This is a genomic window from Dactylosporangium sp. CA-233914 (genome assembly GCF_050942935.1).
Classification (GTDB): Bacteria; Actinomycetota; Actinomycetes; order Mycobacteriales; family Micromonosporaceae; genus Dactylosporangium.
This window is the reverse complement of record NZ_CP192030.1, coordinates 6597880-7053226: the sequence shown is the minus strand read 5'-3', so window position 1 is coordinate 7053226 and position 455347 is coordinate 6597880. Positions and strand designations below refer to the sequence as shown.

The window sequence follows — 455347 nt, the reverse complement described above, 5'->3', positions numbered from 1 at the left end:
GTTCACCACCGGTGCCGGCGGCCTGCCCGGCAACGACGACCTCGGCGCCACCTCGGCGTGGTACGTCTGGTCCGCGATGGGCATGTACCCGGCCACCCCGGGCGCGGACACGCTGGCGATCCACGGCCCGTCGTTCCCGTCGATCCTCGTCCAGCGCTCGGCCGGCAACATCCAGATCAACGGCGGCAGCGCGACGTCGCAGTACGTGCAGGGCCTGACCCTCAACGGCTCCTCGGTCTCGCACAACTACCTGCGCTACCCGGACCTGGCCGCGGGTGGCACCCTGCAGTACACGATGGGCACCAGCCCGTCGTCGTGGGGCACCGGCGCCGGTGACGTCCCGCCGTCCTTCGCCGACGGCGCGACCCAGCCGGCCACCCCGCCGAACCTGGGCACCAACCTGGCCCAGGGCAAGACCGCCACGGGCTCGGCCACCTGCGCCGCCGCCGAGTCGCCCGACAAGGCCGTCGACGGCAGCCTGGCCAACAACAGCAAGTTCTGCTCGGCGGCGGCGACCAAGTTCCTGCAGGTCGACCTCGGCTCCAACCAGAGCGTCGGCGCGGTCGTGCTCAAGCACGCCGGCCTCGGTGCGGAGAACACGGGCTGGAACACCGGCGCGTTCACCATCTCCACCAGCACCGACGGCACGAACTGGAGCCAGGCCGCGACCGTCTCGGGCAACCGCTCCAGCCGCACGCTCAACCAGTTCACGGCGCGGACCGCCCGCTACGTGAAGGTCGACATCACCACGCCGGCCAACGACGGCAACGCCGCGGCCCGCATCTACGAGTTCGAGGTGTACGGCGCCGCGACCGGCGGCAACCTCCTGCTCAACAAGGCCGCCACCGCCGACTCCTCCTGCGCCTCGAGCGAGGGCCCGGAGAAGGCGGTCAACGGCTCGGTCGCAGGCGGCAACTCCGACAAGTGGTGCTCGCTCGGCACGAACAAGTTCCTGCAGGTCGACATGGGCGCCTCGAACCACCTGAGCTCCATCGTCGTCCGGCACGCCGGCGCCGGCGGCGAGTCGGCCTCGTGGGACACCCGCGACTTCGACCTGCAGGTGTCCAGCGACGGCACGACCTGGACCACGGTGGCCTCGCCCCGCGGCAACACCGCCGACGTGACCACGCACGCGGTCAACGTCACCGGCCGTTACGTCCGGCTCAACGTCATCACCGCGACGCAGACGACGGACAACGCGGCGCGCATCTACGAGATCGAGGCGTACGCGTAACGGGTTGTTGTCGGGGGCGGCCGCGCCTGCGGCCGCCCCCGACGTTCCTAGTTGTCCTCGTCTTCGTCGTCTTCGTCCTCATCGTCGATCTCGTCGAAGTACTCGTAGGGCGCGACGGAAACGCCTTCGACGATCCGCCGCGGGTCGTCCTCGCTCGCGTTCGGGTCGAGGTCGAGTGCCCACCGCGACCCCATCGAGAAGATGGCGAAGCCGGGCGCGAACCGGTATCCGATGTCGGTGGGCTCGTAGGCGTGTCCGCGCGCGGCGAGATCGGCCACGACGTCGTCCATGAACCGGTAGGTCAGCTGCACCCCGTCGAAGAACACCTCCTCGCCGCCGTCGCCGGAGTATCCGATCTCGACCAGTTCGACGGTGTCGTCGTCGTAATAGGAGATCACCAGCATGGGCGTGGTGTTGTAGACGGCCTTGCTGCTGCGCCGCGGATGCACGGGTGCCCCGATCCGTGCCTCGACGTCGTCCCGGCGCTGTCCGACTTTCGCGGCCGCCACACCCTCACCCGGCAGAATCTCCATACCCCGGCATCCTGCCATCCGGTTCCGCCCCGCGTCGCGCAGGGTAATCAAGTAACAGTCTTTACAAAATGCTAAGTTTTGTTTACTAATGGTATGGACATCTGTCCATGCAAGGATCACCCGCCGCTCACGGGAAGGTAGTTCCACCATGCCCAAGAAACGACTGCTCGCGCTCGTGGCCACGGTGGGCGTGGCGATCGCCGCCGCCGTGGCCGCGTTCCTGCCGGCAGCCACCGCCCAGGCGGCCACCGCCTGCGCACCGGCCTATGTCAACAGCACCGTGTACACCGGCGGCATGCAGGCGTCGTACAACGGTCACAACTGGACCGCCAAGTGGTGGACGCAGTACGAGGCGCCGAGCACCGGCGGCTCCGGCGTGTGGGCCGACAACGGTTCCTGCGGCGGCGGCACCGGCGGGGGCGGCACGGGCTCGTGCAGCTACCCGAACTGGGTGGCCGGGCAGTGGTACGCGGTCGGTGCGATCGTGCGGTACACCAACGGCCTGTACTACCAGGCGACCCACGAGAACCCCGGCTACGACCCGACGATCAGCACCTGGTTCTGGTCGCCGTACAACTGTGGCGGCGGTGGTGGTGGCGGGGGCACGACCGGCTTCGTGGTCAGTGAGGCCCAGTTCAACCAGATGTTCCCGAGCCGGAACGGTTTCTACACGTACGCCGGGCTGACCGATGCGATGAAGAAGTACCCCGCGTTCGCCACGACCGGCAGTGACACGGTCAAGCGTCAGGAGGCCGCGGCGTTCCTGGCCAACGTCAGTCACGAGACCGGCGGGCTGGTGTACATCAACGAGATCAACACCGCGAACTGGCCCCACTACTGCGACACCAGCCAGCCGTACGGGTGCCCGGCCGGCCAGTCGGCGTACCACGGCCGCGGCCCGATCCAGCTGAGCTGGAACTTCAACTACAAGGCGGCGGGTGACGCGCTCGGCGTCGACCTGCTCAACAACCCGGACCTGGTGGCGACGAACTCGTCGATCTCGTGGCAGACCGGTCTGTGGTACTGGATGACCGGCACCGGCAACGCGGGCACGACGTCGCACAACGCGATGGTGAACGGGCAGGGCTTCGGCACCACGATCCGGGCGATCAACAGCATCGAGTGCAACGGCGGAAACCCCGCGCAGGTACAGAGCCGGGTGAACCTCTACAACCAGTTCGTCGCCATCCTGGGCGTGCCCGCGGGCGGCAACCTGACCTGCTGACCCGCACGGGCCTCGTCATCGACTGACCGGCCTTGGCATGAATCGGGCGGATGCTGCGTGCGACTACCGGGTTCATGCCAAGGTCGGTTCGGCGACCGAGCGGCGAACGGGCGGGGCGCGTAGGTATTCGGCCATGTCAAACGTTCGCCGTGCACTCATCGCTGTTGCGGTCTCGGCTGTCGCCCTGGCCGGTTGTGACAACGCCCCGACGTCCGTGAATCACGCGGCGGACGCCTCCGCCGGTGCCGAGTCGGACACCGTCGAGGTGGACGCCTCGCCGGGCCCGGAACCGGAGCCGGCCGCCGCCGCGCCGGTTCGCAAGCTGCTCGACGCGCACTTACCCGACGTCAAGGCCGCGCCCGAGGACAGGTTCGGGTACTTCGCGTTCAAGCCCGATGCCGACGGGTCCAAGCACGTCCGGTACACACGCACCTACCACGGGTTGCCCGTCTTCGGCGGGGACATCATCGTGCACACGGGGCCCTCGGGGGCGTACAAGGGCAGCTCCAACGGGCTGCTGCAGCCGCTCAAGCTCGATACCGTGCCCAAGGTCTCGGCGCAGGAAGCGCTCGTGCAGGCCAAGGGGGCATTCCTGGGGACGGCCCGGCAGACGCAGGGGCAGCGGCTGCTCGTCGAGGCCTCGACCGGGACCGGCCGGCTCGCCTGGGAGAGCGTCGTGGTGGGCACGCAGCAGGACGGGCGGACGCCGTCGCGGCTGCACGTGCTCACCGACGCACACTCCGGAACCGTCATCGGCAAGTGGGACGAGATCGAGACGGTGACGGGGACCGGTCACGGCCTGTACAGCGGGCAGGTCGGCATCGAGACGCAGAAGTTCGGCAACCAATACCGCCTCATCGACACCACCCGCGGGCGGGCGTCGGTGTGCGACATGAAGCACACGGACAACGGCACCTGCACGCAGTTGAGCGACGCCGACAACACGTGGGGTGACGGCAAGGCCGACGATCCGCAGAGCGCGGCGGTCGACGCGGCCTACGGCGCACAGCTGACGTACGACTACTACCTGAAGTTCTTCGGGCGCAAGGGCGTGGCCAACAACGGCCGCGGGGCCGTCTCGCGCGTGCACGTCGGCGACCGGCTGGAGAACGCCTACTGGGACGGCAAGCAGATGAACTACGGCGACGGGCGCGACAACGCGCACCCGTTCGTCGAGCTCGACGTGGCCGCACACGAGATGACGCACGGCATCACGCAGTACAGCGTGCCGAACGACCTCACCTACGCCGGCGAGTCCGGCGGCCTGAACGAGGCCACCAGCGACATCTTCGGCACCATGGTCGAGTTCTACGCCAACAACCCGGCCGACCCGGGCGACTACGACATCGCCGAGCGTCTCGACCTCAACGGCAACGGCACCCCGCTGCGGTACATGTACAACCCGTCGCTGGACGGATACTCTCACGGCTGCTGGTCGGCGAGCACGAAGGACGTCGACGTCCACTACTCCTCGGGCGTGGCCAACCACTTCTTCTTCGACCTTGCCGAGGGCACGGGCACGACGCAGCACGGCACCAGCCCCGTCTGCGGCAACGCGCGGGCCGTGACCGGCATCGGCCGCGACAAGGCCGCGGCGATCTGGTACCGCGCGCTGGACGTCTACTTCACCTCCAGCACCTCGTACGTCAACGACGCCAACCCGGGCAACACCGCCCGCGCCTACACGCTGTCGGCGGCGGCCGACCTGTACGGTCAGTGCGCAGCCGAGTACCAGGCGGTGCGGCGCGCCTGGTCCGCGGTCAATGTGGCCGGACCGGACGCGGCCTGCTGATCGAGCGACCCCCCCCGGCTCCCGCCGGGCGGGACTGACCTGGTCCCGCCCGGCGGGAGCCGTCTCGGTCCGGGGCGGGGCCGTGCCGGCGGTTGTCGTCGCCGGGCGGGCGGGCCGATACGGGCGCCGCCCGGCCGTCAGCGTGTCAAGCCGGGGGCAGGCATGTTGTCCAGGACTGGTGCGGACGAGAGAAGCGGTCCTGTAATCCTGCGTCACCGCCTGTTACGTAGCGGCTAGACGCTCCCATGGCTGGGGCGCTGGTGTCGATGCTTTGACGGAACCACGTGGCAAGGCCGGCGTGGATGCAGTGGGAACGCCCGGTCGCGCTCGGTAGCCGCCGCTGGCCGTCGACGCGGCAAAGGCCGGCCACCACAACGGGTGACCGGCCTTGAGCCAGGGGTGATGGAGCGTCAGTTGGCCGCGACGCCGAACTGGCCCTCGCCGCCGTGGACCTGGGTGCCCTCGGCGAATGCCGAGTCGAAGCGCGACTGCAGGGCGTCGAGCTCACCGAACTCGGCCTGGTGCGCGTTCTCGGAGCCCTCGGCCACGAACACGTGGTCATCGACCGACGCGTCGTGCGAGTAGTTCGTGTAGTCGTCCGACTGGAAGTGCACGGCGCCCGGCTGGTCGTACTCGACGTGGTGCCCCTGCGAGAAGTCCGTCGACTCCTGGGCGTGGTGGTCGTTCTCGTACACCCCGTACTGGTTGTTGTAGTCGGCCTCCGAGCCGTGGGCCTGGTGCAGCTGGTCGAGGCCCGCGTGCTCCTGGCCGGCCTCGTAGTGCCCGTAGTCCACGTCGTGGCCGCCGTCGTAGCCGGTGTCGATGTCGCTCATGGTCCGTATCCCCCTGGGAAGTCGTTGTCGCTGTTGAGGAAAACGTTACGGGGAACCGAATCCCGTCGAATCCCGGAAACGTGCCACCGCCGCGCGGACCTGGGGCTCCAGGTCGGCGCGGTTCTCCAGCGCCGGGAACGCCGCGGCCAGGTCCAGCATCACGTCCAGGACGATCTCCTCCTCCAGCGCCGCGGGGTCGTGCGGCCCGACCTTCGAGCGGGCGCCGGCCACCCGGGCCGGGTTGACCAGTGTGGCGGCCAGCGCGCCGGCCTGGGTGGGGGACAGGTGCGGGTCCCACGGGCGGGCCTCGGCGAAGCGGGACTCGTCGAACTCGGGGATCTTCCGCTTGAGGATCGGGCGGGTGGCGAGCGGGACACGGGCGTCGGGGCGCAGGACGACGCCCTCGGCCAGGTTGCCGTCCAGCGGCGGCAGGCCGAGTGCCGCGGGCACGCGGGTCTGGAAGCGGATCGGGACCGTGTCGACTGCGGGCCTGGTGCCGCGGGCCAGCAGCGGTACGACGTCGACCCCACCGTCGGCGGCGACCTCGGCCACCTCGTGGTAGAGCCAGGCCGGCCCCTCGCCGGTGACGACGTCGAACAGGGCGAAGCGGATGCCGGGGCTGTACCAGATGCCGGTCTGGACCGCGGACGCGCCGGGCACCGGCGGTGAACCCGGGTAGTGACCGCCGTACAACTCCCCGTAGAGCCGCACCGGTGAGCCGCCGCGGGCCAGCGCCGCCCGCGCCAGGTGCTCCAGCGGGCCGCGCAGCAGCTGCCAGCCGAAGAAGGGCTCATCCTCGCGCAGCCACGCCTTGCGCTTGCCGACCCGCAGCACGGCGCCGTCGTGGGCGACGACGAGCTGGGCGCCGTGGATCTTCTCGGTGGCGATCCAGGAGCCCGCGGCGCAGACATTTGACAGCACGGCGGGGATCTTGGGGTACGTCCGGTGCTCCACCGGCGAAGTTTCCCCGATCCGGTGTCAACGCGGCGACCCAGTTAAGGACTCTGGCTGGTGTGACGTTCGAGGAGTACGTCGCGGCGCGAGGACAGGCGCTGGTGCGCTTCGCGGCGCTGCTCACCGGGGACCAGCACCGGGCCGAGGACCTGGTGCAGGACGCGCTGACCAAGGCGTACCTGCGCTGGGCGCACATCCGCCGCGGCGACGACCCGGACGTGTACCTGCGCCGGCTCGTGCTCAACGGCTCGCGGTCGTGGTGGCGGCGGCGCGCGAACCGCGAGCTGCCCGCCGAGGCGGCTCCGGAGCAGGCCACGCCGGGGCGGCTGGACGCGGAGGCGGCCGAGCGCGACGCGCTGTGGCGGCTCATCCGCGCCCTGCCCGAGCAGCAGCGCGCCGTCGTCGTCCTGCGCTACTACGAGGACCTCGACGACGCCGCCATCGCCCGCGTCCTGGACTGCTCGGCGGCCACCGTCCGCACGCACGCGATGCGCGCCCTGCACCGGCTGCGGGGCGCCTACCTGGAGGGAGTGACGCCGTGACCGACCTCGAGAGCCGGATCGCCGCCACGCTGGCCGAGCGGGCCGAGCGCACCGCTCCGGCGGCGGAACTGGGCGAGCGGGCGGCCCGGCGGGCGCGGGGGATTCGCCGCCGGCGACGCATCATCGGTACCGCTGCCGCCTGCGTCATCGCCGCGGCCGCCTTCGCGCTCCTGCCACCGCAACCGCCCCCGGCCCCGGCCACGACCCTGCCGGCCGAGACCGCGGCGCCGCCCGGCGGGATCGGCAGCGACCGCGGCCTGCTGCACTTCGACGTCGACCTGCCCGCGCTGCCGGCGGCCGTGAACGCGCGGATCGCGATGACGCAGTGGGTGTCGGGCGACGGGTACGAGACCTTCGCCGGGATGGACGCCGACCGCCAACCGGTCCTCATCGTCCTGCTCGGCACCGACCCGGGCACGGTCGAGGAGTGGCGGGTCGCCCACGACGCCGGCCAGACCCGCGCGGTGCGCTGGCGGCAGGGCGACGTCTGGGGCGTTTCGGTGGTGCGCTGGGAGGACCGCGACCTGCTGCCCCTCGTCGCCCGCGCGGTGCGGCTGGAGCGGGTGCAGCGCTGCGCGATGCCGCTGCACCTGTCCGAGCTGCCCCCGGGCGCGCGGTGGTCGGAGTGCCAGACGGTGATCCGCCGCGGCCCGGGCCCGTCGGTGTTCGTGTACGCGGGCCTGACCATCCACCGCGCCGACGACAAGGTGATCTACATCTGGGCCGACGCGGACGCCAGCTCCTCCTTCGCCCCGGACCGCACCGTCGCCGGCCGCCCCGCGCGGTGGCGCAGCGGCACCGGCCAGTTCGCCAACGGCCTGTGGATCGGGGACTTCGGCGGGGTCGAGCTGTACGTCACCGACTTCGAGACCGGGCCGGCGGACTGGTTCACGCCGCAGGAGGCGGCCTGGTACACCGCGCGCCTGAGCCCGGGCGGGGACCTCGACGCCCCGTCGAGCTGGCCGAGGCGTGCGGTGTCGTGACGCTCAGGCGGGCAGGATCGCGGTGTCGTCCCGAATCACGGTCAGCAGGTGGTCCGGGACGCGCCACGACGGGCCGAGCCCGGCGGCCGCCGGGTCACCGGCCGGGAACAGCGACACGTGGTGGAAGTGGCGGAACCCGCCGTCGAGGCGCTCGTGCGACCACCGCCCGGCGGGCGCCTCGGCGTGGCCGGGCAGGCTGTGGTGGTACCACTGCCGCAGCTGCTCGACCGGGGCGGACGTCGCGTGCCACGAGCTGGTGACGTGCCCGCCGCCGGCCGCGTAGGTCCGGCGGGTGTCGAGCAGCAACAGATCCGGCCCGTCCCGGGGCGGCTCGTCGCCGGCGGCCGACCAGAGGGCCCCCGCAGCGACCGCGTGCCGCGGGTGGCGCAGCACGAGCGGCTCGACGCGGGCCTGTTCCCGCACGAGCCGGGGCAGCAGCGGGGTGGCGCTCGCCGCCCCGGTCAGGAACCAGGCGACGGGCTCGCCCCCGATCCCCGCCTGGGCCAGGGCCTCGCGGCCCGTCGCGACGGTGGCGGCCAGCACGGGCCGCAGCACCTCCTCGAGCGCGGCCCGGGTGAGCCCCTCGGCGCCGGGCCGCAGCGGCTCGAGGTACTCCTGCCGCGACAGCGCCTCCCGGGCGTCGCGGGCATTGTCGAGCAGGCCGAGCCGATGCCGCGCGCTCGGCGGTCCGCTGCCGGGCTCGAACGGGCTGAGCGCGGTCGCGAACCGGTGGGCCGTCATCTCGTCGAGCAGCCGCCCGCCGGCCGGGTGCGCGACGGCGGCCAGCACCTCGAACGCGCCCTCGCCGAGCCGCAGCGCGGTCGCCTCGAAGCCGCCGGCGCCCAGATGGTGCACCAGCACCGCCCCGCCCTCGGCGACCGGCCGCAGCCGGGCGCAGTAGGTGGCGGCGGCGACCGGCCGCGGGACCAGCCCCGCCGCGGGCAGTCCGGCGGCGGCCGCGGCCTCGGCGAGCCGCCGGCGCCGGGCCGGCGGCCAGGTCGCCGGCGTCGTGAGCACCGCCCGGTCCGCGGGCGCGGCCCCGGCGATCCGGCGCAGCGTCGCGGCTGCCAGCCGGACCGGGTGCTCGCCCCGGTCGTCGCGGCCGAGATCCAGCTTCGGCGCGGGGTGGAACATGACGGGGTCGATCCGGGCGCAGCGCACCGCCTCCCGGCCGGTGATCAGGTCGCCGTGCTTCACGAACACTGCCGACGGCAGCCCCTCCTCGCCGTCGATCCGGACCGGCTCGACGATGCCGCCCGGGTGACGGCGCAGCGCCACGGTGTAGGCGGTCCCGTAGTCGACGGCGAGCAGCGAGGCGGCCATCCGTCCACATTAGGCTGTCGGCCGATCGCCGCGAGAACCGGTCAGTAGACGTCGCGGACGTAGCGCTTCTCCGCCGCCAGCTGCTTGACGTAGGCGGCCGCGGCGCCCTCGTCCAGGCCGCCGTGCGCGGCGACGATCTCGCGCAGGGCCAGGTCGACGTCCTTGGCCATCCGGGTGGCGTCACCGCACACGTAGAAGTGGGCGCCGTCCTGCAGCCACGAGAACAGCTGGGCGCCGTGCTCGCGCATGCGGTCCTGGACGTACACCTTGGCCCGCTGGTCCCGCGAGAACGCCAGGTCCAGCCGGGTCAGCACCCCCTCGTCGCGCAGGCGGGCCAGGTCATCGGCGTGGTAGAAGTCGGTCGCGCGGCGCTGCTCACCGAAGAACAGCCAGTTGGGCCCGCGCGCGCCGCGGGCCCGCCGCTCCTGCAGGAACGCCACGAACGGGGCCACGCCGGTGCCCGGCCCGACCATGATCATGGGGAGGCCGTCGTCGGCGGGCGGGCGGAAGTTCGGGTTGCGCTGCAGGTAGACACGCACCGGCGCGTCCTCGGCGGCGTCGGCCAGAAACGCCGAGCACACGCCCTTGCGGACCTTGCCGGCGCCGTTGTCGAAGCGGATGACCGAGATCATGGTCGAGACCCGGGTGGGCTCCAGCAGCGGCGACGAGGATATCGAGTACTGCCGCGGCTGGAGCCGCTTCAACACGCCGGCCCACTCGGCCGGGGTGGCCTTGACCGCGTGCTCGGCGACGACGTCGACCGCCTGGCGCCCCCAGGTGTACTTCGCCAGCTCCCCCTGGTTGTCCGGGCGCAGCAGGGCCCGCAGCGGCGAGTCCGGCCCGCGGTCGGCGACGAAGCGGATCAGGTCCGGGGTGATCCGGGTGATGTCGAGACGGTGCAGCAGCGCCTCGCGCAGCTCGACCTCGCCGCCGACGTCCACGATGGACAGTGGGTCGAGGCCGGTGACGGCGAGCCACTCGTCCACAAGGGACTCACAGTTGACCGGCCACACGCCGAGCGCGTCGCCGGCCGCGTAGCCGAAGTCCTCGCCGACGTCGAAGGTGAACTGCCGCACCTCCTTCGCCGAGCCGGGCAGCGACAGCAGCCGGTTGCCGCGCAGCGTCGCGGTGAGCGTCTCGGCGCGGCCGGCGCGGCGCGGCGCGGGCCTGGCCGCCGGGGCGCGCAGGGCCGACAGCACCGCGTCCAGCCAGCCGTTGGCGGCGTCGGTGAAGTCCGGCTCGCAGTCGACCCGCGGGGCGAGCCGGACGCCGCCGAGCTCGGTGAGGCGGGCGTCGAGGCGGCGGCCATGGCCGCAGAAATCGGCGTAGCTGGAGTCGCCGAACGCCAGCACCGCGTAGCGGCGCCCGTCGAGGCGCGGCGCGTCGCCCTGCAGCGACTCCCAGAACGCGGCGCCGTTGTCGGGGGCGTCGCCGTCGCCGAAGGTGCTGGTGATGAGCAGCAGGTCGGCGCCGCCGTGCAGCAGCTCACCGGCGGCGAGCGTCATGGCCCGCAGGTTGGCCCGCCACCCCTCGTCGGACAGCCTCCGGCCGACGTGGGCGGCGAACTCCTCGGCGTTGCCGGTCTGCGATGCCCAGAGGACTTCGACCGTACGCCCGGTGCTCGCCCCCACCGCCGGCTCGCCGGGCCGGTGGTAGGTGCCGGCCAGGTATCCGTCGACCCACGCGCCCCGAGCCGGGTCGAACGGCGCGTCGCCCGGCAGCCGCGGCACGAATCCGGCCGCGGGCGGGTTCTTCGCCAGGGCGCTGAGGAACCCGGCGAGGTACATCCGCTCGGTCTCGGTGAACGACGGTGCCGCGAGGTCGACGGCGAGGGGCTCCGCCGAGGACGCGACCCGCGCGAGGCTCACCGCGCAGACCTTGAGCTCCGGCTGGAACGAGATCGGGTCCACCGCGTCGGACGTGACCGCGTTGACCGCGACGTCGTCGCCGAAGAGGTCGCTCCAGTGGAACGGGGCGAAGCAGTTGCCGGGCAGCACCCGGTCGGTGACGGACGCGGGCAGCACCGCGCGGCCGCGGCGCGAGACGATCTCGACCCGGTCGCCGCCGGCGATGCCGAGGCGCTGCGCGTCGGCCGGGTTCAGCTCGACGAACGGGCCCGGGTTGAGCTTGTTGAGCTTCGCGACCTTGCCGGTCTTGGTGAGCGTGTGCCACTGGTGCTGCAGCCGCCCGGTGTTGAGCAGGAACGGGTAGTCGTCGTCGGGCAGCTCGGCCGGGTCCAGGTGCGGGCGGGGGAAGAACACCGCGCGGCCGCTCGGGGTGGCGAAGTGGAGCCGGGGGCGGGTGCCGTCGGGGCGTTCGCGGACCGGCTGGCCGGCGCCGTCGTTGCGGTACCGGATCGGGTTGCGCCGCTGTGCCTCGGGCGGGGCGGGCCACTGCACCGGGCCCCGCCGGAGCCGTTCGTAGCTCGCCCCGCGCAGGTCGTAGCCGGTCTGCGGGTTGTGGAAGCCGCGGATCTCGGCGAAGACGTCCTCGGCGCGCTCGTAGCGGAACGCGTCGCCGTAGCCCATCGCGACGCCGACCCGCGCGATGATCTCCCAGTCGGCGAGGGCCTCGCCGGGCGGGTCAGCGACGGCGCTGAGCAGGGTCAGGTTCCGCTCCGAATTGATCATCACCCCGTCGATCTCGGACCACATCGCGGCCGGCAGGATGACGTCGGCGTAGGCGTTGGTCTCGGTCTCGGCGTAGGCGTCCTGGGTGATGACCAGCTCGGCACGCTGCAGGCCGCGGATGACCGTCGCGCGGTTGCCGACCGACGCGACCGGGTTGGTGCAGATGATCCAGCAGGCCTTGACCTCGCCGGCGGCCATGCGCTCGAACAGCTCGACGGTGCCCTTGCCGACGTCGGTGCGCAGGGTGCCGCCGGGCAGTCCCCAGGCCGTCTCGACGAAGACGCGGTCGGCCTCGGCGAGGACCGAGCGCTGCCCGGGCAGGCCCGGGCCCATGTACCCCATCTCGCGCCCGCCCATCGCGTTGGGCTGGCCGGTGAGCGAGAACGGGCCGCTGCCGGGCCGGCAGATCGCGCCGGTGGCGAGGTGCAGGTTGACCAGCGCGTTGGTGTTCCACGTGCCGTGCGTGCTCTGGTTGAGCCCCATCGTCCAGCAGCTCATCCACTCGCCGGCCGCGGCGATGGCGGCCGCGGCGGCGCGGAGGGACTGCTCGGGAATGCCGGTTGTCTCGGATACCCGGGCCGGGGTGTAGTCGGCCAGGAACGCCGGCATCGCCTCCCAGCCCTCGGTGTGCTCGGCGATGAAGGCCTCGTCGATGTGCCCGCCCGCCACGAGCAGGTGCAGCAGGCCGTTGAGCAGCGCCAGGTCGGTGCCGGGGCGCAGCTGCAGGAAGATGTCCGCCTTCTCGGCCGTCGCGGTCCGGCGCGGGTCGGCCACGATGAGCTTCGCGCCCGCCTTGATGCGCTCGAGCATGCGCAGGTACAGGATCGGATGGCAGTCGGCCATGTTCGAGCCGATGACGAAGAACAGGTCGGCGTGGTCGAAGTCGTCGTAGGAGCCGGGCGGCCCGTCGGCGCCGAGGGACAGCTTGTAGCCGCTGCCGGCGCTGGCCATGCACAGCCGCGAGTTGGACTCGATCTGATTGGTGCGCACGAACCCCTTGGCGAGCTTGTTCGCCAGGTACTGCGCCTCGAGCGTCATCTGCCCCGACACGTAGAACGCGACCGCGTCGGGGCCGTGCTCGTCGATGATGGCCCGCAGCCGCGCCGCCGTGTGCGCGATCGCCGCGTCGAGGCCGGTGTCGGCCGCCACCCCGCCCTTGTCCGCCCGGACGCGCGCCATGCCGAGCCGCCCGGCCCCGGCGAGCATCTCGGCGCTGGTCGCGCCCTTGGTGCACAGGCGCCCGGCGTTGGCCGGGTGGTCCTTGTCGCCGTGCACCTTGAGCACGCGCCGGCGGCCGTCGGGGTCCGTCGCCACGTCGAGGACCATGCCGCAGCCGACCCCGCAGTACGAACAGACCGTGCGGGTCTGCATCACGACCCGACGGTACAAACGCTCAGTTACACGCGTGTCACGCCGACCCCGTCGGCCGTGATTGCCGGGTGTGAGTCGATGATCGCGAGCTCGGCGCGGTACCAGCCGATCTTCTCCCGGATCCGCTCCTGCTCCGCGCGCAGTGCGGCGATCTTCGCCTCGATGTCGCGATCGTGCTCTTCGAGCAGTTCCGCGCGCTCGGCGAAGGTGGCGTCGCCGCCGCGGGCCAGCTCGGCGTAGCGCAGCATGCGCGCGATCGGCATGCCGGTGTCGCGCAGGCAGCGCAGGATGCCGAGCCAGGCGAGGTCGTCGTCGGTGAAGGCCCGCTGCCCGCCGCTGGTGCGCTCGACGCTGTCGAGCAGCCCGATGCGCTCGTAGTATCGCAGCGTGTCGAGGGTGAAGCCGGTCCGCTCGACCACTTCCCGCGGGGTGTACGACATTCCACAGTTGTACCGGATCGACCCGCACGGCGCGTCTCCAGTTTGACAATAGGTTGACGACGGTCGAACTCTTCACCCGGTCGTCCGCAGCGCTGTCACGAGCTTCGCCGAAGCGCGACGATCGAGTTGTGACAGAAACCACCGTGGTGCTCGTCCTGGTGATCGTGACCGCCCTCGGGTTCGACTTCACCAACGGGTTCCATGACACGGCGAACGCGATGGCGACGTCCATCGCGACGAACGCGTTGCGGCCGAAGACCGCCGTGCTGCTGTCCGGAGTCCTGAATCTCGTCGGCGCGTTCCTCTCCGTCGAGGTCGCGCTCACCGTCACCAACGCGGTGGTGAAGATCCAGAACTCCGACGGCACACCCAAGGCGAACCTGCTCGAAGGCGGCGGGTTCGCCCTGCTCCTCATCGTCCTCGCCGGCCTGGTCGGCGGCATCGTCTGGAACCTGCTGACCTGGCTGCTGGGCCTGCCCTCCAGCTCGTCGCACGCGCTGTTCGGCGGCCTCGTCGGCTCGACCATCGCGGGTCTGGGCTGGGCCGGGGTCAACTGGAACGGCAACGGCACCAAGCTCGACGGTCTCGTCGGCAAGGTCCTGCTGCCCGCGGTCATGTCACCGGTCATCGCGGGTGTCATCGCCGCGGTGGGCACCTGGCTGATCTACAAGGTGACCCTCGGCGTCGCCCAGCGCTTCACCGACAACGGCTTCCGCTGGGGCCAGATCGGTTCGGCGTCGCTGGTGTCGCTCGCCCACGGCACCAACGACGCCCAGAAGACGATGGGCGTCATCACGCTCGCCCTCATCGCCACCGGCGACTGGACCGACACGAAGAACATCCCGTTCTGGGTGAAGGCCGCCTGCGCCCTGGCGATCGCGCTCGGCACGTACCTCGGCGGCTGGCGGATCATCCGCACCCTCGGCAAGGGGCTGGTGGAGATCGCCCCGCCGCAGGGCATGGCCGCCGAGGCTTCCTCGGCCGCGGTCATCCTGGTCTCCAGCCACCTGGGCTTCGCCCTGTCCACGACGCACGTGGCGACGGGCTCCATCCTCGGCACCGGCGTCGGCAAACCCGGTGCGCTGGTGCGCTGGTCCGTGGCCGGCCGCATGGTGCTCGCCTGGCTCATCACGCTGCCCTCCGCCGCCATCGTCGGTGCCCTCATGTGGTGGATCGGCCACCTGATCGGCGGCCTCGGCGGCGCGATCATGGTCTTCGCCATCCTGCTCGGCCTGGCCGGGTACATGTACTGGCACTCCCGCAAGGCCCCGGTCGACCACAACAACGTCAACGACGAGTGGGAAGCCGCTCCCGAACTGTCCGAGGCGGTCCGCTGATGTCCCACAACCTGCAGTTCGCCCTCCAGGCCGCCTGGCGTGTCCTGCTCGTCGGCCTGATCCTCGGCGCCGGTCTGCCCACGCTGTTCGCGCTCGGCGTGCGGTCCCTGGCCTGGGGCGCCGGCGGCGACGCCGAGGTCCACGAGTCCGGCACGACCGGCCCCAAGGCGCAGCCGATCGGCACGCTCCTGGGCTGGCTGTGCTTCGTCATTGTGCTGCTCGGCGTCGTGCTGGGTATCACGTATATCGTGGCCAGCGGCTTCGGCAAGGCGCTGAGCTTCGAGCACGTCTACCCGACGATCGTCAACAAGAAGTAGGAGGTCTGTGTGAGCGAGTCCCGCTCCAACTTCCTGACGCGCAGCATCGACTGGCTGCGTGCCGGCTACCCCAGCGGCGTGCCCCGGCAGGACTACGTGGCCCTGCTCGGCCTGCTGCGGCGCAAGCTCACCGAGGACGAGGTCCGCAAGTTCGCCCGAGACCTCGCGGAGCAGTCGCAAGAGTCGGCCGACCCGATCACGGCCGGCGACATCGAGGCCATGATCAGCGACGAGGTGCTGCAGAAGGCCACCCCGGAGGACGTGGTCCGCGTGTCGGCCCACCTCGCCGCGGGCGGCTGGCCGTTGGCCGACCCCCCGGCCGAGTAGGAACCGCGCACCATCCACCGCAGGCCGGCCCGGGCGGCTCCCGGGCCGGCCTCGCCGTGTGCCCGGTCATCGATGCACGATGCCGACGAAAGTCGGGCGCGCAGGGCCGTGCCGCCGGCGAAAAGTCGGGCCCTCGGGGGTGAGACGCCGACAAAAAGTCGCGCGGCTTGTCGCCGCGATTGTTCGCTTCTTCGTCAGCCGGGCATGGGTCCGCGGCGCCCGACATGTCCGGAGTCGCACATGCCGCACGCAGCGAGCCGGGCGGCGACAGCCGGGAAGCCCATCGTCAGCAGACGATCTGTTCCGGGACGCGATCCAGCCACCTGTTTGAATCTGTTGCTTCGCCACGGATCTAACAACGTCTCTTGACGGTTGCTGAGCACATTTGTTCAGATGAGTGCACTCTCAGCGGTCCGCCGTCGCCGAAGGGGCGTTCATTCATGCGAAGACTGGACAGACGACTTGGCCAATTGCTGCTCGCGGCCGGCCTGGCCGCCGGGCTGGCGCTGCCCGCCACCGCCGCCGGGGCCGCAACCCCGCCGGACAACTCGCCCGCCTGGCACGTGGGCATCCCACCGCTGGCCACCAAGTGGACGAGCAAGGTCGGGCCGGACAACGCCCTGCCCGAGTACCCGCGGCCGCAGCTGACCCGGGACAAGTGGCAGAACCTCAACGGCGTGTGGGAGTTCGCCCGCGCCACCGCCGGGCAGGCGGTGCCGACCGGGCAGAGCCTCGGTGAGCGGGTGCTGGTGCCCTACCCGATCGAGTCCGCGCTGTCGGGCATCCAGCGGCACGAGGACCGCATGTGGTACCGCCGGACGTTCACGGTCCCCAGGGCCTGGGCGGGGCAGCGGCTCCAGCTGCACTTCGGCGCCGTCGACTACGACGCCAAGGTGTACGTCAACGGGACCCAGGTCGCCACGCACCGCGGCGGGTACGACGGCTTCGACGTCGACGTGACCGACGCCCTCACCGCCGGCGGGCCGCAGGAGCTCATCGTCTGGGCCGAGGATCTCACGGACGCGACCGGGCAGCCGATCGGCAAGCAGCGGCGCTCCTCCGACCACGGGATCTTCTACCAGGGCAGCTCGGGCATCTGGCGGACCGTGTGGATGGAGCCGGTCCCCGCGGCCTCCATCTCCGGCCTGGTCACCACCCCCGACGTGCCCGGCAGTGCGCTGAAGGTGACCGCGAACGTGACCGGCGGGGCCGGGCTGCAGGTCAAGGCGGTCGCCAAGAACGGCAACAAGGTCGTCGGGCAGGTGACGGGGGCGCCGGGAACGCCGCTGCGACTGCCGGTACCGAATCCGAAGCTCTGGTCGCCCGACCACCCGTTCCTCTATGACCTGCAGGTCAGCCTGGTGGACGGCACCAAGACCGTCGACACCGTGGGCTCCTACTTCGGCATGCGCCAGATCGGCACGGCCAAGGGTGCCGACGGCAAGTCGCGCATCGCGCTGAACGGCAAGATCCTGTTCAACCTGGCCAACCTCGACCAGGGATTCTGGCCCGACGGGCTCTACACCGCGCCGACCGACGCCGCGCTGAAGTGGGACCTCGAGCAGGACAAGGCGATGGGGTTCAACACGGTGCGCAAGCACATCAAGGTGGAGCCGGACCGCTGGTACTACTGGGCGGACAAGCTCGGTCTCATGGTCTGGCAGGACATGCCGGCCGCGAACACGGGCCCGATCCCGCAGGAGTGGCGCGGGCAGTTCGAGTCGGAGCTGCACGAGATGGTGCGCGAGCACAGCTCGTTCACCTCGATCGTGGCGTGGGTGCCGTTCAACGAGGGCTGGGGCGAGTGGGACCGGGCCGCGACCGGGCGCATCGCCGACGACGTCAAGGCCCAGGACCCGGCCCGGCTCGTCGACGCGCACAGCGGTGTGAACTGCTGCAACTCGCACGGCGACTCGGGCCGCGGTGACGTGATCGACTTCCATCAGTATCTCGGGCCGGCCTCCCCGGCGCCCGCCGGTGACCGGGTCGCCATCGACGGCGAGCACGGCGGCTTCGGCCTCAAGACGTCCAACCACATGTGGTTCGGCGACGGGCAGGCGTACGAGATGGAGCCCGACTCGGCCACGCTGACCCGAAAGTACGTCGAGAACCAGCAGGCCGTGATCACCTCGGCCAAGGCGTGCGGGATCAGCGCGTCCATCTACACCCAGATCACCGACGTCGAGGCGGAGCTCAACGGCTTCTTCACCTACGACCGCCAGGTCACCAAGATGGACCTCAAGCAGGTCAAGGCGATCAACCAGAAGATCATCGCGCAGGCCGACGGCTCGGCGGCGAACGTCCCGCAGCCGCCGCCGGGCACCCCCGGCCTGACCGGCGTCACGTTCTACCCGCTGGACGAGACCGGCGGCACGCTCGCCGCGGACGCGGCCGGCGACAACGACGCCACCCTGGTCGGCGGGGCCGCGTTCGTGGCCGGGCACAACGGCAACGGCGTCTCGCTGGACGGGTCCACGCAGTACCTCGACGCGGGCAAGCCGCTGCTGAACACGGCCGGCGACTACTCCGCCGCGGCGTGGGTCAAACTCGACAAGGCCGACGGCGCGTTCCAGACGGTCGTCAGCCAGGACGGGCCCACGAACAGCGACTTCTACCTGCAGTACTCCGGCGCCGACCAGCGCTTCGCGATGAGCTTCGCGGGTGTGCGGGCCCTGGCCCCGGTCAAGCCGAACGCGGGCCAGTGGTACCACCTGGTCGGCGTGCGCGACACGGTGCAGGGTGAGCTGCGGCTGTACGTCGACGGCGAGCTGGCCGGCACCGCGAGCGCCTGCCTGCCCCAGGCCGGCCCGACCGGCCACACGGTGATCGGCCGCGGCAAGTACGGCGGCAACCCGGTCGACTACCTCGACGGCACTGTCGACCAGGTCCACCTCTACGACCGCGCCCTGAGCGCGGACGAGATCCGGCAGCTGCACACCTCCGGCAGCTGACGGACCGGCGATCCGGCGGCGAGCCCTCACAAGGGGTCCGCCGCCGGATCGCATGCACAGGAAGAAAATCGGTCGCCGAACCGATACGGTCAAGATCTCCGGTTGACTAGCATCCAGTCTCGCCGATGGGGCGCGGAGGGGGCGGACCGGATGACCGAGCGGTTCATGGTGGCGTTCGCCGGAGATGGAGCCGGCGAGGGGCCGCTGTCGTGGGGACAGCACGACATCTGGCGGGCGATGGTCCGGCAGGAGTCGTGGATCCCCAACGGGGCGTGGGGGCCGTTGCCCGAGGGCACGACGCTGGAGGACGTGCGGGAGCGGCTGCGGTACCTCATGAGCCGCTTCCCCACCGCCCGCACCCGGCTGCGCCTGTCCCCCGACGGCCCGCCCCGGCAGGTGGTCGCCGGCGAGGGTGAGGTCGCCCTCGACGTGTTCGACGCCGGGGACGACGACCCCGCGGAGCTGGCCGAGGAGCTGCGGCTGAAGCTGCAGGAGGACGCGTACGACTTCGAGCGCGACTGGCCGATCCGGATGGCGGTCGTGCGCAGCGGCGGCGCGCTCACGCACCTGGTCGTGGTCATGTGCCACCTGGTCACCGACGGGTTCGGGGCCGGGGTGCTGCTGGAGGAGCTCGACAAGCGCCCCGAGACCCCGGTGCCCGACCTGCAGCCCCTCGAACAGGCCCGCTGGCAGGCCTCGGCGCCGGGCGCGCGGCAGCACGCGATGGCGCTGCGGCACTGGGACGGCATCCTGCGGGAGATGCCGCTGCGGCGGTACCCGAAGTCACGCGATCCGCGCTCGCCGCGGCACTGGCGCGGGGAGTTCTCCTCGCCGGCGCTGAGCATGGCGCTGCGCTCGGTCACGGCCCAGACCGGGATCGCGGCCGCGCCGGTGCTGCTGGCCGTGTTCGCCGTCGCGCTGGCCCGGGTGACCGGGCTGAACCCGGTCGTGGTGCGGCCGATGGTGAACAACCGCTTCCGGCCGGGGCTGGACCGGGTGGTGTGCATGCTGGCGCAGTACGGCCTGTGCCGCCTCGACGTCGCCGGCATCACGTTCGCGGAGGCCTTCGACCGGGCCCGCCGCTCGGCGCTGAGCACGTACAAGCATGCCTACTACGACCCGGCCGGCCTGGACGACCTCGTCGCGCGGGCCGTCGCCGACCGGCCCGGGCTGGAGCTGCCCTGCTACTTCAACGACCGCCGCGACGACGACGCCGCCGCGGGCGCCCCGGTGCCGAGCACCGACGAGGTGGCCGCGGCCGCCGGCGGCGGCACGTTCCGCTGGACCACGCAGCAGGACGTGCCGTTCGAGCCGCTCATCGTGCACATCGACGAGCTGCCGGGCGCGACCCAGGCGATCGTGTTCCTGGACACGCACGTCATCGCCCCTGGCGACGCGGAGGCGCTGCTGCACGGCCTGGAGGCGGTGGCGGTCGAGGCGGCCCTGGACCCGGACGTGGCTACCGGGGTGGCGTGAGCGCCTCGAGGCATCCGAACACCCCGGCGGCGGCGCGCTCATCCATCCCTGACGCTACCACCCGCCGAAAAATCCTCGGAAAATCGGCGACACAGCGTAGTTTTCGGTAGCCGGGCGTAGTTCATCCCGCGGGTGCGTCGATTTCCGGTCTCGTGGCCGGTCGTACAGGGGGACAGTACGACCAACCGCACAAGGAGGCCAACAGCATGGCGCTTCCCGAGATCGTCGGCCGCGCGGAGTGGCTCGCCGCCCGCCGCGCGCTGCTGGAACAGGAGAAGGAGGCCCGGCGGCAGCTGGACCGGATCAACGCCGAGCGGCGCCGGCTGCCGATGGTGCGCATCGACAAGCCGTACCGGTTCACGGGCGCGAACGGGCAGGTCACGCTCGCCGGGCTGTTCCAGGGGCGGCCGCAGCTCATCGTGCAGCACGTCATGTTCGACCCCGGCTGGGACGACGCCTGCCCCAGCTGCACGGCGGCCATCGACGAGATGGCCCCGGCCCTGCTGACGCACCTGGCCAACCGCAACACCACGTTCGCGCTGGTGTCGCGGGCACCGTACGAGAAGCTCCGGGCCTACGCCGGCAAGCGCGGCTGGAGCATCCCGTGGTACTCCTCCCACGGCGACGACTTCAACTTCGACTTCGACGTGTCCTTCGACGAGTCGGTGAAGCCGCCGGTGTACAACTACCGCGCCCTGCCGGTCGTGGAGTCGCCGGAGCTGCCGGGGTTCAGCTGCTTCCTGGCCGACGGCGGCGAGGTGTTCCACACCTACTCGACGTACGCCCGCGGCACCGACTTCGGCGGCGCGTACGCCCTGCTCGACCTCACGGCGCTGGGCCGGCAGGAGGAGTGGGAGGAGCCCAAGGGCCGCGCCGAGCACGCCCGCGCGGCCGTGCCGGACTTCGCCGCCTGACAGAGATGATGTTCATGAGCGCCTCCCGCCAAGGTCTGACCCAACGCCTGACTGACTTCGGGTCTTCCACGCGATCTGTCGGCCTTGGTCGGGAGGTGCTGGCGTTCTGACTTCATAGGAGCGTGGCCAGAGGCCCCATCTCTGCGCTCAGCGCGCGGCGGGCACCGGCGCGAGGGTGAACCCCGGGTCGACCTGGGCGGTCAGGTCGACCCGGCGCGGGTGTTGCCCCACGCCAGGGCGTTGCGGACGTGGAAGTCGACGGCCTGCTCGGCGTATCGCCGCCGAGATCGTCCTGTCCGAACGGGCCGGTGACCGCGAGCCGGACCCCGCCGACGTCGCGGATCAGCGGCGCCAGGACCGGCCCCGGCTCGCCCGGCCGCAGGATGCGCGACCCGCGCCCGGGCGGGGTGGTCTTGAGCATGGCGGCCGCGGAGGCGATGCGCGGGTTGTCGCCGCGCAGGTGTTCCTTGATGGCCTCCAGGTGCTCGGCCAGCGCCGGCAGCCCGGCCGCCGTGCGCGGGTCGGCGCCGAGTGCGACGGCCAGGTGCTGGTTGATGTCCGCGTCGAACGCCAGGACGTCCGCGCCCTGCGCGACGAGAGTCCGGCAGAACAGCCCGGCGAGCGTGGTCTTGCCGCTGCCGCCCTTGCCGACGAATGCAATCTTCACGCCTTGTTGGTACCGGTTTTCATTTTCATAGTCAACCGGAACGCGCGAAAACGGATGGACATCCCGCGCCCGGGTCGCCAGGCTCGAAACCATGCGACGATCTGTTCGGGACGAGGGGTTCGCCGAGATCTGGGACGACGAGATCGCCGACGCGTACGACACCCCCGGCGCCGGCATGTTCGCCCCGGAGGTTGTCGGCCCGGCGGTGGCCCGCCTGACCGAGCTCGCCGCGGGCGGCCGGGCGCTGGAGTTCGCGATCGGCACCGGGCGCATCGGCGTGCCGCTGGCCGCCGCGGGCGTGCCGGTGACCGGAATCGAGCTCTCCGGCCCGATGCTGCGCCGGCTGCGGGCGAAGGCCGGCGAGGAGACGATTCCGGTGGTCGTCGGGGACATGGCGAGCGCGACCGCGCCGGGGGAGTACACCCTCGTCTATCTGGTCTTCAACACGATCTCGAACCTGCTCACGCAGGCCGGGCAGGTCGCGTGCTTCCGCAACGCGGCCCGTCACCTCGCGCCCGGCGGATGCTTCGTGATCGAGCTGGAGGTCCCCGACCTGCGGCGGCTGCCGCCCGGCCAAGGCGCGGTGGTGTTCGGCAACGAGCCGGGCTACCTGGGCCTGGACACCTTCGACGTGCTCAACCAGCGCATCGTCTCGCACCACTTCACGTTCGACGCCGGCCCCGGCCGCGCCGCGCGCCTGACCCGCAGCCCGCACCGCTACGTCTGGCCGTCCGAGCTCGACCTCATGGGGCAGCTCGCGGGCTTCGCGCTGGAGTCCCGCCACGCCGACTGGCGCGGCACCGAGTTCACCGGCGAGTCCCGCTCGCACGTCTCTGTCTACCGGCTGCCGTAGACCCGTAGGAACATCCGCACGCCGCTCGCCGCGAGCGCCTCGATCTCGGCGTCGGCGAACTGCACCGCGCCGTACCACGAGCGGTTGTTCACCCGCCCCGTGACGAGCAGCCCGAGAAATTCGGCCGCCTCCATCGGATCCGCGACGTCGAGCAGCCCCCGGCCGGCCAGCTCGGCGAGCCGGTCGGCGAGGGCCTGCTGCGCCGAGCCGGCCTTGGCCGTCTGCGCAAGCAGTGCCGGGAAGTGCGCCGCCTCGGCGATGAGCAGGCGCATCACCGCCGAGCGCTCCGGCGAGTGCGCGATCTCGGCGGCGAACTGCCGCCCGAACTCGTGCAGCGCCGCCTCGACGTCGGTGACGTCGCCGAGCGTGCGGTCCAGCAGCGCCCGGAACGCGTGCACCTGCGCCTCGCCGGTCTCGCAGCGCGGCGAGGAACAGCTGCTCCGTGTCCCCGGCCCTGCCCCCGGCGGAGATCCCGGCCGCGACCAGCGCGATCACGATGATCCAGACCGTCGGCGCCTCGGTCGGCGCGGCGGTGCTGTCCGCGATCCTGCAGTCCCGCGCCGCGCACCACGCACCGGCGGAGGCCTTCGCGGGTACCTTCTGGTGGGTCCTGGCCTTCACCGCCCTGACCCTGGTCCCGGCCCTGCTGCTGCCGCTGCGGCGTTCCCCGGGCGCCGCCGCGTGAGCCAGGACGGTCCGCGCCCGGCCTGACCACATTCATGGGCAGCGGTAGTCTCTCGACGACCTGGTGGACTGCCAGCGGCGAAGGCACGCGCGAAAGGAGCTTTGGTGACCCTGGACGAGCTTTCCGAGGGGCGGCGGGCGCTGCTGGGCATGTATCAGCGGGTGCGTCGGTACGCCGTGCCGCGATGGATGATCGAGGCGGCGGCCGAGCGGCGTCTGGCGGGTGATGTGGCGGGGGCCTGCGCGGCGGCGGGCGTCGACCTGGACGTCGACGTCGCGGAGATCGCCCGCGCGTGCGGCCGCGAGACCGCCGATCTGGTCGAGGACGACCTGCGTCATCTGGTGCCCGATCTGCTGCGCTGGCACATGCCGCGCCTGCTGATCCCGCCGCGGGCGATCTGGGACACGACCGGCGTGCTGCGCCGTTACCCGGCCGGTGGCGGCGCGAACCTGATGGTGGACCGGGTGCGCCGGGATCCCGTACGGCTGAGGGTGTGGGTCCGGACCCCGCGGGACGCGCGTGACGTGGTGGACGACCGGGGATCGCATCTGTATCACCTGCACCGGTCCTGCTGGGATGCCCGCTACACCGATGAGCTGCGGGAACGCTGCGGTGGTTCGGACCGGATCCCGTTCTTCCACGCCGACGGCCGGCCGCTGGCCGCCGGGGAGCTGCCGAGCGGGCCGCGCCCGGAGGATCCGGTCGCCACGGTGGAGTGGTTGACCATGTTGTGGGATCAGGGCCGGGCCGGTGAGGCGCTGGAGGCGTGCGGGATCACCCTCGCCCCCGAGGAGCCGCGGATCTGGCCGGTGGGGCCGTGGGTGGCGGTGGAGCGGCTGGTGGCCGACGCGCGCGAGGTGCTCGAGCACGGTGTGCCGGAGGCGGATCTGATGACCGGCCGCCGGCTGCGCGGCGAGACGGTCTGGGTCGAGGGCGCCGATGAGACGCAGGTCTTTCCCGGCGTGGAGCTGACGTTCGGCGGCGGCGGAAGCGTCACAGCACGCCGCGGGAACCCTCCGCTGGGCAACTACCTGGTGCTGAAGATTCCTGAGTACCGCCACCCGGTCGACTTCGACCTGCTCCGGTTCGGCTATCTGACACCGGGCGACCTGCACCCGCTGGTCGCCCAGGCGTTGTTCCCGGCCCGTGCGCCCGGCGCCGACGGGCCACCTGCGCCGCCGCGAACGGCCGCCGGCGGTGACGACGAGCAGCGGCAGGAGCTGATGGATCGCGCCTACTTCGGCGACACGCCGGGCGTGCTGGCGTTGCTGGACGCCGGGTTCGACCCGGCGACCTGTGCCGAGGACGGTGCGACCCTGCTGCACCTGCTGGCTCACCTGGACCACGAGGTGTTGCTGCCCCGGCTGCTCGCCGCCGGGCTGGACGTCAACGCGACGGACGCGGACGGGCGGACGCCGCTGCACGCTGCGGCCGAGGCACGGTGGAACCGGCGCGCCGCGGACGACCTGGTCGACCGGCTGATCGACGCCGGAGGCATCGACCTGTGCTCGGAGCGCGACGTCCTGGGCTGCGTGGGCGCGGAGGTGACCCGGACGCCGCCCCTGTCGGAGGACGTCACCTGGCGCTCGCGACCCGCACCGGACGCCGAGCAGCTCCGGCGGCTGCGCGCGGAGGCCGAGCGCGGGCGGTATCGTTCGCTGGTCCGTCTGGCGCGCGGGCTGTACCTCGCCGGGCGGGGCCCGGGGGAGGTGCTGGCCGAGTGCTTCGACGCCGCGTTCCCGGAGGAGCTCACCGCGCTCGCCGAGTGTATGCCGCTGGCCGGTCACGAACGGCGGGACGTCGACTTCCACGCTCTGAAGCTGGCCGTCCCTCCCGACCGCGGCGGCCCGATCCCGCCGCGCACCGGCGCGCTGGCCGACTTCGACGACGACAAAGGTGACCAGCGGATCCTCGCGCACGATCCTGATCTCGTGCCGCTGCTGACGCTTACCGACCGGCTCACGGAGTACGGCGGCCTGACACTGTGCTACCGGCTGAGCGAGCCCGGCGTCTTCGGCATCGACGACCTTGACCCGCAGGCCCCGGTCCGCCGGTGCGGCCCGTCCCTGCTCATCGTGCTGCGCCGCTATCATGCCGCCGTCATCGAGCGGCTCGAGATGCTGGCGGAGCGAGACCCGCAGCAGCTGGCCGGCCACCGCGCGGCACTCGACCAGGTCGACGCCCTGCTCGGGCCCGTCGACGACACGCCGCCGGCGCCGACGCCCCTGCCCGTCCTGCGCGCCCGGGCCTCGCGCGGCGACTACGAATCGATGAGCCGCCTCGCCCGGGCGCTCTACGCCGCCGGCAACGGCCCGCGGGACGTGCTGGCCGAGTGCTTCGGTACGGCGTACCCGGAAGAGTTTTTCGTCATCGCCGACGCGGGCCCCTACCAGACGCTTCCCGGCACCGGCACCAACCTGCCGTGGGAGCTGGCGGTTCCGCTCGAACGGGGTGGCCCGGTGCTGCGCCCGGCGATGACGACGTGGCGGGCCGAACGGCGGATCCACGATTGGGACCCGGATCTCGTGCCGCTCGTCGCGCTGTACGCCGACGACCGCGTCGACCATGGGGCGCGGAAACGCCGGCCGCGGGTACCCCACGGTGATCTGATGCTCTGCTACCGGCTCAGTGAGCTCGCCGCCGGCCGCAGTACCGTCGTCGGCGTCCCGTGGCGGTCGGCCGAGGAGGGCGGCCCGCTGTCCGTCCGGGCCTGCGGCGATTCCCTGCTCACGGTGCTGCACGAGTACGCCACCGCCGTGCACCGCCTCGACGAGTGGGAGATCGTGCAGCCGTGGAACCGCGGCGCGGGCTCCATCGACGACCTGGAGGTCGAGATGTCCGCCGAGCTCGTCGAGCAGATCGAGGAGCTGCGGCAGCGCGTGGCCGAACGATGATCCACCCCGGTCGCCTCGAGCACGGACATCCGTTCCGGCAGTGGAAGACCTGGCGGATGCCCGGCAGCGGGCTGACCCTCACCGGCTACTCCCGCTCGAACGACAAGACGTTCTTCCACCTCCCGGAACTGCGGTGCAGCCTCGACGCGGGCCTGTGCGAAGGCCGCCGGGTGGACACGGTCCTGCTGACCCACACCCACCTGGACCACGCCAAGGATCTGGACTTCCTGGCCGGGAATCCCACCGGCACCGACATCTACCTGCCGGCCGAGGCCGTCGCCCACGCGGAGGCCTATCTGCGGGCGAGCGCCGAGCTCAACCACGGCGCGGCGTTCGACCCGGCCCGCGTGGCGGGTCACCGGCTCCATGGAGTACGGGACGGCGACGAGTTCACCTTCGGGCGCCGGGCCCATCACGTACGGGTGGTGGGATGTGACCACAAGGTGCCGTGCGTGGGATACGCCTTCGCCGAGCGTGGCAGGCGGCTGCGGCCGGAGTTCGCCGAGCTGCGGCAGGCAATGGCGGCCGCGGAATTCGGCCGTCTGCTGACCCGCGAGCGCGCGGCCGGCGTCGAGGTCGACACGGAGATCCGGCGGCCGCTGTTCGCCTTCCTCGGCGACACCCGCGAGACCGTGTTCGAGCGGAACCCGTGGCTGTTCGACTACCCGGTCGTCATCACCGAGTGCACCTTCCTCGACGACGCCCAGGCCGAACGCGCCGAACGGGTCGGGCACACGGTCTGGAGCCGGCTTCGACCGATCGTCGAGGCGCACCCGGAGACGCTGTTCGTGCTGACCCACTTCAGCCTGCGCCACCGCGACCGCGACGTGCTCGCCTTCTTCGAGCGGCAACCGGCCGGCAACGTCGTGGTCTGGGCCCACCCGGACAGCCACCTGCCCGAGCAGCACCAGCACGGAAGCGTATGACAAGAGCCAGGAGCACATCGTCAGGCATCGGCAATGGGGCTCCGGCGCCGAAGCTCCTCGATCTCGCTCACGTACTGCAGGGAATCCGCCAGAACGGTGTCGTCAATGGTGTCCGCGCCCCAGTTCCACGGTTGTACGGACGCCCACTCGTCCAGGTCGTACCGGTCGGTGGCGTCCTCGTGCAAGACCGTGAGCAGCGACGGGCCGCAGGCCCGGACGGAGAGTTCGCCAATGCCTCGCGTCGAGTGCCACGGGACGCCGAACACCGTGCTTCGGCCGGCGGAGAGCTCGCTGAGGCGGTAGCAGTGCAGCAGGTTGCCGTGGCGGATCGGCGGTGGCGGCTCCTTCGCGCCATGATCCATCCGGAACTTGCCGTGCAGCGCGAGGAGCGGGACGAGATCCGGGTCCCAGCCGAAGATCTGCCGCTCGGCCGGCCACATCACCGGCCTGGGGCGACGCAGGGGACCGCCCAGCTCCGGCGGTACGGCCAGCTGCCACGGCAGGTTCGTCACGTACCCCAGGGTCGCGTCCTCGGGCTTGGCGTCGGCGAGCACGAAGAACTCGTCGGGGAACGGGACGCCGAAGCACTCGGCCAGTACCTGGGACGGGTTGCGGCCCGCGGCGTACAGAGCCCACGCCAAACGGGCCATCGACCGGTAGTCGCCACGCGAGGCCCGGCTCCGCAGGGCCGCGACCGGGGCGGTGACCGGCTGCCGGCGGCCGGCGGCGGCGTCGCGATAGTCGAGCAGAACCGCGAGCAGGGACTCGCCGCATCGTTCGACCGGATCGCCGGGATCGTCCGCGTCGATCGCGTACACGACCGGGCGGCCCGCGGCGAGTTCGGTCATCCGGTAGCAGAGGGTCAGGCCGCCGTACTCGGTGTGGCGGTCGTCGAGTCGTACCAGTGGAAGCAGGTCGGGATCGCGGTCGCGGATCTTGTCCTCGTCGAAGCTGCCGGGCGCGCCGGATTTGGATTCCGGCGGGGCGGCCAGCACCCAGGCACGGTGGGGGAAGCTGCCGGGTGGTGGCCGGCGTTCGACGGCCTCGAGGAACTCGTCGGGGAACGGGACGCCGAAGCACTCGGCCAGCACCTCATGCGGGCTGAGCCCGGTGGCGTACAGCGCCTTCGCCAGGCGCAGCATCGAGCGACGGCTGCCACGCCTCGCCGCCTTGCGCAACTGCTCGAGCTGTTCCGCGGTCGGCGGCTGTACAGCACCGGGCCCGTTCCTTCGTGAGTCCACGTCGACATTCCTTACCGCAGCGGCAGATCAGATGTCCTCGCCTCCGGCCCGTGGGGGCTCAGTCCGGCAACGCGGCGGTGAGGTCGACCTCGATGAGTTGCCCTTCGTAGCCGAGCGATGCCACGCCCAGCAGCGTGCTGGCGGAGGTGAAGGCCGGTGCCAGCGGTGAGGCGTTGAGCCGGCGCCAGACCGCGGCCAGGACGCGGCTGTCCGGGCTGACCACGTAGACGATCGACCGGACCACGTCGGCCGGGGCGGCGCCGGCCGCCTCCAGCACCGCCAGGCAGTTGGCGATCACCTGCTCGGTTTGCGCGTCGAAGTCACCGGCCTCGCCGACCACCGAGCCGGACAGATCGAGCGGGCACTGACCGGCCAGGTGCGCGAGCCGGCCCGCGCTCGAGATCGTCACATGGCTGTAGCCCGCCGGCTCGTGCACCGCGGGAGGATTGAACTTCTCGATCATCGACCCATTATCCCGAGCAGCTTCAACGGAGTTTCCCCTCGGAATCAGAATCGGTAGATGATTGTGCATACGCGGTGGAGGGTCGCGTGCAGCCCCGAGGAGCTGTGGCCCGCGCTGTGTGACTCCGCTGTCGAGTTGACTCCGCGCTGCCCTGTCTTCTACCTCGGCGCGCCGCGCCCCACCGCGTGCCGGCTGCCGGACGGCCCTGGCGACGTGGGCGCCGCCCGGCAGTGCCATTCCGAGCAGGGCGTGGTACGCCAGCGCATCACCGTCTGGGAACCGCCGGCCCGGCTCGCGTTCCACATGGAGGAGACCGACCTCGCCTTCAGCCGCTGGGTCGACCGGCTCGACGACCGCTTCGATCTGGTGCCGGAGGGGTCGGGGACGCGGATCACCAGGACGACTACGGTGTCGGTCCGCAGCCGGTTCGCCGCCGTGCTCTACCCGGCGCTCTGGGTGGGGCTGAAGTCGGTGCACCGCTTCGTGTTCCGTAACTGGCAGCGGACGCGCCCGGCCTGATGAGCGGGCCCGGCGCGGACGCCGGTCAGCGGGGTGGCAGCGGTCCACACGTTGGCGAACGTCAGCAGGCATTCGCTCGGCGGAGGCGCTCGGCGGCCTGGGACCGCAGCGCTTCGCCGCACACCGGGGGCTGGCCGTGCAGTACTTCCCATCGGGCGTTGTGCGCCGCCGGCCACAGGCTGGCCGCCCACGCGACCTGCTCTTCGACGGCCGTGAAGGCGCGCCCCCGGACGTTCTGATACGCCGCCAGGAACGCCTCGGAGCTCTCGATCGGCGCCAGGGTGGGCAGCCCGGTGCCGCGGGCGAACGCCCCGCTCGCCGCGCCCGCCAGCGCCGCCTCCGGTTGCCACGCCAGACTGTCCCAGTCGTGTACGGCCCATAGCTGGCGCCGGTGCCACCGCAGGTTCTGCGCCTCGAAGTCGGCGTGGCCCAGCACGCACGGCAGGCCGGCGGCCAGGAGCCGTTCGCGGGCCCGCCGGGCCGTGTCGAGGACGTACGCGGGCACGGCGCTCTGGTCCCGCTCGTCGAGGAAGCCGATCGCCGGCCACAGCCCGGAATCCGTGTGGTCCCAGCGTACCCAGCGCGGGTTCGGCAACGGCGCAGTGACGGTCACGCCGGCGAGTTCCGCCATCAGCCGGGCGAACACCTCCGCATACCGTACGGCCACGTCCGGCGACTCCCCGTGCACGATCTCGCCGCCGGGGCGGAACTGCTCGGCGTGCACGGCCAGCGAACCGACACCGACCACCGGCGTGAGCGGCCGGGCACACGGAAACCCGCGCTCGGCCAGCCGGGCCTGCGCCGCGACACAGGACGCGGCCCGGCCGTCGTCGGCGCGCGCCTTGACCACGACGTCCGCTCCGCCGGCCAGCCGCAGACCCCACACCGTGGAGATCTGGTTCAGCTCGAACAGTACGGCCGCGGGTTCGCCGCCAAGATGGTCCAGGCACCAACCCGGCAGCCAGTCCGGCAGGTCATCCAACGCCACGGTGAGGACTATGCCACGTTGCGACACGGACCTGCGTCGGCGTCGTGGCGGAGCGCGGCGACCCGAACACACTGAGGGTGCCCTCGAGGAGTACGAGGGTGGTGATCTTGAAACCGCGCCCGGCGGGCACGCCGAACGGCCCGGAGCACGTCATCCCGACTCCCCGCCAACGAGAAATGCGTTGGGCGCATGCCAACTCCCTGTATGGCCGGCAATCGGCTGAACGGCGGATCTTGGCCCCGGCCCGGCCGCCCGGACGACCGGCCGGGACCGGGTGCTGCGGCGTCGGCCGCGGGCGCGCTAATGTTGCGACCACGAGCAGACTTCGACGGTCGTATGAGCGACTCAGCACATCCGGGGGCAGACGTGGGACGTGGACGGGCCAAGGCCAAGCAGACCAGGATCGCGCGGGACCTGAAGTATTTCAGCCCGCCCACCGACTTCGCGGCTCTGCAGCATGAGCTCGGGAGTTCATCTCAGCCCGTCGAGCAGCACGCGGATCACGCGGCGGCCTCGTCCGGCGACGGCGAGCACGCCGAGCGGTGACGCCCCGCGCGGGCGCCGCGGAGCCTCCGTCGAACCCCGGATCACCAACAGTAGTGATCCCGGGGGCGTCCGGTGACTGACCGCCGGCGGCACGAGGTCAGGTGCCACCGTGGTTGATGAGGTCGGCCAGGGTGACCGCGTCCAGGTAGTCCAGCCGGACGCGGTTGGCCCGGTCCCACAGGTGGTGCAGGCGTTCGATCGTGCGGTCCGGGGCGACGTCGCGGTCGCGGGTGGGGCCGTCGAGGCGGCGGACGATCTCGCCCAGGGTCAGGTCGGCCGCGGGATGGGCCAGGGCGTAGCCGCCGCCCGTGCCGCGCTGGACCATGACCAGGTCCGCGCGGCGCAGGTCGGCCAGCAGGTCGTACACGTAGCCCGGGGGAATGTCCTGGGCGTCGGCCACGTCCTGGGCCTTGACCGTCGCGGGGGCGGCGCCGGCCAGGGCGACCAGCGCCCGGACCGAGTACTCGATACGTTTGGGCAGCATGCGCGGGGCCGTCACGCAGCCGCGAGGGTCCTGGCCTCGGCCGAGGGGCTGAAGTACACCTTGTCGCCGGGGCGCACGTCGATGTCCTTGGCCCCCGCCCGGGTCAGTTGGGCCCACACGTCGCGGTCGTCGGCGCGGGCCTCGATGCGCACCTCGAAGCCCAGGGGCACCACGCGGGTGACCGTGGCCTCGGTGGCGCCCGGGGACGGCTCGCGGGACAGGGCCACGTCGTGCGGGCGGACCAGGCGGCCGTCGAGGTGGGTGACCGGGCCCAGGAAGCTCATCACGAACGGGTTGGCCGGGTTCTCGTAGATCTCGTGCGGGCTGCCGACCTGCTGCACGACGCCGTCGGCGAGCACGACGATCGCGTCGGAGACGTCCATCGCCTCCTCCTGGTCGTGGGTGACGAAGACGGTGGTCACGTGGACCTCGTCGTGCAGGCGGCGCAGCCAGGTGCGCAGTTCCTTGCGGACCTGGGCGTCCAGGGCGCCGAACGGCTCGTCGAGCAGCAGCACCTGCGGCTCGGGCGCGAGGGCCCGGGCCAGGGCCATGCGCTGGCGCTGGCCGCCGGAGAGCTGGGCGGGGTAGCGGTCGGCGAACTGGTCGAGGTGGACGAGCTCGAGCAGCTCCATGACCCGCTTGCGGATGTCGGCCTTCGGGCGGCGGCGGACCTCGAGGCCGAAGGCGACGTTGCGGTACACCGTCATGTGCTTGAACGCGGCGTAGTGCTGGAACACGAAGCCCACGTTGCGCCGCTGCGGGGTGAGGCCGGTCGCGTCGACCTCGTTGATGTGCACGCTGCCGGTGTCGGGGCGCTCCAGGCCGGCGATGACCCGCAGCAGCGTGGACTTGCCGCCGCCGCTCGGGCCGAGCAGCGCGGTCAGCGAGCCGGAGGCGATGTCGACGCTGATGTCACGCAGGACGGGGGTCTTGCCGAACGACTTGTTCACGTCGCGGACTTCGATGGCCATCAGGCGTTCTCTTTCGGCCGCAGGAGCTTGGTGACGAGCAGGATGACGATCGCGATGAGGGCCAGGGCGCTGGCGGTGGTGAAGGCCGCGGTCTGGTCGTAGTTCTGGTACCGCTCCTCGACGAACAGCGTCGCGGTCTGGGTCTGCCCGACGAGGCGGCCGGAGACGACGGCGACGGCGCCGTACTCACCCAGGGCTCGGGCCAGGCACAGCACCACGCCGTACCCCAGCGCGCCGCGGATGCCGGGGATCGTGATGCGCAGGAACGTCTGCCAGCGGCTCGCGCCGAGGGTGTGCGCCGCCTGCTCCTGCTCGTCGCCCATCTCCTCCAGCACGGGCACGATCGCGCGCACGACGAGCGGCAGCGACACGAACGTGGTGGCGAGCACCATACCGGGCAGCGAGAAGATGATCTGCAGCCCGTGCTCCTCCAGCCAGCCGCCGGCGGGGGCGAACTTGCCGTACACGAGGATGAGCGCCAAGCCGACGACGACCGGCGATACGGCCAGCGGCAGGTCGATGAGCGCGCCGAAGAGGCGCTTGCCGGGGAAGCGGTGCCGGACCAGCAGCAGCGCGGCCAGGATGCCGAAGAGCGTGTTGGCCAGCACCGACCAGATCGCGACCGACAGCGTCACGGCGAACGCGTGCGTGGCGTTTTCGGACGTGAGCGTGTCGAACACCGGCTGCAGGCCGTGCTCGAAGGTGCGCCACAGCACGAGGCCGACCGGCAGCACGAGCAGGAACAGCAGGTACACGAGGGCGAGGACGCGCAGCGGGTACTTAGCCACGGCGGGCACTCCAGCGCTGGAAGAGGTCGAGCAGGATCAGCACGACGAACGCGACGACGAGCAGGACCGTCGAGATGGCGGCCGCGGACGTGGTGTCGTCGCTCTCGATGCGGCCGAAGATGTTCACGGCCGACACCTGGGTCTCGAACGGGATGCTGCCGGTGAGCAGGTTCGTCGAGCCGTACTCCGCGATCGCCCGGGTGAACGCCAGGCCCGCGCCGGAGATCATGGCGGGGGCGAGGTTGGGCAGGATGATGCGGCGGAACGTGGTGGCGGGGGAGGCGCCGAGGGAGTACGCCGCCTGCTCCATGTCCCGGTCCAGCTCGCGCAGCACGGGCTGCACCGTGCGGACCACGAACGGCAGCGTCACGAACAGCAGGGCGACGCCGACGCTGACCCTGGTGTAGGCGAGGTTGATGTGCAGGGGGCTGCTGGTGCCGTACAGCGCCAGCAGCACCAGCCCCGCGACGATCGTGGGCAGCGCGAACGGCAGGTCGATGAGCGTGTCGACGATCCCCTTGCCGGGGAACTTGTCGCGCTCCAGGACCCACGCGATGACGGTGCCCATCACGACGTTGACGAGGGCCACGACCAGCGACGCGCCGACCGTGAGCTCCAGCGCCGCCCAGGCGTCCGGGGTGCGCACGGCCCGCCAGAACGTGTCCCAGCCGCCCTCGGTGGAGCGCCACACGACGGCGGCGAGCGGGATGAGCACGATCAGGCTGAGGTACAGCACCGCCGTGCCGAGGCTCAGCGCCGTGCCGAACGGCGGGCGGCGGCGGCGTGCACGCGGCCCGGCCGGGCCCGGCGAAGTGCCGGACCCGGTGGGCGTGTCGAGCGCCGTGGCGGTCATTACTTCGACGCCGCCGGGCTGGGGGCGGCCGAGGTGGAGATGCCGAGCTTCTGCTCGATGGAGGCCATGACGCTCTGGCCCGGGTCGAACAGCTCCTTGTTCACCTTCGACCAGCCGCCGAGGTCGGCGATGGTGAACAGGCCGGACGGGTTCGGGAAGGTCCGGCCGCCGGCGTCCTTGACCACCGGGCGGTAGCCGTGCTCGGCCCAGATCTTCTGCGCCTCCGGGGTGTGCAGGTAGTCCACGAACGCCTTGGCCTCGGCCGGGTGGGCGCTGTTGCTGGTCACCGCGATCGGGTTCTCGATGAGGATCGTGTCGTCCGGCACGGTGTAGTCCACGGCCTGGCCGTTCTTCTGGGCGAACAGGGCCTCGTTCTCGTAGGAGATGAAGGCGTCACCCTTGCCGCTGGTGAACGTCTGCAGCGAGGCGCGCCCGCTGTTGTCCTGCACCGGCACGTTCTTGAACAGCGCGTCGAGGTAGCTCGCCCCGGCCGCCGCGTCCTTGCCCTTGTTCGACTTGGCGCCGTAGCCGGCCAGGATGTTCCACTTCGCGCCGCCCGAGGTGAACGGGTTCGGCGTGAGCACCTGCACACCCGGCTTGGCCAGATCGTCCCACGTCTTGAGGTTCTTCGGGTTGCCCTTGCGGGTGCCGATGACCGCGACGGAGTCGGTGATCATGCCCTTGTGCTGGTCCGAGTTCCAGCTCGCGTCGACGAGCTTGGCGTTCACCAGGCGGGTGATGTCCGGCTCCAGCGAGAAGGCGACGACGTCGGCCTTGAGGCCCGAGGCGACCGCCCGGCTCTGGTCGCCGGACGCGCCGTACGACTGGGTGAACTTGACCTTCTTGCCCGCGTCGGTCTTCTGGAACGCGGCGATGAGCTGCTCGTACGCGGCCTGCGGGGTCGAGTAGGCGACCAGGGCGAGGGTGACGTCGCCGCCCGAGTCGCCGTTGCCGGAGCTGGAGTTGTCGGCGGTGCCGGCGCAGGCGCTCAGCGCGGTCCCGGAGAGGAGTAACGCTGTGCTGACAGCGAGTACGCGGGTTCGCAGCTTCACGGGGCCATCCTTGGAGTTAAAGTCGACGTTGTCTACTTATTGAGTAGGTAATGTAGTGAAGGCGGCCGCCGTTCGTCAATCCCACTTAAGAAGTAGGTTTACCGGGGACGATCCGGAAGGACCCGCTCCTCGTGGTCGAGCTCGCGTTCGAGCCGCCGGAGGGCCTCGTCGGGCAGGGCGCCGGCGTCGCGGCGGCGCAGCAGCTCCTCGCGCTGCGCCTCGATCGCCAGGCGCCGGATGCGCAGCGCCGCCTCGTAGCGCTCCGAGACCGGCAGCTCGTCGGACTCGGCGCTCTGCAGCAGGTCGAGGCGGTGCTCGTAGCGCCGCAGCCGCTCCTGCAGCCGGGTGCGCAGCGCCTCGATGGCGGGCGCGTCGGCCGGCTCGTCCTGGTCGAGGTCGTCGAGGCGGTCCAGGGCCGCGTGCACCGAGGCGATGCGGGCCTCGTTGCGCATCAGAGCCTCGTCGACCTCGTTGGCCCGCAGCCCGAGCGCGCGCACCAGCGGTGCGAACGTGAGCCCCTGCCCGACCAGTGTCACCAGCACGACCACGAACGTGCAGAACAGCAGCAGGTCCCGATCCGGGAACGGCTCGCCGGCGTCGGTGGTCAGCGGGATCGTGAACACCGCCGCGAGGCTGATCACGCCCCGGGTCCCGGCCCAGCTCAGCGCCGCGATCTCGCGCCGGGCCAGCCCCTCGTCCTCGCGCCGCAGGAGCAGGTGCATCGCCTGCGTGAGGGTGAGCCACACCGGCCGCAGCAGCAGCGTGACCCCGACGGAGACGGCGATCGCGATCACGACGGTCCAGATGCCGTACTGCCGCAGCCCCCGCAGCACCGCCGGCAGTTGCTGGCCGATGAGCAGGAACACGAGCCCTTCGAGGAGGAAGTCCACGAACCGCCAGACGGCACTGGTCTGCAGCCGGCTCGCCCCGGTGCCCGAGCGCGGCGTGTCGTGCCCGACGATGAGCCCGGCGACGACCACCGCGAGCACGCCGGAGACGTGCAGCGCCTCCCCGGCGAGGTATGCCACGAACGGGGTGGCCAGCGACACCGCGTTGGCCAGCAGGGCGTCCTTGGCGATGGGGCGCACCAGGCGTACGGCATAGGCGACCACGACCCCCACGGCCGTGCCGCCGGCCGCGGCCAGCAGGAACAGCCCGCCCGCCCCCGGCACCGAGAAGTGCCCGCCGACCGCCGCGGCCACCGCCACGTTGAGCACGGTCAGCGCCGTGGCGTCGTTGAGCAGCCCCTCGCCCTGGATGATCGTGATGAGCCGGGGCGGCAGCCCGACCTTGCGCCCGACGGCCAGCGCCGCGACCGGATCCGGCGGCGCGACCGCCGCACCGACCGCCACCCCCGCGGCCAGCGTCGCCCCGGTGACGAACAGCGCGAACCCGGCCCCGATGAGCAGCGCCGTGGCGAACACGAGCAGCACCGACAACCCGATCACGATACGCAGGTTGGCCCGGATGGCCAGCAGCGAGGAGTCCAGCGCCGCGCTGTACAGCAGCGGCGGCAGGATGAAGGTCAGCACGATGTGCGGGTCGAGGGAGATGTTGGGCCCGGGCAGCAGCGCGTAGATGATGCCGATGACCGGCAGCAGCGCGGCGGCCGGCAGCCCGGTCCGCTCGCCGATCCACCGGACCCCGGCGATGACCACGAGCGCGCCGAGGGCGAGCAGCAGGAGGGTTTCAGGGCTCACCCGTCGACCTTATTGCGGGCTTCGCAGCCTTCGCGCAAGATCGCGCAGCGCCCGGGCCGACGGGCTGCCCGGAGCGCCGGTGATGAACACCACTTGCTGGTCGTCGTCGGGGACGGTGAGGATGTCGCAGTCCAGCCGCAGCGGGCCCAGGCGCGGATGCTCCATGGTCTTCGAGCGGTGCCCGGGCGCCCGGACCGGGTTGAGGTCCCACACTCCCCGGAACTCGTCGCTGGCCCGCAGGTCGCGCAGGAGGCCGGCGAGGCGCTCGTCGTGCGGGTACCGGTCGGCGGCGGCCCGCAGCCGCGCGACCGCGATGTGCGCGAACTCCTCGGACTCCGCTGAGCTCGTCGTCGGTCCTGGGTGAAGAAATCGCCGGCGGGCCAGATTCGGCGCGCCGCGCAGGTCGCCCAGCAGCGCCTCGGCGAGGGGAGTCCAGGCGATCACGTCGTACGTCGCGGCGGTCACCACCGCCGCGGAGTCCGGCAGCCGCCGCAGCAGGTCGGCGACGTAGGGCCGGACCCGCCGCGGCGGCCCCGGCGGCGCGGCGGGCGCGGCCCCGGCCAGGTGGAACAGGTGGTTGCGCTCGGCGGCGTCGAGGCGCAGCGCCGCGGTGAGCGCGTCGAGGATGCGCCGCGACGGCTGCGGGCCGCGGGCCTGCTCGAGGCGGGCGTAGTACTCCACCGACATGCACGCCAGCCCGGCGACCTCCTCGCGCCGCAGCCCCGGCGTGCGCCGCCGCGGCCCCACCGGCAGCCCGACGTCCGCCGGGCGCAGCGCCTCGCGGCGGTCGCGCAGGAAGCGCCCGAGCTCCGCCCGCGCCATCGGCAGCTCGCCCCCTTCCAGGCATCAGTTGTACCTGGAATGCCCCGTCGGGCCGCGCCAGGCTGACCGTATGAACTTTTCCACGGCCCTGGTCACCGGCGCCAACAAGGGCATCGGACGGCACATCGCCCAGCAGCTGGCCGAGGCGGGACTGACGGTCTACACCGCCTCCCGCGACAAGGCCCGCGGCGAGGAGGCCGCCGCCGCGCTCGGCCCGAACGCCCGCCCGCTCGTGCTCGACGTCACCGACCCCGAGTCGATCTCGGCCGCGGCCGCCGCGGTGCCGGAGCTGGACATCCTGGTCAACAACGCCGGCATCATGCCCGACAGCGCCGCCCCGCCCGAATGCGGCGTCGAGGCCTTCCGCGCCACCTACGAGACGAACGTCTTCGCGGTACTCGCGGTCACCAACGCGCTCCTGCCGGCCCTGCGCCGCTCGGCGCATCCGCGGATCGTGAACGTCTCCAGCGGTACCGGCTCGCTGACCTGGAGCGCCGACGGCCCGCAGCAGGTGTTCAAGACCGCGGGCAGCGGCGCCGCCTACCGCTCGTCCAAGACGGCGCTCAACGCCCTGACGCTGTTCTACGCCCAGGCCCTGCCCGAGTTCCGCATCAACGCCCTGGCCCCCGGCCTGCGCCGCACCGACCTGAACCCGCGCGCCGCCGCGGCGGACGGCGATCCGGCGGAGGCTGCCGCGGCTGCGGTCCGGCTGGCCCTGCTGCCCGACGACGGCCCGACCGGGCTCTTCCACCAGTGGGACGGCACCATCGCCCCGTGGTGACCCGGTTCACTACGCTGGGGCGTGTCTCTCGCTGCAGCGTACGCACGGATCCTGGCCGACCCGCACGGCGACGAGTCCCGCCTGGCCTACGCGGACCTGGCCGAGCCCACCGGCCCTGACCACGCCTGGCTGATCCGGGAGCAGGTCGCGTACGTGCGTGACCGCGCCGCGAACGTGGACTGGCCGCCGCGGCGGGTCACCACGATGTACTCGTCCTCCCGCAAGCTCATGTGGGGCCTGGTTCCCGAGGTGATACGCGACCTGCTCACCGAGGGCTTCGAGGTCCGCCGCGGCTTCATCGAGAGCGTGACGCTGCCCGTCGCCGCCCTCCCGGCCGGCCTGGGCCGGCTGACCGCCGCCCTTCCGCTGCGCCGCCTGCGCCTCACCGGCGCGACCCCCGCCGCGCTCAACGGCCTCGCCGGCGTCGCCGACCTCCTGCCGGGCCTGCAGCAGCTGCGCGGCCTGTCCCTGGAGCGGGAGCCGGTCGGCGACGCCGGCCTGGCCGCCCTGCCGCCGCTGCCGGGCCTGCGCTGGCTGGACCTGTCCCGCACCGGCGTCACGGCCGCCGGCCTGGAGGCCCTCGCGGCGTCGGACGGGTTTCCGCAGCTGCAGTACGTGCTGGCCGACCGCGAGCTGGGCCTGAACCCCGACCCCGGCTACGACTCGGACGGCACCCTGGTGTGGGTCGGGGAGGCGCGGCTGGCCGCGCAGCTGGGCCAGCGCTACGAGCGCCCGTGGCTGCACCGCGGCGACCGCGACGTGCGCGACGCCGGCTACGTGGGCCCGAATTACGACGAGGTCTGACAGAGGAGTTGACTCTCCCAGTGTGGGAGACCTGATGGTTGGCGACGTGCCCGACGACGCCGTCTTGTTGAGTATCGGTCAGCTGGCCCAGCGCACCGGTCTGTCGGTGAAGCTGATCCGTCACTGGTCCGACATCGGCATCGTGCCGCCGACCGATCGTAGCGCGGCCGGCTACCGGCGCTATGACGCGCGCGCCCTGGCCCGCCTCGAACTCGCCCGGACCCTGCGCGATCTCGGGTTGGGCATGGCCGCGATACGTGACGTCCTCGACGGCCGGCACGGCGTTGCCGACGTGGCCGCCCTGCACGCGGACGCGCTGGAAGTGCAGATCCGCACGCTGCGGGTCCGATGCGCGGTGCTGCGTTCGGTCGCCAACCGTGGTTCCACGACGAAGGAGCTTTCTGTCATGTCAAAGCTGGCACGGCTGTCCGCCGCGCAGCGCACCGCGATCGTTCACCAGTTCATATCCGACGTGCTGGCCGATCTGGACGCCCCGGGGTACCGGGAGGGGCTGCTGGCCGCCACCCCGGACCTGCCCGACCAACCGACCAACGAGCAGGTCGACGCCTGGATCGAGCTGGCCGAGATGCTCGACGATCCGCAGTTGCGCGCCGCGATGCGCAGAATGGGGGAGTACGCGGCGCGGCACGCCCCCGGCCTGTACGACGAACACGACGCGCAGGCGGTCCAGCAGGTGACCGACTTCTGGGTGCAGCGGGTCACCGCGGCGATCGACGCCGGCATCCCCGCGGACTCACCGGCGGCCGACCCGGTTGTGGCCGACGTCGTCGGTGCCTGGCTCCCCATGCAGGAAGGCAGCGACCTGCGCTCGGGCGGCGACGGCGAGGACGCGCGCAGCCGGCTGCTCGAGCAGTTGGAGATCGCCGCTGACCCGCGCGCCGAACGGTACTGGCAGCTGCTGTGCATCATCAACGGCTGGCCGGTGCGAGCGAGCCTGGCCACGGCGGGGCAGTGGCTCATGACCGCGCTGCGCGCCAACCCCGCACCCGGCGTCCGGGCCGCGGACATCTCCACCGTCCTCGACAGCGCCGCCGGGTCCGATCCGGCGGAAGTTCTGCGCGCCTACGCCCAGGTCCTGGACGAGGTGGACAGGATCGTGGCCACCGTCACCGCCGACCGTTTCGACGACCCCACGCCCTGCGCCGACTGGAACGTGCGCACCCTGCTCAACCACCTGGTCTACGAGAACCTGATGTGGACCAGCCTGGCCGAGGGCAATCCCCGGGCCGACTTCAACGCCGACCATCTCGGCGACGACCATGTGGCCGCTTTCCGCGCCTCGGCCCAGGCGGCGCTGACCGCCTTCGGCCGGCCCGGCATGCTGGTGCAGCAGTACGGGCCGGCCCCGGGATGGCGACTCGTCGAGCAGGTCCTCATCGAGATGCTCGTCCACGGCTGGGACCTGGCCAAAGCGACCGGCCGGCCTTCGGACCTCGCCCCAAGCGTCGCCGCGACGATTCTCGCCACGGTCCACGAGATGTACGCAGGGCTGCCGCGAACACCCGGCGGCTCGTTCGCTGAGGCCAAGCCCGTCCCCGAGCCGGCGAGCGCCGCCGACCACGTCGCGGCGTACCTGGGCCGAGACGTCAGCTGGGCTCCTTCCGAGCGGCGCTGAACAGCGGGGCCAGGCGGGCGGACCGCCTGGCCCCGCGCAACATCGCGTTGCTCGGCACCGACCGCACCGGCGTCGAGCGGGCGCCGGGTGGTGCACGGCCGAGCCGGCGCGGATAGGGTGGCCGCATGCAACAGGACACGCGGCTGCGGCAGGCCTCGTCGTTCGGCGCGGCGGCGCTCGCATACGCCGAGCACCGCCCGGACTACGCGCCGGCCGCGGTGCGCTGGGCGCTGGAGCCCGCGCCCGGCCCGCGAGTGCTCGACCTCGGCGCCGGCACCGGCAAGCTGACCGGCACGCTGCTCGCCCTGGGCACCGAGGTCATCGCGGTCGAGCCCGACCCGGCGATGCTGACCGAGCTGCGCCGCGCACTGCCGGCCGTCCGGGCCCTGCCGGGCAGCGCCGAGGCGATACCGCTGCCGGACGCGTCCGTCGATGTCATACTGTCCGGAAACGCCTTGCACTGGTTCGACATGGCCGTCGCCGGGCCCGAGATGGCCAGGGTCCTCGCCCCCGGCGGCATCCTGGCCGGCCTGTGGAACGTCCTGGACGACCGGGTCGACTGGGTCGCCGGACTCGAGCGGGCCGGCGGAAGCGCGGCCATCGGCCCGCGCGACACGCTCAGCAACTGGCGCACCGCGACGGCCGGCCTGCACCTCCCCGACACCGGCCTGCCCGCCCGGTTCGGCTCGCCGGAACAGGCCGAATTCCCGCACGGCCAGCGCCGCACCGCCGACTCCCTGGTCGCGACGATCGCGACGCGAGCGGGGCTGCTGGTCATGCCGCAACGGAACCGAGAGGCCGCCCTCGCCCGGATCCGCACCTTCCTGGCGAGCAGACCGGAGACCACCAGCGGCGAGTTCACCCTCCCGATGCTGACCGGCGTGCTGCGCGTCCGCCGGCTGTGAGCTCCGGTCCTCAGCTGTGCTCGCGCAGGTCGTCGTCGAACGTGAGGCCCGGGTCGAACCCCAGCGCGTCGAGCACCGCGTCGCGGTAGGCGAGGGCGTGTCCGGGGTCGCGCAGGCGTACCAGCATCTGTGCGCAGCCGGCAGCTCGGCGGGCGCACACTTGACCGCGATGTGCGCCCTCACCCAGGACCCGGAGACGTCGATGTCCGCGGCGGTGCTGCTCAACGGCTACCTCGGCCCGTACGAGGGCAAGCCGGACGTCCCGTCGTCGCCGTGGGACTACGTGCGCCCGTACGCCCCGCCGATGCTGATCGTGCACGGCTCGATCGACCCGCTGGTCCCGGCCGGGCGTAACCGCGCCTTCGCCGAGCGCCTGCGCGAGGTCTCGAACTCCCCGGTGCACTACCTGGAGCTGCCGGGCGGCCAGCACGCCTTCGACCTGTACCACTCGCCCCGCTTCGAGGCCGCGATCGACGCCGTCGAGGCGTTCGCCACCCATACGGTGAAACCGTGAACAGGCTCGTCCCGGCGGCCCTGCTGCTGGTCGCCCTCGCCGGCTGCGGCGGCGACGCCGAGCCGCCCGAACCCGGCCCCTCCCCGGTGCCGCTTGCCCAGCAGAGCCTGCCCGGCACCGACCGGCGCGAATGCGTCACGGTGCCCGGCGATGCCCGCAACGTGCGGTCCGGGCAGTTCATCGCCGGGGACTTCGTGGAGTACCGCAGGCAGTGGACGCCGGGCCTCGCGCCGGGGATCGGCAAGATCTACTGGCTGCCGGCCCGGCCGCAGCCGAACACGCCGCTGACCATCACGGCCACGTCCGGTGGCGGGCGGGTCGAGCATTACACCGGCGGGTCGCTGTCGTACAACGACGGCGGGCAGGCGATGTATCCCAGCGGCGTCCCCCTGCCCGCCGCCGGCACCTGGAAGCTCGTCGCGCAGGCCGGCGACGACTGGGGCTGCTTCGAGCTCACCGTGCCCGGCTGAACGACCTGCGACGCTTCGGCATGAAATGACCACCCATTCACGGACAATTCTACCGGGGTTCCGTGTCCGGAAGATTCGCGTCCTCTCAGTCGAGGTGGCGTTCGCGGTGGCTGGAGTGCAGCCAGAACAGCACCGGCCACACGTGGCCGGTGACGGTGGCGAGTTCGGCGTAGGCGGCGAGTTTGTCGATGAGTGTGCCGAGGGGTTCGGTGCCGGCCGCCGGGGAGCGTCCATGACGCGTCCGTGTGGCGGCGCGTTGACCAACGAGACGTCCGGGCCGCGTTCCCCGAGTTCCGGAGTGTGATCGATCCGGGTAGGTGTCGCGCGGCGACGAGCCCAACCAGGGCACGGTCGCTGCGCGTTGCGATGGATGACTACGACACGCCCGAACGGGGCCGGGTGTACGCGTCTGGGAGTCGTTCGGTGATCGATTCGCGTAGGCTGCACCGGATGGTGACTCAGGGTGATGTCCCCGCGGGGCGGCGGTCGAGCGTCCCGCAGCTTCGGGCGAGGTTTGACCGGTTGTTCGAGCAGGGTCGGGATGCCGTGATGACCGGTGCGCATTTCGTGGATCTGCCCCCGGTTGCGGGTGGGCGTTGGGGGATGTCTGCGGCGCTCGTGCCGGACAATCCCGTGGCGGACCGATTGGCGCACGTCACTGCGGAGTTGTCGCTACCGGCCGGTCCGGGTCACTGGCCGACCGGAAACCAGGATGCGATCCATCTGACGGTCCGTGCGCTCGACGTGCATCGGCCCGGATTGTCTGGTGCTGATCCACTGGTGGTTCGATGCGCGGCGGCGCTGGCTCGGGCGGCAGCGAAGTCCCGTCCGGTCCGGTTCCGGCTGGACGGAGTGACATTGACTCCCTCCGGTGTGATGGTATGCGCCTATCCGGTTGATGGCGCTGCTGACGATTTCGCCGATCGACTGGGCGTGGAACTTGGTGAGGACGGCTGGTTCGAGGCGGCGTATCGGCGGGACATCTGGTACGCGACATTGCTGCATTTCGCGGCTGAAGTGCGGGAACCGGCGCGGCTGGTGGAGTGGGTCTCGCAGCGGCGGTCACTGGATCTCGGCGTGGTCGAGCTGGACGGTACGCAGTTGCTGGCCTTCCGGTACAACGGCTGTCAGCCAGTCCGGTTGGCCCTCGCCCAGGCGCCGCTGGGCGGTGTCCCAATGGAAGAGGTCGCGGTCGGACGGCACGCCCGATAGCGCGATGGCCAGCCGCGGCCCGGGTGAGACCGGTGCTTGGCCCAACCTCCGTCGCGACCGCGTTACGGCCGACTGCCGAGTCCGTGGACCGTCCAACCACCAGCAACCCAGTGGGCGCCGTCGATGACGCCCCGGGCATCGAGGATGGCTGGTGCGGCTGCTGGACTAGAAAAACTTTAAAGGAAGCTTACTAATTTGTGGGAAGCCATTGACAGCGGTCCGTTCCTTGGCAGACTCGGATCATGCCCCGCATCCGCCGCGGCGGTGTCGCCGCCCTTGCTCTCGTCGGTCTGCTCGCGCTCGTGCCGGCACTGACCACTGCCACGGCCGCCGATGCCGGCGCCACCACGCTGGGTGGCGCCGACCCCAGCGTCATCAAGGTCAACGGCCTCTACGTGTCGGCCAAGTCGGTCGACGGCGGCATCGCGGTGCGCACGGCGTCCACGCTCGCCGGCATCGCCACCGCGGCCAAGCACCAGGTGTGGAAGGACACGGGCGGCCTGGGGGAGGTGTGGGCGCCGGAGATCGTGTACTACGACGGCCGCTACCGCATCTACTTCTCCGCCGGGACCAGCGCCGCGCACCGGATGTACCACATCAGCTCGACCAGCGCCGACTCCGGCTACTCCGCGGCGACGAAGGTCGCGCTGCCCAACGACAAGTGGGCGATCGACGGGGCGCCGTTCACCTTCGCAGGCCAGCGCTGGTTCGTGTGGTCGGGCTGGTCCGGTGACACGAACGTGGAGCAGAACCTCTACATCGCGAAGATGAGCAGCCCGACGACGACCACCGGCGCGCGGTACATCATCTCCCAGCCGCGGGAGGCGTGGGAGCGCGTGGTCGGCAACCCGTACATCAACGAGGGCCCGGAGCCGATCCTCGACCCGAACGGGCAGCTGCACATCGTGTACTCCGCGAACGGCAGCTGGAGCAGCAAGTACTGCCTGGCCGACCTGCGACTGCGGGCCGGCGGCGACCCGACGTACGTGTGGGATTGGTACAAGAGCAACGGCTGCCTGTTCGGCTCGTACGCGCCGGACATGATGTCGGGCTGGGACACGACGCTGTACGTCGACGGCCCCGGTCACAACACGTTCGTCCTCGAGCGCGGTGACATCGCCACCAGCCCGCCGTCGGGCAACCGGTTCCCGATGATGTACCACGCGGTCGCCAAGGGCACGCCGTACTCGTGGTCGAACCGCTACTGGTACATCGGCTCGGCGGTCTGGTGGGGCAACGTCACCTACCGGCGGGCGAACGTCCCCGGCGCCACCTCCGACACCGGGTTCGGGCTCAAGTTCTTCGAGTGACGCCCTCGGTCGCCGGCAGCACCACGACACCGGCGGCCGGGTTCGCGAGCAGCGCGGCGAGAGGCGCGGCCCCGCACGGGCCCGCCTCGACGCCGTGCCCGGCCAGCGGCCGGTGGAACTCCTCCCGGGCCGGTGGGCATGCGCAGGACGGGTTGCGGGCCGGGTTCACGGCCCCCACCAGGTTGATGCAGAAGGCTCGCGGGTCCCGTCACGCGGCGCGCGCCGCGAGGCCGGCCAGGACGTCGGCGCTGACCTGCTCGACCGGGCGCGTCGCGTCGACGGTCAGCAGGATGCCGCGGCGGGCGTAGAAGGCCAGCACCGGCTCGGTGACCTCGCGGTAGAGCTTCAGGCGCCGGCGGATGACGGGCTCGGTGTCGTCGGTGCGGTGCTCGACCTCGCCGCGCTTGAGCAGCCGGCCGACCAGCTCCTCGTCGTCGGCCCGCAGGTGCAGGGCGACGTCGGCGGTCATGTCCAGCGAGCGGGCGACGCGGTAGGCCGCCAGCGCCTGCGTCATCGTGCGCGGGATGCCGTCCAGGACGTAGCCGTCGCCGGCCACCTTCGCCTCGTTCAGGGCCTGGCGCAGCAGCTCGAGCACGATCTCGTCGGGGACCAGCTCGCCGCGGTCGAGGTGGGTGCGCACGCGCTCGCCGAGCTCGGTCCGCTCGGACACGTTGCGGCGCAGCAGGTCGCCGACGGCTATGCGCCGGACGTGGAAGTGCTCGGCGATCACGGCACCCTGCGTGCCCTTGCCCGCGCCGGGCGGCGCCACCATCAACACCCGCACGCGCATCAACCTAACGCAGAGCGCTATCCGGGCAAACGGGGGCGTCCGCCGGTCAAGCGCTTGAGGCTGCTTCGCTCGTCGCGTTCGCCGTGTGCGCGGCCACGATGCTCCAGCCGCGCCTGGACGGCGGGATATGCCCTGTGCCGAAGGGAGGTCCGGTGCGGCCGGTTTCGACGGGCCTAAATGAGTCGGAACCTGCGATACTACGCGCATGAGGCTGGTGCAGATCGCGCAGCGGGCCGCGGACCTCGATCGGGCCGCGCGCTGGTACGCCCAACTGCTCGGCGCCGAGCCGAGGGCCCGGTTCGATCCGCCGGGGCTGGTCTTCTTCGATCTCGGCGGGGTGCGGCTCATGCTCGACCGCAACGCCCCCGCCGCCCTGGTCTACCTCGCCGTCGACGACCTCGACGCGGCGGTCGAGCGGATCTCCGGCGCGGGCGGCGTCGTGCGGTCGCAGCCGCACGAGATCTTCGCGCACGCCGACGACACGCTCGGGCCGGCCGGGACCCGGGAGTGGCAGGCGTTCGTCGAGGACAGCGAGGGCAACCTCGTCGGGCTCGTCGAGCTGCGGGCGGCGTGAGCATGCCGCTGCGCATCGGGATTCTCGGGGCGGCCCGGATCGTGCCCAACGCGCTGGTCCGGCCCGCGCGGTCGGTGCCGGCCGTCGAGGTCGCCGCCGTCGCCGCGCGGGACCGGGGGCGGGCCGAGGCGTTCGCCGCCCGGCACCGCATCGGGGTCGTCCACGACGGATACGCCGAGCTCGTCGCCGATCCGGCGATCGACGCCGTCTACGTCCCACTGCCCAACGGCCTGCACCGGCAGTGGACGCTCGCCGCGCTGGCGGCCGGCAAGCACGTGCTGTGCGAGAAGCCGTTCACCGCGAACGCCGAAGAGGCGCGCGAGGTGGAGCGGGCCGCCCGGGACACCGGGCTCGTGGTGATGGAGGCGTTCCACTATCGGTACCATCCGCTGATCGCCCGGGTCCTGGAAATTCTGCCGACGCTCGGGGACCTGCGCCACGTCGAGGCGGCCACGTGCTTCCCGCTGCCGGACCCGCGCGACATCCGGTACGACTTCTCCCTGGCCGGCGGCGCCATGATGGACGCCGGCTGCTACGCCGTGCACCTGCTGCGCACCCTCGCCGGCGCCGAGCCCGAGGTCACGGCCGCGACCGCGGCCCTGCGCAAGCCGGCCGTGGACCGGGCCATGACCGCCGAGTACCGCCTCCCGGGCGGCGCCACCGGCCGCACCGCGGCCAGCCTGTGGTCGCGGCGCGTGCTGAACGTGTCGGCGAGCTGGACCGGCTCCGAGGGCTCCGTGAAGATTTTCAACTACCTGGCGCCGTCGCTGTACCACCGCCTCACCGTCACCCGCGGTGGCCGCACGACCCACGAGAAGGTCCCCGGCGAGGCGACCTACGTCCACCAGTTGCGCGCGTTCGCCGCCGCGGTGCAGGACGGCGGCGAGAACCTGACCCCGCCGGCGGACTCGGTACGGACGATGTCGGTCATCGACGCGGTGTACCGAGCCGCCGGTCTTCCCGTGCGCGGAACGGCCTGAGCTACAGGCCGCCGGCCAGGGCGGTCATGAGGGTGCCGGAGGAGGTGTCGCCCGACATCTCCCAGATCATGCCGCCCAGCAGGTTCTGCTGCTTGAGCCACGTGGTCTTCTGGCCGATCGACCACGTGTCGTCGAACGTCCACCACTGCCCGCCCGGGCCGGTGTAGCAGGAGGTCGCCACCGACTGCGGGTCGTGGTAGACCGTGCAGCCGGGGACCATGGCGAGCAGGTTGGCGTACCCCCGCGTCCCCGCCTCCTCGGCGAACTGCCCGGGTGCGGCGCCGGTCGCGGACTGCCACTCGCCGTTGACGCCCGCGGGGCCGGCCGCCACGCCCTGCCAGCCGCGGCCGTAGAACGCGAAACCGATCGTGAGCTGGCGCGGGTTGACGCCCTGCGAGGTGTACGCCTGCACGGCCCGGTCGACCGAGAACGTGAAGGAGTACGGGTCCTGGGCGTCGGCGTGCAGGTTGCCCTGGTGCCCGGTGCGGTTGGGCTCCCAGGAGTTGTCGCTGCCGGCGCCGTGGAAGTCGTACCCCTGGACGTTGGCGAAGTCGAGGTAGTCGAAGACGCTCGGGGTGCCGTCGGCGTGGGTCACGTCCCAGCCGGCGTCGAGCTTGACCGGGTCGGCGGGCGTGAACGCGGTCAGCAGGTACCGCTTGCCGCCCAGCGCGTCGAGCTGCCGGCGGAACTCGGCGGTCAGCGCGAGCAGGTTCGCCTTGTCGGCCGCGCTGTAGTGGTTGCCGGGGTGGCCCTCCGCGCCGGGCCACTCCCAGTCCAGGTCGATGCCGTCGAAGATGCCGGCCGCGCTGCCCGCCCCGCCGGCGCCGTTGTACGCGGGCAGGTTGCCCTTGATGTACATGTCGATGCAGGACGAGACGAACTTCTGCCGCGCGGCCGGGGTGGCCGCGGCGTCGGCGAAGAACTTGGAGTACGTCCAGCCGCCGATGGAGATGAGGACCTTCAGGTTCGGGTACTTGGCCTTGAGCTTGCGCAGCTGGTTGTAGTTGCCGCGCAGCGTCTCCCAGCCGGTGTCGGCGACCCCGTCGACCGACTGGGCCGCGGCGAACGGCCGGGCGTAGTCGGCGTCGGCATCCCCGGCACCGGTGCCCTGGTCGGGGTCCTGGGGGTTCGCGGTCGTACCGCGGGTGACGCCCTGCAGGCAGGTGAGGTTCACGGGGTCGAGGTTGGCGAAGGCGTAGTTGAGGTGCGTGAGCTTCGCGGCCGCGCCGGAGGTGTCGAGGTTGCGCACGAAGTACTGGCGGCCGTAGATGCCCCACTGCACGAAGTATCCGACCTTGGCGTAGCTGCCGGCCCCGACCGAGTCGTCGGTGGTGACGCTCAGCGCCGCCGAGGCGGGGGAGGTGTTGTCGTACGTGTCGCGGGCCTTGACCGTGAAGGAGTACGCGGTCAGCGGCGTGAGCCCCGTGACGCTCGCGCTGGTGCCGGTGGTGCTCGCCTTCAGGGTGCCGCCGGCGTAGATGTCGTACCCGGCGATGCCGCTCGGGTCGCTCACCGCGTTCCACGCCAGGCTGACGCTGACCGCCGTCTTCCCGCTCGCGCGGAGGTTGCCGGGTGCGGGCGGCGCGGTCGTGTCGTCGGCGGGGTTGAGCGTGGTCGCGGTGACGGCCGCGCTGTCGGCGGAGATGTTGCCGCGGGTGTCGCGGGCCCGGACCGTGAAGGAGTACGGGGTGTTCGGCGTCAGCCCGCTCACCGTGGCGGTGGTGTCGGTGACGGAGGCCTTGAGCGTGCCGCCCTGGTAGACGTCGTAGCCGGCGACGGGGAAGTCGGTCGCGGCGGCGGCGCTCCACCGCAGCGATACGGTCTTCGTGGTCCGCCCGGCGACGGCGAGCCCGGTGGGCGTCCCGGGCGCCCGGTCAGCACTGCCGTCGCACTTGTTGCCGTTGATCCGGCAGTTCAGCGGCTGGGTGTTGGTGCCGGTGGCGATGAACCAGAAGCTGTACGGCTCGGTGGTCGCCCCGGCCGCGACGGTGCCGTTGTAGTGCGCGTTGACCACGGTGACGTGGTTGCCGGACCGCGTCACGGTGCCGTTGTAGCCGGTGCCGACGCTGAGCCCGGCCGGCACGTCGAACTCGAGCGTCCAGCCGGTGATCGACGCGCTGGTCGGGTTGCTCACGACGTACTTGTCGACCCAGTACGAACCGTAGTCGGCGGCCGAGAACGCCGCGGTGAGCCCGGCGGGCGCGGCGGCGGCGCTCCCGGGTGCCGCCACGGCGACGCCCCCGACGAGGAGCAGAGTGGCGGCAAGAAGCCTGGTGGGGTGCACTCGTGCCTCCTTTAGGAAAGTTTCCTGATAGTTTCGGCACGGGCTCCGGGGAAGTCAAGATAGTCGATGCGGCAATGGCGTCATCCGGCGGTGATCGCGGCGCCGAGCAGAGCACGGGCCGTGGCCGCGACCGTGCCGGCGGCCTCGTTGCGGCTCTGGCCGGCGATGTCGACCAGCCAGATCAGGCTCTCGATGCCCGTCGCCGAGCGAATCGCCACCGCGAGGCGGCCCACGTCAACGGCCGGGTGCCGGGTGCGGACCGGGCGAAGGGCGTCCTCCAGCCACATGATCGCGCGGCCCTGGCGCAGGGCGGGGCGCTCCGCCGGGCGGGGGCCGGGCTCCAGGGACAGTCGCAGCGAGGCGCGCAGCTGGGGTTCCCATGCGAAGTTGTACCGCGTGAACGCCGCCATGAACGCGTCGAGGCGGGCGAACGGCTCGTCCGGGGCGTCGGGCCCGAGCAGGGTGTCCGGGGAGATCTGCGGGTGTGCGGCGAGCAGCAGGCTGCGCTGGTTCGCGAAGTAGCGGTACGCGGTCGTGCGCGAGATCCCGGCCCGCTCCGCGGCGTCCTCGACCTGCGGGCTGTGGCCCTCGGCGAGCAGGGCCCGGGTCGCGTCGACCAGGGCTTGGCGGGTGCGGGTCTTCTGCGCCGTGCGGCCGGTCGCCTCATATGGTACTGCCATTGCCTTCATGGTACCGTAATCCCATGGTACTGAAGTCCCATGAAGCCGCCACGGACCCCGTGGTGACGGACCCGGGCCTCTACCGGGTCGTGTTCGAGAACGCGCGGGTTCGCGTGCTGGAGTATCGCGACCACCCCGGCGACCACACGCATCCGCACCGCCACCCCGACAGCGTCCTGGTGCCGCTGACCGCCTTCGAGCGCCGCCTGACCTCGGGCGGCCGCACCGCCGAGGTCTCCCTGGCCGCCGGCCAGGTCCGCTGGGTCGCCGCCCAGGAGCACGCGGGCGAGAACATCGGCACCACCGACTCTCACGGCCTCTTCATCGAGCTCAAGGAGCCGCCCCCGGCCCCGCTCGGCCCGTCCGCGTGACCCCACGGCCGGGCCGGGCGGCGGCGATACTGATCGGCGTGTACGACATGCCGCATGTGCCCGAGGCCTTGCGCCCGATCGTCCCGTGGTCGCTCACGTGGCCCGAGGTCGATCCGGCCCGCCACCCGTTCGACGCCGCCGCGGCCCCCGCGCTCGTGCGGAGCCTGCCGCCCGCCGCGGACGTGCCGGCCCGCCCGGCCGGTAGCGCTGCCAACACCGCCGTCATCCAGTGGGGGCACGGCGCCGCGAAGGCGTGGGCCGACGCGATGAGCGCCGCGCTCGTCGGGCACTACGGCCGCTGGGCCTGCGGGTGGCGGTGGGCGACCGGCGAGGGCGACTTCGACGGCGGCCCGGTCCACGCCTGGTGCTGCCCGCGCGACTCGATGCCGGCCCCGCAGGCCGCGCTGGACGCGGTCGCCGCCGGGCTGCTGGAGTGGCGATCCTGGCTGGAGGATCTGGCCGGGCGGTTCGGGCGGTTCCTGCCCGTCCCGGCCGGGGCCGGCGAGGACGAGGTGCTCGGCGCGTGGGAGCGGGCGGTCGCGCACCTGGTGACCGCGGTCGTCGAGCGCACCGGCGCCGACAGCGGCTGGTACACCCACTGCCGCCAGGTCCTCGGCTGGTTCCTGGCCGCGGCCGGCATCCCCGCCGAGCAGCACACGGCCCTGCTTGGCGAGGCCATCGGCGGGCGGTTCCACAGCTGGCTGGAGCCGGAGCCGCCCGTCGTCGCCGACGTGTCCGGGCGCCTCGCCCGGACGATGGCCGAGCGTGGCCGAGCCTGACCACCTGCTGGCCTGGTGGCGGGTCCGCGCGCTCGTACCATGGGCGACGGCCGCCGCCCCCGTCACCGGCCCGGTCCCCGGCCGCCGCGACGGGGTCCTCGACTTCGTGCGCGCCACGGCCGCGGCCCGCGACCCCGGGCGGGCCGCCCGCCTGCTGGGCGCCCTGCACCGAGCGGGGGAGGCCGCCGCGCGGCGGGAGGAGTTGACCTTCGGCGCGCTGGCGGCGTGGCAGGCGCACGTTCTGGGGGTACCGGCGGCCGGCTTTCGCACCAGGGCCGCCTACGCCAAGGGCGGCCGCGAGCGGTACGGCCTGGAGCCCGGCACGCGCGAGCGGTTCGAGGCCTGCCTGGCCGAGGCGACCGACCCGCGGATCCCGCTGCCGTCCCGGGCCGCCCGCGTCTACCTCGACACGGCGTTCGTCCACCCGTTCTCCGACGGCAACGCCCGCGCGGCCATGCTCTGCCTGTACTTCGTCCTGCGCCGCGACGACGTGACCATCGATCTGGCGGCGCCGCTGCTCAGCGTGGCCCGCCGCGCCGACGACGCCGGCGGCGCACTCGACCTGGTCCGCCTCGTCGAGATCCTCGTCAGCGCGGCCCGCCGCCGTTAGGCGCGAACGGGTCCCACTGCGCGGCGTAGCGCAGCAGCGAGCGGGCCAGATCCCGGTTCGCCGCCGCCCAGCGGTTGTCGAACAGGAACCACTGGTCGTAGCCGAAGAAGTCGTCGATGTGCCGGGCGACCTGCGCCACGTGCGGCTCCAGGTGCACCCGCGACCCGGCCGGCGGCTGCGCGGGCAGGTGTCGCAGCGCCCGCCCGTGCGCCGCCGCGTGCTCGGCTACCTCGTCGAGGCCGTCCGGGGCCGGGTCGTAGCCATCGCAGCGGGCGTAGCGGTGCATCGCCGGGCCGATGTCGTCCTCGCCTGGGGCGATGAGGGCCCGCAGCATCCGCACGTCCGCCGGCCACCAGCGGGCGACGGCGGGGTCGACCCCGCGCAGGTGCGGGGCCAGCTCCGGCAGCGTCAGGCCCGGGAACGCCAGGGCGCCCTCGAGGTCCAGGTTCGTGCCCGTGCCGGGGTGCTGCCAGCCGATGCGCACGGAGAAGACGCAGTCGGGGCTCGGCGAGGCCGGCCGGAGGGTCTGCACGGGCACGCGGTGGTCGAAGACCGCGCCTGGCGCGGCGACACCGGTGGGCAGGGGCCAGGAGTCGTACAGCAGGTACGCGACCCGCTCCGGCGCCTCGGCCGCCGCGTCCTCGTGGATGAAGTAGTAGGACAGGTCCACCTCGTCGTCGTCGGTGCGCACCCGCAGCGCGCGCTCGCCGAGCCGGACGTAGTCCTCGTCACCCTCGACGTAGAGGTGCTCGTGCAGCAGCGCGCGCAGCTCGTCGAGGGTCTCCGGCCGGGGCAGGCCCAGCTCCCGCGCCTTGTCGAAGATCGACTCGAGCCCGTAGACGTCTCCGCCGAGCTCGTCGCACACCCAGTCGCCGGCATCGTCGCGCTCCCAGCCGCGCCGGAACCATTCGAGCACCGTGGCGTCGGGCACCCGTACCACCCGTTTGCTCAGCGGCGTGGTGTCCCGCCAGCGGCACACGAAGTGCACGGCCGAGGCTCAGTCGCGTGGGCGGCGGGCGCCGCGCAGGAGCAGGACCAGGCCGGCGATGGCGACGAGCGGGCCGATGATCGCCCACATCGTGACGCCGCTCATCGCGCTGCCGCCCAGCACGCCCAGGCCCTGCAGGGTCCAGACGGCGCCGGCGAGCAGCAGCAGGATGCCGGCGATGAGGAAAACCAAGCGCATGGGGATCAGCCTGATGCCGGACGCGGGCCCGCGCAATGGTTGTTCTCGTCCTGTAAGGAGTACAGCGCCGCGACCTGCATCGCCGTCTCGCGCAGGGCCGCGCGGACCTGCGGCGGGTGCAGGACCTCGATGCGCGGGCCCAGGCCGAGCAGGCTGCCGACCGCGTGCGCGACGCCGTTGAAGGACAGCTCCAGGCGGGTGCCCTCGGACGAGCCGGTGAGGTGGCGGGCGAGGACGCGGCGGGCCATCGGCGCCGCCGCCGGGTCGGCCTCGGCGGTGACGCGCAGGTCGCGGGGGCGGGACTCGACGCCCGTACGCAGCGCCGCCCAGGTGGCCGGCAGGTCGAAGTCCGGCGGGCGGCGCGACGGCTCGGGCAGGACCGTGCACGCCTCGACGCGGGCGACGCGCAGCAGGGCCGGCTCGGCGGTGACGAGATACCAGGTGCCGGCCTTGGCGACCAGGCCCGCCGGGTCGAGCGTGCGGCGGCTGGTCTCGCCCTCGCTGTCGCGGTACAGCAGCGAGATCCGCTGCCCCCGCAGGAGCGCCTCGTGGATGGCCGGCAGGTGGGGGACCGGCTCGCCGGAGCGCATCCACGGGTCGACGTCGACCAGGACGTGGCTGCGCGCCTGCGCCAGGCCGCCGCGCAGTGACCGGCCGCCCGCGCCGGTGAGCTTCTCCAGGGCGGTGTCGAGGGCGTCGCCCAGGCCCAGGTCGCCGGCCAGGCGTGACTGGCCGACCGCCAGGCCCGCGCCCTCGGCGTGGCTGAGATGGGCCAGGCCCGCGCGATACGTGTCCAGCAGCCGGATCCCGCCGCGCCGGCCGCGCTCGGTGTAGACGGGGATGCCCGCGCCGCTGAGCGCCTCGACGTCGCGCAGGACGGTGCGGACCGACACGCCCAGGCGCTCGGCGAGCTCGGGGGCGGCGGCGCCGGGCCGGGCCTGTAGCAGCAGCACCAGGGAGAGCAGGCGGTCGCCGCGCATGCTCATACGGTACCGCCAAAAACATGACAACAGATGACGTGTTTTCCGCGCGATGCTGCCGGGCATGCAGACACACATCGCGGGCCCCTATGACATGGCGCGGCAGACCGAGTTCTTCGGCGGGTGGGTGCGCCCGGCTGATGACGCGCGCTCGCTTCTCATGGCTTTCCCCGTCGAGGGGTGGCAGGGCTCGGCCGCGGTACTGCTGCGCCAGGACGGCACCACCGTGACCGGCGAGGTCCTCGGCGACGCCCGCGCCTGGGAGCAGGCGCTGGCCACCCTCTCGCTGGACGAGGACGGCTCCGGCTGGGCCGCGGTGGGAGAGCGCGATCCAGTGCTCGGCCGGCTCCAGCGCGAGCACGCCTACCTGCGGCCGGTGCTGTTCCACTCGCCGTACGAGGCCGCCTGCGCGTTCGTCATCGGCCACCGGCTGCGCATGACCCAGCAGCGCGCGATCCGGGCCCGGATCGCGCGGGAACACGGGGCCGCGATCGAGCTCGGCGGGCAGGTCGTGCACGCGTTCCCGGCCCCGCAGGTGCTGCGCGGGCTGGGCGAGCTGCCCGGCCTCGACGCGGAGAAGGTCGCCCGGCTGCACGGGATCGCCGACGCGGCGCTCGACGGGCGGCTGGACCGGGCGCGGCTGCGCGCGATGCCGCTCGTCGAGGCGTACGCGGACGTCAAGCGGCTGCGGGGGATCGGCGACTTCTTCGCCACCGGCATCGTGCTGCGCGGCGCCGGGCGCGCCGACGCCGTGCCCGCCGAGGGGTTCACCCGGGCCGGGATCCGCCGGCTGTACGGGCTGGCGCACGAGCCCACCGACGCCGAGATGCTCCGGATCGCCGAACCCTGGCGCCCGTACCGTATGTGGTGCTCGGTGCTGGTCCACGCCGACGAGCGCCGTGCCCAGGGCGCGGCCCGGTGAACCCACGGCGGGGAGCGGACCACGCTGTCCGCTCCCCGCCAGCACCCGCGCAGGAGTCAGCGCAGCAGGGTCAGCACGTTCTGGGGCGCCTGGTTGGCCTGGGCCAGCATGCTGGTGCCGGCCTGGGTCAGGATCTGCGAGCGGGTGTACGACACCATCTCCTGCGCCATGTCGGTGTCGCGGATCCGTGACTCCGACGCGGAGAGGTTCTCCACGGCGACGTTGAGGTTGTTGATGGTGTGCTCGAAGCGGTTCTGGTACGCACCGAGCGTGGCCCGGGCGGTGGAGACGCCCTTGATGGCGGTGTCGATCGCGGAGATCGCGGCGGTACCGGACGTCGTGAGGTCCAGCGAGCCGAGGCCGAGGCCGGTGGAGTCGAACCCGGACAGGCCCGAGCCGCTGCCGAACGCGGACGTGCCGAGGCTGACCGTGATCTGGTCCGAGGACGAGCCGTTGGCGCCGACCTGGAACGTACCGGTGTAGGCGGTGGTGCTGGACAGCAGTTGCTGGCCGCCGAAGCTGGTGGTCGAGGCGATCCGGTCCAGTTCCTGGCTGAGCTGGTCGAACTCGGTCTGGGCGGCGGAGCGGGCGTCGGAGTCCTGCGAGCCGGTCGAGGAGGCCTGCACCGACAGGTGGCGCATGCGCTGCAGGATCGAGTGCGTCTCGGTGAGCGCACCTTCAGCGGTCTGGACGACCGAGATGCCGTCCTGGGCGTTGCGCACGGCGACCTTGAGGCCGCCGATCTGTGAGCGCAGGCCCTCGGAGATGGACAGTCCGGCCGCGTCGTCGGCGGCGCGGTTGATCCGGTAGCCGGAGGAGAGCTTCTCCAGCGACTTGCTCATCTGGGTGTCGGTGATGGACAGGTTCCGGTAGGCGTTCTGGGCGGCGATGTTGTTGTTGATGCGAAGACCCATGCTGGCTCCTCCGTGAATGCGGGTCGTGCTGCGCGGGACCGTCCCTGGCCGCGGCTGCCCGTGCCATCGCCCGGCCGGGCCGGGGCCTGAGCGAACCCCGCCGGAACGGGCCGATCGGATGACAAGCCGGGACCCGGCCGCCGCGCGGTCCGCGCGGTGCATGATGGTCCGATGTCCACGACCGTGTTCCGCACTGCCCGCCCCGAGGATGTGCCCGCCCTCGTCGACCTCGTCCAGTCCGCGTACCGCGGGGATCGCAGCCGCGCCGGCTGGACGACCGAGGCGGACCTGCTCGACGGGCAGCGCACCGACGCGGAGATGGTCCGGGCCGCTCTCACCGGGCCCGGCAACGTCGTGCTGGTCAGCGAGGCCGGCGGCGCGGTCGTGGCCTGCTGCCAGCTGGAGCGCCGCGACACGTACGCCTACTTCGGCATGTTCGCCGTCGACCCGGCCCGCCAGGGCGGCGGCTTCGGGGCGGCGCTGCTGGCCGAGGCCGAGCGCTACGCCGGCGACGAGTGGGCCGCGGCCGAGGTCCGCATGACCGTGATCGTGCAGCGCGAGGATCTCATCGCCTGGTACGTGCGGCACGGGTACACCCGCACGGGCGAGCTGGGCCCGTTCCCGTACGGTGACGAGCGCTTCGGCGTCCCGCGCCGCCCGGACCTGGCGTTCGAGACCCTCGTGAAGAAGGTCCGGTGACCGGCTGGGCGTGGGACGAGACGCTCTTCGCCGGCAGCGCCGAGCACTACGAGTCCGGCCGGGTCGCCTACCCGCCGGAGCTGGCGCACGCGATCCGCGACGAGCTCGGCCTCGACGGCACCGGAAGCCTGCTCGACCTCGGCTGCGGCCCCGGCTCGCTGACCCGCCTGCTGGCCCCGTACTTCGCCCGCGCCGTCGGCGCCGACGCCGACCCGGGCATGGTCGCGGCCGCCGCGCGTCTCGCGCCCGGCATCGAGTGGCACGTCCTGCGCGCCGAGGAGCTGCCGGCCGGCCTCGGCCAGTTCCGGGTCGTCTCGTTCGCCCAGTCGTTCCACTGGATGGACCAGCCCCTGGTCGCCGAGCGGGTCCGCGGCATGCTGACGCCGGACGGCGCCTGGGTGCACGTCGGCGCCCTGACCCACCGCGGCGTCCCCGGCGACGACGAGCTGCCCCTGCCCCGCCCGCCGTGGGACGCCGTCGAGGAGCTGATCAGGTCCTACCTCGGACCCGTCCGGCGGGCCGGTCGGGGCACGCTGCCGGAGGGGGCGAAGGGCGGCGAGGAGGACGTGATGCGCGCGGCGGGCTACCACGGCCCGGTCCGGCTCGTCCCGTGGCCCGGCGCGGTCGTGGAGCGCGACACGCAGGCGCTGGTCTCTTCCGTGTACTCCATGTCCTACGCGACCCCGAACCTCTTCGGCCCCCGCCGCCCCGCGTTCGAGTCCGACCTGCGCCGGCTCCTGGCCGCGGCCTCCCCGTCGGGCCGCTTCGCCGAACGCATCCGGCCGATGGAGGCCGTCATCTGGCGGCCGTGAGCGCCTCCCGCACCGTCTCGCCCAGGCTCGCGGCCGGCCGGCCCAGCAGGCGTTGCAGGTCCCCGGTCTGCCGCTCCATCTCGCCCTGCGCCACCAGACGGTGCAGATATCCCATCGGGCCCTCGGGCGCCTGTTCCCGGTACGCAACCGACAGCAGGTCCGCGAGCTCGGGGAACGTCCACAGCGGACCGGTCAGGTCGTAGGCGGTGTTCGCGTGGCCGTCGCCGGTCAGGACCGCGGCGGCGGCCCCGGCCAGGTCGCGGCGCGTCGCCGTGTTGAGGCCGCGTCCGGCGGTGCCGCTGGTCAGCTCGCCGGCCTCGACCGCCGCGCGCAGGCCCGGGTGCACGAACGCGTCGTGGTAGAAGGGGTTGCGCAGCATCGTGTACGGCACGCCGGCGGCCCGGATCGCGGCCTCCGTCGCGTGGTGCGCGACCGTCGCGCCGGGCCGGTCGGACTCGGCGCCGAGCAGGCTGGTGTAGACGAGCTGCTGGACCCCGGCCTTCACGGCGGCCTCGATCGCGTTGCGGTGCTGTCCGACCCGCCGCGCGGCGTCGAGCTCGGGGGAGGAGATCAGCAGCACCCGCCCGGCCCCGTCGAACGCGCTGATGAGGCTCTCGGGCTCGTCGTAGTCCCCGCGCCGCGCCGCGACCCCGAGGTCCTGCCGGGGATCGCGCACGACGGCGACGAGCCGGTCAGCGGGGACCAGCGCACGCAGACGTTCGATGACAAGCCGGCCGAGAGCGCCGGAGGCAGCGGTGACCGCGATAAGTTCCGTGTGCACGGGCCCAGGCTCACATACCCGTCAACGGGTTTTCCCCTGCACAGTGCCATGGCACGATCCCTTGCATGATTGTGTGGATCAACGGTGCGTTCGGTTCCGGCAAGACGACGACGGCGGGCCTGTTGACCAAGCGGTTGGACGAGGCGAAGCTCTTCGACCCCGAATACGTCGGGTACATGCTGAGGCCGTTCGTCGAGTCGCCGACCGGCGATTTCCAGGATCTCCCGCTGTGGCGGCACCTCGTGATCGAGACCATGGCGGGCCTGGCCCAGCAGTATCCGCACCCGTGGGTCGCGGCGATGAGCTTGACCAACGCGGCCTACCGGGCCGAGATCCTGGGTGGTCTTCGCAGTCGCGGTGTCGAGGTCTACGAGTTCGTCCTGGCCGTTGCCGAAGATCGGCTGCGGGCCCGGATCGATGCGGACGAGGCGGACGTGAAGGCGCGAGGATGGCGGCATGACCATGTCAGCCAGGCGTTGACCGCGTTCGCCGCGCTGACCGACGCCACGTTCGTCGATGCTTCGCTGCCTGCCGAGCAGGTAGCTGAGGTTGTGCTGGAGCAGCTGAGGCGATAGCTGTCCGGCTGCTTGCACATCGGCTGCGCTGAGCGCTGCTCACGCCCGTGCCTGTCGCAAGCGGGGGCCGGCCCGGTTGGCGGGAGCCGGCGGCCAGCGCTTGTTGCGCCATTGCTCCCGGGCGGGTGGGCGCGGTGCGGCGGCAGACCGGCGCCTTCGCGGAAAGATCGTCGGCGAGGGCTCAGCGGGAGCGGGCCCGAATCCAGGCGCGTGCCTGCGGAGTGCTGAACAGGGTCAACGCCACGAGCAGCGTGAGGATCAAGATCCAGGTGACCTCGCCGAGCAACGCGCTGGCGATCACGCCGCACACGATGATGCCCATCGCCGGCAGGTTGGCGCCGCCCCCGCCCGTGCCGATCCGTCGGCCGATGGCGATCAGGAGCAGCCCGATCAGTCCGGCGAGAACGGCCGTGGCGATGCCGGTCGGCTGCGGGTCGGTCAGGAGTCCCGTGAACGCCGCCGCTACCAGCAGCAACATCCCGCTGACCAGCGTAATCGCGGCGCCGACCTGTACCACGGCGGGCATTTTGGGCTCGGCGGACATCGGCACCGTCGCCGGCTCGGATGCGGTTGACATCGCAGCGGCGGGCGCGGCGGGTACGGGCGGCGTCGCGGACTCGCGCTCGGCCCGCACCGGCTCCTCGACCGGCCCGACCGTGGGCAGCGACTGCTCGGGCAGGTATACGCTGCCCTCCGCCACGACGATCTCAGGCTGCTCGATGACGATCGGTGGCTGGCCGAACGCCCGGTGCAGCAGCGTGGCGACGAGGGGCATCCGGCTGGCCCCGCCCACGAGGAAGACCCCGGCGAGCTGTCCGGGTGTCAGCTTGGTGAAGCGGACCAGTTCGGCGGTGAGCCGCACGGTCTGGTCGATCAGGTTGCGCGCCGCCGGCTCGAACTCCTCGCGGGCGATCAGGACCTCGACGCTGCCGATCGGCACGGTCACGCTGGCGGTGCGGGAGAGCCGTTCCTTCGCGCTGCGCGCCTCGTCCCGCACGGCGCGGGCGAGCCGCCACTGCTCCACGGTGGACGGATCGAGCAGCCGGCCGCGCTCCCCGGGCGGGACGGACCGGCTGATGATGTCGATCACGAGCTGATCGAAGTCGAGTCCACCGAGGTTGTCCCGGCCGTCCACGGCCAGCACGTCGAAGCCGCCGGGTGTGCGCCTGACCACGCTCGCGTCGAAGGTGCCGGCTCCGAGGTCGTAGACCACCACCGCGGATCCGACCGGCACTTCGTGGTTCAGCGCGGTGACGAAGTAGGTGGCCGCCGAGACCGGCTCGGGCACCATGCGGGGCTCGGGCAGCCCGGCCCCGAGTGCCGCGTCGGTGAGCGTCAACCGGCGGGTGGCGCCCCAGTTGGCCGGATAGGTGACGATCACCTCGGCCGGGACGTCGCCTACCGTGCGGGTCGCCTCGGCCCGCACGCGCGCCAGGACGGCCGTGAACAGGTCACGGATCGGATAGCCCTGATCGCCCAGCAGGACCTCGCCCTCGTCGATGCGACGCTTGGGGTTGGGCTCGAAGTTGGCCGGCACCAGCCGGGCGCTGTCGATCGCGTCCCGGCCGACGAGGAGCCCGCCGCCCGGATCGTGGCACACCGCCGACGGCAGCAGCGGCGAGCCGTCGAACACCAGCGGACGCACCCGCCCGTCGGGCCATCGAAGCACCGCGACCGTGTGCGAGGTGCCGAAGTCGATGCCGAGGCGTACTCCTGTCGCAGGCATGCCGACCAGTCTAGGCAGCCGATATCTGCCGGTACGCCACGGCTCGATCAGATGCGCGGCTGTCAGCGGCTGATGTGCCGGCGGCACCTCGGCCAGGTGCGCGGCGATCTCGCCATGCGTCGTCCACACTGGACAGTCGCCCCTGGCGCTTGCGTGCGCCCTGGCCTGGCCGGTGCGCGAAACCGATGACTGGCCGACGGCTGAGATGATCGATGGATGAGATGGCGCAGACCTGAACCGGCCGCCAAGTCGATGGTGATCTACCGGGGTGCCGACGGCGATCCGACCGTGGAGGCCCAGCTCGTCGGCAACGGCGATCTTCGGCTGTTGTCGATCCGCAGGTCCGGGGTCTGGGTGTTCAGCGACGTGGACACCATCGGCTGGTGGAACTGGCACACGGTCAGCCGCGCCGATCTGTCTCGCCTGGTCGGCGCGGGTGGCGACGTGCTCGAGGCCGTGCGAGTCGCCGTGGCGCCGGGCGCCGAGGACGAGACGGACGACGAGCAGCGGGTGGGCGGGATCTTCCGTCGGTTCGAGGCGTGGCTCATCGAGCGTGGCGTGCGGTTCACCCAGGACGCATACGACGAGCACGAGGCCTGAGCTGAGCCGCGCTCATCGTGGCTTCCTGGCCACGGCGCCGAGGACGGAGCGTTGCTCGGCCTCCGCCGGCTCGTTCGGGTCCGGGTGCCAGGCCGTGATCGGCACGATGCCGGGCTCGACCAGCTCCAGGTCGCCCAGGATCGCCGCCACCTGCTCGCGGGTGCGGGTGCGCACTGACGTCGGGGTGCGGTCGTAGAGCTTGGTGACCTGGTCGTGCTCGTGGCCGAGGTCCTCGACCGCGGTGAAGTGGGACAGGGCCACGTAGCTTCCGGGGGCCAGCGACGCGGTCAGCTCGCGGACGATGCCCGGCGGGCCGTCCTCGTCGCCGATGAAGTGCAGCACGGCGACCAGCAGGACGGCCACCGGGCGATCGAGGTCGAGCTGGGCACGGACGCGCTCGTCGGCGAGGATGGCGGCCGGGAGGCGCAGGTCGCCGCCGAGGGCGGCCGCGTTGGGATTGCCGGCCAGGATCGCCTGGCCGTGCGAGACGGCGACGTCGTCGACGTCGACATACACCACCCTGGCCTGCGGGTCGATCGCCTGCACGACCTCGTGCACGTTGCCGCGGGTCGGGATGCCCGAGCCGATGTCGAGGAACTGGCGCACGCCCCGCCCGGCCAGCCAGCGCACCACGCGGCCCAGGAACGCGCGGTTGGTGTGCGCGACCTGCAGGATGCCGGGCCAGGCCGCGATCAGCTGCTCGGCGAACTCGCGGTCGACGGCAAAGTTGTGGTAACCGCCCAGCCCGTAGTCGTAGACGCGGGCCGCGTTCGGAACGCTCACATCGACGCCCTCGGGCGCCCACTCCGGCAGGCTCACGCGACGAGCGTACCCGGCCCCGGAAAATATGACGGATTCATGGCAATCGGCGGGGGGACGGGTTCCCGACTACAGCGGGTGGCGCGTGATCCGTAACGTGGTGACGTGACCGAGCCAGTCGACACCGCCGAAGAACCCCGCATCGAGGGGCCACCGCCCGGGCTGTGGGCCAAGATGAAGGCCGACCCGGAGTATGCGCCGGAGCACCTCGCCATTGAGGCGGTCACGCGGCTCGGACCGAAGATGGCCGCCGAGCTGGCGAAGCTCAAGGGGCAGAACCCGGGTGCGCCGGCCGACGCGCTCGCGGACATGATCGTCTATCGGTACGTCAACCAGTCCCGCCTCTCCGGGGCGGTCGGCGGCGCCGTGCCGGTCGCGGGCGCCCTGCTCGACGTCGGGGTGCTGGCCTGGACGCAGGCGCGGATGGTGCTCATGCTCGCCGCCAACTACGGCGCCGACCCCGCGCACCCGGACCGGGCGGTGGACCTGCTGGTGCTGCAGGGCATCCACAAGTACACCCAGAGTGCCCGGACCGCGCTGGCCGTCGCCCGGGGCCGGGAGAGCATCGACGCGCTGATGCCCGCCGAGCGGCCCGAGGTGCACAAGGTCCTGGTGCGGCTCGGCCTGAAGCTGGCCAAGATGGCCGGCGTACGCGCGGTGAAGAAGATGGCCGCCAAGATCGTGCCCGGGCTCGGGATCATCCTCGGCGGCGTCACCAATGGTAACGCGACGCGCGCCCTCGGTGGCCGGGCGATCACGCTGTATCGCCGCCCGCCCATGGCCCCGCCCCACCACCTGCCGCAGGCTCAGCCGGTCCACCAATTGCCGCCGGCCCCGTGAGGCTGCCGGTCCGGTGAAGCCCGGCGGGCGGGGGCGTTTCGGCCACGATGAGGTGACGGGGCGCGGACCGGCCGGCTGGACGCTGCGGACGAAGCTGCTCGCCGCCGTGCTGGCGATGGTGACCGCGGCCCTGGCCGGCAGGCAGTACCTCATGATGAAGCGCATCGACGGCCAGGTCACCGACGCCGCCCGACTCACCCGGGCCCGCATCGACGACACCGGCCGGCTGGACGGCGCCCCGCGCCTGCTCGCCTGTTCGGGCTACCGGTCGGAGTCCGACATGTCGCGTGGCAGGGCCGCGCCGGCCTGTTCACCCCCGGGTTTCCAGCCCGGTTTCGGCATGTCGGGTGGCAGAGTCGCATCGGTCTACCCGCTTGTTCGGGTTCCCGGTCCGGGTTCGGCATGTCGGGCGGCTGGACCGTGCCGGCCCGCCCGCCCACGTCGCGTCCCCGGCACGTCAGGCGGCAGGTTCGTGCCGGGCCTGGCTGCCCTCCCGTCCCGGCCCGAGTCCCGACATGTCGGGCGCTCGGCGCCGCGACATGTCGGATTTTTCGGGAATTAGGGAAATGTCGATCCGTCAGGTGGTGCGGGTCGGGCGCGGGCTCGTCGGACGCTGGCCGTTGCCGCCGTTGCGCAGCAGCGACGCGTCGGTGACCTCGGTGGCCGTGGCGGTGTCGCCGGAGACCGTGCCGATGATGGTGACCGTGGCGCCGGTCTTGACGTCGTCGATCTTCGAGGCGCCGTTGTTGACCTTGGTGGTACTGCTCACCGTGTAGGTCGTGGCGTGGCCGTCCTCGCTCTTGGCCGTGATCGACGTGGTGCTGACGGTGGTCACGGTGCCTGACTGGAGGCGTTCGGTGACGTACTGGCCGTCGCTGCCGCGGATCACGAAGTCGCCGTGCAGGGCGCCGCCGAGCAGGTTGGTGCCGCCGCGTCCGAAGCCGCCACCCGCGAAGCCCTGACCGCCCTGGCCCCCAGGAAAGCCCTGGCCGCCCTGGCCCCCGGGGAAGCCCTGGCCGCCACCGCCCGGGAAACCGCCGCCAGGGCCGCGGCCGTTCTGCGTGGTGCCGCTGTTGCTGTCGCTGGCGGCCTGGGCGACCGCCATGCCGCCGCCGATGACGATGACGGCGGAGACGGCCGCGACGATGCCGAGCTTCAGCCGCGACGAGCTCAGCGCGGGCGGGGGAGCCGCGGCGGCCGGGGCCGGTGATGCGGTCGTGGCCCAGATGGGCGTCTGCTCCGGCGGTGACCCGCCGCCAAGGTAGGCCGGCCCGGCGGGCGCCGCGGAGTGGTCCGGCCCGGCCGGTGGCGCGGAGTGGTCCGGGTCCGGAGCCGGGGAAGCGGCCGCGGCCGGGGCCGGGTGGGCGGCGTCGTCGTAGGCTGGGCTCATCGCGGTACTCCTCCGGGAACAGGCCTGTCCAGACGACCGTGCACGCCGCGGCTGTGCCCGCAATCCCGTGGAGCTGGCAAGCACCTGTGAATCAAAGATCCGTTACCGTACGGCGATGCGCGAGATCGTCTCCCTGGCCCGCGACCTGATCCGGTTCGACACCACGAGCAGTGAGCGGGCCGCGGCCGAGTACGTGGCGGAGCGGCTCGCCGGAGCGGGCTTCGACCCGGTGTACCTGGAGCCGGAGCCCGGCCGCGGCAACGTGATCGTCCGGCTGGAGGGGGAGGACCCGGGCCGCGGGGCGCTGCTCGTTCACGGCCACCTCGACGTCGTGCCCGCCGACGCCGCGGACTGGTCCGTCCCGCCGTTCGAGGGCGAGATCCGCGACGGGTACCTCTGGGGCCGCGGCGCCATCGACATGAAGCACATGGTCGCCATGAGCCTCGCCGTCGCGACCCGGTTCAAGCGGGACGGGGTGAGACCACCGCGGGACGTCGTGTTCGCGTTCCTCGCCGACGAGGAGAACGGCGGCATCAACGGGGCCGGTTGGCTGGTCGAGCACCATCCGGAGCTGTTCGACGGGGTGACGGAGGCGATCAGCGAGGTCGGCGGCTTCTCGTACACCGTGCGCGACGGCGTGCGCGCCTACCTCGTCGAGACGGCCGAGAAGGGCGCCATGTGGCTGCGGCTCAAGGTCCGCGGCACGGCCGGCCACGGGTCGATGGTCCACACCGACAGCGCCGTGGCGAAGCTCGTCGCCGCGCTCACCCGCCTGGAGCGGCACCGGTTCCCGGTCACGCTCACCCCGCCGGTCCGCGAGTTTCTCGAGGGCGTCGCCGAGCTGACCGGCGTGCCGTTCGACCCGGACGACCCGGAGGCGGCCGTGGCGCGGCTCGGCTCGCTGTCGCGCATGATCGGGGCGACCCTGCGCGACACCGCGAACGCGACGATGCTGCGGGCGGGGGACACGCCCAACGTCGTACCGTGGGCCGCCGAGGCCACCGTGGACGGCCGGATGCTGCCGGGCCGGGAGCGGGCCTTCGAGCGGGAACTGGCCGCGGTCCTCGGGCCGGGCGTCGAGATGGACTTCGACACGCTGCCGCCGGTCCAGACCACCTTCGACGGGCGGCTCGTCGACGCGATGGCGGACGCGGTCGCGGCGGAGGACCCGGGGTCGCGCCTGCTGCCGTACATGCTCTCGGCCGGCACCGACGCGAAGTCCTTCCAGCGGCTCGGCATCCGCCACTTCGGCTTCGCCCCGCTGCGCCTGCCGCCGGAGCTCGACTTCACCGCCCTCTTCCACGGCGTCGACGAGCGCGTCACGCTCGACGGCCTCGAGTTCGGCGAGCGGGTCCTCGAACGGCTGCTGCGGACCTGCTAAACCCGGAACGACAGGCGCGTCGTGCCGATCATGATCTCGTCGCCGGGGTTGAGGACCACGGTGTCCACGCGGCGGCCGTTGACCACCGAGCCGTTGGCCGAGCCGAGGTCGGTCAGCACCGCCCGGTTGCCGTCGTACTCCACCCGGGCGTGCTGGCGGGACGCGCCGACGTCGGCCAGGCGCAGCGAGGCCTGCTCGCCGCGGCCGATGATCGTGGCGCCGTGGGTCAGGGGGTAGTTCTGGCCGTCCTCGGTGACCAGCCGCACGCCGGTGCCCTCGCCGGGGGCGACCTGGCCGCCGGTGTACACCTGGGCGGTCACCCGGAACAGGCCGGTGTCGAGGTCGTCGCCGCGGGTGATCTCCACGACGATGTCGCCGTAGACGGCCCAGCCCATCTCGCCGACATATTCGGCCTGGGAATGGGCGAGCTCCTGGGCCAGGGCGGCCGCGAACGGCGCCAGGCGGGAGTGGTCGGCGGGGGCCAGGGCGATCATGTACCGGTTGGGCACCAGGATCCGTCCGCCGGTCATCTGAGTCTGGTTCGCGTTGGCCTCGCCCTGCATGGCGTTGAGGATCTCGACCGGGTGCACGACGCCCTTGAACACCTTCGCGAAGGTGCCCTCGACCATGCCTTCCAGCCGCTTCTCGAACCGCTGCAGCGCGCCCAACTCGTCCCCCTCACGACCCTTCCACCAACACCGCACCGACTGTGTATCACGGTAACGAGGCCGTCGCAGTCGTGAGCGCGACGCGCGGGGTCGACGTGATCCACCTCATCGTCCGGGGCGCAGCGTGTACTCCCTGTGCACCGGCCGGGTCTGGCCCTGCTCGACGGCGAATCCTGAAAACCCGCTGAAACTGCAACCAACCGCCGTCCTGAATCCGTCTTCAGGGACGAAACACGGACGCCCACTTCGGGGGATATTGTGGCGCGCCGAGGGCCTGTCCTGTCTGGGAGTGGTATGGCGAAGAAGCTTGGGAAGAAAGGCCCGATATGGGCGCGATTGTCCCTTATTTTCGGGGCGTCACTGCTGCTCATCAGCGGGGGTGTGCTCGTCGGTGGCAATCTGTTGCTGAACCATTACAGCGACCAGATCACCCAGGACGGCGGCCTCGGCGACGCGGCGGCCGGCGCGACCATCGACGGGCCGATCAACCTGCTCCTTGTCGGCATCGACGAGCGCACCAACAACGTCGAGATGGGGGCCCGGGCCGACTCGATCATCGTGGCCCACATCCCGGCCTCACACGACGCGCTCTACCTGGTGTCGATCCCGCGGGACACCCGGGTGGGCATCCCGGCGTACCCGAGTTCCAAGTACAACGGCGGCACCGACAAGATCAACGCGGCGTTTCAGTTCGGCTACCAGAACAGCGGCGGCCGCAAGGGTGGCCTGGGACTGCTGGCCAATACGGTGAGCGCGCTGGCCGGCGGGCTGAAGTTCAACGGTGCCGCGATCGTGAACTTCGACGGGTTCAGCGGCCTGGTCAAGGCCCTCGGCGGCGTGCACATGTGTGTGGATGAGAAAGTGACGTCGATCCACACCGGCTGGAACACCAAGACCGGGGCGGAGGGTGTGCCGTACAACTTCAACGCCGACGGCATCCCGACCAGCCTCAAGCCGAACATGCGCCCGATGGTGTACGAGGTCGGCTGCCGCGACTTCGCCGCCTGGGAGGCCCTGGACTACGTGCGCCAGCGCGACAAGATGGCCAACAACGACGGTGACTACGGCCGGCAGCGCCACCAGCAGCAGTTCATCAAGGCCATGGCGAAGAAGGCCACGAGCGGGGGCGTCCTGGCCAACCCGATCAAGGTCAACGAGGTGCTGAATCAGGTCGGCAAGGCGGTGACGTTCTACAACAACGACGTGGACCTGGCCGACTGGATCTTCACCCTGAAGGGCATCGACCCCGACGGCATGGTCACGCTGCGCACGAACAACGGCCAGTTCAATTCCGAGACCATCAACGGCCAGTCGTTCGAGGTGCTGGACCAGACCGCAAAGGACCTGCTCAAGGCCTACTCGACGGACACCGTCGGCCAGTTCGTCGCCAGCCACCCGGAGATGATCAGCAACGACGCGTCGACCCCGGCGCAGGCGCCCTCCACCACCGGCCGCTGACCTCGCCGCACCACGACGGCCCCCGCCCCTGCACGGGCGGGGGCCGTCCGCGTTTGCGCCCCTCGCGACCAAATCCTGATTCCGTCTTGCCCAACGTGTCGGTGTGTCCGTTCAGGGAGTCCATGCGCTGGTCACGAAGCTCGCGTCCTGCGCGTGCTTCGCCTGTCCCGCACCACCCTGCCGGAGACGAACGACCGGCTGGCGCTCATGGTCGCCGGGCTCGACCAGGGCGAGCGGGCGCCCGACGTGCCGCTGCCCGGTGCTGCTCGGTTCCTCGGCGACCCTGGAGGCCGCGGCGGGCTGGGCCGGCCGCGTCGACCAGAGCCCCGGCGGCCGCGATCTGCTGGTCCGGCGGACGGCTACGTCGCCTGGTGCCGGCAGGCCCGGCCTGGAGTCGGGCTTCGCGTCGGCGCCCGTCGCGCTGCTGGCCTTCACCGTCACCAACGGCCGCATCGCGGCGCTGGCCGTCTACTCGCGGCGGTGGCGGGCCACGACGTCGGCCGGCCGGTGGCCGGGCCGCGTGCTGCTGAGTGGAGGGCGGTGGGGGGTGGGCGTCGTCTACTCGCGGCGGTAGCGGGCCACGATGTCGGCCGGTAGGGCGGCGGCCAGCTCGGCCAGGGACTCGATGACCGCGACCAGGCGCTCGGGCGGCAGCGGGGCGCCGGGGCGGGAGACCCAGATCAGGTCTCGGCCGGCGATGCGCCAGCCGATCAGGCCGCGGCGGCGGGTCAGGTCGAGAACACCGCCGGTGACGAGGGCGTCGGCGAAGTCCGGGTGCTCGGGCGGCGGGGCGCCGTCGAGCTCGGGCGGGTGCTGGAAGGCGAGGGCGGCCCACGGGGGGACCGGGCCGACGCGCCCCTCGGCGCACGGCTCGCCGTTGGCCGGGTCGGGGATCACGGCGGCCGGGGGCAGCTCGACCGGCAGGTGCAGGACGCAGACCGTGCGGGGGGCGCGGTCGGGCGCGCCGAGCACGGTCGTGTCGAACACCGTGAACGGCAGGCCGAGCGTGCCCGCCACCTCGTCGGACGGGTCCAGGTCAGCGGTGTGCCAGCGGCGCTCGATGTCGCCGGAGCCGGAGCGGGCGTAACGCCAGCCCCGCTCGGCGGCGAGTTGCGCCCGTGGGCTCTTGCGGTGTCGGCGCACGCACGAAGAGTAGTACCGCGACCGCGGATCCCGCTGTCCCGCGACCCAGGACCGGCGGCTCACCTCGCACCAGACCTCCTTGCCGCCGGCCGGGATCGGGTGCTCACGGAGCAGTACGGCATTCGGCAATGCCTCGACATCGGCACCGGCATCCCGGAAGAACGGGTGATATCGGGCCCGGAATGGGTATCGAGCCAGCTATGACTGACGAGAACGCCACGATGGGCACGACCGGCACGCCGGGAGGCGACGGGGCGTCGCGCATCGACGAAGAGGATATGCCCAACGGCTCGGCGCAGGGTATCCACACGCCGTACGGGCTGGGCGGCGAGGTCAACGACCCCGCCATGCCGTTCGACGAGAAGGTCGACTCGGAGGGCAAGATCCACCTGCCGCGCAACGCGGTGTAGCGGGGCGGACCCTCAGCCTCGCAGCTCGGCGTAGCGGCGCAGCAGCAGGCCCTCGCGCAGCGCCCACGGGCAGACGTCCAGGGCGCGCAGGTCCAGGGCCTCCATCACGGTCACCGCGGTGACCGCTCCGGCCAGCAGCTGCCGGGCGCGGGCCGCCGCGACGCCGGGTAGCTGCGCGCGCTGCCGCGGGCTCATCGCCGCCAGCCGCGGCACCCACCGGCGAAGCGCCCGCCGCTCGAGCCGCCGCGGGTCGCCGGTGAGCGCGGCCAGTTGCTTGAACGTCTTCGAGGTGCCGACGACGAGGTCAGGGCGCCGCCCGGCGGCGAGTTCCCGCGCGAGCGGGCGGACGGCGTCGCGCACGTGCCGCCGGACCCGCGCGACCGCGTCGCGGCCGGCCGGGTGCTCGGGCAGGAACCGGCGGGTCAGCAGGCCGGCGCCGAGCGGCAGCGACACCGCGAGGTCGGGTTCGTCGCCCGTCCCGGCCGCGACCTCCATCGACATGCCGCCGATGTCGAGCAGCCACAGCCCGCCCGGGCCGGCGTGGAGGCGGCGGACGGCCTCGTACGTCACCCGCGCCTCGTCCTCGCCGCTGAGCGAGCGCAGCTCCACCCCGGTCGCCTCGCGGACGCGGCGGCGGATCTCGGCGTTGTTGGTCGCGTCGCGGATCGTCGCGGTGGCGAGCGGGATCAGGTCGGTGGCCTCGTGCCGGCGGAACGCGTCCACCGTGCACGCCACCGCGTCCACGACCCGCCGCACACCGTCGGGGGACAGGGCACCGTCCGCGGTGACCTCCCCGGCGAGCAGGGTCGGGGCCTTCAGACGGTACACCGGCAGCGGTGGCTTGCGTGGACGCGCCCGCACGATCTGCAGGTGCGCCGAATTGGACCCGACGTCGAGCACGGCGAGCAGCACGGGCGCCTCCCCTCGGAACTTACCGTAGACGATGGAAGACGCCCGTTTACCCGCCCTGTCGGTTTCAAAACAGGTGTGAGCTTACCGCGCGGCCACTCCCGCCGGGGCCGGTGCGTAGCCGGCCGGGCGGGTCGTGAACGTGCCCCGGCCCTGCGTGCGGCTGCGCAGCCGGGTCGCGTAGCCGAAGAGCTCCACCAGCGGTACGGTCGCCGCGATCACGACCGTGCCGCCCCGGGCTGTGGTGCCGGTCACGTGGCCGCGGCGGGCCATGAGGTCGCCGAGCACGCCGCCGACCATGTCGTCGGGCACCGTGACGGTCGCCTCGGCCACCGGCTCCAGCAGCACCATCTCGGACTCGCGCAGGGCCTGCTGCAGCGCCTCCCGGCCGGCGAGCCGGAAGGCCAGCTCCGAAGAGTCCTTCTCGTGCATGCGGCCGTCGGTGAGCGTGACGCGTACGCCGGTGACCGGGTAGCCGGCAACCGGGCCGGACGCGAGCGCGTCGCGGCAGCCGGCCTCGACCGCCCGCACGTACTCCTTCGACACGTGCCCACCGACCACAGTGGACGAGAACCCGAACTCCTCACCCTCCACAGGGGACACGTCGATGGTCACGTGGGCGTAGAGGCCCGCCCCGCCGTCCTGCTTGACGTAGCGGTACAGCAGCCCGCTGACGCCCCGCACGAGGGTCTCCCGGTAGGCGACCTGCGGCCGGCCGACGGTCACCTCGAGGCCGTTCACCGTCTGCCGCATCTTCTCCACGGCCACCTCCAGGTGCAGCTCGCCCATGCCGCTGAGCACGGTCTGGCCGGTCTCGGCGTCGACCTGCACGCGCAGCGACGGGTCCTCCTCCACGAGGCGGGCCAGCGCCGTGGCGAGCCGGCCGGTGTCGGCGCGGCTGCGGGCCTCGATCGCCACCGAGACGACGGGCGCCGCGGTCGAAGGAGGCTCCAGCACCACCCGGTGCCGCGGGTCGCACAGCGTCTCGCCGGTGCGGGCCGACTTCAGCCCGATCACCGCGACGATGTCGCCCGCGACGGCCCGCGCCACGTCGGTGTGGCGGTCCGCCTGGACGTGCAGGATGCGCGAGACGCGCTCGGACTGATCCGCATTCGGCTCGTACACCTCCATGCCCTTGCTCAGCGTCCCGGAGTAGACGCGGATGAACGTCAGCCGCCCGGTCGCGGCCGCGTGGACCTTGAACACCAGGGCCGCGAACGGCGCCCCCGGGTCGGCCGGGACCGCCTTGTCCAGCGGCGACGGCAGGTACGCCACCACCGCGTCGAGCAGCTCCTCGATGCCCTTGTCGCGGTACGCGGAGCCGCACAGCACCACGACCCCGGTGCCGGCCAGGGTGATGTCGCGCAGCGCGGCGCGCAGGGTCTCGCGGCTCAGGGTGCCGGTCTCGACGTACTCCGAAAGCGCCCCCGAGTGCAGCTCGGCGACCTGCTCCACCAGCACCGTCCGCTCCGGCCGCGCCGACGGCCCGGTCAGATCCACCACGCCGGAGAAGCCGGACTCGACGCCGAGGGGCGCCTGCACCACCAGCGGCGTCACGCCCAGCCGCGACCGGATGGACGCCACCGCGGCGGTGATGTCCGCGCCGGCCCGGTCGAGCTTGTTGACGAACGCGATGCGCGGCACGCCGTGCCGGTCCGCCTGCCGCCACACCGACTCGCTCTGCGGCTCCACACCCGCGACGCCGTCGAACACGGCGACCGCGCCGTCGAGCACGCGCAGCGACCGCTCGACCTCGTCGGCGAAGTCGACGTGGCCGGGCGTGTCGATGAGGTTGATGCGATGGCCGTCCCAGTCGACGCTGACCGCGGCCGCGAAGATGGTGATGCCACGCTTGCGCTCCTGCGCGTCGAAGTCGGTGACGGTCGTGCCGTCGTGGACCTCGCCCTGCTTGTAGGTCGCGCCGGTGGCGAACAGGATCCGCTCGGTGGTCGTGGTCTTGCCCGCGTCCACGTGGGCCAGGATGCCGATGTTGCGGACGCGTTCCAGTTCGTTACGCACTGCTGCCCCTCTTGGGCTCGTCACTTCGGACAGGACAGCGCGATTCGTCCCGCGGGTGTTCTACCCGGGCGCGGGACGTCCCGGTGCCGCCGCGCGTGCGGGCACCGGGAGGAACGAAGACACGCGGATCACCTCGTGCTGCGAGCGGGGGACGACGACGGCGGTGCGATACTGCACGGCGGTCTCCTCCCACTCGGCGAACTGACTACGAAAACCCTAGCGCCGCGGTGCAACCCTTTATTCCATGCGGCTTCAGGTCATCGTGAGCACCGTCCGCCTCGGCGGCGCCGGGCACCGGGTGCTGCGCCCGGCCGGCCGCCCCGGCCGCGCCGCGCTGTTCGACACCGGCCGCGACGCCGAGAGCTTCGTCGACCGGCCCGCCGCGGCGGTGCTCGCCGCCGCGTGGGCCCTCGCCGGGCGCTCGCCTCGCTCGATGGTCTACGTGCCGCTGCGCGCCTGGGACCGCCCGCCCGCGCCCGAGTGGTGCGCGGCGGCGGAGGACCTGGATCTGGTACTGCTGCCCAGCGCTTTGCAGTTCCCGCCGTCGCGCTGGAAGGAGTTGCGGGCCCGGCTCGGCCGCGGCGTGCCGCACACCGTGACGCTGCCCGGCACCGGCCTGCCGGACGCCGAGGCCGTCGACCGGTCACAGCCCTGGCGCCACGCCGGGCTGCGGTTCACCGTCGCGGCGCGCACCCTGTTCGTGACCGGGCGGCCTTACGAGCTCCAGCGGGCCGGGCACGAGTTGCCCGGCCTGATCCACGGCCGCACCGACGAGCACACGTGCGCGGAGGTGTTCGCCACCGGTGGGGACGGGCCGCAGCGCCTGCACATCGAGCTCACGGGTGTGGCTCGGGACACGTGAGCGGACCGGCACCGTGCTCCCGACTACACTTCGCGGGTGCCCCGTGCCCTGGTCGTCGGCAACACCGACGGGATCGGACTCGCGCTCACCCGCCGCCTGCTCGCCGACGGCTGGAGCGTCGTCGGCGTCTCCCGCCGCCCGGCCGAGCTCACCGGGGACACCTACGAGCACCGCGTCGCCGACGTCGCCGCGCCCGGCTACCCGGCGGCGCTTTCCGGGCTCGGGCCGCTCGACCTGTGCGTGTACTGTGCCGGCGTCGGCGAGCTGTTCGACCCGGGCCGGCTCGGGGACCAGAGCGACGCGATCCGGGTCAACCTGATCGGCGCCGCGCTGACCGCCGAGGCCGTGCTGCCCGGCATGCTCGCCGCCGGCGCCGGGCACCTCATCGGCCTGTCCAGCCTCGCCGACGTGCTCATCTCGCCGGAGGCGCCCGGATACGCGGCGTCCAAGGCGGGTCTGAGCTCGTACCTGCTGGGGCTGTCCAAGGCGCTGCGGCCGCACGGCGTCGCGGTGAGCACCGTGCGGTTCGGCTTCGTGGACACCAAGATGGCCAAGGGCGCGGCGACGCCGATGAAGATCGGGGTGGACGACGCCGTCGAGGTGCTCATGCGCTGCGTGCGCCGCCGCCCGGCGGTGGTGTCGTACCCGCGCCGCATGTCCCTGGCCGCCCGCACCCTGCGCGCCGTCACGCGCCTGTCGCTGCTCAGCCCGCCGCCGCGCGGAACCTGACCCGATTGTCCTTCGTGGACACCCGCACGTCGGTGAACCCGGCTCGCTCCAGCCGGGCCGGCACCGTGGCGGGGTCCAGCGGCACCATGACGTCGGCGATGTGCAGCAGCCGGAACCGCGGCGTCGGCAGGGAGTCGCTGCCGGCGAACACCCCGCCCGGCGCGCCTCGGCGAAGAGCCGGTCCTGGATCTGCGCCGACGGCACGTGGTGCAGCATCGTGAAGCACACCACCGAGTCGAAGGCGCCGTCCGGCAACGGCATCGCGGCGCCGTCGCCCTCGACGACCGTGACGTTGCCGGGCACGTTCTGCGGCAGGCGCGCCGCCAGCTTCGGGTTGACCTCGGCCACGGTCATCGCGCCGATGTCGCGGGCGAGTACCCGCGTCGTCGCCCCGAAGCCGGGCCCGATCTCCAGCACGTTGTCGCCGAGCGGCACGTCCGCGAGCGCCCATGGCAGCAGCCGGTGCTCGACCGTCTCGAACCACTTCGCCGACTTGCACAGCCGGTTGTGCAGCACGTTCATGCCGCTACCCTTCAGCGCGCTGGAGGGAGGTAGTCCCGCCTTGCGGTGGGACGGTTCCGGGCTGAGCGCCGGCGCTGATGCGTGCGGCGAATGGTAGGAAGAACGCCCCTGAAAGAAGCCTGAACGCACTTTCGGCGTGTCCGATCAATCCGATTTAGACAAACTCCGACATGCTGTAGGTATGCGATTCGCAACAATGCTGCTCGCCGCCGCCCTGCCCGTGCTCGCCGCGCCGGTGGCCCCGGCCGCCCCGACGCCCCGCCCCGACCATGTCGTCGTCGTGGTCATGGAGAACAAGCGGTACGACGCCGTCGTCGGCCATCCGAAGACGCCGTACATCTCCTCACTCGCCAGGCAGGGCGCCAACTTCGTCAACGCCTACGGCGAGACCCACCCGAGTCAGCCCAACTACCTGGCGCTGTTCTCCGGCTCGACCCAGGGCGTGACCGACAACAAGTGCATCCGCCGCACCTTCGACACCCCGAACCTCGGCCGCCAGTTGCTCGACGCCGGCCTGACCTTCACCGGCTACGCCGAGGCGCTGCCGTCCGTTGGTGACGCGGGCTGCTCCAGCGGTACCTATGTGCGCCGCCACAACCCCTGGGTCGACTTCGCCAGCGTCCCGCCCGGCTCGAACCGTCCGCTGACCGGCCTGCCGTCGAGCTGGGACCGCCTGCCCACAGTTGCGTTCGTCGTGCCCGACCTGTGTCACGACATGCACGACTGCCCGAAAGGTGACGCCGACGCCTGGCTCCGCCACACGCTCGGGTCCTACGTCGACTGGGCCGAGACCCACAACAGCCTGCTGATCCTCACGTTCGACGAGGATGACCGCACCGACGGCAACCACATCCCGACCGTGGTCGTCGGCGCCGGCGTGCGGCCGGGGGACCGCACTGAGCGGATCGACCATTACACGATCCTGCGCACCATCGAGGACCTGTACGGCCTCCCGCCGCTCGGTGCGGCCGCGCAGGCGACGCCACTCAAGGTTCTTTCAGGAATGGCTGGGTAATGTTCCATCGAACAGTACCTACAACGTGTCGGAGGATGGTTTCCGCCGTGTATTTCGCCGGACCGCTCGTCGTCGCGATCCTGATGGTGTTCCTGAGGTGGACCGGGCGCAGCGACCGGCTGCTGGCCGTCGGGTTCGGTGTGCTCAGTGCTATCCCGGCGTCGGCGGCGGCCTGGGTCGCGGCTCGCGGATGGCCGGAGCTGTTCGAGGCGGTCGCCTCGCTCGCCGGCGTTGCGGGTACCGCAGTCCTGATCCTGTGGATGCGCCGGACCGGGCGGACGTTGCGCGGCGAGCCCACCGGCCGGCTCGAGGACGCGCTGGGCGTCAGCGGCTGGGCGGTGGCCGCGATCGCCTTCCTCGCCGCTCTGAGCACGGGGGCGAGCGTGACGTCCGTCATCGGCGCGGTCACTGCGGTCGGACTCGGCTGGGCCGCTTCGACTGCCACCGCCGGGACCGATCTCCGCCGCTTCCTGACCTGGAGCGGCGCACTGCTCATACCGGTGGCGGCGGGCCTGCTGACACACGGCGTGCACGGGCTGCAGCACGCGGGCGCGCTGCCTGGCGCCGACCGCGTCGCGTTCGACCTCGGCGCCGACCCGGCCTCATGGTACGCGACCCTCCTGGCCGGCACCGTCGGCCTGACCACGCGCTCGACCGTGCTCGAGGCCGGCGCATGGCTCGCGTTCGCGATGGTCATGACGGCGGTGTACTTCCGGCCCGCGCACGCCGCACCGCGGCCGCGCGCGCATGCCGTCGTCGTGCTCGCCGCGGTCGCGGTGCTCGCCTCGGCCTGCGGTGCAGCGGCCCCGGCTGCTGACACCGGGGTTATCGCCGTCACGGCCACCGACACGGAATGCCGGCTCAGCGCCGACCACGCCACCGCCGGTCCGCGGGTCTTCGACGTGCGCAACCAGGGCGCCAAGGTCACCGAGTTCTACGTGTACGCGGCCGGCGACCGCATCGTCGGCGAGGTCGAGAACATCGCGCCGGGCGTCAGCCGCACCCTGCACGTCGACCTGCCCGCCGGCACCTACACAACCTCGTGTCGGCCCGGCATGACGGGCGCCGGCGTCCGCGGCGCGTTCACCGTCACGGGCTCCGGCAGCGGTACCTCCAGTGCCCCCTCGGCCGACCCTGCGCTCGCGGCGGCGGCCGCAACCTACCAGGACTACGTGCGCCAGCAGGCCGCCGCATTCGTGGACCGGACCACCGCGTTCGTCGCCGCCGTGAATGCCGGCGACCGGGCCAAGGCGCAGGCGCTGTACGCACCGGCCCGGTCGCCGTACGAGCGGATCGAGACCGTCGCGGAGAGCTTCGGCGACCTCGACCCGAAGATCGACGCCCGCGACGGGGACCTCGACCCCGGCGTCGAGTGGACCGGGTACCACCGCATCGAGCAGCAGCTGTGGAACGGCGGCGACCTGGCCGCCGTCGCCGGCGTCGCGGACCAGCTGCTCGCCGACGTCACCGAGCTGCGCACCCGCCTCAACGGCGTCACGCTCACCGCACTGGAGATCGCCAACGGGGCCAAGAGCCTCCTCGACGAGGTGGCGACGAAGAAGGTCACCGGCGAGGAGGACCGCTACTCGCACACCGATCTGTGGGACTTCGCCGCCAACGTCGAGGGCTGCCGGGCCGCGATCGCCGCGCTCAAGCCCGCCTACGACGCCCACCTCGACGACCGGTTCGCCGCGGTGGACACCGAGCTCGCGCAGTACCGGCAGGGCGGGGGCTTCGTGCGGTACGACACCCTGCAGCCGACCCAGGTCCAGCGTCTCGCGGCCGTCGTCAACGCGCTCGCCGAACCGGTCAGCGCCGTCCCCGCTGCCGTCGCCCGCCGATAACAGATTGGTCCCCTCGTGCATCTTCTGGATCCGCAGTACCTCATCTCGACGTTCGGCCTGATCGGCATCCTCGCGATCGTGTTCGCCGAGTCCGGCCTGCTGATCGGGTTCTTCCTGCCCGGTGACTCGCTGCTGTTCACGACCGGCCTGCTGGTCGCCTCCGGCACGTACCTGCACCAGCCGCTGTGGTTGGTGTGCCTGCTCGTGTCGGTCGCGGCGATCGCCGGGGATCAGGTGGGCTACATCTTCGGCCGCCGCGTCGGCCCGGCCCTGTTCCGCCGCCCGGACGCGCGGCTGTTCAAGCAGTCCAACCTGACCAAAGCGCAGGAGTTCTTCGACAAGTACGGGGCGCGCTCGATCGTCCTCGCGCGCTTCGTGCCGATCGTTCGCACGTTCACCCCGATCGTGGCGGGCGCGAGCCGCATGCACTACCGAACGTTCGTGCTCTACAACGTGATCGGCGGCGTCCTGTGGTCCTGCGGGGTGACGATCCTCGGCTACTTCCTGGGCCAGATCGCCCTCGTGCGCAACAACATCGAGCTGATCCTCATCGGCATCGTCGTGCTGTCCGTCGTCCCGATCGCGGTCGAGCTGCTGCGCGCCCGCGCTCGCTCACGGGCGTAGTAGCCGGGGCGGGCGGCAGATGAGGCTCAGCGCGGGCGGTGCGCTGTGCCAGACGCCCCGGCTGGTGATGAATTCGTCGAACGACTCGTGCTGAGCTTGCCGCGGGCCGCGGCATAACCGTCTCGTAGCGGTAGCCCCGGCCGCGGACCGTCGTGATCCGGGCCGTGTCCTCGCCGGCCTCGACCAGTTTGAGCCGCAGCACGCCGACGCGGACATCGAGCGTCTTCGTCGGGCCGAACCAGTTCTGGAACGCATTCGCGTAGTTGTCGTCAACCGTTTCGCCCAACGGCTGGACCGGTATTGCGGTGCGGTGATCCGGCTATTGGCACAGTTTTTATTTTTCCGCCGTAGTGGTCGGATCTACGCCGGTGCCGAGAACTCGCCGGACGAGATCTGGTCCTTGCGGGAGACCGTCAGGTGCCCCACCAGCGGTGCCGAGGGCGAAGGTTGGCGAGGATCGCGGCCCAATCGTCACAACCGCCCGCTGAAAGCCGGGCGCGGGGCCGAGCCAGCGCGGGCTCAGACTCGCCTGCCTGGCGTGCGCCCATGCTCGATCGCCTGATGGAAGTCCGACGGCTGCTGACATCGCGCACGATCGCGTATCTGGTCCAAGGCTGGGCGGCCGCCTGGTTCGGCATCATGGCCGTCGGCGGCGGCTCGTCGTGGCACTTCTTCCTGCAGGGTGCTGCTGCGCTGGCGAATGCCGACGATCCGGTGCGCGGCGGGCTGCACATGTACGCTGCCCGCGCAGATCCGGCAGATCGGGCCGCTGGCCTTCCTCGCCCTGCTGCCCGCCGGTGGCGTGGCGGCGCTCGTCGGCTGGCAGATTCCCGGACCCCGGCGTGGGACCGCCGGGCGCAGCTCGCGCTCGCACTGTCGCTCGGCGCATTGCCGTGTGGCGCGGCCGGTGGGCGGCGATCCCGCTGCTGACCGTCGCCTCCCGACTGGTGCTGGAGCCCGGCGGCAACAAGTACTACATCGCCGGCGTCGTGGTGGCCACCGTCATCTGAGACTACGCCGACGCCCGGACCTTCCTGCCGTGGTGGAGGATGTCGGCGGCCATCGGCCTGTTCGTCGCCCGCTGGATCCCCATGCCGGCTGTGCTGCACGGCTGGGCGCTGGTCGCGCTGTTCGTCGCCGTCTGCGTCCTGCTGCTGGGCCGGCACCCGGACCGGTCCACAATGGACCCGACCCGGCGGCCCCTGTTCACCGTCAGACCCCGTCGAACTTGTTCAGGGTGTTCAACAGACTGCCGACGGCCGACGCGCAGTCGGCCTGGGCAGGGCTCGAGGCGCGCAGCGCTGTGAGCACGGCGTCGATCTGGTCGTCGATCTGGTGCCACTTGGTGGCGTCGCGGGGCTTGAGTCCGGCCTCGGCGTCGTCCCAGGCCACCTCGAGGTCCTTGACCCGGGTCTTGGCCCCCGCGAGGTCGCTCTGGGTGACCTTCGCCTGGACGTCGGACACGATCACCGCGAACTTGCTGAGGTTGCCCAGTTTGGTCGTCGGGTGCGCCGGTCGGGCCGCGGTCGAGCCGCCCGACGTGCTCACCGTGGCCGTGTCCTGGGCCACGTCGGCCTGGGTGTCGGTGGCCGGCGGCGATCCCTGCGCGAGGCTGAGCCCGAAACCGGCGACGACGACGGCCAGGGCGGCGACACCGGCCCACGCGTAGTCCCGGCTGCGGCCGCCGGCCGGCCCGGCACCCTTTTCCACGACGCCGTGGCGGCTCACCAGCACCTGTTCGCGTACGACGAGTACGATGATGGCGGCCAGGAAGAGCAGGCTGGTGGCGCTCGCGCCCAGGGCCAGGCCACCGAGGTCCTTGTCCTGGGTGAGCAGGTCGCCGAGCGAGGCACCGAGCGGCCGGGTGAGCACGTAGGCGATCCAGAACGTCAGCACCTGGCCGGCGCCGAGACGGAAGGCGATCCACGTGGCCAGAATCAGCCCGCCGAAGACGAGCGCGCCGTTGCGGAAGCCGAGATTGAGGGCCTCGGTAGCGAAGTCGCCGGCGGCGGTACCGAGCGCGAACGTGGTCAGGATCGCGGCCCAGTAGAAGGCCTCGCGACGCGGCGTGTTGATGGAGGCGATCGCGAGGGTGCGCTCTTGCCGGTACCACGTCATGAAGACCGCGGCGAGAATGACTGCGAAGACGGCGGTGCTGACGGCGAGCGGCACGCCCAGGGTGTCGGTGAAGAAGTCGGTGATCTGGGTGCCGACGACGCTCACCAGCACCACGCAGAGCCAGTAGATCCACGGGGTGTAGGCGCGGGTCCGGAACTGCACAACCAGCGCGGCTACGAGGAAGGCGAACATGATTCCGTCGGTCAAGGCGGGACCGAGGCCGACGTTGACATTCAGGTAGTCCGCGAGCGTCTCCCCGATGGTCGTCGACAGCACCTTGATGACCCAGAACGTGGCGGTGATCGCGGGCACCTTGGTCAGCCACCCGCGCGAACTCACCGACCTGTTGGCGGTAATGGACACAGCTCTCCCTCACGACTGCGCTACGGATGTGGTTTCCCTGGAAATCGGTGCAAACGTAGGCCAACCGTCCTGAATGCCCGCTGAAAACGTGGAGCCCTTCCGCTCAGCGCCGGGCGGGCTCGGTGTCGGCGCGAGTGATGGCCAGATACCCGACCAGGACCACGATGAGCACGGCCCAGGCCGCGGTCACCGGCCCGGTTCCCAGACCCAGACCGCCGCGCTCATGCGAAACACCCATCCAGTCCGCGAAGGAGGCCCCGAGCGGCCGGGTGATCACGTACGCGGCCCAGAACGCGGCCACCGCGTTCAGCCGGCCGATACGGAAGGCGAGCCCCGGCACCACGATCACAACGGCGAAGATGATGCCGGACAGCAGGTAACCCCAGCCGAACGTCATGGCGGTCAGGTCGCCGGCCGCCGTGCCCAGCGCGAACGTAGCCAGCACGGTGGCCCAGTAGAAGCACTCCCGGCGCGGTGTGGTGATGCTGTGGATGGACAGCGTTCGTTCGCTGACGGACCAGACGGCCAGGACCGCGGCGAGCGTGATCGCGAAGCCGATTGTCGAGACCAGGTACGGCACGCCCAGGCCGACGTGCAGCACGTCGGCCGCCATCGTGCCGAAGACGCTCACCATGATGACGGCGAACCAGTAGACACCGGCCAGATAGCGGCGAACCCGGAACTGCAGGATCAGCGCGGCGGCGAGACCGAGGCCACCGAGCCCGACCGCAACCGGCGGCGCGACGGTGTGCGCGAGGAAATCCGAGGCCGTCTCACCCATGCCGGTGGTCAGCACCTTGATGACCCAGAACAGGGCGGTCACCTGCGGCACCTTGGCCAGCCGATCCCGGATGACTGGGTGTGCGGGTTCGCCCGCAACGACGGCACCTGGCGGCCACGTTGAACTCATGCGCGCCAGACTGGCGACCCGAAACTGAGAGCGCGCTGAACCGGCGCCATCGGGGACGGTTCCGAACCGGTCATGTCGATGTTCTTGTTCGGCTACGACGGCGGTCGTCGTACCGGCCGGGACGGCGGTGTATTCGGGGCGGACGGCCTGGAGTTCGCCGGGGCCTCGAGGCCGTCCAACGAGGTTCAGCTGCGCCACGGCGTCCCCGGCCGACCGGAGCACAGGGACTCCGGGAAGGCATCTGCGATGCGTCTCGTGCGTGGTGTGGCCGAGTGTTGCGTTCAGGGTACGTTCAGGAGCCGACTGCCACCCTGCGGAAATGGCGCACCTGATCGGCATCATGCTGGTGCGGTTCTCGAAGTTCGTGCAGCCGGGCGCCCAGCGGGTCGCCACCGGGTACGGCTCCACCGGCACCGTCACCAACGTCGCCTTCCGCAACCCGGACGGCACCCTGGTCACGGTCGTGGTGAACCAGACCTCGGCGAGCCAGGCGTTCACCCTGCGTGTGGGGGCGCAGCAGGTGGCGAGCACGCTGCCGGCCAAGACCGCCGGCACCTACCTGTGGGCCGGCGCCGACAGCGGCACCCCGACCAGCCGCACCGGGCGCATCACCGGCTACGGCGGCAAGTGTGTCGACGTGGCCGCGGCGAGCTCCGCGAACGGGACGAAGATCCAGCTGTACACCTGCAACGGCACCGCCGCCCAGCAGTGGACCGCCGGCGCGAACGGCAGCCTGGTCTCGCTGGGCAAGTGCCTGGACGCCACCGGCCCGAGTTCCGCCGACGGCACCGCGCTGCAGATCTGGTCCTGCACCGGCGCCGACAACCAGCGGTGGGTGCTGCCCTGATTTTCTGTCGTACCCCGTTGGTAGTGTCCGGGCCGTGAAAGCGGTTGGAGCATGACCCGGGCCAACGCCGCGCTCGCGCTGATGGAGGCGGCGGCCGAGATCACCGGTGCGCCGGTGGACTGGCCCCGCCTCGTCAGCGGCGCCCGCGACGCGCTCGGGTCCCTGCTGCGCTACCACCGGCGGCTGCCCCGGCCCCTGGTGGACGCCGCCCTGGACCTCGGCGATCCCGCGCTGTCCGACGCGCTGGTGGAGAACGAGACGGTGCTGGCCGAGCACCTCGACCTGCGCGATCGGCTCGCCCGCACCGGCACGCCGCGCGCGGCCGTCCAGGCGTTGCGGGCCTGGAGCCTGCGGCAGCGGCGCCTCGCACTGGCCGCGCTCGTTCCCGCCGGGCCCGCACTCGGCGACCTCGGGCCCCTCGAATGGGAGCTGGGCCGGCCCGCGCTGGGACCGCAGCGGGCCGCCGTCGTGGGGCCGAATGCCGCAGCGGTCCGGCTGGCCTGGGACCGTTTCGGCGCGAAGCTGACGCCAGCCGAGCAGCTGCGAGCGCTGCTGACCCTCCGTCGTTTGGAGGGTCCGGCCGCAGCGCTCGCCCAGGCGTCGGACTCCGCACTGCGGCCCGAGCTGGCCGCCCTCTTCGCCGTCGTGCTCTCCACGCCCGCGCCTGGCTCTTCCGTGCCCGACCTGGCCGCGCCTGGTTCTTCCGCGCCCGTCGTGCCGGTGTCCGGTTCTCCCGCGCCTGGTCCGATCGCGCCGGTTGCTTCCGCGCCCGGTCTGGCGGTGCCGAGTTCTCCTGTGCCTGGCCTTTCGGCGCCGAGTTCTTCCGCGCCCGGTTCTTCCCTGCCTGGTCCGGTTGCGTCGGTTTCTCCCGCGCCTGGTCTGGCGGTGCCGAGTTCTCCTGTGCCTGGCCTTTCGGCGCCGAGTTCTTCCGCGCCCGGTTCTTCCCTGCCTGGTCCGGTCGCTTCGGTTTCGCCCGCGCCCGGCCTGGCGGCGCCTGGTTCTTCCGTGCCTGGCCCGGCGGCGCCTGGCCTGGCTGTGCCGGCTTCTTCCGTGCCCGGCTTGGCCGCGCCTGGTTCTCCCGCGCTGGATTTGTCTGCTGCGCCGGGGGTTTCCGCATCCGCTTCGGGTGATGCCGGCGGGCGCGCCGTGTTTGTCGGGCTTCCCGAGCCGCTGGGGGTGCTCGTCGCCTCGCCCTCGCGGCTGACGGCTACGGTCGCGGCGTGTGAGGCGGAGGGGCGGCTGGTCACCTCGCGGGAGCGGATGGAAGCCTTATTCGCCACGACCGGGCCGCTCGAGGTGCTCGTTGCCGAGGCCGAGGGCACGGCCGGGGCGATCGCCGAGCTGCGTGACGCCGGGCTCGGCGACCGGGCCGAGCACCTCGCCCTGCGCGACGAGCTCGACTGGGCCACGATCGCCGACGCGCACGCCGAGGCCCCGTTCGACGGGCCCGCCGCGGCCGCCCTGGCCGCCCGGCCCGACTGCCCCGGCGGGCTGCGGTTCGCGCTGTTCGCCGCCGAGCCGGCCGCGGTCGCCGCGGTCGTGCCCCGGCTCACCGAGGCGATGGCGGTCGCTGCGCTGCCCAAGCGCGGCGCGGCCAAGGCTGCCCGGGTGGTGGCCCGGCGCGCGGTCACCGACGGCCTCGGCGCGACGGTGCTGCTGGAGCGCATGCGACCGGCCGCCGCGGTCCTGGAGTCCGCCCGCCTGCGACCGGACGACCCCGCGGCCGCCGAGGCGTGGGACGAGTTCGCCGCGGCCCTGGCCAAGCTGGTCGAGGCCCGGCTGGGCGCCGATCCGGCCGCGTGGTCGTGGGTCCGGGCCAGGCTCAACGCGTTCCCGGGGACGGTGACCGAGCTGCTCGACGCGGCCGGCGCTGCGCTGCTCGAGCCGGCCGGCGCCGTCGCCTGGCCCGAGTCCGCCGACCTGCCGGAGCTGTCCCGCACGAGCGTCACCGGCGTGCGCGCCGCCTACCTGACCCTTTTCGACCGCGCCCCGGCCGCGACGCAGCTGGGGCTGCTGGACACGTTCGACGACCGGACGGTCTTCGACCTGTTCACCAACGGCCGGTGGCGCGACGAGTGGACCGAGCGCGCCGTCACCGACCCGCGGCGCGCCCTGCGCCTGGCGCTGGCCGCGCGGCTGTCCCTGCCCGCTGAGGCCGCGGGCCGCCTCGCCCGGCTCGACGATCCGGCGGTCAACGCCCAGGTGTTCCGCCGCGCCGCCACGCCGCACCGGCTGCGGATGCGCCTGCTCGCGGGCGACCCGCTCGGCCCCGGCCGCGCGGAACCGGTTCCGCTCGATGCGCAGCTGCGGGCGCATCTGCTCACGCTCACGGCCGGGTGGCACGGGACCGACCCGCTGGACTGCGCCGACCAGGAGCTACAGCGGCACATCATCCGGCACGTGCGCGTGCGCGGGAAGTCCGCCCAGTTCCGGCTCCTGCTCAACCTCTGGCACCGCCACGGCGCCGCGGCCGTCGCGGACCTGCTCGCCGCGGACATCAAGCCGGCCAACTACAGCGCGTCGCCGATCACGCCGGCGGTGCGCAACCGGGTCCAGCGGATCCTCGACATCGCCGACGAGGGCGAGCGGCAGGTGAAGCTCGACGCGCTCGAGGCCGAGATCGCGGCGGAGGAGAGCCCGGAGGGGCAGTTCGCGTTGCTGCGGGCCGAGCGCACCGATCACACACTGCTCTTCCGGGACTCCCGGCTGTGGGACTGGGACGCGATCGTCGCCGAGCACCGGCGGGAGCCGCTGCCGGACGCGATCCTGGCCACGATCGACAAGGCGCGCGGCTGCCCCGAGGAGCTGGTCGAGGCCGGGCGGAGCAAACTGCGGCCGTGGGAGAGCGACCAGGAGGCGGAGCTGGTCGACGGCCGCCCGCCGGAGGAGGTGCTGGCCACGCCCCGGGAGGGGTATTACGGCGGCTGGATCGGCCGCGCGACGGCCGCCGGGGTGATGAGCTGGGGCCAGGTCCTGCGCCACGGGGTCCCGGCCGCGCTGCCGCTGGACCTCATCGGCGGCAGCGAGTCGCCGCCGGAGGCCCGCGCCGCCCTGGCCGAGCTGCTCGCCGAGGTCTGGGACGGCAACCTGGAGGCTATCGTGCTCGCCATCGGCATGCTGACCGGGTTCCCGGGTCCGCCGGCCGAGCTGCTGCACGTCGCCACGGCCGTCGTCGCGATCTGAGGCCGGGCGCGATGACGGGCGGGCGCGGGGACGGGGCGGGCGCGATGACGGGGCGGACCGCTGTCCACGGTGGACGCTGGCCGGTCGACCTGCGGGATCGGCGGGCCGTGGCCGCGTTCGCGCATCCCGACCCCGAGGTCACCGAGCGGGGGCGGCGGCTCAAGGAAGCGGCGCTGCTGGACTTCGGGGTGCGCGACAGCGTCGCCGGGTCGTGGATCTACGCCAAGTGCCGGCATCAGATTCCCACGATGGCAGTGCCGACGGCGGCCGTGGTCGCCACCGGCGACGGGGTGTGCAGCCTGCTGTACAACCCGGAGTTCTTCGTGCGGCTCGGGCCCTCCGGCGTGAAGTTCGTGCTGTTCCACGAGGCCCGTCACCTGGTGCAGCGACACCTCTACGCGGAGCGGGACCTGCTCACCGACCCGCTGTTCACGCTCGCCACCGAGGTCACCGTCAACCACGTCGCCGTGCGCCGGCTCGGGATGACGCTGCCGAGCCTCGACGGGGCGGCGGTCGGGGTCGATCCGCGGGAGGTGCACCGGGCGTACGAGGCGGATCTGACCGGGCGGGGGCTCACACCGCTTCCGTACGACGCGTTCGTCGAGACGGACCTCGGGGTGCACCGGGAACTGCGGCGCATGGCGGTGCCGCCCGTGCCGCTGGAGCTGTGCGTGCACATGGGCGACGGTGCCGTACCGATGGATCCCGAGACCGTCGAGCGCCTCGCGAGCGCCGTGCTCGAGTCGCTCATGCGCCAGGCGCGGGCCGGAAACCAGGCGGCGCGCGCCGAGCTGCTGGAGCTGGCGGCGCGCAGCGGGGACGCCGGGGAGCGGGTGGCGAAGCTGTGGGGAAACCTCGGGCTGGCGGCGCTGCGCGGGGTGACGCAGCGCACGCGGCGGGTCGAGTGGTGGCGGCGGTGGCTCGCGGACGTGCTGGCCGCGCGGCTGCAGGCCGGGGAGCGTCTCGTGTACCCCAAGAAGCTGGGCGCCGTGCTGCTGGCGCTCGGACACGAGCCGATGCTGCAGCGGCGCGGCGACGTACGGTACAAAACCGTGCTCATCGCCTTTGACACCTCCGGATCGATGCCCGACGCGGTCGTCGACTGGCTCACCACGCTCGTCGGGCAGATCGACGGCGTGCGGGCGCACTGGCTGAGCTTCGACGCGCTGGTCATGCCGTTCGCGCCGGGGGAGCGGGTGCTCGGCGGCGGCGGGACGAGCTTCCAAGGGGTCGTCGACTACGCCGAAGGGCGCCTGGACGTGGACGGCAAGCGGCTCGAGGACACCGTTGACGCGGTGATCGTGGTGACCGACGGCTACGCGCCGCCGGTGCGGCCGGCCGAGCCCGGCAAGTGGATCTGGCTGATCACCGACGGCGGGGACACGTGGCCGGAGCGGCAGGAGCCGCCGATGGCGTGTCACCGGGTCCTGACGGGACGGGAGTAGCGCGTGGGCGACGGCGCGGAGTCGCTGCTGGAACGGTTCATCGACGGCATGATCGCCGCCGAGATCACCGGACAGGTCTTCGGCGAGCACGGGATCGGCAAGACCTCGACCTTCATGTCGTACGTCCCGAGGCGCCACAACCTCGACGTCGTACTCGTCCCGGCGGCCAACCTCACCCCCGACGACCTGCTCGTCAACGCGCCCGTGCGCGACGCGGAGACCGGCGAGCTGGCCCTGCACCAGCTGATCATGAAGCAGCTGCGCCCGGGGCGGCGGTTCGTGCTGCTCATCGACGACTCGCTGCAGGCCGGCGACACGATCCAGTCGCAGCTGATGCAGCTCGCGTGCAACTGGTCGCTCGGCGAGCACGACCTGCGCGCGCTCGGCTGCGTCGGGGTGTTCCTCACCGACAACGAGTCCGCCGCCGAGACGTCTGCGCGCCGCACCGATCTCGCGGTGCTCGACCGGATGGCGACGCTGCACATCACCGCCAACGACACCTCGTGGCGGGAGAGCCTCGCCGCCCGGTACCCCCGCTGGGACCTCGGCGGTGTGTTCCGCGTGTGGGCCGCGCAGACCCCCGAGGTCCGCAAGCTGCTCTCGCCCCGGACCCTGCAGCACCTGCTCGACTGCGCCGCCGAGGGGCTGCCGATGCGGTGGGGGCTGCCGCTGCTCAACGGCGCCCGGTTGGCGCTCGGTGACAGCACCGACGAGATCCTCGCCGCAGTCGCCACCGAGCTCGGCCGCACCGACCCGGCCACGGTCCCCGACCCGGTCCGGCGGCTGCTGCGCACCGCGATCGCCCGGCGCTGGGCGGTGCTGCTGCAGGGCCCGCCCGGCTGCGGCAAGACCGAGATCGCCAAGCAGGTCGCGCGCGAGGAGACGGGCCAGGATCCGGTGTACTTCTCGCTGCCCGTCACCAACGTCGAGGACCTCTGCGTGCCGGTGCCGGCCCCCGACGGGACCCTGGACACGCTGCTCACCCGGGCCCTGCTCGGGCCGCGGGCGAAGGTGATCGTCTGGGACGAGTACAACCGGCCCAAGGACCGCGCCGCGTTCGCCCGGCTCATGGAGATCACCCAGGAGTGGTCGCTCGCTGGCCGGCCGATCGAGGGGCTGCGGGCGCAGTTCGCGCTGCAGAACCCGCCGTACCACGTGGGCCGTAAACTGCAGGTCGTGGCGAACAACCTCGCCCAGGCGAGCCGGTTCACCGCCAGCCTCGAGGTCGCCCCGGACGACATCCCGTCGGGGCAGTGGCTCATCGACACCTACGGCCGCCCCGCCGAGGCCGCCCTGGACTGGTGGAAGCACGACATCGACGACGAGGGCCGCGACTGGGTCAGCCGGCGCACCCTGGAGCGCCTCATCAAGCTGCACCTGCACGACCAGCCGCTGCAGGCAGGCCTGATCTATCTCGGCGACGGCGAGTACGCGCCGATCCCGCTGGCCGGCCTCGAGGCCCGCCTCGCCGGTGAGCACCGCATCGGCCTGCGCGAGCTGGCCGCCGACGCCGAGGCCTGGGCCGCCCGCCTCGCCGCCGGCCTGGCCGACTGCGACGAGGGCACCGACGACACCGACCTGGTGCACCAGGTCCTCGCCAACGCGGAGGTCTCCCAGCTGCGCGAGCACTTCGACACGGTGGTGCTCCTGCTGCGCCACCTCCCCCGAAGCTGCGCGCCACCTACCTCGTCGGGCAGGCCCCGGACCGGCAGCGCCTGTGGATCGACGCCGTCAAGGCGATGGCGACCCTGCAGCGCCAGTCATGAGCGGCATCGACCCCACGGCGCTGTGCCCCGTGACCGTGATCCGCGATCGGCGGGTGCGGGCCGACGGATGGCGGCTCGAGGACGTGGTCGTCTACGACTGGGAGTTCGACCTGCACGGGCGGCACTACGAGCAGCGCAGCTTCGTCCTGCTCGACGACGGGTTCCAGATCAGCCAGCCGGCGACCTTCCCGGAGGTGCAGCGCGGGTGGTGGTACTGCGACCTCGTCCGCGTCACCGACACCGGCGACACGGTGGCTGTCGAGGACCTGTGGATCGACGTGATCGTCGGGCCGCCGGACCATCCGTACCGGGTGCTGGACCTCGAGGAGTACGCCGAGGCGGCGGCGAGCGGACAGCTCGGCCCGGCCGAGGCCGCCGACGGGCTCGTGCGCACCCAGCGGTTCCTCGACCGGCGGCTCAACCGGCGCCACGAGGTCGAGCGGACCTGGCCCGACTTCCCGCCGCGGCTGGTGATCGCGCTCGCCGACGTAGAAGGGCCGCCCCGCGGGACGGCCCCTTGAGCAGCGGTACTACTGGATCACGAACGTCGTGAAGTAGATGTCCATGACCTCTTTCTTCTTGTCGACCGTGTACGCCTCGACGACCTTGTCGATGAGCTCCTTCTTGGTCCGGTCGCGTTCGGCGTTCGACATCAGCTCGTCCATCTTGCGGCCGCTGTACTCGTCGATGGCGATGTCGAGGGCCTTGCTGCCGTCCGGGGGCTCGGCGGCCTCGGTGGTGGCCTGGAGGGTCATCTTGAGTTTCAGGTAGTGTCCGTCGGCGAGGTTGATCGTGATGGCGTCCAGTACCGAGACGACGCCTGGTGTGGGTTTGGGTTCGGCGGTGGCTTTCTTGGGTGCGAAGATCATGTATCCGCCGGCGCCGCCGCCGATCAGGGCGATCAGGGCGATCGCGATGATCATGATGAGCTTCTTCTTGCCGCCTTTGGTGGGGGTCGGTTCGGTGGTCTTGTCGTCCTTGGCCATGGCGGTCTCCTCAGGTTCAGTTCGTGGAGGCCGAGGGCAGCAGTGCCCGGGTGTCGGCCGGTAGGCTGGACAGGACGATGACCTCGACGCGGCGGTTGAGGGTTTGGGCGCGTGGGTCGGTGGTGGGGTAGAGGGGTTTGGTGTCGGCGTAGCCGGTGGCTTGCATGCGGGTGTCGGTGATGCCGGCGTTGGTGTGCAGCATGCGTACGACGGCGGCGGCGCGGGCGGAGGACAGTTCCCAGCCGGTGGGGTAGTTGCCGGTGCCGCCGGTGAGCTGGTTGGTGTGGCCGTCGACTTCGATGCTGTTGGGTAGGGGGGCGATGGCGGGGCCGATGGCGTCGATGATGGTTCTGCCGGCGGGCAGGAGGGCGGCTTCGTTGCCGTTGAAGACGATGCCGGTGGTGACGATGGTGACGACGAGGCCGCGTTCGTCGATGGAGTATTGGACCTGGTCCTGGAGGCCCTGTTTGGTGAGGGCGTTGGTGATCTGGGTTTTGATCTGGTCGAAGTTGTTGACTTCGGCCTGGGCGGCGGCTTGGCGTTTGGAGGCTTGGGCGCGTTCTTTGGCTTGGACGGCGTCCTGGACGGCGGTGGCGTCGGAGGTGGTGCCGCCGATGCCGGAGGCGAGGTCCATGGGGCTGTTGGAGTCGGAGGATTCCAGGAGGTTGGTTTCGCCGCCGTTGAAGGCGACGGAGGGGGCGCCGAAGCCGACGGCGAGGCCGTTCTTGAGTTCGGCGAATTTTTTCTGGTCGACCTGGGAGATCGCGAACAGCACGATGAACAGGACCATGAGCAGGGTCATCATGTCGGCGTAGGAGACCAGCCACCGCTCGTGGTTCTCGTGGTGCTCTTCCTCGTGGCCGCCCTTCTTGTGCTTGGCGTGCGCGCCGGCCTTCGCCGCGTGTCCACCACCACTCATGCGGCGGCCCCCTTCAGGTCGTTGTAACGCCGTCGGGGGTTAGATCGGCCCAATCGGCGGACACACGAGTTGCCCCCCGGTGCGGCCCGGTAGCGCCTGGGTTCCCAGCGCAACCGCCCAAGCGCGAAAAGTCCGACAAATCCACCGAGCCGCGCACATCGGTCGTACCCGCGCCCCGGTCCGGCCGCCCTGCGTCCTGCGTGCGGGCGCCTTGATCCCGGCAAGCTCCGCTGAAACCGAGAAGTCGGATATTTCCGTCCGCAGGGGCACCGGTCAGGGTCGCGGCCGGCGGGCCGGGGACCGGCCGTTACGTCGGGGGAGCGGCGGCTTCGGCGGGGGCCGGGGCGGGGGTGCGGTGGCCGTGGCGGGTGTAGAGGGCCGCGAACCCGGTGCCCACGCACAGGGCCGCCGAGCTCAGCGCCAGCGACCAGTGCACGCCGATCGCCTGGCCCAGGACGCCGACCGTGACGCCGCTGCCCGCGCGCAGGCCGTTGGCGGACACGTTGTACACGCCGATCACGCGGCCGCGTTCCGCGGGCGGGGCCAGCAGCTGGGTCACGGTCTGGCCGATCGACATCGAGGCGAGGTTCGCCACGCCGCCGATGAACAGGATCGCCGCCGCCAGCCAGAGGTTGCCGATGACCGCGAAGGCGAGACTGCTCACGCCGTACACCAGTGTCGTCACCAGCGCCGCGCGGACCGTGGGGCGGATGCGGCCCGTCGCCTCCAGCAGGACGCCGCCGATCACGCCGCCCGCGCCCGCGGCGAAGAGCAGGATGCCGTACGCGTCCGTGGAGTCCTCGCTCAGATCGCCCGCGAAGCTCGGCATCGTCGCCTGCAGGGACGTGCCGACGAAGAAGGACGCCAGGCCGGCCAGGATGATCATGCTGATCAGGGTGTGGTCGCCGGCCACGCGCTTGAGGACCTTGACGGAGTCGAGCAGGCCGACGCGGGCCGGGCGGGGGCCGGCGTGGCGGGTGTGGCCGGTGAACTTCGTGCGGAACAGGAACAGGGTCAGCGGCAGGTAGAACGCGATGTTCACCAGAATGCCTGCCGTCGGACCCAGCCACAGCAGCAGGCCCGAGCCCACCGCCGGGCCGAAGAGCACGCCCAGGCTGCGGAAGGTCGCGTTGAGGCGTACTGCCGAGGCGAGCTCCTCGTCGCCGACGAAGTCGTGCAGCATGAGCTGCTCGCCGGGGCCCCACAGCGAGCCGGCCATGCCGTGCAGGACCAGCAGCAGGCACGCCTCCCAGATCTGCAGGGTGTCGGTGATGAACAGGATGCCCCACAGCAGTGAGACGGCCATGAACAGCAGCTGGGCGGCCTGGATGACCCGGCGGCAGTCGTAGCGGTCCGCCAGTCCGCCGAACCACACCGACAGCAGCAGGAACGGCACCCAGTGGCTGATCACCTGGAAACCGGCCAGGGCCTCGGAGTGGAACTTCTCCCACAGCACCCAGTACGTGATCACGTGCTCGATGTTGTCGGCCATCATCGACAGCGCCGCGCCGAAGAGGTACGGCCGGCAGTCGCGGTTGCGCAGGGCGGCGAACCGGCGGGCGGGGGCGGTCATGTCGACAGCCTTCTCCGGTTCTTTCCCGACACCATGAGCGCGGGTCCCCGAAGTGATCACTGCAACAAACCTGCAAACGCCACGCGTTGACTCGCCGCGCCGCGGGTGCCAACGTTTCTGGCGGGAATGCGCTTTCCTCGAACGTTTCCCCGCGAACGCAGGAGGATCGCAGTGCACGCAGGAATCCGGGCCGGGCTCACCGCCGCCACGGTGGCCGGGCTGGTCGCGGCCGGCGTCGCGGCAGCGGCGTCGGCCAACGCCGGCTCGCCGTCGGTGCCGGCCGCGGCGCGCCAGGCGCTGAGCGCGAACGACGGCTGGGGCTCGGCGGGCGCCGGCACCACAGGCGGCTCGGCCGCCGACGACGCGCACGTGTTCGTCGTGCGCACCCGCGACGAGCTCGCCGCGGCCGTGGCCGGCAACACGCCGAAGATCGTGCTGGTCGCGGCCACGATCGACGCCAACGAGGGGCGCGGCTGCGACGCGTACGCCGATCCGGAGTACAACCTCCAGGCCTATCTGAGCGCCTACGACCCGGCCACGTGGGGACGGGTCGCGCCGAGTGGTCCGCTGGAGGACGCCCGGGTCCGGTCGGCGAAGAACCAGGGCCTCAAGGTAAAGATCGACGTCGGGTCGAACACGACGATCTACGGGCTGCGCAACGCCCGCATCAAGGGCGGCAACCTGCTGCTCACCAACGTCGACAACGTCATCATCCGCAACGTGGCGTTCGAGGACGCCTACGACTGCTTCCCCGCCTGGACGCCGACCGACGGCGATACCGGCAACTGGAACTCGCTGTACGACAGCATCACGCTCAGTGGCGCCGTGAACGTCTGGATCGACCACAACTCGTTCACCGACGGGGCCAACCAGGACGTCGACCAGCCGATCCACCTCGGCCGGCCCTACCAGGTGCACGACGGCCTCGCGGACATCATCAAGGGCTCGGACTACGTGACGGTGTCGTACAACAACATGTTCGAGCACGACAAGTCGATGCTGATCGGCTCGACGAACACGCCGGGCGTCGACGTGGGCAAGCTGCGCGTCTCGCTGCACCACAACCGGTTCGCCAACCTGGGGCAGCGCCAGCCGCGGGTACGCTTCGGTCAGGTCGACGTGTACAACAACTTCTACTACGCCACCGACGAGGACACCTTCGTCTATGCTCTGGGCGTCGGCGTGCAGTCGCAGATCTACGCAGAGAACAATTTCGTACTGCGCAGTGCCGACACCCCGCTCGACGCGTTCGTCTACAACTGGGGCGGCACGCGGATGACGGAGAAGGGCACCCTGGTCCGGGTCGGCACCGACCCGATCGTCGCGGTGAACCTGCTCGCCGAGTACAACGCCGCGTTCGACCCGGACATCGCGACCGACGCGGGCTGGACGCCGACGCTGCGCGCGGGCCTGGACCCGGCGGCGAAGGTGCCGGCGATCGTCACCGCGCGCGCGGGCACCGGCAAACTGCCCAGCTGACGCCGATGCGGACATTCCGGATTTAGGCGCTGTCAGGCGAAAAATCCGATTCATGAGCGGAAGGCCGCGGGCCGCTCGCCCTGAGAAGGGTTACCGGCCCGCGGTCCAGGTGTCGGCCGTGGCGGTCGGCATTGTGGTGGAGTTGTGGGCGGGTGGCGGGTCCGTGGTGCAGGCGTTGGCTGTGGCGGAGTTGCCAGCGGCTCACGGGTTCGTGTTTCGGACGTCGACCGTGGCGGTCGGCCTGTGGTGGAACTGCCGGCGGTGGCGGGTTCGTGGTTCGGGCGTTGGCTGTGGTGGTCGGCATTGTGGTGGAGTTGTGGGCGGGTGGCGGGTCCGTGGTGCAGGCGTTGGCTGTGGCGGAGTTGCCTGCGGGTCACGGGTTCGTGTTTCGGGCGTCGACCGTGGCGGTCGGCCTGCGGTGAAACTGGCGGCGGGTGGCGGGTCCTAGGTTCGGGTGTTGGCTGTGGTGGTCGGCCCGTGGTGGAGCTGCCGGCGGGTCGCGGGTCCTAGGTTCAGGCGTTCGGCGAGTAGTCCCGGCCGGGTGGAGTGTCGTCCGGCGAAGTGTTGACCTGGTGCCCGCCAGGTTCAAGCGGACTTGCCGGCAGCCGTCGTCCAGGGCGGGCCGGCGGAGTCGGTGATCTTGGGGTGGGTCAGAACGGGTGGAACTGCTCGAAGGGGGGCTCGACCAAGGGGTCGGGAAGGCGGAGGGCGCGGCAGCGGGGGACTGTCTCGGCTGTGGAGTCGTCGCCGATGCTCCGCAGGGTTGCGCCAGCGAAGGCGTCGGGAATCGCCGTCCAGCCCAGGTTCTTCTCGTAGTATCGCACCGCGGTGCGCACCGACGGTGTCCAGTCGTCGTCGAGCACGATCAGGCCGCCCGGGCGGACGATTTTGCGCAGGAAGTACAAGTCTACGAAGACCTCGTGGAATCGGTGGCTGCCGTCCACGAACGCCGCATCGGCGACGAGGCCTTCGGTGACCAGTTCGGGGAGCGCGACGGATGACCACGCTCGCATGAGCCTGGCGATCGTGTCCAGTCCCGCAGCGCGCAGCAGATCCCAGCCGACGTCGGAATACTCGTGGTCCTGAAAGGGATCGACGATGACGTGCCGGGGGTGCGGCGGGTCGACCGTGATCAGTGCCTCTCCGATCGCGAGGGCGGAACTGGCGTAGGCGAGACCGACTTCGACAACCGTCTCGGCCCTCTCGGAGATCAGCAGATCTCGAAGCAGATCGCAGTCCCGTTCCGGCATGGCGACCGTCTCGAAGTCCCGCTCGTGAGGCCGTGTCCACGGTGGACCGTCGTGCGCAAGCCTGCGGCGTGCCTCCCGAACCCGTGCCCCTCGTTCATCCATCCGCATCACGCCAGTCTGGACCGGCTTCATTGCCGGGACCGGCCGCCCGGTCCGCTGGTCAGGGTCGTCTCCACGAGTTGGTCGAGCCAGGCGGCGAGCTTGGCCCGGCCCCAGCCGCGCTGCTCCACCAGCAGTGCCACCGTGTGCCACGTCAGCAGGGCCCACAGCGTGTCGGTCGCCCGGCCCACGGTCAGGTCCGGTCTCAGGCGGCCCTCGTCGGCGGCCGTGCGGACGAGGTGTTTCAGGCCCGTGCGGCGGGCGCGTTCGTGCCGCCGCCACGCCTCGCGCAGCGCCGGTTCGGCGTTCGCCGCCTCCTCGAAGGCCCGCTCCACAGGATACCGCCGCAGGAGTGCCCCCGCGGTGTCTTCCGGGCCCGGTGCGGCCCCGGCCCGGCGCACCGCGAGGAGCATCAGCCCGGGCTTGTCGGCGAGCGCGTACACCGACTTCGCCGACACGCCCGCCTCCTCGGCGATCGCGGCCATGGTCGTGCCCGAGTACCCGTGCCGGGCGAAGAGTCGCTCGGCCGCGGCCGCGATGGCCTCCCGCGTGGCCGTGGCCTGCGCCACTCGGCGCGGTGCGTGATAAATTCTTGTTGTATTCGATGCAGTCATGCTCACCTCACTTCACAGCGACTATACCGAACCGGGAATCCCAGCTCGCTGCCGGTCAGCACGGGCGGTACAGCTGCGGAAGTTTGCGCTGAAAGGTCCATAGTGGACGATCGGTGGTCGGTTGAGGGTCTCTGGAAATTGCGGCGAAACCCTTTGTTCACCGGGAGTTTGGTCGTAGTGTCGGTGGAGTCGAGCACGGGGTGGAGGTGATTCCGATGGCGAAGAAGTCCAAGAAGTCGAAGAAGGACAAGAAGGGCAAGAAGAAGTAAGTCCTGCCCGGACGGTGGCCCGGGTCGAGAACCGCTCGACCCGGCACGCCGCGCCCCTCACGCGGCCCCGCCGTTGACGAAGACCGTCTGGCCGTTGACCCAGCGGGCCGGCCCGGCGAGGCCCGACACCACCTCGGCGATGTCGTCGGGCGTGCCGAGCCGCTCCATCGGGTTGAGCTTCGAAATCCGGTCGATCGTCGCGGCGTCCTTGCCGTCGAGGAACAGATCCGTCGCAGTCGGGCCCGGCGCCACCGCGTTGACCGTCACGTCCCGGCCCCGCAACTCGCGCGCCAGCACCAGCGTCAACGCCTCCACCGCGGCCTTGCTCGCCGCATACGCCGCATACGTCGGCGACAGCAGCCGCGTCTGCGACGTCGAGAAGTTCACCAGCGCCCCGCCCGGCCGCAGCCGCCGGGCCGCCTCCCGCGACACCACGAACGTGCCGCGGATGTTCGTGCGGTGCATCCGGTCCAGCGCGTCGAGATCCAGCTCCGCGACCGGGCCCAGGACCATCACCCCCGCCGCGTTGACGAGCACGTCCACCCCGCCGAACTCCCGCTCGGCCAGGTCGAACAGCGCCGCCACCGCCGCCTCGTCGGCCACGTCCGCCCGCGCCGCGACCGCCCGGCCGCCCGCCGCCTCGTCGGCCACGTCCGCCCGCGCCGCGACCGCCCGGCCGCCCGCCGCCTCGATCGCCGCCACGGCCGCACGCGCCTCCGCGTCGCTGCGCCCGTATCCCACGACGACCGCCTGACCGTCGCGCCCCAGCCGCTGCGCGACGGCGCGCCCGATCCCTCGTGAACCCCCGGTCACCACAGCCACTCTGCTCACCACGACACACCTCTGTTTCCATCGTTACCGCCTAGTGTGGTAGCGACGATACCGCTATCGTTGCGGGCATGCCACCGTCGACCCGGGACCGCATCGTCGCCGCCGCCGACGCGCTGCTGCGCGAGGGCGGCCGCGAGGCGGTCTCGACCCGGGCGGTCAGCGCCGCCGCCGGGGTGCAGGCACCCGCCATCTACCGCATCTTCGGCGACAAGCAGGGGCTGCTCGACGCGGTCGCCAGCCACGGCTTCGCGACGTACCTGGCCGGCAAGAGCGCCCTGCCGCACACCGGCGACCCGGTCGAGGACCTGCGCGCCGGGTGGGACCTGCACGTCGGCTTCGGCGTGGCCAACCCGGCCTGCTACGGCCTCATCTACGGCGAGCCGCGCCCCGGCGCCGACCCGCCCGCGGCCGTCGCCGCCGCCGAGATCCTCGCCGGCCAGGTTCGCCGCGTCGCCGAGGCCGGCCGGCTGCGCGTCACCGAGGAGCGCGCCGCGCACCTCATCCACGCCGCCGGCTGCGGCATGACTCTCACCCTCATCGCGCTGCCGCCCGAGCGCCGCGACCGGCAACTGCCGGCCCTCGCCCGCGAAGCGGTCATCGCCGCCGTCACCACCGACACCGCCCCGGACCGCCGCGCCGGCGCGGTGGCGGGCGCCGTCGCCGTCCGCGCCGCGCTACCGTCCGCCGCCGGCTTCACACCCGCCGAGCGGGCCCTGATGACGGAGTGGCTCGATCGGTTTACAACTGAGCGGTGACCACACTCGACGGATACTTCGGCGCGGTCGTCGAACGGCTCCAACGCGTCTTCCGCGGGCGGCTGACCGGGGTGTACCCGGCGGGTTCGCTCGCCTTCGACGCGTACCAGCCCGGCCGCAGCGACGTCGACCTCCTCGCCGTCGCCGAGCGCCCCACCCCCGCCGACATCGAGGCCGTCGTCGCCGCCCTGCACCACGACGCCCTGCCGTGCCCGGCGACCGGCCTCGAGTTCGTCCTCTACGACCGTGCCACCCTGGCCCGCCTCAGCGTCGAGGCCGGCTTCGCGCTCAACCTCAACACCGGCGCCGAACTGCCGTACAAGGCCGAGACCGGCCCCGGCGACGGGCTCACGTTCTGGTACCCGATCGACCGCGACATGGTCCGCCAGCAGCGCCGCGCCCTCATCGGCCCGCCGTTTCCCGGCCTCGTCACCCGCGTGCGCTCCCGCGTCCTGCTCCCCGTCGTCGCCGAGTCGGTCGCCGCCCACCTCGCCGCCCTCGGCGACCACGGCGACAACGCGGTGCTCAACGCCTGCCGGGCGCTGCGGTACCACGCCGAGCGCGCCTGGTTCCCCAAGCGTGTCGCCGCCGCGTGGGCCGCCGACCACCTCCCGGCCGAGGCGCCGGTCATCCACGCGGCGCTGGACAGCCACGCCGCGGGCCGGGCGGCCGGCCGCGGCGTCGACCGCACCGCGGCGACGGACTTCCTGACCAAGGTGCACACGATCCTCACCCGCGAGGGCTCGGGGTCTGTTTCATAGATGTGCGGCGCCAGGTTGCGCTTGGGCCACATGGCCGTATGGTGATGGTGTTCGTCGCACCACGGACACCGCCGTCCCGTCCCCGCACCTTCCAGATGCGGGTCCGCGGCGGCCGCAGCGCAGCCCCACCCGTCGGGCTGGGGCCGGCGTGCTCGGCGAACTACCGGAACGACGAGGCGCACACGCCGGACGTTCGTAGCTCAAGTACCAACCACGAGCTATGCGCTGTGCCTTAGGGTTTCCGGATGCATGTTGCCGACAGTCACGACCTCATCCAGGTGCACGGGGCCCGCGAGAACAACCTGAAGAACGTGAGCGTCGAGATCCCGAAGCGCCGGCTGACGGTGTTCACCGGGGTCTCCGGCTCCGGCAAGAGCTCGCTGGTCTTCGGGACCATCGCCGCGGAGTCGCAGCGGCTCATCAACGAGACGTACAGCGCCTTCGTCCAGGGCTTCATGCCCAGCCTCGCCCGCCCCGACGTCGACCTCCTCGAGGGCCTGACCACGGCGATCATCGTCGACCAGGAGCGGATGGGCGCGAACTCCCGCTCCACCGTCGGCACCGCGACCGACGCCAACGCCATGCTCCGCATCGTCTTCAGCCGCCTCGGCGAGCCCAGCGCCGGCCCCGCGTTCCACTACAGCTTCAACGTTCCCGCCGGTGCCTGCCCGGCCTGCGAGGGCATGGGCACCACCAACGACATCGACCTCGACGAGCTCTTCGACCGCGACAAGTCCCTCGCCGAGGGCGCGATCACCATCCCCGGGTACACCGTCGACGGCTGGCTCGTGCGCGTCTTCTCCGCCTCCGGGTTCGTCGACCCCGACAAGCCGATCCGCGACTACTCCGAGCAGGAGCTGCAAGACTTCCTCTACAAGGAGCCGGTCAAGGTCAAGGTCGAGAACATGAACCTGACGTACGAGGGCCTGGTCCCGCGCGTGCAGAAGTCCTTCCTGCAGAAGGACAGGGATGCGCTGCAGCCGCACCTGCGCGCGTTCGTCGACCGGGCCGTCACGTTCAAGTCCTGCTCCGAGTGCGGCGGCACGCGGCTCAACCAGGCGGCGCTGGCCTCGCGCATCGGCGGCATCAACATCGCCGACGCGTGCGCGATGCAGATCAGCGACCTCGCCGAGTGGGTCCGCGGGGTCGAGGACCGCTCGGTCGCGCCGCTGCTGGGCACCCTGCAGCGCACCCTGGACTCGTTCGTCGAGATCGGCCTGGGATACCTGTCGCTGGACCGCCCGAGCGGCACCCTCTCCGGCGGCGAGGCGCAGCGCACCAAGATGATCCGCCACCTGGGCTCCAGTCTCACGGACGTGTCGTACATCTTCGACGAGCCGACGGTGGGCCTGCACCCGCACGACATCCAGCGCATGAACGGCCTGTTGCAGCGCCTGCGCGACAAGGGCAACACGGTCCTCGTCGTCGAGCACAAGCCGGAGACGATCGCGATCGCCGACCACGTCGTCGACCTCGGCCCGGGCGCGGGCGGCGCCGGCGGGACGGTCTGCTTCGAGGGCACCGTGGAGGGCCTGCGCCGAAGCGGCACCCTGACCGGCCGCCACCTCGACTACCGGGCCGGCCTCAAGACCGCCCTGCGCAAGCCCACCGGCGCGCTGGAGATCCGGGGCGCCACCCGGCACAACCTGCGCGACGTCGACGTGGACATCCCATTGGGCGTACTCGTGGTGGTCACCGGCGTCGCGGGCTCCGGCAAGAGCTCCCTCATCCACGGCTCGATCCCCAAGGGCGCCGGCGTGGTGTCCGTGGACCAGGGGGCGATCCGGGGTTCGCGGCGCTCGAACCCGGCCACGTACACCGGCCTGCTCGACCCGATCCGCACCGCGTTCGCCAAGGCCAACAAGGTCAAGCCGGCGCTGTTCAGCGCGAACTCGGCCGGTGCCTGCCCGAACTGCAACGGCAACGGCGTCATCTACACCGACCTGGCGATGATGGCCGGCGTGGCGACGACCTGCGAGGAGTGCGAGGGCAAGCGATTCGGAGCCACGGTGCTGGAGTACCGCCTCAACGGCCGCAACATCGCCGAGGTCCTGTCGATGCCGGTGACGGAGGCCCACGAGTTCTTCGGCGATGGCAAGTCGCGCATCCCGGCCGCCCACGCGATCCTGTCGCGCCTGTCCGACGTGGGCCTGGGGTACCTGAGCCTGGGCCAGCCGCTGACCACCCTGTCCGGTGGCGAGCGCCAGCGCCTGAAGCTGGCCATCCACATGGCGGAGAAGGGCGGCGTCTACGTGCTGGACGAGCCGACGACGGGCCTGCACCTGGCGGACGTGGAGCAGCTGCTGGGCCTGCTGGACCGCCTGGTCGACGCGGGCAAGTCCGTCATCGTGATCGAACACCACCTGGCGGTGATGGCCAACGCCGACTGGATCATCGACATCGGTCCGGGCGCGGGCCACGACGGCGGCACGGTGGTCTTCGAGGGCACCCCGGCCGACCTGGTCAGCTCCCGCTCGACGCTGACCGGCCGCCACCTCGCCGACTACGTGGCCGCGGGTTAGCCGTCGGGAGGCATCGGGGCGGTTCGGTGTGGGCGAACAGGCGGGTCGCAGCAGGACTACTGTTGCTCCGCATGACCCACGTCGAGATCGAGATCACCGCGGAGCTGGTCCGGGCTCTGGTCCGCGACCAGCATCCCGATCTCGCCGATCGCCCGGTCCGGCTGGGGGCGCGTGGATGGGACAACCAGCTGTGGCGGCTCGGTGAGAACCTGGCCGTCCGGCTGCCCTGGGCGACCGGGTCCGCGGACGCGCTGCTGGTCAAGGAGCACTCCTGGCTGCCCACGCTTGCCCCGCGCCTTCCCCTGCCGATCCCCGTCCCGCAGCGATTCGGCGAGCCCTCCGAACGGTTCCCGCGGCCCTGGCTCATCACCACCTGGGTCCCGGGCACACCCGCCGACCGGACCCCCGTCACGCGTGCTGCAGCCGCGGCCGAATCCCTGGCCACGTTCCTGACGGCCCTGCACCAACCCGCCCCCGCCGACGCGCCCGCCGGGCGGGACCGTGGCGGGCCACTGGCCGAGCGGGCCGAGGGATTCGCCAACGCGCTCACCTCCGCCACCGAGCGGGGGCTGATCGACGACCCGGACGCCGTCCGCGCCGTCTGGCACGACGCGGTCACCGCGCCGCAATGGACGGGCCCGGCGCTCTGGCTCCACGCCGACCTGCACCCGGCCAACGTCCTCACCGCCGAGGGCACCTTCTGTGGCGTGATCGACTTCGGCGACCTCTGCGCGGGCGACCCGGCCTGCGACCTCGCCGCCGTGTGGCTCCTGCTACCGGACGACACCACCGACCAGTTCTACGCGGCCTACCAGCCGACCCCGGACACCGCCACCAAGCGCCGAGCCCGGGGCTGGGCGATGGCACGCGCCCTCGGCGGCATCCTCATCGGCGACGCCGGCGTCCACGGCCACCCCGGCGGCAAGCCCACCTGGGGCCCGCCCGCCCACGCCGCCCTGCGACGCCTCATCGCCACAATCCGCTGACCCGGCGATCGCCGCCGCGCCGGGGCCGGCGTCGTCAGTTGCCCTCGGTCAGCCGGTGGCGGAACTCGGCCAGTGCCGACTGCACAACGCCGTTGAGCCGATGCAGCTCGTCCTGGGTCGGCTCGCGCTGCAGGTGTACGTCGATCTTGAAGTCGTTGTCGGCGATCCCCACCCGCAGGTCGGCGAGCAGGTCCGGCGGCAGCTTGCTGAGCACGAACTCGCGGAACGCCGTCGCGATCGTCTCCGGCATGTCGCCGCAGCCGCAGGTCCGGCCCTCCAGCACCGCGCCGAGATGGCTGCGGCCGACGATCGCGTCCGGGTGGACCGGGTCGAGGACGGCCAGACCGCCCTCGATTACTGTGCGTGCCTCGCCGAGCCGGTTCTGGTGCTGCAGGAACAGCCCGAGTGCGATCCGGCCCCGGCCGAGCATCTCGGGGTCGGCGCCGGTTGCCGCCATCCGCACTGCCTCGGCCAGCCGCGCCTCGGCCTCGTCGATCCGCCCGGCCTCCTGCAGGGCGAGGCCCCAGTTGCGCAGCGTCTGGCTGATCGGCTCGGGCCGGCCGAGGCGCACCGCCCGCTCGTGCGCCGCCGCATACGCGCGCAGACCCTCCTCCGTCTCGCCGGCGTCGCCGAGCGCGAGGGCCAGGCCCTGCGCCACGTGGAGGGCGTCGACGGCCCGGCCCTGCCGGTCGTGAGCGGCCAGCACCCGCCGGATGGCGTCGACCCGCTCCGCCCGCCCGGCCTCGTCGCCGATGTTTCGGTTGAGGTTGGCCAGGTCGGAAAGGACCTTCAGGGTGGCGAAGTGGTCCGGGCCGAGCCGCATCTGCAGGCCCGCGGCCAGCTCGCGCAGCAGGATTCGGTACAGCAGCGGCTCCCCGGACTCCATGCGCCCGCAGACGGCGAGCACGAGCTGCTCAAGGACGTTCTCGGGCAGCCAGTCGATGCCGGGGAAGGTCTCGTCGCCGGACCCGCAGGCGCGTACGATCTCGGCCCGCAGCGCCAGCGCGGCCCCGACCCGCTCGTGCCGGTTGTGGTGCAGGTTGGCGACCATCTCCTCGACGACCGGCCGGGCCTGTGCCAGATCGCCGCGCTGCAGCAGCAGCTCGGCGAGCGGCTCCAGCCCGAACGCGTAGCCGGCGTGCTCGCGGCCGTAGAACTCCAGCCGCGCCTGCGCACCCGCGCGCAGCTCCTGCTCGGCTTCGTCGAGGCGCCCGGCCAGGCGCAGCGCCATGCCGAGGTTGCTGCGGTACGTCAGGTGGTCCTTGTGCAGGCCCGGGTAGTCGTGCGGCGACACCGAGACCGCCGCCCGGAAGCACTCGATGGCGCGGCCCATCTGCTCGGCGTTGAACAGCACATTGCCAAGGTCGCACTGGGCGGAGGCCCACTGCGGCGAACCGGCGCCGTGCCGCGCGGTGACGGCGTCGAGCTCGCGCACCATGAGCGCCTCGGCCTCGACGATGCGCCCCTGCAGGATCAACGAGCGCGCGGCGTCGAACGGGGTGGGGGTGTCGATCACGGGCGGAAGTGTAGTGGCGGCAGGTCAGCAGATCCGCACCAGCAGGACATCGCCGTCGGCGAGGCGCTCGAGGTTGTCGTGCAGCAACCGCAAGGAGTCCAGGCCCGCGCCGGAGTGAGCACGGTGTACTCGCCGGCGCTGTCGAAGGTGATGCCCCGTTCCTCCAGGTACGTCAGCGTGGACAGCATGCAGTACCCCGACCGGTCGACCTCGAACAGGCCCGGAGCCGGACGCCTCGAAGATGCGCCCGTTGGTGAAGCCGGCGGCCTCGGTCGTGACGAGTCTCCCAGCGGTCGCAGCGCGCGCTTCGGTGCGCGCGGACGTGACCTAGCATTAATGCCATGCCCGACCGGCCCGCAGAAACGTACTTCCTGATGGGGGCCGCAGTCGCCGGCCTGACGCATGCCGGGTTCAGTCTTTACTGGGCACTTGGCGGCCGCTGGCTGTTGCCGACGGTCGGCCAGTGGGCGGTGAACGGTGCGCGGGACGCACCAGTGGCGGCCGGCCTGCTGCTGGTCGCCGTCGCCGCGGTGAAGTGCGCGGTCGTGGCCATTCCGTTGACGGTCAGCCGAAGGCCGTTGCGCCGCCCGGGCGTGTGGCGGGCGTTCGCGTGGCTGGCGGCCGTCGTGCTCACCGGATACGGGGCGTTGAACTCCGTCGTGGCCTGGCTCGTGCTGGGGGGTGTGCTGCGACCGGAGGGCGGCTTCGACCGGCAGGCGATGATCGGCCACGCGTATCTGTGGGATCCGCTGTTCCTCGTGTGGGGCGTGCTTCTCGGCGCCGGCCTGCTCATCGGTACCAGCGACCGGCGAAAGCGCACGGTCGCCGCAGCAGCCGGCTGATGGAACGGACCATGCAGCGGTCAGCGCTTTCGGTGGGCTGAACGAGGGTCCGTGGCCGGGACGGGAACGCTCACGCGGCGGCGAGGGATCCGTGCCGGGGCCCGGCCCGCGCGGCGGTGTGGCGTTGCCGGCCGGGACCGTGGCGGGACGCGGAGGCGCTCGACAGTCGCGGCGAGCACCGTCATCTGGGCGGTCAGCAGCGTGAGCTGCTCAACGAGGTGGCGGACGGCGTCGTCCACGGGCGTGGCCGGCTGCGCCGTCGGCTCGGGCGGTGCGAGCGGGACGGGTAGCGGGTGGAACGCGTCCGCCGGGCCGGGCTCCCAGTCGTCGAGATCGAAGTTGGGATCGAGGCCGCGGTCGGTGTCGTCGTCCGGGGGCCTCATTCTCGCCTCGATCGCCTCCGGCTCGTGCATCTCCTCGATGATCCGCAGGTACAACTCGTCGGGGTTGGGCAGGTCCTTGATGGTTCGCCCGGGGTTGCTAGTCTAGCAGCGGGACGCTGACCAACTTGGCGAGCTGCCCGTAGGCGGCGACGCTGAACTCGTGCATCGGCTCCTCGTACCAGAGGTAGCCGGAGTCCGCCAACGCTCGTCCGAGGTATACCGCGTCCGGAAGGTCGAAGCCAGTCGATCCGTCGTACATCAGCGGAACCAAGTCGAGGACATGGCTGCGCAATGCCGCGCAGAGGTCCGCATCCGCCCGAGCGTCGCCCCAGGCGTGCAGCTTGATCGCCCGGTAACCGAGTTCGAGGCACTGGGAGGCGACGTCGAGGTATTCGGCCACCGAGTCAAATGTCGAGGTGGACGCATAGGCCCGAATGCTCGTCCGAAAGCCGCCCATGAGCTGCCAAGCCGGAAGCTGTGCAGCGCGACCGGCGAGGTCCCACAAAGCGATGTCCACGATGCCGAAAGGGGCAGCGGCAGCTCTTCGATGCGGTCGATCTCCCACATCTCGTGCCGGCAGTGACGACGTCGCCGATGCGGCGGCCCGCCGCCGCGCGGCCATGCCCGGCCTCGAGCAAGGCCGCGGCCGCAGGCGCCGGCGGGGACGCTGCCGTGTCCGGCGGGGCGAGGTGGCTGACCAGGATCCTGGCGGCGCCTTCTACTGCGGCCGCGGTGCGCACGATCGCCGCGGCGACCGGCGAGGTGGGCGTGCCCGGCGGGTCGATGTCGTGTAGTTGGCTGATCGTGCTCGCGGTCGCGTGTGCGAGTTCGCGGGCGAGGCGGCTGTTGGGGCTGGCGCCGACGAGCAGGAGCTGCTGGTGGAGGCTGCGGTACAGCTGCGTCCTGGCGACGGCGACGTGGACCTGGTCGTCGACGTCGGCGGGCGACGCGGAGCCTATTGCCGCTGTCGCGGTACGCAGTTCGCTGATGGCCTGGTCGAGGAGTTCGCCGTAGCTGGTCACGGCACCGCCGCGGCGGCCTGATCCAGCAGCATCGCCACGGAGACGCTGGTGTCATCGGTCGCTGCTGTCGTCGCGATGCGACGACAACAGCCCGCGGTGCTCGTGAGCAGGTTGCGCAGGGCGGCTGCGAGTGGGTCATTCACCTGCGTAAGAGCCGGAAGGGCCGGATTGAGGGCGGTCGACAATCCGAACTGCGGCTGCAGCTGCGCGGCCGCCGCGCGCAGGTCGATCGTGCAGAAGTCCCACCGGTCGGCACGGTCAGGGTCGATGTCGGCTGCTGCCGTGGCCGTGTCGATGGCCAGTAGCAGCGCCCCGTATACGGCCGTGCTGTTGGCGGTGTGGGCGTCCACCGCGGTACGGGCGTGGGCGAGGGCGGCGATGCGGTCCATGCGGCGCTCCTTCGGTACGGCGGGAACCGGCAGTGTCCGCTCCCGCACCCCACCACGGCGAACCGTCGAGTCACCAAAGTGTGGGACGTACCAGCCACCACCAACGCGGTCTGCGAGTTGGCCGACCACCTGGTCGCCGAACAGGTCGAGCGGGTCGTGGTCGAGTCGACCTCCGACTACTGGCGGGTGTTCTTCTACCTCCTCGAAGCCCGCGGGCTGACGGTGTGGCTGGTCAACGCCAACGACGTCAAACAGGTGTCCGGACGGCCCAAGACCGACAAGCTCGACGCGGTCTGGCTGGCCAAACTCAACGAACGCGGCATGCTGCGACCCTCGTTCGTGCCACCCGCCGAGATCCGGCAGCTGCGCGACTACACCCGGCTGCGCCTGGACCTGACCGCCGACCGTACCCGGCACAAACAGCGCATGGAGAAACTCCTGGAAGACGCGTTGATCAAGCTGTCCACCGTGGCGTTGGACATCTTCGGCGTGTCCGGTCGGGCCATGCTCGAAGAACTCATCGCCGGCAACCGCGACCCGCAGGCCCTCGCCCAGATGGCCCGCGGACAACTCCGCGCCAAACACGCCGCGCTGGTCCAAGCGCTGACCGGCCGCTTCGACGACCACCACGCCCTGCTCGCCCGGATCCTGCTGGACAACGTCGACCGCCTGGACCGCCAGATCGACCAGCTCACCACCACTTTCGACCAGGCGGTCACAGCGATCCCCGCCGCCGGCCGACCCGAAGTCCAGCCACCCACCAGCGGCAACCCGCCCGGCACTGCTGAACCGCTGCCCGCGATCGACCGCCTCGATGAGATCCCCGGCATCGCCCGCCACACCGCGCACACCATCATCGCCGAGATCGGCCTCGACATGCGGGCCTTCCCCACCCCAGGACACCTCGTGTCCTGGGCCAAACTCTCGCCACGCACCATCGTCCGGAGCACGCAAACGCACCGGCAAGACCGGCAAGGGCAACCCCTACCTCAAAGGCGCCCTCGGCCACGCCGCCGCCAGCGCCGCCAAGACCAACACCTTCCTCGGCGAACGCTACCGGCAACTGGTCAAACGCCGCGGCAAACTCAAAGCCCTCGTCGCCGTCGCCCGCTCCATCCTCGTCATCGTCTGGCACCTGCTGACCGACCCCACCGCCCGGTTCCGTGACCTTGGCCCCGACTTCCACACCCGCCGCGTCAACACCGACCGCAAGATCCGAAACCTGATCCACCAACTCGAAGCCCTCGGCCACACCGTCACCCTGCAACCCGCCACCTGACCGAGCCAGCGAACACCACAGCCCGGACCATCGAACAGGGCCCGGGTCGATGCCGCACGCCCCTCACCCGACGTGGTCACGGTAGTTTTTCTGGTCAGCGACCACTGGATCAGGACCGGCCACCGCCCGGCCACGGACGGGCCGAACTGCGCTGCGGCACGCCGGTCAACGCCATTCGAGGAAGACGGCGGTGTCACCCAGGACGGAGAACTCGCCGGTCCGTTCCACCTTCTTCGGTGTGGCGCCCGGCTTGGTCTCGGTGATCCAATACTCGCTTTCGGTCCTGGCCACGCTGAGAAACACGACGTGCCCGCCGTCCGGGGAGATCACCATGCCGATGTTGCTCCGGTTGGTGTCGGGGAGGATGGGTTGCTTCTCCTTGTTCTTCGGGCCGTCGACGGAGACCGCCGCCACGTTCCCACACAGCAGGGTGTTGTTGTCGAGCCAGCCCACGGCCGCCGCGCAGCCGTTGTCCGCGACCTTCGGGGTGGCGTCCGTGAGGGCCGCGGTGCCGGTCGGCACCGCGAAGACGTCGTCGTTGTGGTTGCCCGGCACCCAGCCGGTGTAGCGCTTTCCGTCGGGTGAGACCACGACGTTGTACGCGACCAGGGCGTGGACCGGGTCGCCGACCAGGAACAGCGGAAGGTCGGGCACCTTGCCGGTGCTGCGTTCCGTCAGCTTGTGATCCCCGCCCGTCGATCGGCTGCCGACCTTCCACACGCTGTCGGCGCGGTAGATGAACCAGACGTCCGCCCCGTCCGGGCTGAGGACCGCGCGCTGCTCCATGGGTGTGGAACCGAAACCGGTGTCGGTCGCGGTGAGGTCGGTGAGCTTGCCGCTCCGGTCGACGTAGCCGACGTGGCTGGCGCGACTGTTCTCATCCCGGATGACCACGGCCATCTTCGTGAAGTTCCGGTCGAACAGTGACCGGGCCAGCCCCACGGACGCCGCGTCGCCCTCACCGTCTCGTGTACTCCTGTCCAGCGGTCCCCCCGGGGCGGACGTACACAGCGCGAGCAGACCCGAACGGACCTTCGGTTGGGCATCGGCCTGCTCCTCGGTGGCGACAACACTGGCCGGAACCGGGAACTCCGCTTTCGACTCGTGCTTCCAGGTCTTCGGGTCCCAGCCGTCCACCGACACCAGCCAGCCACCGTTCGCGCCGGCCGAACAGACGGCCGTGACCAGCAGATCCCGGTCCCGGAACTTGGCACCCTGACCGCCGGCGGCCGTTGATCCGCCACCCCCGTCGGCTCCCGGCGCGCCATCGTCATCCGATGAGCCGCAGGCCGCCAGGGCACTCACCAGGAGCGACGCACCCAGGACCGCGAGGACCCGCTTGTAAGTCGGCATACACCATCCATCCGTACCATAGATAGTTACGATAGTCGATTTTAGTGATAGGCCGACATTTTAATCATGACGGTCGACGCTGCGCAGAACCGGTAGCTGCGTAGCCGGAACAGGCCGAAGACGAGGTCGGAGGTGGCCATCTCCGGTTTCGGGGCGGCGTTGAGGTGTGCTACATGGAAACGTGCAGTCCCGGCCCCGCAACCGTTCGCGGTGGGTTGGACACGGGCGCGTCACGGCGCATTTGCCGGGGTTGGGCGCCGGTGTTTCGCCCGGTTACATGCTGTTGCTGGTTGGGGGCCGATGGTGTGCGGCCAGCAGAGACGCCCATGCCATGGCGAGGGCAATTGCGAGAGCGAAGGCGACGTTGGCCGGGCGTGATCCCTGCAGGGTGAAGATCAAGCTCCAGGTGGCGAGGAGGGCCGCGCCGGTCGCGCCACTGAAGGCGGCCCAACCGGTACGGCCGGCCGCGACGAACCGCCGGGCGAAGACGAAACATGCGGCGATGAGCGCGAGAAAGGCGATTCCGGCGACAAGGAGGTGCACCGCTGCGTGCCAGCTCATCGTGGTGGGTGTGCCATTCGGAGTGCCCGGCGGGAAGCCGTCGGCGGGGTCGGCGGAGAAAGCGGACGCGCCCAGCATCCCGGCACCGAAGACGGCGATCAACCGTGGTCCCCACGTACCTCCCGGACCCGCCGCCGGCCCGAGGACTCGGCGCAGCCCGATCGCACACGCCACGAACAGCAGACCGCTGACCGCGAAGTTGGCGATCTGGCTCCATCCTTGGTCGCCGTTGCTCAGCATGCTGGCCGGGTGCCGGCTGATGTCGAATCCGTCTCTGGTGAGCATCTGCAGGACGACCACGACGATGTAGAGCGGTCCGGCGACAATGCCGCAGGTCAGCAGCGTTCTCGTCGACCCGGTGGCCGCCTCGGGCGCTCCGTCGGCGGCGGGGGTGATGTCGTGGGTCATCAGCGGTCGGCGGTGGTCTCGGGGGCGAAGTGCCGCACCGCGAATGCAACGGCCGCGGCGATGTCGTCGTCACTGGTTGCCCAGGCCGCCTGGATCGCGGACCCCCAGGCGTGGCAGCTACGGACGGCGAATTCCTTGCCCTCGGACGTGTCCTGCCAGGTGGCGGGGTTGAACTGCACGCCGTGCAGGAAGAGGTCCAGGCCGAGCAGTGCGAGGTCCCAGCCGCAGCCGATTCCGATCGTGCCGCCGGGACCGTAGGCACGCACGAGCTCGTCGACGACCTGGGCGGGTGAGGCGTGCTCCAGTTCAAAGATGGTGCGGCCGTCGTCCGTAGGCGCCAGGCGCACCTCGACCTCGGTCGGCATGCCCTCGCCGAAGATCCAGGTCACCTTGATCAGACGGGGCTCCTCGCAGCGCAGGATTTCGCCACCGGCGTTGTCCTTGAGCTGAAACGTGCCGCCGACCCGCAGGTCGCCCTCGACCGGGCCCAGCCATCGGCCGAGCCGCTCCCGGTCGGTGCAGGCACTCCAGACGTCCTCGATCCGGGCGTCGTAAACCCGGCGCAGCAGCACTGACCGCCCTTCACCGGTGGTAACAGCCTGATTGCCCAGCTCCCGCTTGGTGGCGTTGATCTGGTTGACGATATCGATCACGTGTCCTCCTCGCTGACGGACTCGGTCCCCTGACCGCGATCCGGTGTCTCGTCGGTGTTTCCACCGTTGTCATGCTGTTCGTGGCGTTCGCGTTTGCCACGGGCGAGTTCGGTCGCCAATGCGTCCAGGCGCTGACTCCAGAACTGCCGGAACCGCTCCAGCCAGATGTCGACCTCCTGCAGAGGCGCCGCCTCCACCGCATACAGGCGCCGCGTACCGTCCGGACGGACGGTGACGAAACCCGACTCCCGCAACACGCGCAGGTGCTGCGACACGGCAGGCGGCGAGATGCCGAACTCGGCCCGGACAACCTCGCTGACCGTGCCGGCGGCCTGCTCCCCGTCGGCGAGCAGCTCCAGTATTCGGCGCCGAACCGGGTCGCCGAGGATGTCGAACGCGTGCACCCGGGAACTATGTCAGTGTCGACTTAATTAAGTCAAGTCTTATATAGGCCAGCGATGCGACTTGGCTTGCCGTCCACCACGCGGACCGGCAGACGAGGCAGTCCCCGTGTGATCCCCTGCGCGAGGATCACACGGGGCCGATCGTTGCCCGCGCCTCGCGGCGTACCTGTGCCGGGGGACCGTGGCTTGACGGTGTTTCCGGCCTGACTCGTCGGGTGTGACGCCCGGCGAGGAAGGTGCCGTGATGACCGCGACACTGGACGATGTGACCACGAAGGAAGGTGAGGCCGGAGCCATCAGTGGAGGAGCAGGCTGTAGCGGGGCTGGTCCCTCAGCCGGGTTCCTGCACCGTCAACCTGGATCGATGGCCTCAGCGATTGCCTCCACTGTCACCACCTGCTCAGCTGCCGAACCAATCGCCGGCCCGGCCTGCGCAGGCACAGCCGGCTTCTCCATTACCGCCCCGCCGTTGCGCGCTCAGCTCGGCGCGCGCATCCGGTCGTAGTTCGAGGTGGGCCAGCAGTTCACCGCGTGCGGTCGGAACCAAATGCGAATCGGGGAGCCGGTTGCTAGTCAATGCGTACCACATCGGTCGACAGGTTCAGGCCCGGGCGAAGGCGACGGTCACGCTCAGGCCGCCGTCCGGTGCGGGCGTCGCGGTCAGGGCGGCGTTGTGGGCCGTGGCGATGGCGCGGACGATCGCCAGGCCCAGGCCGTAGCCGTCCGACGTCGTGCGGACCCGCTGCGCGCCCAGGCGCTGGAAGGGCTGGAAGAGGCGGTCGAGATCCTCCGGCGGCACCACCGGGCCGGTGTTGCTCACCGTCAGCGCCGCCCGCCCGTCCGTCACGCCGGTCGAGACCGTCACCGTGCCGCCGGGGACGTTGTGCTTCACGGCGTTGTCGACCAGGTTGGCGATCAGGCTCTCGACGAGATCCTGGTCGCCGCGCAGCGCGGCCGGGTCCAGCCGCGCGGTGATCGACACGTCGGTCCGGGCGGCGCGGGTGTCCAGGACCCGGCGGGCCAGCGGGGCCAGGTCCAGGGCGACCGGGCGCTGCACGCCCTGCTCGCCCACCGCCAGGGTCAGCAGGGAGTCGATCAGCCTCGCCTGGGACTCGCCCAGGGCCAGGACCTCCCGCGCCGCCGTGCGCAGCTCCTGCGCGGACGCGTCCGGGTCGGACAGCGTGACCTGCAGCAGGGCCCGCTGCGCGGTCAGCGGGGTGCGCAGCTCGTGGGAGGCGTTGGCCACGAAGCGGCGCTGGGCCGCGAACGAGGCCTCCAGGCGGCCGAACAGCTCGTCCAGGGTGCCGGCCAGCTCGGCGAACTCGTCGCGGCGGCCCGTCGGGCCCAGGCGGCGGTGCAGGTTCGTGGCCGAGATGTCGCGGGCCGTGTCGATGATCAGGCGCAGCGGGCGCAGGAAACGGCCCGCGATGATCCAGCCCAGCCCGAACGCCACGACGACCATCACGGCCAGCGAGACCGCCGACAGGGAAAGCAGGCTGTGGCTGACGCCGGGCGCGTCCACCCTGACCGGCGGCGGTTGGCGGGGGCCCGCGTCCGGGTCGGCGGGCTGCGACTGGCTCGCACCCAGCAGCGGGATCAGCAGCAGGATGGCGCCGGAGACCAGGAACGGGCCCGCGTACATCAGGGTCAGCTGCCGGCGCAGCGTCCGGCGCGGCCGCGTCATGCCGGCCCCACCCGATAGCCGGCCTCGCGGACCGTGTGGATGACGGGCGGGTCGCCCAGGCGCGCCCGCAGCCGCCGTACCGTCGTCTTCACCGTCGTCGTGAACGGGTCCGCGGCCTCGTCCCACACGCGCTCCAGCAACTCCTCCGCGGACACCGGGCGGCCCTGCGCGGCCATCAGGCACTCCAGCACACCGAACTCCTTCGGGCTCAGGTCCAGGCGGCGGCCGGCGCGGGCGGCGGTGCGCCGGGCCGGGTCGAGGGTCAGGTCGCCGACGCTCAGCACCGGCGGCAGCGCGGTGGACGGCCGGCGGCCCAGGGCGCGGATCCTCGCCACCAGCTCGTCGAAGTCGAACGGCTTGGGCAGGTAGTCGTCCGCGCCCAGGCCGAGACCCTCGACGCGGTCGCGGACGGTGCCCGACGCGGTCAGCATGAGGACCCGGCTGGCCGGGTGGGCGGCGACGATGTGGCGGCAGACGTCGTCGCCGCCGGTGCCGGGCAGGTCGCGGTCGAGGACGACGACGTCGTACCGCGTGACCGCCAGCCGCTGCAGCGCCTCGTCGCCGTCGAGGACGACGTCGACGGCCAGGCCCTCGCGGCGCAGGCCCGTGCCGATGGTCCTCGCCAGGATCTCGAAGTCCTCCACCACCAGCACGCGCATCCGTCCACCTTGCCAGGCCCGCGGTGCCAGCCCGGTGTCAACCCGTGACACCGGGCTGTCACCGTCCGGCGCGTAGAACCGGCGGCATGCATGACGCCACCATCACCGTCGAGGGCCTGCGCAAGCGGTTCGGGCCCAACCTCGCCCTGGACGGCATGACGTTCGCCGTCGAGCCGGGGCACGTCACCGGGTTCGTCGGGCCCAACGGGGCCGGTAAGTCGACCACCATGCGCGTGATCCTCGGGCTGGACGCGGCCGACGCGGGGACCGCGTTGGTGGGCGGCCGGGAGTACCGCCGCCTCGCCCGGCCGCTGTGTCACCTCGGGTCGCTGCTGGACGCCGCGGCGCTGCAGCCCGGCCGCACCGCCCGCAACCATCTGCTGTGGCTCGCGCACTCGCAGGGGCTGCCGTCGCGGCGCGTCGACGAGGTGCTGCAGCTGGCCGGGCTCGGCGGGGTCGGGCGGCGGCGGGCCGGGGGCTACTCCCTCGGCATGCGCCAGCGGCTGGGGATCGCCGCGGCGCTGCTGGGCGACCCGCCCGCGCTGATGCTCGACGAGCCGTTCAACGGCATGGACCCCGAGGGGATCATCTGGATGCGTACATTCCTGCGCGACCTGGCCGCGCAAGGGCGTGCGGTGCTGGTCTCCAGCCACCTCATGAGCGAGCTGCAGGACACCGCCGACCACGTCGTCGTCATCGGACGCGGCCGGGTCCTCGCCGACGAGAACGTCGCGGAGCTGCTCGGCCGCACGCCGAGCGGCCGCCTCGAGGACGCCTACCTGGAGCTGACCCGCGGCGCCGTCGAGTTCCGCGGCGCGACCCCGGGGGAGGGGCGATGAACCTGCTGCGCGCCGAGTGGACGAAGCTGCGCACCATGCCCGGCTGGGTCGCCGGCCTGCTCGCCGGCGGCCTGCTCATCCTCGTGTTCGGGCTCACCCCGAGCCGGTCGGGCTCCTGCGGCCAGCACGGCCCCGGCTCCGAGTGCGTCGCGCTGCGCGGCCCCGGCGGCGAGGAGGTCATGGACAGCTTCACGTTCGTCCACCGTACCCTCACCGGCGACGGCAGCGTCACCGTGCGGGTCGCCGACCTGAGCGGGCAGCTGCCCCGCGACGACGGGCCCGGGATGACGCCGGGGCTGGCGCCGTGGGCGAAGGCCGGGCTCATCGTCAAGGACGGCACGAAGCAGGGCTCGGCCTACGCGGCCGTGATGCTGACCGGCGAGCACGGTGTGCGGATGCAGTACGACTATGTGCACGACGAGGGCCGCGACGCCGGCGCCAAGCTCGCCCCGCAGCCGGTCTGGCTGCGCCTGACCCGCGCCGGCGAGCAGGTCAGGGCCGAGCGGTCCGCCGACGGCACGACCTGGACGACCGCCGGCACCGCGCGGCTGAGCGGGCTGCCCGCGACCGTCACCGCCGGGATGTTCGTGACGTCGCCGCAGTACTCCACGCAGGTCAACGAGTCCGTGGTGCTCTCCGGCATCCAGGGCGGGCCGAGCAGCGCCACCGGCACGTTCGAGGGGCTCGCCACCACGGGGTCGTGGACCGGCGACTGGCAGGGCACGGACATCGGCGCTCGCGAGGGGCCCGCCGAGCCGCAGCCGACCGATGGCACCACCCGGCGGGCGGTCGGGCCGCGGACCGGCTTCGAGCAGACCGCGAACGGCTGGACGGTGACCGGGTCCGGGGACATCGCCCCGGGCGTCTCCGGCGCGTCCGGGACCGGGGTGACGATCAGCCAGGCGCTCGTCGGGACGTTCGTCGGGCTCGTGGCCGTCGTGGTCGTCGGGGCGACGTTCGCCTCCGGGGAGTACCGCCGCGGCATGATCCGCACCACGCTCGCGGCGCAACCGCGCCGTGGGCGTGTGCTGGCCGCGAAGGCCGCCGTCCTCGGCACCGCCGTCTTCGCGGTGGGGCTCGCCGCGGCGGCGGCCGTGGTCACGTTCGGCCAGGACGTGCTGCGCGACGCCGGGGCGTACGTCCACCCGGCCTCCACCCTGACCGAGCTGCGGGTCGCGGCCGGCACCGCGCTGCTCATGGCCGGCTGCGCGGTTCTCGCCGCCGGGCTCGGGTTCCTGCTGCGCCGGGGCGTCGCCGCGGTCACCACGTCGATCGTCGTGGTCGTGCTGCCGTACCTGCTGTCGGTCACCGTCCTGCCGCTGCGGGCCAGCGACTGGCTGCTGCGGGTGACCCCGGCCGCCGCGTTCGCCCTGCAGCAGAGCGAGCCGCGGTACGCCCAGATCGACAACGTGTACTCGCCCGCCGACGGCTACTTCCCGCTCGGGGCGTGGAGCTCTCTGGCCGTCCTCGCCGTGTGGGTCGCGGCCGTGCTCGGCGGTGCGCTGTACGTCCTGCGCCGGAGGGACGCGTGAACGCCGCCTTCAAGCCGGCCCTGCACGCCGAGTGGACGAAGCTGCGCACGTCGCCGGGGACCTGGTGGCTGCTGCTGGGCACGGCGGCGGCGACGATCGGGCTGAGCGCGCTCGCGGCCGGGGCGGTGTCGTGCCGTACCGTCTGCACCGCCGACCTCACCAAGGTCAGCCTCACCGGCGTCCAGCTCGGCCAGGCCGTGGTCGCGGTGCTCGCCGCGCTGGTGGTCGGGCACGAGTACGGCACGGGGATGATGCGTACCACCCTCGCCGCCATCCCGGGCCGCACCCGGCTGCTGGCCGCGAAGGCCGCCGTGCTCGTCGCCGTGTCGCTCGCCGCGGCCGCCGCCGGGGTCGCCGGGGCGCTGCTCGTGGCTCGGCCGCTGCTGCCCGATCACGCGCTGGTGTGGCGGGCGGCGATCGGGTCGGTGCTGTACCTCGTGCTCGTCGGGCTGCTGAGCCTCGGCCTGGCCGCCGCGACCCGCAGCGCGGCGGCCGCGGCCGGGATCGTGCTCGCGCTGCTGTACGCGTGGCCGATCGTCGCCCGGGTCGTCACCGACAGGACGTGGTCACGGCGGCTGGAGCAGATCGGGCCGATGAGCGCCGGGACCGCCGTGCAGGCCACCAGGGACCTGGCCACGCTGCCGATCGCGCCCTGGTCCGGGCTCGGTGTGCTGGCGCTGTGGGCCCTCGGCTCACTGCTGCTGGGCTGGCTCGTGCTGCTGCGGCGCGACGCGTAGGCCCGTTGTCGACGTGCCACGCGACCGGCTTGGGCTCGCCGCCCGCTCGTAGAGGCGGGCGGCGACCGGGCCGCGGTGAACGTTTCACCGTCCCCGCCCTGCTGACCTGGCGTTTCTTTCGTCGTTTCATTGACGGGCGGGAAACTGTCGTACCCCGGGCCTAATGTCCGGGGCATGCGCCGCCCCGTCCTGATCAGCCTCATCGCCGCCGCGTCCGCCGTCGCCGCCACGCTCGCCGGCGTGCTGCCGGCCGCGGCCGCCGAGCCGTATCTCGACCCGAGCCTGCCCGTGCCGCAGCGGGTCGCCGACCTCATGTCGCGGATGACCCTCGACGAGAAGCTCGGGCAGATGACGCAGGCCGAGCGCGGGTCGGCGACGGCCGCCGACGTGACGCAGTATCGGCTCGGCTCGATCCTGTCCGGCGGCGGCTCCGCCCCGTCGCCGAACACCGCGAGCGCCTGGGCCGACATGACCGACAACTTCCAGCGCGGGGCGCTCGCCACACCGCTGAAGATCCCGCTGCTGTATGGCGTGGACGCCGTCCACGGCCACAACAACGTCGTCGGCGCCACGATCTTCCCGCACAACATCGGCCTCGGCGCGACCCGCGACCCGGCGCTGGCCCAGCAGATCGGCCGGATCACCGCCGACGAGGTCCGCGGCTCCGGCTCGCAGTGGACGTTCTCGCCGTGCCTGTGCGTGGCCCGCAACGACCGCTGGGGCCGCACCTACGAGTCGTTCGGCGAGAAGCCCGAGCTGCCGGTGTCGATGGCCACGATCATCGACGGCTACCAGTCCGGCGGGGTCCTGGCGACCGCCAAGCACTACGCCGGCGACGGCGGCACCACCGGCGGCGTCGACCAGGGCGACACCCAGCTGTCCGAGGCCGACCTGCGCGCCATCCACCTGCCCCCGTTCACCGAGGCCGTGCGCCGGCACGTCGCCTCGGTGATGGTGTCGTTCTCCTCGTGGAACGGCCAGAAGCTGCACGGCAACGACTACCTCGTCAACGGCGTGCTCAAGGGCGAGCTCGGCTTCGACGGGTTCGTCGTGTCCGACTGGAACGGCATCGACCAGATCGAGGGCGGCGAGGGCTTCACCGCCTCCGAGGTCCGCCGCGCGGTCAACGCCGGCATCGACATGGTGATGGTCCCGACGGCCTGGAAGTCGTTCATCGACACGCTTCGCGGCGAGGTCCAGGCCGGCCGGGTGCCGATGGCCCGCATCGACGACGCGGTTCGGCGGATCCTGACGAAGAAGTTCGAATACGGGCTGTTCGAGCACCCGTTCGCCGACCGGAACCTGACCGGCACCGTCGGCAGCGCCGCCCACCGCGCCGTGGCCCGCCAGGCCGTGCGCGAGTCGCAGGTGCTGCTGAAGAACTCCGGCGTGCTGCCCCTGGCCCGCAGCGCCAAGGTGTTCGTGGCCGGCAAGAGCGCCGACAACATCGGCCTGCAGTCCGGCGGCTGGACCGTGAGCTGGCAGGGCGCCGCCGGCAACACGACGCCCGGCACCACGATCCTGCAGGGCATCCGCTCCGCGGTCGGCTCCCAGGGCAGCGTGACCTACAACGCGACCGGCGCCGGCATCGACCGCACCTACACTGCGGCGGTCGCCGTCGTCGGCGAGACGCCCTACGCGGAGGGCCAGGGCGACCGCCCCGGCTCGATGGGCCTGGACGCGACCGACCTGCAGGCGCTGAGCACGCTCAAGGCCGCCGGCGTGCCGGTCGTGGTGGTGCTGGTCTCCGGCCGCCCGCTGGACATCGCCGCCCAGCTGCCGGACTGGTCGGCGCTGCTGGCGGCGTGGCTGCCCGGCACCGAGGGCGCGGGCGTCGCGGACGTCCTCTTCGGCGACTACGCCCCGACGGGCAAGCTGCCGGTGACGTGGATGCAGTCGGCGTCCCAGGAGCCGATCAACGACGGCGACGGCAAGCCGTCCCTGTTCGCCTACGGCTTCGGCCTGACCTACGCCACGACGCCCCCGCCGGGCGCGCCCGGCCAGCCCGGCACCCCGGTCGCGTCGGCCGTCACGAGCACGTCGGCGACCCTGACCTGGACGCCCCCGACGACCGGCACGGCCGCCACGTCCTACCGCGTCCACCGCTCCGGCACGCTGCTGGCCACGGTGCCCTCGACGACCTACCAGCTGACCGGTCTGACGCCGGGCACGACGACGTCCTACACGGTGGTGGCCGTGGACGCCAACGGCCAGGCCGGCCCGGCGTCGGCGGCGGTCACGGTCACCACACCGCCGACGACCACGACCCCGCCCCCGCCGGCGGCGTGCGCGGTGACGTATTCGGTGAACGACTGGGGCGGCGGCTTCACCGGCACGGTGACGATCCGCAACACGGGCTCGACGACGCTGACCGGCTGGACGCTGTCGTTCACGTTCCCGGGCACGCAGCGGCTGTCCCAGGGCTGGTCGGCGACCTGGTCGCAGTCCGGCGCCGTGGTCACCGCCAAGGGCGAGGCGTGGAACGGGACCTTGGCGCCGGGGGCGACGCAGTCGGCGGGGTTCAACGCGACGTACACGGGCTCGAACCCTCGCCCCACGGCCTTCACCCTGAACGGAGCCGCCTGCACCGTGTCCTGACCCCGCTGTGTCCTGACCTCGCTCACCACCCCACCCCGGTGAGGCCGGCCGCGCCTACCTTTCGCCGGCGCCCGAGCCCCGGGGACCGTCAGCCGGCGGCCGGCCCGGCGCGCGCGGCCGCATTCCGCGCCGCAGCCGCCCGGCCGCCGGCTGCACGCCCGCGCGGCCCCCGCTCGTCCCCGCCGCGCTGCTCAACCTGTGGCTGATCGCCTTGTGGTGTCGTCGCGCCGCTGAGCTGGTGGCCGCTTGTCTTCGTGTTGCTGGGCCGGTGGCCGGTCGCCCTCGCGGCGGCGCGGTCTCGTAATCGGTCGTGACCGTTCGGCTCCGGGCCACGCGTGGGCCGGTCCGCCGAGCCGTGTGGCGCCGTCCGGCTTTCGGGTGCGGCTCTGCACGATTGGACTGACGCCGGGTGCCGCGTGTGTCCGGGGGTCAGCCTGGGATAACGGGGCCGGTCAGGGCTTGCGCTGCGGGGTGTCGATGCCGGCGGACAGCCAGCGGAAGGTGCCGCTGCGGCCGGGCTGGGTCGAGAAGTCGTGCCACCGCAGGGGGTAGGTGCCGGCCAGGGTGCGCTCCATGTCGGGGTGGTACTTCGGGAAGTTGCCCCAGCGCAGGGTGCCGGAGAGTGTCTGCTCCTCGTGGATGCGAAACTCCATGTCGCGGACCCAGCGGCGGTGGTTCGGCGCGGTCCACAGGCTTGGCTCGTTGGTCAGCAGCAGGGACAGGCCGTTCGTCGGCGGGTCGGCCTCGCGGCAGAGCTTCTCCAGGCGCACGATGTTGTTGACGAAACCGAACCGGGCCTTGTCGGTCACGGCCTGGTGCGGCAGCAGGAACAGCTCGCCGGGCAGGGTTCCGGCGCCCTTCCAGGCGGCGGTGAAGTACTTGAGCTCGATGGCGGTCCGGCCGGCCGGGCCGGCGCAGAGCATGTCGAGGTGCTCGGTCTCGCCCTGAGGGATCTCCAGCCGGATGTCGATCGTGCTGTCGGCCCGGTGCACCTGCCAGGCGAACGCGTGCTGGAAGTCGGCCTCGGAGTGAAACGCCGGGCGGGCCTTGGCGAGCTCCGCCATCACCTCGGACAGGTCGACCGTTCCCGCGATGAGCATCCGGCCATCGTAGGCGTACCGGGCCGGTCACGCCGACGAGGCCTGACTGTTGGCAGTGTGCCAGGAAATTGTTGCCGGGAGGCCGAACGGTGCGGGCATCGGCTATCCGCCGGAACCCTGGTCGTTGTGCGGGCGGATGTTCGTGTCGGTGTGGCTGCGGCCGGCCACGCGGGTGCCCGCGGGAGCGACGGTCGTGCCCGCGACGGACTTGAGCAAAAGCCGCCCTTGAATCATTCCGTTATGGGAATATGATTGGGTCATGGCACGAGCGGCAACCACGACCGACGCGTTCAACGCTGTCGCCGAGCCACGGCGGCGGCAGATCCTGGATCTGCTCGCGCAGGGTGAGCGGCCGGTCAACGATTTCGTGCGCCTGCTCGGGCTCGCGCAGCCGCAGGTGTCCAAGCACCTGCGCGTGCTGCGCGAGGTCGACCTGGTGCGCGTGCGCGACGAGGGGCGGCAGCGGGTCTACCGGCTCAATCCCGGGCCACTCAAGCCCATCTACGACTGGCTTTCGGCCTACGAGCAGCGCTGGAACGAGCGTTTCGGCCTCATGGACGACGTTCTCGAAGATCTCAGAGCGGAGGAGCACGACGATGGTGGCGACAACGAAGGGCACGGCGAAGGTCACCCTGCCCACTGACACGCAGATTCTCATCACCCGGGCCTTCAACGCGCCCAGGCACCTGGTGTGGCGGGCCTACACCACGCCCGAGCTCGTCAAGCGCTGGTGGGCCGGCGAGAAGGGCACCGTCATCAGCGCCGAGATCGACCTGCGCGTGGGCGGGCGGTGGCGCTACGTGATGGCGGCCGAGGGTGGTCACGAGGTGGGCTTCCACGGGGAGTACCGCGAGATCGAGGCCCCGGGCCGGCTGGTCAACACCGAGCTGTTCGAGGGGTTGCCCGACCCCGAGGCGCACGTCGGCGTTGTCACCGTGACGCTCACCGAGCGTGACGGCGTCACGGCGATGGAGATGCTGTGTGATTACGGTGACCGCGAGACCCGCGACGCGGTCGTCGGCTCCGGCATGGAGAGCGGTCTGCAGGGTTCCCTCGACCACCTCGAGGCGGTCGCGGCCGGGTTGGAGTAGACTGACCGTACAGTTGCGCGTTCCGGTTACACTCGGTGCGCATGATGACTCGTAGGTTCGCCGCGATCGCCGCCGGGCTCGTGCTGGCGCTCGGCGGGGTCGCCGCCTGCAGCACCGACAACGTCGACTGCACCACCAACGCCTGCACGGTGACGTTCGACCGCGGCGTCGAGGCCGAGTCGTCGGTGCTCGGTGTCGGCGTGAAGCTCGTCGGCGTCGACAACGGGGTCGTGCGCCTCGAGATCGGCGGGACCACCGTCAGCGTCCCCGTCGACGGCAGCACGCAGGCCGAGGGGTTCGACATCTCCGTGCAGAAGGTCACCGACGCCGAGGTGGTCGTACGGATCCAAACGAGCTGATCCCGGCGGGAGCCGGCGCCGAGGCACCGGCGCCGGCTCCCGTGGTTCAGTACCCCCAGCGGTTCTTCAGGTGCCGCCACCAGTCGCGCAGCATCCACGCGTCGAACTCGGTGATCTGCGCCGCCGAGCCCGCCTTCATGAGGAAGCCGCCGACGCCCGTCGGGGTCCAGTCGTAGAAGTCGTCCAGGCCGAAGCTGTGCCCCATCTCGTGCAGCAGGATGTGGACGTTGTCGGCGTCGAGGGCGCCCACGTAGTACTCGCTGCCGATCCGCTGGCCCCAGTCGCCGCCCGCGCCGCCGCCGAAGCCGGACGTGAGCCACAGCGACATGTCGTAGTGGTGCGCCGCGCCGCCGGGGCAGTTCGGGTAGTTGCCGCTCTGGTTGAAGAACCGCCCGCACGGCTCGCCGCACTGGGGCGCGTTCTCCCGGATGTTGTTGACGTAGATGTCGACCGAGCTGTCCGTCCACTGCAGCTGCGCCCGGTCACGCACGGCCCAGCCGACGACCTTGACCGGCACCTGCGCGTACGGCCAGCCGTTGTGGCCCGCCATCACGTCGATCCACTTCTTGAACTGCCGCTGCAGGGTCGCCTGGATGCGGTCCCGCAGCGCCGCGCTCACCGAGGCACTGGAGTCCCAGCGTACGCAGTAGTTGATACTGCCGCCGCCCGCGAAGATCTGGTCCCAGGCGTAGTTCCGGAAGCCGTACAGGTTGTTGTACGTCTGCTCCTGGTGCGTCCACACCTCGCTCAGCGGCTGGACCAGGTTCGCCGGCGGGTTCCAGCCCGAGGGGTTACCGGGGTTGGACGTGCCGATCGTGCTCGCGTAGGCGCGCACCTCCAGCAGGCCGACCGAGGCCGCCCCGCTCTGCAGGACCACCCGCAGCCGGGCCGTGCTGACCTGGTTGAAGTTCACGGCGTTGTACTTGTTGACCGCCACCGGGTAGCCGCTCGCGCCGGTGACGTCGGCGTAGGCGGAGCCGGTCCAGTACTGCAGCCGCCACGACGCCGGCACCCGCACGCCGCCGTTGTCGTCGAAAAAGTAGACGTCGGCCGAGCGCAGCGTCTGCGCCGAGGGCCAGGTGAGCAGCGCCCACTGCTCGCCCGTGTTGGGCCACGTTCCCCAGCGGCGGTTCACGGTGTCGTTGGACGTGGTCGGGTCGATGCCGTCGTTGAGCGCGGCGACGCTCTCCCAGGAGGAGGTGTACGACGCGGACGCGGTCGCAGCCCGGGCCAGGTTGTCGCTCTGGCCCGGCGCCGCGTGGGCGACGACGGGGGCTCCGACGAGCAGTGCCAGCGTGGCGGCGATCACTGCGGCCGCTCTGCGTAGTCGCATGACGATGATCCTTCCTCGCATGCCGAAAAGGTTTTCGGAACCATTGCAGCGACGCCCGTGGATGTCAACTGCAGGCTGGGCGTCTTGTTCTGTTCGCGCTGGTGGGTTATGAAAGTTGCATGCCGAAAAGTTTTCAGCGGTCTACTGTGGACGCTCTACAGTGGACGGCATATGGGAGCGGTCCCGGGACCGGTTGACGCTGTTGGATTCCGTAGCCTTTCGTTGGTGCCCGTTCGGTGCGGGCGGGCCGGATCGCCCGCTGGATCGACCGAACGGGCAATTCGGGTGACCGGCGCCACGCGCGGCGGCTGCGGGGGCTTATCGTGGCAGCGCTAACATCGGCAGCGGGGGAGGGACATGCGCGCAACCAGCCACAACCGGGCCGCCGTGATGAACGACGTGGCGCGGCTCGCGGGCGTCTCGCATCAGACGGTGTCGCGCGTCCTCAACGACCATCCCAGCGTCAGCCCGGCCACCCGCGAGCGGGTCCTCGAGGCCGTCCGGCAGCTCAACTACCGCCCCAACGCGATGGCGCGGGGCCTGGCCGGGCGCCGCTCCCGGGTCGTGGGCGTCGTCTCGTTCGACACCATCCTCTACGGCCCGGCCTCCACGCTGCTGGGCATCGAGCGTGCCGCCCGCGCCGCCGGCTACGGCGTGAGCATCGTCACCCTGGAGCGCGTCGACCACGCCGGCATGGTCTCCGCCCTGAGCGCCCTGGCCGACCAGTCCGTCGCCGGCGTCGTGGTCATCGCCCCGCAGACCGCGGCGGCCGCGGCCCTGCACAACATGCCGCTGGGTATGGCCGCCGTGGCCGTCGAGGCCGACGCCGGCGGCGAGATCCCGGCGATCGCCGTCGACCAGGTCTCCGGCGCCCGGATGGCCGTGCGCCACCTGCTCGACCTCGGCCACCGCAAGGTCTGGCACCTGTCCGGCCCGCGCGACTGGCTGGAGACCCGCGGCCGCATCGAGGGCTGGCGCGCGACCCTGGAGGAGGCGGGCCTGCCCGCGCCGCCCCTCATGACCGGCGACTGGAGCGCCCGCTCGGGCTACGAGGCCGGCCTGGAGCTCGCGACCCGCGGCGACGTGACGGCGGTCTTCGCCGGCAATGACCAGATGGCGCTGGGCATGATGCGCGCCTTCCACGAGCGCGGGATCCGGGTGCCGGACGACATCTCCATCGTCGGCTTCGACGACATCCCCGAGGCCGAGTTCCTGTCCCCGCCGCTGACCACGATCCGCCAGGACTTCGACGAGGTGGGCCGCCGCTGCATCGCCGCCCTGCTGCGCGTCATCGAGGCCGACCTCCCCGAGGGCCCGAACCGCCCCTCCCCGGACCCGAGCGTGGCTCCGACGCTGGTCCTGCGCCGCAGCACAGCGGCGCCTCACTCCGGAGCGTGACGGCACCTCACGCCGGGTGACCGCTCGAGCGGGGGGATTTGGATGGGCAGGGTAGGGTGTGGTCAAGCAGCGCGGCACCCCGCAGCCCCGTGCCTGACATCGCAGCGAGTTCGCGGCGCCGGATGCCGTCCCGGGTCGGTTCACGGCGTCCTCGATCGGCCGTGGTCACGCGCGCCCGGTAGCCCCCACTCCCAGCGCCTCGCTCGCGACGCCGCCCGGCCCCTCGATCGCGACGTCGTCCGCGGTCCGGGTGCGGTGACGTGACTCGACGCGACTGGGCGTGATCGAGCACCGCTGGGGCGTGGCACAGCGTGTCGATCGCGCCACGGTGTTCTCCCGCCGCCGGTGTTCTCGCGCCGCGGGTTCTCGCTTCTCGCGCCGCGTGTGTTCTCGCGCTGTGTGTTCCCGCGCCGCGGGGGTTCCCGCGCCGCAGACAAAACGGGCGTGATCGCCGGGTCACGGGGCCGCGTTGGCGGAGGCGCGGACGACCAGGTGCGGTGAGAGATGCACGGGGCCGGCGTCGGACATCGTCGCGCCGGTCAGTTGGTCCACGAGCAGGTCCACGCTGCGCCGCCCCAACTCCGCGAAGTCCTGATGGATCGTGGTGAGCGGCGGCAGGAAGAACCCCGATTCGGGCGTGTCGTCGAACCCGACCACGCTCACCCGCGCCGGCACCGGGCGGCCCGCCTCGTGGAACGCGCGCAGCACGCCCAGCGCGATGTGGTCGTTGCCGCAGAACACGGCCGTGACCCGGGTGTCGCCCGCCAGGCGCTGGCCCCGCAGGTATCCCGACCGCGCGCTCCAGTCGCCCGGCTCGAACGGCGGCACCGGCGCCCCGGCCGCGTGCAGCGTCTGCCGCCAGCCGTCGATGCGGTCGCGCGCCTCGGGCCAGTCGGCCGGCCCCGGCACGTGGTGGACGGTCTCGTGGCCGAGTTCCAGCAGGTGGCTCGTGGCCAGGCACGCGCCGCGGACGTTGTCGACGCGCAGCATCGGCACGAAGCCGTCGTCGGCCCCGCCGACGCCCACGGCCGGCGTGCCCGGCGGGACCTGGGTGAGCGCGTCGGCCACCGAGTTCTTCGGCGCGATCGCGATGATGCCCTCCACGGCCTGCGCGCACAACTGCTCCACGGCGTCGAGCACGCCGTTGCGCTCGAGGGAGCGCACGGTGGCGATGCTGACGTAGTACCCGGCCTCGCGGGCCGCCTTCTCGATGCCGTAGATCATCGAGGCCGGGCCGGCGAGGGTGGTCTCGAAGCCGATCAGCCCGATGGTCCGCGACCGCGACGTGACCAGCGTCCGGGCGGCCAGGTTGCGGCGGTAGTTGAGCACCCGCACGGCGTCCAGCACCCGCTCCCGGGTCGCCGCGCTCACGTTCGGCAGGTTGTTGAGCACCCGCGACACCGTCTGGTGCGACACGCCGGCGAGCCGGGCCACGTCGCGCATCCCGACCTTGCGCAGCGGCGGCTCGACGGCATCGAGGTCCGGCCCGGCCCCGGCGTGCGCCACCGGCCCGGGCCGCCCGCGATCGGGCCCGGTGGCGCCGAAGCGACCGGACGGCGCGGGAGCGGCCGAAGCGGCGGGTCTGGACCCTGCCCGACCCGGACCGGGGCGCCCGCGGTCCGGTCCGATGACTGCAGCCACGGAGTGTCTCCTTCCGGCAACTTTCCGACCGCCGCTACTTGACGCCCGGGATGAGAACGCTAACACTCTCGAAATACAACCGCGACGGCCCATGCATCTGGGCTACACGCGGCATCAGGTCACCGCCAGACACCCCGGGCGTGTGGCCATCTGCTTGTAGATGTGAACGTTAACGCTATCTCGAAGGGACAGACGCAGTGCTGAAGAGATGGTCCGCTGCCGTGCTCGGTGGCGTGCTCCTGATCGGCGCGCTCGGTGCGTGCGGTGGGGAGAAGGAGGGCGACTCCGCGCCGGGGGCCGCCAAAGACGACGGCAAGATCACCATGGGCTTCGCGCAGGTTGGCGCCGAGAGTGGCTGGCGCACTGCGAACACCAAGTCGATCCAGGACGCCGCGACCGCCGCGGGCATCGACCTGAAGTTCTCCGACGCGCAGCAGAAGCAGGAGAACCAGATCAAGGCCATCCGCAACTACATCGCGCAGAAGGTGGACGTCATCGCCTTCTCGCCGGTCGTCGAGTCCGGCTGGGACACGGTGCTCAAGGAGGCCAAGGACGCGAAGATCCCGGTCATCCTGACCGACCGCGCGGTGGACTCCAAGGACACCACGCTGTACAAGACCTTCCTCGGCTCCGACTTCGTCCTCGAGGGCAAGAAGGCCGGCGAGTGGCTGGTCAAGGAGTACCAGGGCAAGACCGACCCGGTGAACATCGTCGAGCTGCAGGGCACCACCGGCTCGGCCCCGGCCAACGACCGCAAGGCGGGCTTCGCCGACGCGATCAAGGGCAGCCCCAACCTGAAGATCATCGCGTCGCAGACCGGTGACTTCACCCGGGCCAAGGGCAAGGAGGTCATGGAGGCCTTCCTCAAGGCCAACCCGAAGATCGACGTCCTCTACGCGCACAACGACGACATGGGGCTCGGTGCGATCGAGGCGATCGAGGCGGCCGGCAAGAAGCCGGGCGTCGACATCAAGATCATCACGGTCGACGCGGTCAAGGACGGCATGACCGCGCTGTCCCAGAACAAGATCAACTTCATCGTCGAGTGCAGCCCGCTGCTCGGCCCTCAGCTCATGGACCTGGCCAAGAAGGTCGTCAAGGGCGAGACCGTGCAGCCGCGCATCCTCACCGAGGAGACCACGTTCACGCCCGAGCAGGCGAAGGCCGCTCTTCCCGAGCGTAAGTACTAAAAGAGCCTGACTGAACCATGCTGACCATGACCGGCATCACCAAGCAGTTCCCGGGTGTCATGGCCCTGCAGGACGTGGACTTCCGCCTGTTGCCAGGCGAGGTCCACGCCCTCATGGGCGAGAACGGCGCCGGGAAGTCAACCCTGATCAAGGTGCTCACGGGTGTCTACAGCGTCGACGCGGGCGAGATCGTCCTCGACGGCACCCCGGTGCGGTTCTCCGGGCCGCTGCAGGCCACCCAGGCCGGCATCAGCACGGTCTATCAGGAGGTCAACCTCTGCCCCAACCTCTCGGTCGCCGAGAACGTCTTCATCGGCCGGGAGCCGCGCACCTTCGGGCACATCCGCTGGCGCGAGATGCGCCGGCGGGCCACCGACCTGCTGCACCGCCTCGAGCTCGACCTCGACGTCTCGGCGCCGCTGTCGCAGTACTCGATCGCGGTGCAGCAGATGGTCGCCATCGCCCGCGCCATCGACGTCGAGGCCAAGGTCCTCGTCCTGGACGAGCCGACCTCCAGCCTCGACGCCGGCGAGGTGGCCCAGCTGTTCCGGGTCATGCGCCAGCTCAAGGAGCAGGGCATCGCCATCCTGTTCGTCTCGCACTTCCTCGACCAGGTCTACGAGATCTGCGACCGGATGACGATCCTGCGCAACGGCCGGCTCGTCGGCGAGCACGTCGTGGCCGACCTGCCACAGCTGGAGCTGGTCAGCCTCATGATCGGCAAGGACCTGGCCATCCTGGAGCGGCTGGAGGACCAGCCCAGGCGCACCCTCGACAACGCCGAGGCGGTGGTCGCCGCCGAGGACCTCGGCCGCACCGGGTCGATCGCGCCGTTCAGCCTCACGATCCACAAGGGCGAGGTCGTCGGCCTCGCCGGGCTGCTCGGCTCCGGGCGCACCGAGGCCGCGCGGCTGTTCTTCGGCGCCGACCGGGCCGACAGCGGCACCCTCGCCGTCGACGGCAAGACCGTCGCCATGCACGGGCCGCGCACCGCCATGCAGCACGACATCGCGTTCTGCTCCGAGAACCGCCGCACCGAGGGCCTCGTCGAGGAGCTGTCGGTGCGCGAGAACATCGTGCTCGCCCTGCAGGCCGCCCGCGGCTGGTCCCGCCCGCTGTCGCGCCGCCGCCAGGACGAGCTCGTCGACAAGTACATCAAGGCCCTCGACATCCGCCCGGCCAACCCCGACCTGCCGGTGCGCAACCTCAGCGGCGGCAACCAGCAGAAGGTCCTGCTGGCCCGCTGGCTCATCACCGAGCCGCGGCTGCTCATCCTCGACGAGCCCACCCGCGGCATCGACGTCGGCGCCAAGACCGAGATCCAGCGCCTGGTCACCGAGCTCTCCGACGGCGGCATGGCGGTGCTGTTCATCTCCGCCGAGCTGGAGGAGGTCCTGCGGCTGAGCCACAAGATCGCCGTCCTGCGCGACCGGAGGATCGTCGCGGAGCTGCCCAACACCGACGACGTGGACACCGACCGGCTCATGGCCGCCATCGCCTCGGGAGGTGACACCGCATGAAGCGCTTCGCCTGGCCGCTCGCCGTCCTCGTCGTGCTGCTCGTCACGAACGTCTTCTTCTCGCACAGCTTCTTCAGCATCGAGCTGCGCGGCGGACATCTGTACGGCAGCCTCGTCGACATCCTGCGCTCCTCCGCCCCCCTGGCGCTGGTCGCGCTCGGCATGACGCTCGTCATCGCCACCGGCGGCATCGACCTGTCCGTCGGCGCGGTCGTCGCCATCGCCGGCGGCATCGCCTGCCTGCGCATCAGCGGCCTCGGCGACCAGGGCAGCGTCGCCGGCGTGCTGGGCGCGGTCGGCATCGCCGTGGCCCTGGCGCTGGTGCTCGGTGTGTGGAACGGGTTCCTGGTCGCCACGATCGGCATCCAGCCCATCATCGCCACGCTGATCCTCATGGTCGCCGGGCGCGGCCTGGCCCAGCTCATCACCGACGGGCAGATCATCACCGTCAACAGCGGGCCGTACAAGATGATCGGCGCCGGCTACTGGCTCGGCCTGCCGCTGTGCGTGCTCATCGCCGCCGCGGTGATCGCCCTGGCGGCCGTGCTCGTGCGCCGCTCCGCGCTCGGCATGCTGCTGGAGGCGGTCGGTGGCAACGCCGAGGCGTCCCGGCTGGCCGGCATCAAGTCGCGCTGGCTCATCCTCGGCGTGTACGTCTTCGCCGCGGTCTGCGCCGCGGTCGCCGGCCTGATGATCAGCTCGAACGTCTCCAGCGCCGACGGCAACAACGCCGGCCTGCTCATCGAGCTCGACGCGATCCTCGCCGTCGTCATCGGCGGCACGTCGCTGTCCGGCGGGCGGTTCTCCATCGTCGGCACGGTGCTCGGCGCCGTGATCATCAAGACCCTCGACATCACCATCTACACCGTCGGCGTCCCGCCCGAGGTGACCCTGCTGTTCAAGGCGATCGTCGTCATCGTGCTCTGCCTGGCGCAGTCGCCGAAGTTCCGCGCCGCCTGGAAGCGCCGCCGCCCGGTGCCGGTCGCGGCCACGGCCGACGAGAAGGTGCAGGTGCGCGCATGACCACAGTGGACACCGCGGGCCGGTCGTTCACCCGCGTCGCGGCGAACTGGCTGCGCAAGCCCGTGATGGCCACGGCCATCCTGCTGTGCATCATGTACGGCGCGGGCGTGGTGCGCTACGAGGGCTTCGACGACACCCAGATCGTGCTGAACATCTTCATCGACAACGCGTTCCTGCTCGTGGTCGCGGTCGGCATGACGTTCGTGATCCTCACCGGCGGCATCGACCTGTCCGTCGGCGCGGTCGTCGCGCTCACCACGATGATCGCCGCGTCGCTGCTGGAGAAGGGGGTCAACCCCGGCCTCGTGGTGCTGGCCGTGCTCGCCGTCGGCGGCCTCATCGGCCTCGGCATGGGCGCGATCATCCACTTCTTCGACATCCAGCCGTTCATCGCCACCCTCGCCGGCATGTTCCTGGCCCGTGGCACCTGCTACGTCATCAGCACCGACTCGATCCCGATCACCAACGAACTGTGGAACGACATCGCCTCGGACAAGCTGCGCTTCGGCGGCTTCCACATCTCCTGGAGCGTCGTCATCGCCGCCGTGGTGGTCGCGGCCGCCGCCTACGTCCTGGCGTACACCCGCCTGGGCCGCAACATCTACGCCCTCGGCGGCAACCAGCAGTCGGCGCTGCTCATGGGCCTGCCCGTCGGGCGGACGAAGATCGCGGTCTACACCATCAGCGGCGTGTGCTCCGCGCTGGGCGGCGTACTGCTGACGTTCTACACCCCGTCCGGCTACGGCCTCAACGCGCTGGGCATGGAGCTCGACGCGATCGCGGCCGTCGTCATCGGCGGCACGGTGCTCACCGGGGGCTCCGGCTTCGTGCTCGGCACCGTGCTCGGCGTCGGGGTACTCGGCCTCATCCAGACCATCATCACGTTCCAGGGCACCCTCAGCTCCTGGTGGACCAAGATCGTCATCGGCGCGCTGCTGTTCGTCTTCATCGTGCTGCAGCGGACGGTGACCAGGAAACAGACAGCACGGAGAGCCAGATGACGCAACATGTAGTCGGTGTCGACTTCGGCACCCTGTCCGGGCGGGCCGTCGTCGTGCGGGTCGCGGACGGGGCGGAGCTCGGCACGGCCGTCCACGAGTACGCGCACGGCGCCGTCGAGCGCACCCTGCCCGCCACGGGCGAGGCGCTCCCGCTGCACTGGGCGCTGCAGATGCCCGACGACTGGATCGACGTGCTGCGCCACGCGGTCCCGGCGGCGGTCGCGGCGGCCGGGGTCGACCCCGGCTCGGTGATCGGCATCGCCACCGACTTCACCGCCTGCACGTTCCTACCGACGCTGGCCGACGGCACGCCGCTGTGCGCCGTGCTGCCGGAGCAGATGCACGCCTACCCGAAGCTGTGGAAGCACCACGCCGCCCAGGGCCAGGCCGACCGGATCAACGAACTGGCCGCCCTTCGGGGCGAGTCCTGGCTCACGCGGTACGGCGGCAAGCTCTCCTCCGAATGGCAGCTCGCCAAGGGGCTGCAGGTGCTGGAGGAGGCGCCCGAGGTCTACGCGCGGGCCGAGCGCTTCGTCGAGGCGGCCGACTGGATCGTGTGGCAGCTGGCCGGGGTGGAGACGCGCAACGCCTGTACGGCCGGGTACAAGGGCGTCCTGCAGGACGGCTCCTACCCGTCCAAGGCGTATCTGGAGGCGCTGCACCCGGCCTTCGGCGACTGGGTGTCCAAGGTGGACGGTCCGCTGGCGCCGCTCGGCGGGCGGGCCGGGTCGCTGACCGAGCAGGCCGCCGGCTGGACCGGGCTGCCGGCCGGCATCGCCGTCGCCGTCGGCAACGTCGACGCGCACGTCACCGCGCCCGCCGCGAAGGCCGTCGAGCCCGGGCAGCTGGTCGCCATCATGGGCACCTCGACCTGCCACGTGATGAGCGGCGCGTCGCTCGCCGACGTGCCGGGCATGTGCGGCGTGGTCCGGGACGGCATCATCCCGGGCCTGTGGGGCTTCGAGGCCGGTCAATCCGCTGTCGGCGACATCTTCGCCTGGTTCGTCGAGACCCTGCTGTCCGGTGGCCTGTCGCACGAGGAGCTCACGCAGCGGGCCGCCGCGCAGAAGCCCGGGCAGCACGGCCTGGTCGCGCTCGACTGGCACAACGGCAACCGCTCGGTGCTCGTCGACCACGGCCTTTCCGGCGTCATCGTCGGGCAGACCCTGGCCACCCGGCCCGAGGACGTCTACCGCGCCCTGGTCGAGGCGACCGCCTTCGGCACCCGCACGATCATCGCCGTGCTGGAGTCCTCCGGGGTGCCGGTGACCGAGTTCATCGCCGCCGGCGGGCTGCTCAAGAACCGTTTCCTCATGCAGGTGTACGCCGACGTGCTGCGCCGCCCCATCTCCGTCATCGGCTCCGAGCAGGGCCCGGCGCTCGGCTCCGCGATGCACGCCGCGGTCGCCGCCGGGGCCTACCCCGACATCCGCGCCGCCGCCGATGCGATGGGGAAGGTCGAGCGGCAGGCGTACGTCCCCGACGACGCTGCCGCGGACGTCTACGACCGCCTGTTCGCCGAGTACTCCGCCCTGCACGACTACTTCGGCCGCGGTACGAACGACGTGCTGCACCGTCTGCGCGCGCTGCGCGAGGAGGTCGCCCGGTGATCCGCCGTCTGCGTGAGGAAGTCTGCGCCCTGCACGCCGAGCTCATCCGCTGGGGGCTGGTGACCTGGACGGCCGGGAACGTCTCGGCCCGGGTGCCGGGGGAGGACCTGCTCGTCATCAAGCCGTCCGGGGTCGGCTACCACGAGCTGACCCCCGACAACATGGTCGTGTGCGACCTCGAGGGCAAGCTCGTCGAGGGAGAGCACTCGCCGTCCTCGGACACCGAGGCGCACGCCTACGTGTACCGGCACATGCCGGAGGTCGGCGGGGTGGTGCACACCCACAGTCCGTACGCGACCGCCTGGGCCGCCCGCGGCGAGCCGATCCCGTGCTCCCTCACCGCGATGGCCGACGAGTTCGGCGGCGACATCCCCGTCGGGCCGTTCGCCCTCATCGGCTCCGACGCGATCGGGCGCGGCATCGTCGAGACGCTGTCCGGGCACCGCTCGCCCGCGGTCCTGATGCGCCAGCACGGGCCGTTCACCATCGGCAAGACCGCCAAGGCCGCCGTCAAGGCAGCCGTCATGTGCGAGGACGTGGCGCGGACCATGCACTTCGCCCGCCAACTCGGTTCCGTGGAGCGACTGCCCGCAGCGGCCGTCGACTCGCTCCACGACCGCTATCAGAACGTCTACGGCCAGCAGAAAGGCGCACGATGACGCACGAGATTTGGTTCCTCACCGGCAGCCAGGGGCTCTACGGCCCGGAGACCCTGGAGCAGGTGGCGTCGCAGTCGCGCCAGATCGCCGCGGTGCTCGACGAGTCGGACGACATCGGCCCCCGCGTGGTGTGGAAGCCGGTGCTGACCTCGGCCGGCGACATCCTGCGGGTGTGCCTGGAGGCCGGCAGCAACCCGGACGTGGTCGGCGTCATCGCCTGGATGCACACGTTCTCCCCGGCGAAGATGTGGATCTCCGGCCTCGACGCCCTGCGTACCCCGCTGCTGCACCTGCACACCCAGTCCAACGTCGCCCTGCCGTGGGCCGACATCGACATGGACTTCATGAACCTCAACCAGGCCGCGCACGGCGACCGCGAGTTCGGGTACATCCAGTCCCGCCTCGGCGTCGCCCGCAAGACCGTCGCCGGGCACGTCAGCGACCCGCGCGTCGCGGCGCGCATCGGTGCCTGGGCCCGGGCCGCGGCCGGCTACGCCGAGATGCGCTCGCTCAAGCTCGTCCGCTTCGGCGACAACATGCGCGACGTCGCTGTCACCGAGGGTGACAAGGTCGAGGCCCAGCTGCGCTTCGGCGTCTCCGTCAACACGTACGGCGTCAACGACCTCGTCACCGCGGTCGATTCCTGCCTGGACGCCGACGTCGACAAGCTCGTCAAGGAGTACGCCGACACGTACCGCGTCGCCTCTGCCCTGCTCGCCGAGCGCGCCGACTCCCTGCGCTACGCCGCCCGCATCGAGCTGGGACTGCGAAGCTTCCTCGAGGCCGGCGGCTACAAGGCGTTCACGACGAACTTCGAGGACCTCGGCGGCCTGCGCCAGCTGCCGGGCCTCGCGGTCCAGCGCCTGATGGCCGACGGCTACGGCTTCGGTGGCGAGGGCGACTGGAAGACCTCGGTCCTCGTGCGCACGCTCAAGGCCATGGCCCCGGGCGGCGGGACTTCGTTCATGGAGGACTACACCTACGACCTCACGCCCGGCAACGAGGTCATCCTCGGCGCCCACATGCTCGAGGTCTGCCCCTCCATCGCCGCCGACACCCCGTCGTGCGAGATCCACCCGCTCGGCATCGGCGGCCGCGAGGACCCGGTCCGGCTCGTCTTCGACGCCGCGCCCGGCTCCGCGGTGGTCCTGGGCCTGGCCGACCTGGGGGAGCGCTTCCGCCTCGTGGCCAACGAGATCGAGGTCGTAGCACCGTCCGAGCCGCTGCCGAAGCTGCCGGTCGCCCGCGCGGTGTGGCGGCCGGCCCCGTCACTGAGCGTGTCGTCCGAGTCCTGGCTGACCGCGGGCGGCCCGCACCACACGGTGCTGTCCCAGGCGGTCGGGGTCGAGGAACTGCACGACCTGGCCGAGATGGTGTCGACGGAGCTGCTGGTCATCGACGCGAACACGACGCCGCGCGAGTTCGCCAAGGAGATCCGCTGGAACGCGGCCTACTATCGCCTGGCGCGAGGCTTCTGACCCGCCTCCTCCAGCCGCCGCCGCTGCTGGGGACGCGTCCTGTCCGATTCGGCTTCGTTCGGGCGCCCATGTCCGCTTCAGCTTTGTTCGGGTATGCCTGTACGATTCGGCCGCTTGTTCGGGTGCGCCTGTCCGCTTCGGCTTTGTTCGGGTTGTCTGGTCCGATTTCGTTCGGGTGCGCCCTGTCTGGTTCAGTTTCGTTCCGATGCGCCCTGTCTGGTTCGGTTCCATTCGGGCGCGCCCCGTCCGGTCTCGCCCGTTCAGGGGCGCGTCCTTCCCGGCTCCGTTCGGGCCGGGACGCGCCCTTTCCGGTTCCGTTCGTTGGAAGACGGGCTTTCCGTCCCAGCGCGTCCGGTCCGGATCCCCGTCCTGCGGACACGTTCTCCCAATTCCGCGACACGTTTTCCCGATTCCGTTCGGGCGGGACGCGCCCTTTCCAGTCTCGTTCGCCGAGAGATGCGTTTTCCGTTCCGGCGGGTCCTGTCCGGCGCCCCTTCGTCCTTCCCAATTGCCGGGTGACCCTCGGGCGACCTACGCGAACTGCTGTAGCCCGATCACGCTGAGCAACTGGAGCTTCTCCGCAGCGTCGGTTCCCGGCGTCGGCGTCAGCACGAGCAGCATCTGCGATTGATCCGGCGTCACCAGCGTCTCGCAGTCGACGGCGACCATCCCGACCCGCGAGTTGTGGATTCGCTTACGGTCGGAGCGGCGCACCCTCACCGCGTGCTCGTCCCAGCGCCGCGCGAAGTCCTCGCTCACGGCCCGTAACCGGGTCACGAGCCGCGTCACGTCGGCATCACCGTGCCGCCGGGCCGCGGTCGCCCGCAGGTCGGCAACAATCACCTTGGCGTGGTGCTCGATGTCGTCGGGATCGCGCAGGGCCTGCATCGAAGGGTCGGTGAACCACCGGTACGCGTGGAACCGCTCGTCGTGCTCGAACCGCGTCTGATCCCCGAGCAGCAGCGTCGACATGCGGTTCTGCGCCAGGGTCTCGCCGAGGTCGGACATGACCGTGGCCGGCGTGTCCCCGAGCAGGTCGAGCATCCGCAGCAGCCCCGCGCGTGCGTGCGCCTCGGCCCCGACCGACGGCGGCGGCTGCTGCCCCGCCAGGTGGAACAGATGGTCGCGCTCGTCGTCACTGAGCCGCAGCGCCCGGGCGAGCGCGGTGAGCATCTGCGCCGAGGGCTGAGCGCTGCGCCCCTGCTCCAGCCGTACCACATAGTCGGCCGACATCCCCGCCAGCAGCGCCACCTCCTCACGCCGCAGCCCCGCGGTCCGCCGCCGCGGCCCTTCGGCCAGCCCGACGTCGCCGGGCTGGATGGCAAGCCGCCGCCGGCGCAGGAAGTCGGCCAGGTCGTCGCGTTGCATACCACCCATCGTCACCCGGTCCACTGCCAGCAGCCAGTGCTCAACCAGGGAGTGCCGCTCCTACGAAGACCGCTCGCTGGAAATGGTTCCCGTCCGGCGGCAGTGTCGATTGAGAAGCCAACCGAATCCTCCTGAGCGAAGGGGAGCCCTGCCATGCGGACCAGAACCCTCGGCGCGACCGGCCCGGCCGTCTCCACGCTGGCCCTGGGCGCGATGTCCATGTCCGGCTCGTACGGCGCCGCCGACCGCGACGAGAGCATCGCCACCATCCACGCCGCCCTCGACGCCGGCATCAACCTGATCGACACCGGCGACTTCTACGGCATGGGCCACAACGAGTTGCTGATCCGCGACGCCCTGCGGACGGCCGGCCGTGACCAGGTCAACCTGAGCGTCAAGTTCGGCGCGCTGCGGGGCCCCGACACCACCTGGGGCGGCATCGACAACCGGCCGGCCGCGGTGCGCAACTTCCTCGGGTACACGCTGACCAGGCTCGGCACCGACCACGTCGACATCTACCGCCCGGCCCGCCTGGACCCGGCGGTCCCCGTCGAGGAGACGATCGGTGCCCTGTCCGAGCTGGTGCAGGCCGGCTACGTCCGCCACGTCGGCCTGTCCGAGGTCGACGCGGCCACGATCCGCCGCGCCCACGCGGTCCATCCGATCGCCGACCTGCAGGTCGAATACTCCGTGATCTCCCGCGAGCCGGAGGGCGAGGTCCTCGACACCCTCCGTGAGCTCGGCATCGGCATGACCGCGTACGGCGTGCTCTCCCGCGGCCTGATCTCCGGCCACTGGACGGCGACCCGGCAGTGGGAACCGGGCGACTTCCGCTCGTTCAGTCCGAGGTTCTCGGCGGAGAACGTCGCGCACAACGTCTCCTTGGCCGAGTCCCTCCGCCCGCTCGCCGAGTCCCGCGGTGCGACGGTCGCCCAGCTGGCCATCGCCTGGGTACTGGCCCAGGACCCAGGCATCGTCCCGCTGATCGGCGCCCGGACCCGCACCCGGCTGTCGGAGTCGCTGGGTGCGCTGAATGTCGAGCTCACGGCCGACGACCTGGCCGAGATCGAGAAGGCCGTCCCGCGCGGTGCGGCCAGGGGCGACCGCTACCCCGCGTCCGTCAGTACGGCCCGCTGACGGGGGCCAACTCCAACCCCGGTCACGTTCCGCAACCCAGGCCCGGAATTGTCGTCGGTGTATTGCAGGAAATCGGTAATCCAGTAATTCGCTCATCGGTCCGCAGCGTCGAGGACCGGGCGCCGGTGGTCGCCTGAAGGGTGCCTGGCTTCGACCGCGAGCCGATTTCGAGACTAACGCCGTTGCCGGCGGGTGCTGTCCAGGCCCGCCGGCACGTGGCGCAACAGCCCACGCCCGGCGTTCGGGGTCGGCGGCGGCGGTCATCGGGCGGTGACCGCCGTTGTCGGCGCTGTCGCCTCGGCGGCGAGCCGTTCGGCAATCCACGGCGCCCCTGCGGCGGACAGCCATTGTGGCCGACAGCCATTTTGGCGTCGCTGCGGGAGCTCGGCATCGCCGACCCGTCTCCGGACCGGCTCCCGATCGAGCTCGACAGCCATCTTGGCCGACAGCCACTGTGACCGACAGCCCACTGAGGCCGACACAGCCACCATGGCCGACAGTCATTGTGGCCGACAGCCCCTGCGGCCGGCAGCCGCTCGGCGCGCGCTGCGCGCGCTGGTCCCGGGCAGCAGTGATTCGATCGCCTGGCGCGCGGCGGTGCAGCTGCAGGTCGACGTCGTTTATCGAGCCCGCAGGGCAGCATGGCGAGGACGTGGTGGCCCTGCGGCGCGTCGCGGCGGGGGGAGCGGGGTGTCGGCCAGGACGTCCCGCTCGATGATCTCGATGTGGCGGTGCCGCGGGGTGAGCGCCGCGGCGGCGAGGAGCCGCCGCCGAGAACGACTGCGCTCTGGTTCATGCACGCAGAGTCACTGCGTCAGCCGAGAGAGTCTGCGCACCTGTACGCGCTGCGGACGCCGGTCATCCGTCACTCACTGCGAGCTGGTCAGTCGGACATGTGCCCGCCGACGCCCAGGAGGAGCGCGGCCAGGCCCAGGACCGCCACGACCAGGGCGGCCAGCTTCGTGAAGCGCCCCGTCGGGTCGGACACGGTGACGTTGAACCAGCCGCGCGGGTCCTTGCGCACGCGCACCGTGTCGCCGACCTTCGGCTCGCTGCTGAGAAACCGCAGCCGGCCGAGGTTCTCGCCGGTTGTGCGCTCGGCGACCTGGTAGGCGGGGAAGCGCCGCTCCGACACCTTGCTCACCGCGCGGACCACGTGGGTGACCGTGGCGTCGGTCGGCACGCCCTCGCGGGACATGTAGACGGGCAGGACCAGCAGCGCGCCGAGCACCGACGCGCACGACAGCGCCACCAGCATCACGACGCGGCTGCCGGCGGTGTGGTCGGGCGCGCCGACGCGGTACAGCAGATAGCCCGGCACCGCCGCGAACAGCGACAGTGCCAGGCCCACCGCCAGCCACGTGAAGCTTGGGCCGCCGGCCAGGATCCCGGTGACGACGACGAAACCCGTCGTCACCGCGAGGGCGACCAGCGTCCGCCAGATCCCCTTGAACAACGCACCCCACGGATAGTGCTTCACGAATGGCCACCGTAGGCGATCAATCGCCAGAGCGCTGCCCCCGGGTGCCGGCGGGATCAGTCCGTGCCGGCCACCCGCTGTACCGCCGCCGAATAGTCGGGAACGGCCGACATCGCGGCCGCGAGGCGCAGGAACGGCAGCGCCTCGCGCGGGCGGTTCTGCCGTTCGAGGGTGCGCCCCAGCAGGTGGCAGGCGTAGTGGTCGCTCGGGTCGCGCTCGACCAGCGCGCGCAGGTGCGTCTCGGCGCGGTTGAGCTGCGCTGAGGCGAAGTAGGCGCGGGCCAGCCACAGCCGCACCTCGGCGTTGCCCGGCTCCTCGTCCAGGACGGTGGCGAGGATCTTGGCGGCCTCGATCGGGTCGCCGGCGTCGAAGTAGAGGACTCCCCTGCGGTACTCGGCGAGCATGTCGTTCATGGGATCAAGTAACGCACAGGGTGCGTTCAGTGTTCCTTGAGCCACCCGACGAGGTCGTCGAGCACCCGGTCCTGCTCCGGCTCGTTGTACACCTCGTGATGTAACCCTTCGTACACGTGCAGTGTCAGGTCGGTGGAGGCGGCCCGGGCGGCGATGAGCCGGCTCGACTCCGCCTCGACGAGCCCGTCCTCGGAGCCGTGCAGGACCAGGGTCGGCAGGGTCAGTTCCGGCAGCCGGCGCTGGAAGACGCTCATCTGCGTGAGCATCGCGCCGCCGAGGCCGGCCGGGACCTTGCCGTGGTGGACCAGCGGGTCGGCGTCGTACTTCGCCACCACCGCCGGGTCCTTCGAGATCAGCGTCGAGGGCAGCGACTGCACCGGTGCACCGGGCGCGATCCGCCCGAGCACCTTCGCGACCATGATCGCGGGCTTGGGGATGCCCTTGCCGGGCAGCACGGGCGTGCCGGACAGCACCAGCCCGCGCAGCTCGGCCTGGTGGTCCAGCGCGTACGCGAGCGCGATCATGGCGCCCATGCTGTGCCCGATCAGGAACGGCACCTGCCCGGGATGGCGGCCCCTGACCTCGCGGAACAGCAGATCGAGGTCGTCCGTGTACTCTGCGATGCGCCGCGCCAGCAGCCGCTTGCCCGTGGACCGCCCGTGCCCGCGGTGATCGGGCGCGTACACGGCGAGGCCGAGTTCACTCAGGCGCGCGACGACGTGGTCGTAGCGCCGCGCGTGCTCGCCCATCCCGTGAGAGAGCACGACCACCCCGCTCACCTCGGCCTCGGGCTGCCACGCGTCGTACACGATCCGGACGCCGCCACCGCCGGTGAGGGCGAGTTCCTCGCGCTGCATGGCTGCATGGTGCGCCGAGGCCGCTGCTCTCCGCAAGGATCCCGGCGGAGTGAAACGGGCAAAAGCCGCGAACGGCTACTGACCGCGCTCGGCTGCGGAGCGCTCGATGCAGAACTCGTTGCCCTCGGGATCAGCGACGATGACCCAGCCGGTACCGTCTGGTCGTCTGAAATCACCGACAAGAGAGGCGCCCAGGGCGAGGACGCGTTCGAACTCCGTGTCGCGGGTCGCATCCAGCGGCTGCACGTCGAAGTGGACGCGGTTCTTGACCGTCTTGGGCTCGGGGACGCGGATGAACAGCAGGCCGGCGGAGCCGTCAGGGGCGGAGATGAGCGCCTGATCATGTGTGGGCAAATTCGGGTCGTTGGGTTGTTCCTGGTAGCCGGTGACCGCACTCCAGAAGAGGGACAAGCGGTACGGATCGGCGCAATCGATCGTGATGTGCCTGATGCGGACGGTCATCACGTCAAGGTATATGTGACAACGGTGTTGCCGCCGAAGGGAGCCGAAGGTTGCTGACAGCTGGCCCGGCGTGGACGGCCCTGGCCGACCGCACGCAGACGCCCGTCCCGCTGCCCGACGGTGCCGAGGAGGTGCTCGTCCTCGCCAACCGGTGTGACCTCGCGTTCGCCGAAGCCTGCCTGCGGTCGGCGCGGGCGGCCGGCGCCCGGGTCACCGTGCTCTACGACGCGCACACTGGCGTCACGGTAGGTGATGACACGTCACCGATACGTGACCTGCTCCCCGTCCCCGTCGTCTGCCGCTCCGGTGGCGCCTTCCGTGCACGGGCCGTCATCGCGGCGTCACCCACCATGGCCACCGTGTCGATCGGCTCCGGCGACGCCACCCGCGGCGGCTGGGGCGGCGACGCTGAGGTCTGGACGCACCTGCGGGTCGACGGCGCGACCGTCCCGACGCTCGTCACGGACCTCGCCGACTGGCTGCGCCGCCTGCCCGGGCAGCTGTGGATCGAGCCCGCCGGGGTCGAGCGCCTCGAGGCGGTCGCGCGGCTGCTCACCGCACGCCCGCACGCCGCCGAGGCGGACGAGCCACTGCTGCTCGCCAACGACCAGGTCCCCATCGTCGAGCAGCTGCCGTTCCCGTCCGGCGCCGACCGCCTCGCCGTCGCCGCGCCCGCGTTCGACCCGGCCGGCCGCGCGCTCGGCGAGATCGCCCGCGCGGTCCGCGCCCTGCAGGTGCGCCTGCTCGTGCCGGCCGGTGTGCGCTGCGACGCGACCGGGCTCGCCGCCGCGCTCGACGAGGTCGGCGGCCTGCCGGAGACCGGCGAGGTGCTGGTTCAGATGCCGTCCGGCACCCGATACCAGCACGCCGGCGCCATCGAGTGGTGGACCGGCGACGCGGGCGTCCTCGTCACCGGCGGCCTCGACTGCAGTCCGGAGTCGCTTCTGCTCACCAGCGCCGACCCCGGCGGCCACTGTGAGCTGGCCCTCCTGCAGGAGGTGACGGCGTCGCTACTGGACGCGCCCGAGGCGCGTGAGGTCGCGCTCGGCGACCCGGCGCTCGGCATGCGCACCCCCGAACCCGTCCCGTCCGCCGCCGCGCGCGTCCTCGCGGTGCGGCTGCTCGGCGACCGTGTCGAGGCGAGCCTGGTCGCGGCCGGTTCGACGGCCCCCGACGGGCTTGTCGTCACCGCCGGTGAGACCTCCGTGAAGCTGCCGTGGACTGCTGCGGAGGGCCGCCTCCACACGTACGCGGTGGAGTCGGGTGATCTCGCGGCGCGATCGGCGCAGGTCCGGGCCGCCGACGGCACCCAGCTCGGCGCCGCCGTCATCACCGACGTCGCCGGCGCCGTCGTGCGCTTCAGTCACCCCTCGCCGCTGGAGTCCGGGGCCCTCGCCGACGTGCTCGGCGACGCGACCGCACTGCAGGGCCTGTTCGCGTCGATCGCGCAACTGGCCTCCGGCCGCACCGTGCGCCACGGCGTCCCCGTCGACGAGCGCCGCGCGAACGAGGAGGAGCGGCTGCGTGCGATGGTCGGCCCCGCACTGCTCGACCTGGCCTTCGGCCGTGCGCCGATCGAGGCCGGCGCACTCGCGCCGGGCAGCCTCGCCACGGCGATCGGTGACCTCGACGCCGCCCAGCGTGACCGCGTCCGCCAGCAGGTCCTCCGCCTCGGCGCCGCGGCTGCGGGCTGGCCGCTGCCGGCCCGCCTGGCCGCGTTCCGGGTCGTGCTGGTCCTGGCCGCGGGCGGGCTGTGGCCGGTGCCCCAGGACTGGACCCCGCTGCTGGCCGCCGGGCTGGACGCGCTGATCGCAGCCGACGACGAGGCGTTCGCTGCCGAGCAGGCGGCGCTGGCCACGGTCGGTATCGCCGCGGTGCACCATGGTCACCAGCTGGCCCCGCTGAGCGGCTTCGAGGACCTGCGCGCGCAGGTGCGCCTCGACCACGCCGCCCCCGAGGCCATGGTTGCCCGCTTCGCCCAGGGCCTGGCCGGGGAGGTCCTCGGCGGGGACTTCCGCGCCGAGGGCATCGCCGTCGACGCCGGTGAGCTGCTGGTCCGCTCCCTGTTCGACGACGCGGTCGACGCGATCCCGGAGTCGGTCGGCAGCGTGCAGCGCAGCGACACCGGCGGCGTGCTCGTCGACACGGTGAAGGACCCCCGGCGCACGACGCTGTTGGTCCTGGACCTGCTCCGCGACTTCCCCGACACGCACGTCACCGTGCGTGGTAGTGCGGGCACGGAAACGCACGGCTGGTGGAACGGGCGCCGCCTGGTGCTGCTGACGCCGTTCGGTGGCCGGTGGCGCGGCTCGCTGTGGCCGGGCCTGATGACGGGCATCGCGACCTACGCGAAGGGCGCCTCCCAGTTGCCGGCCGCCGCACGGACGTGGATCACCGAGGTCGCGCAGATGGAGGAGGGCTGACGTCTCGGCTCCGGTCCGTCGTGTGTACGGCCGTTGCCCCGGTCGGCGCCCGGTCCGGGCCGGGAAAACCGCTACAACAGCACCGGTAGCGCGACGGGCCCGCGAATCAGCGTGCCCGGCCGCCAATCGACCTCGTAGGGCTCCGCTGCCAGGCGCATATCCGGAAATGCCGACAGCAGATCGGTGAACGCGATCTGGGCCTCCAGGCGGGCGAGCGGCGCGCCCAGGCAGTAGTGAATCCCGTACCCGAACGCGAGATGCTGGTTGTCCGGCCGGGACAGGTCGAACTCGTCCGGCGCCGGAAAACGCTGCGGATCCCGGTCGGCCGAAAGCAGCGAGATCGCCACCATCGCCCCGGCCGGAATGGTGACCCCGCCGTATGTCACCGGCTCCATCGCGGTCCGTGACGTCGCCGTCTCCACCGGTGACTCCAGCCGCAGAAACTCCTCGATCGCGGCAGGAATCAACGACGGTTCCTCCCGTAGTCGCCGATGCGCATCCGGCCGTGTCAGCAGCGTGTACGTCCCGTTGCCGATGAGATTGACCGTCGTCTCATGCCCGGCGAGCAGCAGCAGAAACGCCATCGACGTCAGCTCGTCCTCGCTGAGCCGGTCGTCCTCGTCCCGCAGTGCCACGAGCCCGCTGAGCAGGTCCCCGGCCGGCGCGGAGCGTTTGCGATCGATCAGCCCGAGCAGGTAGCCCACGAACGCGGCCGCCGCCTCCGGCACCCCCTCCCGGCCGGCCGACGCCGACACCATCACCGAGGTCCACCGCCGGAAGTCCGCCTGGTCCTCGACCGGCACCCCGAGCAGCTCGCAGATGACCTGAATCGGCAGGTGTACCGCATAATCCTCGACCAGCTCCGCCCGCTGCCGGCCCCGCAGCGGTGCGATCAGCGCCGTGCTGAGCTCCTGCACCCGGGGCCGCAGCTCCTCGACCCGCCGGGCCGTGAAGACCTTCGACACCAGCCGCCGCAGCCGCGTGTGGTCCGGCGGATCGTTGGCCAGCAGGTGCCGGGTCAGCGGCTCACTGACCGGCCGGGCCAGCGCCCGCGCGTTGTCCCCGGCGCCCTGGCGCTTCGACAGCCGTGGATCGGCCAGCGCCGCCTTGCAGTCCGCGTAACGCGTGACCAGCCAGACCTCCATGCCGTTGGGCAGCGTCACCGGATGCACCGGCGCCTCCTGCCGCAACTGCGCGTAGACCGGATGCGGATCGTTCCAGAATTCCTGCGTGAACAGCAGCGGCGACGTCACGGATCAACGGTAACCAATCAGCGTTTCGGCCGGAATAACGAACCGTATCGTGGCACGATGAGCGGCGTGGCGAGCCAGTCGAGACACATCGGTGTTCACGTCGACCAATCACCCGAGCGGGTGTACGAATACGCCGCCGACCCGGCGAATCTCCCCGAATGGGCCCCGGGCCTGTGCGACGCCGTCGAGCGCGAAGGCGACCGCTGGTTCGCCGACTCGGGCATGGGCCGCATCGAGCTGACATTCGCGCCCGCCAACCCGTTCGGCGTCCTCGACCACGACGTACGCCTGCCCTCCGGCGAGGTCTTCCACAATCCGGTGCGCGTCGTGCCACACGACAACGGCAGCGAGATCGTCTTCACCCTGCGCCGGCAGGACGGCATGTCCGACGCCGACTTCGACCGTGACACCGCTGCGGTGCGCGCCGACCTCGAGGCGCTCAAACGCATCGTGGAGTCGCCAAGCGGCCATTAAGTGCCCGCCAACCGGGAAGGCTTCTGCTGTACGGCATGAAGCTCTCCGAACCGAACCTCCTCGGCATCACCATCAACCACCGCTCGATGCGTGGCGACACCCGCCGCTTCGCCGAGGTCACCAGGGCCATCGCGGACGGTAGTGTTCCGGGAACGCCTGGTCGCGCCAAGGCCATCCAGCGCTACCTCACCAGCCTCTGCGACGGCATCCACCACCATCACCAGGCCGAGGACGACGTCCTGTGGCCGATCCTGCACGCCACCGCCGGCGCCGAGGTCGACCTGGCCGAGCTGACCGACGACCACGCCCAGCTCGACCCGATTCTGGACCGCATCCGCGCCGAGTCCGCCGCCCTCGCCGCCACTCCCGGTGACCGCGCGGCCGCCGCGAACCTGTCCGACACCCTGGCCACGCTGCGTGACCTCCTCGACGAGCACATCGACGACGAGGAGCGCACCGTCTTCCCGGTGATCCGCCGGTACGTCTCCGGCGAGCAGTGGCAGCACGTCGAGGAGGCCGTGCGCAAGGGCGGGAGGATGTCCTTCGAGCTGCCGCGGATCGAGCGCTACGCGACGGCCGAGGAGCTCGACGAGCTGTACCGCATGGCCGGCCCGGTCCTGCGCCTCATGCTCGCCACGGTCCGTCCGGGCTTCCTCCGCCGGGAACGCCTGATCTTCGGCTGACCCCCGCCTGGCGACGGTCCCGCGTCCGGTTGCGATCCGCGTCCCGTATCTTGCGGTGTCGTTGCGTTGGGCGGCTTCCGTGCGCTGGGTGACCGCCTACATCCACGGCGTAGCGCCGGTGCGGGCGGCCAGCTCCCGGGCGGCCGCGAAGTGGGCGTCCGCGGGCCGCCCCAGCGCGACCGCCAGCTTGCCCAGCACGAGGTCGACGGGCGGACCTGGCACGGTGCCGCTCGCCAGTCCCACGAACTGCCCGGCCCACGGCAGTAGCTGCTCATAGCAGTCGGCGGCCAGCGCAGCGTCACCGAGGGCGGCTGCGTTCTCCCCGCGCAATCCCATCAGCGTCAGCCAGTAGTAGTCCTCACGCACCGGCAGGTCCGGCCGCCACGCGGTGCGGGCCTCGTCGAGCCGCCCGGCGTCGACGAGCGCCCGGGCGATGAACTCCCCGACCTCCGACTCGGTGCTCGGCAGGCTCCGTAGCGGTTCGAGCACGGGAAGCATTGTGTGGCCGAGCCCCTGCGTGAGCCGCACGAAGAACACCCCGATGAGCCCGACCAGGGTCGCGTTCGGCTGCCCGGCGGCCTCGATTCGCTGCCCGAGTTCGGTGTAGATACGCTCCGCGGTTGCGTGGTCACCGGCGAACACGGCCCGGATCGCGCCGAGGATCGCCATCACCGACAGTGTCACCCCGAGCTGCCCGGCGGTGGAGCGCTCCAGCGCCCGGTCGAGGTGCTCCTGCGCGAGCCGCAGGTCGTTGCGCTCCAGCGCCGCCTGGTACAGCACGTGATGCGCCTGCGCCTGGAACCCCAGAAGCCCCGCTTGCTCCGCGACCGCGAGCAATTCCGCCCCGACGGCGGGCAGTTCGTGGCGGCGCTGCGGGTTGAGCACCGCGAAGTACCGCGCATTCAGCGCCTGGCACAGCAGCAGCGCGTTGTCCCCGGACCGCGCGATGCCCAGCGCCTCGGCGCTGGCGTCGGCGCACCGCTCGACCTCGTCGCCCTCCAGCTCGTACACGAGCGCCACGAGTAGCCGTGCCCGTACCGCGGCCGGCAGGTCGTCGCGGGCCAGGGTCCGCTCCAGCAGCGCGACGAGCGGATGGTCGATGCCCCGAGCGACGACCCGGATCGACCACGCGACCGGCGCGTCGAACGAGGAGAGCGCCCGCCCGAGCGGCTCGACACCGCCGAGCAGCTCGGCGACCTGGACCGCGTCCCACCGGGCCGCCCGGGCCCCGATCGCGTCCCCGGAATTCGCCCGCGCCGAGGCCAGTCCGCACAACAGGTTCAACCGCATCGCCGCGGTCTCGTCACCGCCACCGCCACGGCGCAGTGCGAGCGCGTCGAGCGCGGACGCGTACAGCTGTGCCGCCTCCCGGTGCGCGAACATCGCCGCCGCCTGCCCGGCCGCCGCGGCCCCGTGCCCCGCTGCCCGGACCGCCGTCGCGGGCGTGGCCGCCGCGAGCGCATGATGCCCGAGCGCGGCGACGTCGCCGGGGTTGGTCCGCTCCAGCACGCTCAGGACACGCTCGTGCAACCGTCGGCGACGAAGCTGCGGCATGTCGTCGTACAGCACGTCGCGTAACAGTGCGTGACCGAACCGTACCCGTCCCGGTGCCGGCTCCTCCAGTAGCCCGGCGAGCACCCCCGCCTCGAGGCCGTCAAGGACCGCGTCCTCGTCCCCGGCGAAGGCCTCCGCGAGCACGTCGATGTCCACGTCCCGCCCGAGGATCGAGGCGTGCCGCAGTACCGTCTGGGCGGGCGCGGGCAGCCGGGCCAGCCGCCGGCGCAGCACGTGCCCGATCCCGGCCGGAATCGCCCGCACCGCGCTGCCGGCCCCCTCGGCGGAGATCAGCCGGGCCGTCTCGGCCAGGAACAGCGGGTTCCCCCCGGTCCGCGCGTGCACCACAGCCGTGGTCTCCTCGTCGAGCGGGGCCCCGAGGTGCCCAGCGAGTATCCGGGCCGCGGCGGCCGCCTCCAGCCCGCCGAGCAGCAGCTCGCTGGAGCGCGGCCCGGCCAGCGCGGCCCGGGCGGCGCCGAGCTGTGGATGATCCTCACCGGTACGGAACGTGGCCACCACCAGCACGGGCCGCTCCGCCAGGGCGACGGCGACGTGCCGGAGCACCTGCAGCGTCTCCCCGTCGGCGCGGTGTACGTCGTCGAGCACGACGAGCAGGTTCCCGCCGCCGCCGAGCCGCTCCCCGACGGCTTGCGCCAGCTGGAACTGGTCTGCGCCGCCCCGCCCGTCCAGCAGCGGCCGCAACCGCTCGTCGGCATCCGTGCCGCCGAGCACCTCGGCCCACGCCCAGGCGGGCGGCGCCCCGTCCACCTCGGGGCAGCGACCCCAAGTGACAGTCCAGTCGCGCTGTGTCATCGCGGCCGAGAATGCCCGAACCAGGGTCGACTTCCCGGCGCCCGCCTCTCCGCCGACCCAGACGATTCGCAGTCCGTCGCGCTGTACCGCCTCCGCGGCAGCGCCGAGCCGGGCGAGCTCCGTGTCGCGCCCCACCGCCTCGACGACCCGCCCCGGACCGGCGCCCTGCCCGTCGTCCCCGTCCCGGCCGCCCGGTGCCCGCTCCCGGCCCGCTGCCAGGTCACGGTCCGTCGCTGGATCATGACCCGGTGTTCCGTGCTGGACCGTTCCGTCGTCGCCGTCGGTGAGTCGCTCGGAGTGCGTCAGTACGTCGGCCTCGAGCGCCCGCAGCGCCGGCCCGGGGTCGACGCCCAACTCGTCAGCGAGCCGCTCCCGGGCCTGCCGCAGCACCGCGAGCGCGTCGGCCTGCCGGCCCGCCCGGTACAGGGCGGTGGCCAGCACGTGGACCGCCTGTTCCCGCAGTGGATGCTCCTGCACGTGCCGATCCAGCTCCGGTACGACCAGCGCGGCGCGCCCCAGCCGCAGCGCCACCCGCGCCGCGGTCTCGACGCAGACCAGCCGCAGCTCCTCGAGCCGGGCCGCCTCCGGGGCCGCCCAGCGCTCGTCGGCGAACTCGGCGTACGCGGGCCCGGCCCACGTGGCGAGGGCCTCCCGCAGCAGCTGGTCGGCGGCGCGCGGATCGGATTCGGCCAGCTCGCTGCCCCGCCGCAGCAGTGACTCGAACCGCCAGGCGTCCACCTGCTCGTCGGGCAGCCGCAGCGCGTACCCGGGGGCCGCCGAGACCACGACCGTCGCCGCCGTGCGGGGCGCACGCCCCGGCTCCAGCGCCCGCCGCAGGTTCGAGATGTACACCTGCAGCGCGGCGAGTGCCTTCGGTGGCGGCTCGCCCTGCCACAGGTCGTCGATGAACCGGTCCGTGGGCACGACGTGACCGCCCGCCGCGACGAGCCGGGCCAGCACCGCCCGCTGCCGCGGCCCGCCCGCGTCCGCCGCGCTCGCACCGACCTCGGATCTCAGCGGGCCGAGCACGCTGATCCGCACCGTGAGCCGCCCGCCACTCATGGCGACGGTCTCCGGTGCTGATGCTGCGGCGCCTGATGGTGTCGGGTCAGCCACGGCGGGTCACGGACATTGGGCGCTCACTCATGTCTGAACCGGTTGTGACGTACAGTGTCTCCGGGCATCTGATCATGATCCCCAGGTCCGGACAACCGATCCGGCGAGAATCGGACACGCCCGGACTGGCGCGGCCGTGACGCCGTCGCCCGCCAGTCGGGGCCGCGGGGCGACCCGCGGCCCGCTTCACCCGTTCGAGGCGGCGGCGCGGTGGCGCACGGTCAGTGGAACAGTGAGCTGACCGACTCGCCGTTGTGGATGCGCCGCATCGCCTCCGCCATCGCCGGCGCGATCGACAGCACCCGCAGCTTCGGCACCCACTTGTCCTTGGGCAGCGGCACACTGTTGGTGCACACGATCTCCAGCACGTCGTCCTGGTCCTGCAGCCGTCGCAGCGCGTCACTGGTGAACAGACCGTGCGTACACGCCACGCGGATGCTCGCCACGCCGCGCTCCCGGAGCCGGTCGATGAGCTCGAACACGGTGCTGCCGCGGGCGATCTCGTCGTCCAGCACAATCACGTCGCGGCCCTCGATATCGCCGATGACGGTGCTGATCACCACGCGGTCGTCGGAGAAGCGCTGCTTGGCGCCGGCGGCCACCGGTACCGACAGCATGCGCGCGAACGCCGAAGCCGGTTTGGCGTTGCCCAGGTCGGGCGACACCACGACGGCGTTGGACAGGTCGTGGGCGCGGAAATGCCCGGCCAGCTCGCGCAGCGCGTGCAGGTGGTCGACGGGTACCGAGAAGAAGCCGTGCACCTGCGGAGAGTGCAGGGTCAGCGTGAGCACGCGGCTCGCGCCCGCCGCCGAGAGCAGGTCGGCGACGAGCCGGCCGCCGATGGAGATGCGCGGCTCGTCCTTCTTGTCGGAGCGCGCGTACGCGTAGTGCGACATGACCACAGTCGTGCGCGCCGCCGACGCGCCGCGGGCGGCGTCGAGCATGAGCAGCAGCTCGACCAGGTGTTCCTGCACCGGCGGCACCAACGGCTGGATCAGGAACACGTCGCGCTCACGGCAGTTGGCCTGCAGTTGCACCTCGAGACAGTCGTTGGCGAACCGGTCCACACGGACGGGAAGCAGGGGCACCTCGAGCTGCGCGCAGATCTCCTCCGCGAGCTCGGGGTGCGCACTGCCACTGAACACGGCGATGTCGCGCACGAGCGGGACTCCTCGAAGCCGGGATCTGGTCATCCCGTTGATACCACACCCATCCGGCGAGTCCGCCGCTGCGGCGCGTCGTCCGCGGGGCAGCGTCCGCGCAGCACGTACCGGTCGAAGAATTGCGCCACCGCGTCACGGACCGGAAGCGGAGCGCCACGCCGGGCGAGCACCGACTGGGCCGTGGTGAAGCAGGCGATCGCCGCGGCGGCCAGGGCCGGGTCGGCGAGCCCGTCGCGGGCGGCGCCGAGCCAGTCGCGGTGCCGCCGTAGCGGCGAGCGCAGGTGCTCGGTCGCGTCGGCCGCGGCCTGGGCGCCCTCGGTGTCATCGAGCAGCGCCGTGACGACCGCGACGGGCACGATCCAGTCGTCGCCGGGCTGCTGGTCGATCATTCGCAACTCCAGGTAACCGCGCGGTCGCACGGGCGGCACCAGGGTGCCGAGGTGGCGCTCCAGGTCGGTGAGCGTCACCGGGCGTGGGCCGTGACCGCGCAGCCAGTCACGCATCGTGAGCCCGCTCGGCACATGCCAGCGCTCGTTCCGCCCGGCGCCCCGGTCGCCGCCGAGGTCGGCGCCCTGGTCGTCGGCCTGCCAGGCGGCCGATTCGAGGCCGGGCTCGTCCTCGGCCGGCGCGATCATCGCGACCTTCGCGGCGAGCGCGTAGCGTGCCCAGGCCGTGCGCGGATCGTCCGTGCGGCGCGGGGCGCGGGTGCGGCTGGCGTCGGTGCTGAAGCGCAGCGCCTGGCGGTAGGAGACCCAGCGGCGTCCGGCCCGGGTGACGTGGGGTGAGTTGGCGAAGGCGGCCATCAGGACGGGACCGACGGCGTCCGCGAGCCACCAGCGCCGCGCGAAGTTCGACCATTCGTCGCCCTCGGCGCCCGATGCATCGGTACCCGCGTCAAGGCACACCTGGATCGAGGCGGAGTTCGTCATCACGGTACGTCCCCGGGTTCCCGCCCGGTCGTGGTACTCGGCCAGCGCGACGTACCGCGGATGATCCGTTACCAGGCGTGGCGGCCGGAGCATGTCCAGGCCGGTCCCGTCCAGGTGCAGCCCGTGCTCGGCGACCGCGGCGCGTACCAGCGCGAGATCGCCGGCGAGGGCGTTCGTGCAGTGCGTCAGCGAGGCGCCGACCGCGCTGGACAGCTCCAGCTGCCCGCCGGGCTCGATCGTGACGGCGCTGCCGCCCGGCAGCGGGTTGCCCAGGTGTGCCAGCAGGCCCAGCAACTCCTCCGGCGCCGGCCGGTGCAGCGGCCGGCGCGGATCGCGCACGCAGTACTCCAGCTCCACCCCGACGCGCCCGACGGGCCCGACCCGGAACCCGGCGGCGGCGACGTACGCGGAAGCTGTGGCCTCGGTGAGGAGGATGGCGGGTGTCGTGTCGTTCACGGCGGCCTCCCGGAACAAGGGTGCGTGCTACCCAGGGTGGTGTTGCGGATGAGAAAAGTGATCGTTCAGGAGCATGGTGCGGCGGCGGCCCCGACCGGCGGCGACTGCCGGGCGAGGTGCATTCAATTAGGCGGTCAAAGTCCCGTTCTGTCCAGCGTTCGAGGACAACGCGCGATGAACTCTGGATTGGAACTCGCTGGATGCCAGCAGGATCTTCGGACGCTGCCTGCCCCGGCGTCAGATCTTGCACCGACCGCAGGAATATGTACGATCGGCGCATCTGATCGATTGCTGTCGCTTTAAAATGGCCATTTCGCGCGGCTTTTTGAAAACGTTTTCTCTGGTCCGGACGCTGTCGGATGTGATCGGCAGGCAGGTTGGAGATGATGTCCGGCCCATTCCATGGCCCGGGTCGGCAGGTCGCTTTTTCGAATGCGGTTCCGCCCGGTTGCCGACGGTGCCCGCCGGTGTAACCGGGAGTGCTGGGCGTCCGCTCTTCGCCGGCGCACCCGGAACCACGCGCGTGGTGTTGATTCCGCCACGGAGCGTCGCGACTGCCCAGATTTGCCGCGCGGTGCCCGAGCCGTGCCGTCGGCGTCTACCTCGTCTGGCCGGCGGTGAAATCCGTCGTCCGTCGGGCCGCAGTCATGCCAGTCAGTGCCGGGGTTTACCGGGTCGGCGGTCGGGCCTTCTGCTGATCCGGCGTCGGTTCCGCCGCATCGACGTCGAACCTTGTGGGCCCTGCTCGCTGAACTTCGCCGCACGATCCCGCTGCTATGGGGTGCGCCCGTCCCGCGAATCGTGTCGAGCGCGCCGGGCTGGATCTGATCGAGGACTCCGTCCTGACCGTTGACAATCGTGCTTCGGAGCCGAGGCCTTGCCCTCCGGCGTCGAACCTCATGGTCCGGCCCGTTGCACTCAGTCGGCTGGCGTTGAGCTACACCGTGTGGCGACGACCCTTGCGATCCGGCGATGGACGTTGCGCTTCGGTGTCGGGTTCGCGAGCTCGGCGTCGGGCCGTTCCTGCCTGACACCGAGCCGCGCCGTCGGGCGTAGACCTATGGTGTAGACCCACGCCGTCGGGTGGACCATGCCGTTCGGGATTGACTCGGGTTGTTCGGCATCACGCTCTGCCGTCGGTCGCCGGGCTGGCGGCCTTCACGACAGCCTTCTTGTCGTGCCGATCGCAAGCCGAACTTCCGCGGATTTGCGCCGGCGTCGCGTTTCTGTCGTTCGAGTCACTTCGGGTTCCTGATTCGCTACTCCTGGTTGTTGTTCCGGGTGGTCGGGATTTCGGTTGGCGACGGCTCTGCTGTGTATTTCCCTGCCTACCGTCCGCCGACACATCGTGCTCCCGGGAGAATTCGCCCGATGGTCACCCGGCCCCGCGACATGGGGCCGCGGAGCCGGGCTCGGACCGCTACCAGGGACTGGCGAAGTCCTGGGTCCAGAACGGCACGCCGTTGGCGTTGTAGGCGACGGCGACGCCCACGTTGCGGAACCGGCAGTTCAGGATGTTCGCCCGGTGCCCCGGGCTGTTCATCCACGCGTTCATGACGCTCCGTGCGTCCGGCTGGCCCCAGGCGATGTTCTCGCCGTAGGAGGTCCAGCGGTACCCGGCTGCTCTGACCCGGCTGCCGGGTGAGCCACCGCCCGGCGATCCGTGCGAGAAGTAGCCGCGTCCCGCCATGTCCCGCGAATGCAGCCACGCGGCGTAACTCAGGCGTGAACTCGACGTCACCGGTCCGCATCCGGCCCGCGCGCGCACGCTGTTGGTCAGTGCGATGACTCCACGGACCATGCCGTAGTCAGACGCGAACGCCGGCCCTCCCTGGACCGCCGCACCCGCCGCGACCGCACCCGCGACGAGTGCTACGGCGATACCCTTCCGGAATCCCATCTCACCTCCACGAAGTAGGGCAGATGGCCTGAAAGTAAGCAGGCGTCGGCTTTCCAGATGGAATCTCGGCGAAATCCGGCTTTTGCCCCAGGAATGCGCTACGGAGCGCTCGGAGTGATCTTTGGCCGCCGCCGGATTTCACCCGTGTGGGTGATGGGCTGGACACGAAATGTGACTGACTGGGGCCGGTTCGGCCTCCTCGACGGTGTCGATGAGGGGGGACTCCTGCTCGCGCGAGCGGTCGGCACGGCGCTGGCGCGGCGACCCCTTGGCGTGCCGTCGTCGGGCGCTTGGCAGTAGTCGTGTCCGGCCGGTCGGCGTTCTATCCGATCGCGGCGATCACTGTGCGTTCGGCGGGGACTCCGGCCTGGCGTACCCGGGTGGCATCGTCGGTGGTCGACGCCGCGGTGCCGGCGACGAACGCGGTGTGCTCCGACCAGTCGCGACCGTCCTGGTTGAAGTGGTCCCGGATGACGATGGTGCCGGGCGGGGCAAGATCGGCGAGGCGATACACGTCGCGCTCGATCGTGGACGGCCAGTACACGGTGAGGTCGCGCTCGGGAGTGGCGGGGTGGGCGGAGCGTAGGGCGGCGAGGATCGCGCGAATCGGGGCGTGGGCGTCACGGTCGGCGATCAGCAGCAACGGGCGGGTGTCCAGCAAGGCCGGCAGGCCGACCGGGAGGTGCAGGCGGACGCGGTCGCCGGGTGCGGTCCGTTCCACCAGATCGGCGCCGATCGGGTCGTCGGCGTGCAGCGGGACGTGCAGCTCGATCGTGCGGTCGACGTGCGGCAGGTTGGCGACCCAGCACGTTCGGTGGCGGGCGGGGTAACGGGGGACCTCGACCACGGCCCGCATACCGGGCGGGCACGGATACGGCAGGTACGTGCGCAGCGTCAGCACGGCCAGGTCCGCCCGACGGCGGTCGTGGGCGGTGACGACGGCGCTCCACCAGGCCGGTTCGTGGGCGGTGTCGTCCGTGCCCGCCCCGGCCCAGCGGGCGGCGAGGCGCCCGGCGTCGCGCAGGGCCGCCTCCTCCTCGGCGCGCAGCGGCGGTGCGGGCGGGTTGGCCCGCAGCGCGTCGATCAAGAGGATCGCCAGGGCCTCCAGGCGCTGGGGTGGCACGCCCAGCCCGGCGACCGCCGGGCCCAGTTCGGCGCAGCGGGAGGCGACCAGGCGCGGGTCGCCGAGGTTGTTCACCAGCCACGTCACGGCCTCGCGGACCGTCTCGCGGCGAGCCCCCGGGTCGGCCGGGAGCAGGGCGCGCAGATCGTCCACGGCGTGGCGCTCGGTCGGGGCGGTGAGGCCGCCGACGCTGTCCCAGGCCCGGGCCGGCCGGGTGGGGCCTGGGTCTTGGCGATCCGGGCCGCCGATGCCCTCCCACGGCGCGCTGAGCCGCGACGGCGGGTTCGCGAACCCGGATTCCGGGTGGACGTTGCGTGACGGTTGTGGGCCAGCGGGTTGGTCATGGGTGATGGGTGCCGAGCGTGGTGTAACAGGAGCGGACGGTGATGGTGACGATGGTGCTGCCGGACCGCCTGGTGGGCCGCCGGGTGTTGCTGGAGTGGCTGGCGTTGCGGGGGCGGGGCTACCCAGCGCGTAAGGATCCCGGGAGGGGGCGCCCGTTGCGGCGGGGCCGGTTGTAACGGTTCTTGGGTCCGGCGGTCCTGGCCGGTTGGGAATTCCTGGAGTAACGAAGGGAGAGCTGGATGTGGCGGGATGTGCGGCTGACCGGTCCGGAGTGGGCGGGGTTGGCGCTGAGGGTGTGACGGGCGTCGGACCAGATAGCCCGGAGGTGCTCGTAGTGGCGGCCTGTGTGCCTGGTGTGTTCGGTGTGCTCGGAGTGGGGGTGTGCGTACCCGATGTGATGGGGGCCGGAGTGGGTGGAGCGGTGATCCGCGTGCCTGGTGTGGTTCGGATGAGAATGGGTGGGGCCGGCGCGGTCGCTGGCGGAGATGGCGGTGCGGACCCGTTCGGCGTTGGGATCGGAGCGCCACGCGTGGTTGTCGGCGGGGATGTCGGGCTGCCCGGCGCGGATGGGCTGGGCGCTGAGGCGCCTGGGCTCGGCGGCGGTGTCGACGGGCTGAGCGGTGGTGTCGACGGGCCGGGTGCTGGTGGTGCGGCGTGGCTGGAGGTTGGTGTTGACGGGGCGAGGGTCGGTGTCGGTGGGCCGGGTGCTGGTGCGGCCTGGCCGGACGGCGGTGTGGATGGGGTAGGGGTGGGGGTGGGGGCTGGTGAGGACGGGACGTGTCCTGGTGCGGGGGCGTCGCCTGGTCTTGTTGACGGGGGCGGGGTCGTCGGGAGTGCCGGCTGCCTCGGTGGGGTGCGTGGCGTGCGGTTCAGGCGGTCCAGGATTTGGTTCAGTGCCGTATCCATGGCCGTCTCGGAGCGGGCCAGTAGATCCGTCAGGACATGCTGCAGCGCCGTGCCCGAGGTTGGCATGCCCGAGCGTGGGCCGTCGGTCGCGGTGGGTGTGGCCGGCGGGGGAGGGCTGGACGGCAGAGAGGCTGGTGTTGCTGAGGGTGGTCGGGTGTGGCGGAGCGGTGACGGGTCCGGGTTGGGTGTTGCGCCGCCGATTGTGGTCACGCTTCGAGTTTGAGGCCGCACTCAGGGTCGCGACTGGAGAAGCGGTGGACGGCAGTCACGCCGCCGGGGTCAGATCGCGTGCGGCCGGTGCGCGGGGAGATCGGCCGGCCGGTCCGCTCGAACATCCGCGTGGAGAACAGGCGCAGCGCCGCGTCAGGATCGAGCGGCTGCACGGCCAGCGCGAGCGGCTGCGGGCTCGTCGCGAGCAGACGTCGGCGGGCGCGGACGCCCCGACCGTGACGGCGACCCGGGCCCTGCCGCTACCGGCCGGCCGGCGAGCGTCACCAGCCGGCTCTCGGCGCGCTGCAGCAGCCGGCCGGCCGCGCGTACCTCGGCGTCCCGGCCGACCAGCGAGGTGAGCGGGGTCGGCAGCGCGGCCGTCGCGCACGCCGCAGGCGCACCGTCCACCTGGCCGTTTGCCGTTCGCCGTTTCCGTGGGCCCGCGTCCTGGCCGGCGCGCGGGTAGCGTTGGCGCCGTACGGCTCGCGCCTTCCACGGTTCCGGGGGAACTCATGAAGATCGGCATCATCGGGTCCGGCCACATCGGCGGCACGCTCACCCGCCGGCTGCGTGAGCTCGGGCACGATGTCACCGTCGCCAACTCGCGCGGGCCCGGATCGCTGGCCGGCCTCGCCGCCGAGACGGGCGCGAACCCGGGCACCGTGGCCGAGGCGGCGCGGGGCGAGGTGGTCGTGCTCGCGGTGCCGCTGCGGGCCGTCCCCGACCTGCCCGCCGCCGACCTCGCCGGGCGCGTGGTCATCGACGCCGACAACTACTACCCGGCGCGCGACGGGGCCATCGCCGACATCGACGGCGGGGTCACGTCCAGCCGGTGGACGGCCTCGAAGCTGCCCGGCGTACAACTCGTGAAGGTCTTCAACACGATCCAGTCCGACCATCTGCTGCGGTTCGGGCGCCCCACCGGCGGGGACGGGCGCGTCGCGCTGCCCGTCGCGGCCGACGACCCCACGGCGAAGCGGCTCGTCATGGGGCTCATCGACGAGCTCGGCTTCGACCCGATCGACGCCGGTGGGCTCGACGACAGCTGGCGGCAGGAGCCGGGGACGCCGGTGTACGGCGCGGATCTCGACGCCGCCGGGGTGCGCGCCGGTCTCGCCGCCGCGACCCGCTGAAGGCGCACGGTGGCGTTTCTGGTGCAGATGCCCGACGGCGGCTACCTCGAGGTCGAGGAGCGCGACGACATCGCGCCCGGCGACGAGCGGGTCGTCGGCGTGCTGGGGGCGTCGCCGCTTGCGGGGACGGGGCTCATCACGTTCGGGGCCGTGGTGCGCACCGGGCTCGGCGAGCAGGAGCAGGACGACTTCGCCGACTGGCTCTACGACCGGGTGGTGATGTTCGCGGAGCTCGGCGGCGAGATCGACGGGTGGCTGCGCCGCGATGATGGCACGTGGGAGATCCGGGCGTACCGGTAGCTCCGCCGGCCGGCCGTCTCGTCGAGCGACGAACGTCACTGGTTCACGCTGAACGGAGGATGAACACGGGGCCACCCGGGCAGCCGGGCACCCGTTACGCTGGCGGGCGATGACGATGACCATCGAGGTCCAGGGCGCCGGGCGGCAGCTCAGCGTCGGGGCCGCAACAGAGGTCGGCCGGCGCTACCCGGCCAACTTCGACGTGCTGCACACCGCCGAGTTGCAGCGGCGTCCGGGCCTGTGCGCCGTCGTCGCCGACGGGATGGGCGCCGGCGAGGGCAGCCGCACCGCCGGGCGGGTCGCCGTCGACGTCTTCACCGCCGCCGTGCAGCAGCACCGCGGCCCGTTCGAGCCCACGCCACTGTTCGCCGCGATCGCCGACGCCCAGCGCCGCGTGCGCGCCGCGGGCCAGGAGTTGCGCGAGCTCACCGGCTGCACGCTGACCGCACTGGTCGCCGACGCCACGGGCGCCTGGGTGACCCAGATCGGTGACAGCCGGGTGTACCGCCTGCGCGGCGGCCTGCTCGAACTGCTCACCGTCGACCACACCGCGGCCTGGCTGGGCGCCGTCCACGGGTGGTATCCGGCCGACTCCCCGCAGGCCGCCGCGGCCCGTTACCAGTTGCACCGGTTCATCGGCCACCCCGGCCTGCCCGAGCCCGACGTGCTGAGCGTGACCATGTTCCCCGGCGACGTGTACTGCCTGTGCACCGACGGCATCGCCGAGCAGGTCCCGTACCAGTTCATGGAGCGCACCCTCGGCTCCGGCGCACCCCCGGACGTGATGGCGTCCACCCTCGTCGCCGCGTCGCTGCAGGCCGGCGGCCGAGACAACGCCACCACGGTCGTCGTCAAGGTCACCTGACGCGGCGGCTTCCCGGCTCTGTGCGATCTGCTCGGTGCCGGCTGTCAGCCCGCGGCGGGCGGCGGGATCGTCCGGGCCCGGCCCGCGAGGATCGCGAACACCGACATCAGCGCCGCGACCCCGCACAGGGCGGCGACCGGCAGCGTCCACGAGCCGCTCGCGTCGCGCAGCGCGCCGATCAGCACCGGACCGGCGGCCGCCAGCAGATACCCGACGGCCTGCGCCATCGCCGACAGCGCCGCCGTCTGTGCGTCGTCGCCGGTGCGCAGGCTGAACAGCGACAGGCACACCACCAGTGCCATGCCGGACCCGAAGCCGATGACGAGCACCGCCGCCAGCGCGTAGCCCGCGGCCCACGGCAGCCACTGCAGCCCGGCGATGCCGACGCCGATGCAGGCCGCGCAGCCGAGCCCGATGAGCCGCTGGTCGGGCAGCCGCCGGATCAGCACCGGCACGATGAGGTTCGCCGCCACCGACGCGGCGAGGCTCGCGAACAGGTGCCAGCCGGCGACGGCCGCGTTGATGCCGTGCTCCCGCTCCAGCGTCGGCAGCCACGCGATCAGCACGTAGAACATCAGCGACTGCAGGCCCATGAACAGGGTGACCTGCCACGCGAGGGCGCTGCGCCACGGCAGCGGGGCCCGCCGCGCGGCCGTGGCGGTCACCGGCCCGGTCCGCGTCCGCGGTATCCACACCGCGATCGCGACGACCACCAGCAGCACCCATCCGGCCAGCGCGGGCCGCCACCCGCCGGCGAGCGCGGCCAGCGGCACCGCGGTGCCGGACGCGACCGCGGCCACGACGCTCTGTGTGGCGGAGTATCCGCCGGTCAGCTGGGCCACCCGATCGGGAAAGTCGCGCTTGACGATGCCGGGCAGCAACACGTTGAAGCAGGCGACGGCGGCCCCGACGGCGACCGTGCCCGTCCACAGCTGCGACGGCAGCGACCGCACCACGATCCCGGCGGCCAGGACCGCCAGCGCCAGCCCGAGGCTGCGCTCCAGCCCGATCCGCCCCGCGATACGCGGCGCGACGAGCGAGAACACCGCGAACGCGAGCAGTGGCAGCGTGGTGAGCAGCCCGGACGCCGCGGACGACAGGTCCAGGTCGCGGCGGATGTCGGCGACGAGGGGCCCGACGGAGGTGATCGGCGCCCGCCCGACGGCCCCGATGAGCAGCACCCCGGCCACGACGAGCAACCCGGCCCGCCGCACCCGGGGCCCGGCGGCGCTGCGATCGGGCTGCGGCCGCGCGGTGTCGTCCATCACAGGCTCGCGGCGACCAGGCGCACCGCCGCGGCCAGGTCCTGGGCCGTCGGGGCGTCGTCGGCGTCGATCAGCACCTGGGTCAGCACGCCGGTGACCAGAGCCTGGTGGAAGGAGCCGACCTGCTCCGCCCGGACCGGATCGAGGTCGGGGTCGATGCCGTGGAACACCTCCGCCCACAGTCGGCGGGCGTCGCGCATGCCGTTGACGAGCATCCGCTTGACGTCGGCCGAGCGGTCCATCTGCAGGAACGCGTCGAACGTCGCCATCAGCACGGGGCGGTGCGTCTCGACGCTGCTGATCATGTGCTCCCAGTACGTCTCGAAGCGCTCCGCCCCGGTCAGCCCCTCGGTATTGGCCGACATGATCGCCTCCGCCAGCGACAGGCCCCAGTCCTCCACAGCCCGCTCCAGGGCGGCGTTGAGCAGGTTCTCCATGCCGCCGTAGTGGTAGCCGATCGAGCCCAGGTTGGTGCCCGAGGCCTCGACGATGTCGCGCGCCGTGGTGCGGGCGTAGCCCTTCTCGTAGAGGCAGCGGACCGCTCCTTCGAGGAGGTCTTCGCGATGTCCCATGGCTCGCGATCTTACTATACGCCTGTGTTATACGCGCGTTCTATACAAGCGTGTAGCACGGGTGTATGGTCGTCGGCATGGACATCCTCATCTCGGGAGCCAGCGTCGCGGGGCCGTCGCTGGCGCTGTGGCTGCAGCGGTATGGGCATCGGGTCACGGTCGTGGAGAAGGCGCCCGCGCTGCGGGGCGGCGGCTACGCGGTCGACTTCCGTGGGCGGGTGCATCTGCAGACCCTGGCCCGCATGGGGTTGCGCGAGGCCCTGGAGGCCCGTGCGACGCACATGGGCGACATCGCGATCGTCGACGCGACCGGCCGACAGGTCGCGGCCATCCCGTCGGCGGTGTTCAGCGGCGACCTCGAGGTGCTGCGGGGGGATCTCGCGGAGGTGCTCTACGCGGCGACGCGCGAGCGGGTGCGATACCGCTTCGGCGACCAGATCACCGCGATCGCCCAGGACGCCGGGGGCGTCGAGGTGACCTTCGCCGGCGGGGCGCCGCAGCGCTTCGACCTGGTGGTGGGCGCCGACGGGGTGCACTCGGGGGTGCGGCGGCTCGTGTTCGGCGACGACGCGGCACACAAGAAGCCGCTGGGCGTCTACGCGGGCATCTTCACGATGCCCGGCACGTTCGGGCTACGGCGCAGCGGGATCATGTACAGCGAACCCGGCCGCGCGGTGTCGGTGATGTCGCCGCACGGCGGGGACCAGATCGTGTCGCTGACGTTCGCGGAGCCCGGCCTCGAGTTCGACCACCGCGACGTCGCCCAGCAGCGGCGGATCATCGCCGAGCGCTTCACCGGCGCCGGCTGGCGCACGCCGGAGCTGCTGGAGGCGATGGCGCACGCCGAGGACTTCTGGTTCGACTCCACCACGCAGATCCACCTCGAGCGCTGGTCGGCCGGGCGGGTCGTGCTGCTCGGCGACGCCGGCTACGCGGGCGGCCCGGGTGGCAACGGCACCGGCCTGGCCGTCGTCGGCGCGCACGTGCTCGCCGGGGAGTTGGACCGGGCGCGCGGGGACCACGAGGCGGCGTTCGGGCACTACGAGCGGCTCATGCGGCCCTACGTGGCCGCTGGGCAGAAGCAGGCCGGCGGCGGCACCGACTTCCTGGTCCCGTCGACGTGGAAGAAGATCGCCCAGCGCAACCGTTTCTTCAAGACGGTCCGGTATGTCCCGCCGGTTCGTGGCCTGTTCAAGTATCTGGCCACGAGGACGGCGACGGCGTTCGAGCTGCCCGAATATCGCCTGCCGGCGCTGGTCTGAGGAGTGGGCGAGTGGCCTGGGTCACATCATGGATACTGCGGGGAACATAGGGCACCGTTTGTTACTTAAGTCTGACACGCTCAACCTACTGATGGCAGGTGTGTCCTGATGGCAACTCTCCCCGTTCTTCCGCTGAACGACGACGTCCTGCTTCCTGGCATGGTTATCCCCGTGACGCTCGACGCCTCCACGCAGGCGGCCGTCGACGCGGCGCGTGCCGCCGGTGACAAGCGGGTGCTCGCGGTCCCGCGCGTCGACGGCGCTTACGGTTCCTTCGGCGTCATCGCCGTGCTCGAGAAGGTCGGCCGGCTGCCCAGCGGCGAGCCGGCCGCCGTGATCCGCGGTGTGGACCGCGCGCGGATCGGGGCCGGGGTCCCCGGGCCCGGGGCGGCGCTATGGGTCGAGGCCACGCTGCTGGACGAGGCCGCGCCGGCCGGCAAGGCCAGGGAGCTGGCCCGGGAATACAAGGCGCTGGTGATCGGGGTGCTGCAGGAGCGCGGCGCCTGGCAGGTCATCGACACCGTCGAGAAGATCACCGACCTGTCCGAGCTGGCCGACTCGGCCGGATACGCCCCCTGGCTGACGCTCACGCAGAAGATCCAGCTGCTCGGGGCGCCCGACGTGACGGCGCGGCTGGAGCTGCTCGTGGAGTGGGCGCGGGCGCACGCGGCGGAGCAGCAGGTCAACGAGAAGATCAACCACGACGTGCGCGAGGGGCTGGAGAAGACGCAGCGGGAGTTCCTGCTGCGCCAGCAGCTCGCGGCGATCCGCAAGGAGCTCGGCGAGGACGAGCCCGACGGCTCCGCGGACTACCGGGCCCGGGTCGAGGCCGCCGAGCTGCCGGAGAAGGTCAAGGAGGCGGCGCTGCGCGAGGTCGGCCGGCTCGAACGGGCCAGCGACCAGTCGCCGGAGGCCGGCTGGATCCGCACCTGGCTCGACACGGTGCTGGAGATGCCGTGGAACGAGCGGACCGAGGACAACACCGACCTGGCCGCGGCGCGGGCCGTGCTGGACGCCGACCACGCGGGGCTGGCGGACGTGAAGGACCGGATCCTGGAATACCTCGCGGTGCGCAACCGGCGCGCAGCCAAGAACCTGCAGGTCGTCGGCGGCCGCGGGTCCGGGGCGGTGCTCGCGCTGGCCGGACCTCCCGGGGTCGGCAAGACCAGCCTCGGCGAGTCCGTCGCCCGGGCGCTGGGGCGCAAGTTCGTGCGGGTGTCGCTCGGCGGCGTCCGGGACGAGGCGGAGATCCGCGGGCATCGCCGGACGTATGTCGGGGCGCTGCCCGGGCGCATCGTGCGGGCGCTGCGCGAGGCCGGCTCGATGAACCCGGTCGTGCTGCTCGACGAGGTCGACAAGCTCGCGGTGGGCTACGCGGGCGACCCGGCCGCGGCGCTGCTGGAGGTGCTCGACCCGGCGCAGAACCACACGTTCCGCGACCACTACCTCGAGGTCGACCTCGACCTGTCCGACGTGCTCTTCCTGGCCACCGCCAACGTGGTGGAGACCGTCCCCGGGCCGCTGCTGGACCGCATGGAGCTGGTCAGCCTGGACGGATACACCGAGCAGGAGAAGGTCGCCATCGCCCGGGACCACCTGCTGCCGCGGCAGCTGGAGCGGGCCGGGCTGGAGGCGCCGGACTTCGCCATCACCGACGAGGCGCTGGCCCGCATCGCCGGCGAGCACACCCGCGAGGCGGGGGTGCGGCAGCTGGAGCGGGCGCTGGCGAAGATCCTGCGCAAGGTCGCGGTGGCGCTGGCCACCGACCCGGCGCCGGTGCACGTCGGGGTGGACGAGGTCGCGAAGTACCTGGGCCGGGCGCGGTTCACGCCCGAGTCGGCCGAGCGCACGGCGGTGCCGGGCGTGGCGACCGGGCTCGCGGTGACCGGGGCCGGCGGCGACGTGCTGTTCATCGAGGCGACCTCGATGGAGGGCGAGCCGGGGCTGACGCTGACCGGGCAGCTCGGCGACGTGATGAAGGAGTCGGCGCACATCGCGCTGTCGTATCTGCGCTCCAACGGCCGCCGGCTCGGCATCGACCCGAACCAGCTCGCCGGGCGGCGCATCCACCTGCACGTGCCGGCGGGCGCGGTGCCCAAGGACGGTCCGAGCGCGGGCATCACGATGGTCACGGCGCTGGCGTCGCTGGCCACCGGGCGGCCGGTGCGGCCGGAGTTCGGCATGACCGGCGAGGTCACCCTCGCCGGGCGGGTGCTGCCGATCGGCGGGGTGAAGCAGAAGCTGCTCGCCGCGCACCGGGCCGGGCTGAGCGAGGTCATCATCCCGAAGCGCAACGAGCCCGACCTGGACGACCTGCCCGAGGAGGTGCGCGGGCAGCTGACGGTGCACGCGCTGGCCGACGTCGCCGACGTGCTCGCGCTCGCCCTGCGCCCGGCCGGCGAGAGCGGTGAGGGCGCGGACGGACCCGCGGTGCCGGACTTCGTCCCGGCCGGCATCTGAGAACCACAACGAAGAGGCGGCCGCCCGACGGTCCGCGACGCTGAGCGGCCCCTGACCAGACCGCGACGCGGACCGGCCCTTGATCGACCGCGACGGAAGCCGGCCACCTGACGGACGGATCGCGACGGAGGCCGAAATCGCAAGGACCGCAACGGGAAGCCGGCATCCAGACGGAGCACGAGGGCGAAAGCGGCGCCGCACCCGGACCACGGGTGCGGCGCCGCCCCGTGTGCCGCGCAACCGGTACGGTGGCCGCATGGCGATGTCGTTGACCTGGGATGACGTGCTCGTGTGGCGGTGCCGTCAGCAGCTGCTGCACCGCCCGGCCGAGGCCGCCGATCCGCTGGTCGTGGTCGAGGCGCTCGCGGGGGTGCAGGCGCAGGTCACCTCGTATGCGGAGCAGGCCGTCGCCGTGCGGCAGGCCGAACCGGACCCGGCCCGCGTGCGCGACGCCATCGCGCAGCGGCGGCTCGTGAAGACCTGGGCGGCGCGCGGCACCCTGCACCTGCTCGAACCCGCCCAGGCCGCCGCCCAGCTGGCGCTCATCGGCGCGGCCCGGACCTGGGAGACGGCCAGTTGGCAGAAGACGTTCGTGACGCTGGCGCAGCTGGAGCGGATCGCGGCCGCGGCGTACGAGGCGCTGGACAACCGGGTGCTGACCCGGGATCAGCTCACCGAGGCGATCGTCGGGCACAGCGGGGACGAGACGCTGCGCGAGCACCTCGGATCGGGGTGGGGCGCGGTGCTCAAGCCCCTCGCCTGGCAGGGCCTGCTCGTGTACGGGCCCAGCGACGACGAGCGCCGGGTCACCTTCACGAGGCCGGACACGTACGTGCCCGGGTGGCGGGGCCTGCCGGAGCCGGCGGAGGCGGCCCGGGTGGCGATCCCCGCGTACCTGCGGGCGTTCGGCCCGGCCCCGGCCGCGGCGTTCGACCAGTGGCTGCTGCGCGGGGCGTCGAAGAAGGCGGCGCTGCGGCAGTGGTTCGCGGACCTGCTGGCGGACGGGGTGATCGCCGAGGTCGACGTGGAGGGGGAGCGGCTGTACGCGCGGACGGCGGACCTGGAGTCCCTCGGCGCCGTCGAGGACTTCGACGAGGTACGGCTGCTGCCCGCCTTCGACCAGTTCGTCCTCGGCCCCGGCACCGCCGACACCCGGGTGGTGCCCAAGGAGCACCGCGCGCAGGTCAGCCGGGCCGCCGGCTGGATCTCGCCGGTCGTCGCCCACCGCGGCCGGGTCGTCGGCGTGTGGGACGGCGACGACGTGACGATCTGGAGCGGGGACGAGCGGATCCGGGCGAAGATCACTTGAGCAGGGCGCGGGCCTTCCGCGGGTCCTGCTCGCCGATGGCCGACGACGGGCACTCCGGCGCCAGCGGGCAGGCGCCGCAGGCGGGCTTGCGGCGGTGGCAGGTGCGCCGGCCGTGCAGGATCAGCAGCAGGTTGACCGTCACCCAGTCCTTCTTGTCGAAGCGGGCCTGGATCGCCGCCTCCGCCGCGTCCACGTCCTTCTCCGGCGACCAGCCCAGCCGGTGCGCGACCCGCTCCACGTGCGTGTCGACCGAGATCGCCGGGACCCCGAAGGCGTTGCCGAGGACCATGTTGGCGGTCTTGCGCCCGACCCACGGCAGCGCCACGAGCTCCTCCAGCGTCCGCGGCACGGCACCGCCGTGCCGTTCGACCAGGACGGTGGCGAGCTTGATGACGTTGCGGGCCTTCTGCCGGTAGTACCCGACCGGGACCAGGATCTGCTCCATCTCCTCCTGCTCGGCGCCGGCCAGGTCGGCCGCGGCCGGGTAGCGCTCGAACAGCACCGGCGTGACGGCGTTGACGCGCTCGTCGAGGGTCTGGGCGGCCAGCGTGGCGGCGACGAGCAGCTGCAGCGGCGAGGCGAAGTCCAGCTCGAGGCGGTGGTCCGGGTAGCGGGCCGCGAGCAGGCGCAGAATCCGCCGGGCCCGGCGGGTCTCGGCGATGGGCAGTGCGGCCGCGGGCGTCTGCGTCACCACGGCAGCCTACTGCGGCAAACACGACGGGGACGGCCCCGAAGGACCGTCCCCACCCGGAGTAGTACGCGATGCGATCAGATGAGGCCGAGGCGCTCGACGGCGGCGCGCTCCTCCGCGAGCTCCGCGACGGAGGCGTCGATGCGGGCCCGGGAGAACTCGTCGATGTCCAGGCCCTGCACGATCTCCCACTTGCCGCCCGCGGAGGTGACCGGGAAGGAGGAGATGAGGCCGGTCGGCACGCCGTAGGAGCCGTCGGAGACGATCGCGGCGGAGGTCCAGTCGCCCTCGGCGGTGCCGTTCACCCAGTCGTAGACGTGGTCGATGGCGGCCGAGGCGGCCGACGCGGCCGAGGAGGCGCCGCGGACCTCGATGATCTCGGCGCCGCGCTTGGCCACCCGCGGGATGAACTCCTCGGCGAGCCACTGCTGGTCGCCGACGGTCTCGGCTGCGTTCTTGCCCGACACCTCGGCGTGGAACAGGTCCGGGTACTGCGTGGCGGAGTGGTTGCCCCAGATGGTGACCTTGCGGATCTCCGACACCGGCACCGAGAGCTTGCGGGCCAGCTGCGCGACGGCGCGGTTGTGGTCGAGGCGGGTCATGGCGGTGAACCGCTCGGCCGGCACGTCGGGGGCGTGGCGCTGGGCGATGAGGGCGTTGGTGTTGGCCGGGTTGCCCACGACGAGGACCTTGATGTCGTCGGCGGCGCCGGCGTTGATCGCCTCGCCCTGCGGCTTGAAGATGCCGCCGTTGGCCTCGAGCAGGTCGCCGCGCTCCATGCCCTTGGTGCGGGGGCGGGCACCGACCAGCAGGGCCACGTTGGCGCCGGAGAACGCCGCCTTCGGGTCGTCGAACACGTCCACGCCGGCCAGCAGCGGGAACGCGCCGTCCTGCAGCTCCAGGGCCGTGCCCTCGGCGGCGCGCACGGCCTGCGGGATCTCCAGCAGCCGCAGCTTGACCCGCGTGTTCGCGCCGAGCAGCTGCCCGGAAGCGATGCGGAACAGCAGCGCGTAGCCGATCTGGCCGGCCGCGCCGGTCACGGTGACGTTGACGGACGAGTCGCTCATGAGAGTCTCCTGGCAGCAACGGCGGGTGTGCTTCTCGATCCCAAACTATCCTCGCCGGCCCAACGGGCGTTCACCTTCCGTCCACCGCGTGTGGCTTACGGCACTCGATCAGGTAGCGAGCCGTCGTCGCGGTGAACGAACCGTCGCGCCCGATCAGCTCGTGCATGGCGGCGAGGCGGTCGCGGTACGCCGGCACCGTGAAGCCCGGCACGATCCAGATCACCTTGCGCAGGTACACCGCGACGGCGGCGACATCGAAGAACTCCAGCCGCAGCGTCGCCTCCCGCACGTCGGTGACCTCGAGGCCGGCGGCCTCGGCGCCGGCCCGGGCGCGGGCCACGCTGCGGCCGTCGCCGACCGGCTGCGGGCCCATCATGAAGTCGGTGAGCGCCGCGGCGGTGCCGACGCCGACGTGCTGGGCGAAGTAGGTGCCGCCCGGGGCGAGGACGCGCCCGATCTCGGCCCATCCGACCACGGTCGGGTGGCGGCTGCTGACCAGGTCGAAGGAGCCGGACGGGAAGGGCAGCGGGGCGTCGTCGGCGACCTGGTGCACCTCGGCGCCGAACTCGGCCAGCGCCGCGCGGGCGAGGGCGACGTTGGGCGGCCACGACTCCGTGGCGGCAAGGCGCCCGGGAGCGGCACCGGCCGTGCAGCATGAGCGCAGGACCTCGCCGCCACCGGTCTGCAGGTCCAGGGCGGCGCTCGCAGCGCGCAGCCGGCCGGCGAGCAGCCGGGCGTAGCCCCAGGGCGGGCGCTGCTCGGTGGCGCGGCCGTCGAACCAGGAGAAGTCCCAGCCGTCCACCGGCGCCGCCGCGGCCTCGGCGAGCAACTCGTCCAGGTCGTTCATGGTTGTACCCTCCGTCGCCGGGGCATGATGATCATCGCGCGGAACGCTCCGCTTGGCCTCGTGGTGTGGCTCGGTGACACCCCGTGGCGAGGCCATCGAGTCTGCCCAGCGCGAGACCAGGTTCGCAACGCCATAAAGCCGCCACCGGGCCAGGTCGAGCTCCTAACCTAGCTTCCTAGGATGCGATACACCATGTGGCGGCGGATGCGCGAACAAGTTGTCTGCGTTCGCCCGGCCGGGTGACGGGCGGTACCGTCCTGTGGTGGCCGCGGCGTTGAGCGAGATCGGGCGGGAGGTCCCCGGCGCCACGGTGACGTTGCCGGGTGTGGGTACGCGCAGCGTCGATGTGGTCCGCTCGGCCGGGCGGCTGATGGATGAGGTGCGGGTGGAGCACGAGCGGATCGTGCTGGTGGCGGGGCTGGCGCGGTGACCGGCGTTCCCCCGGCCGACATCCTGGTCGTGGACGACAGCCCGTCGAAGCGGTACGTCATCACGAGCTGGCTGCGGCGTGAGGGTCACCGGGTGACGGAGGCGGCGACCGGCGCGGACGCGCTCGCGCTGCTGCACGATTCCGCCGGTTCCAACGGGTTCACCCCGCCGGAGCTGGTGGTGCTGGACGTGCGGCTGCCGGACATCGACGGGTTCGAGGTCGCGGAGCGGATCAAGGACGATCCGCGTACGGCGGCGGTGCCGGTGATTCACATCTCGGCGACGGCGGTGCACGCGGTGGACCGCACGCAGGGGCTGACCCGGGGTGCGGACGCGTACCTGGCCGAGCCGATCGACCCGGACGAGCTGCTGGCGACGGTGGGGGCGCTGCTGCGGTACAGCCGGGCCCGTCAGCGCGCCGAGCGGCTGGCGCAGCGGCTGACCCGGCTGGTGGAGACCACGGCGGCGATCAACGCCGCGACCAGCCTGCCGCAGCTGCTGCGGCTGGCGGCGGTCGGGGCGTCGCGGGTGTTCGGCGGGGCGGCGGTGGTCGCGGCGGCCTCGCCGGAGACGGGCGCGCTGGCGGTGCAGGTGGATGCGGCGGGTGCCGTACCGCAGGTGCGTCCGGCGTTGCGGGACCAGTTCGAGGTCGATCCGCTGGAGGGCGCGGCGGGCACGGCGCTGTTCGGGCAGGACGGCGGGCCGTGGTGGGGCGTGGCGGTGTTCCGGGTGGTGGCGCGGGCGAAGGCGGGGCGGGAGCCGCTGCACATCGCGGTGCCGGCGGCCGGGTTCGGCGAGGACGACCACGACGTGCTGCGCCAGCTGGGGCAGGCGATCGCGCTGGCGGTGGAGGCGCTGCGCAGCTACGACGAGGAGCGGCGCACGGCGCTGACGCTGCAGCGCAGCATGCTGCCGGCGTCGCTGCCGCCGGTGCCGGGGTACGACATCGCGGTGCGGTACCGCCCGGCGAGCGACCACGCGTACGTGGGCGGGGACTTCTACGAGATCGTGGCGGTGGAGGGGCACATCATCGCGGCGATCGGGGACGTGGCGGGGCACTCGCTGCGGGCGGCGACGATCATGGCGGAGGTGCGGCACGGGCTGCGGGCGTACCTGGCGGAGGATCACGCGCCGGGGGTGACGCTGGAGCGGCTCAACCGGATGATGCTGCGGTTCCTGCCGGAGGAGATCGTCACGATGTGCCTGCTGCGCATCGAGCTGGCCACGGGGGAGATCCGGCTGACGAACGCGGGGCATCCGCCGCCGCTGCGGGTCGGCTCGGGGCGGGCGGGCACGGTGGAGGGCCGGGTGGCGCTGCTGGGCGTGCCGACGGTTCACGACGCGGAGGTCGTGTTCACGCTGGAGCCGGGGGAGTCGCTGGTGCTGGTGACCGACGGGCTGATCGAGCGGCGCGGGTACACGTTCGACGAGGGCCTGCAGCGGCTGCGAACGGCGCTGGTGGCGGGGCTGGCCGCGCACGGCGGGGTCGGGGACGTGGAGGCGTTCTGCGACGAGCTGCTGCTGGGGGTGGGCGACGAGTCCGACGACGATCAGGCGATGCTGGTGATCCGCCGGGTGGCTTCCACCCGGGTGAATTCGGCCTGATCCGGTTGTGTCCGCCGCTGCCGTGGTATGTGGTTCGTCGTGACGAAACCACGGGGGGATTGACATGGCAGTCTGCGTGACCTGCGGCAATGACTACTATCTGGCGTTCGAGGTGCGGACCGTCGGCGGCGGGACGTACACGTTCGACTCGTTCGAGTGCGCCATCCAGAAGCTGGCGCCGCTGTGTGAGCACTGCGGGACGCGGATCGTCGGGCACGGCGCGGAGGTGTCGGGCCGGTTCTACTGCTGCGCGCACTGTGCGCGCACGGCTGACGCGGTGGCCGGGTTCGAGGTCCGCGACGCGGTCGGCGCGTATCCGGGTTGATCCGCTTACCCGGTGATCATTGCTGGTTCACGCCATGATTGGGTTACCGCTAGGTTTCGCCAGCCCGCGTGAAGGAGCAGCTGTGGTCGTCCTGGGAATCGACATCGGTGGTTCGGGGATCAAGGGGGCGCCGGTCGAGCTGGCCACGGGCGCGTTCACGGCCGACCGGGTCCGCATCGAGACGCCGCAGCCGGCCGACGTCGATGCCGTGGTCCGCACGGTGGTGGCGGTGGCCGGCTCGTTCGGCGCGGCGGCGAGCATCGGGATCACGTTTCCGGCGGTGGTGCAGCACGGCGTGACGAAGACCGCCGCGAACGTGGACGCGTCGTGGGTCGACGCGCCCGCGCAGCGGCTGTTCTCCGAGGCGCTCGGCCGGCCGGTCACGGTGCTCAACGACGCCGACGCGGCCGGGCAGGCGGAGCTTGCGTACGGTGCCGGCAAGGGTGTCGGCGGCCTGGTCGTCATGGTCACGTTCGGCACCGGGATCGGCACCGCGCTGTTCATCGACGGCAAGCTGGTGCCCAACACCGAGTTCGGGCACTTGCAGATGAGCGGGCTGCACCTGCACGGCGGCGACGCCGAGGACTACGCCTCCGACCGCATCCGGGAGCAGGAGGACCTGGACTGGCCGCAGTGGGCGGAGCGGGTGCAGACGTACCTGCGGCACCTGCATGCCCTGCTGTGGCCGGACCTGATCATCATCGGCGGCGGGGTGAGCAAGAAGGCGGAGAAGTTCCTGCACCTGGTCGACGTGCCGACGAAGGTGGTGCCGGCGACGCTGCAGAACAACGCCGGCATCGCGGGCGCGGCCCTGCTCGCGGCCCGCAACGCCGGCGTGGCCTGAGTTCTCGCTCCCGTCCGGGCCGGGCGGTACGGGGCGAAATTTCACGACATGATGGGTGGGTTTCGCCCGATGTGCGCGGGTGAGGCACCATGTGAGGCATGGGGGACTCGCCCGCGCCGTTGCGAGCCGGCGACCCGGCGGTCGTCGGGTCGTACCGGCTGCGCGGCGTGCTCGGCGTCGGCGGCATGGGCACCGTCTACCTCGCCGCCGGCCCTGACGGGCGCGAGGTCGCCCTCAAGGTCATCAACCCGGCGTTCTACGGCGATCCGATGTTCCGCCACCGCTTCGCCGCCGAGGCCGCCGCCGCGTCGCGGGTCGCCGGGTTCTGCACCGCGCGCGTGCTTGATGTGGCGCTGGACGGGGACGTGCCGCACATCGTCACCGAATACGTGCCGGGGCCGTCGCTGCACGAGTACGCGACCCGTCACGGCCCCCTCGCCGGGCAGGTCGAGGCCGTTGCGGTCGGGGTCGCCGCGGCGCTGACCGCGATCCACGCCGTCGGGCTCGTCCACGCCGACCTCAGCCCGCGCAACGTGCTGCTGTCGCCGTTCGGGCCCAAGGTGATCGACTTCGGGGTGGCCCGGATGCTCGGGCACGCCGCCGCGCACGGCCCGGACTTCGGCACCCCGGGCTGGCTGGCCCCGGAGCAGGTTCGCGGGTGGCCGCCGAGCCAGGCCAGCGACGTGTACGCGTGGGGCCTGCTCGTCGCCTGGGCCGGCACGGGGCGCATGCCGGTGGGCGAGCGCGCCGACGCCCCGCCGGACCTCGGCGGGCTCGACGAGTCCCTCGCCGCGGTGGTGGCCCAGACGCTGCGCGTGGAGCCCGGCGCCCGCCCCGGCGCCCGGCAGGTGCTGCTCGCCCTCGTCGGCCAGGACGACCCGGCCGCGGCCCAGGTGGCGGCGACCGTGCGGGCCACGGGCCGGTCGAGGGCGACGGCCGGGACCGCGTTCGCGCCGGGAGCGGCCGCCGTACAACCGCAGTCCCCGCCCACGCGGCGCGTCGCCGCGCAGGTTCCCGGGACCCGCCTCGACCCCACCGGCGGCGGGTGGTCGCCGCCGCTGCCGCCTCCTCCTCCGCCCCGCCGGCGGCCGCGGCGGGCCGGGCGCGGCATCGGTGCCGTGGTGGCGCTGGTGGCGGTGCTGGCCTGCCTGCTGGGCGGGCTGAAGCTGGCCGAGCGCGCCGGGAAGCGCGGCGGCGGCGACCCGGGGGCGCAGCCGGGCCCGACGAAGGCGTCGCCGGCACCGTCGCCGTCGCCGAAGCGCAGCCCGGTCGCGGCGGACGGCAAGATGCGCTTCACCCTGGCCGGGTTCAGCTGCGGGGAGAAGGAGCTCGGTGACTGGCCGCTGACCCGCAAGCCGCAGGGGCAGTTCTGCCTGGCCGAGCTGAAGGTCGAGAACACCGGGGACAGCAAGGGCCGGATCTGGATCGGCTACCAGAAGCTGCGCGACAGCGACGGGCACGAGTACGGGCCCGACGAGTTCTCGTGGACGTACTACGACAAGACCCGGCCGTTGCTGGGCGAGATCGGGCCCGGGCAGTCGGTGCAGGGCACGCTGGTCTACGACGTGCCGGCCGGGCTCACGTTCACGGAGTTGCGGGTCAGGTCCGGGCTCGTCGGCGGCGACAGCAGCGCGATCAAACTGCGCTGATCACCACGTTGAGTTACCGGTAAAGAAGCCTTAACAAACGTGAGAGCGCTCCATGGGAGCGATCCCGGGCGGATCACGACGGGATTGCCGGTGTGCCCGCGGTCGCATCGACGGTGATCCCGAGCAAACACCATGGACAGCCACTTGGCAAGCGTTGCCGAGTCGTGAGGTTTCGTTACGTCCGTGTTATTGACACCACTGTCCGCGATCCGATTTAGTGTGCCGGAACCGGTTGCGGAACCGGTTCCAGAACACGCTCTCTTGCCAGAAAGCGCTCTCACCGGAAGGATCGCGGCGTGCCGATAACCATCGCCGATGTCGCGGCGCGTGCGGGGGTCAGCAAGACCACCGTCTCGCGGGTGCTCAACGGCAAAGGAGAGGTCGACGAGTCGACCGCGGCACGGGTACGCACGGTCATCGACGAGCTGGGCTACGTGCCCAGCGCGCGGGCGGTCAACCTGGCCCGGGGACACACCCGGGTGATCGGGATGCTCGTTCCGTCGCTGACGTGGCCGTGGATGGGCGAGGTCGTGCAGGGCGCGGTGGATGTCGTGGAGTCGGAGGGATACGGGTTGCTGCTGTTCACCTGCAACCGCGGCGCCGAGTCCATGCGGCAGTTCTCCGCGCAGGTCTCCGGCAAGGCGTTCGACGGCCTGCTGGCCATCGAGCCCGAGGGCACCCTGGACTACCTGGCCGATCTCTACGCCGGCGGCCTGCCGGTGGTCCTCATCGACGACCGCGGCGACAAGCCGCTGATGCCGTCGGTGGCCACCACCAACCGGGCCGGCGGGTCCCTGGCCGCCCGGCACCTCGTCGAGATCGGCCGGCGGCGACCGCTGGTCATCACCGGCTCGGAGAAGTTCGGCTGCACCCAGGACCGGCTCGGCGGCTTCGCGGACGTGTTCGCGGCGGCCGGCGCGCCGATCGACCCCCGCCTCGTCGTCGAGGGCGACTTCACCTACGAATGCGGCATCACGCTCGTGCGCCAGGCCCTCGCCGAAGGCCTGGACTTCGACGCGGTGTTCGCGCACAACGACCTGTCCGCCTCGGGCGCCCTGCAGGCCCTGCGGCTCGCGGGCCGGCCGGTGCCGCAGGACGTCGCCGTGGTCGGCTTCGACGACATCCTGCACGCGGCGCACACCGAACCGCCGCTCACCACCGTCCGCCAGCCCATGCGCCAGATGGGCGAGATGGCGGCCCGCAGGCTCATCGCGCATTTCGACGGCACGCCGTTGACGGCCGAGCCGAACATTCTGTCCACCACGCTCGTCGTGCGCGGCTCGACCGTCACGGCGCAGCCCGAGCGCACCACCTGACGCCTCAGCACGCCGCACCAACGGGCGGGGCCGCCACCACGAGGTCCCGTCGCCATACCCCGAAATGTTCCTGCCCGCCCCACCTGTCGATCCAGGTACAAAAGGAGACACCCCCGTGTTGAACAGACGCTCCGTACTGCTCGGCATGGCCGGTCTGCTGGCCACGTCGAGCGCCCTGGCCGCATGCGGCGACTCGCCGAACGACCCGAACAAGGGTGGCCAGAAGGCCACGGTTCTCAACGTCGGCATGCCCAACGGCCCCCAGACCGAGAACCAGAACCCGTTCCTGACCACGTCGGCGGCGGCCAAGTCCGGTTACCGGTGGGCGCTGTACGAGCCGCTGATGATGTGGAACCCGGTCAAGCCCTCCGACCCGATGAAGCCGTGGCTGGCCACCGCCGCGAAGTGGAACACCAACTACACCTCGGTCGTGGTCACCGTTCGGGACAACGCCACCTGGTCCGACGGCCAGAAGGTCACCGCCGACGACGTCGCGTTCACGTACAAGCTCCTGCGCGACAACGAGGCGATCAACTCCGGCGGCGTGCCGATCACCGACGCCACCGTGAGCGGCTCGGACGTGACCATCACGTTCAAGGCCTCGCAGTACGTCTCCCAGCAGAAGGCCATCGCGCAGATCCCGATCGTGCCCAAGCACGTGTGGGAGAAGGTCTCCGACCCGAAGGGCGAGCTCAACAAGCAGCCCGTCGGCTCCGGGCCGTACACGCTGAAGTCCTTCACCCCGCAGACCGCGACCCTCTCGGTCCGCGACAAGGGCTACTGGCAGACGCTGCCGCAGGTCAAGGAGCTGCGCTACACGTCCTACAACGACAACAACGCGCAGACCACGGCCCTGGCCAACGGCGAGAGCGAGTGGAGCTTCGTCTTCATCCCGAACGTGAAGACGGTCTTCATCGACAAGGACGCCGCCAACCACAAGATCTGGGCGCCGCCGGTCCTGGGCATCCACGGCCTGTACATCAACACCACCAAGGCCCCGTTCAACGACCCGAAGCTGCGCGTCGCGATGGGCATGGTCATCAACCGCGACGACATCTTCAACACCGCCGAGGCCGGCTACTTCCACCCGCTGGTCAAGAGCGTGACGGGCCTGCCCTCGCCCGCCGGTGACGTGTTCGTCTCCGACGAGTACAAGGGCAAGGACTACAAGGTCGACGTCGAGGGCGCCAAGACGCTGCTCACCGGCGCCGGGTACAAGCTGGACGGCACCACGCTGAAGGACCCGTCCGGCAAGCCGGTCACGATCACGCTGACCGACCCCGCCGGCTGGTCGGACTACCAGACCTCGCTGGAGATCGTGAAGTCCAACCTGGCCCAGATCGGCATCGCGGCGACCGTCGACAAGGCCAACCAGGACGCGTGGTTCAAGAACGTCGAGGCCGGCGAGTTCGACGCGACGTTCCGCTGGACCGACGGCGGCTCCACGCCGTACGACATCTACCGCACGATCATGGACGGCGACCAGCTCAAGCCGATCGGCACCGCCTCCCCGGCCGCCAACTTCGGCCGCTTCGACAACAAGGACGCCACCGCCGCGCTGCGGGCGTACCAGAACGCGACCGACGACGCCACCCGCAAGACCGCGCTGGCGACCCTGCAGAAGATCTTCGTCGAGCAGGCCCCGATGATCCCGGTCGGCGCCGACAACATCGGCGCCGCCTACAGCGCCAAGCAGTGGACCGGCTGGCCGGACGACGCCAACCCCTACGGCGCCGCTCAGCCGACCCAGGCCAACGCGCTGGACGTCATCCTGCACCTCAAGCCGGCCGGCTCCTGACGACCGGATCGTACTGACACCGCTCCCCGGGTGGCGCGAGCCGCCCGGGGAGCGGCACCCCATGACGACACCCCCGCAGACAGGACCATCGGCATGACGTTGAGCGAAAGCCCGGCGGCGCCGGTCGGCGAGGTGGTGCTGGAGGCCGACGGCCTGACCAAGCACTTCCCCGTCCGGCGCAGGCTCGCCGACATCTTCTCCGGCAAACGGGCCGTTGTTCACGCCGTGGACGACGTGTCCTTCACCCTGCGCCGCGGCAGGGTCACGGCACTGGTCGGCGAGTCCGGCTCCGGCAAGTCCACGGTCGCCCGGCTGCTCGCCCAGCTCTACCCCCGCACCGGCGGTGACCTGAAGCTGCACGGCGAGACCACACGGGTCAGCGGCGGGCGCCGGTTCCGGGAGTACGTCAGCCGGGTGCAGCTCATCTTCCAGGACCCGTTCGGCTCGCTCAACCCGGTGCACACGGTCCGCTACCACCTGACCCGCGCCCTGAAGATCCACGGCAACGCCGGCAACACCCCCGAGGAGCTCGAGACCGCCCTCGCCGGCCTGCTCACCCGCGTGGCCCTCACCCCGCCCGAGCGCTACGTCGACAAGTTCCCGCACGAGCTGTCCGGCGGCCAGCGCCAGCGCGTGGCCATCGCCCGCGCCCTCGGCGCCGACCCGGAGGCCCTGCTCGCCGACGAGCCGGTGTCGATGCTGGACGTGTCGATCCGCCTCGGCATCCTCAACCTGCTGCGCGACCTCAAGGAGCGGCTCAACCTCGCCATCCTCTACATCACGCACGACATCGCCTCGGCGCGATACTTCGCCGACGAGACGATGGTGATGTACGCCGGGCGCATGGTCGAGGGCGGCGACAGCGAGACGGTCACGCAGAACCCCGCACACCCCTACACGCGCCTGCTCATCGACTCCGCCCCGGACCCCGACCGCATCGCCGGCACCGCCGGGGCGACCGCCGCGGACCGCGGCAACGGCGAGCCCCCGAGCCTGATCCGGCCGCCGTCGGGCTGCCGGTTCCACCCGCGCTGCCCGCACGCGATGCGCCGCTGCACCGTCGAGCTCCCGCCGCGCATCGACGTCGGCGAGCCCGGGCACTGGGCCGCCTGCTGGCTCTACGATGCCGACACCGTCGCCGAGGAGGGCGTCGGCGCCGTCGCCGACCCGTCGATCCCCACGCCGCCGGCCCATCACCAGCCGCAGGAGGCACGATGAGATTCCTGCTGCAGCGCCTCGCCTTCTACCTGTTCACGGCGTGGGCCGCGATCACCATCAACTTCTTCATCCCGCGGATGATCCCCGGCGACCCGATCAGCGCGTTCATCTCGCGCAACCAGGGCCAGGTCTCCTCCGACGCGATCCAGTCGCTGAAGGTCCTCTTCGGCCTGGAGGACGACCAGAGCCTGTGGGAGCAGTACCTCGACTACTGGAAACAGCTCTTCCACGGTGACCTCGGCCTGTCGTTCACGTTCTTCCCGTCCACGGTCTCCGAGGTCATCGGGCAGAGCCTGCCGTGGACCGTCGGCCTGGTCGGCATCACCACCGTGCTGAGCTTCCTCATCGGCACCGGCCTGGGGGTGGGCGCCGGGTGGCGGCGCGGCACCTGGATCGACAGCCTGCTGCCGGCCACGACGTTCCTGTCCTCGGTGCCGTACTTCTGGCTCGGCCTGGTCGCCATCGCCCTGTTCACCGGCCCGGGCAGCTACTTCCCGTCCTCCGGCGGGTTCACCCCCGGCCTGGTGCCGGCCTGGGACCAGTACTTCATCGGCTCCGCCATCAACCACAGCGTCCTGCCCGCCGTGACGATCCTGCTGTCGTCGATGAGCGGCTGGATCCTCGGCATGCGCAACATGATGGTGACCGTGTCCGCCGAGGACTACATCACCGTCGCGCACGCCAAGGGCCTGTCCGAGCGGCGGGTCGCGTTCAGCTACGCTGCCCGCAACGCCCTGCTGCCCAACATCTCGGCGTTCGCGCTGTCGCTGGGCTTCATCGTCGGCGGCACCCTGCTGGTGGAGATCGTCTTCTCCTACCCCGGCGTCGGCTTCCAGCTCTTCCAGGCCGTCGGCGCCCACGACTACCCGCTCATGCAGGGCATCTTCCTGGTCATCACCATCTCGGTGCTGGTCGCCAACCTGCTCGCGGACGTCGCCTACCTGCTGCTCGACCCGCGCACCCGAAAGGCCGGTTGAGAAGATGACCGTCACGCCCTCCAGCATCGAGCAGGTCATCCCCGGCCAGGGCGCCATGGCCCAGCCGTCGGCGCAGCCGGCCGGCAAGAAGGCCAAGCGCAAGCGGTTCCGGTTCATCGCCAACGGCAAGGCCGCCACCGGCCTGGTCATCCTGGCCATCTACGTGCTGTTCGCGATCATCGGCCCGTGGGTCGCCCCCTACGACCCGGACAAGATCACCCCGGACGTGCTGCAGGCACCCAGCGCCAGGCACTGGTTCGGCACCTCGCACCTCGGCCAGGACATCTTCAGCCAGATCCTGGCCGGCACCCGCAGCGTCGTGCTCGTCGGCGCGATCGCCGGGATCGTCGCCACGATCCTGTCGGTCCTCGTCGGCGTCACCGCCGGCTACCTCGGCGGCCTCGCCGACGAGTTCCTGTCGGTGCTGTCCAACGTGTTCCTGGTCATCCCGGCGCTGCTGCTGATCATCATCATCTGCACGTCGCTGCCGAAGGTGAACGACGTCACCGTCGCGCTCGTCATCGGGGCCACGACCTGGTCCTGGGGCAGCCGCGTGCTGCGCGCCCAGACGCTGTCGCTGCGCCGCCGCGACTACGTCGAGGCCGCCCGGGCCACCGGCGAGAAGACCTGGCGGATCATCTTCTTCGAGGTCATGCCGAACCTCACCGCGATCATCGCCTCCGGCTTCGTCGGCACCGTCATCTTCGCCGTGCTCTCGGAGATCACACTCGCGTTCATCGGCATCTCCTCGGTGTCGTCGTGGAACTGGGGCACGATCCTGTTCTGGGCCCAGGGCCAGCAGGCCCTCGCCCAGGGCGCCTGGTGGTGGTTCGTCCCCGCGGGCCTGGCCATCGCCATCCTCGGCACGGCCCTGAGCCTGGTCAACTTCGGCATCGACGAGTTCGTCAGCCCGCGGCTGCGCACCTCCGGCACGGGCCGGGCCCGCACCGCGAGCGGCGACAAGATCCGGATGAAGGTCGGCTTCACCCCCGTCGTGCGCCCCGCCGAGCCGCCGGCGAAGATCGAGATCAGGGACGGTGCCACGCGATGAGCCAGGTCCTCGCCCGGCCGCTGCTGGAGATCAAGAACCTCGACGTCGACTACGGCCTCGGCGACGAGGCGGTGCACGCCGTGCGCGACGTCAACCTGACCATCCACCGCGGCGAGGTCGTCGGCCTCGCCGGGGAGAGCGGCAGCGGCAAGTCGACCCTCGCCTACGGCGTGACCCGGCTGCTGCCCCCGCCCGGGGTCGTCGCCGGCGGCACCGTCACCTACCACCCCGGCAGCGGCGACCCGTTCGACGTGCTCAGCCTCTCCGACGCCCAGCTGCGCAAGTTCCGCTGGGCCGAGACGTCGATCGTGTTCCAGGGCGCGATGAACTCGCTCAACCCCGTGCACAAGATCGACATCCAGATGATGGACGCGATCAAGGCGCACGAACCCGGCGTGGGCAAGTCCGCCCGGCTCGAGCGGGCCAAGGAGATGCTGCGCCTGGTCGGGATCGCCGAAGACCGCCTCGACGCGTACCCGCACCAGCTCTCCGGCGGCATGCGCCAGCGCGTCATGATCGGCATGGCGCTGGCCCTGCAACCGCAGCTGGTCATCATGGACGAGCCGACCACCGCCCTCGACGTGGTCATGCAGCGGCAGATCCTCGGCCAGCTCGTCGAGCTGCGCGAACGCCTGGGCTTCTCGGTGCTGTTCATCACCCACGACCTGTCGCTGCTGGTCGAGTTCAGCGACCGGATCGCGATCATGTACGGCGGGCGGATCGTCGAGGAGGCCCCGTCCGCCGACATCTACCGCGAACCCATGCACCCGTACAGCAGCGGCCTGCTGCGCTCGTTCCCCGCCCTGCGCGGCGAGCGGCGCGAACTGGCCGGCATCCCCGGCTCTCCGCCGGACCTGCGCGGCATGCCCAGCGGCTGCGCGTTCCACCCGCGCTGCCCGAAGCGGTTCGAGCCGTGCGACCAGCAGATCCCGATCCTGGGCAAGCCCGACGACCACGTCGGGCGGGCCCGCACGGTGGCCTGCCACCTGCACCCGGTCACCGCCGGGTAGCCGCGCGCCGCCGCACACCATCCAGCGAGAACCCCAGGAGAACCATGGACACGACCGCGACGCCCCTCGATCGAACCAACCCGATCGCCACGCTGCCACCCTCGTTCCGCTGGGGTGTGGCGACCTCGGCCTACCAGATCGAGGGCGCGGTCGACGAGGGCGGGCGCACCCGGTCCATCTGGGACACGTTCTGCGAGGTGCCCGACGCGATCGACAAGGGCGACACCGGCGAGGTCGCCTGCGAGCACTACCACCGCATGCCGCAGGACGTGGCGCTCATCCGCGACCTCGGCGTCGACCTGTACCGCTTCTCCGTGGCCTGGCCGCGCGTGCAGCCACGCGGCCGGGGCCCGGTCAACCCCGAGGGCATCGGCTTCTACGACCGGCTCACCGACGAGCTGCTGGCCAATGGCATCGAGCCGTGGCTGACCCTGTACCACTGGGACCTGCCCCAGGAGCTCGAGGACGCCGGCGGCTGGCCGAACCGCGACACCGCGTACCGCTTCGCCGACTACAGCATGATGGTCTTCGACGCGCTCAAGGACCGCATCAAGACCTGGACCACCCTGAACGAGCCCTGGTGCTCGGCGATGCTCGGCTACGCCTACGGCACCCACGCCCCCGGCCGGCGCGACTTCGCCGCCAGCATGCGGGCCGTGCACCACCTGCTGCTCGGCCACGGCCTGGCCACCCAGCGGATGCGGGAGGCCGGCGACGGCGGCCACGAGTTCGGCATCACGCTGAACATGGGCGTGTCCACCCCGCAGACCGACTCCGCCGCCGACCGCGACGCGGCCCGCCGCGCCGACGCCCTCGGCACCCGCATCTACCTCGACCCCCTCGTGCACGGCCGCTACCCGGCCGACCTCGTCGAGGACCTGGCCCGGCGGGGCATCGAGCTGCCGGTGCAGGCCGGCGACCTCGAGGTGATCAAGACGCCGCTGGACGTGCTCGGCGTCAACTACTACTTCTCCGAGACCGTCTCCGGCGTCGACGAGGACGGCAACGACACCGACGCCCACGGCCTGCCCGTCAGCCGGGTCATCCCGACCGGCCGGCCGATCACCGCGATGGGCTGGGAGATCGTCCCGGAGGGCTTCACCCAGCTGCTCGTACGCCTGCACGCCGACTACGGCCTGCCGATCTACGTCACCGAGAACGGCTCCGCCTTCGACGACGTGCCCGACGAGACCGGCTACGTCGACGACGAGGACCGGGTCGGCTACTTCGACTCGCACATCGGCGCCGTCGCCCTCGCGCGCCAGCAGGGTGCGGACATCCGCGGCTACTTCGCGTGGTCGCTGATGGACAACTTCGAGTGGGCGTACGGCTACGACAAGCGCTTCGGCATCATCCGCGTCGACTACGACACCCAGCAGCGCACCCCGAAGCGCTCGGCGTACTGGTACCGCGACACGATCCGGGCCCTGCGCAGCTGACATATTCCCAGGTGGCCCCGCTCTGTGCGAACATGTGTTCGTGTCGGGCGGGGCTTGCATTCTGCACGCCGACCTGGACGCGTTCTACGCGTCGGTCGAGCAGCGTGACGACCCCCGCCTGCGCGGCCGCCCGGTGATCGTCGGCGGCGGCGTGGTGCTGGCCTGCAGCTACGAGGCCAAGCGCCGCGGCGTGCGGACCGCGATGGGCGCCCGCCAGGCCCGCGCCGTGTGCCCGGAGGCGATCGTGGTCCCGCCCCGGATGGGCGCGTACTCGGCCGCCTCGAAGGCCGTCTTCGAGATCTTCCGCGACACCACGCCCGTGGTCGAGGGCCTGTCCATCGACGAGGCGTTCCTCGACGTCGGCGGGCTACGAAGGATCGCCGGCGAGCCGCTGGGCATCGCCGAGCGGCTGCGCGCCCGGGTCCGCGCCGAGGTCGGCCTGGCCATCACCGTCGGCGTCGCCCGCACGAAGTTCCTCGCCAAGGTGGCCAGCGGCGTCGCCAAGCCCGACGGGCTGCTGCTGGTGCCGCCCGCCGACGAGCTCACCTTCCTGCACCGCCTCCCCGTCGAACGCCTGTGGGGTGTGGGGACCGTGACCGCGGCGAAGCTGCACGCCCACCGCGTGACGACGGTCGGCCAGGTCGCCCGCCTCGGCGAGGCGACCCTGGTCTCGATGCTCGGCGAGGCCCAGGGCCGCCACCTGCACGCCCTGGCCCACAACCGCGACCCGCGCCCGGTCGTGGCGGGCCGGCGCCGCCGCTCGATCGGCGCCCAGCGCGCCCTGGGCCGCGGCCCCCACCCCCCCCGTTCCAGGAGGCGGTCCTGGCCGAGCTGACGGACCGCGTCACCCGCCGCCTGCGCGCGGCCGGCCGCACCGGCCGCACGGTGGTCCTGCGCCTGCGCTTCGCCGACTTCACCCGCGTGACCCGCTCCCACACCCTGCCCAGGCCGACGTCGCACACCCGGACGATCCTGGACGCGGTGCTGCGCCTGCACGCCGAGGCCGGGTCCGACATCGCGGGCCGCGGCCTGACCCTGGTCGGCCTGGCCGTGGCCAACCTCGACGACGACGGCTCCCGCCAGCTGGAACTGCCCTTCGACGTCACCTCGGGCGACGAGCTGGACACCGCTCTGGACCGGGTCCGGGACCGCTTCGGCTCGGCGGCGCTGACCCGCGCGTCGCTGCTGGGCCGCCGCCAGGGCCCGACGGTCCCGCTGCTGCCGGACTGAGGCATGCCGGGGGAGCCGGGGCGTGGGCCGATCAGGCCCGGTCACCCTCACCCGCAGCTTGCTCAACGCCCCCGACACGTTCCTTCGCCACCTGCCGGCGCTAGCGATGATCTTGGCTCTGGGTCCGGGGGCGGGGGTCCACTTTGGGGTGTGAGGGGTCGTAGGTTGTCCGGCTCGCAGCCCGTCCCCACGCGATCCTGGCCATACAGGTCGACGACATCGAGCTTGGCGACCGGCGCCCGTGCATCGCCGGAAGGGTACGGCCACTGGACGACCTCACCCGCGACATCCTGATCGACTGGATGGAGTACCGGCGTGCCCGCTGGCCCACCACCGCGACCCCAGCGCACCGCGCCGGACGACCGGCCCGCCAGCAAGGTCTGGCTCACCCAGGGCCTACGCGGACCAAGCGGCCACCCTGGAACGGCTGCGTGTGGACCGCCAACTCGATGAGGCCATCACCCGAGGCCCGCACCCACTGCACCTGGCCAACGTGTTCGGCCTCGACGACAAGACCACCATCCGCTACGCCGACGCGGCCAAGCACATCCTGCAGACAACAACCGAGCAGCATGCCCGTTTGGGCGTACAGGTCCACGTACACAGCCAGGTACACGCTGACTGCGCAGATCGGCGAGGGCGCGGGTGCTGGCGTCGCGCTCGTCATCGCCTGGTGGCTGCCGCACCGGTCACTGTCGAAGGCATAATTGTCGGTCGTGGATCTCGACCGGATCGCCGCACTCATCGGATCGCCACCCGCCGACGTGCCACCCGTCGACTGGGCCGACGTCCAGACCCGGCTCGGGATGCCGCTGCCGGCTGATTTCCGTGCCTTCGCCGCCGCTTACGGACCGATCGACCTCGGCGAGTACCTGTGGATCTGGTCACCGGCCGGCAGCGAGGTGCCGTACCACGTCCGCAACGTGGGCTGGCTGCGCGCGAGCCGCGACGCGAACCCCAGCTCGGCGCCGTACCGGTTCTGGCCCGAACCGCGGGGACTGCTGTGGTGGGCGAGTAGCCGCGCTGGCGACGACTTCTTCTGGGACCCGTCCGGCTCCGACAACCCGGACACCTGGCCGGTCGTCGCCCGCTTCGCCCACCACCGCTGGCGCCGGTTCGACCTGACTATGACCGACCTGGTGACGGCCTTGGTCACCGAGGGCATCGACTGGAGCCCCGGGCACCGCACGGGTCCGCTGGCGGCGCGCTACGGCCCCGACCTCAGTCTCGAACGGCCGCGTCCGACGCCGGTCGAGCCGCTCACGCCGACACGGGACGGGCTGGATCGACTGCGCGCTGCGCTGCCAGCGTCCACAGCGACCCAGGACCGCGCCGATGCCTGGGTCGATGTCCAGGCTCCGGCCGACTACCGGGAGCTGCTCGACGTGTCCGGGCCCGGGACGCTCGGCGGTGTGCTGCGCCTGCTGGCGCCGGGCGGGCCGGACGGGTTCGAACTCGTCGCCGAGCACACCGCCGCCGCCGCGGTGCTCACCGATCCGCCAGCCGGCCTGCACCCAGACCCGCCCGGGATGCGGCTGTGGGGCCGGATGGCCACCGGCGAGACGCTGTGGTGGCTGCCGGCCTGGTACACCGCCGACCATTGGCCGGTCGTGGTGATCGGCACCGGCTGGCAGCGGATCGACCTGCCCACGACCACGTTCCTGGCCGAATGGCTCGACGGGCGGATGGATCTGCCGGTCCTTGATCCGGCGGCGTCCGCCGGGACGACACTGTGGACACCAGCCGCCGACGGGGTGCCACCGGCGCCGCCACCGTCAAACCGCCGACGCGATCCGCTCGCCCTGCTCGCCACGCTGCTCGGCCCGCCCGACCCCAACGAGATCGACTGGTCCGACACGGAGCGCGAACTCGGCCGCCGGCTACCCACCGACTACAAGCGGCTGGTCGCCGGCTACGGCGAGACCATCCTGGACGGGCTGTCTCTCGGCGACCCGGCCGAGCACACGCAGTGGTTCATCGACCTGCTCGACGACGACGAACAGCCGCCGTTCCCGGTGGTCATGTGCGGCGGCACCGAAGGCCGCGACCTGATCGGCTGGAACGCCACCAACGCAGACCCCGACGCCTGGACGGTCGTCGTGGAACGGGCTGGAGAACTGGAGCCGTTCGACGGCACACTCACCGAGTTCGTCATCGCGGTGGCCACCGGACGGGTGGACCTCCTCGGCACCACGCCGAGCGGACCCCGGTTGCGCCCGTGACCCCGGCTGCTGCGGCTTACTGCCGGCTCCGGGCTCGGCCGCGCTTGTCGCGGCCACAACCGGGCGCCGCGCAGCCAATCTAACTGCGACTGACGTATACGCAGAGCGACGCTCGCAGCCGGGCCAGCGCACACGGTGTGCTCCGTCCGACGTGCGGGTCGGACGGAGCACACAGTTGGGCGTTACGTCACCACCAGAGCCACTGGGCGCTGTAGCGATGCTGCCGGATGGTGGGAATCGTGTCGACACTCCCGTCGCCGCGATATTCCTGGGCAGCGTTTCGGCATGAGACTCGCGCTGCCTGACGTTCTCTGCTGGTCCAGACGTGGTAGACAAACCACTTTGGCGGACCGCCGCCACCAACGAGACGTCGTAGGCCGGTCCGCGGATGATGCGGACCGTCCTTGTCTGTACGAGACATGTTGACCCCTTCCGGGGCCGCAACTGCGGCCACCTAGAGGGGGTGGAACGCTGCACTCAATGCCGTACGGAGGTCCGCAACCACGACTCGCAGGATAGACCACGCCACCCGCGCCGTGGCGCAATGCCAAGATCACGTGCACTGTATTCGGCAGAACAGGAAGCCTTGGCCTCGCCGAGCCAGTCACCGTCTGTGACGAGCACTGGCCGGCCGCCCTGCGCTCACGGCGGCACTGCGGGTGACCGCCTCGACACCGTCCATGCTGTGTATACGGCGTTCATCGGGGCCATGTCGGGTCGGGTGTTCTCGTCCACTCTCACGGCGGTCTCGCTGGGCTGGGGCTGGCGACAGGCCGCCCGGACGTGCCCTGCCTCGGGGGCGGGGCACGCGTTACGGGGTGGGGCCGTTGTCGCGTGCCGCGATGGCCAAGGCGATGAACTCACGGAACTCGGCGAACTGCTCGGCGGTCATGTTCCACCGGCGCCCGCCCGTGATGTCGTTCTCGCCGTACGCACGCCCCAGGCGAACTTTGAATCCGTCGCGGTGTGGCTGTCCGTCGATCCGCAGGAACGCCACGTGGTATCGCAGGCTCTCCTCAGTATCCCGATGAAAGATCTCCAGCACCCGGCCGTCCAGCACCATGATCTGGTTGTCGAATGAGAACTCCGTCGCCATGTTCCTACCTCGGGCCATTCGCCGACCGGTGGCCGACGACACCTGGGCGACGATAGACGGCTGAAACCGCGAGGAGAAGCGCGGCTCACGGATAGAGATCAAATCGGCTGACCCAGGAGCCTTGCAGCGCCTTCCGCACGTCCGGACGCGGAGGCCCCATCGATCAGGTGAGCAATCATCGACAGAGGTGGATGCAAGGTGGCCGCCTCTGCCGATCGCCGCCTACACGCGCGGTTACCGCGTTGTCCCGTGTCGATCTCCACATACGCCATGCGGACGATGACGCCGGCTGGCCGATCCCCGCCTTCGGTCTGTAGGCCAAGCTGTTCGTAACTGCCCAGTCGGCCAGGGCGCTGTGCGCCGCCGACCCGGACCGGAGCGCATCAGCCGTTCGTGGCCAAGCCAGCTGGTTATCGCCTGCGGGCGGTCACCCGGCCGGCTTGAACCAGGTGATGGGCGCCGACGGCCAGCGCGCTTTATTCTCAGCGTCGGTTAGGGTTCCGTCCACTCGCCGTCAGTGAGGAAGCGATCGATCACCTCGGTGTACGGGTTCGGGTCGAGCTTCTTCTCGTGGGTCCAGGCGTCGTCGTAGTAGGTGCTGCGGTAGGCGGCGGCACCGTCGCAGATCAGCGTGGCGATACTTCCCGTTTCACCGCGCTGGCGCATGCCGTGGGCGATGCGCAGGGCACCCCAGAGATTAGTGCCGGTCGACGGGCCGACTGACCAGCCAGTGGTAGCTGCAAGATGACGCATGGCGGCGAGGCTCGCCGCGTCGGGTACGGGGATCATGAGATCGACGACCGTGGGCAGAAACGCCGGTTCGACACGGGGTCGGCCGATGCCTTCGATCCGTGACGGCATCCCGGTTCCGTATCCCGGATAGTCGGTGACCCAGCTGGGCCAGTAAGCGGAGTTCTCCGGGTCCACCACCGCAAGTTGCGTGGGATACCCGTGATAGCGCAGGTGGCGGCCCAGGGTCGCGCTGGTCGTCCCGGTGCCGGCGCCCACAACAGCCCACACCGGCGGCCTACCTTCGCGCGTGATCACCTGTGCGGTCAGGGTGGCACCGACACTGTCGAAGCTGCGCCAGTCCTCGATATGCGCCGTGGACGTCAGGTGGTCGAGGTAGTGGCCGCCGAGTTCCGCCGCGAGCCTGGCGGCCTCGTCGTAGATGGCGACGGGCGGGTCGAACAGGTGGCAGCGGCCACCGAATCGCTCGATTCGCTCCCGTTTCGCCGGTGGCGTCTTGCCCGGCACGACGGTAACGAAGGGCAATCCCAGCTTTGCCGCGAAGTAGGCGGTGGCAACCGCCGTGTTGCCCGCCGTCGCCTCGACCACGGTTGTTCCTTCGCCGATGTCGCCGCGGGCGACCGCGTCTTCTATCAGCCGACGGACCAAGCGGTGCTTGAGGCTTCCGGTAGGACGCTGTGACTCATCCTGAAAGTACAGCGAGATGCCCCACGGCGCCGGAAGCGGGTAGCAGCGTAGTGGTACCGGTGTCTCCGCGGCCGCCTCGACACGCAACCGCGCCAACGCCTGCTGCGCCCACAGCCGTGCGTCGGCGTGGGTCGGACCGTCCGGATCGTTCATTGCGCCCCCGTCACAACAGGCCAAGGTGCCGTCCAAGCACTCATCTCATCAGTCCGAACCGGCACCCCAGCAATGCACGCTTCTCGGCTGCGGATGCTCGGCGCGGGCTGCGGCCCATGTCTTGGCCGTGACAGATCTCAACCCCGGATCCCGGCCGTGCCGGATGGATCGCATTCCCGTGGCGCGTACGGTATTGTTTCCGTATGGACTACGGAAATGGGGTGGACGCGTGGCCGCCGAACGCAGTGGCGGGGGAGACGCCGCCAAGACCATCGCACTGCTGTGGCGCAAGCCGCCGGAGCCGAAGCTCGGGCGCAAGCCGAAGATGAGCGTCGACCAGATCGTCACCGCGGCGATCGCGGTGGCCGACGGCGAGGGGCTCGGCGCGATGTCGATGGCCCGCGTGGCGCAGGAGCTGGGCGTCGGCACGATGTCGCTCTACACGCACGTGCCCGGCAAGACCGAGCTGATCGATCTGATGGCCGACGGGGTGCTGCGGGAACGCGATCTCGTGGCGGCCGGCACCTGGCGGGACCGGATCAGGCATTACGCGGACCGCACGCGGGCGGTGTACCACGCGCACCCGTGGATGCGGGACGTGTCGATGGTGCGCCCGCCGCTCGGGCCGGGGCTGATGGACGGGGAGGAGTTCGTGCTCGCCGCGCTCACGGACGCCGGGCTGGAACCGAAGCAGGTCACGGTGGCGCACGCGGCGATCGAGGGGTTCGTGCACGGGGCGGCGGCGTCCGAAGTGGACGATCAACAGTTGGAGGAGGCCACCGGCGAGTCCGGTGATTCCTGGTGGCGTGCGCGGCAGATGTTCTGGGACGACTACTTCGACGTGGAGCGGTACCCGGTGATGACGAGCCTGTGGCATGCGCGGGCCTATGACGCCGAGGGCACGCTCGCCGACTCCGCGCGGAGGTCGTTCGACTACGGGCTGGACAAGTTGCTGGACGGAATCGAAGGGGGCTTGCGATGACGATCCTGGTGACCGGAGCGACCGGCAACGTCGGACGCCACGTGGTGCGCGGACTCGCCGAGGCCGGTGCGCGGGTGCGGGCGATGACGCGCGATCCGGGCAAGGCGACGTTTCCCGAGGGCGTCGAGGTGGTGCGCGGCGACCTCGACGACCCGCACGGCATCCCGTTCGAGGGGGTGGAGAAGCTGTACCTGTTCGTGCACTCGCCGACCGTGCGCAACGTCGTGGACCTCGCGGTGCAGGCCGGGGTGCGGCGGATCGTGGTGTTGTCGTCCGGTGCGGTGACCCACGGCTACGACACCGGGCATCACCTGCCGGTCGAGCAGGCGGTCGAGGCGTCCGGGGTGGAGTGGACGCACGTGCGGCCGGGTGAGTTCGCGATGAACAAGATCGACCTGTGGGGGCCGTCGATCCGCGCGGACAGCACGATCGTGCACCCGGACCCGGACGAGTTCGGCCAGCTGATCCACGAGCAGGACATCGCCGAGGTGGCCGTGGCGGCGTTGCTGGACGACGGGCACGCGGGCAAGGCGTACACGCTGACCGGCCCGGCGCAGGTGACCCAGCGCGCGATGGCCGCCGCCATCGGCGAGGCGATCGGCCGCGAACTGCAGTTCGTGACGGTGTCGGCGCAGGAGGCGCTCGCCTACTACGTGAGCCTCGGCTGGCCGGAGGAGTTCGCCCGCTACATCCTCGGCCTCGGCGGCTACGGGGACGGTGAGGCGGGCGACTTCTCCGACTACCAGTTCACCGTCTCGCCGGACTTCGAAGCGGTGACCGGCAAGCCGTACCGGACGTTCGCGCAGTGGGCGCGCGATCACGCGGCCGACTTCACCAGGTGACGCTGATCGCGACCACCTCGACGGCACGCTGGGCGATGACAAGACGCTGTCCCAGCGCGAGCTCGCCGCGCTGAAGCCGGCCACCGGGGCGGGGCCGAGGTCGTCTTCGTGACGGCCCGGCCTCCCTCGGTTCGCCGACACGCTCACCGGCCTCGGGGTTCGCCGTGGAGACCGGGCGTCGCCTCAAGCCCGAGCCGGGCTGCACGCTCCGTACGCCCGAGGACGCCGGCCAGCATCGCAGGCAATCCGCCCCGACGGGCCCGGTTAGTTCCTAGTGTCCTAGGACGCCATACGCGCGCCAGGGTTACCGACGGTCGACGACCTCGTGTGGCCGCTGACCGTCAGCCGGTATCCCCGCGGGCCTGGACATCCATCAGCTGCGCGATGCCCACGCCACCAGAGTGTTCATCGTTCGTTCTCGACAGGCTTGGGCGAGCGCACTCCCGCTTCGGTCCGGGGACCAGGGTAAACGCCCGACTCGAACCTTATTCCTAGCATCCTAGGACGCGATACACGACGTGGCTTCGCCACGTCTGAAAAGCCAATTCCTAGCCGCTGCGCGGCTGACTTTCGTTTTTCCGTGCCGTCCGCCGGCTAGTTCGCGCTCGGTGTGGGGGATGGCGAGCGTGTGACCTGGGCCTGGCAGGCGACGACCGCGTCCAGGTGCCAGCCGAGGGACTTGGTGGCGCGGAAGGTGAGGACGGCGACGGTTTGGGCCTTGCGGTCGAAGCCGATGTCGATGCGCTCGTCGCTGTCGAAGAGGCGGTGTTTGCCTGCGATGAGGTCGGGGTTGCGGGCTCGGGCCCAGGCGTCGGCGAGCTCGTCGGGGGTGCGGGTCTCGCGGGTGGTGGGTTCGGCGGTGGCCTGGGCGCCGGCGATCTCGGTGCCCTGGGTGCAGTGCAGCTGGGCGGCGGGGTTGAAGCGGGCGGCGTCGCGGTTGCCGGCCCAGTTGACGTAGGTGACGAGCGCCGCGGCGGCGAGGGCGATGCCCAGGAGTCTGAGGATGGTGCGGCGCACCTACTCAGCGTGCTCTTTTCGCCACCAGTCGGCGCCGGTTTTGGGCAAGGTGTCGATGGGGTCGTAGTAGGGGTAGGTGCGGTCGAGTTGGGTGGCGTCGTCTTCGATGCTGGTGCGGTAGTTCTTGGTCCAGTAGCTGATGCCGCGTTCGCGGTCGTATTCGGTGACCATGTGGACCCAGCGTTTGCCGACGTAGGGGACGTCGCAGACGATGCGGGGGGTGGCGTAGCCGGGCAGGTAGCCCATGATGTCGTGCTGGAGTTGCTGGGCCTGCCAGACGGCGACGCGCCAGTGTTCGGCGTTGGGGATCATGTCGCACATGTAGAAGTAGTACGGCAGGATGCCGGCTTCGCCTTGGAGGGCGAAGCAGAGGTCGAGCAGGTCGGTGGTGGTGGCGTTGACGCCGCGTAGGAGGACGCCCTGGTTGCGTACGTCGCGGACGCCGACCTGCAGGGCGGTGTGGGCGGCTTGGGCGACGAGTGGGGTGAGGGATTGGGCGTGGTTGACGTGGGTGTGGATGGCGAGGTTGACGCCGCGGCGGGCGGCGGTGCGGGCGACGCGTTCGAGGCCTTCGACGACGGTGGGTTGCAGCCAGTGCTGGGGGAGGCCGGCGAGGGCTTTGGTGGCGAGGCGGATGTCGCGGATGGTGTCGATGGCGAGGAGGGCCATGAGGAAGGTCTCGAGTTGGTGCCAGGGGATGTTGGCGACGTCGCCGCCGGAGACGACGATGTCGCGGACGCCGGGGTGGGTGCGTAGGTAGTCGAGGATGGCGGTTTGGCGGTCGGTGGGTTTGGTGGTGAGTTTGAGTTTGGTGACGGTGGGGGTGTTGTTGCCGACGAGGTCCATGCGGGTGCAGTGGCCGCAGTATTGGGGGCAGGTGGCGAGGAGTTCGGCGAGGACTTTGGTGGGGTAGCGGTGGGTGAGTCCTTCGGCGACCCACATGTCGTGTTCGTGGAGTGAGTCGCGGGTGGCGTAGGGGTGGCTGGGCCATTGGGGGTGGCGGTCGGTGGCGAGGGGGAGCATGTAGTGGCGGATGGGGTCGTTGCGGAGGGTGTCGTCGGTGGGTGGGTTGCCGGGGACCATGGTGTTGATCATCTGGGGTGGGATGAGCATGGACATGGTGGCGTGGTGGGTCTGGTCGGTGGCGAGGTCGTCGTAGAAGGCGTCGGTGACGGTGGTGCCGAGGACGGCGCGGAGCTGGTTGATGTTCTTGATGCAGTGGGCGCGTTGCCATTGGGCGTTTTCCCACTGGTCGCGGGTGACGTCGGCCCAGCCGGGGTAGCGGCGCCAGTCGGGTTCTTGGAGTGCGTGGCGTTGGTAGGCGTATGGCTGCACGGTCCGCTCCCCTCAAGTTTTCCGTCGTAATCGCAGACTATCGGGAAATCTTCCGTTGTACGACCCATGAGACGGAAGATCTGCCGCCTGTGGTCTGATTTCGTGCGATTGCGGTCCGGTGAGGCCGCTGCATACGGTGGCGGGGCGAGTCTGTCGGCGGCGCGGCCGGGTGCGGCGGGCGGGCCGGTGGTGGCGGAGCTAATAGGTCCGTCCGATATCCAGCCGGACATCATCCACGCTGACGCCCAGGGCCAGTCGCTGCCGGTGTTCGGGCTGACCGCGCCGCTGGGGTTCGAGTTGCTGCCGCGCATCCGCAACCAGGTGATCGACACGATCACGCTGCTTCGGGTACCTGTCCGAGCCGGAACTGCGGGAGCAGATCACGGCGATCACCAACAAGGCCGAGGCGCTCCACGGCTACTCCGAATGGCTGTGGTCGGCGGTAAACTGATCGGCCACAACGACCCGACCACCAGGAGCTCGTGGTCAAGTTCAACGAGCTGATGGCCAGCTGCGCGTTGTACTCCACCGCGCTGGGCATCACCGACGCCGCGGACGCGCTGGCCGCCGAGGGCAACCCGGTCGATCACGACGACCTGGTACTCCACCTCAACCCGCCCGACGCGATCCCCACCACCCGGCTGGCTCGAACCCCGCGTCCCGCGTCCTGTTCCCCTGGGGCCCCGTTGCCTGACCAGTCGCGGGCTTATTCCGCGCCTCCTGCCAATTCCTCGTACAACCCGGCCATTGCGGTGTGGTCGTCGTCGGAACCGGTGTGCGGAGCGGCGAACCAGCGCGCGTATTCGGCGATCTCGGAAAGCCGCCAGTCCAGCGCGAACAGTTCGACCATTGCGGGGTCGGGGAGCAAGTGGTCTGCCGCGGCGAGCAGGTCGGCGTAGTCTCGTTCGGGCGGTGCGAGTGCCAGTGACTCCCAGTCAACCAGCCTTAACCCGTGGGCGGTCATGACCTGATTGTCGTTGTGCGGCTCGCCGTGTGTCGGCACCCATGAGTCGCGGCGGGAGAGTGCTATTTCCGCCAGTTCCAGGTAGCGGTCCGTCCAGGACCTGATCGCATCGTCGTGTGCGGCAAGGGCGACCCGTGCCTGCTCCGCCAATGGGCCGCTGGTCCAGGGCTTGGCGGTGCGAGCTCGCAAATCATCCGCGAATTCGGGGCCGACCTGCGCAGTCCAAGACCGCAGGCCGTCGGGTGGGGTAGCGCGATGCAGCGCGGCCAGCGCGAGAACGACCTCGCGGACGTGCCGGGGCTCGCGGGCCTCTGCCTCGGTCGGGCTCCGGCCGTGCAGCCACGGCGTCACGCTGAGTGCGCCGGCGCCGACGTCGACGGTGAATCGCCCGGACCGGGCGGGCAACGGCGCGCACGCCACGTCCAGACCGGAGGCGGCCAGTGCGGCAGCCCCAGCGTAGGAAGCCTCCAGGGAGGTTGCGGTGTGCCGGGGCTCCAACTGGTCCAAGGTCACGAACAGCGTGGTGGTGTCCTCGCCGGTTGCACGCCAATGGTGCGCGCCGAAACCCCAAGGCAGGTAGCTGATGTCGGCAATCTCGGGCAGCCAGTGCGTAGCGACCTCATGCGCGATCGCCTCGTCGCTGATGGAGGAGGGACGGGACAGCACAAGACCCGATTCTAGGAAGCACGCGGAGACACATGCATGGGGTTTTCGCTGCACGGTGGGCACGCCGAGCAAGGCGCACGCCCCGCGCTGCTGGGCGGTCCTGGGTGTTTGCGAGATGAGGCGGCTCCGCCGAACTGACCGCGCTCGCCGGCGACCTTCACCGCGTACGGCATCGCCCTGGAAATGCTCGCCGGACCGCTCGCTGGAATCTTCGACCCGTCCGGCACCGGGCGGGTGCTGTTCGCGTTCTTCGCCGCGTTGGCCGAGACCGGACGCGAGAACGTCCGCGAAGCCACCCTGGAGGGGCTGAACGGGAAACCACGGTGGCCGGCCCCCGGTGCTCACCGAGGACGTGTTGCATACCGTGCTTCGCCGCCGTGCCCACGGTGAATCTTTCGAGGGCGTCCGCCCGGACCTGACTATCCCCACCGGCGAGCGTGGAGGGCAGAAAACCCGAGCCGGCTGGCAGCTACCGGGCACTGGCCGAGCGCGACGAGAGACAGCGCTACCCCGAAGGCGTTCGCTGCCTTCCAGGTCCGTACCTGGCCAGCATCGGCGCGGGCCACGGCAGGGTTTCTGTCCGGCCCCTGCGGGCTGGGTGCGAGTGTGTCGTTGCTGGGGGCAGGTGGTGATGGCGGTGGTGATCGGGCTGGTGGAGTATGTCCTGGAGACTTCGGGTGCTTGAAAGATATCCTGTATTCAAGTTAGGGTGCCGGAAAATCTTCGGTGCTTGTGGGGTGGTGCGGGAAGAATGGGTTCGCCGATCGGGTTGCATCGGGTTCTCGCCCCGGCCGGGGTGTTGCCGCAGGCCGCGGACGTGCTCGACGCGTCGCCGGTGATCGCTGACGACGAGGTGCGGGTGCGGGTGGAGCGGCTCAACCTCGACGCCGCCTCGTACCGGCAGCTCGCCGGTGAGCATGGTGGCGACGGGGACCGGATCCGGGCGGCGGTGGCGGGGATCATCGCGGCGCGGGGGAAGATGCACAATCCGGTCACCGGCTCCGGCGGGATGCTCATCGGCACCGTCGAGGAGGCCGGGCCGGCCTCGCCGCTCGGGCTGGCCGCCGGTGACCGGGTCGCGACGCTGGTGTCGCTGACCCTCACGCCGCTGGCGGTCAGTGACGGGCTGCGGCGGTGGGACGGTCTCGGTGAGCAGGTGCCGTGCGACGGGCATGCGATCCTGTTCGCCCGGTCGGTGGCTGCGGTGCTGCCAGGTGACCTTGACCCGCGGCTGGCTCTGGCGGTGCTGGACGTGTGCGGGGCGCCGGCGCTCGTTGCCCGCGAGCTGCGGCGGGTGCCGGCTCCGGCGCGGGTGCTGGTGCTGGGGGCGGCTGGGAAGTCGGGCAGTCTCGCGCTGGCCGCGGCGCGGCAGGCGGGGGCGGATACCGTCGGTGTTGTGCGGGACGGGCGGGAACGGGACCTGCTGGCGGGGACCGGGCTGGCCGGTGCGGTGGTGGTCGCGGACGCGCGGGACGCGGTGGGGCTCGCCGCCGCCGTTGGTGAGCCGGCCGCGCTGACGGTGGTGTGTGTCGATGTGCCCGGCTGTGAGCATGCCGCGATCCTGGCCACCGCGGCTGGTGGCACCGTCGTGTTCTTCTCGATGGCCACGTCGTTCCCGGCGGCGGCGCTGGGCGCTGAGGGGCTGGCCGCCGATGTGACGATGCTCATCGGGAACGGCTTCGTGCCCGGCCACGCCGCCTATGCCTTGGATCTGCTGCGATCCGACAGCGGTGTGCGGCGGCTGTTCAGCGGGCGGCTCGCGCCGGGGTTGGCAGACTGGGCGCCATGAAGACCCTCTACCGTGGTGGCCGCGTGCATACCCCGGCCGACCCTTTTGCCACTGCGTTGCTTACCGACGGCGACCGGATCGCCTGGCTGGGCCCGGACGCCGACGCCCCTGTCGGCGCGGATCGGGTCGTCGAGCTGGGCGGGGCGCTGGTCGCGCCCGCGTTCGTCGACGCGCACGTGCACATCACCGCGACCGGGTTGACCCTCACCGGTCTGGATCTGGCCGGGGCGTCCTCGGCGGGGCAGGTGCTGGACGCGGTCGCGGCGTACGTGGCGGGGTTGCCGGGTGACGCGGTGGTGATCGGGCACGGCTGGGACGAGTCCGGGTGGGTCGATCAGGCCACGCCGAGTGCGGCGGAGCTCGATCGGGCCGGCGGGGGCCGGGCGGTGTATCTGTCGCGGGCGTGTGTGCACGCCGCGCTGGTGTCCACGGCGCTGATCACCGATCGGGTGCGGGCGGCGGCCGGGTATGACGGTGGCGGCTGGTTGCGCCGTGACGCCCATCATGTGGTGCGGGAGGCGGCGTTCGCGTCGATCGGTGCGGGGCAGGTGCGTGCCGCGCAGCGCACGGCGCTGCGGCACGCCGCGTCGCTGGGTGTCGCGTCGGTGCACGAGTGTGGCGGGCCGGGCACGTCCGGTGAGGACGACTTCGTCGCGGCGCTGGGGCATGGGCCGGGGTTTCCGCGGGTGTTCGGGTTGTGGGGGGAGGCCGGGGCGGCGGCGAAGGCGCGGGAGCTGGGGGCGGTCGGGGCGGCCGGGGATCTGTATGCCGACGGGGCGCTCGGGGCCCGCACCGCGCATCTGCTGCAGGACTACGCCGACGACGACGGTGTGTGCGGGCACGGGTATCTGAGCGCTGGTGAGGTCGCTGAGCATCTGGCCGGGTGTGTCGAGCAGGGGGTGCAGGGCGGGTTCCATGCGATCGGTGACCGGGCTGTGGCGACGGTCCTGGCGGGGTTCGGGCTGGCGGCTGCGCGGGTCGGGGTGGAGCGGCTGCGGGCCGGGCGGCATCGCATCGAGCACGCGGAGTTGCTGGACAAGGCGGCGATCGCGAAGTTCGTCGAGTTCGGTATCACCGCGTCGGTCCAGCCGGCGTTCGACCGGCTGTGGGGTGGGGAGCATGGCATGTATGCGCGGCGGCTCGGGGCGGCGCGGGCGATCGCGGCGAACCCGATCGGGTCGATGGCCGGGGTCGGGGTGCTGCTGGCGTTCGGCTCCGACAGTCCGGTGACGCCGTTGGATCCGTGGGGGTCGTGCCGGGCGGCGATGGGTCACCACAATCCGGTGCAGCGGATCGGGGCGAAGGCCGCGTTCGCCGCGCACACTCGTGGCGGGTGGCGGGCGGTGGGTGCCGACGGTGAGGGTGTGCTCAATCCGGGTGGGGCGGCGACGTTCACGGTTTGGGACACGACTGACACGCTCACTGGTGTGCTGGGTGGTGGGGACACTCCGGTGGCCCGGCGGACGGTCCTTGCCGGTACCGGTATCCATGACGGGGACTGAGCTTTGTGGAGGCGGCGGTGAGCGGGAAACTCGGCCTTGACGCGGCCGTGGTGCGCAGGGCGCGGCGGTTGGCGGCCGCTGCGGGCCGGCCGGTTGTGGAGTTGGCGAAGTCGCACACCACGGTTGCTGTGGAGCGGGCGACGCTGCGGCTGGCCGGGATTGTCGGCGCTGATCCGGACGGGATTCCGTGGGTGAACCGGCTTGTTGACGCGGTGGCTGCCGATGTGGGGCTGGGGCGGGGGGTGCTGCTGCCGGTGTTCGATGCGCTGATTCGTGACGGGCATGCGGATCTGACGTTGCTGGCGCAGAGGGCCGCTGCGGGCAGTGTGCGTTTTGGTGTACCGGATGCGGGGAAATCGGGGCGGGCCCGGCGGTCGGCGGCGGCGGCTGTGGCGCGCGGTGTGGCCCGTATCGACCGCCGTAGGCGGGAGCGGGAGCGGCTCGTGGCCCGGCACGGGGATCCGGTGCGCCGGCCGTGGATCTATTTGATCGTCGCCACCGGTGACATCCATGAGGATATTCCGCAGGCGCAGGCCGCTGCCCGGGCCGGTGCCGATGTCATCGCCGTGATTCGTTCCACCGGCCAGTCGCTGCTGGATTATGTGCCGGAGGGTGCGACTCGGGAGGGGTTCGCCGGCACCTATGCGACGCAGGAGAATTTCCGGTTGATGCGGGCGGCCTTGGACGTCACGTCGAAGGAGGTGGGGCGGTATGTGCGGCTGACGAATTACGCGTCGGGGCTGTGCATGCCGGAGATCGCGGTGCTGGCCGGGCTGGAGCGGCTGGACATGATGCTCAACGACTCGATGTACGGGATTTTGTTTCGGGACATCAACCCGATCCGTACGTTCGTCGACCAGCGGTTCTCGCGGCAGGTTCACGCCCGGGCCGGGATCATCATCAATACCGGTGAGGACAACTATCTCACCACTGCCGATGCTGTCGAGGCGGCGCACACGGTGACGGTGTCGCAGTTGCTCAACGAGTATTTCGCGAGGGAGGCGGGGTTGGCGACGTGGCAGTTGGGGCTCGGGCACGCGTTCGAGATCAACCCCGAGCTGCCGGAGTCGTTCCGGCTGGAGCTCGCGCATGCGTTGCTGGCGCGGGAGTTGTTCCCGGGTGCGCCGCTGAAGTGGATGCCGCCGACGAAACACATGACCGGGGATGTGTTCCGCGGCAATCTTCTCGACGGGTTCTTCAACCTCGCCGGGGTGTTGACCGGCCAGGGGATTCTGTTGGTGGGGATGATGACGGAGGCGGTCGTCACCCCGTGGCTGTCCGACCGGGACATCGCCCTGCAGAACGTGGGCTATGTGCTGCGCGCGGCGGGGAACCTGCACGAGGACTTCACGCCGGGCGGGTTCATCAAGGCCAGGGCGGCGGTCGTACTGCGTGAGGCGGTCGAGCTGCTGGAGCGGATCGGTGAGCAGGGGCTGCTCGAGGCGATCGCCGAGGGCACGTTCGGGATCATGCGCCGCCCGCCGGAGCGTGGCAAGGGCCTCGAGGGGGTCGCCCGGCGTGAGGACGGCTACTTCAACCCGGCTGAGCAGTTGCTGACGGGAGGCGGGCGGTGAGCGTGCCGGAGGTTGTGCGGCCGTACGGCGATACGTCCGGCGATGGGATGATCCAGATGTCGTTCACGTTGCCGTTGCCGGCGGGGCGGCGTGGGGAGGGTGCGGCGCTGCAGCTGGCGGCGAAGATGGGTGTCGATCCGGCGATGGTGGTGCACGCCCGGCCGATCGGTGACGGGCACACGTTCTATGTCGTCTACGGCCGGGTCAACCACCTTGTCGAGCCGGGGAAGGTCGATGTCGCCGAACGTGAGTATCCGTTGTTGAGTGCGAAGGATGTCAACGCTGCGGTGCGGGGCCGGCTGCGGCGCAAGTACGTTGTGGTCGGTGCCTGTATCGGCACGGACGCGCACACCGTCGGTATCGACGCGATCCTCAACGTCAAGGGTATCGCCGGGGAGAAGGGCCTGGAGTACTACCGGGAGCTGCGGGTGGTCAATCTCGGTGCGCAGGTGCCGGTCGCTGACCTCGTCGAGGTCGCTGCGGCGGAGCGGGCCGATGCCGTGCTCGTCAGTCAGGTCGTCACGCAGCGGGACGCGCATCTGCGCAACGTCCGTGCCATGTCGGCGGCGTTCCGGGAGGCGTTCCCGCCGGCGCGGCGGCCGCTGCTGGTGGCGGGCGGGCCCCGGTTCGACGAGACGATGGCCGGTGATCTCGGCGTCGACCGGATCTTCGGCCGGGGTACCACCCCGGGTGAGGTCGCTTCGTACCTCGCTCACACCATCATCACCGCGACAGGCAGGCGTTCATGAGTCTGGTGGGGACGACGGTCGTGCACCGCCGGTATGTGGCGTATTCCCACGCCCATTACGGCGGGAACCTCGTCGACGGCGCGTACAGTCTTGGGCTGTTCGGTGACGCCGCCACGGAGTTGTGTATCCGTACCGACGGCGATGAGGGCTTGTTCGCCGGGTACGGCACGGTTACGTTCCACGCCCCCGTGTATGCGGGTGATGTCGTGGAGGTCACGGCTGTTGTCGTCGGGCAGGGCCGGCGTAGCCGCACGGTCGAGTTCACCTGTCACGTCACCTGCCGGGCGGCACCGGATCGGGGCCCGTCGGCGGCGGACGTCGTCGATCCGCCGCTGCTGGCGGTGTCGGCGACCGGGACTGTTGTCGTGCCGTGAGGGTCGCCTGCCTCGACGTCGGCTCCACCGACACGAAGCTCGCCGTCGTCGACGTGGGCAGCGGTGAGCTTGTCCGTACCGCGACGCATCCGACGACCGCCGGCAGCGATGTGCTGGACGGGGTCGACGCGTTGCTTCGCGTGGCTGGGCCGGTCGGGCGGGTCTACTGCTGCTCGTCGGCCGGTGGCGGGCTGCGGCTGGCCGTGATCGGGTTCGAGGCGCTCGTGTCGGCCGATGCCGCGCACCGGGTTGCGTTGTCGGCTGGGGCGCGGGTTGTGCACACCACCACGGGGCTGCTGTCCACGGCGGCGATCGGGGGGCTGCGGGCGGCCCGGCCCGATGTGCTGCTGCTGGCCGGTGGCACGGACGGCGGCGATATCGGCACCATTGTGCACAATGCCCGGCGGCTGGCCGCTGCCCGGTGGCGGGTGCCTGTTGTGGTCGCGGGCAACCGCGACGCGCAGGAGGAGGTCGCCGCTGTGCTTGCCGGCCGTGGCGTGCCGGTCACCGCGGCCGGGAACGTGCTGCCCCGTATCGGTGTCATCGACCCCGGTCCGGCCCGGGCCGCGATCCGGGACGTGTTCATCCGGCACGTGATCGGCGGGAAGCGGCTCTCCCGCGGGGCCCGGTTCGCGTCGATGGTCGACGCGGCGACCCCTGACGCGGTCCTGTGCGGTGTCGGGGTTCTTGCCGCCGGGGTCGGCGGGGATCTGCTCGTCGTCGATGTCGGCGGGGCCACCACCGACGTGTACAGCGCGCTGCAGCCGCGTGACATACCCGGGGGTGCGGTCGCCGGGGTGCTGTGGCAGGCGCGGACCGTCGAGGGTGACCTCGGTGTGCGGTGGAACACCGGCGGTATCCGTGCCGCCGCCGGCCGGGAACGTCTCACCGTCGCCCCCGGCCGGCTCGGCCTGGCTGCCGCCGCGGTCACCGTCGGCGTGCGCCGTCACACCAGAGCGGGACGCGATCTGCGGCACGTCGTGTCGGTCGTGGTGTCCGGCGGTGTGTTCCGGCATGCTGAGGCGGCTGCGGCCACCGCGGCGGTCGCGCCGACGCTGGCCGACTATGCCGGCGGCTGGGCGTTGCCCCGTTCGCCTGTCGTCGCTGTCGACACCGCGTATGTGCTCGCCGCTGCCGGTCTGCTCGCCGGTGACCATCCGGGGGTTGCGGCCGCACTCACGGCGACACTGCGTTCCGTGGTCGCGTAGGTGCATGCTGTGATCGGTCGGGTGAACCGTGGCCGACACGCCCGCACGACACGCCGCCACCGCCAAATCCATCCCGGGGGGCGGTTGACATCCACCCCGCGCGGGCGCGTACCGTCTTTGCGTCCTACTTCGGGAAGGATGACCGCGGTTCGCTACCCCCCAACGCCGGCTGGCCGGACGTCCACGTCAACCGATGGGACGATCCCGGGATCAGCGGGCGGGGGTCGGAGGGGGCTGCGAACGGGCATCCACCGGTGTCAGGGCAGGGGGGATCACGCGGCCAGTAGACAACGGCACGCGCCCGGGCAGCCAGCCCGCGCCGTCGCCGGAACGAAGGCCGCGCACGAACGTCACTGCCGCACCGGCCGGACAAAGGGCCTGGGAGCGTGGGGCGCGACCTCGGTCGCGCCCCCATTTCAGCCCTCTGGCCCGCCTGCTACGGGCCCGGCCGCGCGTTCCGCCGCGGCCGGCACCCGTCGCGGTCCCGCCGCGCCGCCACCGGCCCGATCGGCACCAGGCCGACGAACGCCTCGGCGCCCTCGATCGGCGAGCACCGCCGCGAACAGGTCCGGCCGGGCCCTGGTCGGCCGTGCGCCCGACCCGCGCCGGCCCTGCTGCATGCGCTCAGGCGACGGCCCGCCTGCGCTGGTGGGTGCTCGCGTGCCCGGCGGGCTCCATGGCCGGTGCTCGTCCGAGCCCGTGGGTGAACCGGCTCGGGCGGCGGCGGGCGACTGCGACGCAACCCGCGTTCCGTCCAGCCGTGGCCCGGACTCGAGCACCGTGCTGCGCCCTCCGTTCGCCGGGGATGCCGCTTCGTGGTCGAGACGTGACGCGGCCGCCGGGGATGAATCGGAAATGTCGCCTTTGTCGGCATCCATGGCGGAGCGGACCGTACGCGGAAGATGACCGGCGCATGAAGGCCTGCGCGCCGTCGAGGCACGCTCCAGCCGATTCCCGGCCGCCCGACCCCGCGATTCCACGTTCGGGCGACTTACCCCGCATAATGGGCGCCGCAAGCGCGAAACGACGCGGTCCGACAACCCGGGATGGCGCAGGTGACGTTGGTCGAAGAGCAGTCCGCCGCCGCGCCCGCAGCCCCCGGCGGGCCCGACCGCGACAACGCCCCCGCCCCGCCCCTGCCGATGTGGGCGGCGCTGCTGGCCGCCGCCGTCGCCGGCGGGGCGATGCTCGTGGCGTTCCCGCCCTACGGGGTGTGGTGGGCCGCTCCCGCCGCCGTCGCGCTGCTCGCCGTCGCCGTGCACCGGCGGCGGCTGCGGGCCGGGCTCGGGCTCGGCGCCGTCACCGGGGCGCTGTTCTTCACCCCGCTGCTGTCGTGGACGAACCTGCACACCGGCATGGTCCCGTGGCTGCTGCTGTCGGGGCTCGAGACACTGTACTTCGGGCTCGTCGGCGCCGCCGTCGCCGCGATCAGCCCGCTGCTGGAGCGCCGGCACGGCTGGAACCGCGGCGGCTGGGCGTGGCCCGTCGCCGTCGGGGCGCTGTGGACGGCGCAGGAGGCGCTGCGGGACCGGACCCCGTTCGGCGGGTTCCCGTGGGGGCGCCTCGCGTTCAGCCAGGACACGTCGCCGCTGCTGCGTCTGGCCGCCGCCGGTGGGGCGCCGCTGGTCACGTTCGCCGTCGCGCTCATCGGCGGGCTGCTGGGCTACGCGGTGCTGCGCGGCGTCGGGGCCGGCCCCGACATCCGCCGCGCCGTCGCTCCCCTGGCCGCGGTCGTGGCCGGGTGCGCCGTGGCCGGGGCCGCTCAAGCGGTACCGTTGAAGGCTCCCGGCGGCCGAAGCGTCTACGTGGCCGTCGTGCAGGGCAACGTGCCACGGCTCGGGCTGGACTTCAACGCGCAGCGGCGTGCCGTGCTCGACAACCACGTCAACGCCACGATCGCGCTCGGGCGGCAGGTGCGGGCCGGGCTCGCCCGCCGGCCCGACCTCGTGGTGTGGCCGGAGAACGCCAGCGACATCGACCCGCTGCGCAACGCCGACGCCGGGCTGCTCATCGACAAGGCCGCGAACGAGGTCGGCGCGCCGATCCTGGTCGGGGCGGTGCTGTACAGCTCGCAGACCGGGGTCGAGAACGCCGGGCTGGTCTTCGGGCCCGGCCGTGACCTCGGCGACGCCGTGCCGAAGTACGTCAAACGCCACCCGGTGCCGTTCGCCGAGACGATGCCGCTGCGCTCCATCGCCCGGCTGGTGTCCAAGGAGGTCGACCGGGTCACCGACATGACCGCCGGCACCCGGCCCGGGGTGCTGCAGGTCGGGCCCGCCACCGTCGGTGACGTCATCTGCTTCGAGGTCGCCTACGACGGGCTCGTGCGCGACACCGTCGTCGGCGGCGGGCAGCTGCTGGCGGTCCAGACCAACAACGCCACCTTCGACGAGGCCGAGGCCCGCCAGCAGCTGGCGATGGTCCGGCTGCGCGCCGTCGAGCACGGCCGTGACGCGCTCATGGCCTCCACGGTCGGCATCAGCGCATTCTCCGACCACACCGGCGCCACCAGCGGCGAAACGCGGTTCGACACCCCCGCGGTCATCCTCGGCGAGCTGCGTCTGGGCGCCCAACGTACGCTTGCGACAAGGCTGGGAGCGATCCCCGAATACGTGATCGTGGTCCTGGCGCTGGCCGGGATCGCCGCCGCGTGGTGGTATCGACGCCGCCCGGCGGGCACCACGGACAGTGACATACGGTCGGACGTCGAATCCGGCGCCGGCAGCACCGAACACACCGACAACGCCGCCCCAGGCATCAAGGAGGACCTGTGAGCACAACCGACCGAGGCGTGAACCAATACCCCGGAGTCGGCAGGGTCCTCGTCATCATCCCCACGTACAACGAGGCCGACAACATCCGGATCATCGTCGACCGGGTCCGCAAGGCCACCCCGTGCGTCGACATCCTCATCGCCGACGACAACAGCCCGGACGGCACCGGTGCCATCGCCGACGAGCTGTCGGCCGCCGACCCGGCCGTGCACGTCATGCACCGCGCCGGCAAGCAGGGCCTCGGCGCGGCGTACATCGCCGGGTTCAACTGGGGCACCGAGCGGGGTTACGACGCCGTCGTGGAGATGGACGCCGACGGCTCCCACGCCCCGGAGGAGCTGCCGAGGCTGCTCGACGCGCTCGCCGACAACGACGTGGTGCTCGGGTCGCGGTACATCAAGGGCGGCAAGACCGTCAACTGGCCGTTCCACCGGCAGGCGATCTCCCGCACCGGCAACGTGTACGTGCGGCTCGCGCTCGGCATGCCGCTGCGTGACGCCACCGGCGGGTACCGGGCGTACCGGACGCCGGTCCTGGGCAAGATCGACCTCGACTCGATCGCGTCGCACGGGTACTGCTTCCAGGTCGACCTCGCCTGGCGCTCCCACAAGGACGGGTTCCGGGTCGCCGAGGTGCCCATCACGTTCACCGAACGCGAACGCGGCCAGTCGAAGATGAGCTCCAGCATCGTTCGTGAGGCACTGTGGAAGGTGACCGTTTGGGGCACCGCGGCCCGGTGGAACGCGCTCAAGCGGGGTGTGGCCGGTAGCGGCCCGGCCAAGGGCAGCCAGGGGCGCTGAGGAGGGGACGGGACACATGCGAGGGCTCGGCTGGGCGGCAATCGGCGCGTTCCTGCTGGTGATCGCCGAGATCACCGTGTTCGTGCTGGTCGCCCGGGCGATCGGCTGGGGCTGGGCCGTGCTGATCGGCCTGGCTACCATGGCCGTCGGGTTCATGCTGGTCAAACGTGAGGGTGTCCGGGCCTGGCGCCGGTTCCGGGCCGCTCTCGCGGAGGGCCGGCCCGCCGGCGGCGAGGTGTCCGACGGCCTCGCCGGGCTGATCGGCGCGCTGCTGCTGATCGTCCCCGGGTTCCTCACCGACGTCGCCGGGCTGCTGCTGCTCGCCCCGCCGGTGCGGGCGTTCGCCGGCCGGCGGGTCCGTCGCGTCGCCGAACGGCGCATCTCCCCGGCCGCCGCCGGTGACCTGTTCGGCCCGCGGATCGTGCGCGCCGAACGGACCGCGAACCCGGCCCCGCCGGCCGCCGCCGGCGACCAGCCCGGCGTCCCCGGCGAGATCGTCGAGGGCGAGATCATCGACCCGCACCCGCACAACCGGTGAAGGCCGCACCCGTCACCGTCGCCGCGCTCGCCACCACCCTCGCCGACCGGGCCCTCGCCCTCGACGCCGGCCACCCCGCCCGCGTCGGCGTCGACGGCGCCCCGACCGCCGGCACCGCCGAACTCGCCGCAGCGGTCGTCGAGGCCGTCGAGGCTGCCGGGACACCCGTGCTGCACGTGCCCGCCGCCGGGTTCCTGCGGGCCGCGTCGCTGCGGTTCGAACGCGGCAAGACCAACCCGGACGCGTACTACGAGGACTGGCTCGACCTGCGGGCCCTCACCCGGGAAGTGCTCGGACCGGCCGGGCCCGGCGGCAGCGGACGGGTCCTGCCGTCGCTGTGGGACCCCGTCGCGGACCGGGCCACCCGGGCCGCGTACGTGCGGCTGCCCGCCCACGCCGTGATCGTCGTGTCCGGGGTGTTCCTGCTCGGCGCCGGCCTCGAGTTCGACGTCACCGCACACCTCATGCAGTCCGACGCGGCGCTGGCCCGGCGGCTGCCGCCCGGCCTCGCGTGGACACTGCCGGCGTTCGGCCGATACCGGGACGAGGTCATGCCGCAGTACCAGGCCGACGTCGCCGTCCGCGCCGACGACCCCCGCCACCCGGCGGTCGTGACCACCCTCTGAGCTGCGGGTTCGGCTCTGCGCGGACGAGGCGGGCAAACAGGCCGGCGACGGCTAGCGTGGGGTCGTGAAGACGTTCTGGCTGGACCGCGACCACGACCGCTACGAGGCGATGGTCCTGTCCGCACCCAGCGCGTTCACCCACAGCCTCGGCGACATCGCCCCCGTCACGTTCGCCTGCATCGCCTGGACCCTCGCCACCGCGCCGATCCTCGACCCCGGATATGTGCGCTGGCACCGGCGCGTGCTGTCCGCGACCTGCGGCCGCAACCCGTTCGACGGCGGCCTCACCGCCCGGGTCGAGCTCGTCTCGCCGCTGCCGGCCGGGCTCACCGCCACCCGCGCCTGGTGGCGCGACCGCGGCTGGCGTGGCTGGCCGGAGCTGTTCGGGCAGTTCGTGCCGCCCACCGACCGGGACCTCAGCCGCAACCCGCACCTGCGCACCACCCTGCTCATCGAGGCGCCCCTGCCGCTGGACGGCCTGCCCGAGGCACCCGAGCCCGGCACCGGCGCCCAGGACGTCGCCGCGGCCGCCGCCCGCGCCGTCACCGTCCTCGTCCGCGACCTGTCCGAGCTCGTCGGGCCCGTCGTGCAGCAGCTGGACGCCGACCCGTCACTGCAGGGCAACGGGTAGGGCGGATCCCGCTTGCCCGGCGGAGGGCGAATTGGGAGGGTTCTCCGGTGGAGGTACGGGCCCTCACCGGCGACCAATGGCGGCTCAAACGGGACCTGCGGCTCGCCGCGCTGCGTGACAGCCCGCACGCCTTCGTCAGCACCCACGCCCGCGAAGCCAGACGCAGCGAGGCCGATTGGCGTTCGTGGCCGCCCGGCGGGGCGTTCTTCGCCGCCTTCGACGGTCCGTCAGCACCTGTCGGGATCGTCGGGGCGTGGGTGGCGGCGGCCGCGCCCGGCACGACACACCTGATCGGCATGTGGGTGGCGCCCGCCGTGCGGGGCCGCGGCATCGCGGGACTGCTGGCCGAGGCGGTGGTCGGGTGGGCCCGCTCCTGCGGGCACGACACCGTCGAGCTGGAACTGGCCTGCGGGAACACGGCCGCGCTGAACGCCTACCTGCGCTGCGGGTTCGTACCGGCGGACCGGCACCCGTTCACCAGCGGCGGTACCGTCCTGGTCCGCCCGGTCGCGTAGCTGCTCCGCGCTCGTGCCGGGCCGTCGTCCGGCGCGTCGGCCTGGCGTACTGCCTGCGCCCTGGTGTTCCGTTCTCGCTCCTGCGCTGTGGCCGTCCCGCCCCGGGCCTCGCATGCGGCGGCTCCCGGCCCGAGTGGCGCTGTTGTGTCCGGGCTCTGCCATTCCCTGGTGTACCCGACGGCCACCGGCACCGGGGCGTCGAGGTTGACCACCTGGTGCGGCTGGGCTCTCGTGCTCCTGCTGTGCTTCGGCGTGCCCTCCAGCGCCGTTCACGTCAGGCCTTTCCTGTGCCTCGGCCCTTCCAGCGGGCCCTTGGCTGCTCGGCGCCCCGGCCGTGTGCTCCCGGATGTTCTCCCGCCCGGCGCCGGCTTGTCCGATCGTGCCGCTGGGTGTTGCCGGGTCCTTGCCAGACGTGGCCTGTGTCGCCCACGGGCCCGCCGGGTTCGGACATTTCGCCTATAGCGATCCTCGCCGGTCGGCGTTGCCGGATGGCCACACGGCCTTCAGCCTTTGCCTGAAAGGATGAAGCGTTTTGCGAGATTTATCCCTTTCGGATACATAGTGTAATCGCGTCATCACGACATGAGGGGGAGTCAAGATGCGAAACGCACAGCGAATCCTGGCCCTGGGCGCCATGACCCTGACCGCCGGCGCGGTCCTCGGCATGACCGCCACGGCCGCGTCCGCCGCCACCGGGCAGGGCGGCCAGGCCACGGTCGCGCAGCCCAAGCCGCACGGCCACGGTAACGGTAACGGCCATGGCAACGACCACGGCAACAACCGCCGTGACCGCACCTGGGTCGCCGGCTGGTACCAGAGCAAGAAGACCTGCGAGTTCTTCGCGTGGATCGGCGAGCGCCAGGGCCGCTTCGACGACGGCAAGTGTGTGCCGTCGATGAACCGCAAGCACGGCTGGCTGCTGATCGCGCACGACTACGGTCGGCGCGGCCACCGCTAGGACAAGCTCTGCACCGTACGGGCGGCCTCCCACCCAGAGAGGCCGCCCGTACGGCATTTCCGGCGCCCGCTACGGCCTGTCTCCCGCGCGGCCGGTCGCGGTCTGCGCCGGCGTCGAGGCCGCCCTCCACCGGACGCCGACCGCGACGGCAGGGAAGGAGGATCGACGCACCGCCCACCGCGCAGGCCGTCACGCCGCTGAACAGACGTCAACGAGCGGAGCTGCATGTCGAACACCGCTGCCTGAGGCCGGGCGCTGCAGGCCGTCGCCGACCTGTCCCTGGCCGCCGCAGGCCGCAGCAGGCCGCACCCAGATCTCATCCACCGGCAGCCGCGATTCGCTCACCGCGGACAGGCCACCCCGACAGAGACAACGAACCTGCCGCTCATCGCCAGGAAGCCGTGCCGCTCGGACTGCGCAGCGTATGGTCACGCGTCGCTCACCGCGGACATGACGAACCTGGTGCCTACCGCCAAGGAGGCCGTGCTGCTCGGACTGTGCAGCGTACGGTCACACATCGCTTACCCCAGACATGTCACCGCGCGGGCCTACACCGCCCGCCGCGCGCCGGCACGCGGCGGGCCCGAGGCGGGCCTGGGCAAGACGAGGCTCGCCGGCGAGATCGAGCGCTTCGGGTCAAACGACCCGGCGACGCCCCGCCAGCAGCAGCACACCCACCGCGGCAGCCACCAGCTGCGACCCACCCAGCCCCGCCATCAGCACCTCCACCGGCCACGCCGCCACCACCGCGAACACGGCCGCCCCCACCGCGGCGGCCGTCAGCTTGAACCCGGCCCCAAGCGTGAACACCTGGGTCCGCACCCGCGGCGGCGCCTCATTCGAGCGCACCTGCAGCACCGACGTCAGCAACGGCCCGTCGAACAACCCCGCCACCGCGAACAACGCCACGACCACCACCCAGCTACCGACGAACGCCACCACCCCCAGCACCGCCCCGATCACGACCAGACACACCAGCGCCAGCCGCTGCGGCGCCACCCGCACCGGCCACCGCGCCATGAGCAGCGACCCGGCGAGCGCCCCCACCCCGATCGCCGTCACCAGCAGCCCACCCCCGGCCGGCCGCCCGTGCGCCGCACCGAGCAGCACGGCGATCGACGGCATCATCCCCTGCCCGAACATCGCCACACAGGTGGCCGCGGTCACCGCCCGCAGCGGCCGCGACACGACAATCGCCCGGAACCCGCCCCGCAGATCGTCGACCAACCTTCCCCGCCCGGCGACACCTCCGACCGCGGCCGTTCCCTTGCCTACCCGACGCCCACCGTCCCGTTCCCTGCCATTGCGTTCCTTGTCCTGTTCCCAGCCAGCCCGTCCGCGGCCGCCTTCTCCCCAGCCGTCGCGTCGCCGGCCCTCTCGTTCCCAGCCGTCCTGTTCCCGGCCGTTGTGTGCACTGTCGTCTCGTTCCCGGCTGTCGTGCTCTCGGCCTTCAGGTTCCCTGTCGCCCAGTTGCCAGCCGTCGTGTTCCCAGCGGCCCGGCTCCTGGCCGTCCCGGTCGCCGCCGTGCTGCTCGTGACCGTCTCGTCCTCGATGGCTCGCGACCCCGCTGTACGGCTTGTCGGCGGGCTCGTCACCGGTCGCCGGCCCGGCCGCCGCCGCGACCGTGGTCACCGCCGTCGCCGGCGCCGGTACGGTCCGTGCATCGCGGTTCATCAGCCCCGGTGCGGGCCTTGCGTGCACGGTCAGCAACAGCACCGCCGCGGACAGGCACGAAACCGCGAGCACCGCCGCGGCGAGCGGCGCACCAGCCGCCACCACCAGCGCCGCCCCAGCGGCTGGGCCGAAGATGTCCGCGACGTTGTACGTGGCGGCGTCCAGCCCCCGGAACCGGCGAAGATCCTCCGCGGCGACGACGTCGTCGAGGCGGCTCGACAGGCCACCGAACACCATCGACCCGCAGCAGCCCGCCACGAGCGCCAGCGCCAGCACGACCGGCTGCGGTACGCGACCAAGCAGCGACAGGACGCCCCCGAGCGCCGCGCCGAAGACGCCGACGAACACCGCGTGCGCCAGCCCCGGCCGGCGGGCGCGGTCGGTGACCACGCCGACGAACGGACCGGCGACCACATGCGGGACCAGGAGCATCGCCAGGACCAGCGACCCCTGCGCCGGCCCGCCGAACTGGCGCACGGAGGCCAGCACGATCACCACCGCGGCACCCGAATCCGCAGTCCGCGCCAGGGTCGCCGCGATCAGTAGCCGGGCCGCGCTCACCAAAGATCACCCGATCGGCCCGATCGGGTGGCCGACACGCTGCGAAACGCCGCGATGACGGGCAGGATTTGTCCATGTATGTTGCAGTGACAAACCGTAACGACGGCATCGCCCTCGTCTCGATCCGCGGTGCCATCGACCTCACCACCGCACCCGAGCTGCGCGACACGGTGCACGCGCTGCTCGACGCCGGACGCACACGCATCGTGGTCGACCTCGCCGGCGTCGAGTTCTGCGACTCGATCGGCCTGGGCACCTTCGCGTACGGCCGCAATCACTGTGTCGCCTCCGGCGGCTTCCTCCGCCTCGCCGCGCCGACACCGTTCCTGGCCGGCCTGTTACGCACGGTCGGACTGGCCGGCCCGATCCCCGTGCATACCACCGTCACCGACGCCCTGCGCGTCGACACCCCGGCCGCCTGAGCGCGCCACCGCTGCGCGGGCCGCGGCCACGGCTGCGGGCTCATGCGCCGGGCCGATCCGGCCGCGGCCGAGGGCCCACCCGGAGGTGGCCGTCCCGGCGCCTCGGCCGTCGACACCACGCCGCCACGTCGCAGCCGCCCAGGCGCCCCGCGTTCACCGGTCGCGACGGAGCCAGTGCGCCGGGTGGCTGAGGCGCGCGGGCAGCTTCGTCGACGTGTCGCCGGACGCGGCGTCGAGCTGCGACTGGATCAGGAACAGGGTGGTGCTCAGATCGGCCCCGGTCAGGTCCGCGCCCCGCAGGTCCGCGCCGATCACGTCGGCATTGCGCAGGTCGGCACCGCGCAGGTCCGCGCCGATCAGCAGCGCGCCGCGCAGGTCGGTGTCGCGCAGATCCCGGCTGCGAAGCTTCGCGCCGATGAGGTTCCTGCTCATCGCGATCGGTACGCCACCACCGCGGCTTCGTGGCGTGCCCGGTCGGCCACCGTGGGTGCTGTCACGGTCCTGGTCGGGTTCGCCACGCCGTGTTCTGTCACGGCCCTGGTCCGGTCGGCCGTGCCGTGTTCTGTCGCGGTCCTGGCCTGGTGCGCCGTTCCGCCTTCCGGCGCGGCTCTGGCCGGGTGTCCGCTGTGACGGCGAGTCCTCGTCGGGCGCCGGTGTGCGGGCGAGCGCGCTGGCCTCGCGCAGGAGCGGGGCGACCCGGTCGCGGTGACGTTCCGCGTCCGCGGGCGTCAGGTCGTCGGGCGCGTCACGCAGAGCCTGCGTCGCCGACAGCGCGTCGTCGAGGGCCTCGCGCAGGGGCGTGGACTGGGGGAGGGAGCGGGCTTCAGTGAGGTACCAGATGAGTTCGTGCAGGACGCGGACCGCAGCGAAGACCTCGAACATCCGCGGCGCGGACGCTGGATCGCGACGCCAGTCGCGGCCCTCGTAGACGACTTGGGCGACGTGCTGGCCGGCGCCGAAACAGTCGTAGACGGTGCAGCCGGCGAAGCCGCGCTGCCGCAGCTGGGTGTGGATGCCGCAGCGGAACGTCTCGCCGAGGTTCGGGCAGGGGTGACCGGCCGGTTTGTCGATCGCGAAGTCGGACGAGCGGGAGAACGCCGGGGCGGCACAGCACAGCCCGAAACACTGTGAGCAGTCAGCACGTAGCTCTGGGTTCATGGCGCCTTCCTGTCCGCGCCGACGCTACCTCGCGCGCGGTGCGCTGCAACGCAATTCCCGTCCCGGCTTCGGCTTCAAGGCCGTCACGGTCCGTGCTTCGCCGAAGCTGCGCGGATCCGGCCTGCGAGGCGCCTGGGCGGGACGCGGGACGGGTGCGCGTTGGACCACCCCGCCGCCCCGCCCGAGCGCGACACGCCGAGAAGCCCCGGCGGATGGCCGGGGCTTCTCGGATTCCGGTCGAGCTGTTACGCGGAGCGACCGCGGCGCAGGCGAACCTCTGCGAGCCGCTCGTTGAGGATGTCCTCGAGCTCGGCGATGGTGCGCCGCTCGAGCAGCATGTCCCAGTGGGTGCGCGGCGGCTTCGCCTTCTTCTGCTCGGGCTCGCTGCCGTCGACCAGCCGCGCCACGCTGCCGTCGAACTTGCACTCCCAGGTCATCGGGACCTCAGCGTCGACAGCGAACGGAACCTCGAACTGGTGCCCCTTGGCGCACAGGTATTCGCGGGTCTGACGCGGAGCCAGCTCGGTGTTGCGGTCGGACTCGTAGCTGACGGCTCCGAGACGGCTGCCGCGCAGCATGCGCTCGCCCATGGTCGGTCTTCCCCTTCGAATCGTGTTGCGCTTCGCTGTAACCAACGACGCCACGTGGTCTGACGATTCCCACTGCGGGCGGGCAGATTACACGACCTACCCGGGACGGCGGTAGGGTAGTCGCCGGGTCGGTACCCTGATTTTACGTTGAGTTTCAATGATCGACCACTGAAGGTGTTTCGCCGCGCGGCTCACCCAAAGTAGTTTCGGCAGGTCACCCTGGCGGTTGACCGTTCTCACCCGGAGGACGGCGGAACGCTTCCGGACACAGTCAGGCGGGTGAGTGCCGCCGTGAGCTGCGTCACCTGATCGCGGAGATCATCAGCCCAGGCGTGCGCCCGGTCCGCCTCGGCCCGCAGCCGGACGAGCTCCTCACGTGCGGAAATGAGCGCCGCCTCGGCCCCCGCCGCCCGCGCACCTTCCGCGTCCAGGCGCCGCTGCAGCCGACTCTGCGTCTCCGCTCCCTCGCGCAGCGCCCGCTCCACGGCTGTGTGCGCGACGTCACGCTCACGTAGTGCGGTGCCGGCCAGGTCGCGGGCGGCGTCGCGCTCCCGGTACGCCTCGGCCCGCAGCGCCGCCTCGGTCGCCGCTTCCCGGCGCGCCGCGTCCCGCTCCGCGGCCGTGGCGTCGGCCGCCTCCCGGTGCTGCGCGGCCATCCGGTCCGCGGCCGCCCGCGCCACGGTGAGGGCCTCCTCCGCCGAAGCCTGGATCTGCGCGATCCTGCGGTCGGCGTCCGTGCGCACCTCGGCGATCGAGCGGTCGGCGGCGGCCCGGACATCGGCGGCCGTACGCTCCATCGCCGCCCTGGCCTCCGCCACCGTCGCCGCCGCGGACGCCTTCGCCTCGGTGATCGCCTGCTCGGCCGTGCTGCGCGCCTGCACCACCGTCGCGGCCGCCGCCTCGTGGGCGTCCGCGACCCGCCGCTCGGCGCTGTCCTGCGCCGCCGCGACCTTCGCATCGGCCTCCGCGGTGACCCGGTGGCCGTGCTCGGCGGCGTCCTGCGCGACCTGCCGGGCCCGTTGCTCCATGGCGTCGAGCCGCTGCTGCATCTCGGCGATGCGCGCCATGCTCTCCCCGCGTACGTGCTCGGTGTCGTCCTGCGCCGACCGGATGCGGGCCTGCGCGTCGAACAGGTCGTTGCGCGCCTGCATCGCCGCCTCATGGGACTCGTCGACCTCGGCCCGCAGTCGCGCCGCCTCCACGCGGGCCTCCTGCAGCTGCGCCCGCGCCTTGCGGGTCTCCTCCCGGGCGTCGTCCCGCTCGGCGTGCGCCGCGACCAGGCCCGCCGCGGCCTCCGCCCGCGCCTCGGCGACCTGCCGCTCGATGCCGGTGGGGGAGACCTCCGCGTGCAGCGCCTCCACGAGATCGCTCAGCGCGTGTTCGAGCCGCTCCGCGATCTCGAACGCCCGGGCCACCTGACCGGTCAGCCCCGGCGACGTACGCTGCCGCATCCGCGCGTTGCGGGCGTTGCGCTGGCACTCGCCGTCGTTGTCGCGGCAGTACCGGAACGGTCGCCCGGCCGCGCTGCGCTGCGGGACCGGCTTTCCGCAGTACGCGCACGGGCGCTCCTCGCCGGAACGCTCGTCCACGAGCCACTCGGCGGCCGCGGACCCGTCCTCGCCGAGCCGTACGTCGATACGGGACTCTGTCACGGAGCACAGCGTAGGCGATTGCCCGCCGGTCCGGCGCGCGACTCGCCCGATTATCGAATTGCTATTACCAATAATTCGATAATCTGGCCGAGATGGCCCCGGGGAGCGCTTCGGCGGCGGTGTCGACGGATACACCATAATGACGGTTATGTTGCAGCGCGCGAGTTCGACGGGCCCCGGCCCTGGCGACGCCGGTGCTGACCGCCCTGCCCCAGCGGAACCGTTGAGTGACAGCTGTCGTCTGCCAGTTGGCATCCTGCGGGCCAACCGGCGGCATCGCCTCCTGATCGCCATCGAGGCGGAGATCCGCGCAGGCCGACGGCACCGAGACGACATCCCCGACGACGTTCGCGCCGCTGCCGCCGGCCTGCTCCATCAAGGGCCGTCACTGACCCGCTTCATCGTCCGGATCCAGAGCAAGATCCACCCCGACTACCGCTTCAGTCCCTGGCTCGGCTACGGGAAGTTCCTGCCCGTCACTGAACGGGTCATGAACGAGATCGCGGCCGTTCAGAACCCTGGCGGCTGGTTGATGTGACGGCGGTCCCGTTTGACGAGGGTCCGTCGAGGCACCGTGTCGGAGGCCGGCGCTTCGGTGAACAACCGGCCTCCCACGGCAGCGCCAGTCCGGCACCGGGCGAGCGGTGAACGCGGACCGCGTCACGTTTCCGGCGGATCGAGCGTCCTTGGGGGCAGTCACCGAGGAGGGCTTGTGTTCGCTGCTTACGTCACGGTCACCTGCGTCGCCGCGGTTTTCACCGGCAGCGCCGCCGTCACCTACCTGCTCGGGCACGACTACCCGAAGGCCCAGGCCGACATGAAACGCATTCCCCGGTCGTGGGTGCCGGTGCTGGGGCTGTTGCTGGCCGCGGGCACGCTGGGACTGCTCGCCGGGTTCGCCGTGCCGCTGCTGGGGACGCTCGCAGCCGGCGGCCTCGTGCTGTACTTCGTCGGCGCGCTCATCGCCCATCTGCGGGTCGGCTCCCGCAAGCTCGTCGGCTGGGCCGCGTTCTTCGTGACCGTCGCGGCCGCGTTCGCCGTGAACCTCGGCTACCGCTGGTGACGCAATCGGCCGGGGACGGTGCACGCCGTCACGGAACTTGTCGAGGCCGTTCCCGGCCGCACCGGTACGGAACGGATCCCCTGCGGACGGTGATGCTGAGCGGAATTCGCGGGAACTCTGTGTCAGGTGCCGAGAATCTGGCGCCGGCACCCGAGGCCACGCCCGTCGCGCCCGGCGGCGCGGCGCTCACGATCGCGCTCGCCAGGGCCGGCAGGGCGAACGACACGCCGAACCCCGTGGTGAGCACAGGCCACGGATACGCGGGAGGTCCTGTACGCCGCTGCCCAGGGCGTGCGGATCAGCAGGTGGAGGTGAAGCCCTCCAGCAGGTTCCGGTCGTAGACGAAGATCACGTAGAGGTTGAAGTCGTGACGCATGACCGGCGGGCCGTACTGGGCGGTGACGTCGGCGGGGGTGCCGTACATCGGGCGCTGCTTCTCCAGCACCACGAACCGGGCATCGTGCGCGGTCGCGTCGTACATGTCCGTGTGCGTCTGCCAGCACATCCCGACCAGCCGTCCGCCTCCACTGAGCGTCGGCACAACCGTGACCTTCCGTGAGGTTCCGACGGTGATGTTGTTCGACACCCAGTACGAGCCGAGGCCGTACCTCAGGCCCTGCCCCCGCAGCCAGTCCGCCGCCTCCTGGCCCTCGATCGGCTCCGCGCGGGGCGGGGCATAGGCGACGAGGGCGGCCAGCTGCGCGACGAGTACCACCGTCAGTAACGCCAGGCCGGCCCGCGCCATCCGTACCCGGGAGACAGCGGACAGCAGTCGCGTCGTCACCCGGGCGGCGAGGACGGCGGACATCGGCAGTACCGGCGCGATCTCACGGGTGGCAAGGGCGTCGATCGGCAGCGTCGAGACGATCTCGGCGACCAGATCGCAGATGATGGCCGCGGCGAGGACGGCGTCGACGCGGTCGGCGGTGCCGCGCAGCACCGCGACCACGGTCAGCGCCAGGGCCGCCGCGGCCAGGATCAGCCCCGGAACCCTCACCGCCTGGAGCAGTGCCTCGACCCAGGGTGACTGGATGCCGGGGCGGCTCGTGCCGTACAGGATGCTCACCATCCGTGACACGGTCTGCGCCCGCTGCGGCCACTGCACGACCGGGGACAACTCGATCGGCGGATGCGGGGCCCGGAACCCGCCGGCCCGCTCGACCAGCCACAGCACCCCGTGCGACAGCAGCACCGACACGATCCCGGCCAGCGCGAGCCGCGCATCCGCACCGCGCAGGTCCCGGGCGCGCAGGGCCCGCAGCGCGGTCACGGCGACGAGCGGCACCGCCCCGACGAACGTGATCAGCGGGTCACCCATCGCACCCCAGGCCAGGACCACCGCGACCGCGTACGGCAGCCACGCACGGTCACGGGCCCGGTCGACCAGCAGCCAGGCGAGCAGCAGCGGCACCGCGGACCCGGTGTGGTTCGGCGACGACAGCAGCGTCTGGTAGCCGACGCCCGGCGCCGGGACCAGCAGCAACGCCACCGCGACCGCGGCCGCCACCCACCGTGACCATCGGGGTGCGTCCGGTGCGAGCGCGACGGACGCGGCGAGCCAGGCGGCCGCCAGCACGACCAGTGTCCACGTGAGCGCCCCGGCGATGTGGATCTGATCCGTGGTCAGCCCGGTGACGATCTGGATCAGGCCGTACTGGATGAGCTCCGTCGGATAGAACGACACATCGGACAAGGTCCAGCCGCGCAGCAGCACGTTGCCGTGGAAGACGTCCCACGCCTGCAGCGCGTTGCTGGCACCGTCGCTGTTCACCGTCACCGCGCGGGCCATGCGCAGGTACGCCAAGAACAGTCCCACCGCGGCGAGGATGCCGATCAGCGCACGGCGCAGATGCCTCATGCGGGGCCATTCTGTCCTACGGCGCGATCCCCCAGCCGGCGAGGACCTCGCCGGCGTGCAGGCCGGGCAGCGGCGGCGGGCCAGGCGGCGCCGGGGACGAAGCCGAGAACCGCGGCGCCGGCTGCGCGACGCCGTCGACGGTGACGAACGTGCCGCGCGCGGCCAGATGCGCATCACCCGGCGCCTCGACCAGCGACAGCACCGGGGCGACGCAGGCGCCGGTGCCGTCGAACACCGCCGCGCGCGTGCCGAGCAAGTTACCGATCGGTGCGGCACACGAAGACCCCCCAACCCAGATATCGACGTTGGTACCGCAGGTGCGTGCGCCGGCTGTGCTCCAGGTATCGGCGCATCGCCACAGCGTCCGGCGAGTCCGGGTTCGCGCGCAGCCAGTCCGACACCGTCCACCACTGCGCGGCCACATACCGGTCCCAGCTGTCGCCGTCGGCGAGGACCATCTCGATCAGCTCCAGCCCGGCGCGCTCGAGCCGGTCGAGCGTGCCCGCCAGCGTGGTGAACTCCTCCTTCGGGATACCCAGCCCCGCACAGGCGTCCGGCGGCGTGTCGTCGGCCCAGAACGGCTCGCCGATGAGCAGCAGGCCGTCCTCACGGACGGCGCGGTGCATGAGGTCCGCGGTCCCGGCCAGGCCGCCGCCGATCCAGGTCGCGCCGATACAAGCCACGATGTCGTACTCCCTGTGCTCACCCCGCACCGCCTCCGCGGCGTCGCCGAGATCGAACACGACCCGATCGGCGACCCCCAGCTCGACGGCGCGCCGGCGGGCCGCCGGCACGAACACGGTGCTGATGTCGACCCCGCGGCCCTCGATGCCGAACGTGTCCGCCCACCGGCACAGCATCTCGCCCTTGCCGCTGGCCAGGTCGAGCAGCCGCTGGCCAGGGCGCAGCCGGCAGATCTCGCCGAGGAGCATCAGCTTCTCCTCGGTCAGCGGGTTGAGGATCCGGTGCCCGGCCTCGGCGATTTCGTGCATGCTCAGGACATCCATGCGGGTGACCGTTTCAGCCGATACGACCGGTGCCCACGAGTGTTCGCCGCCGGCGTTCGCTCGCGGCCCGGCGCGGGTGTCTTTCGTGAGTCGGCGTGCGCGCTGTCATGGCTCGATGCGCACGATCGTCCCGGCGACGGTGGTGAGCAGCGCTCGCTCTTCGGGGGTGAGGTGCCCGGTCAGGGCGAGGCCACTGTCGGAGGTCACCGAGGCACGGATCGCGCCGGTCGAACCCGGGCAGCGGATCGTGCTCGTGTCGTGACCGGTCCGGAGCGAAGCGGCGCGTTGTCTGGGTCGATCCCCGCGAAGCTCATCGAGCCAGACTGGGCGGCGCCTTGTCTGGGTCGATCCTCGCGAAGCTCATCGAGCCAGACTGGGCGGCGGGGCCGGTCATCATGGGCTCAGCCAGGAGGTCGTGCGGCCTCCGCTTCGCTCCGGCCGCATGACCGGCCACCGCCGAAGCACGCGGCCCACGGCTGCGCCGGTGCGGAGCAAGCGGCGGCGCGGCGAGTCAGGACTCGACCGGCTCCTTGCGGGCGAGATGGGACTCCGCGGCCTGGCGCAGGTCGACGTCGTGCACCAGGACCCGGGCCGTGTCGTCGTCCAGCTCGCCGCGCATCACGGCGCTGACCACCGCCGTGCGCTGCGCGTCGAAGTCCGCCGCCGTCGGTGGCCCACCGTGGGTGACCGCGCCCCACACCAGGTCCTTGCCGCGTTCGAGCAGCTCGGCGGCGCGGCGGCGCTCGCCCGCGGTGTCGACGTCGAGGCGGCGCACCAGGGCCCGGATCGTGGTGCCCTGGATGAGCAGCGTGCCGAGCGTGACGAACAGGGCGATCGCCTGGATCGCGTCGCGGCCCGGGAACTCCTCACCGTTGTGCAGGGTGTGTGGTACCGCCGCGGCCGCCGCCAGGGTCAGGATGCCGCGCATGCCGGTCCAGCCGACGATGAGCGACTCGCGAGGCGTCGGCGCGCCGAGCGGCCCCGTCCACTCACCGGCGGCCTGGCCGAACCGGCGGCGCTTCAGCCGGCCCTGCGCACGGCGCATCGCCCGCTCCCGGAACCGCGAATCGCCGGCCATCCGCCGCTCGACCGCGCGGCGGCGCATGTCCCACCACGTGAACATGACCCACACGGCGGCGACGCGGAAGACGATGACCGTCACCAGCAGCACCGCCGCGCTGATCAACGTGATCGACAGGCCCGGCTTCGCGGCGGCGTGGGCGAGGTCGGCGATCACGAAGCGTAGCTGCAGCCCGATGTAGGCGAACACGAACGTCTCGAGCAGGAAGTCGAGCACCGGCCAGACGGAATCCTCCTGCAGGCGGGTGCGATACGCGCTGGCGTACTGGTGCTTCGGGTCCAGCGTGGTGTTGACGCTGAACGAGAACGCGCAGCACACGACGGCCAGGATGCCGGAGGCGTGGATCTGCTCGGCGGTGAGGAACGCGGTGAACGGCAGCAGCAGCGCCAGCGACGTCTCCAGCACCGGATTGTGCAGCCGGGGCCGCAGCCACAGCGCGATCACCGCGAACACGGCCCCGACGACCAGGCCGGTCACCGCGGTGTACGCGAACAGGCCGAACGCGTTGTCGAACAGCGTCTCCTCGGCCCCGGCCGCGGCCGCCGCGAGGCCGAAGAGGGTCAGCGCCGTCGCGTCGTTGACCAGGCTCTCGCCGGTCAGGATCGCCGTGACCCGGCGCGGCAGGCCCAGCTCGTCGCCGTGGGTGACGGTGGTGATCGTGTCCGGCGGGGCGAGGACCGCGCCGAGCAGCAGCGCCGCCGGAAGCCCGATCGCCGGCATCAGCCAGCTGCCGACCAGCCCCGCCGCGCCCGTGGTCAGCACGACCAGCGTCACGCCGAGGGTCAGGATCGGCCAGAGGTTCTGCGAGAAGCCGGAGAACGAGGCGGTACGCGTCGCGGAATACAGCAGCGGCGGCACGACGACGGCGAGAATGAGCTCGCTGTCCAGCTCGAGGCGCGGCATCCCGGGGATGAACGACGCCGCCGCGGCCAGGATGACCACGACGAGGCCGGGCTGGACGCCTCTGCGGTGCGCGATCGCGGAGACCGCGATGCCGCCGACGATGATGAGCAGCAGCTGGACACCGTTCACGAAGGATCACCCTAATGTCCCGGCGGTTCGCCCGTATTTCACACGGACGGTTTCGTTGCGCCGCCCGGCGCCGGCACCGATCGGGTGGTCGCATCGCCGCGGGGCGGGTGAGGGACGGCGAAGCCGGTGCCGGGCCGGCTTCGCCTACCGGCGGCCGGGTTCCGGCGGGGCGGCGGCCGGCGGGTTCGAGGCCGGCAGCATGAACTCGTGAGCGCCGCGCAGGCGGGTCCGCAGCGTCGCGGCGGCCCGGGTGATGTCGAGGCGGACGTCGCCGGGCCGGCCCTCGGTCGTCGCGGCGCGCAGCCGGGCCGGGTCGAGACCGTCCCGCTGCGCCACGAGCAGGCCGAGCTCGTAGCGGCTCACGGCGTCGGCGCCCGCCACGTTGAGCACGCCCGCGTAGCCGTCCTCGGCCAGCTCGAGCAGCGCGTCGGCCAGGTCGTCGACGTGGACCGGCTTGCGGATCTCGTTGGTGAACAGGACGCCGTCGGCCCGGCCGGACGCCAGATCGTGGGTCAGCAGTTCGTGGGCGCCGTTGCCGTCACCCAGGATGAGTGACGTGCGGACGATCGCCGCCCCCGCGGCGATCGCGCGGACCGCGGTCTCGGCAGCCGCCTTCGCCGCGCCGTACGGGTAGATCGGGTCCGGGGTGTCACGCTCCGTGTACTCGCGGCCCGCCCGGCCGGAGAAGACGGCGTCCGTGGACACGTGCACCAGGCGGACCGCCGGCCCGCACGCCGCGGCCACGTTCGCCGCGCCGTCCGCGGTCGACGGCCAGTCGTTGCGGTCCCGTCCCGCCGCGGTGTGGATGACCGCGTCGGGGCTTGCAGCGACGATGGCGTCACGGACCGCGTCCCGGTCGCGTATGTCGAGCCGTATCCACTCGGCCTCGCCACCGGTCCCGTCCGCCTGGCCACCGATCGGGTCCGCCGGGGCGGCGGCGCCGAGCCGGGTGCCCGGCCGCGCCGTTGGGCGGGGACTCACGTGCGTCGCGTGGACGGTGTGGCCGGCGGCGAGCGCCCGGGCGACCAACCGGTGGCCCAGCGAACCGGTTCCGCCGGTGATCAGCATTCGCGCCATGAACATCAGTAGTACCGCAGAGCTACCCGGGGATCGCTCCGTGGCGTGACGTGGCGGGCCGTGCCCCGCTCGTACGGTCCGCGTCATGACAACCGAACGTGACCGGGCCGTCGACGCCCTGCGCGCCATCGCGATTCTCGGTGTGGTGCTCGGGCACTGGCTGGTGACCGCCGTCGTCGTGGACGGGGACACGGTGCGGGTGGCGAGCCCGCTGCGGGCGGTGCCGTGGCTGTCACCGGCGTCGTGGCTGTTCCAGACGCTGGCGTTGTTCTTCTTCGTCGGTGGCCTGCTCGCCATCCGTAGCCATCCGCTCGCCATCCATAGCCGTCTGGTCGCCGACCGTCGCCCTCACGGCGGCACCCGAACCCATCTGGTTCAACGCCGCGACTGCGCAGGAAGGACGGGCGCCGGAGCCGGGGACGCCGGGGCGGCGGCCGGCGGCGCGGCGGGCTACCGGCGCTGGTTGGCGGGGCGGCTCGAACGGCTGTTCCGGCCGGTGCTCGTGCTGGTGGCCGTCTGGAGCGCGCTGGTCATCGCGGCGGCACTGTGGCAGTACGTGAGCCCGGCATCACCCGGCGTCGAGAACGGAGCGGTCGATCGGTTCTTCGCCGCGATCCGGTCGTACCCGGTGCTGAAGCTGGTGGCGTCACCGCTGTGGTTCCTGCTCGTGTTCGCAGCGCTGACCATGGCGCGGCCCCTCGCCGGGCGGCTGCATCCCCTGTGGCCGCTCGCCGTGGTCGCCTTCGTCGATCTCGGCCGGTTCGGGCTGGACGCGCCCGCGTGGATCGGGTGGGTGAACCTCGCCGCCGGGTGGCTGGTGCCGTTCTGTCTCGGGGCGGCCTGGTCGCGCGGGCAGTTGCGGTCCCAGGTGAGCGGATGGGTACTGCTCGTGGGCGGCGTCGGGGCGACGGTCGTGCTGACTCGCTGGTTCGGGTACCCGGTGTCGATGGTCGGCGTGCCCGGGCAGGGCATCTCGAACCTGAACCCGCCCACGCTGGCGGCCGTCACGTTCGGTATCGCGCAGTGCGGCGCGGCGTTGCTGCTGATGCCGGTGCTGCGGCGGGTGATGCGGCAGCGCCGATTGTGGCGGGCGGTGACGGTGGTGAACCTCTCCGCGATGACGATCTTCCTGTGGCATCAGACGTCGCTGCTCGCGGTGACACTGCTGACGCCGGGGCCGCTGGCCGGGCTGCACACCGCGCCGCAGGGCTCCTCGTGGGTGCTGGTGCGGCTGTTGTGGCTGCCGGTGTTCGCGGCCGTGCTGGTCGGGTGCTGGCTGACGTTCCATCGTTTCGAGCACCGGCGGGGTGACTCGGTGTCGTCGCGCGGTGTGATGCAGGCGCCGGCAGCGGCCGACGACGACCGGGCACTGGCCGCACCGGGGACACGCTGAGGCCGCCCCGGGATTGCGCCCGCACGGCAGAGGTCCCGGGGCGGGTTACGCGCTCACGGCACGCGACCGGCGGCAGTACCGGTTCGTGTACCACGCGCCGGACGAGTTCCGCCGGCTCGGCGCGGAGGCGCCACCGTCACCCTCCGCTATCTACCCGGTGACCCTGGCGGATTCCGGCCGACAGGCCGTTCGCGCCGAACACGGCCGACTTCTTCGCTCGACCCGGCCCGCGGAGCGGCGGACGGCGGTGCGGGTCAGACGGGGCGTGCGGCGGACGCGTACGGGGCCAGGGTGAACCACGCCGGCAGCGTGCGGCGCACGTGTTCCGGGCCGCGCACCCGCAGTGCGCCGTCGCGCAGGCCGTGCTGCCAGGTCACGTCGCCGCGCCAGATCTCCGTCAGGCGGCGCAGGGTGCTCTCCACCGTCACGGTCACCGGGAAGCCGGGGTCGGCGTCGCACACGTCGGCCTCGCGGGCGGCGATCACCAGCCACCAGTGCCGGGCCGCGCCGCGGACGTCGGTGAACTCGAACTGCACGACCGAGCGGCCCGGCGGCACCGCGTCGTGGTCGACCCGGCGGTGCATGTCCCACAGCAGCAGCTTCGGGTCCAGGTCGGCGTCGCCGATCTCGCCGATCCAGCGTGCGCCCCACACCGCGATCGCCTCCACGATCGGGCCGAGCTCGTGGCCGGCGTCGGTGAGCACGTACCGGCCGTCGTCGTTGCGGATCAGGCCCGCCACGCTCAGGTGCTGCAGGCGCTTGGACAGCAGTGCCGGCGACATCCGCGGCAGGCCGCGCCGCAGGTCGTTGAAGCGGTCGCTGCCCGCCATCATTTCGCGCAGGATCAGCATCGTCCAGCGCTCGTCGAGCAGTTCCATCGCCTTGGCGACGGGGCAGAATTGGTAGTAACCGGTGCCCATGCCCGGCAGCGTAGGACCCGGTCGCGGCGCGCTCAGTACAGATTCTGTACTGGAGGGTGCCGAATTCGGTCACTTAGCGTGCAACCATGACCTCACCGTTGAAGGAAAAGCACAGGGCTGTCTGGGCCTCCGGGAATTACGCGGCGGTCGCGGCCGAGATCATTCCGAGCCTCGGGCCGGTGCTGGTACAGGCGTGCGGCATCGGGCCCGGGCAGCGGGTCCTGGACGTCGCCGCCGGCACCGGCAACGTCGCCATCCCCGCCGCACTCGCCGGTGCCGACGTCACCGCGAGCGATCTCACGCCGCTGCTGCTCGAGACCGGCGAGCGGCTCGCCGGCGAGCAGGGAGCGAAGCTGGCGTGGATCGAGGCCGACGCTGAGGCGTTACCGTTCGGCGACGCGGAGTACGACTGCGTGGTCTCCTGCGTCGGCGTCATGTTCGCGCCGTTCCATCAGGCCGCCGCCGACGAGCTGGTGCGGGTGTGCCGGCCCGGCGGGACGATCGGGCTGATCAGCTGGACCCCGGCCGGGTTCGTCGGGCAGCTGTTCGCCGCGATGAAGCCGTTCGCGGCCCCGCCGCCGGCCGGTGCGCAGCCGGCGCCGCTGTGGGGCGACGAGGCCCACGTCCAGGCGCTGCTCGGCGACCGTGCCGAGAAGGTGACGACAGAACTACGGACGGTGCGCATCGAGCGGTTCGCCGAGCCGGACGCGTTCCGTGAGTACTTCAAGACCAACTACGGGCCGACGCTCGCCGTCTACCGGTCGCTGGCCGACGACCCGGCCCGCACTGCCGAACTCGACGCGGCGCTCGACGCGCTGGCCGCGCGGTTCCGGGCCGGCGACGGCTCCATGCAGTGGGAGTATCTGCTGCTGACCGCGGTGCGCTCTGGTGAGCCGACCCAGCGGTAGTTACTCTTCAGTAGGTGAGCACTGAGGCTTTCATTTTCGATGCCATCCGCACACCGCGCGGCCGGGGCAAGCAGAACGGCTCGCTGCATGGCGTCAAACCCATCTCGCTGGTCGTCGGGCTGATCGACGAGCTGCGCCGACGCAACCCCGGCCTCGATCCCGCCCGGATCGATGACGTGGTGCTCGGCGTGGTCTCGCCGATCGGCGACCAGGGGTCCGACATCGCCCGCATCGCGGCCATCGCGGCGGGGCTCGGCGAGACCACGGCCGGGGTACAGCTGAACCGGTTCTGCGCCTCCGGGCTGGAAGCGGTGAACATCGCCGCGCAGAAGATCCGGGCGGGCTGGGAGGACGTCGTCCTCGCCGGCGGTGTCGAGTCCATGTCACGTGTGGCGATGGGCTCCGACGGCGGCGCGTGGGCGATGGACCCCGAGACGAACCTGGCGACCGCGTTCGTGCCGCAGGGCATCGGCGCGGACCTCATCGCGACCATGGACGGATACACCCGCGAGGACGTCGACGCCTACGCTCTGGAGTCGCAGACTCGCGCTGCGAAGGCGTGGGCCGGCGGATACTTCGCACGCTCGGTCGTACCCGTGCGTGACCGCAACGGACTCGTCGTGCTCGACCGTGACGAGCACATCCGCGCCTCCGCGATGGAGGGCTTGGGTGCGCTGCCGGCGTCGTTCGCCACGATCGGCGAGATCGGCGGGTTCGACGCCGTGGCCCTGCAGCGATACCACTGGATCGAGCGGATCGACCACGTGCACACCGCCGGCAACTCCTCCGGCATCGTCGACGGCGCGTCGCTGGTCCTCGTCGGCAGCGAAGCCGCAGGTCAGGAGCACGGCCTCACGCCCCGTGCCCGGATCGTCGCGGCGGCGGTCAGCGGTGCCGACCCCCTCATCATGCTCACCGGACCGGCCCCGGCCAGCCGCAAGGCCCTCGCCAAGGCCGGGCTGAGCGTCGACGACATCGCCCTGGTCGAGATGAACGAGGCGTTCGCCGCCGTCGTGCTGCACTTCGCCGCGGACATGGGTTTCGACCTGGACCAGGTCAACGTCAACGGCGGCGCCATCGCCATGGGTCACCCGCTGGGTGCGACGGGTGGCATGCTGCTCGGCACGCTCGTGGACGAGCTGGAGCGACGCGGCGAGCGTTACGGGCTGGCCACGATGTGTGTCGGCGGCGGCATGGGCATCGCGACGATCGTCGAGCGACTGTGAACCGGGGGAGCAACGTGGACATCATCCGTTACGTGCGCGGCGAGGACGGCGTCGTGCTGCTCACCATGGACGACCCGGCCCGCTCCGCCAACACCATGAACGCCGCGTTCACCGACGCGTTCGCCGCCACGGTCGACCGGTTGCACGCCGAACAGGCCGGCATCGCCGGCGTCATCCTGACCTCGGCGAAGAAGACCTGGTTCGCCGGCGGCGACCTGGAACTGCTCGGCAGTATCGGCCCGGACCAGGCCGCCGAGGTCATGGCGTCGACGACGCGCGTGAAGGACCTGCTGCGCCGGCTGGAGACGCTGGGCCGGCCGGTCGTCGCGGCGATCAACGGCTCCGCACTCGGCGGCGGCCTGGAGCTGGCCCTGGCCTGCCACCACCGTATCGTCGCCGACGACGCCCGCATCGAGATCGGGTTCCCCGAGGTGACGCTGGGCCTGCTGCCCGGCGCCGGCGGCGTGGTCCGCACGGTGCGGATGCTCGGCATCACCGAAGCGCTCACGCAGGTACTGCTGAAGGGGCAGCGGCACCGACCCGCCAAGGCGCTGCAGGTCGGGCTGGTCCACTCGATCGCGCCCGCCGGTGAGCTCATCGACCGGGCGCGGGAGTGGATCGCCGCGAACCCGGACGCGGTGCAGCCGTGGGACGTCGCGGGGTTCAAGATCCCGGGCGGCACGCCGAGTAACCCCAAGTTCGCGGCGAACCTGCCCGCGTTCCCGGCCACGCTGCGTAAAGAACTCAAAGGCGCCCCGTATCCGGCGCCGCGGAACATCCTCTGCGCCGCCGTCGAGGGGGCCCAGGTCGACCTGGCGAACGCGTTCGTCATCGAGGGCCGGTACTTCGTCGAACTCGCCACCGGCCAGATCGCCAAGAACATGATCAAGGCGTTCTTCTTCGACCTGCAGGCCGCGAACTCCCGCGGCGCCTCGAACGTGACGTTCAAGAAGGTCGCCGTCCTCGGCGCCGGCATGATGGGCGCCGCGATCGCCTACGTGTGCGCCAAGGCCGGCCTCGACGTGGTGCTCAAGGACGTCACGCTGCAGGCCGCGCGGCAGGGGAAGTCGTACGCCGAGAGCCGCCGCCACGACCAGGCGCTCCTGGACCGCATCACCCCGACCGCCGAGGTCGCCGACCTCGCCGGCGCCGACCTGGTCATCGAGGCCGTATTCGAGGACCCGGGCCTGAAGCACAAGGTGTTCGCCGAGGTCGAGAACGTGGTGGCACCCGACGCGCTGCTGTGCTCTAATACCTCCACGCTGCCCATCTCGATGCTCGCCGACGGTGTGCGCCGCCGCGGCGACTTCATCGGCCTGCACTTCTTCTCACCGGTCGACAAGATGCCGCTCGTCGAGGTCATCCGCGGCGCCGAGACCTCGGACGCCACCCTGGACAAGGCCTTGGCGGTCGTACGGCTGCTGAAGAAGACGCCCATCGTCGTCAACGACAGCCGCGGGTTCTTCACCAGCCGCGTCATCGGCACGTTCACGATGGAGGGCCTGCGCATGCTCGCCGAGGGCGTGCCCGCCCCGTCGATCGAGCAGGCCAGCCTGCAGGCCGGCTACCCCGCGCCGGTCCTGCAGCTGATGGACGAGCTCACCCTCACCCTGCCCCAGAAGATCCGCAACGCGACCGCGGCCGCGATGACCGCCGCCGGCGGCACCTGGGCCCCGAGCCCCGCCGACGAGCTCATCGACCGCATGGTGGACGACTTCGGCCGCCCGGGCCGCTCCGGCGGCGCCGGCTTCTACGAGTACGCCGACGGCAAGCGCACCGGCCTGTGGCCCGGGCTGCGGGAACACTTCGCGCAGCCGTCCGCTGACGTTCCGTTCGAGGACATGCAGGAGCGGATGCTGTTCGCCGAGGCGATCGAGTCCGTGAAGTGCCTCGACGAGGGGGTGCTGACCTCGGTCGCGGATGCCAACGTCGGCTCGATCCTGGGCATCGGGTTCCCGGGGTGGACGGGCGGCGTGCTGCAGTACATCAATCAGTACGACGGCGGGCTGCGAGGCTTCATCGCCCGGGCCGAACAGCTGGCCGAGCGGTACGGGGAGCGGTTCACCCCGCCGCCGCTGCTGCTGGCCAAGGCCGCCGAGGGCTCAACCTTCCAGTAACGCCTACCTGCGATCCGGGGCGTCCGCGGTGGGTTCGCGGACGCCCCGGATCGGTTGCGCGCCCGGTCAGCCGGCCAGGGTGCGGATCGCCCGCTCGAGGCTTTGCTGGTCGAGCGGGTCACCGGTGACCACGGCCTGGAGCATCGCGCCGTCGAGGAGCGCGCTGATCGCCCTGGCCGGCTCGTCGCCGGCGATGGGCGCGAGCAGGTCGTGGATGCCGTCCAGCCAGGCCCGGGCGAGCGGGCGCAGCGCGGGAACGCGGGCGGCGGCGAGGTAGAGCTCGTACTCCAGCAGCGCCTTGGGCTGGTCCGCGAGGTACTCCGCGACCAGCCGGCTCAGCACTTCCGGCATGTCCTGCCCCCGGCCGGCTCCCTCGTCGACGGCTGCCCGCCACTGCGCGGTTTCGGCCGCGATGTCGGCGCTGACCAGCGCGAGCCCGGCGGCGATCAGGTCGCCGAGGGTCGGGAAGTAGTACGTCGTCGCGCCCAGCGGGACACCGGCGCGGGCCGCGACCATCCGGTGGGTGGTGCGGCCGACCCCGACCTCGGCGACGGTCTCGACAACGGCCTGCGCCAGGGCGCGCTTGCGTCCCTCGGGATCGCGCCGGGGGCTCATCGCTCACCCGCGGTCGCCACTGCGTCACTGCCGCGCTGCCGCCGGCGCTCGGCAGGGCCGGGGTCCCGGCGCCCCACCGGCTGCCTTCCGGCCGCCGATGAGGGCGGCGCTGTGTGCACGCCCGCCGTCTCGCCGTGCGGGCGGGTCAATGCGCCCCGCCCAGGTTGAGGACCACGACGCCGGCGATCACCAGGCCGACCCCGGCGACCTTGAGCAGGCTGAGGGGCTCGCCGAGGAACACGGCACCGATCGCGACGATGGCGGCGGTTCCGAGGCCCGACCACATCGCGTACGCGACGCCGACCGGAACCTGCTTCACCGCCTGGGCCATGAACAGGAACGCGAGGGTGTACGCGACCAGCACGCCCGTCGTCGGCCAGAGCTTCGTGAACCCCTCGGTGGCCTTCAGCAGGCTTGTGCCGACCACCTCGACCGCGATGGCCAGCGCCAGGAACATGTACGCCACGAGACCCCTCCCCAAAGTCGCCGAACTTGTACGATCGTACAAGTTCGGCTGGCACATCGACTAGGCGGCACGATGCGGCAATTACCGATTACTGAAATTGCGGTTATCGGTAATTCAGTAACTCGGCTCCGGTCACACTGCGTGACAGGCGTCCGCCGGCGGGCCGGCGACGAGGATGGCGTCCGGGCGGGGGTCGCCGATAGGCTTCGGCCACGTGACACTGGGACAAGGGAAGCATCGCAGACGCCATCGCCGAGCCGATGCCGGGATCTCACCGCGACGACCCACGTGACCCGCACGTTCCTCGGCCCCGACGACGTCCGCGAACTGGTCGGCGACGTGTTCGGGACCGATCGCCGGGTCACGGCCATGGACCGGCTCAGCGGCGGGACGAAGAAGGGCGTCTACCGGCTCCGGCTCGACGACGGCACCGCCTCGATCCTGTACGTCTGGGCGTCCGGGGAGAACTACTGGCCCCCGTCCGTGAACGTCCCCGACGATCCGTTCACGGACGCCAACGACGCCGAGCTGTTCGCCGTCAACCATGCGGCGCTGGTTGCGGTGGGCGTGCCGGTGCCGCGGTTGCTGTTCATCGACCGTGCCCCGAGCACCGCACAGCCCCGCCGGCCCCTCGCCGCGCTCCACCCGAGACCGGGTAGGAACGACCGGATGGACACCGCCGGGGGCAGGTATCTGAACGGCGACGTCGCGCTCGTCGAGGACGTCGGCTCGGTGCGGCTCGAGGAACTGCTGAACCGTGCCGATCGGCCGGAGCGGTCCGATGCGGACGGTGCGCAGGCGGCAACGCTGGCGGCGCTGGGCGAAGCGCTCCGGCGGATGCACACGACGTACGGACCCAAGTACGGGCGGTTGGCCGACCTCGCGCGCGGGACCGCGTCGCAGGCACGGGCGACCGAGGACGTCATCGTCGCGCGGGCGCTCGGGCACCTCGACGCGGCGGCGGGCCGCGACCCGCGGGTCGCGGCGGCGCGGAACCGGATTGCCGATCACGTCCACCGGCTGCGCGAGGCCGTGCGGCCGCGGCAGCAGTACGCGCTGGTCCACGGCGAGCTCGGGCCGGACCACGTGTTCGTCAGATCCGCCGGGCGGCCGGTGCTGATCGACATCGAGGGTCTCACGTACTTCGACGTGGAGTGGGAACACGCCTGGCTGCGGATGCGCTTCGGGGACTGCTATCCGGCGCTGCGGCCTGTAAACCTGGACCCGGATCGGCTGCGGCTGTACCGGTTCGCGCAGATCCTGTCGCTCATCGAGGGACCGCTACGGATTGCTGATACCGACTTTCCGCATCGTCAGTGGATGCTCGACCTCGCCGAGCACAACATCGGGCTCGCGCTCGCGGCCACCGAGCGTTGACCACGGCGTCGAAGAGAGCGAGCTGGTCGCAACCGGCGGCGGGCGCTCCTCGCTCGCGGTGACCGTCAGTGGGCCGGCCCCGCCGTACGCCACGGCCGGGGACGTCACCGGTTCACTGTCGTGGAGGTCGCCAGGCTCACCGTTGTGGAGGTCCGGCCGGCCCGATCCTGATCACGAGCGAGCCGGCCCGCGTGCGGTCAGGATGCGCCCGGCTTACGCCGCGTCCGGGGCGACCTGGTGGACTTGGTGGACTTGGCCGGCCGGCCGGCGGTCGCGGCCTTGCTCGAGGCGGTCGCCAGAGCCCCGGTCGGGGCCGCACCAGCCTCCGCGTCCGAGTCCGAGTCCGAGTCCGCGGTAGCTTCCGGCTCCCCGTCGGCCCCTGGCTCGGCGCTACTCTTCGGGTTCGCGTCAGTCTCGGGGTTCACGTCGTTCTCCGCTTTCGCCGGCGCGGATGTGCCGGCGGCCGGGGCCGGTCGACCACTGGCGGAACCAGTTTCGGCCGGGGGTTCGCCAGCCGCGGGTCGTTCGGTGCCAGTGGACTCGGTCTCGGCCGGGCTCGACGCCTCGACTGAGGCGGCGTTGTTTGACTGCTGTGGGTCACCGGCGGAACTCAGACCGTCGACCGCGCCCGGCTCGTTGCCTTGCTCGCCGGGCGATGACGCCGCGTCGCCTTCAGGTGACGCGGCGTCGGCGTCCGCTGACGTCGGCTCGGACAGTGACGGCACCTGGTCGTCATCCTCCGGCGACTCCGCGCCGGCGGCCCCGGCGGGAGCGGTCGACGCGCCGGCCAGCAGGGCGCGGCGGCGCCGGCGCGAGCGGATGACCGCCACCACGCCGACGATGATCATCAGGACGCCGAACAGGCCGATGCCGATGACGATCCGCGTCAGGTCCTGCAGCGACAGGCTGTCCAGGAACGAGCGGTCCTTCGCCTTCGGGGCCTGGGCCTGCACCGAAGGCGCGGCCGAAGGTGCGGCCGGGGGCGAATACGGGGTGTACCGCAGGATCGTGCTTGTCTTCGGCTGGTCCGACGTCGTCAGGAACTCGGTGCCGTCCCGGCTGTAGGCGATGCCCTCGCCCTGAGGCTCGTTCGGCAGCGGGGTGATGCGGGCAGTACCCTCCGTGATCGCGGTGACGACATCGCCGTTGGTCACGTCGAACTCGTACGCGTCCGACATCGTGCGCACCACAGCCCGCTTGCCGTCCGGGCTGATCGCGGCGCCCGTGACGACCGCGGTGCCCACGATGCCGTACGGGTTCGCGGTCCCCGTCGCCTGCGGCTTGAACGTCCCCGCGCGGGTCAGCGACGCCGGACTGGCATTGTTGGCCGGCAGCGGCTGGGTGAACGTGTACACCTCGCCGACCGGGTCCTTCGTGATGATCACCGGGTGGCCGTCACCGTCGATGATCAGGGCCTCGGCGTCGCGGGCGCGGCCGTCCGGGTACGCCAGGCGGTGGATCACCGGCGTGTTCGCGCCCGGCGCCAGGCTCCACAGCGCGATCGACGAGCGTCGGTTGCCCGAGCCGCCGGTCAGCGTCGTGTTGTCGCCGACGTCGGCGACCCACAGCGTTCCGTCCTTCGCCACCGCGAGGTCCTCCGGGTCGAAGGCGCTGCTCGGGTACCCCACGCTGCGCGTCAGCCGGCACTCCCGGTCGAGGAAGAAGATCTTCTCCCGAGACCGCTCGACGTTGCTGTCGTTGATGACCGCGTAACCGTCCGCGGTCACGACCAGCCCGGAGACCTCGGTGACCTGGGGATCGCTGATCGTGCACGCCGCAACACCGGGCAGTGACGGTCCGAGGTTTGGGTTCGCGGCGGACGACGAGCTCGGCGTCGGGCTGGGCGCCTTCTGCAACACCGGCGACGTCAGGACCGGCGACCCGAACGCCACGGCCGGCGTTCCGAGCGCCACCACCGCCGGCATTACCACCCACAACACGGACGCCTTCAACGCGCCCCCGACCCGCTGCAGCATGCGCGACAGTGTTGCAGATGCGACTGAGAAATCGTCCGCAGCCCGCCCCGAACCCGATCATGCCCTGTTCGGCCGGCCACCCCTGCCAACGTGGACCGTTGAGTGATCGAACACCTACGAACAGTGGCTTGGTGCGCGACCGGCCGGATGGGCTGCGGGGCTGCCGGAGCGTGAGTCATCCGTGACGCATTCGTCGGAGGCCGGCGCAAGGGCCGGCTCGGCCGCTACGGACGGATCGGGAGATATTGCCGGGGCGAGCGGATCGCGGGACGTGGCCGGGGCAATCGGATCGGGTGTGGAAACCGGTGGCGCCGGGGAAAGCGGTAGGGCTGCGGAAACCGGGCGGAGCAGTAGTGCCGCTCCGGCGATCGACAGGGCCAGCAGTGTCGCCCCGATGGTGAACGCTAGTCGGTACCCGTCCGTGAGGGCGGCCGCCTCGGTGGCGCCGGCGTGCAGGCGGCCGTCGGTGCGGGCCGCGGCCACGGTCGACAGGGCCGCTACGCCGATCGCCATGCCGAGCTGCTGGGTCGTGTTGAACAGGCCTGACGCCAGACCGGCGTCGTCGGGGCGCGCGCCGGACATGCCCAGGCCCGTGAGCGCGGGCAACACCAGGCCCCCGCCGGCGATGAAGAGCATGACCGGCAGGAGATCCGTCGCGTACCGCGCATGCTCGGGCAGCCTTGTCAGCCACCCGAGCGCGCCGGTGAGCAGCACCAGACCGGCGATGAGCACCATGCGCTCGCCGAAGCGCTGGATCAGCCGGGCGGAAACACCGAGCGACACCGCGGCGATGGCGAGGGCGGCGGGGAGCATCGCCAGGCCCGTCCGCAGCGCCGTGTAGTGGAGCACTCGCTGCATGTATAGGGCGATGAGGATCTGGAACGAGAACATCGCGCCGACCATGAGGATCTGCAGGGCATTCGCACCGGCGACCTGGCGGGAGCGCAGCACGCGCAGCGGCATGAGCGGATTCCGGGCCCGGGCCTGGCGCAGGACGAACGCGGCCAGCAGTACGAGTGCGGCACTGACGGTGAGCAGACGGTTACCGCTTGTCTGGACGACGGCGCAGATGCCGAGCATGAGGCCGGCCGTCACCAGGAGTGCGCCGAGCAGATCCGCTCCGGCGCGCAGACCCGGGCCGCGGTCGTCCGGTAGGTACGCCACGGCGAGGGCGAGTGTGGCCGCGCCGATCGGCACGTTGACGAGGAAGATCCAATGCCAGCTCAGGGCGTCGGTGAGCACGCCGCCGAGGACCTGGCCGATCGACGCGCCGGCCGCGCCGGTGAACGAGAAGACGCCGATCGCGCGGGCGCGTTCGCGCTGCCGCGGGAACAGGGTGACCAGGATGCCGAGGCTGACCGCGCTGGCCATGGCGCTGCCGACGCCCTGCAGGAACCGGGCCGCGATCAGCATCGCGGGGCCGGACGCCACCCCGGCGAGCACGGACGCGGCGACGAAGACAGCGGTGCCGGCGAGCAGGACCCGCTTGCGGCCGAGCAGGTCGCCGAGGCGGCCGGCGAGCAGCAGCAGGCTGCCGAACGCGATCAGGTACGCGTTGACCACCCAGGTCAGGCCCTCGGGCGTGAATCCGAGGTCGCGCTGCATGACCGGCATCGCGACCGTGACGATGCTGCCGTCGAGAATGACCATGAGCATGCCGGTCGCGAGTACGGCGAGTGCGAGCCATCGGTTCTGTTCCATGAGCACGACCGTAGCAGATCGTCTGCCACGGAACTATCTCTTACGGTATGAGGATCTGTGGCGTCCTTCCCTGAGCCGACCGCGCCGGCCACCGACCGGGCCGAGGTCTTTCTGCGATACCTGGACTTCTTCCGCGCCACGCTGCTGGAACGCGTCGCCTCGCTGCCGGCGGGGGCACTCGGCCACAGCGCGCTGCCGTCCGGGTGGACACCCCTCGAACTGCTCAAACATCTGCGGTACGTCGAGCTGCGCTGGCTGGAGTGGGGCTTCCTGGGCCGCGATGTCGGCGAGCCGTGGGGCGACCGGCGCGACGACCGCTGGCATGTGGCGCCTGGCGAGACTCTCGACACGCTCAGTGAGCAGCTGCGCAGGCAGGGCGAGATTACCCGTGCCGTGATCACCGGTAACGATCTCGCTACGGTCGGTGCGCACGGGCCGCGATGGGACGGCGCCGACCCGCCGCCCCTCGAACGGGTGCTGTTCCACCTGGTGCAGGAGTACGCCCGGCACGTCGGGCACATCGACATCGTCGCCGAGCTCGCGGGCGGCAGTCGGGGCGAGTGAGGGGGCGGGCCGTGTGAAGCCGCAGACACCCGACGAACCGGTCGGGCCGAAGCCGCCCCGGGCCGCGACCTCGTCGCGGCCCGGGGCCCTTCGACAATCCGCCGCGTGAACAGCCGCGCCGCCGCCGCGACCAGGCCGCTCCCGGTGTAACTCGGCGGGACAAGGGCGTCACCGCCGACAAATCCGCTGCGTCCGGTGAGGTTTGGCGGAACGATCCGCGGCGGCCGGAACTGATGGCAGTCCGCGGCCCCGGCGTAGTCCCCGCGAGGGGTTGGCAGTCCACGGCCCGTCGCAGCCCCGCGCGGGGAAAGCGTCACCGCCGACAAGTCCAACGCGTTCGGTGAAGTTGCGGGATGAAGGTGTCACTGTGCTGGGGCGCGGGGACCTAGGTGTTCGACCGGTGTGCGAATAGGTCGATGCCGAAGGGTCATGAGCACCAAGAATGTCCCTAGCGTGGCGGGACGGTGACGGCTTGTTACTGGCGGGCGCGGCGGACGCCCGAGGCCTCGGCCGGGGTCGCCAGGTGACCCTGGGCCAGGCGGGTCAGGGCGCGGACCAGCACCGCGCGTTCGTCCTGCGGCAATGCGTCCAGCACTGCGGCGTGGACCGAGTCGGCGATCTCCTGGCTGCGGGCCGCCATCTCCGCGCCGGCCGGCGTGACGGCGATGATCCGGGCGCGGCGGTCGGTGCTCGACGGGCGGCGGTGGGCGTAGCCGGCCTTCTCGAGCGCGTCCACGGTCACCACCATCGTGGTCTTGTCCATGCCGCCGATCTCCGCCAGCTGGATCTGGGTGCGCTCCTCGCCCAGCGCGTGCGCGAGCACGCAGTGCATCCGCGGGGTCAGGCCGATCTCGGCGAGCGCCGCCGTCATCCGGGTGCGCAGCACGTGGCTGGTGTGATCCAGCAGGAACGACAGGTCCGGCGTGAGCGTGGCGGCCATGTCACCAGCATAGATACCCCGCGTGCGGTGCCCGTTCCGGTCGATGTCCGCGGCGGCGAGCGGTTCCAGAAAACCGAACGGTTTCAGAAGGCCCAGAAAAACCGGGCGGTTCCAGGAAACGGAGCGGTCCCAGAACGACCAGGAAAACCGAGCGGTTCCAGAAGCGCAGCGGTTCCAGCAGACTCAGGAAACCGAGCGGTTCCAGGAAGCGCAGCGGTTCCGGCAGACCCAGGAACCGAGCGGTTTCAAGAAACGCTGATCAGAACGGCGGGCACTCCGCGACCGTGAGCCACTCCAGCGCCACGGACTGGGCGTGGAAGCGCAGCGACCAGTCGACCTGGCGCAGGCTCATGTGGGCCCAGCACGCGGCCAGCACGGATGGCGGGGCCAGGTCGGTGACCTGGGCGAGCAGGCCCGGCACCAGCGCCGGCGCCTGGCGAGTCGCGTAGAACAACAGCGTGACCAGGTCGAAGGCGCGGGTGCCGCGGCCGGCGCCGTCCCAGTCGACGACGCCGGTGATCTCGCCGGTGGGGGAGACCAGGACGTTGCCGGGGTGGAAGTCGACGTGGACCAGGTCGTCGCCGGGCAGGAGCTCCAGGGGGCAGGCCCGGATCGCGGCGAGCAGCGCGGCCGTGCGCGGCGAGTGGGTTTCGAGGCTGCCGTGGAGGCAGAAGCCGGGGCCGGGCTCGTGCAGGTACAGCTGCAGCGGCGGGACCTCGGTGTGGCGCAGCAGGCCGGCACAGCGCCGGCTGACGGCGGACATCTCGTCCACCAGCGCGGCGTCGAACCGTTCGGGCGGGGCGCCGGGCAGGAGGGTCTGGACGATGACGCGGCCGTCGACGAGTTCGTAGTGCGGCGCGGGAATGCCGGCGGCGCGGGCGATGTCCAACAATGGTGCGGACGCTGGATTGCCCTCGCTCAGCACGCCCCGGCGGCCGTCGGGCCAGCGGACGAAACCGGCGCCGACCTCGCCGCCGCGGCAGGGCCCTTCGTAGGTCAGGCCGAGGCAGGCGGCGTGAAATGCCACATCGATTCGCACGGGGAGCCAGCCGGGGGCTATCGTAGAGCGTTCGGGCAACAAAAAAGACGCCAAAAGGCGCCTAACTGCTGAAATGTTAGCCGACTGGAGACGGATTGTCAAACTCATCCGACGCAGCCGACATCGTCGAGGAGCAGCGGCACCTCGACACGCTCTACGGGCACCTCGACGCGCTGCGTGAGGAGGCCTCGGGGGAGCTGACGAAGGCGCTGCTGCAGACGGGGGGCACGCCGGCGGACCGGTCGCACCGGGACTCGGCCACGGCGCTGTACACCGATCGGATCGCGCAGTACAGCGCGGTGGAGAACGGGCTGTGCTTCGGGCGGCTCGACTTCGCCGACGACGAGAGGCGGTACATCGGGCGCATCGGGATCTTCGACGAGGAGAACGACTACGAACCGCTGCTGATCGACTGGCGGGCCCCGGCCAGCCGGCCGTTCTACCTCGCGACCGCGGCGGCGCCCGACGGGGTACGGCGGCGGCGCCACATCCGCACCAGCCGGCGCACCGTGACCGGCCTCGACGACGAGGTGCTCGACCTCAACGAGGCGCACCACACCGGTCGCGGCGCCCACGACGGCGTCACCGGCGAGGCCGCGCTGCTGTCGGCGCTCAACGCCTCGCGGACCGGGCGGATGCGCGACATCGTCGAGACGATCCAGGCCGAGCAGGACCACGTCATCCGCGCCGACCTGGGCGGCGTGCTGGTGGTGCAGGGCGGGCCAGGGACCGGCAAGACCGCGGTCGCGCTGCACCGGGCCGCGTACCTGCTGTACACGCACCGCCAGATGCTCTCCTCCCGGGTCGTACTGATCGTCGGGCCCAACGCGACGTTCCTGCGGTACATCTCCCAGGTCCTGCCGTCGCTCGCCGAGACCGGCGTGCTGCTGGGCACCATGGGCGACCTGTTCCCCGGCGTCGTCGCCCACCGCGAGGAGCCGGCCGAGATCGCCGCGATCAAGGGCCGCGCGGAGATGGCCGACGTGCTGGCCGCCGCCGTGCGCGACCGGCAGCGGGTGCCCGACGAGCCGCTGACCCTGCATCTGGACCTGCTCGACGGCGACGCGATCATGCTGGAGCCGGCCGTGATCGAGGACGCCCGCGAGCGCGCCCGCCACAGCGGCAAGCTGCACAACCTGGCCCGCCCGGTCTTCGACACCGAGATCATCCACGCGCTGTCGCTGGTCGTGGCGGACACGATCGGCATCGACCCGTACGCCGACGACCCCCTCGGCGGGGACGACGCCCCCGGCGACGCGCAGCTGCTGGACGAGGCCGACCTGGCCGAGATCCGCCGCGAGCTGCGCGGCGAGGCCGAGGTCCTCGGGGCGCTGGACTGGCTGTGGCCGATCCTCACCCCGCAGCAGCTGGTCGCGGGCCTGTTCGCCGCCGACAAACGGCTCGCGGCGGCCGGCGCCGACCCGCGGCTGAAGCGCTCCCCGCGCGAGGGCTGGACCCCGGCCGACGTGCCGCTGCTGGACGAGGCCGCGGAGCTGCTCGGCGAGGACGAGACCGTCCTGGAGATCCTGGCCGAGCGGCGGCGGCGCCAGCAGGTCGCCTACGCCGAAGGGGCGCTGGAGATCGCGTTCGGTTCCCGGTCGATCGACGTCGAGGACGAGGACGACCCCGAGCTGCTCTCCGTCACCGACCTGCTGGAGGCCGACCGGCTCGCCGAGCGGCAGGACGAGGGCGAGGCGCTCAGCCCGGCCGAGCGGGCCGCCGCCGACCGCAAGTGGGCGTTCGGGCACGTGATCGTCGACGAGGCGCAGGAGCTGTCGCCGATGGCGTGGCGGCTGCTCATGCGCCGCTGCCCGGGCCGCTCGATGAGCGTCGTCGGCGACGTCGCCCAGACCGGCGACCTCGGCGGCGCGTCGTCGTGGTCGCAGGCGCTGAGCCCATACGTCGGGGACCGCTGGCGGCTGCGCGAGCTCACCGTCAACTATCGCACCCCCGCCGAGATCATGTCGGTCGCCGCGGGCGTCCTGGCCGGGATCGACCCGGACATCCGGCCGCCGCGGTCGGTCCGGCAGGCCGGGGTCGAGCCGTGGGTGCGCGGCGTGGCGCCGGCGAAACTCGCCGACGCCCTGGCCGAGGCCGTGGAGCAGGAGGCGCAGGCCGCGGGCGAGGGCCGCCTGGGCGTGTTGCTGCCCGGGGGGCTTTTCGAGGATTTGGTACCGCATGTGCGCAAAGCGGCCCCCGACGCCGCGCTCGGCGAGGAGCCGGACCTCACCACGCGGGTCGCCGTGCTGACGGTCAAGCAGGCCAAGGGCCTGGAGTTCGACGTCGTCATCGTGGTGGACCCGGAGCGCATCGTCGAGGAGTCGCCGCGCGGGGCCAACGACCTGTACGTCGCGCTGACCCGGGCGACCCAGCGGCTCGGCATCCTCCACCCCGGCACGCTGCCGGAGTCACTACATGCCGTGGTCGGCATATAAGCTGTCCCGGTGGCGGCTGCAACACCGTTCGACGTCCTGGCGGAGCCGACCCGGCGGCGCATCCTCGATGCGCTGCTGGACGGCCCGCAGCCCGTCGGGGCCCTGACCGACCGGCTCGGCCTGACCCAGCCCGGCACCTCGAAGCACCTGCGGGTGCTGCGGGAGGCCGGGCTGGTCCGCGTCCGCACGGATGCGCAGCGCCGCTACTACGAGCTGCGCCCGGAGCCACTCGCCGAGGTCGACGCGTGGCTGGCGCCCTATCGGCGGCTGTGGAACCGTCATCTGGACCGGCTCGCGGCCGCCCTCGACGAGATGGCGGCCGAAGAAGTTAGCCGGGAGCGTGATGGGTCGGACTCCAGCACGCTCACCGAACCGTCGTGAGCGTAGCAACACCCCGGATGAACCCTCCCGGCGCGGGGTCCACCCGCGCGTTCCAGCCCAGCTCAGCCAGCTTGCCAGCCAGGCCGGCCGGGTCGTGGTACACCTTGACGATCTCGTGCTCGCTGCCGTTTTTGAGCGACCGCCGCGCGATCTCGGGCCGCCCCGGGTCGCGCCGCTCCAGCCGCGCCTCGTGCTCGTCAGTGTCGACGAACACGGCCCGCCCGCCGGGACGCAGCGCCCGCCCGACCTTGCCCCAGAACGCGGCGAACCGGTCCGCGGGCACGTGCGAGAGCCAGAACGCGAAGAACACGACGTCGTACCGCGTGCCGGGCTCCCACGCGAACAGGTCCGCCCGCCGCAGCTCGACCCCGTCCGGGACCCGCCGCCGCGCGATCTCCAGCATCTCCGGCGCACCGTCGAGGGCCGTCCACGACCGGGCCAGCGGCGCGAGCCGCGCGGTCCACTGCCCGGTCCCGCAGGCGAGCTCGAGCACGTCCCCGGCGATCGGCAGCCCGCTGATGCCGGTGAACCCGCGCTGCTCGTACACTTCGTCGTACTCGCCGGCCCGGGCCCGGTAGTACGCCAACTGCCCCGCCAGCACCGCCTCATCCATCACCCGACCGTAGACGGCCTCCCGTCTGGAGGGCGGCGAAGTCGGCGTGAGCTTGGGCGACGGCTTCGGGGTACGCCAGGCGCTCTCGTACCGTGGCGAACGTCTCGAGCCCTTCCGCGTCCGTCGCGGCGACGAGTTGGCCGGCCAGGTCTCGAGCTCCACGGCGGTTGGGATCAGCCCTGAGCCCGTCCATGATCGGCCTGAAGCTGGCTTCGATGCCGCCGCCTGCGCCGTGGGTGAGAAGAAGGCCGATGCGCAATGCGCCAACGGGGAGCGGTGGGAGTTCGGTGCGTTCCCGAGAGAGCGACGAGAGCGAGCCGGCGCTGGCCGTGTGGCCTGCGGGTGGTCAGGCATCCGCCCTGGCCACCACCGGTGCGTGGGCTTCGCTGAGCAGGCGTACGGCCTCGGCGATGCGGCGGTCGGTCGCCGCACGGTAGGGGGTGACGGGGTGCGCCTGGGGGCCGATGACGAGGCCGGTCCGGCCGGTCAGTGCGTGGTCGGTGGCGGCGATGATCGAGGGTCGGGCCGCCGCGGACGCCGGACCGCTGGTGGAGCGTTCGAACTTGCGGCGTACCAGCGGCCACAGCAGCCGCAGGGCAGGAGAGACGATCTTCGGGTCGGTCATGGTGCCGTTGGTCATGTCGGTCGCGGCGCCTCCGGGGTCGGCGGCGAAGACTGACACGCCCGTGCCGTCCAGCCGCCTCGCCAGGTCGAGCGTGTAGGCGAGGTTGGCGAGCTTGGCGCGGCCGTACCAGTGGAACCCGTAGTAGCCGCCGGGCGGCTCGACGGCGTCGAACACCCGCTTGGCGACGCCGACCGCGCCCGAGGTCACGTTCACGATCCTGCTCGGCGCCCCGGCGGTGAGCGTGGGCAGCAGGAGTTCGGTCAGCAGGTACGGCGAGAGGTGGTTGACGACGAACGACGCCTCGACGCCGCCCAGGTCCGTGCGCTCGGCGAACATTGCCCCAACGTTGTTGACCAGCACCGTCAACGGTTCCCCCGCCGCGGCGTGGTCGGCAGCGATGCTGTTGGCCAGCGCGCGGACCTGGTCGAGCGAGGCGAGGTCGGCGGACAGGAACCGGCTGGGGCGCGCCGGTCGCGTCGCGTTGATCCGCTCGACCGCCCTGGCTCCCCGGCCGGCGTCGCGCCCGACCACAGTGACCGTGAACCCTGCCGCGGCCAGCCCCAGCGCAGTCTCCAAGCCGATGCCCCCCGTGCCGGCCGTGACCACAGCTGTCTTCGTCATGAGCCCCTCCACCCAGATAACCGGATAGTTCATCCGCTAGGCGGGACAGTAGCACAATCGGATGAGCTATCCGGTTCGGCGGTGAACGCCTCGGCCGGCACCTCACCTGCTGAGCCGCCTACGCCACCGCCGCCCCTCGCCTGCTCCCCGTGCCGCGCGAGATGCAGCGTGGTGCGGGTCCGCCGGTCAGGGTCCGGTCAGGGACCAGTCGAGGGGGTCGCCGTCGCTGAGGCTGGCGTCGGCGACGGTGTCGGTGGCGGAGACCGGCCAGTGGCCGCCCGGGTAGACGGTGCCGTCCGTGAGGCGGCCGAGCAGGGCGAACTGTTTGCGGCGGACCTGGTCCAGCTCGCGGTGCAGGGCATGGTTGAGCACCTTCTCGGCGGCCATGAACTCCTCCAGGGCGGCCAGGGCCAGGGCCGCGCCGGCCGGGGCGGTCAACGGGGCCGTCGTCGCGGCCGCCGCGACGGCGAGGCTCGTGGCCAGGCCCGTCGCGGCGGAGATGAGGGCGCTCCAATACGCGGCCAGGACCGCGGACGCGGTGCGCAGGGAGTCGGCGGTGTCGGCGGCGACCGACTCGGTCAGCTCCAGCGCGGCGTGCTGGGACGGCAGGGTGTTGCGGTAGGCGGTGGCGGCCGAGCCGCGCCAGTGGTCGTCGGCGTGGACGAAATCGGCCGTGAACGACGCGACCCGGGTGCCGACCGGGGCGGCGACGGTGGTGCGCCAGCGGTCGGCGGCCTGCCACAGGGCCAGCGGATCGCCGGGGTCGGCGAGCATCGGGCGGACCTGGGCGTAGGCATCCGCCGCCGCGCGGTCCAGCGCGGCCAGCGTCGCGTCCAGCGGCGCGGCGAGCGGGCCGAGCAGGTGCAGCCAGCCGCGGCAGCGGGCGACGATCTGGCCGGAGTGCTCGGCGGCCTTCTCCAGCTGCCGGCCGACGGCCCGCACGAGCTGCGGGAAGTTTCGACCGTTTTCGTTCACCGGGATCACCAGGCCCGGAACATCGCGTGGACGGCGTTGCGTTCGTCGTTCTCGTAGGCGTCGGCGGCCTGGTGCAGGGCCAGGCCGGTCGCCGCGGTGCAGCGGCCGGCCTCGGACAGCAGCGCGGCGACGGCGGACTGCAGCTCGGAATACACCCGCAGGAGGCCGGTCATGTCGGCCGCGGCGGACAGGCGGGTGGCGTCCAGGGTCAGCCCGGCGGCGCTCGTGCCGGCGGTGGCGGCCGTCGCGGACGCCTCGATCCAGGCGGTGGCGTCAGTGCGCAGGGCGGCGATCGCGGCCCGGATGGTCGTGGGCTCCGGTGGCGGTGACATGCCTCCACCCCACCACGGCCCTCGATACGGCGTGAAGCACGAACTTCAGCCTGTGGATAACTCAGGCGTCGTCGTTGCGGCGCCAGGAGTCGACGTAGATCGCGATCAGGATCAGCACGACGGCCGCCAGGCCGAGGATGATCCAGACGAATACGGCATCTCCCCGCATGGCGGAACGGTACCGAAGGCGGGCCCTGCGGGGCGTCGCACGCACGGGTGACACTGGGCTTGGTACCGTCCGCAGCGATGACCACGCGATTCGTCCTGGACAACACCCGGCTGGCGCCGGTGCCGCTCGCGCCCGAAGTGCGGCTACGGCTCGCCGACGAGGCGATCGAGCTGTGGGAGCGGACCGAAACCGATCAGGGCGGGCAGATGCCGCCGCCGTTCTGGGCGTTCGCCTGGGCGGGCGGGCAGGCCCTGGCGCGATACGTGCTGGACAACCCGCACCTGATCGCGGGCCGCACCGTGCTCGATCTGGCCGCCGGGTCCGGGCTGGTGGCGATCGCGGCGATGAAGGCCGGCGCGGCGCGGGTGACCGCGGTGGAGATCGACCCGCTCGCGGTCGCCGCGATCGGGATCAACGCCGAGGCCAACGGGGTCGACGTCACCCCGCTGCTGGCCGACGTCCTCGAGCAGGAGCCGGACGCGGAGGTGGTGCTCGCCGGGGACGTCTTCTACAGCCGCGAGATGACCCGGCGGATGCTCGGCTACCTGCGTCGCGCCGCGAGCTCGGGCGCGACCGTGCTCGTCGGCGACCCGGGCCGGGCCTACCTGCCCCGCGAGCATCTGACGCTGGTGGCCGAGTATGACGTACCGGTACCGCAGACGCTCGAAGACGCCCCGGTCAAGCGCACCGTCGTGTGGTCGGTCAACCGGTAGTTGACAATCCTCCCCGCCCTAAAGAAGGACGGGGATTCCCTTGGTCACCCTCGGGGGTTCCTGCTTCGCCGACGACTGCCCCGTCCGAGAGGATTCTCGTTGAGGTCTTACACCGTCTCCACAGGCGATCACGGAGAGCCCCTCCGCGAGGATGTTACCGGCCGCGTTGACGTCACGGTCGTGGGTCTGCCCGCATCGGCACGTCCACGACCGCACGTGCAGCGGCATCCGCTCAGCAAGCGCACCACACGCCGAGCACAGCTTCGACGACGGGAACCAACGGTCCACGACAACCAGGGCCCGGCCATACCAGTCAACCTTGTACTCGAGCAAGGTGCGCAACTGCCGCCAGGCCGCGTCGCTGACAGCGCGGGCCAAGTGGTGGTTTTTGACCATGTTGCGCACGGTCAGGTCCTCGATCACGATCGTTTGGTTCTCACGAACGAGCCGAGTGCTCAGCTTGTGCAGGTGGTCCCGGCGGCGGTCGGTGATCCGGGCGTGGACGCGGGCGACCTTGAGCCGGGCCTTGGCCCGATTCGCGGAACCCTTCTCCTTGCGGGCCAGTTCCCGCTGCGCGCGAGCCAGCCGGGCCCGGTCGGCTCGTTCGTGGCGGGGGTTGGTGATCTTCTCTCCGGTGGAGAGGGTGAGCAGGCTGTCCAGGCCGGCGTCGATGCCGACCGCGCCCGTGGCCGGGACCTGCTCGATCACATCGAGGCAGAGCAGGGACACGAACCAGCGGCCGGCCGCGTCCTGCGACACGGTCACCGTAGACGGCGAAGCACCCTCCGGCAGCGGCCGAGACCAGACAATGTTCAAGGGCTCGGTCATCTTCGCCAGCGTGAGCCGACCGTCGCGGTACTGGAACGCGCTGGTGGTGTACTCCGCCGACCGGCGCGACCTCTTCTTGGATTTGAACGTCGGATACTTGGCCCGCTTGGCCCAGAAGTTCGTGAACGCCACCTGCAGGTGCCGCAGCGCCTGCTGCAACGGTACGGACGAGACCTCGTTGAGGAACGCCAACTCCTCGGTCTTCTTCCAGCCGGTCAGCAGAGCCGAGGTGGCGTTGTAGTTGACCCGTTCCTGGCGCAGCGTCCACGCCTCGGTGCGGGCCTGCAACGCCATGTTGTAGACCCGCCGGACACACCCGAACGTCCGGGCAAGCTCACAAGCCTGCTCAGCACTTGGGTAGAAGCGGTACTTGAACGCCCGCCTCACGGCCCTGGCCACGGCTCACACGATAGCGGTCCCGCTTGTGAACCTTGCGGTGACACGCGGGGAGACACCGATCCGCCTTGGCGGCGGATCGACTTGCCCTGTCCTGCTCCGCAGGGGTTCCGTTTCCTCTCCGACCTGAAGGCCGGAGAATCCACGGAAGGAATCCGATGAGCACCCCCGAGCGCCGCACCCCGCCCGGCCTGCCCAGCGTCGCGGACGGCTCCGCCGACTTCACCGAGGCCTGGCTGGCCAACCGGCGCCTGTCGGCGCACACCCGCGCCGCGTACCGCCGCGACGTGCAGCAGTTCCTCGGCTGGTGCGCCGGCCGCGACCTGGACCCGCTGCGCGCCTCGTTCCTGCACGTCAACGCGTACGCCCGGGATCTGGAGTCCACCGTGGACGGCCGGACCGGGCGGGTGCTGGCCCCGGCGAGCGTGGCGCGGAAGCTCTCGGCGCTGTCGAGCTGGTACGCGTTCCTGGTGCGCCTGGAGGCGGTGGCCGCGAACCCGGTCGGCGGCGCGGACCGGCCGCGGGTGGCCCGGGACGTGTCCTCGACGATCGGGCTCAGCGCCGCCGAGGTCGACGCGATGCTCGCCGCGGCCGAGCGCCTCGACGGCCCGACCGCCGCCCGCGACCGGGCGGTGCTCGCGCTGCTGGCCGACCTGGGGCTGCGGGTCGGCGAGGTGGTGGCCCTCGACGTCGGGGACCTCGGCGCGGAGCGCGGCCACCGCACCGTGCGGTTCACCGGCAAGGGCGGCAAGGCCCGGCGGCGGGCGCTGACCCCGGCGGTCGTGCGGGCCCTCGACGATTTTCTGGCCGTGCGCGGCGACGTGCCCGGCCCGCTGTTCACGACCGCGACCGGCGGGCGGGTCGACCGGCACGCCGTGTTCCGGCTGGTCCGCCGCCTGGCCCGGGACGCCGGCGTGCCCGCGTGGGAGCGGCTGTCGCCGCACTCGCTGCGGCACGCGTTCGCGACCACGGCCCGCGACGAGGGCGTGCCGCTGGAGGACGTGCAGGACGCGATGGGGCACGCGGATCCGCGCACGACCAGGCGGTACGATCGCGACCGATACAACCTCGACCGTGACCCGGCCTACACTTTGGCCGCGGCCCGTTCCCGTCGGTCGAGGTCGTGATTACCGTCGGTAGGCGATTTTTCGGGGGATGTTAGCGTAAGGGAAGCAGCGGAAACGGCCCGCCCGGCGCGTGTCAGATCAGCTGGTCGAAGCCCGCGTGCAGGTCCGCCGACACGTCCGACCGGCCGAGCCGGCGCAGGATCCACAGCGACGCCACCAACGCCGGCCGCTCGTCGCCGCGCTCGGCCGCCCACGCGGCGTGCTCCAGCAGCAGTGCCGCCGTGAGCGCGTGCCCGAGCCGCAGCGCCAGCTCCCGCGCCCCGGCGACCACCCGGGCGTCGCGCGGGTCGACGGCCGCTGTCGCCAGGTCGGTGGCCAGCCGGCCGGTCGCGGCGGCCAGGGCCTCGGCGGCGCCCGGCAGCCGGTGCGTGGCGGCGTCGGCGGCCGCGGCGAGGCGCAGCAGCAGCGGCTTCGCGCCGTCGCCGGACGCGAGGGCGCGCAGCACGTCGACGGCGAGCACGTTCGTGGTGCCCTCCCAGATCGGTAGCACCTGGGCGTCGCGCAGCAGCCGCGGGATGCCGGTGTCCTCGACGTAGCCGGCGCCGCCGAAGCACTCGAGGTATTCGCTGGCGGAGGCGACCGCGAGCCGGCCGGTGGTGAGCTTCGCCAGCGGCGCGGCCAGGCGCAACTCCGCGGCGGCGGCCGCGTCGCCGTGCTCGGCCCGGCCCAGCAGCGCGAACGCGTGCATCGCCAGGGCGAACGCGCCCGCCGCGTCCACCGCGAGGCCGCCGAGGGTGGCCCGGTGCAGGGGGTTGCCGGCCAGCGGGCCGCCGGCGACGGTGCGCTCGGCGGCGTAGCTCAGCGCGTACTCCAGGCCGCGGCGCATCCCGCCGGCCGCCGCGGCCGCGTTGTGCAGGCGGGTCACCACGACCAGCGTCATCATCGTGGCTAGGCCCGGCCGCGCGGGGTCGGTGAGGGGGAACCCGGGGGTGGCGTCGAGACGGACCTCGCCGGTCGGGACCGCGCGGGTGCCCAGCTTGTCCTTGAGGCGCAGAACCTGCAGGCCGGGCGCGGGTGAGCGGCCGTCCGCGGCGTAGCGCGGCACCAGGAACGGCACCAGGTGGCGGCTGCCGGGGCCGGCGCCCTCGGGGCGGGCCAGGGCGACCGCCATCGCCGAGTCGATCGCGGAGCAGAACCACTTGTCGCCGGTCAGCACCCACCCACCCGTGCCGTCGGGGGCGGCCGTGGTGGTGGAGCGGGCGATGTCGGAGCCGCCCTGCGACTCGGTCATCCACTGCCCGGACGTGACCGCGGTCCCCGGGTCGGTCGAGACCAGCCGGGCCAGCCACTCGCCCTGCGCACCCGCCTGGGTGAGCAGGGCCGCGGCGCCGTCGGACATCGCGACCGGGCACGAGAACGTCGCCGACTCCGGGCCCCACAGGTGCAGCAGCGCGTGCTGCACGACCCGGGCGCCGGGGCCCCAGGCGGCGCGGGCGTGCGGAAGGTACGGCAGCGCGACGACCGCGTGCCGGGCCGCCGCGGCCCGCTGTGCCTGCCAGCCGGCGCAGGTGTCGACCCGCTCGATCCGCTCACCCCACGCGTCGAAGCGGGTCAGCGTCGGCGGGTGCGTCTCGGCGTCGTGGTGCGCGGCCCGCAGCGGGCCCAGGACCTCGGCGGACAGGTCCGCCAGACGCTGCTTGGCGGCGGCGTGCCCGTCCTCGCCGAGCAGCCGGTCCAGCCAGCCGCGCAGCTGGGGGTCGGCGGTGTACGGGTCACGCAGCGACGGCCCGGTCTGCACGAATCGCGTCATGCCTCACACGTTACCGCCCAGTACGTTCACGATACTTGACGACGTGACCCTGCACATCGACACGGCGCAGCGCCGGGCCCGGCTGGCCTGGCGGCACGGGCTGGCCGGGGCGGTACCACCCGGCAAGAGCCCCGAGGACGTCGCCGCCGACCTCGTCGCGCTGCACGCCACCGACCCGGCGACCGTGCACCTGTCTGTCGCGGCGCGCCTGCACCAGCCCCTCGTCGCGAACGTGGAGGAGGCGCTGTACGAGCGCCGCACCCTGCTGCGGATGCTCGGCATGCGCCGCACCATGTTCGTCGTCCCGGCCGGGTTCGCCGCCGTCGTGCAGGCCGGCGCCACCCGCGCCGTCGCCGCCGAGCAGCGCAGGCTCCTCGTCAAGCACCTCGTCGAGACCGGGGTCGGCGACGCCGCCTGGCTGCAGGACGTGTCCGAGTCCACCTATGAGGCGCTGCGCCGCCGCGGCAGCGCCACCGCCGCGCAACTGGCCGCCGACGAGCCCCGGCTACGCAGCCTCCTGGTGTTCCCGCAGGGCAACCAGTACGTCACCAGCCGGGTGCTGTTCCTGCTGGCCGCCGACGGCCGCATCGTGCGCGGCCGGCCCGTCGGCACCTGGATCAGCAGCCAGTACGCCTGGTCGTGCCTGCCCGACTGGCTCCCCGAACCCCTGCCGGAGCTCGACCCGGCGCAGGCCCGCACCGGGCTCGCCCGCGCCTGGCTGGCCCGGTTCGGCCCCGGCACCGCCGCCGACCTCAAGTGGTGGACCGGCTGGACGATGGCCCACACCCGCGCCGCGCTGCGCGCCCTGGACGCCGTCGAGGTCACCCTCGACGGCGGCGAGACCGGCTACGTCCTGCCCGAGGACACCGACCCGGTCCCCGACCCCGGGCCGTGGGTGGCGTTGCTGCCCGGCCTCGACCCCACGGTCATGGGCTTCCAGAGCCGGATGTGGTACCTCGGGCCGCACGCCCCGGCCCTGTTCGACCGCACCGGCAACGCCGGCCCGACGATCTGGTCCGGCGGGCAGATCGTCGGCGGCTGGGCGCAGCAGGCCACCGGCCGGGTCGTCACCGAACTGGTCGAGGACGTCGCGCCGGCCGCGCGCAAGGCGGTCACCCGCGCCGCGGAGGAGCTCGAGGGCTGGCTCGACGGCGTGCGGGTGACGCCACGCTTCCGCGCACCCCTGGAGAAGCGGCTCGCCGGATAGCTTACGGTCATGGCCATGACGTTGGGGAGCTGGGCGCTGGCCGCGCTCGCGGCGGGCTACACCCTCATCCGGGTCCTCGGCGCCGAGCGCGGGACGCCGCTGGTGCAGCTCATGACGTACACCCCATATGCCGCCGCCGGCCTGCTCGCGGCCGCGACGGTCGTCCTCGCCCTCGGCGCGACCGCCCCGGGCCTGACCCTGGCCGCCTGCGGCCTGATCCTCGCCGTGCTGGTCGCGCCCCGGATGATCCCCGGCCCGCGCCCGGGCGGCGGGGTACGCCTGCGGGTGATGTGCGCGAACCTGCTCTTCGGCCGCAGCGCCACCCCGGCGTTCGTCGAGCAGCTGAAGGTCGACGACATCGACGTCCTGGCGGTGCAGGAGCTGACCGCCGAGGGCCTGGCGGTGCTGGACGAGGCCGGCATCGAGGACCTGCTGCCGCACCGCGTGGTGCGGCCCCGCCCCGGCGGCGGAGGATCCGGCCTGTTCAGCCGCCACCCGATCACCGACCCGGCGGTGCGCACGCTCGGCCCGATCGTCCTGGCCCAGGCCTCGGCCACCGTCCACGCCCCCGGCGCCGGCCCGGTCCGCATCGAGTCGGCGCATCCGTACCCGCCGCGGCCGGGCCACATGCACCAGTGGGCGCAGAACATCGTCGACCAGACGCCGCCGGACCCGGCCGGCCCGCCGCGGGTCCTGCTGGGCGACTTCAACTCGACCCTGGACCACGCGGTCCTGCGCCGGCTGCTGCGCGGCGGCTACCGGGACGCGGCCGCGTCGCGGGGCCGCGGCCTGGCGATGACCTGGCCGTGCCGCACCGAGACCCTGCCGTTCTGGACCCCGCCGGTGACCCTGGACCACGTCCTGGTCGACCCGCGCATCGGCGTGCGCGAGTTCGGCACCCGCCCGGCGGGCCCGAGCGACCACCGCCCGGTGGTGGCCGAGCTCGTCCTCCCGCCGGCCTGACGGCTGCGTCGGTCACTCGATGAGGTCGCGGACCTTCGCGGTCAGCTCGGCCAGGCGGGCGTCGGCTCGGCCGCGCTGGTGCCGGATCCACTGCTTGCCCTCGGCGGCGATGCCCTCCAGGACGTTCAGGGTGTGCGGCAGCCCGGACGCGTCGAGCGCGAGCGCGGACAGGGTCCACGGATCCTCGCCGTCGAGCAGGGAGTCGTCACTCGCGTCGGTGACCCGGACGCTGATCGGCTCGCCGCTGATCAGCGTCAGCTCGAACGTCTGCCGCTGGCGGGCGAGGCCGTCGATGCGGACGGTCGCGACCGCGTCGTAGCGGTAGTTGAGCCGCTGGGTGGGGTGAGCGGTGGCGTTGATGAGGTCGAGGTCGATGTCGACCTGGCGCACACCGTCCTCGGTGAGCAGGAACAGCAGCAGGCGGTACCGCGAACAGCGCCACGGTCCCCGCCGGACCCGGGCGCGGCGCGCGCCTGGCGCCGGGGCCTCGATGAACGCGTGCGCGATCACCTGGCTCGGCTTGAGCCGGTACTGTCGCATCGCCTCGTCGACCAGCAGCTTGCGGTCGCACTCCAGCCACGCGGCGATTTCCGCGTCGGACGGCTTGCCGGCCAGCTTGCGCCGCCAGCGCTCGAAGGCGGCCGACCGCTCGGCGAGCTCCCGGCGCCGATCGCCCTGCTCCATTCGCACCCGCCGATACTCGAAGACGATCCTGAACCACGCGACGGGTCCGGCGGCAGCGCATGCGACGGCCGCCGCCACGGTCAGCGTTGCGCTCACCGGCGCCGCCACGACCGCGGCGGGCACGACCACCAGGCTCGCCACGATGGCGGCCGCCAGCCCGGCGACGCAGGCGGCCCGGGTCGTCGCCGGCGTTCGCAGCTCCTGCCGGTAGGCGGTCAGGGTGCCGTTCTCCCAGCGGCGGCGGACGTCGCCGACGAGGTACCGGATCAGCCAGGCGATGGACCCGGCGCTGGTGCGTTGCTCCCGGTAGATCTCGACAATCTCGTCGCGCAGCTTCCGCCGGATGCCGGCGGTCGCCGACAGCCAGTCGCAGCGGTCGGTGTCCCGCGGCACATAGCGGCGGAAGTACCGGTCGAACCGGGCGTCGACGTCGCGGGTGAAGCCGCCGCCGGCCGCGAGTTCGGCGCGGGGGCGGGGCGGCGACCACAGCTCGGCGTCCTTGGCCCGGCGCCGCCCGATCCGCAACCGCCACTCGGCACCGGTGACGATCGCGACGGCGGCCGCCGCCAGGATCACGAGATAGGCGGTGATCGGCCAGAACTCGCCGTGGCGCAGCAGCAACCGGCCGAGGTTGCCCAACGCCAGGACGAACCCGGCCGCGCAGGCGCCGCCGAGCACCCAGCCGCCGGGGTCGAACGCGGCCGGCCGGACCGGACGCACCCGCGGCGGCGTGGGCGAGGGCTCGAAGAACGTCCATGCCCGGCTCGCCCGGTCGTTCGTCGTGCGCTCGGCCGTGGCACGCTCGATCGACCGGTGCCACAGCTGGTCCTCCAGTGGGCCCTCCAGCAGCAGGCTCAGGTGGTCGAGGATCTTGTTGCGCTGTGCCGGTGGCAGGCCGTCCAGCTCCTTGAGGAGCAGTTCCGTTGTCGTGGTGCCGAACGAATCGAGCAGCCGCAGGATCGCCCGCAGGCCGAGCGTCCAGGCGTCGCCGCCCGACAGGTGCGGGACACGGTCGCAGATCGCGTCGAGGCGGGCGAGGTCCTCGTTGCCCAGTTGCCGCAGCGTCCGGCCGCTCAGCACCGCCACCAGCAGGTGGAAGCGAACCTCGTCGGTCTCGTAGCCGCGGGCGATCGCCTGCTCGATGTGCTCTCGTGCCTTGGCCGGCACCCGGGCGTCGAGGTAGCCGACCCCGGTGCGGAACCACTCCTCGGGCGAGGTCTCCGACGTCACCTGGTAGTTGAAGACGTCGCCGTGGACGACGTTGGCCTGGACGCCGACGGTGGCCTCGTCCATGGCGACGTTGGTGCTGGCCGCGGCCGTCATGCCAGGCTCCGCGCCGCCGCGATGATCGCGGCCACGCCGGCGGCGAGTTCGGCGACGTCGGCGACCAGGCCGCGTAGCCGCTTCAGGGTGACCAGCAGCCCGCCGGGGCCGCGGCCGGCGTCGTCGCGCAGGCACTCGCCGGCGAGCTTGAGTTCGGCCTCCGCGGCGGTGAAGGTCGGCGCGTCGAGACGGCCGTCGCGGTGGGCCGACTCCACCCGGCGGCGCAGTTGGTCGAGCAGCGTCGCCAGGTCGTCCTGCGTCCGGTCCCCGGCCGTGCCGATCGTGATGCCGCCGAATACCTGCCCGGCCTGCACGCTGACCCGGGCGTTGCCGGTGGCGATGTTCGTGACCGGCATGTGCGCGGGCTCCGTCCGGTCGACGTTCGCGGCGGTGTTCCCGGCCGCCGCGTGGTTCGCGATCAGATCGTCGGCGAGGGCGACGGCGAACGCGGCGGCGTTGGCCGCCGCCCGCGGCTGCCAGGATCTGCCGTCGGTGCTGGTCTTGGTTCCGTCGGCCCGGTCGCTGATCCCGCGGACGACGATGACGGGCAGGGCCCGGTTGAGGTGGCCGGCCTGCGCGACGCCGGCCGCCTCCATCTCGATGGCGAGGGCGTCGTTGTAGTGCTCGCGGACCCAGCGGGCGTGGTCGGACACGGCCGAGTCCTGAACGACCTCGCCGGCGGCGATGGGCCCGAAGTGCACCGTCGGGACCGCTTCGCCGGCGCGGTCGCCGGCCCACGCGCCGGTGCGGATCAGCCGCTGGGCGAGCTGCCCCGCGCCGTGCGCGATCTCCCAGGTGCGCGGGCGGGCGCTCATGCCGTCGTCCTCGCTGGTGCCGCCATGGTAGGCGTAGACCTGCGAGGCCACGACGACGTCGCCGAGCCCGATGCTCGGCCACAGGCGGCCCGCGATCCCGGCGAACACCACCGCGACCGGGGCGAACTCGGTCATCGCGCGCTCGGCCAGCACCGCCGCCGGATGGTTGCCCTTGCCCACCAGGCCCAGCGCGGCCCGGCCGCCCCCGGGCAGCCACCCGACCTCGAACAGCGTCCCGGCGGGGTGCCGGTGCTCGCGGAGCCCGTGCAGCCGGGCCCGCACGGCGTTGTACTCGAGGTTCAGCGCCGTCAGGATCACCACCGGGGCGCCGCTCACGTTCGGGCCCCGAGCACGGCGGGGCGCACGATCGGCGGGTGCAGCCGGGTGCTCGCCCCCGGCCGGAACAGCCGGGCCGGGCGTCCGCCGCCGTCTCGCTTGAACGGGCCGGCCGGCGTGATGAACCCGTCGGCGCTTTGCACCTTGCGGTAGAAGTTGCGCGGGTCGAGCCGGACGCCCCACACGGTCTCGTAGACGTCCTGCAGCTCGGCGATGGTGAACGTGGGCCCGCAGAACGCGGTCGCCAGGGCGGTGTCCTCCAGCTTGCCCCGGGCCCGCTCGACGCCGTCGCCGACGATGTGCCGGTGGTCGAACGCGAGCCCGATCTCCCCGGCGAGCACCAGGTCGGTGGCGGTCCAGGCGGCCCCGGCGGCGTCGGTGCCGGCCACCGGTTCCGGCAGGCGCGGCGCGATCGCCAGGTAGGCGACGGAGACGACCCGTCCGCGGGGGTCGCGTCCGGCAGCGCCGTAGACGCCGAGTTGCTCCAGGTGCAGCGGATCCGGCGGGATGCCGGCCTCCTCCGCCAGCTCGCGCCGGGCCGCGGCCAGGATGTCCTCCCCGGCGTGGGCGAGGAAGCCGCCGGGCAGTGCCATCGTGCCCCGGTAGGGTTCGACGCCGCGCTCGACGAGCAGGACCTGCAGCCGCTCGCCGCGCAGGGTGAGGATGACCATGTCCACCGCGAGCAGGACGGCCGGTGGTTGCCATGCATCGTCAGACATGGATGGACGGTAGTTTTCCTGTCAGTGTGACAGGAAGGGCTGCCGCGCTGATTCGCACATGGCGCGAATCAGCGGATGCCGGCGATCAGACGAGGCGGAGCTGGCCTTCGGCGCGGGCGGCCGGGCCCAGGTTGCCGGTGCGGTGGTGGCGGCGGCACAGGACCTGGTAGTGCACGTCGGCCGGGGGAGTGTCCACCGCGCCGTCCGCGGCCGTGTCGCCGATCACGACCTGGTCGCCCGCCCGCGCGATGACGCCGTCGACCACGCGGGCGTTGAGCAGGCCGGCGCGGCCGCACCAGCACAGGACCTCGACCTGGACCCGGGTGACCTCGTCGGCCAGCTCGAACAGCCGCTGGGCGGCCGGGAACAGGGCCGTGCGGAAGTCGGTGGCCAGGCCGAAGGCGTACACGTCGACGTCGGAGTCGTCGACCAGGTCCGCCAGTTGCTCGATCTGCTCGACGGTGTAGAAGCTCGCCTCGTCGCAGATGAGATAGTCGACCCGGATGCCGCGGGCCCAGCGGTCGCGGACCAGGGTGCGCAGGTCCAGGCCGGCGACGTCGACGGCGTCCTTGCCCAGGCCGATCCGGGTCGACAGGCGCCCGGGGCCGTCGCGGTCGATGGTGGTCAGGACGAGGCCGTGGCGGCCCTGCCGGGCGTGGTTGTAGTCCATCTGCAGCGCGAGGGTGGATTTGCCGCAGTCCATCGGGCCGTAGAAGAACTTCAGCCGGCCGCCGCGGCGGGTGCGGCTGTCGTCCTGGCCCGGGCGCGAGCGGGAATCGCTGCTGGCTACGCAGGCATCGGGGTCGTCGTCGGTTGGCGTCACGGCGTGGAAGCCTACTTGGCGCAGCGCTCGTCGATGGCCCGCAGGAGCGCCGCGACGTCGGCGCGTTCCGTGACGCCCATCGCTTCGTACAGCCGGTGGGCGGCCTGCAGCCGCCGGCGGGACAGGCGCGGGTCGTCGGTACACACGCCGAGGCCGTGGTAGGCGCGGGCCTGCTCGTAGCGGTACCCGACCCGCTTCGCCCGCTCCAGCGCCCGCGCGTACTCCAGCTTCGCCTCGTCGCAGCGGCCCACGGCGTGCAGGCCGGCGCCGAGGTTGTTGCCGGCCAGGCAGCCGCAGTGCGGGTCGAGGTGCTCGGCCTCGCGCAGCGCATCGGTGAGCAGGGCCAGGCCCTCACGGGTCTCGCCGAGCTCGACGAGGCTCAGCCCGAGGGTGCTGCGGGCCTCGCACACGACGGCCGGGCCGACCTCCGGCCCGCCGTGGTGGATGATCCAGCGCAGCAGCAGCGCGGCGAGGCGGTGCTGGCCGCGCCGCCGGCGGATCAACGCGAGCTCGAACGCGCCGTGGATGGCCAGCTGCGCGGAGTCGGTGGCGCGGCCGGCGGCGTGGGTCTGCCGGGCCGCGATGAGGGCCTCGTCGGTGCGGCCGAGCTGGCGCAGGACCGCGATGAGGCAGCTCCACTGGCCGCCGAAGACCCTCGCGTCCGCAGCGTAGATCGGCACGAGGGCGTCCTCGAGCAGCGCGAGGGCCTCGGTGAGCCGGCCGGCGAACTGGTACACGGCGGCGAGGTTGCTCTTGGCCCGCAGGCCCCAGGCCGGGTCCTCGGCGATGGCGACGAGGTGCCGGGCGGCGTCGTCCTGGTAGCCGGCCCGGGCGTAGGCCGAGGCGAGGTAGTTGTGGGTCATGGCGAGCAGGTCGCCGTCGCCGAGCGCCTCGGCCGCGGCGAGCGCCCGGCGGTGCAGCTCCAAATTGACGTCGTTCATCGAGGTGCGGAACAGGTATCCCCACAGTGCCCGGGTCAACAGGCACGTGTGCCGGTGCAGGCCGAGCCGGTCGGCCAGGTGCGTGACGCCGATCAGGTTGCCGATCTCCAGCTCGAGCCAGCGGCGGGTGCCGGCGAGGTCGGCGAAGCGCGGCACCCAGGGCAGCTCCGGGCCCGAGTCGATCGCCCCGCGGTGGCGCATCTGCTCCCACGGGCGGGTCGCGGCGGCCGCGGACTGCAGGTAGAGGTCCAGCATCCGCCGGGTGGCGGCGTCGCGCTGCGGGTCGGCGGCGGCGAGGTGAGCGGCGTACTCCCGCAGCAGGTCGTGCAGCCGGAACCGGCCGGCGACGGGCTCGATGAGCAGGTGCGCGTCGACGAGCCGGCCGAGCAGCTCGTCGGCGTCGCGGATGCTCAGCTCGGCCAGCGCCGCTGCGGCCCGGACCGCGAACTCGCCGGACGGGTGCAGGCCGATGAGGCGGAACAACCGCCGGGCCCGCTCGTCCAGCTGCCGGTACGACAGGTCGAACGCGGCGTGCGGGGAGCGGCCGTCGACGGTGAGGTCGATCGGGGACGGGTTGGCCTGCCGCAGCCGGACGGCGAGGTCGGCCACGCTCCACGACGGCCGGTGCGCCAGCCGGGCCGCGGCCAGGCGCAGCGCGAGGGGCAGGCCGCCGCAGAGCCGGACGACCTCGGCCGTCGCGTGCGGGTCGTCCTCGGCCCGGGCCCCGACCACGGTTGTGACGAACCGGGCGGCGTCGCTGTCGTCGAGCACGTCGATGGAGACGCTGTACGCCCCGTCGAGCCCGCCGAGGCGCCGCCGGCTGGTGACGATGACCAGGCTCGCCGACGCGCCGGGCAGCAGCGGGGTGACTTGGTCCGGGTCGGCGGCGTTGTCGAGCACGACGAGCATGCGACGCTGGGCGAGCTCGCTGCGCCAGCGGGCGACGCGCTCGTCGGGGTCGGCGGGGATGCGCCCGGGGTCGACGCCGAGGTGGCGCAGCAGCAGCCCGACCGCGTCGTGGGCGGCCAGCGGCGGGCGTTCGCTGTGGGCGCGCAGGTCGACGAAGAGCCGCCCGTCGGGATAGCGGTCGGCGACGAGGTGCGCGACGTGCACGGCGAGGCTGGTCTTGCCGACGCCGGCCATGCCGTCGACGGTGAGCACGACGGGGACGTCGTCGCGGCCGGGGCGGGCGGCGGCGGCGAGCCGGGCGACGAGGTCGTCGCGGCCGGAGAAGTCGGCGATGTCGCGGGGCAGCGTCCACGGGGCGGGGCCGGGCACGGCCAGCCCGGGCTGGGCCACGGGCGCCCGGCCGAGCAGCGCGGGCGGGCCGGGCGCCCGCCCGCCCGGCGACTTCGGCGGGGCCGGCTGCAGCAGCCCGCGGTACAACTCCTGCAACGCCGCGCTGGGCGCGAGCCCCAGCTGCTCGTCCAGGGTCTGCGCGAGGCGCAGGTAGACGGCGATCGCGTCGGCGGTCCGCCCGACCCGGGCCAGCGCGGTCATGAGCTGGCCGTGCAGGCGCTCCCGCAGCGGGTGCTGCTCGGCGAGGCCGGTGAGCTGGCTGATCAGCTCGGCGTGCAGGCCCAGCTGCAGCTCCACGTCGAGGCAGTCCTCCAGGGCGCTGCCCCGCCGCTCCTCGAGCGCGACGGCGGCGGCCTGGACGCTGGGACTGTCGAGGCCGGCGAGGGCCGGGCCGCGCCACAGCTCGAGGGCGTCGCGGAAGTGCTTGCGGGCGGTGTGCAGCTCCCCGGCGGCCACGGCGGCGCGGCCGTCGGCGACGAGCTGGGCGAAGACGAGGGTGTCCAGGGCGTCGTCGGCGACCTCGGCGCGGTAGCCGGCGGTGTCGGTGTGGATGGCGCCGGGCAGCTGGCGGCGCAGCCGGGACACGCAGGTGTGCAGCTGGGCGCGGGCGGTGGCGGGGGCGTTGTCGCCCCAGATGGCGTCGACGAGCCGGGGCCGGGTGACGACCCGGTTGGGCTGCAGCAGCAGCATGACCAGCAGGACCCGGTCGCGGGCCGCCGAGATCTCCAGCCGCCGGCCGGCGACGTCGAGCTCCAGCGGACCGAGCAGCCGGTATCGCACGATCCGAACAGTAACCCAGGGTGTCACGTACCCGACACCGCTCGGTCAGACACCTGTCACAAGCGGGCGGGCGGGGTGTTGCCGGCCTGCTCGATGGCGCGGCGGATCGGCACGAACGCCAGGGTGATGCCGCCGGCGACGAAGAAGACCAGCAGCGCGACGATCGCGACCCGGTAGCTGCGGGTAAGGTCGTAGGCCAGGCCGAACGCGAGCGGGCCGAGCCAGCTGGTGCCCCGGTCGGAGATCTCGTAGATGCCGAAGTACTCGCCCTCCTTGCCCTTGGGGATGAGCTGGGAGAACAGCGAACGGGACAGGGCCTGGCTGCCGCCGAGGACGATCCCGATGCCGCCGCCGAGGATCAGGAACGGCACGGCTTCGCCGGCGGGCAGGAAGTACGCGGCGACGACGACGGCCGTCCACAGCACCAGGCTGATGAGGATCGTCTTCCAGGCGCCGTAGACGCGGGCCAGGCGGCCCATGAGCAGCGCGCCGGCGAAGGCGAGGAACTGCACCATGAGGATCGTGGGCACCAGGACGCTGTCGGCGAGCTTGAGCTCCTCGGTGCCGTACAGGGCGGCCAGGGAGATGACGGTCTGGATGCCGTCGTTGTAGATGAGGTACGCGACGAGGAAGAACAGCGTCAGCGGGTACGCCCGCAGCCCCTTGAGGGTGTGCCACAGCTGCCGGAACCCGTCGGTGACCGCGTTGGCGCGGCGCGCACCGAGGTCCTCCGGGTCGGCGACGGGCCGGTTGCGCAGCGCGAGCATCGGGATGGTGGTGAACCCGGCCCACCACAGCCCGGCCGAGACGATGCTGTAGCGCGCCACCTCCCCGGTCGTCAGGCCCAGGGAGTCCTTGGCGAGCACGGCGGCCACGTTGAGCAGCAGCAGCAGGCCGCCGCCGAGGTAGCCCCAGGCCCAGCCGAAACTGGAGACGCGGTCGCGGTCCTCCTCGTCGGCGATCTGGGGCAGGAAGGAGTTGTACACCACGACGGACGCCCCGTACGTGATGTTGGCGAGCAGGAACAGCACCGCGCCGAGCAGGTACCGGTCGCCGGTGAGGAACAGCATCGCGATGGTGGACCCGGCGCCGAGGTAGGCGAACAGGGCCAGCAGTTCCTTCTTGCGCGGCGTGCGGTCGGCGATGGCGCCGGCGACGGGCAGCACGAAGACGGTGAGCAGCACCGACAGCGACACCGTGTACGGGAACAGGGCGCCGGGGGCGATGGCGATGCCCAGCGGGTGGATGACGGCGTCGTCGCAGGCGTCGCCGTCGCAGCCGGCCGCGGACTCGGCGATGCCGGTCAGGTAGGGGCCGAGGAAGACGGTGATGACACTGGTCTGGAACGCCGAGTTGGCCCAGTCGTAGAAGTACCAGCCGGTCCGCTCGCGGCGGGTGCTGAGCCGTGCTTCCTCCACAGTGGACACGATCGACCCTTCCCGGCGCGCTCAGTGCCAGATGCCGCGCTCGAGGTACACCTCGCGCAGCACCTCGATGTGATCGGTCATGATGCCATCAACACCGAGGTCGAGGAAATGGCCGATCTCCTCCGGCCGGTCGATGGTCCACAGGTGCACCTGCAGCCCCACCCGGTGGCAGTAGTCGACGAACCGGCGGCTGACGAGGGGCAGGGCGCCGTACTTCGGCGGGACCTGCACCGCCACGACCGTCCCGGCGGGCGTGTATCGCCGCCCGACCTGGTACGACGCCCACAGTGCGGTGACCTCGCGCATGCCCATGGACGTGGCCACCTGCGGCCCGGCGAGGGCCCGCAGGCGGCTCAGCCGGGCGGAGGAGAACGAGGCGAGCAGGACCCGCCCGTGGGCCTTGACGCGCTCGACGGCCTCGACCGTCGGCCCCACGGCATGCTCGGTCTTCGCGTCGATGTTGAACCGGATGTCCGGATATTCGGCGAGGACCTCATCGAGGCGGGGGACGACGGCTGCCCCGCCGACCCGTTCGGTCGCCAGGTCCGCCCACCGTAAGTCGATCATCCGACCCGGGCGCCCCAGGAGCCGCTCCAGCGTGTCATCGTGGAACACGACCGCGACCCCGTCGGCGGTGGCGTGCGTGTCGGTTTCGATGTACCGGTAGCCCAGCCCGGCAGCACGGGCGAAGGCCGCTGTCGTGTTCTCGTCACCGTCCGCCGCTCCGCCGCGGTGGGCGAAGCCCAGCGGTCCTGGGGCGTCGAGGTAGGGCACCTGCGATCTCACGCGGTCAGTATGCAGTGATCTCCGGTCAACTTTACGCAACGGCGGGTTACGGCGGGCTTGACGGCCGACGCAGAGCGTGGAACGGCAAAGGTAGGGTGACGCACATGCGCGTGCTCGGCATCGACTTCGGCACGTCGAACACGGTCGCGATGGTCCGCACCACGGCGGACGCGCGGATGCGACCGCTGCTGTTCGACGGTTCCCCCTTGCTGCCCTCTGCCCTGTACTTCAACACCGACGGGAAGGTCCTGGTCGGGCGGGATGCCGAGCGCAACGCCCGGCTCGACCCGGCCCGCTTCGAGCCTAACCCGAAGCGGCGCATCGACGACGGCGAGGTGTTCATCGGCGACCATCCGATGCCCGTGCCGCGCCTGTTCGCACACGTGTTGTCGCAGGTGAACACCGAGGCCCGGCGGCAGCTGGGCGCGGCGCCGGACGAGGTGCGCCTCACCCACCCGGCCCGGTGGGGCGAGCGGCGCCGGTCGCTGCTGGTCGAGGCGACCCGGATCGCCGGCCTGGGCACGCCGCGGCTGATCGCCGAGCCGGTCGGCGCGGCGTCGTACTTCACCGCGGTGCTGGGCTCGGCGGTGCCGGTCGGGCGGAGCCTGGCCATCTACGACCTCGGCGGCGGCACGTTCGACGCGACCGTGGTCCGCCGCACCCAGTCCGGCTTCGAGGTCCTGGCCGAGGACGGCCTGGCCGACATCGGCGGCCTCGACTTCGACCACGCGATCATCGAGCACCTCGGCAAGACGTATTCGCAGAGCCACACGGAGAAGTGGGCGGCCCTGGCCAACCCGACCGACGCCTCCGACCGGCGGCTGCGGCGGATGCTCTACGAGGACGTGCGCGGGGCGAAGGAGATGCTGTCGCGCACCGCGTCGGCCGACATCCACCTGCCGTCGATGGAGGTCGACGCGCACCTGACCCGCGAGGAGCTCGAGACGCTCGTCCGGCCGTATCTGGAGCGGACCGTCGCCTGCCTGCGCCGGGCGATCGAGTCGGCGCGGCTGCAGCCCAAGGACATGGTCGGCATCTTCCTCGTCGGCGGCTCGTCGCGGATCCCCCTGGCCGCCCACCTGATCCACACCGAGCTGGGCGTGGCCCCGACGACCCTGGAGCAGCCGGAGACGGTCGTGGTGGAGGGGGCGCTGTGCATCGGCGCCGCGGTCCCCCCGGGCCGCACCTCGGGCACCCCGCGCACCGTCACGCCGCCCCCGGCGCCGCAGCCGCCGCAGCGGTCGATGCAGGCCCAGCACGCACCGGTGTCGGCCACCCCGATGTCCGGGGTGCCGGTGTCGCCGGCGGTCCGCCCGCCGGTGGTGCCGCAGCGGCCGATGCCGCAGCCCGTGGTCCAGCAACCGGTCGTGCAGCGCCCGCCCGTGGTGCAGCAGCCGCCGGTCCAGCAGCCCGTCTTCCGGCCGCAGCCGCCCGTGCAGCAGCCGGTCGTGCAGCGCCCGCCCGTGGTCCAGCAGCCGGTGGTGCCGGCCCGCCCGGGGCCGTTCCCGCCGCAGGCCGCCCGGCAGGCTCCGGCGGCGCAGGGCGAGACGGGGGAACGCAACTGGATCGCCGTGATCGTGGTGGTCCTGGTCCTGGTCGCGATCCTGTTCGTGATCCTGCTCTTCACCGCGCTGGGCTGATCGCCGCGAACAAGGGCGGCGGTTGTACCTCATGAGGTACAACCGCCGCCCTTGTCGTTGGCTCGTTACTGTGGCGCCCAGAAGGTCGCCAGGCTGCTCGTCGCCGGGTCGTCGGAGCCCAGCAGCAGGCTCCACGGGTCGGCGCCGGACGGCATCTCCAGGTGCTCGTACTCGGCGAGCCCGGCGGGCTCGGCCGGGGAGTGAACGGCCGGGTCGAACGCGGCGGACAGGCTGTGGTCGGGGCCGCCGAGGACGTCGGCATCGGACCACGGGAAGCCGTCGACGGGCTCGGGCGGGTCCTGCAGGTGCAGCTCCTCGGGGAACTGGACCTCGTGCCAGGCCGGGTCGTCGGCGGACGCGTCGACGTCGGGGTCGGTGCCGAACGCCTCGTGGTGCCCGTCGTCGGTCGCGCCGTCGACGTGCCCGTCGCTCAAGTGCAGGACGTGATCGGCGGGCTCCTGGTGATCGGCCGGGTCCTCGTGATCGCCGGGCTCGCCCGTGTCGTCGTGGCCGTGCACGGCCTCGTCGTACTCCGCGGTGGCGTGCTCGGTGCCCAGCGGCTCCTCGAGGTCGTCGTGGGAGCCGCCGTCGATGTGCCCGTCGCTGAGGTGCTGGCCGGGCCCGCCGAGGTCCTCGTGACCGATCCCGTCGTCGCCGAAGCCGGTGCCGTAGTCCTCGCCGTAGCCGCCGTGCAGGTCGTGCCCGGCGTCGCCGCCGAGGTCAGCGGTGTCGGCGTCGTCGCCGCCCTCCGACCATTCCCAGTGCCCGTCCAACGTCAACCCCCTACGCCTCGGCCGCCGCTTCGCCCGCTTCGCCAGGCGCGTTCGGGGTCAGCGCGCGGATGCGCACCAGCACCTCGTCGACCTGTTTGATGCGGGAACGCAGGCCCTCTCGTTCGGTGTTCAGCGCGGCCTTGCGCTTGGCGCGCTCGGCCTTGTCCTCGGCCAACGACTTGTCGATGTTCGCGATATGGGCGTCGAGCTGCTTGAGCCGCCGCTCGATGGCCTCGTCGAGGGCGAGCGTCAGCGCGTATTGCAGGTCGGTGAACCGGTGCATGATCTCGTCCGACAGGGCGGCGCGGGCCTCGCCGAGGACCTCCCGCAGCCAGGTGCGGGCCTGGACCTTGTCCGCCATGCTCTTGCGCTTGAAGATCATGTAGGCGCCGGCGGCGAGGCCGAGGCCGATGCCGACGACGGGCAGGACGAGCCCGGCACCGGCCAGCCCGACCGCGCCGAGCGCGCTGGCGCCGCCGAGCATGCCGGGGAGGCGGCCGGCCATCATCGCCATGCCGGCCGAGGACATGACGACCATGGCGCCGTCACCGGACTGTTCGCGGCGCGGCTTGGTGCCCAGGGCGTGGCGCAGCCGGGCGTTGAGCCCGCGCAGCACGTGCTGCAGCTCGTGCGGGCTGAACACCTGGGCCAGGACCCGCTCGCCGACCTTGCGGAAGCGGAACTCCAGGTCGTGGGAGAGCCGCACGCTCAGCGCGTAGAGCGCCTTGTCCAGCTCGGCGGGCAGCTCCTGCAGGCCGCCGCGACCACCCTTGTCGATCTTCTCCATGAACTGTTCCTGCAGCTGCGTCACGTAGTTGCGCAACCGCGAGGTGGCCTCGACCCGGGCCCGCTGCGTCTCCGTGGACAGCGCCAGCGACCACTGCCGGGACTCGGTGCGCTTGCGGGTGGCGACCTGCGCGCGCTCCTGTTTGGCCCGTTCGGCGTCGGCCGGGTCGGGGTCGGTGGCCTTCATCCGGTCGCCGAGCTCCTGGTCGACGCGGATGTACTCCGAGCGCACCGAGCGCAGCACGTTGGCCTGCTGCAGCAGGTGGCCCTTGGAGGCCAGGTCGATGAGCGCGTGCTGCAGCTCGGCGATGCGCGACTCGCGGATCAGCTCGCCGGAGGCCTCCTTCGGCATCTGCATCGCCAGCTCCGCCAGCCGCGCCGAGACCGGGAACCACGGCGCCGAGGCGAACCGGGGCGCGTGGGTCTGCAGCTGCCCCTTGTTGTCGTCGAGGATCTTGCGCCAGCCGGGGTAGGCGTCGACCTTCGTCAGCGCGAACAGCACGAAGTTGACCTTCTTGCTGGCCTCGATGAGGAAGTTCATCTCCGGCTTGGAGAACGGGCTGGAGGCGTCGACGACGAACAGCAGCGCCGTGGCCTTCTCCACCGCGTCCATGGCGACCTCGGCGTGCATCGAGTCCAGCCCGCCGGTGCCGGGCGTGTCGATGAGGGTGAGGTATTGCAGCAGCGGCGCCGAGTGCTGCACCTCGATGCGCCGCGGCGGGCGCATCCCGTCGGGCATCCGGCCCAGCACGGTGCCCCAGTCGCGCAGGTCACCCAGGCCGATCGGGACCGGGTCCTCGCGGCCGGGGATGTAGGCGCGGGCGCCGTGCTGCGGGTTGTGGGTGAACTCGAGGTACGACGCGGTGGCCACGGCGGCGTCGACCGGCGAGAGATTCGGCACGCCGATGAGCATGTTCGTCAGCGAGCTCTTGCCGCGCTTGGTCTCGCCGACGACGACGATCCGGGGCCGCTGGACATCGCGGCGCCGCTCGGTGTCGATGTCGGCGGCCGCGTCCGGGTCGATCTTGCGCAGGTAGGCGAGGCTGCCCTCGACGCCGGCCTTGAGCAGCTTGCCCAGCGCCGCGGTGGGGTCGGCGGGCTTCTTCGCCGCCTGCGGCCCGGCGGGTGCGTTGGAGGTCGAGGTCATCGTGGCTGCTCTCTGCGCGGCTGCTGCGTCGTGGGTTGTCCGGTGTGCTGCTGGATGCTGCTGTGCTGGCCGGTGGGCGGGCCGCTCTGGGCCCGCCCGACGGTCGGGTGGGCGCCGGTGGCGCCGCCGGCGCTGCGGCCGGCCTGGAACACGGTGACGATCGGCGCCCGCAGGACCCGCCCGTCGCGGTCGACGTAGCCGGGGACCTCGACGCCGGAGATCTGGCCGCTGAGGTTCGGGTCGTTGGTCGGGGTGGTGCCGCCGGCCTCGTGGTGGGCCGGGTCGAACCGCACCCCGGTCGGTTCCAGGGTGGTCACGCCGGCCTCGTGCAGCGCGGCGCCGAGCCGGTCGCCGAGGGCCTTGCTGGTGACCCGGTCCCGCACGTAGATCGACGCCTGCACCAGCGCCCGCCGGTCGGCGTCGGCCTGCCCGCCGCGGCCCGGCGCCGCCGAGACCGGGGCCCTGCCGCCGGCCCCGCCGCGGGAGGCGAGCAGGAGCAGCAGGAGCAGCGCGGCGCCGACGAACAGGGTGCCGACGAACGCGACCAGGGCCGGCTTGACCCCGAACGTCTGCTGCGCCGTGCAGGCCGGGGTCTTGACGGTCTGCGCCTGCGTGCCGGCGGCCGTGTCCGGCTGCTGCGGCGTGCCGCTCTGGTTCGCGCCGTTCGCCTGGGTCGTCGCGGTCGGACCCGCGGTGACCGTGCCGGCGGGACAGTCGGGGGCACCGCCGAGCAGGCCGGCCGCCGCGCCGGTGAGCACCGCGATGATCAGCGCGACGGAGACCGCGACGAGGCGCAGGCTGTTGGAGGACATCTTCGGCTCCTGGGGGTTGGGGCCTCGGTTATTGGCTGGGTTTGCGATCTGGCTGTTATCGGACATTGGCCTGCCCCCCGCCGCGGATACGCTGGGACAGCAGGTAGAAACCACGGTGGGCGACGAGCGCGACCCGTGACTGCGACGGGCTGGCACCGGCGACCGCATACGCCCGCCACCGGGTCGCGGCGTCCAGGGCGGCGCGGACCATCGAGTCACGGTCGGCCTGGGGCAGGTTGAGGATCCAGCCGGGGTCGTTGGACAGCGCCAGCCGGGTCAGCTCGCCCTCCATCTGGTCGGGCAGGTCGACCGCGCCGGTCGTCACCAGCTGCGCGACCTCCAGCAGCCGCAGCCGGTGCGACTCCGGCTGCTGCAGCACCCGCTCGATCGCGTCGCGCAGCAGCTCCCGGTCGTGGGGCCGCTCGGCGTGGCTGGCGATCTTCTCCAGGCTCGACAGCGCCCAGCCGGCCTTGATCGCGTCGGTGCGCCAGCGGAACGCGTGGTCGAGGGTCTGGCGCAGCCGCGGGAAGCCGGAGGCCTGGAACAGCATCCGGACCAGTTCACCGGTGGCCAGGGTGGGCTTGGCGACCAGCTGGGCGATGGCGAAGCTGATGCCGTACAGATCCAGCAGCCGCAGCAGCCGCTCCCGCGCCTCGCGGGTCACCGGGCACTCCCGGCTGGTGAACAGGTCCACGGACGCCAGCAGCACGGTCCGCTCGCCCTGCGCCAGCGCGGCGAGCTGGCGCAGGGCCTCGCAGTCGGCGGCGGTGAGCCGCCCGGCCTCGGTGGTCTCGGCGAGCAGCCCGACGACGGGGACGACGTCGGAGACGACCCGGCGCAGCACCTTGGACTGGTCGGTGGCCAGCGGCGCGACGATCGGCCACGGGTCCTGCCCGCCGCCGGCGAGCTTGTCGACCTTGTTGAACAGGCCGAGGGAGTTGATCGGGTTGCTCGACAGCCGGGCCGAGATCGACCGGAACGCCTCCAGGGCCTGCACGTCGTCCTCGCGGACCGACTGCGTGAACACGTAGATGATCGCCTCGGCGCCGGACAGCGCCCCGGCGGAGTCGGAGTCGAGGTCGTCGTCGATCGGGGCCTCGGAGAACAGGAACCGGCGGGCCTGGTCGGACACGGACGTGTTGGCGCTGGACAGCCCGGGCGTGTCGACGACGGTCAGGTCGCGCAGGTGGTCGCTGGTGAGCGTGACGTCGACGTAGGCGACCTCGTGGCGGGGCACGCCGAGCCGCTGGGGGATCATGCCGGCCTCGTCGAGCGGAAGGCTGACCCGGGCGCCGTTGCGCTTCACGACGTCGACGCGGTCGGAGGTGCCGTAGCGGAACTGGGTGACGATGCGCGTGCACTCACCGACCTCGGTCGGCGCGACCCGGCGCCCGATGAGGGCATTGACCAGGGTGGACTTGCCCGACTTCAGCCGACCGGCGATCGCGACCCGCAGCGGCTCGCCCAGCCGGCGGCGCACGTCGACCACCTGGGCCTGGGCGGCGCCGCCGAGGCGGTTGCCGACCTCGGCGCACAGGTCACCCACGCGGGAGCTCAGCGGTCCTGGAGCCACGGGGTCAGCTCCGCTTCGACGTCGGCCACAGACTGATCACCGACTGCGCGAGGCCGGTGGGTTCAGCCACAATGCCGACGTACCCTCGGGTGTCCAAGGGGTGGACCTCGCTCATTATTCGCTCCTGGGTGCAAATCAGTACCGTCATGTCACGCACGTACGGCACACACATTACGAATATCCTGCGCGCGCAGGATCCCATGTTCGTGCCAGGAATGGAGGCTTCCCGTGCCTGAGGCACCGACTGATGAGCCCGTCGCCCCGGTGGCCGGGTCGGTGGCCGGGTCGGCTGTAGTGGGCCGGGCGAGCGTTCCTGCCGCGGCGTGGCCGCCCGCCGACCTCGTCGCCGCCGCCGTGGATGCCCTGCGTAACCCCGGTCTCGTGGTCATCGTCGGCGCGCCGGGGACCGGCCGCACGAGCGTGCTCAAGCGGCTCGGGGAGTCCTTCCGTGGCGCCGTGTTCAGCGGCGGCGCCCTGGCGATGCTGCGCGGCGTGCCGGCCCTGCCGCTGTCCCGGGCGGTGCGGGTGCGATTGCCGTCACACGAGGCGCCGCTGCTCGCCGAGGCCGTCCGCTCCCGCGTCCGTCACGGCCTGCTACTCCTCGACGACCTCCAGTGGGCGGATCCGCTGACGATGGCGGCACTTCCGGCCATCGCCGAACACTGTCGGATAGTTGTCACACTCCGGACACCGCACCGCCTTCCGGGTGACGCCGAGCGGGCCCTGCGCGCCGCGGCCGCCCGATCCGGGGCGTGGCTGTCGATGCCGCCGATGCCCGCCGACGCCGCCGCCGTGCTGGTGCGGCAGCTGGCCCCGTCGGCCTCCACCACCGTCGTGGCCGACCTCGTCCGCCGCGCCGGTGGTGTGCCCCTCGCCGTCGTCGCCCTCGCCAAGCACGTCGCCCAGGGCGGCACCCCCCGCGACGGTGGTGACGGCCTCGACAAGGGCCTCGCGTACACGGTCGCCGGCGCCCTGGCCGACCTGACCCGCCCGGCCCGCACCGCGATGGCCGCCCTGGGCCTGCTGGGCCGCCCGGTCACCGCCACCGTCCTCGGCGAGGGCCTCACCGAGCTGGTCGAGACCGGCCTGGTCGAGCTCACCGAGGGCGTGGCCGCGCCCGTGTCCCCCTACACCGCCGAGGTCGCCGCCGGCCTGCTCGACACCGCCGAGCGCGCCGCCCTGCACCGCCGCCTCGCCGCCCTGGTCCCGCCCCGCGAGGCGGCCCGGCACCTGGCGGCCGCCGGTGCCGCCACCGAGGCCTACCAGGTCGCCGTCACCGCCGCCGCGGCCGCCGAGTCCTCCGGCGACCGCGCCGAGCTGCTGCTGCTGGCCTGCGAGCTGCCCGGCGTCGAGGCGGAGCCGCAGGTCCGCCTGGCCGCCGCCCGCGCCGCCCTGGCCGCCGGCCGGCCCGGCTCCTGCCTGCGGGTCATCGACGCCGCCACCACCGACCCGGCCGCCGCCGTCCTGCGCGGCGAGGCCCTGCTGCAGCAGGGCAGTGCGGTGCCGGCCGCGGCCGCCGTCGCCGCCGTGCCCGACGACGCCCCGGCCGAGGCCGTCGGCGGCCGGGACCGCATCCGGCTGCTGTCGATGCTCACCACCGACCCCGGCGGTGCCCTGGCCCGCGCCGAGGAACTGCTCAAGGTCCACGGGGACGCGCCCGCCCACCCGGGGCTGCGTGCCGCGATCGCCGCCGTGCGGGCCGGGACCCGTCAGCCCGGCTGGGAGTACGGCCTGGCCTCCGCCGCCTCCGCCGCCGGCCAGGCCGGCGACGCCCTCGCCGCCCGCTGGTCGGCGTGGCTGCTGGTGGAGACCCTGACCGCCGACGCCCGCCTCGCCGAGGCGTCCCAGGCCGCCGCCGCGGCCGCCGCGGCCTGCGCCGGCGACCTCGCCTACTCGTGGCAGACCCGGTTCCTGGCCGCCCAGCTGTGGTGCGACGCCCTGCGCGGCGCCGAGATCGACGAGGTCGTCCGCCGCGCCGGGGACCTCGCCGACCGGACCCTGCCCGCCCTGGCCCGCGGCTACGCCGTCGCCGCCGCGAGCCTCGCCGAGGCCGACGGCGGCCTGCTCGCCCCGGCCCGGGCCCGGCTCGAGGCCCTGCAGAACCGCCCGGCGTCGGCCGGCCCGGTCCTGGACTGGGTGACCCGCGAGGCGGCGTGGCTCGACGGCCGCCCCGACCAGGCGTTCGAGCCCGCCGACTCGGCCGTGTCGACCCCGCTCGTCGACGGTCTGCGCCGCATCACCGCCCGCTGGGCCGCCTACGACGCCGGCGTCGCCGCGGACCCGCCCGCCGCCGACGCGCCCCTGGCCCCGGTGCGCGTCACCCTGGAGGCGTGGAAGGCCCCGGACCGCTTCGCCGAGGCGGCCGCGGCCTGGCATGAGCTCGCCCGCCGGGAGGAGGTCCGGTGCCTGCTCGCCCAGGGGCTGCTCGAGGACGGGGCGCAGCTGGCCGTACCACCCCTGCTGGAGGCCGAGCGCCTCGCCGAGGAGGCCGGGCTGGTCGTGCTGCTGGGCCGCGCCCGCCGGGCCCTGCGCCGCCACGCGATCCGCCGCGACATCCGGGGCCGCCGCGCCGGCGACGAGCTCACCGACCGCGAGCGCGACGTGCTGCGCCTGGTCGCCAACGGCGAGCCGACCCGCCGGATCGCCGGTCAGCTGGGCATCTCCCGTGAGACGGTGGAGACCCACATCCGCTCCGGGATGCGCAAGCTCGGCGCCCGCACCCGCACCGAGGCCGCGGCCCTGGCCATGGAGGAACTCGCCCAGTGAGCCCCGCACTACTCCTACATTGAGGAACTTGGATGAGTAGCGTGATGGTCTTGTGCTGGACGGCACCTTCATCGCATGGTGGGCGCATGCGTTCACCGATGGGCCGCTGATGGCGGGAGATCCGGCACTCGCACCGCGGTACGTCGTGGCGACCGGCGCGGAGGCCACCGCCGTGCTGCGCAGGCTCGCCCGCGCGGGCTGGACCACCCGCGAGGGCTTCGCCCTCACCGACCAGGCCTGGGACGTCTCGGAGGCCCGCCTGGCCCTGTTCGGCCGCATCGCCGACGCCGACACCGCCGAACTGGCCCTGCTGGCGGCCGCCCGCGGCGCGGGGATCGTCGCGATCAGCGACGCGGCCGGCGAGATCGGCCGCGCCCTGCTGGCCGACCTGGGCCGCATCGGCCCGGTGACCACCGACGCCGACGCCGAGCTCGGCACCGACCAGGCCGAGGAGTCCGGGGGACCGGTCCTGGCCCCGGAGCAACGCGCCCTGCTGGAACGCCTGGCCGGCGGCGAGACGATCGCGGCCGCCGCGGCCGCCGAGTTCCTCTCCCTGCGCACCGCCAACCGCCGCATCGCCGAGGCCCGCGAACTGCTGGGCGTACGCACCACCCGCGAGGCGGTCCTGGCCTACCTGCGCATGCGCCGCGAAGGCGCCTGACGAGGCTGCTGCCGCCGTCGCCGGTCGTGCCGATCGCCCGTTCTCGCCCTCGGGGGAGGCTCCGCGTCAGACGCAGAACTCGTTGCCCTCCGGGTCGTCGAGGATGATCCACATCGGCGGGCGTCGCACCGAGCCCTTGAGGCGCGCGACCAGCTCCGCCTGATGGGCCGCAGAGGCGGTGGCGAGTTCGAGGTGCACGCGGTACTGCACCGTTTCGGGGTCCGGGACGGCGATGACGTCAACGCAGACAGGGGCGTCGGGGTCTGTCCGGACGAAGCCCGCCGGTGCGGCGTTGGTCGCACCGGCGCCGCCAGAACCGGCCCAGCGCAGCGTCATCCCGAGCCTTGAGATTCACCTGAACAACCGCCATGAGCCACCCACCTTCGGCTCACGTGGCGGTGACGGGCAGGTCAGGGACTTCGCCGAGCGGCCGAAGCGGCTGAGCCGGGCGGCGTCCTCGTCCTTACGATCCCTGACCCCGAGCACCGCTTGAACGCCGGTCCTCATCAGTCGGTCGTCCCGCCATGCGCTAGCCGGCTGGTGATGTCGAGCTTGACCTCGCCGCGGGACCAGAGCGGCCTGCAGCTTTCGTTTGCGGCTGGTGACACGTTTCTTACCGGCGCCCCTGGTCGCGCCTCGGGATCAGGCGGCGGGGCGGTGGCGGCGTTGCAGGCTCAGGGGACGGACCGGGTCGACGTAGCGGGGCAGGCGCGGCTCGTCGGCGCGCAGCGGACGCAGTTCCGCCGTGATCGCCTCGATGATCCGGTCGGTAGCCTGCTGGGCGGCCCCCGGCGACCCCGGGTCGATGCCGGAGAGGTCCACCACGGCGCCGAAGTGCACGCGGACCACCGGGCGGCGGAACAGGGCGCGGGCCAGGGCCCGTACCGTCGGGCCGAAGCCGCCCCAGGCCGCGACCTCGTGCGCGCCCCACTGGGCAACCGCGACCACCGGCACGCCGGTGGCCAGCGCCACCCGGGCCATCCCGGTCTTGCCCCGCTCCGGCCACATGCCGGGGTCGAGGGTGATGCGACCCTCCGGGTAGCCGAGCACCTGCGACCCGGCGGCGAGCGCCCGCGCCACGTCGTCCACGGCCGACGCCACGTTCGCCTGCCGCCGGTTGATCCGGATATGCCCGCAGGCCCGCATCGCCGGCCCGACCACCGGCGCCCGGAACAGGCCCCCGGTCGCCATCAGCCGCGGCGCGAGCCCGGCCGCCCGGCACGCGGCGGTGATCGCCACCGGGTCGAACGGCCCGATGTGGTTCACGGCCAGCATCACCGGCCCGTCCCGCAACTGCGGCGGAAGCCCGCCCGTGACCCGCAGCCGGGCCACGGGCATGACGACAACCCGAGCCAGCGCGAGCAGCACCCGCCACATCCGCGGCACCCGCCACCGCGGCGCCCCCACACGCCGGCCGTCACCACCGCCCGCCGCGCCGATCGCCTCCGCACCGGACACGACATCGGCCGGCCGCTGCCGCAGATCCTCGCCCGGGCGCCCGAGCACCGGCGCATCAGTGCCCTGTTCACCAGTGATGCCGGCATCGCCGTCGGCGGCGACCAACACCGCATCCGCATCCACGCCCTGTCCAGCAGCGGCACCGGCATCGCCGTTGCCGGTCGGACCCCCGTCCGCGGCGACTTCCACCGCCACATCCGCATCAGCGCCGTGTTCACCAGTGATGCCGGGACTGCCGTCAGCCGACATCGCATCAGCGCCCGGGTCGCCGTCGACGCTCGGGGCGGCACCCACGGCCACCGCCACATCCGTAGCAATCATCTGTCCAGCAGCGGCGCGCTTTTCCGTCCAGCCTGCGACGGGCACCGCGGCGCGCGAACGCGTCTCACCGTTGTTGGCCGGCGCGTCCCCGGCCGCGTCGGTCCCGCGGGTGGCTCCGAGCTCTGCGGGTCCCGGCGCCGCGTGAGCCGATGTGGCAGGGATGGTGCCCGGTTGCGGCGAAGCCGCCGGCCGGGACGCGATCATCGTGCTGTCGCCGCTCGTATCGCTGGCTGGCTCCCCGTCGCTCACGTGGTCGTGTCCGTTCTGACGCTCAGGCGGCCCCCAGGTCGGGCCGGTTCCGGAAACGGTAGCGCCGCCGTCGTTTCCCGCAACATCCCGCCGGTTGTTCCTGCCTCCGCCGGCCGGTACGCACCGTCGGCCACCTGGTCTCCTGCTGCCGATGCAAGTCTCACTCGCGGCCAGGGCGGTCGACACCAATCAGGTCACCAGGGCGCGGCCGTGCCGGGTCGCCTGGGCCGTTGTTCGCCACCTCGCGAACCTGATCCCGTCCCGCAAGGCGTCCTACGCCCGAACCGGTTCAGACGCTCCGCGCAGTCTCGGCCGGCACCTGGGTGCGGCCCTCGCCTGTGCCGCCCTCCGGCCGGCGCGACCCGGGGGCACCACGGCGTCGTCTCCCGCCGGATCGGGGCAGCGACTCAGGCCCGCCGCAGGTGGGCAGGCCCGAGCGTGACCGTCGACGGCCCCGAGGCTCGCCCCGCGGCCGGTTGTGCGCCTGGGAGGCCGGCGTCGCCCGGCCCCGGCGCTGCGGGCCCGAGCCGCCGCACGGTCCCGTGGGACCGTGCGGGACCGGACGCCTCGGCCCGCCGGCGGCGGAACCGTCACTCGGCCTCGCGCAGCTCGGCCAGGCGGGCCTCGATCTCGGCCAGTTCGGCGCGCAGGCGTTCCGCCTGGGTCTCGGCCTCGGCCCGCGCCGCGGCGACGATCTCCTCGACCGCCTCGTGCACGCCGGGCACGTCCAGCATCGCGACCATCTTCAGGGCCTCGCCGGCCTTGATGACATAGGGCTTGGCGAGGGCCTTGGCGCCCTGGTTCGCCGCGACCGTCCACTCGCCTTCGGCATACGACAGCGTCACCGTCAGACCCGCGGGGGCCTTGGCCTTCGGGGCGGCCTTCTTCGCGGCCGGTTTGCCCGGGGCCAGCTTCGGCTCGGGTGCCGCCTGGGAGGCCGGCGAGCCGGACGAGGCCGCGGCGGCGTCAGTGGCGGGGGAGTCCGGCGTGGGGGATTCGGGAGCGGACGAAGCAGGAGTCGCGGCGGGGGAGTCGGCGACAGAGGACGCGGCTGGCACAGGAGTCTCCTCACGAGGTGCGGGCACGGCGGCGGCGCGCTTGGCCGGGGTGGTCTTCGGCGCCATCGCCAGGTCGGCGGGGGAGAAGGGCAACTCGTCGCGGCCGAACCGGACCACGACCCACTCGTCGGACAGCTCCGGGTCCGTCAGCGCGACGACCTGGCCCAGCTGCCCGGCGATCTGCCCGGCCTGTTCGGTGAACACGACCTTCGGTTTCCGGCCGGCCGCGAGGGTGTCCCGGATCTGCTCCAGATCCACCGTCGACAAGCCCTTGGCCGCGGTCCGTGCGGCAACCATCGCAACCCCTCCTACCCGCTATCGAACATGTGTCGGAACAGTCATACCAGCCGGGTACGACATTTTCTGCCGACACACCGTACGGGATCAGGGGAGCTCGTCGATCTCCGCCTGGGGATCGAGGTTGCGCAGCATCTCGGCCCGGTCCGTGACGATCGCCCAGCCCGGCCGCGCCTGCGCCCGCCGCACCACGTGCGCCGCCGCGACCGTCGCCGGGCCGCCCTCGCCGGCGAACAGCGCACCGCTGTCGACCGCGTCCGCCGCCGTCAGGTCGTCCACGACCACCACCGGCAGGCTCAGCAGCACCTTGAGCACGTCATAGTCCTTCGGCGACGTCTGCGCCCACGCCTCGGCCAGCGCCGCCGCCGGCACCGCCAGCACCACGCCCTGGTCGACGGCGTGCCACACGATCGCCGAGCTGTACGGCTTGCCGGCCACGAACCCCAGGATCGCCGAGCTGTCCAGGATTCGCCCGCCGACCGCCGTCACGACGCCGTCCCGGTCGCGGGCGCCACCCCCAGCACCGCACGCGCCCACGCGTGGTGCTCCGGGTCCAGCCGCACGCCCCGCCGCCTGTACAGCTCGTTGAGCGTCAGCAGCGCCCGGTCCCGGGCCAGCCGGCTGCGCACCGCCTCCGCCACATACGCCGACACGGACTCCGCGCCGCCGGCGTCCACGAAACGCCGTACGGCCGCGGCGTCGTCGGCGGGCATCGTCACCGTGACCCGCTCCTTGCGCACCTCACGCATACACACAGGGTACCGGCCGCATACCGCGCTCACCTAGCGTCGCATCGTCCGTTCGGGCCGATATTCGCGCCGAGCTGCGCTGTTGGGGGTTGTCCGTTCGCAAGGCGGCCACGGTACGTGATCAGACCCTCGACCCATCGGCGCTGCGCGGGGGTGTCCGGGACCGGCACGCCGCGGGCCCGCTCGATCGCGTCCCACGCGGTGCCCGGCTCGGCGCCGGCGACGACGAGGACGGCGGCGGCGAGCGTCGCGGAGCGGCCGATGCCGAAGCGGCAGTGCGCCGCCACGTGCCGTCCGGCTCGATAGGCGTCCAGGAGCACAGGGAGTACTGACACATCGGGAATGCCGCGGTCGGGCGTCGGCGCGTGGACGAACGTCAGCCCCGCGGACCTCGCCGCCTGCGGCAGCGCCGCCAACCCGGTCTCGGCGAGTTCCGCCGGGGTCATCAGGCACGCCAGGATGTCGGCGCCGCGCGCGGCGAGGCGGGTGAGGTCCCCGGTAAGCCAGTCGCCGGGGCGCGGCTTTCCCATGATGCTGACGGTCCCCGGCCCGGGCAGCCGCGGATGTTCGATAATGTACATTATGTCAACTCCACGGGGATTCGGGTGTGCGGTGCGGACGGTGCTGTACCGGGCGACCCCGGCTCAGGCTGCCCAGGACAGTCTCGAGGGCCTGTCCTGGGTGACGCGGTCCTCGTCGCGCAACGGGGGCGGCGGCGGGCGGTGGTCACACACACGCCGGAGGGTGTCGTGGCGGCGCGCGCACGGCGGACCTGTTCGCGGCGGCGCTCGGCCACGTCGACGAGTCGACGGCGGTATCGAAGATGCTACGCCGTGCCCGGCGCATTCGCGGGGCGGACGAGGCGGCGCGGGTGCTCGGGACCGGTGAGCGGGTCACGGTGCAGGACACCATCTGGGTCGCCGCCCGTCATGGCGTGGACACGACGGCGCCGTGAGCCACTCCCCTGACCGGACATTTCTCCCGCCGGGGCATAAGTCCGATATGTCGCGGCGCGGAGCGCCCGACATATCGCTCAGATCGCCGGCCGGTAGAAGAAGGTGCGGCGGCGGGCGATGCGGCCGGAGCGGAACTCGTACCAGTCCGCGAAGATCTCGTTCAGCGGCACCCCGGCCGACGACATCCCGTCGAAGCGGCCCCAGCAGAACCCCTGCCCGTCCACGGACAGGCACCGGTCGACCTGGTGGCGGCCGGCGGAGACGATGCACCGCTTGCGGTAGAAGCCGACGAACGCCTCGGTGCCCTCGATCGGCGGGCAGCCGGGCCGGTGGTAGACCACGTCGTCGGTGACGAGCCCGGTCAGCCCGGCCCAGTCGCGTTCGTCGATGACGGTGAGGAGGGTGGCAATCAGCGCCGGCGCGTCGCCCATGTCTCCATCACACGGGCCCGGCGGGGGCGGGTCAACGCCCGGCCGGTGGATGTTTACACCCCGAAACGGGACCGTAACCGTTGGCGCGGCGCCCGTGGGTGTGACCGGAAGCAACCGTTGCGGTCAGACGGTGACGTCGACGTGGCTGCCGTCCTCGGAGGAGGTCCTGGCGGCGTCCTCGACCGGCTGGGCGGTGACGGAGGCGGCGAACGCCATGATGAACGACCAGGGTGGTACCGCCCCGGACGCGTTCGTCACCGCCCCGGTCGGAGACAGCTGGTAGCCGGTCGCGCCCGCGATCGCCGCCCGGTCGCCGGGGGTGAGCTTGCTCAGCACCTGCTGCGAGGCGGGCAGCCCGCCCTTCGGCGGGGGTGCCGGCGCCTGCACCGCCGGCGGTTGCGCCGACTTCGGTGGCGGCGCCGGCGGCGCGGCCGGCGTGCCGGCCGTCAGTTGTCGTATCTGCATGTCGTGGCCTCCCGAAGCGTCCGTGCTCCAAGCTGATCCTCGCGTACATCACAGCATTCGCGCAGGTGAAACGGCAGCCAGGTGGTCAGCGCGGACAATTCTGGCCGAACGGACGACGCTGATCCCACCGGCCTCACCGGCCCGCCTAGACTCGGCGGGTGGACGCTCCCGACGTGACGCAGACCCGTGACGCGCTGCTGCGGCACCGTCCGGCGCTCGTCGCCGATTTCCTGGCTGCCGTACCCCACGCGCAGGCCGCGGTCCTCGCCCGGCTGGCCGGTGCGCTGTGGCGCGAGGACCTCGTCGACCCGGCCCGGCTGGCCGGTTCCCGCCCGCCGCTGTTCGGCCCGCCCCTGCCGAAGGTGGCCGTCGACGGCGTCGTGTACGACGACCCCGGGACCCTCGCCGCGGCGCTCGGGTTCGCCCCGGCGTTACGCCGGGAACTGGACAACAGCGTCGCGAACCTGGCCCTGGCCATGACCGTGCCACCCAGCCGCGAACGGGGGCTCGCGGCCGCGGAACAGTCCATAGTGGACGGGCATCCGCTGCACCCCTGCTGCCGCACCCGGATCGGCATGTCGACGCTGGACGTGCTCGCCTACGCCCCGGAGCACCGTGCGGTGGTGGCGCTGCGGGTGGTGGAGACGGACCCGGCCCGGTGGCGGACCGCCGGGGTGCCGGTGCCGCCACGGTTCCCGGTCCACCCGTGGCAGCTCCCCCGCGCACTGGCCACCGGCCTCGTCCACGACACCGGCGTCGAGGTGCCGGCGCGGCCGCTGATGTCGCTGCGGACCCTGGAGGTCACCGGCGGCGAATGGGCCGGGTGGCATGTGAAGACGGCGGTGGAGGTGCAGATGACCTCCGCCGTGCGGACCCTGTCCGCCCCCGCGATCCACAACGGGCCGCTCGCGTCGGAGCTGCTGGCGGCGCTCACCCGCGGTACACCCGAAATCCGGGTCCTGGCGGAGACCTCGGCCGGGACCGTCCTTTCCGGCGGCGGCCAGCCGCAGCGGGCCCTCGGCGCCGTGTGGCGCCAGGCGCCGCCCGCGGCCGCGGACGTCATCCCCCTGGCGCTGCTGCCGCACCGCCCCGACCTGCTCACCGCCGGTTTCTTCACCGCGCTGGTGGAGCTGATGGTGCCGCCGCTGCTGCGGCTGCTCGCCCACGGGGTGGCGCTGGAGGCGCACGGGCAGAACACGCTCGTGCAGGTCGACGGGGGCCGGCCGGTGCGGCTGTACTACCGCGACCTGGGCGGTATCCACGTGCATCCGGGGCGGCTCGCCGCAGCCGGGTATGCGATGCCGCCGCTGATCGGGGCGCTGCCGACCCGGGACGAGGACGCGCTGCGCACGAAGCTGCTCGCGGCCGCGTTCGCCACCGTCCTGGCCGGGTGTGTCGCGGCGCTGGGCGACGACGGGCTGTGGGGGCACGTCGCCGCGGTCGCCGCGGACTGCGCGGCGACCGCGGACCGGGCGGCGGTGCTGGCCGGGGACTGGCCGGTGAAGGCGACGACGGCGATGCGGCTCGCCGCCGACCCGCTCACCGACCGGTGGTGCCGGGTACGTAACCCGCTGCGGTGACCTTCACGATCTCGCCGATGACCAGCGGCCACAGCGGGCGGGGCGGCACCTCGTGGCCCATGCCGGGCAGTTCGACGAGCCGGGCGCCGGGGATCGCGGCGGCGAGGGCTGCGCCGTGCGGGGGCGGGAACAGCGGGTCGTGGGTGCCGTGCAGCACGGCGGTGGGGGCGGTGATGTCCGCGGTGCGGCCGGTCAGGGGCCGCCCGTCGGGAAGGATCCAGTGGTTGGTCTGGGCGGCGGCCATGTCGGTGGTGCGGTCGAAGACCCGCCGGGCCAGCTCCCGGACCTCCTCGGGGTCGGCGGGGATCGTACCGCTCAAGCGTCCCACGTCGGCGGTGATGCGTTCGACGGCGGCGTCACGGTCGCGCCAGTCCGGCGGCGGCTCACCGAACGCGGCCCGGACCCGGGGTTCGGGCGGCGGGAGGTCACCGGGCCCACCGGCGGCGAACGTGGTCGCGATGAGAGTCAGCGACGCGACCCGGCCGGGGTGTTCGATCGCGACCCGCTGCGCGATCGCCCCGCCCATCGACACGCCGACGAGGTGCAGGGGTCCGTCGGCGAGGGTCAGCACGTCGTCGGCGAGGTCGGCGCCGGTGTAGTCCGGCTCCCCCGCCGGGCAGGCCGGGGACCGGCCGGTGTCGCGGTGGTCGTAGCGGATGACCCGCCCGGCGGTGGCGGCGGCCAGCTGCCGGCAGAAGCCGGGCACCCACCAGTCCATCGACGACGACGCCCCGCCGATCAGCACGATCGGCGGGCCGCCGCCGGGGCCGTACGTTTCCGCGCAGAGCATGCGTCCGAGCCTAGACGGCCGACCGACGTACCCTGTGACCGGTGACGATCCAGCCGATCCGGGTCCTGGGAGACCCGGTCCTGCGCTCCCCCGCCGACCCGGTGACCTCGTTCGATGCCGCACTGCGGTCCCTGGTCCGGGACCTGCTCGACACGCTGACCGGCGAACCGGGCCGGGCCGGGGTGGCGGCCCCGCAGATCGGGGTGCCGCTGCGGGTGTTCGCCTACGGCACCACCAGCCCGTCGTACCTGGTGAATCCGCGGATCACGGCCCGGTCCGGGCAGCAGGACGGCGACGAGGGATGCCTGTCCATCCCGGGGCTGGCGTTCCCGACGCCGCGGGCGTTCACGGTCACCGCGACCGGCTTCGACGAGCACGGCGACCCGGTCACGGTCACCGGGTCCGGGCTGCTGGCCCGGGCCCTGCAGCACGAACTCGACCACCTCGACGGGGTCCTCTACATCGACACCCTCACCGGCGACGCCCGCCGCCAGGCGCTGCGGGCGGTGCGGGCCACCTTTCGTCCAGGGTCGCGAACCGCGGAGGGTCGAGCCTGAGGAAGTCGTGGTGGGCGACCTCCCAGCCGTACGCGCCGGTGTTCGCGAACAGCAGCACGTCCCCGGCCCGCAGCCGCCCGACCGGCTCGTCGCGGGACAGCACGTCGCGGGGGTTGCACTGCTCCCCCGCAACCGTGACCGGGGTGTTCACCACCTCCGGCCGCGGCCACGGCCACGGCCACGCCTCGACCGGGATCACCTCGAACGGGTGGCTGTAGCCCCACGACGCCGGCAGCCGGAAGTGGTGGGTGCCGCCCTTGACGACGGCGAACGCGGTGCCGTGGCTGTGCTTGACGTCGACGACCTCGGTGGCGTACCAGCCGGCCGGGGCGGCCACGTACCGTCCCGGCTCGACGACCAGCCGCATCCCACCGAGCCGCAGCTCACCGAGGTCCCGGGCGAGTCCGTGCAGGTCGAAGTGGGTCCGGCCGGTCACGTCGACGCCGAACCCGCCGCCGGTGTTGACGACCGGCCCGATACCGCGGGCCTGCGCCCACCGCACACAGTCCGCGATGAACGTGGCGTGCTGAGCGGCGTCGAGGTTGTTCGACACCGCGTGCAGGTGGACGCCCGCCACGTCGTGGCCGGCGCGGCGGGCGACGGCCACCGCCTCGTCGACGTCGTCCTCGGCGAGCCCGAACTGGGTCGGGACACCCGACATCCGGTGCCGGCCGGGCAGCAGCGGATGGGCCCGGTTGACCCGCAGGCAGATCCTGGCCCGCCCGGCCACGCCGAGCCGGCGCAGCTCGTGGAGGCTCTCGACGTTGATCACCGCCCCACGTTCGACGGCGCCGCGCAGCAGCTCGTCGGACTTCGCGGGGCCGCTGACGATGACCGCCGCCCCGTCCGGGGCCGCCGCCAGCTCACCGGCGGAGGCGACCTCGACGGCGTCGGCGGCGTCCAGGGCGGCGCGGAGCACGGCGGGGTGGCCGTTGGCCTTCATCGCGTACGCGATCAGCGTCCCCGCCGGCAGCGCCGCCCGCAGCGCCCGGACCTGCGCGCGGACGGTGACAAGGTCGTAGATGTAGGCGGGGCGGGGGCCGGCGAGGGCTTCCTCGATCACACGTGGGCTGGCTGACACCGCACTCCGTTCGGCTGCGCCCGGGCACGCGCAGTAGGCTCACGCCGATGCGCCTCATCGACGCCCGCGACCCGATCGCGTTGTGGCAGTACGCGGAACGGTATCTCGGCGTCGGCACCCGCACGTACAGCCCCTACGCCGCCGACCTCGACATCGCCGACGAGTTCCACCCGCAGCGGGGGGCGGCGACGTTCGACGTCCCGACGTTCCGGGTCCCGGCGACGCTGGGCGCCTACCGCCGCGCCGCCGCCGGCTCGCCGCTGCACGAGCTCTACGCCGACGCCGACGGCTTCCTGCTCCCGGTCCACCCCAACGCCCTGGACAGCCCCAACCTGCTCGGCCGCGACGAGCTGCTGGGCCTGCCTTCGGGCCCGCCGCTGACGGTCGTGCCGTCGGCGAACGCCCGCACCGTGTTCGTCGAGGCGGCCGGCGGCCGCCCGGTCCCGCCGCACTTCGTGAAGCTGCACTACCCGCGGCGACTGTCACGGTTCACCCGCCGGCTGCGCCGCCCGGTGATCGAGCTGCAGCTGTGGGTCTGCGACGACCTGCTGCGCGCCGGCACCCCGGTCCTGCCGGAGGTCGGCGGCGGCTGGCTCGACCCCGGCCTGGGCGAGGACGCGTGGGGGTTCCTGGTCCGCTCGGCCCGCCCCGCCGCCGACGCGCCGCCGTTCACGGTGCCGCTGTTCGCCCTCTACGGCCGGGACCTGCACGCCCCCGACGACCCGCCGCTGCTGGTCCAGCTGGTCGAGGCCGCCGGCGAGGCGCCGCTGGCCTTCCTCACGCAGCGGATCGTGGCCCCGATGGTGCGCATGTGGTCGCGGACCGCCCACGCGACCGGCTGCCCGCTGGAGACCCACGGCCAGAACACCCTGTTCGCGTTCGACCCGGGCACGTGGCAGACCCGGATCCTGTACCGCGACTGCGCCCTCTACGTCGACAGCACCCACCGCACGACCCGGTCGCTGCCGGGCGGCCTGCCCCCGGCGAACGTCATCCCCCGCGACGTGCCCCTCGCCGCGGACGAGGTGTTCAGCCTGACGTACGACAGCTTCATGGGCCACCACGCCCTGTCCTACATCGCCGCCCTGGCCCGCGACACATGGGCGGTGCCGCCGCAGGCCCTGCACCGCGCCGCCCGGGAGGCGTTCACCGCCCCGGACCTGCTGCCGCCGACGGTCTTCTACTACGACAACGCCCTGTACGACAACGGCGACTGGAAGCTTGTCGACACCGGCGAACCCCCGCTGTGGCGCTGACCGGCCGGCGGGTCGCAGTAGGGTCGTACCGGTGATCGTCGTGCACGGCCTGGTGCTGCCGGACGGAACCCTCGCCTACTGGGCCGAGTCCACCGACGCCGCCGCCCCCGTCCCGCCCCCGGCGCCTGCGCACCCCGGCGGCCCCGAGCCGTCCGCGCAACCGATCCCCCCAGCGCCGGCTCCCCTGCTCACACCAGCTGCCCCGTCCCTTCCCGACGCGCCCGCTTCCCGGCCGCTCGCCGCCTCCTGCTCTCCCGACGCTGCCACCGCAGCACCGGTCCCACCGCTTGCCTCTGCCTCCCCCTCTCCTGGCGCCGCGCCGGCGTCCCTGGTCGCCGCGGCATGCGCTCCTGTCACGCCGCCCACCGCCCCGGCATCCGGCGCCCGGGCCGTAGCGCCACGGCCGGACGGCGGCCCGGCTCCGCACCCGTTCGCCGTCCTCCCGCCGCTGCCCGGCACCGTCACGACCGCTGACCTGGTGCTGCCGTCCACCCCGACGGCTCCGGCCGCGTCCCCGGAGGCCACCGCCCACCTCCCGGGCAGCCGCCGCCCGGCAGCCCGCCGCCGCGCGGCGTGGACGGTCCCGGTCGTCGTCCCCGAACCGGGCACCGACCCGGAGCCGCTGCTGACCGCCTTCCCGGACGCTGTCGCCGGCTCGTCGATCGGTTTCCTGTCCGACCTGGTCACCTTCGCCACGGATCTCGTCGCCCGCGGCCGTGTCCTGCCCACGCTCACGGCGCAGCGGCCCCCGTCGGCGCGGTGGCGCCCGGCCCTGTGGGGCCCGGACGCCGCCACGTTCGAAACCTTGTCCCGCGCGATGCCCGGCGTCACCGCCGCCGCCGTGCCCGGCGCCGCCGCGAGCCCGGCCGCCCGCCGCGTGCCGCCCCGTACGGCCTCCACCGCCGCCGAGCCGTGGTCCGCGGCCACCGCGACCCGCGCCGCCCTGGACACCCAGGTCGACCTCCTCGTCCGTGCCCGCCTGTACGACCGCCCCCTGCTGTCCGACGGCCAGGCCCGCCACGACACCGCCATACACTCCTGGCTGTCCGCCCTGACCGCGCCCGACGCCCGCCTGCGGACGTCCACCCCGCCGTCCGGCTCGCCCGCGCTCGACCCCCGCGCCCAGGCTCGGGCGATCGCCCGAGCCGCCGCCGAGGGCCACGGCCGCACGAACGAGCCGCCGCCCGCCCAGGACTGGTCCGGGCCGGCGCCCGGCCGCGACGAGTCCGGTCAGGCGCCGGCCCGGGACTGGCTCGACCTGGTGCCGCACGACCGGGACGGGTCCGGACCGCAGGCGCCTTCCGGTCCCGGTGACACGCCCCGCCCCGGGTCCCGTGAACCCGGCGCCGCGGCCGCCGGTGACCTCCTCGGCGCCGCGCCGGCCGGTGATCGCAGCGCCCGATCCGGCGCCGCCGGCGTCTTCGGCCCGGCCGGTGCCGTGGATCGGCAGGCCGGCCCGGTGGCGCCCGCCGGATCGCCGGCGGCGGTGCGGGATCTGGTTGCGCTGGGTGAAGGCCCGCAGGTCGCCCGGCTGCGGGAGGTGCTGCAGCGGTGGGCCGACAGCGGGCGTCCCGCGCCCGTGCGGACCTGTTTCCGGCTGTCGTTCGTCGAGGACTGCGACGACGCCGACGACCTGGCCCCGGATCCGCAGGCCGTGCGCCGCGACGACCGGGCCGGGGTGGTCGCCGGCCGGGCGGGAGCGGTCGACGAGGACGGCGGGTCGTGGCTGGTGGAGTTCCTGCTGCAGCCGGCCGAGGAGCCGGGGCTGCTCGTCCCGGCCGCGGACGTGTGGAGCGACGCGGGGTCGCCGCTGTTCAAGTGGGTCGACTATCCGCAGGAGGTGCTGCTGGCGGACCTGGGCCGGGCGAGCCGGCTGTGGCCGGACCTCGACGACGCGCTGCGGGTGCCGCGGCCGGTGTCGCTGCGCCTGGACACCGTCGGCGCATACCGGTTCCTGACGTATGCGTCGCTGCTGCACGACGCCGGGTTCGGGGTGCTGCTGCCGGCGCGGTGGCAGCGCCGCCAGGAGCTCGGCCTGACGCTGACGGTCCGCACCCGGCAGCCGGCGGCGCCGGTGCTGCGGGACACGACCGCGAACCGGGCGGCGATCGTGGACTTCCAGTGGGGTCTGGCGATCGGCGACGAGTTCCTCTCCGACGCCGATCTGACCGCCCTGGCGAGGGCGAAGGTGCCGCTGGTGCGGCTGCGGGGCCGGTGGGTGCACCTCGACGGTGAGCGGCTGCGGGCGGGGCTGGCGTTCCTGCGCCGCGGCGGCCGCGGTGAGATGAGCGCCGGTGAGGCGATGCGCCTGACCCGGCTGGTCCCGGACGGGGACCTGCCGCTGCCGGTGACCGGTGTCGACGGCTCCGGGTGGCTCGCCGACCTGCTGACCGGCCGGGCGGTGGAGCGCCTGGAGCTGCTCGACCAGCCGCCGGGCCTGGCCACGGCCCTGCGCCCGTATCAGCGCCGCGGCCTGTCGTGGCTTGCGTTCCTGGACTCGATCGGGGTCGGGGCGCTGCTCGCCGACGACATGGGCCTGGGTAAGACGGTGCAGGTCCTGGCGCTGGAGGCGCAGCTGCGCGGGGCGGGGCCGCGGCCGCCGACGCTGATCGTGTGCCCGCTGTCGGTGCTGGGTAACTGGCGGCGGGAGATCGAGCGGTTCACGCCGGGCCTGACCGTCGCCGTCCACCACGGCGCCCACCGGCTCACCGCGGGCGTGGTCCCGGACGCGGACCTGGTCCTGACCACGTATCAGGTCGCGACCCGCGACGTCGACATCCTGGCCGCGATCGGCTGGGACCGGGTCGTGCTCGACGAGGCCCAGCACGTGAAGAACGCGGCCGGGGTGACGGCGCGGGCGGTGCGCAGGCTCCCGGCCCGGCACCGGGTCGCGTTGACCGGTACCCCGGTGGAGAACCGGCTGACGGAGCTGTGGTCGATCGCCGACTTCCTCAACCCGGGCCTGCTCGGCGAGGCCAGTGTTTTCCGGGCCCGGTATTCGGTGCCGATCGAGCGGTGGAGCGACCCGGATGCGGCCCGGCGGCTGCGCCGGGTGACGCGGCCGTTCCTGCTGCGGCGGGTGAAGACGGACCGGGCGGTGATCGCGGACCTGCCGGAGAAGTCGGAGCGGCGGCAGTGGTGCAACCTGACGCTGGAGCAGGCGACCCTCTACAAGGCGGTCGTGCAGGAGCTGTTCGTGAAGCTGCGTGAGGGCCGCGCCGGCCCGGCGCGCAAGGGTCTGGTGCTGTCGGCGATGACGAAGCTCAAGCAGGTGTGCAACCATCCGGCGCACCTGATGGGCGACGGGACGCCGCTGCCGGGCCGCTCCGGCAAGCTCAGCCGCCTGGAGGAGATCCTGGCCGCGGCGCTGGCGGCCGGGGACCGGGCGCTGGTGTTCACCCAGTTCACGAAGTTCGGGCAGCTGCTCGTGCCGCATCTGGGCCGGCAGCTGGGCACCGGCGTGGAGTTCCTGCACGGGGGTACCCCCAAAGGCGCCCGGGACCGGATGGTCGAACGGTTCCAGTCCGGTGACGGGCCGGGGGTGCTGCTGGTGTCGCTGAAAGCGGGCGGGACCGGCCTGAACCTGACGGCCGCGAACCACGTCGTGCACGTGGACCGGTGGTGGAACCCGGCCGCGGAGGCGCAGGCGACCGACCGGGCGTTCCGTATCGGGCAGCGCCGCGACGTGCAGGTCCACACGTTCGTGTGCATCGGCACCGTCGAGGAGCGTATCGAGCATGTGATGGCCGGCAAGCGGGAACTGGCCGGGGTCGCGGTCGGCTCCGGTGAGGGCTGGCTGACCGGCCTGTCCACCGACGACCTGCTCGACCTGGTGTCGCTTCGCCCGGAGGCGGTCACGGATGCCTGAACAGCGGTTTTCGGACCAGTTCATCGCCATGCTGGAATCCTTGCGGATGGGTACGACATTTTCGGCCGGGCGCCGCTACGCCCGCGCCGGGCAGGTACGCTCCGTGACCATCTCGACGAGTATCGTGACGGCGCTGGTCGTCGACGAGGACGGTGAGACGTACCGGGCCCGCATCGGGGTCAAGGCGTTCACCGCCGCCGACTGGGCCCGCATCGAACGGGCCCTGGCCGGCGAGGCGATCCACGCCGCGAAACTGCTCGCCGGGCACCTGCCCGACGATCTCGGCACGATCCTGGCCGGGTTCGGCCTGTCGCTGTTCCCGCAGAGCCTGTCCGAGGTCGTCCTGGACTGCTCCTGCCCCGGCTGGCACAAACCGTGCCGGCACCTGACCGCCGCCTGCTACGTGCTGGCCGAGGAGTTCGACGCCGACCCGTTCGCGATCCTCGCCTGGCGCGGCCGCGGCCGCGACGAGCTCCTCGAGGCGCTGCGCTCGCACCGCGTCTCCGCTCTGGGCCACATCGAACGCCGGCAGCACCCGCCCGCCGCCTCGACGAGCGAAACCCCCGCATCCGGTACCTTCTGGCAGGCCGGCCCCCGCCTGAGCGCCCCGGACCCGCAGGTGCCCGGCGCCGTGCACCGCCCGGACGCGATCCTGGAGCAGCTCGACCCGCTGCCGCTGTCCGCCGGCCGGTTCGACGTCACCGACCTGCTCCGTGCCGCCTATCACATCGTCACGCAGCGCGAGGCGGGGTTGCCGCCACGGACCCGGCCCCGCTAACGTCGACGGCAGCGGCGCGACGACGCCGCGGTCAGGGCCGAGAGGCGCTGCGACGGACCGTTCCGGGTCCGCCACGCTCGGCCGCCGCTGACCTTCCCTTGACCCAAGGGCGCCTCCTGTCACCGGGAGGTGACCTCAGGTATGTCCGAAATACGGTCCGGCCACACCCTGCAGCAGCTCATCGACGATGGGCACCCGTATCTGCAACGCCGCGGCGGCGTCGAGTTCGCCGTCGCCGACCTGTCCCTGGCCGCCGCGGGCCGCACCCAGATCCGCCTCGCCGAGCTGGAGATGCCCGGCCTGATGGCGACCCGCCGCGAATACGAGGCCACCCAGCCACTGCGCGGCGCCCGCATCGCCGGCAGCCTGCACATGACGGTGCAGACCGCGGTGCTCATCGAGACCCTCGTCGCCCTCGGCGCGCAGGTCCGCTGGGTGTCGTGCAACATCTTCTCCACCCAGGACGAGGCCGCCGCCGCGGTCGTCGCCGGCCCCACCGGCACGCCCGACGAGCCCGCCGGCACGCCGGTGTTCGCGTGGAAAGGCGAAACGCTGCAGGAGTACTGGTGGTGCACCGACCAGCTGTTCCGGTTCACCGGCACCGGCGGCGAACCCCTCGGCCCGAACATGATCGTCGACGACGGCGGCGACGCCACCCTGCTCATCCACCAGGGCGCGCAGTTCGAGACCCGCGGCGCCGTCCCGCAGCCGCAGCCCGGCGACGAGCACGAGTACACCATCATCCTGCAGACCCTGGCCGCGAGCCTGGCCCGGGACCCGCAGCGCTTCACCCGCATCGCCGCCGGCGTCCGCGGCGTCACCGAGGAGACCACCAACGGCGTCAAACGCCTCTACAAGCTCGCCGGCGAAGGCTCACTGCTGTTCCCGGCGATCAACGTCAACGACTCGGTGACGAAGTCGAAATTCGACAACACGTACGGCATCCGCCACTCCCTGCTCGACGGCCTCAACCGCGCCACCGACGTCATGCTCGCCGGGAAGCTCGCCGTCGTCTGTGGCTACGGCGACGTCGGCAAGGGCGCCGCCGAAGCCCTGCGCGGCATGGGCGCCCGGGTCGTCGTCACCGAGATCGACCCGATCTGCGCCCTGCAGGCCGCCATGCACGGCCTGCCCGTTGTCCACCTCGACGACGTCATCACCACCGGTGACGTGTTCATCACCGCCACCGGGAACAAGGGCATCATCACCGCCGACCAGCTGACCCGGATGAAACACAACGCGATCGTCGGCAACGTCGGGCACTTCGACAACGAGATCGACATGGCCGGCCTCGCCCAGCTGCCCGGCATCACCAGGACCGAGATCAAACCCCAGGTCCACGAGTGGACCCGCGCCGACGGCCGGTCGATCATCGTGCTGTCCGAGGGGCGGCTGCTCAACCTCGGCAACGCCACCGGCCACCCGAGCTTCGTCATGTCCAACTCGTTCACCAACCAGACGATCGCCCAGATCGAGCTGTACACGAAGCCCGGCGCCTACGAGCGGCAGGTGTACCGGCTACCGAAGCACCTCGACGAGAAGGTCGCCGCGCTGCACCTCGACGCGCTCGGCGTCCGCCTCACCAAGCTGACGAAGGACCAGGCCGAGTACATCGGCGTCGACGTCGCTGGCCCCTACAAACCCGACCACTACCGCTACTGACGGTGCCCGCCGCCCTCGCCACCCGCGATGCTACCGTCACCGAACGTGACGTTCCTGGTTCCGGCGCGGCAACCCCGCGCCGGAACCGGTGAATCCGGCCGCCCACCGTCGTCACAACAGCGACAACCCGCCGGACGACGAAAGGCACACACGATGGCGACCCTGCTGTACTCCGCGACCATGTCCCTCGACGGCTACATCGCCGGCCCCGGCGGCGACATGGGCTGGCTCACCCCGCACCTCGGCCCGAACCCGTTCGTCGAGCAGTTCATCCCCCGCTTCGGCGCCCTCATCGTCGGCAACCGCACCTTCGGCGGCGACGACCCCCACAAGGGCACCGACAAGGCCGGCAAGGCCTTCGGCGGCGGCTGGGAAGGCCCCCAGTTCGTCGTCACCCACCACCCCCGCCCCGACGGCGACGGGATCACCTTCGTCCCCGACGTGCCCACCGCGATCCGCGAAGCGAAGGCCGCCGCCGGCAACGCCCACATCAACATCCTCGGCGCCGACATCGCCCGCCAATGCCTGCGCCTCGGCGAACTCGACGAAGTCCTCGCGATCATCGCCCCGGTCCTGCTCGGCGCCGGCACCCGCCTGTTCGAGCACCCCGGCGGCGCCGACGTCCGCCTGGAGCAACTCCACGTCAGCCACACCCCGAAAGCGATCAACATCTGGATGCGGATTATCAAATAGTCGCAATCCGGTAACCGGCAATCCGATAATCCCGCCGGCAATCGGCCCGCAATCCCGCCGACAGCCGGTCCGCGTGCCATCCGTCCCACCCGCTCCGCCCGAGCACGCGACGAACGAACGGACCGACTGCCCGACCCCGCCCGCTCAACCGCAGTCCGCGGCGGAGGCGAAGGTGTCACCGCCGCAGCCGTCCGCGGCCGCGCGGGCGGGGCGCAGCCGGGGCAGCGCCGGCCGAGCCCCAGTACGCGGCCTGCACGAGGAGTGCGCCGAAGCCGCCAACCCAGGCCCCCGCATCGAGGCGCGTCCGCACCTGCAGGCCAGCAGCCGGTGCGCTGCGCCCGCAGCCCGTCCCGCTACGGGCTCAGCGCCAGCACGATGCCCGCCCGCGAGTACGCCACGCGCCGTGCCCAGCGGCCCCGGCGCCAACAATCGCCAGACGCACTCCGAACCCCGCGCGCCACCGGCCCGGCCACCGCGTCCCTCCTTCGACGCCCGCGTCCTGCGGCGGCCCAGGACATCCGGCCGCGGCCTGCGAGACCCGGCGGCGGCCCGGTTAGCCGACGGGGGCATCGCCGGCTAACCGGGCACAGCCCCGCCGGCCCCTCGCCGTGCACCGCAGAGGGCGGATTCGCCTCCGTGCCAGGCCCGACGCCCGCCGGATTGCCGGCAAACGGCCACCCGGCCGTCCCACGATGAGACAAGACCGGCGGCCGAAGCCGACCGGGCGCCTGCCCACTCCGCGGCTGCCGAGTAGTCAGTCACGGAGCGGGCAGGCGCCCGCACCGTCCGGCGGACCGGCGAGCCCCGGCCGCCCGCGCAGCCGCACGGCCCGTGGCCACCCGGCACCCTCAGCGCCGCTGCCACACCCCAGCGGCAGTCGTCCACCGCAGCATGGTCACCGCCTGCAACACAAGACCACCGGACAGCGACGGAGGCAGGCACAGCTCGTCGGCCAGGGACCGGATGATGTGCAGGCCGCGGCCGTGCTCGTCCAGTACCGGATCGAACAACGGCTCACCCGCGCCACCACTCGAGGACCACCAAAGCCGACCGGCGACGACGCATCCGGCCCACCGGACGCTGGCGACGCACCGGCCGGCGACACGAACCCGGAAGCACCGGCGCCGGCAGGATCAGACGATCGCCGGACGGGATCCGGCAAGCGTTCAACCGCGACACCCGCCACCTCGACGCGATCGGACCCGGCTTCAGCGCCGGCCGCGGCAACAGCGCCAGACGCAGCGGCAGGTACGGCGCCGGGATCAATGCCGGGGAGCACCGGCACCGTCGCGGCGTCACGTGGCAGATGCAACGCCAGCCGCAGCGCGATCGACAACCCCGACCCCTCCAAAACCCCGGCCGACACCGCAACCTACCCGCAACGACTCCCCGCCCGAACCCCGACCGACCCCACACCCACCTCCGAACCACACCCCGTACACTTGCAGTAATGGGGATGGTGCACACCGTCGGACTCGTCCTGCATCCACGCCGCGACTCCAAACCAGCCATCGACGCCGTCATCGACTGGGCCCGCAGCCGCGACACCACCGTCCTCGGCCTACCCGACGAAGTCGACCGCATCGACTGCTCCGCCGTCGCCGTCACCGCCGACGAACTCGTCGGCCGCGCCTCCCTCGTCGTCAGCCTCGGCGGCGACGGCACCATGCTGCGCAGCATGCGCCTGCTGTCCGGCAAACCCACCCCCGTCCTCGGCGTCAACCTCGGCCGCCTCGGCTTCCTCGCCGAAGTCTCCGTCGACGAACTCCCCGACGCCCTCTCCGCCATCGACGCACACCGCTTCACCGTCGAACCCCGCATGGCCGTACGAACCACCCTCCCCGACGGCACCAGCGTCACCGCATTCAACGACATCGCCCTCGTCCGCACGCCCGGCCACGGCCTCGCCGCCATCGCCATCTCCATGCAGGGCTACCCATTCGTCCGCTACGCCGCCGACGCCCTCATCGTCGCTACCTCCACCGGCTCCACCGCCTACAGCTTCTCCGCCGGCGGCCCCATCGTCTCCCCCACCGTCGAAGGCATCCTCGTCGTCCCCGCCGCCGCCCACTCCGCCTTCAACCGCGCCCTCGTCCTGTCCCCCAACGAAGACCTCGACCTCGAACTCCTGCCCACCAGCGGCCGCCTCGTCGTCGAAGTCGACGGCGAAGTCCTCGGCGAACTCAACCCCGGCGACACCCTCACCGTCTCCGCCGCCCCCGCCGCCGCGAAGGTGGTGCGCCTCGGATACACCACCTTCTACGAACGCGCCCGCCGCAAACTCCAGGTCAACGGCAGCCTCGAAGTCGAACTCCCCTAAGCATGCGACCGGTCCGGCAACCCGGACACACCGACCAGCGTCTCATCCGCATAACACCACACCCAGTCCTCACCCGGCTCGAACGACTGCACCAGCGGATGCCCCACCGAACGGAAATGCGCCGTCGCATGCCTCGCCGGCGACGAATCACAACACCCCACATGCCCGCACGTCAGGCACAACCGCAGATGCACCCAACGACCACCCACCGCCAGACAGTCCTCACAACCATCCGCCGACGGCTCAACCTCGGCCACCATGTCCACATGCGCACAAGCACTCTGCATCGCACCACCGTAGCCCCCGACACATTCGTCGAGCGGCGCAACGCGTGGTTGGATTGACCGCATGGCCAAGCCAGCGATCTTGACCGTCGACGACGACCCCGCCGTCTCCCGCGCCGTCGCCCGCGACCTGCGCCGCCACTACGGCGAGGACTACCGCATCGTCCGCGCCGACTCCGGCCACGAAGCCCTCGACACCCTCAAAGAACTCAAACTCCGCGGCGAACAGGTCGCCGTCCTGCTGGCCGACTACCGCATGCCCGAAATGAACGGCCTGCAGTTCCTCGAAGCCGCCATGGACCTCTTCCCCCGCGCCCGCCGCGTCCTGCTCACCGCCTACGCCGACACCGACGCCGCCATCCAGGCCATCAACATCGTCGACCTCGACCACTACCTCCTCAAACCCTGGCACCCACCCGAGGAGAAGCTCTACCCCGTCATCGACGCCATGCTCGACGCCTGGAAAGCCGCCCCCGACCGCCCCAGCGCCGACGTCAAAATCATCGGCCACCGCTGGTCCGCACCCTCCTACAAAGTCCGCGACTTCCTCGCCCGCAACATGATCAGCTACCGCTGGCACACCACCGACGACGCCGAAGGCCAACGCCTGCTCACCGCCGCCGGCCTCACCGCCAACGACGTCCCCCTCGTCATCACCACCGAAGGCAAAACCCTCATCAACCCCACCGAAGCCGAACTCGCCACCCACGTCGGCCTCACCACCACCCCCACCACCGACTTCTACGACCTCGTCGTCGTCGGCGGCGGCCCCGCCGGCCTCGGCGCCGCCGTCTACGGCGCCTCCGAAGGCCTCCGCACCGTCCTGCTCGAAGAACGCGCCACCGGCGGACAAGCCGGCCAATCCAGCCGCATCGAAAACTACCTCGGCTTCCCCGACGGCGTCTCCGGCGCCCAACTCACCGACCGCGCCCGCCGCCAAGCCGTCAAATTCGGCGCCGAACTGCTCACCGCCTGCCGCGCCACCCGCCTGGAAACCCACGGCAACACCCGCATCCTGCACTTCGAAGACGGCACCACCATCGCCGCCCACGCCGTCATCCTCGCCACCGGCGTCTCCTACCGCCGCCTCACCGCCCCCGGCCTCGCCGAACTCCACGGCCGCGGCGTCTACTACGGCAGCGCCGCCACCGAAGCCCCCAGCTGCACCGACCAGGACGTCTACATCGTCGGCGGCGCCAACAGCGCCGGCCAGGCCGCCATGTTCTTCTCCCGCTACGCCAGCCGCGTCCACCTCCTCATCCGCGCCCCCAACCTCACCGCCTCCATGTCCCAATACCTCATCGACCAGATCAACACCGTCCCCCACATCGAGATCCACCCCTGCACCGAAATCGCCGCCGCCCACGGCGACGAACACCTCGAACACCTCGAACTCCGCCCCGTCGACGGCGGAGCAGGCCGCACCGTCCCCGCCTCCTGGCTGTTCATCTTCATCGGCGCCGAACCCCGCACCGACTGGCTCGACGGCGTCGTCCAACGCGACCCCCGCGGCTTCGTCCTCACCGGACCCGACCTGCTCACCGGCGACAGCCCACCACCCGGCTGGCTCCTGGGCCGCGACCCCTACCACCTCGAATCCTCCGTCCCCGGCGTCTTCGCCGCCGGCGACGTGCGCGCCGACTCAGTCAAACGCGTCGCCTCCGCCGTCGGCGAAGGCGCCATGGCCGTCTCCCTCGTACACCGGTACCTCCTGGAGTCACAATGACCGCCGGCCGCCGCCTCACCCCACCACAACTGCGCGAACTCTTCCTCTTCGAACACCTCGACGACAACCAACTCGACTGGCTCGCCACCCGCGGCTGGGCCGTCACCCACACCGCCGGCCAACCCATCTACACCGAAGGCGAACCCGCCACCTGCTTCGTCGTCCTGCTGTCCGGAACCGTCTCCCTCAGCCGCAACATCCGCGGCGACGACGTCGAACTCTCCCGCACCGACCAGACCGGCGTCTACGGCGGCGCCACCCAGGCCTACCTCGGCGACCAGGTCCCCCAGCTCTACAACAACACCATGCACGCCATCACCGACGCCGAGGTCTACGAACTGCCCGCCGCCGAGTTCGGACCCGTCGTACGCCAATGGTTCCCCATGGCCATGCACCTGCTCGAAGGCCTCTTCTTCGGCATGCGCAACAGCAACAACGCCGTCGCCGAACGCGAACGCCTCCTGGCACTGGGCAGCCTGTCCGCCGGCCTCACCCACGAACTCAACAACCCCGCCGCCGCCGCCGTACGCGCCACCGCCGTCCTGCGCGACAAAGTCGCCGGCATGCGCCAAAAACTCGCCATGATCGCCGACGGCCGCCTCGACGGCGAACGCCTCCACGGCCTCGTCGAACTCCAGGAAACCGCCGTCAAGAAGGCCGCCAACGCCCCCAAACGCACCGCCCTGGAAACCTCCGACCTCGAAGACACCATCGGCGACTGGCTCGACGACCACGACGTCACCGGCGCCTGGGACCTCGCACCCACCCTCGTCGCCGGCGGCGTCGAGGTGCCCTGGCTCGAAGACGTCGCCACCTGCATCGGCGACATCGACCTCGAACCCGCCGTACGCTGGCTCGCCTACACCATCGAAACCGAACTGCTCATGGGCGAGATCGACGACGCCGTCGCCCGCATCTCCGGCCTCGTCGGGGCCGCCAAGCAGTACTCCCAGCTCGACCGCGGCCCCTTCCAGGTCGTCGACGTCCACGACCTGCTCGACGCCACCCTCATCATGCTCAACGGCAAGATCCCCTCCGGCGTCCGCGTCGTCACCCAGTTCGACCGCGCCCTGCCGGCCATCCCCGCCTACGCCGCCGAGCTCAACCAGGTCTGGACCAACCTCATCGACAACGGCGTCGCCGCCATGCACGGCCAGGGCACCCTCACCATCACCACCGGCCTCGACCCGACCGGCGACTGCCTGTCCGTCGAGATCGCCGACACCGGCACCGGCATCCCGCCCGAGGTCCGCCCCCGCATCTTCGAACCGTTCTTCACCACCAAGCCCGTCGGCGAGGGGACCGGCCTCGGCCTCGACATCAGCTACCGGATCGTGGTCAAGAAGCACCACGGCGACATCCGCGTCAGCTCCCAGCCCGGCGACACCCGGTTCACGGTGCTGCTCCCCCTCCGCGAAAGCCGCTGATCGTTTCGGAGCAGTGCGGCGCGAAGCGCCGCCCCTTGTTCAGGTAGGTGTGCCGTCAGGCACACCTGGTAACGCATCCTAGGATGCTAGGTCAAGATTTCCGAACTCGGCAACAAACGTTGTAGGGATCCCACAACACAACGCCCCGTACGATGCGACACGCACGCATTGGTGTACTAGCGAGTAATCAAGCAGGGTGTAGACGGGAACAATTGCGACGCCCCGCCCGACCGGGGCGTCGCCTGCTGTGCGGGGAAACCAGGAGGCTCAACCGGTGTTCAGTCGTATCGCCATCGTCAACCGCGGCGAGGCCGCCATGCGCCTCATCCACGCCGCACGCGACCTCTCCGCGGAGACCGGGAAGCGGATCGAGACGGTCGCCCTCTACACCGACGTCGACCGCACCGCCACCTTCGTCCGCGAAGCCGACCTCACCCACCCCCTCGGACCCGCCGCCGCCCGCCCCTACCTCAACCACGCCACCCTCGAACACGCCCTGCGCGAAACCGGCGCCGACGCCGCCTGGGTCGGCTGGGGCTTCGTCGCCGAAGACCCCGCCTTCGCCGAACTCTGCGACCGCCTCGGCATCACCTTCATCGGCCCCAGCGCCGACGCCATGCGCAAACTCGGCGACAAGATCGGCGCCAAACTCATCGCCGAAGAAGTCGGCGTCCCCGTCGCCCCCTGGAGCCGCGGCGAGGTCGCCACCCTCGACGACGCCCTGCGCGCCGGCGAAACAATCGGCTACCCCCTCATGCTCAAGGCCACCGCTGGCGGCGGCGGACGCGGCATCCGCATGGTCGCCTCCGCCGACGAACTCGCCGACGCCTACCAACGCACCAGCGCCGAAGCCCTGCGCGCCTTCGGCTCCGGCGTCGTCTTCCTCGAACGCCTCGTCACCGGCGCCCGCCACGTCGAAGTCCAAGTCATCGCCGACGGCCAGGGCACCGCCTGGGCCCTCGGCGTCCGCGACTGCTCCGTACAACGCAAAAACCAGAAGATCATCGAGGAATCCGCGTCCCCCGTCCTCGGCCCCGAACAGACCGCCGAACTCAAAGCCGCCGCCGAACGCCTCGCCCTCGCCGTGGACTACCGCGGCGCCGGCACCGTCGAATTCCTCTACCACCCCGCCGAACGCCTCTTCGCCTTCCTCGAGGTCAACACCCGCCTGCAGGTCGAACACCCGATCACCGAGATCACCACCGGCACCGACCTCGTCAAACTGCAACTCCACGTCGCCGGCGGCGGCCGCCTCGACGGCCAACGCCCCACCGAACTCGGCCACGCCGTCGAAGCCCGCCTCAACGCCGAAGACCCCGACCGCGACTTCGCCCCCGCCCCCGGCCGCATCTCCCGCCTCGTCCTGCCCGCCGGCCCCGGCATCCGCGTCGACAGCGGCGTCGGCGAAGGCGACAGCATCCCATCGGACTTCGACTCCATGATCGCCAAAATCATCGCGTACGGCCGCGACCGCGACGAAGCCCTCGGCCGCCTGCGCCGCGCCATGGCCGAAACCACCGTCATCATCGACGGCGGCGCCACCAACAAAAGCTTCGTCCTCGACCTGCTCGACCAACCCGAAGTCATCGACGCCACCGCCGACACCGGCTGGATCGACCGCGTCCGCGCCCAAGGCCGCCTCGTCAACCACCGCCACAGCGCCATCGCCCTCGCCGCCGCCGCCATCGAGGCCTACCAGGACGAAGAAGCAATCGCCCGCGGCCGGCTCCTGGCCACCGCCCACGGCGGCCGCCCCCAGGTCCAGCACGAAGCCGGCCACCCCCTCGACCTCAAACTCCGCGGCATCGGCTACCGCGTCACCGTCGCCCGCGTCGGCCAGACCCGCTACCGCGTCGCCATCACCGCCGGCCCCGACACCCACCACGCCGACGCCGAAGTCGAACACTTCGACACCCACCGCGGCCAGATCACCGTCCACGGCCGCCGCTTCCGCCTCGTCACCGCCACCCACGGCCCCACCCACACCGTCGAGGTCGACGGCATCACCCACCGCATCAGCCGCGACGAAGGCGGCGTCATCCGCTCCCAAGCCCCCGCCCTCGTCGTGGCCACCCCCCTCGCCGTCGGCGACGAAATCGACGCCGGCGCCCCCATCCTCGTGCTGGAAAGCATGAAGATGGAAACCGCCCTCCGCGCCCCGTTCCGCGCCCGCGTCCGCGAACTGCTCGTCTCCGTCGGCAGCCAGGTCGAAACCGGCGCCCCCCTCATGCGCCTCGAACCCCTCGCCGACGACGAAACCGACACCACCGAACCCACCACCACCGACACCATCGACATCGACCTGCCCGACGAACCCACCGCCACCACCCCCGCCGAACGCGCCACCCACGGCCTGCAGGACCTCCGCAGCCTCCTGCTCGGCTTCGACGTCGACCCCCACGACCGCAGCCGCGTCATCGCCGGCTACCTCACCGCCCGCGCCCAGAACGGCGCCCGCCCCATCGACGGCGAACTCGAACTCCTCACCGTCTTCGCCGACCTCGCCGAACTCAGCCACAACACCCCCCGCGGCGACCTCGACGCCCAACCCGCCAGCCCCGTGCACTCCCCCCGCGAGTTCTTCCACCGCTACCTCGGCAGCCTCGACGTCGAACGCGCCGGCGTCCCCGCCGGCTACCAGGCCCGCCTCACCAAAGTCCTCGCCCACTACAACATCCACAGCCTCGACCGCACCCCCCAACTGGAAGCCGCCGTCTTCCGCATCTTCCTCGCCCAGCAACGCACCAGCACCGACGTCGCCATCGTCAACGAACTGCTCCGCCAATGGCTCGCCGGCCCACCACCCACCGAACCCCTCGCCGAACGCGCCGGCCTCGCCCTCGAACACCTCATCGAAGCCACCCAGGTCCGCTTCCCAGCCGTCAGCGACCTCGCCCGCGGCATCGTCTTCCGCTGGTTCGCCCAACCCCTGCTACGCCGCAACCGCGCCGAGGTCTACGTCGCCGTCCGCGGCCACCTCACCCACCTCGACCGCCACCCCGACGCCCCCGACCGCGCCGAACGCATCCAGGCCATGGTCGCCAGCGCCGAACCCCTCGTCCGCCTCATCGGCCAGCGCATCCCCCGCCCCGGCCGCGACCACGCCCCACTGCTGGAAGTCCTCACCCGCCGCTACTACGGCAACCGCGGCCTCACCGACGTCACCACCAACACCATCGACGGCTGCCGGATCGTCACCGCCGAACACACCGGCCGCAGCGGCCGCACCCGCGTCGTCACCACCGCCGTCGACATCCACACCCTCCCCGCCGCCCTACGCGCCGTCGCCGGCCACGCCACCGACGTCCCCGCCCGCGGCCTCGTCGCCGACATCTACATCGCCTGGGAAGACCAACCCGACGCCGCCACCATCGGCGAACGCCTCGGCGAACTCCTCAACCAGCAGCGCATCCCCACCGGCGTACGCCGCATCACCATCACCGTCGCCGGCACCAGCCACGCCGTCATGCACCACCACTTCACCTTCCGGCCCATCGACGGCGACACCGCCGGCGCCTACGCCGAAGACCGCCTCATCCGCGGCCTGCACCCCCAGATCGCCAACCGCCTGCAACTGCACCGCCTCCGCGAATTCGACCTCACCCGCCTGCCATCGGCCGACGAGGAGATCTACCTCTTCAAAGCCACCGCCAAAACCAACCCCGCCGACGAACGCCTCGTCGCCCTCGGCCAGGTCCGCGACCTCACCCCGCTGCGCGAGGCCGACGGCCGCCTCGTCGCCCTGCCCGCCCTCGAGAACACCGTCACCGGCTGCCTCGACGCCATCCGCACCATCCAGGCCCAGCGCCCCCAGAACAAACGATTCGACACCAACCGCATCATGCTGTACGTCTGGCCCGCCACCGAACTCACCCCCGACGAGATCGACCTGCTCGTCCAGCGGCTCCTGCCCACCACCGCCGGCGCCGGCCTCGAAGAAGTCCAGTTCCTCGCCCGCCAGCGCAACGCCGCCGGCGAACTGTCCGAAGTCGCCGTCCGCATCACCCTCGACCCCGGCAACGGCGCTGGCGTCACCGTCGACAAACCCAGCACCGAACCCATCCAACCCCTCGACGACTACCGCCAGAAGGTCCTGCGAGCCGCACGGCGCGGCAACGTGTACCCGTACGAGCTCACCAGCCTCCTCGCCGGCAACCGCGGCACCTTCACCGAACACGACCTCGACAACGACGGCACCCTCGTACCCGTCCAGCGCCCCAAAGGCCGCAACAACGCCGCCATCATCGCCGGCGTCGTCACCACCCCCACCACCCGCCACCCCGAAGGCGTCACCCGCGTCGTCCTGCTCGGCGACCCCACCAAGGCCCTCGGCGCCCTGTCCGAACCCGAATGCAGCCGCGTCATCGCCGCCCTCGACCTCGCCGAGCGGATGCGAGTACCGCTGGAATGGTTCGCCCTGTCCGCCGGCGCCAGGATCTCCATGTCCTCCGGCACCGAGAACATGGACTGGGTCGCCGCCGCCCTCAAGCGCATCGTCACCTTCACCCAGGCCGGCGGCGAGATCAACATCGTCGTCACCGGCATCAACGTCGGCGCCCAGCCCTACTGGAACGCCGAGGCGACCATGCTCATGCACACCCGCGGCATCCTCGTCATGACCCCCGACTCCGCCATGGTCCTCACCGGCAAACAGGCCCTCGACTTCTCCGGCGGCGTCTCCGCCGAGGACAACTACGGCATCGGCGGCTACGACCGCGTCATGGGCCCCAACGGCCAAGCCCAGTACTGGGCCCCCAACCTCCCCGGCGCCCGCGACGTCCTCATGGCCCACTACGACCACACCTACATCGCCCCCGGCGAAGCCGGCCCCCGCCGCGCCCACACCGACGACCCCGCCGGCCGCGACATCTCCCACTACCCCCACACCATCGCCGGCAGCGACTTCACCACCGTCGGCCAGATCTTCTCCGCCACCCACAACCCCGACCGCAAGAAACCCTTCGACATCCGCACCGTCATGCGCGCCCTCGCCGACGCCGACCACCCAGCACTGGAACGATGGGCCGGCATGGCCGACGCCGACACCGCCGTCGTCCAGGACGTCCACCTCGGCGGCTGGCCCGTCTGCCTCATCGGCATCGAGTCCCGCTCCGTGCCCCGCACCGGCTTCCCACCCACCGACGGCCCCGACACCTACACCGCCGGCACCCTGTTCCCCCGCTCCTCCAAAAAGGTCGCCCGCGCCATCAACGCCGCCTCCGGCAACCGGCCCCTCGTCGTGCTGGCCAACCTGTCCGGCTTCGACGGCTCCCCCGAATCGATGCGCAAACTCCAGCTCGAGTACGGCGCCGAGATCGGCCGCGCCATCGTCAACTTCGACGGCCCGATCGTCTTCTGCGTCATCTCCCGCTACCACGGCGGCGCGTTCGTCGTGTTCTCCAAGGCCCTCAACCCCAACATGACCATCCTGGCCCTGGAAGGCTCCTTCGCCTCCGTCCTCGGCGGCGCACCCGCCGCCGCCGTCGTCTTCTCCGGCGAGGTCAGCAACCGCACCATGAACGACCCGCGCGTCACCGACCTGCAGGCCCGGACCAACGCGGCCAGCGGCGCCGAACGCGCCGCCCTCAACGCCCGCCTCGCCGAGGTCCAGGCCTCCGTACGGGCCGAGATGGTCAGCGCCGTCGCCGCCGAATTCGACCGCGTCCACAGCATCCAGCGCGCCGTCGACGTCGGCTCCGTCGACGCCATCATCAGCGCCGCCGAACTGCGGCCCCGCATCATCGAAGCCGTCGAACACGGCCTCAAACGATAAATCCAACCGGCCACGAGGCCGGGGACCGTAGCGTGTGCGGGTGCCGCCCACCTTCATCCCCGGCCTCGAACTGTGCCACCACCTCTACACCGACGCCGTCCGCCCCCTCCTGACCGGCCTCCCCCACGCCGCCGCCCGCATCGGCCCCGGCTCCGAGGTCCTCGGCCACGACACCGAACGCTCCACCGACCACGACTGGGGCCCCCGCCTCGAACTCTTCGTCGACCTGAACACCGCCGACCTCGCCGAGCTCACCGCCACCCTGCGCGACCGGCTCCCGAAACACATCCACGGCTGGCCCACCAGCTTCGAACCACCACACGCCCGCGTCCGCGTCATGACCCCCACCACCGGCCCCGTCCACCACCGCATCCACATCACCGACGTCGCCACCTGGTCCCGCGAACACCTCGGCTTCGACGCCCGCCACGGCGCCACCGACACCGACTGGCTCGCCACCCCCACCCAGCTGCTCGCCGAGGCCACCGCCGGCGCCGTCTACCACGACGACACCGGCGAGCTCACCCGGCTGCGCGAACACCTCGCCTGGTATCCCGAGCACCTGTGGCGGCGCGTCCTGGCCGCGCAATGGACCCGCATCGCCGCGGAAGAAGCCTTCGTCGGGCGTACCGCGGAAGCCGGCGACGACCTCGGCAGCCGCATCGTCACCGCCCGCCTCGCCCGCGACGTCATGCGGCTGAGCCTGCTGCTGGCGCGACGCTATCCGCCGTACAGCAAATGGCTCGGCACCGCCTTCGCGGCCCTGCCCGGCGTCGGGGCGATCGCCGCCGCGCTGGCCCGGGCCGTCGACGCCCGCGACGCCGGGGCACGCCAGGACGCCCTCTGCGACGCGTACGAGGCCGCCGGCGCCTGGCAGAACCGCCTCGACCTCGCCCCGCCCGTCGACGCCACCCGCCGCCCGTACTTCGACCGGCCGTTCCCCGTCATCGACGCCGGGCGCTTCGCCGAGGCCCTCGACCCCGGCGGCTCGCGGGTCGGCGCCATCGACCAGTACACGGACAGCACCGACGTCCTGGGACAGCCGGAACTCGCCCGCGACCTCAGCGCGGCGGCGAACCCTGCCGCGTAGCGGCTTCATGGCTTTTCAGGCGTGGCGCCAGCCACGCTCGCTATGGCGTCCTAGGATGCTAGGAATCGACTCCGGGACACCGCAGCCGGTCCTGAAACCTTATGCGCCCCCTTGCGGTGCCGATGAGGCGAAACGACACGAGGCTGGCAAGGCAAACGCCCGCAAGTCCGTGGAGGGGGCGGACGAGGAGCTGATGGCGGCGCTGGCCAGGTACCGGCAGCTGGCCGCGGGCTCGGCCGCACGCACGGCGGCCGCGGCCAGGGTCAGCGAGTCGTTCGCCTACTTCCGCAATCTGCGCAACGTCGCGCTGTTCCGGGAGGCGCCGGCCGCCGGGTTCCAAGCTCCCGCCGCCGACCAGGTCGGGACGGTCTGGGGACAGGTTCAGGCCGATCTCAACGCGGCGATCAGTGCGTTCAACCGGTTGAAGCAGACCGCGCCGCGGCCGTCGTGTACGAACTACCGCAAGCAGATCGGCCATCTGCGCTGGGTTGACACGTTCGGCGACTCCCGCGTCTGGTGGCGCGGCGTGGCCTTGTCGAAGATCACCGACTTCGCGGGTGAGGCCGAGGCCGCCGACGCCGCAGTGTTGGGCGACTACGGGCAGGCGAAACGCACCGCAGTGCTGGCGGCGCTGGTGCACGCCGCGCAGAAGAAGGCCCGCGACGACACGGCGGAGATGTTCTGCCGGCGGGTGGCCACCCTGACCAAACGGGCCCGACTGGAACTGGAAGAGCTGAAGAAGCAGCAGCAGAAGGTGACCGAGGCACTGATCGGCAACTACCGGCAGGTGCTCGGGCACCTGGATCCGCAGGGCCCGGCGGGCGCGCAGCAGGCCGCTGCGCTGGAGATGGCCCGCAAGACCGTCGAGGCCGTGGGCGGCTTTCCGTACGAGCTCGCCCGGATCGACGGGGTCCGCGCGACGCACGGCGACAACCATGTGCCGCTGGTGGCCCGGCATTTCCGCAAGGACCGGGCGTCGATGCTCGCGATGGTCGGCGTGCTGAATTTGGAGGCGACCAGCGCCGACCGTAGCGTGCTGGAGTTGCTGGACTATATGCGCGAGCACGCGATGCTGACCCGCGACCACATCCCCGACCGGATCCCGGTGTTCGACGAGCACGGCCGCGCGGTGATCGACGAATTGACCGGTGAGCAGCGGATGCGGGTCTTCGACACGTCGTTCGCGTCGGAGAACTAGAACAAAACGATCCGGGACCTGGCCCGGCCGGGCATGTTCGTGCGCCGGCACCTGGAGGCGTGCGTGCTGACCTACCTCGCCGAGGAGCTGCGCACCGGCGACATCGCGGTGACCGGCGCGGCGACGTACGCGAACTGGGCCGACCAGCTGCTCAGCCCGGCCGAGGTGCTGCCCGGGTTCTGCGCCGAGGTCGGTATCCCGGCCACCGGCGGACAGTTCCGTGCCGACCTGCAGGCCCGCCTCGACGCGCAGTGCCGGGCCACCGATACGGCGTACCCGGAGCTGGCCGACTTCGCGATCGACGACGCCGGCCGGCCCTCGCTCAAGCAGTACCGGGCCGCACCGCCCACCGCCTCGGCGCAGGCCCTCGCCCTGGCGCTCCGCGACCGGATGCCCGAGCGCACGTTGATGGGGATCCTGGCCCGCACCGCGCACTGGCTGGAGTGGTGGCGCCGCTTCTCCCCGGCGTCCGGGTCGGACCCGAAGCTGAAGGACCCGTTCGTGCGGTACATCCTGACCACGTTCACCTACGGCACGAACCTCGGCCCGGCGCAGGCCGCCCGGCACATCGCCGGCGTCACCGCCCACGAGCTGGCCACCACCTCGGCCCGGCACGTCACGATCGACAAGCTGAACAAGGCCATCGCCGACGTCGTCGACGCGTTCACCGAGCTGGACCTGATCAAGGTGTGGGGCGACGGGTCGGTGTTCATCCCGGTCGGGGTGTGGGAGGCCGTGCACATCATTCAGGGCCTGCTCGACCAGCAGTCACGGGTGCGGCCGGACACGATCCACGCCGATACGCAAGGGCAGGCGCTGCCGGCAAGTACCCGGCCTTCGGATCCAACCCGAACGTCTTCTTCCGCTACAAGGACTTCGACCCGACGCCGTACTTCGGCGTGACCCTACCCGGCCTGTACGACTTCTGCGACACGCAGTTCGGCTGCTCCCAGGCGAACAACGGCTGCCCAGCAGTCAACAGCTCCTGCTGGTGGCACGGGCACGTGGACTTCGCCGACTGCAACGCGGGCAGGTGCACGACGGAGAACCTCAAGGACCTCCCCGGAACCAGTTCCGAACCGGGCGTCGTACGGACCTACCCGACGGGCTGCACGCCGTTCGACCCGTCCACGGTCGCCGGCTACGACTCGAGCGTGAGCATCAACATGATCTACACGCTGCGCGACACCAGCAAGTACAACCTCGGCTGCGCCATCCCGACGAATACGCTGGGCGGCAAATTCCTGCTGCGCGGCGGGTCACCGGCCGGTCAGGACGGCGCACCATACGCTGACATCGACCTGCACCAGCTCGGCGCCGGATACCTGGGGCACATGTGGTTCACCCACGGCACGTCCGGGACCGGGCTGACCAAACACAAGATCGTCGGGGCCTGGGAACCCGACCTGCCGCTCTCGCCGGGCCAGCACAAGAACTACATACACCATCTGGGCGCACCAACCCAGTCACGGCGGCACCTGGGCCAACGCGCACTACTACATCCAGCAGGCTGCGAACCAAAAGACGCTGCTCAACAGCCCCACCATCGATCAGGGACCTGAGGCCAGCGGCTCGCTCGGCACCGACCACTGGGTCAACCTCGGCACCTACACCCTGGGCCGGGGGGCATATGTACTGCTGAGCAACGACGGCGCACCGACCAGTGCTGATGTCGCCTACGACGCCACGGCATTCGTCCCGATGATGTGAGAACCCCTTGAGCAGATGATTCGGTGAACCGGCGCCGCGTCCGTCCCCGGGCGCGGCGCCGGCCTGCGATCATCTCGAGAACGGGGTGGCGGCTGCGTCCCAGGGCGACAGGACGGCCGAGAGATAGGCAGCGGCGGGATCCACGCGCGTCATCCCATTGCCGGTTTCCGTCGTACCTTGGCGGTACCTCCACGAACGTGCAGACCGTCGCGGCGGGCAGCGAGGAGATGGGCGCGTCCATCCGGGAGATCGCCCAGAGCGCCAACGACGCGGCCCGGGTCGCCGCCGAGGCCGTCGGGGTCGCCGAGGCCACCAACACCACCGTGTCGAAGCTGGGCGAATCCAGCGCCGAGATCGGCAACGTGGTCAAGGTGATCACCTCGATCGCGGAGCAGACCAACCTGCTGGCGCTCAACGCCACCATCGAGGCGGCGCGGGCCGGCGAGACGGGCAAGGGCTTTGCCGTGGTCGCCAACGAGGTCAAGGAGCTGGCGCAGGAGACCGCCCGCGCCACCGAGGACATCGCCCGGCGGGTCGAGGCGATCCAGTCCGACACCACCAACGCGGTCGCCGCGATCGGCGAGATCTCCCAGATCATCGCCCGGATCAACGACTACCAGCTCACCATCGCCTCCGCCGTTGAACAGCAGACCGCGATCACCGGCGAGATGAGCCGCAGTGTCACCGACGCCGCGCGGGGCACCACCGAGATCGCCGGCACCATCACGGGCGTCGCCACCGCAGCGCAGACCACCACGGCGACGCTGACCGAGGCCACCGGTACCGTCACCGAGCTGGCCGGCATCAGCGCGGAGCTGCAGCAGGTGATCGGCCGCTTCCGGATCTGAGCGACCATCGGGCGATGACCGCACTGCGATGCAGTGACGAGATCAGGCGGAGTCGAGGGGGTCGGCGAAGAGCGGCTCGAAGGCCAGCTCCGCGGCGCCGATCAGCGCCGCGTCCTGGCCCAGCTGGGGTGTGCGCAGGCGGACGTGTTCGCGGCAGGCGGGCAGGCCGTTGCGGTTCAGGCGGGAGCGGACCTGGGCCGCCGAGGCGAGGTACACCTCCCGCAGGGTGCCGCCGAAGATGACCATCTCGGGGTTGAAGATGTTCACCAGGTTCGCCACGCCGAAGCCCAGCCAGTCGCCGACCTGCCGCATCGCCGCCTGGGCGGTGTTGTCGCCCCGGGAGGCCGCGTCGACCACCGCCAGGATGCCCTCCCGGCCCGAGGTCGCGTTGCGCCCGGCCGCGGCCAGCAGCGCGTGCTCGCCGATCTCGGTCTCCCAGCAGCCGTGAGAGCCGCAGCTGCACGCCCTGCCGGTGGGGTTGACGACCATGTGGCCGACCTCGCCGCCGTAGCCGCCGTGGCCGGTCACCGGGCGGCCGGCCGCGATGATGCCGCCGCCGACGCCGGCGTCGCCGTAGAGATACACCAGGTTGGCGCAGCCGACCGCGGCCCCGCGGGTGTGCTCGGCCAGCGCCGCCAGGTCGGCGTTGTTGCGCACGGCCACGGCCCGCTCGTCGCCGATCAGGGCGCGCAGCGCCTCGCCGAGCGGCTGGTCGGCCCAGCCCAGCTGGGGGCCGAGGCGCACGAAGCCGTCGTCGCGGCGGACCATGGCCGAGACCGCGGCGCCGGAGCCGATCAGCCGGGCGCCGGGCGGGGCCGACAGGCTCATCTTGCGCACGAAGTCGGCGATCGGGGCGATGACCGTCGCCGCGTCGTGCTCGCCGCGCGGGCGGGCCGCCTCGAAGCGGTCCAGCAGCACCCCGCCGAGCCCGACCCGGGCGGCGACGATCCGGTCGACCTCGACGGCGAAGGCGAAGACGTACACCTTCTCCGACTCCGGGCGCACCACGAGCGACGGGCGGCCGGCGCGGCCGCGCTGTTCCCGGGGCACGCCCTCGCTCACCAGCCCCGCGGCCGTGAGGTCCGCGGTCAGCGCGCCGATCGTGCTGCGGTTGAGACCCAGGCTCGTCGTGAGGTCGGCGCGGGACATCGCACCGTGGAGGTGCACGGAGCGCAGGAGCGCTCCGAGGTTGCTCCGCCGGATCTCCTCCTGGCTGGGGCCAACGCGCATGCTCGGCTTTCTTGTGGGTGCGGTATCCAGACTAGTCGTTGCGCGTCATCGCAGCCCGGCCGCGGCCGCCCGGCGCCTCGTCAGCGCGTCGATGCCGGCGGCGAGCAGCAGCACCACGCCGGTGACGATGTACTTCGTGCCGGGGCTGTACTCCATCAGGCCCATCCCGTTCTCGATGACGGCGACGACCGCGCCGCCCAGCACCGCGTTGAGCACCCGGCCCTTGCCGCCGAAGAGGCTCGTGCCGCCGATGACGGCCGCGCCGACCGCGTAGAGCAGCACGTTGGAGCCGCCGGTGTTCGGGTTCACCGACGCGTCCCGGGACGCGGCCACGATCCCGCCGACGGCGGCCATGGTCGAGCAGATGACGAACCCGGCGATGCGGATCGCGTCCACGTGGATGCCGGCCCGGCGGGAGGCCTCGCGGTTGCCGCCGACGGCGTAGATGTGCCGGCCGAACGCGGTGCGGTTGAGCACGAAAGTGCACAGCCACAGCAGGACCCCGACGATGAGGACGATCATCGGCACGCCCCGCTGGGAGATGGCGTCGTTCTTGGACCGCTCCAGGTTCAGTGTCCACACCGCGCCGCCCAGCAGCACGGCGGCGGTGAGCACCCGCAGCCCGATCACGCTGGACGGCTCGGCGGCCAGGCCGTGGCGCACCCGGCTGTAGCGCTTCCACAGATGCAGGGCCAGCATGCCGGCGATCGTCACGCCGTAGAGCACCCAGCCCTGCAGGGGCGTGAACCGCCCGTCGAAGTTGATCTTCTTGATCGTGGGGTCGTCGACCGCGACGATCGTGCCGCCCTTGATGAGCAGCAGCACGGCGCCCTGGAAGGCCAGGAACGCCGCGAGGGTCACCACGAACGACGGGATGCCGAGCTTGGCCACGAGCAGGCCGATGACCAGGCCGATCGCGGCGCCGGTGGCGATGGCGCCGAGGACCGCGACGTACCACGGCAGGCCGACGTTCGTCAGCAGCACCGCGAGCACCGACGCGCACACCCCGGAGGCGAACCCGGCGGACAGGTCGATCTCGCCGAGCAGGAGCACGAAGACGAGGCCCATCGCGATGACGGTGACGGCCGCGCCCTGGTGCAGCAGGTTCGCGAGGTTGCCGGCGGTGACGAACTCGGGGCGGGCCACGGAGAACGCGACCACGAGCGTGAGCAGGCCCAGCACGGCCGGCAGGGCGCCCATGTTCCCGCCGCGGACGCGGGCCAGGTAGTCGCGGGTGTACGCCGCGAACCCCTCCGGCGGCCGCCCGCCCGCGCGCTCCTGCTGCTCCAGCATCGACACGCTCATGCCGTCGCTCCTTGGCGGCTCAGGCCGAGCTCGCCGCTGCGGCCGGTGGTGATGAGCTCGACGACCTGGGAGTGGGTGACGTCGGTGGCGCCGACCTCGGCGGCCATCTGGCCCAGGTACAGCGCGGCGATGCGGTCGGCGACGGCGAACACGTCGTTCATGTTGTGCGAGATGAGGACCACGGCCAGGCCGTTGTCGGCCAGCCGGCGCACCAGCTCGAGGACCTGGGCGGTCTGGGCGACGCCGAGCGCGGCATTGGGCTCGTCGAGGATGACGATCCGATTGTTCCACAGCACGGCCTTGGCGATGGCGATCGTCTGCCGCTGCCCGCCCGAGAGGCTCGAGACCGGCTGGCGCACCGACGCCACGGTGCGCACCGACAGGCTCGCGAGGGTCTCCGCGGCCCGCTGCTCCATGGTGATGTCGTCGAGCACCAGGCCGCGGCGGATCTCCCGGCCGAGGAACATGTTCTGGACGATGTCGAGGTTGTCGCACAGCGCCAGGTCCTGGTAGACGATCTCGACGCCGAGCGCGGCCGCGTCGCGGGGCCCGTGCAGCGACACCGGCCGGCCCTCGAACAGATACTCGCCGGTGTCGGACGAGTAGACCCCGCCGATGCACTTGACCAGCGTCGACTTGCCGGCGCCGTTGTCGCCGACGAGGGCCGTGACCTGCCCGGCGTGCACCGAGAAGTCCACGTCGCGCAGCACCTGCACGGGGCCGAAGCTCTTGCTGAGCCCCCGGATCTCCAGCAAGGGTCTTTCGGTCACGATGCTCCTTCGCCGGCGCCCGATCCCCAGGCGGGATCCGGTACCTTACTTGATACCCGCTGCGGCGCACTTCGCGGCGAAGTCCGCGGTACACACCTCGTCCGCCGAGACGTATCCGTCTTCGATGACGTCGCGGACGTTGGCCCTGGTGATCGCCTTTGGCTCGAGCAGGATCGCGTCGATGTCGCGTTTGCCGACCCGGTCGTAGACCTTGGTGGTGGTGACGCCCGTCTCACCCTTGGCCAGTGCGATGGCGAGCTTCGCGGCCGCCGCCGCCTCCCGGCGCACGTCCTTGTACACCGTCATGCACTGGTCGCCGTTGAGGATGTTCTGCAGCCCCTGCGCGGTCGCGTCCTGCCCAGTGACCGGGATGCGGCCGTTGAGCCCCTGCTTCTTGAGCACGTTGATGGCCGCGTTGGCCACGCCGTCGTTGGCGGCGATGACCCCGCCGATGTTCGGCTGGGCGGTCATCATCTGCTCGAACGTGGTCCCGGCCCGGGTGTTGTCCCACTCCTCGATCCACTGGTCGGGGCCCTTGACGTACTCGCCGGAGGCGAACCGCGGCCCGAGCACCCCGTCGTAGCCCTCCTTGAACAGCGTCGAGTTGTTGTCGGTCTGCGAGCCGTTGAGCTCGGCGATCACCGGCCGGGTGGCCTTCGCCTCGGCGAGACAGCGCACCAGGCCCTGCCCCTGCAGGGTGCCGACGGCGGTGTTGTCGAACGACACGTAGTAGCGCGCCGACCCGCCCAGCGTCAGCCGGTCGTAGTCGATGGTGGCGACGCCGGCGTTGCGGGCCTTGTCCAGCACCGCCTTGCCGGTGCCCGAGTCCAGGTTCACGATCATGAGCACGTCGACGCCCTGGGTGATCATCTGCTCGGCCAGGGTGGTGAAGGCGCTCTTGTCGTTCTGCGCGTTCTGGATCTCGTAGTCGACGCCGGCGGCCTTGAACGCGGCGGCGAGGTATTTACGGTCGGCCGTCTCCCACCGGGCCGAGGACTTGCTGTCGGGCAGGATGACTCCGATGCGCGGCTTGTCACCCCGGCCGCTGCCGGACACGTTCGCGGTGCACGCGGCGGTGCCGCTCACGGCGAACGCGCCGACGGCCAGCAGGGACAGGATCCCTCTGCGCATGCCCGGTCCTTTCGGGAAGTCCACTGCTTGTTGTGATCGGCAACGTATGGCGCCCCGGCCCGGCGGCACAAGGCTGTACGGTCGCGTCCCGTAACGATTCCGCAAAGTGACCGCAATCACCCGCACTCATGGCGCGTGAGTGGATCTGGTGTCCCGCGGTGCACGACACGCCCCAACCGCAGGTCACGCCCCCGGCGACGGTCCTCGCCACGGTGGTCGAGGTGGTGCTGGCGTGGCTGCTGCGGCCCGGGCTGCGCCGCGCCTGACCCGCGGCGCTGACGGCGTGTCGGGCATGCTGGTCCTGCTCATGACGCCGACCCGCACGAGCGTATTTCAGTAGCGGCCGAGCCACGCCGTCGGCGCCATGACGATCCGCGGGTTCGCGGCCGGATCGAGCCAGCGCAGGATCGTGAGGAGGTCACCCTGCGGCAGGCTGACGCAGCCGAGCGTGCTGTTGCCGTTGCCCTGGTGCAGGAAGATGCCGCTGCCTCGCCCGGGCGTGGCGGGCATGTTGTAGCGGATCACCGCGAAGTGGGTGTACTGCGGGCTGATCCGCCACAGCGGCTCGCTCGGCCCGCCGGGGTTGTCCCCGTGACTGAACGTGTTGTAGCCGGGCGAGTCGCTGTTCTCGTCCCACCAGTCACCGTCGGTGAGCCGATGGTAGCCGTACCGCACGCCGGGGTCGGCGGCGATGCCGTACATGGTGGCGTCGATGGCGAACACGCCGGCCGGGGTGGTGCGGTCGCCCTCGTGCTTGGCGTCGCTGAACCCGTTGGCGCCCAGCCGCGCGGTCATCGCCGGCAGGGCGGGCCGCCAGCCGCCGCCGGTCCTGGCGTAGGCCTGCAGGGTGGCGGTGGTCGCGGTGCGGCCGGCCGATTGGACGATGACGACCTGCGTCGTGCTCGCGGGCAGCGACCGCAGGCGCGCCGCGTCGTTGGCGGGCGTCTCCTGCGCGGGTGTACCGCTGGTGCCCGCCCCGTTCCCGGGTCCCCCGGCCGTGGCGGGCGCCGCCACGCTGGGCCGCGCCGCCGGGCCGGACGTCACCGGGGCGGCGGCGGGACCGGCCGCGCGCGTGGAGGCGACCGGCGCGCCGGTGGCGGCGGCCATCGCGGCCGCGTCCTGGGGCGTCGCCCGGGCGGACGGCCGGGCGAGGTCGTCGGGGGCCGCCGGGCCGCAGCCGGCCAGCACGAGCGTCAGGGACAGCACGATGATCCCGAGGGCATGCCGGACGCCCGCGGACCCGTGCCGTCCGTGACCGGCGGGCCCGGCCACGGACGCGTGCCGCAGACGGACGACGAACCCGCCACAGGCACGGCCGGCGGGCGCGGCGACCGAGACGTCACGCTCACGGCCAGCGAACCCGGCACGTGCCCGGGTGACCGGCGCGGGGACCGAAACGCCACGGGCACGACTGACGAACCCACCACGCACGCAGTCAGCGGGCGCGGCGTCGCTCGCTCGGCTGACGAGCCCGCCACGCGGGCGGGTGACGGGTGCGACCCCGGCGCGGCGTCTGGGCTGGTCAACCGGCACGCCCCATAGTATCGAGCGCATGGCCGCAGGGTTCCGGGCAAATCGGGCGACACGCCGCGTTGTCGCGGTGGTGCTCGCGCTGGGCCTGGCGGTCGGCGCCGCGGGGTGTGCCGGCGGGGCGGGCCAGGCGCCGGCATCCGTGAGTGCGTCGGTGGCGCCGGGGGCGTCCGGGTCGGCGGTGGCGGGGAGCACAGCTGGTACACCCGCGCGAGAAACGGTGCCGCAGGACTCCGTGGAGGCGTTGCCGGCCGCGCTGCGCCAGGCCATGACCGGCGTCTCCTGGCGGCCGGGCTGCCCCGTCGGCCTCGACGACCTGCGCCTGGTCCACACGTCCTACGTCGGCTTCGACGGCGCCACGCACGCCGGGCAGCTGGTCGTGCACCAGGCGATCGCGGAGGCGACCGTGCGGGTGTTCCGGCAACTGCGCGAGGCGCGGTTGCCGATCCGCGGCATGAACCTCATCGAACAGTACGGCGGCAGCGACGACGAGTCGATGGCGGCCGACAACACCTCGGCGTTCAACTGCCGCAATGTGCCCGGCACCAGCCACTGGTCCAACCACGCCTACGGCCGGGCGATCGACGTCAACCCGGTCGAGAACCCGTACCTGCCCAAGGGCCGGGTGATGCCGCCGGCCGGGAAGGCGTACCTGAACCGGGGCGACGTACGGCCGGGCATGATCATCGCCGGGGACGCGACCGTGCGGGCGTTTCGGGCCGAGGGGTTCGCCTGGGGCGGCGCCTGGGCGTCCGGCACCGACTACCAGCACTTCGAGAAGTCCGGCTGAGCAATCCAGTAGCCGATCTCTGTCAGTACGTATGCGCGATCGAGCACCAGCCCCATACTGTGCGGCATGGAATCACGGATGGGCATCTTCCGCCTCATCGTGGCCGGAATGCTGGTCCTGATCGTCGGTGGCGTCGCCACGACCGCCTGGGCGCTGCACCGGGCCGAGACGCGCGCGGACAGCCCGGCCGCCGAGGCGAAGGTGAGCCCGTCCGTGGCCCCGCCGGCGTCGCCGTCGTCGTCCGGGCCGCCGTTCGCCGGCTGGTCGGACCCGGCCGGGGTCGGCCGGCCCTACGGCACCAAGGTCCAGGGCCTGCTGACCTTCCGCGGCAACCCCACCCGCACGTACTACGGCCAGGGCCCGGTCCCGCGGACCACCCCGGCGACCCGCTGGCAGTTCCCGCGCTCGGGCGGGATGTGCGCGATGTCGACGGACAAGGGCAAGACGACCCAGTGGTGCGGCAGCGGCTGGACCGGCCAGCCCGCGGTGTTCGAGCGCGACGGGCGGACCTGGGTCGTCTTCGGCGCGTACGACCGCGCGATCCACTTCCTCGACGCCGCGACGGGCGAGCGCATCCTGCCGGACTTCAAGACCGGCGACATCATCAAGGGCAGCGTCACCGTCGACCCCGACGGCTACCCGCTGGTCTACTCCGGCTCCCGCGACGGGTACTACCGCGTCCTGGCGATCGACCGGGGCACCCCGACGGAGCTGTGGAAGCTCTCCGCCGACGCGGTGAAGCCGACCCTGTGGAACGACGACTGGGACGGCTCCGGCCTGATCATCGACGACTACCTGCTGGAGGGCGGCGAGAACAGCCAGTTCCACATCGTCAAGCTCAACCGTGGGTACGGCCCCGACGGCAAGGTCACCGTCGCGCCGCAGCTGGTGTTCCACACCCCCGGCTGGGACGAGCAGTTGCTCAAGGACACCGGCGACACCAACGTCTCCATCGAGAACTCCGTGGCGGTGTTCCGCGACACGGTGTACTTCGCCAACTCCGGCGGCCTCGTGCAGGGCTGGGACCTGTCCGGCCTGAAGCAGGGCCGCGCCCCGACCCGCACGTTGCGCTTCTGGACCGGCGATGACACCGACGCCTCGATCGTCGTGGACGCCGACGGCTATCTCTATGTCGGCTCCGAGTACGAGAAGGGCAACGCCCGCTCCCGCGAGGTCGGCCAGATGCTCAAACTGGACCCGGCCAAGCCCGACAACCCGGTCGTGTGGGCCGTGAAGGACCAGGGCGAGCGGCCGGGCGGGATCTGGGGGACGCCGGCGCTGTACCAGGACATCGCGGTCTTCGTCACCGCCGGCGGTGACGTGCTGGGCCTGGACCGCATGACGGGCGGGGTCCGCTGGCGCTTCCATCTGCCGGGCGGCGAGACCTGGCAGTCCCCCGTGATCGTCGACGACACCCTGTTCATGGGCGACTGCTCAGGCGTCATGCACGCCTACGACGTGTCGAACACCCACGCCGACCCACGCCTGCTGTGGGAACTGAAGATCGGCGGCTGCATCGAGTCGACCCCGGCCGTGTGGAAGGGCTCCCTCTACTTCGGCACCCGGGCAGGTGCCGTCCACGCCCTCTCGGCCACGTGAGCCGCCGGGCCTGCGCGTGGCGGCTGGGTTAGCGGCCCGCAACGGCGTGCCCGGTGCGGGTGCGGGCCAGGGCGAGCAGCGCGGCGACGCTCAGCACGGCCGCGGCGGCGCCGGCGACGGCACCGACCGCGGGGGCGGCGGCGAGGGCCGGCAGCGTGCGTACGGCGACCGCGCTGCCCAGGGCCCGGGTCGAGGCGCTCCAGGCCAGCACCGTGGTGACGGTGCCGGGGCGGGCGGCGTGGGCCAGCCGCGCGTCCATGCCGCCCTCGAACGCGGTCATGCTCAGCCCGGACAGCACCTGGGCCGCGAACAGCCCCGCGACGTGGGCCGGGGCGAGCAGCCAGCCGATGAGCATGCCGACGCCCCACAGCGGCCAGACGACCGCGGCCGGCAGCCGCAGGCGGCCGACCCGGTCCACGGCCCATGAGGACAGCAGGCAGCCGGCGCTGAACGCGGCGGCCGCCCCGGCGACCGCGTGCGGGCCGTGCAGCTCGGTGGCGAGGGCCACCGACAGCAGGGTCGGGCCCGCCGACAGCAGCATGATGCCGCCGCCGGCCGCGAGGACGGGCAGCGGCAGCCGGACGCCGGCCTCGGCGCAGCGGCGCTCGACGCGGGTCAGGTGGCGCACGCCGGGCAGCACGGGCGCGCCGGCGGCGAAGGTGCGGGCCCGGCGGGCGGTGAGCATGGTGGGCAGCAGGCTCAGGCCGTACACCGTGAAGACCACGGCCGTCGAGGCCTTGTGCAGCGGAAGCAGGGCCGCCACCCCGGCCCCGGCGGCCTCCACTGCGGCGATCGACAACGCGTAGCGGGTCATCGCGCGGGGCCGCGCGTCGACGGCGGCCACTTCGGCGCGCATGGCGGCGAAGCCGGTGTAGGCGGCGACGTGCATGAGCGTGATCCCGGCCGCGACGATGCGGCTGTCGACGCCGCTGAGCAGCGCGGCGAGGGTCGCCACGCGCAGGACGGCCTCGGTGGTCCCGGCCAGCAGCAGCAGGGTGCGGCCGTGCAGGCGCCGGGCGAGGCGGCCGGCGACCGGCGCGGACAGCACGACGCCGAGCAGCATGGCGGCGTTGAACAGCGCGGCCAGCTCAAGGCCCCCGCGCCGCGTGGCGACGAGGTTGAACAGGGTCCAGCCCAGCGACAGGCCGAACGAGTCGACCACGCCCGAGACGAGCAGCTCGCGCAGGCGGCCGGCGCGGCGCCGGCCGCCGGTCAGGTCGGTGCGGTGGCGCGACCGGTGCGGGGCGGGCGCATCGGCCGCGGCCATCAGGGGCGGGCCGCCGCGGGCTGGGCGGGGACGCGCTCGGCGACGGCGTCGGTGCCGGTCGGGCCGCCGACGACGACGACCTCCGGCGGCGCGAAGCCGTTGAAGTGGCTGGCGTAGCTCAGCGTGTACGCGCCCGCCGAGCCGATGTAGAGCCGGTCGCCGACCTCGATCGTCGAGGGCAGGTCGACGCCGTGGAACATGGTGTCGGAGCTGTCGCAGGACGGGCCGGTCACGGTGAAAGGCAGGTGCGGCACCAGGGCGTGGTCGGTGCGGGACGTCCACAGCGGGAAGCGCCACCGCTGGAGCGTCTGCTGCGTCTCCATCATGCCGTTGTAGGCGCCGACATCGACGTACAGCCAATGCTCCCCCGCCCTGACCTCGCGCCCGAGGACCGTGGTGATCATGACGGCGCTCTCGGCGACCAGGTGCCGTCCGGGCTCGGCGGCCAGCAGCGCCGGGCGGTACGGCAGCAGCTCCGCCAGCGCCGGGTTGATCGCCGCGGCGATCTGCGCCAGCGACGGGACGCGCTCGACGTAGCGGGCCGGGAACCCGCCGCCGAGGTCGAGCATCTCCAGGTGTACGCCGTCCTGGGCGAGCACGGCCATGAGCCGCCCGGCCGCGGCGATCGCCTGCCGCCACGCGCTCGTGGTCGCGCACTGCGAGCCGACGTGGAAGGTCACGCCGTACGGCCGCAGACCCAGCTCCCGGGCGAGCAGCATGAGCGCGCGGGCCTCCTGCGCCTCGGCGCCGAACTTGCGCGACAGCGGGAACATGCTGGTCGAGTCGTCGACGCGCAGCCGGATGTACACCGCGGCGCCGGGCGCGTACTGGGCCAGCTTGCGCAGCTCGCCGTCGGAGTCGAAGCTGAAGCGCCACAGGCCGGCCCGGTACGCCTCGGCGATCGCCTGCGGCGGCTTGATCGGGTTGCTGTACAGCACCTCGGACGCCTCGACGCCGAGCTGCGCCAGCTTGCAAAGCTCGCCGATGCTGGCCACCTCGAAGCTCGAGCCGAGCCCGGCCAGGGTGCCCAGGACGTCCTCGGCGGCGTTGCACTTCATCGCGTAGAACGTCGACACGCCGGGGATGGCGGCGGTGAAGGCGGCGTAGCGCTCGGCGACGCTCGACAGGTCCAGCGCCAGCAACGGCGTGGCGCCCGCGAGCGTGGCGAGGGCGCGCGGGTCGAGCGCGGCCGGCCAGTGGCCGGGCAGGTCGAGGCGGGCCTGGTCGGCGAGGGCAGCCGTCATCGAAGCGGGCTCCTAACGGGGGAATCTGCGGTCAAGTCCCAGGCTCGGCGCGCCGCGGAGCCGGGCGGGTGCGGCGACGGTTGCCGGCCGGTGGCATCAGGCCGCCAGGACGGCCGGATCCTTGAGCAGCCGGGTGGCCTCGGCCGCCGGCAGCGGGCGGGAGAAGTAGTACCCCTGCGCGAGGTCGCAGCCCATCCGGCGCAGGGCCAGGAACTGCGCGTACTCCTCGATCCCCTCGGCGACCGTCGCCATCCCGAGGCTCTGCCCGAGCTGCACGATGGTCCGGGCCAGCGCCGCGTCCGGCGCCGCCCCGCTGAGCCGCTCCACGAACGACCGGTCGATCTTGAGCGTGTCGACGGGGAAGCGGCGCAGGTAGGAAAGCGACGAGTACCCGGTCCCGAAGTCGTCGATGGCGAGCCGTACCCCGATGTCCTTGAGGCTCAGCAGCACCGCGAGGTTCTCCTCGGTGTCGGTCATCAGCACGCTCTCGGTCATCTCCAGGCACAGCCGCTGCGCCGGCAGCCCGGTCGCGGCGAGCACCGACGCGACGATCTGCGGCAGGTCGGGCTGGTCGAACTGGACGCCGGAGACGTTGACGGCCATGGACATCGGCCGGTCCGGCCGGTCGAACCCCCAGGTGACCGCCTGCCGGCACGACTCGGCGAGGACCCACTGCCCGAGCGGCCGGATGAGCCCGGTGGACTCGGCCAGCGGGATGAAGTCGGCCGGGCTGATCATGCCGCGGACCGGGTGCCGCCAGCGTACGAGCGCCTCGAACCCGACGATCGCGCCGGTGCGCAGCTCGATCGTGGGCTGGTAGCGCATCTCCAGCTCGTCGCCGGCCTCCAGCGCCCGGCGCAGGTCCGCGGCCAGCTGCAGGCGCTCGACGAGCCCGGAGTGCATCTGCGGGTCGTAGCGGGCGAACTGCCCGGAGCCGGCGGACTTGGCGCGGTACATGGCCAGGTCGGCGTTGCGCATGAGCTGGTCGGCGTCGCGCGCGTCGCTGCCGGTCAGGGCGATGCCGATGCTGCCCTGGACGTGGATCTCGGTGTTGTCGACGACGAACGGCTCGTCGAGCGCGGCGATGATCCGCGTGGCGAGCTCCTCGGCGTCCTCGGGCGCGCCGACGGCGTCGATGAGCACGGCGAACTCGTCGCCGCCGAAGCGGGCCACGGTGTCCTCGTCGCGGACGGCCTCGCCCAGGCGCATGGCGACGTGCATGAGCAGCACGTCGCCGGCGGCGTGGCCGAGGCTGTCGTTGACCTCCTTGAACCCGTCGAGGTCGAGGAAGAGGATGGCGACGTCCTCACCGCGGCGCAGGGCGACCTCGAGGCGGTCCTTGAACAGGGCGCGGTTGGCGAGCTTGGTCAGCCCGTCGTGGAAGGCCTCGTGGACGAGCTGGTCCTCGAGCTCCTTGCGCTCGCTGATGTCGCGGGAGTTGAGCACGATGCCGCGCACGCTCGCGTCCTGCAGCAGGTTGGTGATGGTGACCTCGGCGAGGCAGCGGTGCCCGTCGGCGTGCCGCATCGGCAGCTCGATGACGCGGGTGGCGTACGCGGTGCCGGTGATCGCCTCGATCGCGGCCAGCAGCCCCGACGCGGAGTCGGGCAGCATCCGCTCGGTCAGGCGGGTCCCGGCGAAGGTCGCCGGGTCGTAGCCGAAGACGCGGTTGATGGACTCGCTCTGGTACGTCACGATCCCGTCGGCGTCGATGACCGTCACGACGTCGGAGCTGTGCTGCACCAGGGCCTGGAAGCGCTGCTCGGACGCGCGCAGCTCGGCGGTGCGCGCCTCGACCCGGGCCTCCAGCCCGCGGGTGAGGGACCGGTTCTCCAGCAGCGTCAGCAGCTGCCGGCCGACGATGAGCAGGATGATCGCCGAGCGGCTCCAGGACACGACGGGGTCGTGGGCGCCGTGCCGCAGCACCTCGAACGTGCTGGTGAACAGCGCGCCGAGCACCGCGAGGTACGGCAGCATGACCCCGAGCGGCTGGGTCAGCGAGCCGGATCCCTGCTCGGCGTAGGCGGGCTCGGGCCGCCGCGCGGCGAGCAGCAGCAGCGCGAACCCGGCGAACCAGCCCATGTCGAGCACGTTGCCGGAGCCGTAGCTGTCCACCAGGGTGAGGTAGGCGTATCCCGAGTCCGACACGGTGAACGCGACCAGCCCGGCGCCGACCAGCGGCAGCGACATCGGCCGCCGCCCGCCGCGGCGCAGCCTGGCGATGATGAACAGCACGATCGTCAGCACGACGATGTCGCCGCCCGGGTACCACAGCGTGACCAGCAGCCCGAGCGCGCTGTCGGCCCCCTGCCGCACCAGCGGGCCGAGGATCAGCACCCAGGCGATGAGCAGCAGCGAGGCGGCGATCATGAGCCCGTCGAGGATGCTGCGGGCCTGCTGGGCGATGCTCTGCCGGCTCACCGGGAGCAGCAGCAGCCCGGCCGCGGTGAACGGCATCATCCAGAAGTACCCGGCGTCGGCGGGCGACGGGAACGGGACCTCCTTGCCCTGCACGGTCTCGTACCAGATGCAGAAGACCTGCCCGACGGCCCACGACAGCGCCCCGGCCCCGGCGAGCGCCCACGCCCAGCGGATGCGGGTCCTGTTACGGGTCCGCCCGGCCCGCGCCACGCAGGCGGTCCCGGCCGTCAGCGCGGCGAGGAACAGCGCGATGTTGGACACGTTCTGCCCGACCAGCGCGCCCCCGGCCCCGGTGACGAACACGACGAACAGCGCGCCCGTGACCACGGCGACCACGCCGCACAGCACCGCGTAGCCTCGGGTGGGCGCGGCGGCCCGCAGCAGGCTACCCGGCCAGCTCGCCATGCGTCCCCCGATCCTGTTGGTCCATGTGCCGCGTGACCGCCTTGATCGGGTGGCGGTGCGCCGAACTGAGCGCCCCGGCGGGCAGGCAACCGTCCCGCACCCGTCCGACCGCACCCCCGTACGTCGCCGGTGATCGCCTGGGCCGGTTCGCGGGCCGTGTCCGTTCCCTGCCCTCCGCGGCGTTCCCGGCACCCCTGGCTCTGCGGGTCCGGAATCGCCATTCGGCGGATCTTCACGATCCGTGATGGCTAGATTGCGAAATGTGTTCGCATCTGTGTTCGCGCTCCGGTAGGGCGCGACCGGTCAACGACGGGGGACGGAATGCCCGCGCAATCCAGGATGAAGCCCAGGCCGAAACGCCGCCCACGGGTCACCCGCCGAACGGTCAAGGCCGGGCTGGCCGCCCTGACCGCGGGCGTCGTCGTGTTCGGCAGTGCCGCGGGCCCCGCGTTCGCCGGCCTGTCCGCCGGCCCCGCGTCCGGCGGGATGGGAGCCTCGAGCGGTGCGGGTACCGCCGCCGGGCGGGGCGCCTCCCACGGGAAGGCCGGCGCGGGTTCCGCCAGCAGCACGGGTGGCGCCGGCGCGTCCAGCGACACGGGCGCTGCGAACCGCCCGGCCACGACCAAGCGGGCCGCGGCCGGATCAGCCACGGCGGGCTCCGGCGCGGGTCGGTCGGCGACGTCCGGGACGCCTGTCGAGCAGCCCGACTTCGTCGCCGACGATGCCCAGACCACCACGGGTGAGAGCCGGTCCACATCCGCCCACGGTGCGTCGCCAACCACGAACACCGCGCGGGGCTCCAGCGCTGCGAACGCGACCTCGGGCGACGCGACGCACTGCAAGGATGTCGGCACCGAGCGCGACCAGAACCAGGCCCGGCCCGGCACGACCGCCACGGACACGCATTGCGACGACGCCACCACCGGCAAGACCGACGGCTGGGGCCTCCTGGGCGGCACCGACCCCAACGGCGGCTGGGGCGCCGACCACGGCCAGGACTCGGGCACCGCCTCCACCGGCACCGCTGCGGCGAGTGGCGCCACCAGCACGAACGGTGCCACCGCGACCTCGAGCGGTGCGAGCACCGGCACGGCCGGCACTGACAGCGCCGCCGGGGCACGGCGCGGAGCCACAGCGACCAGCACCACCACGGCAGCCGGCACGACCGGCGCCACCTCAGCCTCGAACGGTGCGAACACCGGCACGGCCGGCACTGACAGCGCCGCCGGGGCACAGCGCGGAGCCGCAGCGACGGCGGGAGCGCGGGCCTGGGCGCAGATACAGAGGCGCGCCGCCGCGAGCGGCCGCCCGTACGCGAACGCGGACAGTGACGCTCTCGACACCGACAAGCGCGGAGCCGGCCGGGACACTGACGCACTCCGGGCGGTACCGAGCGTGATCGCCAGGTGGCTGGCCGCTACCGCCGGCGGCGCAGCGTCCGGATCGGATACGAACGACCCGTCCGGTGCTGGGCATTCCCGTAACGCGGCCGACCTCGACAGCACCGGCTCGGGGGCGACGGACCGCACCGGGACCGCCGGCACCGGGACCGCCGGCACCGGGACGACCGGTCCTGGTTCGGCCGGGGCGGGCGGCGGGGCGACGGGCGACCCAGCCCCGGGCACCGGCGTGTACGTGCCCGGCGTCTCCGCGCCCGGGTTCGGCGCCCGGATCGAGGCCACGCCCGAGGCGCCGAGCCACGTGACCGCCGAGCCGCTCGCGTCCGGCATCCGGGTCTCCTGGCAGCACTCGGGGACGGACGTCGACCACTACTCGGCCACCGCGTACGACTCCGACGCCAACCCGGCCGGCAGCTGCCTCGGCGGCGACGCCTCGACCATGACCTGCGACATCGTCAACGGGATCACGCTCGGGGCCACCTACACCGTGACGGTCGTCGCGCTCGGGTCCGCCGACGAGAGCGAGCCGTCCGCGGGCGCGACCTCGGGCGCCGTCGTGCCCGGGCCGCCCGGCGCGCCGACCGGGGTACGCGCGGTCGGGCAGTCACCGACGTCGCTGTCGGTGCTGTGGGCTGCGCCGAGCACGCCGAGTAGCGGGATCGATCACTACGTGGTGGTGTCGGACCAGGACGCGTCCAAGGGGTGTACGACCAACGACGCGACCACTCTGCATTGCGTCGTCGACACGCTCAGTGCCGACACCGCGTACACCTTCACCGTGCAGTCGATCGGCAGCGGGGAGATCGGCGACTCGGCGGCGAGCGAGTCCTCCGACCCGGTCACGCCCGGTGCGCCCGACTCGCCCACGGCGGTGACCGCGACGCAGGCGGGCGCGAACACGCTGCGGATCAGCTGGACGGCACCGGCGACGACTCGGGGCGGCATCGCCAGCTACGTGGCGACGGCGGTCGAGGACCCGAGCAAGACCTGCGACACCACCGACGGCGGCAGCACCTACTGCGAGATCGACGGTCTGCAGGCGGGCGGGGCCGGGTACACGTTCACGGTCGTGGCCAAGGGCATGAACGAAAGCGGCGACTCCGATCCGTCGGCGGCCTCGTCGCCGGCCGTGGTCGCCGGGCCGCCCGGGGCACCGACCGGCGTGACCGTCACCCCTGGCGACGGGGAGCTCACGGTGCACTGGACGGCGCCGGTGAACCCGGGCGCCGGGCTGGACGGCTACGAGGTGTGGACGGTCGAGGACCACACGAAGACGTGCGGGCCGGTCGCCGGCACCGCGGATCACTGCACGATTTCGGGGCTGATCAACGGCACCGCGTACCACGTGCAGGTCCGCGCGATCGGTTCCGGGAACTCCGGCGACTCCGACTGGGTGCCCGCGTCGGCGGCCACGCCGAGCAGGGCCCCGCAGGCGCCGGGCAGCGTGACGGCGACGGCCCGCGTCGAGGCGATCTGGGTGTCGTGGGTGGCGGGCGACCCGGGCTCGGGCGTCACCAAGTTCCACGCCACGGTCAGCAGCGGCGCAAACGCGAACAGTGACAGCGGGACGATGAAGAGCTGCGAGGCGGCGGCCACCGAGACCGGCTGCGCGATCACCGGCCTGACCGTGGGCACCGAGTACCAGGTCATGGTCCAGGCGCTGGGCACGTACGGCCGCGACTCCGCCTGGTCCACGGCGGCCACCGCGACCCCGACGGCTGCCCCGGCCCTGCCGGCCGACGTGCCACCGAGCGCCGGCAAGGTCGACAACTCCAGCGGCACCGACGTCGCGCCCGGCGAGCAGATCACGCTCAGCGGCACCGGCTACCAGCCGCACAGCACGATCACGGTGGCGATCTACTCGACGCCGCTGACCCTGGCGACGACCACGACGGACGGCAGTGGCGCGTTCAGCATCGCGGTGACGGTGCCGGCCGGCTACACGGGCACCCACACGCTGGTCGCCTCCGGCGTCGACAACTCCGGACAGCCACGTTACCTCACGCTCGGTATCGACATCGCGGTCCAGCACGTGATCGGCGGCGACCACACGAGCGGTGACGACACCGGCACGGGCAGCGGCCCGAGCGGCGGCAGCGGCAGCACGCTCGCGGTGACGGGCGGGCCGATCAGCAGCATCGCGATGTTCGGGCTGTGCCTGGTGCTGGCGGGCTTCGCATTCGTCACGCTGTCGCGGCTGCGGTTCGCGGCGGACGGCTCGTCGCAGCGCAACGACCGCGCGGCGTGAACACCGGCGGCGAGGCGGGCCCAGCGGCGCGGAGCCGGCCCGTGAGCGCGAGGCAGGCCCATGAGCGCGAGGCCTTCTCCACCGGCCCGTGAGCGCGAGGCAGGAGCGAGCTGGACAGGCGCGGCCCGCCAGGACGCGGAACACCTCGACGTTCGAACGCTGCGAAACGGAGTGCTCACCGTCGGCGAACCGGGCGCAGGGCCGGGAACGGGGCTGCCGGGCGCGCGGCCGGGTGACGGTGGGCGGAGCAGGTACAAGCAAAAGATGCGGTAGACGAAAGGGGGCGCCCATAGTGGGCGCCCCCGTTCAGTTTCCCGCTTCGGCGTGGAACCGTTCGACGATTTCGGCGCGGATTCGGCCGCGGTCAGAGACCTCGAGGCCCTTGCTCTGCGCCCACTCGCGGATCGCCCGGTTCTGCTCCCGCTCCGCCCGCGCCGACAGGACCGGCCGGCCCCGGCCGCCGCTGCGCCCCGGCGTGGCCACCGGGGACCGGCCGAGCTTCGCGGCGGCCGCGACAAAAGGCGCAAGAACGTCGCGCAGTTCGGCGGCGTTCTTCGCGGAGAGGTCGATGGTGTACTGCACGCCGTCGAGGCCGAAGCTGAGGCTCTCGTCGGCGAGCCCGCCGTCGAGGTCGTCGATCAGCTCATGTATCACGCGTCTGGCCATGACGATGCTGCCTTCCGATACGGGGAGTGAAATTCCGCAGCCCATGAACCGCCGCCAGACACGCTGAAATCGGTCAGACGGGCAGTGACGGGCACGGAACGGTCGTCGCAGCCTACTGCAACGCTCACGGAAGGCAACCGGCGCCCTCGCCGTCGACAGCCTCGGCGAGACCTGCGACGGACCACGCTGCGGACACGCTGAGCATATCGCCAGCTACAAATTGTGATTGATTCGAGGCGGCGATGCCGCTCCCGGGTGTCACGTCCGTCCCAGGCACGGTGCCGTCACCGCACAACACCCCGCCGGGCAGCCGGGGCGAAGGCGGGCACCCCGAGGGCAGCGACAAATCCCAGCAGCCCCACCGATGTCCCTTGAGGGCTCCCTGGTGTAGTGCATGGGAAGAGCGGACCGGGCGGACGCTGGTTCGAGCCCAGTCGGCAGGGCGGGACCCCGCCGTGGCGAAGTAGACGAGGGTCGGCTCCGCGTTTGTCAACGGCCACGGTGATGTGCCATGGCCAGGGACAGCGTTGCCACCGGACGCCCGTTGCGACATCCTGCGCCGCGGCTGGGACCCGTCCATAGACCGCACGACGATGATCATCCGGCGGGGCAGGCGGGCATCGCTGCCGCTGCCGTGGCAGGTACTGTCCGGCGAGTCGGCGGGCACCCACGAGACGGTGGCCGCAACGTGCGCACCTACGGTGTCGACGCGCAAGCACGCGGGTGGGTCGCCGGCGCGATGGTGGCGTTCGAGCCAACGCCGGAACTGGTACACGGCGTGGCGGTGGCCGACCCGGTGTGGGCGGCGCGGCTGCGCAACGCGGGTACGTGCTCCGGCAAGCGGATCAGGCCGGGGTACGCCGACGCGCTCGCCGAGGATGTTCCGGCTGACGTGGTGATCAGCGACCTGCCGTCGTAGACGAGGGCGTGAAGCACGGCCACGGGCGCCCCCGGCACACGAGGACGCCCCGTCAGGAGCCGCGACAGCGACAGGGTCAGACGGCCGCGCGGGCCCGATGCGCCTCGCGGCGCTCCACGAAGCGTGACGCCTGGGCGTCGAGGTCGGCCATGTAGGTGGCGAGCTCCTCGCGGGCCGCCTCCCCGTCGCCCGACAGTGACCGGTCGAACGCCCGCACCTGCCGCAGCACCGGTACGAGCACATCGTCGTGGTGCAGTCGCAGATCGTAGATGCCGGCCTTCGCGATCTGCACGGACTTGCGCCCGAAGTTCTCGATGGTGTGCCCGGGCATCTGGAAGGTGCTCGCCACGCGGGTCACCGCGCGCATCGCCTGGTTCGGGGCGAGGTCGAACGCGGCGCTGAGCAGGTTGCGGTAGAAGACCATGTGCAGGTTCTCGTCGGCGGCAACCCGCGCCAGGAGCTGCTCACAGACGGGGTCGCCGGAGGCCGTGCCGGTGTTGCGGTGCGACACGCGGGTCGCGAGCTCCTGGAACGACACGTACGCGATCGGCTCGATGAGCCCCTCGTAGGAGTTGCGGAACCCGCCCTCCATGTGGGCCATCCGGGCCCGCTCCAGCGCGACCGGGTCGACCGCACGCGTAGCGAGCAGGTAGTCACGGATCGCGATCCCGTGCCGGCCCTCCTCGGCCGTCCACCGGTGCACCCACGTCCCCCACGCTCCGTCACGGCCGAACACGGTCGCGATCTCGTGGTGGTAGCTGGGCAGGTTGTCCTCGGTGAGCAGGTTGACGATGAGCGAGATCCGGGCGACCTCGGACAGCTTCGACTGCCCCGGCTCCCACGCCTCGCCGCCGAGGACGCCGTCGAAGTCGCGGGCCTCGCTCCACGGCACGTACTCGTGCGGGAACCACTCCTTGGCCGTGGCCAGGTGCCGGTTGAGGTTCTCCTCCACGACGGGTTCGAGCTCGCGCAACTGCACGAGCAGGTCGGTTGGCTCGGCCTGCTTCACTGGGCCTCCGGTTCGTAGACAGCGGGTTTCGGTGCCGACCCGCCCAGGTGCTCGGGAAGCCACCAGGTGTCATCGGGGCCGGACGGCTGTTGAGGGTACCGCCGCTGGACCCGGTCGAGCATCGCCTCCATGCGGGTCCGCAGCTGCGCGGTCACCGCATCCTGGTTCTCGCGACGCCCCGGATACAGCGGCTCACCGATGGAGATGGTGACCGCCACACCACGCTGGGTGAGATTTCGTGGGTGCCCCTTGGTCCAGAACCGCTGGGTGCCCCACAGCACCATCGGCACCAGCGGGGTGGCGGTCGCCGCGGCGAGCCGGGCCGCGCCGCTCTTGAGTTCTTTGATCATGAACGACGGGCTGATCGTCGCCTCGGGGAACACCCCGACGACCTCGCCGGCCTTGAGCGCGGACAGGGCAGCCTTGTACGAGGCCATGCCGGCGTCACGGTCGACCGGGATGTGGTGCATGCCACGCATGAGCGGCCCGCCGACCCGGTGCCGGAAGATCGAGTCCTTGGCCATGAACCGCACGAGCCGCCGCGACCGGCGGGCGCCGAGGCCGCAAAAGATGAAGTCGAGGTACGAAATGTGGTTGCACGCGATGACGGCGCCCCCGCCGGCCGGCACATGTGCCTCGCCCTCAATCGTGATCTTCATGTTCAGAGCCCGGAACATGGTCCTCGCGAACGCGATTACCGGCGGGTACACGACATCTGCCATGCACTAACGCTAACGGCGAACTGGTGCGCGCACCCGGTACCCTGCCTCAAGACCATCTGACTTCCCAGGGAGTTCACAGTGCAGGACGAGGTCAAGGCGCCGGCAAAGCCTGACATCGAGATCGACGTGGAAGTCGTCGTGATCGAACCGGAGCCCGAACCCGAACCGCGTTTCGGCCACCCGGGGCCCCCGATGCGCCGCTCCCCGCTCATCATCGGCTTCACCGCGGGGCTGGGCCTACTGCTGGCGTACTCGGCCTACCTCGCCGTGCAGAACGTCCGTTCGATCCTCGTCCTGATCTTCATCGCGATGTTCCTGGCGATCGGGCTGAATCCCGCGGTCGTACGGCTGGTGAAGTGGGGCCTGCCCCGCGGGCTCGCCGTCGCCCTGGTCGGCATCGGGTCGATGCTGGTGCTCTGCGGCGGCATCGTGGCGCTCATCCCGCCGCTGGTCCAGCAGAGCAACGAGCTCATCGAGAACCTGCCGCACTACATCGACAACCTGCAACGCAACGACCAGCTCAACAAGCTCAACGACGACTACAAGCTGCTGGACCAGCTCAAGAACGTCGCGACGGCCGGCAACGTCACCAAGGCCCTCGGCGGGGTCTGGGGCGGGGTCCAGGTCGCGTTCTCGGCACTGTTCAACATCCTGACGGTCATCATTCTCACCCTGTACTTCATGGCCGCCTTCAACCGCCTGAAGGAGGGCGGGTACAAGCTCGTCCCCGCCTCGCGCCGCCAGCGTGTGCGGCTGCTCGGCGACGAGATCCTGGCCAAGGTCGGCGCCTACCTCGGCGGCGCCCTGGCGATCGCGGTGGTCGCGGGCCTGGCGTCGTTCGTGTTCCTGCTGATCCTGGGCATCGCCTACCCGTACGCCCTCGCCGTCCTCATCGCCGTCACGGACCTGATCCCGCAGATCGGCGCGACGCTGGGCGCGGTCGTGGTGAGCATCGTCGGGTTCGCGACATCGCTGCAGGCCGGCATCGCGTGCGTCATCTTCTTCGTGATCTACCAGCAGGTCGAGAACTACTTCATCTACCCGACGGTCATGCGCCGCGCGGTGAAGGTCTCCGACCTGGCCGCGATCATCTCGGTCCTGGTCGGCGTCGCGCTCATGGGCGTCGTCGGCGCACTCATCGCCATCCCGGTGGTCGCGGCGATCCAGCTCATCGTCCGCGAGGTCATCATCCCGCGCCAGAACGCACGCTGAGCGTCACGGACCGCATCCTCCGGTACACTTCGGGCCATGCAGGACGAGTCGGCACGCGGAACACTGGCCTACCTGGCCCGGCCGCACCGCCCTGCGCTGGTCTCGCGGACCCTGGAGGAGCTGCGCGGCCCCGTCCGCGGCGTCGTCGAGCTGCCGCAGCGGCTGATGTGGAACCCGAGGCGCGCGTTCGACCTCGACAACCACGACATGCTGCTGTGGATGTACGAGAACGTGCTGCGCGAGGCGATCCGCCACGACGAGCTGCGCCGCTTCCTCAACAAGAAGATCCTGGTGCGGGTCTGGCCGGAGCTGAACCTGCCGCACGGCGTGCGCCGCGCGTGGGAGGCCCGGCACGCGGCCCTGCGCACCCGGTGAAAGCCTTCTACACAGACGTCGCCCGCGTCGCGCTCGCCGTCGCCGAACGGCACGGCTTCGTCCTCGGCGGCGGCTTCGCCTGGCTCATGAACGGCCTCGTCGAACGCCCCACCGAGGACGTCGACCTGTTCACCGACACCGACGGCGCCGCCGGGGCGGCCGCCGACGCGGTGTGCGCCGCCCTGCGCGAGGCCGGCTACACCGTCCACGAGGAGGAGGCCGACGACCTGCTCGAGCTGTTCGCCGGATTCGACCAGCGGGAGTTCACGGTCGGTGACGGAGCTCGCACAGTACGGCTGACGCTCTCCCGCCTCGACCGCCGCCACAGCCCGGTGATGATGGACGTCGGCCCGGTGATGCACCTGGACGACCTCATCGCCACGAAGGTCGCGGCGCTGGTCAACCGCCGCGAGGTCCGCGACTACATCGACGTCGCCGCGGCGATGGAGCGCTACTCGGTCGGCGAACTGCTGGAGCTGGCCCGCCGCCAGGACCCGGCCCTGGAGTTCGACGACGTACTGGCCGCGGGCCGCTACCTGGACCGCCTCGACGACGGCCGCTTCGCCTTCTACGGCCTGGACACGCAGCGCATCGCGGCCCTGCGCCACCGCCTGCGCGACTGGCCCCGCTGAGCGAGGCCCCGTTCCCCTACGGCAGTCCGGCGCGAAGAAGCTGCCGGACTGCGGGAACAGCACGCACGCGAAGCTGTCCGGCTAACAGATCTCGGCGTGCAGCAGCGCGGGAGCGCCGGGATCTGCACCGAGTCCGGCCACCGGCCCGGGCTTCAGCTTGGGCAGAACGTCGTGCAGGAACGGCCGCGCCCTATGTGGCGTTCGCCGAGTACCACTCGGTGCGAGCGCCCGGTGACAACAACAACACGTGCTTGCCGGGGAACCGCCCGGTCAGCCCGGCAGCCCGCTCGAACTCGGGCCGTCGTGTGCGCCAGCAGCACCGTCCCGCTCGCCGGACGAGCGAGCGGCGGCACGCCGCGTGCCGGGATCGTCACGCGAGGAACAGGAGCCACTTACGCACCATTGGGCAGGTGATCGTTCGGCGCAGGGCTGACGGGCGACGGCGGCGCTTCAGGCATGACGATCCACAGCATCGGGTAGGCGAGGACGGCCACGCCCCCGGTCAGCAGGATGGACAGCAGGAAGACGGCGCGGACCATGGTCGGGTCCACGCCCAGGTACTCGGCGATGCCGCCCAGCACCCCGGCGACGGTCCGGTCGGTCCACGAGCGGCGGAGGCGTTTGATGTCGGCCATGCCTGCAAGACTGCTCGCCGCAACGCCCCGACGACCTCGGGTGACGCCCCGAAAGACCCCTGAGTCCTCACCCGGATTCCGACGCAGGGTGATCAGACCCTCCCCGAGGGCAACATTCTCCGTACTCTCCGGAACGCGCGTCGGTGGTGAGCCGCCGATCGAACGGCCACCGCCGAAACCGCCACCGCCGCGGACGCAGAGCACGGCGACGCACGGGCCGGAATGTGTGGCGCCGTCATAGCTCGGGTGACGACTCCTCGTTTGCGACGGACGGCCGGTGACTGCCCAGCGGCTTCGCCATGAACGGCGTCGGATGGGGTGGGCGTGCCGTGCGAAATAGATCGTGGCCGTTCGAAAAAGCATCGCGCCGTGCCGCGCGGGACGTCCCGGACATCCTTACCCTGACCCGCATGACGACCCCTCCCTTGGATGAACCCCCCACTCCCTCCCCCGAGCCCGACCCCGACCCGAACCTCGGCGCGCTCGTCGAGATCGCCCGCACAACCGTGACCGTCGCCCGCTTCGCCGACTACGCCGGGGCGCAGCAGGCGGTCGACTACCTCTCCGACAACGGCTTCCCCGTCGAGCGGACCGCGATCATCGGCACCGACCTGCGCCTGGTCGAGAACGTCCTCGGCCGCCTCACGGTTGGCCGGGCCGCGCTCGCCGGTGTCGCCAGCGGCGCCTGGTTCGGCCTGTTCGTCGGCATCCTCTTCACCCTGTTCAGCAACTCGAACTGGCTGGGCATCCTGATCACCACGATCCTGGTCGGCGCCCTGTGGGGCGGCGTCTTCGGCGCCATCGCCCACGCGCTCACCGGCGGTCGCCGCGACTTCACGTCCCGCAGCTCCCTGCAGGCCGGCGAGTACGCCGTGACCGTCGAGTCGGAGTACGCCGACGAGGCCCGAGTCCTCATCACCCGCCAGAACTGGCGCGCCGCGAACTGACGCACACCACGCTCAGCAGGCAGACGGCTGCGCGCCGCGATCGGCGCGCAGCTCCCCGCCCACCACGAACCAGCACCACACAGCGCAACGGCACCGATCCCGTCCGCGCAGCCAGCCCCGACCGCCCAGGTAACCGCACCGTCAGCGGCCACGATTCCAAGGCACGGACGCACCGCTGCCCACGGCCTCGCCGCATCCGATCCCGGCCGCGAAGAAGCGCGAGAAGATCGCCGAGGTCCTCGCCCTGGCCAGCGGCCTGAACGTCGTCATCGCCCGTATCGGCGTGATCTGGGGGCCCGGAAGCAGCCCCGTCCCAGTCTTGGCCCTGGGAGCGGTGGAAGACCACGCCGCCAACCCGTTCCTCGACAGCAAGCCCGATCGGCGCGCGGCCACCGTCACGCGCGGCCGGGCGGCGTCGTCCTCCGCTGCGAGGCTGGCCGGTCCTCAACAGCAAGCCCGACCGGTGCTCGGCCACCGTCACCGCCGTCACGCGCGCCCAGCCGGGCGGCGTCGTCCTCCACTGCGACCCAGGCCGGAACCGCACCGGCCTGGTGGCCCTGATGCTGCCCGGCCTCGTCCGGAGTCGAGCAGCGGGGCGTGGCCGACGACTACGAGGCGGGCGCCGCCGGGGTCACGGCCCTGTGCACCGCCGCCGCCGCGACGACCCGGACCGGATCCTCGCCGGCAAGGACACCACCGCGCGGGAGCTGATCAGCGATGTGCCCGACGGCCTCGACGGCCACTCGTACCTGCTGGAGGCGGGCGTGACGCCCGCCTCGTCGGCTGAGACCGCCGCCACTTCCGCCAAGGCATCCTAGGATACTAGGTTATGGCTCATGGGAATCGGGCCGTGCCGATCGCGAGCCACGCGTTGTGGCGCGGTTCCATGACCCCCTGCAGCACCAGGACCGCGGGCGCCAGCAGCGACGAGGCGGCGCGCCTGTAACACGAGAACGCTCCGGGCGACCGTGCCGGGCCTCAGCAGATCGGGAGACCGGCTACGCAGGCACGAACGCAGGCACGAACGCAGCCGGGCTACGAGCGGAACCATGACGAAAACCGCCACAGCGCCGGGCCGGATCGGCGTCGTCAGGCATGGCCCAGGCTTTCACCCGGCCGGCCCCACGCACGGCCACGGACCGTCGCCGAGACCCGCGACCGCGGAGAGTCGCCCACCGTGAAGGCCGGCGGACCGCCGATGACCCCGGCCGGTCTTCGCGGATGGGGACCGGTTGGCTCGTGACCTCGCGCCGGCCGCGGCGAGGTTGTATCGGTCGCGCGGGGCGTCCGGCCCCACCGACCACGGCTCAGCACACGTCGACCACGATCCCGGTCAGGGCAAGCACCTTGCCGACCCCGGCCAAGGCCTGGTCCCTGATTCATGGTCGGTGCTCGAGTTATACCCTCGACAACCCGGTTGCCACCGGCGCAGCGGCCGTGTCGGGCCACACCGGGCTCGCCGGTAATTCGCCGAACACGCGCCAGCACCAGCCTGTGGGGTCCGGTTGGCTCAGCGGGCCCGTTGCGGCCCTCGGCGGTGCGGAATCGACGGCACGCCGCCACGTCGTCAGATCGCCGGCGCGCAGGACTGGACATCGGCCTGTGAGACGGCAATACAGCGCAACGCGAACGCGCGAAGCCGGCCCGCCCGGGGGGAACGGGCGCGAACGATGCGGGCGCCGACGTCGTGCTCGTCGCCCCGCACATCACCCCGGCGCCACAGACCCGGACCCGCCCCACGAAGGCCGGCCCACCTACGGGAGGAGGGACCGGGCCCGGCGTGATGCGTCGATGGCGGATCAGCCGCCGCCCGGGCGGCGGCTGATCCGAGCACGTCAGCGGGCGTGGCGCGGCGGGGCGTCCGAGGCCGTGGCCTCGCCGTCCGCCTCGTGGACGCCCGGCCGTAGCGCGTGCGACGGCGTGTGGCCGTTGCCCGGGGCCGCCACCTCGCTCGACGCGTGTGCGCCACCCGCGGCGTCGCCGCCGTTCGGCGAGGCCGAGCCGGCGCCCGCGGGCGCCGCATACGAGCCGGTCGCGCCGCCGGATGAGGGGCCGCCGTTCGGGGACGCGGGCGCGGAGGCCGGCGAGGCGGTGGCGGATGCGGCGCTGCTGGCGGCGGCGTCCTCCGCGGCCCGGGCCTGGGCCGCCGACATCGAGCGGAGCGCGATCTCCGGCAGGAACAGGATCACGATGAACCCGACGACCATGATGCCCGCGGCGACCATGAACACCAGGCTCATCGAGTCGGCGAAGCCGACCTTGAACGGGTGGGCCAGGGCCTTGTCCAGCGTCTCCAGGAACGACGTGTCGCTCAGGCCGCCGCCGCCCGAACCCGCGCTCTGCTGGACCTTCTGCAGGTCCTGCGGGTGGGCGCGGACCGCGGCGTTGAACTCGGGCGTGTGGCCGGCCGCGGAGTACGCCGACTTGATCTTGTCCGGCAGGATGCTGAACAGGACCGACAGGAAGACCGCCGCGCCCAGGGTGCCGCCCATCGAGCGGAAGAATGTCACCGTCGACGTGGCCACGCCGATCTCGCGCGGGTTGGCGGCGTTCTGCACGGCGGTGATGACCGGCTGCATGTTGCCACCCAGCCCGAGGCCCATCAGTGCCATGATGAGCATCGTGCGCCACAGCGGCGTGTCGGCGCCGATGCGCGAGAACAGCAGCAGCGCGGCGAGCATGAGCACCGAGCCGACGATCGGGAAGATGCGGTAGCGGCCGGTGCGGGCGATGACCTGGCCGGAGACGATCGAGCCGGTCATGATGCCCATCACCAGCGGCAGCAGCAGCAGGCCGGCCTCGGTCGGCGTCGCGCCCTTGACGATCTGCAGGTAGAGCGGCAGCGTGAGCAGGCCGCCGAACATCGCCATGCCCAGGACGAAGCTGCTGATCGAGGCCACCGAGAACGTGCGGCCGCGGAACAGCCGCAGCGGCAGCAGCGCCTCCTCCTTGTACGCCGTCTCGGCGACGAGGAACAGCACCAGGCCGACGGCGCCGATGCCGTAGCACAGCAGGGAGCGGCCCGAGCCCCAGCCCCACTCGCGGCCCTGCTCGGCGACGGTCAGCAGCGGCACCAGGCAGACGATGAGGGCGAGCGCGCCGGGCCAGTCGATGCGGTGGTCCTGGCGGCGGTGCGGGATGTGCAGCACGCGCAGGACGACGAGGAACGCGGCGAAGGCGATCGGCACGTTGATGTAGAAGATCCAGCGCCAGCCGGTGATGCCGAGGATGTCGCTGGAGCCGGCGAAGAAGCCGCCCAGGACCGGGCCCAGGACGCTGGAGGTGCCGAAGACGGCGAGGAAATACCCCTGATACTTCGCCCGCTCGCGGGGCGGCACGACGTCGCCGATGATCGCGAAGGCGAGCGAGAACAGGCCGCCGGCGCCGATGCCCTGCACGGCCCGGAACGCGGCGAGCTGGTAGATCGACTGCGCGACGCCACACAGCACCGAGCCGACGATGAAGATGCCGATCGAGAAGAGGATGAACGGCTTGCGGCCGTAGATGTCCGACAGCTTGCCGTAGAGCGGGGTGGAGATCGTCGAGGTGATCAGGAACGCCGTCGTCGCCCACGCCTGCAGGTCGAACCCGCCGAGATCGTCGGCGATCGTGCGCATCGCCGTCGACACGATGGTCTGGTCGAGCGCGGCCAGGAACATCGCCATCATGAGCCCGGTCAGGATCGCGATGATCTGCCGGTGCGTCAGCGTGGTGTCGTCCCCCGCGGCGGCTGGTGCTGTTGTGCTCAAGGCGATTCTCCAGATTTGAGCATGCCGTTTCGATCCGGTCGCGTTTCAGAATTCACGCTACTCCCCGATTCGTGGCGGGGCGCGACGACCGCCCCGAACCCACCAGGGGAGACTAGCGGCGGGGTACGACAAGAACGGAGGCATCGAAGGCGTGGCAGCAACGCTGGTGGTCAAGGAGCTCACCGCCGGGCACGGCGACAAGGCGCTGTTCAGCGGCGTCAACCTGGTGGTCGCGCCCGGCGACGTGATCGGCCTGGTCGGGGTCAACGGGGCCGGGAAGTCGACGCTGCTGCGCACCGTCGCCGGCCTGCTACCCCTCGAAGGCGGCGCGATCCAGCTCAGTCCGCCGACGGCGACCGTCGGGTACCTCCCGCAGGAGCCCGACCGCCGCCCCGGCGAGACGCTGCGGCAGTTCCTGGCCCGCCGCACCGGCGTCGCGCAGGCCCAGGCCCGCATGGACGCCGCCGCCGAGGCGCTCACCGGCGACGAGCGGGCCGCGGACGAGTACAGCGTCGCCCTGGAGCGCTGGCTCGCCCTCGGCGGCGCCGACCTCGACGAGCGCGCCGCCGAGGTGGCCGCCGACCTGGGCCTGGCCGTCGACCTGGACCTCGCGATGACCGCGCTGTCCGGCGGCCAGGCCGCTCGGGCCAACCTCGCGAGCCTGCTGCTGAGCCGCTACGACGTGCTGCTGTGCGACGAGCCCACGAACGATCTGGACCTCGACGGCCTGGACCGCCTCGAGAAGTTCATGTCCGCGCAGCGGAACAAGAGCGTCATCGTCGTGAGCCACGACCGGGAGTTCCTGACCCGCACGGCGACCGCGATCCTGGAGCTGGACCTGCACCAGCAGCAGGTCAACTTCTACGGCGGTGGATACGCCGCGTACCTGGAGGAGCGCGAGATCGCCCGGCGCCACGCCCGGGAGCGCTTCGAGGAGTACGCCGACACCCGCGCCGACCTCGAGGCGCGCGCCCGCATGCAGCGCGCCTGGATGGAGAAGGGGATCAAGAACGCCCGGCGCAAGCAGCCCGACAACGACAAGATCGGCAAGTCGAAGAAGATCGAGTCGACGGAGAAGCAGGCGGCCAAGGCCCGCCAGACCGAGCGGCTCATCGAGCGCCTCGACGTCGTGGAGGAGCCCCGCAAGGAGTGGCAGCTGCGGATGGAGATCGCCGCGGCGCCGCGGGCCGGTGCGGTGGTCGCCACGCTGACCCATGCGGTCGTACGCCGCGGTGCCTTCACCCTCGGCCCCGTCGACCTGCAGATCGACTGGGCGGACCGGGTCGCGATCACCGGCGCGAACGGCTCCGGCAAGACGACGCTGCTCGCCGCGCTGCTGGGCCGGTTGCCGCTGGATGAGGGCCGCTCGCACCTCGGGCCGGGCGTCGTGGTCGGCGAGGTCGACCAGGCGCGGCGGATGTTCGAGGGCGAGGAGTCCCTGCTCGACGCGTTCCGGCTCGCGGTACCGGATCAGAATCCCGCCGACGTGCGGACGCTGCTGGCCAAGTTCGGCCTCAAGGCCGGGCACGTACTGCGCCCCGCGGCGAGCCTCTCCCCCGGCGAGCGCACCCGGGCGGCGCTGGCGCTGCTGCAGGGGCGCGGGGTGAACCTGCTGGTGCTGGACGAGCCCTCCAACCACCTGGACCTGCCGGCGATCGAGCAGCTGGAGTCGGCGCTGTCCAGCTACCCTGGCACGCTGCTGCTGGTCACCCACGACCGGCAGATGCTGGAGGCGGTCCACACCAACCGGCACGTCCGGGTGGACAACGGCCGGGTGACCGCGGCGTGAGCCTCGAGGAGTTCTGGGCCGAGCGGCACCTGTGCACGGTGACGACGATCCGCCGCGACGGCACACCGCACAGCGTCCCGGTCGGCGTGACGTACGACCCGCAGACCGGCATCGCCCGCATCATCACGTCCGGCAAATCCCAGAAGGTGCGAAATGTCGGACATAACGCAAACATCGCGGTATGCCAGATCGACGGCCGGCGCTGGAGCACGCTGGAAGGCACCGCGGTCGTAGCACGAGACCCGCAAGCCGTCAGAGACGCCGAGGAGCGCTACGCGCGGCGATACAAGCAACCCCGGGTGAACCCGGACCGGGTCGTCATCATGATCACCGTGTCAAGGGTGTTGGGAACCTATCGGCCGCATTGACACGCCGCGTTCAGCCACCAGCAAACAGCCGCCCCGACGCTGAGCCCGCCGAAGCCGTTTCGGCACCTGCTATCGGGAGCATTCAATGCAACGCAATATCGTGCGGCGCGGGCTCGTCGCCGGGCTGTTGTCGGCGGCCGTCGTGGCCGCCGTGGCCGGCTGCGGCTCGTCCCAGAAGGCCGCGGACGCCCAGAACAACACGGTCGGCGCCGCCGCGGCGACGTCCGCTCAGGACCTCGGCGGCATGGACGCCCTGATCGCCGCGGCCAAGGCCGAGGGTCAGCTCAACGTCATCACGCTGCCGCGGGACTGGGCCAACTACGGCGAGATCATCGACACGTTCAGCTCGAAGTACGGGATCAAGGTCAACAGCGACAACCCCGACGGCTCCAGCCAGGACGAGATCAACGCCGTCAAGTCGCTCAAGGGCCAGGACCGCGCGCCCGACGTGCTCGACCTCGGCGGCGCGTTCGCCCAGTCGGGGGCGAAGGAGGGCCTGTTCGCGCCGTACAAGGTGGCGACCTGGGCCGACATCCCGGACAACCAGAAGGACGCCGACGGCGCCTGGTACAACGACTACGGCGGCTACATCTCCATCGGCTGCGACGCCAAGAAGATCCCCGTGTGCCCGCAGACGTTCGCCGACCTCAAGAAGCCGGAGTACAAGGGCAAGGTCGCCCTCAACGGCGACCCGACCAAGTCCGGCTCGGCGTTCGCCGGCGTGTTCGCCGCGGCCCTGTCCGGTGGCGGCAGCTTCACCAACATCCAGCCCGGCATCGACTACTTCGCGGGGCTGAAGAAGTCGGGCAACTACATCCCGGTCGAGTCGACCCCGGCGACCATCGAGAAGGGCGAGACCCCGATCTCGATCGACTGGGACTACCTCAACGCCGGCTACACCAAGGAACTTCAGTCCAAGGGCATCGACTGGAAGGTCTCGGTGCCGTCCGACGGCATCTACGGCAACTTCTACTGCCAGGCGATCAACAAGACCGCCCCGCACCCGGCCGCCGCGCGGCTGTGGGAGGAGTTCCTCTTCTCCGACGAGGGCCAGAACCTCTTCCTGAAGGGCTCGGCCCGCCCGGTCCGGCTGCCGAAGATGACCGAGTCCGGCAAGGCCGACGCCACGCTCGTCGCCGCCCTGCCGAAGGTCGACGCGACCAAGGCGCAGCTGCCCACCCCGGACCAGGTCGACGCGGCCAAGAAGGTCCTCACCGACGGCTGGACCAAGGCGCTGACCGGGTGACGACCCCCGCAGCACCCGCCGCCCGGACACGGTCCCTCGCGGACCGTGTCCGGCGGTGCGGCCCGTGGCTCGCGGTCGCACCGTTCCTCCTCGTGATGCTCGTCGGCCTCGTGCTGCCGGTGATCGTCCTCGCCACCGGCGCGTTCGAGGGCGACTCGCTGTCCAACTCGTTCAACGCCGGGTACCGCTCGGCGTTCTGGGGCTCGGTCAAGCTCTCCGTCGTCTGCGCCGTGCTCGGCGCCGTCGTGGGGCTGCCGGTCGCGCAGGCCGTGCTCGCCGGCGGCAGCGTGCTGCGCCGCCTGGTGCTGACCGTCTCGGGCGTGCTGGCGAACTTCGGCGGCGTACCGCTGGCGTTCATGTTCATCGCCACCATCGGCAACGCCGGCGTCGTCACCAGCCTGCTGTCCGACTGGACCGGCTTCGACCTCGGCAACTCGCCGTTCAGCCTGTACCAGTTCGGCGGCCTCGCCGTCGTCTACCTCTACTTCCTCGTACCCCTGATGGTCATCGTCATCGCACCGGCCCTCGACGGCGTGCGCGCCGAGTGGTCCGAGGCCGCCGAGAACCTGGGCGCGACCCGGGCGCAGTACTGGCGCCACGTCGCCGGCCCGCTGCTCGCCCCGCCGGTCATGGCCGGGGCGCTGCTGCTGTTCTGCGCCTCCATGTCGGCGTTCGCGACCGCGCAGGCGATGGTCGGCGGCACCGTGCCGCTGGTGACGCTGCAGATCGCCAACGCCCTGTCCGGCAACGTCTCGGCCGACAACGCCGGGGTCGGCGCGGCCCTGGCCATCGAGATGATCGCCCTCGTCGGCGTCGTGATGGCCGCGTACTGGACGATCGAGCGCCGCACCGCGAGGTGGTTGCGATGACCGCGGTCCTGACCGAACCCACGCTCGTGACCGGCGAACCGGCGAAGCGCCGGCGCCGGAAGAAGACCGGCGTGACCCGGATCGTCGTGCTCGTCATCGCCGCCGTCTACTTCCTGGTGCCGCTGGCCGCCGCCGGCTGGTTCACCATCCAGGACAAGGTGCACGGCGGCGTCACCGCGCAGTACTACACCAGTATCCCGCAGGCGGAGGGCTTCCCGGCCGCCCTGCGCCGGTCGCTGTCCCTGGCGGTGCTCACCGTCCTCGGCGTGCTGCTCGTCACCGTCCCGGCGATGCTCGCCGTGACCCTGCGGCTGCCCCGGCTGCGCCCGCTGGTGGAGGGCCTGTCGCTGCTGCCGCTGGTCATCCCGCCGATCGCGCTGGTCGCGGGCGTGCGCGACATGCTGGCGCTCGGCCCGAACCAGCTCGCCGGCACCCCGTTCGGCGACGCGCTGGTCTCCTCGCAGGACCCGGAACTGCCGATCATCCTCATCGTGGTGTACATCGTGCTGGCCACCCCGTTCGCGTACCGCTCCCTGGACGCCGGCATCCGCGCGATCGACGCCCGCACCCTCATCGACGCCGCGCGCGGGCTCGGCTCGTCGTGGTTCGGCGTCGTGTGGCGGGTCCTGCTGCCGAACCTGCGCGGTGCGGTCCTCGGCGCGGCGTTCCTGACGCTGGGGCTGGTGCTGGGCGAGTACACCATCGCCAGCATCCTGCTCTTCGACACCCTGCCGACATGGCTGGTGAAGATGTCCGGCGCGAACGGGCAGCTGTCCGTCTCCGTCAGCACCGCCAGCCTGCTGTTCACCTGGTTCCTGCTGCTCGTCGTGTCCCTGGCGGACCGGCGCCCAACCTCACGGAGTGACTCATGAGCGCGGTCGGTGTGCGCATGCTCGGCATGCGCCGCAGCTACGGGCCGGTCCACGCGCTCGACGGGCTCGACCTCGTCATCGAGCCGGGCGAGTTCATCGCCCTGCTCGGCCCGTCCGGCTGCGGCAAGACCACCGCGCTGCGGGTCCTCGCCGGGTTCGAGACCGCCGACGCCGGCACCGTGTGGGTCGGCGAGAAGGACATCACCGGCCTCGCCCCGAACAAGCGGGACATGGGCATGGTCTTCCAGGCCTTCAGCCTGTTCCCGAACCTCACCGCCGCCGACAACGTCGCGTTCGGCCTGCGGGTGCGGGGCGTGGACGGCGCGGCGCGGCGCAAGCGGGCCGCGGAACTGCTCGAGCTCGTCGGGCTCGGCCACGTCGGCAAGCGGTACCCGCACCAGCTCTCCGGCGGCCAGCAGCAGCGCGTCGCCCTGGCCCGGGCCCTGGCGATCGAGCCGCGGGTGCTGCTGCTCGACGAGCCGCTGTCGGCCCTGGACGCGCAGGTCCGGGTCCAGCTGCGCGACGAGATCCGCCGCATCCAGCAGCGCCTCGGCATCACCACGCTGTTCGTCACCCACGACCAGGGCGAGGCGCTCAGCGTCGCCGACCGGGTCGGGGTCATGCGGGCGGGGCGGCTGGAGCAGCTCGCCGACCCGGACACGCTGTACCACCGCCCGGCGACCCCGTTCGTCGGCGAGTTCGTCGGCACGATGAACCGCCTGCGCGGCGTCCTGGGCGCCGACGGCACCGTGCGCGTGCTCGGCGCCGACCGGCCGCTCGCCGAGGGCAGCCAGGCCACGCCGGGCGAGGTGGTCGTGCTGGTCCGGCCGGAGGCGATGACACTCAAGGCGTCGCAGCAGGGCGGCGACCTGGTCGTCGTGCGCACCTTCCACGGCGCCCTGACCCGGCTGTCGGTGCGCCTCGGCGACGGCGACGAGGCCCTGGTCGACCTGCCCTCCCCCGCCGCGGCCGGGATCAAGCCGGGCGACACGGTGACGGTCGGCGTCGGCGAGGGTCAGGTCCTCGTCGCGGACACCGTGGCGGAGCCGGTGCCGGCCGTCTGACTCAGACCAGGCCGGCGTCGTGGACGAGCATCGCGACCTGGGTGCGGTTGTCCAGGTCGAGCTTGGTCATGATGTGGGTCAGGTGCGCCTTCACCGTGGCCACGCTCATCCCGAGCTCGGCGGCGATGTCGGCGTTGGTCAGGCCCCGGGCCACGCCGGCGGCCACGTCCCGCTCCCGCGGGCTGACCGCGTCGAGCTGGGCGCGGGCCCGCTCGAACCCGGCCGCGTCGGCGGCGACCCGGGCCATCAGCCGGCGCGTGACCGCCGGGGACAGGATCGGGTCGCCCGCGGCGACGCGCCGGATGGCCTCGACGATGCGCTCCGGCGGCGTGTCCTTGAGCAGGAAGCCGCTCGCCCCGGCCCGCAGCGCCCGCACCACGTGCTCGTCGGTGTCGAACGTGGTCAGCACGATCACCTCCGGCGGCTGGGGGCGGGCCCGGGCCCGGCGGGTCGCCCGGATGCCGTCGACCCGCGGCATCCGCAGGTCCATCAGCACCACGTCGGCCGCGTGCCGGTCGAGCGCGCCGGGCACCTCGTCGCCGTCGCCGACCGCGGCGAGCACCTCGACGCCCGGCGCGCCGTCGAGCATCATCGTCAGCGCCGAACGCACCAGCGGATCGTCGTCCACGACCAGCACCCGCACTACTCGCTGCGGCACGGCAGCTCCGCCCGCAGCCGGAACTCCCCGGTGGCGGTCACCGCGTGCTCCAGCGTGCCGCCGGCCAGGCCGACCCGCTCGGTCAGCCCGATCAGCCCGACGCCCGCGCCGGACAGGTCCGGCACGTGCTGCGCGACCGGGTTGCGCACGTCGATCACCAGCCGGCCGGCGTCGGTGCGCAGCGCGACCGTGACCGGCTGCCCGGCCGCATGCTTGCGCGCGTTCGTCAGCGCCTCCTGCACCACCCGGAACGCGGTGCGCCCCACCGCGGGCGGCACGTCGGGCCCGCCGGCGCCGTCGTGGAAGTGGACCGTCTGCCCGGCCGCGACCGCCTCCTCGACGAGCTTGGGCACGTCCGGCAGCGAGCGGACGGCGCCCGTGTCCTCGTGGCGCAGCACCGCGATCACCTCCCGCAGCTCGTCGAGGGCCTGGTGCACGCCGAGGCGGAGCACCCCGGCGGCCTCGGCGAGGCGCTGCGGCGGGGCGTCGGGGCGGTACTCCAGGGCCCCCGCGTACATCGCCAGCAGCGACAGCCGGTGCGCCAGCACGTCGTGCATCTCCCGGGCGATCAGCGTCCGCTCGGCCAGCCGCGCCTCCCGCACCCGCCGGCCCTGCTCGGCCTCGGCCCGCCACGCCCGCTCCCGCAGCGACAGCAGCAGCTGGTGGCGGCCCTGCGCCCAGACGCCCCAGCCGAGCAGCGCCGCGTAGGCGGCCGCCATCAGCAGCAGCCACCAGCCGTAGATCAGGCCCGGGTACGGCCGCCACCAGCCCTGCACCGCGTGCCCCGCCACCCCGGCCGCCGCCACCGCCACCGCCCCGCGCAGCGGGCGCCGCCGCGCCGCGCTCAGCGCCGCGAACGTGGCCGCCGGGGTCGCCACCGGCGACAGCGCCGCCAGCGCGCCGAGGGCCAGGCCCGCCCCGACCGGCCGGAACAGCGCCACCACCGCCAGCGCGACGGCCGCCACGGCGACCGCGACGTCGAGCGGGCCGTGCGTGGCCAGCAGGCTCGCCGCACTCAGCGCCCCGATCCCGATCGCCGACACGACGACCGCGAGGCGCGGCGGCGGACCGGAGTTGCTCACCGTTGCAGGTTAGGTGGTGATCAATCGCGGCGACCACCGACCAAAGTCGTAGGCGGCGCTGCCGGCCGGTCGATGTGGCGGGCCCGGCCCCGCGCCCACACTCGGCGGCATGAGATCACCACTGAAACGGGCCGGAATCGTCGCGGGCGCCGTCGTCGCCGCCGAGGCCGTGTACCTGATCGTGCACAACGCCGCCGGCGTCGGGCTCACCGTCGCGGGCCAGGGCCCCGTCGGTGCCGTCGCGGCCGGCGCCACCGCCGCGCTCGCCGGCCTCCTCGGCTGGGCACTGCTGGAGATCCTGGAGCGGGTCACGTCGCGGGGCCGGGTGATCTGGATCGTCGCCGCCGCGCTCGTCCTGCTGGTGTCGCTGGCCGGCCCGCTCGGCGCGGACACCGGCGGCGCCGTAGCCGGGCTCGCCGCGCTGCACCTGACCGTCGGCGCGGTCCTGCTCGCGGGGCTGCCCCGATGAGCGTGTACACGGTCGGCCGCGAGCACGGCCGCTACACGTTCGGCTCCGCGACGCTGCGGGCCCGCGGCTCGATGCGCGCCGCCACCCTGCACACCACCTCCGGCGACTTCGACCTCGAGGTCACCGACCGGCGCCGCCTCGGCGTGGTGGCCCGCGCCGGCGGCCGGCCGGTCGTCGCCCTCGGCCCGGGCGGCGTCCGCGTCCCCGGCCCCGGCGGGGAGGCCCGGTGGAGCCCGGGCCGGCACTCGGGCACGCTGACCCGCGGCGGCGACCGTATCCACGTGCAGGCCGGCTGGCCGGGCCGGCCGCTGCGGGTCGAGGTCACCGGCGCGTGGGAGGAGCCGGAGCTGCTCGTGCTGACCGCCTGCTTCGCGGTGCTGACCCGGCGCCGGCAGCGGCTCATCACCGCCATGGTGATCGCCGGCGCCACCGCCGGGCCGAGATAGCGGCGGGCGCCGTCCGATAGGGTCCGGGCCCGTGGGCATGTCTGAATATCTGCGGAACCTGCGCAAGCACGTCGGGCACGATCTGCTGCTCGTGCCCGGTGTCAGCGCCGTGGTCCTCAACGACTCCGGACAGCTGCTGCTCGGCCGGCGCAGCGACACCGGGAGCTGGTCGCTGCCGGCCGGGATGATCGACCCCGGCGAGCAGCCCGCCGACGCGATCGTGCGGGAGGTGCGCGAGGAGGCCGGGATCGAGATCGCCGTCGAGCGGATCGCCGGGGTCGCGATGCATCCGGTGCAGTACCCCAACGGCGACCGCTGCGACTACCTCAACGTGTGGTTCCGCTGCCGGCACGTGTCCGGGCAGGCGCGGGTCAACGACGAGGAGTCGCTGGACATGCGCTGGTTCGCCCCGCACGCGCTGCCGCCGGTGGAGGCGTTCGCACGGCACCGCATCGAGCAGACGCTGCGCGACGAGCCGGCGGCGTGGTTCGCCGCGGTGGGCTCGGCCCACCCGGCGCTGGGCGACCCGAACGCCATCTGAGGAAGGTGTACCGCCGGTGCGTGACGCGACCGCGGGTCTGACAAGCGGGGCGGGTCACCGAACGCGGGAGGAACCCAATACGCTCACCCGGTGAGCGACGACCAGCGCGACGACCCGACCGCGCAGGCCCACGGCGAGTTGTCCCTGGCCCGCATCGCCCTCGCCGACGACGACCTCGGCCACGCGGCCGGTCACGTCGCCGGGGCGATCGCGTGGGCGCCCGGCCTGCCCGAGGTGCACGAGCTGCTCGCGGCGCTGGTCGCGCGGGCCGGCGACGAGGGCGCGCTGGAGCTGTTCCCGGTCGAGCAGCCCGCGTTCATCGGCACCGTGGTCGCCCGCGCGCACCTGCAGGGCCGCCACGACCCGCTCGGCGGGCTGCGGATGCTGGTCCAGGCGAGCCGGTTCGACCCGGCGCTGCCGTGGGCCGACGTGAGCTGGGTCCGTGCCCTCGAGCCGCGGCGGCTGGACCCGGACGACCTGGCCCGGCTGTTCGTGGCGGTGATGCCGAGCCTCGGCGACCCGGCCGAGCCCGCGGTGGCGCGGGCCAACGAGGTGTATCTGGACCTGGCCCGCCGCTCGACCGCCGCGCACCCGGAAAGCGCGCTGCTGCACGGCGCCGCGGCCGGCCTGGCGCGGCGGTTCACGGCCCTGGTCCCGGGTGCGCTGGCGGAGGCGGTGCGGTGGGGAGCCCACGGGCACCGGCTGCGCCCCGACAAGCTCACCGCGGTGTGGTATGCCTACGCCCTGAAGGCCGACCGGCGCCTCGACGAGGCCCTGCAGGTGATGCGGCAGGCGTGGCAGGCCCAGCCGGACGAGGTCGACCTCTGCGCGGACATGGCGAACTGGCTCGCCGAGGCCGGACGGCTGGACGAGGCCCTCGAACTGCTCGACACGGCGATCCGGCGCGCGCCGGAGTACGACTGCGCGGTCCACACCGCCGCCCGGCTGCGCTTCCAGCGCGACGGCGACGTGCGCCACCTGGTCGGCCTGGTCGACTTCATGCGCGAGCACCCGGTCACCAGCCACGAGCACAGCGACCTCGACGGCGCCTGCCGCGGCCGGCCGTGGCTGGCGATGGTCGACGGGCCGGCCGAGTCGGTCATCAACCTGCTGCACCAGGTCCCGCGCGCCGACCGCGGGATGGAGGGCACCGCGACGGTGTCGGCCCTGGAGGTGCCCAGCGCCCTGCGGGTCGTGCACCGGGAGTTGCCGGGCCTGCGGCTGACGATCGAGGGCGAGCCGCCGGCGAGCATGGTGCAGCCGCAGCGCCCCGACGGGCGGGTGCTGTGGCAGTACCAGGGGCTGCTCGCCTCCCCCGCCGTGCCCGAGCCGTCCGCGGCGGCGGTCGAGCTGCTCAACGGCGTCGTGTGGCCGTTCTGGCCCAACCCGGTGGCCGCCTACGACCACGCCCTGCCGCTGGGCCAGCTGCCCGCCGACGACCTCGTCGCGCTGCTGGCCCACCCGCCGGCCGGGACCGACGAGTCGCTGCCCGACGGGGTGTGGGAGCGCGCCGCGCAGGCGTACGCGTGCCTGGGCCTGCTGCACTGCGAGCAGCTGCGGGCCGGCGCGCCGCCCGGGGACACGGCCCGGTCCCGCGAACTGCTGACCGCGATCGCCTTCGGCGTCGAGGACTGGACCACCGAGGCCGCGTTGTTCGCGCTGGTCGTGGCGGCGTGGCTGGACCCGGGGTGCCGGGCCGAGGTCCGCGACACGGTCGGCTACCGGTTCATGGCCGCCGTCACCCAGTCCCGCGACCGGGTGGTGACGATCCGTGAGTCCCTGGCCGCGCTGGTGCTCGCGACGCCGGACATGGTGCCGGAGGTGACCGCGCTGGCCCGGGACCTGCTGTCCCCCGACGACGAGGAGCCGGCTCCCCCGGCCCCGGTCCCGGCTGCCGCCCCGCCGCCGGAGCCGGGCCGCAAGCGCCGCTGGTTCGGCCGGCGCTGATCCCGTACGGGCCGCACGAACGAAGCAGGGCCGGCACCTGGCCGGCCCTGCTGCACGTTGCCGGGTCACCAATAGTGACGGCGGCCCGCGATCGGACGGCCGACGGCGCCGAGCATCCACAGGACCGCGCCGACGACGAGCAGCACGATTCCGATCGTCTCGATGATGCCGACGTGCAGAAACAGGCCGACGAGGAACAGGATCAGGCCGAGGACGATCATTCGCAGCTCCCGGGAGGAGTGGGGATACCGATCTGCGTTGATCTGGTACCCCCATCACCACGGTCGGCAAACACGGCTCACCCGCGGCGGCCCCGGCGGGCGCGGAGGTAGTCCGACACGACGTATCGGCCCAGGTCGCCGGCGTCGGGGGTGAAGACCCGGCCGCCGTTACGCCGGGCGACGGCGTCGACGAAGCGGCGCAGGCCCGGGTCCTCGCCGAGCATGAAGAAGTTGAGCACCGCGCCGTACTGTGTGAGCTGATCGACCTCGTGCACGGTCGCGCGCACCGTCTCCCGCGTCGAGGGCCACCGGAAGAACGAGTTGCCGTCGTCGAGGAGGTGGGCGGTCGGCTCACCGTCGGTGACGACGAGGACGACCGGGTCGGAGGCCGGGTGGCGGCGCAGGTGCCGGGCGGCGAGCTTGAGCGCGTGCTGCAGGTTGGTGCCCTGCACCATGTCCGGCTCGACGGCCGCGAGCTCCTCCTGCGACAGCGGCGAGGCGTAGCGCCCGAAGCCGATGATCTGCAGCGCGTCCTGCGGGAACCGGGTCGCCACCAGGTGCGACAGCGCGAGCGCGGCCTGCTTCATCGGGCCCCACCGCCCGTCGGCCATCATCGAGAACGACAGGTCCACGCAGAGCGCGACGGCGGCCGACACGCGCCGTTCGGTCTCGGCGATCTCGAAGTCCTCGACGTCCAGCGCGATCGGGATCGTCGCCGCCCCGCCGGCCGCCTGGCGGCGCACGGCGTTGCCGATCGTGCGTACCACGTCCAGGGCCTGCTCGTCGCCGTACTGCCACCGCCGCGACGCCCCCGTCAGGTCCCCGGCGGCGCCGGCGTCACGCAGGTCGTGCTGGCCCTGCCGGCCGGCGTGCAGCTGCGCGAACACGGTGCGCAGCGCCGTGCCGCCCAGGCGCCGCAGCGCCTTCGGGCTCAGCGTCAGCCCGTCCGCGCCGCGGGTCACCCAGCCCTGCCGGCGCAGCTCCCGCTCCAGCTCCCGCAGCCGCCGCACGTCGTCGGCCGCGCCCCGGCCGAGCTGCCGCTCGACCGCCTCGACGTCCACGTCGTCCAGCGTCGCGCCCGGGTGCTCCTGGCCGAGCTGGTCGAGCAGGTCGTCGAGGTCGCCGATCTCCTCCAGGGCCCCGGCGGCGTCGCCGTAGCCGAGCTCGTTGTCGCCGCGGACCCGCTCGCCGCGACCCCAGTTGAGGTTGGGGCGCAGCGCCCGCAGATTGTCCGTCAGCGCCGCGAACTGCCCGGCGAGGTCGCCCAGCGACTGCGCCATGAGATCCTGCAGCTCGGCCCGCTGCTGCGCCGACAGCGAGCGCATGAGCCGCTCCCCCGCCGCCGCTCGGCGGGCCAGGGCGTCGATGAGCTCGTCGACGTTGGCCGGCTTCTCCGGGAAGAAGTCGCCGTGGCGGTTCATGAACTCGGCGAACGCGTCGTCGGTGTTCTCGCCGCGGGCATGCTTGGCCAGCAGGGCGTTGAGGTCCTGCAGCATCTCGCGCATCGCGGCCTGGGCCTCGGGGTCGCGCAGGGCCTGCTGCATGCCCTGGAAGCGCTGCTCGACGACCTCCTGGCGCAGCTGCTCGAGGATTTGGTTGTACAACCGCCGGGCATCCGCAGACGCCCAGTTGTACTCGGCCAGCTCGGACACGGCGCGCGACGTCGATCGCGGCAACGCGTCCAGCTGCGCCTCGGCGAAGCGGGCATCCATGTCATCGCGTTGCGCGAGCGTGGACCGCTCCTCGGCCAGGGCCTGGTCGAGCAGCTGCTGGGCGCGGGTGACGGCGCCGTCGAGCTGCCCGCGGCGCATGGCGTCGCGGCGCATCCGGCGGGCCCGGGCGAGCAGGTCGTCCAGGCCCCGCCCGCCCTGCGGCCCGCGGCGCAGCAGGTTGCGCAGCGCGTCGCGCAGGCTGCCGCCCTCGAGCACCTCCGCGCCGACCTCGTCGACCGCGGCGCGCACGTCGTAGGGCGGGGCGAGCGGGTCGGGCCCACCCCGCCACGCCCCGTAACGGAACCGGTTGTGACGCAAGATCAGCCTCCGTAGACGGTACGGCCGTCGTCGGTGAGGTCCTTCGACAGCCGCCGGGTCAGATGCAGCCCCTCCAGCGCGAACTCGATGCCGGCGGCGGCCTCGCCCCGGCTGGGCGCGTCGCCGAGCCCGAGCCGCTCCAGGACCTTGGCCAGCCCCGGCACGGTGCCGACCTGGCGCAGGATCTCCTCGGCGCCGGCCAGCTCACCGGTCTCGATCACCTGCCCCTCGGCCACGAGGTCGGTGAACCCGGACAGGTCCAGCCCCGCCAGCCGCTGCCGGAACGTGTCCGCCGTCACGGTGCGCAGCAGGTGGGCGAGGATCTCGATCTCGCGCCCCTCCTCGCCGCTGTCGAACTCGACCTTGCCCCGCAGCGTGCTCGTCACCGACACCGTGTCGCCGATACGGGCCACCGGCCGGTCCTCGTGCAGCAGCCCGGCCCGGCGCAGCGCCGACGCGGACACGGTCTCGGCCGCGGCGATGGCGAAGCGCGCCGACACGCCGGAGCGGGCGTCGACGGCCGGGGACTCGCGCACCGCCCGGGTGAAGCGCGCCAGCACCTCGATCACGTGGTCGGGGACCTGGGCGACGAGGCGGGCCTCCTGCCGTACGAGATCCGTCTCCAGCTCGAGGTCCAGCGGGTAGTGCGTGCGGATCTCCGCGCCGAAGCGGTCCTTCAGCGGCGTGATGATCCGGCCACGGTTCGTGTAGTCCTCGGGGTTGGCACTGGCCACGAGCAGGATGTCCAGCGGCAGCCGCAGCTGGTAACCACGGACCTGGATGTCGCGCTCCTCCAGCACGTTGAGCAGCGACACCTGGATGCGCTCGGCGAGGTCGGGCAGCTCGTTGACGGCGAAGATGCCGCGGTTGGTGCGCGGCACGAGACCGAAGTGGATCGTCTCCGGGTCACCGAGCGTGCGCCCCTGCGCCACCCGGATCGGGTCGACGTCGCCGATGAGGTCGCCGACACTGGTGTCCGGGGTGGCGAGCTTCTCGCCGTAGCGCAGCGACCGGTGCAGCCAGTCGACCGGCAGCGCGTCGCCGGCCTCCGCCGCGAGGCGCCGCGAGGCCGGGGTGACGGGCTCGTAGGGGTGCTCGTTGAGCTCGGACCCGGCGATCACCGGCGTCCACTCGTCGAGCAGGGCGATCAGGCCCCGGATGACCCGGGTCTTGCCCTGACCGCGCTCGCCGAGCAGCACGACGTCGTGCCCGGCGAGCAGGGCGCGCTCAAGCTCGGGCAGCACGGTGTCGTCGTAGCCGACGATGCCGGGGAAGCGCGGCTCGCCGGAGCGCAGCCGGTCGAGGAGGTTCTCGCGGAGCTCCTCCTTGACGGTGCGGAACCGGTGTCCGCTTGCCCGCAGCTCGCCCACCGTGCGGGGAAGGTCCAGGGGCTGGTCTGGCGTCACAGTCACGTCATCGAACCTAGTGCGGTCGGCGGGAGCGTTGCCACCATCGCGGCAATGTTCGTACCTCCCCGCCTCCTGGCCGCCCGGCGGGCGGCACACCAGGGTCGTCTGGGCGGGTCTGCGCCGATCGTCTGCCGGTGAGTCCCGCTGCGCCCGCCGCCACTGCGTCCCGCCGCGCCGCCGGCTGCCCCGCGAGCACCGAGGCCGTCCATACCTGGTGCCGCCACCGGACATCGACGCCCGGCCGGCCGCGCTCCGCCACCGGCCGACCGCCCCGTCGCGCGGACCGTCGATGGCGTCGGCGCGTTCCACCCGCCGCCGCGGTGCCCGTCCGGTCCGCGCATCGGACCGCTGGAGCCTGGTACCGGTCCGCCGTGGCCCCGGATCCGGGCCGGATTGACGCGCGGCCGGCGCCTCCCGGTCCGGCGCTCCGCGCGGCGATCGTCTCGGCGCTGAAGTCCGGCTCGGTTCCGGCGAGCGGACCTGCCACGCTGTCACGGCCACCAGTTCGGCGACCTCCTCGGCGGCTCCGCGACCAATGGCGGCAGGTGGCGCAGCGTGACTACGGTCAGTAGCACCAGAATTACCGCGGCCCGGACCGCTCCGGCGGCGCCGAGCCCGGCTCGTCAGCCGTCCGGGACCGCCGGACGTGACGTACCGGTGCCGCCGGCGCGGGTAGCCTGCGCAGGTGAGCACACCCTCCGGCGACTACACGGCAACGCTTCCACGAAAGCGCATGGGCGCGGCAGTTCTGTTCACCGAGGCTGCCGGGCGGGCACTGCTGGTCGAACCCGTCTATAAGGACTACTGGGAGATCGTCGGCGGGTGCGTGGAGGCGGACGAGTCCCCTCGGCAGGCCGCGGTCCGCGAGGTGAAGGAGGAGCTGGGCAAGTCGATCGTGCCCGGCCGGCTGTTGGTGACCGACTGGGTGCCGCCGCGGCCAGGCCGCACCGAGGGCGTGATGTTCGTCTACGACGGCGGCACCCTCGATGAGGTGAGCGCGGCCGGCATCAACCTGCCGCCGGACGAGCTGATCAGCTGGGCGTGGTGCACCGAGGAGGAGATCCAGGAGCGGATGTCGCAGCTGCTGGCCCGCCGGGTCATCGCCGCGCTGCGGGCGAAGGCGGAGGGCACGATGTTTGACCTGGAGAACGGCTTCCACACGCGCTGACAAGCACCCGGCGGCGCACACCCTCCTCACGGGGTGTGCGCCGCCGGGCCGTTCAGGCCGCCTCGCGGTCGCGGTCGGCGGCCGCGATGGCGGGCCGGATCGGCACGACAGGGGCGACCGGTTTGGCCAGGAGGCTGACTCCGCCGGACCGGTAGAGGCTGTCGTGGATGCCGTCGGCGTACAGCAGGCCAGTCAGGTCGGCGCGGGCCTTGGCGACCGGGTGGGCCCGCTGGAACCCGGCCGCGCCGATCAGCGGCGCGAGATCGACCACGGCACGCACGGCGGTATCGACGCCGGCGGCCTTGCCGACCCGCGCGGCGAAGTCGGCGTGCGGATGCGCGTCGGCGGCCAGGCGGCTGGTGGTGATGGCGGCCAGCAGCGCAGCGGTGATCTCGGCGTGGGCGCGGCCGAGGACGACCAGGGCGTTGTCGCGCACCCGGGGCAGGAACCCGACCCGCCGCTTGGTGGCCAGCGCGTCGGTGACCAGCGTGTGCACTCCGGCGGCGGTGCCCAGCGCGGTCGCGGTGACCAGCGGCCGGAACCGGGCGAAGTGACGCCGGAACACTCCGAGGCCGTCACCGGTGGGCCCGACCATGTCGGTTGCGGGGTCGACGGGCGCCTCGTGCAGGCGCAGCACGCCCCACGACCAGCCGCCCAGCCCGAACGGCTCGATCACCTCCCGCTCCAGCCGCGGCTGGTCGGCATCAACGACGGCCGCGCTGATCCGACCGTCCGGGTCGCGGAAGAACACCACGTACCCGGACGACTCAATCAAGCGCGACACCCAGCACTTCTCGCCGGTCAGCCGCCAGGTCCCGTCGCGGCGCACCGTGGCCCTGGTGGTGATTTCCTGGATACGCGAGCCTCCGTGTCTCTCGGTCGCGGCGATGCCGACAAGTTCCCCAGCGGCCAGCCGCGCGCCCCAGAGGATGCCGGCCTGGTGCGTGCCTTCGGCGAGGATCATCGCGCCGTGCCCGGGCCCGGTGGCGTCGCGCAGGTCCAGGTCGTGGAACCCGGCGGTGAACTGGGCCAGGGTCTGCCAGACCAGCCCGGCCCGCCCGGCCGGGGCGCGGTGTCCCCGGCTGGCAAGCTGGCGGCGCAGGCCGAGCAGCCACCGCGACCATGCGGCGGCATCCGCCGGGGCCGGGGCCGGCGCGCAGAGGACGCCGAAGCTGTCAGCCAGCCGGTGCAGGTCCCGCCAGCCGTTGTCGTCGATCTCCGGCACGCTGGTGCGCAGCGGGGCAAGCCAGCTCATCGCGTTGGTCACAGGTTCACCTCACCGTGCTGGGTGGCAGGCGCGCCGAAGACGATGGCGCGGGTCCGCACGTCCTTGGTGACGACCGATCCGTCGCCAACCAGGGCGTGCTCACCGATGGTGACGCCAGCGAGGATGACCGCGCCGGAACCGACCTTGCAGCCGTAAGCGAAGCTCGGCGGCAGCAGCGGCTGCTCGTTGGCCGGGTCGCACCAGATCAGCTCCTGGTCGTTGATGGTCCGCACGCCAGCGCCGATGAACGCCCGGTCCTCGACCACGGTGTCGGCGGTCAGGTGGGAGCCGGGCGAGCAGCGCACCCCGTCGCCGATGGCGCAGCCGCGCTCGACGGTCAGATTCGCGGCGAGCTGGCTGCCGGCGCCGACCTTGACGTTGGTGCGCAGCAGCGTGTTATGGCCGATGGTGGCGTCGTCGCCGACGCTGGCTCCGGCGTAGACGGTCGCGCCGGCGCGCAGCACCACCCCTGAGCCGATCGTGGTGGGTGCGCCCGCACCCTGGTAGACGCGGCGTACGGCGTAGCCGTACGCCGGCTCACCCACCGTCACGCGGTGCCCGATACGGGTGTCGCGGCCGACCGTGGTGCCGCCGTGCACGATCGTGAACGCGCCGACGGACACCCGGTCGCCGAGCACGATCGGGCGGATGGTCCCCAGCATGTCGGCGGGCAGGAACACCGCGGCGGGGTGGATCTGGCAGACGTCGCCGAGTTCCAGCAGTCCGGCGCGCACAAGGTCGGTGACGGTGGTCGGCGTGTCCAGTGTGGTCAGGTGCATCATCGCGGGACTCCTTGTCTCGCCTGGATGGATGCATCCAGCACACCGGTGTACGCGACCGGATCGAAGGCCTCACCGCCAGGCTGCAACCTGCTTGCACAACTCGCAAACATCGGTCACGTTCAAACTCCGGCCATCGTGGATGGAGGTGACCTTGAGCACCCGGACCGCGTGGACCACGATGCCGGCCGTCGCGCAGGCCTCCAGCAGCGGCGGCTACGGCACAGTGCTACGCATCGCGCGGGTCGCCGCGGGTCTGAACCTGGAGGAGGCTGCGGCCCTGACCGGCTTCTCCGCCTCGACGCTCAGCCGGATGGAGACCAAGCCGAACCGCCATTGGGATGTGCGCGAGCTGCGCCGCCTTGCCGAGGCATTCGGCATCCCGGCGCACCTGTTCGGGCTGTCGCGATCGACCTTCGACACCACCATGGTTAGCCTGAGCACAGGTGCCGATGAGGATGGTGACCCGATGCGCCGACGCGACCTGATCGCGACAACCGCCGCCGCGGTGACGGGAGCGATGGTTCTACCTCTGGACCAGGCCGCGGCCGCGCACGGCATGGCCGACACCGTCGAGGACGTGCTGTTCGGCCGGGTCAGTGTCGCGCCGATTCCGGGGAATCAGCTCGCCGCGCAACTGGCCGTCGCCCGTGCCGAATTCCGGGCCACCCGCTACACCCAGCTCGCCCGCCGCCTGCCCCGGCTGCTGTCGCAGGCCATCGCCGGCCGCGACACCGCCGCCGTCGACGAGGCACCGCTGGCGGCCAGCCGCCTGGCCCAGGCGTACAACGTGGCCACCCAACTGCTGATCAAGTTGCACGACAACGGCATGGCCTGGGCCACCGCCGACCGCGCGGTGCAGGCCGCCCGCAGCGGCGACGACCCGATAGTGCTCGCCGAAGCCCGGCGTCTGGCCGCGACCGTGATGCGCCGCACTCAGCACCGCGTCGGCGCGCAGAAGCTCATGCTCGACGCCGCCCGGGCGCTGCAGGCCGACACCGGCCTGCCCGACGCCGCCCACAGTGCGGTGTACGGGCGACTGCTGGCCGCAGCCTCGTACACCGCGGCGATGCGCGACGACCGCGACAGCGCCTGGACCCTGCTCGGCGAGGCGGAAGACGCCGCTCACTGGGCCGGCGGCGCCAAGGCCGACCGGTTCAACGGGCTCGACCTGGCCGTCTACAAGATCAGCGTGTCGCGGGCACTCGGCGACTACGGCACCGCCGTCGATTACGCCCGGCTGGTCGACCCGGCCCTGATCGTTTCGCCGGAGCGCCGTGCCCGGTACTGGGAGGACACTGCCCTGGCACTGCATGGCCGCAGCCGTCCGCAGGCGACGTTTCAGGCGCTCCTTGCCGCCGAGCGCGACGCCCCGCAGGAGGTCCGGTTCCGGCCGTGGGCGCAGCAACTCACCGCCGACCTGCTCTCCCGCAGCGGCCACAGCCTGCCGGGTGTACGCGAGTTCGCCGGCCGCGTCGGCGTACTCTGACCCGCATCACGCCCCGCTGCCTGCTCGGCGTGCGCCCCGGCGTCCGTACGGTGCCCAACCAGCGCTGGTCGCGCCCACGCACGGTTCGTTCACCACCGCCGTGATCGCCCGGCGCAACCCGTCGCGCACGATGTGGTTGCGCCGGGTTCCGCGCAGTTGCGCCGCGGTCACCCCCGGCTGGACCGACTCCACGGCGTGCCCGTATCACGACATGCGGACCTACACCGACGCGATCCGTAGTCAGATGAACTCGATCGAGCGGTCTCTCAAACACCTCGACCGGGCTTCCGCGGGACTGACACCAAAATCAAAGATTTGGTGGCCTGGGTCAGCGACACAAGGGTGGGGCCGAAGACGGCGGTCCCGCAGGACCGCGGAACGGCGGGCGCCGAGGTGCGGCGTGGATTTTCGATTATTGAATTACTGGCAGTTGGTAATCCGGCAATCGGAGGGTGGTTACGCAGCGTGTCGGGGGCTTGGGCCGACACGCCGGAGCGCGAGGCGGCGAGGTCGAGAATGTGGTGACAGGCGGATGGTAGACGCCGGGATTCTGGATCGGTGAACGGCGCTGCGAGCAGCGGCAGGCACGCTGGATCGGCAGCATGGAACGATGAAGCGGGGTGCGGCGCGGGACCGCCGTGGCCGTGCCCGCCAGCAGCATCGACGGGCCCGTGTTCGGCACCAGCGCGCCGAGCAGGTGTGCGTGGACGGTTCGATGCGCAGCGCCGCGTTGCGGAGCCACCGGCCCGGGCGCTCCGCCAAGGGGCCGAAGCGCAGCAGCAGCCCACCGGCCGCTGCGGCGTCGACCGGTGCAGCGCGGCGCTCGCCGTGACCGGCCGTGATGACGCCCGGACGGGATGCCTGCGCCACCGTACGGCGTCATAGGGCAGGATGGAGGCGACGTTTCGTACGAAGGAGTCAAGCGCATGGCGTTGAGCAAGCCCGAAGTCACTCTGCCCGACGGTCCGCCGCCCGCCGACCTCGTGATCGAGGACATCACCATCGGTGAGGGTCCGGAGGCCGTGGCGGGGCAGCAGGTGAGTGTGCACTACGTCGGGGTCGCGCTGTCGACCGGGCGGGAGTTCGACGCCTCGTGGAACCGGGGCGGGACGTTCGACTTCGGTCTCGGGCGGGGGCAGGTCATCGCCGGCTGGGACCGGGGCGTGGCCGGCATGCGCGTCGGTGGGCGGCGCAAGCTCGTCATCCCGCCGCACCTCGGATACGGGGACCGTGGCGCCGGCGGCGCGATCAAGCCGGGCGAGACGCTGGTCTTCGTCGTCGACCTGCTCGGCACCAACTAACACTCGCCGCCAACTACATTCCGGTACCAACGAACAGCATTCCGTAGTCAGGCGTGCGGCCGGCGGTCGTCGGCTGCGCGCCCGGCGGCGTGAACGGTCATAATCCCGCCCCATCGGCGGCCGCTTCGGGCAGCCACGAAGGAATCGGGACACGCCGATTAATGCCCAGGGCGAATAGACGCCTCCGCAGCGGACTACTCGTCCGCCGCGGAGTGCGCAGGGGCCCGAGCCGCGACGGAACCGTGAGCCGATCGGCACGGCACCGACCGCCGGCCGAGCGATGCGAAGAGCGGCGTGCCGGAGCCGAAGCTCGGGCGCAAGCCGAAGAGCGGCGGTTCTCCCATGCGGTCCACGAGCCCGGATCGGACGTCGAGGACCGCGAAGACCGGCGCAAAGGGCGGTGCGGAGGCCTGCGCGGAGGAACGAGCGACTACCGGCCACCCAAGCGCCGGGCAACAGCGGGCGTCGGCAGACCCGGGCAACGGCCGGGTCGAAGAGGGACCGATCGGCGTCGCCACCGATCCCCGCCGGCGCCCGAGCGACCGCATGCCGGGACGGCCGGCGATCGGGAAAAACAGCCGAATCTACCGTTCAACGCCGGAAGAAGCGAACGCATTCCCGGCTGGCGGGACCAAAATCCCACAGCCGGGAATGCGGAAATTCACAGCCATCCCACAGCACACTCGTCGAATCGAGATGCGATGCTGGACCATCGGCGGCGGGCCGATGCGAGGGCATATGAAGGGGTGTGCAGATGACGATGCAGTCGGCCGCACCACGGGCGAAGCGGATCTTGATGGTAGGCGCTCCGGGCGCCGGGAAAGGCACCCAGGCGGCCGCGATCGCCAAACAGTTCGGCATCGCCCATATCGCGAGCGGCGATCTGTTGCGCCGGCACATCGCGGATGGCACCGCCATCGGCAAGACCGTCGAGGGGGTCGTCAACAAGGGCGAACTGGTCCCCGACGCCCTCATCATGGACATGCTGCGCAAGCCCGTCATGGCGGCCAGCGAGACCGGTGGTTACGTCCTGGACGGCTTCCCCCGCACCGTCGAGCAGGCCGAGGCGGCGTACCGCACCGCGGGCAGCCTCGGCGTCGGCGTCCAGATCGCCGTGCACCTCGAGGTCCCCGAGGAGGAGTTGATCCGCCGGCTGCTGGCCCGGGCCCGCGGCGCCGACGACACCGAGGACATCATCCGGCACCGGATCAAGGTGTACGAGGAGAAGACGCGCCCGCTGCTGGAGTACTACTCCTCCCGCGAGCTGCTCATCCAGGTCAATGGTGCCCGGCCGGTCGCCGAGGTCACCTGGTCGATCATCGTGCAGCTGCAGCGGGCCCTGAAGCGCCCCAACACCCATACCTCGGGCGCGCGTCAGGCCACCGCCGACAAGGCAGTGGCCTGACGGCCGTGCACGGTCAGGAGGCCAGCGCGGCGGAGACCACGCCGCGCGCCTCCTGCTGGATCTGCTCCAGGTGCGAGGGCCCGCGGAACGACTCGGCGTAGACCTTGTAGACGTCCTCGGTCCCCGACGGCCGCGCCGCGAACCAGCCGGACTCCGTCACCACCTTCAGCCCGCCGATCGCGGCCCCGTTGCCCGGGGCCGCGGTCAGCTTGGCGGTGATCGGCTCGCCGGCCAGGGTGGTCGCGGAGACCTGCTCGGGCGAGAGCTTGCCCAGCACCGCCTTCTCCTCGCGGGTCGAGGCCACGTCGAGCCGCGCATAGGCCGGCTCCCCGTGCCGCGCCACCAGGTCGCGGTAGTGCTCGCTCGGCGTCCGCCCGGTCCGGGCCAGGATCTCCGAGGCGAGCAGGCACAGCAGGATGCCGTCCTTGTCGGTCGTCCACACCGAACCGTCCCGGCGCAGGAACGACGCCCCGGCGCTCTCCTCGCCGCCGAAGGCGACAGACCCGTCCAGCAGTCCGGGCACGAACCACTTGAAGCCGACCGGCACCTCGACCAGCCTCCGCCCCAGGTCGGCGGCGACCCGGTCGATCATCGACGAGGAGACGAGGGTCTTGCCGATCGCGGCGGTCGCGGGCCAGCCCTCGCGGTTGCGGTACAGATAGTCGATCGCCACCGCCAGGAAGTGGTTGGGGTTCATGAGCCCGGCATCCGGCGTGACGATCCCGTGACGGTCCGCGTCGGCGTCGTTGCCGGTGGCGACCTGGTACTCGGCGCGCCGCCCGATCAGCGAGGCCATCGCGTTCGGTGACGAGCAGTCCATCCGGATCTTGCCGTCCCAGTCCAGCGTCATGAACCCGAACGCCGGGTCGACGTCGGGATTGACGACCGTCAGATCGAGCTTGTACTGCTCGGCGATGTACGCCCAGTAGGCCACGCTCGCCCCGCCCAGCGGATCGGCGCCGACGCGCACCCCGGCCGCCGCGACCGCCGCCAGGTCGACGACCGAGCCGAGGTCGTCGGCGTAGGAGGCCAGGAAGTCGTACCGCTGGGTGCCCGGCGCCGCCAGGGCCTGCGCGTACGTCACCCGCCGGGCCCCGGACAGCCCGGCCCGCAGCAGCTCGTTGGCGCGGTCCTGGATCCACTTCGTGACGTCGGTGTCGGCGGGCCCGCCGTTGGGCGGGTTGTACTTGAAGCCCCCGTCCTCGGGCGGGTTGTGCGACGGGGTGACCACGACCCCGTCCGCGCCCCGGTGCCGGTTGGTGAGGATCGCGTGCGACACCGCCGGCGTGGGCGTGAACCCGTCGCGGCTGTCGATGAGCACGGTCACGTCGTTGGCGGCGAACACCTCCAGGGCGCTCACGGTGGCAGGCTCGGACAGGGCGTGGGTGTCGCGGCCCAGGAACAGGGGTCCGGTGTACCCCTGCGCCGCCCGGTAGTCGCAGATGGCCTGGCTGGTGGCGACGATGTGGTCCTCGTTGAACGAGCCCCGCAGGCTCGAACCGCGGTGACCGGAGGTGCCGAAGGCGACCTGCTGGGCGGGGTCGGCCGGGTCGGGGTACACGGCGAAGTAGCTGGTGATGAGCCGCGGCACGTCGACGAGGTCGGAGCGCTGCGCGGGCTGCCCTGCGCGGGGATGGACGGACATGCCCACTACGGTGCCACGTCCCGCGCCCGGGTGCGCAGCGGTGCTGACAATCGACCCATACACTGCCGTGCATCCAGCAGGTCGTCAGGCAGCTGTACACCTGGCTCCTCGCCGGCGAGCAGCTCAGCGCCGCCGGACCGCGGATCATCACCGCTAGACTCGGGCCCATGACCTGGGTCGCCCCGCAACCGCCACCGTTCGGGGGTTCGCTCGTGGCCGGCGAGCGGACCCTCCTGGAAGGCTTCCTGGACTGGCAGCGCGCCGTGCTGGTCGGCAAGTGCACGGGCCTGACCGGCGCCGAGCTCGCCGAGGCGGCGGTGCCGCCCTCGACGCTGTCGCTGCTGGGCCTGATCCGCCACCTGAGCGACGTGGAGCGGGAGTGGTTCCACGCCCGTTTCCACGGCCGCACCGTGCAGTACCACTACCGCCGCCCCGATGCCCGGGACGCGGCCTTCGAGGAGGTCGACCCCGCCCACGCCGAGCGGGACTACCAGCGGCTGATCGACGAGTGGCGCTCCTCGCGCGAATCGGTCGCCGGCGTGGGGCTCGACGACGCGTTCGAGGACGTCCTGCGGGGGCCGATGTCGCTGCGCGCGGTGTATCTGCACCTCATCCAGGAGTACGCGCGGCACAACGGCCACGCCGACCTGCTGCGGCAGCGCATCGACGGCGAGACCGGCTGAGCCCGCGCGGCGCGGGCCCAGGGTCGGTCATCCTTCTTCGTTGATCACCTTTTCCTGCTGACGGCGAACGTCGGGCGCATCGCGCTCAGCCCCAGGCAGATCATGATGACGCCGACCACGACGTTGTTCGCGATCGTGCCGCCCGTGGCGTAGCCGCGCTGGATGACGAACGGCGAGATAACGGTCCACACACCGAGCACCACGGGCAGCCACGCCACGCCGTGGGTGCGGCCGTAGGCGGACGCGAACCCGCACGCGAGGATGGCGACCGCGATGCCGATGATGAGGTTGTTCACGGCCAGGTTGGTCTCGTACAGCGGGAAGCCGATCACCCACGGCGAGATGGCGAGGTACAGCCCGGCGAGCACCAGGGCACCGTCGGTGATCCGCGCCGCCGGTGTCTCCGACACCTGGTCGTAGTGGGCGCGCATCTCGGCGATGTCCGGGTGCCCCGTGATGTCTGAAACGGGTCGGACCATGACGACCCCCTTCCGGTCGGATGAGGGGTGAAGTAACCCGATTCGCGTGGAAGTAACACGCGCGGGGCAACGAGCTATCGCAAGGACCGGGCGCGGCGGGCTGCGCTGCAGACGCCCTGGTCCGCCACGCCCGGTGTGGTATCGCGTGGGAGCCGCGAATGGGGGGTTCGGCATCACCTCCGGGGGGTCGATGGGTGCGGTGACCGTAGCGCCGCTTGTCCCGGGAGCGCTCCCATGCCAGAATCCTCGTCACCTCGCGTCTGGGAGCCGCTGGGGCACTGCCAGCAATGGCCTTACACATCAACGCCATTGCGCTTTCAGGTGCCCGCCCCCCGGTTCGAAACTTTCACGAGGAGCGAGATGTCCACACCCCAACGCGGGCCGAAACGCCGGCTCCGTGCGTTGGCCGTCGGCGCGCTGATCGCCGGCAGCTTCGTCGCACTGCCGGCCGGCACCGCACATGCCGCGACCGGGTGCTCGGTGACGTACACCGTGCGCAGCCAGTGGCCCACCGGCTTCACCGGCGATCTGGTGGTCACGAACCTGGGTGACACCGTTTCCAGCTGGAACGTCACCTGGCACTACGCCGGCAACCAGCAGCTGACGCAGAGCTGGAACGGCGACTTCACCCAGTCCGGCAACGCGGTGACGATCAAGAACGCGCCGTGGAACGGCAGCCTGCCCTCGGGCGGGACCGTGAACCCGGGCTTCAACGCCAGCTACAGCGGCACCAACACGAACCCCACGGACTTCGCGCTCAACGGCACTCCGTGCACCGGGCCGAACCAGGCGCCCTCCGTGACGCTCACCGCCCCGGCGGCGAACACGCACTACACGGCGCCGGCCAGCATCTCGATGGCCGCGTCGGCCACCGACCCGGACACCGGTGACTCGATCGCGAAGGTCGAGTTCTACCACGACGGCCTGCTGCTGGGCACCGACACGTCCGCCCCGTTCACGTACGACTGGACCGGCGTGCCGGCCCAGACGGCGGCGTACAGCCTGCAGGCCAAGGCCTACGACAGCAAGGGCGCGGTGGGCACCTCCACCGCGGTGCCGGTCTTCGTCGACCCGTTCGTCGGGCCGTCGATCGTCGCCACGCCCACCACGCTGACGGTGCCCGAGGGCGGCTCCACGCCGCTGTCGGTCAAGCTCAACCAGGCGCCCACGTCGAACGTGACGGTGGCCGTGGCCCGCACCGGCGACACCGACATCACCGCCACCCCGGCGTCGCTGACCTTCACCACCGCGAACTGGAACGCCGCGCAGACGGTGACGGTCGCGGCGGCGCAGGACGCGGACTCGACCAACGGCACGGCGACGATCACGCTGAGCGCGAGCGGCTGGCAGTCGGCGACCGTCAGCGCGATCGAGAGCGATGACGACGTGGCCGGCGGCGTGTACGTGCAGCGGTTCCTGGAGCAGTACAACAAGATCCACGGCAGCGGGTACTTCTCCTCGGAGGGCGTGCCCTACCACGCGATCGAGACGCTCGTCGTCGAGGCGCCCGACTGGGGCCACGAGACGACCTCGGAGGCGTTCAGCTTCTGGATCTGGATGGAGGCGCAGTACGGCCGGGTGAAGCAGGACTGGGCCCCGTTCAACAAGGCCTGGGACACGATGGAGAAGTACATCATCCCGACCCACGCCAACCAGACGACCGGCGGCTACAACCCCAACGACCCGGCGGACTACGCGGCCGAGGCCGAGCAGCCGAGCCTGTACCCGCAGCAGGGCGGGCACCTCGACGCGTCGATCAAGGTCGGCGTCGACCCGCTGTACAACGAGCTGGTCTCCACGTACGGCAACTCCGACGTCTACGGCATGCACTGGCTCGAGGACGTGGACAACGTCTACGGCTACAGCTCCTGCACGCCGGCGGCCGGCTCGAAGGTGTCGTTCATCAACACCTACCAGCGCGGCCCGCAGGAGTCGGTGTGGGAGACCGTCGCCCACCCGTCCTGCGAGACGTTCGCCTACGGTGCCAAGCAGAACGGCGGCTACCTGCCGCTGTTCATCGACGGCAGCCCGGCCAAGCAGTGGCGCTACACCAACGCCCCGGACGCCGACGCCCGCGCGGTCGAGGCGGCCTACTGGGCGCTGCAGTGGGCCACGGCCCAGAACAAGCAGGCCGACGTGGCGGCGACCGTCGCCAAGGCGGCGAAGATGGGTGACTACCTGCGCTACGCGATGTACGACAAGTACTTCAAGAAGCCGGGCTGCACCTCGCCCAGCTGCGCCGCCGGCACGGGCAAGGACTCCTCGGCGTACCTCATGTCGTGGTACTACGCCTGGGGCGGCGACGCGGGCGGCCAGTGGGCGTGGCGCATCGGCTCCAGCCACAACCACCAGGGCTACCAGAACCCGCTCGCGGCGTGGGCGCTGTCCAACGTCGCGGCGCTGACGCCGAAGTCGCCGACCGCGAAGGCGGACTGGCAGACGAGCCTCGGCCGTCAGCTGGAGTTCTACCAGTGGCTGCAGTCCGCCGAGGGCGCCTTCGCCGGCGGTGCGACGAACAGCTGGGGCGGGAACTACTCCGCTCCCCCGGCCGGCACGCCGACGTTCTACGGCATGGCCTACGACGTGCAGCCGGTGTACCACGACCCGCCGTCGAACCAGTGGTTCGGCTTCCAGGCGTGGTCGGTCGAGCGGGTCGCCGAGTACTACTACGCGACCGGCGACGCCACGGCGAAGACCATGCTCGACAAGTGGGTGAGCTGGGCGATCGCCAACACCACGTTCACGTCGAACGGCGACTTCAAGATCCCGGACACGCTGTCCTGGACCGGCGCGCCGAACACGTGGCCGCAGGCGAACACCAACCTGCACGTGTCGGTCGTCAGCACCGGCACCGACGTGGGCGTGGCCGCCGCGTACGCGCGGCTGCTGACCTACTACGGCGCCAAGGCGAACAACACGGCGGCGAAGACGACGGCCAAGAAGCTGCTCGACGGCATCTGGCTGCACACGGACACGCAGGGCGTGGGCATCCCGGAGACCCGGGCCGACTACAACCGCTTCGACGACGTGTGGTCCTCGTCCAACCAGCAGGGTCTGTACATCCCGTCGGGGTACAGCGGCGTCATGCCCAACGGTGACGTGATCGCCCCCGGCAAGTCGTTCCTGGACATCCGGTCCTTCTACAAGAGCGACCCGAACTGGCCGGCCGTGCAGTCGTACCTCAACGGCGGCTCGGCTCCCACGTTCACGTTCCACCGGTTCTGGGCGCAGTCCGACATCGCCATGGCGATGGCCGACTACGGTCTGCTGATCGGCTCCTGAACCACACCGGGCACCCCTTCTCCGGGAGGGGTGCCCGGCCCTCTTTGACGCGCCGGATTTGTCCGACCTATAGTCGGCGACGTGCCCGAAGCCGCCGTCGCAGCCGCGCTCGCCAGCCCGACGCGCCTGGGGCGGCCGCGGGTGTACCGTCTGGAGCCCGCCCCGTTCGAGCGCGACGATTGCTTTCCCGGGCGGCGGCCGTGAACCGCGCCGAGGTGCTGGCGCACTGCCTGGCCAAGCCCGGCGCGTGGGAGGACCAGCCGTGGGAGGGCGACGTGGTGGCGAAGGTCGGGCCGAAGATCTTCGCGTTCATCGGGGCCGAGACGGTCGGGGTGAAGTGCGCGCCGAGCCGGGAGGCGGCCGACGAGTGGCTGCACCGCTACCCTGAGGACGTCACCGTCATGGCGTACATCGGCCGCTCCGGCTGGAACACCCTGCGCCTGGGCGGGGCGATCCCGGACGAGGAGATCCTCGAGGTCATCGACGAGTCGTACCGCTGGGTGGTGTCCAAGCTGCCCAAGCGCGACCGGCCTCAGCCGGCGTCGTAGGCGCTGAGCGTCTCGCCGGCGGCCACGCACAGCCGGGTGCCGGCGCCCGCCAGCCGATACGCGCCGGGCTCCGGCAACTGCACCCGCCGCCGGCCGCTGACCGGATCGACCTCGGCGACGCCGTCGACCGTGGCGACGTACACGTATTCGCCGAGCGCGATGATGTCGGCGAAGTCCCAGTCGTACTCCCACCGCTGCTCGCCCGTGCCCGGGTCGAGCCCGGTGAGCCGGCCGCTCTCGTGGACCGCCACGACACCGCGCCCGGCCACCAGCGGCGGGGCGTCCTGCAGGAACGCACCCGGCGGGGCGTACTGCCAGCGGACCGCGCCGCTCGCGGCCTCGACGCCGTGGACGGCCACGCCGCGATAGCCGTAGTCGTCGTCGATGTACTGCAGCCCCAGGGCGGCCACCAGCGGGCCGCGCACCGCCGGCCGGCCGAAGACGCACCCCTCGGCCGCGCTCACGCCCCACTTGCGCGTGCCGCCGGCGGCATCGTACGCGACCAGCTCCCGCCCGGCGGCGAAGACCGTGCCGGCGTCGGCGAGCAGGTCGAACGGGCCGTCGGCGGCCTGCACCGGCTGCGCCCAGCGGTCCCCGGCCCCGTCGAAGCAGACCAGGCTCCGCCCGCCGGCCCCGTCGGCCACGGTGACGACCGTGCCGTCCGCGGTGAGCAGGACGCTGCCGAGGTCCCCCTCGAAGGCCCGCCGCCACCGCTGCGCGCCGTCGCCGAGGCCCGACACCCGCACCACCGGCGACCCGCCGTCCTCGGCGCGCACCGCGAACGCGCCGGCGTCCGAGGTGAACGGTGCCGTGCCGGTCCGGCCCGGCAGGATGGTGCCGACGCCGAGGTCCTGGCGCCAGCGGACCTTGCCGGTGCCGGCGTCGAAGGCGGTCAGGCCGCTGCCGAGCGCGAGCAGCGTGTCACCGGCCAGGTGCAGCGCGTCGGGCTGCTCGGCCAGCGGGACCCGCCAGCGCCGCCGCCCCGGCTGCGTGGTCGTGCCCGGATCGGAGCCGCGCAGCCCGTACCACGCGCTGGCACCCCCGAACGCCGTCACCCCGGCGATGGCGGCCAGGAGTCTGCGGCGCTTCATCCGGCGAGCGGTTTCGGCCAGGCCGTCGATTCCGGCGGTGCCCCGTTCGTCGCCTGCATGCACGAACCCTTCGACGATTCGGGACGGACTGCGATGGCAAAGTACCTCATCCTCAGCGACGGCGACGAGCGGCGCTGGGGCACCGAGAGCGACCCGCACCGCGTCGGACGAACGCATCCTGCTACTGTCCGAACAGGACCGTTCGCGTTGGGACACGGCTCGCATCGCCGCCAGACGCGCTGGGCGGTAACTTGGCGATCGCCGCGGTGCACGCCGAGTCACCGACGTGGGAGTCGACCGACAGGACCGAGATCAGCGGACTGCACGACGCCCGGCCGGCCCGGTGGCCTCGCCGGTCGTCCACCTCAACCCGCGCCGGGCCATGCGGCGCCGGCTACGGCTACCTGAGCGCGGCGCGGGTGGACTTCCCGCGCCGGCTGGAGCGGCGGCGGTGGCGTACGAGGAGGCTCTCGCCCTGACGGAGAACGAGCCGGAGCGCGCGTTCCTGGCGGCTCGCCGGGAAGGCCTGCGCGACCCGGGCCGCATGCAACGCATCCACGGCGGGCGACGTCTGGATCCGCGAACACCCGCCCACCGAGAGAGGACCACCCGTGACGCACGTGACGCGCCGACGCCTGTTCGGGGCCGGCCTGGCCGCCGCCGGCGCCGCGCTGCTCGGCCGCGACACCCCGCCCAGGGACTCGCCGAACGCCCCCGTGACCTCCCCGACCCCGCCGCCGTTGCTGGCCCCGCCGCCGCATCCGGCACCGTCGCCAAGCCCGTCGCCGTCGCTGGCGCCGCTGAGCCGGCCGGTGTTCACGCTGCGCGAGTACCGCCAGGTCGTCCCCGGCCCGGACTTCCCGCCGGACGCGGTGGCCCTGACCATCGACGACGGACCGCACCCGGCCTGGACGCCCCAGGTCCTGCGGCTGCTGGAGCGCTACGGCGTGCCGGCCATGTTCTGCCTGATCGGCAACCAGATCCTGGGCCACGAGGGCGTGGCCCGCAGCATCGTGGCGGCCGGCCACCAGGTCGCCAACCACACGTGGAGCCACCCGGCGGGCATCGCGACCCTGCCGCCGGACCTCGTGCAGCAGGAGCTCGACCGCGCCCAGGAGAAGATCCACGACGTGACCGGCCACACCCCGACGATCTTCCGCTCCCCCGGCGGCGCGGTGTCCCCGGCGGTCTTCGCGGCCGCCGCCAAGACCGGCATGATCCCGGTCAACTGGGACACCGACCCCCGCGACTGGACCCGGCCCGGCACCGGCGCCATCACGGACCGCCTCTTGAAGGCCCGCCCCGGCGACATCCTGCTGTGCCACGACGGCGGGGGCGACCGCTCCCAGACCTGCGCCGCCCTGCGCACGGTGATCCCGGCCCTGCAGGCCCGCGGCCTGCGCTTCATAGCCCTCGGCGCCGAGGCCTGAGCGCGGGCCGGCGTCAGGGCGCGTAGCGGTACACCGTGGAGTCGCGCGGTTCGAAGCCGAGGCGTTCGTACAGCCGGTTGGCGGCCTCACGCGACGGGCGCGACGTCAGGTCGACCGTTCCGGCGCATCCGGATCGGACCGGGTTCGGGTGGCACCCGAGCCCGGTTCGATCCGGGTGTCACGCCGTGCGGCGGGCTGCCGCTCGGGCCGCCTCGGGCGTGTCGGCCGCCAGGGCGGCCTTGGCGATCTGGCGGCACTCCTGCAGGGTGTGGGCGGCCAGGGACTCGCGGACCGCCGGGATGCTGCGCGGGGCCATCGACAGGCTGGTGATGCCCAGGCCGGCCAGGACCAGGGCGAAGTCCGGGTCGGCGGCCGACTCGCCGCAGACGCCGACCGGCTTGCCGGCCTGGGTGCCCGCCGTGGCGCAGGCCGCGATCAGGGCGATCAGCGCCGGCTGCCACGGGTCGAGCAGCTCGGCCAGGTCGCCGCACATGCGGTCGGCGGCGAAGGTGTACTGGCTGAGATCGTTCGTGCCGAGGCTCAGGAAGTCCGCGTCGCGCAGGATGGCCGGGGCGCGCAGCGCGGCCGCCGGAACCTCGATCATCACGCCGGCCGTGGGCAGGCCGTGGGCGCGGCAGGCCTGGGTGAACTCGGCGGCCTCGGACGCCGTGGCGACCATCGGGGCCATCACCCACACGTCGGCCTCGGTGGCGGCCGCGGCCGTGGCGATCGCCGCCAGCTGGGTGCTGAGCACGTCCGGGCGGCGATGGGCCACCCGCAGGCCGCGCACGCCCAGGGCGGGGTTGGGCTCGCCGGCCAGGCGCAGGAACGGCAGGGGCTTGTCGGCGCCGGCGTCCAGCGTGCGTACCACGACCTTGCGGCCCGGCAGCGCGGCGAACACGGCGGTGTACGCCTCGACCTGCTCCTGCTCCGTCGGCGGGTCGGTGCGGTCGAGATACAGCAGCTCGGTGCGGAACAGCCCGACGCCCTCGACGTCGCCGGTCAGGTCGCGCGCGGAGCCGATGTTGGCCAGCAGCGCGACCGGGTGCCCGTCGGCGGTCTGCCCGGGGCCCGCCGAGGCCGCGCGTGCTGTCCGCAGCTCCGCCTCGGCCGCGTTCACCTGGCGCACGTCGTCGTCGCGGAGCCCCACGGCGACGGTCCCCGAGGAGCCGTCCACCACGACGAGCGTCAAATCGGCAATGTCGGAAACACCGGAGCATCGCACCACCGCCGGAATCCCCAACGTCCGGGCCAGGATCGCCGTGTGGCTGGTGGGGCCACCTTCGGCCGTTATCAGGCCGAGCACCACGGACGGGTCCAGTCCCGCCGTGTCGGCCGGGGCCAGGTCCCGGGCGACGAGCACGAACGGGTGGCCCGGCGACGGGATGCCGGGCATCGGCAGGCCGAGGCAGGCGGCGACGAGCCGGTCCCGCAGGTCGTCGAGGTCGGCGATCCGCTCGGCGAGGTAGCCGCCCGCCGCCTCGAACGCGGCCCGGTGCTCGGCGAGGGCCTCGGACAGCGCGTGCGGGGCCGGGGAGCCGGCCTCGATCGCGGCGAACGCGGCCTCGGTGAGCATGTCGTCGGTCGCCATGAGGACCTGGGCGTGCAGGACTTCGGCGGCGGTCGAGTCCAGCGCCGCCTCCGCCCGGCGGGTGAGCTCCGCGGCAACCGCGGCCGCTGCTCGGCGTACGGTATCGCGCTCTTGCTCGGCGTCGACCACCGCGGACCGCGCCGGCAGCGACGGCGGCGGCGCCAGGTGCAGCACCGCCCCGGCCGCGCGTCCGGGGCTCACCCCGATCCCGTGGAGCTCAGGCATCTTGGGCGTCCAGGTCCCGCTCGAGCAGCGCGGCGAGCTCGTCCAGGGCGGCCTCGGCGCCGTCGCCGGAGGCCTCCAGGGTCACCGGGGTGCCCTGCTTGGCACCCAGGGAGAGCACCCCCAGCATGCTCTTGGCGGGGACGGGCCGCTTGGAGCCGTCCGCGCGGATGGTCACCGGCACGGGCTGTTTCGCCGCGGCGGCGACGAACAGGGCGGCGGGGCGGGCGTGCAGGCCACTGGCCGAGCCTACGACGACGGTCCGGGTGGGCACGACTGACCTCCTAGGGTTCGACGGTGACCTTGATCGCCTCGCCGCGGGCGACGATGCCGAACGCGTCGAGCGCGTCCTGCAGGGGCAGGCGGTGGGTGATGAGGTCGGCGACGGGGACGGCGCCCTCGGCGATGAGGCGCAGGGCCTCCTTGTTGTGCTGCGGGCTGGAGCCGTTGGCGCCGACGATGCTCAGCTCGCGGTAGTGCACGAGGTTGGAGTCCAGGGCGATGATCGGCTTGTCCTTGGGCAGGCCGCCGAAGAAGCTGATCCGGCCCTGGCGGGCGGTCATCTGCACGGCCTGCTCCTGGGCGGCGCCGGCCGCGGCGGCGGTGATGACGACGTCGGCGCCGCGGCCCTCGGTGAGCTTCATGACCGCGTCGACCACGTCGGTTTCCCCGGCGCAGATGGCCGCGTCGGGCTGGACGAGGCCGGCGGCGAGGTCGAGGCGCTCGCGGTTGAGGTCGGCCAGGAACACGCGGGCGGCGCCGCGGGCCCGGGCCAGGCGCACGTGCAGGCAGCCGATCGGGCCGGAGCCCATGACCACCACGTCGTCGCCCTCGCCGACGCCGGCCAGGTTCTGGCCGTTGAGCACGCAGGCCAGCGGCTCGGCGACGGAGGCCTCGGCGAAGCTCAGGCCGTCCGGGATGCGGTTGAGGCCGTCGACGGCGAGCACGTTCGGTGGCACGATCATGTACTCGGCGAAGCCGCCGTCGAAGTGGTACCCCATCGACACCTGGTTGGGGCAGACCGTCATCCGGCCCTTGCGGCACTCGCCGCACTGCCCGCACGGGATCGCGGCGATCACCTGCACGCGGTCGCCGGGCTGCCATCCGGTGACGTCCGCGCCGGCCTCGACGACCTCGCCGGCGATCTCGTGCCCCATGACCCGCGGCGGCACGATGTGGTGGTGGCCGAAATTGCGGATCTTGACATCGGTACCGCACGTCGAGCACGCCCGCACCCGGATCTTCACGTCGCCGGGTCCCGGCGCCGGTTCGGGCGCGTCCTCGATGCGGACGTCACCGGGGGCATGGAACCGTACAACTCTCACGATCGCTCCATCACAAGCAGGTCGAGCACTTCATCGGCCGTGGTCGCGGCGCGCAGGCGGGCCGCCTGGTCGGGGTCCATCAGGATCTCGGCGAGCTGGGCGAGGATCTCCACGTGACCGTCGCCGGCGGCGGCGATCGCCACGCACACGCGCACGTCCTCGCCGCCCCAGTCGACGCCGCCGGGGAACGCCAGCACCGCGAGGGCGTCGCGCACGACGGTCTCCTTGCTGTTCAGCGTGCCGTGCGGGATCGCGACGCCCTCCCCGATGTACGTCGAGACGCTCCGCTCCCGTTCGAGCATCGCCTCGACGTACGCCGGGCCGACCGCGCCGATCTCCACGAGCACGTCGCCGCAGCGGCGCACCGCCTCCTCCCGCGATCCGGCCCGCTCGCCGAGCCGGATCGCGTCGCGGGTGAGCAGCGCATCACCCACTGAGTTCACCGCCGCGCTGGACGACCGAGACGACCTTGGCCACGGCGGGGTCGCCGATGAACACCTGGAAGGGGATGATCACCTTGTCCGGGGCGCTCACGCGGGCCCGGGCGGCGAGTCCCTTGTGGCACAGCACGACGTCGGCGTCCGCGGGGATCGAGTTGACCGGGGTGTGCTCGACAATGACCGCGTTCTTGGCGAGCTGGCGCTTGAGCTGGCTGGCGAGCATCACGCTGCTGCCCATGCCGGCGTCGCAGGCGACGACGACCTTCTTGATGTCGCTACCGCTGATGCTCGGCATGTCTCACGCCTCCTGGCGGGTCAGCTTGGCCTTGGCGTTCTCGGCCTCGTCCGGGTTGACGACCGTCTCCTCGTCCGGCCCCAGCAGCTCCTCCCGGGGCTCGCCGCGGCCGAAGCCCAGCAGCACCGAGGCGACGGCGAAGGTGACGGCGGCGGCGATGACGATGCCCAGCAGCACCACGAACCAGCCGCCCTTGGGGGTCACCGCCATGTAGGCGAAAATGCTGCCCGGCGACGGGGTGGCGACGAGGCCGGCACCGGTGATCATGAAGGTGCCGACACCCGCGGCGCCGCCGCAGATCATGGCGAGGATCAGCTTCGGCTTCATGAGCACGTACGGGAAGTAGATCTCGTGGATGCCGCCGAGGAAGTGCACGATGATCGCGGCCGGGACGCTGGGGCGCAGCGCGCGGGGGCCGAAGAGGAAGAACGCCAGCAGCAGGCCGAGGCCCGGGCCGGGGTTCGACTCGATCATGAACAGGATCGACTTGCCCTTCTCCGCCGCCTCGGCGACGCCGAGCGGGCCGAACACGCCGTGGTTGATGGCGTTGTTGAGGAAGAGCACCTTGGCCGGCTCGACGACGACGGAGGTCAGCGGCAGCAGGTCGTGCCCGACGAGCCAGTCGGCGCCGCTGCCGGCCTGCTTCGTGAGCCACTCGACGACCGGGCCGATGCCGTAGAGGCCGCCGATGGCCATCGCGCCGCCGATGATGCCGGCGCTGAAGTTGTCGACCAGCATCTCGAAGCCGGGGCGGATCTTGCCCTCGACCAGGCCGTCCCAGAGCTTGAGGAGGTACGCGCTCAGCGGGCCGATCAGCATCGCGCCGAGGAACATCGGCACGTCGGCGCCGACCACGATACCCATCGTGGCGACCGCGCCGACGACGGCACCGCGCTGGCCGTGGACCAGCCGGCCGCCGGTGTAGCCGATGAGCAGCGGCAGCAGCACCTTGATCATCGGGTCGACCAGCTGCGCGATGTGCGCGTTGGGCGTCCATCCGGTCGGGATGAACAGGGCGGTGATGAGACCCCAGGCGATGAACGCGCCGATGTTCGGCATGACCATCGAGGCGAGGTAACCGCCGACACGTTGTACGGAGGCCCGGAAACCGGTGCCGGTGACCGCAGGTGTGTAGCTCGTCACGGGGGTGTCTCCTTCAGGAAGGATCGCCGGAGCGCAGCAGTGGGCGGAGCTCGTCCGGCCGGGGGTTGATGGTGACGTTGTGGCGGATCAGGTCGGCGGGGCCGGGCATCCTGCTGCCGGGCAGGCTGACCGCGGCGGCGCCCCAGGCGAGGCCCTCGGCGAGCGCGGCGGGACCGCGGGCGCCGGCGGCGAGGAACCCGGCCAGCAGCGCGTCGCCGGCACCGACGGTGCTGCGCGGCCGGATGACCGGGCAGGTGCCGGTGACGACGCCGTCGGCGTCGACCAGGACGGCCCCGTCGGCGCCCAGGCTCGCCAGGACGCTCCGCGCGCCCCAGGCGCGCAGTTGCTGCGCCGCGTCGACCACGTCACCGAGGTCGCGAAGCGGTGCGCCGACCACCTCGGCGAGCTCGTCGCGGTTGGGCTTGAGCAGCGTGGCGCCGGCCGCCGCCGCCTCGCGCAGGGCCGGGCCGGAGGTGTCGACCGCGACCCGGATGCCGGCCGAGGTCAACCGGCGGCACAGCTGCGCGTAGGCGTCGGCGGGAAGCCCCGGCGGCACGCTGCCGCACAGCACGACCCAGTCCGCGGTGCCGGCCCGGGCCAGCACCCGATCGGTGATCTCGTCGAACTCGGCCCGGATGAGCTCCGGCCCGGGCTCGTTGACCTTGGTGACGGTGCCGTCGGGCTCGGCGAGCGTGATGTTGGAGCGCGTCCGGCCCGAGATCGGCACGGCGAGGACCTCCACGCCCTCGGCCTTGAGCAGCCGGACCAGCTGACCGCCCTCGTCGCCGCCGCACGGCAGCACGGCCACGGACTGCACGCCGTTGGCCAGCAGCGCCCGGGACACGTTGACGCCCTTGCCGCCCGGGTCGAGGTGGGCCGCGGTGGCCCGGATGACCTCGCCCCGCGCGAGCCGGCCGACGTCCATGGCCCGGTCCAGGCTGGGGTTGAGCGTGACCGTGACGATCATGCCCGGACCACCCGCACGCCCGTCGCCTCGATGTCACCGACGAGGTCGTTGTCGGCACGGTTGTCCGTGATGAACAGGTCCACGTCGGCGATTTCGCCGAACCTGGCGAGGTAGTCGTTGCCGAGCTTGGTGTGGTCCGCCAGCAGTACCGTGCGCCGCGCGGCCCTGATCATGGCCCGCTTGACCGCGGCCTCGGCCGGGTCGGGCGTGGTCAGCCCGCGCTCGACCGACACCCCGTTGGTGCCGAGGAACGCCACGTCGACGTAGAGGTCGGCCAGCGGCCGCAGCGACCAGTCGTCCACGGTCGCGAGGGTCTTGCCCCGCACCCGGCCGCCGAGCAGCAGCACGTTGAGGTTGGCGCGGGTCCCCAGCGTCGTGGCGATGACCGGCGAGTTGACCACGACGGTCAGCTCCCGGTCGGTGGGCAGCAGGTTGGCGAGCTTGCTGGTGGTCGTCCCGGAGTCGAGGATGACGGCGCCCTCCTCGGGGACCTCGGCGAGCGCGAGCTTGGCGATGCGCTCCTTCTCCTCGACGAGCACGGCGTCGCGGGCGGCGAGCGCCGGCTCGAAGCCGATGCGTTCCACGGGGATGGCCCCGCCGTGCACCCGGCGCAGCACGCCGGCCCGTTCGAGGGTGGTCAGGTCGCGGCGGATCGTCTCCGTCGTGACGTTGAGCTCGTCGGCCAACCCGGCCACCTCGACCCGCCCCTGCTCACGGGCGATACGAAGGATGGCCTGCTGCCGCTCCTCGGCGTACATGATGTTGTTTCACCGCCGTTTCGTTTTGCTTGTGCTTTGTTTACGCCCGATTGTGTGGGAAGTCAAGAGCTGAACCACAGAAACCCACACGGGCCAACCGACCAACCACACCGCCAGCACAAAGCCCACGAACCGCGTCATGCCCTGCAGAGCCCCCGTACGCTGCGGATCCCCGATCCAGAACCACCCGGCCTGCAGCAGCGCGACGGCCACACCCCCACCGAGGACGGCCTTGCCCCACTCGCGCCACTCGTACCTGACCCGTTCGGGCCCGCGCTTGGGTATCACGCGGGGCGGCGGCCCACCGGCGAACCGGTGCGCGAACCGGACGTCGGCCCACCTGATCATCGTCGGCCCGAAACTCAGGGAAAATCCCAGATACACCGCGGCGAGCGCGTGGGCCTGCCCCGCCTCTCCCCCGTGCTTGAGGTCGAGCGCGGCCACGACGAGCAGCACCACGTCCACCACGGGCATGGCGGCGAGCAGCACGGCCCCGACCCGTTTGCGCCGCAGGGGGTACCGCGCTACGAGCCCGGCGGCGAGCAGCACCCAGAACGCGATCTCACACCCGACGATCCATCCGATCAGCATGTCGTCCAGGTTCGCGGCCGCGACGCCCGGTTACCTCGGCGCCGGTGAGGGTTCGCCTACATCCTTGGTCGCATACGGACGACGGCGAGGGCGAGCACAGTCGTGCTGCCGGAGAACTGATGACCGGCGTCCCGGAAAGTTTTTTGCAGGAAGTCCGGGAGGCGGTGTCGGATCGGGGCGGTGGTGTTCGTAGCAGAGTTGAGGCCGCCCACGAGGGGCGGCGCGCCCGCGGTATGCAAGTCCCTGACCACCGAACCACGCTGTCGTGACCACAGGAGATGATCTTCAGATGCGGTACCTGGTTTCCGTGATCGATGACAAGACCAATCCCGGCAGCACGGACCGGCAGCCCGTCATCAGCGCGTTCAACGAACGACTGATCGCCGAGGGCTACTGGGTTTTCGCGGGCGGACTCGCGGACACCGACACGGCCACGGTCATCGACAACCGGGGCGAGCAGGCGGTCTTCAGCGACGGGCCTTTCGTGGAGTCGAAGGAGTACCTCGCCGGCGTCTGGGTGTGGGAGGTCCCCGATCTGGATGTGGCGCTCAAGCTCGCCACCGAGGCGTCGAAGGTCTGCGACCGGAAGATCGAGGTGCGGCCGTTCCAATGAGCGACGTCGACAAGGCGGTCACCCGGGCCCACCACGACGAGTGGGCCCGGGTGGTCGCCGCCCTGACCAGGCGTTTCGGTGACCTCGACATCGCCGAGGAGGCGGCCGCCGAGGCGTTCGCGACCGCCGTCGAGCAGTGGCCGGCCGACGGCGTACCCCCCAACCCCGGCGCCTGGCTGACCACCACCGCCAACCGCAAGGCCATCGACCGGATCCGGCGCGAGCACAAACGCGACGACAAGCACAAGGAGGCTCAGCTGGCCGAGCCCGGACGGGACCGCCACCTATGCCGTCGCGATGGAGTAGGCGAGGGCGGCGGCGATCGCCGCGCCGTAGGTGGCCGTGGCCCAGGCGAGCGCGCGGACCCGGCGGGGTTCCGGGCACTCCAGGCGGGACAGGAGCCAGGCCAGGGCCGGCAGGACCAGGACACCGTGCAGGCTGACGCCGTGCAGGGGTTTCAAGTAGCCCAGCACCTCGTACGCCCGCTGCTGGTGGCCCGCGTTCACCTCCGCCACGCCCCGGGCGATCATCGCCGCACCCGACAGCAGGCCGATCACCAGCGTCGCGAAGCCCGCGCGCAGGGCCAGGCGCATGCTCGGGGACGCCTTCGCCCGCAGGGACGTGACCGACATGAAGCCCAGCACCACCACCAGCACGAAGCCGCCCGCGGCCAGGATCGTCGAGACCAGTGAGTCGAACGGGGTCGAGCGGTTCACGTGGGACGGCACGTCGCGCCACGCCTGCAGGGCGATGCCGCCGACCTCGACGCAGCAGTCGAGGGCGAAGACCCCCAGCAGTACGTCGCGCCGCCGGGCGGACAGCGGCAGGTACGCGGCGAGCCAGGTGACCGTGATCAGGGTCAGGCCGAACGAGACGCCGAACGTCGTCGCTTTGCGCCACGAGACCGGGCCCGCCCACGGCCGGTCGTCGGCGAAGTACACCACGAGATGGAGCAGCCCCACGGCGATGAGGGCCAGCCCGACGGCGTAGTAGACGCGGCGCGGTGAGGTCATGGCGGAGATCCTCGCCCAAAGCCCGCGGCGGCGCGTCCGACCACGGGCGACGGCCGTGTACGCCGATCGTCGTACGGCGTGGTGGAATCGAATGATGCGGGGGCGGACGGTCGATCTGGTGCTGGCCGGCAGCGGGCTCGCCGCCGGGGCGCTCATGTACGTCACCGGGCAGCACCAGGCGCGGGTCGATGCCCGGTGGCTGTTCGTGCCGCTGGTCGTCTGCTGCGGGGCGCTGCTGCTACGCCGGACCGCGCCGCTGGCCTGCGTGCTGGTCGGCACCGCCGCGGTCGCCGGCGACGTCGTCATCGGGCCCTCGCTCGCGACGCCGCTGGTGTACACCCAGGTGCTCTACGACGCCTGCCTGCACGGCCGGGCGCGGCTCGCCCGCGCGCTGCTGGCCGCGTCGGTCGTCGGGTCGGTGGTGACCGCGGTCGTGTGCCTCGTGGTGGTCCGCGACGTGCGGGCGCTCGGGCTGGCCGTGCTGCTCGCCCTCGTCACCGTCGTGCCGATCCTGACCGGCACGCACGTGCGGCACCACCGCGACCAGGCGGCCGCGGCGCGCCGCTCCGCGCAGCAGGTGGCGCGGCTGGCCGAGGCGGACCGGGCGGGCGCCGTGGCGGCCGAGCGGGCCGGGATGGCACGGGAACTGCACGACGTCATCGCCAACCATCTCAGCGCGGTGGCGATCCACGCGACCGCGGCGCTGTCGGCCGACCTCGGCCCCGACGGCACGCGGCAGGCGCTCACCGTCATCCGCGAGAACAGCGTCCAGGGGCTGGCCGAGATGCGCCGGATGGTGGGATACCTGCGCGACCCGGAGGCGGTGCCGAAGAACCTCAAGGCCCTGGACGAGCTCGTCGCGCGGGCGGGCATCCCGGTCGAGCTCGACGTTCGCGGCGACACCGAGGACGTTCAGGTGAGCGTCGACCACGCGGCGTACCGAATCATCCAGGAATCGCTGACCAACGCCCTCAAGCACGGCGACGGCGGCAAGGTCACCGCGCACGTCGCGTGCATCGCGAATGCCGTGGACATCACGATCAGGTCGGGCAGGGACCAGAGCATCCCCCAGCGCAGCGGTTCCGGCCTGATCGGCATGCGTGAACGAGCCGCCCTGCTGGGCGGGACACTCACGGCCGGACCGCACGAGGACACCTGGGTGGTGGAGGCACACCTGCCATGGCCATGAGCGACATCACCGTGCTCGTCGCGGACGACCAGCCGGCGGTACGCGCCGGGCTCGTGCTCATCCTGCGCTCCGCGCCCGGCCTCGAGGTCGTCGGCGAGGCGGCCGACGGGGCGGAGGCGGTCGAGGCCGGGCTGCGGCTGCGCCCCGACGTCGTGCTCATGGACCTGCGCATGCCGCGCCTCGACGGGGTCGCCGCGACCCGGGAGCTGGTCGCCGGCGGGGTGCGGGGCGTGCTCGCGCTGACGACGTTCGACCTCGACGAGTACCTCTTCGGGGCGCTGCGCGCGGGCGCGGCCGGGTTCCTGCTCAAGGACGCCTCCGCCGGCGAGCTCATCGAGGCCGTACGCACGGTGGCGCGCGGCGACGGGGTGGTCGCGCCGCAGGTGACGCGGCGGGTGCTCGGCGCGTTCGCCGGGGCGGCGCGCGAGCCGGCGGCGGCGCCGTCGCCGGTACCGCTGGGCCTGCTCACCGCCCGCGAGCGCGACGTCCTGGAGTGCCTCGGCGAGGGCCTGTCCAACGCGGCGATCGCCGCCCGGCTCGGCATCGCCGAGGCCACCACGAAGACCCACGTCAGCCGCATCCTCGCCAAGCTCGGCCTGCGCAGCCGCCTGGAAGCCGCGGTCGCCGCCCGACAGGTGACCGACTTGACACGTGACCGAAAGGTCACGTAAAAAAGAGCGGTGGACGACGATCGCGTCTTCAAGGCCCTCGCCGACCCCACCCGGCGCTTCCTGCTCGACCTGCTCTTCGCGCGTGACGGCCGCACGCTCACGCAGCTGGAGTCCGAGCTGGCGATGACCCGGTTCGGGGTGATGAAGCACCTGAAGGTCCTGGAAGAGGCGAACCTCGTGGTGACCCGGCGCAGCGGCCGGGAGAAGCTGCACTTCCTCAACGCGGTGCCCATCCGGCAGATCCACGACCGGTGGATCGACAAGTACACCGGCGACAACGCCAGGGCGCTGCTGGACCTCAAGCATGAACTGGAGCGTGAGACATGAGCGGCAGGCAGGTCCACAGGGTCTACATCAAGGCCGACGCGAAGCGGGTCTGGGAGGCGATCACGTCCCCGGAGTGGAACTCCCGCTACGGCTACCGCGGCGCGACCGAGCTGGAGCTGCGCCCCGGCGGCGCGGTGCGCGGCCGGTCCAACCCCGGGATGATCGCGGCCGGGGCGCCACAGATCGGCGTCGACGGCGAGGTCATCGAGGTCGACCCGCCGCACCGGCTGGTCCAGACGTTCCGGATGCTCATGGACCCGGGCACGGCGGCGGAGGGGTTCACGCGGCTGACGTACGAGCTCAAGGAGGGCAAGGACGGCGTCACCGCGCTGACCGTAACCCACGAGCTCGGCGACGCGCCGAACCTGGGCCGGCTCATGGCCGGCGAGTTCGAGGAGATGGGCGCCGGCGGCGGCTGGGCGTGGGTGCTGTCGGACCTCAAGTCCCTGCTGGAGACGGGTAGGGCATTCGGCGACTGAACCGCACGGCCGCTGTGCTCGGCGAGCCGGGACATCCGAGGTGTACGGCGGTCGAGCCCTCAACAGCCTTGCCATCGACGGACCACGCCTGCTAGACATCGGATGAATCCACGTCCGATCGCAGCAAGGCGGGGTCGATGACCAACCGGTTCGTGTCGCTTTCCACCTACGACGTGCGGTTCCCGACGTCCCGCCGGCTCGACGGGTCCGACGCGATGAACCCCGACCCCGACTACTCCGCGGCCTACGTGGTGCTGCGCACCGACGCCGCCGACGGCCACGAGGGGCACGGGTTCGCCTTCACGATCGGCCGGGGCAACGAGGTGCAGACCGCCGCCATCGGGGCGCTGCGGCCGTACCTCGTCGGGCGTGCGGTGCAGCCGGTCCTCGACGACCTCGGCGGTCTGTGGCGCGAGCTGGTCCACGACTCCCAGCTGCGCTGGCTCGGCCCCGAGAAGGGCGTGCTGCACATGGCGATCTCCGCCGTGGTCAACGCCCTGTGGGACCTGCGGGCGAAGCGGGCCGGGCTGCCGCTGTGGCGGCTGCTGTCCGCGATGGCACCGGAGGAGATCGTCGAGCTGGTCGACTTCCGGTACCTCACCGACGCCCTCACCCCGGCCGAGGCCCTGCGCATCCTCAAGCCGGGCGCCGAGGGGCGCGAGGAGCGCGTCGCGGCCCTGCTCGCCGAGGGCTACCCGGCGTACGCCACCTCGCCGGGCTGGCTCGGCTACGACGACGAGAAGCTGACCCGGCTGTGCCGCGAGGCGCTCGCGGCCGGCTTCACGCAGATCAAGCTCAAGGTCGGCGCCGATCTCGCCGACGACCTGCGGCGTTTGCGCATCGCCCGGGAGGTGTGCGGGCCTCGCGTGCGCATCGCCGTCGACGCCAACCAGCGCTGGGACGTCGACACCGCCGTCGAGTGGGTCAAGGCCCTCGCCCCGTTCCACCCCTGGTGGGTCGAGGAGCCCACCTCGCCCGACGACGTCGTCGGGCACGCCGAGATCGCCCGGCGCATCGCGCCGATCCCGGTCGCCACCGGCGAGCACGTGCCGAACCGGGTCGTGTTCAAGCAGCTGCTGCAGCTGCGCGCGGTCTCGTTCGTCCAGCTCGACGCCGCCCGCGTCGCCGGGGTGAACGAGAACGTGGCGATCCTGCTGCTGGCGGCCAAGTTCGGCATCCCGGTCTGCCCGCACGCGGGCGGGGTCGGACTGTGCGAGCTGGTCCAGCACCTGGCGATGTTCGACTTCGTGGCGGTCTCGCGCAGCACGCACAACCGCGTCATCGAGTACGTCGACCATCTCCACGAGCACTTCACCGACCCGGTCCGGCTACGCGACGGCCGCTACCTCGCGCCGAGCGCGCCCGGGTTCAGCTCCACCATGCGGGCCGACAGCCGCGCCCGCTACGCGTTTCCCGACGGCCCGGTCTGGGGCGGGGCGCGGGAGCGTTGAGCGGGGCGGGTGGCACCGGTCCGGGGCCGATCCCACCCGCCCGGCCAGTCAGCTCAGCGTGACCGCGGCGTCGTCGATGACGAACGAGGTCTGCAGCGAGGAGTCCTCGATGCCGCTCCACTTGAGCGTGACCGTCTGGCCGGCGAACGCGTTGAGGCTGTACGACTTCTGCACGTAGCCGGTCGCCTTGTTCAGGTTCGACAGCGTCGCCAGGGTCGTGGCGCCGGCCGTCACCGTCAGCTTGTCGTACGCCGTGGTGGTGCTCGTCTCGGCCGAGTCGATGTGCACCCAGAACGTCAGCGTCGCCGAGCAGCCGGCCGGGATGGTGACCGCCTGCGAGACGCTCTCGGTGTGGGTCGAGCCGTAGCCCAGCAGCCACGCGCTGTACGTGCCGCCGTGCGCGGCCTGGCCCTGCGGCGCCCACTGCCCGATCGCGCCCGTGCTGCCGGACCAGCCGGTCGCGCCGGACTCGAAGCCGGGGTTGGTGAGCCGCTGGCCGCCGCAGTCGCCGCCGCCGGTGCCGCTGACCGTCCAGGTGAACGTCGCGCTACCCGTGGCGCCGGTGGTGTCCCGGGCGGTCACGGTGCTCGTCGTGCTCTGCTCGGTCGTCGGCGTGCCGGAGATGAGGCCGGTGCTCGCGTTGATGGACAGGCCCGCGGGCAGCCCGGTCGCCGAGTAGGTCAGCGTCTGGCCGGACGCGGAGTCGGTCGCGGTGATCTGCAGCGACTTCGCCGTCCCGACCGTCGCGGTCTGCGCGCCCGGGTTGGTGACGGTGACCGTGTTGCCCGGGCTGGCGGCGCCGGTGAGCAGGCAGCCGGAGACAGTGAGGTCGATGGCGCGCGAGGAGTTCAGGCAGGTGGTGAACCAGTACGTCTGCTCGCCGTAGGACTGTCCCTGATGGACGGTCACGGTGCCGTTGGCGTCGACCTCGCACGGGTTGTTGAGCGTGCAGCTCTGCCCGTCGTCGTTGCCGGTGTTGTTGATGCCGATGATCTGCCGGTCCGAGGAGCGGATGATCGGCGAGCCGGAGGTGCCGTGGGTGGTCTGGCAGCCGGTGTCGTACCGGATCGAGTCGTGCCACGTCCACTGGTCCTCGCGCAGGGTCGGCACGAAGCCGTTGACGGAGCAGGTCCAGACCTGCTTCCAGTAGCTCGACGGGATCGTCATCGCGGTGCTGTCGGCCGGACGGGCGGCGGCGACGGTGAGCGCGGTGGTGTTGTACCTCGACCTGATCGCCGCGAAGGTGTCCGTGAGCTGGTACAGCGCCACGTCCGTGTTCGTCATCGTCGCGTAGACGAGCTTGTCGGCCTTCACGGTGCCCAGGCTCGCCCCGGTGTCGCTCAGCAGCGTGCCGGAGCGGGTGCTGGCGCGGTTGGTCAGCACCTGCCCGGCGTTGATGAACCCGTTCTCGTAGCAGTGGCCGTTGGTGAGCAGCATGGCCCGGTCCGAGTCGAGCGAGGACGGCCAGCGCACCAGCGAGCCGGAGCAGTTGTTCAGCGCGATCGTCGAGCCCAGGCCGGTGACCGCGAGCGCCTGGGCCGGCGCCGGGCCGGCGACGACGCTCGCGGCGACGGCGAGGATGGCCGCGCCGACTGCGAGTGTCCGTCTCTTGCGCATGGGGGGGATCCCTTCGTCGGGGGCTGCACGCGTAGGCGCCCGTCAATGTGATTCGCACCTTCACATCGACGAACGTGCCCGTCAACGACGTTGGACCCTTGGTCCTGCCCTGCGCTTCACTCCTCGATCGCGCCGCCGACGCGGCGCAGGTGGGCGCGGAAGGTGTACCCGGCCTCGGCACCCCGCCGGGCCAGGAAGTCCGCGAACGCGGTCTGCTCGCGCAGGGTCTCCCCCGCGCGGATCCGGCGGGCCTGCTCGCGCTCGGTCCCGCGAATGGTGCGGGCGACGGCGAGGATTTCCTCGGCCCGCTCGGCGGCGAGGAACACGACCCCGTCGTCGTCGGCGAGCACCAGGTCGCCGGCGGTGACCAGGTGCGGGCCGAAACGGGCGCCGGTGAGGGCCTCGGGCTCGCGCTCGTCGACGCGCAGCGGGCCGAGCGGCAGGGCGCCGTAGCTGAAGACGGGCCGGCCGATCTCGACGAGCTCGGGGGTGTCGCGGTGCAGGCCCCACACGACGAGGCCGGCGACGCCGGCGGCGGCCGCCTCCAGGACGGTCAGGTCGCCGACGCATGCCTCGTCGGTGCGGCCGCCGTTGTCGACGACGAGCACGTCGCCGGCCTCCGCGGCGCCCAGGGCCTCGAGGAAGACGTCGACGCTGCCGTAGTGGCGGGCCGGGAGCACCCGTCCGGCCAGGCCCGTCCCGGCGATGACGGACCGGATGCCGGCGGGCGCGATCCGCGGCGCGACGCCGGCGCGCACGCAGGCGTCGGCGACGAGCGGGGTGGAGAGATCGGTGAAGTCAGCCACGGCGTCATGATGGACCGGAGCCGGCCAAGAACTCCGGTGCCAATCGGCCGCGGGTGGACCTTTCGCGGTGTTACGGGAGGTGCCCGGCGAGCCGGGCGACGGCGGGCCGGGCCTCGAGGTGCAGCCGGGCGACGTTGATGCCGTCATCGCCGAGGACAGCGAGCAGGGTGCTGGGGTTGACGGCGTAGACGGTGAAGTAGCCGCCCTCGCTGCGCAGGGTGGCGTCGCGGAACGGGCTCTGGCCGAGCACCACCGCGGTCTGCCGGCCCAGACCGAAGGTGGTCGCGGCGAGCGCGGCCAGGTCGTGGGGCTCCACCCCGTTCGGCAGGTCGTGCGTGACGAGCAGGCCGTCGACCCCGCCGACGGCCGAGCCCCGCACGCCCGGCACCCGCAAACGCAGGTCCGACAGTTCCGAGCGGACCGCCGCGAGCGCGGCGGCCATCGGATCGATCCTGGTGCCGAACCCGGGCGCGGCCCCGCGGGCCCAGGCCTGCTCCACCCGCTCCTCGCGGCGGGGCAAGCCGTCCTCGGTGGTCGCCGACCCGTAGTAGGTCACAGCTCGAGGCCCTCTTCGATGCCGCGCAGCTGGTGGCGGGCGAGCGCGAGGTTCGCGCGGGCCTTGACCAGGGCGAGGTAGAGGAAGAGGCCGCGCCCGCCGTGCGCGGTCAGCGGGCGGATGATGTGGTACTGGCTGTCGAGGGTGATGAGGATGTCCTCGACCCTGTCGGGGAGCCCGAGCATGTCGATCGTGCGCAGCTTGGCGCGCACGACGTCCGTGTTGCCGGCCGCGGCCACGGTGATGTCGAGGTCGGGCCCGCCCCCCAGCGTGCCCAGGGTCATGCCGCTGGTGTAATCCACGAGCGCGACGGCGATGGCGCCTTCGATGTTCATCGCGTTTTTGAGCGCGACGTCAAGGTTGCTGGTCAAGCCTGCCTCCGGCCTATCAAATGCGAAACTTGCTCGAGCCTGACACACGAAGATCGCTCGGCGTACCTTTCGAGCGAGGTTTCAGACACTTGGCTCATAGTCATATAGCCTGCCGACCGATGTTGCGGTGACGCAGGGTCGTCCGCCGCTGTCGCACCGTCGCCGGGGCGCCGTCGCGGGCACATGCGCAATGCGATGGAGCCGCTCAGCCGGGCTGCGATTTCAATTTCCTTGGCAGTAAGCAAATATCTGGGGAGCGTTCTCCCGCCATTGCGCCGAAACGGAGCCCGAACCGATCAGGAAACGAGAAGCACCGTCCCGCGGGCGTTTGTAACCTGGCTGCGACGGAGAAAACACCGACCGTGGAGAGACACTGATGAGCGACGACCTGCTGGGCATCAAGACCGTGCTGCACCCCGTATCCGACCTCGCCGCCGCCAAGGCCGTGTACACGGCGCTGCTGGGCATCGAGCCGCAGACCGACAGCGCCTACTACGTCGGGTACGACGTCGCCGGGCAGCACATCGGGCTCGTGCCGGCCGGCGGGCCGCAGGCGATGACCGGGCCCGTCGCGTACTGGCACGTGACCGACCTCGACGCCCGGATCGCCGCGGTCACCGCGGCCGGCGGCGGCGTGAAGGAGCCGGCGCACGAGGTCGGCCCGGGCCGGCGCGTGGCCACCGTCACCGACGCCGACGGCAACGCGCTGGGCCTGCTGCAGGACACGTGAGCGCTGCGAATCGGACGCCGGAGGCCCGCACCCGCGCGCAGCGGCGCCGCGACAGCGAGGCCCGGCTCGCCGGCGACGTCGACGCCTGGGTGGCCAGCGCGTCACCGGACGGGGTGCCGTACCTCGTCCCGCTGTCCTTCGACTGGGACGGCGAGGCGCTGATCGTCGCCACCGCCGCGGACAGCCCGACCGGGCGGAACCTCGCCGCCACGCGCGTCGCCCGGGTCGGGCTCGGCCCGACCCGGGACGTGTCGATGATCGAGGGCACGGTCGAGGTACTGGAGATGGACGAGCTGCCCCGGGCGGCCGGCGACCGCTTCGCCGGGCGCAGCGGCTTCGACCCGCGGCAGCTGAGCACGCACTACCGCTGGTTTCGCATCACCCCACGCCGGGTGCAGGCGTGGCGCGAGGAGAATAAGCTGCGCGGCCGTCTGCTGATGCGCGACGGCGCCTGGCTGGACTGAACGGGTCTCGGGAGAGTTGATGAGTACGCACGCCGCCGACCGGCACGACCTGATCCGCGTGCACGGCGCCCGCGAGAACAACCTCAAGGACGTCAGCATCGAGATCCCCAAGCGCCGGCTCACGGTGTTCACCGGCGTGTCGGGCTCGGGCAAGAGCTCGCTGGTGTTCAGCACCATCGCGGCGGAGTCGCAGCGGCTGATCAACGAGACGTACAGCGCGTTCGTGCAGGGCTTCATGCCGGCCCTGGCCCGGCCGGAGGTCGACGTCCTCGAGGGCCTGACCACCGCGATCATCGTCGACCAGCAGCGGATGGGCGCCGACCCCCGCTCCACGGTCGGCACGGCCACCGACGCCAACGCGATGCTGCGGATCCTGTTCAGCCGCCTCGGCCGGCCGCACGTCGGCTCGCCGAACGCGTACTCCTTCAACGTCCCCTCGGTGCGGGCCAGCGGCGCGATCACCGTGGAGCGGGGCAGCAGCCGCACGGTGCGGGCGGACTTCACCCGCACCGGCGGCATGTGCCCGCGCTGCGAGGGCCGCGGCTCGGTCACCGACCTCGACCTCACCCAGCTCTACGACTCCAGCAAATCGATCGGCGAGGGCGCGATCCTCGTCCCCGGCTACAGCATGGACGGCTGGTTCGGCCGCATCTTCATCGGCTGCGGCTTCTTCGACCCGCACAAGCCGATCACGAGGTTCACCAAGCAGGAGCTGGGCGACTTCCTGCACAAGGAGCCGACGAAGATCAAGGTCGACGGGGTCAACCTGACCTACGAGGGGCTGATCCCGAAGATCACCAAGTCGATGCTGTCCAAGGACGTCGACTCGCTCCAGCCGCACGTGCGCGCCTTCGTCGAGCGGGCCGTCACGTTCACGACCTGCCCCGAGTGCGACGGCACGCGCCTGGCCGAGGCGGCCCGCTCCTCGCGGATCCGCGGGATCAACATCGCCGACGCGTGCGCGATGCAGATCACCGACCTCGCCGAGTGGGTCCGCGGGCTCGACGAGCCCGGCGTCGGCCCGCTGGTGACGTCGCTGGGCGACCTGCTGGACTCGTTCGTCGAGATCGGCCTCGGCTACCTGTCCCTGGACCGCCCGTCGGGCACCCTGTCCGGCGGCGAGGCCCAGCGCACCAAGATGATCCGGCACCTCGGCTCGTCGCTCACCGACGTGACGTACGTCTTCGACGAGCCCACGACCGGGCTGCACCCGCACGACATCGCGCGGATGAACGAGCTGCTGCTGCGCCTGCGCGACAAGGGCAACACCGTCCTGGTCGTCGAGCACAAGCCGCAGACGATCGCGATCGCCGACCACGTCGTGGACCTCGGCCCCGGCGCCGGCTCGGCGGGCGGCATGGTCACCTTCGAGGGCACGGTCGCCGGGCTGCGCACCAGCGGCACCGTCACCGGCCGCCACCTCGACGACCGCGCCGCCGTCAAGGACGAGGTGCGCGAGCCGGCCGGGACCCTGCCGATCCGCGGCGCGAAGACCCACAACCTGCGCGACGTCGACGTCGACATCCCCCTGGGCGTGCTCGTGGTGGTCACCGGCGTCGCCGGCTCCGGCAAGAGCTCGCTCGTCCACGGCTCGATCCCGGCCTCGGCCGGCGTCGTGGCGGTCGACCAGACCCCGATCCGCGGCTCGCGGCGGTCCAACCCGGCGACGTACACCGGCCTGCTGGAGCCGATCCGCAAGGCGTTCGCGAAGGCCTGCGGCGTGAAGCCGGCCCTGTTCAGCGCCAACTCCGAGGGCGCCTGCCCCGGCTGCAACGGCGCCGGCGTCGTCTACACCGACCTGGCCATGATGGCCGGCGTCGCCTCCGTGTGCGAGGAGTGCGAGGGCCGCCGCTTCGACGCCTCCGTCCTGCGGCACCGGCTGGGCGGCCGCGACATCAGCGAGGTCCTGGCGATGGCCGTCGAGGAGGCGGCCGAGTTCTTCGCCGCCGGCGAGGCCCGCCTGCCCGCCGCGCTGGCGATCCTGAACCGGCTCGCCGACGTGGGCCTGGGCTACCTGAGCCTGGGCCAGCCGCTGACGACCCTGTCCGGCGGCGAGCGCCAGCGGCTGAAGCTGGCCACCCGGATGGCCGAGAAGGGCGGCGTGTACGTCCTGGACGAGCCGACCACGGGCCTGCACCTGGCCGACGTGGAGCAGCTGCTGGGCCTGCTGGACCGGCTGGTCGACGCGGGCACGTCCGTCATCGTCGTGGAGCACCACCCCGCGGTGATGGCCCACGCCGACTGGCTGATCGACCTCGGCCCGGGTGCGGGCCACGACGGCGGCCGGATCGTCTTCGAGGGCACGCCGGGCGACCTGGTCGCGGCGCGGTCCACCCTGACCGGCGAGCACCTGGCCGCCTACGTGGGGGCCGTCACGCCACGCTGAGCAGGCGCCCGAGCGTCTCGCGCATGACCGTGTCGAGGCCGGTGTCGCCGGGGCCCGCGACCCAGCGCTCGAAGGCGACCCGCACCACGACCCCCGCGGCCTCGGCGGCCAGGGTCGCGTCGGGCTCGGGCAGGCCCCGGCGGCGCAGCCCGTCGGCGAGCGCCGCGGTCAGCCGCGCCATCTTGATGAGCTCGCGCTCGCGCAGCTCCGGGTTGGCGGTGATGACGCTGTGCCGCGCGCGGGAGTGGCCGTGGTGCCCGCCGAGAAACTGCGCGGCCACGTCGAGGACCGCCGCGACGGCCTCCCGGGGCGTGGCCCCCGCCGGCGCCGCGTCAAGGGCCTGGACCAGGGCGTCCTGCAACTGCGCGGAGCCGGCGAAGAGCACCTCGCGCTTGTCGGCGAAGTGGCGGAAGAACGTCCGGGCCGTCACGCCGGCGCGCGCGGCGATCTCGGCGACGGTCGTCTGCTCGAACCCGCGCTCGACGTAGAGCTCCATGGCGGCCCTGCGGAGCCGTCCACGGGCGTCTGGCTCCCAGCGTCCCACGTCACAATCGTAGACATGTCACAGTATGACATCACCTGCTAGGCTGATGTCATCGAATGACATCAGCTTGGAGGCTGACATGCGAATCTTCGTCACCGGTGCCAGCGGCTGGATCGGCTCGGCCGTCACCGCCGAACTGCTCGCCGCCGGGCACGACGTCGTCGGGCTCGCCCGCTCCGACCGCGCCGCCGCCGTCATCGAGGGCCTCGGCGCGCGGGTCCGCCGCGGCGAGCTGGACAACCCCGACGACCTGCGCGCGGGCGCCGCCGACTCCGACGGCGTGGTCCACCTGGGGTACAACCACGACTTCTCCGACATGGCCGGCGCCGCCCGCACCGACCGCGCGGCGATCACCGCGCTCGGCGAGACCCTCGCCGGCACGGACCGCCCCCTCGTCATCGCCTCCGGCGTGCTCGGCCTGGGCACGCAGCACCCGGCGACCGAGCAGGACGTCGCCGACCCGGACGTCCACCCGCGCTCGGCCAACGCCCTGGCCGCCCTGGCCTTCGCCGACCGCGGTGTGCGCAGCGCGGTCGTGCGCTTCGCCCCGACCGTCCACGGCGACGGCGACTACGGCTTCATCGCCGTCCTGGTCGGCGTGGCCCGCGCCAAGGGCATCGCGGCGTACGTCGGCGACGGCACCGGCCACTGGCCGGCCGTCCACCGCGCCGACGCGGCCGGCCTGGTCCGCCTGGCCGTCGAGGAGGCCCCGGCCGGCTCGGTCCTGCACGCGGTCGCCGAGGAGGGCGTGCCGACCCGCGAGATCGCCGAGGCGATCGGCCGCGGCCTGAACCTGCCGGCCGGGCCGGTCCCGGCCGACCAGGCGTTCGCGCACTTCGGCTGGATCGGCCCGCTGTTCGGCATGGACTCCCGCGCCACCAGCACCGCGACCCAGCGGCTGCTCGGCTGGAAGCCGGCCCACCCGGGCCTGATCGCCGACCTCGACGCCGGGTACTACTTCAGGGCCTGACCCTCACCGGCGCCGGCGCACCGCCTGGACCAGGCCGATCAGGACGAGCACCGGGTAGAGCACATACGCCACCGGGCGCAGGTACTGCCCGTACGACCCGCCGAGGCCGGACAGCGCCGAGACGCACCAGCCCGGGGCGTGCCGGACGCTCCACTGCCACACCGGGTCCGGCACCCACTGCGGGAACCGGGCCACCAGGCCCGCGGCGAGCAGCGCCGGCCAGGCGCCGAGCCGCCCGAACACCAGCGTCAGCCCGAACGCGGCGGCCAGGCACAGCGGCACCAGCGCGGCCTGCGTGCGCGCGGCGGACCGGCCGACGTCACCGCCGTCGGACGACGTGTACCCGTGCCCGAACCACGTCTCCCACCCGACCCCGACCAGCCAGACCAGCAGCAGCATGGTCACGAACGTCCACCCGCCGCGCTGCAGCCGGATCCACAGCTGCCGGCCCGCCGACGCTCCCGCGGGCACCACCGGCACCGGCTCGGGCTCCGGCTCGAACGTGTACCGGGGCGGGTCGGGCCGGCTCGGCCGCCGCGGGGCCACGAACGAATCCCGCGGCGGCCGGGGCGGGGGCGCGGGGCTCGCCGCCTCGTCCCGGGCCCGCCGGGCCGCGTCGCGGATCTTGTTCAGGTCGTCGTTGGTCATCTCAGTCGACGCCCGCCGATTCCGTGGCCGGGTCCTCGGCGGCGCTGCGCTGCGCCGCGATCCCGAACCGCACGGCCTGCTCGGCAGTGAGGTGGCGCAGCAGCTGCTGCGTGCTCGGCGGGGCCGCGGGGGCGAGGGGGTCGCTGCGCCCCTCCGGCTCGCCGCAGACCGGGCACTCCCGCTGCGGCGAGGCCGACATCCAGATGCTCTGGAAGGCGTACTGGCCGGGGGTCTGGCCGAGCACCCGCCGGAAGAGCTCGTAGCGCTGCACCATCGCGAAGACCACCGTGGCCATCCGCTGCGCCCGCGGCTCGTCGAGGAACACCCGCAGCGCGCCGCCGTCCTCGCCGCGGTGCAGCAGGGCCAGGCCCAGCTTGGCGCCGGCGGCGCTGACGAAGTGGATGTCGGTGAGCAGGCCCGGCTCGGCCTCGAGCCGCCCGGTGTCGTAGTCGGTCTCGCGGCGCACCCCCGGCTCCCGGTCGATGCGGGCGTTGCCGGTGCTGCACTGCCAGCAGGGCCCGTCGGGATACGTGAAGATCACCTCGCCGCCGGCCGCCCGGCCGTACAGGCCGATGAAGACCGCGGGGGTGCCGGACCAGTACGCCAGGTGGTTGAGGCGCTGCTGGGCGGCGTTGGAATCGGTCGCGGCGACCACGAGGTCGGCGCCCTGCACCGCCCGCAGCAGCGCCGCGCGGTCGAGGTCGTCGACGGCGGCCGCGTGCCGCTCGACCCGCACGCCGGGGTTGATCGCGGCGAGCCGCCCGGCGAGCGCGTCGACCTTCGCCCGCCCGACGTCGGCGGCGAGGTACCCCGATCGGCCGAGGTTCGCCGGCTCCACCCGGTCGGGGTCGACGAGGGTGAACGCGCCGACGCCGGAGCGGGCGAAGACCTCGGCGACGTAGGAGCCGACCGAGCCGGCGCCGACGACCAGGACGTGCCGCTCGCGCAGCCGCGGGGAGAGGATGCCGCCGGTGCGGGCGAACAGCGGGGGCTCGGCGCCCTCGGTCACGCCCGGCGCCGGCGCAGGCGGCGCAACACCCGCCGCATCGGCCCCGGCTGCGGCGTCCGCGGCGACGGGTCGCGGCGCGGCACGAAACCGGCGGAACTCGCGAGCGACCTCCAGCGCCCGCGTCAGCCGGTCCACGGGGCGCAGCCGCAGGTCCCACGCCAGCGGCTGCTCCCGCGCGGTGCCGGCGTAGTCGATGAGCAGCGGGGGTACGGCCGGATAGTCCACGCTGAACAGCAGCGAGGCGTCGTCGTAGCCGGCCCCCTCCACCTGCCCGCAGATCATCGCAGTCCCGTCGATGTTCACCAGCACCGGCTCGCCCTCGGTGAAGCGCAGCCCGGCCCGGCGCACCGACTCCACGATCGGCACCTGGCGGGGCCGCAGCCGGACCAGCACGACGCCGTCGCGGCCGGCCCGGGCGCCGAAGCAGGAGACCCGGGCGGTGCCGTCGACGATGAGCTCGTGCGCCTGCGGCGGGTGAGCGGTGCCGAAGGTGACGATCAGCGCGAGGTACTGGCTCATCGCCGGGTTGAGCGCGAGGCTGCGGCCGTACTCGTAGAGGTCCTGCGACGACGGGTGCGGCATGCCGCGCGGGTGCGAGTGCACGATGCCCTTGAAGCGCGCCTCGGTCTCGGTCTCGACCAGGCGGATCTGGTGGCTCAGCGCCTCGGTGTTGTGATACTCCACGGCGGTCACCGGCGCGTCCACGTCGTGGATGAAGGTCGTGACGACGTCCGCGCCCCGGATGCCCAGCAGCGCACCGCCCTGCTCGGGCGCGCGGGAGCCGAGCGCCTCGACGAGCGAGTGCACGGCGTAGTCGGTGATGCGCAGGGTCGGCAGGGAAGCGGCCACGGCTGGTCGTCCTCGTTGTTGCTCCACGGCTAGTCGTCCTCGTTGTTGATGGAGAACGGGAACGTGAAGCCCTCGCGGACGTAGCTGACGCCCAGCGCCCACAGCACCGACTTGGAGTACGCCTCCTCAAGCGTCGCCTGGCCGTTGCCCTTGCGCTCGTCGAGGCAGATCAGGCCGTTGGGGTACAGGTGCGCGCCGTGCGCCGGCAGCTTGCCCTCCAGTTCCGGGGCGACGAGCTTGACCTTGTAGTCGGTGCCGTCGAAGTAGGCGAAGAGCGTGTAGTCGTGGCCGAGCTCGGTGGTGATCGAGTACAGCCAGCCGGAGACCGCGGGCTCGTCGATGAACACCGTGTTGCGGGGCAGCTTGTTCCGGGCGGTCCGCTGGTCGTGCAGCAGCCGGTCGACCGCGGCGAACGTGGCCTGGTGCACCACCGACACGGGCTCGGCGCTCGCGTCGTCGCCCAGCACGATGTTGCCCGCGCGGTCGACCTTCACCTGGTCGGCGGCGTTCGGGGGGTACGGCGTGCCGCGGCGCTGGGCGCGCTTGATGCGGTCGCGGACCTCGTTCAGGTCGATGTCGGACATCTCCGGCGCTCCTTATGGACCTCAATGGCTGTGTGTCGTGACCCGCTGGGGCTCGTAGACCCGCCCGGCGACCACGTACGCCGGGACGACGACCCCGGCGACGTTGCCCTCGGGCCGGCACTCCCCCCACACCCGCTGCGACTGCGCGTCGGCCGGCCGGCCCGGCTCGGCGTCGAAGTTCCAGCTGCCCTCCGGGCTCGCGGCCCGGGCCCGCCAGCGCAGCTCCGCGCCCGTGGTGGCCACCCGCACCGGCCAGTCGGGGGCGTCCTCGAGCAGGCCGCGCAGCCGCGCCTCGTCGATGTCCGGGCCGGCGAACATCGCCTGGCACAGCTCCGCGAGGCGCTCGGCGATCTGGTCGTGGTCGGGCTCGGAGCGGCGCAGGCCGCGGCGCTTCTTGGCCAGCACCGCGGCCCGGGCGGCGCTGGTCAGCTCCTGGTCGACGAAGGTGCGGAAGCGCTCGGCGATCTCCTGGTGCTCGACGTGGCGAGCGGTCGCCGCGCCGCCCGGCGCGGACGGGGTGCGGGCCGCGAGGACCTGGGTGAAGCGCCCGTCGAGGTCGTCGTGCTCCTCGCTCAGCGCGGCGATCTCCTGGCTGAGCCGGTTGACCTCGGCCCCCAGCAGCGTGCTCGCCGCCGTCGCGCCGTCGCGGCTGTGCTCGAGGCGCGCCACCGCCTCCTGCACCTCCCGCAGCGAGCGGGCCAGTTCCGTGAGGCGGGCGGCGTTGTTGTCGGCCCCCTGCTGCAGTGCCCGCAGCCAGTGGTAGGCCTCGGCCAGCCCGAACTCGTTCCGGCGCGATGAACTGCTCATGCCAGCCCCTCCGCTTCGCTACGGGACAGGCCTGAAACCCCTGAACCCCTGCGGGCGGCCACAACGCCTGGTCTGGCTCGATGATGCTTCGCGCCGATCGACCCAGACCAGGCGCCGCTTCGCTCCGTACCGCTCATGCCCCGCCCCTGCCCATGCTCGCGAACATGATCCGGTGTTGCAGCGTGCGGCCGCTGGCCGCGTCGACGGCGCTGACCGCGATCTCGGTGCCGCCGAACGCCAGGGTCAGCACCACGCCCCGCTCGGCCGCCGCCCGCCCGTTCGCCGGGCCGATCGGCACGTTGACCGTCCCCAGCACCTGCACCTGCGGGTCGTCGGCGTAGCGCGGCACGTCGGCGGCCTCGGCGCCGAGCATGACCAGCTCCAGCTCGGTCTCGGTGTCGCTGACCGGGAACAGGGTGACCTTGCGCTCGGTGTCCACCGGCAGCAGGTCGTCGCGCTTGACGATCGCCTCGAACCGGTCCATGCACAGCCGCCGGCCGTTGTCGTTGCCCGGCAGCAGCCGCTCCGGCGGGTCCAGCGCGTCGTCGAAGGGCAGGTTGGTGGCGATGCCGTAGGTGCGCGGGCTCTTGCGGGCGATGACGACGTCGGGGTCGAGGGCGAAGTGCACGGCGCCGGCCAGCACCGCCGAGGCCGGGTTCGGCGGCACCTGCACCGCGGCCCGCCCGTGCAGGTGCTGGGTGAGCCGGCTGCGCAGGTACGGCGACTGCGCGAACCCGCCGACGAGGAACACGTGGTCGAGCCGGCCGGCGCCCACCCGCGCCAGGTGCTCGTCGACCAGGGCCAGGATCGGCTCGACGACCTCGTCGAAGGCGGCCTTCACCTCGGCGTTGCTCAGCACGATCGGCTCCTCGACGCCCTGCTGGGAGGCGGCGAAGCGGGCCAGGCGGCCCTCGGAGGACAGCAGCTGGTACAGCTTCACGGGCAGCGGCAGGTTGAACGGCGCCCCGCGCGAGGGGTCGAAGAAACGCTTGTCCCGCTCCCAGTTGTCCAGGATCTCCAGCACCGCCGCGGGCAGGTCGACCTGCAGCCGGTGCAGCAGGTCCCCGCCGATGCGCTTGGCCAGCACGTTGACCAGGAACGCCCGGTCGACGAAGGTGCCGCCGTGCGGGCCGCCGGAGGCGTGGCCGAGCTCGGTGAGCGAGCCGGCGGCGTCGATGCGGAACGAGCTGAGGTCGACGGTGCCGCCGCCGGCGTCGATGACGAGCATCGCCGACTCGCCCGGCTCCTGCTCCCCGTCGGCCCCGGCGGACAGCTGCAGGTGCCCCTGGCAGTACTGCGTGGCGACCTCGGGCTCGACGGCGATCAGCAGCCGGCGCACGTCGTCGGGCATTCCGGCGGCCACCGCCGCCCCGCGCATCAGGTGCCGCTCCCGGTCGCGCCAGATCGCCGGGACGGTGACGCACCAGCGGATCTCGTCCTCGCGGACCTGCGCCTCGTCGGTGATCCGGTCCACCGCGTAGTGGTAGAGCTCCCGCAGGTATCGCGTCACGAGCCGCGCCGCGGCCGGGTCGCCCTCGGGCAGCCGCATCTTGAAGCCGTGCTCGAGCCCGATGTCGGTGCCGCCGCGCGACTCGAGCTTGTAGCGGCGGGCGGCGGCGAAGCCCCAGTCCAGGACCTTGCCGCCGGCGTCGACGAGCAGGGCGCTTCGGGTTTTCACGTACGGCGCCGGCTGGTCGATCCACTCCATGTGGAACGTGAGCCGGCGCTCGGCGATCGGCCGCTGCTGCTCGCTGGTGAACGCCCACGCGAAGCCGCTGCCGTGAGTGCCGAAGTCGATGGCGGCCGCCACTCGCGGGCGGGCGTGGCGGGGGCGGCGGGCCCGCTGCGGCTGGTGCGCCTGGGCGCGGAGGTTGGTCATCGCGGCTACCCCAGAAAGAAGTCGGCGGCTCGCTCCGCCTTCGTGCGGTCGGTGTCGGTGGGGCCGCTCGGCGGCAGCCTCAGGTCGCGGCCGGTCAGCTCCTCGATGCCGGCCCAGCCGTCGCGCAGGGCCTGGTTGCCGGCGATCGCCGCCCGCGGGACGGTGCCGGCCATCGCGACGGCGGCGTTGCTCAGGCCGCTCTCGGCCAGCACCCGGGCCTGCCCGAGGCTCGCCTCCTCCTGGCCGAGCCGGCCGCCGGCGGCGGCGAGGTCGTAGGCCCCGGCGAGCGCGGCGCCGAGACTGCGGCGTACTGCCTCGTCCTCGCACTGCAGGTGCACGCGCGGCGGGCGGCCGCTGCGCAGCAGGTGGTACCAGTCGCCGAACACGCCGGCGACGGTCCCGCACAGCTCGGCCAGCTGGTCCTGGAAGGCGAGCAGCTCGTCGCCGCCGGAGCCCGGGTCGGGCAGGTTCAGCTTCGGCAGGTTCACCTTCAGCAGGTCGTCCGGGCCGCCGGAGGTCAGCCCGAAGCCCAGCAGCGACGTCCAGACGCGCCGGCCGGCCTGGATGTCGCCGTGGATGAGCACCGCCGGGCGCCCCTGCAGGGCGTCGCGGATCGTCATGAGGTCGACGTCGGCCTGCTGCAGCGGCCGGCGGAACAGCCCGGCCAGAATCGCCAGGCTGTCGTTCCAGGGCAGCGAGTCCCACGTGCGCCGCAGCGCCACGTCGAACTGCGGGCCCTGCTGGGCGTCGTCGAAGAACGGCGCGATGAGCAGCACCGGCTGCCCGCCGCGCAGCTTCTCGTCGAGCACCCGGCGGACCTCGTCGCGGTCGAACTCGAACGGCGTGCGCGCCTCGCGCATGGCCGCCCGCTGCTTGTGCACCGTCGCCATCGCCTCGAACTTGACCAGCTCGACGGCGCGGCCGTGGTCGCGGCGCGCCTGGCGCTCGGCGAGCATGCTCTGCACCTCGCGCTCGGCCCGGCGCTGCTCGCTCTGCAGCTTCTGCTCCTCCCGGCGCAGCGTGCTCAGCAGCTGCTGCCGCTCGGCGAACGCGCGCCGGTCGTCGCGGCTGCGCATGATGTCCCGGGCCCGGCCGATAATTCCTTGCGTCAATCCCCCGAGGACGGCGACGAGCAGTGAATCGAGCCCGAACACAGGCGCCTCACAGGACCTCGGGGATTGAGTGCCCCTGTTGTAGCAATCCGCCCCACCGGCCTCAACGCCCGCGCGCAGGTCCGATCCCTACAGTCACCGCCTGCTGACCGTCCGGCGCGCCCGCCGCCCGAACGACCGTAGCCATTCCGGGTGTACCCGCCGGCGCTCCGGCGGCGGCGGTGAGAGTTCGCCGCGCTGACCGGGTGGAGACCCCCATCACATCCGTTCCACGTCTTCCGGAGGACAGCCTCCGATAGTGTGGAGGCATGCCTCAGGTTTCCCGGTCCTCGTACCGGCTGACGTTCGGCGTCCTGGCGTCGTCCACGGCGGCCTTCGCGATGTTGCAGTCCCTGGTCAGCCCGGTGCTGCCGGTCATGCAGAAGGACCTTTCCACCGGGGCCGACACCGTGACCTGGGTGCTGACCGCCTGGCTGCTGGCCGCGTCGGTGGCCACGCCGCTCATGGGCCGCATCGGCGACATGGTCGGCAAGGAGCGCACGCTGCTGGCGGCGCTGGCCGCGATCGCGCTCGGCTGCCTGCTGGCCGCGCTCGCCCCGAACATCGGCGTGCTCATCGCCGCGCGGGTGATCCAGGGCCTCGGCGGCGCGCTGTTCCCGCTGTCGTTCGGCATCATCCGCGACGAGTTCCCGCCCGACCGGGTCGTCTCCGCGGTCGGCGCCATGTCGGCCGTGATCGCCCTCGGCGGCGGCCTGGGCATCGTGCTGGCGGGCCCGGTCGTCGCGGCGCTCAACTGGCGCTGGCTGTTCTGGATCCCGCTCGGCGTCGTCGTGGTGACCGGGCTGCTGGCCTGGCGGTTCGTGCCGCCGTCGCCGCAGCGCTCGGCCGGGCGCGTCAACTGGCTCGCCGCGGTGCTCCTGTCGTCCTGGCTCGCCGCCCTGCTGCTGCCGCTGAGCAAGGGCAACGCCTGGGGCTGGGGCTCGCCGCTGACGATCGGCCTGCTCGCCGCGGCCGCGCTGCTGGCCGTCGCATGGGTGGCGGTCGAGTTCCGCTCGCGCAACCCGCTCATCGACATGCGCATGATGCGCCTGCCGGCGGTGTGGACGACCAACGTCGTCGCCCTGCTCTTCGGCGCCGGCATGTACGGGGTGTTCGCCTTCCTGCCGCAGTTCCTCCAGGTCCCGAGCAGCACCGGCTACGGCTTCGGCGCCTCGGTCGGCGAGGCGGGCCTGCTCATGGTCCCGATGCTGGCCACGATGGCGGTCGCCGGCATGCTCAGCGGCCAGATCGCGGCGTGGTTGCCCAGCCGCGTCCAGGTGATCGCCGGCTCCCTGCTGGCCACCGCGTCCACCGCCTCCTTCGCCTTCGCCCACGCCCACCCGTGGCAGATCGCGGTCGCCGGCGTGGTCTTCGGCATCGGCATCGGCCTGGCGTACGCCTCGATGACGGCCCTCATCGTGCGCAGCGTCCCGATGGCCCAGACGGGCGCGGCGAGCGGCATGAACGCCAACATCCGCACCATCGGCGCCTCGATCGGCACGGCCGTGGTCAGCTCGATCGTCACCGGCGACCTGCGCGTGGACGGCCTGCCGACGGAGCCGGCCTACACGGCGGCCTTCGTCGCCCTGGCGGTGTCCGCCGCCCTGTCGGTCGCCGTGGCCCTGCTCATCCCGCGCCACCGCCGCGCCGACCCGGCCCGCGAGGAGCACACCCAGATCGAGCCGGAGGCGGCGCAGACCCCCGAGCTCACCGCGGTCGCCGGCCGAAGTTGACCACGGCCGGACGCACGACCCTGCGCAGCCCTCCCACGCCGCTGGGCGAGCGACCTCTGCGGGCGGTGACCGCTCTGCGCACTGTGGTCCTGGTGGGGGCTGTTCTCGGCGAAGGACCGCGACTACCAGGCCCGGCTCGACGCCCTGGCCGCGCAGGTGGCGGCGCTGGGAGGACAGGTGCTGGAACGGTTCGTCCAGCGCCGGGGCGTCTCGGACGGTGGGGTGCGGCTCATGACCGCCCCACTGTCCCGGCCTCAGCCTCACGCCGGCCGCGGCCGTGACGCCGGTCGCCCGCGCAGCCGCCGATAGCCGCTGCTCAAGCGGGACGTCGGGTGAGCTCCGGCGGGACCGCCAGGCGCGGGTCCCAGCCCAGGGCCTCGCGGGCCGCCCGCAGCGGCCCGCCCGCCGTGCTCACCGTGGCGACGCGGTCGAGCAGGGCGCGGTCGGGCTCCGGCAGCTCGTCGTAGTGGGCCGGGATGATGCCCCAGCTGTCCCACGGCAGGACCTCGGCCCCGGCCAGCGCGGCCAGGTCGCGGACCACGTTGCCCTGGGCCTCCCACAGGCCCGACAGTCCCGCGGACCGCACGCCCACCGTCGCCGGGTCGCGCCGCCCGGTGCGGCACTCCTGCCAGGCCTGGCCGCCGACCAGGAAGCCGTCGCGCGGCACGTCGAGCGGGTCCAGGTCGCCGGTGTCGTAGATGCCCGGCGGGCCGCCGGCGACCTGGGCGTCCAGCAGATACCAGCCGCGGCCGTCCTGCCAGACCTCGGCCACCCAGTGGTCGTCGTTGAAGCCGTCGACGAAGTAGCCGGCGAAGCCCGCCCTCGCCCGGGCGGGGATACCGCACGCGCGGAGCAGGGCGACCAGCAGGACCACGAAGTCGCGGCAGGTCACCGCCAGGCGGGCCGAGGGCGGGCGCTCGTCGAGGGAGCCGAGGCGCTCCAGCATCGCCGCGACGAAGCGGATGTCGGCCTCGTCGCGGCGATGCTCGGGCAGGTCGACGCCGAACGTCGCGGCCCAGTCGCGGTGGACGAGCACTCCCCCGACGACCTTGGCCAGCGTGCCGGGGTCCGCGGGCAGGTCCAGGGGGCGTCCGGGGTCGGTGACCGGGCTCTGGGTGCGGTAGAACTCGAGGTCGTCCATGCCCGCGACCCTAGACCGGGGGTACGACAAGAATCCGGCCGGACAGGACCAGATTTGAAATGTCGGGCCGTCGCCCGGCGGCGCGGCGGGCGAGGATCAGCAGGCGCTCGTCGTGGGTCTCGCGCCAGAACGCGATCGCGTCCACCTCGACGTGGGCGAAGCGCAGGCCGCCGCCGGCGCCAACTGGACCAGGACGGTGACACTGCCGGCCAACACTGCGGTGGAGTACAAGTTCATCAAGAAGAACACCGACGGCTCGGTGACCTGGGAGAGCGGCGCGAACCGCATCCTGAACACGGCCACCACGTCGCAGATGGTCAACACCTCCTGGAAGTAGGTTCGTCCACTGTGGACGACGGGTCGCTCACCCGTCGTCCGCAGTGGCCAGGACCATCTTTCGCAGCAGGTCGGCCAGCGTCCGGCGCTCCCGCGGGCTGAGCCGCGCCAGCAGCGCCGCCTCGCCGCGCTCCTCGCCGCCGAGGTGGCGCTCCAGCGTCGCGTTGCCGGACTCGGTGAGCCGCACGTGCACCCGCCGCCGGTCGGCGGCGTCGGGCTCCCGCACGATCCAGCCCGCCTCCTCGATGGCGGCCAGCCGCGCCGAGAGCGCCCCGCGGGTCAGCCCCGTCTGGGAGGCCAGTTCCGAGGGGCTCAGAGTGTACGGCGGGCCGCTGCGCCGCAGCAGCAACAGCACCTTGAGCTGCCAGTACTGCAGCCCACCGGCGGCCAGCCCCTCGCGGCGGCGCCGGGCCTGGTGCCGGGCGAGGATCGACAGGCGCACGAAGATGGCCTCGGCCACGGGGTCGAGCGCGGCGAGCTCGTGGGCCCAGATGTCGACGTGACGATCGGCGGCGTCCTCCACGCACCGACGGTACCGCGGGATAGTTTTCTTGTGGATAGTTTTTTCGATTACTACCGTCGGCGCCATGACCGACACCGTCACCATTCCCCTGGCCACGCTCCTCGCGGCCGCCCGAGGCCTCGCCGGTGCGGCGCGCTGGGAGCAGGCCACGGGGCTGCTCGACGCCGCATCCCCCGGTGACCCGCGCATCGCGCTGGCCGCAGCCGACATCGCCGTCGAGGCGGGCTGGTTCACCGGCATCGAGGACGGGCCGGCCCGGCTGTCCGAAGTGGACGAACACGGCTTGGACGCCGAGGGCCGCTGGGACCTGGAGTTCACGTGGCTGCGGTACGAGTACCGCGCCGCCATGCGCCGCCGCAAGGATTCCGCGGTACGGCAGCGCGCCGAGCGCCTCGCGGCCACCGCACCTGATGCGACCCGGCTCGGCTGGGCGCACATGTACCTCGGGCTGATCTGCGACAACGTCTTCTCCGAGCGCGCGGACGCGCCGCCGCACTACGCGATCGCGCTGGCCAACTCCGACGCCGACCCCCTGCTGCGCCGCGAGGCCCAGCGCCACCTCGGCGACCACGCCCACGACCGCGGCGACCACGAGGACGCCCTGGCCCGCTGGCGCGACGCCACCGAGGCCGGCGCCCGCGCGGGCCTGGTCGCCGGCACCCTGTCGCAGCAGATGCTGCTGGCCGTGCTGGCCCGCGACGCCGGCGACGAGGCCGGCGCGGTGGCCCTGGCCGCGGAGATCGAACGCTGGGCGCTGGCGATCGGCGCGACCCGCACCGCCGCCCAGGCGACGGCGTTCCGGCGCGGCGTCGACCCGACCCAGCCCCCGCCGCAGGAGTGACATCGTTCAATGGTTCTGGTACACCTTCGGCATGGCAGAGCGAGTGCTCGAGCAGTGCCGGCTGTTCAACGACGGCGTGCGGACCGGTGACTGGGACGGCTATCTGGCCCGTTTCGGCGACAACGCGACCCTGAGCATCGCCGGGGACCCCGCCAGCCCGTACGTCGGGCGGGAGGCGATCACGGCCGCGTACACCGCGGCGCCCCCGGACGACACCCTCAGCGTCACCTCCGTGGAGTCCGCCGGCGACGAGGACGTGGCGAAGGTCGCCTGGTCCCAGGGCGGCGGCGGAACGCTGCGGGTGCGCTGGTCAGCGGGGCGGATCGCCGAGCTGACGGCCGAGTTCGACGCGCCTGCGTAGTCTTGGCGGGTATGGAGGATCCGTACCAGCTGTCCCGGTTCGTCGACGCGCAGGAGCACGTGTACGCGCACGCGCTCGGCGAACTGCGCGACGGCAACAAGCGCGGCCACTGGATGTGGTTCGTCTTCCCGCAGGTCGAGGGGCTCGGCCACAGCTCGATGGCGCAGCGTTACGCCATCCGCTCCCTCGAGGAGGCCCGGGCGTACCTGCAGCACCCGGTGCTGGGCCCCCGCCTGCTGGAGTGCACGGACGCGCTGCTGGCCGACGCGCTCCACACGGCGGAGGACATCTTCGGCCCGGTCGACGCGATGAAGCTACGCTCGTCGATGACGCTGTTCGCCCACGCCGAGCCGGCCGAGAACCGTTTCAAACGCGTCCTGGACCGCTACTACGATGGCGCCGAGGACGCGGAAACGGTCCGTCGCCTGTAGGTTACGCGGGGTGAGGCGGGCGGCTGAGATTTGGCAGCGTGCTGTAGCGTGGTCAACCGGAGCGGCGCGCGAGACCGCAGCCATCTAGTTTTCGTTCATCTAGTTTTTCGTTCATCTGGTTTTTCGTTCATCGCCCGAGCCGCAGCATCGGGGCGTACTCCGAAACGTACTCCTGCCCGCTCAACGCCACGACCCGCGCCATGACCGCGTCGGTAGCCTCCCGGATCGATCCACCGGCGACGTCCATCGGCGCCCCGAACCGGAACGCGACCCGCACTCCCGGCACCCGCCGGGGCAGACGGGCATCGATAGGCTGCACGAGGTCGGTGCCGGTGACGCCGAACGGCACCACCGGCACCCCGCCCAGCCGGGCCAGCCGCACGGCCCCGGTCCGCCCGCGGTAGGCGCGCCCGTCCGGCGAGCGGGTACCTTCGGGGAAGACGGCGACGAGCCCACCGTCGCGCAGCACGGGCACCCCGGCGTCCAGCGCGGTGAGCACCGCCCGCCCACCGCCCCGCTCGACCGGAATGGCCCCGAGCCCGCGCACGAGGACCCCGGCGAGCCGCCGCCGGCGGAAGTACTCGGCCTTGGCCCAGAACGCGATGTGCCGCGGCACGACCGCGCCGAGAAAGAGTTCGTCGGCGACGGACAGGTGATTGCCGGCCAGGACCGCCCCGCCGGCGGGAATATGCTCGAGGCCTTCGACCCGGGGCCGCCACCCGAGCCGCAGCGCCCGCCCGACGGTGGCCCGCACGAGGCGATACAGCACCGGCATCACGCACCCCGCCCGACGTGCGCGTCGAGGGCGGCCTCAAGCAGCGCGTCGGGCGACTCGGCACCTGTCGCGAGCCCGAGACTCCCCCAGTGCCACAGCTGGGCGATGCCGTGCAGGCTCGCCCACAACGCCCCAGCCGCCACGGCCGCCCGAGCCGCCACCTGCCCGTCCGCCGCACCGCACTCCACCGCCACGACAGCCCCACCACCCCCATCCGCCATGCCGCGATCATGCGCCGGGAAGCCCCCACCACCCCCATCCGCCACGCAGCCATCACGAGCCGAGAAGCGCCCGCCATCCACATCCGCCACGCAGCCATCACGAGCCGAAAATCCCCTGCCGGCCTCGGCGCTCTCGCGAGTCGCGCTCGCCTCGCCGTCCACTTCGGTCCCACCCTCCGCTTTCGCCGCGCCGCAATCACTTGCCGCGGACCCGCCGCCGGCCGGGAAGTGCTCGTGGGTCGCGCTCGCCTCGACGGGTCCGCTCGCTGTGCCGCCGCCATGCGTCGCGGGCTCTCTGCGAGCCGCGGATTCCTCGAGCGTCGTGGCGCCCGGCCCGGCCGTGGCATGCGCGCGGGTCGCGGGAAACGGGCGCCCCGCGGTGTCCGCCGCTGCGTTCGGGCCGGCCTCCGAGGCCGCATCGCCGCTCGCCGTAATGTCCTGATTTATCATATCTCTACGGTGAATAGCCGTATTTTCCGACATTTCGGCGGCGACAGTCTCCCGGCGGGCAGCCGCCAGCAGCTCGACCAGCGTTTCGAACAGCGGCAGGCTGGCGTCACGCAACCCGAGATGGTCCGAGCGCAGCAGGTCGTGGCGGAACATCAGCTCGTACATGCCGCGCCGCTGCCCCGCGAACGCCAGATAGGCCCGCGCCAGCCCGCCGAGCCGCGCCCGCGCGGGCCCCTCCGGAACCGTGGACAGCCGCTCCGCGAGCTCGGCGAACCCCTCGCGCGCGATCGCCGACAGCAACTCCACGTGCGTCGGGAAGTATCGCCGCGGCGCCCCGTGCGAGACGCCCGCCCACCGCGCGATCTCACGCAGCGAAACCGCACCCGAACCCTGCGCGTCGACCAGCTCGACCCCGGCCCGGATGAGCCGCCCCCGCAGCCCTTCGTCGTCCATAGACACTGTCTACCGAACCAGCGTAGACACTGTCTACGAGACAATGGACACATGAGAAGAGCCGTCGAGTCCGTGTGGGACTACCCGCGCCCGCCGCGGGCGGAGGCGACCAGCCGGCGTATCGCCGCGCGCCACGCGGGCGAGCCGGTGTTCGACTCCACCAGGGCGGTACGCGTGCTGGAAACCTCACATCCGCCCGTGTACTACATCCCGCGCGAAGACGTCCGAGCCGCGCTGAGCCCCTCCACACGGCGTACGTTCTGCGAGTTCAAGGGCGTGGCCTCGTACTGGGACCTCACCGTCGGCGGCACAGTCGTCCCCGGCGCCGCGTGGTCGTACGAGGAGCCGTCCAGCGGGTACGAGCTGCTCACGGGCCGCCTGGCGTTCTACCCGGCGCTACTGGACGAGTGCACGGTCGACGGCGAGCGCGTCACGCCTCAGGAGGGCGACTTCTACGGCGGCTGGCGCACGAAGGATGTCACGGGACCGTTCAAGGGCGGGCCCGGCACGGCCGGCTGGTGAGCCGGAATGCTCGCAGCACCGCGACCCGCCCCGGCCGATCCCGTTGGACATGGGCAGCTGGCCGGTGATCGATCGGAGCGTGTCGCGGTGCTGACCCATACGTTGCCAACCGGTCCTGACGTGGCGCTGAAACGATCCTGACGCCCCGCCAGACCACGTGCCGCAGCGGCGGGCGTCGGCGGCGACGTCGCACCAGTCCCCGCGGCGCCGAGGCGCACGACCGGACCACATTTAGGAACAGTCGTTCTTGACCGATCATTCCTAAAGTTGTACCGTCGACAGCATGGGACGGCCGCGAGGATTCGACGAGGAGGCGGTGATCCGCGAGGCCGTGGCGATGTTCGCCCGGCGGGCCTACGACGGCCTCTCGGTGGACGACCTCGTCACTGGACTCGGGGTGCACCGCAACAGCCTGTACAAGACGTTCGGCAGCAAACGCGGACTCTACCTCACCGCGCTGCGCACCTACCTGCGCGACGACCTCGAACCGCTGCTGTCCGGCGCGACCGATGCCGAGGCGCTGCTCGCCGCCGGCGACGGGCTCGACCTGCTGCTGCTCGCGGCGGCCGAGCAGGCTCCGCTGGACGCCGAGGTGGGGGCGCTGGTCGCCGGGGCGCTGGCGCGCATCGACGAGGTACTGGGGCCGGAGGGCACCGATCGACTGCTGGGCCTGCGCCTGCGGGCCCGGATCAAGATGGAGGAGTGAATCGATGGCGACCGTGAGCATCGACGGGGAGACGCTCGTCGTGGAGATCGAGGGGCTGGACAAGCTGTGGGCCCTCAAGAGCCGGCTGGCGATCCCCCTCGCGAACGTGCGCGGGGCGACCGCCGACCCGGGGATCTCCCGCGAACCCAAGGGCATCCGGGCACCCGGCGCCTACATCCCCAACGTCATCACCGCCGGCACGTTCCACCTCGACGGGGAGAAGGTGTTCTGGGACGTGCACGACCCGCGCAAGGCCGTCGTCATCGAGCTGACCGACGAGCGATACGCGCGGCTGATCATCGAGGTCGACGACCCGCGCGCGGTGGTGGCGATGGTGGAGGGCGCGGTGCACCGCTAACACTTCGGCGGCGGCGGCGCACCCGTCGTGACGATCTCGGCGGGGACGGCCGACGGCGCGGGCGCGGGCGAGGACTCCACTGTGGAGGGTGCCGGGCTCGACGGCGACGGCGACGGGCCGCCGTAGAGCGACACCTGGGTCTGCTGGAAGTCGCTCTGACCGAGCGCCAGGTTCTCCACGACCGCCTGGTGGCCGTACACGTCGGAGATGCGCAGCGTCACCGGGCCGGACAGCCCCGACGGGCCGGTCCAGGTGTTGTCCTCGCCGTGGCGCAGGGGCGTGAAGCCCGCCCCGGCCTGCAGCTCCACAGTGGACAGCGGGTTGCCATGGTTGTTGACGACCACGCTCAGCGAGGAGTACCCCTTGCCGCCCTTGACCTTCACCTGCAGCGGGCCGACCTGCGGGTCGCGGACGGTGGCGTAGGCGACCGGGATGATCCCGGCGCTGAGCGCCCCGATCCGCTGGAAGGCGCCCTTACCGATGTCGATCTTTCCGGCCGGGCAGCTCGGGCACAGGTCCACCACCTGGACGCGGGTCGTGCCGTTCGGGCCGGTCACGTCGAGCAGGGTCCCGCAGCCCGCGCCCCCGGCGTACTCAGCCCGGCCGACCGCGGCGTAGGCACCGTCGGCGGGGGTGCCGAGGTTGCACATGCCGTTGCGGCCGGCGGTGTAGTACGACGCGGAGCCACCGGCCGCACACGCGGCGCTGCCCCCGACCTGGGTCATGAGCACCACCGCCACCACCGAGGCGACGACGACAGTGGCGGCGGGCACGATCCAGCGAAGGTGACGGCGATTCACGTCCGGGATCGTACCGTCTGATATTTCATACCCATGGACTTCCCGTCGTACCTCGGAACCATGCCGATGCACGCGATCACGGAGATCTATGGAGAGGCGGGGCTTCGGGAGCGGTACCGCATCGAGATCCAGCGCTTCGCCCCGCCCGAGCGCGACCGGCTCGCCGCCGCGCTCGACCTCGCCGCCGAACTGCACCGCGACGACCGGCGGGTGCGCGAGCCGTACCTCAACCACCTACTGCGCGTCGCGATCCGCATCATGCACCACTACGAGGTCTCCGACGTCGAGGTGATCGCCGCCGGGGTGCTGCACGACGCCGTCGAGGACCACCCCGACGAGCTCGCCGGCCACCCGGGCGCGACGATCGAGCAGGCGGTCGCCGCGCTCGCCGGCCGCTTCGGCGAGCGGACCGCCGGGCTCGTCGAGGCGGTCACCAACCCCGAGTACGACCCGTCATCCGACCGGCACGAGCAGTACCGGGAGCACGTCAGGGCCAGCCTGGAGCGCGAGCCGTGGGCGAGGGTGATCAAGGTCTCCGACTTCACCGACAACGGCGTCGGTGTGATCCACACCACGGGCCCGAAGGTCGAGCGGTCGGCGACGAAGTACCGCCCCATGGTCCCCGTGCTGCGCGAACTCGTCGCCCGGCCCGACACCCCCCTGTCGCGGCTCGTGAAACAGCACATCTTCCGGCAGCTCGACCTCGCCGAGGAGCGCTTCGCGGCCATTCTTGACGGGCGGTGAATGTGCGAAGGTAATCATCGTGACGATGGTGGAACTCGCGGTGGGCTGGCTGGCGTCGCACCTGTTCGACCGGGGCCGCCCGGAGCCGGCCGCGCCGGCCGGACCGGCGGTCGAGGAGCAGCTGCGCGGCCTGGCCGGCCTGGTGCAGGCGAAGCTGGAGGACGACCCCGCGCTGCTCAGCCTCGAGCAGGAGTCCGCCACGTCGCCGACGCCGTCCGCGGGCACGTTCCGGCGGGTCGTGCGGGCCCTTGAGGACGCCGTCTGGACCGATCCCACCTTCGGCGAGGCCCTGGCCGCGGTCGTCCAGCGCCTACGGCCGGTCATGCCGGGCCCGGCCGACTGACCACCCCGGCGAGCAGCTCCGCCGCGCGCCGGGGGTCCGAGCCGGCGACCGCCTCCCGCACCGACGACAGTGGCAGCCGCCGGCCACTCGCGGCGACGGTCAGCTCACGGCCGGTGTCCACGATGGACCGTCCTGAGTAGACGATTCGTAGCCGGCGCAGTTCGAGGCGTACGCCGCGCGGGAGCACGGCACGGGCCGTAGGCGGTGGCGATGCCGGCACGCGCGGGGCGGGGCGGGTGGTGGTCACGTCGTCGAGCAGCTCGCGGTAGCCGCGGTACTCGGCCCCGGCCAGCCGCGGCGGGTCCCCGCCGCGGCGCAGGGCCGGGAACGGGCTCGGGCGCCCCGCGAGCGTCTCCAGGGCCGCGTCCAGATCGAGGCGCACAATGCACTCGGCGTCGTCGACCGTCACCGCGAGCACGTCGCCGGGGCGGTCCGCGTCGCGGCCCACGATCAGGTAGCCGAGCGCGAGCAGCACGTCGTCCGGCGCCGGCGGGTCCAGTGGCAGGCCGAGCAGCCAGGCGCGGCCCGGGAAGCGGCCCAGGCATAGCGCCGGGGTCGCCCGCAGCAGCAGCCACTTGGCGAGCTTCGGGCGCAGCAGGAACGGGGCCGGGACCAGCTCGCGGTACAGCGCGGCGGCCGCGTCGAGCACGCCGCGCGGGTCGGTGCGCAGGCCGGCGCGGGGGTACCGCAGCGCGAAGCGCTCCGCGCCGTAGCGGTCGTCGGGCCACAGCTCGGCCGCGGCCGCCCACCGGCGCAGCGGTCCGCCCGGCGGCTGCGCCACCCGGGCGAGCAGGGCCGGGATCTCGGCGGGCATCGGCGGGTACCGCTGAAAGAGCGACTCCAGCGTGAACCCCGGCTCGTCGAGCGCCCGCTCCAGGTCGGCGGCGGAGAGCCGCACGGCGTCGAAGGCGTTGCCGGTGAGCGCCGGCGGGCCGGGGCGCACGAGTACGCCGGCGCCGAAGACCGCGCCAGTGCGCTCCCACAGGCGCACGCATTGGCGGCGCTCGTACTCGGAGGCGTCGTCGGTGAGTTCGGCGCGGTACTCGGCGACCGTCCGCGAGTGCGGCACCCCGGCCACGGTCCCGCCGGCCGCGGCCGCGAGCACCTCGTCGTCGTTGCCGGCCAGGCTCGGCGCGGCGCTGAACAGCAGGTCGCGGCGGCGCAGCCCGGGCGCGTCGAGCAGGCCGGCGAGCGAGGCGATCCGGCACGCGACGATCCGTACGTGCACCAGCCCGGCCAGCCTCGGCACCGCCACGTCCCCGGCGACCAGCGTGAGGCGGCGCAGGCCGGTGCAGCGGGCCAGGCCGGCGAGGTCGTTCGGGTGGACGACGACCAGGTCGGCCACGGCGGCCAGTTCGGCGTCGGTATGCGGGGCTGGGTGCCCGACGGCCCGGGTCAGCGCGTCGGCCACCGCCGGGTCGAGAGCCGGCTCGACTGTCATCGGCGCAGGCTGTCACCGGGGGCTGACGGCGCGCTGAAATCGCGGCCGGCCGATCGCCCGTTCCGCGAGGGATCACGCCACGCTACCGGTTTGCTCCGCGAGGGATCACGCCACGCTACCGATTTGCTCCGCGAGGCATTACACCGCGCCACCGATTTGCTCCGACCGCGCGGCCGGCGAACCTCCGCCGGCGCCACGCGGAGCAGGTCGAGGACTTCGACCGCGACCGGGTCGGTCTCGTGCGGCGTGGACGGGACGCCGAAGGTCAGCCGCGGTAACCTTCGGGCAACCGTCCACAACCGACAGTGACTCCGGAAGCGCGGGCCCGCCACCCGCGACGGTCCGTGCGCACGGTGACCTCGCGGCCACGCTCGGCGGTCAGCGGTAGCCGGTGGTGCGGCGGCCCTCGGCGGCGGTGACGGCCAGGTCGAGGTGCCAGTCACTGACCTCGCCGCCCGGCGGCTGGGCCTTGGGGCCGGCGGCGCGCAGCGCCTCGAGGTACCACGCCTCGTCCGCGGGCCGCATGAGCAGCCGCAGCCAGGCCACGTTGCGGGCCCGCCGGCACTCCTCGACGCTCAGCACCGAACGCAGCGCCTCGATCGGGTCCTCGCCGGGCAGCAGCAGCCGCAGGATCGGCGCGGCCGGCGGCGGCTCGGCCCCGGCGGCGAGCAGCCGGGCGGTGAGCACGTGCGCGACCTGGGTCAGGTGCAGGGCTCGGCGAGCGGCGGTGGTCGGGCCCCGGACCGGGTCGGGGACAGTGTGCGCGGGGTCGGCGAGCGTGGCGGCGTACGCGGCCGACTCCCCCGCCACCATCGCCCGCTCGGTATCCAGCGACGACCAGGCCCGCACGCACTCGTCGACCTCCGCGCTGCCGATCGGCACCGGCCGGGACGGGTCGTCGAGCCAGGCCCGCAGCGCCTGCGAGCCGAGCGCGTCGGCGGCCTGGCGCAGCACCTCGCGCAGCAGCCGCCCGTCGGACGCGTAGCCGGCCGCCCGGGCGGCGGACGGGCGCGCGGCGAGCAGGGCACCGAGGGCGCGGCGGTCGTCGTCGAAGTTGGCGTGCCGGTGCAGGCGCTCGATGAGCGGGCGCAGCTCCGGTGCGTCCTGCAGCAGGCCGCGGTATCGCAGCAACTCCGCCAGCACGTCCTCGTCCGGCTCGGCCAGGACGCGCAGCCCGATCGCCGCCCCGGCCACCGGGTCGGTCGCGTCGCGCAGTGCCTCCGCGGCCGAGCGGCGCACCGCCGTGCCCGGGTCGCCGAGCAGGCCGGCGATGGCGCGCACCGCCTCCGGATCGCGGCGCCGGTGGGCCAGGCACGCCACCAGCGCGGCGCGCACGCCCGGGTCCGGCTCGGTGCGCACCGCCGCCGCGAACGGCGCCACGCCGGCGGCGGTGAACCGCAGCAGCATCGCCGCCTCCGCGCGCACCGCCGGGTCGGGGTCGATGCGCATCAGCCGCAGGCAGGTCTCGTCGTCGCGGACGCCGGCGGGAACCTGCAGCCCCTCCATGCGCAGCAGCGGCGACGGGTCGTGCAGCAGCTTCGCCGCGAACGCCGCGGTCCGGTGGATCGACAGTACCGCCCGAGCCGCCCGCAGCCGGACCCGCGACTCCGGGTGACTCTCCAGCCGCTGGCGCAGGGGTTCATACCGCGGACCGAGGTAGTACAGCAGCGTCGCGACCCGGTCGTCGTCGAAGCCCAGATCCTCGGCGGCGAGCGCGACCCGCGCGTCGACACCGGCGCGGCGCCCGAGGATCTCCCCGAGCGCGACCGCGGCCGCGTCGCCGACGTGCTCGACGGTGTCTCCGAGCCCGCCCGCGACGCGGACCTCGGCCACGTCGCGCAGCGCCACCTCCAGCAGCGGCTCGACCAGCCGGTGGTCCCCGGAGCCGGCGGCCGCCCGCGCCGCATCGAGCCGCACCAGGGCGTTCGGATCGCGCAGGGCGTCGCGAAGCCGGTCGTTGAGCGCCATCGTGGTACACGATAGTGGGATGCACGCTTCGCGCATCCGCTTCGCCGCCGCGGTGATGGTCGTCTTTCTGCTACCGATCGCCGCTTGCGACATGCGCGAACGGGTGTGCCGCGACGGCGAGTACCCGGTCAAGGCGGTCGGCAACCGCACCGGCGCCGCATGCGTGGCGAAGGGCCTGGAGCCGCCGGCGGGCTACGTGCGCTACCCGTCGGGCCAGGAGCCGGTCCACGTGGACGACGAGTGGCACCGCTACTGGCAGACCAAGGTCGTCGACGAGCACGGCAACGTGGTCTCGGAGTAGCCGCCACACTGCGTGACCGCCCCCGAATTATCGGATTACCAATTACCGGTAATCCGATAAACGGTAATCAGCCCTGCATGACCATGGTGTACCGGACGCCGTCCCCGGTCCGCCGCGCGTCCAGGTCGACGGGCCAGGCGCGGAGGCGGTCAAGGCGGCGACCGACCTGGTCACCGGTCAGGTGCACATACCAGCGGGCGCGGGGCAACAGGCCAGCGGCAACGGTGTAACGAACGTCAGCAGCGGTGTCCCGGCCACCAGCAACGGCAGCATGGCAGTCGCCGACAGCAGCGGCGTCACAGTCACCGGCAGCGGCAGAGGCGGCGGCGGCGGCGGCGGCGCGATGGTCACCCGCAGCGCGATAGTCACCCGCGGCGCGATAGTCACCCGCAGCGCGATAGTCACCCGCGGTGCGATGGTCACCCGCAGCGCGATAGTCACCCGCGGTGCGATGGTCGCCGGCGGCGGTGTCGCGGGCGCCGAAAGCGTGGGCGCGCAGGCGCAGCGGCTGGACGCAGGCCCGGCGCAGCGCCCACCGCAGCCGAAACGCCGTCAGCCCGGTGAAGAAATGCGTCGCGGGGCCGTCGGCGGCGGAGACGACGGCGAAGCGGGGCCCGTCCGGGGTCTCGTACGGGTCGATGTCGAGAATGCGGTCGCCGGTCGCCAGCAATGCCCGGACCGCGGCCTCGTCCAAGCCGGAGCGGACGCGAGACGCGACGGGACGACCGGGCTCCACGACAACGGTGAAGCCGCCCTCGCCGGCGCTGATCGAGATGGCGTTGGTACACGCGGCGAGTTCGTTCGCGGTGAGGTCGACGTGGGTCTCGCGCGCTGGGCCGCGGTCGCCGTGGGCGAGGGTGGCGAAGCGGCGGCGCGGGCCGGTGCCGTAGGACGATACGCGGGCCAGGCGGAAGGGCTCGCGCTGCGGGCGGAGGACGTGCTCGCGCCGGGCGTCGTGGGTCCAGAACCAGGGGTCGTCCGGATTGCCGTTCACGGTCAGCAATCATGCATCCCTGGTTCAATGCCCGGGTGACGTTTCGACTTGTGGGGCCGCCGCTTGCAGGGCGCCTGGTGCGGCTGGAGCCGGTCGAGGACCGGCACGCGGAGGACCTCGCGGAGGCGGCCGGCGGGGATCGGGGCACGTTCGGGTGGACGTGGATGCCGCGGCCGGAGGAGATTGCCGATTATCTTGCTTCGATGCGGGAGCGGATGAGCGCTGGGCGGATGGCGCTGTACGCGCAGGTGTCGCAGGCCACCGGTAAGGCGGTCGGGGCGACGTCGTTCTGGGATCCGCGGTTCTGGCCCGGCACTGAGCGGCTGTGCGCGGTCGAGGTCGGGTTCACCTGGCTCGGGGCAGCCGCGCAGGGCACGGGCATCAACGCCGAGGCGAAGCTGCTGCTGTTCACGCACGCGTTCGAGCAGTGGGGCGTGTCCCGGGTCGACCTCAAGACCGATGCGCGCAACGAACGGTCCCGGGCGGCGATCGCGAGCGTCGGGGCGCTGTTCGAGGGCGTGCTGCGCAACTGGTCGCAGTCCTGGGCGTCCGGCGAGGACGGCAAGCTGCGGGACTCCGCGATGTTCTCAATCGTCGCGTTTCGGCGCCCGCGACACCGCCGCCGGCGACCGTCGCACCGTCGCCGTGCGCCGGGACGTGCCGGTGCGCCCGGCCGGGGTCTGCTGTGGCGGGCCACCGGTGGTCGCCACATACAGCGTCATGCCGAGCGCGTACAGGTCGGAGCGCGCCGAGTAGACGCCGTGCCGCATGATCTCGGGGGCGATGTAGGGCACGCTGCTCGCGATCGGCCCGTGCGCGCCCAGTCAACGGCGTATTCAGTAATCGTCAAGTCCGGATTCCTACTGTGCGCGTGTGGTGAGTGCCTTCCAGCGCCGGGCCGAGAAGACCGGTCCCGCTGCGTCCGAATCCTGCCTGCCCGCCTCTGCGGTGGCCGGGACCGGCCCTGGGCGGCGCGCGGCGGCATCGGCCGCGGCCGTCGTCACCGGCCTCTCGGCTGACGGCTCGCGAGGGTCGGATGTCGCCGCCGAAGGGGTGGTCGAACCCGCGGCCGAGGAGAGCAGGCACGCGGTGGGGCGGAGGTGGACGGCCGCCCTTCTCCGGCACGAGTGGACCCTGGCGTCGGTGGGGTCGGTGCTGCTCGCGATCGGGATGACGTGGCTGCTGCCGTGGTACGCCAAAGACCTGGCCTCGGGTGGGATCAAACCGGCGACCTTCGGAAATCCGGCGCACACGATCGTCGGGGACGTCGGGGACCCGGCGGCGCAGGCCTGGCTGATCGCCTTGGGTGGGCATGCCCTGCGGCGCGGGCTGCACGGCTTGTGGGACACCAACGCTTTCTATCCCGGCAAGTACGCCTTGGCGCTCAGCGACACCCTGCTCGGGTACGCACCGGTCGGGCTGGTCGGCGACGGGGTGACGGCCGCGATCCTGCGCTACAACATCATGTTCGTGCTGGCCTTCGCCCTGGCGTTCCTCGGGGGTTACGCGCTGGCCCGGCAGTTGGGTGCCAACCGGGTCGGGGGTGCGGTGGCGGGCGCCGCCCTCGCCTACGCGCCCTGGCGGTACGGCCACGTCGACCATCTGAACATCCTCTCCACCGGCGGGATCACCCTCGCCTTCGCGATGCTCGCCCGTGGCCACGGCTGGTCGATGGCCCGCGGCTACCTGCGGGAGCGGGTGCGGCCGGGCTGGGCGGTGGCCGGCTGGCTGGTCGCGGCCTGGCAGGTCAGCCTGGGTTTCGGCGTCGGCCTGCCGTTCGTCTACGTGCTCGCTTTCGCGTGCCGGCTGGCTGGCGCGCGGCCGCCCATCGCTGCCGCGCCGGCTGATCGTGGGGGACCTCGCCGGGGGGCTGTTCTTCACGGCGACAACCCTTTTCTTCGCGTACTCGTATCAGCATGTGCGCGACCTCTACCCGGAGGTGCTGCGCAGCTGGGACTACGTGGCAGAGTTCTCCCCGATTCCCCGCAGTCTGCTGGTGGCACCCGTCTCCTCGCTGCCCTGGGGCGCCCTGAACACCGTGGGCCGGGCGACCCTCGGCGACGCCCACAACGAGAAGGCGATGCTCTGCGGGTACGGGCTGTACCTACTGGCCTTCGGTGGGATGTTCCTGTCTGTGTGGTCGCTGCGGCAACGGCTTCTGCTCCTGGCCGGAACCGTCCTCGGGGTGCTGTGCGCGCTGGGCACCCGCGGCCCCGCCTACCGGCTGCTCTTTCTCTACGTCCCCGGCTTCGACCGCGGCCGTACGCCGGGCCGGTTGATCCTCTGGTCCACCATCCTGCTCGCGATCCTCGCCGCCGGCTTCGTCACCAGGCTGGCCCGGGCCGCCCGTGAGGTCACCCTGCCGCAGTGGTCGGCGACGGCGGCCCGGGTGGTCACCGTCCCCTTGCTTGTGCTGGTGCTCATCGAGGGACTGCCGGACCTGGCCCACGTGACGGCGCCGACCGAACCGGCCGCGATGATGGCAGCCACCGCACCGCTCGTGGTGCTACCCCACGGACGACGCCTTCGACAGCACCGCGCTGCTGTGGTCGACCGCCGGCTTCCCGACCATGGTGAACGGGGTGTCCAGCTACAACACCTCGGACCGCGAGGAGCTCCGGGACGCGCTACGGAGCTTCCCCAGCCCGGCCAGCCTGGCACAACTGCACCGGTACGGCATCCGCAGCGTCGTCGTCCTGCGGGACCGGGTGGCCGGTACGCCCTTCGAGGCGGCCCTCGACGTCCGGACCCAGCCCGGCATCACCCGGCGGGAGATCGGCCCCGACGTGCTGTGGAGCATCGAATGAAACCAATCATGCTCCAGCCAGGACCGGCGTGCCCGCTTCACAGCCGGCCATCCGGTCATCCCGCTACCTCGCGAAGACACCGGGACCGGGGCCTGGCCGATGCTCATTCAGAGTTCGGTAGGTGGCCGTCAAGGGCGTCCTCCTATGTTTTTGCTTACGCGGTAAGAACTAGGAGGCGATGTTGGCGAGCACGATCGCCGTGCTCGCGGAACAACCGATCGCCGCCGCATCGCGGGACACCCCGATTCTTCAATCGGGTGGGCGATGACTGGGCGGGGGCAACCGGGCAGCCCTCATTTCGGCACCGTCAAGGCCGCAGCCCGCGATGCGGATCTCTCGGTCGTTGTACGCGCGGCGATTCCCGGTCGCAACGGCATCACAAAAATTGTGACGTTTCAGGAGGATAGTATGCGAACGAGAAGAATTCTCGTCTCGGTGGTGGCCGCCGCCGCGGTTCTGGTGGCCGGTACCGTGACAGGCAGCGCGTACGCGGATGAGTCCATATCCGCTGCGGCCACCGACAACGGGCTGGTCCTGGCTGGACCGACCGGGCCGGCGGCTACAACGAAGCCGCCCACCACGACCCCGCCCATGCGTTTGACGTCGGGCTCGGTCCCGCTGCCGTCCAACAGGGTGATACGCCTGACCAAAGACTTCAGTGGCGCTGGGTACGACAAGAACGCAATAAAGAAGATCGTCTCCGCGGCGAAGAGCAAGGGTGTCGGCGTATACATGCAGCAGACGCTCGCAGCGCTGCCGGCACACGTGCCGTACCCGGAAAGGTTCGAGAACACCGATTTCAATGGTGCGATCTCCATGGACGGCAGCAAGCTCACCCTCACCATCACCAAGGGGGAGGTTACCACTCAAGTCAATTGGTGGCAGACTACGATCGCGAACGCCGTCGCGTTCATCGCCCTTTTGACGACCTTTGCCGCGTGCACGGCCGCCTTGCCCGAAACCACTCCCACGGGTTTCTGCGGCGGCATGGCCGGCGGGCTTGGGGAATTGACCAAGAGCGTCATCCTGCAGGCGTTCGACGGCAAGCTGGCTGACAAAGAAGAGTGGGGTAACACGATAGTCAACGTCCTTGTCGCGATGGGGCTCGGTGCTTTCGGGGAAAATGCCCTCAAGTGGGCAAAAACCGAGATCCCGGCGGTGATCAAGTCGATCGCTAAAAGCACCCGCGAGTTCGGCACCAAGTTGTCCGCGGCCTGGGGTGCGATCAGGGGGGTGGTCATCAACAGCGGTGACTACCTCACCGGCTTGGCCCCCTTCGTCCAGCGCGCCCTGAGCAGGGCGATCGCGTAGAGCTCCACGCCCGGCGTGGGTCGCCACCGGCTGCTCCTCGGTGGTGACCCACGCACGAGAAGCTGCGCAATTGCGGCCCGCACGCGCCCGACGCCGTCGGGGGAACGTGCTGGGCGGCTGGCTCGCGTGCTTCAGGCCGATCAATCACGGCCTCGATGCCGGGCAGGCCCAGAACCGTTAAGCAGGGCCACGGCGAAGACTGTGATCAGCGAGACTACGGCTGCCGTGGTGCCCCTCATGACAAGGGCCTCACGGCAGCCGCGGTCCATCTTCTCGCGGTAGAACTCGTAATCGGGGTCGGTGGGGCCCGGTTCCGGCGGGGTCAACCAGAAGACGCTGCCGCAGTTCATGTCGTTCGGGTGATCGGTGCCCGGCTCCGGGGACCGGACCGGAGCCGCGAGCAGGTAGACGAGGAGCAGCGCCCCGGCGAATCGCATCATCCAGCACCCGAATATGGTCACTGACAGTGTTCAACCCGGCGTTCCCGGGGCGGAGCAGCATGGCCAGGCTTTCCGCGGTATTGGCACACCAGGTCCCCAACGGATGGTGCCCGTAGCCCTTCTTGAATGTGGCCGCCGCGCCCTGCTTGTCACTGTGCGCGGTGATCAGGGTGGCGTCCAGATCGATGACCACCCACCCGGTCAACAGCTTCCCGGCCACGGTGAGCCACGGAAACCTTCCGGCCGGCGGGCAAGCAACTCCGAGACCCGGGCACGGACGTTCGCCCTCGCCCTACCGATCCGGCGCAGGCAGGCGTTGTCCAATTCGTCCAGGGCGCGGCGGACCGTCGATTCCGACGGCGGATCACCGAACACGAGGCCCTGATGCGCCAGCAGCCCGATGTCGGACCATGCTCGTCGCGCTGAGCACGACCGCCGCCGCCAGACAGACCAGCACCGTGCCCCGATCCCACCACCCCGGCCCCGCACCCCGGGGCGGCACCACGTTCAACGCCCCGGTCAGACCGGTCCGGTCCGCGCACTGCCTCAGCAGAGCCGCGCCCGCATGTCCGACCAGGCCCTTACCGCCCACGGCCACCTGCAACCGCGCAGCCCATCCCGTACTCTTACTCACCGGAAAGGTGCACCCAATTCTCCTGTGGATATGATCTAGACAATCACATCCTTGCAGGTCGGGGGCACCTTTCCCTCACCACCCTCGATGAGCCCCATTCCCTCTGACCGGGGGAGGTTAGGGTGCCGGAGTGACGAGTATCCCCCGGGAGGCCGAAGCGCGCCTCGGTCCGATCGGCGCGCTGCTGTGCCGGGTGGTGTTCCTGGCCATCTGCCTGCCCGGGCCGGTCCTGCTCGCCGTCGCCGTGACGCGGGACCCGCGGCAGGCGCCCGCCGACTTCTGGGGGCTGCTCGCCGGTGGCGTGCTGGTGACGATCGCCGGTGCCGGTTTCGGCGTTTTCGGCTGGCGGCTGGTCACCCTCTCGCGCCGCGACGCGCGGCGGCTGGCCGCTGCCGGTGTCGCCGCGACGGCGGAAATTCTCACGGTCGCCAATCACCTGGGCGGGGAAGATCCCGGGCTGGAACTGCGGCTGCGGATCAGCGGGCCCGGGTTCGCCGCGTTCGAGGCGGGCACGATCCGGGCCGACGACCCGGCCCTCGTCCCCGGCGCGGTGCTGGCCGCCGTCGTGGACCCCGCAGATCGCCTCTTCTCAATCCGCTAGCCGGCCGGCCAATCCCCTGATGACCTAGCAGGCGGGTCAATTCCCTAGCAGGCCGCGTCCAGGTGGGAGGGACTTGGTGGCGCGGAAGGTGAGGCGTCTCGATCCCCTCGCCGGCGGGTCAATTCCCTCGCCGGCGGGTCAATCCACCAGCAGGCGGGCGCGGAGCTTGCGTAGGTACGCCTCGACCTGGGCCCGGTCGTAGCCGCGCAGCACCACCAGCAGGTCGGGATCCTCCAGCTCCGCCCGGGCCTCGGCGCGCCGGGCCGGATCGCCCGACAGCAGGGCGTCCTTGGCCCGCCGGATCAGGTTGTCGACCCGGCCCGCCTCGTAGCCGCGCAGGACCGTCAGGAAGCCGGGGTCGTCGCCGCGGCGGGCGATGCGGTTGTCGAGGCGGCCGGCCGAGTGCTGCTGCAGGGCCGAGACGATCTCGTCCCGGGACTGCTTGACGTCGGCGAGCTTGAGGACGATCCGGTCGCCGGGCTGCAGGAGCAGGTGCGGGCCCGATGTGGCGGGCGGGGTCGGCTCGTCCAGCACGACCCTGTCGATGGCCGCCCACTCGATCAGGCCGTCGCGGGTGGTGATGCCCTGCGGGCCGATCGCGAAGCGGAACGGGCGCAGCTCGTCGCGGACCAGTGTGCCGCCCAGCAGGATCGCCACGATGCCGGCGACCAGGTAGATCCAGGTGCCGGCACCGCTTGCGCCCCAGGCGCAGACCAGGGCGACCAGGCCGAAGAACACGACGAGGAGGGCAAGGCCGAGGGACCGGCGTCTGCGCCGCAACTCCATGCGCCGCAACACTACTCGGTGCGCAACGCCCGGGCGGTGCTGGTCCGCGCCGCCCAGCCGGCCGGGAGCAGGGCGCCGGCCAGGGCGATCGCGAGGCCGCCGAACGCCAGCGGGGCGAGGACGCTCAGGGAGTACACCCGCAGAATGTGCGGCGGGAACCGCGTCCCGGCCGCGTGCGCCATCTGCGGCAGCACCCAGTCGTGCAGCGCGATCCCGGCGGGCACCCCGACCAGGCCGGCCAGCAGGCCGAGGCCCGCCACGGAGGTGAGCACCATCGCCACCGTCTGCCGCGGTGCCATCCCCAGCGCCTTGAACACGCCCAGCTCGTGCACGCGCTCGCGGGTGTCCAGCACGACGGTGTTGAGCACCCCGAGGCCGGCGACGGCGATGAGCAGCAGGGTCAGCGTCCCGGCGAGGGAGTCGATGGCCACGACGGTGCCGCTGATCCCGCCGACGTTGACCTCGGCGTGGCCGCCGCCGGGGCCGATGGCCGCCTCGAGCCTCGCGGTGTAGTCCTTGACGTCGGTCCCGGCCGCGAGGTCGACGTGGAACATCTTGCCGCCGCGGCTCGGCTGCAGCCCGAGGCCGGCGAACGAGCGGGCGTCGGCGATGACCCGGCGGCCGTCGGAGCTGAGGTCGAGCACCTCGCCGACGATCCGGACGGTCGCGGTCCGGCCCTGGTCGCTGACCGTGAGCGGGTCGCCGACCTTCAGGCCGGCCGCGGCCAGCAGCGCGCTGGGCACGACCGCCTCGCCGGGGCCGGCGAACCAGCGGCCGTCGATCACCTCGTAGCTGCCCCAGGACGCGTCGCCGTCGAAGAGCACCAGCTCGGTAATGCCGGTGAGGCCGGCGACGGTGGCCTCGAAGTACTGGCTGGCGAAGTACCGGGCGGTCCCCGGCTGCGCCTTGATCGCCGCCTCGACCGCGGCCGGGTCGGGGGCCGGGCTGCCGGGCGGGCCGCCGACGTGGACGAGCACCGCCCCGGCGGCACGCTTGTTCAGCGCCGTCTGCACCCCGCCGACCGACAGGGCGAGCCCGACGCCGAACGTGACGCCGAGCGCGCCGAGCGCCACCGCGGCCGCGATCGTCAGCGACCGGCCGGGGCGGGTGAACGGGTTCGCCAGCCCCAGGCTCACCGGGCGGGGCAGCGGCAGCCGGCCGAGCAGGTGCCGGGCGGCGCGGCCGCGGCCGGCGGACGGGGTGCGGCCGACGGCGAGGGCGTCGACGGTGCGCAGCCGCCCGGCCCGCAGCGCCGGCACGAACGCGGTCACCGCGACGGCGGCGAGGGCGGCCAGGGGCACGGCCCCGCAGACCCACCAGTCGAGGGTGGCCACGCCGGTGCCGAACGCCTCGCCCTCGTCATGGAGGATCGGCACGGCCGCGGCGTTGCCGAGCGCCGCGCCGAGGATCGCGCCGACGGTCGCCGGGATCAGCGCCTGCACCACGTAGGCGCGGGCGACCTGGGCCGGGCTGTAGCCCAGCGCCTTGAGGATGCCGATGCGCCGGGTCGCCGAGCCGACCGCGCCGGAGACCACGATGCCGATGATCAGCACGGACATGACCAGGCCGAGGATGCCGAACGCGATCACGAACGGGGCGAACGTGGCCGCCATCCGTTCGGCGTCGGTCTTCACCGACAGGTACGACACGGTCCCCCGCAGGGCGCCCTCGGGCAGGCCGGCGGCGATGGCGTCGCGGCCGGTGGCGATGTCGGCGTCGGTGGCGGCGGAGCTCAGGCGGTACAACATCTGGAATCCGCCCTTGCCCTCGGCGGTGAGCGCCGTGACGGTGGCGGGCAGCGCCCACGCCTGGCCGGTGTGGCCGACCGAGCGCGCGAGGCCGACGACGGTCAGGGTCGGCGAGCCGGGCGCGTCGGTGAAGCGCATCCGGTCGCCGACCTCGAACGGGCCGGTGCCGGCGGCGAGCACCAGATCGTCCGGCCCGGTGGCGTAGCGGCCGGCGGCGAGCTCCAGGCGGTCGAGGCCGGTGCCGGCGTCGGGCCGGCCGACGATCGTCAGCGGCGGCAGCTTGACGCCGGCCGGGACGGCGCCCTTGCTGCTGACGATCTCGGGGGCCGCGTCGGTGGCCGGGTAGGGGCCGTCGGCGGCGGTCACGCCGGTCGCGTGGGCGGTGACGGACAGCTGCTCGGCGGTGACCTTGGCCGCGTCGAACTGGGCGGCGAGGTGGGCGCCGTGCTGGCGGGCGAAGGCGCGGGCGAACGGCTGCGAGGAGGCGACGAGCAGCCCGACGGCGAGGACGGAGGCGGTGACGGCCAGCAGCGTGGTCAGCGCCATGACGACGGTCTGCACGCGGCGGCGGCCGACGCCGGAGCGCACGATGCCGCCGAGGCCGGCGCTCACGCCGTCACCTCCGCAAGCTCCGGCGCCGGCGCGAGGAAACTGAACCCATGGTGAGCGGCCCCAACACCCAGTCTGGCTCGATGATGCTTCGCGGCGATCGACCCAGACCGGGCGCCGCTCCGCTCCGGACCGCTCACGCCGCCACTCCCGCCGCGGCGAGCCGGCCGTCGACGAGGGAGATGGTGCGGGTCGCGCACGCCTCGGCCAGGGCCAGGTCGTGGGTGACGAGCAGCAGCGTCTGGCCGTCGCGGTTGAGGTCGGTGAGCAGATCGCGTACGTCGTGGCCCGACGCGGTGTCCAAGGCCCCGGTCGGCTCGTCGGCCAGCAGCAGCGGCGGCTGGTTCATCAGCGCCCGGGCCACGGCGACCCGCTGCCGCTCGCCGCCGGAGAGCCGGCCCGGGAAGGCGCCGGCGTGGCGGGCGACGCCGAGGTACTCCAGCAGCTCCGCGGCCCGCTGCCGAGCCCTGGCCCGCGCCGTGCCGGCCAGCTGCGCGGGCAGCAGCACGTTGCCGAGCACGGTGAGGTCGTCGAGGAGGTTGAAGAACTGGAAGACCATGCCGATGCGGCTGCGGCGGTACTGCGCCGACGCCGCCTCCGACAGCCGGTCCACCCGCACCCCGTCGACGGTCACCGTGCCGCTCGTGGGCCGGTCGAGCCCGGCGACGAGGTTCAGCAGCGTGGACTTGCCGCTGCCGGACGGCCCGAGGACCGCGAGCGCCTCGCCCCGCCCCACCCGCAGGCTGAGGCCGGCCAGGGCCGCGGTCCCGCCGTCGTACTGCTTGGTCACGTCGTCGAACTCGATGAGCACGCCTGGTTCGGTCATGCGGCGACGCTATGGACGAACCGGCGCCCGGCACGTCGGCCGTCGTACGGGTTTCGGCTCGGCCGCGGGGCGTACGGCGGCGGGCGTCATCATTGCGATGTACGCACCGGTCCCGACGCGCCCGCGGCCGGGCATCGGCGAGACTGGGGCACATGGGAGTCCGGGAGCACCTCGCGCGCTGGTGGCGGGCTGCGGTGGCCTGGCTGCGGGTGCAGACCCCGGCGCCGGCCCGGCTGACCGCGTGGGGCTGGGCCGCCGACGTCATCCTCGCGGTGCTGCTGGCGATCGGCGCGGTCAACGGCGCCACCGAGCCGGTGCAGCGCGGCGACGACTTCCCGGTGCGGGCACACATCGAGCAGTTCGTGCCCCGCGAACCCCGTCTGCCGATCCCGCCGGCGCCGGACCCACCGTTCGACGGGCCGTTGCTCAGGCCGCCCGCCGACGACGACCCGGCCGGGCCGCTGCTGGTCGTGGCCGCGCTCACCGCGCTGCCCCTGGCCGCGCGCCGCCGCTACCCGCTCGCGTCCTTCCTGGTCATCGCCGTGTGCGCGTTTCGGGTGTACCGCCTGGACGGCGACCCGACGTGGACGATCGTCGCGTCCGTGATCGCCGCGTACAGCGCCCCGATGTACTCCCGCTACCGCAACCTCGCCCTGGCCAGCGTCGTCGCCGCCGCGGCGCTCGCGGTCAGCGACCTGCAGGAGGACCTGCCGGGCCTGCCGTCGGGGCTGGTGACGTTCCTGCTGATCTCCTCGGTGGGCCTGGCCGCGAACGCGATCCACACCTGGCGGCAGCGGGCCAGGACCCTGGAGCACGAGCAGGAGCAGGCGACCCGGCTGGCCGTCGACCGGGAACGGGCCCGGCTCGCCCGCGAACTGCACGACGTCGTGACGCACAACGTGAGCGTGATGGTGGTGCAGGCGGGCGCGGCCCGCAAGGTCATGGACGCCTCGCCGGAGCTGGCGAAGGAGGCGCTGCTGGCCGTCGAGGCGGGCGGGCGGGCCGCGATGACCGAGCTGCGCCAGGCGATCGGGCTGCTCACCGTCGACAGCGACGGGGCCGACCTGGCCCCGCAGCCGGGGATCGACCAGCTGGGGTCGCTGGTCGCGCGGGTGCGGGAGGCCGGGGCGGCGGTGACACTGGCGGTCGCCGCGCCGCCGGTGCCGCCCGGGGTGGGGCTGGCCGCGTACCGGGTGGTGCAGGAGGCGCTGACGAACGCGGTGAAGTACGCCGCCGGGGCCCGGGTGCACGTCGAGGTGAGCGCGGCCGGCGGGGTGCTGCGGATCGACGTCGCCGATGACGGCGGCGAGCCGGTGCCGGGCAGCCACGGCAGCCGGCGCGGCCTGGCCGGGCTGCGGGAACGGCTGGCCGTCTACGGCGGTACGCTGACCGCCGGCCCGCGCCCCACCGGCGGCTTCCGGGTCGTGGCCGAGATCCCGTTGGAGGTCGCGTGAACGCCCCGCCGCGGGTCGTCATCGCCGACGACCAGGCGCTGGTGCGCACCGGCTTCCGGATGATCCTCACCGCCGACGGCATCGACGTGGTCGCCGAGGCCGCCAACGGCGCCGAGGCGGTCGAGGCGGTCCGCCGCACCGTGCCCGACGTCGTGCTCATGGACGTGCGGATGCCGGAGATGGACGGCCTCGAGGCGACCCGCCGGATCCTCTCCGGCGCGCCGGCGCAGGCGCCGCGGGTGGTCATTCTGACGACGTTCGATCTCGATCGGTACGTGTACGCCGCCCTGTCCGCGGGGGCGTCCGGTTTCCTGCTCAAGGACGTCAGCCCGGAGCAGCTGGTCGCGGCGGTGCGCCTGGTCCGGGCCGGGGACGCGCTGCTCGCCCCGGCCATCACGCGCCGGCTCGTCGAGCGCTACGCGTCCCGCGACGAGCGCACCGCGACCCTGCACCGGGACCTGTCCACGCTCACGCCCCGCGAGATCGAGGTGCTCGCACTGCTGGCCCGCGGGCTGAGCAACGCGGAGCTGGCCGAGAGCCTGCACCTGTCGGACGCGACGGTGAAGACGCACGTGGCCCGGATCCTGTCGAAGCTGCGGCTGCGGGACCGGGCCCAGGCGATCGTGGTGGCCTACGAGACCGGGCTGGTCACGCCGGGACCGAACCCGAACCCGGCGATGTAGGCCGCCGTCGGCTCAGCGTGTCTCGAGCTGCACGTAGTCCAGGTCGCCGGCGTAGTAGTCGCAGCCGACGTTCTCCTGGTCGCAGCTGGTCTTGCCGCCGATGGACAGGGGCCAGGAGTTGGCGATGTACCCGGTGCGGCCGGACCGGCGCGCCTCGGTGCGCCCGTCGACGACGAGGCTGAGGCCGGACTCGACGCGCTCGCAGCGCACGGTGTGCCAGGCCCCGTCGTTGAGCCGGCTGCGCGAGGAGACGATGACGGAGCCGCGGTCGCCGCGGAACAGGCACTGGACGATACCGTTGGGGATCTGCAGCTTGAAGTTGCCGCCGCCGACGGTCGCCTGCCCCTTCTGGACGATGTTGCCGAAGTGGTACTGCGTGCGCAGCCGGACGGTGACCGCGAAGTCCCGGTTGCCCGGGTTGAGCTCGGGCGCGCCGGCGACCGTGGCGAGGTGGCGCGGGTGCGTCGGCGGGGTGTCGGGCTCGAGGCGGGTGAAGCGGTACCCGGTGGCGCCGCCGACCCCGACCCCGGTCAGCACCTCGGAGCCGACGACCCCGTTGAGCCCGTGCCCCGAGCTGTCGAGCATGGTCCGGGCGCCGGCGGGCTCGTTCATCTCGTAGCGCGCGACGGTGTGCCCGGCGGGCGCCTCGACGGCGGCTCCGGCCCCGGCGGCGGTGGCCACGAGGGTCGCCGCGGTGCTGAACGTGACGGCGACGGCGTACCGCCCTCTGGTGCGCATATGCAGATCCCCCGCTCACTGATGCCTGATATCATGCTAATTGCCCGAATAGTCCACGGGTGAGCTTTTCTCTCGCGCCACGACGGCCGCATCCCGGGGCGATGGCGTTTTCCGGCAGGACACCCAGCGCGTTCGGAGTGGCGCGAACAACGCCACCCGCCGAGGGACGACACTACGAAGGGGGGTACGCGCCGCGGTGGCCGGGTCACCGACCTGGCCGAGGGGAAACCATAACGCGAAATGAAGTCTCGTTTAGGTCGCTTGACATCGAGACTCTCCGATCACAAGATCCGTCAGGCAAGTTACCTGACAGACTTGGTTTGGAGGCACCTCGTGCAGCATCCCCTCCGGCTGGCCGGCCTGGGCGCCGCTTCGCTGCTCGTCGTCGGGGCCGTGACCACCGTCGCGGTCATGCGCGGGGCCGACGCCGCTACCGAGACCCTGCTCTCGCAGGGTAAGCCGGCCGCCTCCTCCTCGGTGGAGTCGTCGTCGCTCGGGCCCGCGCTCGCGTTCGACGGCAACGGCAGCACCCGCTGGGCCAGCGCGGAAGGGTCCGACCCGCAGTGGATCCGCGTCGATCTCGGCGCCACCCGGGCCATCACGCGCGTGAGCCTGCAGTGGGAGGCCGCGTACGGCAAGGCGTACCGTATCGAGACCTCCGCCGACGGCAACACCTGGTCGACCGTCTACAGCACCGGCTCCGGCGACGGGGGCGCCGACGATCTGACCGGGCTGTCGGGGTCGGGGCGATATGTCCGGCTCTACGGCACGGCGCGCGGGACGCAGTGGGGCTACTCGCTGTACGAGTTCAAGGTCTACGGCACCGGCACCGAGAGCACCCCGACGCCGTCGAACTCGACGAAGCCGAGCGCGAGTCCGAGCGCTTCGCCCAGCACGAGCCCCAGCCCCTCCAAGAGCCCGGCGGCGAGCCCCACCAAGAGCCCGACCGCCAGCCCGTCCGGCAAGAGCCTGTCCGACCCGCGCAAGAAGGACATCGCGATGCAGCTGGTGTCCTCGGCGGAGAACTCCAGCCTGGACTGGAAGGCGCAGTACCAGTACATCGAGGACATCGGCGACGGCCGCGGCTACACCGCCGGGATCATCGGCTTCTGCTCCGGCACCGGCGACATGCTCGAACTCGTCGAACGCTACACCCAGCGAGCACCCGGCAACCCCCTGGCCAAATACCTGCCCGCACTACGCAACGTCAACGGCAGCGCCTCCCACACCGGCCTCGACCCCACCTTCACCAACGACTGGCGCACCGCCGCCACCGACCCCGCCTTCCAACAGACCCAGAACGACGAACGCGACCGCGTCTACTTCAACCCCGCCGTCAACCAGGCCAAAACCGACGGCCTGCGCGCCCTGGGCCAGTTCATCTACTACGACGCCATCGTCATGCACGGCCCCGGCACCGACCCCGCCAGCTTCGGCGGCATCCGCAACGCCGCCATGACCAAAGCCAAAACCCCCGCCCAAGGCGGCGACGAAACCACCTACCTCAACGCCTTCCTCGACGCCCGCGTCGCGGCGATGAAAACCGAGGAGGCCCACAGCGACACCAGCCGGGTCGACACCGCCCAGCGGGTGTTCCTGAACAACCGCAACTTCGACCTCGACCCGCCGCTGTCGTGGAAGGTGTACGGCGACCCGTTCAGCATTTCCAGGTAAGCAGCAGCTATACGACCCGGGCGTCGCCGAGGATCGAGGAGATCGCCTCGGCGGCGCCCGGCCGCGCGAACAGGTACCCCTGCCCGAACTCGCAGCCGAGGTCCTGCAGGGTCGACCACTGCTCGGTCGTCTCGATGCCCTCGGCGACCGTCTGCAGCTGCAGCGCCCGGCCCAGCTGCACGACCGCCTCGGCGAGTGTGGCGTCGCCCTGCCCGGTGGTGATCCCGTCGACGAACGACCGGTCGATCTTGAGGATGTCGACGGGGAAGCGCTTGAGGTACGACAGCGACGAGTACCCGGTGCCGAAGTCGTCGATCGCCAGGCGCACGCCGAGGGCCTTGAGCCGGCCGAGTGTGGTGATCGTGGTCTCGGTGTCCTGCATGAGCAGCGACTCGGTGATCTCCAGGACGATCTGGTGCGGGTCGGCCCCGGTCTCGGCGAGAATCCCGGCGACCTCGTCGACCAGGCCCTCGTGCTGGAACTGCCGCGCCGAGAGGTTCACGTTGACCCGGATCGCCTCCGCGGCCGGGTACTGCGCGCGCCAGCGGGCCAGCTGCTCGCAGGCCTGCCGCAGCACCCACCGGCCCAGCGGCACGATGAGCCCGGTGGCCTCCGCCAGGGGGATGAACGTGTTCGGCCCGAGCAGCCCGCGGACCGGGTGCTCCCAGCGCACGAGGGCCTCGACGCCGATGAGCCGGCTGGTCGGCAGGTCGACGATCGGCTGGTAGTGGACCACGAACTCCTCGCGGGCGAGGGCCCGCTCGACCTCGGCGCGGTCCTCCGCCTCGCGGATGATGCCGGCGTACATGGCCGGGTCGAACAGCGCGTACCGGTCGCGCCCGGCGCCCTTCGCCGCGTACATCGCGAGGTCGGCGTTGCGCAGCAGCTCGCCCGGGTCCGGCCCGTCCTCGCCGCCGCCGGCCTTGGCGGTGGCCACGCCGATCGAGGCGGAGCAGACGACCTCGCGGTTGCCCAGGCGCAGCGGCCGGCGGATCGCGGTCAGCAGGCGCTCGGCGAGGTCCATCGCCTCGATCTCGTTGATGTCCTCGACGAGGATCGCGAACTCGTCGCCGCCGAGGCGGGCCAGGGTGTCGGCGGCGCGCAGCTGCTGGTGCAGCCGCAGCGCGGTGGTGGCGATGAGCTGGTCGCCGGCGGTGTGCCCGAGGCTGTCGTTGACGAGCTTGAAGTCGTCGAGGTCGACGAGCAGCAGCGTGATGCGCCCGCCGCCGCGGCGGTTGCGGGCGACCGCGTGCTCGAGCCGGTCGCGGAACAGCGCCCGGTTCGGCATGCCGGTCAGCGAGTCGGCGAAGGCCTGGCGGGTGAGCTCCTCCTCGAGCTCCTTGCGGCCGGTGATGTCGCGGATGCTCATGACCGCGGCGTACAGCGGCGCCTCCAGCGTCCGGTTGGTCGCGGTCACCTCGGCGTAGATCCAGGTGCCGTCGGCGCGGCGGACCCGGGACTCGACCCGGCCGGTGTAGCCGGGGATGCCGGTGGTGACCCCCTGCCACCACTCCATGACGGTCGGCAGGTAGTCGGCGTGGGTGATGTCCATGAGCAGGTCGCTGGTCACGAACGCCGGGTCGTAGCCGAGCACGGTGCGCACGGACGTGCTCACGTACGTCACGCCGCCGCCCGGCCGAACCGCGATGACGGCGTCGGAGGAGTTCTCCAGCAGCGCCTCGATCTTGCGCTCCGCGGCGCGGCGGGCCCGGTCCATGCGCCGGCGGTTGCCGGCCGTGCGGGCGCAGAACCACGTGACGCCGAGCATGAACGCGACGGTGAGCGCGGCGAGGGTGAACGTGACGGGCCGGTCGCGGGTGATGACCAGGCCGAGGTACCCGGCGATGCTGAACCCGCCCAGCGCGCACACCGAGGCCTCGTCGGCGAGCGCGGCCGTCGAGGCGAGCACGAGCATGACCCCGGCCGGGTAGATGGCCAGCGCCGCGGTGTCGTAGGCGGTGAACGCCAGCAGCAGCGCCAGGCTCGCCAGCCACCACGCCGACAGCGCCCGGGGCAGCCACGGCGCGGTGACGTACCGCTGCCAGGGCAGCACCGCCAGCACCACCTGCCCCACCGTGGCCGGCCCGGCCAGCGCCAGCATCCAGGCCCCGCTGTGCCACTCCAGGTGCACGCGGACGGCCCCGATCAGCGTGATCCCGACCCCGATCCACGTACCGAGCCTGATCTGCCGGACCCGGTAGTCGATCTCGTGCTGCTCCAGCGCGCTCTCCGACATGGCCACACCGATCGGTGCGGCGGCTGCCGACCTGAGTGCGGTTGCGGTGCAGTCGCGGTACGCGGATCGCCCGGACGGCCGGGGCGCAACCGCGACCGCAGGGCGGGCAACCCGCCGTGTCGATAGGCTCCGGGCATGGGAATGTGGCATCTCGCCGCGGCCGCGATGGCCGTGCTGCTGCCGGCCGGGCCGGTGCCGCTGGTGGAGCCGAGCGCGTCGGTCGCGGCGAGCCCGGCGGCGACGGTGCCGTGCCCGTACACGTCGACGTCGGCCATCCCGCCCACGCCCCCGTCGCCCGAGCGGGAACCGGGCGCGCCCGTGATCGGCGGGGAGCTGATGGGGACCCGGGGGCTGGCGGTGCCGGCCGGGGCGCCCGCGCCGCCGACGCTCTCGGCGATGTCGTGGGTCGTCGCCGACCTCGACACCGGCGAAGTGCTCGGGGCGTGCGCGCCGCACCTGCGCCGCCGCCCCGCCAGCGTGCAGAAGCTGCTGCTCGCCGCGACCGTACTGCCCAAGCTCGACCCGAACCAGGTGATCGAGGCCACCGACGCGGACGTGGACCTGCCGGCCGACAGCTCGCTGGTCGGGATCGTCTCCGGCGGGAAGTACCCGGTGTCGACGTTGTGGTACGGGCTGCTGCTGCAGTCCGGCAACGACGCGGCCAGCACCCTGGCCCGGGTCGGCGGCGGCGCGGGCGGGGTGCCGGCGGCGATCGCGGCGATGAACGCCGAGGCGCACCGGCTCGGCGCCGACGACACCCACGCGGTCACCCCGTCCGGCTACGACGCGCCGGAGCAGTTCACCTCGGCCTACGATCTGGCACTCATCGCCCGGGAGAACTTCGATCGGCCGGCCTTCGTGCAGTACGACGCGATGCTGACCTTCCAGTGGCCGGCCCAGCCGCCGAAGGACCCCAAGGGCTTCCAGATCCAGAACGAGAACAAGCTGCTCACGCAGTACCAGGGCGCGATCGGCGGGAAGACGGGCTTCACCGACGAGGCCCGCCACACCTACGTCGGCGCGGCGAAGCGGGACGGCCGCCGGCTCGTGGTGACGATCATGGGCGCCGAGATCGTGCCGGCGCGGGCCTGGCAGCAGGGCACGATGCTGCTGGACTGGGGCTTCGCGCGCCCGGCCGGCTCCTCGGTCGGGCACCTGGTGACGCCCGAGGAGGCGGCGCGGCTGCACGCCCCGCCGTCCTCCGCGCCGCCGAGCGCGCAGGCGGCCGCGAACGCCGCAACCGCCCGCACGCCGGCGCCGGCCCGCCGCCCGGCCTGGGGGACGGTGCTGGCGCTGTCGGTGATCGTGGTGCTCGCAGCCGCCGGCACGGTGGTGATGCTCCGCCGGGCCCGCCGGGTCAGGGTCGACCCGTGATGCCGGTGATTGGCTGACCGCAGGCCCGCTGGGCGTCGCGCAGGTGGCCGTCGACGTGGCCGGCGATGAGGGCGGCCCGCTCCAGCCGCTCCTGCGGGGTGGCCTGCCGCGCGGCGCGCAGCGCGCGGACGTCGTCGCCGTCGGTGGCGAGCCCGTCGACGGCGGCGTGCAGCCGGGGCTCGAACACCAGCAGCCGGACCAAGCGGCGCGCCTGATCGGCCGGCGAGCTGAAGCCGGCCGGCGCGGTGGTGCCCGCGTCCGGTCCGGCCCCGGCGCTCAGGGTGGCGATGTCGGCGCAGATCCTCGACCTGGCGTAGGCGGTGCCGGCGTACGCGGCGCCGGAACCGGCCGCCCCCAGCAGCACGGCCACGATTGCCAGGGCCCGCAGCGCCCGGCCGAGGCTGAACGCCCGCCTCGGCCGCAGGAGGGATGCGATCGGCGGGGGCAAGGGGACGTCCGCGGGCGGTGGGGGCGGCGGCGGGTACGCGTCGCGGGGCGGCTCGACCCGGTCGAGGTCGACGTAGAGCGCGTACGGGTTCGCCGAACCGGGTCGCCCCATGCGGCGGCGGCCGCCGGGCGGCGCGGGCGGAATGGTGTTCGGCTCAGCGGTCATGCGGACTCCGTCTCGCAACGGTCGGGCCCCCTTCATCGGCCCGCCGCGGTCAGACTTGAGCGATTCCGCCCGCGTGGTGTGCCGGGCTTGATAGGCAAGTGGCTACTTGCCTATGCTGGCCCGGTGAGAATCAACCTCGCCAGCGTGTTCGTCAATGACCAGACCGAGGCCCTGCGCTTCTACACCGAGGTGCTCGGGTTCGTGAAGAAGACCGACGTGCCGCTCGGGCCGGGCGTGAAGTGGCTGACCGTCGTCTCGCCGGACGAGCCCGACGGGGTCGAGCTCGTGCTGGAGCCGGCCGGGCACCCCGCCGTCGCGCCGTTCCGCGAGGCGCTCATCGACGACGGGATCCCGTGGACGTCGTTCGCGGTGCAGGACGTGCAGCAGGAGTACGAGCGGCTCGTCGCCGCCGGGGTGGTGTTCACGCAGCCGCCGACGGTGATGGGGCCGGTGACCACGGCCGTGTTCGACGACACGTGCGGCAACCTCATCCAGATCGCGGCGCAGTAAGCGGTCCCGCGCATTTCGGGCCCCGGATGCCGCCTGCGGGACTGCACCACTTAACCGTATTTGACCGTTTTGTTCGTATACTGGCTTCGAGTGATTGGGATTCGAGTGTTGCCAGGGGGTGCGATGTCGACGGTCCTGGTTGCCGAGGACGATCTGACCATCCGCGACCTGCTCACCTTCTTGCTCGACACGTCCGGGCACCACGTGCTGGCGTGCGCCGACGGGGGCAGCGCGCTGGGCACGGCCCGGCGCGAGCACCCTGACCTCGCGATCCTGGACGTGAGCAGGCCCGGCGTCAATGGCATCGCGGTGTGCCGGGCGCTGCGCGGGACCGCCGGCACCGAGCGGATGCCGGTGCTGATGCTCACCTCGCCCGGGCAGTGGCCGGACGTGAGCACCGGCTTCGACGCGGGCGCCGACGACTGCCTCGTCAAGCCGTTCGAGCCCAGCGAGCTCATGAACCGCATCGAGACACTGCTGGAGCAGTCCCGCCCCGGCTGAAAACCGCTTCCGGCGGTGCGGCAGGATGTTCGAGTGACGCACAGTATCGAGGACGACTGGGTTGCCCGCTTCGCCGACGAGGTCATTGCCGCCGCGCAGGACCGCGCGCCGGGACGGCCTATCGTCTGCGCGTCCGGCCTGAGCCCGTCCGGCCCCATCCACCTGGGCAACCTGCGCGAGGTGATGACCCCGCACCTGGTCGCCGACGAGATCCGCCGCCGGGGCCACGACGTGGTGCACATCCTGTCGTGGGACGACTACGACCGCTTCCGCAAGGTGCCGGCCGGCGTCGCGGGCGTCGACGAGTCGTGGAGCGAGCACATCGGCCGGCCGCTGACCTCCGTCCCGCCGCCGCCCGGCAGCCCCTACGCCAGCTGGGCCGAGCACTTCAAGGCGGCGATGGCCGCCTCCCTGCAAGAGCTCGGGGTGCAGTACCGCGGGATCAGCCAGACGGACATGTACCGCTCGGGCGCCTACACCGAGCAGATCCTGCTCGCGATGCGCGAACGGCAGCACATCGACGGGGTGCTCGCGAAGTACCGCACCAAGATCGCGCCCGAGGAGAACGACGAGGACGGCGAGGGCGCGACCGGCTACTACCCGTACCGGCCGTACTGCGCCGTGTGCAACCGCGACACGACCACGGTCACCGCCTACGACGACGAGACCACGCAGCTGACCTACACCTGCTCCTACGGCCACGGCGCCACCGTGGTGCTGCGCGAGCACCGCGACGGCAAGCTGGTGTGGAAGGTCGACTGGCCGATGCGGTGGGCCTTCGAGGGCGTGCACTTCGAGCCCTCGGGCGTGGACCACTCCTCCCCCGGCTCTTCCTACGTCGTCGGCACCCAGCTCGTCGCCGAGATCTTCGCGGCCAAGGCCCCGATCGGCCCGATGTACGCGTTCGTCGGCATCGCCGGGCAGGCGAAGATGAGCAGCTCCCGCGGCGGCGTGCCGACCCCCGCCGACGCGCTGGGGATCATGGAGCCCCCGCTGCTGCGCTGGCTCTACAGCCGCCGCCGCCCCAACCAGTCCTTCAAGATCGCCTTCGACGACGAGATCCAGCGCCTCTACGACGAGTGGGACACGCTGGGCCGCAAGGTGGGCGAGGGCACGGCGCCGCCGGCCGACGCCGCGGCCTACCAGCGCGCGATCGGCACGGCGGCGGGGCCGCTGCCGGTGACGCCGCGGCCGCTGCCGTATCGCATGCTGGCCTCCGTCGCCGACATCACGGTCGGCGACCCGGCCCAGATGCTGCGCATCCTGGCCGACGTCGACCCGGCGGACCCGATCGTCGCGCTGGACGACACCCGCCCCCGCCTGGACTGCGCGGTGCGCTGGGTCACCACCTACGTCCCGGACGAGCAGCGCACCCATGTGCGGGCCGAGCCCGACGCCGAACTGCTGGGGGCGCTCTTCGAGGAGCAGCGCGCCGCCCTCGGCCTGCTGGCGGAGCGCCTCGAGGACCAGTGGTCGCTTCCGGGCCTCACGAGCCTGGTGTACGGCGTGCCGAAGATCCGCCTGGGCCTGCCGATGGACACGAAGCCGACCCCGGAGCTCAAGGTCGCCCAGCGCGAGTTCTTCTCGCTGCTGTACCGCCTCCTGGTCGGCCGCGAGTCCGGTCCCCGACTGCCCACGCTCCTGCTGTCGCTGGGCGCCGAGCGGGTCCGCACCCTGGTCGGCGCCTGACGCGGCGCCGGCTCCGCGCGCTCAGCGCAGGGCCGGCTGCTGCGGGACGGGCCGCCGATCGCGATGAGCTGGGCGCCGACGGCCTCGGCGGGCTTGGCGATCATGCTGCCGGGCTTCGGGGGCCGGCAGTAGGTCAGGCCCGCGCCTCGACGCGGCGGCGCTACGGACCGGCAGGCGGGGCCCTATTGCCGGGCGCTCCTATATTCGCGGCTGATGTTTCGGCGTGTGAGATGGCTCGCGGCCGTCGGGAGTGACCGGTTACGCGGCGTTGCGCCAGCGAATGGGCGTGCCGTCCGAGGGGCGCACGGCGCCCGTGGACGCGAGGTGGCCCAGGTGGGCGAGCGTCTCGGCCAGGGCCATGCGGCGCATCAGGCCTTGCAGGGCGGCCCAGCCGCGTGACCAGGTCAGCGCCTCCGCGACGCCCCAGGCGGTCGGGGCACCCACGGCGGCGATGGCGCGCAGGACCTCCAGGCCGCGCTCGTCGTGGTGGCGGATCAGGTCCGCGGCGCGGGCGTCGAGGCCGCGGAAGCGGTACTCGTGCGCCGGCAGCGCCTCGTCCGCGCCGAACTTGGCGGTCTGCTCCAGCGACGCCAGGTAGGCGCCGAGCGGATCGCTCTCGGTGCCCTGGTGCACGCCGATGTTCGGGCTGATCCGGGGCAGGACGTGATCGCCGGTCAGCAGGATGCCGGCGCCGGCCTCGTGCAGGCACAGATGCCCCGGCGTGTGCCCGGGCGTCCAGATCGCCCGCAGTTCGTGCCGGGCGAGGGGCAGCAGGTCGCCGTCCTCGATCGCCCGGTCCGGCTCGGCCATGCCGAGGACCTCCTCCAGCCGCCGCCGGTCCATCGTCATGGCCGCCAGGTCGGCCTCGGGGACGCCGTGGCGACGCAGCCACGCCAGGTCGGAGCGGGGGTCGCGGTCGCGCAACACCCGGGCGGGCAGCGACTGCGCCTCGACGGGGTGCATGCCGATCCAGGCACCGCTGCGCTCGCGCAGCCACCCGCTGAGCCCGTGGTGGTCCGGGTGCACGTGGGTGACGACGACACCGGTGACGTCGGCGACGTCCGCGCCCGCGGTGCGCAGGCCGACGGTCAGCGCCGCGCGCCCCTCGGGGGTGTCCCAGCCCGGATCGACCAGGACGACGCCCGGATCGTCGAGGAACGCGTAGCACAGCGTGTAACGCAGCGGACTGTCCGGGATCGGCACCGGGACCGACCACACGCCCGGCCGGACCCGCTCGACCGGCGGCAGGACGCGCCGCTGCCACGCCTCGTGCTGGGCGGTGCCGGTGACGATCACGCGCCGACCTCCGCGGGGGCGGCGACGGCGTGCAGCAGGAAGTCCACCAGCCGCCGGGCCTGGGCGGCCGTGTTCCCGGCCAGGGCCGCCCGCTTGTCCGGCGGTGTGCTCAACGCGTGCATCATCGCCCCGCCCACGATGGTGTCCAGCAGCAGTGTGACCGACACGGTGCCGGGCAGTTCGCCACGGTCGACACCGCGTCGCACGATCGCCCGGGCGGCCCGGATCTGCGATGTGCGCATCGCCTCGTACTGCTCGGCGACGCCGGGGATCGCGGACGCCTCCAGGGCCAGGCGCAGCGCCGCGTGGCTGGACGGCCCCGCGTAGAGGTCGAGCATCTGCCGGGCGAGCTCCACCAGGTCGCCGTGCAACGTGCCGGTGTCGACATCGGTGGCCCGGACCAGGGCACCGGTCAGCGCGTCGCTCAACAACGCCTCCTTACTGCTCCAGCGCAGGTAGACCGACGCCTTGCCGACGCCGGCGCGGCGCGCCACGGTCTCCATCCCGAACGCGGCCCACCCGCCGTCGCCGAAGGTGTCGAGGGCGGCCCGGACGATCCGCCGGTCCACGTCCGGGTCGCGCGGGCGGCCCGGGGCGGCTGCGGCAGCGCGCATCGTGGCCTCCTGCGGCTCGGTCGGACGAGACTATTCCTGAACGGCATCCGTCAGAATACACGCGCCGGACGCCGCCGCCACCGGTCGGTGACAATGAGCACGACGGCATCGCGGTCGTCACGGTCAGTGACGAGGTTGACTACGAATCGGCGGCCGAGCCTGGTGCTCGACCTGGCGCGGCTGCGCTTGCTGGACAGCTCCGGCCTCGGCGTCATCGTCGACGGGTGGCCAGCGGGCCCGCGCGGCGGGCATGCCCTACGTGCTGCGCCGGGCGTCGAGCGCGATCGCGGAGGAGCCGGAGATGACCGGGCCGGCCCAGGCGCACACGCCCGGCGACGACCTGGACGGCATCAGTCCGAGCAGAGGCAGAACGGCTTGCCGGCCGGGTCGGCGTAGACCCGCCAGTTCGCCCCGCCGGCGGACAGGGACGTGGCGCCGAGCCTCAGCACCGCCGCCTCGGCCGCCTCGACGTCGTCGACCGTGACGTCGAGGTGGAACTGCTGCGGATACGCCGGGTCCGGCCAGCGCGGCGCGCGATACCCGGCGATCCGCTGGAACGTCAACGGCTGCGCGCCGGGCTCGCCGATCGTCGCCACGCCCACGCCCTCGGACGTGACGGGCTTGCCGAGCAGTTCCGCGTAGAAGCCGCTCAGCGCCCTGGCGTCCGGGCAGTCGATCGTCACGCCCGTCAGCGTGGTCTGCGGCCGGTTGGGGAATAGGTACAGGTCGAACGGGTGCCCGGCCGGGTCGGCCAGCGTGCACCAGCTCTCGTGCTCGCGCAGCAACTCGGCACCGAGCTCCACCGCCCTCGCCACGCCGGCGTCGAGGTCCGGCACGCCCAGGTCGAGGTGCGCCTGCTGCGGGTACGCCGGATCGGGCCACCGCGGCGGCACGTGGTCGGGGCTGAGCTGCACGGCGATGCGCCACCCGTCGCCGGTGCCCAGCGCGATCCAGTCCGGTTCGGCGTACTGCTCGGTCCACCCGGCGAGGGCGGTGTAGAACGCGGCGAGCCGCCGGGCGTCGGGTGCGTCCAGCGCCACCGCGCGCAACGTGCCGATCATCGCCCGCTCCCTCCTGTCCTCCTGCCTGGGGCACCGCTCATCATGCCCCCGGCCGGCGTGTCCAACTTCGCGGCTGACAGTCTCAGCGCGAGCACAGCCGCCGGGGCGATGATGGCCGGCATGACGGGGGTTCTCGACCGGCCCGCCGCGGTGCTCGTGGCGGTGTCCCGGCCCTGGTTCTGGCCGGTCTCCTGGGTGCCCGCCTACCTGGGCACCGTGCTCGCCTCGCACGCCTGGCTGCCCGCCCGCGCCGACTGGCCGCGCTCGGCGGTGGCCCTACTCGTCCTCGGCCCGCTGGTCTGGGGCGCGGTGCTGGCCCAGAACGACCTGCACGACCTCGACAGCGACCGCGCCAACCCGCGCAAGGCCGGCGCACCGCTCGTGACCGGGCGGATCACGCCGCGGCGGCTGCGGATGTCGTACCGGCTCAGCGCCGCCGCCGGCGTGGCCTTCGCGCTGTTCGTGAGCCCGCTGTTCGTGCTCGGCGTCGCCGGGGTGCTCGCGCTCGGGTGGGCCTACAGCGTGCCGCCGCTGCGCCTCAAGACCCGCCCGGGCTGGGACGTCGCGATCAACGCGCTGGTCGTCGGCGCGGTCTCCCCGGCCGCGGGCTGGACGATCACCCGCTCGCCGTGGGAGTTCCCGTGGCCGTTCGCCGTGATCGGCGTGCTGTTCGCCGCCGCCCTGTACGTCCCGACGACCGTCACCGACCTGGCGGCGGACGCAAGCGCCGGGTACACGACGTTCGCGGTCCGCTTCGGCGCCCGGTTCGCGCACCGCCTCGGCACCGCCCTGTGGGGCGCCGCCCTGGCGTTCTCGCTGGTCTGCGCGGCCCTGGACACGCTGGTGCCGCGCTCGACGCTGGTCCCGCAGCTGTTCATGGCGCCGGTGCTGCTGGCCGCCTACGCGGCCCTGACCCGCCGCCCGTCGATCCCCCGCCTGGCCGCGCTGTCGATCCTGTTCGGCATCCCCACGATCGGCTTCGCCCTGGCCTACATCGGCTGAACAAGCCCGAGCGCGGCGACGATTGCACGGAACCGTGCCAGGGCTGCGCGCATCTCGGCAGCATCGACGGCCGTCGTCATTTCCCGACCGCAGGGCGCCACATACTCGGCTCATGAACAAGGTCGTGGCGGGAGTCGTTACGCTGGCGCTGGCCGGGCTGGTCGCCGGGTGCGGGAAGGCCGACCCCACCGGCGGGGCGCCGGCCGAGGCGGCGCCGCAGCCGGGGCTCGCGACCGCGGCGGCCGAGGCCGTGCTCGCCGCGTTCGACCAGGCCGACTCCGCCGCCTCCAGCGCCGGGGACCCGGCCGGGCTCAAGGCGCAGGAGGTACCGCCGTCGCTGGACCTCAGCCTCGCGGCGGCGAACCGGGCGAAGGCGGCCAAGCGCACGCCGCCCGCGTTCCGGCACACCCAGCCCGGCTTCGCCATCCCGGCCGGGGACGCCACCTGCTTCCTCGTCGTGGCCGGGCTGCAGGTCACCGGGGCCGAGCAGGCGCTCGCCGACGTCACGCAGTTCGTGAAGCAGGACGGCGGCGGGTGGAAGGCCAGCCACAACGTCAGCATCAACCAGGCGACCGTCGCCCAGGCGCGGGCACTGGCCGGCCGGCCCGCGGTGGCGACCACCACGGCGCTGGACGAGCAGCGGCGGCAGGCGCTGCAGGACGAGGTGTTCGCCCGGTCCACCGGCGCGGGCAGCCCGGCGCTGTCGGTGCTGGCGTCCAGCAACCTGCTCGACCGTCAGTTCGCGGCCGGCTGGGCGGTGTACCAGCAGCAGCTCGGCGGCGTCGGCATGACCGCCAAGCGGGAGCTGCGCGGCTCCGAGTGGTCGCAGTGCGCGGCGAAGACCGACGGCGGCGTCTTCGCGTTCCTCACGATCCGGGCCGCCGACACCGTCGCCGGCAGCGGCGGCAAGCCGGCCACGCTCGCGCCGCAGAGCCCGGACCTGCAGGGCCTGGGCAAGGCCGAGGCGGTCACCGCCGCGAGCATCACCGTCTCGCGGGTCCAGGTGTTCCTGCTGTTCGTGCCGACGACCGCCGGGCAGCCGGCGACCCTGCTCGGGCTCGGCGACGCCCCGACGGCCCTGACCACCGCCTGACACCCGCACCACGGCCGAATGTCGTGCCATCGATGGACCCGGGCGGCGGCCCCTCCCCAGACTGAACGCCCACCCCCGAACGACGGAGCTGCTCGATGCGTCGTCCCAGAGTCCGCGCGGACTACCGGCCGGTCCGGCGCAGCGCCCCGGCCGGGGACTACCTCGTCGTGGTGGGCGAGACCCGGCACCTGCTGATCGAGGACCCGGTCGCGGCGGAGCTGGCCGGGCGGCTCGACGGGCGCACCGAGACGACCGACGTGCTCGAGGCCCTCGCCGAGTCGTATCCGCGGCGGCGGGTCGCGGCCGCGCTGCGCCGGCTGACCATGCTCGGGCTGCTCGCCGACGGCGCCACCGCCGCCCCGGACGCGGCCGCGGCCGCCTGGGACGCCCGCGGCGTCGACCCGGACGAGGCCGGACGGCCGCAGCCGGTGCACCTCGTCGACGCCGGGGCGCCGGACTTCGCGGCCCTGGAGGCGCAGCTGCTGGGCCTGGGCGCCAAGCCCGGCGACGACGGACCGGCGGTCGTCGTGGTGCGCGACCCGGCCGATCCGCGGTTACAGGCGTTCAACGCCGCGCGGCTGGCCGACGGGCGGGGCTGGACGATGATCCGGCCGCACGGCACCGTCCTGCTGATCGGACCGCACTTCCTGCCCGGCGAGACCGGGTGCTGGGAGTGCCTGCGGCGGCGGTGGACGGAGAACCAGCCGGTGCTGGCCTACCTCGAGCACACCGTGGACCCGGCGCGGGCCAGCATCCCGGCGACCGTCGCCGTCGCCGCCGGCCTGCTCGCCGCCGAGCTGCCGGTCCTCGCCGCGCACGGGCGCTCGCCGCGGCTGACCGGGCGGCTCGTCACGTACGACACGGTCGCGCTCACCGGCGAGGGGCACGACCTGGTCCGGCAGCCGCACTGCCCCGCGTGCGGCTCGCCGCCGGACGCCGGCGCGCGGATCGAGCTCGCGCCGAGCCCGGTCACCGTGTCCGCCGACGGCGGGTCGCGGGCGGCGGCGGCCGAGACGACCTACCGGCGCCTGGCCCACCACGTCGACCGCTACCTGGGCGTGGTGAACCGGCTGGAGCCGATGGAGGACTACCACAACGGCCTGACGTACAGCTACGGCGCCGGCCACAACTTCGCGCTCCCCCGCGGTCCGGCGATGCTGCGCACCAACCTGCGCGGGCTCTCCGGCGGCAAGGGCCGCACCGAGGTCCAGGCGAAGGTGTCCGCGATCGGCGAGGCGATCGAGCGCTACGCCGGGGTGTGGCGCGGCGACCGCGCGGTGCTGCGGGCGGCGTGGCCGGAGGTGGCACATGCGGTACACCCGCGGGATCTTCTGCTCTTCTCGGAGGCGCAGTATGCCGCCCGGGAACCGCGGGGCCACTTCCACCGGGTCCCGTCCCGGCTCGCCGACGACCAGCCGATCGACTGGACGGCGGCATGGTCGCTGACCTTCGACGAGCCGCGGGCGCTGCCCGCCGCCTACTGCTGGTACGGCCACCCGGACCTCGTCGACGCCGACGTGTGCGGCGCGGACTCCAACGGCTGCGCGGCCGGGGCGAGCCTCGAGGAGGCGATCCTGCAGGGGCTGTGCGAGCTCGTGGAGCGCGATGCCGTGGCGCTGTGGTGGTACCACCGCAGCCGCCTGCCCGGCGTCGACCTCGCCTCGTTCGCCGACCCGTGGATCGACGCGCTGTGCGAGTTCTACCCGGGCCGGCTCGGGCGCGGCCTGTGGGCGCTGGACCTGACCGCCGACCTCGGGGTCGCGGTGTACGCGGCCGTCTCCCCGCGGCTGGACCGGCCGGTCGAGGACGTGCTGGTCGGCTTCGGCGCGCACCCCGACCCGGCGGTCGCGCTCGGCCGGGCGCTGGCCGAGGTCAACCAGTTCCTGCCGATGGTCGCCCGCCGCGACGGCGAACGGACCCGCTACGCGGTCTCCGACGCCGAGACGCTCGCCTGGTTCACCACGGTGCGGGTCGCCGAGCAGCCCTGGCTGTCCCCCGCGGACGGTCCACTCTCGAGCGTCCACACGCACCGGTCGTGGGCGAGCGGCGACGCGGCCGCGGACGTGCGGCACCTCGTGGGGACGCTCCGCGAGGCCGGGCTGGACACCATCGTGCTCGACCAGTCCCGCGCCGACCTCGGGCTGCGGGTCGCCCGGGTGGTCGTGCCCGGGCTGCGGCATTTCTGGCGGCGGCTCGGCCCCGGCCGGCTCTGGGACGCCCCGGCCCGGCTGGGCCGGACCGGCCTGGCGCCGGACGAGGCGGCGATGAACCCGCTCAGCGTGTTCTTCTGAGAGGATCGGCGATGGTACTGGCACAGGCACCCGTGAAGCGGCAGACCGGCCTCGTCGAGGCGCTGCGCCTGCGCCGGGACGCGACACTGTCCACGTCGGACGGTGGCGGGCTAACCCTGCGGCAGAGCCGGTTCGAGCTGGTGATGGCCAGCCCCGGGGTCGGGCGGCGGGCGCTCATGCTGCGCCTGGCCGAGCACTGGGTCAGCCATCTCGACGCCAACCGGCTCGTGTCGGAGATCGAGGGCGAGGCGCAGATCATGCGGGCGCAGGTGCTGCTGCGCCGGCTCGTCATGCACTGCTGGCTCGACCGGCGGCTGTCGCTGCCGGACCGGCCGCTGCTGGAGGTCATGCCGAAGGGGCTCGGGCAGGCGGGCGCCGAGCCGGAGCTGCGGCACCGGCCCGGGTGCGCGTACCGGATGTCGCGGTTCGTGGCCCTGCGCGCCGAGGACGGCCGGATGGTCGCCCACTCTCCACTGTCGACGCTCGTCGTCGGGCTGCCCGACCCGCGCGTCCTCGGCGCGCTCGTCGCCGCCGCGGCCGCCGACGGTTGCGACGCCACCGCGTTCGCCGCGGCCGCCGGGGTCGACGAGACCGCCGCCGGAAGGCTCCTCGACGAGCTGCTCACCGCGCGGATCGTCGTCGCCGCCGCCGACCAGCACGCGGAGACCGCGCAGCCGCCGCAGGCTTTGTGGTCCGCCGAGGACCTCGGGGTGCACGGGCGGTCCCGGGCCGGGCGGCACGCGCTGCCGATCGGCGGCACCTACCGCTTCGCGGACCGGTTCCCGGCCGCGCCGCTGCACGCCTCGTTCCCCGGCCGCCCGAGCGTGCCGCTGCCGGCGCCGGCGCCCCCGGTCGACCCCGGGCCGTCGTTCGCGGCGGTGCTCGCCGAACGGCGCACGATCCGCGAGCACGACGACGCGCGGCCGATCACCCTGGCGCAGCTGGGGGAGTTCCTGTACCGCGTGCAGCACACCACCGACATCCGCACGATCGACGGCCACGAGGTGGGGCGCCGGCCCTACCCCAGCGGCGGCGGGCTGTGCGAGCTGGAGGTGTACCCGATGGTGACCGCCTGCGCGGGGCTGGCCGCCGGGCTGTACCACTACGACAGCGTCGAGCACCGCCTGGAGCGGCTCGCCCCGCACGACGCGGTCGCCGACCGGCTGCTCGGCTACGCCGGCGCCGCCGCCTCGCTGACCCGCCCGCCGCAGGTGCTGCTGGTGGTGACCGCGCGGGTGCAGCGGCTCATGTGGAAGTACGAAGGGCTCGGGTACGCGATGATCCTCAAGAACTGCGGGCTCATGACGGAGCTGATGTACCTCGTCGCCGCCGCGATGGGCCTGGCGCCGTGCGCGCTGGGCGCCGGCGACTCGGCCGCGTTCGCCGCGCTGTCCGGCCTCGACCCGCTGGTCGAGCCGAGCGTCGCCGACTTCCTGCTCGGATCGAGGGCCGCCGCATGATGTTCCGGCGCCAGGCGCTGCGCCAGCTCGAGGCGCCCGAGGAGCTCGACGACGTGGTCCGGCTGGCCACGGTGCCGGGCTGGCTGCTCACCGCCGCGCTGCTGCTCACGATCGCGGCGACCGGGGCGTGGGGCGTGTACGGCACCGTCGCCCGCACCGTGCGCGCCGCCGGCGTGCTGGTGCACTCCAACGGCGTCTCCGGCCTGGATGCCACCGCCAGCGGGCAGATCGTGAAGGTGTGGACGGCCGCGAACGTCCGCATCGCCAAGGGCACGCCGATCTACAGCGCCCAGCGCGCCGACGGCACCGTCGACACGGTCGGGGCGCCGTGGGACGCCTACGTCGTCAGCCTCGCCATCAACGAGGGCCAGCTGGTCCAGCCCGGCACCCGGGTCGCCGAGATGGAGCGCCTCGACGCCCCCGGCGACGCGCTGCAGGCGGTCGTGTTCGTCCCGGCCAGCTCCGCGCCGCTGCTGCGGGTCGGCAACACCGTCGCCGTCACCGCCGCCGCGGCCCCGTCGACCGTCTTCGGCACGATGCTCGGGGTCGTCACCTCCGTCGGGGCGTTCCCCGAGACCCCGGAGTCGCTGCGGGCGTTCCTCGGCAACGGGCCCGACGTGCAGGCGCTGCTCGCCGGCGGGGCCGTCGTGCGGGTCGTGGTACCGCTCAGGACCGACCCGGCGTCCCCCAGCGGCCTGCACTGGACCAAGGCCTCGCCGCCCTTCCAGCTCAACTCCACCAGCCAGATCGAGGCCGTGTTCACCATCGCGCGTGAGCACCCGATCACCTGGCTCGTCGGATGAGCGCCGCGACCGCGACCCCGCCGCTGCGGCCCAAGACCCGCCGCGTGCGCACGCCCACCGTCATCCAGATGGAGGCGGTGGAGTGCGGCGCCGCGTCGCTGGGCATCGTGCTGGCCCACTTCGGCCGGCACGTGCCCCTGGAGGAGCTGCGCCAGACCTGCGGCGTGAGCCGGGACGGGTCGACCGCGGTCAGCGTGCTCAAGGCGGCCCGCACCTACGGGCTTACGGCCAAGGGCTTCCAGATGGACGTCGGGGCGCTGGCCAAGACCGACCTGCCGGTCATCCTGTTCTGGCGCTTCGCGCACTTCCTGGTCCTGGAGGGCTTCGGCCGCCGGGTCCACCTCAACGACCCGGCGACCGGGCCGCGCACGACGAGCTGGGAGGACTTCGACGGCTCGTACACCGGGGTCGCGCTGACGCTGCGGCCCGGCCCCGACTTCCGCAAGGGCGGCACCCGGTACCGCGTGATGCGGGCGCTGGCCGCCCGCTGGCACAACCTCGGCTCGATCGTGCCGCAGACGATGCTGCTCGGCGTGGTCATCGCCCTCGTCGGCCTCACCATGCCCGTGATGACGTCGGTCTTCGTCGACCGGGTCCTGCTCGGCGACGGCCACGGGGCACTGGCCGGGCTCGTCGCGGCGATGGCGGTCGCCGTCGTGATGACGATGCTCGCCGGGCTGCTGCAGCAGCGCCTGCTGGTGCGGGCCGAGGCCGCGGTCGCGCTGGGCAGCGCCGCGCGGTTCATGCGGCACCTGCTGCGGCTGCCGCTGTCGTTCTTCGACCAGCGGCAGGCGGCCGACCTCACCAACCGGGTCCGCAGCAACGACACCGTCGCCGCGCTGCTGACCCGGCGGGTCGCCATCACCGTCGTGGACCTGCTGCTGCTGGTCACCTACGGGGTGCTGCTGTGCCGGTACGACCTGCTGCTCGGCCTGTGCGCCGTGGCGTTCTCCGGCGCGAACATGGCGGTGCTGCGCTACGTCTCCGCCCAGCGCACCAGCGCCGTGGCGGGGCTGGTCGCCGACCGCGGCAAGCTCTTCGGCACCGTCTACACCACGATCCAGATGATCGAGTCGCTGAAGGCGGCCGGCGAGGAGCAGAAGGGCTTCCAGCGCTTCGCCTCCCGCGCCGCCGCCGTCATCACCAGCCAGCAGCGCCTCGGCGTGCCCACCGCCGCGCTCGCCGTCGTCCCGGCCGTGCTCGCCGCCGCCAACACCGCGGTGCTGCTCGGCGTCGGCAGCTACCGGGTGCTGGCCGGCAGCATCTCCGTCGGCATCCTGCTGGCCATGCAGGGGCTGATCGCCCTCATGAACCGCCCGGTCGCGAGCCTCACCGCGCTCGGCTCCCAGCTGCAGGACATGAGCGCCGACCTGAGCCGGCTGCGGGACGTGGAGAACTACCCGCTGCCGGACACCGTGCCGCTGCGGGGCGGGTTCGCGCCGATGGAGGGGCACCTGCGGGTGCGCAGCGTCACGTTCGGGTACAACCCCCTGACCAAACCGCTGCTGGAGCACTTCGAGCTCGACGTGCCGCCCGGCGCCCGGGTCGCGCTCGTCGGCGGCTCCGGCAGCGGCAAGTCGACCGTCGGGCGGCTCGTCGCCGGGCTCTACCGGCCCTGGTCGGGCGAGATCACCATCGACGGGCGGGTGCGCGACGGGATCGACCCGGACCTGTGGGCGGCCACGGTCGCGCTCGTCGACCAGGATCAGCTGCTGTTCGAGGGGACCGTGCGGGACAACGTCACCCTGTGGGACCCGACCGTGCCCGACGAGGTCGTCATCGAGGCGCTGAGCGACGCCGGCATCTACGCCGAGGTCGCCGGCCGCCCCGGGGGCCTGGCCAGCCGGGTCGCGGAGGGCGGCAAGAACTTCTCCGGCGGGCAGCGCCAGCGCCTGGAGATCGCCCGGGCCCTGGTACGCCAGCCCAGCGTGCTCATCCTCGACGAGGCCACCAGCGCCCTGGACGCCGAGACCGAGCGGCTCATCGACCACAACCTGCGCCGCCGCGGCGCCACCTGCCTCGTCGTCGCGCACCGGCTCTCGACCATCCGCGACGCCGACCTCATCGTCGTGCTCGACCGCGGCGGCGAGGTCGAGCGTGGCACCCACGAGGAGCTGATGGCCGCCGACGGCGTCTACGCGTCCCTCGTCCGCGACCAGTGAGCAGTGAGCAGTGACCAAAGGGGTTGTCCATGTTGGACGGTGACTGGGACCGGCTGTTCGGCTTCGGCGAGCCGTCGTCCGGGCGCGTCGTCACGCTGGGCGGGGCGCACCCGGCGCTGCTGCTCGACGGCCCCGCCGACCTCTTCGCCGTGCGGGAGCGGGCCGACGGGGCCCCGTCCCGGCGGCACTTCGTGGCCCGGCTGCCCCGCCACGCGCTCGTGCCGAGCACCGGTCTCACGGGGCAGTGGCGCCTGCTGCTGGTACCGCTGCCCGGCACCGAGGTCCGCCACCTCACCGCCGAGCGTCTCGCCCTCGCCGAGCGCTCCGCCGCCGACCCGGCCACGGTCAAGGCCGCCCGCGCGCTCGCCGCCGCCGTCGACGCCACCCTGCTCGCCCTCGCCGACGCCGTCCGCGAGGGCCGTACCCCGCGCGCCGCGCTCACCGTCCAGCCCGGCAAGGAGCGGGCGCTGGCCGCCGGTGACGCGCTCACCACCAACACCGACGTGCGGTGGATCCGCCCCACCGGCGCGAGCCTGAGCCACAACGGCGGCACCGCCGGCACGATCGGCGACGGCGAGCTCGCCCCGCTCGCCGGCCGCGACTGGGTCGTCGCCGACGGCGCGTGCCGGGTCGCCGACTCCTCCACCTGGCAGCTGCTGGCCGCCGGGGCGCTGCGCCCCGCCCTCGACGCCCACGTGCGCCGGCTCGTCGGCGTCATCGAGGACCGCGTCGAGCGGATCGCGATCCGGTTCGTCGGCGGCATCGGCGAGCGCAAGCGGGTCAACGCGGCCGCCCTGCGCGGCGCGGCCCGCACCGCCCTGCGGGTCGTCGGCGGCGGTGCGAGGGTGCCCGACGACGAGCAGGAGTACCGCTTCGCCCGCTACCGCCGGGCCGCCGAGATCCTCGAGGCCGTCGTGCCGCACGACGACGTCGCCGTGCTCGAACCCGCCGACCGCCGCAACCCGCCCGCCGACGACGGCGAGGCGCTGCAGGCCGTCGCCCGCAGCTCCGCGCTGCACCTGCGCCCGGTGAAGCTGCCCAAGGACTGGTGGCGCCACGACCTGGGCCCCCTCGTCGCCTGGCGGGGCGGGTCGGCGGTCGCGCTGCGGTGCATCGCCGGCGTGTACCACGAGGTCGAGCCGCAGACCCGCACCACCACCGCCCTCACCGCCTCCATCGCGGCCGCGTTCGAGGCGACCGCGACCCAGGTCCAGGCGCCGCTGCCGCGCCGGGCCACGATGGGCGACGCGCTGCGGCTGGGCCTCGGCGGGGGCGGGCGCGACCTGCGTGGCCTGCTCGCCGTCGGCCTCGTCGTCGCCGGCCTGGGCCTGGCCACGCCGCTCGTCGTCGGGCGGGTGCTCTCGTCGGTGAGCGACACCGGCGGTACCGGCGGCATCCTCGGCCTCGCCTCGCTGCTGGTCTGCTCGGCGGTCGTGGCCGGCCTGGTCGGCGTCAGCCAGGGCCTGCGCATGCTGCGGCTGGAGGGCCGCGCCGAGATCGGCACCCAGCTGGTGCTGTGGGACCGGCTCATGCGCCTGCCGGTGCGGTTCTTCCGCTCCACCAGCAGTGGCGAGCTCGCCAACGCCGTGCTCGGCATCTCCTTCATCCGCCAGGCGCTGTCGGGCCTGCTCGCCCAGGCCGTCACCGCCGTGCTCAGCGTGGTCGCGGAGCTGGTCTTCATCTTCTGCATCAGCGTGCCGCTGGGCCTCGCCGGCCTCGCCGTGATCGCCGTGGCCGGCGGGCTCGTGTGGGTCTTCGGCGCCCTGATCGTGCGCCGGCAGCGTCGCGCCCTGCCCGCCGAGCACCGCGCCGCGGCCCTGACGAACCAGCTCCTCGGCGGCATCACCAAGATCAAGCTCGCCCGTGCCGAGGACCGCGCCTTCAGCCGCTGGGCGCAGACCCACGCCGCCGCCCGCGCCGACCTCAACCGCGTCCGCGACGTGCAGAGCGTCCTGGTCGCCGTGGCGACGGTGCTGCCGATCGCCGGCCAGCTGGCGCTGTTCGCGATGCTGGCCGGCCCGCTGGCGGGCCGGATCACCCCCGAGCGCTTCTACTCCGTCAACGTCGCCTACACGCTGCTGCTGGGGGCCGTACTCGTCGTGGTCGCCGGCAGCGTCGAACTCCTGGCTGCGCTGCCCCGCCTGGAGGTGCTCGCCCCCGTGCTGGAGGCGGACCCGGAGCGCCTGCCGGACCGCGTCGACCCCGGCGACCTGTGCGGCGAGATCCACATCAACGACGTGACGTTCTCCTACCAGCCCGACGAGCCCCCGGTCCTGTCCGGCGTCTCCCTGCTGGTCCGCCCCGGCGAGTTCGTGGCGATCGTCGGGCCCAGCGGCTGCGGCAAGTCCACGCTGCTGCGCCTGCTGCTGGGCTTCGAACGGCCGACGACGGGGGCGGTGCTGTACGACGGGCAGGACCTCGCCGAGCTCGACGTGCAGGCCGTCCGCCGCCAGTGCGGGGTGGTGCTGCAGGACGGCATGCTGTTCGCGGGCAGCCTCCGCGAGAACATCGCCGGCGCCGGCACCTACCCCCTGGAGCGGCTGTGGGAGGCGGCCCGCATGGCCGGTCTCGACGGTGACATCGCGAGCTTCCCGATGGGCATGGGCACGAACGTCCCCTTCGGCGGCGGCACCCTGTCGGTGGGGCAGCGCCAGCGGGTCCTCATCGCCCGGGCCCTGGTCCACCGGCCGCGGATGCTGTTCTTCGACGAGGCGACGAGCGCGCTGGACAACCGGACCCAGGAGATCGTCACCCAGAGCACCCGGGCCCTGGCGGCGTCCCGGGTCATCATCGCCCACCGCCTGTCCACGGTCATGAACGCGGACCGCATCGTGGTGATGGACAAGGGCACGGTGGTGCAGCAGGGCACCTACCCGGAGCTGATGGCCGACCGGGACGGGCTGTTCCACAAGCTGGCCCGCCGCCAGCTGCTGGTGGCTCCGGAGCACACCGCCGACGGCGACGAGGTGCACCGAACCCCCAAGGAGGTCCTCGGCCCCCGCGGCGCTTGACCTGGAGCGCGCTCCAGGTGCCAGGGTCGAATCATGACCGGTTCCGGAGCGAAGCGGAGGAGGCCGGTCATCATGGGCTCAGCCAGGAGGTCGTGCGGCCGGAGCGAAGCGGAGGACGCATGACCGAAGCGACCCAGTCCCCGCTCGTGCTCGGGGCGATGATGTTCGGCACCACCGTCGACGAGGACACGTCCTTCGCCCTGCTCGACCGGTTCGTCGAACGCGGCGGCGCGTGGATCGACACCGCCGACTGCTACGCCTTCTGGGCCGCCGGCACCGGCCGCGGCGGCGCCAGCGAGCGGGTGCTCGGCCGCTGGCTCGCCGCCCGGCCCGGTGTGCGGGACCGGGTGCGGATCGCCACGAAGCTCGGCGCCGAGCCGATCGAGCCCGGGTCGTGGCCGCAGCGCCGGCAAGGGCTCAGGCCGGATGCCGTACGGGCAGCCTTCGCCGGCAGCCTCGACCGGCTCGGGATCGACCGGGTCGACCGGCTGTGGCTGCACCAGGAGGACCGGTCGGTGCCGATCGAGGACACCGTCGAGGCGCTCGCCGGGCTGGCCGCCGACCGGTTCGGCGTCTCCAACCACCCGGCCTGGCTGGTCGAGCGGGGCCGCGCCCACGCCCGGGCGATCGGCGCGCCGCCGTTCGACGCGCTGCAGCTCAACGCCACCTACCTGCGCCCGCGCCCGGGCACGCTCCCGCCGGGCGTGGTGCACCGTTTCGGCGTGCTCAGCGACGAGCAGGCCGACTACGCCGCGGAGCACGGCCTGCAGCTGTGGGCGTACACGCCGCTGCTGTCCGGCGCCTACGACAACCCGGCCAAGGACATCCCCGAGGTGTACGACCACCCGGGCAACACGATCCGCCGTGCCGCGCTGGACGCGGTGGCCGCCGAGACCGGGGCCGCCCGCGGCCAGGTGGTCCTGGCCTGGCTGCTCAGCCGCGGCATCCGCCCGATGCTCGGCGGCAGCCGGCTCCACCAGCTCGACAGCGCGCTGGACGGCGTCGCGCTCAAGCTCGCCCCGGACCACCTGGAACGCCTCGACGCGGCCGACCATTATCCCTGGGCCGACCCGTACGCCCGGCCGTGATGGAGCCGATCGGTGCCCAGTCGCCCGTTTCGGACATATCCATTGAACGCCGTTCTCGGCATTCTTTGAGTTCGGCGGCCGGCGCGATGGAGTATTGACTATCCCCAGCGGCCAGCGCATCCTGCAGTGGTGGACAGTGACCGGCGCGTCGGCCGCCAGTTCCGCATGGTGGTTGTTCAGCCGACGACTCGTTGCTCATGGAATTGTGACTACTGTTATCTCACCACTCGTGATCAACGACTCGAAATGACGCTTCCCGTCGCGGAAGCCGTGGCCCGAAGCGTCGAGTTGCAGGCGTGCCGCGACCAGGTGACCGTGGTATGGCACGGCGGCGAGCCCCTTTCGCTGCGAAGAGACCGATTCGAGCGACTGCTCACTCCGTTCGAATCATTACGGGCCGCCGGGCGGATTCGGCACGCCGTCCAGACGAACGCCGGACTGATCTCCGCCGGGTGGTGCGACCTCTTCGCCCGATACGGATTCACGATCGGTGTCAGCATCGACGGCCCCGAGTGGGCGAACGCGCACCGGCGGGACTCGGCCGCACGGCCGACCTTCGGCCGGGTCATGCGCGGCATCGACCTGCTCAGACGCCACGACCTGCCGTTCGCGGTCATCGCCGTCGTGACCGCCGAGACGGTGGGCCGGGCCGGCGAACTGCTGGACTTCTTCGAGAACCTCGGCGCCACCAGCGTCGGATTCAACGTGGAGGAGTTCGAAGGCGCCAACAGCCGCGAGCCGTCCATCACGCGCGCCGCGGCCGAGCACTTCTGGGCGGCACTGTTCCGGCGCCGCAACGCGGGCTCGAAACTACCGGTCCGCGAGATCGACCGAATGCTGTCATACCTGCGCATCGCCCGGACCGCAAAGACGGTGGAGCACCGGCAGTACGAACCAATTCCCACCGTCGCCTGGAACGGCGACACCGTGTTGTTGTCACCGGAGCTGGCCGGCGTCCAGGACGCCGCCTATGAGAACTTCGTGGTCGGCAACGTAATCCGGGAAACGCTGCCGGAGATGCTTCGCCGGGCCCACGAAGTTCGCTACGTGGACGAATTCGAACGGGCGCTGCGGACCTGCGCGGCGAGCTGCGAATTCTTCGACTTCTGCGGTGGCGCCCAGGCCGGCAACCGCTATTTCGAGCACGGCTCGTTCGACGTCACCGAGACGGCATACTGCGTCAATACCCAGCAGGCAATCGTGGGTGCGCTGCACCAGCTGTCAACAACCGCTTAGGGAGCCGACGTGACAATCCTGGAACAGCTCATCGCCTCGCCCTCGCCGACGCTGCGGCAGCTGCTCGACACCGAGGTCGCGGCCACTGCGGAGGCATACACCGACCCGTCGTTCGGCGACTGGCGCAACGCCCCGCCGCCACCCCCGTGGGACAACTGGAACGACTGGAACAACTGGGGCAACTGGGGCAACTGACCGTCGGTGCCCTACGCAAGGGCTTTGAGCAGCTCCCGGGCCAGCGGCGCGGCGGACGCGGGATTCTGGCCGGTGTAGAGGTTGCGGTCCACGACGGTGTACGGCTTCCAGACCTCACCGCGGGTGAACTCGACGCCCAGGTTGACCAGCTCGTCCTCGAGCAGCCACCGCGCCCGCGCCGCCAGGCCGACCGCGTCCTCCTCGTCGTTGGTGTACGCCGTGACCCGGTAGCCGGCGAACGGCGACACCCCGCCGCGCCGCGTGGCCAGCATCGCGGCCGGCGCGTGACACACGATCGCGAGCGGCTTGCCGGAGGCGAGCGCGGCGGTGAGCAGCCGCCCCGAGTCGGCGTCGTCCCACAGGTCCTGCATCGGCCCGTGGCCACCGGGGTAGTACACGGCGTCGTAGTCCTCGAGCCGGGCGCCGGCGAGCGCGATCGGCCGCCGCAGCTCCTCGGCGGCGCGCAGCACCCCCTCCAGCTCCAGCGCGACCTGCTCGCCGCCGGCCATCGAGGGCCGCAGGCTCATGACGTCGACGTGCGGGACCACCCCGCCGGGCGTGGCCACCACGATCCGGTGACCGGCCTCGGACAGCGCACTGTACGGCGCCGCGAACTCCTCGGCCCAGTACCCGGTCGGATGCCGCGTGCCGTCCTTGAGCGTCCAGTAGCTGGCACCGGTGAGCACGAACAGGACCTTGCCCATGAACCCAGCATCGCCACCGCCGCGCCGGGCCACCTTATCCGCCGGGGATGACCGCGCGGGGCCCGGTCATCGGGCCCGGCGACGGCGGAGCTCGTCGAGGTCGGCTCGAATCCGTGCCGCGTCGGGGTCCTGCCGGCCGTGCACCGCGGCGCTCGTCGCCGCCGCTTGCAGGACCTGGATCGCGCGGTCGGCGGATCCGGTGTTCGCCAGCGCCACGCCGAGCATGTGCCAGGTGTCCAGCGTGCGCCGGTCCGCGGGGCCGAGGCTCGCGGTGCGGCGCGCCAGGACGGACTCCAGCAGCCGGATGCCGTCGTTCGCGCGGCCGTGGGCGAGGTACGCCGCGCCGAGAGTGTGCTCCGCGTCGAGGCCCACCGGGTGGTCGCGGCCCATCCGCCGCCGGGCGTCACCGAGCGCCGGCTCCAGCAGCGCGATCGCGGCCGCTGGGTCGCCGCTGTCCAGCTGGGCCTTCGCCCGCTCGAGCAGGGCGTCGAAGGTGGCCGACGACCAGCCGGTGCCGGTCGGCACGTGCTGCAGCAGGGTCGCGGCCCGGGCCGGTTCGCCGTTGCTGCGGTACGCGCTGGCGAGGTTCGTGGTGAGGATGAGCGAGTAGTGGTCACCGGCGCCGTGCGCGGCGATCCAGCGGTCTCTGGTGTGTTCCAGCCGGCGGATCACCTCGCCGGGCCGGCCCGCTTCCTCGTACGCGCAGGCCAGGTTGTTGGCGCAGGCCACCGCGGCGCGGTCCAGCCGGTCCCGCCCGGCCTGGGCGGCGACCTCCTCGTACAGGCCGATCGCGGTGCTGAGATCGCCCGCCGCGTGGTGGGCCAGGGCGACGTTGTTGGCGGCGGCGAGGGTGTCGGCGTGGTCACGGCCGCGGGTTCTGCGGTACGCGTCGCGGGCCCGGCGCAGCATTCCCCCGGCCTCGCCGCCCTGGGCGAGCAGGTAGAGCCCGGCCGGGTTGAGCAGATCGGCCAGTTCGGCCGTGTCGTGCGCCGGCTCGACCCGCTCGGCCAGCGCGTTGACGTGCGGCAGGACGTCACGCCACTTCGGCCACGCCGACGGCTCCTGCGAGCGAGGCAGCGCGTGGCTCAGGCACGTGACCGCCAGGTCGCGCGCCCGCTCGGCTCCGCTGTGCCGTACGACGGACTGCAGCAGCGGGTTCACCGTGACCGTCGTCCGGTCGTCGCTGAGCGCGACGAGGTTGGCGGCGACGAGCCGGGCGATCGCCTCGGCGGCGGGCAGCGGGTCGCCGGTGGCGTCGCCGACCAGGCCGAAGGGGATGTGCTCGGCGTACCAGGCGAAGATGCGCAGGATCTCGCCGGCCAGCGGATCGTCGAGCGAGTCCAGCGTGGCCCGCCAGACGGCCGCGATCGGCTTCACGGTCCCGCCGCCGCCGTTGGCCAGGAGGGACCGGTACTGCCGCGGGCTGTACGGCGCGCGCTCCAGGAACGCCGCGGCCAGGTCCAGGGCGAGCGGCAGGTTGCCCAGCGCGGCGCAGAGCTCGGTCGCACCGTCGCGGTTCATCGCGGGCCGGCGGCGGGTGAGCAGCTGTTGCGCGGCGGCGTCGCTGAGCGGGCCGAGCCGGATGACCGACGGCGCGATCTGTCGCCAGTCGAGGTCGAACCGGCTGGTGATCACGATGCGCCCGCCGGCGGCGCCGAGCCGGTTCAGCAGGCCGGCGATGTCCGGCCGCGACCGTACGTCGTCGAGGACGAGCAGCCAGCCGGAGTGGGCGGCGAGCCAGGCGATCGCGCGCTCGGCGAGCGCCCCGGTGTGCATCGCGGTGGCCAGGCCCGGTTGCAGGGCGCCGGCGAGCCCGGCGAGCCCGAGATCGACGTCGGCCCGGCTCGCCGCGTTGATCCACCACACGGGGTTGCACCGGCCGAGGTGGTCGCCGGCGTACCGCGCGACCAGGGCACTCTTGCCTACCCCGCCGAGACCGTGGACGACCTGGACGGGCGCGCCGCCGAGCCGGGCCGACTCGGCATCCCGCCCGAGCAGGTCACGCGGGAACGCCGGCAGGTTGACCGTGCGGCCGGGTGCCGCGATGCCGGCGACCGGCGTCATCGCCTCCCTGGGCAGCACGGTCAGGTTGTTCGTGGTGCTCGCGCCCATCGAGATGATGCCGACGTTGTCCCCGGAGACCTGCACGGTGTTGCGGCCGCCGTTGCCGAACATGCTCGACCCTCCCGCGTCAGTTGTAGAAGAAGATCTTGAACGACAGGTCGTCGCCGCGGCCGCCCCAGTAGGCATCGCCGGCGGCGCGGCCGAACGTCGCCGGCTCCTCGCTGCGCAGCGCCTCCAGCACGATCTCGGCCGACTGCACGCAGGCGTCGATCTCGTCCTTGGAGCCGGAGGCGAAGACCTCGACGAATCCGGCCTGCTTCCCGGTCAGCCCGCGCCCGGCGAGCTCGGCGCGCACCTTCGTCAGCACGTCGCCGCGGGCGGACGCGGCCTGGGAACGGCTGCGCAGCGACGCGGGCGTGACGTCGACGCGGAACTCGACCGGCGGGCCCATGCCCGGCGGGACCGGCGCCACGCTGCTGGGCACGGCCGAGGGCGTCGCCGCGCTCGCCGGGGTGCTCGCGGGTCGTACGGGCCAGTTCGCGAGCGCGACGAGGACGAGCACCAGCACGACGTCGGCCGCGAGCCAGCCGGCCGGCACCGCGCTGCCCCGGCGGCGGACGCGGCGGGGCATCATCGCGTGATCTCCCGGAGGTCGAGGTCTGCGCGCGGCGCGGGCACGACGTCATCGGCGGGCGGCCGGGGCACGACCTCCCGCACCGCGTCGGCGAACCGCGCCGCCGCGCCCGCCGGGCCGCCGCCGGACTCGTCGTCCGCGGCTCGGTTCAGCAGGCCGGACAGCTGCCCGGTCAGCTCGTCGAACTCCTCCAGCCGATCCCAGACGTCCTGCCCGGCCAGCGCGGCGTCGACGATGTCATCGGCGAGCAGGCCCAGCCGGAACGCCAGGCGGGCGGAGTTGCGATGCAGCCCCGGGTCGGCGCCGCCGCGCGCCGCGGCGGTCAGGCCGGCGAAGTAGTCGACGGTGGAGCGCAGGGACGCCTTCAGCGTCGCCGCCGCCTGGGTCAGCCGGGCGGTGTTTCCGGCCGGCACGGCCAGGGCCAGCGTCGCCTCGCTGATCAGGCGGCTCAGCCGGACCCGGTGGCGCCGCACGCGGCCGTCGCGCATGTCGCGGAAGACCCGGGCCGCGACGGTGAGCGCGGCCGCGACGGTCACGGCGAGGGCGACCGGGCGGCCGGTCTCGCCGAGCGTGGGGACCGTGTGGCCGAAGCCCTGCTGCCAGCCGGCCAGGAACGAGCCCGACGCGCCGGAGCCGGACCAGGCGTGCAGAGCCTCGGCGAGCCGCCACGCGGTGTAGGCGGGCGGCGCGAGGATCGCGATGTCGCGGAGGAGCTCGACGAACCCGACGGCGGCACCCTCGCGGTCCGGCAGCAGCTGTTCGGGCCCGAACGCCGTGGCGAGGTCGACCCCCGCGAGCGCCCGCGCGTCGCCGGTGCCCAGCACGCCCGCCAGATCCTTGAACGGCCGCCCGCTCGCGCCGAGGCGCTCCGCGGTCCGGTCGAGATCCGCGGCGATCTCCCGCAGTTCCCTCAACGCGCCGGCCCCTGGGTGTTGGTCGTGCCATCACCGAGGGAGATGATCCCGGAGTTGCTGCCGCGCACCCGCACCGAACGCGTCGCGCCGGCCGGTGACGCCGGCCGGAAGCTCACCGCGAGCGTGACGGCCGCGACGACGAACCCGCCGACGCCGGCCAGCCAGCTGGCGACCTCGACCCAATGCTCGTCGACCACGAGCGCGACCACCGTCAGCACCACCATGATCGCCAGACCCGATCCGATGATCACCCATCGTCGCGTGTTCACCACCGCATTGTCCGGTGCCCGCGCAACATCGGGCATCCGACGCTCGGGCGGCCCACTCCGGCTTTCGCGCCATCTGAGGTTCGGGCGGGGTACCGCCGCGCTGTGCACCATGCGGGCAAAGGGGCACTCAGCCGTTGTCGATGGTGGCGCTGCCGGCCAGGCGTAGCTGGGCGCCGCCGATCGCGCTCTCGGCCAGCAGTTCCGGCATCGCCGTCGGGCCGAAATTCTCCAGGGCGACGCGGAAGGCCTCGGTCAGCAGACCGATCATGCTGCTGGCCAGGACGTCGGCCTTGACCTCCAGCTCGTCCCAGTCGACCGCCGGGCCGGGGCGCAGGGCGGGCGTGGCACTGACGATGCGCTCGCCCGTCGACCGTACGAGGTCCTCGGCGATCAGGCGTAACCGGTCCAGTACCTCGGAGAGCACCTGCAGCGACGGCACCGCGTGCACCCCGGCCTTGTGCAGGCCCAGGACGGAGCGCATGAGCCGCGCGCGGACCATCTGCACGCTGCCGTCCTCGCCGCGCACCAGCACGCCGTGGCGGGCCAGGGCGTGGACCAGGCCGGGCTGCTCGCGGCCGAGGCGCTGCAGCAGCGACTCCAGGGCCTCGCCCACCGGCTCCGGGCTGCGCACCCCCAGGATCGCCTCGATGGCGACGAGGTTGTACCCCTGCCGCTGTAAGGACTTGATGGCCTCCAGGCGCCGGACGTGGCCGTCGTCGTAGTACGCGGTGCGGCCCCGGCGGATCGGCGGGCCGAGCAGGGCGCGGGTCTGGTGGGCGCGGATGTTGCGGGGCGACATGCCGACCTTCGCGGCCAGCTCCTCGATCGTGTAGCGGGGACTCTCGGCCGTCATGCATCGCCTCCCAGTGTGCTCAGGTGCATGCGTAGCGTAATTTCCGGGTCCCGGCAGGGCATCCGCCGATTCGTCCAGGAAAAGTCTGACGACATCGGCTATGGCGAATGCGTTTCGCGGAAGCTAAAGTTACTTAATTCAATTACAAGATCGATTGCATCGATCCGTCCGCGAATAGCGGGCGGGCTGCCCGGCTCGGTAGAACCCGGCCGGGAAAGCCCGGATCGGGCGCACGATGTGGCTTCCGCAGTCCCCGTTGAGGGAGGAAGCCCATGAATCCCGGAGACCGGGCGGTGTTCATCGCCGCCTACGGCCGCCTCGTGGTCGAGGTCTGGTCCGATCCGGCCCGCGAGGCCCTTCTCGAGCGCGATCCCCGCCGCCTGCTCGGCGAGTACGGCATCGCCGTGCCCGACGGCGTGCCCGTCACCGTGCGCCGCGACGCCGGCGACGCCGAGCCCGACCTCGAGGCGCAGGTCGAGGCCTGGCGCAGCGCTGCCGACCTCGGCGAGATGGTGCTGTTCGTGCCCGCCCTGGAGGCCGAGGGCGAGTTCGAGATCGACGAGCACGAGCTGGAGAACGTCGTCGCGGGTCTGGAGCCCGGCACCGCCTGCTGCTGCCCCTGCTGTTGCACGTGAGCGTGTAATCCGGCGGCCGTGAAACATCCACGACGGCCGGGACTGCTGCCGTTCATGTTCGACGTCAATCAATGCCCGTAGCGTCTGCAACCACCAAACCCGCCGCGCTTTCGAAAAGGAAAAGAGGGTCCGATGACCGACATCGAGCACACCGAGTTCACCCGCAAGTACGTCGACCTGCTCGTGAAGGTGTGGCGCGACGAGGACGAGCACCGCCGCCTCGTCGCCGACCCGACCGCGTACGCCATCGAGGCCGGCCTGCCCGTCGCCCCCGGCGACGTCGTCGTGCTCGACCGCAGCCAGCTCGAGCACCTGCCGACCCGCACCGACGTGATGAGCAAGTGGGACGAGGGCGCCACCAACCACGTGCTGGTCGTGCCGGAGACCCCGCTCATCGACACCGCCGAGCTCAGCGAGGCCGAGCTGGACCTGGCCGCCGCCGTGGCCGACAACAACGTCAGCAACAACATCTCGCTCTGCCTCTTCGCCGAGACCAACTGAAGCGAGACCGTGGCGGGCCGCCCGAGCCAGGGCGGCCCGCTGAGCAACGAGGAGGAGGGCACCCGAGGATGACCGTCGTGCGCGGCATCAACACGTACCGCAGTACCACGGCCGAGGAGACCTGGGACCGCGTCCGGCCGCTGCTGCCGGCGATCGGGGTCACCCGCGTCGCGGACCTCACCGGCCTCGACGACATCGGCCTGCCCTCCCACGCCGCGTACCGGCCCGTCAGCCGCACCCTGACCGTCAGCCTCGGCATCGGGCTCACCCCCGCCCCGTCGAAGGTCAGCGCGGTCATGGAGGGCGCCGAGGCGTGGCACGCCGAGAACCCGTGCCTGCCCGTCGTGGCCAGGTGCGCGGCGGCGGAGCTCGACGTGCCGTACCACGTGCGCGACCTGCAGCTCGCCCTGAACTCGCCGCTGACCGACCGCACCGTGCTGCACTGGGTCGCCGGGCACGGCCTGCTGACCGGGCGCACGGTGCTGGTGCCGCTGGAGACCGTCCGGCTGGACTTCGCCGCCCGCCGGGACTGGGCCCGGGTGCTGTTCCGCCCGACCAGCAACGGCCTCGCCGCCGGCAACACGCTCGCCGAGGCGACCCTGCACGGGCTGCAGGAGCTCATCGAGCGCGAGTGCATCACCGAGCACACCGAGACGGATCCGGCGCGGCGGGTGTACGCCGACCCGGCGCAGGCCACTGTGGACAGTACGGTCGCCATCGTCGAGGCCCTGCGGGCCGCCGGCTGCTGGACCGAGGTCTGCGACGTCACCAACGACCTCGGCGTGCCCTGCTACGGCGCCACCGTGTGGTCGCCGAGCCTGCCGCTCATCTTCGGCGGCTTCGGCTGCCACGTCGAGCCCGAGATCGCGCTCGGCCGCGCCCTCGCCGAGGCCGTGCAGTCGCGGATGGCCGCCGTCTCCGGCGCCCGCGACGATCTGCATCCCCAGATCTACGAGCAGGCCGACCCGCTCGCCCGGCCGCCCGTCCACCTCGACCGGCCGATGCGGCCGCTGCGCCCGGCGCCGCCGGTGCCGTCCAGCATCGAGGCGGTCATCGCCGACTACGCCGCCCGGGTGTTCGCCCGCACCGGCATCGAGCCGTTCGCGGTCGACCTCACCCACGAGGCGCTCGGGCTGCCGGTGTGCAAGGTGTACGCCCCGCGGCTGCGCATGTTCCAGGACTCCAAGGTGACGAGGCCGGGCCGATGAGCGACTACGTCTTCGTCGGGCCCTCGCTCGACGCCGGTACCGTCCAATCGCTGCTGCCCGGCGCGATCGTCCGCCCGCCCGTGGCGCACGGCGACCTGCTCGCCCTGCCGGCCGTCGCCGGCGACCGCGTCTTCATCGTCGACGGCCTGTTCATGCAGGCGGCCCCGGTCCGCCACCGCGAGATCCTGGCCCTGCTGGAGCGCGGCTGCGCGGTCGCCGGCAGCAGCAGCATGGGGGCGCTGCGCGCCGCGGAGATGTGGCGGTTCGGCATGCGCGGCATCGGTGAGGTCTTCCGGCTCTACGCCGAGGGCGTCATCGACGGCGACGACGAGGTCGCGATGGCGTACGCCCCCGCCGAGGAGGGCTACCGCGCGCTGAGCGAGCCCCTCGTCAACATCCGGCTCGCCCTGCGCGACGCCGGCGCCGCCGGGGTCATCTCGCCCGCCGAGGAGCAGTCCCTCGTGGACTTCGCCCGGCGCCTGCCGTTCCGGTCCCGCAGCTACCGCGCGATCCGCGCGGCCCGCACGCCGGAGGGGCTGCGGTTCCTGCAGTGGCTCGCGGCGAACCCGCGCGACGCGAAGGCCGCCGACGCCCGCCTGCTCCTGCGCAGCGCCCCGGCCATCCAGCCGCCCGGCGCCGCCGACGACCCGGCGCTGCACGTGCACTCCAGCTTCTACGTCGCCTGGCAGGTCCGCAGCAACGGCCGGCAGGTCGGCCCGGCCTGGGTCAGCGAGCACGACATCATCACCGCGCTGATGCTGCTGCACCCGCAGTACCCCGCGCTGCACCGCCGCGACACGCTCGCCGCCCTGGCCGGGGTCGCCCCGAGCGACCCGGCCGTCGAACGGCTCGCGCTCGCCGCGGCGCAGGAGCGCGGCACCCTCGACCACGCGTGGTCGCCCGAGCCCGGCCTGGACGCCGACGAGCGGCTGCTGCGGGTGCTCGCGCGCGGCTTCGGTACCGTCGGCGACCAGGCCATCGCCGGGCACCTGCTGCCGGCGGCGCTGGACACCGAGGACAACCGGCGGATCGCCGCCGAGTTCGTCGCCGACGCGGAGCTGGTCAACGCCCGGCTGCCGCGGCCCGACCCGCACGTGCCCCAGACCCGGCGGCGCTTCCCCGACGAGCGCATCGACGCCACCTACGCCAAGGTGTGGGGCGTCGACGCCGCCGGGCTGCAGCCGGCGGTCTGGGACCGGGGCCTGCGCAGCCTCGAGGAGTTCCGGGTCGTCGCCGAGCGGTTCGTGGCCGGCCTGCGGATGTTCGGCGCACCCAGTTTCCCGAGGACGGAGCCGTGATGACCAAGGTCGCCCTGCTGTACCCGCCGATCACCGACCCGACGTCCGGCTACCACTCGCTGTCCTACATCGACTCCTACGCGCGGGCGCAGGGCCACCCCGCCGCCGACCTCATCGACGTCAACATCGAGGCGTTCCACCACTCGTACTCCCCCGCCGGGCTCGCCTGGCTCGACCAGGAGCTCGCCGCGCCGCGGGACTATCTGGAGTACGGCGGCTACCGCCTCGACAAGGACCTCGTCGGCGCGCACCTGCTGCGCGTCGGCGACCCGGACCCCCAGCGCGTGCGCGACGCCGTCGCCACGCTGCGGGACCCGGAGCGCTTCTACGACTACGGCCACTACCAGGAGGCGGTGGACGGCCTGGTCGCGTGGATGAACTGCCTGTCGGTGACCGGCTTCCCCGGCCAGTTCCGCGAGGGCTTCCACCTCGAGGCGCCCCCGCCGCTGGCGGTCGGGTCGGTGCGGGCGCTGACCGATCCCGGGCTGCTGGGCCGGCTCAACCGCCCCTACCAGTCGTACTACGAGACGGTCCTGCTGCCCCGCCTCGCCCGCGGCGGCTACGACATCATCGGCATCAACATCACGTACCAGTGGCAGCTGCCCTTCGCCCTGTGGCTCGCCCACCTCATCCGCACCCGGCTGCCGGACGTGTTCCTCGTCGCCGGCGGCACCGAGGTCTCCGACGTGTGGAAGGCCGCGGCCGAGCGCAGCATGGTGTTTCAGATCTTCGACGCCCTGGACGCGATCGTCGTCGGCGAGGGCGAGACCGCCTACGTCGAGCTGCTGGAGGCCGTCGGCGCCGGACGGCTGCCGGTGACGCACCCCAACATCAGGCTGCATCCACGGTACGGCGCGGTGCGGCCCCTGCCGATGCTGCACTACGAGAAGCTCGCCACCGTCCCCACGCCCGACTTCAGCCGGCTGCCCTGGGATCAGTACCTCAGCCCGGAGCGGTTCGTGTACTACTCCCCCAGCCGCGGCTGCTACTGGAACAAGTGCACCTTCTGCGACTACGGGCTCAACACCGACGGCCCGACGAGCCCGTGGCGACAGGACACTGTGGACACCATGATCCGCGACGTCACCGAGCTGTCGCGGTTCGCGAAGTTCATCTACTTCTCCGTCGACGTGCTCGCCCCGGCGACGATCCTGCGCTTCGCCGAGCAGGTGCTCGAGCGCGGCCTGGACTTCCGCTGGGGCG

The 455347-nt window shown here is 72.4% G+C and carries 414 protein-coding genes and 8 pseudogenes (2 of these 422 running past the window's edge); 224 read left to right on the top strand and 198 right to left on the bottom strand.

Going from position 1 to position 455347, the window contains the following annotated elements; genetic code table 11:
- Nucleotides 1-1234, top strand: partial view of a GH92 family glycosyl hydrolase gene (locus ACQPY0_RS31660; RefSeq protein ID WP_432968556.1) — the final stretch only. Its footprint begins 1880 nt before the window's first position; 1234 of the gene's 3114 nt are visible here — the last part of the coding sequence; the start codon falls outside the window, past its left edge; its stop codon occupies nt 1232-1234.
- Nucleotides 1235-1281: 47 nt separating this feature from the next.
- Here ACQPY0_RS31660 and ACQPY0_RS31655 read toward each other — a convergent pair whose 3' ends face one another.
- A complete protein-coding gene (locus ACQPY0_RS31655) occupies nt 1282-1767 on the bottom strand; it encodes a hypothetical protein (RefSeq protein WP_432968553.1) in 486 nt (161 codons plus the stop codon).
- 148 nt (nt 1768-1915) lie between these two features.
- On the opposite strand from ACQPY0_RS31655, the gene ACQPY0_RS31650 reads away from it, so the two are divergent.
- Together ACQPY0_RS31650 and ACQPY0_RS31645 are read left to right on the top strand one after the other, a co-directional pair.
- Nucleotides 1916-2992: a glycoside hydrolase family 19 protein gene (locus ACQPY0_RS31650; protein ID WP_432968550.1), complete on the top strand. Its 1077-nt coding sequence runs from the start codon at nt 1916-1918 to the stop codon at nt 2990-2992.
- A gap of 133 nt (nt 2993-3125) precedes the next feature.
- Nucleotides 3126-4784, top strand: a complete 1659-nt coding sequence (locus ACQPY0_RS31645; RefSeq protein ID WP_432968547.1) for a M4 family metallopeptidase — start codon at nt 3126-3128, stop codon at nt 4782-4784.
- Between the two features lie 410 nt (nt 4785-5194).
- Here the strand turns inward: ACQPY0_RS31645 and ACQPY0_RS31640 are convergent, their stop codons facing one another.
- Nucleotides 5195-5617 carry a hypothetical protein gene (locus ACQPY0_RS31640; protein ID WP_432968544.1) on the bottom strand — a complete coding sequence of 141 codons (423 nt, stop codon included), beginning with the start codon at nt 5615-5617 and terminating at the stop codon, nt 5195-5197.
- Between the two features lie 45 nt (nt 5618-5662).
- The gene (locus ACQPY0_RS31635) at nt 5663-6571 is read right to left on the bottom strand and encodes an RNA ligase family protein (RefSeq protein WP_432968541.1); all 909 of its coding nucleotides are present in this window, start codon (nt 6569-6571) and stop codon (nt 5663-5665) included.
- Nucleotides 6572-6630: 59 nt separating this feature from the next.
- Here ACQPY0_RS31635 and ACQPY0_RS31630 point away from each other — a divergent pair, with 59 nt between their 5' ends.
- Both ACQPY0_RS31630 and ACQPY0_RS31625 read left to right on the top strand, forming a co-directional pair.
- Complete coding sequence (locus ACQPY0_RS31630; protein ID WP_432968538.1) at nt 6631-7113, top strand: SigE family RNA polymerase sigma factor; 483 nt, start codon at nt 6631-6633, stop codon at nt 7111-7113.
- Entirely contained in the window at nt 7110-8096 is a 987-nt protein-coding gene (locus ACQPY0_RS31625) for a hypothetical protein (protein ID WP_432968535.1), read from the top strand. The genes ACQPY0_RS31630 and ACQPY0_RS31625 overlap by 4 nt, the downstream gene beginning before the upstream one ends.
- A 3-nt stretch (nt 8097-8099) precedes the next feature.
- Here ACQPY0_RS31625 and ACQPY0_RS31620 read toward each other — a convergent pair whose 3' ends face one another.
- From ACQPY0_RS31620 to ACQPY0_RS31610, 3 genes are read right to left on the bottom strand one after another with little or no spacing between them, the layout of a single operon-like run.
- Nucleotides 8100-9419 (bottom strand): Hsp70 family protein, encoded by a 1320-nt coding sequence (locus ACQPY0_RS31620; protein WP_432968532.1) that lies wholly within the window; start codon nt 9417-9419, stop codon nt 8100-8102.
- Nucleotides 9420-9460: 41 nt separating this feature from the next.
- Entirely contained in the window at nt 9461-13420 is a 3960-nt protein-coding gene (locus ACQPY0_RS31615) for a molybdopterin-dependent oxidoreductase (RefSeq protein WP_432995456.1), read from the bottom strand.
- Between the two features lie 26 nt (nt 13421-13446).
- Nucleotides 13447-13860, bottom strand: a complete 414-nt coding sequence (locus ACQPY0_RS31610) for a MerR family transcriptional regulator (RefSeq protein WP_432968529.1) — start codon at nt 13858-13860, stop codon at nt 13447-13449.
- Between the two features lie 128 nt (nt 13861-13988).
- On the opposite strand from ACQPY0_RS31610, the gene ACQPY0_RS31605 reads away from it, so the two are divergent.
- The 6 genes from ACQPY0_RS31605 to ACQPY0_RS31580 all read left to right on the top strand — a co-directional run bounded on the left by ACQPY0_RS31605 (nt 13989) and on the right by ACQPY0_RS31580 (nt 21182).
- Nucleotides 13989-15197, top strand: a complete 1209-nt coding sequence (locus ACQPY0_RS31605; RefSeq protein ID WP_432968526.1) for an anion permease — start codon at nt 13989-13991, stop codon at nt 15195-15197.
- Entirely contained in the window at nt 15197-15514 is a 318-nt protein-coding gene (locus tag ACQPY0_RS31600; protein ID WP_432968523.1) for a hypothetical protein, read from the top strand. Before ACQPY0_RS31605 ends, ACQPY0_RS31600 begins: the two co-directional genes overlap by 1 nt.
- A 9-nt stretch (nt 15515-15523) precedes the next feature.
- Entirely contained in the window at nt 15524-15841 is a 318-nt protein-coding gene (locus ACQPY0_RS31595) for a DUF3349 domain-containing protein (protein ID WP_432968520.1), read from the top strand.
- Between the two features lie 440 nt (nt 15842-16281).
- A complete protein-coding gene (locus ACQPY0_RS31590; RefSeq protein ID WP_432968517.1) occupies nt 16282-18792 on the top strand; it encodes a LamG-like jellyroll fold domain-containing protein in 2511 nt (836 codons plus the stop codon).
- 150 nt (nt 18793-18942) lie between these two features.
- Complete coding sequence (locus tag ACQPY0_RS31585) at nt 18943-20268, top strand: condensation domain-containing protein (protein WP_432968514.1); 1326 nt, start codon at nt 18943-18945, stop codon at nt 20266-20268.
- A gap of 206 nt (nt 20269-20474) precedes the next feature.
- A complete protein-coding gene (locus ACQPY0_RS31580) occupies nt 20475-21182 on the top strand; it encodes a DUF899 domain-containing protein (RefSeq protein ID WP_432968511.1) in 708 nt (235 codons plus the stop codon).
- A gap of 112 nt (nt 21183-21294) precedes the next feature.
- Here ACQPY0_RS31580 and ACQPY0_RS31575 read toward each other — a convergent pair whose 3' ends face one another.
- A complete protein-coding gene (locus ACQPY0_RS31575) occupies nt 21295-21849 on the bottom strand; it encodes a hypothetical protein (RefSeq protein ID WP_432968508.1) in 555 nt (184 codons plus the stop codon).
- A 91-nt stretch (nt 21850-21940) separates the two neighbouring features.
- Between ACQPY0_RS31575 and ACQPY0_RS31570 the strand changes: the two genes are divergently transcribed.
- On the top strand, nt 21941-22702 hold the full coding sequence (locus ACQPY0_RS31570) for a class I SAM-dependent DNA methyltransferase (protein ID WP_432968505.1): 762 nt from the start codon (nt 21941-21943) through the stop codon (nt 22700-22702).
- Here ACQPY0_RS31570 and ACQPY0_RS31565 read toward each other — a convergent pair.
- A complete protein-coding gene (locus tag ACQPY0_RS31565; protein WP_432968502.1) occupies nt 22687-23100 on the bottom strand; it encodes a TetR/AcrR family transcriptional regulator C-terminal domain-containing protein in 414 nt (137 codons plus the stop codon). The genes ACQPY0_RS31570 and ACQPY0_RS31565 overlap by 16 nt on opposite strands.
- Nucleotides 23101-23144: 44 nt before the next feature.
- Between ACQPY0_RS31565 and ACQPY0_RS31560 the strand changes: the two genes are divergently transcribed.
- The 3 genes from ACQPY0_RS31560 to ACQPY0_RS31550 all read left to right on the top strand — a co-directional run bounded on the left by ACQPY0_RS31560 (nt 23145) and on the right by ACQPY0_RS31550 (nt 27207).
- A complete protein-coding gene (locus ACQPY0_RS31560) occupies nt 23145-23387 on the top strand; it encodes a hypothetical protein (protein WP_432968499.1) in 243 nt (80 codons plus the stop codon).
- A gap of 104 nt (nt 23388-23491) precedes the next feature.
- Nucleotides 23492-26281: an ankyrin repeat domain-containing protein gene (locus ACQPY0_RS31555; RefSeq protein WP_432968497.1), complete on the top strand. Its 2790-nt coding sequence runs from the start codon at nt 23492-23494 to the stop codon at nt 26279-26281.
- Nucleotides 26278-27207 carry an MBL fold metallo-hydrolase gene (locus tag ACQPY0_RS31550; RefSeq protein ID WP_432968495.1) on the top strand — a complete coding sequence of 310 codons (930 nt, stop codon included), beginning with the start codon at nt 26278-26280 and terminating at the stop codon, nt 27205-27207. The genes ACQPY0_RS31555 and ACQPY0_RS31550 overlap by 4 nt, the downstream gene beginning before the upstream one ends.
- A gap of 20 nt (nt 27208-27227) precedes the next feature.
- Here ACQPY0_RS31550 and ACQPY0_RS31545 read toward each other — a convergent pair whose 3' ends face one another.
- Together ACQPY0_RS31545 and ACQPY0_RS31540 are read right to left on the bottom strand one after the other, a co-directional pair.
- A complete protein-coding gene (locus tag ACQPY0_RS31545; RefSeq protein WP_432968492.1) occupies nt 27228-28448 on the bottom strand; it encodes a hypothetical protein in 1221 nt (406 codons plus the stop codon).
- Between the two features lie 58 nt (nt 28449-28506).
- A complete protein-coding gene (locus ACQPY0_RS31540; protein WP_432968489.1) occupies nt 28507-28911 on the bottom strand; it encodes a RidA family protein in 405 nt (134 codons plus the stop codon).
- 57 nt (nt 28912-28968) lie between these two features.
- On the opposite strand from ACQPY0_RS31540, the gene ACQPY0_RS31535 reads away from it, so the two are divergent.
- Nucleotides 28969-29430 (top strand): hypothetical protein, encoded by a 462-nt coding sequence (locus tag ACQPY0_RS31535; protein WP_432968486.1) that lies wholly within the window; start codon nt 28969-28971, stop codon nt 29428-29430.
- A gap of 61 nt (nt 29431-29491) precedes the next feature.
- Here the strand turns inward: ACQPY0_RS31535 and ACQPY0_RS31530 are convergent, their stop codons facing one another.
- Complete coding sequence (locus tag ACQPY0_RS31530) at nt 29492-30418, bottom strand: hypothetical protein (RefSeq protein WP_432968483.1); 927 nt, start codon at nt 30416-30418, stop codon at nt 29492-29494.
- Between the two features lie 366 nt (nt 30419-30784).
- On the opposite strand from ACQPY0_RS31530, the gene ACQPY0_RS31525 reads away from it, so the two are divergent.
- Nucleotides 30785-30964, top strand: a complete 180-nt coding sequence (locus ACQPY0_RS31525; RefSeq protein WP_432968480.1) for a DUF3073 domain-containing protein — start codon at nt 30785-30787, stop codon at nt 30962-30964.
- Between the two features lie 97 nt (nt 30965-31061).
- Here ACQPY0_RS31525 and ACQPY0_RS31520 read toward each other — a convergent pair whose 3' ends face one another.
- From ACQPY0_RS31520 to ACQPY0_RS31490, 7 genes are all read right to left on the bottom strand, one after another.
- A complete protein-coding gene (locus ACQPY0_RS31520) occupies nt 31062-31448 on the bottom strand; it encodes an RrF2 family transcriptional regulator (protein ID WP_432968477.1) in 387 nt (128 codons plus the stop codon).
- 11 nt (nt 31449-31459) lie between these two features.
- Nucleotides 31460-32419, bottom strand: a complete 960-nt coding sequence (locus tag ACQPY0_RS31515; RefSeq protein ID WP_432968474.1) for a sulfate/molybdate ABC transporter ATP-binding protein — start codon at nt 32417-32419, stop codon at nt 31460-31462.
- Nucleotides 32419-33207, bottom strand: coding sequence for a sulfate ABC transporter permease (locus ACQPY0_RS31510; RefSeq protein ID WP_432968471.1), 789 nt, complete (start codon nt 33205-33207; stop codon nt 32419-32421). The genes ACQPY0_RS31515 and ACQPY0_RS31510 overlap by 1 nt, the downstream gene beginning before the upstream one ends.
- Nucleotides 33200-34060: a sulfate ABC transporter permease subunit CysT gene (gene cysT / locus ACQPY0_RS31505; RefSeq protein WP_432968468.1), complete on the bottom strand. Its 861-nt coding sequence runs from the start codon at nt 34058-34060 to the stop codon at nt 33200-33202. The genes ACQPY0_RS31510 and cysT overlap by 8 nt, the downstream gene beginning before the upstream one ends.
- Nucleotides 34060-35112: a sulfate ABC transporter substrate-binding protein gene (locus tag ACQPY0_RS31500; protein WP_432968465.1), complete on the bottom strand. Its 1053-nt coding sequence runs from the start codon at nt 35110-35112 to the stop codon at nt 34060-34062. The genes cysT and ACQPY0_RS31500 overlap by 1 nt, the downstream gene beginning before the upstream one ends.
- 98 nt (nt 35113-35210) lie before the next feature.
- Entirely contained in the window at nt 35211-36812 is a 1602-nt protein-coding gene (locus tag ACQPY0_RS31495) for a Na+/H+ antiporter (protein WP_432968462.1), read from the bottom strand.
- A 9-nt stretch (nt 36813-36821) separates the two neighbouring features.
- Nucleotides 36822-37634: a helix-turn-helix transcriptional regulator gene (locus tag ACQPY0_RS31490; RefSeq protein WP_432968459.1), complete on the bottom strand. Its 813-nt coding sequence runs from the start codon at nt 37632-37634 to the stop codon at nt 36822-36824.
- 70 nt (nt 37635-37704) lie between these two features.
- Here ACQPY0_RS31490 and ACQPY0_RS31485 point away from each other — a divergent pair, with 70 nt between their 5' ends.
- The 6 genes from ACQPY0_RS31485 to ACQPY0_RS31460 all read left to right on the top strand — a co-directional run bounded on the left by ACQPY0_RS31485 (nt 37705) and on the right by ACQPY0_RS31460 (nt 42744).
- Nucleotides 37705-38415, top strand: a complete 711-nt coding sequence (locus ACQPY0_RS31485) for an SDR family NAD(P)-dependent oxidoreductase (RefSeq protein WP_432968456.1) — start codon at nt 37705-37707, stop codon at nt 38413-38415.
- A 21-nt stretch (nt 38416-38436) separates the two neighbouring features.
- Complete coding sequence (locus tag ACQPY0_RS31480) at nt 38437-39219, top strand: hypothetical protein (protein WP_432968453.1); 783 nt, start codon at nt 38437-38439, stop codon at nt 39217-39219.
- A gap of 34 nt (nt 39220-39253) precedes the next feature.
- Entirely contained in the window at nt 39254-40855 is a 1602-nt protein-coding gene (locus ACQPY0_RS31475) for a TIGR03086 family metal-binding protein (protein WP_432968450.1), read from the top strand.
- A gap of 125 nt (nt 40856-40980) precedes the next feature.
- On the top strand, nt 40981-41760 hold the full coding sequence (locus tag ACQPY0_RS31470; protein ID WP_432968447.1) for a class I SAM-dependent methyltransferase: 780 nt from the start codon (nt 40981-40983) through the stop codon (nt 41758-41760).
- Nucleotides 41761-41929: 169 nt separating this feature from the next.
- A complete protein-coding gene (locus tag ACQPY0_RS31465) occupies nt 41930-42274 on the top strand; it encodes an alpha/beta hydrolase (protein ID WP_432968444.1) in 345 nt (114 codons plus the stop codon).
- Nucleotides 42271-42744 (top strand): hypothetical protein, encoded by a 474-nt coding sequence (locus ACQPY0_RS31460; protein WP_432968441.1) that lies wholly within the window; start codon nt 42271-42273, stop codon nt 42742-42744. The genes ACQPY0_RS31465 and ACQPY0_RS31460 overlap by 4 nt, the downstream gene beginning before the upstream one ends.
- Nucleotides 42745-42829: 85 nt before the next feature.
- Here the strand turns inward: ACQPY0_RS31460 and ACQPY0_RS31455 are convergent, their stop codons facing one another.
- A complete protein-coding gene (locus tag ACQPY0_RS31455; RefSeq protein ID WP_432968438.1) occupies nt 42830-43084 on the bottom strand; it encodes a hypothetical protein in 255 nt (84 codons plus the stop codon).
- 182 nt (nt 43085-43266) lie between these two features.
- On the opposite strand from ACQPY0_RS31455, the gene ACQPY0_RS31450 reads away from it, so the two are divergent.
- Entirely contained in the window at nt 43267-43956 is a 690-nt protein-coding gene (locus ACQPY0_RS31450) for a hypothetical protein (RefSeq protein ID WP_432968436.1), read from the top strand.
- Between the two features lie 242 nt (nt 43957-44198).
- On the top strand, nt 44199-45266 hold the full coding sequence (locus tag ACQPY0_RS31445) for a glycoside hydrolase family 43 protein (protein WP_432968433.1): 1068 nt from the start codon (nt 44199-44201) through the stop codon (nt 45264-45266).
- Here ACQPY0_RS31445 and ACQPY0_RS31440 read toward each other — a convergent pair.
- The gene (locus tag ACQPY0_RS31440; protein WP_432968430.1) at nt 45250-45435 is read right to left on the bottom strand and encodes a hypothetical protein; all 186 of its coding nucleotides are present in this window, start codon (nt 45433-45435) and stop codon (nt 45250-45252) included. The two genes, ACQPY0_RS31445 and ACQPY0_RS31440, sit on opposite strands and share 17 nt — an antisense overlap.
- A 39-nt stretch (nt 45436-45474) precedes the next feature.
- The gene (locus tag ACQPY0_RS31435; RefSeq protein ID WP_432968427.1) at nt 45475-46050 is read right to left on the bottom strand and encodes an adenylate kinase; all 576 of its coding nucleotides are present in this window, start codon (nt 46048-46050) and stop codon (nt 45475-45477) included.
- A 211-nt stretch (nt 46051-46261) separates the two neighbouring features.
- Between ACQPY0_RS31435 and ACQPY0_RS31430 the strand changes: the two genes are divergently transcribed.
- Both ACQPY0_RS31430 and ACQPY0_RS31425 read left to right on the top strand, forming a co-directional pair.
- Nucleotides 46262-46630, top strand: a complete 369-nt coding sequence (locus ACQPY0_RS31430; RefSeq protein ID WP_432968424.1) for a VOC family protein — start codon at nt 46262-46264, stop codon at nt 46628-46630.
- 2 nt (nt 46631-46632) lie between these two features.
- Entirely contained in the window at nt 46633-47610 is a 978-nt protein-coding gene (locus ACQPY0_RS31425; protein WP_432995454.1) for a Gfo/Idh/MocA family protein, read from the top strand.
- Between the two features lies 1 nt (nt 47611).
- Here ACQPY0_RS31425 and ACQPY0_RS31420 read toward each other — a convergent pair whose 3' ends face one another.
- Both ACQPY0_RS31420 and ACQPY0_RS31415 read right to left on the bottom strand, forming a co-directional pair.
- Entirely contained in the window at nt 47612-49894 is a 2283-nt protein-coding gene (locus ACQPY0_RS31420; RefSeq protein ID WP_432968421.1) for a glycosyl hydrolase family 18 protein, read from the bottom strand.
- A gap of 80 nt (nt 49895-49974) precedes the next feature.
- On the bottom strand, nt 49975-50574 hold the full coding sequence (locus tag ACQPY0_RS31415; protein WP_432968418.1) for a TetR/AcrR family transcriptional regulator: 600 nt from the start codon (nt 50572-50574) through the stop codon (nt 49975-49977).
- Between the two features lie 23 nt (nt 50575-50597).
- On the opposite strand from ACQPY0_RS31415, the gene ACQPY0_RS31410 reads away from it, so the two are divergent.
- From ACQPY0_RS31410 to ACQPY0_RS31400, 3 genes are read left to right on the top strand one after another with little or no spacing between them, the layout of a single operon-like run.
- Nucleotides 50598-50945 (top strand): cytoplasmic protein, encoded by a 348-nt coding sequence (locus ACQPY0_RS31410; RefSeq protein ID WP_432968415.1) that lies wholly within the window; start codon nt 50598-50600, stop codon nt 50943-50945.
- Nucleotides 50946-50983: 38 nt separating this feature from the next.
- Nucleotides 50984-51724: a hypothetical protein gene (locus ACQPY0_RS31405; protein ID WP_432968413.1), complete on the top strand. Its 741-nt coding sequence runs from the start codon at nt 50984-50986 to the stop codon at nt 51722-51724.
- Nucleotides 51711-52334: a Fic family protein gene (locus ACQPY0_RS31400; RefSeq protein ID WP_432968411.1), complete on the top strand. Its 624-nt coding sequence runs from the start codon at nt 51711-51713 to the stop codon at nt 52332-52334. The genes ACQPY0_RS31405 and ACQPY0_RS31400 overlap by 14 nt, the downstream gene beginning before the upstream one ends.
- Here the strand turns inward: ACQPY0_RS31400 and ACQPY0_RS31395 are convergent.
- Genes ACQPY0_RS31395 through ACQPY0_RS31385 form a run of 3 tightly spaced genes read right to left on the bottom strand, consistent with a single transcriptional unit; the run spans nt 52312 to nt 54500 of the window.
- A complete protein-coding gene (locus ACQPY0_RS31395) occupies nt 52312-53322 on the bottom strand; it encodes a hypothetical protein (protein WP_432968408.1) in 1011 nt (336 codons plus the stop codon). The genes ACQPY0_RS31400 and ACQPY0_RS31395 overlap by 23 nt on opposite strands.
- A gap of 9 nt (nt 53323-53331) precedes the next feature.
- Nucleotides 53332-53520 (bottom strand): hypothetical protein, encoded by a 189-nt coding sequence (locus ACQPY0_RS31390; RefSeq protein ID WP_432968406.1) that lies wholly within the window; start codon nt 53518-53520, stop codon nt 53332-53334.
- A 5-nt stretch (nt 53521-53525) separates the two neighbouring features.
- Complete coding sequence (locus ACQPY0_RS31385; protein ID WP_432968403.1) at nt 53526-54500, bottom strand: helix-turn-helix transcriptional regulator; 975 nt, start codon at nt 54498-54500, stop codon at nt 53526-53528.
- 64 nt (nt 54501-54564) lie between these two features.
- Here ACQPY0_RS31385 and ACQPY0_RS31380 point away from each other — a divergent pair, with 64 nt between their 5' ends.
- Entirely contained in the window at nt 54565-55422 is an 858-nt protein-coding gene (locus tag ACQPY0_RS31380) for a DNA-3-methyladenine glycosylase family protein (RefSeq protein ID WP_432968400.1), read from the top strand.
- Nucleotides 55423-55478: 56 nt separating this feature from the next.
- On the opposite strand, the gene ACQPY0_RS31375 is transcribed toward ACQPY0_RS31380, so the two are convergent.
- Nucleotides 55479-56336 (bottom strand): flagellin, encoded by an 858-nt coding sequence (locus ACQPY0_RS31375; protein ID WP_432968398.1) that lies wholly within the window; start codon nt 56334-56336, stop codon nt 55479-55481.
- A gap of 171 nt (nt 56337-56507) precedes the next feature.
- On the opposite strand from ACQPY0_RS31375, the gene ACQPY0_RS31370 reads away from it, so the two are divergent.
- Together ACQPY0_RS31370 and ACQPY0_RS31365 are read left to right on the top strand one after the other, a co-directional pair.
- Nucleotides 56508-57035 carry a GNAT family N-acetyltransferase gene (locus ACQPY0_RS31370; protein ID WP_432968395.1) on the top strand — a complete coding sequence of 176 codons (528 nt, stop codon included), beginning with the start codon at nt 56508-56510 and terminating at the stop codon, nt 57033-57035.
- A complete protein-coding gene (locus tag ACQPY0_RS31365; protein WP_432968392.1) occupies nt 57032-57847 on the top strand; it encodes a class I SAM-dependent methyltransferase in 816 nt (271 codons plus the stop codon). Before ACQPY0_RS31370 ends, ACQPY0_RS31365 begins: the two co-directional genes overlap by 4 nt.
- On the opposite strand, the gene ACQPY0_RS31360 is transcribed toward ACQPY0_RS31365, so the two are convergent.
- Nucleotides 57831-58628 carry an NAD(P)H-binding protein gene (locus ACQPY0_RS31360; protein ID WP_432968389.1) on the bottom strand — a complete coding sequence of 266 codons (798 nt, stop codon included), beginning with the start codon at nt 58626-58628 and terminating at the stop codon, nt 57831-57833. The genes ACQPY0_RS31365 and ACQPY0_RS31360 overlap by 17 nt on opposite strands.
- Nucleotides 58629-58693: 65 nt before the next feature.
- On the opposite strand from ACQPY0_RS31360, the gene ACQPY0_RS31355 reads away from it, so the two are divergent.
- A complete protein-coding gene (locus ACQPY0_RS31355; RefSeq protein ID WP_432968386.1) occupies nt 58694-59203 on the top strand; it encodes an AAA family ATPase in 510 nt (169 codons plus the stop codon).
- 181 nt (nt 59204-59384) lie between these two features.
- Here the strand turns inward: ACQPY0_RS31355 and ACQPY0_RS31350 are convergent, their stop codons facing one another.
- Nucleotides 59385-60929 (bottom strand): Hsp70 family protein, encoded by a 1545-nt coding sequence (locus ACQPY0_RS31350; protein ID WP_432968383.1) that lies wholly within the window; start codon nt 60927-60929, stop codon nt 59385-59387.
- A 216-nt stretch (nt 60930-61145) separates the two neighbouring features.
- Here ACQPY0_RS31350 and ACQPY0_RS31345 point away from each other — a divergent pair, with 216 nt between their 5' ends.
- Nucleotides 61146-61529 carry a hypothetical protein gene (locus tag ACQPY0_RS31345; RefSeq protein WP_432968380.1) on the top strand — a complete coding sequence of 128 codons (384 nt, stop codon included), beginning with the start codon at nt 61146-61148 and terminating at the stop codon, nt 61527-61529.
- Nucleotides 61530-61541: 12 nt separating this feature from the next.
- On the opposite strand, the gene ACQPY0_RS31340 is transcribed toward ACQPY0_RS31345, so the two are convergent.
- On the bottom strand, nt 61542-62348 hold the full coding sequence (locus ACQPY0_RS31340) for an SAM-dependent methyltransferase (protein ID WP_432968377.1): 807 nt from the start codon (nt 62346-62348) through the stop codon (nt 61542-61544).
- 105 nt (nt 62349-62453) lie between these two features.
- Between ACQPY0_RS31340 and ACQPY0_RS31335 the strand changes: the two genes are divergently transcribed.
- Complete coding sequence (locus ACQPY0_RS31335) at nt 62454-63188, top strand: EcsC family protein (RefSeq protein ID WP_432968374.1); 735 nt, start codon at nt 62454-62456, stop codon at nt 63186-63188.
- A gap of 577 nt (nt 63189-63765) precedes the next feature.
- Here ACQPY0_RS31335 and ACQPY0_RS31330 read toward each other — a convergent pair.
- Nucleotides 63766-64578: a hypothetical protein gene (locus ACQPY0_RS31330; RefSeq protein ID WP_432968371.1), complete on the bottom strand. Its 813-nt coding sequence runs from the start codon at nt 64576-64578 to the stop codon at nt 63766-63768.
- Between the two features lie 115 nt (nt 64579-64693).
- Between ACQPY0_RS31330 and ACQPY0_RS31325 the strand changes: the two genes are divergently transcribed.
- On the top strand, nt 64694-65959 hold the full coding sequence (locus ACQPY0_RS31325; protein WP_432968368.1) for a M20/M25/M40 family metallo-hydrolase: 1266 nt from the start codon (nt 64694-64696) through the stop codon (nt 65957-65959).
- Here ACQPY0_RS31325 and ACQPY0_RS31320 read toward each other — a convergent pair.
- Nucleotides 65956-66627: an FhaA domain-containing protein gene (locus tag ACQPY0_RS31320; RefSeq protein WP_432968365.1), complete on the bottom strand. Its 672-nt coding sequence runs from the start codon at nt 66625-66627 to the stop codon at nt 65956-65958. The two genes, ACQPY0_RS31325 and ACQPY0_RS31320, sit on opposite strands and share 4 nt — an antisense overlap.
- 336 nt (nt 66628-66963) lie before the next feature.
- On the opposite strand from ACQPY0_RS31320, the gene ACQPY0_RS31315 reads away from it, so the two are divergent.
- Both ACQPY0_RS31315 and ACQPY0_RS31310 read left to right on the top strand, forming a co-directional pair.
- The gene (locus ACQPY0_RS31315) at nt 66964-68085 is read left to right on the top strand and encodes an LCP family protein (RefSeq protein WP_432968362.1); all 1122 of its coding nucleotides are present in this window, start codon (nt 66964-66966) and stop codon (nt 68083-68085) included.
- A gap of 259 nt (nt 68086-68344) precedes the next feature.
- Nucleotides 68345-68659: a hypothetical protein gene (locus tag ACQPY0_RS31310; RefSeq protein WP_432968359.1), complete on the top strand. Its 315-nt coding sequence runs from the start codon at nt 68345-68347 to the stop codon at nt 68657-68659.
- Here ACQPY0_RS31310 and ACQPY0_RS31305 read toward each other — a convergent pair.
- Nucleotides 68644-69228 (bottom strand): hypothetical protein, encoded by a 585-nt coding sequence (locus tag ACQPY0_RS31305; RefSeq protein ID WP_432968357.1) that lies wholly within the window; start codon nt 69226-69228, stop codon nt 68644-68646. The two genes, ACQPY0_RS31310 and ACQPY0_RS31305, sit on opposite strands and share 16 nt — an antisense overlap.
- 200 nt (nt 69229-69428) lie before the next feature.
- Between ACQPY0_RS31305 and ACQPY0_RS31300 the strand changes: the two genes are divergently transcribed.
- Nucleotides 69429-69638 carry a hypothetical protein gene (locus ACQPY0_RS31300; RefSeq protein ID WP_432968354.1) on the top strand — a complete coding sequence of 70 codons (210 nt, stop codon included), beginning with the start codon at nt 69429-69431 and terminating at the stop codon, nt 69636-69638.
- A 12-nt stretch (nt 69639-69650) separates the two neighbouring features.
- On the opposite strand, the gene ACQPY0_RS31295 is transcribed toward ACQPY0_RS31300, so the two are convergent.
- Together ACQPY0_RS31295 and ACQPY0_RS31290 are read right to left on the bottom strand one after the other, a co-directional pair.
- Nucleotides 69651-70550, bottom strand: coding sequence for a Ppx/GppA phosphatase family protein (locus tag ACQPY0_RS31295; RefSeq protein ID WP_432968351.1), 900 nt, complete (start codon nt 70548-70550; stop codon nt 69651-69653).
- 81 nt (nt 70551-70631) lie between these two features.
- The gene (locus tag ACQPY0_RS31290; protein WP_432968348.1) at nt 70632-72566 is read right to left on the bottom strand and encodes an elongation factor G; all 1935 of its coding nucleotides are present in this window, start codon (nt 72564-72566) and stop codon (nt 70632-70634) included.
- A 244-nt stretch (nt 72567-72810) separates the two neighbouring features.
- Here ACQPY0_RS31290 and ACQPY0_RS31285 point away from each other — a divergent pair, with 244 nt between their 5' ends.
- Both ACQPY0_RS31285 and ACQPY0_RS31280 read left to right on the top strand, forming a co-directional pair.
- Complete coding sequence (locus tag ACQPY0_RS31285) at nt 72811-73428, top strand: hypothetical protein (protein ID WP_432968345.1); 618 nt, start codon at nt 72811-72813, stop codon at nt 73426-73428.
- A 36-nt stretch (nt 73429-73464) separates the two neighbouring features.
- Entirely contained in the window at nt 73465-74157 is a 693-nt protein-coding gene (locus ACQPY0_RS31280; protein ID WP_432968342.1) for an SDR family NAD(P)-dependent oxidoreductase, read from the top strand.
- Here the strand turns inward: ACQPY0_RS31280 and ACQPY0_RS31275 are convergent.
- Nucleotides 74132-74308, bottom strand: coding sequence for a hypothetical protein (locus ACQPY0_RS31275; RefSeq protein WP_432968339.1), 177 nt, complete (start codon nt 74306-74308; stop codon nt 74132-74134). The two genes, ACQPY0_RS31280 and ACQPY0_RS31275, sit on opposite strands and share 26 nt — an antisense overlap.
- Nucleotides 74309-74373: 65 nt before the next feature.
- Nucleotides 74374-74679: pseudogene (locus ACQPY0_RS31270) on the bottom strand (methyltransferase domain-containing protein); the annotation flags it as partial.
- Nucleotides 74680-74860: 181 nt separating this feature from the next.
- On the opposite strand from ACQPY0_RS31270, the gene ACQPY0_RS31265 reads away from it, so the two are divergent.
- Genes ACQPY0_RS31265 through ACQPY0_RS31255 form a run of 3 tightly spaced genes read left to right on the top strand, consistent with a single transcriptional unit; the run spans nt 74861 to nt 78162 of the window.
- Nucleotides 74861-75694 carry an alkaline phosphatase family protein gene (locus ACQPY0_RS31265; protein ID WP_432968336.1) on the top strand — a complete coding sequence of 278 codons (834 nt, stop codon included), beginning with the start codon at nt 74861-74863 and terminating at the stop codon, nt 75692-75694.
- A 35-nt stretch (nt 75695-75729) separates the two neighbouring features.
- Nucleotides 75730-77538, top strand: a complete 1809-nt coding sequence (gene efeO, locus ACQPY0_RS31260; RefSeq protein ID WP_432968333.1) for an iron uptake system protein EfeO — start codon at nt 75730-75732, stop codon at nt 77536-77538.
- Nucleotides 77539-77553: 15 nt separating this feature from the next.
- On the top strand, nt 77554-78162 hold the full coding sequence (locus tag ACQPY0_RS31255; protein WP_432968330.1) for a DedA family protein: 609 nt from the start codon (nt 77554-77556) through the stop codon (nt 78160-78162).
- Here ACQPY0_RS31255 and ACQPY0_RS31250 read toward each other — a convergent pair.
- A complete protein-coding gene (locus ACQPY0_RS31250) occupies nt 78086-78364 on the bottom strand; it encodes a hypothetical protein (protein ID WP_432995452.1) in 279 nt (92 codons plus the stop codon). The genes ACQPY0_RS31255 and ACQPY0_RS31250 overlap by 77 nt on opposite strands.
- A 344-nt stretch (nt 78365-78708) precedes the next feature.
- Here ACQPY0_RS31250 and ACQPY0_RS31245 point away from each other — a divergent pair, with 344 nt between their 5' ends.
- Nucleotides 78709-79092: a hypothetical protein gene (locus ACQPY0_RS31245; protein WP_432968327.1), complete on the top strand. Its 384-nt coding sequence runs from the start codon at nt 78709-78711 to the stop codon at nt 79090-79092.
- 282 nt (nt 79093-79374) lie between these two features.
- On the opposite strand, the gene ACQPY0_RS31240 is transcribed toward ACQPY0_RS31245, so the two are convergent.
- Nucleotides 79375-80619 carry a COG4705 family protein gene (locus ACQPY0_RS31240; RefSeq protein WP_432968324.1) on the bottom strand — a complete coding sequence of 415 codons (1245 nt, stop codon included), beginning with the start codon at nt 80617-80619 and terminating at the stop codon, nt 79375-79377.
- A gap of 127 nt (nt 80620-80746) precedes the next feature.
- Complete coding sequence (locus ACQPY0_RS31235) at nt 80747-81466, bottom strand: COG4705 family protein (RefSeq protein WP_432968321.1); 720 nt, start codon at nt 81464-81466, stop codon at nt 80747-80749.
- A 406-nt stretch (nt 81467-81872) separates the two neighbouring features.
- On the opposite strand from ACQPY0_RS31235, the gene ACQPY0_RS31230 reads away from it, so the two are divergent.
- The 5 genes and pseudogenes from ACQPY0_RS31230 to ACQPY0_RS31210 all read left to right on the top strand — a co-directional run bounded on the left by ACQPY0_RS31230 (nt 81873) and on the right by ACQPY0_RS31210 (nt 89315).
- Nucleotides 81873-82400 (top strand): ricin-type beta-trefoil lectin domain protein, encoded by a 528-nt coding sequence (locus ACQPY0_RS31230; protein ID WP_432968318.1) that lies wholly within the window; start codon nt 81873-81875, stop codon nt 82398-82400.
- A 1260-nt stretch (nt 82401-83660) separates the two neighbouring features.
- The gene (locus tag ACQPY0_RS31225) at nt 83661-85583 is read left to right on the top strand and encodes a hypothetical protein (protein ID WP_432968316.1); all 1923 of its coding nucleotides are present in this window, start codon (nt 83661-83663) and stop codon (nt 85581-85583) included.
- Between the two features lie 44 nt (nt 85584-85627).
- Nucleotides 85628-87028: a hypothetical protein gene (locus ACQPY0_RS31220; RefSeq protein WP_432968313.1), complete on the top strand. Its 1401-nt coding sequence runs from the start codon at nt 85628-85630 to the stop codon at nt 87026-87028.
- 48 nt (nt 87029-87076) lie between these two features.
- Nucleotides 87077-88054 (top strand): annotated as a pseudogene (locus ACQPY0_RS31215) (AAA family ATPase); the annotation flags it as partial.
- 736 nt (nt 88055-88790) lie between these two features.
- Nucleotides 88791-89315 carry a DUF402 domain-containing protein gene (locus ACQPY0_RS31210; RefSeq protein WP_432995450.1) on the top strand — a complete coding sequence of 175 codons (525 nt, stop codon included), beginning with the start codon at nt 88791-88793 and terminating at the stop codon, nt 89313-89315.
- Between the two features lie 9 nt (nt 89316-89324).
- Here the strand turns inward: ACQPY0_RS31210 and ACQPY0_RS31205 are convergent, their stop codons facing one another.
- The 3 genes from ACQPY0_RS31205 to ACQPY0_RS31195 all read right to left on the bottom strand — a co-directional run bounded on the left by ACQPY0_RS31205 (nt 89325) and on the right by ACQPY0_RS31195 (nt 92272).
- On the bottom strand, nt 89325-89780 hold the full coding sequence (locus ACQPY0_RS31205; RefSeq protein ID WP_432968310.1) for a flagellar basal body-associated FliL family protein: 456 nt from the start codon (nt 89778-89780) through the stop codon (nt 89325-89327).
- A 16-nt stretch (nt 89781-89796) separates the two neighbouring features.
- Nucleotides 89797-90699 carry an OmpA/MotB family protein gene (locus ACQPY0_RS31200; protein ID WP_432968307.1) on the bottom strand — a complete coding sequence of 301 codons (903 nt, stop codon included), beginning with the start codon at nt 90697-90699 and terminating at the stop codon, nt 89797-89799.
- Nucleotides 90700-91006: 307 nt separating this feature from the next.
- Entirely contained in the window at nt 91007-92272 is a 1266-nt protein-coding gene (locus ACQPY0_RS31195) for an MFS transporter (RefSeq protein WP_432968304.1), read from the bottom strand.
- A 171-nt stretch (nt 92273-92443) separates the two neighbouring features.
- On the opposite strand from ACQPY0_RS31195, the gene ACQPY0_RS31190 reads away from it, so the two are divergent.
- A complete protein-coding gene (locus ACQPY0_RS31190; protein ID WP_432968301.1) occupies nt 92444-93751 on the top strand; it encodes a pectate lyase family protein in 1308 nt (435 codons plus the stop codon).
- Nucleotides 93752-94401: 650 nt separating this feature from the next.
- On the opposite strand, the gene ACQPY0_RS31185 is transcribed toward ACQPY0_RS31190, so the two are convergent.
- From ACQPY0_RS31185 to ACQPY0_RS31175, 3 genes are all read right to left on the bottom strand, one after another.
- Entirely contained in the window at nt 94402-95109 is a 708-nt protein-coding gene (locus ACQPY0_RS31185) for a class I SAM-dependent methyltransferase (protein WP_432968298.1), read from the bottom strand.
- 20 nt (nt 95110-95129) lie between these two features.
- Nucleotides 95130-95669: a TetR/AcrR family transcriptional regulator gene (locus tag ACQPY0_RS31180; protein WP_432968295.1), complete on the bottom strand. Its 540-nt coding sequence runs from the start codon at nt 95667-95669 to the stop codon at nt 95130-95132.
- 371 nt (nt 95670-96040) lie between these two features.
- On the bottom strand, nt 96041-96814 hold the full coding sequence (locus tag ACQPY0_RS31175) for an SDR family oxidoreductase (protein WP_432968292.1): 774 nt from the start codon (nt 96812-96814) through the stop codon (nt 96041-96043).
- Nucleotides 96815-96882: 68 nt separating this feature from the next.
- On the opposite strand from ACQPY0_RS31175, the gene ACQPY0_RS31170 reads away from it, so the two are divergent.
- The 4 genes from ACQPY0_RS31170 to ACQPY0_RS31155 all read left to right on the top strand — a co-directional run bounded on the left by ACQPY0_RS31170 (nt 96883) and on the right by ACQPY0_RS31155 (nt 101838).
- Nucleotides 96883-97569, top strand: a complete 687-nt coding sequence (locus tag ACQPY0_RS31170) for a TetR/AcrR family transcriptional regulator (RefSeq protein ID WP_432968289.1) — start codon at nt 96883-96885, stop codon at nt 97567-97569.
- On the top strand, nt 97566-98330 hold the full coding sequence (locus ACQPY0_RS31165) for an aminoglycoside adenylyltransferase domain-containing protein (RefSeq protein WP_432968286.1): 765 nt from the start codon (nt 97566-97568) through the stop codon (nt 98328-98330). Before ACQPY0_RS31170 ends, ACQPY0_RS31165 begins: the two co-directional genes overlap by 4 nt.
- A 245-nt stretch (nt 98331-98575) precedes the next feature.
- Nucleotides 98576-100852, top strand: a complete 2277-nt coding sequence (locus ACQPY0_RS31160) for an ATP-binding cassette domain-containing protein (RefSeq protein ID WP_432968283.1) — start codon at nt 98576-98578, stop codon at nt 100850-100852.
- A 71-nt stretch (nt 100853-100923) separates the two neighbouring features.
- Nucleotides 100924-101838, top strand: coding sequence for an aminoglycoside phosphotransferase family protein (locus tag ACQPY0_RS31155; protein ID WP_432968280.1), 915 nt, complete (start codon nt 100924-100926; stop codon nt 101836-101838).
- A gap of 34 nt (nt 101839-101872) precedes the next feature.
- Here the strand turns inward: ACQPY0_RS31155 and ACQPY0_RS31150 are convergent, their stop codons facing one another.
- The gene (locus ACQPY0_RS31150; RefSeq protein WP_432968277.1) at nt 101873-103354 is read right to left on the bottom strand and encodes a tetratricopeptide repeat protein; all 1482 of its coding nucleotides are present in this window, start codon (nt 103352-103354) and stop codon (nt 101873-101875) included.
- Nucleotides 103355-103695: 341 nt separating this feature from the next.
- Here ACQPY0_RS31150 and ACQPY0_RS31145 point away from each other — a divergent pair, with 341 nt between their 5' ends.
- Nucleotides 103696-104196: a DUF3995 domain-containing protein gene (locus ACQPY0_RS31145; protein WP_432968274.1), complete on the top strand. Its 501-nt coding sequence runs from the start codon at nt 103696-103698 to the stop codon at nt 104194-104196.
- 362 nt (nt 104197-104558) lie between these two features.
- On the opposite strand, the pseudogene ACQPY0_RS31140 reads toward ACQPY0_RS31145, so the two are convergent.
- The 4 genes and pseudogenes from ACQPY0_RS31140 to ACQPY0_RS31125 form a co-directional block, all read right to left on the bottom strand.
- Nucleotides 104559-104666 (bottom strand): annotated as a pseudogene (locus ACQPY0_RS31140) (PH domain-containing protein); the annotation flags it as partial.
- Nucleotides 104667-104676: 10 nt separating this feature from the next.
- Nucleotides 104677-105096: an enolase C-terminal domain-like protein gene (locus ACQPY0_RS31135; RefSeq protein ID WP_432968271.1), complete on the bottom strand. Its 420-nt coding sequence runs from the start codon at nt 105094-105096 to the stop codon at nt 104677-104679.
- The gene (locus ACQPY0_RS31130) at nt 104984-105601 is read right to left on the bottom strand and encodes a hypothetical protein (protein WP_432995910.1); all 618 of its coding nucleotides are present in this window, start codon (nt 105599-105601) and stop codon (nt 104984-104986) included. Before ACQPY0_RS31130 ends, ACQPY0_RS31135 begins: the two co-directional genes overlap by 113 nt.
- Complete coding sequence (locus ACQPY0_RS31125) at nt 105598-105990, bottom strand: hypothetical protein (RefSeq protein WP_432968268.1); 393 nt, start codon at nt 105988-105990, stop codon at nt 105598-105600. The genes ACQPY0_RS31130 and ACQPY0_RS31125 overlap by 4 nt, the downstream gene beginning before the upstream one ends.
- Between ACQPY0_RS31125 and ACQPY0_RS31120 the strand changes: the two genes are divergently transcribed.
- A complete protein-coding gene (locus ACQPY0_RS31120; protein ID WP_432968265.1) occupies nt 105940-107157 on the top strand; it encodes an IS110 family transposase in 1218 nt (405 codons plus the stop codon). The two genes, ACQPY0_RS31125 and ACQPY0_RS31120, sit on opposite strands and share 51 nt — an antisense overlap.
- A 277-nt stretch (nt 107158-107434) precedes the next feature.
- On the opposite strand, the gene ACQPY0_RS31115 is transcribed toward ACQPY0_RS31120, so the two are convergent.
- The 6 genes from ACQPY0_RS31115 to ACQPY0_RS31090 all read right to left on the bottom strand — a co-directional run bounded on the left by ACQPY0_RS31115 (nt 107435) and on the right by ACQPY0_RS31090 (nt 112991).
- Nucleotides 107435-108622 carry a hypothetical protein gene (locus ACQPY0_RS31115; RefSeq protein ID WP_432968262.1) on the bottom strand — a complete coding sequence of 396 codons (1188 nt, stop codon included), beginning with the start codon at nt 108620-108622 and terminating at the stop codon, nt 107435-107437.
- Nucleotides 108623-108895: 273 nt separating this feature from the next.
- Complete coding sequence (locus ACQPY0_RS31110; RefSeq protein WP_432968259.1) at nt 108896-109591, bottom strand: DUF998 domain-containing protein; 696 nt, start codon at nt 109589-109591, stop codon at nt 108896-108898.
- The gene (locus ACQPY0_RS31105; RefSeq protein WP_432968256.1) at nt 109591-110244 is read right to left on the bottom strand and encodes an SRPBCC domain-containing protein; all 654 of its coding nucleotides are present in this window, start codon (nt 110242-110244) and stop codon (nt 109591-109593) included. The genes ACQPY0_RS31110 and ACQPY0_RS31105 overlap by 1 nt, the downstream gene beginning before the upstream one ends.
- On the bottom strand, nt 110241-110648 hold the full coding sequence (locus tag ACQPY0_RS31100; protein ID WP_432968253.1) for an ArsR/SmtB family transcription factor: 408 nt from the start codon (nt 110646-110648) through the stop codon (nt 110241-110243). Before ACQPY0_RS31100 ends, ACQPY0_RS31105 begins: the two co-directional genes overlap by 4 nt.
- Nucleotides 110649-111249: 601 nt before the next feature.
- Nucleotides 111250-112332: a sensor histidine kinase gene (locus ACQPY0_RS31095; protein WP_432968250.1), complete on the bottom strand. Its 1083-nt coding sequence runs from the start codon at nt 112330-112332 to the stop codon at nt 111250-111252.
- The gene (locus tag ACQPY0_RS31090) at nt 112329-112991 is read right to left on the bottom strand and encodes a response regulator transcription factor (RefSeq protein WP_432968247.1); all 663 of its coding nucleotides are present in this window, start codon (nt 112989-112991) and stop codon (nt 112329-112331) included. Before ACQPY0_RS31090 ends, ACQPY0_RS31095 begins: the two co-directional genes overlap by 4 nt.
- Nucleotides 112992-113077: 86 nt before the next feature.
- Between ACQPY0_RS31090 and ACQPY0_RS31085 the strand changes: the two genes are divergently transcribed.
- From ACQPY0_RS31085 to ACQPY0_RS31070, 4 genes are all read left to right on the top strand, one after another.
- Complete coding sequence (locus ACQPY0_RS31085; protein ID WP_432968244.1) at nt 113078-113830, top strand: ABC transporter ATP-binding protein; 753 nt, start codon at nt 113078-113080, stop codon at nt 113828-113830.
- Complete coding sequence (locus ACQPY0_RS31080) at nt 113827-115362, top strand: ABC transporter permease subunit (protein WP_432968241.1); 1536 nt, start codon at nt 113827-113829, stop codon at nt 115360-115362. Before ACQPY0_RS31085 ends, ACQPY0_RS31080 begins: the two co-directional genes overlap by 4 nt.
- Complete coding sequence (locus ACQPY0_RS31075) at nt 115359-116099, top strand: ABC transporter permease (protein ID WP_432968238.1); 741 nt, start codon at nt 115359-115361, stop codon at nt 116097-116099. The genes ACQPY0_RS31080 and ACQPY0_RS31075 overlap by 4 nt, the downstream gene beginning before the upstream one ends.
- 174 nt (nt 116100-116273) lie before the next feature.
- Nucleotides 116274-118697 carry a glycoside hydrolase family 3 N-terminal domain-containing protein gene (locus ACQPY0_RS31070; protein ID WP_432968235.1) on the top strand — a complete coding sequence of 808 codons (2424 nt, stop codon included), beginning with the start codon at nt 116274-116276 and terminating at the stop codon, nt 118695-118697.
- Nucleotides 118698-119149: 452 nt separating this feature from the next.
- Here the strand turns inward: ACQPY0_RS31070 and ACQPY0_RS31065 are convergent, their stop codons facing one another.
- Nucleotides 119150-119797, bottom strand: coding sequence for a hypothetical protein (locus tag ACQPY0_RS31065; RefSeq protein WP_432968232.1), 648 nt, complete (start codon nt 119795-119797; stop codon nt 119150-119152).
- A gap of 259 nt (nt 119798-120056) precedes the next feature.
- On the opposite strand from ACQPY0_RS31065, the gene ACQPY0_RS31060 reads away from it, so the two are divergent.
- From ACQPY0_RS31060 to ACQPY0_RS31050, 3 genes are read left to right on the top strand one after another with little or no spacing between them, the layout of a single operon-like run.
- Nucleotides 120057-120440 carry an ArsR/SmtB family transcription factor gene (locus tag ACQPY0_RS31060; protein ID WP_432968229.1) on the top strand — a complete coding sequence of 128 codons (384 nt, stop codon included), beginning with the start codon at nt 120057-120059 and terminating at the stop codon, nt 120438-120440.
- Entirely contained in the window at nt 120394-120888 is a 495-nt protein-coding gene (locus ACQPY0_RS31055) for an SRPBCC family protein (protein WP_432968226.1), read from the top strand. The genes ACQPY0_RS31060 and ACQPY0_RS31055 overlap by 47 nt, the downstream gene beginning before the upstream one ends.
- Before the next feature lie 41 nt (nt 120889-120929).
- Nucleotides 120930-121247 (top strand): hypothetical protein, encoded by a 318-nt coding sequence (locus tag ACQPY0_RS31050; RefSeq protein WP_432968223.1) that lies wholly within the window; start codon nt 120930-120932, stop codon nt 121245-121247.
- 46 nt (nt 121248-121293) lie between these two features.
- Here ACQPY0_RS31050 and ACQPY0_RS31045 read toward each other — a convergent pair whose 3' ends face one another.
- Nucleotides 121294-122580, bottom strand: coding sequence for a cellulose-binding protein (locus ACQPY0_RS31045; protein WP_432968220.1), 1287 nt, complete (start codon nt 122578-122580; stop codon nt 121294-121296).
- 357 nt (nt 122581-122937) lie between these two features.
- Between ACQPY0_RS31045 and ACQPY0_RS31040 the strand changes: the two genes are divergently transcribed.
- The gene (locus ACQPY0_RS31040) at nt 122938-123978 is read left to right on the top strand and encodes a LacI family DNA-binding transcriptional regulator (protein WP_432968217.1); all 1041 of its coding nucleotides are present in this window, start codon (nt 122938-122940) and stop codon (nt 123976-123978) included.
- 456 nt (nt 123979-124434) lie between these two features.
- On the opposite strand, the gene ACQPY0_RS31035 is transcribed toward ACQPY0_RS31040, so the two are convergent.
- The gene (locus ACQPY0_RS31035; protein WP_432995448.1) at nt 124435-125421 is read right to left on the bottom strand and encodes a LacI family DNA-binding transcriptional regulator; all 987 of its coding nucleotides are present in this window, start codon (nt 125419-125421) and stop codon (nt 124435-124437) included.
- A 395-nt stretch (nt 125422-125816) separates the two neighbouring features.
- Here ACQPY0_RS31035 and ACQPY0_RS31030 point away from each other — a divergent pair, with 395 nt between their 5' ends.
- Genes ACQPY0_RS31030 through araA form a run of 7 tightly spaced genes read left to right on the top strand, consistent with a single transcriptional unit; the run spans nt 125817 to nt 134099 of the window.
- Nucleotides 125817-126809 (top strand): ABC transporter substrate-binding protein, encoded by a 993-nt coding sequence (locus ACQPY0_RS31030; RefSeq protein WP_432968214.1) that lies wholly within the window; start codon nt 125817-125819, stop codon nt 126807-126809.
- A 17-nt stretch (nt 126810-126826) separates the two neighbouring features.
- Complete coding sequence (locus ACQPY0_RS31025; protein ID WP_432968211.1) at nt 126827-128329, top strand: sugar ABC transporter ATP-binding protein; 1503 nt, start codon at nt 126827-126829, stop codon at nt 128327-128329.
- A complete protein-coding gene (locus tag ACQPY0_RS31020; RefSeq protein ID WP_432968208.1) occupies nt 128326-129351 on the top strand; it encodes an ABC transporter permease in 1026 nt (341 codons plus the stop codon). The genes ACQPY0_RS31025 and ACQPY0_RS31020 overlap by 4 nt, the downstream gene beginning before the upstream one ends.
- The gene (gene yjfF / locus ACQPY0_RS31015; protein WP_432968205.1) at nt 129348-130352 is read left to right on the top strand and encodes a galactofuranose ABC transporter, permease protein YjfF; all 1005 of its coding nucleotides are present in this window, start codon (nt 129348-129350) and stop codon (nt 130350-130352) included. Before ACQPY0_RS31020 ends, yjfF begins: the two co-directional genes overlap by 4 nt.
- Nucleotides 130349-131962 (top strand): ribulokinase, encoded by a 1614-nt coding sequence (locus ACQPY0_RS31010; RefSeq protein WP_432968202.1) that lies wholly within the window; start codon nt 130349-130351, stop codon nt 131960-131962. Before yjfF ends, ACQPY0_RS31010 begins: the two co-directional genes overlap by 4 nt.
- A complete protein-coding gene (locus ACQPY0_RS31005; RefSeq protein WP_432968199.1) occupies nt 131959-132621 on the top strand; it encodes an L-ribulose-5-phosphate 4-epimerase in 663 nt (220 codons plus the stop codon). The genes ACQPY0_RS31010 and ACQPY0_RS31005 overlap by 4 nt, the downstream gene beginning before the upstream one ends.
- Nucleotides 132618-134099, top strand: a complete 1482-nt coding sequence (gene araA / locus ACQPY0_RS31000) for an L-arabinose isomerase (RefSeq protein WP_432968196.1) — start codon at nt 132618-132620, stop codon at nt 134097-134099. Before ACQPY0_RS31005 ends, araA begins: the two co-directional genes overlap by 4 nt.
- A gap of 531 nt (nt 134100-134630) precedes the next feature.
- Here araA and ACQPY0_RS30995 read toward each other — a convergent pair.
- On the bottom strand, nt 134631-135467 hold the full coding sequence (locus tag ACQPY0_RS30995; protein ID WP_432968193.1) for a helix-turn-helix transcriptional regulator: 837 nt from the start codon (nt 135465-135467) through the stop codon (nt 134631-134633).
- A 153-nt stretch (nt 135468-135620) separates the two neighbouring features.
- On the opposite strand from ACQPY0_RS30995, the gene ACQPY0_RS30990 reads away from it, so the two are divergent.
- Nucleotides 135621-136604: an aldo/keto reductase gene (locus ACQPY0_RS30990; protein WP_432968190.1), complete on the top strand. Its 984-nt coding sequence runs from the start codon at nt 135621-135623 to the stop codon at nt 136602-136604.
- Between the two features lie 883 nt (nt 136605-137487).
- On the opposite strand, the gene ACQPY0_RS30985 is transcribed toward ACQPY0_RS30990, so the two are convergent.
- From ACQPY0_RS30985 to ACQPY0_RS30970, 4 genes are all read right to left on the bottom strand, one after another.
- Nucleotides 137488-138084 carry a hypothetical protein gene (locus ACQPY0_RS30985; protein WP_432968188.1) on the bottom strand — a complete coding sequence of 199 codons (597 nt, stop codon included), beginning with the start codon at nt 138082-138084 and terminating at the stop codon, nt 137488-137490.
- Between the two features lie 56 nt (nt 138085-138140).
- Nucleotides 138141-138497 carry a tetratricopeptide repeat protein gene (locus tag ACQPY0_RS30980; protein ID WP_432968185.1) on the bottom strand — a complete coding sequence of 119 codons (357 nt, stop codon included), beginning with the start codon at nt 138495-138497 and terminating at the stop codon, nt 138141-138143.
- A gap of 26 nt (nt 138498-138523) precedes the next feature.
- On the bottom strand, nt 138524-139354 hold the full coding sequence (locus ACQPY0_RS30975) for an alpha/beta hydrolase (RefSeq protein ID WP_432968182.1): 831 nt from the start codon (nt 139352-139354) through the stop codon (nt 138524-138526).
- 75 nt (nt 139355-139429) lie between these two features.
- Nucleotides 139430-139816 (bottom strand): VOC family protein, encoded by a 387-nt coding sequence (locus tag ACQPY0_RS30970; protein ID WP_432968179.1) that lies wholly within the window; start codon nt 139814-139816, stop codon nt 139430-139432.
- A 50-nt stretch (nt 139817-139866) separates the two neighbouring features.
- On the opposite strand from ACQPY0_RS30970, the gene ACQPY0_RS30965 reads away from it, so the two are divergent.
- Complete coding sequence (locus tag ACQPY0_RS30965) at nt 139867-142239, top strand: hypothetical protein (RefSeq protein WP_432968176.1); 2373 nt, start codon at nt 139867-139869, stop codon at nt 142237-142239.
- A 71-nt stretch (nt 142240-142310) separates the two neighbouring features.
- Here ACQPY0_RS30965 and ACQPY0_RS30960 read toward each other — a convergent pair whose 3' ends face one another.
- Entirely contained in the window at nt 142311-143492 is a 1182-nt protein-coding gene (locus ACQPY0_RS30960) for a cytochrome P450 family protein (RefSeq protein WP_432968173.1), read from the bottom strand.
- Nucleotides 143493-143549: 57 nt separating this feature from the next.
- On the opposite strand from ACQPY0_RS30960, the gene ACQPY0_RS30955 reads away from it, so the two are divergent.
- The gene (locus ACQPY0_RS30955; protein ID WP_432968170.1) at nt 143550-143966 is read left to right on the top strand and encodes an SRPBCC family protein; all 417 of its coding nucleotides are present in this window, start codon (nt 143550-143552) and stop codon (nt 143964-143966) included.
- A gap of 35 nt (nt 143967-144001) precedes the next feature.
- Entirely contained in the window at nt 144002-144649 is a 648-nt protein-coding gene (locus ACQPY0_RS30950) for a hemerythrin domain-containing protein (RefSeq protein WP_432968167.1), read from the top strand.
- A 96-nt stretch (nt 144650-144745) separates the two neighbouring features.
- On the opposite strand, the gene ACQPY0_RS30945 is transcribed toward ACQPY0_RS30950, so the two are convergent.
- The 6 genes from ACQPY0_RS30945 to ACQPY0_RS30920 all read right to left on the bottom strand — a co-directional run bounded on the left by ACQPY0_RS30945 (nt 144746) and on the right by ACQPY0_RS30920 (nt 155337).
- Nucleotides 144746-148078, bottom strand: a complete 3333-nt coding sequence (locus tag ACQPY0_RS30945; protein ID WP_432968164.1) for a BTAD domain-containing putative transcriptional regulator — start codon at nt 148076-148078, stop codon at nt 144746-144748.
- A 275-nt stretch (nt 148079-148353) separates the two neighbouring features.
- Nucleotides 148354-149292, bottom strand: coding sequence for a ribose-phosphate diphosphokinase (locus tag ACQPY0_RS30940; RefSeq protein WP_432968161.1), 939 nt, complete (start codon nt 149290-149292; stop codon nt 148354-148356).
- Nucleotides 149293-149321: 29 nt separating this feature from the next.
- The gene (locus tag ACQPY0_RS30935; RefSeq protein ID WP_432968158.1) at nt 149322-150680 is read right to left on the bottom strand and encodes a glutamate-cysteine ligase family protein; all 1359 of its coding nucleotides are present in this window, start codon (nt 150678-150680) and stop codon (nt 149322-149324) included.
- Nucleotides 150681-152100: 1420 nt separating this feature from the next.
- Entirely contained in the window at nt 152101-152580 is a 480-nt protein-coding gene (locus ACQPY0_RS30930) for a CAP domain-containing protein (protein ID WP_432968155.1), read from the bottom strand.
- Between the two features lie 322 nt (nt 152581-152902).
- Nucleotides 152903-153856 (bottom strand): hypothetical protein, encoded by a 954-nt coding sequence (locus tag ACQPY0_RS30925; RefSeq protein WP_432968152.1) that lies wholly within the window; start codon nt 153854-153856, stop codon nt 152903-152905.
- A 1304-nt stretch (nt 153857-155160) separates the two neighbouring features.
- The gene (locus ACQPY0_RS30920; RefSeq protein ID WP_432968150.1) at nt 155161-155337 is read right to left on the bottom strand and encodes a hypothetical protein; all 177 of its coding nucleotides are present in this window, start codon (nt 155335-155337) and stop codon (nt 155161-155163) included.
- 339 nt (nt 155338-155676) lie between these two features.
- Here ACQPY0_RS30920 and ACQPY0_RS30915 point away from each other — a divergent pair, with 339 nt between their 5' ends.
- The 3 genes from ACQPY0_RS30915 to ACQPY0_RS30905 all read left to right on the top strand — a co-directional run bounded on the left by ACQPY0_RS30915 (nt 155677) and on the right by ACQPY0_RS30905 (nt 157462).
- Entirely contained in the window at nt 155677-156297 is a 621-nt protein-coding gene (locus ACQPY0_RS30915; protein ID WP_432968147.1) for an NADPH-dependent F420 reductase, read from the top strand.
- Nucleotides 156298-156306: 9 nt separating this feature from the next.
- Complete coding sequence (locus tag ACQPY0_RS30910; RefSeq protein WP_432968144.1) at nt 156307-156597, top strand: hypothetical protein; 291 nt, start codon at nt 156307-156309, stop codon at nt 156595-156597.
- A 109-nt stretch (nt 156598-156706) separates the two neighbouring features.
- On the top strand, nt 156707-157462 hold the full coding sequence (locus ACQPY0_RS30905; protein ID WP_432968141.1) for a PP2C family protein-serine/threonine phosphatase: 756 nt from the start codon (nt 156707-156709) through the stop codon (nt 157460-157462).
- A gap of 44 nt (nt 157463-157506) precedes the next feature.
- Here ACQPY0_RS30905 and ACQPY0_RS30900 read toward each other — a convergent pair whose 3' ends face one another.
- Both ACQPY0_RS30900 and ACQPY0_RS30895 read right to left on the bottom strand, forming a co-directional pair.
- Nucleotides 157507-158727 carry a CynX/NimT family MFS transporter gene (locus tag ACQPY0_RS30900; RefSeq protein ID WP_432968138.1) on the bottom strand — a complete coding sequence of 407 codons (1221 nt, stop codon included), beginning with the start codon at nt 158725-158727 and terminating at the stop codon, nt 157507-157509.
- Entirely contained in the window at nt 158727-159299 is a 573-nt protein-coding gene (locus tag ACQPY0_RS30895; protein ID WP_432968135.1) for a TetR/AcrR family transcriptional regulator, read from the bottom strand. The genes ACQPY0_RS30900 and ACQPY0_RS30895 overlap by 1 nt, the downstream gene beginning before the upstream one ends.
- A gap of 77 nt (nt 159300-159376) precedes the next feature.
- Here ACQPY0_RS30895 and ACQPY0_RS30890 point away from each other — a divergent pair, with 77 nt between their 5' ends.
- From ACQPY0_RS30890 to ACQPY0_RS30880, 3 genes are all read left to right on the top strand, one after another.
- Nucleotides 159377-160561: an FAD-dependent monooxygenase gene (locus ACQPY0_RS30890; protein WP_432968132.1), complete on the top strand. Its 1185-nt coding sequence runs from the start codon at nt 159377-159379 to the stop codon at nt 160559-160561.
- A 108-nt stretch (nt 160562-160669) separates the two neighbouring features.
- Nucleotides 160670-163021: an endopeptidase La gene (lon, locus tag ACQPY0_RS30885; RefSeq protein ID WP_432968129.1), complete on the top strand. Its 2352-nt coding sequence runs from the start codon at nt 160670-160672 to the stop codon at nt 163019-163021.
- A 256-nt stretch (nt 163022-163277) separates the two neighbouring features.
- Nucleotides 163278-164330, top strand: coding sequence for a DNA glycosylase AlkZ-like family protein (locus tag ACQPY0_RS30880; protein WP_432968126.1), 1053 nt, complete (start codon nt 163278-163280; stop codon nt 164328-164330).
- Here the strand turns inward: ACQPY0_RS30880 and nth are convergent.
- From nth to ACQPY0_RS30865, 3 genes are all read right to left on the bottom strand, one after another.
- Nucleotides 164323-165021 carry an endonuclease III gene (gene nth / locus ACQPY0_RS30875; RefSeq protein WP_432968123.1) on the bottom strand — a complete coding sequence of 233 codons (699 nt, stop codon included), beginning with the start codon at nt 165019-165021 and terminating at the stop codon, nt 164323-164325. The genes ACQPY0_RS30880 and nth overlap by 8 nt on opposite strands.
- A 77-nt stretch (nt 165022-165098) precedes the next feature.
- The gene (locus ACQPY0_RS30870) at nt 165099-166088 is read right to left on the bottom strand and encodes a malate dehydrogenase (RefSeq protein ID WP_432968120.1); all 990 of its coding nucleotides are present in this window, start codon (nt 166086-166088) and stop codon (nt 165099-165101) included.
- A gap of 70 nt (nt 166089-166158) precedes the next feature.
- A complete protein-coding gene (locus ACQPY0_RS30865; protein WP_432968117.1) occupies nt 166159-166935 on the bottom strand; it encodes a methyltransferase domain-containing protein in 777 nt (258 codons plus the stop codon).
- Between the two features lie 262 nt (nt 166936-167197).
- Here ACQPY0_RS30865 and ACQPY0_RS30860 point away from each other — a divergent pair, with 262 nt between their 5' ends.
- From ACQPY0_RS30860 to dinB, 13 genes and pseudogenes are all read left to right on the top strand, one after another.
- Entirely contained in the window at nt 167198-167365 is a 168-nt protein-coding gene (locus ACQPY0_RS30860; RefSeq protein WP_432968114.1) for a hypothetical protein, read from the top strand.
- Complete coding sequence (locus ACQPY0_RS30855; protein WP_432968111.1) at nt 167362-168969, top strand: SpoIIE family protein phosphatase; 1608 nt, start codon at nt 167362-167364, stop codon at nt 168967-168969. The genes ACQPY0_RS30860 and ACQPY0_RS30855 overlap by 4 nt, the downstream gene beginning before the upstream one ends.
- 64 nt (nt 168970-169033) lie before the next feature.
- A complete protein-coding gene (locus tag ACQPY0_RS30850; RefSeq protein WP_432968108.1) occupies nt 169034-169294 on the top strand; it encodes a Prokaryotic metallothionein in 261 nt (86 codons plus the stop codon).
- An 82-nt stretch (nt 169295-169376) separates the two neighbouring features.
- Entirely contained in the window at nt 169377-170138 is a 762-nt protein-coding gene (gene ppgK / locus ACQPY0_RS30845; RefSeq protein WP_432968105.1) for a polyphosphate--glucose phosphotransferase, read from the top strand.
- Nucleotides 170139-170236: 98 nt separating this feature from the next.
- A complete protein-coding gene (locus ACQPY0_RS30840; RefSeq protein ID WP_432968102.1) occupies nt 170237-171787 on the top strand; it encodes a protein kinase domain-containing protein in 1551 nt (516 codons plus the stop codon).
- 296 nt (nt 171788-172083) lie between these two features.
- Complete coding sequence (locus tag ACQPY0_RS30835; protein WP_432968099.1) at nt 172084-173103, top strand: LacI family DNA-binding transcriptional regulator; 1020 nt, start codon at nt 172084-172086, stop codon at nt 173101-173103.
- A 145-nt stretch (nt 173104-173248) separates the two neighbouring features.
- Complete coding sequence (locus ACQPY0_RS30830; RefSeq protein WP_432995446.1) at nt 173249-174901, top strand: ABC transporter substrate-binding protein; 1653 nt, start codon at nt 173249-173251, stop codon at nt 174899-174901.
- 93 nt (nt 174902-174994) lie between these two features.
- On the top strand, nt 174995-176119 hold the full coding sequence (locus ACQPY0_RS30825) for an ABC transporter ATP-binding protein (RefSeq protein WP_432968096.1): 1125 nt from the start codon (nt 174995-174997) through the stop codon (nt 176117-176119).
- Nucleotides 176116-177096: an ABC transporter permease gene (locus ACQPY0_RS30820; RefSeq protein ID WP_432968093.1), complete on the top strand. Its 981-nt coding sequence runs from the start codon at nt 176116-176118 to the stop codon at nt 177094-177096. Before ACQPY0_RS30825 ends, ACQPY0_RS30820 begins: the two co-directional genes overlap by 4 nt.
- Before the next feature lie 4 nt (nt 177097-177100).
- Entirely contained in the window at nt 177101-178147 is a 1047-nt protein-coding gene (locus ACQPY0_RS30815) for an ABC transporter permease (RefSeq protein WP_432968090.1), read from the top strand.
- A complete protein-coding gene (locus tag ACQPY0_RS30810; protein WP_432968087.1) occupies nt 178144-179157 on the top strand; it encodes an ABC transporter ATP-binding protein in 1014 nt (337 codons plus the stop codon). The genes ACQPY0_RS30815 and ACQPY0_RS30810 overlap by 4 nt, the downstream gene beginning before the upstream one ends.
- Before the next feature lie 44 nt (nt 179158-179201).
- The gene (locus ACQPY0_RS30805; protein ID WP_432968084.1) at nt 179202-180596 is read left to right on the top strand and encodes a GH1 family beta-glucosidase; all 1395 of its coding nucleotides are present in this window, start codon (nt 179202-179204) and stop codon (nt 180594-180596) included.
- A gap of 40 nt (nt 180597-180636) precedes the next feature.
- A pseudogene (gene dinB / locus ACQPY0_RS30800) lies at nt 180637-181826 on the top strand (DNA polymerase IV).
- Between the two features lie 385 nt (nt 181827-182211).
- Here dinB and ACQPY0_RS30795 read toward each other — a convergent pair.
- Complete coding sequence (locus ACQPY0_RS30795; RefSeq protein WP_432968081.1) at nt 182212-182571, bottom strand: hypothetical protein; 360 nt, start codon at nt 182569-182571, stop codon at nt 182212-182214.
- On the opposite strand from ACQPY0_RS30795, the gene ACQPY0_RS30790 reads away from it, so the two are divergent.
- A complete protein-coding gene (locus ACQPY0_RS30790) occupies nt 182543-184048 on the top strand; it encodes a hypothetical protein (protein ID WP_432968078.1) in 1506 nt (501 codons plus the stop codon). The genes ACQPY0_RS30795 and ACQPY0_RS30790 overlap by 29 nt on opposite strands.
- Nucleotides 184049-184859: 811 nt before the next feature.
- Here the strand turns inward: ACQPY0_RS30790 and ACQPY0_RS30785 are convergent.
- Nucleotides 184860-185144 (bottom strand): hypothetical protein, encoded by a 285-nt coding sequence (locus tag ACQPY0_RS30785; RefSeq protein WP_432968075.1) that lies wholly within the window; start codon nt 185142-185144, stop codon nt 184860-184862.
- Between the two features lie 492 nt (nt 185145-185636).
- Complete coding sequence (locus tag ACQPY0_RS30780; protein WP_432968072.1) at nt 185637-186734, bottom strand: PLP-dependent cysteine synthase family protein; 1098 nt, start codon at nt 186732-186734, stop codon at nt 185637-185639.
- 229 nt (nt 186735-186963) lie between these two features.
- Between ACQPY0_RS30780 and ACQPY0_RS30775 the strand changes: the two genes are divergently transcribed.
- On the top strand, nt 186964-187716 hold the full coding sequence (locus ACQPY0_RS30775) for a TetR/AcrR family transcriptional regulator (RefSeq protein WP_432968069.1): 753 nt from the start codon (nt 186964-186966) through the stop codon (nt 187714-187716).
- Nucleotides 187713-188558, top strand: a complete 846-nt coding sequence (locus ACQPY0_RS30770; protein WP_432968066.1) for an NAD(P)H-binding protein — start codon at nt 187713-187715, stop codon at nt 188556-188558. The genes ACQPY0_RS30775 and ACQPY0_RS30770 overlap by 4 nt, the downstream gene beginning before the upstream one ends.
- 594 nt (nt 188559-189152) lie before the next feature.
- Here the strand turns inward: ACQPY0_RS30770 and ACQPY0_RS30765 are convergent.
- Both ACQPY0_RS30765 and ACQPY0_RS30760 read right to left on the bottom strand, forming a co-directional pair.
- A complete protein-coding gene (locus tag ACQPY0_RS30765; RefSeq protein WP_432968063.1) occupies nt 189153-189575 on the bottom strand; it encodes a hypothetical protein in 423 nt (140 codons plus the stop codon).
- A complete protein-coding gene (locus ACQPY0_RS30760) occupies nt 189576-190910 on the bottom strand; it encodes a KamA family radical SAM protein (RefSeq protein ID WP_432968060.1) in 1335 nt (444 codons plus the stop codon).
- 66 nt (nt 190911-190976) lie between these two features.
- Here ACQPY0_RS30760 and ACQPY0_RS30755 point away from each other — a divergent pair, with 66 nt between their 5' ends.
- Nucleotides 190977-191414, top strand: a complete 438-nt coding sequence (locus ACQPY0_RS30755) for a Tn3 family transposase (protein WP_432968057.1) — start codon at nt 190977-190979, stop codon at nt 191412-191414.
- Between the two features lie 202 nt (nt 191415-191616).
- Here ACQPY0_RS30755 and ACQPY0_RS30750 read toward each other — a convergent pair whose 3' ends face one another.
- Nucleotides 191617-192540 (bottom strand): phosphotransferase, encoded by a 924-nt coding sequence (locus ACQPY0_RS30750; RefSeq protein ID WP_432968054.1) that lies wholly within the window; start codon nt 192538-192540, stop codon nt 191617-191619.
- A gap of 751 nt (nt 192541-193291) precedes the next feature.
- Here ACQPY0_RS30750 and ACQPY0_RS30745 point away from each other — a divergent pair.
- The 13 genes from ACQPY0_RS30745 (at nt 193292) to ACQPY0_RS30685 (ending at nt 206578) form a co-directional block, all read left to right on the top strand.
- Nucleotides 193292-194329 (top strand): zinc-binding alcohol dehydrogenase, encoded by a 1038-nt coding sequence (locus ACQPY0_RS30745; RefSeq protein WP_432968051.1) that lies wholly within the window; start codon nt 193292-193294, stop codon nt 194327-194329.
- A complete protein-coding gene (locus ACQPY0_RS30740; protein ID WP_432968048.1) occupies nt 194326-195831 on the top strand; it encodes an amidohydrolase in 1506 nt (501 codons plus the stop codon). Before ACQPY0_RS30745 ends, ACQPY0_RS30740 begins: the two co-directional genes overlap by 4 nt.
- A 17-nt stretch (nt 195832-195848) precedes the next feature.
- Nucleotides 195849-197405 carry a lysine 5,6-aminomutase subunit alpha TIM-barrel domain-containing protein gene (locus ACQPY0_RS30735; RefSeq protein WP_432968045.1) on the top strand — a complete coding sequence of 519 codons (1557 nt, stop codon included), beginning with the start codon at nt 195849-195851 and terminating at the stop codon, nt 197403-197405.
- Between the two features lie 47 nt (nt 197406-197452).
- Nucleotides 197453-198154 carry an OAM dimerization domain-containing protein gene (locus ACQPY0_RS30730; RefSeq protein ID WP_432995444.1) on the top strand — a complete coding sequence of 234 codons (702 nt, stop codon included), beginning with the start codon at nt 197453-197455 and terminating at the stop codon, nt 198152-198154.
- Nucleotides 198151-198528 (top strand): hotdog domain-containing protein, encoded by a 378-nt coding sequence (locus ACQPY0_RS30725; protein WP_432968042.1) that lies wholly within the window; start codon nt 198151-198153, stop codon nt 198526-198528. The genes ACQPY0_RS30730 and ACQPY0_RS30725 overlap by 4 nt, the downstream gene beginning before the upstream one ends.
- Nucleotides 198525-199736 (top strand): glutamate mutase L, encoded by a 1212-nt coding sequence (locus ACQPY0_RS30720; RefSeq protein WP_432968039.1) that lies wholly within the window; start codon nt 198525-198527, stop codon nt 199734-199736. Before ACQPY0_RS30725 ends, ACQPY0_RS30720 begins: the two co-directional genes overlap by 4 nt.
- A 1142-nt stretch (nt 199737-200878) precedes the next feature.
- A complete protein-coding gene (gene lnt / locus ACQPY0_RS30715; protein ID WP_432995442.1) occupies nt 200879-202510 on the top strand; it encodes an apolipoprotein N-acyltransferase in 1632 nt (543 codons plus the stop codon).
- Nucleotides 202507-203310 carry a polyprenol monophosphomannose synthase gene (locus ACQPY0_RS30710; protein WP_432968036.1) on the top strand — a complete coding sequence of 268 codons (804 nt, stop codon included), beginning with the start codon at nt 202507-202509 and terminating at the stop codon, nt 203308-203310. Before lnt ends, ACQPY0_RS30710 begins: the two co-directional genes overlap by 4 nt.
- Before the next feature lie 16 nt (nt 203311-203326).
- Nucleotides 203327-203848, top strand: a complete 522-nt coding sequence (locus tag ACQPY0_RS30705) for an FxsA family protein (protein WP_432968033.1) — start codon at nt 203327-203329, stop codon at nt 203846-203848.
- Complete coding sequence (locus ACQPY0_RS30700; RefSeq protein WP_432968030.1) at nt 203845-204474, top strand: uridine kinase; 630 nt, start codon at nt 203845-203847, stop codon at nt 204472-204474. The genes ACQPY0_RS30705 and ACQPY0_RS30700 overlap by 4 nt, the downstream gene beginning before the upstream one ends.
- A 64-nt stretch (nt 204475-204538) precedes the next feature.
- On the top strand, nt 204539-205105 hold the full coding sequence (locus tag ACQPY0_RS30695) for a hypothetical protein (RefSeq protein WP_432968027.1): 567 nt from the start codon (nt 204539-204541) through the stop codon (nt 205103-205105).
- A gap of 47 nt (nt 205106-205152) precedes the next feature.
- On the top strand, nt 205153-205620 hold the full coding sequence (locus ACQPY0_RS30690) for a GNAT family N-acetyltransferase (protein ID WP_432968024.1): 468 nt from the start codon (nt 205153-205155) through the stop codon (nt 205618-205620).
- 598 nt (nt 205621-206218) lie between these two features.
- Nucleotides 206219-206578, top strand: a complete 360-nt coding sequence (locus ACQPY0_RS30685; protein ID WP_432968021.1) for a hypothetical protein — start codon at nt 206219-206221, stop codon at nt 206576-206578.
- A 636-nt stretch (nt 206579-207214) separates the two neighbouring features.
- Here the strand turns inward: ACQPY0_RS30685 and ACQPY0_RS30680 are convergent.
- A complete protein-coding gene (locus ACQPY0_RS30680; RefSeq protein WP_432968018.1) occupies nt 207215-208813 on the bottom strand; it encodes an MFS transporter in 1599 nt (532 codons plus the stop codon).
- Between the two features lie 86 nt (nt 208814-208899).
- On the opposite strand from ACQPY0_RS30680, the gene ACQPY0_RS30675 reads away from it, so the two are divergent.
- Nucleotides 208900-209235 (top strand): STAS domain-containing protein, encoded by a 336-nt coding sequence (locus ACQPY0_RS30675; RefSeq protein WP_432968015.1) that lies wholly within the window; start codon nt 208900-208902, stop codon nt 209233-209235.
- A 153-nt stretch (nt 209236-209388) separates the two neighbouring features.
- On the opposite strand, the gene ACQPY0_RS30670 is transcribed toward ACQPY0_RS30675, so the two are convergent.
- The 3 genes from ACQPY0_RS30670 to ACQPY0_RS30660 form a co-directional block, all read right to left on the bottom strand.
- Nucleotides 209389-210393: a pentapeptide repeat-containing protein gene (locus tag ACQPY0_RS30670; protein ID WP_432968012.1), complete on the bottom strand. Its 1005-nt coding sequence runs from the start codon at nt 210391-210393 to the stop codon at nt 209389-209391.
- 245 nt (nt 210394-210638) lie between these two features.
- Nucleotides 210639-210983, bottom strand: a complete 345-nt coding sequence (locus ACQPY0_RS30665; RefSeq protein ID WP_432968009.1) for an RNA polymerase-binding protein RbpA — start codon at nt 210981-210983, stop codon at nt 210639-210641.
- Between the two features lie 236 nt (nt 210984-211219).
- Entirely contained in the window at nt 211220-212635 is a 1416-nt protein-coding gene (locus ACQPY0_RS30660; RefSeq protein ID WP_432968006.1) for a hypothetical protein, read from the bottom strand.
- 148 nt (nt 212636-212783) lie between these two features.
- Between ACQPY0_RS30660 and ACQPY0_RS30655 the strand changes: the two genes are divergently transcribed.
- Together ACQPY0_RS30655 and ACQPY0_RS30650 are read left to right on the top strand one after the other, a co-directional pair.
- Entirely contained in the window at nt 212784-213173 is a 390-nt protein-coding gene (locus tag ACQPY0_RS30655; RefSeq protein WP_432968003.1) for a hypothetical protein, read from the top strand.
- 174 nt (nt 213174-213347) lie between these two features.
- Complete coding sequence (locus tag ACQPY0_RS30650) at nt 213348-213698, top strand: DoxX family protein (RefSeq protein WP_432968000.1); 351 nt, start codon at nt 213348-213350, stop codon at nt 213696-213698.
- Between the two features lie 298 nt (nt 213699-213996).
- Here the strand turns inward: ACQPY0_RS30650 and ACQPY0_RS30645 are convergent, their stop codons facing one another.
- From ACQPY0_RS30645 to ACQPY0_RS30625, 5 genes are all read right to left on the bottom strand, one after another.
- Nucleotides 213997-215556, bottom strand: a complete 1560-nt coding sequence (locus tag ACQPY0_RS30645) for a hypothetical protein (RefSeq protein ID WP_432967997.1) — start codon at nt 215554-215556, stop codon at nt 213997-213999.
- A gap of 16 nt (nt 215557-215572) precedes the next feature.
- Nucleotides 215573-215812 (bottom strand): hypothetical protein, encoded by a 240-nt coding sequence (locus tag ACQPY0_RS30640; RefSeq protein WP_432967994.1) that lies wholly within the window; start codon nt 215810-215812, stop codon nt 215573-215575.
- A 1-nt stretch (nt 215813) separates the two neighbouring features.
- A complete protein-coding gene (locus tag ACQPY0_RS30635; RefSeq protein ID WP_432967991.1) occupies nt 215814-216563 on the bottom strand; it encodes an SAM-dependent methyltransferase in 750 nt (249 codons plus the stop codon).
- A 511-nt stretch (nt 216564-217074) separates the two neighbouring features.
- Nucleotides 217075-218676 (bottom strand): cation:proton antiporter, encoded by a 1602-nt coding sequence (locus ACQPY0_RS30630; protein WP_432967988.1) that lies wholly within the window; start codon nt 218674-218676, stop codon nt 217075-217077.
- Nucleotides 218677-218820: 144 nt separating this feature from the next.
- A complete protein-coding gene (locus ACQPY0_RS30625; protein ID WP_432967985.1) occupies nt 218821-219753 on the bottom strand; it encodes a sugar nucleotide-binding protein in 933 nt (310 codons plus the stop codon).
- Nucleotides 219754-219838: 85 nt separating this feature from the next.
- On the opposite strand from ACQPY0_RS30625, the gene ACQPY0_RS30620 reads away from it, so the two are divergent.
- On the top strand, nt 219839-221146 hold the full coding sequence (locus ACQPY0_RS30620; protein WP_432967982.1) for an acyltransferase family protein: 1308 nt from the start codon (nt 219839-219841) through the stop codon (nt 221144-221146).
- 254 nt (nt 221147-221400) lie between these two features.
- On the opposite strand, the gene ACQPY0_RS30615 is transcribed toward ACQPY0_RS30620, so the two are convergent.
- A complete protein-coding gene (locus ACQPY0_RS30615) occupies nt 221401-222066 on the bottom strand; it encodes a winged helix-turn-helix transcriptional regulator (RefSeq protein ID WP_432967979.1) in 666 nt (221 codons plus the stop codon).
- 86 nt (nt 222067-222152) lie between these two features.
- Between ACQPY0_RS30615 and ACQPY0_RS30610 the strand changes: the two genes are divergently transcribed.
- The 3 genes from ACQPY0_RS30610 (at nt 222153) to ACQPY0_RS30600 (ending at nt 226317) form a co-directional block, all read left to right on the top strand.
- Nucleotides 222153-222974, top strand: a complete 822-nt coding sequence (locus ACQPY0_RS30610) for a class I SAM-dependent methyltransferase (RefSeq protein WP_432967976.1) — start codon at nt 222153-222155, stop codon at nt 222972-222974.
- Between the two features lie 14 nt (nt 222975-222988).
- Entirely contained in the window at nt 222989-224200 is a 1212-nt protein-coding gene (locus ACQPY0_RS30605) for an acetyl-CoA C-acetyltransferase (RefSeq protein ID WP_432967973.1), read from the top strand.
- A 65-nt stretch (nt 224201-224265) separates the two neighbouring features.
- A complete protein-coding gene (locus ACQPY0_RS30600; protein WP_432995440.1) occupies nt 224266-226317 on the top strand; it encodes a 3-hydroxyacyl-CoA dehydrogenase NAD-binding domain-containing protein in 2052 nt (683 codons plus the stop codon).
- A gap of 66 nt (nt 226318-226383) precedes the next feature.
- Here ACQPY0_RS30600 and ACQPY0_RS30595 read toward each other — a convergent pair whose 3' ends face one another.
- The gene (locus tag ACQPY0_RS30595) at nt 226384-226932 is read right to left on the bottom strand and encodes a TetR/AcrR family transcriptional regulator (protein ID WP_432967970.1); all 549 of its coding nucleotides are present in this window, start codon (nt 226930-226932) and stop codon (nt 226384-226386) included.
- 145 nt (nt 226933-227077) lie between these two features.
- The gene (locus ACQPY0_RS30590; RefSeq protein WP_432995439.1) at nt 227078-227389 is read right to left on the bottom strand and encodes a DMT family transporter; all 312 of its coding nucleotides are present in this window, start codon (nt 227387-227389) and stop codon (nt 227078-227080) included.
- A 297-nt stretch (nt 227390-227686) separates the two neighbouring features.
- Here ACQPY0_RS30590 and ACQPY0_RS30585 point away from each other — a divergent pair, with 297 nt between their 5' ends.
- The gene (locus tag ACQPY0_RS30585) at nt 227687-228775 is read left to right on the top strand and encodes an aminoglycoside phosphotransferase (RefSeq protein WP_432967967.1); all 1089 of its coding nucleotides are present in this window, start codon (nt 227687-227689) and stop codon (nt 228773-228775) included.
- A gap of 197 nt (nt 228776-228972) precedes the next feature.
- Here the strand turns inward: ACQPY0_RS30585 and ACQPY0_RS30580 are convergent, their stop codons facing one another.
- Together ACQPY0_RS30580 and ACQPY0_RS30575 are read right to left on the bottom strand one after the other, a co-directional pair.
- Entirely contained in the window at nt 228973-230751 is a 1779-nt protein-coding gene (locus tag ACQPY0_RS30580) for a hypothetical protein (RefSeq protein WP_432967964.1), read from the bottom strand.
- Between the two features lie 114 nt (nt 230752-230865).
- On the bottom strand, nt 230866-232452 hold the full coding sequence (locus ACQPY0_RS30575; protein WP_432967961.1) for an MFS transporter: 1587 nt from the start codon (nt 232450-232452) through the stop codon (nt 230866-230868).
- Between the two features lie 57 nt (nt 232453-232509).
- Here ACQPY0_RS30575 and ACQPY0_RS30570 point away from each other — a divergent pair, with 57 nt between their 5' ends.
- On the top strand, nt 232510-233016 hold the full coding sequence (locus ACQPY0_RS30570) for a DUF664 domain-containing protein (protein ID WP_432967958.1): 507 nt from the start codon (nt 232510-232512) through the stop codon (nt 233014-233016).
- Nucleotides 233017-233491: 475 nt separating this feature from the next.
- On the opposite strand, the gene ACQPY0_RS30565 is transcribed toward ACQPY0_RS30570, so the two are convergent.
- Nucleotides 233492-233956, bottom strand: a complete 465-nt coding sequence (locus ACQPY0_RS30565; RefSeq protein ID WP_432967955.1) for a MarR family winged helix-turn-helix transcriptional regulator — start codon at nt 233954-233956, stop codon at nt 233492-233494.
- 43 nt (nt 233957-233999) lie between these two features.
- Between ACQPY0_RS30565 and ACQPY0_RS30560 the strand changes: the two genes are divergently transcribed.
- Nucleotides 234000-234215, top strand: a complete 216-nt coding sequence (locus ACQPY0_RS30560) for a hypothetical protein (RefSeq protein ID WP_432967952.1) — start codon at nt 234000-234002, stop codon at nt 234213-234215.
- Here ACQPY0_RS30560 and ACQPY0_RS30555 read toward each other — a convergent pair whose 3' ends face one another.
- Complete coding sequence (locus ACQPY0_RS30555) at nt 234216-234995, bottom strand: aminoglycoside phosphotransferase family protein (RefSeq protein ID WP_432967949.1); 780 nt, start codon at nt 234993-234995, stop codon at nt 234216-234218.
- A gap of 95 nt (nt 234996-235090) precedes the next feature.
- Here ACQPY0_RS30555 and ACQPY0_RS30550 point away from each other — a divergent pair, with 95 nt between their 5' ends.
- Nucleotides 235091-237430: a HelD family protein gene (locus ACQPY0_RS30550; RefSeq protein ID WP_432967946.1), complete on the top strand. Its 2340-nt coding sequence runs from the start codon at nt 235091-235093 to the stop codon at nt 237428-237430.
- A gap of 9 nt (nt 237431-237439) precedes the next feature.
- Nucleotides 237440-237811 (top strand): ArsR/SmtB family transcription factor, encoded by a 372-nt coding sequence (locus tag ACQPY0_RS30545; RefSeq protein ID WP_432967943.1) that lies wholly within the window; start codon nt 237440-237442, stop codon nt 237809-237811.
- Here ACQPY0_RS30545 and ACQPY0_RS30540 read toward each other — a convergent pair.
- From ACQPY0_RS30540 to ACQPY0_RS30525, 4 genes are all read right to left on the bottom strand, one after another.
- Nucleotides 237795-238424 carry a class I SAM-dependent methyltransferase gene (locus ACQPY0_RS30540; protein ID WP_432967940.1) on the bottom strand — a complete coding sequence of 210 codons (630 nt, stop codon included), beginning with the start codon at nt 238422-238424 and terminating at the stop codon, nt 237795-237797. The two genes, ACQPY0_RS30545 and ACQPY0_RS30540, sit on opposite strands and share 17 nt — an antisense overlap.
- A gap of 346 nt (nt 238425-238770) precedes the next feature.
- Nucleotides 238771-239670 (bottom strand): SDR family NAD(P)-dependent oxidoreductase, encoded by a 900-nt coding sequence (locus tag ACQPY0_RS30535; protein WP_432967937.1) that lies wholly within the window; start codon nt 239668-239670, stop codon nt 238771-238773.
- Between the two features lie 186 nt (nt 239671-239856).
- Entirely contained in the window at nt 239857-240645 is a 789-nt protein-coding gene (locus ACQPY0_RS30530) for a hypothetical protein (protein WP_432967934.1), read from the bottom strand.
- A 5-nt stretch (nt 240646-240650) separates the two neighbouring features.
- Nucleotides 240651-240977, bottom strand: coding sequence for a hypothetical protein (locus ACQPY0_RS30525; protein ID WP_432967932.1), 327 nt, complete (start codon nt 240975-240977; stop codon nt 240651-240653).
- 246 nt (nt 240978-241223) lie between these two features.
- Between ACQPY0_RS30525 and ACQPY0_RS30520 the strand changes: the two genes are divergently transcribed.
- Entirely contained in the window at nt 241224-241859 is a 636-nt protein-coding gene (locus ACQPY0_RS30520; RefSeq protein WP_432967929.1) for a class I SAM-dependent methyltransferase, read from the top strand.
- A gap of 18 nt (nt 241860-241877) precedes the next feature.
- On the opposite strand, the gene ACQPY0_RS30515 is transcribed toward ACQPY0_RS30520, so the two are convergent.
- Nucleotides 241878-243086 carry an RNA-guided endonuclease InsQ/TnpB family protein gene (locus ACQPY0_RS30515; RefSeq protein WP_432967926.1) on the bottom strand — a complete coding sequence of 403 codons (1209 nt, stop codon included), beginning with the start codon at nt 243084-243086 and terminating at the stop codon, nt 241878-241880.
- 155 nt (nt 243087-243241) lie between these two features.
- Here ACQPY0_RS30515 and ACQPY0_RS30510 point away from each other — a divergent pair, with 155 nt between their 5' ends.
- On the top strand, nt 243242-244210 hold the full coding sequence (locus tag ACQPY0_RS30510) for a tyrosine-type recombinase/integrase (RefSeq protein WP_432967923.1): 969 nt from the start codon (nt 243242-243244) through the stop codon (nt 244208-244210).
- 73 nt (nt 244211-244283) lie between these two features.
- Here ACQPY0_RS30510 and ACQPY0_RS30505 read toward each other — a convergent pair whose 3' ends face one another.
- Nucleotides 244284-245960 (bottom strand): acyl-CoA dehydrogenase family protein, encoded by a 1677-nt coding sequence (locus ACQPY0_RS30505; RefSeq protein WP_432967920.1) that lies wholly within the window; start codon nt 245958-245960, stop codon nt 244284-244286.
- 43 nt (nt 245961-246003) lie between these two features.
- Between ACQPY0_RS30505 and ACQPY0_RS30500 the strand changes: the two genes are divergently transcribed.
- Both ACQPY0_RS30500 and ACQPY0_RS30495 read left to right on the top strand, forming a co-directional pair.
- Nucleotides 246004-247167, top strand: a complete 1164-nt coding sequence (locus ACQPY0_RS30500) for a winged helix DNA-binding domain-containing protein (RefSeq protein WP_432967917.1) — start codon at nt 246004-246006, stop codon at nt 247165-247167.
- A gap of 15 nt (nt 247168-247182) precedes the next feature.
- Entirely contained in the window at nt 247183-248130 is a 948-nt protein-coding gene (locus tag ACQPY0_RS30495) for an endonuclease/exonuclease/phosphatase family protein (protein ID WP_432967914.1), read from the top strand.
- Between the two features lie 12 nt (nt 248131-248142).
- Here the strand turns inward: ACQPY0_RS30495 and ACQPY0_RS30490 are convergent, their stop codons facing one another.
- The 7 genes from ACQPY0_RS30490 to ACQPY0_RS30460 all read right to left on the bottom strand — a co-directional run bounded on the left by ACQPY0_RS30490 (nt 248143) and on the right by ACQPY0_RS30460 (nt 258063).
- A complete protein-coding gene (locus tag ACQPY0_RS30490) occupies nt 248143-250137 on the bottom strand; it encodes a hypothetical protein (RefSeq protein WP_432967911.1) in 1995 nt (664 codons plus the stop codon).
- A complete protein-coding gene (locus ACQPY0_RS30485; RefSeq protein WP_432967908.1) occupies nt 250134-251288 on the bottom strand; it encodes a purine phosphorylase in 1155 nt (384 codons plus the stop codon). Before ACQPY0_RS30485 ends, ACQPY0_RS30490 begins: the two co-directional genes overlap by 4 nt.
- Entirely contained in the window at nt 251285-252007 is a 723-nt protein-coding gene (locus ACQPY0_RS30480; protein ID WP_432967905.1) for an NUDIX domain-containing protein, read from the bottom strand. The genes ACQPY0_RS30485 and ACQPY0_RS30480 overlap by 4 nt, the downstream gene beginning before the upstream one ends.
- Before the next feature lie 85 nt (nt 252008-252092).
- Nucleotides 252093-252830 (bottom strand): thymidine kinase, encoded by a 738-nt coding sequence (locus ACQPY0_RS30475; RefSeq protein ID WP_432967902.1) that lies wholly within the window; start codon nt 252828-252830, stop codon nt 252093-252095.
- An 11-nt stretch (nt 252831-252841) separates the two neighbouring features.
- Nucleotides 252842-255850, bottom strand: a complete 3009-nt coding sequence (locus ACQPY0_RS30470) for an AfsR/SARP family transcriptional regulator (protein ID WP_432967899.1) — start codon at nt 255848-255850, stop codon at nt 252842-252844.
- Nucleotides 255851-255906: 56 nt separating this feature from the next.
- Nucleotides 255907-257280 carry an MFS transporter gene (locus tag ACQPY0_RS30465; protein ID WP_432995437.1) on the bottom strand — a complete coding sequence of 458 codons (1374 nt, stop codon included), beginning with the start codon at nt 257278-257280 and terminating at the stop codon, nt 255907-255909.
- Between the two features lie 18 nt (nt 257281-257298).
- Nucleotides 257299-258063 carry a glycerophosphodiester phosphodiesterase family protein gene (locus ACQPY0_RS30460; protein ID WP_432967896.1) on the bottom strand — a complete coding sequence of 255 codons (765 nt, stop codon included), beginning with the start codon at nt 258061-258063 and terminating at the stop codon, nt 257299-257301.
- Between the two features lie 104 nt (nt 258064-258167).
- Here ACQPY0_RS30460 and ACQPY0_RS30455 point away from each other — a divergent pair, with 104 nt between their 5' ends.
- Nucleotides 258168-259703 (top strand): Hsp70 family protein, encoded by a 1536-nt coding sequence (locus ACQPY0_RS30455; protein WP_432967893.1) that lies wholly within the window; start codon nt 258168-258170, stop codon nt 259701-259703.
- Between the two features lie 65 nt (nt 259704-259768).
- On the opposite strand, the gene ACQPY0_RS30450 is transcribed toward ACQPY0_RS30455, so the two are convergent.
- The 4 genes from ACQPY0_RS30450 to ACQPY0_RS30435 are packed head-to-tail and all read right to left on the bottom strand — an operon-like array spanning nt 259769 to nt 264794.
- Nucleotides 259769-260482, bottom strand: coding sequence for a hypothetical protein (locus ACQPY0_RS30450; protein ID WP_432967890.1), 714 nt, complete (start codon nt 260480-260482; stop codon nt 259769-259771).
- Nucleotides 260483-260486: 4 nt separating this feature from the next.
- Nucleotides 260487-262409 (bottom strand): dynamin family protein, encoded by a 1923-nt coding sequence (locus ACQPY0_RS30445; RefSeq protein ID WP_432967887.1) that lies wholly within the window; start codon nt 262407-262409, stop codon nt 260487-260489.
- Entirely contained in the window at nt 262406-263221 is an 816-nt protein-coding gene (gene grpE, locus ACQPY0_RS30440; RefSeq protein WP_432967884.1) for a nucleotide exchange factor GrpE, read from the bottom strand. The genes ACQPY0_RS30445 and grpE overlap by 4 nt, the downstream gene beginning before the upstream one ends.
- A gap of 55 nt (nt 263222-263276) precedes the next feature.
- The gene (locus ACQPY0_RS30435; protein ID WP_432967881.1) at nt 263277-264794 is read right to left on the bottom strand and encodes a dynamin family protein; all 1518 of its coding nucleotides are present in this window, start codon (nt 264792-264794) and stop codon (nt 263277-263279) included.
- Nucleotides 264795-265022: 228 nt separating this feature from the next.
- Between ACQPY0_RS30435 and ACQPY0_RS30430 the strand changes: the two genes are divergently transcribed.
- Together ACQPY0_RS30430 and ACQPY0_RS30425 are read left to right on the top strand one after the other, a co-directional pair.
- A complete protein-coding gene (locus ACQPY0_RS30430) occupies nt 265023-267560 on the top strand; it encodes a LuxR C-terminal-related transcriptional regulator (protein ID WP_432967878.1) in 2538 nt (845 codons plus the stop codon).
- Between the two features lie 52 nt (nt 267561-267612).
- The gene (locus tag ACQPY0_RS30425; protein WP_432967875.1) at nt 267613-268221 is read left to right on the top strand and encodes a LuxR family transcriptional regulator; all 609 of its coding nucleotides are present in this window, start codon (nt 267613-267615) and stop codon (nt 268219-268221) included.
- Nucleotides 268222-268287: 66 nt separating this feature from the next.
- On the opposite strand, the gene ACQPY0_RS30420 is transcribed toward ACQPY0_RS30425, so the two are convergent.
- The 6 genes from ACQPY0_RS30420 to ACQPY0_RS30395 all read right to left on the bottom strand — a co-directional run bounded on the left by ACQPY0_RS30420 (nt 268288) and on the right by ACQPY0_RS30395 (nt 272883).
- The gene (locus ACQPY0_RS30420) at nt 268288-268557 is read right to left on the bottom strand and encodes a VOC family protein (protein WP_432967872.1); all 270 of its coding nucleotides are present in this window, start codon (nt 268555-268557) and stop codon (nt 268288-268290) included.
- A 306-nt stretch (nt 268558-268863) separates the two neighbouring features.
- On the bottom strand, nt 268864-269598 hold the full coding sequence (locus ACQPY0_RS30415; RefSeq protein WP_432995435.1) for a lysophospholipid acyltransferase family protein: 735 nt from the start codon (nt 269596-269598) through the stop codon (nt 268864-268866).
- Between the two features lie 1241 nt (nt 269599-270839).
- Nucleotides 270840-271604, bottom strand: coding sequence for a hypothetical protein (locus ACQPY0_RS30410; RefSeq protein ID WP_432967870.1), 765 nt, complete (start codon nt 271602-271604; stop codon nt 270840-270842).
- A gap of 87 nt (nt 271605-271691) precedes the next feature.
- Nucleotides 271692-272093 carry a hypothetical protein gene (locus ACQPY0_RS30405; protein WP_432967867.1) on the bottom strand — a complete coding sequence of 134 codons (402 nt, stop codon included), beginning with the start codon at nt 272091-272093 and terminating at the stop codon, nt 271692-271694.
- Nucleotides 272090-272353: a ribbon-helix-helix domain-containing protein gene (locus ACQPY0_RS30400; RefSeq protein WP_432967864.1), complete on the bottom strand. Its 264-nt coding sequence runs from the start codon at nt 272351-272353 to the stop codon at nt 272090-272092. The genes ACQPY0_RS30405 and ACQPY0_RS30400 overlap by 4 nt, the downstream gene beginning before the upstream one ends.
- 29 nt (nt 272354-272382) lie before the next feature.
- A complete protein-coding gene (locus ACQPY0_RS30395; RefSeq protein ID WP_432967861.1) occupies nt 272383-272883 on the bottom strand; it encodes a phosphatase domain-containing putative toxin in 501 nt (166 codons plus the stop codon).
- 293 nt (nt 272884-273176) lie between these two features.
- Between ACQPY0_RS30395 and ACQPY0_RS30390 the strand changes: the two genes are divergently transcribed.
- Nucleotides 273177-273308, top strand: a complete 132-nt coding sequence (locus ACQPY0_RS30390) for a hypothetical protein (RefSeq protein ID WP_432967858.1) — start codon at nt 273177-273179, stop codon at nt 273306-273308.
- Nucleotides 273309-273386: 78 nt separating this feature from the next.
- On the opposite strand, the gene ACQPY0_RS30385 is transcribed toward ACQPY0_RS30390, so the two are convergent.
- Both ACQPY0_RS30385 and ACQPY0_RS30380 read right to left on the bottom strand, forming a co-directional pair.
- The gene (locus tag ACQPY0_RS30385) at nt 273387-273740 is read right to left on the bottom strand and encodes a nuclear transport factor 2 family protein (RefSeq protein WP_432967855.1); all 354 of its coding nucleotides are present in this window, start codon (nt 273738-273740) and stop codon (nt 273387-273389) included.
- Between the two features lie 123 nt (nt 273741-273863).
- Entirely contained in the window at nt 273864-274205 is a 342-nt protein-coding gene (locus tag ACQPY0_RS30380) for a hypothetical protein (RefSeq protein ID WP_432967852.1), read from the bottom strand.
- A gap of 158 nt (nt 274206-274363) precedes the next feature.
- On the opposite strand from ACQPY0_RS30380, the gene ACQPY0_RS30375 reads away from it, so the two are divergent.
- Nucleotides 274364-275785, top strand: a complete 1422-nt coding sequence (locus ACQPY0_RS30375; protein ID WP_432967849.1) for an IucA/IucC family protein — start codon at nt 274364-274366, stop codon at nt 275783-275785.
- Here the strand turns inward: ACQPY0_RS30375 and ACQPY0_RS30370 are convergent.
- A complete protein-coding gene (locus ACQPY0_RS30370; protein ID WP_432967846.1) occupies nt 275745-276575 on the bottom strand; it encodes an alpha/beta hydrolase in 831 nt (276 codons plus the stop codon). The genes ACQPY0_RS30375 and ACQPY0_RS30370 overlap by 41 nt on opposite strands.
- Before the next feature lie 41 nt (nt 276576-276616).
- On the opposite strand from ACQPY0_RS30370, the gene def reads away from it, so the two are divergent.
- Nucleotides 276617-277132, top strand: coding sequence for a peptide deformylase (gene def / locus ACQPY0_RS30365; RefSeq protein WP_432967843.1), 516 nt, complete (start codon nt 276617-276619; stop codon nt 277130-277132).
- On the opposite strand, the gene ACQPY0_RS30360 is transcribed toward def, so the two are convergent.
- Nucleotides 277047-278195 carry a type III PLP-dependent enzyme gene (locus ACQPY0_RS30360; protein ID WP_432967840.1) on the bottom strand — a complete coding sequence of 383 codons (1149 nt, stop codon included), beginning with the start codon at nt 278193-278195 and terminating at the stop codon, nt 277047-277049. The two genes, def and ACQPY0_RS30360, sit on opposite strands and share 86 nt — an antisense overlap.
- A gap of 65 nt (nt 278196-278260) precedes the next feature.
- On the opposite strand from ACQPY0_RS30360, the gene ACQPY0_RS30355 reads away from it, so the two are divergent.
- From ACQPY0_RS30355 to ACQPY0_RS30335, 5 genes are all read left to right on the top strand, one after another.
- Nucleotides 278261-279469: a ferric iron reductase gene (locus tag ACQPY0_RS30355; RefSeq protein ID WP_432967837.1), complete on the top strand. Its 1209-nt coding sequence runs from the start codon at nt 278261-278263 to the stop codon at nt 279467-279469.
- A 31-nt stretch (nt 279470-279500) separates the two neighbouring features.
- Nucleotides 279501-283337, top strand: coding sequence for an SNF2-related protein (locus ACQPY0_RS30350; protein ID WP_432967834.1), 3837 nt, complete (start codon nt 279501-279503; stop codon nt 283335-283337).
- Nucleotides 283330-284115 carry a hypothetical protein gene (locus ACQPY0_RS30345; RefSeq protein WP_432967831.1) on the top strand — a complete coding sequence of 262 codons (786 nt, stop codon included), beginning with the start codon at nt 283330-283332 and terminating at the stop codon, nt 284113-284115. Before ACQPY0_RS30350 ends, ACQPY0_RS30345 begins: the two co-directional genes overlap by 8 nt.
- Nucleotides 284116-284244: 129 nt before the next feature.
- Nucleotides 284245-285777, top strand: a complete 1533-nt coding sequence (gene ahcY / locus ACQPY0_RS30340) for an adenosylhomocysteinase (protein ID WP_432967828.1) — start codon at nt 284245-284247, stop codon at nt 285775-285777.
- Between the two features lie 153 nt (nt 285778-285930).
- Nucleotides 285931-286470 carry a dihydrofolate reductase family protein gene (locus tag ACQPY0_RS30335; protein ID WP_432967824.1) on the top strand — a complete coding sequence of 180 codons (540 nt, stop codon included), beginning with the start codon at nt 285931-285933 and terminating at the stop codon, nt 286468-286470.
- An 848-nt stretch (nt 286471-287318) separates the two neighbouring features.
- Here the strand turns inward: ACQPY0_RS30335 and ACQPY0_RS30330 are convergent.
- Nucleotides 287319-287480, bottom strand: coding sequence for a hypothetical protein (locus ACQPY0_RS30330; protein ID WP_432967821.1), 162 nt, complete (start codon nt 287478-287480; stop codon nt 287319-287321).
- A gap of 440 nt (nt 287481-287920) precedes the next feature.
- Between ACQPY0_RS30330 and ACQPY0_RS30325 the strand changes: the two genes are divergently transcribed.
- Nucleotides 287921-288790, top strand: a complete 870-nt coding sequence (locus ACQPY0_RS30325; RefSeq protein ID WP_432967818.1) for an NAD(+)/NADH kinase — start codon at nt 287921-287923, stop codon at nt 288788-288790.
- On the opposite strand, the gene ACQPY0_RS30320 is transcribed toward ACQPY0_RS30325, so the two are convergent.
- Nucleotides 288787-289050, bottom strand: a complete 264-nt coding sequence (locus ACQPY0_RS30320; RefSeq protein ID WP_432967815.1) for a UBP-type zinc finger domain-containing protein — start codon at nt 289048-289050, stop codon at nt 288787-288789. The genes ACQPY0_RS30325 and ACQPY0_RS30320 overlap by 4 nt on opposite strands.
- 88 nt (nt 289051-289138) lie before the next feature.
- Here ACQPY0_RS30320 and ACQPY0_RS30315 point away from each other — a divergent pair, with 88 nt between their 5' ends.
- The 7 genes and pseudogenes from ACQPY0_RS30315 to ACQPY0_RS30285 form a co-directional block, all read left to right on the top strand.
- The gene (locus tag ACQPY0_RS30315; protein WP_432967812.1) at nt 289139-290800 is read left to right on the top strand and encodes an FAD-dependent oxidoreductase; all 1662 of its coding nucleotides are present in this window, start codon (nt 289139-289141) and stop codon (nt 290798-290800) included.
- Nucleotides 290797-292227 (top strand): ATP-binding protein, encoded by a 1431-nt coding sequence (locus tag ACQPY0_RS30310; RefSeq protein WP_432967809.1) that lies wholly within the window; start codon nt 290797-290799, stop codon nt 292225-292227. Before ACQPY0_RS30315 ends, ACQPY0_RS30310 begins: the two co-directional genes overlap by 4 nt.
- 274 nt (nt 292228-292501) lie before the next feature.
- Entirely contained in the window at nt 292502-298000 is a 5499-nt protein-coding gene (locus tag ACQPY0_RS30305) for a carboxyl transferase domain-containing protein (RefSeq protein WP_432967806.1), read from the top strand.
- Between the two features lie 40 nt (nt 298001-298040).
- Complete coding sequence (locus ACQPY0_RS30300) at nt 298041-299090, top strand: DUF4037 domain-containing protein (protein WP_432967803.1); 1050 nt, start codon at nt 298041-298043, stop codon at nt 299088-299090.
- A 406-nt stretch (nt 299091-299496) separates the two neighbouring features.
- Nucleotides 299497-301110 (top strand): annotated as a pseudogene (locus tag ACQPY0_RS30295) (Tn3 family transposase); the annotation flags it as partial.
- 77 nt (nt 301111-301187) lie between these two features.
- Complete coding sequence (locus ACQPY0_RS30290; protein ID WP_432967800.1) at nt 301188-301850, top strand: hypothetical protein; 663 nt, start codon at nt 301188-301190, stop codon at nt 301848-301850.
- Between the two features lie 327 nt (nt 301851-302177).
- Nucleotides 302178-302846: pseudogene (locus ACQPY0_RS30285) on the top strand (methyl-accepting chemotaxis protein); the annotation flags it as partial.
- A gap of 42 nt (nt 302847-302888) precedes the next feature.
- On the opposite strand, the gene ACQPY0_RS30280 reads toward ACQPY0_RS30285, so the two are convergent.
- The 5 genes from ACQPY0_RS30280 to ACQPY0_RS30260 form a co-directional block, all read right to left on the bottom strand.
- Nucleotides 302889-304076, bottom strand: coding sequence for an ROK family protein (locus ACQPY0_RS30280; RefSeq protein WP_432967797.1), 1188 nt, complete (start codon nt 304074-304076; stop codon nt 302889-302891).
- 45 nt (nt 304077-304121) lie between these two features.
- The gene (locus ACQPY0_RS30275) at nt 304122-305381 is read right to left on the bottom strand and encodes a sugar ABC transporter permease (protein ID WP_432967794.1); all 1260 of its coding nucleotides are present in this window, start codon (nt 305379-305381) and stop codon (nt 304122-304124) included.
- Nucleotides 305378-306151 (bottom strand): ATP-binding cassette domain-containing protein, encoded by a 774-nt coding sequence (locus ACQPY0_RS30270; protein ID WP_432967791.1) that lies wholly within the window; start codon nt 306149-306151, stop codon nt 305378-305380. Before ACQPY0_RS30270 ends, ACQPY0_RS30275 begins: the two co-directional genes overlap by 4 nt.
- A gap of 45 nt (nt 306152-306196) precedes the next feature.
- Nucleotides 306197-307282, bottom strand: coding sequence for a sugar ABC transporter substrate-binding protein (locus ACQPY0_RS30265; RefSeq protein WP_432967788.1), 1086 nt, complete (start codon nt 307280-307282; stop codon nt 306197-306199).
- A gap of 333 nt (nt 307283-307615) precedes the next feature.
- Nucleotides 307616-308488, bottom strand: a complete 873-nt coding sequence (locus tag ACQPY0_RS30260; protein WP_432967785.1) for a L,D-transpeptidase family protein — start codon at nt 308486-308488, stop codon at nt 307616-307618.
- A 346-nt stretch (nt 308489-308834) separates the two neighbouring features.
- Here ACQPY0_RS30260 and ACQPY0_RS30255 point away from each other — a divergent pair, with 346 nt between their 5' ends.
- Both ACQPY0_RS30255 and ACQPY0_RS30250 read left to right on the top strand, forming a co-directional pair.
- On the top strand, nt 308835-309602 hold the full coding sequence (locus ACQPY0_RS30255) for a M15 family metallopeptidase (RefSeq protein ID WP_432967782.1): 768 nt from the start codon (nt 308835-308837) through the stop codon (nt 309600-309602).
- Between the two features lie 66 nt (nt 309603-309668).
- Nucleotides 309669-311201, top strand: a complete 1533-nt coding sequence (locus tag ACQPY0_RS30250; RefSeq protein ID WP_432967779.1) for a PQQ-binding-like beta-propeller repeat protein — start codon at nt 309669-309671, stop codon at nt 311199-311201.
- Between the two features lie 28 nt (nt 311202-311229).
- Here the strand turns inward: ACQPY0_RS30250 and ACQPY0_RS30245 are convergent, their stop codons facing one another.
- The 3 genes from ACQPY0_RS30245 to ACQPY0_RS30235 all read right to left on the bottom strand — a co-directional run bounded on the left by ACQPY0_RS30245 (nt 311230) and on the right by ACQPY0_RS30235 (nt 316538).
- Nucleotides 311230-312468 carry a hypothetical protein gene (locus ACQPY0_RS30245; RefSeq protein ID WP_432967776.1) on the bottom strand — a complete coding sequence of 413 codons (1239 nt, stop codon included), beginning with the start codon at nt 312466-312468 and terminating at the stop codon, nt 311230-311232.
- Nucleotides 312468-313712, bottom strand: coding sequence for a type III PLP-dependent enzyme (locus ACQPY0_RS30240; RefSeq protein ID WP_432967773.1), 1245 nt, complete (start codon nt 313710-313712; stop codon nt 312468-312470). The genes ACQPY0_RS30245 and ACQPY0_RS30240 overlap by 1 nt, the downstream gene beginning before the upstream one ends.
- A gap of 96 nt (nt 313713-313808) precedes the next feature.
- A complete protein-coding gene (locus ACQPY0_RS30235; protein WP_432967770.1) occupies nt 313809-316538 on the bottom strand; it encodes a putative bifunctional diguanylate cyclase/phosphodiesterase in 2730 nt (909 codons plus the stop codon).
- Between the two features lie 339 nt (nt 316539-316877).
- Between ACQPY0_RS30235 and ACQPY0_RS30230 the strand changes: the two genes are divergently transcribed.
- Nucleotides 316878-320186 (top strand): fibronectin type III domain-containing protein, encoded by a 3309-nt coding sequence (locus ACQPY0_RS30230; RefSeq protein WP_432967767.1) that lies wholly within the window; start codon nt 316878-316880, stop codon nt 320184-320186.
- Between the two features lie 306 nt (nt 320187-320492).
- On the opposite strand, the gene ACQPY0_RS30225 is transcribed toward ACQPY0_RS30230, so the two are convergent.
- Entirely contained in the window at nt 320493-320852 is a 360-nt protein-coding gene (locus ACQPY0_RS30225; RefSeq protein WP_432967764.1) for a histone-like nucleoid-structuring protein Lsr2, read from the bottom strand.
- 688 nt (nt 320853-321540) lie between these two features.
- On the opposite strand from ACQPY0_RS30225, the gene ACQPY0_RS30220 reads away from it, so the two are divergent.
- Nucleotides 321541-321771 (top strand): hypothetical protein, encoded by a 231-nt coding sequence (locus ACQPY0_RS30220; protein WP_432967761.1) that lies wholly within the window; start codon nt 321541-321543, stop codon nt 321769-321771.
- A gap of 76 nt (nt 321772-321847) precedes the next feature.
- On the opposite strand, the gene ACQPY0_RS30215 is transcribed toward ACQPY0_RS30220, so the two are convergent.
- Nucleotides 321848-322780 carry an acyl-ACP desaturase gene (locus tag ACQPY0_RS30215; protein ID WP_432967758.1) on the bottom strand — a complete coding sequence of 311 codons (933 nt, stop codon included), beginning with the start codon at nt 322778-322780 and terminating at the stop codon, nt 321848-321850.
- Nucleotides 322777-323502 (bottom strand): lysophospholipid acyltransferase family protein, encoded by a 726-nt coding sequence (locus ACQPY0_RS30210; protein WP_432967756.1) that lies wholly within the window; start codon nt 323500-323502, stop codon nt 322777-322779. Before ACQPY0_RS30210 ends, ACQPY0_RS30215 begins: the two co-directional genes overlap by 4 nt.
- A gap of 114 nt (nt 323503-323616) precedes the next feature.
- On the opposite strand from ACQPY0_RS30210, the gene ACQPY0_RS30205 reads away from it, so the two are divergent.
- From ACQPY0_RS30205 to ACQPY0_RS30195, 3 genes are read left to right on the top strand one after another with little or no spacing between them, the layout of a single operon-like run.
- Nucleotides 323617-324714: an AI-2E family transporter gene (locus tag ACQPY0_RS30205; RefSeq protein WP_432995433.1), complete on the top strand. Its 1098-nt coding sequence runs from the start codon at nt 323617-323619 to the stop codon at nt 324712-324714.
- 36 nt (nt 324715-324750) lie between these two features.
- A complete protein-coding gene (locus ACQPY0_RS30200; RefSeq protein ID WP_432967753.1) occupies nt 324751-325089 on the top strand; it encodes a hypothetical protein in 339 nt (112 codons plus the stop codon).
- Nucleotides 325086-325721, top strand: coding sequence for a nucleotidyl transferase AbiEii/AbiGii toxin family protein (locus ACQPY0_RS30195; protein WP_432967750.1), 636 nt, complete (start codon nt 325086-325088; stop codon nt 325719-325721). The genes ACQPY0_RS30200 and ACQPY0_RS30195 overlap by 4 nt, the downstream gene beginning before the upstream one ends.
- Nucleotides 325722-326113: 392 nt before the next feature.
- On the opposite strand, the gene ACQPY0_RS30190 is transcribed toward ACQPY0_RS30195, so the two are convergent.
- On the bottom strand, nt 326114-326356 hold the full coding sequence (locus ACQPY0_RS30190) for a PspC domain-containing protein (protein WP_432967747.1): 243 nt from the start codon (nt 326354-326356) through the stop codon (nt 326114-326116).
- A 410-nt stretch (nt 326357-326766) separates the two neighbouring features.
- On the opposite strand from ACQPY0_RS30190, the gene ACQPY0_RS30185 reads away from it, so the two are divergent.
- Nucleotides 326767-327303 carry a general stress protein gene (locus tag ACQPY0_RS30185; protein WP_432967744.1) on the top strand — a complete coding sequence of 179 codons (537 nt, stop codon included), beginning with the start codon at nt 326767-326769 and terminating at the stop codon, nt 327301-327303.
- A gap of 641 nt (nt 327304-327944) precedes the next feature.
- A complete protein-coding gene (locus tag ACQPY0_RS30180) occupies nt 327945-328121 on the top strand; it encodes a hypothetical protein (RefSeq protein WP_432967741.1) in 177 nt (58 codons plus the stop codon).
- A gap of 1017 nt (nt 328122-329138) precedes the next feature.
- Here ACQPY0_RS30180 and ACQPY0_RS30175 read toward each other — a convergent pair.
- A complete protein-coding gene (locus ACQPY0_RS30175; protein WP_432967738.1) occupies nt 329139-331052 on the bottom strand; it encodes an MDR family MFS transporter in 1914 nt (637 codons plus the stop codon).
- A 151-nt stretch (nt 331053-331203) separates the two neighbouring features.
- Between ACQPY0_RS30175 and ACQPY0_RS30170 the strand changes: the two genes are divergently transcribed.
- The 6 genes from ACQPY0_RS30170 to ACQPY0_RS30145 all read left to right on the top strand — a co-directional run bounded on the left by ACQPY0_RS30170 (nt 331204) and on the right by ACQPY0_RS30145 (nt 337260).
- Nucleotides 331204-332841 (top strand): ABC-F family ATP-binding cassette domain-containing protein, encoded by a 1638-nt coding sequence (locus ACQPY0_RS30170; RefSeq protein ID WP_432967735.1) that lies wholly within the window; start codon nt 331204-331206, stop codon nt 332839-332841.
- Nucleotides 332838-333209, top strand: coding sequence for a PPOX class F420-dependent oxidoreductase (locus tag ACQPY0_RS30165; protein WP_432967732.1), 372 nt, complete (start codon nt 332838-332840; stop codon nt 333207-333209). Before ACQPY0_RS30170 ends, ACQPY0_RS30165 begins: the two co-directional genes overlap by 4 nt.
- Nucleotides 333210-333294: 85 nt before the next feature.
- Nucleotides 333295-334455 carry an ABC transporter substrate-binding protein gene (locus ACQPY0_RS30160; protein ID WP_432967729.1) on the top strand — a complete coding sequence of 387 codons (1161 nt, stop codon included), beginning with the start codon at nt 333295-333297 and terminating at the stop codon, nt 334453-334455.
- Nucleotides 334452-335324, top strand: coding sequence for an ABC transporter permease (locus tag ACQPY0_RS30155; protein WP_432967726.1), 873 nt, complete (start codon nt 334452-334454; stop codon nt 335322-335324). The genes ACQPY0_RS30160 and ACQPY0_RS30155 overlap by 4 nt, the downstream gene beginning before the upstream one ends.
- Nucleotides 335321-336196 (top strand): ABC transporter permease, encoded by an 876-nt coding sequence (locus ACQPY0_RS30150; RefSeq protein ID WP_432967723.1) that lies wholly within the window; start codon nt 335321-335323, stop codon nt 336194-336196. The genes ACQPY0_RS30155 and ACQPY0_RS30150 overlap by 4 nt, the downstream gene beginning before the upstream one ends.
- A complete protein-coding gene (locus ACQPY0_RS30145) occupies nt 336193-337260 on the top strand; it encodes an ABC transporter ATP-binding protein (RefSeq protein WP_432967720.1) in 1068 nt (355 codons plus the stop codon). The genes ACQPY0_RS30150 and ACQPY0_RS30145 overlap by 4 nt, the downstream gene beginning before the upstream one ends.
- A gap of 1 nt (nt 337261) precedes the next feature.
- Here ACQPY0_RS30145 and ACQPY0_RS30140 read toward each other — a convergent pair whose 3' ends face one another.
- Nucleotides 337262-337918, bottom strand: a complete 657-nt coding sequence (locus ACQPY0_RS30140) for a response regulator (RefSeq protein ID WP_432967717.1) — start codon at nt 337916-337918, stop codon at nt 337262-337264.
- Nucleotides 337903-339000, bottom strand: coding sequence for a sensor histidine kinase (locus tag ACQPY0_RS30135; RefSeq protein WP_432967714.1), 1098 nt, complete (start codon nt 338998-339000; stop codon nt 337903-337905). Before ACQPY0_RS30135 ends, ACQPY0_RS30140 begins: the two co-directional genes overlap by 16 nt.
- A gap of 109 nt (nt 339001-339109) precedes the next feature.
- Here ACQPY0_RS30135 and ACQPY0_RS30130 point away from each other — a divergent pair, with 109 nt between their 5' ends.
- From ACQPY0_RS30130 to ACQPY0_RS30115, 4 genes are all read left to right on the top strand, one after another.
- Entirely contained in the window at nt 339110-339469 is a 360-nt protein-coding gene (locus tag ACQPY0_RS30130) for a DUF6069 family protein (RefSeq protein WP_432967711.1), read from the top strand.
- A complete protein-coding gene (locus ACQPY0_RS30125; RefSeq protein ID WP_432967708.1) occupies nt 339466-339915 on the top strand; it encodes a hypothetical protein in 450 nt (149 codons plus the stop codon). Before ACQPY0_RS30130 ends, ACQPY0_RS30125 begins: the two co-directional genes overlap by 4 nt.
- Before the next feature lie 37 nt (nt 339916-339952).
- Complete coding sequence (locus tag ACQPY0_RS30120) at nt 339953-340456, top strand: NUDIX hydrolase (RefSeq protein WP_432967705.1); 504 nt, start codon at nt 339953-339955, stop codon at nt 340454-340456.
- 90 nt (nt 340457-340546) lie between these two features.
- Nucleotides 340547-342403: a tetratricopeptide repeat protein gene (locus ACQPY0_RS30115; RefSeq protein ID WP_432967702.1), complete on the top strand. Its 1857-nt coding sequence runs from the start codon at nt 340547-340549 to the stop codon at nt 342401-342403.
- A 65-nt stretch (nt 342404-342468) separates the two neighbouring features.
- Here the strand turns inward: ACQPY0_RS30115 and ACQPY0_RS30110 are convergent, their stop codons facing one another.
- From ACQPY0_RS30110 to ACQPY0_RS30100, 3 genes are all read right to left on the bottom strand, one after another.
- Entirely contained in the window at nt 342469-342624 is a 156-nt protein-coding gene (locus tag ACQPY0_RS30110) for a DUF6131 family protein (protein WP_432967699.1), read from the bottom strand.
- Between the two features lie 77 nt (nt 342625-342701).
- Nucleotides 342702-344654, bottom strand: coding sequence for a vWA domain-containing protein (locus ACQPY0_RS30105; RefSeq protein WP_432967696.1), 1953 nt, complete (start codon nt 344652-344654; stop codon nt 342702-342704).
- A gap of 2 nt (nt 344655-344656) precedes the next feature.
- Nucleotides 344657-346066, bottom strand: coding sequence for a sigma 54-interacting transcriptional regulator (locus ACQPY0_RS30100; protein ID WP_432967693.1), 1410 nt, complete (start codon nt 346064-346066; stop codon nt 344657-344659).
- 682 nt (nt 346067-346748) lie between these two features.
- Between ACQPY0_RS30100 and ACQPY0_RS30095 the strand changes: the two genes are divergently transcribed.
- The gene (locus ACQPY0_RS30095) at nt 346749-347231 is read left to right on the top strand and encodes an NUDIX domain-containing protein (RefSeq protein ID WP_432967690.1); all 483 of its coding nucleotides are present in this window, start codon (nt 346749-346751) and stop codon (nt 347229-347231) included.
- 52 nt (nt 347232-347283) lie between these two features.
- On the opposite strand, the gene ACQPY0_RS30090 is transcribed toward ACQPY0_RS30095, so the two are convergent.
- Entirely contained in the window at nt 347284-348498 is a 1215-nt protein-coding gene (locus tag ACQPY0_RS30090; RefSeq protein ID WP_432967687.1) for an acyl-CoA dehydrogenase family protein, read from the bottom strand.
- Nucleotides 348495-349280 (bottom strand): DapH/DapD/GlmU-related protein, encoded by a 786-nt coding sequence (locus ACQPY0_RS30085; protein WP_432967684.1) that lies wholly within the window; start codon nt 349278-349280, stop codon nt 348495-348497. The genes ACQPY0_RS30090 and ACQPY0_RS30085 overlap by 4 nt, the downstream gene beginning before the upstream one ends.
- A 151-nt stretch (nt 349281-349431) precedes the next feature.
- On the opposite strand from ACQPY0_RS30085, the gene ACQPY0_RS30080 reads away from it, so the two are divergent.
- The 3 genes from ACQPY0_RS30080 to ACQPY0_RS30070 all read left to right on the top strand — a co-directional run bounded on the left by ACQPY0_RS30080 (nt 349432) and on the right by ACQPY0_RS30070 (nt 353472).
- Nucleotides 349432-350766: a helix-turn-helix domain-containing protein gene (locus tag ACQPY0_RS30080; RefSeq protein ID WP_432967681.1), complete on the top strand. Its 1335-nt coding sequence runs from the start codon at nt 349432-349434 to the stop codon at nt 350764-350766.
- A gap of 926 nt (nt 350767-351692) precedes the next feature.
- Nucleotides 351693-352067: an FKBP-type peptidyl-prolyl cis-trans isomerase gene (locus ACQPY0_RS30075; protein WP_432967679.1), complete on the top strand. Its 375-nt coding sequence runs from the start codon at nt 351693-351695 to the stop codon at nt 352065-352067.
- A 754-nt stretch (nt 352068-352821) separates the two neighbouring features.
- Nucleotides 352822-353472: an adenylate kinase gene (locus ACQPY0_RS30070; RefSeq protein ID WP_432967676.1), complete on the top strand. Its 651-nt coding sequence runs from the start codon at nt 352822-352824 to the stop codon at nt 353470-353472.
- A gap of 13 nt (nt 353473-353485) precedes the next feature.
- Here the strand turns inward: ACQPY0_RS30070 and pgm are convergent, their stop codons facing one another.
- Nucleotides 353486-355117 (bottom strand): phosphoglucomutase (alpha-D-glucose-1,6-bisphosphate-dependent), encoded by a 1632-nt coding sequence (gene pgm, locus ACQPY0_RS30065; protein ID WP_432967673.1) that lies wholly within the window; start codon nt 355115-355117, stop codon nt 353486-353488.
- Between the two features lie 167 nt (nt 355118-355284).
- On the opposite strand from pgm, the gene ACQPY0_RS30060 reads away from it, so the two are divergent.
- On the top strand, nt 355285-355800 hold the full coding sequence (locus ACQPY0_RS30060) for a DinB family protein (RefSeq protein ID WP_432967670.1): 516 nt from the start codon (nt 355285-355287) through the stop codon (nt 355798-355800).
- Between the two features lie 44 nt (nt 355801-355844).
- Here the strand turns inward: ACQPY0_RS30060 and ACQPY0_RS30055 are convergent, their stop codons facing one another.
- Nucleotides 355845-356279, bottom strand: a complete 435-nt coding sequence (locus ACQPY0_RS30055) for an SPW repeat protein (RefSeq protein WP_432967667.1) — start codon at nt 356277-356279, stop codon at nt 355845-355847.
- A gap of 360 nt (nt 356280-356639) precedes the next feature.
- Between ACQPY0_RS30055 and ACQPY0_RS30050 the strand changes: the two genes are divergently transcribed.
- Nucleotides 356640-359561, top strand: coding sequence for a glycoside hydrolase family 48 protein (locus tag ACQPY0_RS30050; RefSeq protein ID WP_432967664.1), 2922 nt, complete (start codon nt 356640-356642; stop codon nt 359559-359561).
- Nucleotides 359562-359761: 200 nt separating this feature from the next.
- Complete coding sequence (locus ACQPY0_RS30045; RefSeq protein ID WP_432967661.1) at nt 359762-360109, top strand: MmcQ/YjbR family DNA-binding protein; 348 nt, start codon at nt 359762-359764, stop codon at nt 360107-360109.
- Here the strand turns inward: ACQPY0_RS30045 and ACQPY0_RS30040 are convergent.
- Nucleotides 360094-361200 carry a PQQ-binding-like beta-propeller repeat protein gene (locus ACQPY0_RS30040; RefSeq protein ID WP_432967658.1) on the bottom strand — a complete coding sequence of 369 codons (1107 nt, stop codon included), beginning with the start codon at nt 361198-361200 and terminating at the stop codon, nt 360094-360096. The genes ACQPY0_RS30045 and ACQPY0_RS30040 overlap by 16 nt on opposite strands.
- Before the next feature lie 611 nt (nt 361201-361811).
- On the opposite strand from ACQPY0_RS30040, the gene ACQPY0_RS30035 reads away from it, so the two are divergent.
- The gene (locus ACQPY0_RS30035; RefSeq protein ID WP_432967655.1) at nt 361812-362630 is read left to right on the top strand and encodes a polysaccharide deacetylase family protein; all 819 of its coding nucleotides are present in this window, start codon (nt 361812-361814) and stop codon (nt 362628-362630) included.
- A 178-nt stretch (nt 362631-362808) separates the two neighbouring features.
- On the opposite strand, the gene ptsP is transcribed toward ACQPY0_RS30035, so the two are convergent.
- The 9 genes from ptsP to ACQPY0_RS29990 are packed head-to-tail and all read right to left on the bottom strand — an operon-like array spanning nt 362809 to nt 369962.
- Complete coding sequence (gene ptsP / locus ACQPY0_RS30030) at nt 362809-364446, bottom strand: phosphoenolpyruvate--protein phosphotransferase (protein WP_432967652.1); 1638 nt, start codon at nt 364444-364446, stop codon at nt 362809-362811.
- Nucleotides 364439-364717 carry an HPr family phosphocarrier protein gene (locus ACQPY0_RS30025; RefSeq protein WP_432967649.1) on the bottom strand — a complete coding sequence of 93 codons (279 nt, stop codon included), beginning with the start codon at nt 364715-364717 and terminating at the stop codon, nt 364439-364441. Before ACQPY0_RS30025 ends, ptsP begins: the two co-directional genes overlap by 8 nt.
- 10 nt (nt 364718-364727) lie before the next feature.
- Nucleotides 364728-365768: a zinc-dependent dehydrogenase gene (locus ACQPY0_RS30020; RefSeq protein ID WP_432967646.1), complete on the bottom strand. Its 1041-nt coding sequence runs from the start codon at nt 365766-365768 to the stop codon at nt 364728-364730.
- A complete protein-coding gene (locus tag ACQPY0_RS30015; RefSeq protein WP_432967643.1) occupies nt 365765-366202 on the bottom strand; it encodes a PTS sugar transporter subunit IIA in 438 nt (145 codons plus the stop codon). Before ACQPY0_RS30015 ends, ACQPY0_RS30020 begins: the two co-directional genes overlap by 4 nt.
- On the bottom strand, nt 366195-366503 hold the full coding sequence (locus tag ACQPY0_RS30010) for a PTS lactose transporter subunit IIB (protein ID WP_432967640.1): 309 nt from the start codon (nt 366501-366503) through the stop codon (nt 366195-366197). Before ACQPY0_RS30010 ends, ACQPY0_RS30015 begins: the two co-directional genes overlap by 8 nt.
- Nucleotides 366504-366506: 3 nt before the next feature.
- A complete protein-coding gene (gene mtlA / locus ACQPY0_RS30005) occupies nt 366507-367646 on the bottom strand; it encodes a mannitol-specific PTS transporter subunit IIC (RefSeq protein WP_432967637.1) in 1140 nt (379 codons plus the stop codon).
- Between the two features lie 13 nt (nt 367647-367659).
- Entirely contained in the window at nt 367660-368613 is a 954-nt protein-coding gene (gene pfkB, locus ACQPY0_RS30000; RefSeq protein WP_432967634.1) for a 1-phosphofructokinase, read from the bottom strand.
- Nucleotides 368610-369371 (bottom strand): DeoR/GlpR family DNA-binding transcription regulator, encoded by a 762-nt coding sequence (locus tag ACQPY0_RS29995; protein WP_432967631.1) that lies wholly within the window; start codon nt 369369-369371, stop codon nt 368610-368612. Before ACQPY0_RS29995 ends, pfkB begins: the two co-directional genes overlap by 4 nt.
- 9 nt (nt 369372-369380) lie before the next feature.
- On the bottom strand, nt 369381-369962 hold the full coding sequence (locus ACQPY0_RS29990; protein WP_432967628.1) for a hypothetical protein: 582 nt from the start codon (nt 369960-369962) through the stop codon (nt 369381-369383).
- 289 nt (nt 369963-370251) lie between these two features.
- Between ACQPY0_RS29990 and ACQPY0_RS29985 the strand changes: the two genes are divergently transcribed.
- Both ACQPY0_RS29985 and ACQPY0_RS29980 read left to right on the top strand, forming a co-directional pair.
- Nucleotides 370252-370575 (top strand): YciI family protein, encoded by a 324-nt coding sequence (locus ACQPY0_RS29985; RefSeq protein WP_432967626.1) that lies wholly within the window; start codon nt 370252-370254, stop codon nt 370573-370575.
- Nucleotides 370572-370829, top strand: a pseudogene (locus ACQPY0_RS29980) (sigma factor); the annotation flags it as partial. The gene ACQPY0_RS29985 and the pseudogene ACQPY0_RS29980, both read left to right, overlap by 4 nt.
- Nucleotides 370830-370859: 30 nt before the next feature.
- Here the strand turns inward: ACQPY0_RS29980 and ACQPY0_RS29975 are convergent.
- The gene (locus ACQPY0_RS29975; protein WP_432967624.1) at nt 370860-371588 is read right to left on the bottom strand and encodes a hypothetical protein; all 729 of its coding nucleotides are present in this window, start codon (nt 371586-371588) and stop codon (nt 370860-370862) included.
- Between the two features lie 91 nt (nt 371589-371679).
- On the opposite strand from ACQPY0_RS29975, the gene ACQPY0_RS29970 reads away from it, so the two are divergent.
- From ACQPY0_RS29970 to ACQPY0_RS29950, 5 genes are all read left to right on the top strand, one after another.
- A complete protein-coding gene (locus tag ACQPY0_RS29970) occupies nt 371680-372777 on the top strand; it encodes a sensor histidine kinase (RefSeq protein ID WP_432967621.1) in 1098 nt (365 codons plus the stop codon).
- The gene (locus ACQPY0_RS29965; protein WP_432967618.1) at nt 372774-373448 is read left to right on the top strand and encodes a response regulator; all 675 of its coding nucleotides are present in this window, start codon (nt 372774-372776) and stop codon (nt 373446-373448) included. The genes ACQPY0_RS29970 and ACQPY0_RS29965 overlap by 4 nt, the downstream gene beginning before the upstream one ends.
- 9 nt (nt 373449-373457) lie before the next feature.
- Nucleotides 373458-373775 carry an ArsR/SmtB family transcription factor gene (locus ACQPY0_RS29960; protein WP_432967615.1) on the top strand — a complete coding sequence of 106 codons (318 nt, stop codon included), beginning with the start codon at nt 373458-373460 and terminating at the stop codon, nt 373773-373775.
- Entirely contained in the window at nt 373772-374254 is a 483-nt protein-coding gene (locus ACQPY0_RS29955; protein WP_432967612.1) for an SRPBCC domain-containing protein, read from the top strand. The genes ACQPY0_RS29960 and ACQPY0_RS29955 overlap by 4 nt, the downstream gene beginning before the upstream one ends.
- A 137-nt stretch (nt 374255-374391) precedes the next feature.
- Nucleotides 374392-375705 (top strand): enolase C-terminal domain-like protein, encoded by a 1314-nt coding sequence (locus ACQPY0_RS29950; protein WP_432967609.1) that lies wholly within the window; start codon nt 374392-374394, stop codon nt 375703-375705.
- A gap of 48 nt (nt 375706-375753) precedes the next feature.
- Here ACQPY0_RS29950 and ACQPY0_RS29945 read toward each other — a convergent pair whose 3' ends face one another.
- From ACQPY0_RS29945 to ACQPY0_RS29930, 4 genes are all read right to left on the bottom strand, one after another.
- Complete coding sequence (locus ACQPY0_RS29945) at nt 375754-377322, bottom strand: putative Ig domain-containing protein (protein WP_432967606.1); 1569 nt, start codon at nt 377320-377322, stop codon at nt 375754-375756.
- 116 nt (nt 377323-377438) lie between these two features.
- The gene (locus ACQPY0_RS29940; RefSeq protein ID WP_432967603.1) at nt 377439-378128 is read right to left on the bottom strand and encodes an RraA family protein; all 690 of its coding nucleotides are present in this window, start codon (nt 378126-378128) and stop codon (nt 377439-377441) included.
- 70 nt (nt 378129-378198) lie between these two features.
- A complete protein-coding gene (locus ACQPY0_RS29935) occupies nt 378199-378684 on the bottom strand; it encodes a roadblock/LC7 domain-containing protein (protein ID WP_432967600.1) in 486 nt (161 codons plus the stop codon).
- Nucleotides 378681-379019: a hypothetical protein gene (locus tag ACQPY0_RS29930; RefSeq protein ID WP_432995431.1), complete on the bottom strand. Its 339-nt coding sequence runs from the start codon at nt 379017-379019 to the stop codon at nt 378681-378683. The genes ACQPY0_RS29935 and ACQPY0_RS29930 overlap by 4 nt, the downstream gene beginning before the upstream one ends.
- A 412-nt stretch (nt 379020-379431) precedes the next feature.
- Between ACQPY0_RS29930 and ACQPY0_RS29925 the strand changes: the two genes are divergently transcribed.
- From ACQPY0_RS29925 to ACQPY0_RS29915, 3 genes are read left to right on the top strand one after another with little or no spacing between them, the layout of a single operon-like run.
- Nucleotides 379432-379785 carry a VOC family protein gene (locus ACQPY0_RS29925; protein ID WP_432967597.1) on the top strand — a complete coding sequence of 118 codons (354 nt, stop codon included), beginning with the start codon at nt 379432-379434 and terminating at the stop codon, nt 379783-379785.
- Nucleotides 379782-380249, top strand: coding sequence for a pyridoxamine 5'-phosphate oxidase family protein (locus ACQPY0_RS29920; protein WP_432967594.1), 468 nt, complete (start codon nt 379782-379784; stop codon nt 380247-380249). Before ACQPY0_RS29925 ends, ACQPY0_RS29920 begins: the two co-directional genes overlap by 4 nt.
- Before the next feature lie 19 nt (nt 380250-380268).
- On the top strand, nt 380269-382635 hold the full coding sequence (locus tag ACQPY0_RS29915) for an ATP-binding cassette domain-containing protein (protein WP_432967591.1): 2367 nt from the start codon (nt 380269-380271) through the stop codon (nt 382633-382635).
- On the opposite strand, the gene ACQPY0_RS29910 is transcribed toward ACQPY0_RS29915, so the two are convergent.
- Nucleotides 382622-383179: a TetR/AcrR family transcriptional regulator gene (locus ACQPY0_RS29910; RefSeq protein WP_432967588.1), complete on the bottom strand. Its 558-nt coding sequence runs from the start codon at nt 383177-383179 to the stop codon at nt 382622-382624. The genes ACQPY0_RS29915 and ACQPY0_RS29910 overlap by 14 nt on opposite strands.
- Before the next feature lie 79 nt (nt 383180-383258).
- Here ACQPY0_RS29910 and ACQPY0_RS29905 point away from each other — a divergent pair, with 79 nt between their 5' ends.
- Nucleotides 383259-384149, top strand: coding sequence for an SDR family oxidoreductase (locus tag ACQPY0_RS29905; protein ID WP_432967585.1), 891 nt, complete (start codon nt 383259-383261; stop codon nt 384147-384149).
- A 3-nt stretch (nt 384150-384152) separates the two neighbouring features.
- Here the strand turns inward: ACQPY0_RS29905 and ACQPY0_RS29900 are convergent, their stop codons facing one another.
- From ACQPY0_RS29900 to ACQPY0_RS29875, 6 genes are all read right to left on the bottom strand, one after another.
- On the bottom strand, nt 384153-384797 hold the full coding sequence (locus ACQPY0_RS29900; protein ID WP_432967582.1) for a hypothetical protein: 645 nt from the start codon (nt 384795-384797) through the stop codon (nt 384153-384155).
- Nucleotide 384798: 1 nt separating this feature from the next.
- A complete protein-coding gene (locus ACQPY0_RS29895; RefSeq protein WP_432967579.1) occupies nt 384799-386655 on the bottom strand; it encodes a ThiF family adenylyltransferase in 1857 nt (618 codons plus the stop codon).
- A 29-nt stretch (nt 386656-386684) separates the two neighbouring features.
- Nucleotides 386685-387239 (bottom strand): hypothetical protein, encoded by a 555-nt coding sequence (locus tag ACQPY0_RS29890; RefSeq protein ID WP_432967576.1) that lies wholly within the window; start codon nt 387237-387239, stop codon nt 386685-386687.
- 21 nt (nt 387240-387260) lie between these two features.
- Nucleotides 387261-388046, bottom strand: coding sequence for a hypothetical protein (locus ACQPY0_RS29885; RefSeq protein WP_432967573.1), 786 nt, complete (start codon nt 388044-388046; stop codon nt 387261-387263).
- A gap of 133 nt (nt 388047-388179) precedes the next feature.
- Nucleotides 388180-389925: an Hsp70 family protein gene (locus ACQPY0_RS29880; protein ID WP_432967570.1), complete on the bottom strand. Its 1746-nt coding sequence runs from the start codon at nt 389923-389925 to the stop codon at nt 388180-388182.
- A gap of 5 nt (nt 389926-389930) precedes the next feature.
- Entirely contained in the window at nt 389931-391079 is a 1149-nt protein-coding gene (locus ACQPY0_RS29875) for a hypothetical protein (RefSeq protein WP_432967567.1), read from the bottom strand.
- 266 nt (nt 391080-391345) lie between these two features.
- On the opposite strand from ACQPY0_RS29875, the gene ACQPY0_RS29870 reads away from it, so the two are divergent.
- Nucleotides 391346-392809, top strand: coding sequence for an MFS transporter (locus ACQPY0_RS29870; protein ID WP_432967564.1), 1464 nt, complete (start codon nt 391346-391348; stop codon nt 392807-392809).
- A 316-nt stretch (nt 392810-393125) separates the two neighbouring features.
- On the opposite strand, the gene ACQPY0_RS29865 is transcribed toward ACQPY0_RS29870, so the two are convergent.
- Nucleotides 393126-393950: a transglutaminase-like domain-containing protein gene (locus tag ACQPY0_RS29865; RefSeq protein WP_432967561.1), complete on the bottom strand. Its 825-nt coding sequence runs from the start codon at nt 393948-393950 to the stop codon at nt 393126-393128.
- A 10-nt stretch (nt 393951-393960) separates the two neighbouring features.
- Nucleotides 393961-394095: a hypothetical protein gene (locus ACQPY0_RS29860; protein WP_432967558.1), complete on the bottom strand. Its 135-nt coding sequence runs from the start codon at nt 394093-394095 to the stop codon at nt 393961-393963.
- Nucleotides 394096-394101: 6 nt separating this feature from the next.
- Here ACQPY0_RS29860 and ACQPY0_RS29855 point away from each other — a divergent pair, with 6 nt between their 5' ends.
- The gene (locus ACQPY0_RS29855; protein WP_432967555.1) at nt 394102-394287 is read left to right on the top strand and encodes a carbohydrate-binding module family 20 domain-containing protein; all 186 of its coding nucleotides are present in this window, start codon (nt 394102-394104) and stop codon (nt 394285-394287) included.
- Between the two features lie 27 nt (nt 394288-394314).
- Here the strand turns inward: ACQPY0_RS29855 and ACQPY0_RS29850 are convergent, their stop codons facing one another.
- Nucleotides 394315-394809, bottom strand: coding sequence for a MarR family winged helix-turn-helix transcriptional regulator (locus tag ACQPY0_RS29850; protein WP_432967552.1), 495 nt, complete (start codon nt 394807-394809; stop codon nt 394315-394317).
- Nucleotides 394810-394873: 64 nt separating this feature from the next.
- Between ACQPY0_RS29850 and ACQPY0_RS29845 the strand changes: the two genes are divergently transcribed.
- The 3 genes from ACQPY0_RS29845 to ACQPY0_RS29835 are packed head-to-tail and all read left to right on the top strand — an operon-like array spanning nt 394874 to nt 396442.
- Nucleotides 394874-395650 (top strand): hypothetical protein, encoded by a 777-nt coding sequence (locus ACQPY0_RS29845; protein WP_432967549.1) that lies wholly within the window; start codon nt 394874-394876, stop codon nt 395648-395650.
- A 31-nt stretch (nt 395651-395681) separates the two neighbouring features.
- Nucleotides 395682-396011 (top strand): nuclear transport factor 2 family protein, encoded by a 330-nt coding sequence (locus tag ACQPY0_RS29840; RefSeq protein ID WP_432967546.1) that lies wholly within the window; start codon nt 395682-395684, stop codon nt 396009-396011.
- An 11-nt stretch (nt 396012-396022) separates the two neighbouring features.
- Nucleotides 396023-396442 carry a DUF1810 domain-containing protein gene (locus ACQPY0_RS29835; RefSeq protein WP_432967543.1) on the top strand — a complete coding sequence of 140 codons (420 nt, stop codon included), beginning with the start codon at nt 396023-396025 and terminating at the stop codon, nt 396440-396442.
- A gap of 127 nt (nt 396443-396569) precedes the next feature.
- Here the strand turns inward: ACQPY0_RS29835 and ACQPY0_RS29830 are convergent, their stop codons facing one another.
- Both ACQPY0_RS29830 and ACQPY0_RS29825 read right to left on the bottom strand, forming a co-directional pair.
- Nucleotides 396570-397217 (bottom strand): lysophospholipid acyltransferase family protein, encoded by a 648-nt coding sequence (locus ACQPY0_RS29830; RefSeq protein WP_432967540.1) that lies wholly within the window; start codon nt 397215-397217, stop codon nt 396570-396572.
- Complete coding sequence (locus ACQPY0_RS29825) at nt 397217-398341, bottom strand: TetR/AcrR family transcriptional regulator (protein WP_432967537.1); 1125 nt, start codon at nt 398339-398341, stop codon at nt 397217-397219. Before ACQPY0_RS29825 ends, ACQPY0_RS29830 begins: the two co-directional genes overlap by 1 nt.
- 51 nt (nt 398342-398392) lie before the next feature.
- Here ACQPY0_RS29825 and ACQPY0_RS29820 point away from each other — a divergent pair, with 51 nt between their 5' ends.
- The 3 genes from ACQPY0_RS29820 to ACQPY0_RS29810 all read left to right on the top strand — a co-directional run bounded on the left by ACQPY0_RS29820 (nt 398393) and on the right by ACQPY0_RS29810 (nt 399927).
- The gene (locus ACQPY0_RS29820; protein WP_432967534.1) at nt 398393-398863 is read left to right on the top strand and encodes a DUF427 domain-containing protein; all 471 of its coding nucleotides are present in this window, start codon (nt 398393-398395) and stop codon (nt 398861-398863) included.
- A 283-nt stretch (nt 398864-399146) separates the two neighbouring features.
- Entirely contained in the window at nt 399147-399569 is a 423-nt protein-coding gene (locus tag ACQPY0_RS29815) for a TetR/AcrR family transcriptional regulator (protein ID WP_432967531.1), read from the top strand.
- A 4-nt stretch (nt 399570-399573) separates the two neighbouring features.
- Complete coding sequence (locus tag ACQPY0_RS29810; RefSeq protein ID WP_432967528.1) at nt 399574-399927, top strand: hypothetical protein; 354 nt, start codon at nt 399574-399576, stop codon at nt 399925-399927.
- On the opposite strand, the gene ACQPY0_RS29805 is transcribed toward ACQPY0_RS29810, so the two are convergent.
- Nucleotides 399924-400727 carry an expansin EXLX1 family cellulose-binding protein gene (locus ACQPY0_RS29805; protein ID WP_432967525.1) on the bottom strand — a complete coding sequence of 268 codons (804 nt, stop codon included), beginning with the start codon at nt 400725-400727 and terminating at the stop codon, nt 399924-399926. The two genes, ACQPY0_RS29810 and ACQPY0_RS29805, sit on opposite strands and share 4 nt — an antisense overlap.
- Before the next feature lie 33 nt (nt 400728-400760).
- On the opposite strand from ACQPY0_RS29805, the gene ACQPY0_RS29800 reads away from it, so the two are divergent.
- Together ACQPY0_RS29800 and ACQPY0_RS29795 are read left to right on the top strand one after the other, a co-directional pair.
- A complete protein-coding gene (locus ACQPY0_RS29800; protein ID WP_432967522.1) occupies nt 400761-401471 on the top strand; it encodes an HD domain-containing protein in 711 nt (236 codons plus the stop codon).
- Nucleotides 401472-401490: 19 nt separating this feature from the next.
- Nucleotides 401491-401814: a hypothetical protein gene (locus tag ACQPY0_RS29795; protein ID WP_432967519.1), complete on the top strand. Its 324-nt coding sequence runs from the start codon at nt 401491-401493 to the stop codon at nt 401812-401814.
- On the opposite strand, the gene ACQPY0_RS29790 is transcribed toward ACQPY0_RS29795, so the two are convergent.
- Both ACQPY0_RS29790 and ACQPY0_RS29785 read right to left on the bottom strand, forming a co-directional pair.
- The gene (locus tag ACQPY0_RS29790; RefSeq protein WP_432967516.1) at nt 401792-403255 is read right to left on the bottom strand and encodes a hypothetical protein; all 1464 of its coding nucleotides are present in this window, start codon (nt 403253-403255) and stop codon (nt 401792-401794) included. The two genes, ACQPY0_RS29795 and ACQPY0_RS29790, sit on opposite strands and share 23 nt — an antisense overlap.
- A 378-nt stretch (nt 403256-403633) precedes the next feature.
- Nucleotides 403634-405223 carry a HEAT repeat domain-containing protein gene (locus ACQPY0_RS29785; RefSeq protein ID WP_432967513.1) on the bottom strand — a complete coding sequence of 530 codons (1590 nt, stop codon included), beginning with the start codon at nt 405221-405223 and terminating at the stop codon, nt 403634-403636.
- 19 nt (nt 405224-405242) lie between these two features.
- Between ACQPY0_RS29785 and ACQPY0_RS29780 the strand changes: the two genes are divergently transcribed.
- Complete coding sequence (locus tag ACQPY0_RS29780; protein ID WP_432967510.1) at nt 405243-405524, top strand: SCO0607 family lipoprotein; 282 nt, start codon at nt 405243-405245, stop codon at nt 405522-405524.
- A 67-nt stretch (nt 405525-405591) separates the two neighbouring features.
- Here ACQPY0_RS29780 and ACQPY0_RS29775 read toward each other — a convergent pair whose 3' ends face one another.
- On the bottom strand, nt 405592-406518 hold the full coding sequence (locus ACQPY0_RS29775; RefSeq protein ID WP_432967507.1) for a hypothetical protein: 927 nt from the start codon (nt 406516-406518) through the stop codon (nt 405592-405594).
- Between the two features lie 35 nt (nt 406519-406553).
- On the opposite strand from ACQPY0_RS29775, the gene ACQPY0_RS29770 reads away from it, so the two are divergent.
- The 4 genes from ACQPY0_RS29770 (at nt 406554) to ACQPY0_RS29755 (ending at nt 410636) form a co-directional block, all read left to right on the top strand.
- Nucleotides 406554-407537 carry a GNAT family N-acetyltransferase gene (locus ACQPY0_RS29770; protein ID WP_432967504.1) on the top strand — a complete coding sequence of 328 codons (984 nt, stop codon included), beginning with the start codon at nt 406554-406556 and terminating at the stop codon, nt 407535-407537.
- A 133-nt stretch (nt 407538-407670) separates the two neighbouring features.
- Nucleotides 407671-408870, top strand: a complete 1200-nt coding sequence (locus tag ACQPY0_RS29765; RefSeq protein ID WP_432967501.1) for a hypothetical protein — start codon at nt 407671-407673, stop codon at nt 408868-408870.
- Nucleotides 408871-409100: 230 nt separating this feature from the next.
- Nucleotides 409101-409325 carry a hypothetical protein gene (locus tag ACQPY0_RS29760; RefSeq protein WP_432967498.1) on the top strand — a complete coding sequence of 75 codons (225 nt, stop codon included), beginning with the start codon at nt 409101-409103 and terminating at the stop codon, nt 409323-409325.
- A 264-nt stretch (nt 409326-409589) separates the two neighbouring features.
- Nucleotides 409590-410636, top strand: a complete 1047-nt coding sequence (locus ACQPY0_RS29755; protein ID WP_432967495.1) for a hypothetical protein — start codon at nt 409590-409592, stop codon at nt 410634-410636.
- A gap of 140 nt (nt 410637-410776) precedes the next feature.
- Here ACQPY0_RS29755 and ACQPY0_RS29750 read toward each other — a convergent pair whose 3' ends face one another.
- Nucleotides 410777-411076, bottom strand: a complete 300-nt coding sequence (locus ACQPY0_RS29750; RefSeq protein ID WP_432995908.1) for a hypothetical protein — start codon at nt 411074-411076, stop codon at nt 410777-410779.
- Nucleotides 411077-411125: 49 nt separating this feature from the next.
- Nucleotides 411126-411269, bottom strand: a pseudogene (locus ACQPY0_RS29745) (transposase); the annotation flags it as partial.
- A 571-nt stretch (nt 411270-411840) separates the two neighbouring features.
- Between ACQPY0_RS29745 and ACQPY0_RS29740 the strand changes: the two are divergent.
- Nucleotides 411841-412311 (top strand): hypothetical protein, encoded by a 471-nt coding sequence (locus ACQPY0_RS29740; RefSeq protein WP_432967492.1) that lies wholly within the window; start codon nt 411841-411843, stop codon nt 412309-412311.
- A gap of 138 nt (nt 412312-412449) precedes the next feature.
- Here ACQPY0_RS29740 and ACQPY0_RS29735 read toward each other — a convergent pair whose 3' ends face one another.
- From ACQPY0_RS29735 to ACQPY0_RS29725, 3 genes are all read right to left on the bottom strand, one after another.
- Nucleotides 412450-413097, bottom strand: a complete 648-nt coding sequence (locus ACQPY0_RS29735; RefSeq protein WP_432967489.1) for a hypothetical protein — start codon at nt 413095-413097, stop codon at nt 412450-412452.
- A gap of 11 nt (nt 413098-413108) precedes the next feature.
- A complete protein-coding gene (locus ACQPY0_RS29730) occupies nt 413109-415457 on the bottom strand; it encodes an FtsX-like permease family protein (protein ID WP_432967486.1) in 2349 nt (782 codons plus the stop codon).
- 133 nt (nt 415458-415590) lie between these two features.
- Complete coding sequence (locus ACQPY0_RS29725; RefSeq protein ID WP_432967483.1) at nt 415591-416280, bottom strand: ABC transporter ATP-binding protein; 690 nt, start codon at nt 416278-416280, stop codon at nt 415591-415593.
- A gap of 152 nt (nt 416281-416432) precedes the next feature.
- Between ACQPY0_RS29725 and ACQPY0_RS29720 the strand changes: the two genes are divergently transcribed.
- Both ACQPY0_RS29720 and ACQPY0_RS29715 read left to right on the top strand, forming a co-directional pair.
- A complete protein-coding gene (locus ACQPY0_RS29720; RefSeq protein ID WP_432967480.1) occupies nt 416433-417734 on the top strand; it encodes a sensor histidine kinase in 1302 nt (433 codons plus the stop codon).
- Between the two features lie 59 nt (nt 417735-417793).
- Nucleotides 417794-418417 (top strand): response regulator, encoded by a 624-nt coding sequence (locus tag ACQPY0_RS29715; protein WP_432995429.1) that lies wholly within the window; start codon nt 417794-417796, stop codon nt 418415-418417.
- 12 nt (nt 418418-418429) lie between these two features.
- Here the strand turns inward: ACQPY0_RS29715 and ACQPY0_RS29710 are convergent, their stop codons facing one another.
- Nucleotides 418430-419155: a laminin G domain-containing protein gene (locus ACQPY0_RS29710; RefSeq protein WP_432967477.1), complete on the bottom strand. Its 726-nt coding sequence runs from the start codon at nt 419153-419155 to the stop codon at nt 418430-418432.
- A gap of 333 nt (nt 419156-419488) precedes the next feature.
- Between ACQPY0_RS29710 and ACQPY0_RS29705 the strand changes: the two genes are divergently transcribed.
- Nucleotides 419489-420829, top strand: coding sequence for a chitosanase (locus ACQPY0_RS29705; protein WP_432967474.1), 1341 nt, complete (start codon nt 419489-419491; stop codon nt 420827-420829).
- 7 nt (nt 420830-420836) lie between these two features.
- Here ACQPY0_RS29705 and ACQPY0_RS29700 read toward each other — a convergent pair whose 3' ends face one another.
- On the bottom strand, nt 420837-423065 hold the full coding sequence (locus tag ACQPY0_RS29700; protein WP_432967471.1) for a putative bifunctional diguanylate cyclase/phosphodiesterase: 2229 nt from the start codon (nt 423063-423065) through the stop codon (nt 420837-420839).
- A gap of 135 nt (nt 423066-423200) precedes the next feature.
- Here ACQPY0_RS29700 and ACQPY0_RS29695 point away from each other — a divergent pair, with 135 nt between their 5' ends.
- Nucleotides 423201-424439: a D-alanyl-D-alanine carboxypeptidase family protein gene (locus ACQPY0_RS29695; RefSeq protein ID WP_432967468.1), complete on the top strand. Its 1239-nt coding sequence runs from the start codon at nt 423201-423203 to the stop codon at nt 424437-424439.
- Here the strand turns inward: ACQPY0_RS29695 and ACQPY0_RS29690 are convergent.
- Nucleotides 424423-425052, bottom strand: coding sequence for a hypothetical protein (locus tag ACQPY0_RS29690; protein ID WP_432967465.1), 630 nt, complete (start codon nt 425050-425052; stop codon nt 424423-424425). The genes ACQPY0_RS29695 and ACQPY0_RS29690 overlap by 17 nt on opposite strands.
- Nucleotides 425053-425175: 123 nt before the next feature.
- On the opposite strand from ACQPY0_RS29690, the gene ACQPY0_RS29685 reads away from it, so the two are divergent.
- The 3 genes from ACQPY0_RS29685 to lysS all read left to right on the top strand — a co-directional run bounded on the left by ACQPY0_RS29685 (nt 425176) and on the right by lysS (nt 427752).
- On the top strand, nt 425176-425562 hold the full coding sequence (locus ACQPY0_RS29685) for a VOC family protein (RefSeq protein WP_432967462.1): 387 nt from the start codon (nt 425176-425178) through the stop codon (nt 425560-425562).
- Between the two features lie 123 nt (nt 425563-425685).
- Entirely contained in the window at nt 425686-426063 is a 378-nt protein-coding gene (locus ACQPY0_RS29680) for a response regulator transcription factor (RefSeq protein ID WP_432967459.1), read from the top strand.
- 33 nt (nt 426064-426096) lie between these two features.
- Entirely contained in the window at nt 426097-427752 is a 1656-nt protein-coding gene (lysS, locus tag ACQPY0_RS29675; RefSeq protein WP_432967456.1) for a lysine--tRNA ligase, read from the top strand.
- Nucleotides 427753-428010: 258 nt separating this feature from the next.
- Here the strand turns inward: lysS and ACQPY0_RS29670 are convergent, their stop codons facing one another.
- From ACQPY0_RS29670 to ACQPY0_RS29660, 3 genes are all read right to left on the bottom strand, one after another.
- Nucleotides 428011-429048 (bottom strand): MBL fold metallo-hydrolase, encoded by a 1038-nt coding sequence (locus ACQPY0_RS29670; RefSeq protein WP_432967453.1) that lies wholly within the window; start codon nt 429046-429048, stop codon nt 428011-428013.
- Nucleotides 429045-429662, bottom strand: coding sequence for a TetR/AcrR family transcriptional regulator (locus ACQPY0_RS29665; RefSeq protein WP_432967450.1), 618 nt, complete (start codon nt 429660-429662; stop codon nt 429045-429047). Before ACQPY0_RS29665 ends, ACQPY0_RS29670 begins: the two co-directional genes overlap by 4 nt.
- A gap of 350 nt (nt 429663-430012) precedes the next feature.
- Nucleotides 430013-430723 carry a VOC family protein gene (locus ACQPY0_RS29660; RefSeq protein ID WP_432967447.1) on the bottom strand — a complete coding sequence of 237 codons (711 nt, stop codon included), beginning with the start codon at nt 430721-430723 and terminating at the stop codon, nt 430013-430015.
- A gap of 120 nt (nt 430724-430843) precedes the next feature.
- On the opposite strand from ACQPY0_RS29660, the gene ACQPY0_RS29655 reads away from it, so the two are divergent.
- The 10 genes from ACQPY0_RS29655 to ACQPY0_RS29610 all read left to right on the top strand — a co-directional run bounded on the left by ACQPY0_RS29655 (nt 430844) and on the right by ACQPY0_RS29610 (nt 445064).
- Entirely contained in the window at nt 430844-431725 is an 882-nt protein-coding gene (locus ACQPY0_RS29655; protein WP_432967444.1) for a UbiA prenyltransferase family protein, read from the top strand.
- A gap of 112 nt (nt 431726-431837) precedes the next feature.
- Nucleotides 431838-432818, top strand: coding sequence for a hypothetical protein (locus ACQPY0_RS29650; RefSeq protein WP_432967441.1), 981 nt, complete (start codon nt 431838-431840; stop codon nt 432816-432818).
- 95 nt (nt 432819-432913) lie between these two features.
- Nucleotides 432914-435109 carry a TOMM precursor leader peptide-binding protein gene (locus tag ACQPY0_RS29645; RefSeq protein WP_432967439.1) on the top strand — a complete coding sequence of 732 codons (2196 nt, stop codon included), beginning with the start codon at nt 432914-432916 and terminating at the stop codon, nt 435107-435109.
- Nucleotides 435110-435120: 11 nt separating this feature from the next.
- Nucleotides 435121-436569: a SagB/ThcOx family dehydrogenase gene (locus ACQPY0_RS29640; protein WP_432967436.1), complete on the top strand. Its 1449-nt coding sequence runs from the start codon at nt 435121-435123 to the stop codon at nt 436567-436569.
- Entirely contained in the window at nt 436566-437372 is an 807-nt protein-coding gene (locus ACQPY0_RS29635; protein WP_432967433.1) for an HlyD family efflux transporter periplasmic adaptor subunit, read from the top strand. The genes ACQPY0_RS29640 and ACQPY0_RS29635 overlap by 4 nt, the downstream gene beginning before the upstream one ends.
- The gene (locus ACQPY0_RS29630) at nt 437369-439534 is read left to right on the top strand and encodes an NHLP family bacteriocin export ABC transporter peptidase/permease/ATPase subunit (protein ID WP_432967430.1); all 2166 of its coding nucleotides are present in this window, start codon (nt 437369-437371) and stop codon (nt 439532-439534) included. The genes ACQPY0_RS29635 and ACQPY0_RS29630 overlap by 4 nt, the downstream gene beginning before the upstream one ends.
- 29 nt (nt 439535-439563) lie before the next feature.
- Nucleotides 439564-442545: an ATP-binding cassette domain-containing protein gene (locus ACQPY0_RS29625; protein WP_432967427.1), complete on the top strand. Its 2982-nt coding sequence runs from the start codon at nt 439564-439566 to the stop codon at nt 442543-442545.
- A 119-nt stretch (nt 442546-442664) separates the two neighbouring features.
- A complete protein-coding gene (locus tag ACQPY0_RS29620; RefSeq protein ID WP_432967424.1) occupies nt 442665-443633 on the top strand; it encodes an aldo/keto reductase in 969 nt (322 codons plus the stop codon).
- A 165-nt stretch (nt 443634-443798) separates the two neighbouring features.
- Nucleotides 443799-444869 (top strand): cyclophane-forming radical SAM peptide maturase AmcB, encoded by a 1071-nt coding sequence (gene amcB, locus ACQPY0_RS29615; protein WP_432995427.1) that lies wholly within the window; start codon nt 443799-443801, stop codon nt 444867-444869.
- Nucleotides 444870-444878: 9 nt separating this feature from the next.
- Nucleotides 444879-445064, top strand: a complete 186-nt coding sequence (locus tag ACQPY0_RS29610; RefSeq protein ID WP_432967421.1) for a hypothetical protein — start codon at nt 444879-444881, stop codon at nt 445062-445064.
- Nucleotides 445065-445075: 11 nt separating this feature from the next.
- Here the strand turns inward: ACQPY0_RS29610 and ACQPY0_RS29605 are convergent, their stop codons facing one another.
- From ACQPY0_RS29605 to ACQPY0_RS29580, 6 genes are all read right to left on the bottom strand, one after another.
- The gene (locus tag ACQPY0_RS29605) at nt 445076-445768 is read right to left on the bottom strand and encodes a type 1 glutamine amidotransferase domain-containing protein (protein ID WP_432967418.1); all 693 of its coding nucleotides are present in this window, start codon (nt 445766-445768) and stop codon (nt 445076-445078) included.
- 66 nt (nt 445769-445834) lie between these two features.
- On the bottom strand, nt 445835-447943 hold the full coding sequence (locus ACQPY0_RS29600; RefSeq protein ID WP_432967415.1) for a hypothetical protein: 2109 nt from the start codon (nt 447941-447943) through the stop codon (nt 445835-445837).
- 16 nt (nt 447944-447959) lie between these two features.
- The gene (locus tag ACQPY0_RS29595) at nt 447960-448466 is read right to left on the bottom strand and encodes a hypothetical protein (RefSeq protein ID WP_432967412.1); all 507 of its coding nucleotides are present in this window, start codon (nt 448464-448466) and stop codon (nt 447960-447962) included.
- Nucleotides 448463-449380 (bottom strand): hypothetical protein, encoded by a 918-nt coding sequence (locus ACQPY0_RS29590; RefSeq protein ID WP_432967409.1) that lies wholly within the window; start codon nt 449378-449380, stop codon nt 448463-448465. Before ACQPY0_RS29590 ends, ACQPY0_RS29595 begins: the two co-directional genes overlap by 4 nt.
- Complete coding sequence (locus ACQPY0_RS29585) at nt 449377-449649, bottom strand: hypothetical protein (protein ID WP_432967406.1); 273 nt, start codon at nt 449647-449649, stop codon at nt 449377-449379. The genes ACQPY0_RS29590 and ACQPY0_RS29585 overlap by 4 nt, the downstream gene beginning before the upstream one ends.
- Before the next feature lie 127 nt (nt 449650-449776).
- Complete coding sequence (locus ACQPY0_RS29580; RefSeq protein WP_432967404.1) at nt 449777-450502, bottom strand: MerR family transcriptional regulator; 726 nt, start codon at nt 450500-450502, stop codon at nt 449777-449779.
- A gap of 272 nt (nt 450503-450774) precedes the next feature.
- On the opposite strand from ACQPY0_RS29580, the gene ACQPY0_RS29575 reads away from it, so the two are divergent.
- From ACQPY0_RS29575 to ACQPY0_RS29555, 5 genes are all read left to right on the top strand, one after another.
- Nucleotides 450775-451137, top strand: a complete 363-nt coding sequence (locus ACQPY0_RS29575; RefSeq protein WP_432967401.1) for a hypothetical protein — start codon at nt 450775-450777, stop codon at nt 451135-451137.
- A gap of 132 nt (nt 451138-451269) precedes the next feature.
- On the top strand, nt 451270-451638 hold the full coding sequence (locus ACQPY0_RS29570) for a hypothetical protein (protein WP_432967398.1): 369 nt from the start codon (nt 451270-451272) through the stop codon (nt 451636-451638).
- Between the two features lie 68 nt (nt 451639-451706).
- Nucleotides 451707-452846 carry a YcaO-like family protein gene (locus ACQPY0_RS29565; protein WP_432967395.1) on the top strand — a complete coding sequence of 380 codons (1140 nt, stop codon included), beginning with the start codon at nt 451707-451709 and terminating at the stop codon, nt 452844-452846.
- Nucleotides 452843-454144: a TfuA-like protein gene (locus tag ACQPY0_RS29560; RefSeq protein WP_432967392.1), complete on the top strand. Its 1302-nt coding sequence runs from the start codon at nt 452843-452845 to the stop codon at nt 454142-454144. The genes ACQPY0_RS29565 and ACQPY0_RS29560 overlap by 4 nt, the downstream gene beginning before the upstream one ends.
- Nucleotides 454144-455347: the 5' portion of a B12-binding domain-containing radical SAM protein gene (locus ACQPY0_RS29555; RefSeq protein WP_432967389.1), read on the top strand. 929 nt of this gene lie beyond the right edge of the window; the window shows 1204 of its 2133 coding nt (coding positions 1-1204); its start codon is at nt 454144-454146; its stop codon lies off the right edge, out of view. Before ACQPY0_RS29560 ends, ACQPY0_RS29555 begins: the two co-directional genes overlap by 1 nt.

What these genes read in the sequence shown, in the direction of transcription:
- ACQPY0_RS31655 (WP_432968553.1), bottom strand. Translation starts at nt 1,767, where the DNA reads ATGGAGATTCTGCCGGGTGAGGGTGTGGCGGCCGCGAAAGTCGGACAG.
- ACQPY0_RS31650 (WP_432968550.1), top strand. Translation starts at nt 1,916, where the DNA reads ATGCCCAAGAAACGACTGCTCGCGCTCGTGGCCACGGTGGGCGTGGCG.
- ACQPY0_RS31645 (WP_432968547.1), top strand. Translation starts at nt 3,126, where the DNA reads ATGTCAAACGTTCGCCGTGCACTCATCGCTGTTGCGGTCTCGGCTGTC.
- ACQPY0_RS31640 (WP_432968544.1), bottom strand. Translation starts at nt 5,617, where the DNA reads ATGAGCGACATCGACACCGGCTACGACGGCGGCCACGACGTGGACTAC.
- ACQPY0_RS31620 (WP_432968532.1), bottom strand. Translation starts at nt 9,419, where the DNA reads ATGGCCGCCTCGCTGCTCGCCGTCGACTACGGGACCGCCTACACCGTG.
- ACQPY0_RS31615 (WP_432995456.1), bottom strand. Translation starts at nt 13,420, where the DNA reads ATGCAGACCCGCACGGTCTGTTCGTACTGCGGGGTCGGCTGCGGCATG.
- ACQPY0_RS31610 (WP_432968529.1), bottom strand. Translation starts at nt 13,860, where the DNA reads ATGTCGTACACCCCGCGGGAAGTGGTCGAGCGGACCGGCTTCACCCTC.
- ACQPY0_RS31600 (WP_432968523.1), top strand. Translation starts at nt 15,197, where the DNA reads ATGTCCCACAACCTGCAGTTCGCCCTCCAGGCCGCCTGGCGTGTCCTG.
- ACQPY0_RS31590 (WP_432968517.1), top strand. Translation starts at nt 16,282, where the DNA reads ATGCGAAGACTGGACAGACGACTTGGCCAATTGCTGCTCGCGGCCGGC.
- ACQPY0_RS31585 (WP_432968514.1), top strand. Translation starts at nt 18,943, where the DNA reads ATGACCGAGCGGTTCATGGTGGCGTTCGCCGGAGATGGAGCCGGCGAG.
- ACQPY0_RS31580 (WP_432968511.1), top strand. Translation starts at nt 20,475, where the DNA reads ATGGCGCTTCCCGAGATCGTCGGCCGCGCGGAGTGGCTCGCCGCCCGC.
- ACQPY0_RS31570 (WP_432968505.1), top strand. Translation starts at nt 21,941, where the DNA reads ATGCGACGATCTGTTCGGGACGAGGGGTTCGCCGAGATCTGGGACGAC.
- ACQPY0_RS31550 (WP_432968495.1), top strand. Translation starts at nt 26,278, where the DNA reads ATGATCCACCCCGGTCGCCTCGAGCACGGACATCCGTTCCGGCAGTGG.
- ACQPY0_RS31540 (WP_432968489.1), bottom strand. Translation starts at nt 28,911, where the DNA reads ATGATCGAGAAGTTCAATCCTCCCGCGGTGCACGAGCCGGCGGGCTAC.
- ACQPY0_RS31535 (WP_432968486.1), top strand. Translation starts at nt 28,969, where the DNA reads ATGATTGTGCATACGCGGTGGAGGGTCGCGTGCAGCCCCGAGGAGCTG.
- ACQPY0_RS31520 (WP_432968477.1), bottom strand. Translation starts at nt 31,448, where the DNA reads ATGCTGCCCAAACGTATCGAGTACTCGGTCCGGGCGCTGGTCGCCCTG.
- ACQPY0_RS31515 (WP_432968474.1), bottom strand. Translation starts at nt 32,419, where the DNA reads ATGGCCATCGAAGTCCGCGACGTGAACAAGTCGTTCGGCAAGACCCCC.
- cysT (WP_432968468.1), bottom strand. Translation starts at nt 34,060, where the DNA reads ATGACCGCCACGGCGCTCGACACGCCCACCGGGTCCGGCACTTCGCCG.
- ACQPY0_RS31490 (WP_432968459.1), bottom strand. Translation starts at nt 37,634, where the DNA reads ATGGCGCGGGCGGAGCTCGGGCGCTTCCTGCGCGACCGCCGCGAGGCG.
- ACQPY0_RS31485 (WP_432968456.1), top strand. Translation starts at nt 37,705, where the DNA reads ATGAACTTTTCCACGGCCCTGGTCACCGGCGCCAACAAGGGCATCGGA.
- ACQPY0_RS31475 (WP_432968450.1), top strand. Translation starts at nt 39,254, where the DNA reads ATGGTTGGCGACGTGCCCGACGACGCCGTCTTGTTGAGTATCGGTCAG.
- ACQPY0_RS31470 (WP_432968447.1), top strand. Translation starts at nt 40,981, where the DNA reads ATGCAACAGGACACGCGGCTGCGGCAGGCCTCGTCGTTCGGCGCGGCG.
- ACQPY0_RS31465 (WP_432968444.1), top strand. Translation starts at nt 41,930, where the DNA reads ATGTGCGCCCTCACCCAGGACCCGGAGACGTCGATGTCCGCGGCGGTG.
- ACQPY0_RS31445 (WP_432968433.1), top strand. Translation starts at nt 44,199, where the DNA reads ATGCCCCGCATCCGCCGCGGCGGTGTCGCCGCCCTTGCTCTCGTCGGT.
- ACQPY0_RS31430 (WP_432968424.1), top strand. Translation starts at nt 46,262, where the DNA reads ATGAGGCTGGTGCAGATCGCGCAGCGGGCCGCGGACCTCGATCGGGCC.
- ACQPY0_RS31425 (WP_432995454.1), top strand. Translation starts at nt 46,633, where the DNA reads ATGCCGCTGCGCATCGGGATTCTCGGGGCGGCCCGGATCGTGCCCAAC.
- ACQPY0_RS31415 (WP_432968418.1), bottom strand. Translation starts at nt 50,574, where the DNA reads ATGGCAGTACCATATGAGGCGACCGGCCGCACGGCGCAGAAGACCCGC.
- ACQPY0_RS31410 (WP_432968415.1), top strand. Translation starts at nt 50,598, where the DNA reads ATGGTACTGAAGTCCCATGAAGCCGCCACGGACCCCGTGGTGACGGAC.
- ACQPY0_RS31390 (WP_432968406.1), bottom strand. Translation starts at nt 53,520, where the DNA reads ATGCGCTTGGTTTTCCTCATCGCCGGCATCCTGCTGCTGCTCGCCGGC.
- ACQPY0_RS31385 (WP_432968403.1), bottom strand. Translation starts at nt 54,500, where the DNA reads ATGCGCGGCGACCGCCTGCTCTCCCTGGTGCTGCTGCTACAGGCCCGG.
- ACQPY0_RS31380 (WP_432968400.1), top strand. Translation starts at nt 54,565, where the DNA reads ATGCAGACACACATCGCGGGCCCCTATGACATGGCGCGGCAGACCGAG.
- ACQPY0_RS31375 (WP_432968398.1), bottom strand. Translation starts at nt 56,336, where the DNA reads ATGGGTCTTCGCATCAACAACAACATCGCCGCCCAGAACGCCTACCGG.
- ACQPY0_RS31370 (WP_432968395.1), top strand. Translation starts at nt 56,508, where the DNA reads ATGTCCACGACCGTGTTCCGCACTGCCCGCCCCGAGGATGTGCCCGCC.
- ACQPY0_RS31355 (WP_432968386.1), top strand. Translation starts at nt 58,694, where the DNA reads ATGATTGTGTGGATCAACGGTGCGTTCGGTTCCGGCAAGACGACGACG.
- ACQPY0_RS31350 (WP_432968383.1), bottom strand. Translation starts at nt 60,929, where the DNA reads ATGCCTGCGACAGGAGTACGCCTCGGCATCGACTTCGGCACCTCGCAC.
- ACQPY0_RS31345 (WP_432968380.1), top strand. Translation starts at nt 61,146, where the DNA reads ATGAGATGGCGCAGACCTGAACCGGCCGCCAAGTCGATGGTGATCTAC.
- ACQPY0_RS31330 (WP_432968371.1), bottom strand. Translation starts at nt 64,578, where the DNA reads ATGAGCCCAGCCTACGACGACGCCGCCCACCCGGCCCCGGCCGCGGCC.
- ACQPY0_RS31325 (WP_432968368.1), top strand. Translation starts at nt 64,694, where the DNA reads ATGCGCGAGATCGTCTCCCTGGCCCGCGACCTGATCCGGTTCGACACC.
- ACQPY0_RS31300 (WP_432968354.1), top strand. Translation starts at nt 69,429, where the DNA reads ATGACTGACGAGAACGCCACGATGGGCACGACCGGCACGCCGGGAGGC.
- ACQPY0_RS31285 (WP_432968345.1), top strand. Translation starts at nt 72,811, where the DNA reads ATGCGGCTTCAGGTCATCGTGAGCACCGTCCGCCTCGGCGGCGCCGGG.
- ACQPY0_RS31265 (WP_432968336.1), top strand. Translation starts at nt 74,861, where the DNA reads ATGCGATTCGCAACAATGCTGCTCGCCGCCGCCCTGCCCGTGCTCGCC.
- efeO (WP_432968333.1), top strand. Translation starts at nt 75,730, where the DNA reads ATGGTTTCCGCCGTGTATTTCGCCGGACCGCTCGTCGTCGCGATCCTG.
- ACQPY0_RS31245 (WP_432968327.1), top strand. Translation starts at nt 78,709, where the DNA reads ATGCTCGATCGCCTGATGGAAGTCCGACGGCTGCTGACATCGCGCACG.
- ACQPY0_RS31230 (WP_432968318.1), top strand. Translation starts at nt 81,873, where the DNA reads ATGGCGCACCTGATCGGCATCATGCTGGTGCGGTTCTCGAAGTTCGTG.
- ACQPY0_RS31225 (WP_432968316.1), top strand. Translation starts at nt 83,661, where the DNA reads ATGGAAGCCTTATTCGCCACGACCGGGCCGCTCGAGGTGCTCGTTGCC.
- ACQPY0_RS31220 (WP_432968313.1), top strand. Translation starts at nt 85,628, where the DNA reads ATGACGGGGCGGACCGCTGTCCACGGTGGACGCTGGCCGGTCGACCTG.
- ACQPY0_RS31210 (WP_432995450.1), top strand. Translation starts at nt 88,791, where the DNA reads ATGAGCGGCATCGACCCCACGGCGCTGTGCCCCGTGACCGTGATCCGC.
- ACQPY0_RS31205 (WP_432968310.1), bottom strand. Translation starts at nt 89,780, where the DNA reads ATGGCCAAGGACGACAAGACCACCGAACCGACCCCCACCAAAGGCGGC.
- ACQPY0_RS31200 (WP_432968307.1), bottom strand. Translation starts at nt 90,699, where the DNA reads ATGAGTGGTGGTGGACACGCGGCGAAGGCCGGCGCGCACGCCAAGCAC.
- ACQPY0_RS31195 (WP_432968304.1), bottom strand. Translation starts at nt 92,272, where the DNA reads ATGACCGCCCCCGCCCGCCGGTTCGCCGCCCTGCGCAACCGCGACTGC.
- ACQPY0_RS31185 (WP_432968298.1), bottom strand. Translation starts at nt 95,109, where the DNA reads ATGCGGATGGATGAACGAGGGGCACGGGTTCGGGAGGCACGCCGCAGG.
- ACQPY0_RS31170 (WP_432968289.1), top strand. Translation starts at nt 96,883, where the DNA reads ATGCCACCGTCGACCCGGGACCGCATCGTCGCCGCCGCCGACGCGCTG.
- ACQPY0_RS31160 (WP_432968283.1), top strand. Translation starts at nt 98,576, where the DNA reads ATGCATGTTGCCGACAGTCACGACCTCATCCAGGTGCACGGGGCCCGC.
- ACQPY0_RS31155 (WP_432968280.1), top strand. Translation starts at nt 100,924, where the DNA reads ATGACCCACGTCGAGATCGAGATCACCGCGGAGCTGGTCCGGGCTCTG.
- ACQPY0_RS31145 (WP_432968274.1), top strand. Translation starts at nt 103,696, where the DNA reads ATGCCCGACCGGCCCGCAGAAACGTACTTCCTGATGGGGGCCGCAGTC.
- ACQPY0_RS31125 (WP_432968268.1), bottom strand. Translation starts at nt 105,990, where the DNA reads ATGGACCGCATCGCCGCCCTCGCCCACGCCCGTACCGCGGTGGACGCC.
- ACQPY0_RS31115 (WP_432968262.1), bottom strand. Translation starts at nt 108,622, where the DNA reads ATGCCGACTTACAAGCGGGTCCTCGCGGTCCTGGGTGCGTCGCTCCTG.
- ACQPY0_RS31110 (WP_432968259.1), bottom strand. Translation starts at nt 109,591, where the DNA reads ATGACCCACGACATCACCCCCGCCGCCGACGGAGCGCCCGAGGCGGCC.
- ACQPY0_RS31095 (WP_432968250.1), bottom strand. Translation starts at nt 112,332, where the DNA reads ATGACGCGGCCGCGCCGGACGCTGCGCCGGCAGCTGACCCTGATGTAC.
- ACQPY0_RS31090 (WP_432968247.1), bottom strand. Translation starts at nt 112,991, where the DNA reads ATGCGCGTGCTGGTGGTGGAGGACTTCGAGATCCTGGCGAGGACCATC.
- ACQPY0_RS31085 (WP_432968244.1), top strand. Translation starts at nt 113,078, where the DNA reads ATGCATGACGCCACCATCACCGTCGAGGGCCTGCGCAAGCGGTTCGGG.
- ACQPY0_RS31080 (WP_432968241.1), top strand. Translation starts at nt 113,827, where the DNA reads ATGAACCTGCTGCGCGCCGAGTGGACGAAGCTGCGCACCATGCCCGGC.
- ACQPY0_RS31070 (WP_432968235.1), top strand. Translation starts at nt 116,274, where the DNA reads ATGCGCCGCCCCGTCCTGATCAGCCTCATCGCCGCCGCGTCCGCCGTC.
- ACQPY0_RS31065 (WP_432968232.1), bottom strand. Translation starts at nt 119,797, where the DNA reads ATGCTCATCGCGGGAACGGTCGACCTGTCCGAGGTGATGGCGGAGCTC.
- ACQPY0_RS31060 (WP_432968229.1), top strand. Translation starts at nt 120,057, where the DNA reads ATGGCACGAGCGGCAACCACGACCGACGCGTTCAACGCTGTCGCCGAG.
- ACQPY0_RS31055 (WP_432968226.1), top strand. Translation starts at nt 120,394, where the DNA reads ATGGTGGCGACAACGAAGGGCACGGCGAAGGTCACCCTGCCCACTGAC.
- ACQPY0_RS31050 (WP_432968223.1), top strand. Translation starts at nt 120,930, where the DNA reads ATGATGACTCGTAGGTTCGCCGCGATCGCCGCCGGGCTCGTGCTGGCG.
- ACQPY0_RS31045 (WP_432968220.1), bottom strand. Translation starts at nt 122,580, where the DNA reads ATGCGACTACGCAGAGCGGCCGCAGTGATCGCCGCCACGCTGGCACTG.
- ACQPY0_RS31040 (WP_432968217.1), top strand. Translation starts at nt 122,938, where the DNA reads ATGCGCGCAACCAGCCACAACCGGGCCGCCGTGATGAACGACGTGGCG.
- ACQPY0_RS31035 (WP_432995448.1), bottom strand. Translation starts at nt 125,421, where the DNA reads ATGCGCGACGTGGCCCGGCTCGCCGGCGTGTCGCACCAGACGGTGTCG.
- ACQPY0_RS31025 (WP_432968211.1), top strand. Translation starts at nt 126,827, where the DNA reads ATGCTGACCATGACCGGCATCACCAAGCAGTTCCCGGGTGTCATGGCC.
- ACQPY0_RS31020 (WP_432968208.1), top strand. Translation starts at nt 128,326, where the DNA reads ATGAAGCGCTTCGCCTGGCCGCTCGCCGTCCTCGTCGTGCTGCTCGTC.
- yjfF (WP_432968205.1), top strand. Translation starts at nt 129,348, where the DNA reads ATGACCACAGTGGACACCGCGGGCCGGTCGTTCACCCGCGTCGCGGCG.
- ACQPY0_RS31010 (WP_432968202.1), top strand. Translation starts at nt 130,349, where the DNA reads ATGACGCAACATGTAGTCGGTGTCGACTTCGGCACCCTGTCCGGGCGG.
- araA (WP_432968196.1), top strand. Translation starts at nt 132,618, where the DNA reads ATGACGCACGAGATTTGGTTCCTCACCGGCAGCCAGGGGCTCTACGGC.
- ACQPY0_RS30995 (WP_432968193.1), bottom strand. Translation starts at nt 135,467, where the DNA reads ATGCAACGCGACGACCTGGCCGACTTCCTGCGCCGGCGGCGGCTTGCC.
- ACQPY0_RS30990 (WP_432968190.1), top strand. Translation starts at nt 135,621, where the DNA reads ATGCGGACCAGAACCCTCGGCGCGACCGGCCCGGCCGTCTCCACGCTG.
- ACQPY0_RS30980 (WP_432968185.1), bottom strand. Translation starts at nt 138,497, where the DNA reads ATGAACGACATGCTCGCCGAGTACCGCAGGGGAGTCCTCTACTTCGAC.
- ACQPY0_RS30975 (WP_432968182.1), bottom strand. Translation starts at nt 139,354, where the DNA reads ATGCAGCGCGAGGAACTCGCCCTCACCGGCGGTGGCGGCGTCCGGATC.
- ACQPY0_RS30970 (WP_432968179.1), bottom strand. Translation starts at nt 139,816, where the DNA reads ATGACCGTCCGCATCAGGCACATCACGATCGATTGCGCCGATCCGTAC.
- ACQPY0_RS30955 (WP_432968170.1), top strand. Translation starts at nt 143,550, where the DNA reads ATGAGCGGCGTGGCGAGCCAGTCGAGACACATCGGTGTTCACGTCGAC.
- ACQPY0_RS30950 (WP_432968167.1), top strand. Translation starts at nt 144,002, where the DNA reads ATGAAGCTCTCCGAACCGAACCTCCTCGGCATCACCATCAACCACCGC.
- ACQPY0_RS30945 (WP_432968164.1), bottom strand. Translation starts at nt 148,078, where the DNA reads ATGAGTGGCGGGCGGCTCACGGTGCGGATCAGCGTGCTCGGCCCGCTG.
- ACQPY0_RS30930 (WP_432968155.1), bottom strand. Translation starts at nt 152,580, where the DNA reads ATGGGATTCCGGAAGGGTATCGCCGTAGCACTCGTCGCGGGTGCGGTC.
- ACQPY0_RS30915 (WP_432968147.1), top strand. Translation starts at nt 155,677, where the DNA reads ATGAAGATCGGCATCATCGGGTCCGGCCACATCGGCGGCACGCTCACC.
- ACQPY0_RS30905 (WP_432968141.1), top strand. Translation starts at nt 156,707, where the DNA reads ATGACGATGACCATCGAGGTCCAGGGCGCCGGGCGGCAGCTCAGCGTC.
- ACQPY0_RS30900 (WP_432968138.1), bottom strand. Translation starts at nt 158,727, where the DNA reads ATGGACGACACCGCGCGGCCGCAGCCCGATCGCAGCGCCGCCGGGCCC.
- ACQPY0_RS30895 (WP_432968135.1), bottom strand. Translation starts at nt 159,299, where the DNA reads ATGGGACATCGCGAAGACCTCCTCGAAGGAGCGGTCCGCTGCCTCTAC.
- ACQPY0_RS30890 (WP_432968132.1), top strand. Translation starts at nt 159,377, where the DNA reads ATGGACATCCTCATCTCGGGAGCCAGCGTCGCGGGGCCGTCGCTGGCG.
- lon (WP_432968129.1), top strand. Translation starts at nt 160,670, where the DNA reads ATGGCAACTCTCCCCGTTCTTCCGCTGAACGACGACGTCCTGCTTCCT.
- ACQPY0_RS30880 (WP_432968126.1), top strand. Translation starts at nt 163,278, where the DNA reads ATGGCGATGTCGTTGACCTGGGATGACGTGCTCGTGTGGCGGTGCCGT.
- ACQPY0_RS30870 (WP_432968120.1), bottom strand. Translation starts at nt 166,088, where the DNA reads ATGAGCGACTCGTCCGTCAACGTCACCGTGACCGGCGCGGCCGGCCAG.
- ACQPY0_RS30865 (WP_432968117.1), bottom strand. Translation starts at nt 166,935, where the DNA reads ATGAACGACCTGGACGAGTTGCTCGCCGAGGCCGCGGCGGCGCCGGTG.
- ACQPY0_RS30850 (WP_432968108.1), top strand. Translation starts at nt 169,034, where the DNA reads ATGGCAGTCTGCGTGACCTGCGGCAATGACTACTATCTGGCGTTCGAG.
- ACQPY0_RS30840 (WP_432968102.1), top strand. Translation starts at nt 170,237, where the DNA reads ATGGGGGACTCGCCCGCGCCGTTGCGAGCCGGCGACCCGGCGGTCGTC.
- ACQPY0_RS30830 (WP_432995446.1), top strand. Translation starts at nt 173,249, where the DNA reads ATGGCCGGTCTGCTGGCCACGTCGAGCGCCCTGGCCGCATGCGGCGAC.
- ACQPY0_RS30825 (WP_432968096.1), top strand. Translation starts at nt 174,995, where the DNA reads ATGACGTTGAGCGAAAGCCCGGCGGCGCCGGTCGGCGAGGTGGTGCTG.
- ACQPY0_RS30820 (WP_432968093.1), top strand. Translation starts at nt 176,116, where the DNA reads ATGAGATTCCTGCTGCAGCGCCTCGCCTTCTACCTGTTCACGGCGTGG.
- ACQPY0_RS30815 (WP_432968090.1), top strand. Translation starts at nt 177,101, where the DNA reads ATGACCGTCACGCCCTCCAGCATCGAGCAGGTCATCCCCGGCCAGGGC.
- ACQPY0_RS30810 (WP_432968087.1), top strand. Translation starts at nt 178,144, where the DNA reads ATGAGCCAGGTCCTCGCCCGGCCGCTGCTGGAGATCAAGAACCTCGAC.
- ACQPY0_RS30805 (WP_432968084.1), top strand. Translation starts at nt 179,202, where the DNA reads ATGGACACGACCGCGACGCCCCTCGATCGAACCAACCCGATCGCCACG.
- ACQPY0_RS30795 (WP_432968081.1), bottom strand. Translation starts at nt 182,571, where the DNA reads ATGAGTGCGGCGATCCGGTCGAGATCCACGACCGACAATTATGCCTTC.
- ACQPY0_RS30785 (WP_432968075.1), bottom strand. Translation starts at nt 185,144, where the DNA reads ATGGCGACGGAGTTCTCATTCGACAACCAGATCATGGTGCTGGACGGC.
- ACQPY0_RS30780 (WP_432968072.1), bottom strand. Translation starts at nt 186,734, where the DNA reads ATGAACGATCCGGACGGTCCGACCCACGCCGACGCACGGCTGTGGGCG.
- ACQPY0_RS30770 (WP_432968066.1), top strand. Translation starts at nt 187,713, where the DNA reads ATGACGATCCTGGTGACCGGAGCGACCGGCAACGTCGGACGCCACGTG.
- ACQPY0_RS30755 (WP_432968057.1), top strand. Translation starts at nt 190,977, where the DNA reads ATGAGACGGAAGATCTGCCGCCTGTGGTCTGATTTCGTGCGATTGCGG.
- ACQPY0_RS30745 (WP_432968051.1), top strand. Translation starts at nt 193,292, where the DNA reads ATGGGTTCGCCGATCGGGTTGCATCGGGTTCTCGCCCCGGCCGGGGTG.
- ACQPY0_RS30740 (WP_432968048.1), top strand. Translation starts at nt 194,326, where the DNA reads ATGAAGACCCTCTACCGTGGTGGCCGCGTGCATACCCCGGCCGACCCT.
- ACQPY0_RS30730 (WP_432995444.1), top strand. Translation starts at nt 197,453, where the DNA reads ATGATCCAGATGTCGTTCACGTTGCCGTTGCCGGCGGGGCGGCGTGGG.
- ACQPY0_RS30725 (WP_432968042.1), top strand. Translation starts at nt 198,151, where the DNA reads ATGAGTCTGGTGGGGACGACGGTCGTGCACCGCCGGTATGTGGCGTAT.
- lnt (WP_432995442.1), top strand. Translation starts at nt 200,879, where the DNA reads ATGTGGGCGGCGCTGCTGGCCGCCGCCGTCGCCGGCGGGGCGATGCTC.
- ACQPY0_RS30705 (WP_432968033.1), top strand. Translation starts at nt 203,327, where the DNA reads ATGCGAGGGCTCGGCTGGGCGGCAATCGGCGCGTTCCTGCTGGTGATC.
- ACQPY0_RS30685 (WP_432968021.1), top strand. Translation starts at nt 206,219, where the DNA reads ATGCGAAACGCACAGCGAATCCTGGCCCTGGGCGCCATGACCCTGACC.
- ACQPY0_RS30670 (WP_432968012.1), bottom strand. Translation starts at nt 210,393, where the DNA reads ATGAACCCAGAGCTACGTGCTGACTGCTCACAGTGTTTCGGGCTGTGC.
- ACQPY0_RS30665 (WP_432968009.1), bottom strand. Translation starts at nt 210,983, where the DNA reads ATGGGCGAGCGCATGCTGCGCGGCAGCCGTCTCGGAGCCGTCAGCTAC.
- ACQPY0_RS30655 (WP_432968003.1), top strand. Translation starts at nt 212,784, where the DNA reads ATGTTGCAGCGCGCGAGTTCGACGGGCCCCGGCCCTGGCGACGCCGGT.
- ACQPY0_RS30645 (WP_432967997.1), bottom strand. Translation starts at nt 215,556, where the DNA reads ATGAGGCATCTGCGCCGTGCGCTGATCGGCATCCTCGCCGCGGTGGGA.
- ACQPY0_RS30635 (WP_432967991.1), bottom strand. Translation starts at nt 216,563, where the DNA reads ATGGATGTCCTGAGCATGCACGAAATCGCCGAGGCCGGGCACCGGATC.
- ACQPY0_RS30625 (WP_432967985.1), bottom strand. Translation starts at nt 219,753, where the DNA reads ATGGCGCGAATGCTGATCACCGGCGGAACCGGTTCGCTGGGCCACCGG.
- ACQPY0_RS30620 (WP_432967982.1), top strand. Translation starts at nt 219,839, where the DNA reads ATGACAACCGAACGTGACCGGGCCGTCGACGCCCTGCGCGCCATCGCG.
- ACQPY0_RS30615 (WP_432967979.1), bottom strand. Translation starts at nt 222,066, where the DNA reads ATGGGCACCGGTTACTACCAATTCTGCCCCGTCGCCAAGGCGATGGAA.
- ACQPY0_RS30610 (WP_432967976.1), top strand. Translation starts at nt 222,153, where the DNA reads ATGACCTCACCGTTGAAGGAAAAGCACAGGGCTGTCTGGGCCTCCGGG.
- ACQPY0_RS30600 (WP_432995440.1), top strand. Translation starts at nt 224,266, where the DNA reads ATGGACGACCCGGCCCGCTCCGCCAACACCATGAACGCCGCGTTCACC.
- ACQPY0_RS30595 (WP_432967970.1), bottom strand. Translation starts at nt 226,932, where the DNA reads ATGAGCCCCCGGCGCGATCCCGAGGGACGCAAGCGCGCCCTGGCGCAG.
- ACQPY0_RS30590 (WP_432995439.1), bottom strand. Translation starts at nt 227,389, where the DNA reads ATGTTCCTGGCGCTGGCCATCGCGGTCGAGGTGGTCGGCACAAGCCTG.
- ACQPY0_RS30580 (WP_432967964.1), bottom strand. Translation starts at nt 230,751, where the DNA reads ATGCTGCAGCGGGTCGGGGGCGCGTTGAAGGCGTCCGTGTTGTGGGTG.
- ACQPY0_RS30575 (WP_432967961.1), bottom strand. Translation starts at nt 232,452, where the DNA reads ATGGAACAGAACCGATGGCTCGCACTCGCCGTACTCGCGACCGGCATG.
- ACQPY0_RS30565 (WP_432967955.1), bottom strand. Translation starts at nt 233,956, where the DNA reads ATGGCCGCCACGCTCACGCCGGACCTGTCGTTCCTGCTGGATCACACC.
- ACQPY0_RS30560 (WP_432967952.1), top strand. Translation starts at nt 234,000, where the DNA reads ATGTCCGCGGCGGCGAGCGGTTCCAGAAAACCGAACGGTTTCAGAAGG.
- ACQPY0_RS30540 (WP_432967940.1), bottom strand. Translation starts at nt 238,424, where the DNA reads ATGGATGAGGCGGTGCTGGCGGGGCAGTTGGCGTACTACCGGGCCCGG.
- ACQPY0_RS30535 (WP_432967937.1), bottom strand. Translation starts at nt 239,670, where the DNA reads ATGACGAAGACAGCTGTGGTCACGGCCGGCACGGGGGGCATCGGCTTG.
- ACQPY0_RS30525 (WP_432967932.1), bottom strand. Translation starts at nt 240,977, where the DNA reads ATGTCACCGCCACCGGAGCCCACGACCATCCGGGCCGCGATCGCCGCC.
- ACQPY0_RS30520 (WP_432967929.1), top strand. Translation starts at nt 241,224, where the DNA reads ATGACCACGCGATTCGTCCTGGACAACACCCGGCTGGCGCCGGTGCCG.
- ACQPY0_RS30510 (WP_432967923.1), top strand. Translation starts at nt 243,242, where the DNA reads ATGAGCACCCCCGAGCGCCGCACCCCGCCCGGCCTGCCCAGCGTCGCG.
- ACQPY0_RS30505 (WP_432967920.1), bottom strand. Translation starts at nt 245,960, where the DNA reads ATGACGCGATTCGTGCAGACCGGGCCGTCGCTGCGTGACCCGTACACC.
- ACQPY0_RS30495 (WP_432967914.1), top strand. Translation starts at nt 247,183, where the DNA reads ATGACGTTGGGGAGCTGGGCGCTGGCCGCGCTCGCGGCGGGCTACACC.
- ACQPY0_RS30490 (WP_432967911.1), bottom strand. Translation starts at nt 250,137, where the DNA reads ATGACGGCCGCGGCCAGCACCAACGTCGCCATGGACGAGGCCACCGTC.
- ACQPY0_RS30480 (WP_432967905.1), bottom strand. Translation starts at nt 252,007, where the DNA reads ATGTCTGACGATGCATGGCAACCACCGGCCGTCCTGCTCGCGGTGGAC.
- ACQPY0_RS30455 (WP_432967893.1), top strand. Translation starts at nt 258,168, where the DNA reads ATGCGCGTGCTCGGCATCGACTTCGGCACGTCGAACACGGTCGCGATG.
- ACQPY0_RS30445 (WP_432967887.1), bottom strand. Translation starts at nt 262,409, where the DNA reads ATGACCTCGACCTCCAACGCACCCGCCGGGCCGCAGGCGGCGAAGAAG.
- grpE (WP_432967884.1), bottom strand. Translation starts at nt 263,221, where the DNA reads ATGTCCTCCAACAGCCTGCGCCTCGTCGCGGTCTCCGTCGCGCTGATC.
- ACQPY0_RS30420 (WP_432967872.1), bottom strand. Translation starts at nt 268,557, where the DNA reads ATGACGCTGCGCTGGGCCGGTTCTGGCGGCGCCGGTGCGACCAACGCC.
- ACQPY0_RS30415 (WP_432995435.1), bottom strand. Translation starts at nt 269,598, where the DNA reads ATGTGGCGGGTGCTGCTCGCGCTGGCTCGGGTTGTCGTCATGCCCGTG.
- ACQPY0_RS30410 (WP_432967870.1), bottom strand. Translation starts at nt 271,604, where the DNA reads ATGGTTGCCGCACGGACCGCGGCCAAGGGCTTGTCGACGGTGGATCTG.
- ACQPY0_RS30400 (WP_432967864.1), bottom strand. Translation starts at nt 272,353, where the DNA reads ATGCGTGAGGTGCGCAAGGAGCGGGTCACGGTGACGATGCCCGCCGAC.
- ACQPY0_RS30395 (WP_432967861.1), bottom strand. Translation starts at nt 272,883, where the DNA reads ATGGGAAAGCCGCGCCCCGGCGACTGGCTTACCGGGGACCTCACCCGC.
- ACQPY0_RS30390 (WP_432967858.1), top strand. Translation starts at nt 273,177, where the DNA reads ATGCTACGCCGTGCCCGGCGCATTCGCGGGGCGGACGAGGCGGCGCGG.
- ACQPY0_RS30385 (WP_432967855.1), bottom strand. Translation starts at nt 273,740, where the DNA reads ATGGGCGACGCGCCGGCGCTGATTGCCACCCTCCTCACCGTCATCGAC.
- ACQPY0_RS30380 (WP_432967852.1), bottom strand. Translation starts at nt 274,205, where the DNA reads ATGCAGATACGACAACTGACGGCCGGCACGCCGGCCGCGCCGCCGGCG.
- ACQPY0_RS30370 (WP_432967846.1), bottom strand. Translation starts at nt 276,575, where the DNA reads ATGCTCTGCGCGGAAACGTACGGCCCCGGCGGCGGCCCGCCGATCGTG.
- ACQPY0_RS30355 (WP_432967837.1), top strand. Translation starts at nt 278,261, where the DNA reads ATGCGCCTCATCGACGCCCGCGACCCGATCGCGTTGTGGCAGTACGCG.
- ACQPY0_RS30345 (WP_432967831.1), top strand. Translation starts at nt 283,330, where the DNA reads ATGCCTGAACAGCGGTTTTCGGACCAGTTCATCGCCATGCTGGAATCC.
- ACQPY0_RS30335 (WP_432967824.1), top strand. Translation starts at nt 285,931, where the DNA reads ATGGCGACCCTGCTGTACTCCGCGACCATGTCCCTCGACGGCTACATC.
- ACQPY0_RS30325 (WP_432967818.1), top strand. Translation starts at nt 287,921, where the DNA reads ATGGGGATGGTGCACACCGTCGGACTCGTCCTGCATCCACGCCGCGAC.
- ACQPY0_RS30320 (WP_432967815.1), bottom strand. Translation starts at nt 289,050, where the DNA reads ATGGTGGCCGAGGTTGAGCCGTCGGCGGATGGTTGTGAGGACTGTCTG.
- ACQPY0_RS30315 (WP_432967812.1), top strand. Translation starts at nt 289,139, where the DNA reads ATGGCCAAGCCAGCGATCTTGACCGTCGACGACGACCCCGCCGTCTCC.
- ACQPY0_RS30310 (WP_432967809.1), top strand. Translation starts at nt 290,797, where the DNA reads ATGACCGCCGGCCGCCGCCTCACCCCACCACAACTGCGCGAACTCTTC.
- ACQPY0_RS30280 (WP_432967797.1), bottom strand. Translation starts at nt 304,076, where the DNA reads ATGCGCGTTGGCCCCAGCCAGGAGGAGATCCGGCGGAGCAACCTCGGA.
- ACQPY0_RS30275 (WP_432967794.1), bottom strand. Translation starts at nt 305,381, where the DNA reads ATGAGCGTGTCGATGCTGGAGCAGCAGGAGCGCGCGGGCGGGCGGCCG.
- ACQPY0_RS30265 (WP_432967788.1), bottom strand. Translation starts at nt 307,282, where the DNA reads ATGCGCAGAGGGATCCTGTCCCTGCTGGCCGTCGGCGCGTTCGCCGTG.
- ACQPY0_RS30255 (WP_432967782.1), top strand. Translation starts at nt 308,835, where the DNA reads ATGGCCGCAGGGTTCCGGGCAAATCGGGCGACACGCCGCGTTGTCGCG.
- ACQPY0_RS30250 (WP_432967779.1), top strand. Translation starts at nt 309,669, where the DNA reads ATGGAATCACGGATGGGCATCTTCCGCCTCATCGTGGCCGGAATGCTG.
- ACQPY0_RS30245 (WP_432967776.1), bottom strand. Translation starts at nt 312,468, where the DNA reads ATGGCCGCGGCCGATGCGCCCGCCCCGCACCGGTCGCGCCACCGCACC.
- ACQPY0_RS30240 (WP_432967773.1), bottom strand. Translation starts at nt 313,712, where the DNA reads ATGACGGCTGCCCTCGCCGACCAGGCCCGCCTCGACCTGCCCGGCCAC.
- ACQPY0_RS30235 (WP_432967770.1), bottom strand. Translation starts at nt 316,538, where the DNA reads ATGGCGAGCTGGCCGGGTAGCCTGCTGCGGGCCGCCGCGCCCACCCGA.
- ACQPY0_RS30230 (WP_432967767.1), top strand. Translation starts at nt 316,878, where the DNA reads ATGAAGCCCAGGCCGAAACGCCGCCCACGGGTCACCCGCCGAACGGTC.
- ACQPY0_RS30225 (WP_432967764.1), bottom strand. Translation starts at nt 320,852, where the DNA reads ATGGCCAGACGCGTGATACATGAGCTGATCGACGACCTCGACGGCGGG.
- ACQPY0_RS30210 (WP_432967756.1), bottom strand. Translation starts at nt 323,502, where the DNA reads ATGGCAGATGTCGTGTACCCGCCGGTAATCGCGTTCGCGAGGACCATG.
- ACQPY0_RS30200 (WP_432967753.1), top strand. Translation starts at nt 324,751, where the DNA reads ATGCAGGACGAGTCGGCACGCGGAACACTGGCCTACCTGGCCCGGCCG.
- ACQPY0_RS30190 (WP_432967747.1), bottom strand. Translation starts at nt 326,356, where the DNA reads ATGGCCGACATCAAACGCCTCCGCCGCTCGTGGACCGACCGGACCGTC.
- ACQPY0_RS30185 (WP_432967744.1), top strand. Translation starts at nt 326,767, where the DNA reads ATGACGACCCCTCCCTTGGATGAACCCCCCACTCCCTCCCCCGAGCCC.
- ACQPY0_RS30160 (WP_432967729.1), top strand. Translation starts at nt 333,295, where the DNA reads ATGCAACGCAATATCGTGCGGCGCGGGCTCGTCGCCGGGCTGTTGTCG.
- ACQPY0_RS30150 (WP_432967723.1), top strand. Translation starts at nt 335,321, where the DNA reads ATGACCGCGGTCCTGACCGAACCCACGCTCGTGACCGGCGAACCGGCG.
- ACQPY0_RS30145 (WP_432967720.1), top strand. Translation starts at nt 336,193, where the DNA reads ATGAGCGCGGTCGGTGTGCGCATGCTCGGCATGCGCCGCAGCTACGGG.
- ACQPY0_RS30130 (WP_432967711.1), top strand. Translation starts at nt 339,110, where the DNA reads ATGAGATCACCACTGAAACGGGCCGGAATCGTCGCGGGCGCCGTCGTC.
- ACQPY0_RS30125 (WP_432967708.1), top strand. Translation starts at nt 339,466, where the DNA reads ATGAGCGTGTACACGGTCGGCCGCGAGCACGGCCGCTACACGTTCGGC.
- ACQPY0_RS30120 (WP_432967705.1), top strand. Translation starts at nt 339,953, where the DNA reads ATGTCTGAATATCTGCGGAACCTGCGCAAGCACGTCGGGCACGATCTG.
- ACQPY0_RS30110 (WP_432967699.1), bottom strand. Translation starts at nt 342,624, where the DNA reads ATGATCGTCCTCGGCCTGATCCTGTTCCTCGTCGGCCTGTTTCTGCAC.
- ACQPY0_RS30085 (WP_432967684.1), bottom strand. Translation starts at nt 349,280, where the DNA reads ATGATGCACCTGACCACACTGGACACGCCGACCACCGTCACCGACCTT.
- ACQPY0_RS30075 (WP_432967679.1), top strand. Translation starts at nt 351,693, where the DNA reads ATGGCGTTGAGCAAGCCCGAAGTCACTCTGCCCGACGGTCCGCCGCCC.
- ACQPY0_RS30070 (WP_432967676.1), top strand. Translation starts at nt 352,822, where the DNA reads ATGACGATGCAGTCGGCCGCACCACGGGCGAAGCGGATCTTGATGGTA.
- pgm (WP_432967673.1), bottom strand. Translation starts at nt 355,117, where the DNA reads ATGTCCGTCCATCCCCGCGCAGGGCAGCCCGCGCAGCGCTCCGACCTC.
- ACQPY0_RS30060 (WP_432967670.1), top strand. Translation starts at nt 355,285, where the DNA reads ATGACCTGGGTCGCCCCGCAACCGCCACCGTTCGGGGGTTCGCTCGTG.
- ACQPY0_RS30055 (WP_432967667.1), bottom strand. Translation starts at nt 356,279, where the DNA reads ATGGTCCGACCCGTTTCAGACATCACGGGGCACCCGGACATCGCCGAG.
- ACQPY0_RS30050 (WP_432967664.1), top strand. Translation starts at nt 356,640, where the DNA reads ATGTCCACACCCCAACGCGGGCCGAAACGCCGGCTCCGTGCGTTGGCC.
- ACQPY0_RS30040 (WP_432967658.1), bottom strand. Translation starts at nt 361,200, where the DNA reads ATGAAGCGCCGCAGACTCCTGGCCGCCATCGCCGGGGTGACGGCGTTC.
- ptsP (WP_432967652.1), bottom strand. Translation starts at nt 364,446, where the DNA reads ATGCCTGAGCTCCACGGGATCGGGGTGAGCCCCGGACGCGCGGCCGGG.
- ACQPY0_RS30010 (WP_432967640.1), bottom strand. Translation starts at nt 366,503, where the DNA reads ATGCCGAGCATCAGCGGTAGCGACATCAAGAAGGTCGTCGTCGCCTGC.
- pfkB (WP_432967634.1), bottom strand. Translation starts at nt 368,613, where the DNA reads ATGATCGTCACGGTCACGCTCAACCCCAGCCTGGACCGGGCCATGGAC.
- ACQPY0_RS29995 (WP_432967631.1), bottom strand. Translation starts at nt 369,371, where the DNA reads ATGTACGCCGAGGAGCGGCAGCAGGCCATCCTTCGTATCGCCCGTGAG.
- ACQPY0_RS29990 (WP_432967628.1), bottom strand. Translation starts at nt 369,962, where the DNA reads ATGCTGATCGGATGGATCGTCGGGTGTGAGATCGCGTTCTGGGTGCTG.
- ACQPY0_RS29985 (WP_432967626.1), top strand. Translation starts at nt 370,252, where the DNA reads ATGCGGTACCTGGTTTCCGTGATCGATGACAAGACCAATCCCGGCAGC.
- ACQPY0_RS29975 (WP_432967624.1), bottom strand. Translation starts at nt 371,588, where the DNA reads ATGACCTCACCGCGCCGCGTCTACTACGCCGTCGGGCTGGCCCTCATC.
- ACQPY0_RS29970 (WP_432967621.1), top strand. Translation starts at nt 371,680, where the DNA reads ATGATGCGGGGGCGGACGGTCGATCTGGTGCTGGCCGGCAGCGGGCTC.
- ACQPY0_RS29965 (WP_432967618.1), top strand. Translation starts at nt 372,774, where the DNA reads ATGAGCGACATCACCGTGCTCGTCGCGGACGACCAGCCGGCGGTACGC.
- ACQPY0_RS29955 (WP_432967612.1), top strand. Translation starts at nt 373,772, where the DNA reads ATGAGCGGCAGGCAGGTCCACAGGGTCTACATCAAGGCCGACGCGAAG.
- ACQPY0_RS29950 (WP_432967609.1), top strand. Translation starts at nt 374,392, where the DNA reads ATGACCAACCGGTTCGTGTCGCTTTCCACCTACGACGTGCGGTTCCCG.
- ACQPY0_RS29945 (WP_432967606.1), bottom strand. Translation starts at nt 377,322, where the DNA reads ATGCGCAAGAGACGGACACTCGCAGTCGGCGCGGCCATCCTCGCCGTC.
- ACQPY0_RS29930 (WP_432995431.1), bottom strand. Translation starts at nt 379,019, where the DNA reads ATGAACATCGAAGGCGCCATCGCCGTCGCGCTCGTGGATTACACCAGC.
- ACQPY0_RS29925 (WP_432967597.1), top strand. Translation starts at nt 379,432, where the DNA reads ATGAGCGACGACCTGCTGGGCATCAAGACCGTGCTGCACCCCGTATCC.
- ACQPY0_RS29915 (WP_432967591.1), top strand. Translation starts at nt 380,269, where the DNA reads ATGAGTACGCACGCCGCCGACCGGCACGACCTGATCCGCGTGCACGGC.
- ACQPY0_RS29905 (WP_432967585.1), top strand. Translation starts at nt 383,259, where the DNA reads ATGCGAATCTTCGTCACCGGTGCCAGCGGCTGGATCGGCTCGGCCGTC.
- ACQPY0_RS29900 (WP_432967582.1), bottom strand. Translation starts at nt 384,797, where the DNA reads ATGACCAACGACGACCTGAACAAGATCCGCGACGCGGCCCGGCGGGCC.
- ACQPY0_RS29890 (WP_432967576.1), bottom strand. Translation starts at nt 387,239, where the DNA reads ATGTCCGACATCGACCTGAACGAGGTCCGCGACCGCATCAAGCGCGCC.
- ACQPY0_RS29885 (WP_432967573.1), bottom strand. Translation starts at nt 388,046, where the DNA reads ATGAGCAGTTCATCGCGCCGGAACGAGTTCGGGCTGGCCGAGGCCTAC.
- ACQPY0_RS29880 (WP_432967570.1), bottom strand. Translation starts at nt 389,925, where the DNA reads ATGACCAACCTCCGCGCCCAGGCGCACCAGCCGCAGCGGGCCCGCCGC.
- ACQPY0_RS29870 (WP_432967564.1), top strand. Translation starts at nt 391,346, where the DNA reads ATGCCTCAGGTTTCCCGGTCCTCGTACCGGCTGACGTTCGGCGTCCTG.
- ACQPY0_RS29865 (WP_432967561.1), bottom strand. Translation starts at nt 393,950, where the DNA reads ATGGACGACCTCGAGTTCTACCGCACCCAGAGCCCGGTCACCGACCCC.
- ACQPY0_RS29845 (WP_432967549.1), top strand. Translation starts at nt 394,874, where the DNA reads ATGACCGACACCGTCACCATTCCCCTGGCCACGCTCCTCGCGGCCGCC.
- ACQPY0_RS29840 (WP_432967546.1), top strand. Translation starts at nt 395,682, where the DNA reads ATGGCAGAGCGAGTGCTCGAGCAGTGCCGGCTGTTCAACGACGGCGTG.
- ACQPY0_RS29835 (WP_432967543.1), top strand. Translation starts at nt 396,023, where the DNA reads ATGGAGGATCCGTACCAGCTGTCCCGGTTCGTCGACGCGCAGGAGCAC.
- ACQPY0_RS29830 (WP_432967540.1), bottom strand. Translation starts at nt 397,217, where the DNA reads ATGCCGGTGCTGTATCGCCTCGTGCGGGCCACCGTCGGGCGGGCGCTG.
- ACQPY0_RS29825 (WP_432967537.1), bottom strand. Translation starts at nt 398,341, where the DNA reads ATGGACGACGAAGGGCTGCGGGGGCGGCTCATCCGGGCCGGGGTCGAG.
- ACQPY0_RS29820 (WP_432967534.1), top strand. Translation starts at nt 398,393, where the DNA reads ATGAGAAGAGCCGTCGAGTCCGTGTGGGACTACCCGCGCCCGCCGCGG.
- ACQPY0_RS29815 (WP_432967531.1), top strand. Translation starts at nt 399,147, where the DNA reads ATGGGACGGCCGCGAGGATTCGACGAGGAGGCGGTGATCCGCGAGGCC.
- ACQPY0_RS29810 (WP_432967528.1), top strand. Translation starts at nt 399,574, where the DNA reads ATGGCGACCGTGAGCATCGACGGGGAGACGCTCGTCGTGGAGATCGAG.
- ACQPY0_RS29800 (WP_432967522.1), top strand. Translation starts at nt 400,761, where the DNA reads ATGGACTTCCCGTCGTACCTCGGAACCATGCCGATGCACGCGATCACG.
- ACQPY0_RS29790 (WP_432967516.1), bottom strand. Translation starts at nt 403,255, where the DNA reads ATGACAGTCGAGCCGGCTCTCGACCCGGCGGTGGCCGACGCGCTGACC.
- ACQPY0_RS29785 (WP_432967513.1), bottom strand. Translation starts at nt 405,223, where the DNA reads ATGGCGCTCAACGACCGGCTTCGCGACGCCCTGCGCGATCCGAACGCC.
- ACQPY0_RS29780 (WP_432967510.1), top strand. Translation starts at nt 405,243, where the DNA reads ATGCACGCTTCGCGCATCCGCTTCGCCGCCGCGGTGATGGTCGTCTTT.
- ACQPY0_RS29755 (WP_432967495.1), top strand. Translation starts at nt 409,590, where the DNA reads ATGACTGGGCGGGGGCAACCGGGCAGCCCTCATTTCGGCACCGTCAAG.
- ACQPY0_RS29750 (WP_432995908.1), bottom strand. Translation starts at nt 411,076, where the DNA reads ATGATGCGATTCGCCGGGGCGCTGCTCCTCGTCTACCTGCTCGCGGCT.
- ACQPY0_RS29735 (WP_432967489.1), bottom strand. Translation starts at nt 413,097, where the DNA reads ATGGAGTTGCGGCGCAGACGCCGGTCCCTCGGCCTTGCCCTCCTCGTC.
- ACQPY0_RS29725 (WP_432967483.1), bottom strand. Translation starts at nt 416,280, where the DNA reads ATGACCGAACCAGGCGTGCTCATCGAGTTCGACGACGTGACCAAGCAG.
- ACQPY0_RS29720 (WP_432967480.1), top strand. Translation starts at nt 416,433, where the DNA reads ATGGGAGTCCGGGAGCACCTCGCGCGCTGGTGGCGGGCTGCGGTGGCC.
- ACQPY0_RS29715 (WP_432995429.1), top strand. Translation starts at nt 417,794, where the DNA reads ATGATCCTCACCGCCGACGGCATCGACGTGGTCGCCGAGGCCGCCAAC.
- ACQPY0_RS29710 (WP_432967477.1), bottom strand. Translation starts at nt 419,155, where the DNA reads ATGCGCACCAGAGGGCGGTACGCCGTCGCCGTCACGTTCAGCACCGCG.
- ACQPY0_RS29700 (WP_432967471.1), bottom strand. Translation starts at nt 423,065, where the DNA reads ATGTCGGAGAGCGCGCTGGAGCAGCACGAGATCGACTACCGGGTCCGG.
- ACQPY0_RS29695 (WP_432967468.1), top strand. Translation starts at nt 423,201, where the DNA reads ATGGGAATGTGGCATCTCGCCGCGGCCGCGATGGCCGTGCTGCTGCCG.
- ACQPY0_RS29690 (WP_432967465.1), bottom strand. Translation starts at nt 425,052, where the DNA reads ATGACCGCTGAGCCGAACACCATTCCGCCCGCGCCGCCCGGCGGCCGC.
- ACQPY0_RS29680 (WP_432967459.1), top strand. Translation starts at nt 425,686, where the DNA reads ATGTCGACGGTCCTGGTTGCCGAGGACGATCTGACCATCCGCGACCTG.
- ACQPY0_RS29665 (WP_432967450.1), bottom strand. Translation starts at nt 429,662, where the DNA reads ATGCGCGCTGCCGCAGCCGCCCCGGGCCGCCCGCGCGACCCGGACGTG.
- ACQPY0_RS29660 (WP_432967447.1), bottom strand. Translation starts at nt 430,723, where the DNA reads ATGATCGGCACGTTGCGCGCGGTGGCGCTGGACGCACCCGACGCCCGG.
- ACQPY0_RS29655 (WP_432967444.1), top strand. Translation starts at nt 430,844, where the DNA reads ATGACGGGGGTTCTCGACCGGCCCGCCGCGGTGCTCGTGGCGGTGTCC.
- ACQPY0_RS29650 (WP_432967441.1), top strand. Translation starts at nt 431,838, where the DNA reads ATGAACAAGGTCGTGGCGGGAGTCGTTACGCTGGCGCTGGCCGGGCTG.
- ACQPY0_RS29645 (WP_432967439.1), top strand. Translation starts at nt 432,914, where the DNA reads ATGCGTCGTCCCAGAGTCCGCGCGGACTACCGGCCGGTCCGGCGCAGC.
- ACQPY0_RS29640 (WP_432967436.1), top strand. Translation starts at nt 435,121, where the DNA reads ATGGTACTGGCACAGGCACCCGTGAAGCGGCAGACCGGCCTCGTCGAG.
- ACQPY0_RS29635 (WP_432967433.1), top strand. Translation starts at nt 436,566, where the DNA reads ATGATGTTCCGGCGCCAGGCGCTGCGCCAGCTCGAGGCGCCCGAGGAG.
- ACQPY0_RS29630 (WP_432967430.1), top strand. Translation starts at nt 437,369, where the DNA reads ATGAGCGCCGCGACCGCGACCCCGCCGCTGCGGCCCAAGACCCGCCGC.
- ACQPY0_RS29625 (WP_432967427.1), top strand. Translation starts at nt 439,564, where the DNA reads ATGTTGGACGGTGACTGGGACCGGCTGTTCGGCTTCGGCGAGCCGTCG.
- ACQPY0_RS29620 (WP_432967424.1), top strand. Translation starts at nt 442,665, where the DNA reads ATGACCGAAGCGACCCAGTCCCCGCTCGTGCTCGGGGCGATGATGTTC.
- amcB (WP_432995427.1), top strand. Translation starts at nt 443,799, where the DNA reads ATGGTGGTTGTTCAGCCGACGACTCGTTGCTCATGGAATTGTGACTAC.
- ACQPY0_RS29605 (WP_432967418.1), bottom strand. Translation starts at nt 445,768, where the DNA reads ATGGGCAAGGTCCTGTTCGTGCTCACCGGTGCCAGCTACTGGACGCTC.
- ACQPY0_RS29600 (WP_432967415.1), bottom strand. Translation starts at nt 447,943, where the DNA reads ATGTTCGGCAACGGCGGCCGCAACACCGTGCAGGTCTCCGGGGACAAC.
- ACQPY0_RS29595 (WP_432967412.1), bottom strand. Translation starts at nt 448,466, where the DNA reads ATGATGCCCCGCCGCGTCCGCCGCCGGGGCAGCGCGGTGCCGGCCGGC.
- ACQPY0_RS29580 (WP_432967404.1), bottom strand. Translation starts at nt 450,502, where the DNA reads ATGACGGCCGAGAGTCCCCGCTACACGATCGAGGAGCTGGCCGCGAAG.
- ACQPY0_RS29575 (WP_432967401.1), top strand. Translation starts at nt 450,775, where the DNA reads ATGAATCCCGGAGACCGGGCGGTGTTCATCGCCGCCTACGGCCGCCTC.
- ACQPY0_RS29570 (WP_432967398.1), top strand. Translation starts at nt 451,270, where the DNA reads ATGACCGACATCGAGCACACCGAGTTCACCCGCAAGTACGTCGACCTG.
- ACQPY0_RS29565 (WP_432967395.1), top strand. Translation starts at nt 451,707, where the DNA reads ATGACCGTCGTGCGCGGCATCAACACGTACCGCAGTACCACGGCCGAG.
- ACQPY0_RS29560 (WP_432967392.1), top strand. Translation starts at nt 452,843, where the DNA reads ATGAGCGACTACGTCTTCGTCGGGCCCTCGCTCGACGCCGGTACCGTC.